The 354,814-nt window shown below is 37.1% G+C and carries 349 protein-coding genes, 12 pseudogenes, 6 riboswitches and 4 other annotated features; of the genes and pseudogenes, 165 read left to right on the plus strand and 196 right to left on the minus strand.

The features are described 5' to 3' along the window. A pseudogene (locus tag KVT27_RS27190) lies at positions 1-849 on the plus strand (collagen-like protein); the annotation flags it as partial. A gap of 20 nt (positions 850-869) precedes the next feature. On the opposite strand, the gene KVT27_RS07840 reads toward KVT27_RS27190, so the two are convergent. Next, on the minus strand, positions 870-1,571 hold the full coding sequence (locus KVT27_RS07840; protein ID WP_217581075.1) for a DUF421 domain-containing protein: 702 nt from the start codon (positions 1,569-1,571) through the stop codon (positions 870-872). A 165-nt stretch (positions 1,572-1,736) separates the two neighbouring features. Between KVT27_RS07840 and KVT27_RS07845 the strand changes: the two genes are divergently transcribed. Next, complete coding sequence (locus KVT27_RS07845) at positions 1,737-2,765, plus strand: serine hydrolase domain-containing protein (RefSeq protein WP_217581076.1); 1,029 nt, start codon at positions 1,737-1,739, stop codon at positions 2,763-2,765. Between the two features lie 32 nt (positions 2,766-2,797). On the opposite strand, the gene KVT27_RS07850 is transcribed toward KVT27_RS07845, so the two are convergent. After that, positions 2,798-3,103 (minus strand): hypothetical protein, encoded by a 306-nt coding sequence (locus KVT27_RS07850; RefSeq protein ID WP_150907561.1) that lies wholly within the window; start codon positions 3,101-3,103, stop codon positions 2,798-2,800. Positions 3,104-3,195: 92 nt separating this feature from the next. On the opposite strand from KVT27_RS07850, the gene KVT27_RS07855 reads away from it, so the two are divergent. Further along, positions 3,196-3,756, plus strand: coding sequence for an AAA family ATPase (locus tag KVT27_RS07855; protein WP_036125676.1), 561 nt, complete (start codon positions 3,196-3,198; stop codon positions 3,754-3,756). Positions 3,757-3,785: 29 nt separating this feature from the next. Here KVT27_RS07855 and KVT27_RS07860 read toward each other — a convergent pair whose 3' ends face one another. The 3 genes from KVT27_RS07860 to KVT27_RS07870 all read right to left on the minus strand — a co-directional run bounded on the left by KVT27_RS07860 (position 3,786) and on the right by KVT27_RS07870 (position 7,163). Beyond that, on the minus strand, positions 3,786-4,964 hold the full coding sequence (locus tag KVT27_RS07860; RefSeq protein WP_036125678.1) for a Ger(x)C family spore germination protein: 1,179 nt from the start codon (positions 4,962-4,964) through the stop codon (positions 3,786-3,788). 322 nt (positions 4,965-5,286) lie between these two features. After that, positions 5,287-6,663 carry an MATE family efflux transporter gene (locus KVT27_RS07865; RefSeq protein ID WP_217581077.1) on the minus strand — a complete coding sequence of 459 codons (1,377 nt, stop codon included), beginning with the start codon at positions 6,661-6,663 and terminating at the stop codon, positions 5,287-5,289. A 20-nt stretch (positions 6,664-6,683) separates the two neighbouring features. Continuing rightward, on the minus strand, positions 6,684-7,163 hold the full coding sequence (locus KVT27_RS07870; protein ID WP_036125681.1) for a DUF6530 family protein: 480 nt from the start codon (positions 7,161-7,163) through the stop codon (positions 6,684-6,686). A gap of 695 nt (positions 7,164-7,858) precedes the next feature. On the opposite strand from KVT27_RS07870, the gene KVT27_RS07875 reads away from it, so the two are divergent. Together KVT27_RS07875 and KVT27_RS07880 are read left to right on the plus strand one after the other, a co-directional pair. Then, positions 7,859-8,329 (plus strand): peptide-methionine (S)-S-oxide reductase, encoded by a 471-nt coding sequence (locus KVT27_RS07875; protein ID WP_217581078.1) that lies wholly within the window; start codon positions 7,859-7,861, stop codon positions 8,327-8,329. A 27-nt stretch (positions 8,330-8,356) separates the two neighbouring features. After that, complete coding sequence (locus tag KVT27_RS07880) at positions 8,357-8,842, plus strand: NUDIX hydrolase (RefSeq protein WP_150907550.1); 486 nt, start codon at positions 8,357-8,359, stop codon at positions 8,840-8,842. Positions 8,843-8,952: 110 nt separating this feature from the next. Here KVT27_RS07880 and KVT27_RS07885 read toward each other — a convergent pair whose 3' ends face one another. Beyond that, a complete protein-coding gene (locus KVT27_RS07885) occupies positions 8,953-9,255 on the minus strand; it encodes a hypothetical protein (protein ID WP_161785558.1) in 303 nt (100 codons plus the stop codon). 127 nt (positions 9,256-9,382) lie between these two features. On the opposite strand from KVT27_RS07885, the gene KVT27_RS07890 reads away from it, so the two are divergent. Both KVT27_RS07890 and KVT27_RS07895 read left to right on the plus strand, forming a co-directional pair. Beyond that, entirely contained in the window at positions 9,383-9,718 is a 336-nt protein-coding gene (locus KVT27_RS07890; RefSeq protein ID WP_036125687.1) for a hypothetical protein, read from the plus strand. A 147-nt stretch (positions 9,719-9,865) separates the two neighbouring features. Further along, the gene (locus tag KVT27_RS07895) at positions 9,866-12,931 is read left to right on the plus strand and encodes a hybrid sensor histidine kinase/response regulator (protein ID WP_217581079.1); all 3,066 of its coding nucleotides are present in this window, start codon (positions 9,866-9,868) and stop codon (positions 12,929-12,931) included. Positions 12,932-12,958: 27 nt separating this feature from the next. Here KVT27_RS07895 and KVT27_RS07900 read toward each other — a convergent pair whose 3' ends face one another. Next, complete coding sequence (locus KVT27_RS07900; RefSeq protein ID WP_254636123.1) at positions 12,959-13,834, minus strand: DMT family transporter; 876 nt, start codon at positions 13,832-13,834, stop codon at positions 12,959-12,961. Between the two features lie 205 nt (positions 13,835-14,039). Here KVT27_RS07900 and KVT27_RS07905 point away from each other — a divergent pair, with 205 nt between their 5' ends. From KVT27_RS07905 to KVT27_RS07915, 3 genes are all read left to right on the plus strand, one after another. Continuing rightward, positions 14,040-14,510 carry an Lrp/AsnC family transcriptional regulator gene (locus tag KVT27_RS07905; protein ID WP_217581081.1) on the plus strand — a complete coding sequence of 157 codons (471 nt, stop codon included), beginning with the start codon at positions 14,040-14,042 and terminating at the stop codon, positions 14,508-14,510. Positions 14,511-14,672: 162 nt separating this feature from the next. Further along, positions 14,673-14,951, plus strand: a complete 279-nt coding sequence (locus KVT27_RS07910; RefSeq protein ID WP_008174769.1) for an ArsR/SmtB family transcription factor — start codon at positions 14,673-14,675, stop codon at positions 14,949-14,951. Positions 14,952-15,016: 65 nt separating this feature from the next. Continuing rightward, positions 15,017-15,400, plus strand: coding sequence for a VOC family protein (locus tag KVT27_RS07915; RefSeq protein WP_217581082.1), 384 nt, complete (start codon positions 15,017-15,019; stop codon positions 15,398-15,400). Positions 15,401-15,448: 48 nt separating this feature from the next. On the opposite strand, the gene KVT27_RS07920 is transcribed toward KVT27_RS07915, so the two are convergent. Both KVT27_RS07920 and KVT27_RS07925 read right to left on the minus strand, forming a co-directional pair. Beyond that, entirely contained in the window at positions 15,449-15,628 is a 180-nt protein-coding gene (locus tag KVT27_RS07920; RefSeq protein ID WP_036125698.1) for a hypothetical protein, read from the minus strand. A gap of 82 nt (positions 15,629-15,710) precedes the next feature. Beyond that, the gene (locus tag KVT27_RS07925; protein ID WP_217581083.1) at positions 15,711-16,553 is read right to left on the minus strand and encodes a copper amine oxidase N-terminal domain-containing protein; all 843 of its coding nucleotides are present in this window, start codon (positions 16,551-16,553) and stop codon (positions 15,711-15,713) included. Between the two features lie 141 nt (positions 16,554-16,694). Here KVT27_RS07925 and KVT27_RS07930 point away from each other — a divergent pair, with 141 nt between their 5' ends. After that, complete coding sequence (locus tag KVT27_RS07930; RefSeq protein WP_261613459.1) at positions 16,695-16,859, plus strand: hypothetical protein; 165 nt, start codon at positions 16,695-16,697, stop codon at positions 16,857-16,859. Between the two features lie 113 nt (positions 16,860-16,972). Here the strand turns inward: KVT27_RS07930 and KVT27_RS07935 are convergent, their stop codons facing one another. Next, complete coding sequence (locus tag KVT27_RS07935) at positions 16,973-17,440, minus strand: DinB family protein (protein ID WP_036125701.1); 468 nt, start codon at positions 17,438-17,440, stop codon at positions 16,973-16,975. A gap of 89 nt (positions 17,441-17,529) precedes the next feature. Further along, the gene (locus KVT27_RS07940) at positions 17,530-18,147 is read right to left on the minus strand and encodes a LysE family translocator (RefSeq protein WP_025115411.1); all 618 of its coding nucleotides are present in this window, start codon (positions 18,145-18,147) and stop codon (positions 17,530-17,532) included. Between the two features lie 246 nt (positions 18,148-18,393). Here KVT27_RS07940 and fabZ point away from each other — a divergent pair, with 246 nt between their 5' ends. From fabZ to KVT27_RS07960, 4 genes are all read left to right on the plus strand, one after another. Continuing rightward, positions 18,394-18,819 carry a 3-hydroxyacyl-ACP dehydratase FabZ gene (gene fabZ / locus KVT27_RS07945; RefSeq protein ID WP_217581085.1) on the plus strand — a complete coding sequence of 142 codons (426 nt, stop codon included), beginning with the start codon at positions 18,394-18,396 and terminating at the stop codon, positions 18,817-18,819. A gap of 127 nt (positions 18,820-18,946) precedes the next feature. Further along, positions 18,947-19,441, plus strand: coding sequence for a hydroxymyristoyl-ACP dehydratase (locus tag KVT27_RS07950; RefSeq protein ID WP_217581086.1), 495 nt, complete (start codon positions 18,947-18,949; stop codon positions 19,439-19,441). After that, positions 19,425-19,865: a DinB family protein gene (locus tag KVT27_RS07955; protein ID WP_254636068.1), complete on the plus strand. Its 441-nt coding sequence runs from the start codon at positions 19,425-19,427 to the stop codon at positions 19,863-19,865. The genes KVT27_RS07950 and KVT27_RS07955 overlap by 17 nt, the downstream gene beginning before the upstream one ends. 78 nt (positions 19,866-19,943) lie before the next feature. Then, the gene (locus tag KVT27_RS07960) at positions 19,944-20,690 is read left to right on the plus strand and encodes a polysaccharide deacetylase family protein (RefSeq protein ID WP_217581088.1); all 747 of its coding nucleotides are present in this window, start codon (positions 19,944-19,946) and stop codon (positions 20,688-20,690) included. 56 nt (positions 20,691-20,746) lie between these two features. On the opposite strand, the gene KVT27_RS07965 is transcribed toward KVT27_RS07960, so the two are convergent. Further along, positions 20,747-21,019, minus strand: a complete 273-nt coding sequence (locus tag KVT27_RS07965; RefSeq protein WP_036125710.1) for a hypothetical protein — start codon at positions 21,017-21,019, stop codon at positions 20,747-20,749. 127 nt (positions 21,020-21,146) lie between these two features. Between KVT27_RS07965 and KVT27_RS07970 the strand changes: the two genes are divergently transcribed. The 7 genes from KVT27_RS07970 to KVT27_RS08000 all read left to right on the plus strand — a co-directional run bounded on the left by KVT27_RS07970 (position 21,147) and on the right by KVT27_RS08000 (position 29,599). Beyond that, positions 21,147-21,920, plus strand: a complete 774-nt coding sequence (locus KVT27_RS07970) for a GNAT family N-acetyltransferase (RefSeq protein ID WP_254636069.1) — start codon at positions 21,147-21,149, stop codon at positions 21,918-21,920. Between the two features lie 316 nt (positions 21,921-22,236). Then, entirely contained in the window at positions 22,237-23,751 is a 1,515-nt protein-coding gene (locus tag KVT27_RS07975; protein ID WP_217581089.1) for a lmo1851 family serine protease, read from the plus strand. Between the two features lie 69 nt (positions 23,752-23,820). Next, the gene (locus KVT27_RS07980) at positions 23,821-24,723 is read left to right on the plus strand and encodes a CobW family GTP-binding protein (protein WP_217581090.1); all 903 of its coding nucleotides are present in this window, start codon (positions 23,821-23,823) and stop codon (positions 24,721-24,723) included. Positions 24,724-25,167: 444 nt separating this feature from the next. After that, positions 25,168-25,854 (plus strand): CAP domain-containing protein, encoded by a 687-nt coding sequence (locus tag KVT27_RS07985; protein ID WP_008181638.1) that lies wholly within the window; start codon positions 25,168-25,170, stop codon positions 25,852-25,854. 220 nt (positions 25,855-26,074) lie between these two features. Further along, entirely contained in the window at positions 26,075-27,508 is a 1,434-nt protein-coding gene (locus KVT27_RS07990) for a spore germination protein (protein ID WP_217581091.1), read from the plus strand. Beyond that, positions 27,505-28,533, plus strand: a complete 1,029-nt coding sequence (locus KVT27_RS07995) for a GerAB/ArcD/ProY family transporter (protein WP_217581092.1) — start codon at positions 27,505-27,507, stop codon at positions 28,531-28,533. The genes KVT27_RS07990 and KVT27_RS07995 overlap by 4 nt, the downstream gene beginning before the upstream one ends. Then, positions 28,523-29,599, plus strand: a complete 1,077-nt coding sequence (locus KVT27_RS08000) for a Ger(x)C family spore germination protein (RefSeq protein ID WP_217581093.1) — start codon at positions 28,523-28,525, stop codon at positions 29,597-29,599. The genes KVT27_RS07995 and KVT27_RS08000 overlap by 11 nt, the downstream gene beginning before the upstream one ends. A 40-nt stretch (positions 29,600-29,639) precedes the next feature. On the opposite strand, the gene KVT27_RS08005 is transcribed toward KVT27_RS08000, so the two are convergent. Further along, positions 29,640-30,989, minus strand: a complete 1,350-nt coding sequence (locus tag KVT27_RS08005) for an MATE family efflux transporter (RefSeq protein WP_036125728.1) — start codon at positions 30,987-30,989, stop codon at positions 29,640-29,642. 170 nt (positions 30,990-31,159) lie between these two features. Here KVT27_RS08005 and KVT27_RS08010 point away from each other — a divergent pair, with 170 nt between their 5' ends. After that, positions 31,160-32,236 carry an undecaprenyldiphospho-muramoylpentapeptide beta-N-acetylglucosaminyltransferase gene (locus tag KVT27_RS08010; protein ID WP_036125730.1) on the plus strand — a complete coding sequence of 359 codons (1,077 nt, stop codon included), beginning with the start codon at positions 31,160-31,162 and terminating at the stop codon, positions 32,234-32,236. Positions 32,237-32,307: 71 nt separating this feature from the next. On the opposite strand, the gene KVT27_RS08015 is transcribed toward KVT27_RS08010, so the two are convergent. Then, positions 32,308-32,856, minus strand: a complete 549-nt coding sequence (locus KVT27_RS08015) for a GNAT family N-acetyltransferase (protein ID WP_036125733.1) — start codon at positions 32,854-32,856, stop codon at positions 32,308-32,310. Between the two features lie 540 nt (positions 32,857-33,396). Between KVT27_RS08015 and KVT27_RS08020 the strand changes: the two genes are divergently transcribed. The 9 genes from KVT27_RS08020 to KVT27_RS08060 all read left to right on the plus strand — a co-directional run bounded on the left by KVT27_RS08020 (position 33,397) and on the right by KVT27_RS08060 (position 45,579). Continuing rightward, positions 33,397-35,424, plus strand: a complete 2,028-nt coding sequence (locus tag KVT27_RS08020; RefSeq protein WP_217581094.1) for a diguanylate cyclase domain-containing protein — start codon at positions 33,397-33,399, stop codon at positions 35,422-35,424. 113 nt (positions 35,425-35,537) lie between these two features. After that, a complete protein-coding gene (locus KVT27_RS08025; protein ID WP_036125737.1) occupies positions 35,538-36,215 on the plus strand; it encodes a response regulator transcription factor in 678 nt (225 codons plus the stop codon). Next, the gene (locus KVT27_RS08030; RefSeq protein ID WP_217581095.1) at positions 36,212-37,597 is read left to right on the plus strand and encodes a HAMP domain-containing sensor histidine kinase; all 1,386 of its coding nucleotides are present in this window, start codon (positions 36,212-36,214) and stop codon (positions 37,595-37,597) included. The genes KVT27_RS08025 and KVT27_RS08030 overlap by 4 nt, the downstream gene beginning before the upstream one ends. Positions 37,598-37,829: 232 nt before the next feature. Then, entirely contained in the window at positions 37,830-40,655 is a 2,826-nt protein-coding gene (locus KVT27_RS08035) for a 2-oxoglutarate dehydrogenase E1 component (protein ID WP_036148259.1), read from the plus strand. A 91-nt stretch (positions 40,656-40,746) separates the two neighbouring features. Then, entirely contained in the window at positions 40,747-42,003 is a 1,257-nt protein-coding gene (gene odhB, locus KVT27_RS08040) for a 2-oxoglutarate dehydrogenase complex dihydrolipoyllysine-residue succinyltransferase (RefSeq protein WP_036125744.1), read from the plus strand. 304 nt (positions 42,004-42,307) lie between these two features. Then, positions 42,308-42,494: riboswitch (Lysine riboswitch) on the plus strand. A gap of 118 nt (positions 42,495-42,612) precedes the next feature. Then, positions 42,613-43,470: a transporter substrate-binding domain-containing protein gene (locus KVT27_RS08045; RefSeq protein ID WP_008181228.1), complete on the plus strand. Its 858-nt coding sequence runs from the start codon at positions 42,613-42,615 to the stop codon at positions 43,468-43,470. Positions 43,471-43,639: 169 nt separating this feature from the next. Next, complete coding sequence (locus KVT27_RS08050) at positions 43,640-44,365, plus strand: amino acid ABC transporter permease (RefSeq protein WP_008181226.1); 726 nt, start codon at positions 43,640-43,642, stop codon at positions 44,363-44,365. 12 nt (positions 44,366-44,377) lie between these two features. Further along, on the plus strand, positions 44,378-45,109 hold the full coding sequence (locus KVT27_RS08055) for an amino acid ABC transporter ATP-binding protein (RefSeq protein ID WP_008181223.1): 732 nt from the start codon (positions 44,378-44,380) through the stop codon (positions 45,107-45,109). Positions 45,110-45,381: 272 nt separating this feature from the next. After that, on the plus strand, positions 45,382-45,579 hold the full coding sequence (locus tag KVT27_RS08060) for a DUF6501 family protein (RefSeq protein ID WP_012294410.1): 198 nt from the start codon (positions 45,382-45,384) through the stop codon (positions 45,577-45,579). A gap of 49 nt (positions 45,580-45,628) precedes the next feature. Here the strand turns inward: KVT27_RS08060 and KVT27_RS08065 are convergent, their stop codons facing one another. From KVT27_RS08065 to KVT27_RS08080, 4 genes are all read right to left on the minus strand, one after another. Continuing rightward, on the minus strand, positions 45,629-46,699 hold the full coding sequence (locus KVT27_RS08065) for a toxic anion resistance protein (RefSeq protein ID WP_036148263.1): 1,071 nt from the start codon (positions 46,697-46,699) through the stop codon (positions 45,629-45,631). Then, positions 46,696-47,346, minus strand: coding sequence for a 5-bromo-4-chloroindolyl phosphate hydrolysis family protein (locus tag KVT27_RS08070; RefSeq protein ID WP_025115387.1), 651 nt, complete (start codon positions 47,344-47,346; stop codon positions 46,696-46,698). Before KVT27_RS08070 ends, KVT27_RS08065 begins: the two co-directional genes overlap by 4 nt. A 662-nt stretch (positions 47,347-48,008) precedes the next feature. Then, positions 48,009-48,290 carry an acylphosphatase gene (locus tag KVT27_RS08075; RefSeq protein ID WP_025115385.1) on the minus strand — a complete coding sequence of 94 codons (282 nt, stop codon included), beginning with the start codon at positions 48,288-48,290 and terminating at the stop codon, positions 48,009-48,011. Positions 48,291-48,334: 44 nt separating this feature from the next. Then, positions 48,335-50,062, minus strand: coding sequence for a methyl-accepting chemotaxis protein (locus KVT27_RS08080; protein WP_208704262.1), 1,728 nt, complete (start codon positions 50,060-50,062; stop codon positions 48,335-48,337). Positions 50,063-50,149: 87 nt separating this feature from the next. Between KVT27_RS08080 and KVT27_RS08085 the strand changes: the two genes are divergently transcribed. The 3 genes from KVT27_RS08085 (at position 50,150) to KVT27_RS08095 (ending at position 51,705) form a co-directional block, all read left to right on the plus strand. After that, complete coding sequence (locus KVT27_RS08085; RefSeq protein ID WP_225316193.1) at positions 50,150-50,470, plus strand: DUF1033 family protein; 321 nt, start codon at positions 50,150-50,152, stop codon at positions 50,468-50,470. Positions 50,471-50,692: 222 nt separating this feature from the next. Beyond that, positions 50,693-50,893 (plus strand): cold-shock protein, encoded by a 201-nt coding sequence (locus tag KVT27_RS08090; protein WP_004230088.1) that lies wholly within the window; start codon positions 50,693-50,695, stop codon positions 50,891-50,893. Positions 50,894-51,219: 326 nt separating this feature from the next. Beyond that, entirely contained in the window at positions 51,220-51,705 is a 486-nt protein-coding gene (locus KVT27_RS08095; protein WP_036125754.1) for a YkvA family protein, read from the plus strand. A gap of 54 nt (positions 51,706-51,759) precedes the next feature. On the opposite strand, the gene KVT27_RS08100 is transcribed toward KVT27_RS08095, so the two are convergent. Both KVT27_RS08100 and KVT27_RS08105 read right to left on the minus strand, forming a co-directional pair. Beyond that, positions 51,760-52,593, minus strand: a complete 834-nt coding sequence (locus tag KVT27_RS08100) for a S1C family serine protease (RefSeq protein WP_217581096.1) — start codon at positions 52,591-52,593, stop codon at positions 51,760-51,762. Between the two features lie 58 nt (positions 52,594-52,651). Beyond that, the gene (locus KVT27_RS08105) at positions 52,652-53,260 is read right to left on the minus strand and encodes a hypothetical protein (RefSeq protein WP_217581097.1); all 609 of its coding nucleotides are present in this window, start codon (positions 53,258-53,260) and stop codon (positions 52,652-52,654) included. Between the two features lie 169 nt (positions 53,261-53,429). Between KVT27_RS08105 and KVT27_RS08110 the strand changes: the two genes are divergently transcribed. The 4 genes from KVT27_RS08110 (at position 53,430) to KVT27_RS08125 (ending at position 56,699) form a co-directional block, all read left to right on the plus strand. Then, the gene (locus KVT27_RS08110) at positions 53,430-53,900 is read left to right on the plus strand and encodes a DinB family protein (RefSeq protein WP_036125758.1); all 471 of its coding nucleotides are present in this window, start codon (positions 53,430-53,432) and stop codon (positions 53,898-53,900) included. A 79-nt stretch (positions 53,901-53,979) separates the two neighbouring features. After that, positions 53,980-54,537: a TetR/AcrR family transcriptional regulator gene (locus KVT27_RS08115; protein ID WP_217581098.1), complete on the plus strand. Its 558-nt coding sequence runs from the start codon at positions 53,980-53,982 to the stop codon at positions 54,535-54,537. 20 nt (positions 54,538-54,557) lie between these two features. Continuing rightward, the gene (gene fabF / locus KVT27_RS08120; protein ID WP_036125762.1) at positions 54,558-55,793 is read left to right on the plus strand and encodes a beta-ketoacyl-ACP synthase II; all 1,236 of its coding nucleotides are present in this window, start codon (positions 54,558-54,560) and stop codon (positions 55,791-55,793) included. Between the two features lie 162 nt (positions 55,794-55,955). After that, on the plus strand, positions 55,956-56,699 hold the full coding sequence (locus tag KVT27_RS08125; RefSeq protein ID WP_036125765.1) for an amidohydrolase family protein: 744 nt from the start codon (positions 55,956-55,958) through the stop codon (positions 56,697-56,699). A 49-nt stretch (positions 56,700-56,748) separates the two neighbouring features. Here the strand turns inward: KVT27_RS08125 and KVT27_RS08130 are convergent, their stop codons facing one another. Together KVT27_RS08130 and KVT27_RS08135 are read right to left on the minus strand one after the other, a co-directional pair. Next, positions 56,749-58,353, minus strand: coding sequence for an ABC-F family ATP-binding cassette domain-containing protein (locus tag KVT27_RS08130; protein ID WP_036125767.1), 1,605 nt, complete (start codon positions 58,351-58,353; stop codon positions 56,749-56,751). A gap of 81 nt (positions 58,354-58,434) precedes the next feature. Next, positions 58,435-58,698 carry a tyrosine-type recombinase/integrase gene (locus KVT27_RS08135; protein ID WP_217581099.1) on the minus strand — a complete coding sequence of 88 codons (264 nt, stop codon included), beginning with the start codon at positions 58,696-58,698 and terminating at the stop codon, positions 58,435-58,437. 186 nt (positions 58,699-58,884) lie between these two features. Here KVT27_RS08135 and KVT27_RS08140 point away from each other — a divergent pair, with 186 nt between their 5' ends. The 8 genes and pseudogenes from KVT27_RS08140 to KVT27_RS08170 all read left to right on the plus strand — a co-directional run bounded on the left by KVT27_RS08140 (position 58,885) and on the right by KVT27_RS08170 (position 64,182). Beyond that, entirely contained in the window at positions 58,885-60,213 is a 1,329-nt protein-coding gene (locus tag KVT27_RS08140) for an RHS repeat domain-containing protein (protein ID WP_478337382.1), read from the plus strand. Positions 60,214-60,305: 92 nt separating this feature from the next. Next, positions 60,306-60,635, plus strand: a complete 330-nt coding sequence (locus KVT27_RS08145; RefSeq protein WP_217581101.1) for a hypothetical protein — start codon at positions 60,306-60,308, stop codon at positions 60,633-60,635. A gap of 326 nt (positions 60,636-60,961) precedes the next feature. Continuing rightward, positions 60,962-61,702 carry an RHS repeat domain-containing protein gene (locus KVT27_RS27235; protein WP_217581102.1) on the plus strand — a complete coding sequence of 247 codons (741 nt, stop codon included), beginning with the start codon at positions 60,962-60,964 and terminating at the stop codon, positions 61,700-61,702. A gap of 30 nt (positions 61,703-61,732) precedes the next feature. After that, a complete protein-coding gene (locus KVT27_RS08155) occupies positions 61,733-62,155 on the plus strand; it encodes an RHS repeat-associated core domain-containing protein (protein ID WP_052323549.1) in 423 nt (140 codons plus the stop codon). 148 nt (positions 62,156-62,303) lie between these two features. Next, positions 62,304-62,975, plus strand: a complete 672-nt coding sequence (locus tag KVT27_RS08160) for a hypothetical protein (protein ID WP_217581103.1) — start codon at positions 62,304-62,306, stop codon at positions 62,973-62,975. A 77-nt stretch (positions 62,976-63,052) separates the two neighbouring features. After that, a complete protein-coding gene (locus KVT27_RS27500; protein ID WP_411814906.1) occupies positions 63,053-63,421 on the plus strand; it encodes a helix-turn-helix domain-containing protein in 369 nt (122 codons plus the stop codon). Between the two features lie 133 nt (positions 63,422-63,554). After that, a pseudogene (locus tag KVT27_RS27505) lies at positions 63,555-63,902 on the plus strand (DDE-type integrase/transposase/recombinase); the annotation flags it as partial. A gap of 136 nt (positions 63,903-64,038) precedes the next feature. Next, a complete protein-coding gene (locus KVT27_RS08170) occupies positions 64,039-64,182 on the plus strand; it encodes a hypothetical protein (protein WP_217581104.1) in 144 nt (47 codons plus the stop codon). 164 nt (positions 64,183-64,346) lie between these two features. On the opposite strand, the gene KVT27_RS08175 is transcribed toward KVT27_RS08170, so the two are convergent. Beyond that, positions 64,347-64,673, minus strand: a complete 327-nt coding sequence (locus tag KVT27_RS08175) for a hypothetical protein (RefSeq protein ID WP_036125778.1) — start codon at positions 64,671-64,673, stop codon at positions 64,347-64,349. 102 nt (positions 64,674-64,775) lie between these two features. Here KVT27_RS08175 and KVT27_RS08180 point away from each other — a divergent pair, with 102 nt between their 5' ends. The 3 genes and pseudogenes from KVT27_RS08180 to KVT27_RS08190 all read left to right on the plus strand — a co-directional run bounded on the left by KVT27_RS08180 (position 64,776) and on the right by KVT27_RS08190 (position 66,305). Further along, positions 64,776-65,777: a DUF6973 domain-containing protein gene (locus KVT27_RS08180; RefSeq protein WP_036125782.1), complete on the plus strand. Its 1,002-nt coding sequence runs from the start codon at positions 64,776-64,778 to the stop codon at positions 65,775-65,777. Between the two features lie 52 nt (positions 65,778-65,829). Continuing rightward, positions 65,830-66,087, plus strand: a pseudogene (locus tag KVT27_RS08185) (NAD/NADP octopine/nopaline dehydrogenase family protein); the annotation flags it as partial. Between the two features lie 44 nt (positions 66,088-66,131). Continuing rightward, complete coding sequence (locus KVT27_RS08190; RefSeq protein ID WP_217581106.1) at positions 66,132-66,305, plus strand: hypothetical protein; 174 nt, start codon at positions 66,132-66,134, stop codon at positions 66,303-66,305. A 611-nt stretch (positions 66,306-66,916) separates the two neighbouring features. On the opposite strand, the pseudogene KVT27_RS08195 reads toward KVT27_RS08190, so the two are convergent. Next, positions 66,917-67,381, minus strand: a pseudogene (locus KVT27_RS08195) (DUF2691 family protein). A gap of 174 nt (positions 67,382-67,555) precedes the next feature. On the opposite strand from KVT27_RS08195, the gene KVT27_RS08200 reads away from it, so the two are divergent. After that, positions 67,556-68,704 carry a copper amine oxidase N-terminal domain-containing protein gene (locus tag KVT27_RS08200; RefSeq protein ID WP_254636071.1) on the plus strand — a complete coding sequence of 383 codons (1,149 nt, stop codon included), beginning with the start codon at positions 67,556-67,558 and terminating at the stop codon, positions 68,702-68,704. Between the two features lie 146 nt (positions 68,705-68,850). Here KVT27_RS08200 and KVT27_RS08205 read toward each other — a convergent pair whose 3' ends face one another. Further along, complete coding sequence (locus KVT27_RS08205; RefSeq protein ID WP_036125787.1) at positions 68,851-69,051, minus strand: hypothetical protein; 201 nt, start codon at positions 69,049-69,051, stop codon at positions 68,851-68,853. A gap of 596 nt (positions 69,052-69,647) precedes the next feature. Between KVT27_RS08205 and KVT27_RS08210 the strand changes: the two genes are divergently transcribed. The 5 genes from KVT27_RS08210 (at position 69,648) to recQ (ending at position 78,088) form a co-directional block, all read left to right on the plus strand. Continuing rightward, a complete protein-coding gene (locus KVT27_RS08210) occupies positions 69,648-71,534 on the plus strand; it encodes an FAD-dependent oxidoreductase (protein ID WP_208704257.1) in 1,887 nt (628 codons plus the stop codon). Positions 71,535-71,728: 194 nt separating this feature from the next. Continuing rightward, positions 71,729-71,948, plus strand: a binding site (T-box leader). Positions 71,949-71,993: 45 nt separating this feature from the next. Beyond that, the gene (argS, locus tag KVT27_RS08215; RefSeq protein WP_217581107.1) at positions 71,994-73,667 is read left to right on the plus strand and encodes an arginine--tRNA ligase; all 1,674 of its coding nucleotides are present in this window, start codon (positions 71,994-71,996) and stop codon (positions 73,665-73,667) included. A gap of 109 nt (positions 73,668-73,776) precedes the next feature. Continuing rightward, on the plus strand, positions 73,777-74,952 hold the full coding sequence (locus KVT27_RS08220) for an MFS transporter (RefSeq protein WP_036125795.1): 1,176 nt from the start codon (positions 73,777-73,779) through the stop codon (positions 74,950-74,952). A gap of 255 nt (positions 74,953-75,207) precedes the next feature. Next, complete coding sequence (locus KVT27_RS08225; RefSeq protein ID WP_217581108.1) at positions 75,208-76,308, plus strand: hypothetical protein; 1,101 nt, start codon at positions 75,208-75,210, stop codon at positions 76,306-76,308. Positions 76,309-76,315: 7 nt separating this feature from the next. Further along, entirely contained in the window at positions 76,316-78,088 is a 1,773-nt protein-coding gene (gene recQ / locus KVT27_RS08230; RefSeq protein ID WP_217581109.1) for a DNA helicase RecQ, read from the plus strand. Between the two features lie 67 nt (positions 78,089-78,155). On the opposite strand, the gene msrA is transcribed toward recQ, so the two are convergent. Next, positions 78,156-78,677 carry a peptide-methionine (S)-S-oxide reductase MsrA gene (msrA, locus tag KVT27_RS08235; RefSeq protein ID WP_081937095.1) on the minus strand — a complete coding sequence of 174 codons (522 nt, stop codon included), beginning with the start codon at positions 78,675-78,677 and terminating at the stop codon, positions 78,156-78,158. 177 nt (positions 78,678-78,854) lie between these two features. Between msrA and KVT27_RS08240 the strand changes: the two genes are divergently transcribed. The 3 genes from KVT27_RS08240 (at position 78,855) to KVT27_RS08250 (ending at position 81,503) form a co-directional block, all read left to right on the plus strand. Next, positions 78,855-79,805: an LCP family protein gene (locus KVT27_RS08240; protein WP_036125800.1), complete on the plus strand. Its 951-nt coding sequence runs from the start codon at positions 78,855-78,857 to the stop codon at positions 79,803-79,805. A 64-nt stretch (positions 79,806-79,869) separates the two neighbouring features. Next, on the plus strand, positions 79,870-81,069 hold the full coding sequence (locus KVT27_RS08245) for an AI-2E family transporter (protein WP_008177648.1): 1,200 nt from the start codon (positions 79,870-79,872) through the stop codon (positions 81,067-81,069). A gap of 68 nt (positions 81,070-81,137) precedes the next feature. Then, positions 81,138-81,503 carry a cupin domain-containing protein gene (locus KVT27_RS08250; RefSeq protein WP_217581110.1) on the plus strand — a complete coding sequence of 122 codons (366 nt, stop codon included), beginning with the start codon at positions 81,138-81,140 and terminating at the stop codon, positions 81,501-81,503. Between the two features lie 43 nt (positions 81,504-81,546). Here KVT27_RS08250 and KVT27_RS08255 read toward each other — a convergent pair whose 3' ends face one another. Then, positions 81,547-82,722: an aminotransferase class I/II-fold pyridoxal phosphate-dependent enzyme gene (locus KVT27_RS08255; protein WP_217581111.1), complete on the minus strand. Its 1,176-nt coding sequence runs from the start codon at positions 82,720-82,722 to the stop codon at positions 81,547-81,549. Between the two features lie 287 nt (positions 82,723-83,009). Between KVT27_RS08255 and KVT27_RS08260 the strand changes: the two genes are divergently transcribed. Then, the gene (locus tag KVT27_RS08260) at positions 83,010-83,825 is read left to right on the plus strand and encodes an ATP-binding protein (protein ID WP_036125807.1); all 816 of its coding nucleotides are present in this window, start codon (positions 83,010-83,012) and stop codon (positions 83,823-83,825) included. Positions 83,826-83,871: 46 nt separating this feature from the next. Here the strand turns inward: KVT27_RS08260 and KVT27_RS08265 are convergent, their stop codons facing one another. Further along, entirely contained in the window at positions 83,872-84,666 is a 795-nt protein-coding gene (locus KVT27_RS08265; protein ID WP_036148306.1) for an enoyl-CoA hydratase/isomerase family protein, read from the minus strand. Positions 84,667-85,022: 356 nt separating this feature from the next. On the opposite strand from KVT27_RS08265, the gene KVT27_RS08270 reads away from it, so the two are divergent. Then, positions 85,023-85,898, plus strand: coding sequence for a tyrosine-type recombinase/integrase (locus KVT27_RS08270; protein ID WP_217581112.1), 876 nt, complete (start codon positions 85,023-85,025; stop codon positions 85,896-85,898). Positions 85,899-85,949: 51 nt separating this feature from the next. On the opposite strand, the gene KVT27_RS08275 is transcribed toward KVT27_RS08270, so the two are convergent. From KVT27_RS08275 to KVT27_RS08285, 3 genes are all read right to left on the minus strand, one after another. Further along, complete coding sequence (locus KVT27_RS08275; protein WP_008177642.1) at positions 85,950-86,804, minus strand: transglutaminase family protein; 855 nt, start codon at positions 86,802-86,804, stop codon at positions 85,950-85,952. Between the two features lie 61 nt (positions 86,805-86,865). Next, positions 86,866-87,831, minus strand: coding sequence for an alpha-E domain-containing protein (locus tag KVT27_RS08280; protein ID WP_217581113.1), 966 nt, complete (start codon positions 87,829-87,831; stop codon positions 86,866-86,868). Continuing rightward, a complete protein-coding gene (locus tag KVT27_RS08285; protein WP_217581114.1) occupies positions 87,785-89,275 on the minus strand; it encodes a circularly permuted type 2 ATP-grasp protein in 1,491 nt (496 codons plus the stop codon). The genes KVT27_RS08280 and KVT27_RS08285 overlap by 47 nt, the downstream gene beginning before the upstream one ends. Positions 89,276-89,350: 75 nt before the next feature. Here KVT27_RS08285 and KVT27_RS08290 point away from each other — a divergent pair, with 75 nt between their 5' ends. From KVT27_RS08290 to KVT27_RS08300, 3 genes are all read left to right on the plus strand, one after another. Next, a complete protein-coding gene (locus tag KVT27_RS08290) occupies positions 89,351-89,764 on the plus strand; it encodes a hypothetical protein (RefSeq protein WP_036125818.1) in 414 nt (137 codons plus the stop codon). A gap of 339 nt (positions 89,765-90,103) precedes the next feature. Then, on the plus strand, positions 90,104-91,066 hold the full coding sequence (locus tag KVT27_RS08295; RefSeq protein ID WP_217581115.1) for a tyrosine recombinase XerC: 963 nt from the start codon (positions 90,104-90,106) through the stop codon (positions 91,064-91,066). A 53-nt stretch (positions 91,067-91,119) separates the two neighbouring features. Continuing rightward, positions 91,120-91,635, plus strand: a complete 516-nt coding sequence (locus tag KVT27_RS08300) for a DinB family protein (RefSeq protein ID WP_217581116.1) — start codon at positions 91,120-91,122, stop codon at positions 91,633-91,635. A gap of 59 nt (positions 91,636-91,694) precedes the next feature. On the opposite strand, the gene KVT27_RS08305 is transcribed toward KVT27_RS08300, so the two are convergent. Further along, the gene (locus KVT27_RS08305; protein WP_254636072.1) at positions 91,695-92,357 is read right to left on the minus strand and encodes a copper amine oxidase N-terminal domain-containing protein; all 663 of its coding nucleotides are present in this window, start codon (positions 92,355-92,357) and stop codon (positions 91,695-91,697) included. Positions 92,358-92,805: 448 nt separating this feature from the next. Here KVT27_RS08305 and KVT27_RS08310 point away from each other — a divergent pair, with 448 nt between their 5' ends. From KVT27_RS08310 to proS, 4 genes are all read left to right on the plus strand, one after another. Further along, complete coding sequence (locus KVT27_RS08310; RefSeq protein ID WP_008177633.1) at positions 92,806-92,955, plus strand: hypothetical protein; 150 nt, start codon at positions 92,806-92,808, stop codon at positions 92,953-92,955. A gap of 186 nt (positions 92,956-93,141) precedes the next feature. Next, entirely contained in the window at positions 93,142-93,312 is a 171-nt protein-coding gene (locus KVT27_RS08315) for a hypothetical protein (protein ID WP_036125825.1), read from the plus strand. Positions 93,313-93,693: 381 nt separating this feature from the next. Beyond that, positions 93,694-95,409, plus strand: coding sequence for a putative bifunctional diguanylate cyclase/phosphodiesterase (locus KVT27_RS08320; protein ID WP_230584701.1), 1,716 nt, complete (start codon positions 93,694-93,696; stop codon positions 95,407-95,409). 336 nt (positions 95,410-95,745) lie between these two features. Next, positions 95,746-97,182, plus strand: coding sequence for a proline--tRNA ligase (gene proS / locus KVT27_RS08325; protein WP_217581117.1), 1,437 nt, complete (start codon positions 95,746-95,748; stop codon positions 97,180-97,182). Between the two features lie 47 nt (positions 97,183-97,229). On the opposite strand, the gene KVT27_RS08330 is transcribed toward proS, so the two are convergent. After that, complete coding sequence (locus KVT27_RS08330) at positions 97,230-97,886, minus strand: HAD family hydrolase (RefSeq protein WP_217581376.1); 657 nt, start codon at positions 97,884-97,886, stop codon at positions 97,230-97,232. Positions 97,887-97,890: 4 nt separating this feature from the next. Then, positions 97,891-98,388: an NUDIX hydrolase gene (locus tag KVT27_RS08335; RefSeq protein ID WP_217581118.1), complete on the minus strand. Its 498-nt coding sequence runs from the start codon at positions 98,386-98,388 to the stop codon at positions 97,891-97,893. Between the two features lie 223 nt (positions 98,389-98,611). On the opposite strand from KVT27_RS08335, the gene KVT27_RS08340 reads away from it, so the two are divergent. The 5 genes from KVT27_RS08340 to KVT27_RS08360 all read left to right on the plus strand — a co-directional run bounded on the left by KVT27_RS08340 (position 98,612) and on the right by KVT27_RS08360 (position 104,656). Beyond that, on the plus strand, positions 98,612-99,298 hold the full coding sequence (locus KVT27_RS08340; protein ID WP_217581119.1) for a Dph6-related ATP pyrophosphatase: 687 nt from the start codon (positions 98,612-98,614) through the stop codon (positions 99,296-99,298). Positions 99,299-99,522: 224 nt separating this feature from the next. Further along, positions 99,523-99,849: an ArsR/SmtB family transcription factor gene (locus KVT27_RS08345; RefSeq protein ID WP_036125832.1), complete on the plus strand. Its 327-nt coding sequence runs from the start codon at positions 99,523-99,525 to the stop codon at positions 99,847-99,849. Further along, positions 99,846-100,256 (plus strand): SRPBCC family protein, encoded by a 411-nt coding sequence (locus KVT27_RS08350; RefSeq protein WP_036125833.1) that lies wholly within the window; start codon positions 99,846-99,848, stop codon positions 100,254-100,256. The genes KVT27_RS08345 and KVT27_RS08350 overlap by 4 nt, the downstream gene beginning before the upstream one ends. 130 nt (positions 100,257-100,386) lie before the next feature. Further along, on the plus strand, positions 100,387-103,557 hold the full coding sequence (locus tag KVT27_RS08355) for an ATP-binding cassette domain-containing protein (protein ID WP_217581120.1): 3,171 nt from the start codon (positions 100,387-100,389) through the stop codon (positions 103,555-103,557). A gap of 145 nt (positions 103,558-103,702) precedes the next feature. After that, positions 103,703-104,656, plus strand: a complete 954-nt coding sequence (locus KVT27_RS08360; protein WP_217581121.1) for a nucleoside hydrolase — start codon at positions 103,703-103,705, stop codon at positions 104,654-104,656. Between the two features lies 1 nt (position 104,657). Here the strand turns inward: KVT27_RS08360 and KVT27_RS08365 are convergent, their stop codons facing one another. The 3 genes from KVT27_RS08365 to KVT27_RS08375 are packed head-to-tail and all read right to left on the minus strand — an operon-like array spanning position 104,658 to position 108,433. After that, positions 104,658-105,782 (minus strand): Ger(x)C family spore germination protein, encoded by a 1,125-nt coding sequence (locus KVT27_RS08365; protein WP_217581122.1) that lies wholly within the window; start codon positions 105,780-105,782, stop codon positions 104,658-104,660. Beyond that, the gene (locus KVT27_RS08370) at positions 105,769-106,890 is read right to left on the minus strand and encodes a GerAB/ArcD/ProY family transporter (protein ID WP_036125840.1); all 1,122 of its coding nucleotides are present in this window, start codon (positions 106,888-106,890) and stop codon (positions 105,769-105,771) included. The genes KVT27_RS08365 and KVT27_RS08370 overlap by 14 nt, the downstream gene beginning before the upstream one ends. 16 nt (positions 106,891-106,906) lie before the next feature. Continuing rightward, the gene (locus tag KVT27_RS08375) at positions 106,907-108,433 is read right to left on the minus strand and encodes a spore germination protein (RefSeq protein WP_036125842.1); all 1,527 of its coding nucleotides are present in this window, start codon (positions 108,431-108,433) and stop codon (positions 106,907-106,909) included. A gap of 473 nt (positions 108,434-108,906) precedes the next feature. Here KVT27_RS08375 and KVT27_RS08380 point away from each other — a divergent pair, with 473 nt between their 5' ends. The 7 genes from KVT27_RS08380 (at position 108,907) to argH (ending at position 117,126) form a co-directional block, all read left to right on the plus strand. Next, positions 108,907-109,788 (plus strand): GNAT family N-acetyltransferase, encoded by an 882-nt coding sequence (locus KVT27_RS08380; protein ID WP_217581123.1) that lies wholly within the window; start codon positions 108,907-108,909, stop codon positions 109,786-109,788. 146 nt (positions 109,789-109,934) lie between these two features. Then, a complete protein-coding gene (locus KVT27_RS08385; protein ID WP_036125845.1) occupies positions 109,935-110,477 on the plus strand; it encodes a glycoside hydrolase family 73 protein in 543 nt (180 codons plus the stop codon). 11 nt (positions 110,478-110,488) lie between these two features. Next, positions 110,489-111,127: a response regulator transcription factor gene (locus tag KVT27_RS08390; RefSeq protein ID WP_036125847.1), complete on the plus strand. Its 639-nt coding sequence runs from the start codon at positions 110,489-110,491 to the stop codon at positions 111,125-111,127. Further along, positions 111,124-112,458: a sensor histidine kinase gene (locus KVT27_RS08395; RefSeq protein WP_217581124.1), complete on the plus strand. Its 1,335-nt coding sequence runs from the start codon at positions 111,124-111,126 to the stop codon at positions 112,456-112,458. Before KVT27_RS08390 ends, KVT27_RS08395 begins: the two co-directional genes overlap by 4 nt. A 158-nt stretch (positions 112,459-112,616) precedes the next feature. Next, complete coding sequence (locus tag KVT27_RS08400; protein ID WP_217581125.1) at positions 112,617-113,912, plus strand: helix-turn-helix domain-containing protein; 1,296 nt, start codon at positions 112,617-112,619, stop codon at positions 113,910-113,912. A gap of 291 nt (positions 113,913-114,203) precedes the next feature. Continuing rightward, positions 114,204-115,775 (plus strand): APC family permease, encoded by a 1,572-nt coding sequence (locus KVT27_RS08405; protein WP_217581126.1) that lies wholly within the window; start codon positions 114,204-114,206, stop codon positions 115,773-115,775. A 28-nt stretch (positions 115,776-115,803) separates the two neighbouring features. Next, positions 115,804-117,126 carry an argininosuccinate lyase gene (gene argH / locus KVT27_RS08410; protein WP_217581127.1) on the plus strand — a complete coding sequence of 441 codons (1,323 nt, stop codon included), beginning with the start codon at positions 115,804-115,806 and terminating at the stop codon, positions 117,124-117,126. A 114-nt stretch (positions 117,127-117,240) separates the two neighbouring features. On the opposite strand, the gene KVT27_RS08415 is transcribed toward argH, so the two are convergent. Beyond that, positions 117,241-118,098: a PhzF family phenazine biosynthesis protein gene (locus tag KVT27_RS08415; RefSeq protein WP_217581128.1), complete on the minus strand. Its 858-nt coding sequence runs from the start codon at positions 118,096-118,098 to the stop codon at positions 117,241-117,243. A gap of 144 nt (positions 118,099-118,242) precedes the next feature. Then, a complete protein-coding gene (locus KVT27_RS08420; RefSeq protein ID WP_036125859.1) occupies positions 118,243-119,451 on the minus strand; it encodes an MFS transporter in 1,209 nt (402 codons plus the stop codon). Between the two features lie 150 nt (positions 119,452-119,601). Here KVT27_RS08420 and KVT27_RS08425 point away from each other — a divergent pair, with 150 nt between their 5' ends. After that, a complete protein-coding gene (locus tag KVT27_RS08425; RefSeq protein WP_225316188.1) occupies positions 119,602-120,141 on the plus strand; it encodes a helix-turn-helix domain-containing protein in 540 nt (179 codons plus the stop codon). Positions 120,142-120,220: 79 nt separating this feature from the next. Here KVT27_RS08425 and qoxD read toward each other — a convergent pair whose 3' ends face one another. The 4 genes from qoxD to qoxA form a co-directional block, all read right to left on the minus strand. Beyond that, positions 120,221-120,505, minus strand: coding sequence for a cytochrome aa3 quinol oxidase subunit IV (gene qoxD / locus KVT27_RS08430; RefSeq protein ID WP_036125864.1), 285 nt, complete (start codon positions 120,503-120,505; stop codon positions 120,221-120,223). A gap of 1 nt (position 120,506) precedes the next feature. Next, positions 120,507-121,103, minus strand: coding sequence for a cytochrome aa3 quinol oxidase subunit III (gene qoxC / locus KVT27_RS08435; RefSeq protein ID WP_008177591.1), 597 nt, complete (start codon positions 121,101-121,103; stop codon positions 120,507-120,509). After that, entirely contained in the window at positions 121,100-123,049 is a 1,950-nt protein-coding gene (gene qoxB, locus KVT27_RS08440) for a cytochrome aa3 quinol oxidase subunit I (protein WP_217581129.1), read from the minus strand. Before qoxB ends, qoxC begins: the two co-directional genes overlap by 4 nt. Before the next feature lie 68 nt (positions 123,050-123,117). Beyond that, a complete protein-coding gene (gene qoxA, locus KVT27_RS08445; RefSeq protein ID WP_036148339.1) occupies positions 123,118-123,996 on the minus strand; it encodes a cytochrome aa3 quinol oxidase subunit II in 879 nt (292 codons plus the stop codon). Positions 123,997-124,346: 350 nt separating this feature from the next. Here qoxA and pdxR point away from each other — a divergent pair, with 350 nt between their 5' ends. The 8 genes from pdxR (at position 124,347) to KVT27_RS08485 (ending at position 133,852) form a co-directional block, all read left to right on the plus strand. After that, positions 124,347-125,792 (plus strand): MocR-like pyridoxine biosynthesis transcription factor PdxR, encoded by a 1,446-nt coding sequence (gene pdxR / locus KVT27_RS08450; protein ID WP_217581130.1) that lies wholly within the window; start codon positions 124,347-124,349, stop codon positions 125,790-125,792. Between the two features lie 649 nt (positions 125,793-126,441). After that, entirely contained in the window at positions 126,442-126,840 is a 399-nt protein-coding gene (locus tag KVT27_RS08455) for a hotdog family protein (protein ID WP_217581131.1), read from the plus strand. Beyond that, the gene (locus tag KVT27_RS08460) at positions 126,837-127,805 is read left to right on the plus strand and encodes an MBL fold metallo-hydrolase (protein ID WP_217581132.1); all 969 of its coding nucleotides are present in this window, start codon (positions 126,837-126,839) and stop codon (positions 127,803-127,805) included. The genes KVT27_RS08455 and KVT27_RS08460 overlap by 4 nt, the downstream gene beginning before the upstream one ends. Positions 127,806-127,884: 79 nt before the next feature. Continuing rightward, positions 127,885-128,463 (plus strand): LysE family translocator, encoded by a 579-nt coding sequence (locus tag KVT27_RS08465; RefSeq protein WP_150907481.1) that lies wholly within the window; start codon positions 127,885-127,887, stop codon positions 128,461-128,463. An 11-nt stretch (positions 128,464-128,474) separates the two neighbouring features. Next, the gene (locus KVT27_RS08470) at positions 128,475-129,254 is read left to right on the plus strand and encodes an AraC family transcriptional regulator (RefSeq protein WP_217581133.1); all 780 of its coding nucleotides are present in this window, start codon (positions 128,475-128,477) and stop codon (positions 129,252-129,254) included. 435 nt (positions 129,255-129,689) lie between these two features. Continuing rightward, positions 129,690-131,186, plus strand: a complete 1,497-nt coding sequence (locus KVT27_RS08475) for an ATP-binding cassette domain-containing protein (RefSeq protein WP_217581134.1) — start codon at positions 129,690-129,692, stop codon at positions 131,184-131,186. A 360-nt stretch (positions 131,187-131,546) separates the two neighbouring features. After that, entirely contained in the window at positions 131,547-133,076 is a 1,530-nt protein-coding gene (locus KVT27_RS08480) for a DHA2 family efflux MFS transporter permease subunit (protein ID WP_217581135.1), read from the plus strand. Positions 133,077-133,312: 236 nt separating this feature from the next. Continuing rightward, positions 133,313-133,852: a GNAT family N-acetyltransferase gene (locus KVT27_RS08485; RefSeq protein WP_036148353.1), complete on the plus strand. Its 540-nt coding sequence runs from the start codon at positions 133,313-133,315 to the stop codon at positions 133,850-133,852. A 202-nt stretch (positions 133,853-134,054) separates the two neighbouring features. On the opposite strand, the gene KVT27_RS08490 is transcribed toward KVT27_RS08485, so the two are convergent. Next, a complete protein-coding gene (locus KVT27_RS08490) occupies positions 134,055-134,963 on the minus strand; it encodes a C40 family peptidase (protein ID WP_036125883.1) in 909 nt (302 codons plus the stop codon). A 981-nt stretch (positions 134,964-135,944) separates the two neighbouring features. Here KVT27_RS08490 and KVT27_RS08495 point away from each other — a divergent pair. The 3 genes from KVT27_RS08495 to KVT27_RS08505 all read left to right on the plus strand — a co-directional run bounded on the left by KVT27_RS08495 (position 135,945) and on the right by KVT27_RS08505 (position 139,065). Continuing rightward, a complete protein-coding gene (locus KVT27_RS08495; protein WP_217581136.1) occupies positions 135,945-136,904 on the plus strand; it encodes a 2-hydroxyacid dehydrogenase in 960 nt (319 codons plus the stop codon). Between the two features lie 65 nt (positions 136,905-136,969). Further along, complete coding sequence (locus KVT27_RS08500) at positions 136,970-137,353, plus strand: cupin domain-containing protein (protein ID WP_150907479.1); 384 nt, start codon at positions 136,970-136,972, stop codon at positions 137,351-137,353. Between the two features lie 458 nt (positions 137,354-137,811). After that, positions 137,812-139,065 carry an MFS transporter gene (locus KVT27_RS08505; protein ID WP_217581137.1) on the plus strand — a complete coding sequence of 418 codons (1,254 nt, stop codon included), beginning with the start codon at positions 137,812-137,814 and terminating at the stop codon, positions 139,063-139,065. 204 nt (positions 139,066-139,269) lie between these two features. Here KVT27_RS08505 and KVT27_RS08510 read toward each other — a convergent pair whose 3' ends face one another. Further along, the gene (locus KVT27_RS08510; protein WP_217581138.1) at positions 139,270-139,461 is read right to left on the minus strand and encodes a hypothetical protein; all 192 of its coding nucleotides are present in this window, start codon (positions 139,459-139,461) and stop codon (positions 139,270-139,272) included. A 146-nt stretch (positions 139,462-139,607) separates the two neighbouring features. Beyond that, on the minus strand, positions 139,608-141,221 hold the full coding sequence (locus KVT27_RS08515; protein ID WP_217581139.1) for a PucR family transcriptional regulator: 1,614 nt from the start codon (positions 141,219-141,221) through the stop codon (positions 139,608-139,610). A 792-nt stretch (positions 141,222-142,013) separates the two neighbouring features. Between KVT27_RS08515 and allC the strand changes: the two genes are divergently transcribed. From allC to arcC, 7 genes are all read left to right on the plus strand, one after another. After that, positions 142,014-143,243 carry an allantoate deiminase gene (gene allC, locus KVT27_RS08520; RefSeq protein ID WP_217581140.1) on the plus strand — a complete coding sequence of 410 codons (1,230 nt, stop codon included), beginning with the start codon at positions 142,014-142,016 and terminating at the stop codon, positions 143,241-143,243. Between the two features lie 28 nt (positions 143,244-143,271). Further along, the gene (gene allE, locus KVT27_RS08525; RefSeq protein WP_036125894.1) at positions 143,272-144,060 is read left to right on the plus strand and encodes a (S)-ureidoglycine aminohydrolase; all 789 of its coding nucleotides are present in this window, start codon (positions 143,272-143,274) and stop codon (positions 144,058-144,060) included. A gap of 132 nt (positions 144,061-144,192) precedes the next feature. Continuing rightward, positions 144,193-145,242, plus strand: coding sequence for an ureidoglycolate dehydrogenase (gene allD / locus KVT27_RS08530; protein ID WP_036148365.1), 1,050 nt, complete (start codon positions 144,193-144,195; stop codon positions 145,240-145,242). 17 nt (positions 145,243-145,259) lie between these two features. Continuing rightward, positions 145,260-147,014, plus strand: a complete 1,755-nt coding sequence (locus tag KVT27_RS08535) for an acyl-CoA synthetase FdrA (RefSeq protein ID WP_217581141.1) — start codon at positions 145,260-145,262, stop codon at positions 147,012-147,014. Further along, positions 147,014-148,279, plus strand: coding sequence for a YlbE family protein (locus KVT27_RS08540; RefSeq protein WP_217581142.1), 1,266 nt, complete (start codon positions 147,014-147,016; stop codon positions 148,277-148,279). Before KVT27_RS08535 ends, KVT27_RS08540 begins: the two co-directional genes overlap by 1 nt. Then, on the plus strand, positions 148,276-149,046 hold the full coding sequence (locus KVT27_RS08545; protein ID WP_150907477.1) for an oxamate carbamoyltransferase subunit AllH family protein: 771 nt from the start codon (positions 148,276-148,278) through the stop codon (positions 149,044-149,046). The genes KVT27_RS08540 and KVT27_RS08545 overlap by 4 nt, the downstream gene beginning before the upstream one ends. A 5-nt stretch (positions 149,047-149,051) precedes the next feature. Further along, positions 149,052-149,984: a carbamate kinase gene (gene arcC / locus KVT27_RS08550; RefSeq protein WP_036125903.1), complete on the plus strand. Its 933-nt coding sequence runs from the start codon at positions 149,052-149,054 to the stop codon at positions 149,982-149,984. A 14-nt stretch (positions 149,985-149,998) separates the two neighbouring features. Here arcC and KVT27_RS08555 read toward each other — a convergent pair whose 3' ends face one another. Together KVT27_RS08555 and KVT27_RS08560 are read right to left on the minus strand one after the other, a co-directional pair. Beyond that, complete coding sequence (locus tag KVT27_RS08555; protein WP_036125905.1) at positions 149,999-150,265, minus strand: hypothetical protein; 267 nt, start codon at positions 150,263-150,265, stop codon at positions 149,999-150,001. Positions 150,266-150,596: 331 nt separating this feature from the next. Further along, the gene (locus KVT27_RS08560) at positions 150,597-150,743 is read right to left on the minus strand and encodes a YrzI family small protein (RefSeq protein ID WP_080709106.1); all 147 of its coding nucleotides are present in this window, start codon (positions 150,741-150,743) and stop codon (positions 150,597-150,599) included. A gap of 489 nt (positions 150,744-151,232) precedes the next feature. Between KVT27_RS08560 and KVT27_RS27510 the strand changes: the two are divergent. From KVT27_RS27510 to KVT27_RS08570, 3 genes and pseudogenes are all read left to right on the plus strand, one after another. Then, positions 151,233-151,447 (plus strand): annotated as a pseudogene (locus KVT27_RS27510) (hypothetical protein); the annotation flags it as partial. 279 nt (positions 151,448-151,726) lie between these two features. Beyond that, the gene (locus KVT27_RS08565) at positions 151,727-151,957 is read left to right on the plus strand and encodes a hypothetical protein (protein WP_217581143.1); all 231 of its coding nucleotides are present in this window, start codon (positions 151,727-151,729) and stop codon (positions 151,955-151,957) included. Positions 151,958-152,054: 97 nt separating this feature from the next. Continuing rightward, entirely contained in the window at positions 152,055-152,339 is a 285-nt protein-coding gene (locus KVT27_RS08570) for a hypothetical protein (RefSeq protein ID WP_217581144.1), read from the plus strand. 199 nt (positions 152,340-152,538) lie between these two features. Here the strand turns inward: KVT27_RS08570 and KVT27_RS08575 are convergent, their stop codons facing one another. Continuing rightward, positions 152,539-153,561, minus strand: a complete 1,023-nt coding sequence (locus KVT27_RS08575) for an MBL fold metallo-hydrolase (RefSeq protein ID WP_036148376.1) — start codon at positions 153,559-153,561, stop codon at positions 152,539-152,541. Between the two features lie 166 nt (positions 153,562-153,727). On the opposite strand from KVT27_RS08575, the gene KVT27_RS08580 reads away from it, so the two are divergent. Together KVT27_RS08580 and KVT27_RS08585 are read left to right on the plus strand one after the other, a co-directional pair. Then, positions 153,728-154,738 (plus strand): fumarylacetoacetate hydrolase family protein, encoded by a 1,011-nt coding sequence (locus tag KVT27_RS08580; RefSeq protein WP_217581145.1) that lies wholly within the window; start codon positions 153,728-153,730, stop codon positions 154,736-154,738. 94 nt (positions 154,739-154,832) lie between these two features. Then, on the plus strand, positions 154,833-155,408 hold the full coding sequence (locus tag KVT27_RS08585) for a TetR/AcrR family transcriptional regulator (protein ID WP_036148379.1): 576 nt from the start codon (positions 154,833-154,835) through the stop codon (positions 155,406-155,408). A gap of 245 nt (positions 155,409-155,653) precedes the next feature. Here KVT27_RS08585 and KVT27_RS27320 read toward each other — a convergent pair whose 3' ends face one another. Both KVT27_RS27320 and KVT27_RS08595 read right to left on the minus strand, forming a co-directional pair. After that, positions 155,654-155,746: a DUF2196 domain-containing protein gene (locus tag KVT27_RS27320; RefSeq protein ID WP_225316197.1), complete on the minus strand. Its 93-nt coding sequence runs from the start codon at positions 155,744-155,746 to the stop codon at positions 155,654-155,656. Positions 155,747-155,846: 100 nt separating this feature from the next. Then, positions 155,847-156,041, minus strand: coding sequence for a hypothetical protein (locus KVT27_RS08595; protein ID WP_036125918.1), 195 nt, complete (start codon positions 156,039-156,041; stop codon positions 155,847-155,849). 344 nt (positions 156,042-156,385) lie between these two features. Here KVT27_RS08595 and KVT27_RS08600 point away from each other — a divergent pair, with 344 nt between their 5' ends. From KVT27_RS08600 to KVT27_RS08620, 5 genes are all read left to right on the plus strand, one after another. Further along, the gene (locus KVT27_RS08600) at positions 156,386-156,712 is read left to right on the plus strand and encodes an ArsR/SmtB family transcription factor (protein WP_036148382.1); all 327 of its coding nucleotides are present in this window, start codon (positions 156,386-156,388) and stop codon (positions 156,710-156,712) included. Further along, a complete protein-coding gene (gene arsB, locus KVT27_RS08605) occupies positions 156,705-157,763 on the plus strand; it encodes an ACR3 family arsenite efflux transporter (protein ID WP_217581146.1) in 1,059 nt (352 codons plus the stop codon). Before KVT27_RS08600 ends, arsB begins: the two co-directional genes overlap by 8 nt. A gap of 345 nt (positions 157,764-158,108) precedes the next feature. Next, positions 158,109-159,452: an NAD(P)-binding domain-containing protein gene (locus KVT27_RS08610; RefSeq protein ID WP_217581147.1), complete on the plus strand. Its 1,344-nt coding sequence runs from the start codon at positions 158,109-158,111 to the stop codon at positions 159,450-159,452. A 697-nt stretch (positions 159,453-160,149) separates the two neighbouring features. Further along, a complete protein-coding gene (locus KVT27_RS08615) occupies positions 160,150-160,716 on the plus strand; it encodes a TetR/AcrR family transcriptional regulator (RefSeq protein ID WP_036125925.1) in 567 nt (188 codons plus the stop codon). A gap of 58 nt (positions 160,717-160,774) precedes the next feature. Next, on the plus strand, positions 160,775-162,616 hold the full coding sequence (locus KVT27_RS08620) for an alpha/beta fold hydrolase (RefSeq protein WP_208704232.1): 1,842 nt from the start codon (positions 160,775-160,777) through the stop codon (positions 162,614-162,616). 436 nt (positions 162,617-163,052) lie between these two features. Here KVT27_RS08620 and KVT27_RS08625 read toward each other — a convergent pair whose 3' ends face one another. Next, positions 163,053-163,373 carry a YflT domain-containing protein gene (locus KVT27_RS08625; RefSeq protein ID WP_036125300.1) on the minus strand — a complete coding sequence of 107 codons (321 nt, stop codon included), beginning with the start codon at positions 163,371-163,373 and terminating at the stop codon, positions 163,053-163,055. A gap of 847 nt (positions 163,374-164,220) precedes the next feature. Between KVT27_RS08625 and KVT27_RS08630 the strand changes: the two genes are divergently transcribed. After that, positions 164,221-164,805 carry a hypothetical protein gene (locus KVT27_RS08630; protein ID WP_036125929.1) on the plus strand — a complete coding sequence of 195 codons (585 nt, stop codon included), beginning with the start codon at positions 164,221-164,223 and terminating at the stop codon, positions 164,803-164,805. Between the two features lie 117 nt (positions 164,806-164,922). Here the strand turns inward: KVT27_RS08630 and KVT27_RS08635 are convergent, their stop codons facing one another. Then, positions 164,923-165,066 (minus strand): hypothetical protein, encoded by a 144-nt coding sequence (locus tag KVT27_RS08635; RefSeq protein ID WP_162531422.1) that lies wholly within the window; start codon positions 165,064-165,066, stop codon positions 164,923-164,925. Positions 165,067-165,331: 265 nt separating this feature from the next. Here KVT27_RS08635 and KVT27_RS08640 point away from each other — a divergent pair, with 265 nt between their 5' ends. From KVT27_RS08640 to KVT27_RS08665, 6 genes are all read left to right on the plus strand, one after another. Next, a complete protein-coding gene (locus KVT27_RS08640; RefSeq protein ID WP_208996546.1) occupies positions 165,332-165,646 on the plus strand; it encodes a hypothetical protein in 315 nt (104 codons plus the stop codon). 117 nt (positions 165,647-165,763) lie between these two features. Further along, positions 165,764-166,486: a hypothetical protein gene (locus KVT27_RS08645; protein ID WP_208704230.1), complete on the plus strand. Its 723-nt coding sequence runs from the start codon at positions 165,764-165,766 to the stop codon at positions 166,484-166,486. 376 nt (positions 166,487-166,862) lie between these two features. Further along, positions 166,863-167,078: a binding site (T-box leader), on the plus strand. 128 nt (positions 167,079-167,206) lie between these two features. Next, positions 167,207-168,487, plus strand: coding sequence for a serine--tRNA ligase (gene serS, locus KVT27_RS08650; RefSeq protein ID WP_036125936.1), 1,281 nt, complete (start codon positions 167,207-167,209; stop codon positions 168,485-168,487). Between the two features lie 303 nt (positions 168,488-168,790). Continuing rightward, positions 168,791-169,678, plus strand: coding sequence for a hypothetical protein (locus tag KVT27_RS08655; RefSeq protein WP_036216126.1), 888 nt, complete (start codon positions 168,791-168,793; stop codon positions 169,676-169,678). A gap of 553 nt (positions 169,679-170,231) precedes the next feature. Next, the gene (locus KVT27_RS08660) at positions 170,232-170,483 is read left to right on the plus strand and encodes a DUF7660 family protein (RefSeq protein WP_036125939.1); all 252 of its coding nucleotides are present in this window, start codon (positions 170,232-170,234) and stop codon (positions 170,481-170,483) included. A 340-nt stretch (positions 170,484-170,823) separates the two neighbouring features. Beyond that, positions 170,824-171,228, plus strand: coding sequence for a hypothetical protein (locus KVT27_RS08665; protein ID WP_036125940.1), 405 nt, complete (start codon positions 170,824-170,826; stop codon positions 171,226-171,228). Positions 171,229-171,477: 249 nt separating this feature from the next. Here KVT27_RS08665 and KVT27_RS08670 read toward each other — a convergent pair whose 3' ends face one another. Together KVT27_RS08670 and KVT27_RS08675 are read right to left on the minus strand one after the other, a co-directional pair. After that, positions 171,478-172,671, minus strand: coding sequence for a winged helix-turn-helix domain-containing protein (locus tag KVT27_RS08670; RefSeq protein WP_217581148.1), 1,194 nt, complete (start codon positions 172,669-172,671; stop codon positions 171,478-171,480). 229 nt (positions 172,672-172,900) lie between these two features. Beyond that, on the minus strand, positions 172,901-173,368 hold the full coding sequence (locus tag KVT27_RS08675; protein ID WP_036148398.1) for a DinB family protein: 468 nt from the start codon (positions 173,366-173,368) through the stop codon (positions 172,901-172,903). 142 nt (positions 173,369-173,510) lie between these two features. Here KVT27_RS08675 and KVT27_RS08680 point away from each other — a divergent pair. From KVT27_RS08680 to KVT27_RS08705, 7 genes and pseudogenes are all read left to right on the plus strand, one after another. After that, positions 173,511-174,292 (plus strand): annotated as a pseudogene (locus KVT27_RS08680) (aminoglycoside adenylyltransferase family protein). A gap of 340 nt (positions 174,293-174,632) precedes the next feature. Then, entirely contained in the window at positions 174,633-175,400 is a 768-nt protein-coding gene (locus KVT27_RS08685; RefSeq protein ID WP_217581149.1) for a GNAT family N-acetyltransferase, read from the plus strand. A gap of 217 nt (positions 175,401-175,617) precedes the next feature. After that, on the plus strand, positions 175,618-175,791 hold the full coding sequence (locus tag KVT27_RS08690; protein WP_191967699.1) for a hypothetical protein: 174 nt from the start codon (positions 175,618-175,620) through the stop codon (positions 175,789-175,791). 366 nt (positions 175,792-176,157) lie between these two features. Continuing rightward, a pseudogene (locus tag KVT27_RS27515) lies at positions 176,158-176,235 on the plus strand (GntR family transcriptional regulator); the annotation flags it as partial. 163 nt (positions 176,236-176,398) lie between these two features. Next, positions 176,399-176,641: a hypothetical protein gene (locus KVT27_RS27520; RefSeq protein WP_483307967.1), complete on the plus strand. Its 243-nt coding sequence runs from the start codon at positions 176,399-176,401 to the stop codon at positions 176,639-176,641. A 48-nt stretch (positions 176,642-176,689) separates the two neighbouring features. Then, entirely contained in the window at positions 176,690-177,538 is an 849-nt protein-coding gene (gene accD / locus KVT27_RS08700; protein ID WP_217581150.1) for an acetyl-CoA carboxylase, carboxyltransferase subunit beta, read from the plus strand. Next, complete coding sequence (locus tag KVT27_RS08705; protein WP_217581151.1) at positions 177,531-178,487, plus strand: acetyl-CoA carboxylase carboxyltransferase subunit alpha; 957 nt, start codon at positions 177,531-177,533, stop codon at positions 178,485-178,487. Before accD ends, KVT27_RS08705 begins: the two co-directional genes overlap by 8 nt. A gap of 882 nt (positions 178,488-179,369) precedes the next feature. Here the strand turns inward: KVT27_RS08705 and KVT27_RS08710 are convergent. From KVT27_RS08710 to KVT27_RS08725, 4 genes are all read right to left on the minus strand, one after another. Beyond that, positions 179,370-180,188: an SPL family radical SAM protein gene (locus tag KVT27_RS08710; RefSeq protein WP_217581152.1), complete on the minus strand. Its 819-nt coding sequence runs from the start codon at positions 180,186-180,188 to the stop codon at positions 179,370-179,372. 36 nt (positions 180,189-180,224) lie between these two features. Further along, entirely contained in the window at positions 180,225-180,758 is a 534-nt protein-coding gene (gene adaB / locus KVT27_RS08715) for a methylated-DNA--[protein]-cysteine S-methyltransferase (RefSeq protein ID WP_217581153.1), read from the minus strand. Then, on the minus strand, positions 180,742-181,380 hold the full coding sequence (locus KVT27_RS08720) for a bifunctional transcriptional activator/DNA repair enzyme AdaA (RefSeq protein WP_036125959.1): 639 nt from the start codon (positions 181,378-181,380) through the stop codon (positions 180,742-180,744). The genes adaB and KVT27_RS08720 overlap by 17 nt, the downstream gene beginning before the upstream one ends. An 87-nt stretch (positions 181,381-181,467) precedes the next feature. Continuing rightward, the gene (locus KVT27_RS08725) at positions 181,468-182,181 is read right to left on the minus strand and encodes a 2OG-Fe(II) oxygenase (RefSeq protein WP_036125961.1); all 714 of its coding nucleotides are present in this window, start codon (positions 182,179-182,181) and stop codon (positions 181,468-181,470) included. 163 nt (positions 182,182-182,344) lie between these two features. Here KVT27_RS08725 and KVT27_RS08730 point away from each other — a divergent pair, with 163 nt between their 5' ends. Continuing rightward, complete coding sequence (locus KVT27_RS08730; RefSeq protein WP_036125964.1) at positions 182,345-183,256, plus strand: DNA glycosylase; 912 nt, start codon at positions 182,345-182,347, stop codon at positions 183,254-183,256. A 90-nt stretch (positions 183,257-183,346) separates the two neighbouring features. Here the strand turns inward: KVT27_RS08730 and KVT27_RS08735 are convergent, their stop codons facing one another. Next, a complete protein-coding gene (locus tag KVT27_RS08735; RefSeq protein WP_036148408.1) occupies positions 183,347-184,228 on the minus strand; it encodes a LysR family transcriptional regulator in 882 nt (293 codons plus the stop codon). 123 nt (positions 184,229-184,351) lie between these two features. Here KVT27_RS08735 and KVT27_RS08740 point away from each other — a divergent pair, with 123 nt between their 5' ends. After that, positions 184,352-185,251 (plus strand): PhzF family phenazine biosynthesis protein, encoded by a 900-nt coding sequence (locus KVT27_RS08740; RefSeq protein ID WP_036148411.1) that lies wholly within the window; start codon positions 184,352-184,354, stop codon positions 185,249-185,251. A 353-nt stretch (positions 185,252-185,604) separates the two neighbouring features. On the opposite strand, the gene KVT27_RS08745 is transcribed toward KVT27_RS08740, so the two are convergent. From KVT27_RS08745 to KVT27_RS08775, 7 genes are all read right to left on the minus strand, one after another. Further along, a complete protein-coding gene (locus KVT27_RS08745) occupies positions 185,605-186,261 on the minus strand; it encodes a Type 1 glutamine amidotransferase-like domain-containing protein (protein ID WP_217581154.1) in 657 nt (218 codons plus the stop codon). 78 nt (positions 186,262-186,339) lie between these two features. After that, positions 186,340-186,753 carry a DUF4279 domain-containing protein gene (locus tag KVT27_RS08750; RefSeq protein WP_036148416.1) on the minus strand — a complete coding sequence of 138 codons (414 nt, stop codon included), beginning with the start codon at positions 186,751-186,753 and terminating at the stop codon, positions 186,340-186,342. Between the two features lie 255 nt (positions 186,754-187,008). Then, positions 187,009-188,295: an ATP-binding protein gene (locus KVT27_RS08755; RefSeq protein ID WP_217581155.1), complete on the minus strand. Its 1,287-nt coding sequence runs from the start codon at positions 188,293-188,295 to the stop codon at positions 187,009-187,011. Continuing rightward, positions 188,288-189,208 (minus strand): tetratricopeptide repeat protein, encoded by a 921-nt coding sequence (locus KVT27_RS08760; RefSeq protein WP_217581156.1) that lies wholly within the window; start codon positions 189,206-189,208, stop codon positions 188,288-188,290. Before KVT27_RS08760 ends, KVT27_RS08755 begins: the two co-directional genes overlap by 8 nt. Before the next feature lie 19 nt (positions 189,209-189,227). Beyond that, a complete protein-coding gene (locus tag KVT27_RS08765; RefSeq protein ID WP_217581157.1) occupies positions 189,228-189,677 on the minus strand; it encodes a hypothetical protein in 450 nt (149 codons plus the stop codon). A gap of 37 nt (positions 189,678-189,714) precedes the next feature. Continuing rightward, on the minus strand, positions 189,715-190,596 hold the full coding sequence (locus KVT27_RS08770; protein ID WP_208706061.1) for a tetratricopeptide repeat protein: 882 nt from the start codon (positions 190,594-190,596) through the stop codon (positions 189,715-189,717). Positions 190,597-190,613: 17 nt separating this feature from the next. Further along, on the minus strand, positions 190,614-191,048 hold the full coding sequence (locus tag KVT27_RS08775; RefSeq protein WP_217581158.1) for a hypothetical protein: 435 nt from the start codon (positions 191,046-191,048) through the stop codon (positions 190,614-190,616). Between the two features lie 548 nt (positions 191,049-191,596). On the opposite strand from KVT27_RS08775, the gene KVT27_RS08780 reads away from it, so the two are divergent. Further along, on the plus strand, positions 191,597-191,857 hold the full coding sequence (locus tag KVT27_RS08780; RefSeq protein WP_369009661.1) for a TSUP family transporter: 261 nt from the start codon (positions 191,597-191,599) through the stop codon (positions 191,855-191,857). A 72-nt stretch (positions 191,858-191,929) separates the two neighbouring features. On the opposite strand, the gene KVT27_RS08785 is transcribed toward KVT27_RS08780, so the two are convergent. After that, positions 191,930-193,651, minus strand: a complete 1,722-nt coding sequence (locus KVT27_RS08785; protein ID WP_217581160.1) for a sensor histidine kinase — start codon at positions 193,649-193,651, stop codon at positions 191,930-191,932. Further along, positions 193,648-194,379 (minus strand): response regulator transcription factor, encoded by a 732-nt coding sequence (locus tag KVT27_RS08790; protein ID WP_036149513.1) that lies wholly within the window; start codon positions 194,377-194,379, stop codon positions 193,648-193,650. The genes KVT27_RS08785 and KVT27_RS08790 overlap by 4 nt, the downstream gene beginning before the upstream one ends. 226 nt (positions 194,380-194,605) lie before the next feature. Between KVT27_RS08790 and KVT27_RS08795 the strand changes: the two genes are divergently transcribed. Together KVT27_RS08795 and KVT27_RS08800 are read left to right on the plus strand one after the other, a co-directional pair. Then, positions 194,606-195,292: an ABC transporter permease gene (locus tag KVT27_RS08795; protein ID WP_036125970.1), complete on the plus strand. Its 687-nt coding sequence runs from the start codon at positions 194,606-194,608 to the stop codon at positions 195,290-195,292. Further along, on the plus strand, positions 195,292-196,200 hold the full coding sequence (locus KVT27_RS08800) for an ABC transporter ATP-binding protein (RefSeq protein ID WP_217581161.1): 909 nt from the start codon (positions 195,292-195,294) through the stop codon (positions 196,198-196,200). Before KVT27_RS08795 ends, KVT27_RS08800 begins: the two co-directional genes overlap by 1 nt. A gap of 71 nt (positions 196,201-196,271) precedes the next feature. Here the strand turns inward: KVT27_RS08800 and KVT27_RS08805 are convergent, their stop codons facing one another. The 18 genes from KVT27_RS08805 to KVT27_RS08890 all read right to left on the minus strand — a co-directional run bounded on the left by KVT27_RS08805 (position 196,272) and on the right by KVT27_RS08890 (position 211,395). Continuing rightward, a complete protein-coding gene (locus tag KVT27_RS08805) occupies positions 196,272-196,451 on the minus strand; it encodes a hypothetical protein (protein ID WP_036125974.1) in 180 nt (59 codons plus the stop codon). Positions 196,452-196,527: 76 nt separating this feature from the next. Next, positions 196,528-196,686, minus strand: coding sequence for a hypothetical protein (locus tag KVT27_RS26645; protein ID WP_225316171.1), 159 nt, complete (start codon positions 196,684-196,686; stop codon positions 196,528-196,530). A 315-nt stretch (positions 196,687-197,001) separates the two neighbouring features. Further along, a complete protein-coding gene (locus KVT27_RS08815; protein ID WP_254636073.1) occupies positions 197,002-197,625 on the minus strand; it encodes a DUF3885 domain-containing protein in 624 nt (207 codons plus the stop codon). Between the two features lie 72 nt (positions 197,626-197,697). Beyond that, positions 197,698-198,618, minus strand: a complete 921-nt coding sequence (locus tag KVT27_RS08820) for an ABC transporter ATP-binding protein (RefSeq protein ID WP_150907415.1) — start codon at positions 198,616-198,618, stop codon at positions 197,698-197,700. A gap of 11 nt (positions 198,619-198,629) precedes the next feature. Continuing rightward, on the minus strand, positions 198,630-199,841 hold the full coding sequence (locus tag KVT27_RS08825; RefSeq protein WP_036125979.1) for an ABC transporter: 1,212 nt from the start codon (positions 199,839-199,841) through the stop codon (positions 198,630-198,632). A gap of 17 nt (positions 199,842-199,858) precedes the next feature. Beyond that, entirely contained in the window at positions 199,859-200,983 is a 1,125-nt protein-coding gene (locus KVT27_RS08830) for an ABC transporter (protein ID WP_191967697.1), read from the minus strand. Positions 200,984-201,316: 333 nt separating this feature from the next. Next, positions 201,317-201,946, minus strand: coding sequence for a GNAT family N-acetyltransferase (locus tag KVT27_RS08835; protein WP_052059853.1), 630 nt, complete (start codon positions 201,944-201,946; stop codon positions 201,317-201,319). 18 nt (positions 201,947-201,964) lie between these two features. Further along, positions 201,965-202,717, minus strand: coding sequence for an SDR family NAD(P)-dependent oxidoreductase (locus KVT27_RS08840; protein ID WP_036148441.1), 753 nt, complete (start codon positions 202,715-202,717; stop codon positions 201,965-201,967). Between the two features lie 83 nt (positions 202,718-202,800). After that, positions 202,801-204,111: an opine metallophore biosynthesis dehydrogenase gene (locus KVT27_RS08845; RefSeq protein WP_036148442.1), complete on the minus strand. Its 1,311-nt coding sequence runs from the start codon at positions 204,109-204,111 to the stop codon at positions 202,801-202,803. Between the two features lie 517 nt (positions 204,112-204,628). Continuing rightward, the gene (locus KVT27_RS08850; protein ID WP_036148444.1) at positions 204,629-205,720 is read right to left on the minus strand and encodes a low temperature requirement protein A; all 1,092 of its coding nucleotides are present in this window, start codon (positions 205,718-205,720) and stop codon (positions 204,629-204,631) included. Between the two features lie 341 nt (positions 205,721-206,061). Continuing rightward, positions 206,062-206,940, minus strand: a complete 879-nt coding sequence (gene hslO, locus KVT27_RS08855) for an Hsp33 family molecular chaperone HslO (RefSeq protein ID WP_036125993.1) — start codon at positions 206,938-206,940, stop codon at positions 206,062-206,064. A 325-nt stretch (positions 206,941-207,265) separates the two neighbouring features. Continuing rightward, entirely contained in the window at positions 207,266-207,703 is a 438-nt protein-coding gene (locus KVT27_RS08860) for a MarR family winged helix-turn-helix transcriptional regulator (RefSeq protein WP_036148446.1), read from the minus strand. A 582-nt stretch (positions 207,704-208,285) separates the two neighbouring features. Continuing rightward, positions 208,286-209,143 (minus strand): CPBP family intramembrane glutamic endopeptidase, encoded by an 858-nt coding sequence (locus KVT27_RS08865; protein WP_036148448.1) that lies wholly within the window; start codon positions 209,141-209,143, stop codon positions 208,286-208,288. Positions 209,144-209,145: 2 nt separating this feature from the next. Beyond that, positions 209,146-209,508: a hypothetical protein gene (locus tag KVT27_RS08870; RefSeq protein ID WP_052059854.1), complete on the minus strand. Its 363-nt coding sequence runs from the start codon at positions 209,506-209,508 to the stop codon at positions 209,146-209,148. Then, on the minus strand, positions 209,505-209,798 hold the full coding sequence (locus KVT27_RS08875) for a gluzincin family metallopeptidase (RefSeq protein ID WP_144422585.1): 294 nt from the start codon (positions 209,796-209,798) through the stop codon (positions 209,505-209,507). Before KVT27_RS08875 ends, KVT27_RS08870 begins: the two co-directional genes overlap by 4 nt. Positions 209,799-210,332: 534 nt before the next feature. Beyond that, on the minus strand, positions 210,333-210,614 hold the full coding sequence (locus KVT27_RS08880) for a hypothetical protein (RefSeq protein ID WP_025115219.1): 282 nt from the start codon (positions 210,612-210,614) through the stop codon (positions 210,333-210,335). Positions 210,615-210,624: 10 nt separating this feature from the next. Continuing rightward, the gene (locus KVT27_RS08885) at positions 210,625-211,014 is read right to left on the minus strand and encodes an SHOCT-like domain-containing protein (protein WP_036148449.1); all 390 of its coding nucleotides are present in this window, start codon (positions 211,012-211,014) and stop codon (positions 210,625-210,627) included. Positions 211,015-211,026: 12 nt separating this feature from the next. Then, on the minus strand, positions 211,027-211,395 hold the full coding sequence (locus KVT27_RS08890) for a DUF2089 domain-containing protein (RefSeq protein ID WP_036126004.1): 369 nt from the start codon (positions 211,393-211,395) through the stop codon (positions 211,027-211,029). 282 nt (positions 211,396-211,677) lie between these two features. On the opposite strand from KVT27_RS08890, the gene KVT27_RS08895 reads away from it, so the two are divergent. The 3 genes from KVT27_RS08895 to KVT27_RS08905 all read left to right on the plus strand — a co-directional run bounded on the left by KVT27_RS08895 (position 211,678) and on the right by KVT27_RS08905 (position 214,823). Beyond that, positions 211,678-211,842, plus strand: coding sequence for a hypothetical protein (locus KVT27_RS08895; protein ID WP_158499492.1), 165 nt, complete (start codon positions 211,678-211,680; stop codon positions 211,840-211,842). Between the two features lie 85 nt (positions 211,843-211,927). Beyond that, positions 211,928-212,893, plus strand: coding sequence for an arsenic resistance protein (locus KVT27_RS08900; protein WP_036126006.1), 966 nt, complete (start codon positions 211,928-211,930; stop codon positions 212,891-212,893). 451 nt (positions 212,894-213,344) lie between these two features. Continuing rightward, positions 213,345-214,823, plus strand: a complete 1,479-nt coding sequence (locus KVT27_RS08905) for an Lsa family ABC-F type ribosomal protection protein (RefSeq protein ID WP_217581162.1) — start codon at positions 213,345-213,347, stop codon at positions 214,821-214,823. 137 nt (positions 214,824-214,960) lie between these two features. On the opposite strand, the gene KVT27_RS08910 is transcribed toward KVT27_RS08905, so the two are convergent. The 7 genes from KVT27_RS08910 to paiA all read right to left on the minus strand — a co-directional run bounded on the left by KVT27_RS08910 (position 214,961) and on the right by paiA (position 222,796). Continuing rightward, complete coding sequence (locus tag KVT27_RS08910; protein ID WP_036148450.1) at positions 214,961-215,785, minus strand: sugar phosphate isomerase/epimerase family protein; 825 nt, start codon at positions 215,783-215,785, stop codon at positions 214,961-214,963. Then, positions 215,782-216,756 (minus strand): DUF6005 family protein, encoded by a 975-nt coding sequence (locus tag KVT27_RS08915; protein WP_036148451.1) that lies wholly within the window; start codon positions 216,754-216,756, stop codon positions 215,782-215,784. The genes KVT27_RS08910 and KVT27_RS08915 overlap by 4 nt, the downstream gene beginning before the upstream one ends. A 13-nt stretch (positions 216,757-216,769) precedes the next feature. Continuing rightward, the gene (gene asbD, locus KVT27_RS08920; RefSeq protein WP_036126013.1) at positions 216,770-217,027 is read right to left on the minus strand and encodes a petrobactin biosynthesis protein AsbD; all 258 of its coding nucleotides are present in this window, start codon (positions 217,025-217,027) and stop codon (positions 216,770-216,772) included. After that, the gene (locus tag KVT27_RS08925; protein ID WP_036148452.1) at positions 217,024-218,256 is read right to left on the minus strand and encodes an AMP-binding protein; all 1,233 of its coding nucleotides are present in this window, start codon (positions 218,254-218,256) and stop codon (positions 217,024-217,026) included. The genes asbD and KVT27_RS08925 overlap by 4 nt, the downstream gene beginning before the upstream one ends. Continuing rightward, on the minus strand, positions 218,256-220,007 hold the full coding sequence (locus KVT27_RS08930) for an IucA/IucC family protein (RefSeq protein WP_036148453.1): 1,752 nt from the start codon (positions 220,005-220,007) through the stop codon (positions 218,256-218,258). Before KVT27_RS08930 ends, KVT27_RS08925 begins: the two co-directional genes overlap by 1 nt. Further along, positions 219,979-221,802: an IucA/IucC family protein gene (locus KVT27_RS08935; protein ID WP_036148454.1), complete on the minus strand. Its 1,824-nt coding sequence runs from the start codon at positions 221,800-221,802 to the stop codon at positions 219,979-219,981. Before KVT27_RS08935 ends, KVT27_RS08930 begins: the two co-directional genes overlap by 29 nt. A gap of 475 nt (positions 221,803-222,277) precedes the next feature. After that, a complete protein-coding gene (gene paiA, locus KVT27_RS08940) occupies positions 222,278-222,796 on the minus strand; it encodes a spermidine/spermine N(1)-acetyltransferase (RefSeq protein WP_036148456.1) in 519 nt (172 codons plus the stop codon). A gap of 121 nt (positions 222,797-222,917) precedes the next feature. Here paiA and KVT27_RS08945 point away from each other — a divergent pair, with 121 nt between their 5' ends. Beyond that, a complete protein-coding gene (locus KVT27_RS08945) occupies positions 222,918-223,550 on the plus strand; it encodes a YczE/YyaS/YitT family protein (RefSeq protein WP_036148457.1) in 633 nt (210 codons plus the stop codon). A gap of 115 nt (positions 223,551-223,665) precedes the next feature. Here KVT27_RS08945 and KVT27_RS08950 read toward each other — a convergent pair whose 3' ends face one another. From KVT27_RS08950 to mmgD, 6 genes are all read right to left on the minus strand, one after another. Further along, complete coding sequence (locus KVT27_RS08950) at positions 223,666-224,724, minus strand: enoyl-CoA hydratase/isomerase family protein (RefSeq protein ID WP_036126022.1); 1,059 nt, start codon at positions 224,722-224,724, stop codon at positions 223,666-223,668. A 14-nt stretch (positions 224,725-224,738) separates the two neighbouring features. Next, the gene (locus KVT27_RS08955) at positions 224,739-225,524 is read right to left on the minus strand and encodes an enoyl-CoA hydratase-related protein (RefSeq protein ID WP_217581163.1); all 786 of its coding nucleotides are present in this window, start codon (positions 225,522-225,524) and stop codon (positions 224,739-224,741) included. Positions 225,525-225,534: 10 nt separating this feature from the next. Further along, the gene (locus KVT27_RS08960) at positions 225,535-227,193 is read right to left on the minus strand and encodes an acyl-CoA dehydrogenase family protein (RefSeq protein ID WP_036126025.1); all 1,659 of its coding nucleotides are present in this window, start codon (positions 227,191-227,193) and stop codon (positions 225,535-225,537) included. Positions 227,194-227,238: 45 nt separating this feature from the next. Then, positions 227,239-228,153: a methylisocitrate lyase gene (prpB, locus tag KVT27_RS08965; protein ID WP_036126027.1), complete on the minus strand. Its 915-nt coding sequence runs from the start codon at positions 228,151-228,153 to the stop codon at positions 227,239-227,241. Between the two features lie 42 nt (positions 228,154-228,195). After that, on the minus strand, positions 228,196-229,629 hold the full coding sequence (locus KVT27_RS08970) for a bifunctional 2-methylcitrate dehydratase/aconitate hydratase (protein WP_036126029.1): 1,434 nt from the start codon (positions 229,627-229,629) through the stop codon (positions 228,196-228,198). Between the two features lie 98 nt (positions 229,630-229,727). Next, the gene (mmgD, locus tag KVT27_RS08975; protein WP_036148463.1) at positions 229,728-230,849 is read right to left on the minus strand and encodes a citrate synthase; all 1,122 of its coding nucleotides are present in this window, start codon (positions 230,847-230,849) and stop codon (positions 229,728-229,730) included. 190 nt (positions 230,850-231,039) lie between these two features. After that, a riboswitch (cobalamin riboswitch) is annotated at positions 231,040-231,234 on the minus strand. A gap of 232 nt (positions 231,235-231,466) precedes the next feature. On the opposite strand from mmgD, the gene KVT27_RS08980 reads away from it, so the two are divergent. Further along, positions 231,467-231,952, plus strand: a complete 486-nt coding sequence (locus tag KVT27_RS08980; protein WP_208706121.1) for an NUDIX hydrolase — start codon at positions 231,467-231,469, stop codon at positions 231,950-231,952. Positions 231,953-231,994: 42 nt separating this feature from the next. On the opposite strand, the gene KVT27_RS08985 is transcribed toward KVT27_RS08980, so the two are convergent. The 8 genes from KVT27_RS08985 to KVT27_RS09020 all read right to left on the minus strand — a co-directional run bounded on the left by KVT27_RS08985 (position 231,995) and on the right by KVT27_RS09020 (position 241,876). Further along, positions 231,995-232,810: an ABC transporter ATP-binding protein gene (locus KVT27_RS08985; RefSeq protein WP_208706037.1), complete on the minus strand. Its 816-nt coding sequence runs from the start codon at positions 232,808-232,810 to the stop codon at positions 231,995-231,997. Between the two features lie 2 nt (positions 232,811-232,812). Next, a complete protein-coding gene (locus KVT27_RS08990; RefSeq protein WP_208706036.1) occupies positions 232,813-233,586 on the minus strand; it encodes an ABC transporter ATP-binding protein in 774 nt (257 codons plus the stop codon). A 10-nt stretch (positions 233,587-233,596) separates the two neighbouring features. Further along, positions 233,597-234,400, minus strand: a complete 804-nt coding sequence (locus tag KVT27_RS08995; protein WP_309140225.1) for an ABC transporter permease subunit — start codon at positions 234,398-234,400, stop codon at positions 233,597-233,599. A 1-nt stretch (position 234,401) separates the two neighbouring features. Then, positions 234,402-235,355, minus strand: a complete 954-nt coding sequence (gene nikB / locus KVT27_RS09000; protein ID WP_225316168.1) for a nickel ABC transporter permease — start codon at positions 235,353-235,355, stop codon at positions 234,402-234,404. Between the two features lie 71 nt (positions 235,356-235,426). Further along, positions 235,427-237,046, minus strand: a complete 1,620-nt coding sequence (gene nikA / locus KVT27_RS09005) for a nickel ABC transporter substrate-binding protein (RefSeq protein ID WP_241605327.1) — start codon at positions 237,044-237,046, stop codon at positions 235,427-235,429. 144 nt (positions 237,047-237,190) lie between these two features. Continuing rightward, a riboswitch (cobalamin riboswitch) is annotated at positions 237,191-237,383 on the minus strand. Positions 237,384-237,505: 122 nt separating this feature from the next. Beyond that, a complete protein-coding gene (gene metE / locus KVT27_RS09010; RefSeq protein ID WP_217581164.1) occupies positions 237,506-239,803 on the minus strand; it encodes a 5-methyltetrahydropteroyltriglutamate--homocysteine S-methyltransferase in 2,298 nt (765 codons plus the stop codon). 280 nt (positions 239,804-240,083) lie between these two features. Next, positions 240,084-240,262, minus strand: a riboswitch (cobalamin riboswitch). 222 nt (positions 240,263-240,484) lie between these two features. Further along, positions 240,485-241,012 carry a GrpB family protein gene (locus KVT27_RS09015; protein WP_217581165.1) on the minus strand — a complete coding sequence of 176 codons (528 nt, stop codon included), beginning with the start codon at positions 241,010-241,012 and terminating at the stop codon, positions 240,485-240,487. 246 nt (positions 241,013-241,258) lie between these two features. Next, the gene (locus KVT27_RS09020; RefSeq protein ID WP_036148468.1) at positions 241,259-241,876 is read right to left on the minus strand and encodes a DUF7010 family protein; all 618 of its coding nucleotides are present in this window, start codon (positions 241,874-241,876) and stop codon (positions 241,259-241,261) included. Between the two features lie 268 nt (positions 241,877-242,144). Between KVT27_RS09020 and KVT27_RS27325 the strand changes: the two are divergent. Then, positions 242,145-242,232: pseudogene (locus KVT27_RS27325) on the plus strand (IS3 family transposase); the annotation flags it as partial. Between the two features lie 17 nt (positions 242,233-242,249). On the opposite strand, the gene KVT27_RS09025 reads toward KVT27_RS27325, so the two are convergent. Beyond that, entirely contained in the window at positions 242,250-243,014 is a 765-nt protein-coding gene (locus tag KVT27_RS09025) for an SDR family NAD(P)-dependent oxidoreductase (RefSeq protein WP_217581166.1), read from the minus strand. Between the two features lie 313 nt (positions 243,015-243,327). Here KVT27_RS09025 and KVT27_RS09030 point away from each other — a divergent pair, with 313 nt between their 5' ends. Beyond that, positions 243,328-244,755, plus strand: a complete 1,428-nt coding sequence (locus KVT27_RS09030) for a serine hydrolase domain-containing protein (protein ID WP_036148473.1) — start codon at positions 243,328-243,330, stop codon at positions 244,753-244,755. A gap of 483 nt (positions 244,756-245,238) precedes the next feature. Here the strand turns inward: KVT27_RS09030 and KVT27_RS09035 are convergent, their stop codons facing one another. Together KVT27_RS09035 and KVT27_RS09040 are read right to left on the minus strand one after the other, a co-directional pair. Continuing rightward, a complete protein-coding gene (locus KVT27_RS09035) occupies positions 245,239-245,874 on the minus strand; it encodes a cysteine peptidase family C39 domain-containing protein (RefSeq protein WP_233301710.1) in 636 nt (211 codons plus the stop codon). 293 nt (positions 245,875-246,167) lie between these two features. Beyond that, on the minus strand, positions 246,168-246,686 hold the full coding sequence (locus tag KVT27_RS09040; RefSeq protein WP_208706118.1) for an NUDIX hydrolase: 519 nt from the start codon (positions 246,684-246,686) through the stop codon (positions 246,168-246,170). Between the two features lie 538 nt (positions 246,687-247,224). Here KVT27_RS09040 and KVT27_RS09045 point away from each other — a divergent pair. Beyond that, positions 247,225-248,031 (plus strand): class I SAM-dependent methyltransferase, encoded by an 807-nt coding sequence (locus tag KVT27_RS09045; protein WP_217581167.1) that lies wholly within the window; start codon positions 247,225-247,227, stop codon positions 248,029-248,031. A 211-nt stretch (positions 248,032-248,242) separates the two neighbouring features. On the opposite strand, the gene KVT27_RS09050 is transcribed toward KVT27_RS09045, so the two are convergent. The 6 genes from KVT27_RS09050 to KVT27_RS09075 form a co-directional block, all read right to left on the minus strand. Beyond that, on the minus strand, positions 248,243-248,992 hold the full coding sequence (locus KVT27_RS09050; protein WP_150907389.1) for an ABC transporter permease: 750 nt from the start codon (positions 248,990-248,992) through the stop codon (positions 248,243-248,245). Continuing rightward, complete coding sequence (locus tag KVT27_RS09055) at positions 248,993-249,754, minus strand: ABC transporter ATP-binding protein (RefSeq protein WP_036126052.1); 762 nt, start codon at positions 249,752-249,754, stop codon at positions 248,993-248,995. 153 nt (positions 249,755-249,907) lie between these two features. After that, the gene (locus tag KVT27_RS09060) at positions 249,908-250,249 is read right to left on the minus strand and encodes a DUF1048 domain-containing protein (RefSeq protein WP_025116274.1); all 342 of its coding nucleotides are present in this window, start codon (positions 250,247-250,249) and stop codon (positions 249,908-249,910) included. A 70-nt stretch (positions 250,250-250,319) separates the two neighbouring features. Then, on the minus strand, positions 250,320-250,640 hold the full coding sequence (locus KVT27_RS09065; protein WP_036126055.1) for a PadR family transcriptional regulator: 321 nt from the start codon (positions 250,638-250,640) through the stop codon (positions 250,320-250,322). A 618-nt stretch (positions 250,641-251,258) separates the two neighbouring features. Next, complete coding sequence (locus KVT27_RS09070) at positions 251,259-253,376, minus strand: peptidase G2 autoproteolytic cleavage domain-containing protein (protein ID WP_254636076.1); 2,118 nt, start codon at positions 253,374-253,376, stop codon at positions 251,259-251,261. An 850-nt stretch (positions 253,377-254,226) separates the two neighbouring features. Beyond that, positions 254,227-254,667, minus strand: a complete 441-nt coding sequence (locus tag KVT27_RS09075) for an S-layer homology domain-containing protein (protein WP_217581380.1) — start codon at positions 254,665-254,667, stop codon at positions 254,227-254,229. Positions 254,668-254,863: 196 nt separating this feature from the next. On the opposite strand from KVT27_RS09075, the gene KVT27_RS09080 reads away from it, so the two are divergent. Next, on the plus strand, positions 254,864-255,334 hold the full coding sequence (locus KVT27_RS09080; RefSeq protein WP_217581169.1) for a DUF2975 domain-containing protein: 471 nt from the start codon (positions 254,864-254,866) through the stop codon (positions 255,332-255,334). 598 nt (positions 255,335-255,932) lie between these two features. On the opposite strand, the gene KVT27_RS09085 is transcribed toward KVT27_RS09080, so the two are convergent. Beyond that, positions 255,933-256,838 carry an NAD(P)/FAD-dependent oxidoreductase gene (locus KVT27_RS09085; protein ID WP_217581170.1) on the minus strand — a complete coding sequence of 302 codons (906 nt, stop codon included), beginning with the start codon at positions 256,836-256,838 and terminating at the stop codon, positions 255,933-255,935. A 253-nt stretch (positions 256,839-257,091) separates the two neighbouring features. On the opposite strand from KVT27_RS09085, the gene KVT27_RS09090 reads away from it, so the two are divergent. Further along, positions 257,092-257,346: a GlsB/YeaQ/YmgE family stress response membrane protein gene (locus KVT27_RS09090; RefSeq protein WP_008177675.1), complete on the plus strand. Its 255-nt coding sequence runs from the start codon at positions 257,092-257,094 to the stop codon at positions 257,344-257,346. Positions 257,347-258,190: 844 nt separating this feature from the next. Continuing rightward, positions 258,191-258,466 carry a YqhV family protein gene (locus tag KVT27_RS09095; RefSeq protein WP_008177674.1) on the plus strand — a complete coding sequence of 92 codons (276 nt, stop codon included), beginning with the start codon at positions 258,191-258,193 and terminating at the stop codon, positions 258,464-258,466. Between the two features lie 271 nt (positions 258,467-258,737). Here the strand turns inward: KVT27_RS09095 and KVT27_RS09100 are convergent, their stop codons facing one another. The 6 genes from KVT27_RS09100 to KVT27_RS09125 all read right to left on the minus strand — a co-directional run bounded on the left by KVT27_RS09100 (position 258,738) and on the right by KVT27_RS09125 (position 266,890). After that, the gene (locus KVT27_RS09100; RefSeq protein WP_217581171.1) at positions 258,738-260,894 is read right to left on the minus strand and encodes an ATP-dependent helicase; all 2,157 of its coding nucleotides are present in this window, start codon (positions 260,892-260,894) and stop codon (positions 258,738-258,740) included. A gap of 269 nt (positions 260,895-261,163) precedes the next feature. Next, positions 261,164-262,288, minus strand: coding sequence for an S-layer homology domain-containing protein (locus KVT27_RS09105; protein WP_036148491.1), 1,125 nt, complete (start codon positions 262,286-262,288; stop codon positions 261,164-261,166). 344 nt (positions 262,289-262,632) lie between these two features. Beyond that, on the minus strand, positions 262,633-263,301 hold the full coding sequence (locus tag KVT27_RS09110; RefSeq protein WP_036126065.1) for a DNA alkylation repair protein: 669 nt from the start codon (positions 263,299-263,301) through the stop codon (positions 262,633-262,635). A 274-nt stretch (positions 263,302-263,575) separates the two neighbouring features. Beyond that, positions 263,576-264,937, minus strand: coding sequence for an amino acid permease (locus KVT27_RS09115; protein ID WP_036126068.1), 1,362 nt, complete (start codon positions 264,935-264,937; stop codon positions 263,576-263,578). An 81-nt stretch (positions 264,938-265,018) separates the two neighbouring features. Next, positions 265,019-265,270: a binding site (T-box leader), on the minus strand. Positions 265,271-265,375: 105 nt separating this feature from the next. Then, a complete protein-coding gene (locus tag KVT27_RS09120; RefSeq protein WP_036148495.1) occupies positions 265,376-265,942 on the minus strand; it encodes a GNAT family N-acetyltransferase in 567 nt (188 codons plus the stop codon). 462 nt (positions 265,943-266,404) lie between these two features. Further along, positions 266,405-266,890, minus strand: a complete 486-nt coding sequence (locus KVT27_RS09125; RefSeq protein ID WP_217581172.1) for a DUF2975 domain-containing protein — start codon at positions 266,888-266,890, stop codon at positions 266,405-266,407. A 286-nt stretch (positions 266,891-267,176) separates the two neighbouring features. Here KVT27_RS09125 and KVT27_RS09130 point away from each other — a divergent pair, with 286 nt between their 5' ends. After that, positions 267,177-267,797, plus strand: coding sequence for a class I SAM-dependent methyltransferase (locus tag KVT27_RS09130; protein WP_036148498.1), 621 nt, complete (start codon positions 267,177-267,179; stop codon positions 267,795-267,797). A 159-nt stretch (positions 267,798-267,956) separates the two neighbouring features. Here KVT27_RS09130 and KVT27_RS09135 read toward each other — a convergent pair whose 3' ends face one another. From KVT27_RS09135 to KVT27_RS09165, 7 genes are all read right to left on the minus strand, one after another. Continuing rightward, positions 267,957-268,256 carry a hypothetical protein gene (locus KVT27_RS09135; RefSeq protein ID WP_036148501.1) on the minus strand — a complete coding sequence of 100 codons (300 nt, stop codon included), beginning with the start codon at positions 268,254-268,256 and terminating at the stop codon, positions 267,957-267,959. A gap of 159 nt (positions 268,257-268,415) precedes the next feature. Beyond that, positions 268,416-268,841, minus strand: coding sequence for a YfmQ family protein (locus tag KVT27_RS09140; protein ID WP_036148503.1), 426 nt, complete (start codon positions 268,839-268,841; stop codon positions 268,416-268,418). 351 nt (positions 268,842-269,192) lie between these two features. Continuing rightward, positions 269,193-269,690, minus strand: a complete 498-nt coding sequence (locus KVT27_RS09145) for a DinB family protein (protein ID WP_217581173.1) — start codon at positions 269,688-269,690, stop codon at positions 269,193-269,195. A gap of 210 nt (positions 269,691-269,900) precedes the next feature. Further along, on the minus strand, positions 269,901-270,548 hold the full coding sequence (gene catA / locus KVT27_RS09150) for a type A chloramphenicol O-acetyltransferase (protein WP_036126087.1): 648 nt from the start codon (positions 270,546-270,548) through the stop codon (positions 269,901-269,903). A 210-nt stretch (positions 270,549-270,758) separates the two neighbouring features. After that, complete coding sequence (locus tag KVT27_RS09155) at positions 270,759-271,757, minus strand: NADP-dependent oxidoreductase (RefSeq protein ID WP_208706022.1); 999 nt, start codon at positions 271,755-271,757, stop codon at positions 270,759-270,761. 36 nt (positions 271,758-271,793) lie between these two features. Then, entirely contained in the window at positions 271,794-272,129 is a 336-nt protein-coding gene (locus KVT27_RS09160; RefSeq protein ID WP_036126089.1) for an ArsR/SmtB family transcription factor, read from the minus strand. Positions 272,130-272,313: 184 nt separating this feature from the next. Then, positions 272,314-272,910 (minus strand): SCO family protein, encoded by a 597-nt coding sequence (locus KVT27_RS09165; protein WP_008181322.1) that lies wholly within the window; start codon positions 272,908-272,910, stop codon positions 272,314-272,316. A 583-nt stretch (positions 272,911-273,493) separates the two neighbouring features. Here KVT27_RS09165 and KVT27_RS09170 point away from each other — a divergent pair. The 5 genes from KVT27_RS09170 (at position 273,494) to KVT27_RS09190 (ending at position 278,025) form a co-directional block, all read left to right on the plus strand. After that, complete coding sequence (locus KVT27_RS09170) at positions 273,494-273,829, plus strand: DUF485 domain-containing protein (protein ID WP_036126092.1); 336 nt, start codon at positions 273,494-273,496, stop codon at positions 273,827-273,829. Next, the gene (locus KVT27_RS09175; RefSeq protein ID WP_036148516.1) at positions 273,830-275,383 is read left to right on the plus strand and encodes a solute symporter family protein; all 1,554 of its coding nucleotides are present in this window, start codon (positions 273,830-273,832) and stop codon (positions 275,381-275,383) included. A 481-nt stretch (positions 275,384-275,864) separates the two neighbouring features. Beyond that, on the plus strand, positions 275,865-276,203 hold the full coding sequence (locus tag KVT27_RS09180) for a DUF485 domain-containing protein (protein WP_025116302.1): 339 nt from the start codon (positions 275,865-275,867) through the stop codon (positions 276,201-276,203). Positions 276,204-276,211: 8 nt separating this feature from the next. Beyond that, positions 276,212-277,756 (plus strand): solute symporter family protein, encoded by a 1,545-nt coding sequence (locus KVT27_RS09185; RefSeq protein WP_025116303.1) that lies wholly within the window; start codon positions 276,212-276,214, stop codon positions 277,754-277,756. 92 nt (positions 277,757-277,848) lie between these two features. Beyond that, on the plus strand, positions 277,849-278,025 hold the full coding sequence (locus KVT27_RS09190; RefSeq protein WP_233301728.1) for a hypothetical protein: 177 nt from the start codon (positions 277,849-277,851) through the stop codon (positions 278,023-278,025). 60 nt (positions 278,026-278,085) lie between these two features. Here the strand turns inward: KVT27_RS09190 and KVT27_RS09195 are convergent, their stop codons facing one another. The 7 genes from KVT27_RS09195 to parE all read right to left on the minus strand — a co-directional run bounded on the left by KVT27_RS09195 (position 278,086) and on the right by parE (position 286,410). Then, complete coding sequence (locus KVT27_RS09195; RefSeq protein ID WP_217581174.1) at positions 278,086-278,835, minus strand: TatD family hydrolase; 750 nt, start codon at positions 278,833-278,835, stop codon at positions 278,086-278,088. Next, positions 278,825-279,574 carry an ABC transporter ATP-binding protein gene (locus tag KVT27_RS09200; protein ID WP_036148522.1) on the minus strand — a complete coding sequence of 250 codons (750 nt, stop codon included), beginning with the start codon at positions 279,572-279,574 and terminating at the stop codon, positions 278,825-278,827. The genes KVT27_RS09195 and KVT27_RS09200 overlap by 11 nt, the downstream gene beginning before the upstream one ends. After that, positions 279,549-280,322, minus strand: a complete 774-nt coding sequence (locus KVT27_RS09205; RefSeq protein WP_036148524.1) for an ABC transporter permease — start codon at positions 280,320-280,322, stop codon at positions 279,549-279,551. The genes KVT27_RS09200 and KVT27_RS09205 overlap by 26 nt, the downstream gene beginning before the upstream one ends. Continuing rightward, entirely contained in the window at positions 280,319-280,612 is a 294-nt protein-coding gene (locus KVT27_RS09210; RefSeq protein ID WP_036126102.1) for a thiamine-binding protein, read from the minus strand. Before KVT27_RS09210 ends, KVT27_RS09205 begins: the two co-directional genes overlap by 4 nt. Before the next feature lies 1 nt (position 280,613). Beyond that, positions 280,614-281,609: an ABC transporter substrate-binding protein gene (locus KVT27_RS09215; protein ID WP_217581175.1), complete on the minus strand. Its 996-nt coding sequence runs from the start codon at positions 281,607-281,609 to the stop codon at positions 280,614-280,616. Between the two features lie 155 nt (positions 281,610-281,764). After that, a riboswitch (TPP riboswitch) is annotated at positions 281,765-281,875 on the minus strand. A 123-nt stretch (positions 281,876-281,998) separates the two neighbouring features. Next, on the minus strand, positions 281,999-284,437 hold the full coding sequence (gene parC / locus KVT27_RS09220) for a DNA topoisomerase IV subunit A (protein WP_036126105.1): 2,439 nt from the start codon (positions 284,435-284,437) through the stop codon (positions 281,999-282,001). Continuing rightward, positions 284,434-286,410: a DNA topoisomerase IV subunit B gene (gene parE, locus KVT27_RS09225; protein WP_025116310.1), complete on the minus strand. Its 1,977-nt coding sequence runs from the start codon at positions 286,408-286,410 to the stop codon at positions 284,434-284,436. Before parE ends, parC begins: the two co-directional genes overlap by 4 nt. Positions 286,411-286,953: 543 nt before the next feature. Here parE and plsY point away from each other — a divergent pair. From plsY to KVT27_RS09255, 6 genes are all read left to right on the plus strand, one after another. After that, a complete protein-coding gene (gene plsY, locus KVT27_RS09230; protein ID WP_025116311.1) occupies positions 286,954-287,556 on the plus strand; it encodes a glycerol-3-phosphate 1-O-acyltransferase PlsY in 603 nt (200 codons plus the stop codon). Between the two features lie 19 nt (positions 287,557-287,575). Next, positions 287,576-287,866, plus strand: coding sequence for a HesB/YadR/YfhF family protein (locus KVT27_RS09235; RefSeq protein WP_036126109.1), 291 nt, complete (start codon positions 287,576-287,578; stop codon positions 287,864-287,866). 147 nt (positions 287,867-288,013) lie between these two features. Next, positions 288,014-289,558 (plus strand): spore germination protein, encoded by a 1,545-nt coding sequence (locus tag KVT27_RS09240; RefSeq protein WP_036148532.1) that lies wholly within the window; start codon positions 288,014-288,016, stop codon positions 289,556-289,558. Between the two features lie 27 nt (positions 289,559-289,585). Continuing rightward, positions 289,586-290,785: a Ger(x)C family spore germination protein gene (locus KVT27_RS09245; RefSeq protein WP_036148533.1), complete on the plus strand. Its 1,200-nt coding sequence runs from the start codon at positions 289,586-289,588 to the stop codon at positions 290,783-290,785. Between the two features lie 4 nt (positions 290,786-290,789). Continuing rightward, on the plus strand, positions 290,790-291,023 hold the full coding sequence (locus tag KVT27_RS09250) for a hypothetical protein (RefSeq protein ID WP_036126116.1): 234 nt from the start codon (positions 290,790-290,792) through the stop codon (positions 291,021-291,023). A gap of 33 nt (positions 291,024-291,056) precedes the next feature. Continuing rightward, entirely contained in the window at positions 291,057-292,484 is a 1,428-nt protein-coding gene (locus KVT27_RS09255; RefSeq protein ID WP_217581176.1) for a GerAB/ArcD/ProY family transporter, read from the plus strand. Positions 292,485-292,540: 56 nt separating this feature from the next. Here the strand turns inward: KVT27_RS09255 and metA are convergent, their stop codons facing one another. Further along, positions 292,541-293,476, minus strand: a complete 936-nt coding sequence (gene metA / locus KVT27_RS09260; protein WP_036148537.1) for a homoserine O-acetyltransferase MetA — start codon at positions 293,474-293,476, stop codon at positions 292,541-292,543. A gap of 98 nt (positions 293,477-293,574) precedes the next feature. Then, a riboswitch (SAM riboswitch) is annotated at positions 293,575-293,684 on the minus strand. A 202-nt stretch (positions 293,685-293,886) separates the two neighbouring features. Here metA and KVT27_RS09265 point away from each other — a divergent pair. Further along, entirely contained in the window at positions 293,887-294,258 is a 372-nt protein-coding gene (locus tag KVT27_RS09265) for a nucleotide excision repair endonuclease (protein ID WP_025116318.1), read from the plus strand. 47 nt (positions 294,259-294,305) lie between these two features. On the opposite strand, the gene KVT27_RS09270 is transcribed toward KVT27_RS09265, so the two are convergent. After that, complete coding sequence (locus tag KVT27_RS09270; RefSeq protein WP_254636077.1) at positions 294,306-294,689, minus strand: hypothetical protein; 384 nt, start codon at positions 294,687-294,689, stop codon at positions 294,306-294,308. Positions 294,690-294,710: 21 nt separating this feature from the next. Then, positions 294,711-295,493, minus strand: coding sequence for a TrmB family transcriptional regulator (locus KVT27_RS09275; RefSeq protein ID WP_036126120.1), 783 nt, complete (start codon positions 295,491-295,493; stop codon positions 294,711-294,713). Positions 295,494-295,619: 126 nt separating this feature from the next. Here KVT27_RS09275 and KVT27_RS09280 point away from each other — a divergent pair, with 126 nt between their 5' ends. Then, on the plus strand, positions 295,620-296,390 hold the full coding sequence (locus tag KVT27_RS09280) for a TSUP family transporter (protein ID WP_036126123.1): 771 nt from the start codon (positions 295,620-295,622) through the stop codon (positions 296,388-296,390). Between the two features lie 45 nt (positions 296,391-296,435). Here the strand turns inward: KVT27_RS09280 and panF are convergent, their stop codons facing one another. Continuing rightward, entirely contained in the window at positions 296,436-297,881 is a 1,446-nt protein-coding gene (panF, locus tag KVT27_RS09285; RefSeq protein WP_036126126.1) for a sodium/pantothenate symporter, read from the minus strand. Next, complete coding sequence (locus tag KVT27_RS09290; protein WP_036126127.1) at positions 297,881-298,144, minus strand: YhdT family protein; 264 nt, start codon at positions 298,142-298,144, stop codon at positions 297,881-297,883. Before KVT27_RS09290 ends, panF begins: the two co-directional genes overlap by 1 nt. 166 nt (positions 298,145-298,310) lie before the next feature. Between KVT27_RS09290 and KVT27_RS09295 the strand changes: the two genes are divergently transcribed. Continuing rightward, on the plus strand, positions 298,311-298,919 hold the full coding sequence (locus KVT27_RS09295; RefSeq protein WP_208706015.1) for a DUF6241 domain-containing protein: 609 nt from the start codon (positions 298,311-298,313) through the stop codon (positions 298,917-298,919). A gap of 101 nt (positions 298,920-299,020) precedes the next feature. Here the strand turns inward: KVT27_RS09295 and KVT27_RS09300 are convergent, their stop codons facing one another. The 15 genes from KVT27_RS09300 to KVT27_RS09370 all read right to left on the minus strand — a co-directional run bounded on the left by KVT27_RS09300 (position 299,021) and on the right by KVT27_RS09370 (position 315,074). Further along, the gene (locus tag KVT27_RS09300) at positions 299,021-299,581 is read right to left on the minus strand and encodes a short-chain dehydrogenase (protein WP_217581177.1); all 561 of its coding nucleotides are present in this window, start codon (positions 299,579-299,581) and stop codon (positions 299,021-299,023) included. Between the two features lie 17 nt (positions 299,582-299,598). Beyond that, positions 299,599-301,077, minus strand: coding sequence for a class I adenylate-forming enzyme family protein (locus tag KVT27_RS09305; protein WP_217581178.1), 1,479 nt, complete (start codon positions 301,075-301,077; stop codon positions 299,599-299,601). Positions 301,078-301,092: 15 nt separating this feature from the next. After that, positions 301,093-301,824: a 3-oxoacyl-ACP reductase FabG gene (gene fabG / locus KVT27_RS09310; protein ID WP_036148545.1), complete on the minus strand. Its 732-nt coding sequence runs from the start codon at positions 301,822-301,824 to the stop codon at positions 301,093-301,095. Then, positions 301,808-302,719 (minus strand): intracellular short-chain-length polyhydroxyalkanoate depolymerase, encoded by a 912-nt coding sequence (gene phaZ / locus KVT27_RS09315; RefSeq protein WP_217581179.1) that lies wholly within the window; start codon positions 302,717-302,719, stop codon positions 301,808-301,810. The genes fabG and phaZ overlap by 17 nt, the downstream gene beginning before the upstream one ends. Before the next feature lie 12 nt (positions 302,720-302,731). Next, on the minus strand, positions 302,732-303,736 hold the full coding sequence (locus KVT27_RS09320; RefSeq protein WP_036148549.1) for a 3-oxoacyl-ACP synthase: 1,005 nt from the start codon (positions 303,734-303,736) through the stop codon (positions 302,732-302,734). Further along, on the minus strand, positions 303,733-304,749 hold the full coding sequence (locus KVT27_RS09325; RefSeq protein ID WP_150907372.1) for a branched-chain amino acid ABC transporter permease: 1,017 nt from the start codon (positions 304,747-304,749) through the stop codon (positions 303,733-303,735). The genes KVT27_RS09320 and KVT27_RS09325 overlap by 4 nt, the downstream gene beginning before the upstream one ends. Continuing rightward, entirely contained in the window at positions 304,746-305,618 is an 873-nt protein-coding gene (locus tag KVT27_RS09330) for a branched-chain amino acid ABC transporter permease (protein ID WP_217581180.1), read from the minus strand. The genes KVT27_RS09325 and KVT27_RS09330 overlap by 4 nt, the downstream gene beginning before the upstream one ends. Before the next feature lie 15 nt (positions 305,619-305,633). Beyond that, on the minus strand, positions 305,634-306,341 hold the full coding sequence (locus KVT27_RS09335; RefSeq protein WP_036227320.1) for an ABC transporter ATP-binding protein: 708 nt from the start codon (positions 306,339-306,341) through the stop codon (positions 305,634-305,636). Next, a complete protein-coding gene (locus KVT27_RS09340; RefSeq protein WP_217581181.1) occupies positions 306,316-307,092 on the minus strand; it encodes an ABC transporter ATP-binding protein in 777 nt (258 codons plus the stop codon). Before KVT27_RS09340 ends, KVT27_RS09335 begins: the two co-directional genes overlap by 26 nt. Before the next feature lie 59 nt (positions 307,093-307,151). Beyond that, entirely contained in the window at positions 307,152-308,390 is a 1,239-nt protein-coding gene (locus tag KVT27_RS09345; RefSeq protein ID WP_217581182.1) for a substrate-binding domain-containing protein, read from the minus strand. A 653-nt stretch (positions 308,391-309,043) separates the two neighbouring features. Further along, positions 309,044-309,310, minus strand: a complete 267-nt coding sequence (locus KVT27_RS09350) for a hypothetical protein (RefSeq protein ID WP_483307968.1) — start codon at positions 309,308-309,310, stop codon at positions 309,044-309,046. Beyond that, on the minus strand, positions 309,292-309,849 hold the full coding sequence (locus tag KVT27_RS09355) for a GNAT family N-acetyltransferase (protein WP_036126151.1): 558 nt from the start codon (positions 309,847-309,849) through the stop codon (positions 309,292-309,294). The genes KVT27_RS09350 and KVT27_RS09355 overlap by 19 nt, the downstream gene beginning before the upstream one ends. Next, complete coding sequence (locus KVT27_RS09360; RefSeq protein ID WP_036126153.1) at positions 309,842-310,678, minus strand: alpha/beta fold hydrolase; 837 nt, start codon at positions 310,676-310,678, stop codon at positions 309,842-309,844. The genes KVT27_RS09355 and KVT27_RS09360 overlap by 8 nt, the downstream gene beginning before the upstream one ends. An 83-nt stretch (positions 310,679-310,761) precedes the next feature. Further along, positions 310,762-313,950 (minus strand): AfsR/SARP family transcriptional regulator, encoded by a 3,189-nt coding sequence (locus KVT27_RS09365; RefSeq protein WP_217581183.1) that lies wholly within the window; start codon positions 313,948-313,950, stop codon positions 310,762-310,764. 143 nt (positions 313,951-314,093) lie between these two features. Beyond that, positions 314,094-315,074 carry a diaminopimelate dehydrogenase gene (locus KVT27_RS09370; protein ID WP_036148564.1) on the minus strand — a complete coding sequence of 327 codons (981 nt, stop codon included), beginning with the start codon at positions 315,072-315,074 and terminating at the stop codon, positions 314,094-314,096. 283 nt (positions 315,075-315,357) lie between these two features. Here KVT27_RS09370 and KVT27_RS09375 point away from each other — a divergent pair, with 283 nt between their 5' ends. Then, positions 315,358-315,672 (plus strand): hypothetical protein, encoded by a 315-nt coding sequence (locus tag KVT27_RS09375; RefSeq protein WP_217581184.1) that lies wholly within the window; start codon positions 315,358-315,360, stop codon positions 315,670-315,672. A gap of 58 nt (positions 315,673-315,730) precedes the next feature. On the opposite strand, the gene yeiL is transcribed toward KVT27_RS09375, so the two are convergent. After that, positions 315,731-316,393, minus strand: a complete 663-nt coding sequence (yeiL, locus tag KVT27_RS09380) for a transcriptional regulator YeiL (protein ID WP_008178698.1) — start codon at positions 316,391-316,393, stop codon at positions 315,731-315,733. Positions 316,394-316,491: 98 nt separating this feature from the next. Here yeiL and KVT27_RS09385 point away from each other — a divergent pair, with 98 nt between their 5' ends. Next, positions 316,492-317,643, plus strand: a complete 1,152-nt coding sequence (locus KVT27_RS09385; protein WP_217581185.1) for an MFS transporter — start codon at positions 316,492-316,494, stop codon at positions 317,641-317,643. Positions 317,644-317,680: 37 nt separating this feature from the next. Here KVT27_RS09385 and KVT27_RS09390 read toward each other — a convergent pair whose 3' ends face one another. Together KVT27_RS09390 and KVT27_RS09395 are read right to left on the minus strand one after the other, a co-directional pair. Then, positions 317,681-318,856 (minus strand): oxalate decarboxylase family bicupin, encoded by a 1,176-nt coding sequence (locus KVT27_RS09390; RefSeq protein WP_150907462.1) that lies wholly within the window; start codon positions 318,854-318,856, stop codon positions 317,681-317,683. Between the two features lie 188 nt (positions 318,857-319,044). After that, positions 319,045-320,481, minus strand: a complete 1,437-nt coding sequence (locus tag KVT27_RS09395) for an aminotransferase-like domain-containing protein (RefSeq protein WP_217581186.1) — start codon at positions 320,479-320,481, stop codon at positions 319,045-319,047. A 107-nt stretch (positions 320,482-320,588) separates the two neighbouring features. On the opposite strand from KVT27_RS09395, the gene KVT27_RS09400 reads away from it, so the two are divergent. Next, the gene (locus KVT27_RS09400; RefSeq protein ID WP_036126165.1) at positions 320,589-321,191 is read left to right on the plus strand and encodes a LysE/ArgO family amino acid transporter; all 603 of its coding nucleotides are present in this window, start codon (positions 320,589-320,591) and stop codon (positions 321,189-321,191) included. A 41-nt stretch (positions 321,192-321,232) separates the two neighbouring features. Here the strand turns inward: KVT27_RS09400 and ileS are convergent, their stop codons facing one another. The 4 genes from ileS to KVT27_RS09420 form a co-directional block, all read right to left on the minus strand. Then, positions 321,233-324,325, minus strand: coding sequence for an isoleucine--tRNA ligase (gene ileS / locus KVT27_RS09405; RefSeq protein WP_217581187.1), 3,093 nt, complete (start codon positions 324,323-324,325; stop codon positions 321,233-321,235). 61 nt (positions 324,326-324,386) lie between these two features. After that, positions 324,387-324,625, minus strand: a binding site (T-box leader). Between the two features lie 59 nt (positions 324,626-324,684). Then, positions 324,685-325,527: a DUF2785 domain-containing protein gene (locus tag KVT27_RS09410; protein WP_254636078.1), complete on the minus strand. Its 843-nt coding sequence runs from the start codon at positions 325,525-325,527 to the stop codon at positions 324,685-324,687. Continuing rightward, positions 325,524-326,075, minus strand: a complete 552-nt coding sequence (locus KVT27_RS09415; RefSeq protein ID WP_225316160.1) for a hypothetical protein — start codon at positions 326,073-326,075, stop codon at positions 325,524-325,526. The genes KVT27_RS09410 and KVT27_RS09415 overlap by 4 nt, the downstream gene beginning before the upstream one ends. A gap of 317 nt (positions 326,076-326,392) precedes the next feature. Next, positions 326,393-326,839 carry an Lrp/AsnC family transcriptional regulator gene (locus KVT27_RS09420; RefSeq protein WP_036148580.1) on the minus strand — a complete coding sequence of 149 codons (447 nt, stop codon included), beginning with the start codon at positions 326,837-326,839 and terminating at the stop codon, positions 326,393-326,395. Between the two features lie 138 nt (positions 326,840-326,977). On the opposite strand from KVT27_RS09420, the gene KVT27_RS09425 reads away from it, so the two are divergent. Further along, complete coding sequence (locus KVT27_RS09425; protein WP_208705999.1) at positions 326,978-327,562, plus strand: DJ-1/PfpI family protein; 585 nt, start codon at positions 326,978-326,980, stop codon at positions 327,560-327,562. 57 nt (positions 327,563-327,619) lie between these two features. On the opposite strand, the gene KVT27_RS09430 is transcribed toward KVT27_RS09425, so the two are convergent. The 3 genes from KVT27_RS09430 to KVT27_RS09440 form a co-directional block, all read right to left on the minus strand. After that, positions 327,620-329,080, minus strand: coding sequence for an S-layer homology domain-containing protein (locus KVT27_RS09430; RefSeq protein WP_217581188.1), 1,461 nt, complete (start codon positions 329,078-329,080; stop codon positions 327,620-327,622). A gap of 329 nt (positions 329,081-329,409) precedes the next feature. Then, complete coding sequence (gene acnA, locus KVT27_RS09435) at positions 329,410-332,115, minus strand: aconitate hydratase AcnA (RefSeq protein ID WP_217581189.1); 2,706 nt, start codon at positions 332,113-332,115, stop codon at positions 329,410-329,412. A gap of 557 nt (positions 332,116-332,672) precedes the next feature. Then, a complete protein-coding gene (locus tag KVT27_RS09440; RefSeq protein WP_217581397.1) occupies positions 332,673-332,939 on the minus strand; it encodes a hypothetical protein in 267 nt (88 codons plus the stop codon). A gap of 52 nt (positions 332,940-332,991) precedes the next feature. Here KVT27_RS09440 and KVT27_RS09445 point away from each other — a divergent pair. Beyond that, positions 332,992-333,697, plus strand: a pseudogene (locus KVT27_RS09445) (YetF domain-containing protein). Between the two features lie 97 nt (positions 333,698-333,794). Here KVT27_RS09445 and KVT27_RS09450 read toward each other — a convergent pair. The 17 genes and pseudogenes from KVT27_RS09450 to KVT27_RS27050 form a co-directional block, all read right to left on the minus strand. Beyond that, on the minus strand, positions 333,795-334,019 hold the full coding sequence (locus KVT27_RS09450; RefSeq protein WP_249659740.1) for a PepSY domain-containing protein: 225 nt from the start codon (positions 334,017-334,019) through the stop codon (positions 333,795-333,797). A gap of 67 nt (positions 334,020-334,086) precedes the next feature. Further along, a pseudogene (locus KVT27_RS09460) lies at positions 334,087-334,758 on the minus strand (M15 family metallopeptidase). Next, entirely contained in the window at positions 334,755-335,015 is a 261-nt protein-coding gene (locus KVT27_RS09465; protein ID WP_217581190.1) for a phage holin, read from the minus strand. The pseudogene KVT27_RS09460 and the gene KVT27_RS09465 overlap by 4 nt, the downstream one beginning before the upstream one ends. Further along, complete coding sequence (locus KVT27_RS09470) at positions 335,005-335,283, minus strand: hypothetical protein (protein WP_217581191.1); 279 nt, start codon at positions 335,281-335,283, stop codon at positions 335,005-335,007. Before KVT27_RS09470 ends, KVT27_RS09465 begins: the two co-directional genes overlap by 11 nt. Positions 335,284-335,494: 211 nt before the next feature. After that, on the minus strand, positions 335,495-335,959 hold the full coding sequence (locus KVT27_RS09475; RefSeq protein ID WP_217581192.1) for a hypothetical protein: 465 nt from the start codon (positions 335,957-335,959) through the stop codon (positions 335,495-335,497). Between the two features lie 96 nt (positions 335,960-336,055). Beyond that, positions 336,056-336,166, minus strand: a complete 111-nt coding sequence (locus tag KVT27_RS26655) for a CD1375 family protein (RefSeq protein WP_254636080.1) — start codon at positions 336,164-336,166, stop codon at positions 336,056-336,058. After that, positions 336,166-336,417 carry a hypothetical protein gene (locus tag KVT27_RS09480; RefSeq protein WP_217581193.1) on the minus strand — a complete coding sequence of 84 codons (252 nt, stop codon included), beginning with the start codon at positions 336,415-336,417 and terminating at the stop codon, positions 336,166-336,168. Before KVT27_RS09480 ends, KVT27_RS26655 begins: the two co-directional genes overlap by 1 nt. A gap of 105 nt (positions 336,418-336,522) precedes the next feature. Further along, positions 336,523-336,840, minus strand: a complete 318-nt coding sequence (locus KVT27_RS09485; protein ID WP_217581194.1) for a hypothetical protein — start codon at positions 336,838-336,840, stop codon at positions 336,523-336,525. Then, positions 336,837-337,070 (minus strand): minor capsid protein, encoded by a 234-nt coding sequence (locus KVT27_RS27330; RefSeq protein WP_217581195.1) that lies wholly within the window; start codon positions 337,068-337,070, stop codon positions 336,837-336,839. The genes KVT27_RS09485 and KVT27_RS27330 overlap by 4 nt, the downstream gene beginning before the upstream one ends. 5 nt (positions 337,071-337,075) lie before the next feature. Then, a complete protein-coding gene (locus KVT27_RS09495; protein ID WP_217581196.1) occupies positions 337,076-337,450 on the minus strand; it encodes a hypothetical protein in 375 nt (124 codons plus the stop codon). Positions 337,451-337,464: 14 nt separating this feature from the next. After that, positions 337,465-337,641 carry a hypothetical protein gene (locus KVT27_RS09500; RefSeq protein ID WP_217581197.1) on the minus strand — a complete coding sequence of 59 codons (177 nt, stop codon included), beginning with the start codon at positions 337,639-337,641 and terminating at the stop codon, positions 337,465-337,467. After that, a pseudogene (locus KVT27_RS09505) lies at positions 337,634-338,924 on the minus strand (anti-CBASS protein Acb1 family protein). The gene KVT27_RS09500 and the pseudogene KVT27_RS09505 overlap by 8 nt, the downstream one beginning before the upstream one ends. 50 nt (positions 338,925-338,974) lie before the next feature. Beyond that, positions 338,975-340,438, minus strand: a complete 1,464-nt coding sequence (gene terL, locus KVT27_RS09510; protein ID WP_254636083.1) for a phage terminase large subunit — start codon at positions 340,436-340,438, stop codon at positions 338,975-338,977. After that, positions 340,416-341,333: a terminase small subunit gene (locus KVT27_RS09515; protein ID WP_217581198.1), complete on the minus strand. Its 918-nt coding sequence runs from the start codon at positions 341,331-341,333 to the stop codon at positions 340,416-340,418. The genes terL and KVT27_RS09515 overlap by 23 nt, the downstream gene beginning before the upstream one ends. A gap of 97 nt (positions 341,334-341,430) precedes the next feature. Next, the gene (locus tag KVT27_RS09520; RefSeq protein WP_008178656.1) at positions 341,431-342,291 is read right to left on the minus strand and encodes a DUF456 domain-containing protein; all 861 of its coding nucleotides are present in this window, start codon (positions 342,289-342,291) and stop codon (positions 341,431-341,433) included. Positions 342,292-342,535: 244 nt separating this feature from the next. Continuing rightward, positions 342,536-342,976 (minus strand): hypothetical protein, encoded by a 441-nt coding sequence (locus KVT27_RS09525; protein WP_217581199.1) that lies wholly within the window; start codon positions 342,974-342,976, stop codon positions 342,536-342,538. Between the two features lie 281 nt (positions 342,977-343,257). Continuing rightward, a complete protein-coding gene (locus KVT27_RS27050) occupies positions 343,258-343,497 on the minus strand; it encodes a DUF3953 domain-containing protein (RefSeq protein ID WP_217581200.1) in 240 nt (79 codons plus the stop codon). Between the two features lie 351 nt (positions 343,498-343,848). Between KVT27_RS27050 and KVT27_RS09535 the strand changes: the two genes are divergently transcribed. Then, positions 343,849-344,715: a hypothetical protein gene (locus tag KVT27_RS09535; RefSeq protein ID WP_217581201.1), complete on the plus strand. Its 867-nt coding sequence runs from the start codon at positions 343,849-343,851 to the stop codon at positions 344,713-344,715. Positions 344,716-344,723: 8 nt separating this feature from the next. Here KVT27_RS09535 and KVT27_RS09540 read toward each other — a convergent pair whose 3' ends face one another. Continuing rightward, positions 344,724-345,161, minus strand: a complete 438-nt coding sequence (locus KVT27_RS09540) for a helix-turn-helix domain-containing protein (RefSeq protein ID WP_217581202.1) — start codon at positions 345,159-345,161, stop codon at positions 344,724-344,726. 195 nt (positions 345,162-345,356) lie between these two features. On the opposite strand from KVT27_RS09540, the gene KVT27_RS27055 reads away from it, so the two are divergent. Both KVT27_RS27055 and KVT27_RS09545 read left to right on the plus strand, forming a co-directional pair. Continuing rightward, on the plus strand, positions 345,357-345,479 hold the full coding sequence (locus tag KVT27_RS27055; protein ID WP_256448888.1) for a hypothetical protein: 123 nt from the start codon (positions 345,357-345,359) through the stop codon (positions 345,477-345,479). Positions 345,480-345,781: 302 nt separating this feature from the next. After that, positions 345,782-346,129, plus strand: coding sequence for a hypothetical protein (locus KVT27_RS09545; protein WP_217581203.1), 348 nt, complete (start codon positions 345,782-345,784; stop codon positions 346,127-346,129). A gap of 301 nt (positions 346,130-346,430) precedes the next feature. Here KVT27_RS09545 and KVT27_RS09550 read toward each other — a convergent pair whose 3' ends face one another. The 9 genes from KVT27_RS09550 to KVT27_RS09590 all read right to left on the minus strand — a co-directional run bounded on the left by KVT27_RS09550 (position 346,431) and on the right by KVT27_RS09590 (position 351,251). After that, complete coding sequence (locus tag KVT27_RS09550; RefSeq protein WP_217581204.1) at positions 346,431-347,345, minus strand: hypothetical protein; 915 nt, start codon at positions 347,343-347,345, stop codon at positions 346,431-346,433. 230 nt (positions 347,346-347,575) lie between these two features. Beyond that, a complete protein-coding gene (gene ssb / locus KVT27_RS09555; RefSeq protein WP_217581205.1) occupies positions 347,576-348,091 on the minus strand; it encodes a single-stranded DNA-binding protein in 516 nt (171 codons plus the stop codon). Continuing rightward, positions 348,088-348,249 carry a hypothetical protein gene (locus KVT27_RS09560; RefSeq protein ID WP_217581206.1) on the minus strand — a complete coding sequence of 54 codons (162 nt, stop codon included), beginning with the start codon at positions 348,247-348,249 and terminating at the stop codon, positions 348,088-348,090. Before KVT27_RS09560 ends, ssb begins: the two co-directional genes overlap by 4 nt. 216 nt (positions 348,250-348,465) lie before the next feature. Continuing rightward, positions 348,466-348,645, minus strand: coding sequence for a hypothetical protein (locus KVT27_RS09565; RefSeq protein WP_217581207.1), 180 nt, complete (start codon positions 348,643-348,645; stop codon positions 348,466-348,468). Further along, the gene (locus KVT27_RS09570; RefSeq protein ID WP_254636084.1) at positions 348,638-349,264 is read right to left on the minus strand and encodes a PD-(D/E)XK nuclease-like domain-containing protein; all 627 of its coding nucleotides are present in this window, start codon (positions 349,262-349,264) and stop codon (positions 348,638-348,640) included. Before KVT27_RS09570 ends, KVT27_RS09565 begins: the two co-directional genes overlap by 8 nt. Continuing rightward, entirely contained in the window at positions 349,215-349,994 is a 780-nt protein-coding gene (locus tag KVT27_RS09575; RefSeq protein WP_217581208.1) for a hypothetical protein, read from the minus strand. Before KVT27_RS09575 ends, KVT27_RS09570 begins: the two co-directional genes overlap by 50 nt. A gap of 181 nt (positions 349,995-350,175) precedes the next feature. Beyond that, positions 350,176-350,406 carry a YqaI family protein gene (locus tag KVT27_RS09580; RefSeq protein ID WP_217581209.1) on the minus strand — a complete coding sequence of 77 codons (231 nt, stop codon included), beginning with the start codon at positions 350,404-350,406 and terminating at the stop codon, positions 350,176-350,178. Then, entirely contained in the window at positions 350,403-350,612 is a 210-nt protein-coding gene (locus KVT27_RS09585; protein ID WP_217581210.1) for a hypothetical protein, read from the minus strand. Before KVT27_RS09585 ends, KVT27_RS09580 begins: the two co-directional genes overlap by 4 nt. A gap of 402 nt (positions 350,613-351,014) precedes the next feature. Continuing rightward, the gene (locus KVT27_RS09590; protein WP_254636085.1) at positions 351,015-351,251 is read right to left on the minus strand and encodes a helix-turn-helix domain-containing protein; all 237 of its coding nucleotides are present in this window, start codon (positions 351,249-351,251) and stop codon (positions 351,015-351,017) included. Between the two features lie 227 nt (positions 351,252-351,478). Here KVT27_RS09590 and KVT27_RS09595 point away from each other — a divergent pair, with 227 nt between their 5' ends. After that, positions 351,479-351,841, plus strand: coding sequence for a helix-turn-helix domain-containing protein (locus KVT27_RS09595; RefSeq protein WP_217581211.1), 363 nt, complete (start codon positions 351,479-351,481; stop codon positions 351,839-351,841). A 187-nt stretch (positions 351,842-352,028) separates the two neighbouring features. Further along, positions 352,029-352,673 carry an SHOCT domain-containing protein gene (locus KVT27_RS09600; RefSeq protein WP_208996568.1) on the plus strand — a complete coding sequence of 215 codons (645 nt, stop codon included), beginning with the start codon at positions 352,029-352,031 and terminating at the stop codon, positions 352,671-352,673. Positions 352,674-353,235: 562 nt separating this feature from the next. On the opposite strand, the gene KVT27_RS09605 is transcribed toward KVT27_RS09600, so the two are convergent. Then, positions 353,236-353,784 (minus strand): hypothetical protein, encoded by a 549-nt coding sequence (locus KVT27_RS09605; RefSeq protein WP_036126284.1) that lies wholly within the window; start codon positions 353,782-353,784, stop codon positions 353,236-353,238. Between the two features lie 328 nt (positions 353,785-354,112). Here KVT27_RS09605 and KVT27_RS09610 point away from each other — a divergent pair. After that, positions 354,113-354,506, plus strand: a pseudogene (locus KVT27_RS09610) (spore coat protein). Positions 354,507-354,814 lie beyond the last annotated feature (308 nt).

Here is a 354,814-nt window from a genome sequence, read left to right on the forward strand (position 1 = left end):
TCAAGAGGTGCGACAGGACCCCAAGGAGAAATAGGACTAACCGGAGCAATGGGACCACAAGGGATAACAGGGTCAACAGGAGCGACAGGATTACAAGGAATTACTGGCCAAACAGGAGCCATAGGCATTCAGGGAGTGACAGGACCTCAAGGGGCAGTAGGGAATACAGGGGCGACAGGCCTCCAAGGACTAGTAGGAAATACCGGAGCAACTGGGCAACAAGGTACAACCGGTGTCACAGGAGTGACAGGGAATACTGGGGTAACTGGGATTACAGGAGCAACGGGTCTCCAAGGACTAGTAGGAAATACCGGAGCGACAGGCCTGCAAGGAGCCACAGGTATTACTGGAATCACAGGGGTTACGGGGGCAACTGGAGCAAGGGGGACTACGGGTGTTACTGGTATAACAGGCACGACTGGCTCTACGGGTCCGAGTGGTTCTGGACTCATGGAAGTATACTTATCTACAGATCAATCAGTTGGTAATAATGATTTTCTAGGAACAGGCAATTCATCAGCTTCTTTTGTGAGGAGTTCAATCGTTATTCCGGAAAATGCTATTATTCGAAGTTTAACGTTGAATATACGAGATCATTCACTTAGCGCAGGACAAATCGCTTCGGCACAAGTATTTATAAGCACGAATGGTGGTTTCACTTCCCCAACTGCAACAGGGATTATTGCGACAGTGACAGGACCAAGTTCAATAACTACTCCAAATAGTTGTGCGAAGGCAAATGCGAACTATTCAATTAATAGTTGTACACTTCTTTCTGTGCAAGTGACTACAACTGGTGGAGCTTTTTCAAATGGCGTTTCTGCAACTATCATTTTGACCACTATTTAGGGTCATTCAATGAGACTCATTTAATATAGGAAAATCTGCAAATTGTCATGTTGATCGATGGTTGCTAAGAGTATATTTTTTATATTTACTTTATGAGTTGTCGTTAGTTGTTCATGTAACCAGTCTTCCGTATGTTTAGTTTTTTGTAGCTCATGATAATCAATTTTTCCTTCTTTAATAAGAATAATTGGTAGAAAAAAGGGCTGAGGTTTTAGGTTCAAATCTGTACGTGTAGTTGATTGGAGTTGTGTGTGCAAAAAACTAGAGATTGATCCGTCTGGTTCCCATAAAGCAAGCGCAACATTTTGAACCTCTTCTATTTTTTCCTTTCTTAGTTCAGTCAATAAAAAATCTACCGATATTCGAGCTCTACGTAAGTTTTTGGATATGATTTTCCCATTTTTAATAAGGGGGATTGGGGGAGCGTCGATAAAATGTCGAAATGTTATCCATTTCAGACTCAAAAAAACACCAATCAGATATAAAAAAACTAAAACCGTTATGGTAATCATGGAACCCTTCATTCCTAAACCTTCATCAGATAAGGGATGAGCGATAATATTACCAAGAGTAATGGCCATAGCAAAGTCCAATAATCTTAGTTGTGAAATAGAACGCTGCCCCATTATTTTTGTTGCAAAGAGTAAGAAGAAAAAGGCTACAATTGCTCTAAGTACCCATTGAATGGCAGTAAGTGATTCTTGACTTTGAAAGAAATCCACAATGACACGTCCTCTTTTTTCTTATTTTCTCCGTACCTCATTTGAATATTCATGAAAAATTGCAAGGCTAGGGACTAAAAAAACTTGTGAAAATACTGGCTAATCTATATTGTTAAATAGAGAGAGTCATTATTTAGAAAATTTTATAAAATTAGGGGAGTCTGTATGAATACAAAATTACATACAATCATAATGGATATTCAACAGAAGGTTGATTTTTCAGGGACAGTGCTTGTGGAGAATCGAGAGAAGGGTGTCTTAGTCAATCAAAGCTTTGGGTGTGCTAATCGTTCTGAGCAAATCAAAAACCATGCAAAAACTCGATTTGGAATTGCTTCTGGTTGTAAGATTTTTACGGCAATAGCTATTGGTCAGCTAATAGAACAAGCGAAACTTTCGTTTGACACGAAATTATATGAATGTCTTAACCATCATTTTGACCATTTGGATCGGGATATAACGATTCATCATTTACTGACGCATACTTCTGGCATACCAGATTATTTTGATGAGGAAGAAATGGAAGATTTTGAAGAGTTATGGGTCGAAAATCCAATGTATCATCTGCGAACATTGAGTGATTTTTTACCGTTATTTCAAAATCGCTCTATTAAATATAAAGTAGGCGATAGATTTCATTACAACAATGCCGGCTATATTTTATTAGGATTAATTGTAGAACAAACATCGGGATTGGTTTTTTCAGATTACATTCAACAAAATATTTTTGATCGAGTGAAAATGACGGAATCAGGCTATTTCTCGTTGGATGCTCTGCCGTCAAACACGGCCTTAGGTTACATCGACAATCCAGATGGTACATGGAAAACAAATATTTACTCATTACCCGTAAAAGGTGGTTCTGATGGGGGAGCATTTGTCACAGTAGGTGATATGGCGAAGTTATGGCAAGCCCTGATGAATTTTGAACTTTTAAATGAAGATTTAACACAGCAGCTTCTAACAGTACATGTAGAAACGAGTGGAAATAATGGCTATGGACATGGTGTATGGATTAAAAAAAATAGCAAATCATCTATTCTGAAATACCATGTTATGGGGTACGATCCTGGGGTTTGCTTCCACTCAGCATATTATCCAGAGTCCTCTTTCAAGGTTGTGATCTGTTCCAATAAATCAAGTGGAGCCATTGATATTATGAAAGGAATAGAAGAGGCGTTAATTTCAATTTAAGAGACTTGAACTGTGCGTATTTTATACAAAAATTAAGTGGAAAAACGATTTTGTCTTTTTAATTTCTTTTGCTTATAAGTACTATAAGAGGTTTTCAACGAAGCATAACTACCAATGGCCGCATAGCCATAAAACCAGACCATAAATAGGCCCGCTAACAAATTGTGGCGATGGCTGATGAAGACGGAAATGAGTAAGCCGATAACTAAAGCGATGGAGGGTACCCAAAAAGATTTAATATGGCATAGCCTCTTCATCAATTGTGTTAGAATCATCACCAATGGGACGGCAATGATGGCATCCCAAAAATTCGTATGTATGAGTGGGAAATGTTCCATACTTTTCACCTCGATTAGAATGATTTACAACTATTGGTTAGCCGTAAACATAATTTTATACTTAAAATGACAGAGAGCCTAGGAGGTAACGAATGAAATTTGTTCTTATATTTGGTCCTCAAGCTGTTGGAAAAATGACAGTCGGGCAGGAATTAGCTAAAATAACAGGCTTAAAGCTATTTCATAATCATATGACGATTGATTTGGTTAGTCATTTTTTTGACTATGGTACGAAAGAGGGGAAAAGGCTAGTCAATTTGTTTCGACAGGAGATATTCGAAGAAGTTTCAGCTAGTCATTTAGATGGATTGATTTTTACATATGTTTGGGCGTTTGATTGTCAAGAGGATTGGGACTATGTGAAGCAAGTTGCTGAGCTTTTCGAATCCAAAGGTGGCATGGTGTACTATGTAGAACTTGAGGCTGCTCTAAAGGAGAGACTTCAGCGCAATAAAGGATCTAATAGACTTGAGCATAAACCTTCAAAAAGGGATCTTGCTTGGTCTGAACAGGACTTGTTAACCTCTATAGAAGAATACAGATTAAATTCAGTCGATGGCGAAATCCAATTTCCCAATTATATAAAGATAGAGAGCACAAATTTAAGTGCGGAAGATGTTGCAAAAATGGTCCAAGACAAATTCCGTTTATAAGAAAAAACGCTTGGCTCCCAAGCGTTTTTTTATTCAGAGGGATCTGGTCTTTTAATTTTGATGATTTCAGAAAACGTTTTGCGCCCTGGGTTTATTTGCGAAACGTCAATGGAAATTTTACGAATAGAATTCTCTTGTAAAGGGATTTTTCCATCTGTCTCTAACCTTTTCCATGCTTTGACGTTGTCTCGATAAAGTACCTCTGATAATCGGAAAATATCTACATCTAATTTTAATCCCTCATTATAGGTTTGGCGGATTTCCTTTTTCACTTCCTTGATAATTTGCTTCTTCAGTTCTTTTTCGCTAACTTTTCCTTTAAAGCCATTAACGGTTGCACGAAGTTGTAATTCGACATCAAAATAAACTTCCTCTTTGTTCACTACAGGTATTTTTTTGACTTGTAATTTATCAATACTGACGGTTAACTCTTCTTTACCATCTGTTCTTAATTTAAAGGTGATTTCTCCTCGGTTTGTGTAATTATGCATCCATTGATTACCGCGGGCAGCCTCATCTTTCACAAACCCTTTAAAGCCGTCTTTCGATAAAATGCCGACACCTGAAAAATAGGTTTCCTCTACATTTTCCTCGTCTGTTTGCCAATCTTTCCTAATGGATACATAAGGTACTGTCACTTCGTGGTTAGGCTCATTTAATCCAATAACGATTTCTCGTAAATTTTTTGGTTCAACAAATGTTTCCTGTTCTGTTGGGTTAATCGGATTACTTAGCTTTGAGGAAGACAGTGAATTTTTTAATATTGGTGAGACAAGGAGGACATCGTGCACTGGATCCTTTGTACAATACATCCAAATGTGATACCTTGTATCTCGAAAACGAATAAACGTATCAATAACGGGGATAAATCGCTCATTTTCCAAGGCGCTCTCCGAGAAAATGATATATCTCATATGCCCCCAAAAAATTTGTTGGTCAGATGATCGATACAATTTATAGATAGCCTCTTCTACGGTTCTCCCTTTTGCACGGCCAATTTCAGCAGGTTCAGCATTTGAACTAGGCTGAACCGATTTTGCGACATCAGCAAAATTGATAATTTGTAAATAGACCTCATATTCATCATCAACGTAATCAACACCGACTGCATTGATATAGTACATTCTTTGTGGCTCTGTAATATCCCAGCAACCTGCGAGCAGGGTTGTTAGAAAAATCATCACTATAAATTTGAAGGTTGTTTTCATCGTTTCTCCACTCTCAAGTAGCTATTTTATAATAGTAGCTTGGACAAAAGCTGGTGTTTTTATAAAAAAATGTAGGGTATTTTAATACGTTTTGATTGTTTATACACCTAGGGGAAAATGAATTGAAGAAAATGAAAAAATTTATTATTTTACGTGTAACTTTTTTGAGCGGAATACGACTAATCCATTAGTAGAATACAAAAAACTGAAGCAAAGTAGTAAAATTCACTTTTCACAAAATGACCAGGGCTCACTGTCGAGTACCTGGTCATTTTGTATTTATTGAAAAAAGGACATGCGTTATTTGCATGTCCTCAGTACATTAATCGTTAAGCATAGCTTTTAATGTTCGTTTTTGCCAGCCTAGCTTGAAGTAGGCATATTGCATAATGAAATGCACACAGAAGGTAATTGGGTAGGCTAACCATACACCATTTAAGTCTAGTGAAGTGTGGTGAGATAGTAGGAACGCTAATGGTACCTCAACTACCCAAATCGTAATGACTAAGAAAATTGTCGGCCATAAAACGACACCTGTTGCACGCATCGTAGCTGAAACCGTTTGTGTATGACCGAAAATTAAATAACTCCAAAAGGCGATATATAAATAATTTTTGGCAATGAGCACAGTATCATGTGAATCAATAAAGAAGGCCAAAATTGGCTCGGCAAATAGATACATGATCAGTATAATGGCGCCTCCTAAAAGATAATTGATACGGACACCCATTTGGCGAATTTTTTTAATCATCTCTGTAGAATTTGCGCCTAATGCCTGTGCGACAAATACAGATGTAGCAATGGCAATACTCATCGCAGGTACCTGTGCATAGCTAGCGACCTGATTAACAACGCCGTAAGCTGCTGTTGCATTGGAGCCATAGACGTTGACAAAGCCAATGACTGCAATTTCTGCGACAGAGATAGCGACCATACTAATACTAGATGGAATCGCTAGCTTTAACAAAGAAGCTAAAATATCTTTCTTCAATTTAAAATGCTGTAAAATAGATTTGTCTAAACGCAGTAAATGCTTTGTTTTATGCAAATATGCCAATAACAAGATCATTGTGACTAGGTTTGATAAAACGGATGCATAAGCGGCACCATTTAAGCCAAATGCCGGCAGGCCAAACCAACCGAACAGTAATGGGGGAAGGAAGGCGATATTTAACACAACACTAATAACTAAAAATAGAAATGGTGTTTTTGAATCGCCAACTCCACGCATAAAGGTAGTATATACCATATACCAGAACATAATTGGTAGTGTGAAGAATAAAATTTGGGCATAGCTAATACTCATGTCTAATATATTTGCTGGTGTTTGCATAAAACGTAAAATCCACTCAATAAAAAAGCCGCCAAAGATCGCCACAACAATGGATAAAATCGTTGTGAAGGCGAGCGTTACTCCAACAACTTCCTTCATTTTAGCATGATTACCAGCCCCGAATGTTTGCCCGACTAAAATGGAGCTACCTGATCCAATGCCAATGGCAAATGCCATTAAAAAGAAGAAAAATGGGAAAAAGGCTGAAATCGCTGCTAATGCTTCGACACCTAAATTACGCCCCACTAAAAACATGGCAAAAACCTGGCCAACGGATTGCAGGACATTTGCCAACATAACAGGAATTAAAAAATTAAAAAAGGCTTTCTTAAGTTGTTGATCATCTTGTAACATTTGTGCATTCATCAATAGGTTCCTCTTGAGTTTTAATAACCCATTTCTTTTAAGATTCGTGACAATGTGCGCAGTCGTTCACCGATTAGCTCACCATCATTATTTAACGCTTGCTGAAAAAGTTGAATATCTTCATGGATTTGTTCATTTTCTGTGCAAACTTCCACAGTCATGGCATCTCCCTGTAAGCCTACACGCTTAATCACAGGGTTTTCTTCATCATATAAATGCTCGAAGCGATAGGCCTCTTTAAAATGAAGTTGCGCCTCACATACTAAAATAGCAAGGTCGAGCACACGATGTAGGGGAAGTTCTTCTGATTGACGAGACCATTTGCCACCCGTATGGCGCCAAACTTTCGCAGAAATATCCACCTTTCCTCTGTCATTCCACTGTGCTAAACCAAGAGAAAGACCTTGAGCATCAGTTTGATATGCTGTACGCCCATCAATATTGGCATAGTTTTCGGCAACAATTACAGGTTTATGTTTTAAATGTGTTGGGATGTTCATGTTAAAAAACTCCTTATCATTTGGATTTAGTAATTTACTAAATTACTGCTTTAGTAAATTTAGCATTAGCGACTTCATAAGTCAATCCAAAAATTAGTGGAGTTTACCTGTATGACATTGGCAAGCAATATTACGCAAGACAAATGGAAGGTTTTAGTGCATGTTTTTGTGAGCCTAGGTTTACCCTGCTTTTCTGGATGAATCGTATCGTTGTATGGAGCCGCATTATGCATATTGAATATGCAAATGAAGGATCATGAAATATGCATGTACGGGGGAGGAGTATGTACAAGCAGCATGTAGGAATCTACATATTCTAAAAGTATGCTGGATGCTCTGGACTATGTCTTGTGATTTATTCTTATCGCTTGCCTTGGAGGAATCATTTGAGTGGTTATCCAAAAGATTTAAAAAATTTTATAAATAAGCTGTAACTTTTTCATCGTGAACACGACTACTGTACTAGTAGGATACAAAAACTAAAGCAAACTAGTAAGTTTCACTTTTCACAAAAAGACCAGGGCTCCCAGTAAGGTGAGCACCCTGGTCTTTTTGTGTTTAGAGAAGAGATAGCCTGTAATTTGATCGATTTTCATGATAGTATGGAATAAGCATTTAGAAATTTCTTACAATAATATCCGGAGGAATTAGATAGTCCGTATGATTTGTGTCATTAAACAAAGAGGTGAATAGGGATGGAAGTAGTATATTTTGCAGGTGGTTGTTTATGGGGAGTACAAGCTTTTATAAAAACCTTACCAGGCATTGAGTTTACAGAGGCAGGAAGGGCCAATGGAACAAGTCAAACACTTGAGGGGGATTACGATGGGTATGCTGAATGTGTCAAAACAGGATTTAATCCGTCCGTTGTAACCATCCAGGAATTAATGGGGTATTTTTTTGAAATTATTGATCCTTACAGTTTGAATAAACAAGGACAGGATGTTGGCGAGAAATACAGAACAGGCGTTTATAGTGAAAATCCGGAACACTTACTAGAGGCGAAGACGTTTCTTGGAGAGAGAAATGATTACGATTTGATCGTTGTTGAAGTATTACCTCTTACAAATTATGTGAGAAGTGCAGAAGAGCATCAAGACAGGCTAGCAAAATGTCCAAATGATTATTGTCATATTCCAGAAGAACTATTAAATAAATATAAGTAAGAGAGATGATTATTTTCGGAGGAAAAAATGACTACTACTTATGTAAATTGGGGACAATCAAAAGTTAAATTAACTTGGGAAAAAAATAACTTACTGCCCCCCTATCATTTAATAACAAGTGTACATGGCTTTTGTTTTCACGGGGATCAATTATTATTGGTAGATGTCAATCATAGAGGATGGGATTTTCCAGGAGGACATATTGAATCTGGTGAAAGACCAGAAGATTGCTTTAAAAGGGAAGCGCTGGAAGAGGGTTATGTGGAAGGAGAATGTGAGTTGTTAGGACACATCATCGTTGACCATCATGAAAATCCATTATGGACAGAAAGCAGTCCCTATCCTAAAATTGGTTATCAACTATTCTACAAAATGTCTATAACAAATTTGCTCCCTTTTGAAGGCAAATTTGAATCTGCTCAACGGATGTTTGTCAATCCGAATGATATAGCCTCTTATTATCACAAATGGAACATTCTTTATAAGGAAATAGTAGACTGTGCAATACAATAACAGCCTCGAATATATACATTGGCCCTATAAGCGCTCAAACATAAATGTATATATCTTTTATTCCTTAGTCTTTTAATGTATATACTCTTTTTATTATTTTTTTCTGTCTTTCACATCCGAACAAGTCGATAAACGAAGAAAGAACAATTCAGGTTTGAGTTAATCTCGCCAAACGATAGTAATATCATTATATTGGATAAGCAAAGCGGGGAGTATTGCCGGAAGTATATAGAACCTAATGAGGGACCAACTGATTGGGAAAAGCAAAGTTCGCCAATTACTAATAATGTAATTTCAAATGCAGGTACATAAAAATCAACCACTTGCTGATGTAACGCATCTTTAGGCATGTCCTCTTCATGCACGTTTGGCAAGCCACTTAAATGAGGAAGGCATTGTATATGGATGCTCATAACACTCATCGCCCTAATCTTGCTTATCATCTGCGAATGTAAATGGAGATGTAAATATACAGTATTTTTAGAAAAATGAAACTTTTACCAAATGGATGCGTACATAAAGAAAGAAGGGGGTTTTAAAATGAACCGAAAACATTATATGATGATGGTTATTGCATTTATTGTAGAATTTGCCCTAACTTATTGGATTGCCTCCGTATTTTCTGTCAGGTTTATAGAAGTCATGTTTTTCACAGGGGCTGCCTTTACATTAGGAACGCTCTACTTTACAAGTAGTGGTGGAGCTATGTCAAGATTCTTTGCAGCTCAATCTGGAGCCGTAACAGGCATTATCCAGGAACGAGACCGATTTCAGTTTAAAGCGGGTCCTGTGTTTATAGCATCACTTATATTCGTACTAATAGGTTTGGTATTCTTTATCTTACTTGTTACAGGCATCATTCCACCGCAGAAATGATAATAGGTAAGGGAAATCAAGATAGTCACTAGACTGTCTTGTTTTTTTGGGGGAAACTAGATTGTTCAGATTCTGTTTAAGTAGACTTGGTAGAATAGGAGGTTATGGGATTACTTTTAGAAGGAGGAGGTGTTATGATCATTCACTATGAAACATAGAAAAATCGCTATCATCATTATATTGTTTATAGTCTGTTTAACAGGTACTCGTATTTTATGGCTTCAATCATTTACGCAGCCCGATCAACCATATGCAATGAAAGGGCAGATGGATGTCCGGAATTTTGATTTTCAACAAAGTGCAATAACTCTTGATGGCGAATGGTCCTTCTATCCATCGCAATGGTTGATGGATAGTCATTCTTCCAACCAGACCTACATACAAGTCCCGGATGGGTGGGACAAAGTTTTTCAGGAAGGGGAGCAAAGCCCATTTGGATATGGCTCTTATCGACTAAAAATTCTGGTTCATCCAGATGAGACAAAAACCTTTAGTATAAGGGTGCCAAGTATTCGCAGTGCCGCAGAAATATATGTGAACGATCGCTTAATTGCGAAATCAGGTGAGCTAGGTGAAAATCGAGCACAAACGGTGGCTAAAAATGTACCGTTTACAGCCTCATTCGAGACAAATGGTGAAAGTGAAATCGAACTGATTATTCAAGTAGCCAACTTTCAGGATCCTCGTAATGGGGGAATTGTCCGTTCTATTAAATTTGGACAAGAAGATGTGATCAATCGGGAGACACTATTGTCCGTCACAATGCAACTATTAGTGGCAGTTGTTTTAGTCTTGCATGCCATCTACTCTGTTATTCTCTATTTAGTTGGAAATAAAGATAAACGCTTACTATTCTTTTCGATCTTAACCGTAAGTATTATGTTTTATTATTTATTAGGAAGTGATGATAAACTTCTTTCATTTTGGTTTCCCATAAATTATGATTGGGGTTTTATATTAGTCCATCTTTCTATGGTGGGCATTGGCTATTCATTACTGCAATGTATAGAACACTGGCTACCGCCAAATTTACAGCTCTATAGACGTATGTACACTTTTTTCAGCATGGTAGCGATCCTATTAGCCTTTACGTTACCTATACGTTATCTTGTTTCCATGCAAGCTTTTTATATTGTTATTCTAGGAGCTCCAATCGTTATTACTTTAATCTTAATGATTGGAAAATCCATAAAGGATATTCGCAGAAATGTTTTTATTTTATTAGGATTAGTGGCCTTTGTGAATAGTATCATTTGGGATGTTATGCTGCTGATTACAGGAATAAAAATCATTTCTTATCCTTTTGATTTGATTGTGACAATTGCCTGTTTAGCCACATTGTGGTTTAAAGATTATGCAAAGGTACATACCGATACGAAGGAGCTTGCTCATAAACTGCAAGAGACTGATAAAATCAAGGATGAATTTTTGGCAAGTACCTCTCATGAATTACGTAATCCACTTCATAGCATTATCAATATGTCTAAAGCAGTACTTGATCGTGAAGCCAAGACGTTAACTACAAAAAGTGTGAATGATTTAGAAACTGTCCTGTCCGTTGGGAATCGAATGTCTTTGTTGTTAAATGATTTGCTGGATGTCATGCGCTTGAAAGACAATACACAAAAATTACAATTAAGTATGGTTTCCGTCCATTCTATTGTAGTAGGTGTATTTGATATGCTGCGCTTTATGATTGAAGGGAAGCCTGTTCAGTTCGTCCTGAAAATACCAGAGGATTTTCAAAGAGTACTAGCTGATGAAAATCGTGTGATCCAAATAGTCTTTAATTTAGTGCATAATGCTGTGAAATTTACGAATGAAGGGTCGATTACGATTTCGAGTTTTACGCGCAATGGGATGGCAAATATCGTCATTACAGATACAGGTATCGGGGTGGACGATGAAACCATGCGTCGAATATTTGAACCATATGAGCAAGGTACGATCAGTAAAACGATGGTAGAAGGAGGGTTTGGGTTAGGGCTTAACATCTGTAAGCGGCTCATTGAATTGCATGGTGGGACATTGGAAGTGAAATCCGTTGTAGGACAAGGCTCTACCTTTAGCTTTACATTGCCCTTAGCGGATGAATCAAACGTCCAAGTACCACTTGAAATGGTACGACAGGACGTTAGCAGTAGTTCAGAGCGCACAACAAGTTTACAAGCAGAATTGGAGGACAATCGAAGTGCGGAGTGGAATCATCCGCGTATTTTAGTAGTAGATGATGAGCCTATTAATTTGCGAGTAGTGGAGACAATTTTAGCAAATGAACAATATGACATTGTTACGGTGACAAGTGGTATAGAAGCGCTAGAATGTATTCAGTCACACGACTGGGATTTAGTTATTTCAGATGTGATGATGCCCAAAATGTCAGGGTATGAATTAGTGCGTCTCATTCGGAAGCAATTCGCCATCACCGATTTACCTGTATTATTGCTGACAGCGCGTAGTCAACCCCAGGATCTTGAAAAAGGTTTTTTAGCAGGTGCGAATGATTATGTGACTAAGCCTGTCGATGCACTAGAGCTACGATCACGAGTAGCGGCATTAATAAAGGTGAAGCGATCCATTCAAGAGCGTCATCGTATGGAGGCTGCCTGGCTGCAGGCACAAATTGAGCCTCATTTTCTTTTTAACACGTTAAATGCCATTTTAACATTGAGTGAAATGGATAGTGAACGAACAAGTAGATTAGTAGAGGCACTCAGTGATTTTTTAAGAGAATCCTATAATTTTCAAAATGTTGAAGCACTTGTGCCATTAGAAAATGAACTTACGTTAATTCAAGCTTATCTCTATATTCAGCAGGAGCGCTTCGGCGATCGTATTCACGTTAAATGGGATTTAGAGGCATCTACCGATGTGCTCATCCCTTCATTAACTATTCAGCCCTTAGTTGAAAATGCCCTACAGCATGGTATTTTAAAACGGACAGAAGGGGGAACGATCCATATTCGGATTTTTGAAAGTGAATCACAACTTGAAATTACAGTTTCGGACAATGGTGTTGGCATGGATGAACTACGTTTGTCCCAGTTACTTCAAATAAACCAACAGCCGCACAAAAGCATTGGTTTAATGAATACCCATCTTCGCCTTCAACAGCATTATGGGCAAGGATTGACTATTACGAGTAAGCTACATGAAGGAACATCTGTTTCTTTTGTAGTTCTTGTGAAGAAGCCCGTAAAACAAGAAGCATGACACGTCTGTGTGCCATGCTTCTTTTCTTTATAGTATAGCCTGCGGAGCTTTTGTTTTAAAATGGGTGAATAGATAGCAACCCATAATGACGATAAGTCCACCAATTCCCTGGAGCCAAGACATATTTTCCCCAATAAATAAATAGGCGAGAAGGGCAGTGAAAATGGGATTGAAGTTTAAAAAAATTCCCGATGTTGTCGCCCCTAACTTCTGTACACCTATATTCCAAAATACCATGCAAACAACCGTGGAAATAATACCAGTATATAGCATGGAAAGAATGAAAGATGTATTGACATTCGTGAAGGTAAAGTCTGTACTCGTGAATGGTAGGAGTAGGAGCACACCAAATATCCCGGCATACAAAGTAGCCATTAATGGGGAGGCTGTTTGCATAGCCCATTTACTACATACGGAATACAGACCCCAAACGCACACAGCTGCCAGCATCCATAAATCGCCTGTATTCAATTGAAAATCCAGCAACAGCTGCCAATTTCCTTTTGAAAGAACGAGAACTACCCCGAACAATGATAAAACCATTGCCGATAACTGCCATTTCGTTATTTTTTCCTTCAGCAAGACAAACGAAAAAAGGGCAATGGATATTGTATTCATCGTAGAAATAAGCCCAGCATTAGTAGAGGTCGTACGCTCTAATGCTAGAAACTGAAAAATATTAAAGAGAGCAACCCCTGTAACACCCATTAAAAGTAACGGGACAATCGCTTGTTTAGGGGGAACTAATTTTTTTTCTTTCCACCAAACCAAAGGGACAAGGACAATGATGGCAATGAACCATCTGACTGTAGTCAATGTCATAGGAGAAGCATGGGCAACAAGCGTCTTGGCTACAACAAAATTACCTCCCCACAGTAAACTTGTGACAAGCATTAGACCCATATACAATTTAACCAAAGCTCGTAACACCCCTCTTAACTTTATGTATATTAAGAATCATAGCATTAACAGTGATTTGGCTGTATAATATTTTGTGAAATTGATTAAATTTGAAATAAAATAAAGTATATAGGATTTTTTTAGAATAATCTTCGTAATATAGACTCTGTAGATACGTCATAAAAAATAATCAAAAGGGGAGAAATCAATGGAGGATAGCAAAAATAAAGAACTAGACAGGACGGATCTTCAAATTTTAGATATTTTGCAGCGAGAGGTTCATATTAGTAATGCTGAATTGGCGAGACGTGTCAGCTTATCGCCACCAGCGACTCATACAAGAGTTAAACGAATGGAAAGCGAAGGCTATATCGATCAGCAAGTCGCTATTTTAAATCAGGAAAAACTAGGATTTGATTTACTGTGCTATGTTTTTATGAGTACGGATATCCATCAAGCTAAGGAAATAGAGGAATTGGAAACAAGCCTACAAACGATGACAGAAATATTGGAATGTCATTGTTTAACAGGTGCCTATGATTATTTATTAAAAATCGTTATCCGAGATCGCCAAGAATTAAATCAATTTATTCGGAAATTAAATAAGTTAGGCATCTCTAGAATTCAAACAAATTTATCCTTACGAGAAATCAAATATTCCACGGTGTTACCCTTATAAAAAACACAGCAAGTGTGAGTGTCCTACTCAAGCTTGCTGTGTTTTTTATTATTATATATTTACAGAAATATATTTATTTAAAACTGCTTTGTTTTTACTTATAGGCAACTAATAGGTTGCTTATACTTGACACGCAACCGAAAAGTTGCCTATAATCGGTTTATGAAATGGGACAAAGACGCTATATTTAAAGCACTTGCAGACTCGACTCGGAGACTTATAATAGACGAGCTATGTGAACAAAATGAGATGACTTTATATGAGTTAACCGTTCGTCTACTGATGAAGTACGAGCTTTCCATAACGAGACAAGCAATTGCTAAACATCTTGCTGTTTTGGAGGGGGCAGGGCTTGTCACATCCAAGCGGAAAGGGAAATATCGAGTTGTTATGTTTAACAATGAACCACTTAAAGATTTATTGAAGGGGTGGGTAGAGTAGTTTTTTGAACATCATACAGTAGGGCGTGCAAGCATTTTGTGCAACTAACAGAGGAGGCTATTCAAATGAACATTATCGTGAACAGTATATTTGTAACAGACCAAGCAAAGGCATTGTCATTTTATACAGAAAAGCTTGGATTTGTTAAAAAGGAAGATGTACCATTAGGAAAGCATAGATGGCTGACGCTTGTATCGCCAGATGAGCAAGGTGGAACTGAGCTTTTACTAGAGCCGGATGAGCACCCTGCCGCAAAGGATTATCAAAAGAGAATATTCGCTGAAGGTATTCCTGCAACAATGTTTGGTGTTGCAAATATTCATGAGGAGTACAAGCAATTATTAGAAAAAGGCATAGAATTTACGATGACGCCAACAAAAATGGGGGCCGTCACAATAGCTGTCTTGGATGATACTTGTGGCAACCTTATTCAGATTATCCAAAAATAATTCATGATGAAAGCGTGTTTTGAGTCTATTCAAAACACGCTTTTCTATTTATTCATGTATGGCTAAACCTCGGTCATTCTCTAATAAATCAAGGGTTTCTTTTGGTTGTGCATTTACGGTTTGTTCTTTAGCTTCAGCTTCTTCGCTTGGCGGCGCTTCTTCCGATGAACAGGCTGCTAAAACAAATAGTAATATTAATACCAAACTAAATGACAGTAACTTCTGCATGAGGCAAACCTCCATCCATAAAACGTTGATATGAATATTTTGCACATTTTCATACAGAATATGTTTAGTTTACTGTTATTTTTTAAAGAACGGTATTGCTAATAATTTTGTTAAAACCGTTGTTAGTTGCGGCATTCATAAGCTGTTGAATAGACTGCATTTTATTATCTGAGAATATATACCAACTATCATGATAAACATCATGGAGAAGAAGCGTAGGATAACCTTTTAATAGTTCATCAGGGAATGCTTGGTTTAATGAATACGTATCGAACTGCTGAACACTTTTATTGTCAGCGTTTAAGAAATCATATTGTCCAAGCTTATAATAGGAACCAGGTATGTCCAGATTTAATTGCCAAGAATAGTCTTTAGGCGCTTCTACTTTATCTCCTTTTTGCAGAAAAATTTTGTACATAGCGTGGTGATAGCTATGTCCCTTAACTTCTTGAATAACTCCACCCATCGTCATGTGATATTCGTAGTGAAGAGCCTTAATTTTTTGATTGTTAATGAATAGGGGCTTTGTCGCAATATTAACCGTACTTTGTTTGTAATCGACTTGACTGCCGAAAGTTTCAGCAATAAAACGGATTGGAACGTAGGTACGATTATTTTTAAGATATGGTGTTGTATCCAATTGTTCAGCTTGGCCGTTTTGAATAACAGACTGACTGTTTAAAGTTAAAATAACGGTTGATTGGTTCGTTGAAAGGGTAATTTGTGAACCCTTCCATTGTACTTGCGCACCTAAATTTTCACTAATTACACGCAAAGGTACCATTGTTCGATTGTTTTTGACCTCAGGCGCTGCATCGGTTTTCACGACAACCTCGTCAATCTTCAGTTGAGGTGTTGCTGCGTCAGCGGGGGAAGCTGTCCATAATACAGATGTTAATAATAAGCCTGCGAAGATTTTTTTCATGGTTGTTACCCTCCTTTATTTTTACGACCTTATTTTACCATAAAATTCTAATAGGATTATAATAGATTACTATTTATTATTTTTTTACAGTGTATAAACCGGTTTTGAAATCGAATACTAACCATGAAAGGAGGTTTTTTTGTGAGATATTTAACATGGGGCATAGTTGGTGCAGCATTGTTTGCTGCGATGAAAGGCTACGGGAAATCCAATCAAGGACAGAAGGATAGCTACCAACAAACGACAACACCTGTTCAATTAGTAGCTAATGCAAATCCTTTAACAGCGAATACACCGAAACAGTAAAAGGCGTCACAGCTTATAGATTACTTTGATCTATAAGCTTGTTATATTTTACATAAAAATCCCCTGGTTTTTAGCTGAAAGGTGGATAGAATATCAATTTAAAAAGCTATTGACTAAGACTCGTTAAGTATCCGATGAATCGTTAAGATTGCCTGCACATGCATGCCCTCATGGAAAATAGTTCGCAGTAGTACTTGTTCTATAGTTTGCATGCCCATCTCAATGGGAGGGAATTCTTCCATTAAACGATGACCATATTGTTCCTTTAGCTGCTCAGGCTGCTGGGCCAATAATATTTTTAATGCGTCAAAAGATGGGGTTTTTTCATCAAAATGATCAGGTGAGGTACCGAATCCAAACCAGTTGGTGAAATGGTCTAGTTCTTTATGTTTGTCTTTTGTTAGAGCCTCTATCCATAAATATTGATCGAGATATAAATGGCCCATATTCCAGCGGATATTATTATGGAAGCCAGTCGGAATGATATTGGCCTTTTCCTCTGTTAGTTGATCTAGTATTTGTAGTAACTCGCTTCGATAATGCTGTAGTTGTTGAAATAAATTTTCTTGACGATGATTCATTGTAAAACCTCCTTTTAGTATGTATTAGCTATTGCCACCAATTTTCCTCCAAAAAAAAGAAGAACTCCAATTTGGGTTCTTCTCGTCATTTATTTGCTTTGTGTTTGTAGGGCTAATCTGACACCTAGACCGATATAGACAAAGCCAACCGTTTTCTCAAGCCAACGGGAGCTTCCACTTGTTTTCGTAAACATTTTTTCTCCGATAAAGCTTGTTACAACAGCTAGTAAAATAGTATACAACGCACTCATGACAACAAATGTAATGCCAAGTGTCAGCAGTTGAACTGTCACAGATGTCTCATTATGCTGGATAAATTGAGGTAAAAAGGCAAGGAAAAATAATGCCGTCTTCGGATTTAATATTTCGGCTAAAAAGCCTTGGCGGAATGAAGTACTCGCTGGGCTTTGTTCCACAGTAGGCTGTTCAATTTTCTTCGGCTTTGTTACGAGCATTTGTATTCCTAAATATACAAGATAAGCTACACCTATATATTTCACTACTTCAAAGGCTGTGGCAGATTTCATTAAAATAGCGGATAGCCCTAAAACAGCTGCCAGAGTATGGACTAAGTCGCCTAGACCGATACCTAATGCTGTATAAATGCCATTCTTTTTACCACTTTTTAACGTTTGTGTAATGGTGATAATGACTGCAGGTCCTGGAATTAAAAATAATAAAAGAACTATTGCGATAAAAGATAACATGCTTACCATCCTATTCTAATAAACTAATCATTCTAGGGTGAATGCATGACATATTATATTCTAGCTACTATAGAGCTGTCGATAAAGAAATATTGAAAAAAGAATGAAAAAATATTCAGAAAATAATAAACGGATAATATAGACGATTTGAATGGATGATTCGCTGTATAGTTTAGGGTATTTTTTAGTACCAACTAATAGTATTTAATGATAGAATGAGATCATTAAAAATTTGGAGGTATCCGCATGTTAACTAGTCAACAAATACAAGAAATTTTACCACATCGTTATCCATTCCTTTTGGTGGATCGGATTGAAGAATTGGAGGAAGGAAAACGTGCAGTAGGTCTTAAAAATGTGACGATCAATGAGGAGTTTTTTAACGGTCATTTTCCCCAATATCCTGTGATGCCAGGTGTGCTGATAGTGGAAGCATTAGCACAAGTTAGCGCGGTCATCATGCTAACGAAGGAAGGCAATGAGGGAAGACTGGGATTGCTAGCAGGCATAGATCAATGTCGTTTTAAAAAACAAGTGAAGCCTGGAGATCAATTACGTCTTGAAGTAGAAATTACACGTGTAAAAGGCTCAATCGGTAAAGGGAAGGGAATCGCGATGGTTGATGGAGAAATGGTGTGTGAAATGGAGCTTGTGTTCGCGTTTGGCAATTAAGAAATTTGCTCAATAGACGGTGTTAACGCCTTTTTAGCGTAAAAATAGATAAAGACTTGCTTTAAGGCGTACTACACCCCTAATTTTCTTTCATATAATAGTAATCATTATGACCAAATGAGGGGGATTGAGGGTCGCTATAGTAGAATGTAATGAAAAGCGGTTACGGCCGGAGGAAGCATTAGATAATGATTTTTGTGATCGATTTGTACAAAAAATGCATAAACAAATTCTCCATAAGAAGCTTCACCAAGATATTTATCAGTCCTATTTTGTTATTTTTCAGCAACAATATACAACACAGGAGCTACGCTTTATCATCCATATGTTAAGGTGGCAGGCGGAGGAAATTATGCGTTTAAAGCCTATTTTCATCACTTTAAGTGGGGTCATTTTGTCCGTGTTTACGTTGATTGCTGCCGCCGTGAATAGCCAATTGATGATGGGACATTCGCTTGTCCAAATTGTTGCATTGGTGATATTGAGTTTGAATGTCACGATTCTCTTTATTTCCTATAAAATTGAAAAAGAACATAAACGAGTGCAGGCTGTGATAGCGTTAGTAGATTATTACGTGACCATTTATCAAACAGGAGATGATCATTATGCAGAACATCATTGAATCATTACGTTATTGGTTGCTGAAAATCCCCGAAATGTTTCACATTATGACTGAAACAGAAATGACAGAACGCACTGCTCAAAATAAATGGTCTAAAAAAGAATGCTTAGGTCATTTATGCGATTCGGCCCTCATCAACCTTGAACGATTTATAAAGATTCAATACGACGTTTCACCATATGTAGTGTCTACATACGACCAAGTTCAATGGGTCGAGCTACAGGGTTATCAAAAAATGCCTATAGAAGAAATCTTATTATTATGGACGAGCTTAAACAAAAAAATAGTGGTGGTATTGGAAAATCTCTCAGAACAGGCATTATCACGTCCATGTGAAATGGGTCAACAGCAAGAGGTGACACTCAAATGGCTCGTTCAGGATTATCTCGATCACCTAGAGTATCATGTGAAAAAGCACTTATAATATTTATCGAAACATAAGCATTTTTTTGCGAAATCCTCAAATAATAAAGTACGAAAAAATATTTGGGGACGTGAAGATTTGAAAAAATTATTACTGTTTCTACTGCCTCTTTGTTTGATCACAGTGTCATTTTTCTATGTCAAGGCGAGCTCTTATGACAATAAAGGCAGAAAGTATTATGAAGAGGCTGGACAAATACTTTGGGAAATCAAAACGGAGGAGAAAATCATCGCACTCACCTTTGATGATGGCCCACATCGCACGTACACAGCGGATGTTCTCGATGTTTTGGATAAATATCAAGCAAAAGCCACATTCTTCATTGTTGGACAAAATGCAGAAAAAAATCCTGAGCTTATTTCGAGAATGTACGATGAAGGGCATGAATTGGCCAACCATACGTATACCCATCCTTTAAAAACAAATGTAACGAATTTGATGAAGGAAATTGATCAAACGAATGAGACCCTTTATAGTATTACCGGCTTTAAACCGACTTTATTCCGTCCGGTAGAAGGGCAGTTCTCAGATGCGATGATCGATGCGATCGCGAAAGAGGGCTATAAAGTGGTGATGTGGTCATGGCATTTGGATACGCTTGACTGGAAGAGCCCAGGCGTTCATCGAATTGTGAATACTGTCTTAAAAGGTGTAAAGGCAGGTAATATTGTGTTATTTCATGATGGTGGAGGGAACCGAGCACAAACTGTAAAGGCGCTAGAGCAAATTTTACCGGAGCTTGAAAAACAGGGCTATCGCTTTGTGACCGTTTCAGAATTGCTTGAAGTACAGATGGCCCACAAAAAAATGGAAAAAAAACAGTAGTGTTGAGAGCCTTCTTTCAACACGACTGTTTATTACGCTTTCTCTTTATGTAAAGGTTATTTCAGCATTTTTTTGATGTGCTTCAGCTCACCAATTAAATAATCAATTTGCTTCTGCATAGTATCAATTTGCACGTTTGATTGGCTGTCACCATTATTATTTTGAGAAGAATCCTTATTCGCGTTAACGAGTGCCTCTAGGGCAAGACCTGCTGCAATGGTTTGCAGGCCATCTCCAAGTGTTGAGATAGCTGTGCCGATATAAGATAACTTAGCTGCATAAATTTCCAAGGAATCATTGTTTTGATCGGGCTTATTATTTCTCCCCATTATCCTTCCTCCTTATGTTTGTCATTACTTGCATCATATGCGTGAGGAAGAGAAAAGGAGAACGATTTAAATGATTCATAAGAAATGATAAAATTAGCAGAACAACTAAATATTGGAGGGTCGGCCATTGACACATATAGAGATTGTTGAAATGGATGGACAATTGTTGGAGGGGATAGGCAGTTTTTGTTTAAGGAGCAAGAAAAAAAGTGAAGGCTATAAAGGTAAAAATAAATGGCTACATCAACAATTTGAAAAGGGCTTACGTTATGTGCAGTTAGTAGAAGATCATCAACAAGTGGGCTTTATAGAGTATACTGACGCAGAATATTCCTCTAGGGTTGTACATGCAGAAGGCTATATAATGATTCATTGTTTATGGGTTAGCGCTGTTGGAAAGGGATACGGTACACAATTATTGCAAAAGTGCATAGATGATGCAAAACAACGGGGTAAAAAAGGAGTCGCGGTGCTAACTAATGACCAGACATCGTGGACCCCAAGCAAGGCTTTATTTTTACAGCACCAATTCCAACTAGTCGCCACTGCACCTTTTGATTTTGAATTATTGGTTTACCCATTTAGTGAAGTTGTAGAGTTACCGTATTTTCCTGAAAATTGGCATGAACGTTTAACAGGCTATCACAACTTGACGATTCTTCGATCTTTTCAATGTCCATATGTAGAAGTCGCAACGGAGAACATTTTAGCCGCTGCCAGCAAGCTAGATATTTCAGTAGATTTAGTCGAAATCCAAAGCCGTGACGAGTTAATGGAGAAATCACCGACACCGTATGGTATCTTCTCTGTCATCTATAAAGGACAACTTATTTCCTTTCACCGATTAACGGTTCATTCTGTTTATAAAAAGCTTCAAACCCTATTAGAAGAACCTGTGTAAAAAAATTACCATGATTTGAAACTTTTTCAGTCACTGGCACGTTATATTTTTATAGTATTTCTATGATTCAATTGAATTTTTAGTTGACTGCTACTAGGAAATGAGTAAAATTAGAAGGCAGTACCATTATATACCTTAAGCTTCTATAGGGAATGATGGGTCCATAAGCATTTGGATGCGAGATGCTTGGAAGCAGGATCAGACAAGGTCTGTCATAAAATTTCGACAGTCTTTTTCTTTTCGTCTTCTGTATAACCTGTTAAGATGGTAATAGTGTGACAACAAGTTAGTGTATATGAGAGTGGTGACAATCAAGATGGATGAACAGAAAAATGAAAGTACGGAACAGCAGCAAGAGCCAACACCTGCTGAAATTAAGCCAGCAGGACAATTTATACAATTAAAACCGTTTAAATTCATCATGCTAATGTTCTTTACAATTCTTATTACTGCTGGTTTAACGATTTTCGCGTTAACATTTGGTGATAAGAAAGTAGTAGAAGTGAAAGTTCCTGTAGAACGTGAGGAATTTACGAAATTATATGAAGCATTTGATTTACTGAAAAATAACTATTACAAAGATATTGAAGATGAAAAGGTTGTCGATGGTGCTATTAATGGCATGTTCGACGCTTTAGGAGACCCGTACTCTGATTTTATGGTGAAGGAAGAAGCAGACCAATTTAACTCTGGTTTATCTTCAAGCTTCCAAGGAATTGGTGCAGAAATTCAAGAACGTAATGGTTATATTACAGTTGTGTCACCGATTAAAAATTCCCCTGCTGAGAAGGCAGGCTTATTACCAAAAGATATCATCTTAACAGTTGATGGGAAAAGCATTCAAGGTTTCAGTGCTACAGAAGCAGTAGCGTTAATTCGCGGCGAAAAGGGAACGCCTGTGAAATTATCAGTGAAACGTGGCGACAATACGGAGCCTATTCAAATGACAATTGTTCGTGATGAAATTCCAGTAGAAACTGTTTATGGTGAAATGCTTGATGGCAATATTGCCCATATTCAAATTACATCGTTTAGTGAACAAACTGCCCAAGAGCTTGAAAAAATCCTCGTGGAGTACGAAGGCAAAGGCATGAAGGGGATTGTTTTAGATTTACGTCAAAATCCAGGTGGCTACTTAAAGGCTGCAGTGGATATTTCTAATCTATTCGTTCCAGAAGGCAAGGCCATTGTACAGGTACAAGAAAAGGATGCAGAACCAGAAGTCACAAATGCGATTGCTGGTAAAAAATATAACCTACCAATTACAGTTCTAGTTGATGGTGGTAGTGCTTCTGCCTCCGAAATTTTAGCTGGTGCTTTAAAAGAATCTGTTGGTGCAAAGGTTGTTGGTGAAACATCCTTCGGTAAAGGCACAGTCCAAAATGTGACTCCGTTAAAAGACGGCTCTAATCTGAAGTTTACTACTGGTAAATGGTTAACGCCGAAAGGTAACTGGATTAATGAAAAAGGGATTACTCCTGATGTCAAGGTCGCTTACCCAACATATGCGTCATTACCATACTTGAATGCTTCTATAGAAATGAAGGCAGGTATGCAATCAGACTCTGTGAAGGCTGCAGAAGAAATGCTCCAAGTATTAGGGTACGAGCCTGGTGAAATAGATGGTCTTTTCGATGACAATACAGCGTATGCAGTAGAACAATTACAGGCTGCGAATAATCTTGAAGAGACAGGTGTTTTAACAGGAAACACAACGTATGCATTAATGGATGCTTTACGTGCAAAAATGAAAGCTGATGATCCTCAGTTGTTAAAAGCGAAAGAGCTTCTTTTAGGTACAGCTGATAAGACTGAGGAAACTACAAACTAACATTACAGCTGTCGCAACAGTCGTTTTCACGGCATCTGCGACAGCTTTTTTTATAGGAGGAAGAAAAGAATGAAGGATGTATACCTATTTAGTGGCTTTTTAGGAAGTGGTAAAACATCGATGCTGACAGATGTGATTCGCCAACTAAAGGAGAAAAATTTAAAGCCCGCTGTTATTATGAATGAACTGGGGAAGCTACCATTTGACTCACAGGCCGTGGAAAAGGATATTCCGCTCAAAGAGATGCTAGAAGGCTGTATTTGCTGTTCAGGTGCTGAAAAAACAGAGGCACAAATTCAATCTCTTCTATTAGATAGTGATTTTGATGTATTAATTATTGAAACAACGGGTGCTGCCCATCCGGTCGAGGCTTTAGATGCGGTATATTCACCATTGTTTGCTGATAAGCTAAATGTCAAAGGCATTGTAACAGTGGCTGATTCAAAGCTATGGCTTCACCGTGATACGCTGACACCACAAGTACGCTCTCTATTTATGGAACAAATTCGCCATGCTCACTTATTATTAGCAAATAAAACGGATCTTTTAACAGAGGCAGAGCAAGCACAAGTAGTCTATGAGCTACAAGGCTTAAATCCTCATGCCTTTATTTTGCAAACGACGAATGGGCGAGTACCACTATCATTATTAGAGAATTTAAAGGCAACGGCACAAATGGACAAAGCAGATATTGTGAAAGCACCGATAGCCTCTATGCAACTTGGCTCACGTTTAGTGGAGTTTACGGATATGGAGTTTACACAGGAACAGTTTGAAGATTGGGTACGTGCATTACCAGAAACAATTTATCGAATGAAAGGGTATGTGCCGGTAGACGGCATTAAAAATCCAATGCTGTTCCAATATGCATATGGCATGGTTCAATGGCTACCGGAATATATAAAAATGCCAGCGAAACTTGTTATTATCGGTGAAAACGTTGGGTCTCTTCCTGTCATTGGCATTCAATAAAGAAAATGTAAACCTGTGGATTATTGCACAATTTAGACAATGTGTAGATTACACAGGTTTTTTTATTTTTATGTAAAGAGAATGTAACGTATTTGTAATATGTTTGTAATATAAATAGTGAGAAGAGCCACTAGAACTAGTGATATCACAATTCTGGCGGCTTTCAATAAGGATCTTTAGACTAACTGAATCATTGAATAGCGCATACATTTTGGATTCACTTTTATGGTGAATTTACGATAATATTTGCTAGATTTATAGGGGTGTCAACCCACTTTCAAACGTAAGTATTTCATAGATTGGTTAATCCTACTAAGAAATATAGCAAAAAAACCCCGATTTTTCGCGTATTTATTTCCGTGTTGGCGTAGTTAGCAGATGCTGGTAAGAATTTAACGAAAATTATCCTTTACGATTAATGGCATAGAAGGAGGAATTGCAAACATGAAAAAAACACTAACTGCAATTTGTGCAACATTTCTTTTAGCAGCTCCAATTCAAATAGCTTCTGCTGCTACAAATACAACAGAGGGGAATTCAGTAAAGCAAACAACAAACTGTAAAGTTTATTATAAATGGTCTAACAATCATAAATGGAATATTCAATTCCCGCAGGCATCTACACCATCTAAAGAGACGCCTACAACAAATAATAATAATACGGCAACTACGCCAAACAATAATCAATCATCACAAAACGAAAAGCCAGCAACACCACCAACTAGCTCTACACCTTCAACAACAACTTCAGATGTGAACGCATTTGAACAAGAGGTAGTAAAATTAACGAACGCTGAACGTACAAAAGCTGGTTTATCTCCATTACAAACAGATGATAAATTAATGGCGGCAGCTCGTGAAAAATCACAAGATATGCAAAGTAATAACTATTTCTCACATACAAGTCCAACATTCGGTTCACCATTTGATCGTATGAAAGCTTTAGGAATCGCCTATAAAAGTGCAGGAGAAAACATTGCACAAGGTCAACGTTCACCACAAGAAGTAGTACAAGCGTGGATGGACTCACCGGGTCACCGTGCTAACATTTTAAATGGTAAATTTACGCATATTGGTGTAGGTTACGTGAAATCAGGTAATTACTGGACACAACAATTTATTACAAAATAAGATATGTGTTAACGAAAATGTCTTATAAGTCTACTAGGCTTATAGGGCATTTTTTTATTGTATAAATGTCAAAGAGGGATGACAGGTAAAGCTAAAATAATTATTTGTAAAATGCCTAGGTAAAATCGTCGGGGCATCTTTTTTATGCCGGTGAATCCTGTTATCAACTTGTTTGAAATAAGAGAAAAATGCTTATACTCTCCAGTAGAGGAGGCGTTTTATGGATAGAGTGGAATATATGATGAAAAGCCTGCAAAAAGCATTCTACCATTCCTCTGATTTGACAGTCAGACAGGTAGATTGGCATGAAGGCAATACAGCTATTTTATGCTTTTACGCTTCTCTTGTAGATGCTAAGGAAGTTCAAAAAGTTTTAGATACAATTTATGCACGTTTAGATACAGCAAAGCCTTTTTGGAGTGAAACATTAATTACGACATTAGAAAATTTTTCATTACCCCTTGCGATTGAGCGAGTTTGTCAGGGAGAAACCATCGTTATCTTGCCTGATACAGGAAAAATGCTGGCGCTTACTATAGTGAATGAAGTTCGACGTAACCTCGAAGAACCGAGTAGCGAAAGTATTTTACGCGGTTCACATGAAGGTCTAATTGAGCGTGTGGATACCAATTTAGCGTTAATACGTAGACGTGTCAATAATCCTGCATTGGTCGTGAAATCATTTTCGATTGGCCAACAAACGAAATCAAAGGCGTATTATCTTTATATGGATGGGGTTATAAAGCCAGAGACATTACAAGAGATAGAGAAGCGGATTGCTGCTCTGAAAATTGATTATTTTTATAGCTCTGGTCAATTAAGTGATGCGCTGGAGGATTCTGTGTTATCTCCTTTTCCGCAATTGTTAAATACGGAGCATCCAGATCGGGTAGTAGCCAATTTAGTGGAGGGTAAGGTTGTGGTCATGACGGATATTTCACCGACCGCATTTATTGCTCCCGTCACTTTTTTTTCATTCTATCAGACGCCAGATGATTATAATGGTCGAGTTGTTGTCGGTTCTTTTTATAAAATTGTTCGACTTCTGTCGTTTTTAACCGCCGTTTTTTTACCAGCCTTTTATATTGCCATTATAAGCTTTCATTTTGAAGTGCTACCATTAGAATTAAGTAATCAAGTGAAAAATGACGTGAATGACATTCCTTATCGACCGCTAATTGAAGCATTGATTCTAGAGATTATTATGGAATTGATTCGAGAGTCCAGCATTCGATTACCACAATCGGTAGGGCAAACAATTGGAATCGTAGGGGGATTAGTCATAGGGGATGCTATCGTCAGTGCAGGATTAGTTTCTAATTTAATGGTCATTGTTGTGGCATTAACCGCTATTTCTAGTTATGTTGTCCCATCAGTCGAGTTAAATAGTACTATTCGCATGATCCGTTTTCCATTTATGGTACTCGCCTCTTTGTTTGGTTTTTTAGGGATTGTCGTAGGAGTTGTCATTTTACTTATTCATTTAATTAATTTAACGTCTTTAAAACAGCCTTATTTTTCGCCTATCATTCCTTTTCAACCGAAGGCAGTGCTTAAAATTTTTCTACGCTGGCCGTTTATTAAACCGACCGTGCAAGTGACATCGTTTCAACCACCAAAAGATGAGCAAACGAAAAACGAGGATACACCATGAATGTTTCCCTGACTAAGGCTCAGTTCTTTTTACTATTATTTATTTTTCAAACAGGAGTTGTCTACATCGCCTTTCAAACTCCGTTAATGATTTCCAGTAGAAATAGCTCATGGTTCATTTTTATTATAGCGAGTGCCATACATTATGGCCTACTCCTATTTTTTGAACGGTATTACTCGTATTTCTATTTAAATGCTTTCTTTCGTTGGGTATATCAAATCTATTGGCTACTAGTGACCGTTGTCTTTATTGCCTATATGAGCTTTGTTTTGGCATCGTGGGTGCTACCACAAACGCCCGAGTGGATTGTTGTTGTCATTATAGTAGCGCTTTCGTTATATGCCAACTTAAGTAGACCAGAAACGGTTATCAATATTGGTGTATTACTCATTCCTCTTATTTTTCTATTTGTGATTTTTCTCATGCTAGCCATACCAGATTTAACGTGGAGTAATCTTTTTCCGATTGAATGGAATCATACAAAACAAATAGTAGCTGGCCTGATTCATAGTATCTATGCCTATTTTGGCATTGAAATGTACCTTATTTATCGCCCATTTTTACAAAAAGAGTTACAAGTAAAGGGAAGACCCTTATTGACCTATCAGCTAGTCATATTCGTCTTTTACTTTATTTCGGTACTTTTTACGCAAATGTTTTTCTCTTTGGATGAAATTAATCTCATACCAGAACCCATTATGTATATTTTAAAATCACAGGAAGTCACATTTGTGAAACGACTTGATATTTTTTTCGTTTATATTTGGCTTTCCTGGTCGATAGTTACTATTATGATTTATGGGCTATCCTTCCGAGTGCTTCATTTTATAAAACAAAAGAAACATCCGAAAAGAAGTATTATTGTGTATCATCTTTTCCTAGCCATTCTACCGCTTTTTGTCCTGCATTTTCGAAGCATTGAGTTTATCAAAAATTCTTTACACTACGTAATCATCTTCTTTACTATTTTATTGCCTATCGTCATAATTGGTTGGAATAAATGGAGGGGAAAAAGTGTTTCGTAAAGGAATCATAATGGTCCTGTCGATGTTATTGCTAGCTGGCTGCTGGGATGAAAGACTATATAAAAATTCTTCCGTTGTAACGCTTGTTGGGATAGAAGGTTATGTTGGAGCGTATAAAGGATATTATGCCTACCCAACTTCAATGACTCAAGAAACGGAAATTATCGAGGCTGAAGGATTATCACCTCGTGAAGTGCGGACAAATGCTAATTTAAAAGTGGAGCAAACACTTGATTTATCGGAGCTATCAACAATTCTGATTTCTGATCGTACGGCGAGGGAGTCCATCTATGAACTGTTGGATATATATTTTCGGGACCCTCAAAATCCTATATCAATCAAAATCGCGCTTACTGAAGGTGATGTTAAACCGTTTATAGATTTGACAAAAGATCTTGCTGGTAGCGCGGGGAGCTATTATCAGCGATTTATCGAAAGTTCAGAGGATAATACCTATTTTCCAAAGATCGATTTGCAAGTAGTGGGTTCTATGCTTTTGGATCAGACCATTGATATTGCTCTGCCTTATTTTCAACTTAGTGAAGATAAAAAGCATGCGGTGGCAGGGGGCTTAGCTATATTTTCTGGACGAAGCTTTACCGTCACTGTCTTAACACCATCCCAATCCTTAACGATGCTGCTATTAATGAATCAAAAAAGTAAAGCAGCACGAATGAGCTATCTGTGGCAAAATGATGGGAAGGTCAATCCAATTACAGTTGATGTGTTAAAGGTGAAGCGTAAATGGACTGTTAATGAGGAATTACGAACAATAGATATGAGTTATACCATTGATGTGGAGGTTGAAGAATTTCCGCACGATCATTTATATAAGGATGAAATCTTTCAGGACGTACAACAAATGATAGAGGAAAAAATGCAAGCTGAGTTTGAGGAAGTGTTGCGGATTCTTCAAAATCAAAAGTCTGATACATTAGGGGTTGGTCGTCATATTCGGGCGTATCATCCAAACATGTTTAAAGAAGATTGGCATACCGAATTCTCCTCTTTATTACTGAAACCGAAAGTGGAGGTAAAAATCATTCGAACAGGAGTTTTACGTTAAAAAAATCGCCTTTCCTAGAACAAAGGAAAGGCGATTTTTATTAGGCAACAGTCACTCTTTTTTGAACAAGTAGCAAGCGAATCAATAGTGTAGCAGCGCCAGTAGTCAATCCTGCAACCAGTCCAATCCAATAGCCAAATGGCCCTAAATCTGTGTGGGTCGCAAGCAAATAACCAACTGGTAAACCAATTACCCAGTAAGAAATAATGGCCATAATAAATGTTATCATCACATCTTTATAGCCTCTTAAAGCTCCTTGCACAGGGGCTTGGATAGAATCAGATAGCTGAAAAATAGCGGCAAATACTAAAAATTGCACAGCATATTCAATTACGTTGCTATCTGTCGTATACATATGCGCAACAGGTTCACGCAAAATAAAGAGTATACAAGCAGAAATAAAGCTAAAGACGATGGCAGTACCAACACAAAGATAACTATACGTACGTGCATCCCGCATGCGACCGGCACCAATCTCAAAGCCTACTAATATCGTGACACCCATTGAAATGCTTAGGGGGACCATATATAGGAGGGAGGTGAAATTTATCGCAATCTGATGGGCTGCGATGATGGTTGTGCTAAAATTACTCATCATCATTGTGACGGCCGAAAAGATACTTGTTTCTGCGAAGAGTGAAATGCCAATCGGTACACCAATTAGCAAAATTTCCTTCCATTGCAGCCATGAAGGCTTGCGCCAATTGTGAAACATCCGGAAGCGTTCGAAAGGCACTCGTTTTGCGATAATCCAAGCAGTAATTAAGAAAATCAGCCAATAAGTAATGGCTGTGGCTACACCTGCTCCAATCCCACCAAGCTCGGGTGATCCGAATTTTCCGAAAATAAAGATGTAATTTAATACGATATTTATCGGTGTTGTCATTAAGGTAATGATCATCGTGACACGTGTTTGTCCGAGTGCATCAATGAAGCAACGCATAACAAAAAATAAAAATAGTGGTAAAAGGCCCGCGCACATCGCATAGATGTAGCCCTTTGCTATAGTATGTACAGATGTTTCTAAGCTCATCTTGCTAAGTATCCAATCGATGCCAAAGAAAAGTCCAATGAAAATAATGATGGACAGTGTAATGGCTACATAAATGCCTTGCTGAACAGCCTTTTTAGCATCCATTTCCTTTTTTGCCCCTACAAGCTGGGAGACAATCGGTGTAATGGCTAGGAGAATGCCAGATAGTCCAGTATAAATCGGCATCCAGATGGAGGAACCAATCGATACACCAGCTAAATCCGCCGTCCCATAGCGACTTGACATTAACACATCAAAAAAAGAAACGAGGTAGATAGCTACTTGGGTTACTAAAATAGGGATGATCATTTTTAAAAGTAGTGCGTATTTTTCTTTCAAAGTGGATGTTTGATACATGTATGATACTTCCTTCATTAACATAATGAACAAGTATAGCATATGTAAAGAGAGAAAAGCTGAAAATTTATTGCTTCATCTATATCTTTTCGTCGGCATATAGTAAAATAGAACACTGTACACAAAAAGTAGTCTACCTACAATGTTTTTTAAGGAATAGGAGAATTCATGTGAAACAACAAACAATCATTTTAACCGGTGGTGGGACAGCTGGCCATGTATCGTTAAACCAAGCGATACTCCCGTCTTTACTTGAACTAGGTTATGATGTCCACTATATTGGCTCAGAACAAGGTATTGAAAAAGAATTAATTGGCGAGGCGTTCCCTAACGTGCCGTTTTATGGCATTGCAAGTGGTAAGTTGCGTCGTTACTTTTCGATGAAAAATTTTACAGATCCATTTAAGGTGCTTGCTGGAATGATGCAGGCTTTTCGTATTATCAAAAAAGTAAAGCCGCAAGTTGTATTTTCAAAAGGGGGCTTTGTGTCTGTCCCTGTTGTCATGGCAGCCAAGCTGGCGGGTGTTCCAGTCGTAATCCATGAATCAGATGTGACACCTGGGCTTGCCAATAAAATAGCTTTACCTTTTGCTTCTCATGTGTTTACCATTTTTGAAGAAACACTGAAGCATTTACCAAGTGACAAAGCAACTTGTACAGGTTCCATCATTCGCCCTGAGTTGTTGAGAGGGGAAAGAGCAAAAGGATTAGCATACTGTGGCTTTACAACATTAAAGCCTGTTTTACTTGTCATGGGTGGTAGCTTAGGCTCAGTTGTTCTGAATGATGCCCTTCGAAAAAATTTACCAGAGCTGTTAAAACAGTTTTACGTGATTCATTTATGTGGAAAAGGAAACTATGATGAGTCGTTAGAATCATTGTCCGGCTACAAACAATTTGAATATGTGACGACGGAGCTGCCTGATTTAATGCATGCAGCAGACTTTATTGTGTCTCGAGCGGGATCAAACTCTATTTTTGAGTTTTTAGCACTTCATAAACCAATGCTTTTGGTGCCTTTATCTGCCCAAAAAAGTAGAGGGGATCAAATATTAAATGCCAATTTATTTAAAAAGCAGGGCTATGCAGAAGTGTTACAGGAAGAAGCTTTAACAAAGGAATCCTTTATGAAGTCTGTTTATACACTAACAGGGCGTAAAGAGGAAATGGTTGAAACGATGTCCAAAACTCAAAAACCAAAAACGCCTGACGAGATGGCGTCATTAATTTTGAACTATCAAAAATAAAAGTCATTAAAAAAGCTATGAGGGATGTCGATGATGACAACACCTCATAGCTTCTTCTTATATTAATAGGCTTACATTGCTTGCTCTTCGCCTTCTTGCATTTGATAAGCAGTTGTTAAGTAGAATAAATCCTTTGGAATTTTAAATAAATCAAATTGTGCCATACCACTATTTACTTGAGCTAACAAAGTTGGATGACTTTCATTAGCGCTCACAACATAGGGTAATTTTAACGCAGCACGCTGTGATTTTATATTTTCAACACGAATACGGAGGAATACCGTATGGAAATTATAATCAAAAAATAACTCATTCAAAAAAAGCATTTTTGCCTTTTGATTGTAACCTTTTCCTTGGTAAGGGAGTCCAATCCACGTTCCTAAAAAACCTGCACCGTCCTCAACATCGTGTATACTAATGGTGCCGATTGGTTGACCCCAGTCATCAGTGATGGTCCTCGAGATAGCGAGTCCTCTCGCTTCCTCTTCGATCAGTTGCTTTGTCATAAACCAGTATTCATCAGCGGATGTGGCTTTCTGACGGACAAAAGGGAATACAGAAGGGTGTGATAATAGTTCATAAAGCTCTGTACATTCATGCAGGTCTCGATGTTTAAGCATACGAAACGCCTCCTTTACTAGGGTAGTTAAAACAATTCCGTTGAAGCATAAAGAAGAAAACTAAAATTCGTACTGGAATTAAAACCCAAAGAACTAGACGTTATAACTATGATATTCCATAATCTCCCGCTGTCTTACTGATTTCGACCATACCGAAAAAAGACTAGTTTTTTAAATATAATATAACATGCTAGCTGTTTCATGCAATCATTTTGCACATAAAAAACAAAATTTTAAGTTTAATAGTCAGTAAATTCTGATAAATGAATGGAAATATTCAATTTATTTTCCATATTTAAAATTAAGTAAATTCTATCACTTTTATCTATAATTAATCAATTGTGTGAATCTTTAGTAGTATATTTTTATGTTTAAATAGCTAAATTATCAAAAATATCCTTAAAAGGATATAATTTATCTAATTCTAGAAAGGTAATTTTTTATTTTTATGTTATAATAGTAGAATTAGTTTTTGCGTATAATTAAGCATATACATAGTTTTTTATTATGATGGCAATGGCCTTTTCTGGAGGTGACAGTATGGAGTATCTTTTAAGCGAAGATTTTTTTAATGAATTATTTATTGGTAATGATTTTGTTTTTCTTATGAAAAAAGTAGAGGAAGATTTTCAATATATTCGCTTAAACAATGCAGCTCGAGAACTGTTATCGATCGATGTAATTGGAAAAATGCTTTCCTCCGTTACCTCGAATCGAAATTTTTCGATCATTCAGAAAAACTATCATCATGCAATTGCAGAACATATACAGGTTGACTATGTAGATTATGCGTATGTGCAGTCGGAGGTTCGTAAATATGAAACAACTGTACGCCCATTGCACTATAACCAGGAAGACTATGTTTTAGCAATTACCAAGGAAATTCACTATGATCGTAGTATTGAAGATAAATTTTTGTTTATGCGGTCCATGTTCGACCATGCCTTTTTTTCGACCGTTGTGCTATCAGCTGAAGGTATAATTTATGAAGTGAATTCAAGCTTTATGGAAGATTTTCAATTAGATAATGAAGCCGTCAAACAAAAAATGTTTAGTGATTTACCGATTGTTCCACAAGAAGAAGTGCAGCAAATTAAATTGTATTTACAACAAGCGGCTAGAGGAGAAAACGTTGATGGAAAGTTTGTAAAATTGCTGACGTTGGACCAGCAAGAACGCATGTATTTACTGTCACTATCACCTGTCATGCAAGAGGATAATTCCTTTGCAATCTTTCTTATTATGCAGGATTTCACACAGTTCACCTTGCAAAAGGCAGAACTACGGTCGAAATCTCATGGCTTTGAAGTGTTTAAGTCGGCATTAAATTCAGCTACGGCCATCGCTATTTTAGATAGTGCGGGCCATATTTCAGAAGTGAGCGAGATGTTTTTACAAGCTTCAGGTTACACGGAAGAGGAATTAGTTGGGCAGTCTTATGCGTTACTTAAGCCTCGGTACCAAACACAAAATTTTTTACAATTACTCAATGACAAACTTGCTAGTGGAGAGATATGGCGGGGAGAGCTGTGCTATCGCACAAAATACCATGCTGATTATTGGGTGGAGGCAACCATTGTTCCATTAAAAAATGAATTTGGTCAGATTGAACAAATTTTAACCATTAACTATGATATTACAGACAAGAAAAGAATGTTCACAGAATTAAAAAATATTGAACGTACCTTCCGTCTCATTACGGAAAATACGAATGATTTAATTGTTATTACAAATGAGGATGGAATCATTATTTATACGTCACCATCCTATGAAATATATTTAGGCTATGAAAATGCGGAGCTACAAGGTCAGTTTTACAGTGCCATTATTGATACAGAAAGCCAGCATGAATGGCAAACATTTTTAAATAACTTTACTGGTCAAACAGATACCCAGTTCGAACTTTTACTGAAGGCAAAGAACGGCACACCTATTTGGACAGAAGGGAATGTCACGGTGGTCCATGATCCTGATCGAGAAAAAGTTTCTCAAATTATGATGGTGTCCCGTGAAATTACCCATCGTAAAGAGAGGGAAAATGATTTGCTTTATCTGGCCTATCATGATTCTTTAACACAGCTCCCTAATCGCCGTTATTTACAAAATGAGTTTCCTACAATATTGGCTGAGGCCGACGAAAACAATGCAAGTGTAGCGATGCTTTATTTGGATGGGGATGATTTTAAAGCTGTCAATGATCGCTTTGGCCATGATACAGGGGATGCGTTTATTCAGAGCTTTGGTCACGCTTTAAGCAAAACCGTTCGAAGTCATGATATCGTTATCCGCATAGGAGGCGACGAATTTCTTGTCATCCTAACAGGTTTAACGAGAGAAATTGATAAAAGGCATAGTCAAATTATGCATATTATTCGTCGCATTCGTGATGAATTAGCAGCGGGCTGGATGATTGAGGATCATCAGTTCACACCAACAGCTTCAATAGGAATTTCTTACTATCCAGATCATGCCCAAACGTTGGATGAATTAATGGATTTGGCTGATCAAGCTTTATATAAATCAAAAGAAGCTGGGAAAAATAATCTCTTTATTTCGGAAGCTCATTAAAAAAGTCTGTCCACAAGTTAATCCTTGTGAGACAGACTTTTTATTTGATGTTATGCTATAACAGTATAGGGATAAAAATCCTGCATCGTTATTTCGGAATAGAAGGTGATTATGTGCCTAAGAAAATATTAGTAGTGGAAGATGAAAAGCATATTGCACGTTTTGTCGAGCTAGAGCTACAGCATGAAGGCTATGACGTGACAGTTGCCTTTGAAGGGCGTGAGGGGCTATCTTTGGCAACAACAGAGGCATTTGATGTGCTATTGCTTGACGTGATGCTACCGGGCATCAATGGTATTGAAATTTGTCGGCGGGTTAGGACACAATCTCAGGTGCCTATTATTTTAATAACGGCAAGAGACGCTGTTATGGATCGTGTAGCTGGCCTAGATGCTGGAGCAGATGACTACATCGTCAAGCCATTTGCGATCGAAGAACTATTAGCAAGAATTCGAACGATTTTACGTCGTGCAACAACGCAAGAGCCAGCAAATAGTGAATTTTTAAGTTTACGTGATATTGAGATAGATATCGCAGCCTACGAAGTTTTCGTGCAAGGGAATAAACTTGACCTCACAAAGACAGAATATGATTTACTGAAACTATTAATCGAACACAAAAATAGAGTTTGTACACGCGAGCATATACTAACATCTGTATGGGGCTACGATACAGATATAGAGACCAATGTGGTAGATGTGTATATACGTCATTTACGGACGAAGCTCCCAGGTGATACGAATGCCTATATTGAAACGGTTCGAGGGGTTGGGTATGTGATGCGGGAATGAACAAGTTACTGATGTATCTCCGTCGTCAATCTCTGCAGAAAAAATGGATGCTCACATCGAGTAGTGTAATTTTTATAAGCTATACGATTATTTGCGTGGTTGTTTATATTTCTCTCCATACATGGCTTTTAAATGATGAGGAAAGCAAGGTTGAACGGACTAGTAGGGATATTATTTCATTTTTACAATCACAGGGACCGGATATTACGATTCAACAAATCCAACAAAATACTGGTTTGCTCAAATCGATTGTCGATCGAGATGAAACTGTTAGAATGTTTAATGCGGACGGTGTGGATATTTTGCGTATCAATAATACTTCAGATGCTGCACCTCTTAGCTCCATGCAGGAGATTTTTGAGACGACCATTAATAAGCAGGACGTACTGGTCATGAATGAACCAATACGACTAGGTTTTTTTCATGGGTATGTTCAAGTTGTCCATCCGCTCAACGGTTTTCAATCGCTCATGCATTATTTATTAACAGCTATGCTCATCGCTGGTCTTGGGGCATTGGTGTTATCAGGCACTATTGGGTATTATCTAGCCAATTATTTAATGAAGCCATTGCGTGAATTACGTGCTTCCATGAAAATGGTGATGGATCAAGGCTTTAATGAGCCTATACAGCTAACCTACACATCACACGATGAGATTGGTGATTTGTTGAAAATGTACAATGCCATGATGAATGAACTGCAAATTTCATTTACTCAGCAGCAACAATTTGTCGCAGATGCTTCTCATGAGCTTCGTACGCCAATCCAAGCTATCGAAGGCCATCTTTCTCTGCTAAAAAGATGGGGCAAAAATGATCCAGCTATTTTAGAGGAGTCGATCGATACTTCCTTAACAGAAATTGCTCGCATGCGTAAAATGATTGAGGAGTTATTAGAGCTTGCAAGACGTGAGGAAAAAGATGAGATGAGTGAGGCAAATGCACTATCGGTGATTGAGGCTGTTATCGATGAAATGAGGCTTGTACACCCAAAAGCGCGAATTTTGCTGTCGAAAAATGATGAAATGGGTCCTTTATTTATAACTGAAAATGCACTAAGTCAAATCATTCGTAATATAATAGAAAATGCAATTCGTTATTGTGAAAAAATTCCTGAGATACAAATTTCTATTTCAGTTGCTGGAAATTATGCATGTTTAGAAATTGCTGATAATGGTATAGGAATAGCAAAAGACAATATTCCTTTTATCTTTGATCGTTTTTATCGAGTGGATGAGGCAAGAAACCGTCAAATTGGTGGAACTGGCTTAGGATTAAGTATTTCGAAGATGTTGCTTGAAAAATATAATGCGACGGTAGAAGTCAAGAGTGAGGTTAATATTGGAACCGTTTTCTCATTAAAGATCCCGCTAAAATATTAAGAAAAATGCACGCTTTATTTCATTATTCTATCCTTTGCGAAAAAAATTGCTTAATTTGCTAAAAAGAGTTGTATTTTTTGTGAAGAGTAGTAAGATTGAGATGGAAAAAACGTTCTTTAAAATATGGAAAAGTAGTGTAAAACATTCTTTTAAAGAACGGCTAAATATTATATAATTAATTGCAATTTAATTAATGGAACTGCCGAAAGGCAAAATTTGGAGGTCATTTTTCATGTCGAACAACGTTACAACTGTAAGTTCTCCATGGTCAGCTTTCTCTGGTCCTAACCTAGGATATGTGATGGAGCAATACGACTTATTCTTACAGTCTCCTGAAGAAGTAGAACCGGAGTTAGTTTCTTTATTCCAACAATTTGGTGCACCAGTAGTAGTAGAAGGTGAAGTAGCTGTAGCTAGTCATACAGCAGCGGCTCCTGCTGGCGATTACAAAAAAGTGTTAGCCGCTGTGAAATTAGCCGATGCAATCCGTTCACGCGGTCATTTAGCAGCAGATATTTATCCTCTGAAAAACCGTGAACTACAAACAGCTCAAATTGAAGAAAGCGCGTTCAACTTAAGCGCTGCAGATTTAGCTGAAATTCCTGCAGCAATCTTCTTCAAAGATGTGCCAGCAAACGTGAAAAATGGTAAGGATGCAATTGACTATTTAAAAGCTATTTATACAAATAAAGTAGCGTTTGAATATGAACATGTAGTAGCTACAGAAGAACGTAATTGGATTCAAGCACAAATTGAATCTGGCTCTTTCCAACAAGCACTTTCTTCTGATGAAAAGAAAGCCTTATTAGATCGTTTAACGCGTGTTGAAAATTTCGAGAAATTTATCCATAAAACATTTGTAGGACAAAAGCGTTTCTCTGGTGAGGGCTTAGATACGCAAATTGTACTATTTGATGAAATCATTAAAACTGCAGAAGCGCTAAGTGTTGAAAAAGTACGTATTGGTATGGCACACCGTGGTCGCTTAAATGTTTTAACACATATTTTAAATAAACCTTATGACATGATGTTCTCTGACTTTGCACATGTATCAAATGATTTATTTATGCCAGAAAATGGTCGCCTTGAAATTACAAAAGGGTGGACAGGTGATGTGAAATACCATATGGGTGCTTCTTATAACCGTGATTCAGGTATGAATGTAAAGCTTGCATACAACCCATCACACTTAGAAGTAGGCAATCCAGTAGTTCTAGGTGCTACACGTGCAACACAAGATGACACTTCAAAACCAGGTCAAGCGATTCATGATCGCACAAAAGGCTTAGGAATTCTTGTGCATGGTGATGCAGCATTCCCAGGTCAAGGTATCGTAACTGAAGTATTAAACTTCGCTAAAACTGAAGGATTTACAACAGGTGGTACTATTCACATTATCGCGAACAATATGATCGGCTTCACGACTGAACAATATGATTCTCGTTCTTCTGTTTACTCTTCTGACCCAGCAAAAGGGTATGAAGTACCAGTAGTACATGTGAATGCAGATAGCCCTGAAGCAGTGGCACAAGTTGGTCGTTTTGCAGCTAATTACCGCCAAAAATTCGGTAAAGATATTGTCGTTGATTTAGTTGGTTACCGTCGTCATGGTCATAACGAAACGGATGATCCAACGGTTACAAACCCAGAAACTTATAAATTAGTATCTAAACACGAAACTGTACGTTCATTATATGGTGCTGCACTTGTTACTGAAGGTCTTGTATCAACTGAAGATGTAGCTGCATTAGATACAGCTATTTATGCAGAAATGCAGGCGGCTTATGATCATGTAAAAGAAATGGCTTCAAAAGATGAGCATCATCAATTAGAAATGCCAGAAGAGTTAAAAATTGAATTCCCACAAATTGATACAGCAGTTGGAGCAGAACGTTTAGGTAAAATTAACGAAGAGCTTCTAGTGTTTGAAGAAAACTTCGAGCCACAGAAAAAGCTTGGCAAAATTTTAGAAAAACGTCGTGACGCATTTGCATCTGCGAAAATCGACTGGGGTCATGCGGAAACTTTAGCTTATGCAACAATTATCCAAGATGGCACACCAGTACGTTTCACAGGTCAAGATGCACAACGTGGTACTTTCTCACAACGTCACTTAGTGCTTCACGATAAAAACAATGGTAATGTCTTTACACCACTTCATCATATTTCTGGTGCAAGTGCATCCTTTTCAGTGCACAACTCACCACTGACTGAAGCAGGGGTAGTTGGCTTTGAATATGGTTACAACCTAGAAAACGGCCATGTATTAACAGTTTGGGAAGCACAATTTGGTGACTTCGCGAATATGGCACAGGTAATGTTTGATAACTTCATTTCAGGGGCACGCTCTAAATGGGGTCAAAAATCTGGCATGGTGATTCTATTACCACATGGTTATGAAGGCCAAGGTCCAGAGCACTCTTCAAGCCGTATGGAACGTTATTTACAAATGTCAGCAGAAAATAACTGGTTTGTAGCAAACTGTTCAAATGCAGGTAACTACTACCACTTATTACGCCGTCAAGCAGCGTTATTAGGCACTGAAGGTGTACGTCCACTTGTGGTTGTATCACCAAAATCATTATTGCGTCACCCATTAGCAGCAGCTAATGCTGAGCAATTAGCAGATGGTTCATTCCAAGAAGTGATTGAACAACCTGGCTTAGGTACAAAAACAGAAGCTGTAGAGCGTATTGTATTAGGTACTGGTAAAGTGATGATCGATTTAGCAGATCGCGTGAAAGATGGAGAAGGTTTCGATCACGTACACATTGTTCGTGTAGAACAACTTTACCCATTCCCAAAAGAGCAAGTTGCTGGTATTATTGCTAAGTATCCTAATGCAAAAGAAATCGTATGGGTACAAGAAGAACCTAAAAACCAAGGCTCATGGAATTATGCACTAGAAACATTATATGAACTTGCAGAAGGTAAAAAGCTTCGCTATGTAGGTCGTCCTGCAATGAGCTCAACTTCTGAAGGGGATGCAGATTCTCATAAAGCAGCTCAATCATCACTTATTGAAGAAGCAGTTGCTGAGCCAGTAAAGGTTAAATAATAACATATAAATATTGATAGCTGGGCTACTTGCCCATAAGCAGTAGCCCTTTTATGTGCGTCATGCACGTTAATCAAAGGAGGAAATGAAAGTGGCTGAAATTAAAGTCCCTGAATTAGCAGAATCGATTACAGAAGGTAGTATCGCACAGTGGGTTAAAAAAGTGGGCGATCGCGTTGAAAAAGGTGAATTCATCGTTGAACTTGAAACAGATAAAGTAAACGCTGAAATCATTTCTGAAGAAGCAGGTGTATTAACACAAATTTTAGCTGAAGAAGGCGATACTGTACTAGTTGGTCAAGTTATTGCTATCGTAGAAGCAGGCGAAGGCGCAGCTGCTGCACCAGCAGCGGCGGCACCAGCTGAAGCAGCTCCAGCTCCAGCAGCGCCACAAGCGGCTCCTACAGCACCAGTTGCAGCAGCTCCTGTAGTAGAAGAAACTTCTGGTGAGCGTGTGATCGCATCTCCAGCGGCACGTCGACTTGCACGTGAAAAAGGCATCGATCTTGCAGCGGTATCTCCAGTAGATCCACAAGGCCGTGTTCGTGTACAAGATGTATCAGCACATGGTACAGCACCAGCAGTAGCAGCACCTACACCAGTAGCAACTACAGGTGGCCCAGTTGTATTCACACCAGCAGCTAATTCTGACCGTGTAACAATTGAAAAAATGAGCCGTCGTCGTCAAACAATTGCCAAACGTTTATTAGAAGTTAAACAATCAACAGCAATGTTAACAACATTCAACGAAATTGACATGACAAATATCATGGCACTTCGTAAACGTAAACAAGAAGAGTTTGTTAAAGCAAACGACATCAAACTTGGTTTCATGTCATTCTTCACAAAAGCTGTTGTTGCAGCACTGAAAAAATACCCATATGTAAACGCTCAAATCGTTGGCGATGAATTACATTTAAATAACTTCTTTGATATCGGTATTGCAGTATCAACTGAAGAAGGTTTAGTAGTACCAGTTGTACGCGATGCAAACAGCAAAAACTTCGCAGAAATCGAAAAAGATATCGCTAGCTTAGCGACTAAAGCTCGTGAGAAAAAACTAGGATTAAATGACATGGCTGGTGGATCATTCACAATCACAAACGGTGGTGTATTCGGTTCATTAATGTCAACACCAATTATGAACGGTACTCAAGCTGGTATTTTAGGTATGCACTCAATTGTTAACCGCCCAGTTGCGGTAAATGGTGAAGTTCAAATCCGTCCAATGATGTATGTAGCACTTTCTTACGATCACCGTATCATCGATGGAAAAGATTCTGTAGGATTCTTAAAAACAGTTAAAGAATTAATCGAAAACCCTGAAGATTTATTATTAAATTCATAATTCCTTTAAACCCTGTAAACTTTGTTTTACAGGGTTTTTTTCTTGGTTTTCTGTATCACTAAAGTCTTTAGTGATTTTGAAAATACGAAACTATTTACTTAGAATAAAAACCATTGATCGTAAAAATTTGTGGTTTTCCGGCGGATATATTGACAAAAATACATAGATTAACAATGGATAGGCCAAGCATAATACCCTAATATTGGCATTAGTCAGAAAAATGATAAAACTCTCTTGACGTACATACTAGTTTTATAGTAGTATCTAAATATCAATTAAATAAACAAACCTCACTAACATATAACAGTGAGGTAGAGGCGCGGTATTTATTAGTTCATTGTTGAGTACAAGCAAACAAAGACGCAATGAAGAAGGAAATATCGCCGAAGTATAAAAGGAGCTCGTACTTTTATGCTGGGTCTGCAGTGAATAAGTGCAGGACTGTCCTAGTAAATTCAATTCCAAGTTTACTAGGTTGTGCTATCTCGGAAACATGGAATACTAGTGAGGATTTGGGCAACTGTCATAAAAGGTAAGACCTAAGTTCACAAAACTTAGGTCTTTTTTCGTACAGTTGTCTTATTTTTTTACAGAAAAGGGGAGTTTTACATGAAAAGAAAATGGCTGTTAGTAATGATCTCTATCATGACGGCAATTGTGCTAGCTGCATGTGGCACTAGCGACAAAAAAGAAGGCAGTTCAGGAGAAGCTGGCGCAGATAAGGAAGAAGGCGGCGGTGAATTCCGAATTGGAATGGAGGCTGGCTACCCACCATTCAACTGGACACAGCAAAATGATGCAAATGGCGCGGTGAAAATTGCAGATAATGCAGAGTATGCAGGCGGTTATGATGTACAAATGGCGAAAAAAATTGCTGAAGGCTTAGGCAAAGAATTAGTGATCGTTAAAATGGAATGGGACGGCTTAGTACCAGCGCTACAATCAAATAAAATTGATGCAATTATCGCGGGCATGTCGCCAACAGAAGAACGTAAGAAAACAATTGATTTTACTGAAAACTACTATACTTCTGATTTTGTCATGGTTATTAAAAAGGGCAGCAAATACGAAGGGGTCAAATCGATTCAAGATTTTTCTGGCGCAAAAATTACATCACAACTTAATACATCCAATTACAATGTGATTGATCAAATCAAAGATGTTAATAAACAAACGGCAATGGAAAGCTTCCCAGCTATGCGTGTAGCTTTAGAGGCAGGCAAAATTGACGGCTATGTTGCAGAACGTCCAGAAGGTATTTCCGCAGCTGCTGCCAACGATAAATTCACATACGTAGCATTTGAAGAGGGCTTCGATACGGATCTTTCAAATACGTCAATTGCTGTAGGCTTACGTAAAGAAGATGCGAATCTTGATAAAATCAATGAAATTCTAAAAGGAATTTCTGAAGATGATCGTCAAGCGATTATGGAAGAAGCTATTTCTCAGCAACCAGCAGCACAATAAAAAAATGGCACGGACTAGTGGCTAGTCCGTGCACTATCATTTCATCATTATTAAAATGAGAACCTCTCTACATAATGATAATGTCCTAGCGAAATAAAACATAGACTAGTAGAAAGAGCTAGGGCAGGAAAAAGATAGCAAGCAACATGACATTGTTAGGAGGAACATCATGAGTCTTGAATGGATACTTTCAATTATTGAAAACAACTGGCAAATGTTTTTACGAGGTGCGTATTATACGTTACTAATTTCGACTATCAGTACAATTATTGGTGCATTTATCGGATTTTTCATCGGAATTATGCATACGATCCCAGTTCGTAAAAAAGGTGTGAAATTTTATGGCTTAAAGCTTATTAATTTTATACTCACATGCTATGTTGAATTTTTCCGTGGTACACCAATGATTGTACAGGCTATGGTTGTCTACTATGGATTAGATATTGCATTTGGCATAGACATGCACTTTATTACAGCGGGGATATTAGTCGTTTCGCTTAATACAGGTGCCTATATGGCAGAAATTGTTCGCGGTGGTATTGTATCAATTGATAATGGTCAATATGAGGCAGCATCAGCTATCGGTATGAATCACTTCCAGATCATGCTTCACGTAGTTTTACCACAAGTAGCGCGTAACGTACTACCTGCGACAGGCAACCAATTAATTATGAATATTAAAGATACAGCCGTATTAAACGTTATCGGAGTAACAGAATTATTCTTCCAAACAAAATCAATCTCCGGTAACAACTTCCGTTATTTTGAATCATTCTTTGTAGCTTGTATTCTTTACTTCATCATGACATTTACGGCATCACGTATTCTGCTATATGTTGAAAAACGATTAGATGGACCAGATGCTTATCAAAAAGAACAAAAAGAAGCAATTTAGGGGGACGCACAAATGGCAGTCATTAAAATCGAGCATTTAAGTAAATCATTTGGACGTAACCAAGTGTTAAAGGATGTTAATTTTCAAGTGGAAAAAGGGGAAGTCGTTTGTTTAATTGGTTCCTCTGGTTCTGGTAAATCCACTTTACTTCGTTGTATTAATTTATTAGAAACACCAAGTGGTGGGCAAATTATTTATCAAGGGGAGGACATCCTAGACGAAAAACACAATATTCAAGAATATCGAACACATCTAGGAATGGTATTCCAGCAATTCAATTTATTTAACAACCACAATGTTTTAAATAATTGTACAGTGGGGCAAATAAAAGTTTTAAAACGTTCCAAAAAGGAAGCAGAGGAAACGGCGCTTAAATATTTAAAAATCGTCGGGATGGATCAATATGTAAACGCAAAGCCTCGACAGCTTTCAGGGGGGCAAAAACAACGCGTAGCCATTGCCCGAGCATTATCCATGAATCCAGAAGTGATGCTTTTTGATGAACCTACATCAGCACTAGACCCTGAGATGGTAGGGGAGGTACTCAAAGTCATGCGACAATTGGCCGATGCAGGCAATACGATGCTAATTGTGACGCATGAGATGGAATTTGCAAAAGAGGTAGCAGATCGAGTAGTCTTTATGGATAAAGGTGTAATTGTCGAAGAGGGCCCACCATCACAAGTATTAATAAACCCGCAACATGATCGAACGAAAGAGTTTTTAAAACGAACATTAAAGTAGAAGCAACAAATGAAAAAGTGAGTCCTAATAGAGGGACTCACTTACTTTCTAGAATTCCACTCTGCATAAAGGACAAAGCAGATTACAAATGCTATTGCAATAATAAAAAACCATTGCGGTACACCGCCAAAGCTCATCATAACACCTCAAATGTAAAATTATTTTTGGATAGATTAGGTATTGTATTTCTTTTTTCTCCACAAAAGCCTAAAAATATTATAAAATAAGCATTAGACATTAGCTTTATGCTAGTAAAGAGAGGTAGAGAGAATATGTTACATTTAAAATGGAAAGATGCGCCAACATTAAGAACAGTGACTTGCAAACATACCAATGCATCAAAATACTTAGTATCAAACGTATTAACAGTTGGAAAAGAATATGAAGTGAAAAATGAAACAGAAGAGTTCATTTTTATCATCGATAACACTGGCAATGTCGGTGGCTACTATAAAGATTATTTTGCATAAAAAGAAGACAGGGTGGTTCAGATCATTTACTGAGCCACCCTTTTTTTCATTAGTCTCTCTGATAGCCTCTTATATCCGTCGCATCTTGCAACTGTTGTTTTTCCTGTTCAGTCGCCGTATGTAGGGCGAAGACATCTTTTATAGCTGTTTGTAGCTCATGCTGTGTTTCCTTGAATTTCGATACTTGCTGCTCAAATGAAGGCCTTGCAAAACGATCCTGTGTCTGTGATAATCGTTCCTCAAGCTGTGCATAGTGATGATCCATATGCATGGAAAGCATCATCGCCAATTGATTTTTCCATAAAGGAATTAGTGTGACAATGGAAAATTCAATTTTTTCAGCTAATGTTTGATTCGCTTGCTGTATCATACGAATTTGTGGTGCTGTTTGAAGGGCTACTTGTTGAGATACCTGTAAATCATAAATACGTTGATCCAGCCTCTCAATTTGCGCAGCGAAATCATTTAGCTGTTGTATGGCAAGTGGCTGTTTATTTGCTTGGACACTTGTTATTTTTGTAGGAAGCTCCACTTCAATGGCTTGCTGTTTTTTCATTTGACCAGCTGCAATGGCAGTAGCTAGTTCCTCGAAAAATCCTCGATTATGTGTATAAAGCGCTTCTAAATTTTCTACATCTCGAATGAGTTGGAGCTGAGCACGTTCCAATTGCACCCCAATACGTTCCACCTGAATACTAATGCGTTCAAATTCTGTTAGCGTTTGTTTCACAGTAGGCTCTGTTTTACTACCAAATATCTTATTGAAAAAGGTTTGCTTTTTCGGCTCTAAAGCTGTCGGGTCTACACGATCTAAAGTATGCATTAAGGAATCGAGCATTTGGCCGATTTTGGTCACGTCTTTTTGCTTCACCTGCGCTAACATCCGATCTGCAAACTGGGATAGGGAACGCTGTGAATCTTGCCCTAAGGATAGCAAAGATTCAAAATCAGTTAAATCAATTTGGCTAGCATATAGTAAAGCTCGACTTTGCGCAAGAGGCGATAGCGTTTCGTACGTCGCCATCGCCTCAGCTTGTGGAGTTGTGTCTAAATAAGATTGTACTAATGGAGAAAGACCAGGAATGGTATTTAATTGAAAAGCATGTTCATTTGCTGTCATTTATCATCGCCTCGCCAGTCCAATTGTTCTCTACGTCTAAGATTAGAACGATTTGCGAATTCAATCTCCATTTGCAGGTGGTCAATATCATTAGCTAGCGCATCCTTTAAATCAATTTGAATCGTATCATTTAAATCCGTAAGTGTTTCACGCGTTTTGGATAACGTCAATTGAATTTCTTTATCCTTCACCGGCTGCCTAGAAAGCATTGTATACTTATCCGTTAATTCCACTGCTGAAGGTAAATGCGCATAGAAAAAGGGTTCAACATTATAAAACTTACGTGGATCTGTCTTTACAATTTTGACGATATTTTTTGAAATGCGTGTCATCTCAAGTAGTTGTTTAAAAGCCGATACAGAACGTACACGTAAATAGTTTTGACTTAATGTTTGAATTTGCTTATTAGCGGTTGATAATTGTGTTTCAATGTGTTTGAATTCTTCTTTTGTGATACCTGCTATTTGCATGACTTTCTTTTTTTGTCTATGTTTCAGCAACGCTGTACTCGTCGCATATGAACCAGCAAACAGTAAACCACCAAGGAAGAATCCAGGATTTGCTGCAATTGCTGCGATAGAAACAGTTGTTAGCGAAATAACGAAGCTAGCAGTATGTCTAGAAAAAAACTGTCCAACACTAAGCATTGTTTCTTCCTCCTTGCATTTCAATATGTCTATCTTCTTATACGAAATAATCGACATAAAGTTTCAATGTAAAATGAAACCTTACATAAATTTTACTGCGAATCGCAAATTTTCTCAATGATATTACCTAGAATACCTAGGAATAAGTCGTTCATTATTTATGTCCATTTATTTTTAAGAAATTTGTGAACATTATAGCGTATAGATTTGAATTTCTCATGATTAGGTTGATGTGCTGTTTGATTTGAAAATAAACGTAGGAGGCTTGTTTTTTGAAAAACCTATATACGGATATTTTTTATTTCCTGTGCTGATTGCAAATAAATGTTTAATTATGCAAAATAAGAAAAATAAAGTATAATACAGCTTGTTTGAAATTAGTATCTTGTCAAAAAAGAAAGTGATGGAATGATGAAGAATAAAAAAGGAATAATTATTGCTAGCATCATACTTTTATACTGTGTGATTGACGTTATCTATACATGTGTATTATATAGAAAAATCAATTGGTCTATATTATTTTTAGCCACATGTATGATTGGTTTAATAGAAGTCGCAATAGCCAATAATAAATTACTTAAACAAAACATAAATCATTAACTAGTAAGGCATGTTGTAATGTCCTACGATGGCCTGACTACTTTGTAAAAAGAAGAGCCAGACTAAACAATGTCTGACTCCATTCGTACATATCCTTTTAAATCATCATACAGCTCTAAAGAAAATGAGTTGGAATCGGCTTGGGGACTAACACCTTTTTGGACGAAAAGAAGGAATTCATTCAGCGCTTTTTCAGCTCCTTCTACTTCAACCTCAATTTGCTCAGCAGCATTCAATCTGCAATACCCTTTTAGCCCTAATTCAATGGCCTTTTGTTTAATAAAGAATCGGTAGCCTGTCCCGTAGACGTCACCAAAAAATTTAATACTTGCTCGTTTATTCAAGGAAATACCTCCTACCAGTAGAGAGAGGGGACGAGCCACTCTCTTTATTGCAGTACTCTTTCTTTTTCTAAATAGGCGATTAGGTTATTAATATAATATAGAACTTGAGTAGACGCTTCATCCACTTCTTTTAGATGGCTATCTGCTTGTGCGATATTGCCAGCTTTAAAGGCTGTCGCCGCGCGCTTCGCGGATTCGTGGACAAGTAAATGATAATTGTCTAAATCATGATAATCCTGTAAATGGTCGAAGCGTTCCACCGTGCGAGAAGCTGTGTACCATTTGCCAAGTCGACATTCTCTATGTGAAGAGACATCGTTTGGCTCAACATGTTCTAGGCCAAGGAACATATTATAAATGCGCCACTTCCATAAAATATGATCAGCTTTAGATAGCTGTAAAAGGGCAATGGATGAAAGCTGGACATTATTATTGGCAATAATATCATTACGGAAACGATTGATTTCTTTCCCTAAAAGGTGAATATCACTTGATGTATTATGACTATAGTCTCGAATATCTTCTTGCAAGCTAGAAATTTCAATCATTCTAGAGGAGACTTCATCAATCGCCGCTGCCTGTTGCTGGGAAATCGCTGCCGTATTGGTCACATCCAAGTTAATACCTTCAATCGCATGGACAATAGCATTCAATAATGGTAACGATTCTTTCGCCTCAACGGTTGCTTCTTTAATGATGGCTGTTGTTTCTGTTATCGAGTCGGAAACGTCATTGGAATAGCTCTTTAAATGGTGAACATTTGTAGAGACCTCGCTTAAAGCCGAGACCGTGCTTTCCGCAAGCTTTCGTACTTCCTGTGCTACGACCGCAAAGCCTTTACCATGTTCACCCGCGCGTGCGGCTTCAATGGAGGCATTTAGTGCTAGTAAATTAGTTTGGTCCGCAATTTGGTTAATCAATGTCACAACTTGTTCAATATCATTTACCCGTTTTTGCAGTTCTGTAAAAGATTCTACAATCGAAGTAAACGTTTCTTCCGTTTTGAAAATTTCTGTTAATGCATGCTCAATTGCATTTTTACCCTGTGTCGCATGGTCAACAGATTCAGTTGTTTTTTCTGATATATGAGAGGACATACGGGCTACTTCATTTATAGAAGCGGCAATTTCTTCAGTCGCAGCTGTAGAGGACTGGATTTCCTCATTTTGCTTATCTAAACTAAATACTAAATCTTTCATATACATGATTTTGGCATTGACATCCATCAAGGATGATACTTCACCTACAACATTCTCAATGATGCGCTCCGTCAAAACTTCCACCAATAGCTCCTGATCGACATTGACAGCAGACTGGAATGATTTCATAAATTGGAAGGCTTTATTGGGCTTCATCCCAAAGTTATGTAAAATATAAGTAGTAATATAGAAGGCAAATTGATTGAAAACGACAATTAATTTACCAGGCTCATATTGATGCTTGCGAAATAAATTGAAAAACTTGACGGTTTCATCCACATACTCGTCATCACGTGTTGCTAGGAAAAATTGCGTTAAATATTGATTTATATTTTCTTCACTAATGGTTAATTGAGAGGTAGGGGATATCTCACTTAAATAATGGTGAAAAATGGCATTCATAGAAGGGGTAATATCTTTAAGCTTTTCATAGAGCGTCTTTAAATGCTCTTCATCTTGCGAATTGAAATGATTAAATGCCAATGTTTGATGAAATCGGCCTGTTGCACGTAAATCAGTACCACGCTTTAGTAGTTCTTCTAGCTCAGCTTTAGGTCGAATGCTTGAAAACATATAAAAACCTCCAAAAATTATGTATAATAAGGTAATAATAGCATAATTCAGGTGGTTTTAATAGACATTTCAGGTGTGTTTGCTAAAATGAAAATATCTTATGACAGCAAGGAATGGGCAAATATGTATACAATTATTTACATGAAAGCGGACTATGAGCCTTGGTGGAAATTTGAGGGCTGGGAAGCTTTTATTCAAACACACGATACATTTGAAGCAAAGGAGCAGTTTGAGCTGGCTTTACAGCATAAACTAGCACACTTTCGCTCAACATATGATAATGAAGTAGTAAAAGAAGGGCAATATTGGGCTTTTTGGTCAGAGGATGAAAGCTTCTTCTGTGAGGCATGTGATGATGACGCACAAGTATATCATGGAATTATTGCATGTAAAATGGAAGAAAAGTAAAATAATTTTGAAATAAAGTAAAAAAACAATTTTCTTTATTTGACAAAATTATGAATGCTGGTTATACTTAGGTTAACAATTTAATTGCTTCACCGGAAACATGAATTCACATATTACAAAAAGTGATCGCGTTAGTACGGTACTCTTTGTAATATGTGAATTTTTTTCAATCGCTGAAGAAATTACATATTGTTCACTTTTATTTTTTGGAGGTTTTCTTAAATGAAACAAGGTACAGTAAAATGGTTTAACTCAGAAAAAGGTTTTGGATTCATCGAAGTTGAAGGTGAAAACGACGTATTCGTACACTTCTCAGCTATCCAAGGCGAAGGTTTCAAAACACTTGACGAAGGTCAAAAAGTGGAATTCGAAGTTGTAGATGGCAACCGCGGACCACAAGCTGCTAACGTAACTAAACTTTAATTCTCAGAAATTAAAATTACTTTCGTTAAACCCAGACATCCTATGCAAATAGGATGTCTTTTTTTATATCATCGCAATGTTCAATGATTATAAATCTTAAAATAGGATAAATATAAAGTAGTGCTGTTGGCAAAGTTAATAGCGCGGTGGAAGTGCTGTCTAGAAGCGCAAGGGTGACGAAGTGACGGATAACGCGCTAAGATTCGAATAGGATTTGAAGAGTGGCAAATAGCCCGCAAAATGTGCTAAAAAGCACCTCAAAAGGTAACTAAATAGCGCCACAAAAATAGCACACAAAGTACTTACTATTGGAGGTTGATTGATTGATGGAAGATTTAATGAAATTACCGAATGATCAGGAACAGCAGGATTTTTATCAGAAGTTACGTACAAAATTAGTTGGTTTTCTTGGGTCGAAGAAGGGCAAGAGTAGTAAATTTACACCGTATTTAATGTTTGTGCCTGATTTATTTCATTTATTAGTTAAAACGTTAACAGATGCAGGGGTGGATAAGAAAAGTCGGGCGTTGATTGGTGCGTCGATTGCGTATTTTGTGTTTCCGTTGGATTTGATGCCTGAGGGGATATTAGGGTTTGGTGGTTATTTGGATGATATCGTGTTGGCGACGTTTGTGGTGAATACGATTATTAATAAAGTAGGACCGGAAGTGGTGGAAAAGCATTGGACAGGGGATGATAATCTTTTGCATGCGCTCCAAAAGGTTGCGGAGGTTAGTGATGAGGTCGTTAGTAAAATACCTGTGAAATCGGCCATTGCTCAGTTTGTGAAACAGGAAAGTAAGGATAAATAATATTATTATGTAAACACAAAATAACTTCAACACCAATAAAAATGAACCTGCACTTTACAGGTTCATTTTTTTGTTGGATTGTTCTAAAATATGGTGTAGTTGTTGAACGGGGACAAATAGGCCAACTCGTCCTATAGGTTCATATTTCATCGTGGCAAAGATGATTCCGATGACTTCACCCTGTTGATCAATGACGGGGCTGCCACTATTGCCACGGTAAACTGGGGCTTTCAGCATCATTACAGGTACTTGCCAATCATCTAATTGAATGGATTCCAGCAAAGTTCCCTCATTAGCTATTCCAGTAAAGGTAAGGGGGTTACCAATAAAATGGATATGCTCATTCTCAGGGAAGGTTGGATCAGCTGCTAGTGGAAGATAGGGAAGCTGATCTGCTTGAACTTGCAATAAGGCTAAATCAACATTCGGATAGCTCTCAATTAATGTTGCTTCCATTACTCCCTCATCAGGAAATACAACGGATAATGTCTGTGCTTGCTCTACTACATGGGCATTGGTGACAATGAGACCGTCCGGTGAGATGGCGAAACCTGTTCCTTTACTGGAACCTGTCGAAATTTCTACGATAGCTTTTTTATAAGTTTGTATATCCTCTTGTGCTGATAGCTTAGTTGATACTTTGATAAATTCGATAGCCGGAATAGAATAAATTTGAAAAATAATCGCGAATGTATTAAAAAACAATACGAATGCCATACTCCATACAATCCAGCGTACGAATGGCTTGGGCTTTTTTGCTTTTTTGCCATAAAGACGTTCTTCTTGCTCTTGAGCTAATGCTTTTTGTTGCTCAGTTAACACCAGCTCAATAAATTCTTCTTCTGTTAATTCTTCCTGCTCATTAGCAGACTTATGTAGGTCACTCATAGGATACCTCCTTTTGCTACATAATAGGCGCCCAAGCAGGACGCCTATCATCATCATACTATTCTATTTTTTGTAAGGTGGAAGTCACGACAAATGGCTGCTCTTGATCAGACTCCATCGTATCTTCGATTTTGATGAGGCCAACCCCTTGTGCAAAATACTTGGTCGTTACGAATTGATCTTCAGTGCGTGTAAGTTGGATGGCATTCGTATAGACTTTTGTTCCTGTATCGACTTGAGCAGTTGTTGATTGAATGGTCCAGCCTTCAAAGCTTGTTCCTACTTGTATCGGTTGCTGCAGTATCGTTTCTAGCACAGGGTAGGCTGCAACCTCAGATATACTAGGCAAGCTTGGATTACTGTCAACGGGTTCACGATAGACAAGCTCAATCTTTGAATCTGTCATGCGATAAATTTTTAATAGGGTCACACCACCATTATCTTCCACTTGAGCGATATGTTGCGTATCGATATAGGTAGTTTGTAGAGTAAAGCTGGCAAATTCATTTCCCTCTCCTTGAAAATATGCGACAGAGCCATCAGGTGGGAAATAGGTGAGTAATGACACTTGATCTTGAACAGCTGGGTGCACAGGTTCTTTTTTCATTTCTTCTTGGCACCCTGCCAATAAAAATACAAGAGCAAGAACGATAATAGAATGCTTCATTGGCACACTCCCTCGCTACTTTTTATTAATTATACGTGAATGTTGGGCATTATACGAATCATAGCTATAACACCAATAATATTATTATGTAAACTAAAAGCGCATAACTTGTAACTATGAAAAAAATTAACTAAGATAGAATTGTAGTTAAAAATTGGGGGGCATGGTTATGTATAGACAAGCGGATGATTTTTTACAGGAATGGACGATGGCTGCAGAGGGAACGCTGAAAGTATTACAGGCAGTAACGGACGATAAGTTAGATCAAAGTATTGTAGAGGGACATAGTACACTTGGCTGGCTTGGTTGGCATTTAGTTGGAGCGGCTGGATATTTTAGTTATTTAGCAGGCTTAAAGGTTCCGATGATTCGTCAAGAAGACCCTGTACCAACGACAGCTATAGAAATCGTACAAGCATATGAGAAAGTTGTAAATGGTATAAAAGAGGAAGCGGCAAAGCTTTCAAATGAAGATTTACTAGAAGTTGTAAATGGCTTTACAGGGCCAATACCAAAGGGCGCTTTATTACGTGCATTAATCGATCATCAAACGCATCATCGCGGTCAAATGACAGTTCTACTTCGTCAAGCTGGTTTACCAGTACCAGGTGTTATGGGACCAACACAAGAAATGAAATAGACTTTAATTACAGCAGATAAATAACCTATCTGCTGTATTTTAATTTGACACTTACCTACTAGTAAGTTAGTATATAGCCATGACAAATAGAAAATCACAAATCATTGAATTAACATTGAAGAATATTCAAGAAAAAGGTTTCACATCATTTAGTTATGACCATTTAGCGAAAGAGCTTGGTGTAACAAAAGCGAGCATTCATTATCATTTTGAAAAGAAGGAAGACTTAGGAGTCGCTGTTTGCGAAAGAATTCAAAAAGGATTAGGGGAGGCTTATACAGTAATTAAGGAATCTACAGTAGCAGCTGAGGAAAAACCTTTCGCCTTTATTTTAAGACGGATTACATTTCTAGAACAAGATGGTGTTTGCCCGATTTCTGCATTACAGGCGGACTATCAAGAATTGTCACCTGCGATGCAAGAAAAAGTTCAACAGCTTAGCCAAATGGAAGTAGATGTTTTAGTGGATTTACTAAAAGATGCTAAGAAACATGGTTCACTTCAGTCGACAATGGATTTAGAGGCATTAGCCATCCTGCTTATTTCGAGTACGAAGGGTGCTTTGCAATACAAACGGGTTTTAGGGGAAGATTTCTTTCACAAAATGTTGGAGCAATTAAAGGAACTGTTAAAGTAAACGAAAAAGGAGAGGAATATATGGTACGTAGAGTAGTTGTCACAGGATATGGTGTTATCTCACCACTAGGTCAAACAGTATCAGCCTTGTGGGAGAACATTAAAGAAGGAAAATCAGGTATTACAAAGTTAGAAGCGGAGGAATTCGGCGGCATTCAAACACAAATTGCTGGTTCTATCACTGACTTTGATGCTACTCAATATATGGATAAAAAGGAATTAAGTAAATACGATCTTTTTATTCAATATGCACTGGCTGCATCTCAGCAGGCTTTGGAGCAAGCAAACATAAATATGGAGCAAGTTAATAAGGAACGACTAGGTGTTTATATTGGCTCAGGTATTGGGGGAATTGAGACGATTTTAGCGAATCATCAAGCCATGCTCGATAATGGACCAAGGAAGGTGTCACCGTTTATGGTGCCGATGATGATTAGCAATATGGCCGCAGGGATTATCGCGATTAAAACAGGCTTCAAAGGGCCAAGCTTCTCACCAGTTTCCGCTTGTGCAACGGGTAACCAAGCAATTGGTGAAGCGTTTTTAAACATTCGCCATGGCTATGCAGATGGAATTTTAGCTGGAGGGGCTGAGGCACCGATAAATCCGCTGAGCTTTGCTGGATTTTCCCGTATGAAGGCGATGTCTACTAGGAACGATGCGCCAGAACAAGCTAGCCGACCATTCGATAGCCATCGCGACGGCTTCGTCATGTCAGAGGGGGCAGGGGTTGTGTTCCTAGAGGAATATGAACATGCTAAGCAAAGGGGCGCTACGATTCTTGGAGAAATCGTAGGCTATGGGGTGACGACTGATGCTTTCCATATTACAGCTCCTGATTTTACTGGGGCAGCTAATGCGATGAAACTAGCCTTAAGCATGGGTGACATTGATGTGACGGCTGTCGATTATATCAATGCGCATGGTACTAGTACACCAGAGGGAGACAAGTCGGAAACAAAGGCGATTAAAAGCGTATTTGGTGAGCATGCCTATCAATTAAAAGTGAGCTCCACGAAGTCGATGACAGGCCATCTTTTTGGCGCAGCTGGCGGAATCGAGGCCATCATTACTTTAAAAAGTATTATGGAAGGTATCATTCCACCAACGATCAATTACGAAACGCCAGATCCAGAGTGTGATTTGAATTATGTTCCTAACGAGGCGCTTCATCAAACCGTCAACATTGCTTTGTCTAACGGTTTTGGCTTTGGTGGTCATAATGCTGTGTTGGCTTTTAAAAAGTTTGAGGAATAATAGTACACAATGGTATGAAATGAATGTTTCATACCATTTTTTATTGTCTTTATTAAATGACCTATACATCTATGATAAGTTCTACTTATGAGATTGCGCAGATAATCAATATTTTCGCTTATGTGCTTTCTATGATATGTTAATAAAGAAGGGGGATGGATAATGAGAATTTTTGATGCACATTTTCATATTATTGATTTTGATTTTCCGATTATAGAAAATCAAGGATACACACCACCGAGCTATATAGTAGAGGACTATCAAAAGGAAACAGCTCTTTTCAATATAGAGGGGGGCGCCATTGTTTCTGGTTCCTTTCAAGGATTTGATCAAAATTATTTACTGAAGGCTTTGAAACAACTAGGTCCCGCTTTTTGTGGGGTGACGCAATTACCGTATACAGTGACAGATGATGAAATCCTTCATTTACATAAAAATGGAGTAAGGGCATTGCGCTTCAATATTCAACGAGGCGGTTCAGAGGATTTGTCAAAACTCGATAGCTTTGCAAGAAGAGTGTATGAGTTGGCGGGGTGGCATAGTGAACTTTATATAGATGCCAAATATTTACCTGAGATTGCTTCCACAATTGAAGCATTACCAGCCATTTCAGTTGACCATCTAGGCTTATCGGAGGAAGGTTTACCACATTTGCTAAAGCTTGTAGAGAAAGGTGTACGTGTGAAAGCGACTGGTTTTGGTCGGGTAGAATTGAATGTGAAAAATGCTTTGCAAACCATCTATAGCATTCATCCAGATGCGTTAATGTTTGGGACAGATTTGCCATCGACACGAGCAAAACGACCTTTTGAATTTGAGGATGTTGAATTGATTCAAGAGCTTTTTGATGAACAGGCTGCGGATAAAATTCTCTATCAAAATGCTAGAAAATGGTATGACAAGTAAATGCAAAAAATCCTCTACCCAAACATTCGGTAGAGGATTTTTATTGGAATTAGTTTAAACCTTCGCGATCTTTCCACTCTAAGAATTCATCATATGTTAATTGCTTATCTAAAATTGAACCGTCTTCACGGATTTCAATTACACGGTTAGCAATTGTTTGAATGAACTGGTGGTCATGAGATGTGAAAATCATAGCCCCTTTGAAACGAATTAAGCCTTCGTTCAATGCTTGAATAGATTCAAGGTCAAGGTGGTTTGTTGGTTCATCTAGTAAAATCACGTTCGCTGTGGCAAGCATCATTTTTGATAACATACAACGAACTTTTTCGCCTCCTGATAGTACAGAAGGTGATTTTTTCACTTCTTCACCAGAGAACAACATGCGTCCTAGGAAACCACGTAGGAAGCTTTCTGTTTCATCATCAGGAGAATATTGGCGTAACCATTCTACTAATGACTTTTCTGTTCCTTCAAAGTACTTGTCATGATCGTTTTCGAAGTAGCTTTGTGAAGTGGTTACACCCCATTTAAATGTACCTGCATCTGCTTCTTTATCTTCCATTAAGATATCAAGAAGCGCTGTTTTAGCAAGTGGGCTACCAAGTAAAACGATTTTATCATCTTTGTTCATCGAGAAACGAATATCTTTAAACAGTGAATCGCCTTCATGAGTGGCAGTTAGACCTTCAACTGTTAATACATCATTCCCGATATCACGACCAATTTGGAAGTTGATGAAAGGATATTTACGGCTTGATGGCTTAATGTCATCTAACTCGATTTTATCCAGCATTTTTTTACGAGATGTCGCTTGCTTCGATTTAGAAGCATTCGCAGAGAATCGTGCGATAAACGCTTGTAATTCTTTAATTTTTTCTTCTTTTTTAGAATTTTGGTCTTGAGCCATTTTTTGAGCTAATTGAGAAGATTCATACCAGAAATCATAGTTACCCACATATAATTGGATTTTAGAGAAGTCCAAATCAGCAATATGTGTACATACTTTGTTTAAGAAGTGACGGTCATGGGACACAACGATGACTGTGTTTTCAAAGTTAATTAAGAACTCTTCTAACCATTGGATAGCTTTTAAGTCAAGGTGGTTGGTAGGCTCATCGAGTAACAGTACATCAGGCTGACCAAATAGGGCCTGCGAAAGTAATACTTTTACTTTATCTGAACCTTCAAGATCACCCATTAGCATGTAGTGAAGGTCATCTGAGATACCTAAACCGTTTAATAATGTCGCTGCCTCTGACTCAGCTTCCCAACCGTTTAGCTCTGCAAATTCACCTTCTAGCTCAGCGGCACGCATACCATCCTCATCTGAGAAATCTTCCTTTGCATAGATAGCATCTTTTTCTGTTTTTACGTCATAGAGGCGTTTATTCCCCATAATAACAGTGTCAAGCACTGTATAATCATCGTATTCAAAATGGTTTTGTTTGAGGACAGATAAACGTTCGTCCTTGCCCATTGATACGTTACCTTCTTGTGCTTCAATTTCACCAGAAAGAATTTTTAAGAATGTTGATTTACCAGCACCGTTTGCCCCAATTAAACCATAGCAGTTACCTGGTGTGAATTTTATATTTACGTCTTCAAATAGTTTACGATCGCCATAGCGAAGACCTACATTACTAACTTGAATCATGCAAGTTCCTCCTTTTTTCACAATGGCACTAGTATATCATGAAATATGTTCCATAGTCTATAAACATTATGACAGCAAGGTTTATTGTCGTTGGATGTATTTATTAGTCCCATTTCTTGCCCCAGCCATCGGTAAATTGTTACTGAATAAAGATATGGATTCCATTTCCATTTCTTTTAAAATATGTCCGTATACTTTATAAATCATATCAGGTGTATTTCCCAGTCTTTCAGAAATTACTTTCACATTCATTCCTTGAAGTAATAAGATGGTGCAATGTGTGTGACGTAATCCGTGCAAAGTAATTTTGGGAATAAGAGTTCTTTTTGTAATTCTATCAACCATTTTTTTGTTCGTTCAGCGGATAACGGTTCAAATAGCAAGTATTCAATACGGTACAGATACTATTGAGTATGATATAGATGAGAACGGCCAAACAACTAAACTCACACTTAATGGACAACCAGCTGCGAACTTCACATGGAATAAAAATAGTTATTAGAGAGCAAGACTTTTAAAAATGGTGCAGCTATCCTAAATACGTATAATTTTAATCAGTTACAAAAAGAAACTTTGAAAACAAATAGTGCAACCACTTGGCGTACAAATGAGTATGAATACGATAAAAATCAGCAAATAACCAAAATAAAGAATGAAGATGGTACAGTCACTTACACGTACGATGCTTTAAACCAACTAGTCAAGGAACAATACAATAATGGTTTATCCATTTCATACACATACGATTTAGTTGGAAATCGTACTTCTAAAACGACTTTACAAAACGGTATTACAACTACAACCAACTATAGTTATAATGATGCTAATCAAATGAAGTCTGCTGGTGGGAAAACTTACACTGTAAGTCCAAATGGAAATGTGACAAATGATGATGTTTTCCAATATGTTTGGAATGCATTTGATCAATTAACAGAAGTAAAGCTCCTAACACTAACAATTGCATCTTATCGTTATGATGAAAATGGACGTCGTGTATATAGTAAAGACAGTAATGGTATAACATATTATCGATATAATGGATTGTCTAACCAAGTGTTGTTTGAGGAAACTGCAAGTGGTGTCATTACAAAAGCCTACACGTATGACGATAATGGACATCCGTTAACAATGACATATCAAGATTCAACGTATTACTATTTAACGAACTATCGTGGAGACGTACTAGCCCTAACGAATTCAAATGGTGACATCGTGGCGGAATACACATACGATGCGTGGGGCAATATTATGAGTCAAAGCGGTACAATGGCAACTATCAATCCATATCGCTATGCAGGAAATCGTTACGATGAGAGTACAAAGCTTTACTATTTAATGGCACGTTATTATAATCCGGATACAGGTGTGTTCTTATCGTTAGATCCAGTACGTGGTGATACAATGAATCCTTTATCGTTGAATGGTTATAATTATGCGAATAATAATCCAGTGATGAATGTGGATCCAGATGGAACATTTTCAATTGCAAATAGTTTAAAATCATTGTTAAGATTTTTTATTAAGGCGATTTTCGCTGATTTTCGTGCTAATACATTAACCAATTTTGCGTTAATTGTAGGGGGTGGTGGTGTAGGCGCATTTGTTGCAAGAAAATTGGCATTAAAGGGGTTTACTATGTTGAATAGGGCACCTAATAAAGCAGCAATTAAAGGTTTTATCACAGGTGGATTTGGTGCATATATTTCTGGTGGATTTCTTAAAGGAGCTGCAAGTTCAGCAGCGAATTTAGGAGGTAAACTTTTTAAATATGAAGCATGGTTTGATAGAACGTGGCTTGGAAAAACTATTGATAGAGCTCTATCTAATGCAGAACGATATCTATTAAGAAAAATTAAATAGTTGGAGGTTGTTAGAATTAGTATTTCTCAAAATAAATCATCTAAATTATATAATAGTATTGTAAAAAGAGCGAACCTATTTGATATTTTTTTATGAAAAACAAAGCTATTGACACAATGATTTCTGGCTTAAAGGAACCTTTAACAGATTTAGAAAAATCAAGTGCGTTTATTTATATCGGACTATTATATGTAGATTTAAAAGAATATAATAAGGCTTCTGAGTATTTCCATAAAGGCTTGAAAATTGTGGAACATCAAGAATTTTATTTCAGCCCTAATTTTAGTAAAATTATTAAAATTTTTATAAACAACGAGGAATTGGAAAAAGCTACCTACTGGTTGGAAAACTTTAATAGTAGAATACCCTTTGATAAAAAATTTAGTAAACTGGGTAATATTAATACTTATATGGGGAAATAAAAAGAAAGTTCGAATACTATATACAATAAAACGAAAACAGCCTCCTTGAAATATATGATTTGTTTGAAAAAGGGGAAACGTTTTTACTAACCTTCTCCACTGAAAATGGAGAAAGAAAGTATAAAGCTCAATGGTGCTACACATTAAACTGCTGTTAAACAAACTTCTTTCAAATATAATGCACAAAATGCTATAGAATCAGAAACAAACTCCAAAGAAAAAGTAACAAACTATAAATATAATGCAGATGGTGAATTAAATGAGATCATAAAAGCAACCGGTGATAGAATTGAATATACAAGCTCTAATGAACTAATTCAGAATTGGTGAAAATTAATAATCTAAATCAGTATACGACACAAATTGACGGTTTAATAACGACCGTTACTAATCATACATTGAATAATCAAAAGGTTACGTACACACAAGCAGAAAATGAGCTATTACAAAGAATAGACATTAGTGCACCTGTGAATCGTGCGATTACTTACACGTATAAAAATGAGGATCAACTATCAAGTATTCAATACAGCACAAATAAAATTGGATTTACATCAGATTCGAACGGGCAGACAACAGCTCTTACTTACAACGGACAAGAGTTAGCAAACTTTGGATGGAACAAAAATGGCTTATTAGAGAATACAACTTTTGGAAATGGTGCAGCTATTCTAAATACGTACCATGCCAATCAGTTACAAAAAGAAACTTTGAAAACAAATAATGCAACAACTTGGCGTCCAAATGAATATGAGTACGATAAAAATAAGCAAATAACGAAAATAACAAATAATGCTGGTACGGTAACTTACACGTATGACGCATTAAATCAGTTAATAAAAGAACAATATAGCAATGGTTTAGCTATTTCTTACACATACGATGAAGTAGGAAATCGTACATCCAAAACAACTGTGCGGAATGGAATGCCAGTTGCAATCAACTATAAATACAATGATACGAATCAAATGACCGCTGCTGGTGAGAAAACATATATAGTGAGTGCTAACGGTACAGTAACAAATGATGGTGCTTTCCAATATGTATGGAAGCTTTTGATCAATTGACAGAAGTAAAGACTCTAACGAATATGACAGTTGCAAACATATCGTTATGACGAGAATGGTCGTCGTGTGTATAGTAAAGATAGTAATGGTGAAACGTATTATCGTTATAGTGGTATGACGAACCGAGTCCTATTTGAAGAAGATGCAAATGGAGTTATTACCAAAGCCTACACATATGACGAGAACGACCATCCATTATCAATGACATATCGAGGTTCAACGTATTACTATTTAACGAACTATCGTGGGGATGTACAAGCGTTAACCGATTCAAACGGAACTATTGTGGCGGAATACACATATGATGCATGGGGCAACATCATAAACCAAAGTGGTACAATGGCATCTATCAATCCATATCGCTATGCAGGGTATCGTTATGATGAGGATACAAAACTTTATTATTTAATGGCATGTTACTATAATTCAGATACAGGTGTTTTTTATCGTTAGATCCTGTACGTGGCGATACAATGGATCCTTTAACGCTAAATGGTTTTAGTTATGCTAATAACAATCCAATTATCTTGGCATTCATTTAGGGAATCCTAATCTTCACTATGTTTTCAGATGGAATGATCAGTATATAAAAGGATATACATTGACTGATAAAAAGAAATATATGTGGGGTATGGTAAAAGAAAATATAAAGGAGTTAATTATGGGGTTTTACTTTGAATATGTAAATATTGATTGTGAGAATGTCCAAGATTATTTAGAAAAGATGCCTTTTGCTATCAAAGAATTACCTCAATTTCTTATTGATATTTCTGGGCTTTATTTACCTGAATGTAATGAGAACTGGTTTCCTTCTTGGATAAAAAAGATAAATGGTTTTCCTCTGTACTTTTTCATTGAAGTTGAAGATTACATGAAAAAAGAATTCAATTCATTTTGTGTTCAATATGGATTTGATCCTAAAAACTATGATTTAGAAGGAAAGTATAAAATTATAGAAGTTGTAAATGAAGACAAATTGAAACAGTTGTTTTCTTTAGTCATACCAATATCATGTGCAGGGGATCTAGTATTGTGGGTCACGCAAAAAAATATATTCTTTGAGAAGAATACCTTAAATAGTAAACAAATTCGTATGCTAGATGGTCAAAATATTTTTTGCATAGGACACGATTGCGAAAATTTACTTATCTTGTCAAATGACTCTAACTTCAAAAATGCTAAAGCAATGTCCAATAATTTTCCTGGTGTTCATAATAAATATGCAGATTCCATCAAAAAAGAGTTACTTGTTGAAATGGCGAATTCAACTTAGTTTTATATAAAAACCAGGGACTACTTGAACTGCCCCGTAAAAGTTAGACATCAATCTAACTATCACGGGGGTTTTTTATGGCAAAAGTAAGTGTTGAACAACGTATTCAATCAGTTCAACGATATTTAAATGGATATGAAACCATGCTTGAAATTGCGAAAGATATCGGTGTGACAGCAGAGGTTGTCAGTGAATGGGTTCGCCGTTATCAAATAAATGGCGTAGAGACTTTCTTAAAGTCCTATACAAAATATTCAGCTGACTATAAAATGAATGTACTTAATTATATGAACGAGACAGGTACATCTTCGAGAGACACAGCTGCACTATTCAATATTTCATCTCCTGGCATGATTCGGAATTGGAAGTTGAAGTTTGAAGTTGGTGGTTATGATGCTCTTGTTTCTAAGAAAAAGGGGCATTCATCTATGAAAAAAGAGACATAACTAACAACGAAGTCAACACCAGCTGAAGGATCTGTTGAGGCGTCAGAAGCACGAATCAAACAATTAGAAATGGAGAATGCGTACTTAAAAAAGTTGAATACTTTAGTTCAAATGCAAGAAAAATTACCAATCAAATGGCGAAATCATTGCCTACACGGTAATGAAGCGTCCAGTGTATAATCTAGTCCATAATATGTTAGAACAAGCATTGGAGCGCCTCGAATCAAGTGATCAAGTTATTCTTCATTCAGATCAAGGGTGGCATTATCAAATGAAAAAGTATCAACAAACATTAAAGCAACATGGTATTACACAAAGTATGTCCCGTAAGGGTAATTGTTTGGACAACGCAGTCATCGAAAATTTCTTTGGCTTATTAAAATCTGAACTCCTGTATCTACAAGAATTTGAATCCAGGGCACATTTTGAACAGGAGCTCAACGACTATATTCACTACTACAATCACAAACGAATGAAATAAAAATTAAAAGACCTAAGCCCGGTGGAGTACCGAACTCAGGTAAATGACGTATTTACAGCAATCCACCCGATGATGAATCCTAAAAGGTATCGCTCAAATGCAAACCTGGCACAAAGTGGCGTGGTTGTTGTGCGACTTGGACAAGTCCAAGGGATACGGATTGGTTTTATCAGACTTAGATGAGAATAGAGCAAGTCATCCACGAACTTCAACAATCGGGCGCGATTATGGAGCAACACAGGTAGAAAATAATCAAGCCTTTTTATCAAACCTAATTTAAAACTGCTAAAGAAAAATCCCTTTTGATCAATCTTTTTTCAAAAGGAATTCTTCTTAATTAAACGCAAAATAAGGGTTTGAGAGGCATTTTTGCTCAAACTTTATTTCAAAGCATCATATTATTTGGCTGTTTACTGCAAACATACTTCCTTTTATACACTTTTTTTAAAAAATAAAAATGTACAATTCGATAAACAAATACACAGTACAAACTAAGGATACACTATACATAGCTACTTTCTTTCCAACTGTGAAATCTGTTTTATTCTTAAATATTAAATAAAGTAAAAATGTAAGAATTAATAAGGCTACAAATAATGATGAAGGAAAAATAATTTGGTAAATCATTTTTTGTGTAGCTGTTATATCTCCTGGAAAGTTAGAAGCTGCAGAACTCCGACTAAGGTCTATATAAACTTGACTCCCTAACATCCAAAAATAAGTAATCCCAATAGATAAAATAGTTAAAACTCCAATTAATATAAAAAACATTTACTATCTCCTTCTTTAATTTGTCTTATTATCTGAAAATTTATTCAACAATCGATCAACCATTTATATGTTATAATTTAATATAAAAGGAGGAATTTTACAATGAAAAAATATTATTTTTCTATGATTTTCACTTTGCTATTCATTTTAAGTATTAGTGAAAGTACAGTCTTTGCTTCAGATAATTCTTTATCCATTGACGAAGAATTCATAACGAAAGATCCTTTAACAGGGAAATATTCTAATGATTGGTCTCATTTAGATAATCCTGAAAACTTCCAATTACAAAAAGATGTTCAAAATTACTTTTCTTCTATCCAACCAAGTAATTTAAATCATACTACAGAAAATCAATTAAACTCTACACAAGATATAGATGTAGATGAATTAAATGAAAGAATAAATGCATTTTTGAGTCAAATAGATCCTGATTTAGATTTACATAAGTCTAATGAAGAGTCTGTAACTATCACTCCATACAGTTCATATGGATTGCCTAATATTGATTCTGTGGCATTAAAGACACTAGAAGGAAAACTTCATCTTTCTAATGGTGTATTATCACCTTCTGAGATTGCTGCAGCATTCCAAAATTCCAATGGAGCCAGAGATCACGCTATCCGTTATGCAAAGGATAAAAACTTTTACAAAGATGGAGTATTAAAGACGTGGGATAATGCATCTGACGCGTTAAGACATTTTTCATGGAATTTCATGAATAGTAATGATATAGGTGTTAATAAAGCTAGGGTTGTAGGGGATATACATGAAGTGGCTTTGATTGCATTAGATCATCTTAATAATAATACGGACAACGCTAAACTTTGTAGATTTGAAATAAATTGTATGCAATCAGCAGCTGTACGTTCTGCAAACGCTGATTGGAATTCATCGAAAAATAGTTTATCTTTCTTTAATAAGACATTTAATAACGCTAGCATTATGGATTTATTAAATAACAGCAAAGGGCGTCAAGCATATTCGCAAGGCTATAGTAATTATGCAGAGCCTTTTAACATCATGATTAATAACGGTACTTTAATTCAATTTGAAACGAATATAAATAGTAGCTTGAGAAGTACGGCTTGGCAAGGATTTAAATAATGAAATGTAAAAAACGACTGCATAAAAGTAGTCGTTTTTAAAAGCGCTAGGGGCTGAGTTGCCGTCTATTTCTGAATGGTATAATTTTAGTTATGGAGTGAATGGAGAAACACTGTACGACAGAATTCAGAATGTTACAGCTTATAAGGATATTCAGGGAGCATCTTCTTTAAATAACAGGTATCTTTTTGAGGATATTCCAACGGGTTTAGTTCCGCTTTCTGAACTTGGCAAAGTTGTTGGAGTTGAAACTCCGACAATAAATGCGATTATCGAGCTAGGTAACGCCATACTAAAAAGGAATTTCTAGGAAGAAAAACTATTGCTTCATTACACCTTCCTCGGGGATGGAACATGAGAAGATATCGTGCTTACCTAGATGTAACGGTACCTGTAGCCATTAGGGACCAAGCACAAGATATTTTAGATAGGTGCATGAAATTAGCTACAGATAGTGCAATCGCGTATACATTATTTCAAGTTTACATTATCTATTCCCATTTTTACGCTGCCAAGCAATATTTTTAGCCCCAATTCGCCCCAAAACAAAGCATTAATATGCTATATCTTGCACAGTTCAAAAATACGAAAAAACCTTTAGAAGGTTGATGTTATGGGATTTCCGTCCTAGCTGTTGTTATACTTTGCATAGTTTTCACAGTTTATCATGAAATATGTTCCATAGTCTATAAACATTACGACAGCAAGGTTTATTGTCGTTGGATGTATTTATTAGTCCCATTTCTTGCCCAGCCATCGGTAAATTGTTACTGAATAAAGATATGGATTCTATTTCCATTTCTTTCAGAACATGTCCGAATACTTTATTAATCATATCAGGCGTATAATCACTTTCCTTGATTTATTAGGATGGTACTAGGGTAAACTACGAGCCATTCAACTTGTGGTGGAAGTAGTCTCCCATTTTCTTCAACTATTTATTCGTCTATGGATTTAATCTCATGTGGTCCAATAAAACAAAGACGTTATTTTGATGAAAGTGGTAAGGATTTACATAATTCACCTGATGTTCCATAAGAGTCATCCTAATCCAAGATCAGGTGTTTACCCAGCACAATTTTAAAATAAAAAAACTATGTTGTGATTTTTGGCAACATAGTTTTTTAGTAATCAATTAGTTATCCCCATACTGTCAAACTAGTAAGCGTATCATTTTCGTTAGTGATATAGTTAATATTAGTGTAATGAAAATTTTTTGCACGTACGAAAAGTTTATGAGTAATTGACTCATCTTTTGAAAAAATGGAGACATAGCATGAATCTATAATTAAAAGTGCAAGTTCACAAGTACTCTTTAAAAAATCGTCATAACTTTTAATTTCCACTACCTCTTCCATATTATTAAAAGCCTTTAGATCCATAAATATTAAATAATATTCATTAGTTGAAATATATTCTTAGAATGATGGACCATTTAAACTAACACTGTGGGGGAATAAATCTGAACCAAGTGTTCCTTTTTCTATTTTGTAAGACTCTCCAGGACCTACTGACCAATACCAAGAAGGATCAATGATATTTGAAAAAATATCAGATAAAAACTTGCCATATTCATTATTAATCTCGAAAGAAATACCTCGCATTTTAACATCCTTTCTTCGAGCTACTAATTTTATTTTAAAACAAAATAATCTATCAATTACAAAATGTAATTTTCTGGGCAACTCTCAATAGCAAAGTGTATAATTTAGCTTATATTGGAAAATGTAGACGTCTATGCATACCTAAAATAAGCAAATCATGTAGAGGAGTATAATATGAAGATAAAAATTATTATAACAGGTGTCATTTTTTTCTGGATGTTGCCTTTTAGTCAAACTGCGCAGGCAGCAAATCTTAGTGAACATTATCATGATATAACAGAAAATGATCTTCAAAACAGTATCATTATGTCGCCTGAAAGCTCAATGGCATTTGTCAATGGTAATATGGTTTCTACGGTACAGCCAATTGTCAAAGATGGTAGAACCTTAGTGCCACTTCGCTTTATTTCTGAAGGGTTTGGCGCAAAAGTCGATTTCAATGCTAAAAATAATACTATAGCCATAAAAAATTCTGATAAAACAATAACCTTGAAAATCGGAAACAAGGCTTTTGATGTGAATGGCCAATCTATTCAAATGGACGTTGCTGCTAGCCTTCATCATAATTCTACCTATATTCCTCTAAGATATATAGGGGAGGCTTTTGATAAGAAAGTAGTCTATTTAAAAAATGAAAATGCACAACCTTATAGGTTGATTATGATTAGAGATGAAAAGGCAGCGGAGCTTGAAAATCTTAAACTTGTCCGTATTTGTGAATGGCTATTTCAGGGGAAATCAATTGTCTATAGCGATCGTTTTATGGCAGTAATCCAAGAAAAGGGTCAATTATTCTATAGCAATTATTTTTCTGATTTTGAACCATTTGTTTATAAGGAATTTGTTGAGGATAAAAATAACATTAAATTAGGGGATATTTGGATTAAAACAGATATAGGCAATTTTTATATGGACTACGCCTATAACACTACAAGAGAATTTATTTTATATTATGTGGATGGACAATCCATTTCAAGAGTAGCCGTAGAAAAAGCACCGATTAAAGCTGTAAAACCTTATGAGAATAATGTCTATTATCTAACAAGATATGAGCGTGGTATTGTAAATGCTCATGAAACGAGTAATCTTAAATCTGCCACACGAACAAATGGGCAATGGGTTACTGATTATTTAGGCAAGCCAGGGTTTTATTATGGTTTTGATACAATAGGCAATTCATATAACTGGAAAATAAATAATAACGGCATCTATATTTTTGGTTATAATAGATTTGGCCATTTAAGCTCAGATGATAGAAAAAAAACTTTTGGAAATTACCGGGTAGACGTAAAGGGGCATAATCATGAGGTATTACACCCTTAAAGTTTGCTTATTCAAGATACAGCGATTTGGCTGGTTTAGGTTCTGTAATGATCCTGAGCCAGTCAATTTTTGCTTACTCGGTTCGTTATGATTGGAATGGGGCATGGCCATTAGTTTGAGTTTACTTTCCAGCACAACATGTTCTATTATTTGCGTTGCTTTTTCGTATAAAAAATAAACCAAATATAATATACGATTACAACTAGTGACAAACCTAATGAAACATATTTATTTTGTTCATTGGGCAAAATAATAATAAAGATAATAGCTAATATAGTGGCAGGGAATACCGTGTAAAACCAGATTCGCACAGCTTTATTTTTAAAAGAAACTTCAAATCGATCCATACATACACCTCATTTATTATTTCTAAGTTTAAGTAGTTGAAAATTCTTTCTTACTAGATAACATAACAAATTTTGAGTTGGAAGTGAAATGGTAAATTGATGCTGGAGGAACGGATGAAATTAACGCATGAAAGATTAATGAAAATATCTTTTTTCCTGTAACTTTATTTGAAGATGATGCGTCTACATAGTAGTGTATTTAACTATTTTTGAAAAAGAATAGTAAATTGACATCATTTACCACGGGGGTTTTAGTTGCTTATTGCCAAAAATATAGACTAAAATGATTCTGACTGTTTTTTTATCAGGTACAATTTATCCTGATTATCTACTTGTGCCCATACGCACATCCCCGTTTTGACTGCCTAATGAAGTGACGAAACGAACCTTGTCTGCAAATCGGAAAAAATATCCCAATCCTCTATATGATGGAATACACGTATCCTTTACGCTAATTTTATAGGAAAATACTATAGTAAATGATAGGCCATACAATATTCGGCAACGGAACTAATAGGACATTCAGCTCTTTTAAGAGACGGAAATGATGATAAAATAAACATGTTATTGGAAATATTAACAATCGGAGGTATATTATGGGTAAGGGCTTATTATGGACAGCCACTTCTATCTTAGTAGTTTTACTTGGGTTTGGAAGCTACTATTTTATCAAAGAAATAACAAACTCTATGGCATACAATAAATTAGTGGATGAGTATAAAAAGCCAGTACCAATTAGCAATATAGAGTCTGAATATGATGTAATTGTCATTGGTGGTGAGCCTGAGGGTGTCGCTGCTGCGGTTGCTTCAGCACGTAATGGGGCTAAAACATTATTGGTAGAAAAACGTGAAGAGTTGGGTGGATTATTTACATATGGGATGTTGAATTTCCTAGATATTCCACGAGATGGTCATAATAATTCCATCAGTGAAGGTATTTTTAAAGAATGGCATGAGCTTGTTCGAGGTAATGATGCTTTTGGTATCGTCGGAGCTAAAGCAGCATTTAAAAAGCTGATTGATGAGGAACCAAATTTAACATTGTCGGTGCAAACGGAAGTTGTCAAAGCGAATCTTCAACAACACCAACTAACGTCTGTTGAGCTAAAAAATGAATACGGTACATATGTCGTTAAAGGAAAATCATTCATAGATGCTACACAGGATGCGGATTTTGCTACAATGTCTAAAGTTCCTTTCTTCGTTGGTGGTGAAGATATAGGGATAAAGGATAAGCGCATGGCTGTAACATTAATGCTTCATTTGAAAAATGTGGACTGGGATCAAGTAAAGAAAGCGGCGAAGTCAGATGTATTTGGCGGGGCTAACTTGAATCATACCGTTATGTGGGGCTTTACAAAGCTTCATGATGAATATACACCTTTACAAGAAGGTACAAGATTAAGAGGGTTAAATTTAGCGCGAGTGGATGATGAATATTTTATTAATGCCTTACAAATTTTCGGGATTGATGGCTTAAATGATCATTCGAAGCAGGCGGCCATTGCTGCAGGTAAAAAAGAAACATTGCATGTACTTAAATATTTACAGGAAAACTTCCCTGGATTTGAAAAAGCAGAAATCGTCAGCTTCCCAGAAGAGCTTTATGTACGAGAAACTAGACATATCTGGGCGGAATATCAATTACCAATGTCCGATATTTGGCAAAATCGCGATCATTGGGATAGCATTGGCATTGCCTCTTATCCGGTAGATGTGCAGGCTCAAACACCACATGATTATGGCTATGTCATTTCTGCACCAAAGCAATATGCGATTCCTTTCCGATCTCTAGTACCAAAGGATATTGATGGTTTACTTGTTGTAGGACGATCTGCAGGTTATTCATCTTTAGCAGCAGGAAGTGCCCGTATTGTTCCGACTGGTATGGTGACTGGGGAAGCGGCAGGGACAGCGGCAGCACTGGCTCTTCAACAAGATGTTACTTTTAGAGAAATGAGCAAGGATAAAAAATTAATTGCTACATTAAGAGAGCAATTGGATAAACAAGGTGCTTATATCGATTCATTTTCTGTGGACTATCCTTATCAAGGCGAATGGTATGATGAAGCCATTCAATCGTTAATTAACTATGGACTTGTAGTGGGTGGTTATGATAATGATTTAAAGGTCGACAGTAAAGCAACGAAAATTAAGTTTGCTAAAATGTTTAAAGAAAGTATGATTCGTGCCGGCGGAGAGAGTACAGCCGATAAGAAAGATAAGCTGGAGATTGTCATTAATAAGGTATATAGCACGGGTGATGAAGCTATTACGCGAGATGAGCTGGCGCAATATTTGTCAGATGTACTTATCGATGAATCGACTGGAACAAGCTGGGAAAGCTTAATTGAAAAAGAAATTGTTACTGAAAAAGTAGCGAAAAAAGTGAAGGACAATAAGCAACTGAAATTAAAAGAGATGTATGCCATCATGGCAGATGTCATTCATTATATAGAAAAAGAACGTTCCTCTAAATGAGGAGCGTTTTTTTAATGTGGATCTTTTGCATGCCTTCTGTAACAACATGAAGGTGAATGCGGATGCAATCAGTGCCAACGTTGCTGCTGCCCAGGCAAGATATTCTAGATTCCCTGAAGTGATGACAATGATTATTTAATACAAAAAATGTTGACGTCTAGAAAAGACTCCTGTAAAATATGTCAAAATCATAGAAAAATTCGATGATAAAGAGAGTAATTGATGGGACAACTGGAAAGCGAGTTAGGGATGGTGTGAGCCTAATACAGAAACCATGAATGAAGCGCACTTTGGAGAAGATTCTCGAACTACTAGTAGAGAATAGCGGGGCGTCACCTCGTTAACAATGGAAAGTGGTCATGATGAATGGCAACTAGAGTGGTACCACGGGATTACAATGCTCTCGTCTCTAATTATAGAGGCGGGGGCTTTTTTTATTGAAAATGGAGGAGAATATACATGAATAAACAAATTGCAAACAGTATTGCTGAAATTTTAAAGCATCAGCTAACAGCTCAAGACGTGGAACAATTGCTAGAAAAACCAAAAAGTTTAGAAGTTGGCGATGTGGCATTTCCATGCTTCACCTTGGCTAAAATATGGAAGAAGCCACCTCAACAAATTGCAGAGGAAATAGCGAACCAATTGCAAAATGAGATGATCCATCAGGTGCAATCTGTTGGTGGCTATGTCAACATCTTTTTAAATCAAGCAAAAGTAACGCAACAAGTGTTGGGCCTTATTATGCAGGAACAACAAAATTTTGGTACGAATAAAACCGAAATGGGGAGTGTCGTCCTCGACTTTTCTTCGCCCAATATTGCTAAACCGTTCTCTATGGGGCATTTACGTTCAACCGTCATTGGCAATGCCTTGGCAAATATTGCAGTGAAAAATGGTTACCAGGCTATTCGTATTAATCATTTAGGGGACTGGGGCACCCAGTTTGGCAAGCTTATCGTTGCCTATCAAAATTGGGGTGATAAGGAAGCCATTACAGCATCTCCTATTGAGGAATTATTAAAGATCTATGTTAAATTTCATACGATGGCCGAACAAGATCCTACATTAAATGAAATGGCTCGCGCCGCATTTAAAGCATTAGAGGATGGTGATTCAGAGGCGTTAGCATTGTGGCAATGGTTCCGCGATGTATCGTTAGATGAATTTCAGGCTATTTATCAGCTGCTAGGTATCGATTTTGATGAATATACAGGAGAAGCCTTTTACAATGATAAAATGACAGAGGTTGTGACAGAGCTACAAAGCAAAGGACTCCTAATGGAATCAGAGGGTGCCTTTGTAGTAGAGATGGAGGGAATGCCTCCTTGTTTAATAACAAAAACAGATGGCGCCACGCTTTATGCAACTCGTGATTTAGCGGCTGCCTTTTACCGACAACAACAGTATCAACCGAACAAAATTTTCTACGTAGTTGGCAATGAACAAACGCTCCATTTTAAACAATTATTTCAGGTGATCGAAAAAATGGGGTATAAGTGGGCAGAAGATTTGCAGCATGTACCGTTTGGGATGATGCTAAAAGATGGTAAGAAAATGTCCACACGTAAAGGTAAAGTGGTGTTATTAGCGGATGTGCTAGCCGAGGCGATTGCCACAGCTAAGCGCAATATAGAAGACAAAAACCCTCATTTACAGCAGAAAGAGCGAGTAGCGCAGCAAGTAGGAGTTGGAGCGGTTATCTTTAATGACCTAAAATATCATCGTTTAAACGATATTGAATTCTCCATCGAGCAAATGATGAATTTTGAAGGGGAAACAGGGCCTTATGTACAGTATACCTATGCTCGTATTTGCTCTATCTTGGCAAAAGGCGATGTACCCTCTCACATGAAGACATTTGCTCCATTAGGGCAGCAGGCTTGGCCAATCATTTTATTATTGGAACAATTTCCGAAGGTGGTGGACACCGCTTTTAATCAGGCAGACCCATCCATTATCGCAAAATATGCTTTACAACTAGCACGTTTATTAAATAAATATTATGCCCATCAAAAAATATTAGTTGATGATGCCCAGCAAGATTCTCGTCTAGCGCTTTGTCATTGTGTGGCGATAGTGTTAAAAGAGTCATTAGCGTTATTGGGCATTGAGTCGCCAGAAAATATGTAGTGAACGGTCGCATATTCAAAGCATTGACCATTTATAGAATACATGGTAAAAGGATAGAATAATAGAAGAAAACTCTTCCATTGACTGGCAGCAGAGAGGATTAAATCAAATGGATAAAAAACAATGGACCGTTTCACTAATTTTAGTCGTAATAAGTATATTCTTTGTAGCACTTAATATGAGACCCGCAGTAACGGGGATTGGGCCACTCTTTAATGTCCTCATGACAAACTTACAGGTTTCCAATACGAGTATGAGCTTTCTCACCTCTATCCCTGTTTTTTGCATGGGTTTATTTGCTCCGATTGCTGTACCATTTCAGCGTAAGCTTGGAACAAAATTAGCAATCGTGCTGTTAATGGTTATACTCATCTTTGCAAATGGGCTACGCTTTTTCCAAGAAAGCTATCTTTTATTAGTTGTCACTAGTTTTGCGGCAGGCTTGGCTATTGCGATGATTGGGCCTATATTAAATGCATTTATTAAGAAAAAATTCCCTCAGCGCTTTACGATTGTTATTGGTATCTATTCATTTGGCATCGGCGTTGGTGCTACTTTAAGTGCAGCATTGACAGTGAGCTTTTATCAGTATTTTGATAATCAGTGGACAGTTGCACTGGGCTTGTGGGCCTTACTGGCTATGGTCGCCCTTATTCTATGGAGCTGGGCAATCCCGAAAGAACAAGGGAGAGATGGTGAAGAATTTGCTAAAAACGAACCGGCGCGTAATCCTTGGGTAACTGGACGTGCTTGGTCAATTTTATTGTATTTTGGCTTACAAACCTCCCTGTTTTTCTCAATGATGTCGTGGCTTACACCTCTTTTACAGGACAAAGGAATGACGCTGAAGGAAGCGAGTATGATGCTGACGTTTATGTCTATTGTACAAATGATAGGGAATATTGCTGTGCCGATGCTTATGGAGAAATGGACGAATCGATTAGCATGGGTAGTGGCATTGGGCTGTTTAGGGCTGATAGGCTTTACATTATTATGGCTTTTTTCAGGTATTTATTTGTGGCTGGCCGTATGGATAATCGGCATTGTTCTAAGTGGGCTATTTCCGATCGGCCTGCTGTTACCACTTGATGAAGCTAGAAATGATCAGGAAGCTAACAGCTGGTCATCGATGGTATTTTCAGGTGGCTTTATGCTAAGTGCAATCATTCCTGTTGTGATTGGCGTTTGCTATGACATGACAGGTAACCATACATGGACGTACGTAATCTTCCTCGCATTAATGCTTGGAATAATCGCGACAACAGGGCTATTGCGAAAAAATTAATTCAAGAAGGCATGCCATTCAAAACGCATGTCTTTTTTTTGTCAAAAATATTTTGAAGGCCTAAAATCCATCCATTTTCACAGCAAATCAGAGAACCCATTAATTTTAATAGGTAGAATGAAATAGAACTAAAGCGATTGCTCTATTTTACTACTAATTAAATTCAAATAATAATATTATGTAAACTTGAAACATCCTAAGACCTTGATTATGATAGACAAGAGAGATAGTTGAAAAGAAAGTTTTGGTGAAGGTATGTATAAAAAGATGCTCGTTTTAGGAGCGGCTACAATACTAATGACTAGTTGTGACAGTCAAATAGGTGCAGGCTGGTTTCAAGCAGAAAAAGCAGAGATGCCAACAAAAACAGTGGCCAAGCAAGAAGAAAAGATAGTGCCTGAGGTCAAGGTGATAGGTGAGCATGGAATTGGTGCAGGCATTATTATTCAGCAAAAGGATGATGAGCTTTATATTTTAACTAATGGCGCGCTAGTAGCCTCAAAGCCAACTGCCCTTGTGCAAATTGGTCCGGATAAGCTAGTGGCAGCGAATGTTCATTTTATGTCAACGGCACATAATGTTGCACTTTTGCAGGTGACCTATAAAGCGAATGTAAAAGTACCTAAAATGTATGTGGGGGAGCTTGATCTGCTATCAGTTTATGTGAATGGCTTACCTTATACGATTCAAAAATACGAAGATAAAATTGCTGCTTATTATATTGATACAGAGGAAAAGCTACCTTTGGGAAGTCCTGTGATGGAGGCGGAAAACGGAGCAATTGTCGGTCTTTATTTTAACCGTCAGCAGCAAGGTGAAGCACAACCATACATATTGCCGATAAAGGAAATTCAACCATTTATGCAGAAGTGGTTAAAGGAAGGCATGAAGGCGAGTGTACGCCTATCCCAATCAAAAAATTTATATCCTTATATGGAACAGGGTGATCAAGAAGCCGTACAGCAAGCCATCGACCAATATGGTGAAAATATATTTGCGTATAATATAGATGAAATCAATCTTTTTTTAGATACATTCCATAAGCATTTAAAAGGCGCTGTCACTATTCAAGATGCAAGTGTTATGGAGCCGATTGTAGGATCAGAAGATTTGCAAGACACTTTGGCAGGTATGGTTGCCTACTATGCTTCCAAACAGGCGAAGATTCATTTCTCGAATACGGACATTCAAGATATTCGTATTATGGATCAGCATCTACAGGTACGAGCTAAAACGGAGTATGTATTGACCAATGCAGCTGGTCAGGAGGCACTTGCCCATTCCATCATGCTTTATGAAATTATGAAAAATGAACAGGGCGAGTACAAGCTACTTCGTCTTACTACTGAGGAGTGAACTTTGCATGGAGCAAGCAAGACAAATGCTACAGCATCATTTTGGCTATGAGGCCTTCCGGCAAGGACAAGCCCAAATTATTGAACAAACTTTACATGGACAATCGAGCCTTTGTGTGATGCCAACAGGTGGAGGGAAGTCTATTTGTTATCAGATTCCAGCGTTAATGCTTGAGGGGCTCACAATCGTCATATCGCCTCTTATTTCTTTAATGCAAGATCAGGTGGAAGCTTTACGAGCAGCCAATATTCCAGCTGCCTATATAAATAGTACATTAACAGCACAAGAAGTGAATGAAACGATGCAGCTAGCTAGTGCTGGTTATTTAAAACTACTGTATATCGCACCTGAAAGACTTGAAAGTGCTTCCTTCCTTCAAGCATTGTCCTATTTATCCGTGCCATTAATTGCGGTGGATGAAGCACATTGTATTTCTCAATGGGGTCATGATTTTCGACCAAGTTATCGCTCCATTCAAAAGCTTTTCACACTGTGGCAGCATAAGCCAACTGTTTTAGCGCTTACCGCGACTGCGACACCTGCTGTTTGTGAGGATATTCGGAAAATATTAACCATTGATGAAGATGCAACCGTGATGACAGGCTTTACACGTGATAATTTAGCCCTTTCGGTGTTAATTGGTGAAAATAAAGAACGTTATATTAAAAATTACTTGCAAAAAAATAAACAGGAAGTCGGTATTATTTACGCCGCTACACGAAAAGCGGTAGACGCAATTTATGACATGCTAAGTCGGTCGGGTGAAGCGGTAGCCAAATACCATGCTGGGCTTTCAGAGGATCTACGGATGGCTGAGCAGGAGCGTTTTTTAAAAGATGAGGCACGCCTTATGGTGGCTACCAATGCCTTTGGTATGGGGATCGATAAAAGTAATGTGCGCTTTGTGTTGCACTATCAAATGCCTCGCAACATGGAGAGCTATTATCAAGAAGCAGGAAGAGCTGGTCGAGATGGACTTCCAAGTGCTTGTATCCTACTGTATGCCTCCGGAGATGTTCAAACCCAACGTTTTCTCATTGACCAATCACAAGATGAAGCACGAATACCACAGGAATTAGCGAAGCTCCAAACAATGGTCGATTATTGCCATACAGAGGGCTGCCTACAAAATGCAATTTTAGCGTATTTTGGTGAAGTACAAGAGGAGCCTTGTGGTCGCTGCAATAATTGTAATGATGGCCGTACTGTGATGAATGTGACGGAGGATGCACAGAAGGTACTCGCTTGTGTTGTACGGATGGGCCAAAAATTTGGCAAGACGATGGTGGCTCAAGTACTTATCGGCTCCAAAAATCAAAAAATGAATGAATTTGGATTTGCACGTTTATCGACCTATGGCATTTTGAAAGGGCATTATTCGTCTAAAGATGTCTCAAACTTTATTGAATTTCTAATTGCAGAAGGCTTATTGGCAGTTAAGCACGGCACGTATCCGACTATTTATGTGTCAGCCGATGGCAAAGAAGTTCTACTAGGGCAACGACAGGTAATGCGGAAGGAAGCTGTAACGGTTAAAAAACTGGTTGATAATCATCCTTTATTTGAACATTTACGTGTGTTACGAAAAGAAATTGCAGATGAAGAGAAAGTTCCTCCATTTGTAGTATTCTCAGATAAAACATTACGTGATTTATGTGACAAGAAGCCCTCAGTACTGGATGATTTACGCCACATTAGCGGCATCGGTGAAGTGAAATTTGATAAATACGGCAAGCGTTTCTTTGAGGCACTACAATCATTTTTAGAAACACCCATCTAAAATGAAGTATGTGTTTTTACAAAAAAAGTGAGGTGTCTCAATGAAAAATTGAGGCACCTCCGTTTGTTTATTGATCCCAATGCTTAGTTAGAAACTCATCACGGCCCGAAACAGCTCGGTCTTGCTTATAGTGATCAGCTTCTTTTTTATAGTAATCTTGGTGATAGTCTTCCGCTGGATAGAAGCGTTCAGCATCGCGAATTTTGGTTACAATAGGTTTATCGAAGCGTCCACTAGTGGCAAGCTTTTCTTTAGATGCCTCGGCGATTTGCTTTTGTTCATCCGTGTAAGTAAAGATGGCTGTTGAATAGGACTCTCCACGGTCATGAAACTGCCCAAAAGCATCAGTGGGATCGATTTGCATCCAATAAATGTCTAGCAGTTGTTCATAGCTAAAAATGGCTGAATCGAATTCAATTTCGACGACTTCTAAATGGCCAGAAGTCCCTTTCTTAACATCCTCGTATGTTGGGTTTTCTAAATGGCCGCCCATATATCCAGATGTTACTTTATGTATACCATCCCACTCGACGAATGGCTTAACCATGCACCAAAAACAACCGCCAGCAAATGTAGCTTTTTCTATCATGTACATCATCCTTTCTTTTGTGAAAATATTATAGCATTGTTTGGCGAAAAAACTGAGCATTTGGGTGTAAAATAACAATAAGATAGATGAAGATGGGACTTCCTCTATCAGCTAAATGAAACTTTCCGGCTAATCAATCGTTACATTAACTATAAAAAAATAGAGGAGTTAGTCATTATGGAAGAGCAAGATTATACAAGACGCTCGCAACGCCCTACAAAACGAAAGCTTCGTAAAGGGAGAGCAATTTTTACATTATTAATACTCTGTGTCATGATTGTGGCAGGGTACTCTATCATGCAGTACCGAAGTGGACTAAAGCTTGCCAATCAAACACAAGTTGAGCAAGAGGATTTTTCTGGCGATACATTAAAAGGTGATATCGAAAATTACTTAATCCTCGGTGTCGATACACGTGGCGAGGAGAAATCTCGAACAGATACGATGATGGTATTATCTTGGAATAAATCAAACAATGATATTAAGCTCGTATCCTTTATGCGTGATATTTATGCGGAAATACCGGGCTATCAATCCTATAAACTTAATACAGCGTACTACTTAGATGGCGTACAGCTGCTGAAGGATACACTGACGAATATGTTCGGATTACCGATTCACCATTATGCCCTTATCGATTTTAAAAACTTTGAATCGTTGGTGGATATTTTAGCGCCTAATGGTGTTGAGATGGACGTTGAGAAGGATATGTCTGAAAATATTGGGGTAGAGTTAAAGCAAGGTGTTCATCACTTAAATGGCCAGGAGTTACTAGGCTATGCACGATTCCGTCATGATGCGGAAGGTGATTTCGGTCGTGTAGCACGTCAGCAAAAGGTTATCGAGGCTTTAAAAAATGAACTGTTAACACCTGCGAATGTATTGCATTTACCAAAATTCGTAGGGGCAGCACAAGGCTATATTACAACCGATTATTCTTCTGCTGAAGAAATGCAACAAGTGCTGAAACTGTTATCTAAGGGCAAGGTGAACATTGAAAAAGCAACGATTCCAATTGAAGGTAGCTATCAATTCCAAAACTTTAGTCATGCCGGCGATTCAATCGTGATAGATGTGGAACAAAATAAGGCCTTTTTAAGTGATTTTTTAGGCATTTCACTGGAGTGATATTTAGCAAAATCCAACATTATCCTGTAATATAAAGGTAGAGCTTTTTGATTGGGGTGGATATATGGAAAAAGAAAGACCAAAAGAACGTTCAAACCTGTTAGCAACCAAGTTTATTCGTTTCTTAGGTGGTAGAAACCTATTATTTACGCTGGTTATTTTATTATTAGTTGCATGTGTTATTTTTATGTTTAATCAAGTTTCCTTTATCTTTACCCCGCTTCAAGTATTATTTGAAGTAGTCATTTTACCAGGGGTACTAGCCGTCATTGGCTACTATTTATTACGTCCATTGTTGGCGATCTTGGTTAGATGGCGTATCCCGAGAATTTGGGGTATTTTAATACTCTACATTGCGGTCATTGGTGTCATTACACTGCTTGTTGTGTTGGTTTATCCGTTTTTACGTGACCAATTCACGAACCTTGTACAGGAATTCCCAGAGTATTTTATGAAGTTTACGGAAAAATTTGTTGCATTCTTTAATCATTCACGTTTTAACGATTATTTAGATAAAATTAATTTTGACTACAATGAAGTGGTTAAAAACTTCACTACAGATATGGTGAAAACTGTGAAGGATACAGCTGCAAATATAGCACAGGGTGTCGCATCCGGTATTACGGGCTTCCTCTCAACGTTAACAGGCATTGTTCTATCGCTTGTAACCGTACCATTCATTCTGTTTTATTTACTGAAAGAGGGCGAAAAGTTACCGAAATTTATGCTGAAAGTTTGCCCACCGCGTATGCGTAAAGAAGTGACTGAAATTTTCCATGATATGGACAAGCAAATTAGTTCTTACATACAAGGGCAAATTTTAGTATCCATGTGTATTGGTGCAATGGTAACGATTGGCTTCTTAATTATTGGAATGAAATATGCTTTATTGCTCGGCTTCCTTGCGATGATTACAAGTGTGGTGCCCTATTTAGGTCCTGTTATTGCCATCACACCAGCCGTTATTATTGCTCTTGTCACATCACCATTGATGCTGATTAAGCTAGCGATTGTATGGACAATCGTGCAGTTAATCGAGGGAAAATTCATTTCTCCACAAATTATGGGGAAATCGCTCAGTATTCACCCGATTACAATTATCTTTGTATTATTAACGGCAGGCTCGCTATTTGGTGTCCCTGGTGTCATTTTGGGCATTCCAGGATATGCCATCTTTAAAGTGCTTGTGACTCATTTATTCAAGCTATTTAAACAGCGCTATAACCGTTACGAGGACGACGTTCACCAAAAATATGATGTATAAGAAAATACAGCTACTGCCGCTTGACAGTAGCTGTATTTTTAATAGGAGATGAAGGAAGGGGAAAGGGAATGACATACATACCGATTAATTTTCAAGAAAAATTAGCGAAATTCCAAGAACACTGGTCACCAAAGGTAATTGCTGAAATGAATGACTATCAATTCAAGCTTGTTAAAGTAAGGGGAGATTTTGTTTGGCATAAACATGATGATACAGATGAAGTGTTTATTGTTATTGAAGGGGAGCTTGTCATCGAATTCCGTGATGGAGAAGTGAGATTAAAGGAGGGGGAAATGTTTGTCGTACCACGCCAAGTTGAACACAAGCCTTACGCTGCTGCCGAGTGTAAAATTTTGCTTGTAGAGCCTGCTGGGGTAGTGAATACGGGGGAGGAAAAATCAGCGCTTACTGCTAAAAATGATGTTTGGATTTAATTAAGAAAACCCTTCTAGCATGTTGTTAGAAGGGTTTTCTATGTTAGTTTTCTTGTAGTACTTGTACTTGCGCTAAACGATCAACAGCTTCCTGAAGGATTTCCGCTGGCTGTACGAGTGCTAAGCGCAAATAGCCTTGACCTGCCGTACCAAATACAGTACCTGGAACCGTCACAATGCCAACCTGCTCGATCAATTTAAAGGCAAGTTCTGTGCAGTCCATATCATATGGGTATTTAGCCCAAACAAACATACCGCCGTTGGAAGGTGCTGCGTCCCAACCTAGTGCCTGTAAGCCATTCATCAGTGTTTGATGACGCTTAGAGAAGGTTGCACGTAAGTTTGCCGTAATTTCTTCAGCATGATCGAGGGCAACGACAGCTGCATCCTGAATAGGCTCAAAAATACCGAAATCTAAATTCGATTTTAATTGCTTTATAATCGAGATCATTTCAGCATTTCCTGCGATATAGGCAATACGTGTTCCTGCTAAACTAAAGCTTTTGGAAAGGGAGTTAATTTCCATCCCTACTTCCTTCGCACCTGGGGTAGCAAGGAAGCTAATCGGTCCATCCCCCGTAAAATAAAACTCAGAATAGGCTGCATCATGCAGAACGATGATGTTATATTTTTTAGCAAAGGCAATCACTTTTTCAAAATATGCTAAGGATGGCATGGCAGGTACTGGGTTTCCTGGTAAGTTTAAAATTAATAGCTTTGCTTTTTGGGCAATATCTTCTGGTACAGCATCTAAGTCTGGAAGATAGTTGTTGTCAGCTGTTTGAGGCATGTAATAGGGTGTTGCACCAGCTAAGTGAATACCTGCGTCATACGCAACGTAAGCTGGGTTTGTCGATAGCACGATGTCTCCTGGATCACAAAAGGCCATTGGAAGATGCACTAAGCCTTCTTGAGAGCCAATCGTTTGAATGATTTCAGTAGTGGGATCTAAATCAACATGGCTACGACGCTTATAGTAGCGACTAACTGCCTCATAAAAACGCTGTGTGCCTGTAAGTGTATAGCCATACGATTCAGCTAAACCTGCTCGATAAGATAGATGTTCACGAATTTTGGCGTGTGGGGGAAGGTCCGGGCTTCCTAAGCTTAAGTCAATCAGGGTCATGCCCTTTGCTTGCTGCTCTCTCGCAAAATTTTTCAAATCTCCGAAAATTGCTGGTGTAAATAATGACATTTTTTTAGATGGTACGATTTTCAAGACTAGTACACTCCTTGTAGTTGTATAACAGAATAGTAGTTCACATTTTATCATACTAAAGCACAGAAAGGGGCAGATATTCTGAAAAAAGAAAATATTTATATAATGTAGAGGATGTGTGCATAGGCTAGCGAAAATGGATTGCCTAATGTTGGGGAAACCAAACCTACTGTAAATTCCGTAAATCTAGAAGTTGTATTATACTTACTATATAGCTTTTCAATGAGAATCAAGGTACGAATCAATGGGTCTACCTACTATCATTAGCATAAGAGGGGGTGAGGGCTTTGAAGGTATATTCGTTAAGTGGACCAAGTGGCACAGGAAAAAGCACTAGTGCTCTATCATTTGCCCATAAAATTGGCGTTCAGGCGATTATCGATGATGGATTACTCATTGTCAATGGCGTGAGGGTCGCAGGAGTTTCTGCCAAATTTGAAAAAAATACAATTACCGCTGTCAGGCGTGCCATTTTTACGGATCAAGAGCATCGTGAGGCCGTCAAGAAAGCGCTAGCGACCCACCGAGTGGAATCTATTTTACTTATTGGGACGTCAACGAAAATGACAAACAGTATTGCAAAGCAGCTGGAGCTAGGGGCTATCGAGCATTATTATGATGTGGAAGATGTTCGTTCCTTTAAGGACATTCAAAAAGCTCGTTTTATTCGTCAAACGCAAGGGAAGCATGTTATGCCGATCCCTTATCGACAAGTTGAGCAAAACTTCTTTAAGCGACTGGTGCTAAAGGGAATGGAGATTTTTTCAACAAAACGTGAAAAGATAGGGGAAACAACCATTGTTCGTCCTGATTTTCAACGGGAGTATATTGAGATTAGTCATCATGTTTATGTCCAGCTACTTACGTATTGCTGTCAACAACAAGATTTTGTGCAAAAGGTGGAGCAAGTCCAATTTGTGCTAGGTGAACAAGTCCAAGCTATATTGACCCTACAGGTAAGGCTACCGATCGATTATCCCTTGGCAGAACGTTTATATAACTTACAACAAGCAGTTCAGACAGAGTTTTATGCGCATTTTGGCTATGAATTGGATGCTATCCATGTTCATGCAAAATCCGGAATACAGAAGAAAAAGTCATAAAAAACAGGTACTCCCGTCGCTATAGGGCGAGAAGAGTACCTGTTTTTTATTTAGGTTGACGCGTAAACAGTGGCTGGCGCTTTTCAACAAATGCTCGGCAACCCTCTGCAAAATCATTGCCGACAAATGGCGTGGAGCCATGCCATAAGGCTGGAACACTATCCAGGCATTCTTGGACAGATTGCTTGACTGCCAATAAGGATTCAGGAGACATCCCCGCCACAAGCTTACCCATGCGGATCATGTATTTATTTAAATCCTTCTCTGCTACAAGATAATTGAGCATCCCAAGCTTGTAAGCTTCCTCTGCTTTAAACATTCTTCCTGTAAATACTAAATCCTTGGTTGTAGCAGGGCCGACAAGCTGTACTAAGCGCTGTGCAAATTTATTATTTAAAGTGATCCCCAATTTACCAACAGGAATGCCGAGTTTGGCTTTATCGGAGCCAATCCGGATGTCGCAGGCTAGCGCTAATTCCAACCCAGCCCCCATGGCAGGCCCATTAATCACACCAATCGTAGGAATCGGCAAGCGCTCAATAGTGGAAATGGTCTTTTCCATATGTATAAACGCCTCCTCAGCCTTGTCGAGAGAGATGGCATTAAATTCTTTAATGTCAGAGCCAGCAGTGAAATTTTGTCCTGAGCCTCGTAAAATAAGGACTTTATTTTTAGGATTATCTAATACTTGTAGGGCAATTTTTGCTAATTGATCCCACATATTTGCGGTTAATGCATTTTTCGCCTGTGGTCGATGGATCGTAATAATTGCTAGCCCAGCAGTTTCTTGATAAATAATTTTTGCATCTTCTGCTTCCAGTCGAGTCGTCTTTACTTGCATGTTAAGAGCCCCCTAATTTGTTTATACCTTTATTATATAGCACAAGGAACGATAAACACGAAATTATACGAATTTTCATATAAAATTGCGTTGTTATACAAAATAGGTGGAATAAATAGCAATTGTTCTACAACAAGGAACGGAATTTACTATTGTAAGAAAGCAAAAGGTATGAGAAACTAAAAGACGAACATTTGTTTCTTAATTATGTAAGAAGCATTTGAAGGATGGGAGCGGGTATGAGCCTTGATTACAGATTATCCGACACTATAATCTTATATCAAAAATAAGAACATACGCACCCAATATATAGTAAAATGAAAATAACTACCGCTCAGTCAACAAGGAGGGAATGAATGATCACACTAAAGGACGCGTGGAACAGATATATGTTGCTGTTGCAGTCATTAAAGAAAAGTGCAGCAACGATGAAGCAGTACAATATGGATGGGCAGCATTTTTTATCCTTCGCCCATGAAAAAAATTACTTGTATGTAGATCACCAATTTCAAGAGTTATTACAAATTTATTGTCACGATATAAAGGAGACCTATAGCAATATCAATACATTTAATCATAAAATAGCAACAATGCGTGGCTTTGTAGACTTTATTTTCTTACGAGAATGGATGGAGCCCTTTGATTATCAACATATTTTACAGCCGAGAAAAAGGCGAAAAGAGGCGTTACAAGTACTCACAAATAAGCAAATCGGGCAAATGGCTAATGTTTGGCCGACTTATTTTCAATATGCAAAAACAGCAGAGCATGCATGGCTGGCGAGACGGAATGGTTGTATTGTTCAAGTTTTGATGGAAACAGGTTGTAAGCCAGCAGAGCTTGTACGGATGAAGTGGTCGCATTTCCAAAGGGAAAAATCAACTCTTTTTATTGCCAATCGGAACGGACGCCGTGAGGTAAAGTGTTCACCCTTACTTATGGACATGCTAGAACATTATAAGGAAGAAACAGAATCCATGCATGACAAAAAGGTAGAGGAATGGGTGTGGGTGAGTGAGGCAAGCATGACAAAGCCGATTACGACGAAGACAGTGGAACGTATTTTTCAAACGATGTCTAAAGATATTGGAAAAAACGTCAGAGCTACCGATTTGCGTTATACCGTTATGCAAAGGGCGTTTCAGGAAGAGAAAACACTGGAACATATTCAGCAAGAAATGGGCTATGTTCGCAAATGGGTACTAACAGAAAGACAACAGCGCTTTGAATAAAAAATGTGCAGCAATCGCGTATGTCGCCATTCCTGCACAGGTCATTATTTCTTATAAGTGATTCAATGCTTTTACACTTACTTTTACGGTTAAATCATGCTTGCCTCCTGAATAAACCCCTTCAACAGGGCTTATATCACTATAATCTCGACCAATACACAAAATAATATGGTTTTCTAATACTTCCACATTATTTGTTGGATCAAGACCAATCCAGCCAATACCAGGTATCATAACTTCTACCCAAGCATGTGTTGCAATATCGCCGACGAGAGCTGAATTTTCATCGACATATAAATAACCACTAACATAACGTGCTGGAATTCCTTTAGAACGCAATACACCTAGCATAACATGAGTGAAATCCTGGCATACGCCACGTTTTAGGGCAAACGCCTCACTGGCTGTTGTACCCACATCTGTTGCTGAAGGATCATATTCAAAGCTAGAGTATAAGTATTGCATTAAATTAAGCGAAAAGAGCACAGGATTTTCAGCATGGCCAATTGCATGAAAAACTTCCTCCAGCTGTTGTTCTGTCATATACGTAAAATGAGTTGTTTTTAAATAGGGAAGATAATGTTCATAAAATAGTTGTGAGTGAAAAATAGTCTGCATTTCGGGCGAATATTGAATGCGGTGAATAAATGGCGCACGCTGGATACTGACAATCGACGATGTATGAATTTCTAGTACTTGATGCTGCTCAGGAATATAAAATGAACCTACTGTATTTCCCCAAATATCCGTATGCTCACGGGTAAGAGAGGATGGAGTAATTGCAATTCGATAGGATAACAAGCGTTGACGCTCATCACTCCGTGGCTTTAAACGAATCGTATTTAAGCTTTGATCGACTTCAGACTCATACTGAAAAATATTTGTATGTTGAATTTCAAATTTCATCGTGTCCGCTTCCTTCTGCTTACTGACTTGCCTGTTGAAAGGGAGCTGTGATGGATTCCTTTCAAGGTTGTATGCTGGGTTCATATAAATGATAGATTGTCGAGAATGTTTCGCTAAAGGCAATCCATTGACTCAATCTTTCCTCCATTATAGTGATGGCTTGCTCAACGCTCATTGACCAAAAATCAAGATGATCAATTGCTAGGACGAAGCTTTTGATGGTCGAATGAAGCGTTAAACATTTTGACGACAAAGGATCATGCTCGATGGACTTGAGAGCTTCTTCTAATTTTTTCAGACAAAACATGATCGAGCAAGGAAAATGTTCATCCTGCAATAAATATCGAATGACCGATAAGAGATTGGTTTGGCGGTGCTTCTGCAAAAATGATTCTTTTGCGGCAGCAAGCTCTAATAGAAATGTACCATCCATTTCATGAAGGGATGGGCCAGTTATTTTCTGTTGTTCGAGAATAATTAACGTCATCCGCATTGTTTTTTCTGCTCTCTCCAGCCATTTCCCAATCTGCATGAAATAAAAGGGGAGATCCCGAACCATCGTGTCCTCAATTAATCCAGTCACCATCCACAACGTCTTCCGAACTTCCTGTAAAAAAGCTTGAAGATCAATTAATGGGATAGGCCGATCCATTGTTAGTATGTCCTGTTGCTTAGTTAAATAAAAGGCATTTTGTATTTCCCATAGCTCCGCAGGTATACGATCTCTCGTAACTCGGGCATTTTCTCGAATGGCGCGTAATGTAGCATGGAGAGAGTTTCCGTTTTTATCAGAAAACAGAAGATAATCAATTAATGGGTTCACACGTATAGCTGTATAATTGGCTAAATACTCCTCCTTTGAGGCACAAATATTTAATACAGCCTCCCAATGATCAATATAATCATGTTCTTGCCCAGATTGCTCCAACATATTCAACAGCTGTACCTGTAATATATGTGTATTGGTTTGTGTACGTTCACTATACCGTGCCATCCAATATAACGCGTCGGCTACTCGACTCAGCATGCTGCAACTCCTCCTTTAAAATCCATGTATCCTTAGCACCACCGCCCTGCGATGAATTGACCACAAGTGAACCTTCTTGTAAGGCCACTCGTGATAATCCGCCTGGCAATACATAACAATCCTCACCCTTCATGGCATACACACGTAAATCCACATGGCAAGGATAGAATCGTCCATTTTGAAAGGATGGTGCTCTAGACAATTTGATAGTTGGCTGGGCAATATATTGGCATGGATGCACCATAATTTTATCCTTAAACAAAGCGATTTCTTCCTCACTTGCATGAGGACCAATCAGCATATCATAGCCCCCGGATGCACTCACATTTTTAATGACTAGCTCCTGAATATGCTTCAGTACCCACGCTCGCTGTTGCTCATCTTCTAAATGATAGGTTTTCACATTCGGTAATATTGGCTCTTCCTGTAGGTAATAGCGAATCATTTCAGGGACATAGGCATACATCGCTTTATCATCTGCCACGCCATTGCCAACAGCATTTAAAATGGCCACATTGCCTGCTTGGTAAACTGCCATTAAATGAGGGACACCCAATAAAGAGTCCTCACGGAATGCAACCGGATCTAAAAAATCATCATCGATACGGCGATAGATAATATCGATTTGCTGTAAACCATAGATGGTTTTCATATAAACCTTTAAATCCTGTACGACTAAATCGCGGCCTTCCACCAGTTGAATACTTAAATGCTGAGCTAAAAATACGTGATCATAATAGGCCGAGTTGTACATTCCTGCTGTTAGTAGCACAGCTTTTGGTTCTCGCCCTTCATCCATAGTAGGTGGGCGGTGGGCAAGCAGTGCTTTTTTCATGTTAGCCATTTGCTTATCAAGAGATAAGATCGTATGCTTTGAAAAAAATTCTGGATACACTTCCTTCATGACGTCACGGTTTTCAAACACATAAGAAATGCCTGAAGGATTCCGTAAATTGTCTTCCAGCACGAAATAATCACCGTTTTCATCCCGTATTAAATCAATACCTGCTAAAAATATATGATTAGCAATTGGCACCTTAAGTCCCTGCATGATTGGCGAGAAATATGGATTCTTTTCTACCAGCTGTCTAGGGATATAGCCATCACGGATGATTTTTTGTTCAGCATACACATCCTGTAAAAATAAATTCAGTGCTTCCACACGTTGTTTGACGCCTGCCTCAATACTTGCCCACTGAGTTTGAGGAATAATGATAGGGACGCAATCAAAGGGCATGGTCCTTTCGGTTCCATCTTGTGCACCATAGACCGTAAAAGTAATGCCTTGTCTGAGAAAGCTTGATTGGGCTTGACGATATTTCTCCTCGAGTTGCTCCTGCGAAAAAATGGATAGCTTATGATGAAAAGATCGATAATGGGGCTTCGGTTGATTGCCATCAAACATTTCATCGAAAAACAGACTAGAATCATATAAATTCATCATATGGATCCCTCCGAATTTGAGTAGTAATAAAAACATGGTACACTGTGAGTAAATACATAAAAGGAGCTAACATTCATGACAATCATTAATCTAATGCAAGCTTATGAACTTGATAAACTTTCTAAATTAAACTTTTCTGACGAGGAAATCTTACGTGCTTTACGGGCGGGGGATGTATCAGCCTGGCAGGAACAAGTACCAAACTATGATTTTAGTGAAACAATGGCACTTTTTCAGGGTGGCGAACAAGAGTTCTTAGATGCGTTACATGGCCATTATCGAATCAAGTATGTAACATTACCTGGCATCCAACGTTTATTGCACCTGCGCTTTAACCTTGAAGAAGGGATAGATTACCAACTTTTAGAAACTGGTATCCAGCATTTGATGTGTGATGAGGAAACGGTCACAAAACTACAGCAAATGTTATCGACGAACTGGTCTCTTACAAAACAAGCTGATCAGAAATACTCAGTTTTTGTAAAATAGTCATTTTATCCAAATAATACCATGCGTGTTGTGAGACGAATCGACATGGGCAGTTACCCACCTTTCTATTTTTCGAGTCGCCTCACAAAGCAATAGAAGTATACTAGATTTTAATATTCATAGAACATCAACTTTATACCTAAAAACCAAAAACTGTCACAATTCTTTTCTTATTTAGTCAGAAGGTCCTCTATATAAAAGGGGATCTTTTTTATTCACTTATATAGAACGTACGTTTCTTTAGTGTAGAAAAGTAGCTTGTTTTTTCAATAAAGTTCCCAAATTTATATTTGGGAACGTTTTTTTTATGGTAAAATAGAGCAAATAGAGGTGATTGAGATGCAAAAAACAAAACAACCAAAAATCATGAAGGACTTTCTTGTTTATTTAACTACCATCAAAGGAAAGTCCCAGCGCACAAGAAAAGAATACGAATATGATTTGACTTTATTTTTCCGTTTCCATACAGCTGTCCAGGAGGATCTTGATATAGAAAATTTAGCTGTCATTGATATTGCCACCATTACAATAGAAGAAATTCGAGATATTACATTGGAGGACCTTTATTACTTTATGGAGTATTGTGAGGTACAGCGTGGAAATTCTGCAGCTTCAAGGGCGCGGAAGGTTGCGACATTAAAATCCTTTTTCAAATACTTAAAAGGGAAACGGCGACTAATTGAGGAAAACCCAGCAGAGGAATTAGAAACACCGAAAATTGGTCGAAAAAGACCCATCTATATGAATTTTCAAGAGGCTACACAATTTATAGATGGCATACCTGCTAATCAGGCATCACCAAGAAATTACTGTATGATGATGTTTTTCTTAAACTTAGGAATTCGTGTGACAGAGCTATGCCAGCTTAATATTACATCTATACAAGGACGTCATTTAACCGTTGTCGGGAAGGGCAATAAGGAGCGTACTGTTTACTTGAATGATAGCTGCATGCAGGCACTAGCAGACTATGAGAATAATGGGAAAACACCATATAAGGGAAACGGAGATGAGCCCCTTTTTGTCTCCCAAAAGGGAACACGTTTTACACGGCAAACTGTAGCTAAAATCGTGAAGCGAATTAATCAGCAATCAGGTCTTCAAAAGGAGCGACTTACACCACATAAGCTGCGCCATACTTCGGCAACTTTGATGTATAAGGCTGGTGCTGATATTAGGAGCTTACAGCACATCTTAGGGCATTCAAGTGTAGCAACCACTCAAATTTATACACATATTGAGGATGAACAGCTACAGCAGGTTTTAGAAAACAATCCTTTTAATATGGTGCATGAAAGATGATTTTCACCCACCTCTGTCGAATATAAAGGTATAACGAATGAAGGGGGTAGCGTATGATTATATTTGGAAAGGATCAATTTGATGCCACAAGAGAGCAATTACTTCTGGAAATTAATCATTTAAGTGATACCGAATTTAATGACAAGCCAGATGCACAAAATTGGAGTATAGCACAAATTTGTCATCACCTGATTTTAGTAGAGGAAGCTACAAAGAAGGCTGTTACATGGGGCTTAAAATCACAGGAACAATCGTCTCCTGACCGAAAGGATATGCAGCTGCTGTTAGACCGTACACGAAAATTTCAAGCGCCAAGCATAGTGGAGCCATCGGAAAATCCTTTCCATGTTCAAAAGATGGTGGAATTGCTAGCAACAACAAGAGCAGAATTTCTCGGGTTTTTAGAAACGATTGAGGACGCTGATGCTTTAGCAAAGCACACTATGAAGCATCCAGCTCTTGGTGAATGTCCACTCGATCAATGGATTGAGCAAATTTATCTCCATGAACAACGTCATATCCAGCAAATTCAGGAAATAAAAAATAGCTGGCAACAGGCATCAAATTAATTTGAAAACCCATCTATCCATTAACCAGATAGATGGTTTTTTTTGCGATTGATCATTGATTAGGAAGCTTTTGTATGAGGTCTGAATAAATGTCCATCTTCATTTTCTTTTCTATAAAATATCCAGTCTTGTTCAGTGTAACTAGCTTTAGCTGTATTGTCCTCATACTCAGTAAAAAGCACATTTCCATGGTTATAGAGTTCCATGATGGGGTCAGTATCTAAACTCATATTGGATGAAATATTCCCTACGGCTATAGATGGCACTCTTCGCTCACGGAAAAGCTGTCCAATGGCAAGGGCCTGACCCTTTTTAATTTCCACAAATGTAAACATACCATCGAGTAAATAATATACATCTGCTCGACCGATAGGGAAGGTATAACTGTGTAAGCGATGTCCATCAGATGTGCCTAGTGTTTTAAAATCGGCCTTTATAGGTAGAGCAATAGCAGCTTTGCGCGCTGCTTGAAGATCCTCCTGCTCCAATATAGACGAATCAAAAGAATAGTCTTTGGCATGAATGAAAACGAATTGACGAATGGGTTCAAAATATATGTCGTAACCCAATGATTCAGAAACAAATCTGAGAGGAACAAGGATACGACCTTCGCGGTTTTGCGCAGGCACCTCCATTTGTACATCTTGTCCATTGTTAGAGGCAAAATGGCTATTGGCAGTGATTTTTAAGTAATCACCATTTTTATTTTGCACGGTTGTCATTTTAGTCTTAGCATTAACTATAGGAAAGTCCAAGTGATGCAAGGGCACGGATAGGAAGGAAAAGATGATGTCGGTCCATGAGTGGATGTATATCCAGTTTGATAAATTCACCATTGACAACCACTTCGATTGGCCTATTCTCTACTTCTTGTTTGCTAGAGGCCCTGCCAATACAGGTGTATTAGCTATCATTCCTAAACCTACTATTAACATAATTCCTGCTATGATGTTCTTCATATTGTGCATTTCCCTCCGTTCTAAAGTTTATTTTACCATTGAATGCCAAAAACACTCCATATTTTAGGTGTTCATAAGCGCTTGTAAAGCGATGCAAGCGTTTATGATTTTTTTCTGTCATAAGCACTTGACGTCCATCATAATCTGTTATATATTAAATAAAAATAAAAACAACTGTTATAAAACAGATTCAACTAAGGAGGAATTTTTAATGTCAAAGTATCGAGATGGATATGAATTTTATTGTGAAATGTGTGAGCGTTATGGATTAGAGCCAATTTCTTTCCGCTATTATGTATTACAGTTATCGCAGAAGCAACTTTCCGCTTATAATATGCAAGCAAAACAATTAGGGATTTAAAAGAATATGGTGATGACGGAAGCCGACGCGAATATTTTATGAAAAGCCCAGCCATACTAAGTAACATGGACTGGGCTTTCATCATTTCAAAAAAAGATTTTGGAAAATTCGTTGATTTCTAAAGTAGAAATGTCACGATATTATACGTACAAGGAAAAGTAGTTCAAGTGAAAGGGAGAAATAAAGATGACTGATTATCGAGAAGGCTATGAATATTATCGACATATATGTGAGGAGCATGGATTAGAGCCCATCAATTTTCATTATTATATGTTAAATTTATCTCAAGAGCAGTTACATGCTTATAATGAGCATGCTAAAACATCTGGAGGATCAATAGAATATGAGGTCTCCTAGCTATTAAAATGCCTTACTGCTTATGAGTAACAGTAAGGCATTTTGTTTGTTCATTTTTACAATCTGATAAATTTATAAGTTATTAGTATTTTGTATTTAATGGAGAAATAGCCTAAGGAAAATACTATCAATAGTACAAAAGTATTCAAAAACTTTAAAATTAGACAATTTAGAGTGTTAATAATAACTAATATTTGTATTTTATATCAAAAACTATCCCAACCTTGACTCGAATGATTTCATATTTGGGTTGAATTAACTGCTTTTCTAAGACTATAATATAATTACAGAAAAAAGGGCGATATACCACAACTTTATACCTCGCTGTAAAATAAAGCAAAAGTACCAAACCCTTCATATTTTAATGAATGGAGAATGAAAATGATGAATATCACGCCGAGTAGTAATCAAATGAACTACAGTCTTAAAGAATTGCAAGATATTTTTTCCGCTATGAATAGTTCCATTATTGTGGCAATTACAGATCGTACCGGAAAAATTACTTTTGTTAATGATCATTTTTGTAAAATTTCGAAGTATACGCGTGAAGAATTAGTAGGCCAAGATCACCGTTTACTGAACTCAGGCTATCATCCTAAATCTTTCTTTAGAGAGATGTGGAGAACAATCGGTAATGGTGAGATGTGGAATGGCGAGGTTTGCAATCGAGCGAAAGATGGCAGTTTATATTGGGTGAAGACAACTATTTTCCCATTCCTTGATGAGCGGGGAAAGCCTTATCAGTATATCGCAATACGCGTCGATATTACAGCGCAAAAGGATATTAAAAAAATTACCCACATAGCCTATCACGATGAATTAACAGGGCTACCAAATCGTCGTAAATTAGAACAGCGTTTAGAAAATGAATTCCATCAATCTCGACGTACAGGAGAAAAGTTTGCGTTATTTTTCATTGATGTGAATCGTTTTAAACACATTAACGATGGGCTTGGTCATATTATCGGTGATATGTTTTTAGTGGAAATGTCGAATCGTTTACGGAATATTGATTATACCTCTAATTCTTTCTATCGTCACAATAGCGATGAATTTGTCATGATTTTAAATGATGTAAATCGTATAGAGGAAATGGCCAAGGAAATTATTAGTGTCTTTAATGAAAGCTTTGTAGTAGATAACTATGAATTTTATGCAAGTATTAGTATAGGTATTAGTATTTTCCCAGATCACGCAAACACTGTAGAAGAATTACTGAAAAATGCTGATATTGCGATGTATGCTGCTAAATCTACGCGAGGAAATCAATATCGTCTCTACCGTGCAAATATGGATGAAGCGAATGATAAATGGCTTTTACTAGAAACAAAATTACATCAAGCTTTAAAAAAGGATTTATTAGAATTACATTACCAGCCAAAAATTGATTTAAAAACAGACACAATTATTGGTATGGAGGCATTATTACGCTGGTATGATCCCGAATTGGGACATATCCCGCCAGATCGGTTTATTCCATTTGCTGAAGAATGTGGACTAATTAATGATATTGGTGTATGGGTGCTAGGTAAGGCCTGTGCACAGGCTAAACTTTGGAATAAATCACATAATCTCAGATTACGAGTAGCTGTTAATATTTCACCCATTCATATAAGTACTTCAGGCTTTGTAGATATGGTGAAGGGAGTCATTGCGGAAACAGGCATTGACCCACATTTATTAGAAATTGAAATTACAGAAATGAGCATGCTTGATTATACAGAAGATTTAATTAATACGATTAATCAATTGCGTGCGCTTGGAATTACGATTTCATTAGATGATTTCGGGACAGGCTATTCATCTTTAAATTACTTAAAAAAATTCCCTGTGGATGTACTTAAAATTGATCGTGCTTTCGTTCGTGATATCGTTCCTGAAAAATCAGGTATTGCAATGATTTCCGCCATGATTTCTTTAGCTCATGCGCTCAACCTACAAGTAGTTGCTGAAGGTGTCGAGGAAGAAGCTGAATTAAACGTACTTCGTGAGCATGGCTGTGAGTATGTTCAAGGCTATTATTTTAGTAAGCCTCTTTCTGTAGAGGATTTTACAAATTTAATTGTACAGTCGTTCACCAATAGTTCCAGTTATTAATTGCTATTTATGAATGATTTTGCTAAAGTGAGAGATAATATAAATTACAATTTGATGATGTGGCCAAGTAAGTAAGAATAGTGAAACAGAAAATATAGCATTTGCTGAGAGCTATATCACCGCTTCTTTACTGAACACCTACCACGGAGAAGTTATGAAAAACATAACCGAGTCGTTTTCGTTACTAAACGCTAGAGGGTTTTAAGCATAGCTTAAAGCTAAATTCAAGGTGGTACCACGTCGGGTCCAGCACAAAGACGTCCTTTATACAAGGATAGCTTTGTGCTTTTTTTATTCATCAAATAGAATACTTACAAAAAAATGGAGGTAAGCACAATGTCAAAACAACTAGAGGATTTTTCAAAATGGTATATCGAAACCATTCAAAAAGCAGATTTAATGGATTACACGCCAGTTCGTGGCTGTATCGCCTTTAAACCAGATGGCTATGAAATTTGGGAGCATATACAGGAGGCAATGGACCGTCGTTTTAAAGACACAGGCCATCGAAATGCCTATTTTCCAATGCTAATTCCTGAATCCTTCTTCCAAAAGGAAAAGGATCATATTGAAGGGTTCTCACCTGAGCTTCCTTGGGTGACAGAAGCAGCAGGTGAAAAATTAGAAGAACGCTTAGCACTTCGTCCCACATCTGAAACGATGATTGGCCATCTTTATTCAAATTGGATTAAAAGCTACCGTGACCTACCTGTGCTCATTAATCAATGGGCAAATGTCTTCCGATGGGAAAAGAAAACATTGCCTTTCATTCGTACCTCAGAATTCCTTTGGCAGGAAGGGCATACGGCTCATGTGGATGAGGAAGATGCACGTAAAGAAACGATGCAAATGCTAGACATTTATAAAGAAGTGGTGGAGCAAGTTCTAGCAATTCCAGTTTATGATGGACAGAAAACGCCATCAGAACGTTTTGCAGGAGCTGTCGATACGTATTCGATTGAGGCAATGATGAAAAATGGGAAGGCTGTGCAAGCAGGTACGTCTCATTATTTAGGGACAAAATTTGCAGAAGCCTTTAACATAAAATATTTAAATAAAGCGAACCAGCACGAATATGTGCACACAACATCTTGGGGGACATCTACTCGTTTAATTGGTTCTGTCATTATGGTGCACGGGGATGAGCAAGGATTAGTGTTACCTCCACGAATTGCTCCAACCCAAGTGGTCTTAATTCCAGTAGGACCTTGGAAAAAGAATCCTCAAATTATGGAGCAGCTGGATGCAATTTTTGTGGCATTAAAAGCGAAGGGGATTCGTGTACGACTTGATGATTCAGACCAATCGCCAGGCTTTAAGTTTAATGAATGGGAGCTAAAAGGAGTGCCTGTTCGTATCGAATTAGGCCCACGTGATCTTGAAAACAATCAAGCTTTACTGAAAGCACGTGATGAGGATGACAAACAGACGATTGAATTATCAACTATTGTGGCAGCCATTGAGGAAGAATTAACGACGATGCAAACACGCTTACTAGAAAAGGCTCGTCGATTCAGAGAGGCACATGCTCATTCAACGATTGATACACTGCCACAATTACAGCAGCACATTGAAACAGCTAAGGAAAACGGCACTATTCCAGGCTGGATACTTGCTGGGTGGTGTGGGGAAGATGGGTGTGAGGAAAAAGTGAAGGAAGAAACGAAATACACGACTCGCAATATTCCATTCAATCCACCAATAACAAAAACGACGTGTATTTGCTGTGGAAATGAAGCAAAACATACTGTTTGGTTTGCCCAAGCATATTAATAGTACGTACACGAACCCCTGGGAGAAAACTCAGGGGTTTTGTTCTTTTATTTGAAGTAGCTTCCTAAATGCTCCAACGTATGAATCTCGGCATATGGCTGAATAGTAGTGTCATTTTTGCGCATGTCTGGATTAAACCAGATGCCCTTAATATGGGCCTGTTGACACCCATCAATATCCTTTTCTAAGTCATCCCCAACAAAAAGAGTTTCCTCTGGATTGACATCCAGTCTTTTTAAGGCCATTTCAAAGATACGCTTATCTGGTTTACTAAATCCCACTTCCTCAGAAATAATGACCGTATCAAAACAGCGATCTAAATTTGTATAGGCTATTTTAGCTTTCTGCCTTTCTACAGAGCCATTTGTGATTATGCCCACTTTCACTTGCTGCTTTATACGATGAATGAACGTTATCGTATCCTGATGAACAGCAAAACATTGAGGGAAGTGAAGATTCCAAAAGTTTTGAATAGCATGGTTTGGCATGCCATTTTGCGGAGGAAATTCATCAAAAAATGATGCGATAACATCGGTTTTATCACGCTGACCAAAGTATTTTCCATCATAAACTTTAAATTGTTGTCGCATTTCATTTTCTAACGTATGATCGACATCCCTGTAACACATTTTTACTAGCTTGAAAAATAATCTATCTACTGCCTCATCTCTATTAAGTAAGGTGTTATCTAAATCAAATAACATTGCTTTAAAAACGTTCAACGTAGTCACGACCTTTCATCTTGTTAGTGAAGTTTTGCTTTAATAAATAGGTATCGATAATAACTTTTGCTTTCTTGACGATATTAGATGGCAATGCATCTAAAGAAAAATAGGCTAGCTGTAAACTCTCGCCATCAACCGTTGCAAGCTGTCCATCTATTTGATCTGTCATAAAGACGGCAGTTACCCCATATACTTCATCCCCATTTGGATAGTGAAAATAATCCTGCTGACCAGATAGCATCGTTATAAAACGAAGTTGGGAGGTTTGTAGGCCAGTTTCCTCAAACAGTTCACGTCTAGCAGTATCCTCTAAACTTTCACCAGGCTCCATCGCTCCTCCAGGTAAACCCCACATTTTTATATCAGAGCGCAGCTGGAGAAGAATTTGTTTCTCGTCATTCAAGACAATGACCGTTGAACCTACCAAAATAAGAGGCATTGTCCCAACCTGTTGTCTTAGTGCTTTTACATAATCACTCATAACATTCCTCCTTTTTCCATCAACCGTTATCTATACCTTAACATAAATATCCAGATTCTCAGCATGCTTGTGATAAAATAAAGGGGTGATATCCTTCATCTTTATCATGTAAGATAAATCAATAACCTAGGTGAGCAAAATTGAAGAAGCTAACTTATTAACGACTACCTAATAACAGTGCAAGAAGGATTGATCTTCATGGACAGTAAAAGGAGAAATACAAATGACAGAAACAACTGGCTGGAAAAATAATGCGCAAAATCATCCATTCATCGCTTCATTCAGTGGGGGAAAGGATAGTGTTTTAGCTTTATATAAAGCATCACAGGTGGGACGAGCGATTGGTCTGATTGTCATGCTGGAGGAGGAAGGGAAACGTTCTCGATCACATGGTATGCCACCAGAGCTTATACAGGCTCAAGCCGATTCTATCGGATTGCCAGTCTATACGGCTGCGGCAGGTTGGACGCATTATGAACGTGTATTTATTGAACTTTTAAACAATGCGAAAAAACAAGGGGCAGAGGTGTTAGTTACGGGCGATTTAGATATGCCCGCACACGGCTGCTGGCATGATGAGGTGACGAAAAAAGTTGGATTAAAGCTTGGTATGCCGTTATGGGAGATGAATCATCGGGAAGCTGTTGATGAATTTATTCACTTAGGGTTTGTCACGATGGTAGTGACCGTTAATCTGTCATTAGGCATGACAGAAGAGGATTTAGGACGAGTACTTACCCCTGATTATATAAAAGAGCTGGAAGAGCGTAATATCGACCCTTGTGGAGAAGGGGGAGAATTCCATACTACCGTTTTGGATGGACCCCTTTTCCAATTTCCGATCAAAGTTCGTAAATGTCCAATTATTCGAGATGGTGAATATGCATTTTTACCATTAGAGCTTGCTTAAAAATAACCAAAAAACAGATGGATGCCTGTTTTATGGCATGTCCAAAGCAAAATATCCATAGACAATCATCATCAATACAAGCACAAAGGAGCTCACCTTTGTGTTTTTTGTATTGATAAGTATAAAATCCATAGCAAAATGTCCAAAATAATAATTGACTAGACACTAAACGGTGTCATATAATTAGGACACCATTTAGTGTCCTAATAGAAAGGGTGGTGGTTTTGAATAACAATCATCAAGAGCGTGACGTGTATGTAGCCATTGCTGACCCTACAAGACGCCAATTGATTAATTTATTAGCTAAGGCAGATGAGTTACCGCTTCACGAATTAACGGCTCACTTTGATATGGGACGTACTGCCGTGTCAAAACATTTAACAATCCTGAAAGACGCAGGTCTTGTGATCGCTCGAAAAGAAGGTAGGGAAACAAGATATAGGCTAAATGCGGCTCCATTGAAAGAAATACAAGATTGGATATCGATTTACGAAGATTTTTGGAAAGCAAGAATTTCAAAATTACATTTATTATTGGGGGAAGACAAATGAAACCAGATGTAGCATTAGATTTTACATTTACAAGTTCCATCGAGCAAGTATGGCATGCCTTAACTGATTCGGACACACTTGCAAAATGGATTTGGAGCAATGATTTTCAGCCGATTGTTGGCCATAAATTCCAGTTCCGAGCTGAGCCAAACGAATGGTGGGATGGTATTGTCGATTGTGAGGTACTTGAGATTGAAGAGCCACATAAACTATCTTATACATGGACAAGTGCGGGTGAAACAACAACCGTAACATGGACATTAACGCAAGCATCTGATGGGACAACTCAGTTACATCTCGATCAAGGTGGATTTAGTGAAGAAACAAAAGCTCGTCAAGGAGCAATTGAAGGAGCTAAATACGCTTGGACTAACATGGCTAGCCAGCTTGAAAAAGTATTAGCCTAGTAATCAAATCAACCTTTATGAAAAAGAGCGCAATTCCTTCAAATGAATTGTGTTCTTTCATTTTCTGAAGGTCGCTGTTCCTAGATAAATAAAGTCCTTGTGAAAATAGTAAACACGGAAGGAAAACAGAATGAAGATTAATCAACTTATTGCCAACAATATAAACCGTTTAGATGTCGACTTACCTGAAGATCTATCCCTTGGCATTGCAGGGTTGTCTGGGTCAGGGAAAACCACTTTTTGTCAAACGATAGGGGAAGAATCCAAAAAACGTCTTGTTTCTTTATTACCTAAGGCTGAATATCAATATTTGTTTCCAGCAATTATGGAAACGAATTTTAGTGCCATAAAAATGGAGAATATGCCATTAGTTCTTTTTCTAGGAAAATCATCCATATCTACAAATCCACGCTCAACTATCGGTACGCATACAGGTGTATTTAAGGAAATACGTGATCGATTAGCGGAGGAGTTTCATTTATCTCCAGAAGTTTTTTCCTTTAATAATGCACTAGGCTGGTGTCCGGCGTGTAAAGGACGAGGGACGACGAAAAATGTTGAATGTAAAAAATGTCTGGGAAAGCGCTATAGCGAGGAAGTAGAGCAGCATCAGCTAACAATAAGAGATGGACAATATAGTATTTCGGATATCCATCAATTAAGTGTTGAAACAATCTATTCATTATCAGCGGAATTAAAGATTAGTGAAGAGAAACAACATATTCTTCAAAATATTATCCAAATGAATATTGGCTATTTAACATTAAATCGCATTATGGGTACTTTATCAGGAGGAGAATTAACAAGACTCTATTTAGCTGAGTTTATGGCAACGAGCGAAAATACGGTAATTATTGTTGATGAAATCTCGGTAGGTCTTGACCATGACACACTCTTGAAAATTTTAGAGCAGATTCAACGACTTGGCTCTAAAAATCAAATTTGGCTAATTGATCATTCGGATACGGTTTTAGATACTGCAGATAAGCATCTATTCTTTGGACCAGGGAGTGGAAAATACGGAGGAAGAATTGTGGAAGAATCTCCTCGACCACAGCCTATCTATTGGGAACGTAGTCAGCTAAAACCAAAGACCTTCTATCAATTCCGCGACCTACATTGCCGCAATATCCAAATTGCCGAGATAGAAATTCCCCAAAATCAACTGGTCACCTTCACAGGAGAGTCTGGCTGTGGGAAATCAACTCTAGTAAATGAGTGTATCGCAAAGGATTTTCTTAAGCGCTATCCAAAAGATAAATTAGTGATGGTTGGACAAGATCGAAATCAATCAATTACAAGCCGATCTACTGTTGCGACATTTCTTGATATAAAAAAGAAATTGACCAAATATAGTGACGAAATCGATGATATTTTTCAACGCTCGATTGAAGACATTATCGAGGAGCTCCCAACGGAAGATATTGCGCATAAACGTTTAAGCTTGCTCATCAAACTTGGGCTAGGCTATTTAACGCTGGAAAGAAAAACACAAACTCTTTCCACGGGTGAATTCCAATGTGTTCATTTAGTATCAGAGCTGTTCGCCAATACGCGAAATCCTCACACACTGTTTATTTTTGATGAGCCTTCCAAAGGATTATCGCAAAATATTTTAAACCAATTTATTGATAGTATTAGGGATATTCTGAAAGATGATTCGATCTCCATTGTCATGATTGAGCATAATGCCTATATGCTTGAAAGCTCTGATTATATTGTGGACTTTGGTAAAAGACAGCAGGGGCCAGTGACACATCTTGATGTAGTGGATCATCAAGCATATTTTAAACAATCGCACCTTACGAAAAGCAAAGCTGATTTACCAATCACATCTACCTTAGCATCGAAAAAGGGTATTCATTACTTACAAGACAATCCTATTCGCTATTTTAAAAATGCCGAAAATATATACAAAGGTGGCATCTTAAAAAGTCTTTCATCAATGGCGCGTCTAATTTACGGTGAATATGAATCCAATAAAATTGCACCTGTTATTGCGATTGACCTTGAAAGACATTTATACAGCCAATATAGTTTTCTATATGAAATAGGTGGTCTTATCAATCATATTGTGGCTGCCCATCCGACGAATAAGGATACGAGAAGCTTTGATTTCTTTAGCCAAGAAAATCATTGTCCTAGCTGTTCGGGTCGATTACAGATTGAAGAATTCGATTTTGATTTAGTCATTCAACATAAAAATGTGCCATTCTGGGACGGCTTATTGTATCCAGAGGTGATGGATGTTCTAAAATACTACCAGCATTCAAAATTAGCATTCCTTTTTGAAGAGATCAAAAATGAACTGGGTCAAGACATCAGTAAGAGCTATAATGAAATGACGGAAGAAGAAAAGCATACATTCTTATATGGATATTGGGACAAATCATTTTATGATAAAGCAACAAAATCCTCAAAAAAATGGGAAGGCTTTAATCTTATTATTGGCCGTTATATGGTTATCTCTAAATCCATCATTAAAGAGCAAATGAAGGAAACAAGAGAGATGGTCCCTTGCCCAATTTGTCATGGCTCTGTCCTTAATCATCAAAAGAAATTACGCTTTGGTGACACGGATATTCGAGAAATAATTCATCAACCGATTGATGAGGTCATCAAACTAGTAGGCCATTTACCACAGCTTGAAAAAATCAAATCCATTGTAGGCAGTGATATGTCACTCATACAGGATGTTTCATTACTGCCAAGAGAAACGCAAGTATCGCTGAAAATGCTGGAATTAGAGCTTGCAAGCTTTGTTGGCTACGAGATTGTTCTGCAAAACACATTACCATTCTGGGATAAAATCAAAGATAATATTGCTGCCATCAGCCGTGAAAATCAAGTAACGATTTGTGATTTCCCGAATATTTATGAAACGAGAGACACCATCATTGATCAATATTTTACGAATGGTAAATATAAAAAACTGACGTATGTTTATGAAGCTTTCGGCTATAAAAAAATAGTGACGCAAATCAATAAAGTGAAAGGGAGTCATGCATGTCCATTCTGTAAGGGGAAAAAGGTTCTGACAGAAGATGGACTACATGACGGTGTCTATAAATTAACGGTTCCATGCGTCAGCTGTGGTGCAACTGGTATTAATGATGAGGGCCAAAAGGTAAACATCGAAGACATTGACGTGCATACATGGCTAACGGGTATCGTCAGTGATGTGGTAATGGAAGGAAATCAGTTGGAAGCAGTGGGGCAAATTCCTATTTTCAATCGTATTAGAGAGTTAAATAAACAAGAAATGATGGCGGTTTATCAGTTCCTTGAACAGAATCGTTAATATATCCGTTTCGAAGCCCATCTGCCAATGACAGATGGGTTTTTATGTACTAATTTTTCCAGAAAAGTAAACAATCAGTGTCGTCTTGGTCATAGGAACCGTACTATAAGGGTAGGTGAATTGGCAGTAAAAGGGAGGTTTATGTTTGAAGAAAAAGGTCTTATTATTCGGAGACATTGGCATCGACGATACGATAGCATTGATTTATGCAAGATTACACAAAGAAATCGAAATCGTTGGGTTAATTGCTGATTATGGGAATGTCTCAAGAAAAGATGCTGTATCTAATATTTATTATGTCATGAAATTATTTGATTTTCCCGAGGGAATTCCCGTTATTTTAGGAGCAGAGATCCCTCTAACTGGTGAACAGCCAACATATTATCCAGAAATACATGGAGAGCATGGGCTTGGTCCCATTATTCCAAACGAAGATCATGAAATAAAAATTGAAAACTTTTTAGAAATCGTTCAAATCATCGAGAAATATAAGGATGATGAGCTAATCATTGTTAATATTGGGCGTCTTACATCACTAGCGACGATGTTTATTCTTTATAATCAGCTCATGCAACATGTGAAGGAATTTTATATTATGGGTGGAGCATTTTGGGTGCCAGGTAATGTTACGACCGTAGCAGAAGCAAACTTTCATGGGGACCCATTTGCGGTAAATATTGTGCTCAACTATGCGAAAAATGTCACAATTATTCCATTGAATGCTACACAGAAGGCGATTGTTACACCTGGGATGGTTGATTATATAGACTCATTTGGCAAGACAAAAATCCTCAAACCTCTCATGGAATATTATACAAAATTTTATCAGAAACGGGACCCGTCACTACTAGGTAGCCCAGTCCATGATGCGTTAACACTAATGGCAACGATTTATCCTGAGATGTTCATTTATGAGTCTTACTCTGTAACTGTCGTCGATAAATTAGATGGACCTGCTAGAGGGCAGAGCATTGCCGAAACACGACCATTTGAAAATGTTAATAGTGATGAAAAAAGACATCGTATTGCATTCGATATCCACTATGACATGTTCTTCCATCATTTTATATCCATTATGACAGGCCATGATGGGCAATAGCTTATTCAAAAACACCGTCTCTTAAGACCACAAAATCAACTTTCACATTTACTTTCATATCTTTATACATTTCATGCCATTTGTCTTTTGTTAAATTAGAATGTCTCACAACGCTTCTATATTTTTCACCAAAGCCAAAAATATCGGATTCTACTTCCTGACTATGGGCAATGACTCTTGCTATTTCCTTCGTCAATTTTTTTTCGATGGCTTTTTCAAGGGCTGCCACGCTTTCTCGGTTACCTTGATTAATATCTGGAAATACTTCTAATACCCTTGACTTAATTTTAATATTTAAATCAAACTCAGGATTTTTTGCATCAATTAATTTCATCTCTCTATTCGAGTGAATGGCATCAAAGGCTACTGTTATTTTATTTGCAGGCTTATGCAGTAATTTAGGTGGAATATCTTCTTTCTCCAAAATGGTTTCATATAAACCTACTTTAAACGTATCTCTGACAATTTTTACATAAAAGCTATCTTTTGCTGGAAGCGTACTAACCATTTTGCCACCTTTAAAGAGAGCCACGCCACTTAGCTCCACAAACTCACCATCTCTTTTGATGGTAGGCATAGCTAAATCTCGTCCAATGGAATAATAATCATGAGCAATCTGATGAAGAGTCGCCGAAATCATATATTCCTGTTTCACATTTTGCTCGATTAATCTTAATACATGCTGACCAATATCCTCAATATTTTTGTATTCGTAATTCAGAAATGGTGCTGCTTTACCTTCCACTACGGCCATATAAATACCGTTGCTGACGCTTGCGTTTTCTAGACTAGTATCAATATAATAACGTAAATCTTCTTTTGCTAATTCTTCACCAAACAAAATAACCCTCATTTGACCGACCATTATTTTTTTAGAAAGCTTCCTGTTCGCTTCCATACGATTTCCTTTACTCGTTTCATTTTCTGTCGTCAAAACTTCCACTTTGCTTTGGAACTCTGGATTGACTTCACGAATAACGGCTGTCGCAGCTATTTTGCTTTCTGCTCCTACATCGTAGCCCACTAGTGTGGTTAACCCTACTTTATCCAATACATTCGTTTGAGCACACCCATATAAAAATATCAATGACAGAAAAACAATAAAAGAGCATCTAAGCTTGTTCATTTTTGGGCACCTTCTTTGATGAAAACTTCTTTTTTAATATAGCCAAGATCCATAACAAAATAGGGTAAATAAAAATAACGTAAAATGCTATATTGCCAAATACGGTGTTAATCGTATCAATTTCTGTACGTGTTTGAATGATCATTGTGAAAATGAAAACGATGAAGGAAAATACCCAAACAAATGTCGTGGCGCGTATTTTAACTAATCGAATTACCCCTCGATAAGCAGCCCATAAATACAGACATAGATTCGGTATAATAATGAGCATCCAAAAACAAACGGCTATAAATTCAAAGCGTTCTATAAAAGGGAAGCTAATAAAACTAAACAATGTTAATGTTGCCCAAATTGTTTTTAGTAATTTTCCCTCACTGTAATAAGCAATGGACACTATCATGACTACAACATAAATCAATGTTGTAAACAACAACCCTAAATGAACAGGTTTGCGGATATTTTTTTTGTCCTTTACAAAGGGATAAATAACATTTAAGATTTCGAAGCCGATAATGGTAAAGGTCATGGAATGGGCACCCTTTAAAATGGAACGAATATCGTTTTCAAAAATCGGAAATAAACTTTCCGCAGAGGCAAACTTCATTGGAAAGGCTAGCATTGGTAATATCCATAGGGAGAGAATAATACTGAAAAAGGACACACCCACTATAACTCTAAGTCCACCTGTAAAAGCATAAATAATAATGATTAATAAAGTAGCTGACAGAAACCATGTCCCAATACTAGGGAAAATCCATGCGTGGATCACTTCAATGTAATTACGCAGAACAGAAAAAAAGGCGACGGTGCAATAAGTGACATACAAAGCATTTAAAAAATTGCCAATCCATTTTCCGAAAATATCTTGTTGGATACCATATAAATCATTGGAGCCGTATATTTCCAATGTTTTAATCATACAAAATGTGACAATATGTGTAGCAATACCTGCTAAAAGAACTGAAATCCATGCATCCTGCCTTGCATCTTGATAGATAATACGTTGAAATCCCTGTATGCCGACCCCAATTTGAGCGCCGTGCACGACAAAAAAGAGTAAATAAGCGTTAATCATCTCTTTCGGGTTAAGTTGTTTAGGATTATTCATTTCTTTCACCTTCAGTTCAACTTTTTTCCGGTTTTATTGGCTCAGGCTCGAATTTATATTTATCCTTTGGTCTCGTTAACGCAGGTCTTTTCGCTGTTAAGGGAATAGGCAATCTGATAATACTATCCCGCATTTCTTTCAACCTTGGTGGATAGAAAGGAGACATATACGGAGCACCCAGGCTTGTTTGACGTAAAAGATGAATAAGAATAAAACAAAAAGCTAGCATGATGCCATAAAAACCCCAAAAGCCTGCAAGGATAATGATCGGGAAACGAATCAAACGAATGACATTGCCCATCATATAACTCGGTGAAGTGAAGGATGCGAGTGCACTTAAAGCAATGATAATTAATAAAATATTACTTGTAATACCTGCTTGTACAGCGGCAGTCCCTATTACGATACCGCCTACGATACCAATAGTTTGTCCAATTTTAGTTGGTAGCCTTGCCCCAGCTTCTCGCAGTAGTTCAATAATAAATTCCAATAATAATGCCTCGAATATAGGTGGGAAAGGAACTAAGGCTCTGGATTCACTTAATGGCACTAAAAAGGCTTGCGGAATGACCTCATAATGAAAAGTTAAAGCCGCTACGTAAAAGGGTGTTAAATAGACGGATAAAATGAAGGCAGAAAGTCGTAATAAACGAAGAAAGGTAGCAATTTGCCAGCGTAAGTTTTGATCTTCCTGGCTTTGAAAAAACTCAGTAAATGTTTGCGGGCAAATGATGGCCATTGAGCTACCATCCACTAAAACGCCCATTTTGCCATCTAGTATCGCATCACAAAATCGGTCAGGCCTTTCCGTCAGTAACATCTGAGGGAATACTGACAATGAATTATCATCAATCATCTCTGCCAAAACGGCACTATCAAGTAGTTCATCGACATAAAGATCCGTAATTCGTTGGCGCATTGTATTGACCATTTGCTCATTAGCAATGCCATTCATATATAGCAATGAGACCGAGGTATTTGTACGCGTGCCGATTTTTAGTTTTTCATGACAAAGATTAGGACTTACTATGTAGCGACGGATTAAAGAAATATTTGTAGTTAGACTTTCATTAAACCCAACCTGAGTCCCAATTACTTGTGACTCATTTTCTGGCGCCGATAATGATCGGGATTCTCGAGTAGCGATATTGCCAATAAGAACTTCAGAGTAGCCGTCTAGATGAATAACGACAGACCCATTGACCATCGATTCTACTGTTTCCTGTAGTAGATTGGATTTGACAACTTCAGGAATAGAAAGAGTCATCTCAATGCCTTCTAGTGTTTCCTGAGGGTTATTTAGCAAATTAGCAAGAATGTCATTGTTCAATGTCTGATCATCGACTAAATTATCTATATAAATAAGCGTAACATTCGGTGGGATAGCCTTCATGATTAAATCAGCTGGGTTATTCGTCGCATTTTGAATCGACTGAATAAAATGATCAGTTGTCGGGGCGACCCTTACAAGATTTTCTTTTACTTTTGGTGTCTCTTCGACGGATGGTGGTTGTTGTTTATTGAAAGGTAGTTTAAATTTCATGCTGAATTATAGGCTCCCTTCATGATTAACTTTCGTTTATAGATTTAACATTTGAAGGATTTTCTATACTTATTTCATGCTTTTTCAATCTAAACATTGTCAATATATCTCTAGACAACATTTAACAAAAAGTGGTAAGCTTACAGTAATCTTAAAAACAGAAGGGAGATTAGACATTTATGCTAAAACTTATTATCGCAAATTAAATTCCCCTGAATTTAATAGAAGGGCCATTCTATCATACTTGAAACATGATAGGTCTATTTAGTATTGCCCTTTTGCGATAACGTAGAGAAGCATAAATTTGTCTGATCCATATAAACAGATACTATCGTAGCCACTGCAGTGGTTAACGTTGTTTTCTGTATATAAGCAAAGACTTTATGAGGTTTTCTCATAGAGTCTTTTTCTGTTTTTAGGAGGTGATGATTCCAATAATAATGTATAAATAGATAAAATCGGAGGGAATAAACATGGAAAAGTACGAATTAGTGAGCGATTATCGTCATGATGATCGATTAAAGGAAAGCTTTAATGATTTAGCAATAAAAACGTTTGGGTTGGATTTTCGAGATTGGTATAGCAAAGGGTATTGGAACGACCAATATATTCCTTATTCATTTGTTCAAGACGGAAAAGTGATTGCGAATGCTTCGGTTTATAAAATGTCGATTCGCATAAACGGCGAGCAATTAAAGGGGATTCAGATTGGTACGGTCATGACCGATGAACATTATCGTCATCAAGGCTTGGCAAAGCAGCTGATGCTGCATATCATGAAAGAGTATGAGGGGACCTGTGAGTTCATGTATCTCTTTGCCAATGAAACAGTATTAGATTTTTATCCGAAGTTTGGCTTTACTCGTATACATGAAAGTGAATTCAGCTTAGACCTTACAGCAAGTCCTATTCAACGAAAGCAGACTAGCGTCCAACAGCTGACAGTTGAGCAAGATCTAGCACTCCTTGAGGATTATGCAAAAAATCGATATATCCATTCAAGTATAATCGCTGTTGAGCAAAATGAAAGTTTATTAATGTTTTATTTTACGTTAGTTTTCCCTCATGCCATTTACTATCTAGAAGAATTAGAAACAATAGTATTCATGGAGGAAGAGGAGGGGGTATTAAATATTTTTGATATCATCTCCTTACAGCCCATTCATATACAGGAGTTGTTAGCCATTATTGTGAAAGATTCTACCCAAAAAGTGGTGTTTTATTTCACGCCGGAGTTTACCTTGAATGGCATGACCGCGACCATCCAACCTAATGATGACGACGCTTTATTTGTTCTTTCAAAAAAGGCGATTCTGCCAGGGAATTTCATGTTCCCTTTAACTTCGCATTGTTAATCGGAAGAGGTTGAAACAAACAATGCGCAAGCCTGTACCTTAAAAAGGACGGGCTGTTTTTACAACTTTTAATGTTTTGTCAAATAACTGTAACATTGCTGTTTTACGATACAACCATCAGTTAAATGGAAATGAGGTAAAACACAATGAAAAAAATCAGTATTCTATTACTTATCGTTATTTTAGCCCTTTATATGGTCAAGCTATTTGGACATGGTCATCAAGACGAAGTTGAATTTATTGATGAAATAGCATCAATAGCCGTTGCATTAAATAAGCAAAATCAAGAGATATTGCCTAGTGTAATTATTGCACAGGCTATATTGGAGTCGAATTACGGTAAAAGTGAATTAGCGGTTAATGCAAATAACCTGTTTGGGATAAAAGGCAGATATCATGGAAAGTCTATTAAAATGCCGACAGTTGAATATGAACAAAATAAAAGCTTTACAACTGAAGCAGAATTTAGGGCTTACCCTGATTGGAAAAGTGCATTAAAGGACCATCGTCAGCTATTATTAGAGGGTACCAGTTGGAATGAACAACAATACGAAGAGGTTCTGGCGGCTTCAACCTATCAAGAAGCCGCCTATGCCTTGAAAAAAAGCAATTACTCGACAGATCCTTTATATCCCGAAAAATTAATTGCTATAATCGAACAATATAATCTGGAAAAATATGATAATTAGGAGCTTCATACATGAATATTCTCATTGCAGATGATGAATTAGATATGTTAAAGATTTTACAAAACTATTTTCAAAGAGAGGGGTTCACGGTTTTTACCGCAACAAATGGAGAGGAGGCACTTACCGTTTTTTATCAAGAAAAAATTGATTTGGCCATTTTAGATTGGATGATGCCTAAAATAGATGGGATGATGGTTTGTCGTGAAATGAAAAAAACACAAAAGATTAAGGTCTTAATGCTTACAGCAAGGGACACTGGTGAAGATGAATTTCAGGCGTTAGCAGAGGGGGCTGACGATTATGTCAATAAACCCTTTTATCCTAAGGTACTGATAATGAGGGCAAAAAAATTACTGCAAATTGAAGCTATTCAACAATTGCATGATGTGTCCTTCGATGTTACAAGTAAACGTGTTTGGCGAGCAGGGACAGAAATAGAGTTAACGAAAACGGAATTCGATTTGTTACGAATTTTTAGTCAAAATCGGAGACAAATTTTGACGAGAGATCAATTACTAGATTTAGTGTGGGGATTGGACTATATGGGAGATCCACGAACAGTGGACACACATATTCGACGATTGCGAGAAAAAATAGGAGAGAACATTATCCAAACTCATAGAGGAATTGGATATAGTACAAGCGAATGAAACAAAAAATCGGCACAAAACTAACCATTTATATTACTTTAGTAGTTATTCTTACATTTTCGATATCCCTTGTTGTAAGTCAGTTTTTCCTTCCTAAATATTATTTATATCAGCTGAATAAAAAAGTATCAGAAGCCTTTGATTCTTATCAAGTATTAGAGGATGCAGAATTGGTGGAGCGACAATTTGATGTCACAATTGTAACAGTCCCATTACAGGACTCCATCAATGACCTGAATGAAAATTTAAGACTTCAGCTGGCGAAAGAGCATATTGCCCTAAATAAATTTTGGGTTTCCGAGGAAGTACTACAAACTATCTCGGAGGATAAAATTGTAGGAAAGCTCTATGATCAAGGGAAACAAAAGTCTAGCTTTATTGTACATTATGCGAAAGAAGGGGATCAGCTTGTCATGATTGGAGCCTCTATGGCCCATTTTACAGATATAGCCTATTTTATAAATCGTTTTAATTTAGCCTTTCTGATAGTGAGTATTTTAATCATTATTATGGTCACAGCGCTACTATCTCGGAAGATAACCAATCCATTACATGAATTGCAGCAAGTTGCAAAGGAGATTGGGGAACTGAATTTTCAACAAGCTACCATTCAAACAGGTGATGAAATCGAAGAGTTAGCAAAGAGCATTAATAAAATGAGTACAACGCTTGAATCAGCGCAGCAATTATTAACACAACGGAATCTAGATTTAAAACAATTTATGATCGGCTTAACACATGAGTTGAAAACGCCTCTCGCCCTCATCAATGTATACTCAAGTGGGATCGAAGATGGGTTGGATGATGGCACCTATTTAACAGTTATACATCAGCAAGTGGATCGTATGGAGAAAATCATTACAGATATGCTTTATTATGCCCGAACAGAAGAAAATGCTTTGAACCTATCACGTTTTGATTTTTACCAGCTACTACAAGAAATCATACAAAGCTATCAGCCCTTACAGGGGGAAAAACAGATTTTTCTTCAATCGGACGTAACTGAATTTATGCTGAATAGTGAGCAGGAAAAAGTCTATTATATTATAGAAAACTTGATCAGCAATGCACTAAAATATACATCAGACGATGAAATACAGATTTCCTTTACTTCGGGTATATTGGAAATAAGTAATCATACAACACTACCAGATATTTCTAAAATATGGCAACCGTTTTATGTAGGCGAAAGCTCTCGAAATAAGCATTTCTCTGGAACAGGGCTTGGTCTCGCGACAGTGAAAAGTATTACCGAACAATTAGGCTTTGGAACGAATTCCACACTAACAAATGGAAAAATATCGTTTACGATAGATTTTTCAAGCAAGTAATTGTATTCTGTACAGATCTCTTCTTATGTTCCCATCCGGCAAGTGACCATTATTGCCGTCAAATACCTTATTTCTGGATAGTTTTTAAATGACACTATAAAAATTGGGCATTTCTCTATAGAATGGTATATATCAAGTAATTTTACTAGGAGGAAATAATGTATACAGTTGGAGTCATTGGCCCTAATTCATCTGTAGAGCGCATCATTAAATTAGGCAAAGAATACGAAATGACTATGAATTTTATAGCATTTCCATATCATGATTTTCATGAAACCGTCCATATCGTAAAGGAAAATCATCACGCTGTGGATGCCTGGTTTTTTTCTGGTCAAATTTCGTATATGGTTGCGAAAAATACGTTACATTCAGGTGAAAACTTAGTTTATATTCAACATACTGAATCTGGCATTTATAAATGCCTGTTGCATATGGGCTTTTATCAGGGAGAATTTTTAAACAAGGTAAGTATTGATGAAATCACGACCTCTCATTTGGAGCAAGCCGTAAAACAGCTAAATTTTGCGCCTAAAGAAATCTATGTCAAAACCTTTGACGTAAACACCAGCACAAAGGAGTTAGTGGATTTTCATATTGATTTATGGCATCGTGAAAAGACGGCAGGTGCTTTAACTTGCTTTGAAGCTGTCTATTTAGAACTGAAGGAGGCTGGTGTTCCAGCTTATCATATTTCGACTACAGATATGGAGATTCTTCAAGCATTACGAATACTAGAAGAAAAACGTAGAACTTTTTATTTTAAAGATACTCAAATTGGTGTTCAAATTATCGAAATTGAGCAATTTGACAAGATTTCTGAAAAGGCGAAAAGCACTTATCATCTTCAGTATTTAGAATTAAAATTAAAAGAAACCTTACTGCGATTTTGTGAGCAACTAGATGGTTCTCTGTTAGAGAAGGGGAATGGCCGCTATATTATTTTTAGCTCTCGTGGGGCGATTGAACGGAAAATTAAGGACTTGCAGGAGACAATCTTTCAGCTTTCACATGAATCCAATACGACCGTCACGGTTGGGATTGGCTATGGGGTAACTGTTCATTCGGCAGAAATTAATGCGCAGCTCGCTATTCAGCTATCAAAAGAAAAGTCTGAGCTGCCCATTGTCATCGTGCAGGAAAATGGAACGATCATCGAATCCGTAGGGGAAGAAGATGAAGTCAGTTTTTCATACCATAGTAATGATGACATTTTATTAGAAAAATTGAAAAAAGCAAAAATTAGCTTAAAAAATTATAATAAATTATGTGCAATCGTCAAAAAAATGAGCTGGCAAGAATTTACCATTAAAGATTTAGCTGCACATCTTTATTGGGATGAAAGCAATGCTAGACGGATTTTAACAAGTCTTAGTGACGTAGATCTAGTAGAGTATACAGGCAAAGACGCTCAGATTAGCAGAGGAAGACCAAGTAAAATTTATCGTTTGAAATGACCATCTTCATGGATGGTTATTTTTTTTTGAAAAAAATATGTTGAAAAATTCAAACGATTAAAATAAAATCATTTTAAGGTAAACACCTTTTAATTACCTTTAATTAATGGTTACTAAAAAATGTGTGCAATGTTTCATCATCTAGAAAGGAGCACAATCTATAACAATTACCTACATTACATTGCGCTGCAGAGTAAAATATCTAATTTTTTCTGCCAAGACGTCATTTTATTGAAGCGTCAAAATTAAAAGGGTCATACCAATATTCTCTTTTCAGAGAGGGGAACATTCATGAGTCAAGAACAATATTTGAAAAAGAAAATGGGGTTTTGGTCACTTACAACATTATCTCTAGGGGGAATAATCGGATCTAGTTGGCTCTTTGGACCATGGGTAGCTGCAAAATTGGCAGGCCCGGCAGCTATTCTGTCCTGGATCATTGGTGCGTTTGTTATCACACTTATAGCGCTTGTTTATGCTGAGTTAGGAAGAGTAAAACCTGAGACAGGAGGCTTAGCCAGATATCCGCTTTATTCACATGGAAAAATGCTTGCTACCGTTACTAGTTATTCCATCTGGTTTGGCTATTGTGCTACTGCACCCGTAGAATCATCAGGTGTTATCCAATATGCCAATCAATTTTGGCCAGGATTATATGATGTTACGAAGGAGCAACTGACAACATCAGGTATTATAGCAGCGATGGTGTTAATGGTATTTTTTGTTGTTTTTAATTATTTCGGGGTGAAACTATTTGCAGTCACAAACAATATTATTACAACCGTAAAGTTTGTTGTTCCTGTTCTAACGATTATTGCCTTTTTTATGACAGGCTTTCATCCAGAGAATTTTTCAAGCCAAGGATTTGCTCCAAATGGCTATAGTGCAGGATTAAGTGCCATTTTAACAACCGGAATATTTTTTGCTTATACAGGGTTTGGCAATGTCATTATGATGAGTGGGGAAGTCGTCAACCCTAGAAGAAATATTCCACTCGCTCTCATTACGTCTTTAGGTGTTGCGGCAGTATTATATGTGTTACTTCAAATTACGTTTATCGGCGCAGTTCCAACAGAAATGTTAGCGAATGGGTGGAGTGGCATTAAATTTGATTCACCATTTGCTAATTTAGCCATGATGGCTAATATGGTTTGGCTATCATGGATTATTACAGCTGATGCGATGGTTTCGCCAACAGGTTCAGCTCTTACTTATACAGCTGGTACGTCAAGACATGTATTTGGTATGGCGAAAAGTGGTTTCCTCCCATCTTATTTTGGAACAATTAATAAAAAATTCGGTGTTCCAACACGTGCACTTGCACTTAATTTCCTAGTAGGTTTATTATTTTTATTCCCACTTAAAAGCTGGACAACTATCGTTGCGATTGTAGGAGCTATCGGTATTTTTAAATATGCATCAGCATGTGTAACGGTTATGGTTTTCCGTAGGGTAGGTCTGACAAAAAATAATGGGCTACCAGGTATGCAAGTCATAGCGCCAATGGCATTCGTTTTTGCCACACTGCTTATTTATTGGACAAATTGGAGTAAGGTACAACTAGCTATTACAGGACTTGTGATCGGTATTGCCTGTTATTTAGTGATTTACTTTATTCAAAAACATCAATCAGTGGAGTTCCTTGGTGGTATATACATTATCTTTTATATTTTAATGCTTGTATTCATGTCCTTCCTAGGGAATTTTGGTGGTAAAGGCATAATCCCGGATCCTTATATGTCCGTAATTGTCGCTATATTTGGCTTAGCCTTTTATTATTTTGCTGTTTACAATGGTGTCTGGTATATGCGTAAAAGAGGAAATATTGAGGAATTACAGAAAAGCATTTCTGAAATATCATAACGTTAATAGATTGGTTGAAGGAGAATGAATGATGAAGCTTTGGGGCGGTCGTTTTAGAAAAGAAGAAAACAAATTAATGGAAGATTTCAATAGTTCATTAAAGGTGGATCAAAGACTTTACACGGAAGATATAAAAGGCAGTATTGCCCATGTCCATATGTTAGTACAATGCGATTTATTGACGGAGAAGGAAGGACAAGATATTGTTAATGCACTTCTTTCCATTTTAGAGGATATTGATAATGGCACATTACGGATTGAAGGAAATTATGAAGATATTCATAGTTTCGTGGAGTCGAATTTGACACAACGAATCGGTGAAACAGGGAAAAAGCTTCACACAGCAAGAAGTCGTAATGACCAAGTAGCAACAGATATTAGACTATATGCAAAAAACAAGGCGTTTGAGGTGATTGCCTCTATTGAAGAGTTACAACATAGCCTAGAACAAAAAGCTAAAGACAATAACGTTATAATGCCAGGGTATACGCATCTTCAACGTGCGCAGGTTGTAACGTTTCAGCATCATTTGATGGCTTATTTTAATATGTTAAACCGTGATAAAAAAAGAATTGTGAAAGCGATCGAAATAATGAATGAGAGTCCGCTTGGATGTGGCGCATTAGCAGGAACTACTCATGCGATTAATCGAGAATTAACAGCCAACGAGCTAGGTTTCTCTAAGCCGGTGGATAATTTCTTAGATGGGGTAAGTGATCGCGACTATTTATTAGAGCTAATGTCAGATTTCTCCATAATTATGATGCATTTAAGTAGATTAAGTGAAGAGCTCATTTTGTGGAGTAGCCAGGAGTTTAAATTTATTACGATTGATGATGCCTATTCTACTGGCAGCAGTATTATGCCGCAGAAGAAAAACCCTGATGCAGCAGAGCTTATACGAGGCAAAACAGGACGAGTATATGGCTCGCTAACGTCTCTATTAACAACAATGAAGGGCTTACCACTTGCTTACAATAAAGATATGCAGGAAGATAAGGAGCCATTTTTCGATGCATTGGATACGGTTTTATCTTGTCTACAAATCATGTCAAAAATGATTGCTACGATGAGGGTGAACAGTGAAAACATGAAAAAAGCTGTCAAAGGAGGGTTTCTAAATGCAACAGAGGTCGCTGATTATTTAGTGAGCAAGGGGGTTGCCTTTAGAGATGCTCATAGTATTGTCGGAGCCATCGTTATTTACTGTGAAGATCATGACAAAGCGATTGAGGAATTAACAATAGATCAATTGAAAGAATTAAGTTCATTTATTGATGAGGATATCTATGACTATATCGATTATCATAATATCTTAAACAAAGGAATTAAAGTAAGTTTACTATCATAAAAACAAACCGTTATTTTGACATTAAATGGTCAACATAACGGTTTGTTTATTTCAAAGATGAATTAGATTTCTCCGTAAGCCAAATAAGGGAAGAAGCATTCGTTTTTTTTACGTTCACTCCATATTTTCTACAGTTAAACATTTAGTTTCACAATAATAGCCTTTGCCGCCAACAAAAACTTTTTCTATTTCATTCATGCTATTGGTTGCTAATTTCACTAATATTTCGGAAGGCGAATGTAAAGAATAACCTTGTTCAAATACATAGATTTCTTTTTGCAATTGATGCTGTTCGTAAAGGTAGCAAGCTAATGCACCGTTTGAAGTTCCAGTCGCTGCTTCTTCATTGATGTCGTATAGTGGAGCAAAATTTCTGCATATGATTCGATCGTCATTAAACGTATATACATGCATCCCCACAACATCATAATACTCGCTGATTTCTTTAATCTTGTCAAAATTAGGTTGCAGTGCATGTAATTGTGTTTCACTTGTTATAGGAATTAAAATATCTTTTAAGCCTGTGGAGACAATTTGAATCGGGTAGTTATTGTCTATAGCTTTACTATCAATACAGTCGATGAACTCGTTTGGAGAAATAACATCATAGAATGTCGGTTTGTTTTGTTCCATGAATATGCTGTCATCTTTTATCGTAATAGTAAGAACACCGCTGTTTGTTTCAATCGTATAGCGATCCTTGAAAAGTTTATTTAAATGCATCAGTATCGTGAAAGAGCCTATTGTGGCATGACCACATAAATCAACCTCTTCTTTTGGTGTAAAATACTCAAATTTATAATCTGCCACTTCAGATGCTGATATAAATGCGGTTTCCGCATAGCCTAGTTGTTTGGCTATGGCCATTTTTTGAGTAGTGGTCAATGTATTTTCATTCAATACCACTCCTGCTTTATTTCCCCCTTGATGATCCTTGCTAAATGCACTTGCAACGTAAACAGATATTTTCATAAGACTCTTCCTTCCTCACTTATAATGAATAGTAGCATAGAAATTACGATTTAAAAGTATTTTTAGCAGGAGACAAACTATTTTAGCATCTGAAATCTCTAAATATAGTTTGTCTACAATCTAAAACACGGTTGAAACACTCCGTCATCTACTAGGTAGAACGCGAATAGTAGCTGATTCCGTCTTTGTTTTAACCTTTAACGTCAGCCCCATAATAACGATGATTATAAATAATAAGGTGAAAAGGGCAACGTCAAATGTATTCGTCATATCCTTGATGACACCAACAAGCATTGGAATGATGCCGCTAATGATATAGCCACCAAATTGAATCATCGCTGTCCATTCACTTGCCTCTTTTGGTGTAGTCGTTGCATCTAAAGGTAAAATCATTGCTAATGGGAATAAACCACCAGCACCGATGCCCGTTAATGTCGCACAGAAAATAGGTGAGATTCCGCCCATGATTAACATCATAATACCAATAAAGGAGCTTGAAGCACAAAGTAGCATCCAAGGTTTTCTCTTTAAACTATTATTTATTAAGATGGGAATGATAAAGCTACAAATCATTTGCATGACTGAAAAAATAGTGACCGTTGTTGCGGCGTAGGCGTCACTATATCCCATATCCTGTACTTTAGGAGCGAGCCATGTCGCGAGGGAGTAATAAACGCCAGATTGTAAACCAAACATGACCATAAGAAGCCAAACATATCGGTTTCCCCAAGGTAGTCGACTTTTTTGACTTGCAGATTTCTCTATGGATTCTTGAGATTTCTTAGATTTTTTAATAATAGGAATCCAAACAATGATCCCCATAAGAGCAAATACCGACCATATCGCTAAAGCTGCATTCCAGGATTGATGAAAAGCATGCATAGCAGGTACAACTAAACCAGCACTTAAAGACGCTCCAATTCCCATACCCGCAGAATATACACCGATCATCGTAGAAGAATATTTAGGAAATTCCTTTTTGATATAGCCTGAAATCAGTGGACCTGTTATGGCAATACCTATCCCACTAAGTATAGCGGTTGCTAATAAAAATAAAGGAAAAGTTGCCACTAACCGTAAAGCTGTTGATACACCAATTAATAAAACGGATAGCCCAATCGTCCATTCGATACCCCATTTTTCACTTAGCTTGCCAGCCAATGGTGCAAAAATACCCATACAAAATACAGGAAGTGCCGTTAATAAACTGACAACAACACTCGTCATCTGCAAATCCATTTGTATATTTTTCAATACTGGCGAGATAGACGTTATTGAAGCTCGTAGATTCATAGACAGTATAAACAAAGAAAAAACGCTCCAAATAATCGGGAAGTTTTTTGATTTCGCCATCACTGAAAACACCTCTTTTAGTTATTATTTGATATACTATAGTTAACTTTTAATTTTTAAAAATAAACTATAATTAATCGACTTGTATACTATAATATACTAATTATGCAAAGTCAATAAAAGGGGTGCAAACTATTGCTGGAGGAGAATATGGATTTATCAAGTCAGGTAGGTATGAACTTAAGAGAGATTCGAAAAAACAAAAGGATGAGTCTCGAGGAGCTTGCGAGTATTAGTAATGTCAGTAAGCTAACATTAGGCAAAATTGAACGTGGAGAAACCAATCCAACTGTTAATATCCTTTGGAAAATATGTAGAGGGCTTCATATTCCATTAGTTTCTTTATTATCCTTTGAAGAAAATGTAGAGGTCCATCGTTTTGGGTCGGAATACCAATTTGCAGGTCATAATAACAACTGGTTTGTCGAACCTTTATTTAAAACTAATGGAACTGAGTGGTATAGAGGTCGACTTGAACCTAATAGTGAATACAGCGAGTGTCACTTAGCAGGCTCCGAGGAAATTGTGCTTGTATTAAATGGGCAACTGGAGCTAAAGGTAGGAGAGAAAACCCATCAGTTAAACCAATGGGATGTCATTAAATTCAAAGGTGAAGAACTTCACACGTATATCAACCACTCAGATGAAAAAGTACATTTAATGCTGTCATTAACGTATACAACCCCATAAGTATGGATAAAGAAAGTCATATTACTGCCACAAAAAAATCGTCCTTACTTTATACAAGTAAAGGACGATTTTTCTCTATTTAGATATAACCCCAAATCATACATAATAATGTTCCGAAAATGGTAACGAGCGCAATGACTAGCCCATAATAAATATTCGTATAGATGGCTGGTTTATCATTGGTTTCACCAGCGTGCATAAAGACAACTAATTGCAAGCCTGCCTGAATAAATGCTGTGACTAAAAGTATCGTCATCGTAATGGGCATTGATATTTGAAAAAAGTAGACACATGCTGCAATGATGGTAAGGATGATCGACATGGCAAATCCCATCACCTGTTTTAGTGGGAATAAATTACTCATTTCACACCATTCCTTTCAAGTAAATGAAACTGAAGATAAAAATCCAAACCACATCTAAAAAGTGCCAGTATAAGGAGAAGATGAAAGATTTATTGGCTGTTTCAGGCGTTAATCCACGCGTTATTAGTTGGTAGACAATAAATATGCCCCAGAACACACCAAATGTGACATGGGCACCATGCGTTCCTAATGTTGTCAATAGGGTAGCTGTAAAGGCGCTCGTTTGTAAGCCTGCACCAACATGCACATAATGAATAAACTCATAAACTTCAAACCCAATAAATGCTACACCTAGCAAAAGCGTCAAAATATAGAATGTAATCATCGCTTTCATATAGCCTTTGCGCATAGCGTGTATGCCCAGACCAATGGTAAAGCTACTTGTTAGAAGAATAAATGTTTCAAATAAAACAGGTGTTATTTCAAAAATGTCCGCTCCAGTTGGACCTGTTCCCGTGCGATCCACTAGCACAAAATAAGCTGCGAACAGCGTTCCGAAAAGCATGATTTCAGCGCCGATAAATACCCAAAAGCCTAGTATATTCAATTGATTTTGCTGTGTACTATATTCTAAAGGGAGTGATTGATCGATTTTCATGATTGACTACCTCGCAATTTTGATTCCGTTTCTTTCACTTTTTCGACAGGTACATAATGTCCAGGGTCTTTTTCCAATGAACGGTGAGCCATACAAATAAAAATGCCGATAGTTGTAACGATCGTTGGAATCCACATACCAAATACAAATGAGAAGCCCCAAGCAAAGAATATACAGCCTAAAATAAATGGTATACCGCTGTTATTTGGCATATGAATGTTTTCGTATTTTTCTGGGAACAAATCATGCTGACGATATTTTGCATCCCATAAAGCTTCAGTTGAAATGACATGTGGTACTTTTGCAAAATTATAGTACGGCACAGGACTTGGTGTAGCCCATTCTAGTGTACGTGCGTCCCATGGATCTGAGCCAATGTTTCTTGGTGCATAACGAATGCTGTAATAAACGTTGTAGACAATTAACATAAAGCCAATTGTAAGACCAATAGCGCCGACAAAGGAAACCATATTCCACATACCAAAACCTGTGGATGCTGAGTAAGTATACATACGGCGTGCTTGTCCATCTAAGCCAGAGAAGAACATCGGCATAAAGGCAAGTAGGGTGCTAATCGCAATAATCCAAGCCGTCACTTTGCCGATTTTTTCATTTAACATAAAGCCAAACATTTTTGGCCAATAGTAATGTAATCCTGCTAGCATGGCAAATACAACACCAGGAATAATGACCATATGGAAGTGAGCTACTAAAAACATTGTATTATGGTATTGGTAGTCAGCTGCTGACATACCTAGCATTACCCCTGTTACGCCACCTATTGTAAAAGTAGGGATAAACAACATGGAATAAAGCATTGGTGTTGTAAAGACAATTTTTCCTTTCCACAAGGTGAATAACCAGTTAAATATCTTCACCCCAGTCGGCACAGCAATAGCCATCGTTGTTATTGAAAAAATACTATTTGTTAAAGCGCCTTGCCCCATTGTAAAGAAATGATGGGTCCATACTAAAAACGAGAGGAAGGAGATAATCACCATGGAGCCGACCATCGATTTATAGCCGTAGAGATTGCGTCCAGAGAAGGTCGAAATAATCTCACTGTACAGCCCAAAGGCAGGTAAAATGAGGATATAAACCTCAGGATGTCCCCAAACCCAGAAGAAATTGGCCCATAGCATATCCATACCACCATTAGATGTTGTGAAGAAGTTCGTAGCAAATAGGCGGTCGAATGTTCCCATGACAAGGGCAACCGTTAATACTGGAAAGGCAAAAACGATAATTACGTTTGCGACTAATGAAGACCACGTAAACATAGGCATTTTCATTAATGTCATTCCTGGAGCTCGCATTTTGAGAATGGTAACAATCATATTAATACCAGTAATTAATGTACCTAACCCTGAAATTTGTAGAGCAAACAAGTAATAGTTGACCCCTACAGATTGACTAAATTCATTACTAGCAAGAGGGAAATAATTCGTCCAGCCAGCATCAGGTGAACCGCCAATAACAAAGGAAATATTTAAGAGCATTGCTCCCATGAAAAATAGCCAAAAGCTTAATGCATTCAAACGTGGGAAGGCCACGTCTCTTGCGCCGATTTGAAGCGGCACGATGTAATTCATAAAGGCCATAATAAACGGCATCGCCATAAAGATAATCATGACTGTTCCATGTGTCGTAAATATTTCATTATAATGCTGGGCATCCAGTAATTTATTATCTGGTATTGCCATTTGCGCTCGCATCATAATAGCATCCGCACCACCACGGAATAGCATGAGAATGGCTGAAATTAAATACATAATACCAATGCGTTTATGATCCACTGTTGTTAACCATTCCCGCCAAAGATAACTCCACTTTTTAAAATAAGTTAATCCTACAATAATCGCTATAACCGTTAGACCAATAGCGACCATAGATGCATAAATAGCTGGGCTTGGATGGGGTATAGCAAAACGTTCAAAGTAATCCATCTGACTATGTCTCCTTTCGACATAAACCTTATCGTAAACTAGTTTCGTTTGAGAAATTCAAGATTGATTTATTGAGAGGCATGATCTTTTACGTGTGAAGAGCCATGCTGATGTCCGCCATGTTCACCCTCAGGTGCCGGTAGAAACGTTAAATGCGTTCCATTGAATGTGGACTGTCCCACATGACCTGGTTCTAATAACGTATTAAATTTTTCCTCTGTTAATAAATCTGCTGTTTCCTTTACTTCCTTCACCCATGCATCAAATTCATCATGAGTCACCGCTGTAACGTTAAACGTATTTTCCGCAAATCCTTTACCATTAAAGTTTGCATTTCTTCCCATAAACTCTCCAGGCATATCCGCAGCCAAATGCAAGGTATTCACCATATCGGCCATCGCATATTTTTGACCCCCAAGCTGTGGAATCCAGAAGCTAGTAATCGGTCCATACGAATAAAGCTTGAATTCAATTGGACGCTCTGCAGGAATATACAAATAATTTACGGTTTCAATATCTTCTTCTGGATAACTAAAATGCCATTTCCAGTTAGATGTTGAAGCATAAATGACCAATGGCTTTTCATCTTTGTATTTTTCCGGTGTCGATTCCACCTTGTAATTACTTTGAACTGAAATAATAGACATGTACGCAACAATTAACACAGGTATACCTACACAAATTACTTCAACCATTGTGCTCCCTTTAATATGGGGAGGCTTATAGTCAGGACTTTGCTTGGAAGCACGAAATTTCATTAACATATAAGCTAAAATCACAAAAACGACTAGTACGATAAAGGACATAATCCCTATCGATAGCATAATATCTTTGGCTTGTACTTGAGCTTGAGGACCTTTTGGATCTAATACTAAAAGCGGGTCACAACCGGTTAACATAGTGACAATAGTGAAAAGACCAATTAATCTGAGCCAACTTTTTTTCATAAACAAACCCCTTTAACTGATTCTTTGAGTGGCTATCGTTTACTATAGGTTTGTATGGATTTTGATTCACAATTGATTTTTATCATAGTGGTACATCCATTGAAAGACAAGGCGTTTTGCAAGATAACACAGAACGTTCTAAAACTAAGAAAGTAATTTTAGTATAATAATATCGAGAGGGATAAGCGTCAAGTAAGGGTTTTCATAGATTTCTATGGACTAAAATTAAAAGTGGATGGCGAAAGTAATAAGAAAGTGGATGGTTATTTATCGTTAACATTATATTACGATTGACTTTTTAGCTTTTCAGATAAAGCTAGAAAAAAGAGGCCATATAGAGGTGAGATTAGATGAATTGGAAACCAGATCGACATGCAAAAAAAGCTATCTATAAACAGCTCGCAGAATATATTGAAAAGGGGATTGCAGACGGAACATTTCCGCCCGATAAACCATTACCATCAGAGCGATATTTAGCGAATACTTTACAGGTCAATAGAAGTACAGTTGTTAGTGCCTATGATGAATTAGAAGCAATGGGACTCATTGAACGCAATAGAGGAAGCGGTACAACCATTAGCAAAGATATTTGGGGAATCACAAGAAAGAGAATTCCAAGCTGGAATCGATATATTGAGGCAGGCTCCTTTTTACCGAATCTACCGGTTACGCAAAAAATAAGAAAAGAGGCAGTGGAACACAAACTCATCAATTTAGCGACCGGAGAGTTATCGGAGGATCTTTTTCCTAAAAGCGCATTAAGAGAGATTACAGCAACACGTTCTTTCATTGGTAGTCTTGGATATGATCACCCACAAGGAAGTGAGATTCTACGAACGACCCTAACAAATCATATTAAAACTAGCAGAGGAATTGATACAAAGCCATCTTCCATACTCATTACTTCTGGAGCTCAACAGGCGCTACATTTGATTGTCCAATGTCTGTTAAAGCCTGGAGATGCTGTCGCAATTGAAGATCCTTCGTATAACTTCAATTTACCTATTTTTAAATCAGCTGGTTTAAAAATCCATTATATTCCTGTTCATAAGGATGGCATTAATCCAGATGATTTGCAAGCACTATATAAAAAGCATCGAATTAAAATGATATTTTTAAACCCAGATTTTCATAACCCAACAGGCTCTTCATTAGCTATAAAGAAAAGAGAGGCTATTCTAGAAATATCGTCCAAGCTAGGCATTCCAGTAGTAGAGGATGACCCCTATAGCTTAACAGCCTTTTCAGGTGAGAAAAGACCAACATTAAAATCATTAGATAAAAACGGAAATGTATTATACATTAGCTCCTTGTCTAAAATTGTAGCTTCGGGTTTACGAATTGGCTGGATTATTGGTCCTACATCGGTTATTGAAAGACTATCCGACGCCAAGCAACAAATTGACTTTGGCCACTCCAGCTTCACGCAATGGATAGCGAATGATTTTTTAGAGTCAGCCAATTTTAACATGCATATGAAACATTTAGTAAAAGAATTGGAAAGACGTCGAGATACAATTGTCCAAAGTCTCCAAACGTATTTAAAGGGTCAGGTGACATTTTTCGCGCCACAGGGTGGGATTCATATTTGGTGCCAAGTACAGATGGAGGATTATAATGAAACCCAATTACTAGAAGAATCTATTAAACGTGGAGTCATCTATGTGCCTGGCTCGACTATGGGTTCACAAAAGGGATTTGTCCGTTTTACGTACGGCAGAGAAGATACTCGGTCGATCGATGAAGGAATCAAAAGGTTTGCACAAGCACTGCATTGCCTAAATGGAAAAAGATGAGTTTTTGTCAATAATAGACAAGTGGATGGTTAAATTAACACCAATGTGGATGGTTAAAAAAGTAGGGAAAGTATTTATGATAGAAACATGGATAACCAACATCCATCAAAGCTATCGACAATCATAGACGTGTGGATCGATTCACAATTATTCGCACAAGTAATGAAATCTGTAAATAGGGAAGGTGATAGGGAAACCTTGACAGCAATGCCGAGGGTATTAGGGACGAGGTAGGTCACTAATGTTAGTAGGTCCATGCGCCACAGAGGTTTTTACGAAAAAATGCTAGAAGCCCACTTTTAATAAAAAGGTTATAACATTCACAACACCTATCGTTAATGTTGTTTTAAAGCTTTACCTGTTCGAACAGTCTCATTTTAGCTTTAGCTGCCGATGAAAAAAATCAAGGCAGTCACTACTTATTATATTTTATTGCCCACGAGAATATATAAGGAATATAGGCACTCCTTATATACTCCAATCAAATCTAGTTAAAAACATGAAGTAGCCACCTAGCTCCGCACTACCATCAGCGCGCTAGGTGGCTACTTTTATAGAAAAGCTAGGGAAAATAGTTGAGTAATCTATTAATAAGTTTTAATATTCAGATTATAATAGTTTTTTCATTACTTAGCTAAGGGGGATGATGATGGTATTACAAATAGGGGAAAAAATAACATTTGAACGTACATTTACAAAGGAAGATGTAGAATTATTTACGAAGGTTTCTAAAGATGAAGGGGTTCATCATATAACGCCTGACGAACAAGGGCGGTTTGTTGTGCAAGGGCTTCTAACAGCCACACTTCCTACAAAAGTAGGGGGAGACTATAATGTGCTAGCTCGTAACATGAATTTCGAATTTTTACGTCCAGTTTTTAGCGAGGATACGATTCGTTGTGACGTCATCATCGAGCAATTTGAACAAGATGAAAAAAATCGAACAGCCATTACAGCAATATTTACATGCATCAATCAATTGGACAAAGAGGTATTAAAGGGCAGTTTTTCAGGTATTATTTTATATCAAAGTAGGGGATATATATGAAAAGTACTGAGATTCTTTTTTTCGAACGTCCATTTCCAAGTGCGAATAGTATGATTATTCGTGATGATCAATCATTTTTAGTAGATACTGGATTTGGCAGCGATATTGTGCGAACTGAGCAGCTTTTAACATCTGCAGGGATTTTACCAGCACAATTAAACGGCATTATTAATACCCATTATCATAGCGATCATGTTGGAGGAAATCATTATTTTCAACAGCGGTATGAAATACCCGTTGCTGCACATCTTTGGGAAGGTGAAATGGTGAATCAATGCGATATAGAGTCCTGTGGTGCACATTTTTTAGATCAACCCGTGGAACAATACACTGTTCAGCAATTACTAGTAGATGAACAGCAAATAATGACGGGGCAAAGTGCTTTCCAAGTTTTACATACACCAGGACATACATTGGGTCATATTGCTTTATACGAGCCAAAACAAGAAATTTTAATTTGTGGAGATTTATTTCATTATAATGATGTGGGATGGCTGAATATATTTAGAGAAGGGACAAACAGTATACGACGTTCCATTGAAAGTTTAGATCGACTCGCTACCCTTTCTATCAAAAAAGCATATCCTGGTCACGGCCCGGCTATCGATGAGCCATCCATAATGATAGACAAAGCAAGAGAAAGACTTGAAAAATGGATAGAGTCTCCTGAAAAAATGGCTTGGCATGCATGTAAGCGAATTTTTTCATTTACGCTGATGATAAAAAATGGATTAAAGAGTAGAGAAATCACGCCTTATCTACTAAGCTGCAGTTGGTTTTACGATTTCGCTGTCCACTTTTTCCGTTTAAAACCTGAGGAATTTGTACAACCATTGTTAGATGAAATGATTCGATCAAAAGCCGCAGCATGGCATCAAGACAAATTAATCGCCACAGCACCATATGAGGCACCAAATCCAAAATGGATAGAAGAGGATTGGAAACCAAGTAATTGGACTAAGTAAATGTGCAATTTTGTACTATAATGATTTTAATAATAGATGTAATAATTCAAAGAGATAAACTTGAAAGGAAGTTTGCTTCATGGATATTACATCTTTTTTATTGTACTGTTTTATTATTACGGCTACGCCAGGGCCAACAAATGTGGTTATTTTATCAACGACACAAAATTACGGTATTAAAAAGGGCTTACATTTTTCTTATGGTTCTACAATTGCGTTTTTTATTTTATTAGCATTATCAGCTTTTCTAAATTCATTGTTTTCAACTTTGGTCCCAAAAGTCTTGCTAATGATGCAAATACTAGGAACAGCTTACATGCTTTATCTAGCTTATCAAATAGTTAAAATGGATATTTCGAGTGATGCTACTAATAAAGTAGGAAACTTCAAATCAGGGTTTTTCATGCAATTTTTAAACCCTAAAGTCGTATTATTTACAATGACAGTGATTCCAAGCTTTGTGCTACCATACTATGAATCGTTTTTCGCGATATTCGTAAGTGTATTCGCCATTACCCTCATCGGATTAATAGCTTTCTTATTATGGGTAATGTTTGGAGCTATCTTTAAACAATTTTTACAACAACATAAAAAAGTCGTCAATGCTTTCATGGCATGTTGTTTAATATACGCAGCCATCATGATTTGGATTGAATAGAGGCGAAAAAAATGCAGCAATTTACTTATAAAAAAATGGATGGAATTACAGCATTGAAGGCAAGTTTTACTGATTTTAAGTATAAAAAGCATGCTCATCAGGAATATGCATTCGGGGTAACGTTAAAAGGTATCCAACATTATCATCTAGATGGAAGTTTACAGCTTTCACATCAAAATGGCGTTATGCTTTTTAATCCTGAACAAGTACATGACGGAATGGCTTATAATCGTGAAGGACTCGAATATGTAATGCTTTACGTAGAGCCATCTTTATTTTTAGAGGCTATTCAAAAAAGAGAAATCATTAGTTTTGACAAGCCCATTATCTATAACAATAGTGTAAAGAACCATATACTAAATCTATCACATGCAATTTTAACAGAAGAAAATTCAGCATTATGTCATGAGTTATTTTTACATTTATCTGATTGCTTAGTGGAGCAAGATTTTAGTCCATCCATGAAAATGGATAGTATGATGATTAAAAAAGCCAAAGAGATCATCCATTCACATGTTGAAAATATACTCAAAATTGAAGATATTTGTCAGGAGCTACAATTGACAACATTCCAATTCATTCGTCTTTTTAAAAAGTACACTGGGATTACGCCTTATCAATATTTCTTAAACTGTAAAGTCGAACGAGCTAAATCCATTATTGAACAAACAGGTGATATTTATGCGGGAGTTGCACAATGTGGATTTGTTGATTTACCCCATTTGAATAAACATTTTAAAAGTATTTTTGGTATCACAGCATTTGAATATTTATCCATTGTTAAAAACTGAGAGTAAAATGAATGGAATTGACAATAAATAGAATTTTATGTTAAAATATTGTTACTTAAATTGATCGGAGGGTGAAAAGATGAGCCATTGTTTATTTATTAGAAAACATTATTTCAATATAAATAAACAAGAAGCTATTCTTCACCTATTGTATTTAGAAATCACTCTATGACTGTTTATGCTCATTCAAAATATGTCTTGTACGGAGACGAGTTTTGAACATTTGTTGAATCAACATAAACGATCAAACGGTTGTCACAGACAAAAAGACTGGACACGCATATACGTTGTTACATAGGGAAACTATTTTCATTGAGCAAGATGCTTCTGTTTATAAACAGAGGCATCTTTTTTGTTTTTATCAATTTGTCGGGGTGATGCATATGAACAACTAAATGGAATGATTACGGAAGAATTAATGAAGGGAGCATTCACATGATTGAAATTCAACATCTAACCATCAGAACAATTACAGACAATCGGACGTTGATCGATCAATTCCAGCTAAGTATTCAAAAAGGCGACAAAATTGTCATTATAGGTGAGGAGGGGAATGGCAAAAGTACATTATTAAAATGTATTTATAACGAAAAATTAATGACTGATTATTGTACGTTTGAAGGAAAAATTCATAAGGACGGGTACTTATTAGGTTATCTTTCACAGGAGCTATCGGCACAGGAAGAAATGTTAACGATCACTGAATTATTTTTAGATAATAGTTGGAATAAGGATTTGTTAATGGCCATGGATGATTTTAATATCCAATCCTTAGTTTCAGATCAATCGATTAGTGATTTCTCAGGAGGGGAACGATTTAAATATCGTTTTTTAAAATTACTCGCCATGAATCCTGATGTTCTGTTACTGGATGAACCGACAAACGATTTAGATATAGGCACAATAGATTGGCTAGAAGTCTTTATGCAGCAAACTACGATTCCTATCATATTTGTATCGCATGATGAAACATTTATTAAAAATACGGCGAATGGTATTATTCATATGGAGCTTACCAATCGCAAGAAAATACCCAAATATACATTTTCAAGAGAGCCCTATGAAACATACCTAGCACATCGGGAAAACGATTTACGCAAACAAGAGCAGGTAGCGAGGAAGCAAGCAGCCGATTATAAAAAACAGATGGAAAAGTGGCATGATGTTTGGAATAAGGCAGAGCATCAGCATCAAAATGTAGCTCGCTCGGACCCGAGATTACAGAAGAAAGTAAAATCATTAAAACATCAAAAGCAGAGAATGGACAGAGCTACAGAGAATTTTTTCGAGATTCCAACTGTAGAGGAGGCAAGCGAATTCCGATTCGATTCCTCCATTCATATACATCGCCATAAAAAAATTCTAGAGCTATCATTGGAAACGCTTGAAATAGCAAACAAACAGCTTTCCCAAAATATAAACTTATCGATCATTGGACCAGAAAAGGTTGCGATTATTGGGGAAAATGGGGTAGGGAAATCAACCTTGCTAAAAAGGATATTGGACACGTTGAAGGACCGTTCTTCATTAAAAATAGGATATATGCCGCAAAATTACGAGGATTTATTGGACCCAAATCAAACTCCTATTCGTTTTTTAGAAAGAACAGGTGATAAGGAAGCAATGACGAAAGCTTTTACTCATTTGGGGAGCATGAAATTTACGAGCGATGAAATGCAGCAAAAGATTGGCCGGTTAAGCGGTGGTCAGAAGGCTAAGCTGCTTTTGTTAAAGATGATTATGGACGGTTGTGAACTATTAATATTGGATGAACCAACGAGAAACTTTAGTCCTTTGACAACGCCAGTACTGTGTCATGCATTAGCCCAATATGGTGGCGCCATTATTAGTGTTTCGCATGACCGCCGATACTTAAAGGAAGTTGTATCAACCATTTACGAATTAACGAATGATGGCTTAATTAAGAAATAATCAAGAAATAAACAATAAAAAAGTCGATTCTCTGTAAGAAAAGAATCGACTTTTTTCAAAAAATATATGTAGAACACATTGAAATCAACAATGGCTTATGGTAAATTTATAGAGATAGACGTTGTATAATTATCTTACCACGTACTTTCCCTATTTTAATTATACAATATACTCTATTCTTTCGTCAACAGTTTTATTACTTAGTTTTTAAAGGGGTGGTTGCTATGAAATCAGCAAAGGCACTACAACAGATGGGAGGAAAAAACTACTCAGCTCATTGACGAAGAAGTCCAGACCTAAAAAGACAATCGAAATTCTCAAGAAAATGAAAAAGTTAAAAGAAAGTAGGATTGATACTACATGTCGGAGAATACCATTTCTGTCGAGACAAAAGCGCCATACGGCATGATTGCCATTTTATTTATTGGGGCATTTGTCGCAATTTTGAATGAAACATTATTAAACATTGCTCTCCCAGCCATTATGACGGAATTTGACGTAAATGCTACTGCCGTACAATGGCTTTCCACAGGCTATATGTTGATTAACGGTATTTTAATACCGGCAAGTGCATTCTTTATTCAACGTTTTACAGATAAAAAGCTATTTATTACCGCAATGGCCTTATTTACACTAGGTACATTCCTAGCAAGTATTGCACCAGCATTTGGTGTATTATTAGCGGCACGTATGATTCAAGCTGCCGGCTCAGCCATAATGATGCCTTTACTAATGAATGTTATGCTTACGGCATTCCCAGTTGAAAAACGAGGTGCAGCGATGGGGATGTTCGGTCTCGTGATGATTACTGCTCCTGCAATTGGACCTACACTGTCCGGCTGGATCATTGAGCATTATAGCTGGAGAATGTTATTTGATATTGTTCTACCAATTGCTATTTTGACATTAATCTTTGCAGCCTTTAAATTGAAGGATGTGACACCACAACGTGCCATTAAGCTTGATGTGCTATCACTCATTCTATCGAGTATCGGATTCGGCGGACTGCTTTACGGCTTTAGTTCGGCAGGGGAAAAGGGTTGGGACAATATACTTGTCTACGGAACAATCATTATTGGGACGATTGCTTTAATTACCTTTGTCCTTCGTCAATTTCGTATGGATGAACCAATGCTTGAGTTTCGTATTTTCAAATATCCTATGTTTGCCTTATCATCGGCCATTTCCATCGTCATTGCGGTGGCTATGTTCTCCGCAATGATATTAATGCCTATATATGTACAAACGATTCGTGGTATTTCACCAATGGATTCAGGTTTATTAATGCTACCAGGTGCGATTGTGATGGGGATCATGTCGCCAATTACCGGGAAGCTCTTTGATAAATATGGCGCAAGAAGCTTAGCCGTATTTGGATTAATCATCACGATTGTCACTTCTTATTACTTTAGTAAAATAAGTATAGATACGGCTTATTCGACACTTGTTCTGCTATATACATTACGTATGTTTGGAATGTCGATGGTTATGATGCCCGTTATGACAAATGGTCTGAATCAGCTACCAGCACATAATAATCCACACGGAACAGCAATGAATAATACGCTTCAGCAAGTATCCGGTGCGATTGGATCAGCTGTATTGATTACAGTTATGAACAATAAAACAACTGCTAAAGCTGAAGAAATAGCTGCTAGTGCCATGAATAATATGAGTGCCAATGCACAGACATCTACACAGGGTGCCGCTGAACTAAAACAACAAATCATGAATGAAGCCATGCTCCATGGTATCAATTACACCTTCTTTATTTCAACTTTGATTGCGGTGATCGCACTCATTCTTGCATTCTTTATTAAAAGAGTTAAACCAAATCAAGAAAATATGATGCCTAATGAGGATGTTGAAAAACAAGTAGAAGTGAAATAGGTAGGGAAACGGGTGTTGCTTATAGTAGCAACACCTGTTTTTTAGTTTTAAGACGATCAAAAATCTAATTGATTGAACTGATGGGATATAATGATAATTTTTAAAACTAAATTGACATTGGAAATCAATCACCATACAATTTGATTGATTCGTCACTCATTTTTTTGACAGTTGCTTCTAAGTTTACGATAGATGAAAAAGAATTCTAAGCTCAATTAAACTAAGGAGAAATTAATTTGAAAATTGAAACAATATATGACTACGAAATAAATGATTCATTAAGAGCCAAATTACAATATTTATTAACAGAATGCTTTACTGAAGATTATCCAAAAGAAAGGATTTACTTTAAGCAATTACCTCATTTTAGATTCATAGCAACGGATGACAAAAATGAACTTGTTGGTCAGGTTGGCTTGGATTATAGAATAATGAATTTAAATGGGAAACCTATTAGAGTTCTTGGCATTATCGACTTATGTGTATCAAAAAATCAGCGTTCGCAGGGAATAGGTTCATTGCTACTCTCGAAGATAGATGAATTTTGTAAAGGAAAGTCAGTTGATTTTTTACTCTTGTTTGCAGATAATAAGAAATTATACGTAAATGCTGGCTTCAAGTCTGTCCATAATGAGTGTACATGGTTAAAAATAGACAATAAAAATCAAACAACAAATGGGATAGGGTATGAAAAAATTAATGAGCTTATGATTAAAGAAATAGGTAATATCAAATGGGAAGATGGCAAAATAGACTTATTAGGCTATCTTTATTAAGCTCAGTCCCTTTCTAGAATAAAACAACTTTAAAAGTCTTGTTACTGAAGCAGATGTAACAAGACTTTTTTTGTAATCTCTGACGTTCAATAAAAATGATGCAACAAAACAGTTAGAAAGGCTTTGTGATGCGGTCAAGCGGGGGAAGGGGAGCTTGAAATTAAAAAAATGGCGTTTCATCCATGTGAAACGCCACTTCATATTATTGAGTTAATCGTTGGATAAAAGCATCTAAATGTTCGATTGTCACGTTATCGTTCACACCGAATAAATTGTCACCTTTGCCTACCGTAATTTTATTGGAGGCAAGGATAGATACATAGCTGTTAGCCCAATGTGATCCTGGAACATCTACAAAATTTTCTGTTGCTCCTTGTTGTTTTAAGTGGAATGCTTCCACTAAAACTTTTGATAATTGACCGCGTGTAATTGGTGAACCTGGATTAAATTTCCCGTTTTCATCACCAGTAAATACTCCGATTTTTTTGAGGGCTTCAGCAGCACCAGCATATTTAGATCCTGGCTTTACATCAGGAAAACTTGAATTTGTTTGACTAGTATCTAATTGTAGCTTCTTAGCTAATTTAAGAGCGAGTTCTCCACGTGATGAATAAATAGTAAAGTCTATTTCAGCATCTTTTACCTCTCCATAATCAGAGAAGCTTGCAACACGTTTTGCACCCACGTAACGAGATCCCCAATAGTATGGGTCATTGATTTTATCAATTTTAACCCCTGAACTTGTAGTAGCCGAAATAAAATTGCTGTCACCTATGTAAATGCCAACATGTGAAACACCGCTTCCCGAAGTATTAAAAAATACGAGATCGCCAGTCTTTAAATTGTCTTTAGCTATAGAAGTACCTTGTTGATATTGAGCAGTGGATGTACGTTCTAATGAAATACCTAACTTAGAAAATACTAATTGTGTATAGGCAGAACAATCAACACCTGTTCTAATATCTGTACCTCCATATTTATAAGGAGCACCAATATATGCCTTTGCTGTATTTGTTATATCTGTATATGTAGCTGCTTGCGCATCGTGAATACCTATTCCTGTAAAGAACATAAAAGATGCAAAAATCGGTAGTAATATTCTTTTCTTCAATTAATCCTTACCCCTTTCAAAAAGCAATCGCTTTTGAACTAAAGTAAGAATATCATGAAACAGTTAGGAGTTATTTTTCAATAATATTACTGATTAACACTTTCCTATGATTCTGACATGTTATTTTTAATTGTGTAATGTATCTGCAATAATTATGGTCAATTTTACTAAATATATATGAATTAATTGGATATTTAGGGATATAAGAGCTATTAATTATAATTATGCTAAATGTAGATGCATTTGATAATTAATAGCTCTTGCTAGAAAAATATAAAAAGTTGAGATGTAATCATGAATCATCGTTATTAAAATAGGTAGGCAGGGAATTATGGTCAATAATTCTTACATCATGAGAAATTACATTCCAAACAAATCTATTGATTATAACGACATCAGAATCAGTAAGATTATTGCCCAGCGGCAAATGTGCCATCTTAGGAGAAGAATTTGCAATAGATGATAACTATTCAAACTTAAAAGGTTTGATCAAGGCTAATATAAACTTATACATTTGAAAGGCAAAGTTAAAGAGAGTTATATTGTTTTTATCGAAACTTTAGCATCCATATATAGATCGAATTAGTCCGATAATCTTAGGATTACCAGGGCTGTTTTTTTTGTGCAGAGAGTAGAAAGGGGTAGTAATTCTAATTTGGATAAAGCGTATTCCTAGTTATTTTAAATAGTAGCTTTAGTCAAAAACATGTAATGTCGTTTCACTTTTTGTTTAAAGTGAACAATGTTATTTAAAGGCTCCTATCCTACAATTAAATTAAGCAATTAACATAATAAAAAATAAAAAAGGAAGTGACTGAAAACGAAAATACCTACTTTTTTTGTGCAATATGTGCAAAAAAAATCATCCACCTCTTACTGTGAAATAACAGTTTGAAGAAATGTGTATCTCTCTTTTATAAACCTATGGAAACTAGTTAATCAACAGACGTATTCAAAAACAATAGGAAGGAATTGATTGAAATGTTAGTCAAATTATTAGAACCATTAAATGTTTCAGATTCGATTATTGAAAAATTAGCGGAGCCAATCAAACAGGCCGGTCATGAATTTGTTTATTATAACGAGAAAACAACAGATAGTGCAGAATTAGCAAGACGTAGTGAAGGTGCAGATGTAATTATGATTGCTAATAATCCTTATCCTAAAGAAGTGATTGATCAAAATGCCAATTTAAAATTAATAAATGTAGCCTTTACAGGTGTAGATCATGTAGGTATCGGACAAGCGAGAAACCAAGATGTTATGATATGTAATGCTGCTGGATATGCGAATCAAGCAGTTGCTGAATTAACAATTGGTTTAGTGTTAGATGTGTATCGTCATATCACTCAGGGTGATAAAGAAATCCATGCCGATAATTTCCCAGGAGCATTCCAAGGTAGTGAAATTAAAGGGAAAACAGTTGGTTTGATTGGTACAGGTAAGATTGGTATGATGACTGCTCGTTTGTTTAAAGCATTTGGCGCAAAAATAGTAGCTTCTGACCAATCTAGAAGAAACCCGGAAGCAGAAGTTTTGGGTATCGAATACATGGAATTAGATGAGTTATTAGTACAATCTGATATTGTGTCATTACATATACCATTACTTTCGAGCACAAAAGGATTAATTTCTAAAGAAAAATTAGAATTAATGAAGGAATCAGCAATTTTAATCAACTGTGCACGAGGCCCAATTGTTGATAATGATGCATTAGCAGATGCATTAAATGAAGGGCGAATTGCAGGAGCGGGTATTGACGTATTTGATATGGAACCGCCTATTCCTGGAGACTATAAACTATTACAAGCCAAAAATGCGATTTTAACACCTCATGTAGGCTTCCTAACGAATGAGGCAATGGAATTACGGGCTAAAATTGCATTTGATAACACAATGGCATTCTTAGAAGGAAAACCTCAAAATATTATTCGCAGATAATCATTTTCTGTTAAACGCTAAATAACGTGGGTATAGTTTTAAATTCGAAACAAGGAGAAAATACAATGACATTAAAACAATTAGCAAGAGAAGATTTAAAAAATCGTATTTTCCATTGGCCTGATATTCAAGAGTTTAGAGAAGAAGAAGCGACAAAACATATTTTTTATGAAACACCTAATACTGTTGGAGCTATATGGTGTATGCGACCAGGACAAACTTTGCCACTTCACTCACACGAGAAAGCTGATGATATTTGGGTTGTTATTGAAGGGACGGCAGATTATTATCCAGAATGTGGTAAAATGGTTCAAATTAAAGCTGGGGATGTTGTAGTTTCACGTGCGGGTGAAAAGCACGGAATGACTAATAATTCTAGTAGAGATTTCGTCATGTTAGGGATTGCAGGTCCGACACCAATCGGCTTTATTGCGCATAAACATCATTAAGTTAACGATCACGTCTGTTGATTAACTAATTTTCAAAGTAAAAAAAGATTCCTCCTTGTAGATCCATTATCTACTACGGAGGAATCTTTCGTGCGATCACAAAGAATTGTCACACCTGAGTAAAATTTTATTTTACAAAATTGGATTTGAGCAAAGGTGTTTCCACGTAGATTGCGATCAGTCCGATTACCTATAGGGTAGTCGGGCTTTTTTTGTTTATTCGAGCCTTCCTTATTATGAGGAGAGTTTGCAAAGGTACAAAAGCACTGAGAATGGATCGAGAAATGAGAATGTCTTAAGTCATACTTTTATAAACAATTCAAACATAGGCTTTTGTCTAAAATGTGCAATGCTAGTTCTGTTTTTGTCGAAAGTGAACAATGTTATTTACGAACTCATCACCTAAAATTAAATTAAGCACTACATAAGTAAAAAAAGAAAAATGGGAGTGTCATATTATGGGACAAACAGTTAAGAATGACCCGAATTATTACAAAAAAATCATTTTTGCACTGTGTTTAGGTTGGGTAGCTATTTGGATTTATCGTACAATACTTACACCAATATATCCACAAATTCAAGAATCGCTTGGTAATATTAGCGATACTCAAGTAGGACTTATTGCTTCTATTTATTTCTTTGCCTATACGGGTATGCAAATTCCATCAGGAATACTCGTTGATAAATTTGGACAAAAACGAGTATTAATCCCTGCGTTTATCATTTTTGCATTAGCAGCATTCGTCATTGGATCAAGCACGACAATCACTCAAGTTTATGTAGGTGCCTTAATGGCAGGTCTTTCGACTGGTTCATACTATGGTGCGGCTTTCTCTTTATCCGCTAAATATATGCCAAAAGATAAGAAAAGCTTTTCTAATGCGATCATCAACAGTGGTTCGGCATTAGGGATGGTTATTGGTCTAGTAGGCTCATCTGTATTAGTAGCTGGCCTTGAAATCCAATGGAATTACATGCTTTATATGATAGCATTCTTCATAGTAGCTGTAATATTTGTATTTACGCTATTTGTTAAACAAGACAAAAAAACAGCTACAAATGAAACATCTGAAAATAAGCAAACAACACAAGCCACAGTATCTCAAGGCGTAGAATTATTCTCGCTAAAAAAAGTAGTTATTTATTTCGTCTATTTTGCAACATGTTATGGTTATTACATGATTGTGACATGGTTACCATCATTCCTAGTCGCAGAAAAAGGATTTGAACAAGGTTCAGTAGGATATGTAGCTGCTTTAGTTGCAGTCACAGCAGTACCTGGTGCATTGATATTTTCTAAGTATATTGACAAAAATGCACATATGCGTCAGAAATTAATTATCTTCTTGTTAATTGGTGCAGCCGTAACAATTAGTTTAACTGTATTTGCACCTAACCCTTCTGTCCTATATGCAGCATTAGTTTTATACGGTTTATTAGGTAAACTTGCCATTGATCCAGTTTTAATCACATATGTAACGGATTCAGTACCTTCCAACAGCATGGCCAAGGCACTAGGTATTTTTAACTTCTTTGGAATGACATCATCAGTTATTGCGCCAACTCTTACAGGTTATATTGGTGATCTAACTGGTTCGAAAGTATTGGCATTCTATATTGCAGCAATACTTCTTGCAGCAGCAGCCATTTTATTCTTCCTTGTCGTGATGGTGAAAGAGAAGAAAGCAATCAATTCCCTAACTAATGAATAAAGTAAAGCTACCTATCGATGGAGGTTTAGTACATCTTCCGCTGATAGGTAGTTTTGTTATTACTGACCAAAGGCAGAGAGGTCTTCCCATGAAGAAGCTAATTCTCTAGATGAATTATACAACTCCATGCAATCCTAGTTCGATATAGTTTGACAATGTTTTTCGCTTAGATCATCAGCCAGGCAGTGTCGGAACAAATTGTTGCTATGGCTGTCTTGGGTGACCGTCGTCCGCGGTTGGTAAACATAAAAACGCCAGAATTTGTCTGGAGGATACTCTGTTCGTCCGGGCATGTGGCGAGGACACAACTTCTGCCATCCCGGCAGGAAGCGGCGATGCTCTTGGAACGGTTGTTAATGCAGCTCCATTTAAAGGTGGATTCAATCGAATAAGCACCAGTTTCATGATAATATCGTGAGTAGGAGATACTACATTTGCGTACTCATAATTGAGGTGGGGAAGCAAGTGTTCCAGTAAAAAAGGCAAAAAGAATCCCGCCAAAAAAGCATTCATAAACAGCTTTTTAGCGGGATTTTTAAAGTTTAAAAATTTACTTTCTCTGACGCAAATAATGCTAATCGTAGATCTAATGAAATATCAGGTGATTCGATAGACTGACCTAAAATCTCTTCACATTTTTTAATACGATATTTTACCGTATTCCGATGAATAAATATATCTTCAGAAGTCTTTGTCAGATCACAATGATTTGCCAAATAGATTTTCAATGTATATTTTAGTTCTTTTTCTTTCGTCGTTTTTGGATAGGCTAATGAACCTAGTGTATACGTGATAAACGGTTTTAATTTATTTGCTGGAATGAGTTGTAACAATTCTTCTACACTTTTAGATTTATAGAGTTCTATAAATTCAACTTTACTACTTTCAGACTTATGATCAAAAGCTTCATTCGCTTCAAAATAAGAGAGTGGTAGCTGTGAGAATTCAGTAACTTCATTACCAATACCGAATGACATTGTGCTATTAAAAAGTTTTTGATACTCTTTTTGGATATATTTGCAGTAATCTAAATAATATTGATGTTTAGTTTGTAATAGAATCGTAAATCGATGATTACCTGGAGACCTATACACACTGATACAAGGATCTATGTCTGTAAATTTATGTGTTAGCCATTCAAAAGTCATTTGATAGCGCTCATTCAAATAGATATTATTTTCCACATCCCTTTCTTGATCAATCGCACAAACGATTACTTGATAGAAATTGGATGGTTGAATAAGGTGCTTTTTTAAAAACTCAGGGTGCTGTTTGACTGAAATAAGATTATCAGGATGTTCAGACATCAATGTTTCGAAAAATCGGTTTACATCTTGTTGTTCCGCTTCTTTAATTTTACTATTTTTATAAATGGCAAGACTAAGTGTATTCACGGCTTGTTCTATGGCAAGCAAACTAAATGGATAAGTGAGCGTATTAACATTTGAAACCATCAAATAATACGGAAAATATTTAAATGCTGGAACTTCAAATATAATATGTTCTTCTTGGAAAGATGCTTTATTATTAGGTGAGATTTGCTTGGAATTCACACATCTTTTGAAGTAACTAAGATTTTTCTGAATTTGCTCTGCGTGTTCTTGGAAGTGATGGCTCATCGATTTAATTTGATGAAAAGGATTTAAGAGCATCACAGGGACTCTAAGGAGTCTGCTCATTCGTTCAATCATCATATCCAAGCTCAAACCTCTCATAAGCATTGTATTTAATTCTTGTTGGATATCTAATGCAAAATATAATTTTTCAGTTTCTTCATCCAAGATATAGGATGATATATGGTGCGTAATGGATCCGAGATTCCAACTATCAGGGATTCTAACAATGGGGAATTTTAGCTTGTTGGCATACTCTATTACTTCATCATCAATTTTTTCTAAAAAGCGTGATAATTTAACGCCTATGCCAGCAACTTGTATATCATTTAATTCTCGAATGAGATCCTTTAATCCGGATTGGTCGTGTTGATAACACATACCCGTAGTAACGATAAATGAATGAGGAGCTGTGAAATTTTTAATATCAGGCGTTTCTGTAATATCGACCATTTCTACTTCTCTTTCTAAATCTCCCTCATCATTTAATAATGTTAAATCAGAAAATTGTTGGACAGACATGATTTCTTTTAATGTTGTCATAAGAGTCATCCCCTTTATATTTGTTAAATAAATCCAAAATAAGTATGTAAAACGCTACAAGGATAACCTATCACTCTGATTGTATACTATTTTTGAAGGTTATTATATAAAATTCTTTATTTTGAAATAGTAAAGAAGAATCATATGCTTGACCTAGGTCAAATATTCTACGTGATGCTTTGTTTATAAAATATGGTTACAACAAGGATAGCATGGCTAAAGTAGCTTGAACAAAGAAGTTCACCTTTGCACAACTAAACTCTGTTAAGAATAGCTATGTTAGAAAGAAGTGACAACAATGTGAGATCAACAATACAATCCACTTGGAACCGAAATAGTGAGTGGCATAGCCTTTCTTCCTGTACTCCTATTTCTACTTTCTACTTAGTATTAAAAGGGATTGATGCAGCAGCAGGTAATCAAATCGAGAATGAGTCAAATATCTTTCAATACAATACAATATAGCTTAGGTTTGCTCCTACTTGTATGTGTCATGACACTCGGGCTATTGTTTATCTTTTAATCATTTTAATAAGGACTATACCACATGGGAAATCTAAGTTTTTACATAGATTTACTATGTGGTTTTTGTATTTACTTTACTCACACGCCCTCTTAAACCTCTTCCATAATCGATAGCTACGTTCTTTTTTACTCCATGCTAGCTGCTCTTCATCAAAATTTATTTGTCTAAAGTGCATAAAAAGACCATCCATTATTGTTTATTGTGTCAATGAATGGTTGTGAGGTAGGACCTATAATAAATGTGAAGAAGGAAGGAGTGAAAGAGGTATGGATATTCAATCAACTTTTGAATGGTTAGATAAGAAATTCACAGGTTTTGGTGGCTTAGAACAAGGTGGAATTACACGACTTTTATATTCTCAAGAATGGAATGATGCAGTTCGAGAACTGGAAAAAACATTCAAAGAAGAAGGGTTAGAAGCAAGCTTTGACGACATCGGGAACTTAACTGGGCGTCTTGTTGGCAGTAAATATCCGAAAGAAACCATTTTAACAGGATCACATATCGACACAGTAGTGGAGGGTGGTCATCTAGATGGCCAATTCGGTATCTTAGCTGCACTAGTGGCTGTGAAATATTTAAAAGCTAAACATGGCCAACCACTACGCTCATTAGAAGTATTATCCCTTGCAGAAGAAGAAGGTAGTCGATTCCCTTACACATTCTGGGGTAGCAAAAACTTCTTTAACTTAGCTAAAAAATCGGATGTTGACACAATTGCAGATGCTGATGGCATTAAGTTCGAAGACGCGATGCGTAAATCAGGCTTCGATTATCGTAAAACTACTGACGTTCGTAAGGACATCAAAGCATTTGTAGAAATTCATATTGAACAAGGTAAAGTGTTAGAGACAGAAAACAAAACAATCGGTGTTGTTAATGGCATCGTTGGTCAAAAACGCTTCACGATCAACTTAAAAGGGGAAGCAAACCACGCTGGTACTACGCCAATGTCATTACGTCGCGATACAGTTGTTGCCTATAGTGAAATTGTCTCGGATTTAACAAAACGTGCTAGAGAAATTGGGGAACCACTTGTATTAACGTTCGGTCATATCACACTTGTACCAAACACAGTAAATGTAGTTCCTGGTGAAATTACATTCTCAGTAGACTGTCGTCATATTGATCAGCAAATATTAAATGATTTTGCAGCAGAAATCGAAGACAAAATTAGATTAGTTGCTGAAGCAAATAGCATGACTTACGACATTCATTTATGGATGGATGAGGCACCAACATTGATGGACAAAAAAATCGTTCAAATCATAGAACAAGCAGCAAAGAACAATGTAGGGAATCAATATAAAGTGATGCCATCTGGTGCAGGACATGACTCACAAATCTTTGCTCAATATGTACCAACGGCGATGTTGTTTGTACCTTCTATTGGTGGAATTAGTCACAACATTAGTGAAGAGACGAAGATAGAAGACCTTGTTAAAGGTATTGAAGTATTAAGTAATGTACTTTATGAACTAGCATATAAAGAATAAAAATAAAGAAAAAAGGAGCCAGATACTTATGGGTTACATAAATCAAGTTCAAGGATACAGAGAAGGTTTATTAGAAACACGTTCAGTCATAAAAAAAGACAATTATGCGGTAATTACACCGGATGGTCTAGTTAATAATGTTGTACCTGGTTTCAAAGATTGTGACGTAACAATCTTAGGATCCCCGCGTTTAGGTGCAAGATTTGTAGATTACTTAGTAACTGTAAAAAACCAAGGTGGAAACAAAACTGGTTTCGCTGGTGATGGTATTCAATCTTTTGTATACGTCGTTTATGGCAAAATCAATGCGTTTGCAGATGGTAAGCGATACGAATTAACAGAAGGTGGGTATTTATATGTGCCCCCACACTTACAGTTAACTTTTGAAAATAATAATAACGGTGAGGATAGCCGATTATTCTTATACAAAAAACGTTATCAACCTCTTAAAGGATATACACCAGAAGTCGTTACAGGTAATGTGAACGACATCGAACAAGAGGCATATGAAGGTATGAAAGAAGTATTAATTCAAGACTTATTACCAAAAGAAATTGGATATGACATGAACATTCATATTCTTTCATTCAAACCAGGTGCTTCACATGGTTACATTGAAACACACGTTCAAGAACACGGCGCTTATGTTTTAAGTGGGCGAGGCATGTACAACTTAGATAACGAATGGATGCCGGTTGATAAAGGTGATTATATCTTTATGGGCGCTTATGTACCGCAAGCAACCTATGCAATTGGTTTAGATGAACCATTCTCATACATTTATTCTAAAGATGCAAACAGAGATATTGATTTATAAAAAGTGAGTATATGATCTCCAATAGCTATCCAAAGATAGATTAGGCATCTTAGTTACAAAAGAATTTCTTAAAAAAATTCTAGATTATTTAGAATCTGAAACAAAATATTAATTAAATGAGGAGTAATCAAGATGCGTGTATCTAAAGAAGAACTTTTTAATCTAATGAAACAAAAGTTTATGAAAGCGGGATTAAATGAAGGAGCGGCACATGATGTTGCAGACGTATTAACATACGCTGATTATAGAGGTATTCACTCACATGGGGCTGTACGTGTTGAATACTATTCTGAACGGATTGCAAAAGGCGGTATTACAACCAATCCAAACTATACATTTGAACAAACAGGACCAGCATCTGCGGTCTTTCATGGGGATAATGGTCCAGGTCACCAAATAGCAAAGCAAGCGATGGAAAAAGCGATTGAAATGGCTAAAAAATCAGGTGTTGCCGTTGTTGGTATGAAAAACATCTCACATAGTGGTGCTTTAGGTTACTTTGTTGAAATGGCGGCAGAACAAGATATGGTTGCTCTAAGTATGTGTCAATCAGATCCAATGGTCGTACCGTTTGGCGGAACTGAGCCTTATTTTGGGACAAACCCAATTGCTTATAGTGCACCGTCTGCTGATGACCGCATCATTACATTTGATATGGCGACTACTGTCCAAGCATGGGGCAAAATCTTAGATGCAAGAAGTAAAAATGCATCGATTCCAGATACATGGGCTGTTGATGCTACTGGTGCACCTACGACGAATGCAAGAGATGTTCATGCACTTCTACCAATTGCAGGTCCAAAAGGATACGGCTTGATGATGATGGTAGATATTTTATCAGGTAGTCTTCTAGGAGTCCCACATGGTATACATGTGTCTTCTATGTATCAAGACTTAACTAAAGGACGCGATTTAGGTCAAATTCATATCGTCATTAACCCTGCCTATTTCACAGATTTGAATGCTTTCAAGCTACAAATTACAACAATGCTCAATGAATTAAAAACACAGCCAGCGGCAGAGGGCTATGGAGAAATTTATTATCCAGGTGAACGCGGTATATTAAGAAGTAAAGAATATGATAAGGAAGGTATTGAAATCGTAGACGACATTTACAACTATCTTGTGTCAGACGACGTTCATTACGATCGTTATCATGGAAAAAATAGATTTGCAGAATAATAAATTGGAGGATCATCATGTTATACACAATTATAAAAGAAAACACTTATAAAGACTCCATCGTGTTAATGCTTTTATCCAACAAGTTGTCTGCAATTGATGGTGTAAACAAAGTATCGATCATGATGGGAACACCAGCGAACAAGGACATTTTTAAATCTTCTGGCTTAGGCACGGATGAATTAGAAAAAGCGAAGCCAAATGATATCGTCATCGTTGTAGATACAGATCAAGAAGAAAAAGTAGACGAAGTGAAAGAAGAAGTTGAGATCGCTTTAAAAGGTGATTCAGATTCACAAAATACGTCTAAAGGTCAAGAAGCTCATAACTGGAAACGTGCATTGGAGCTTGCGAACAATCCTAATTTAGCGTTAATTTCAATTCCTGGTCAATATGCTGCAATGGAAGCAGAAAACGCATTGAACGAAGGTTTACATGTGTTCATGTTTAGTGACAATGTTTCGAAAGAAGACGAAGTAAAACTGAAACAAAAAGCGCATGAAAAAGGTTTATTGGTGATGGGCCCAGACTGTGGTACGGCACTTATTCACGGCGTCCCTCTTGCTTTTACCAATAACGTAAACGAAGGTGATATCGGTATTGTTGGGGCATCAGGTACAGGGATCCAAGAAGTCACAACAATTATTGACCGTTATGGTAAAGGTGTGACAAACGCGCTTGGTACAGGTGGACGTGATTTATCGACGGAAGTTGGTGCGATTACGATGTTAGATAGCATCAAAGCATTAAACCAAGATCCGAAAGTAAAAGTCATTACAGTGATCTCTAAACCACCTGCAGAGGAAGTACAGCGCAAAGTATTAAATTTATTAAGAAATATTGATAAGCCCGTTGTTACGCTATTTTTAGGTGACAAACCTTCCTACCAAGAAGAGAATATCTATCATGCTTATACACTTGAAGAAGCAGCAGTTGTAGCTGTCCAATTATCAAATGGGGACAAACCGAATTTTGAACCGACAACAGCTGTTGTAAATGTTGTATTAAATGAATCACAAGTTGGTATTAAAGGATATTATTCGGGCGGTACTTTGGCATCTGAGGCGGCTATGCTAGTGAGAGATGCTTTTAAAGATACAATGACTGAAGAGAAAAGTGAAAGCTATGTTTTAAAAACAAACACTCATGAAATCATTGATTTAGGTGATGATGTTTATACAAAAGGTAAACCACACCCGATGATTGATCCTGAAAAACGTATCGAAATGCTTGAAAAATCTATGAACGACCCTGAAACCGCAGTCATTATGATTGATAACGTGATCGGTAACGGTGGTCATGAAGATATGGCTAGTGAACTAGCACCGACAATCAAACGTATTTTGGATAGTGCACGTCAAGAAGGTCGTCAACTTGCAGTGCTTGCAACGGTTGTAGGTACAGCACAAGACATTCAAGGGTACGATAAACAAATTGCCATTTTAAAAGAGAGTGGTGCAATTATTTGTAAGACAAACGACCAAATGGTGCGCACAGCTATCCAACTTGTAGGCGGTAAAGTGGAACAACCAATTACTCATGTACAAAAATTCGACTACACAGAAGAAAGCTTAGTAGTGGATGAGAAAATTATGTCCTTCATCAATATGAAACCAAGCGTTATCAATATTGGGCTAAAAAGCTTTACGGAAGCTGTTCAAAACAGTGGCTCAGAGTGTGTTCAATTTAACTGGCGGCCAATTGCTGGTGGCGATGAGAAGTTAATGAAAGTACTTCAATTCTTAAACTATTATGAAGGAGGTACAATCTAATGGGATACAAAACAATAAATGAAGCGAACGAAGCCGTTATCCAGAAGATCATAGCAGCGGCACCGTTTTTAACGGATGTTGTACCTGCTAAATCTGTGATTCCTGAATTAGAAGAGTACGTGTTATTACATGCTGGACCTCCAATTAAATATGAAAACATGACAGATCCTATGCAAGGCTCTTGTGTTGGCGCAATCCTTTTTGAAGGATGGGCAGAAAATGAAAAGAATGCACGAGAATTACTTGAAAACAATCAGATCAAATTCATTCCATGTCACCATGTAAATGCAGTTGGACCAATGGGTGGTATTACTTCACCTAACATGCCAGTCCTTGTTGTTATTAACAAGGAGAGTGGTAACGAAGCGTATTGTCAAATGAACGAAGGGATTGGTGCAGTATTACGCTTTGGCGCTTATAATGAGCAAGTCATCAATCGTTTACACTGGATGAAAGATGTATTAGGTCCAGTATTAAGTAAAGCCCTAAAAACACTTGATGGAGGCTTGAACGTCAACGTCTTAATTGCTAAAGCTATTGCAATGGGTGATGAGTTCCACCAGCGTAATATTGCAGCTTCACTTGCATTTTTAAAAGAACTATCTCCAATCATTGCTTCATTAGATGACGTTGAAAAAGTTCAACGTACTGAAGTAATCCAATTCTTAGCTGACACAGACCAATTTTTCTTAAATATTGCTATGGCAACTGGCAAAGCGATGATGGATGCTGCACGTACAATCGAACACGGTACAGTTGTTACCGCAATGTGCCGAAACGGTGAAAACTTTGGTATCCGTATTGCCGGTATGGGAGACGAATGGTTTACTGGTCCTGTGAATACCCCGCAAGGATTATATTTCACTGGTTACTCAGCAGAAGATGCTAACACAGATATCGGTGATTCAGCGATTACAGAAACAATCGGTGTTGGAGGTATGGCGATGATTGCAGCACCTGCAGTAACACGCTTTGTTGGTTCGGGTGGATTTAATGATGCACTTGAAACAAGTAATCAAATGACAGAAATCTGTATTAGCGAAAACCCGAACTTTGTCATCCCTACTTGGGATTTCAAAGGAGCATGTTTAGGTATCGATGCACGGAAAGTTGTTGAAACAGGGATCACACCAGTTATCAACACTGGTATTGCCCATAAAATTGCGGGGTACGGACAAATTGGTGCCGGTACAGTACATCCGCCAATCGAATGTTTTGAGAAAGCTATCACAGCATATGCTGAAAAGCTAGGATTTAAAGGATGATTTTACAAGCAAGTGCGGTTGGTTCAATCGCACTTCAATTATTGAATGATGAAAAAACCTTTACCGTGCACAGTATGTTTGAAAAAGGTTTAAATATGGTTGATCAAGATGGCGAATTGATATTTGTTGGTACAGATGAAAATGGGACATTTCCGTTCGGGATCTTACTTGATCCTCAAACGCGACAAACTGTAAAGACCAATATTAAGGTAGGCGATACATTAATGTTTCGCAATAATCGTCTTTTTCATAATCGCTTCCAAATGGTGTTTAATGTAAAAATAATACCGTTAGATATGGATTTTGAACATGCAAATATAAATAAATTGAAAGAAAATTTTCAATACATTTCCTTTACATCATATGAATCATCAGATTTTGAACGAGCACGTGTATTATCCCTGATTAATCGATTACAAGATCCAACTAAAAATCTTGACGAGACATTCCGTTATTTTATTGGGCGTGGACATGGTTTAACACCAACAGGTGATGATATCCTAGTCGGCATATTGTACGGTCATTTTATTAAAAATTTTATCGAACAAAAGCATCTAGAAACACTAAAAGCACTTATCAAGGAACCTTTAACAACCATTGTCAGTAAGCGTTTCTTAACCTGTGCTATAGAAGGTGTATTTAGTTCGAAGATTACAGCATTGCAACATGATCCATCTTTAGAAAGCATGAACAGGCTTATAGAAGTAGGATCATCTTCTGGGATGGATACGTTATATGGCATTTACTTGTCATTAACTAAGGAGTGAAAGAAATGGGGAAAAGTGTAGTTATTGCTTTAGGTGGTAATGCCATTTTACAGCCGAAACAAGAAGCAACATATGATAATCAATTCAAAAATGTAGTGTCGGCAACAGGCCATATGGTAGAAATTCGAGAAGCAGGTCATAATATCGTCATTACACATGGTAATGGTCCGCAAGTAGGGAATATCATTGCCCAAAATGAAGCTGCAAAAAATGTAGTCGAACCACTACCAATTTATGTTTGTAACGCAGAATCACAAGGTTTCATAGGTTATATGATGGAAACAGCTTTAAAAAACCATATGAAAGAACGTGGCATTGCTACAAATGTGGTTACATTGCTAACGATGGTTGAAGTGGACAGGGATGATCAAGCTTTTAAAAATCCGACTAAACCAATCGGTGTATTTTTCTCGGAAGAAGAAGCACATCGTTTAGAAGAACAAGGCTTTGTGATGGCAGAAGATGCAGGGCGGGGATATAGACGCGTTGTCCCTTCACCAGAACCAAAAGTGATTCACGGAATAGATGAAATTAAACGTTTAATTGATGAAACGATTGTTATTTCTTCTGGTGGTGGTGGTATACCTGTATATCGTGAAGACAGTGGTCAATTACATGGTATTGAAGCAGTCATTGACAAAGATCGGTCAGGATTAAAGCTAGCACAACAAGTGAATGCTGAAGTTTTCATGATGCTAACAGATGTACCAAATGTCTATATTAATTTCGGTAAAGATAATGAGCAAAAGCTAAGCCACATTACCGTAGCTGAAGCTGAACAGTATGTTGCAGAAGGACAATTTCCGGCAGGTAGTATGTTACCAAAAATGCAAGCAGCTATAGAATTTGCAAAATTAGGGAAAGAGTCAATCATTTGTTCAATCGATCAAGCAGTAGCTGCATTAGATGGAAAAGCAGGTACACGAATAACAAAATAAGTTTAAAGTATGGTTCACGGACCATCATCCATTAAGTTTGCAAAGTCATGACGCGAGTAATCACGGACTATAGGCGTTGCAAGCTTTTTGACTTCCTTACTATTTTTTACAAAATTTTCATTAAGCAAACGGGCATCACTGAACACTCTTATCCAAAGTGTTAGCAACAAACCTATTGAAGGAAGTTTAACAATTAATCCAATAAAACCATAGCAGAATTCAGGTCGATCCATTTGACGACGGTAGCAGCAGCGACTTTCGGATAAATCTTTTAATAGCATAGCAATTACTATGTGGAAAATTTGTTTATTACAAATGAAATAGTAATAAACAACATGGAGCCAATAGGGCAGAATAATGGAATTAAGTTAAAACTACAACAAGTTCTATTTGTAACATATCGCTTAAAAAGTGCAAATTACCTCATGAAGCAACCCGTCCTAGATTAGAACGGGTTAGTTTCACGGAAATTATAAAATTAAATAGCTATATTGTCTCTTTATATTACTTCATCTGGTGGTTGTGTCTTTCTCCAGCCATAAAACTGCATGACGTCTTTTAATCATATAAATCATTTCAAATCCCACCTTTCATGTTTTTTAATGAAGAAAATTAATATTGACGAATACGAATATAATTTTCTACTTTTCTTCGGTTCTCTTCAAAGATTTTTTTCGCATTTTCATTATGATTTGCTTTCTCAAGAGAGTTCTCGCGTTTTGTAATAGTTATCGTGAGAGCAAAAAAGTTTAATATCATTTATGATCACCTCCTTAAATTACCATGAAAAATAAAAAAACCGTAGAGAGACTCCCCCTACGGTGAAAAAAGGCACAAAAATACCGCAGGGGCACACTTCTCCCTGCGGTATGGGTATGCTAAATTACAAAAAACTTAAGCGATCCATTCCGAACTGGTCGAATGTGTGATTTTCATTTTTACTTTAGTTGTGGCTAATAATGACATCAATTTAACGATACGGATCATTTCATTCGACCTCCTTAAGAATTTTATGTTTACTTTGTAAGTATAGCTACATTTAGGTTGTTTGTAAACATCTTTTACTAAGATTCCCTGATTATTGAAGCGAGAGCCGTTTTTGATGTGACGGGTATAAGGGGAAATCCAAACCAAGCAAATTCTACTGGAGATTACTCCAAATTGAAAAAGCATTAGCAATTCACATTGAATAGGGTATCCCATACATTAATAAGAAGGCTAAGTGATATGTATAGTCGGAGCTATAAGTATGGGCGCGCACCAACATTTTTAATGGCAACGGGCTACGAACTAGTTCATTTAATAACCGCTTATTGATCAGATGATGAAGAAGCGGCAAAACTTGTGGAATTGGAGTTACCCTGAACAGTATATGCAGTATAAATTTTGCCAATCAAACAAATTCACTACATAATCGAATGATTCCTATAATTTATCGTAAAAATAAAGCTCATTATCGTTAATGTAGATCTGTCCAATATTTATTAAATTTATTCATAAAGTGGGAACAACTCAAATGGTTGTGACTATATCTTGACAAAGGTTAAAAAATTGCTGAGGAGTATTTTTCCTTAAGATCCATTTTGATATGCAGGAACAAAACGGGCCAGATTGCAGTAGAAGTATCTACAATAAATTATAATATATTGTAAATTTTAAATATTTTGTAATAATTGAAGGAATCGAACCAATTATAAAAATTTGGTTTTTTTAAAGCTTAAAGGGATAAGGAGGATGTTTGTTTGAGCAAAAAAAGTTATTTATTTCATTTGATTTTAGGCTTGATTACTGGATTTTTTTTCTTACCGACATTGTTAGAATGGGGAGGGATTCCTTTCACGCTTGCAGATGTAATAGAGCTTATATTTGGTGAACCTAACCAAACAAGTCGTACAGTAGTCCTTATTATTTTGGTGATACTTTTGTTCTTTATAATACGAAGCTTTTATAAACAATATAAAAAATTAATGTAAATATTTTAGCAAATACAATAAAAACGGAATACTAGGTAAGTGTCTTTATTAGTGTTATTGAACGCTACATTCACTAGGAGGGGGAGGAGATATTATTATGGAAGTATACTGGGTTAACGGACAATATCAAGAAGATGAACGGATTTTTGACTCTCAGTTTGAAGTTTATGAATGGACAGATTCATTATATCAAGATTTCTCCAACGGCTTTTTGAGAAAAGAAAATATCGGTTATGCAACTCCTGATGTAAAGGTAATTGATTGTTTAACGGAACTATTACCACAATGGGCAGGATACACAAATGTAAATGTTACAATGCATCGAGATAAGATTCAGGTAGACGGTAAAGATATGTATAGAATTTGGACATCTAGTAGATAAAGTTATTCAACAATCGGGCGCAATTGTTGAATAACTTAGATATTGCTTAATAAGACTCTCTTTTGTTGAACTTATTTTCAGAAGTGAGTCTTTTAATTTATCATGGAATATGGATTTTTGAGATTTTGTAATCAAACTTTCTACTAATGCCACAAATTATTCTGATGGATATTCATGCGTCTTTAGGAGGATGCATACGCTATACTTGCCACACGCTCATAGGGTCCCATGGCTTGATTTGATCGCCATATTTCTCGGATAAAAAAGCTTTCATGTCTTCCAGTTTTGTAGGAACCTCATTCCAATTTGGAAGAGATGGCAAGCCACGTTTACTTTTTAAGAGAATATCCACCGTAACATACAAACGTTCTGGCTGAATCCAATGAAGGAAGCGAGAAATATCGATTTCCTTAGTCAGGGACAGGGAATCAATCTCGTCATTGTAATGTTTGTTGAACTCGCTTATCAAGTTCAAGAGGTAGTCTCTCTGTTCCTTCACGAAGTCTAGGCCGCATATGGCACCATGTCCTGGAACAACGATTTCAGGTTTAATGTCATCAATAATGCGATCAAGTACTTTTATCCAGTTGAGAGTTCCTTCTTCACTGTATGCCGTACAACCGTTAAACACGACATCGCCAGCGAACAGTACCTTTTCTTTAGGCATCCACAACAGCAAGTCACTGTCAGAGTGGGCCGGAGCTACATTGTAAATCATAACCTCCGTATCGCCAAGCCGTATGTTGATATCGTCCTTTATCTCAATATTCGGGTGCACCCATTCTACGCCCTCCAGGTCAAATCCTTCAAATTCCGCTGCAAAAAACTGCTCTCCCTGAGTCGATTCCGGAGAATTCTTCCCTCTTTTGATGACGCTATCCATCCACGCGATATTCTCAGTAAGACGCTCCCTAGCCGCTTCCTTGTGCATAATAATGCAGGCTTCTTCAAACACTTTGTTCCCCCAGGTATGGTCGCTGTTATAGTGCGAGTTCACTACATAGGCGGGAGAGCCGCCATTGCTTACTTCCTTAAAAGCATCTCGCATTTCTTGCGCATGGAACAGATCAAAGAACGTGTCATACACCAAGCCTTCACCTTTGTTGATAAACCCAGCATTGGCCCAACTAATGCCACGATACGGCGAAATACCAGCAAAGACGCCATCTGCGACTTCAAAAAATTTAACCCGGGGTTTTTGGATAATACTTCTATACTGCATAACAATTCTCCTTTGCATATATGTTTTTTTGAGTTAGTCACACTGACTACATCTTTATTATAGAGAATAGAAAATAAAAAGCAAGCGAGCACTTGCGTGCATTTACTCAATGTAATATGCTAATAACTGAACAACATCACACTACATGGATGGAGGCGCTACAAACATGAAACTGGTAACCTATCACACTGAAACTTCGAAGGAATATTTTTTGGGGCTTGTCATTAACGAGGAATTTGTCGTGTCTTTTGCCGCAATCATGAAAAAGCAGGGGACATTCGTTGACAGTCTACAAAGTATGGACAGCTATCTACAACATTTGCCGGCAAGCCATACTGCCGCTAAGAAGCTGATGCAATATGCTGTTAGACAGCTGCATCAATTCAATGAAAATGAAATCTGTCCAATTACAGCAGTAAAATTGCTGCCACCTATTTTGAAACCGGCTGCACTTATTGATTTCGGGCTGACGCCAAGACATCTGAAAAATGCTGGCGTAAATCTGCTGCAAAGAGAATACACAGGAGCGGAAAGAGAAGAGTTTATACAAAAAATTGCGGAAAAATTCCAGCAAGAACCGAATAAAGTAACCTTCAGTTATTACAAATGTAACCATAATGCATTGATTGGCGATGGGGCTACAATTCATTGGCCTTCGTATTCTTCTTATCTGGATATCGAACCGGAGCTGGCCTTTGTTACAGGGAAGGGGAACTGTATTGCTGGTTATGTAATTTTTAACGACAGTACTGCTCGCGATGTGCAGTGGCCAGATTTTCAGGCGTTGACCGGACCAACGCGGTGCAAAGATTTTGATAACAGCAAAGGAATAGGACCATTTCTGGTTACACCGGATGAAATCGATAACCCGCTGGCACTGGATGTGGATGTACGAATCGGAGAGAGACTGCACTGGAAGGGAAGCACATCCGAGTATTCCGCGCACCCTGCGAAGGTGATGGAGGAGGTTCTCAAAGTTTTCACGCCGCTCCCGGGCACGATTATAGGAATGGGGACGATACCGGATTGCTGCGCAATCGAGACCGAGCAATGGCTGTTGCCCTCTGACCGAATCCGGATTACGTTCGATAATTTAGGAACGCTCACGCAATTGGTGCCTGATAATGTCAAGATTACGGAAGCTAGTCGCTGGGAAAGAAGAAGTGATTTACCTTAAATAAACGTTTAGGAAGATGATGAACCCCCGAACCTATTGTGTATGAATAACTTGTTGTATAATAAGGTTTAACATATGCAAAAGGAGTAATACAATGCATACTTCAGACAGAATTATCGAAGCCGCGACACGGCTCATAAAAAAGAATGGCTATCGGGGAGTAAGCACTAAAGCCATTGCAGCGGAAGCTACAGTCAATGAATCTACAATTTTCCGTCATTTTGGAAGCAAGCAAGGCATACTAGAAGCAATCATTGAAAGGCATTCGGATATCCCGCAATTTGAGAAACTGCTAATGGAGGAAGCAACCGATAATCCGGAAGTTGATCTGCTGAATGTAAGCCAGCAGTACCGCTTGTTTTTCCATAAAAATACGGATATTATTTTGATTGGCATCCGCGAAAAAGGAATATTTCCTGAATTAGACAGAGTGCTGGCCGAGCCGCCGGTGAAGCTGCACTCTTTGCTGGTTGAATATTTTGAACGACTGCAGAAGAAAAAAATCATACCGAATCAGGATTCGCGTCTTGCCGCCATGTCTTTTCTCTCGACGTGCTACGGCTTTCAGATGAGCGAGCTGATTCACCAGCAGTATCAGTCTCAATTCGTCACCGAGGAAGAATTCTACAAGTACATTGTCTCATCGTTCGTTAAAGCAATGTTGACTTAGTCATAAAAGCCTGTAGCAGTTTATACGAATCTCTTATGGATAGGCTTCAATTAATGAAATAAAAGAAGGTATATTTCAATTAAGGGAGTAACCTATTTTACGAAAATGGTTATGAGTGAAGGGTTTATGAGGTGTTCACTTAAACTACCGTGGCATATAGCTACATCAGCTATAAAATGAAAAGAATAAAAGAAGTGAAAAAGCATACAGGGAATAGTTTACCCTTGAATGCTTTTTCACTTCTTTTATTTAGAGTGGATTTCCTGTATGCGTCCAACCTGTCCATCTGTTAGCCTAACTTTAATACCGTGGGGAAGGTTGCCTGATTTGTTAAAAATATCTTAAATGATATCTCTGGTAATTTTCCCTTTTTCCAACCTTTTTTTAACAATATTAATAGCTTTTCCTGTTATATGTCTTTCCGATATTGTCCGTATATTAGACACCCATTTTTCTACGGGTATTGCTTGTTTTTTTAGTTTGCTGGCTTTTCATTTTTTTTGTTGAAAGGTCGTGATTCATTTTTCCTTGATTAACAGAGGAACGGTTCTTTTTGTTTTCAAGCTGCTGTTTCACTGCCTCTTGCAGGCTGATTTTTTTTGGGGGTACCTCAGATTGATTATTCTCGGTCATAGAAATGCTCCTTTTTGAGTATGTTATTTAGTCCAGTATAATCTATTTTTTATTATTTGTGAAACTTTCCCCTTTAACTTACAACAAGTGAAGACGCTTTTTTACTAACAGTGCAGTTTAATGGAATAATTCACATGGGATATTGTGGTAATGTAAGGTTGTATAGGGGAAATTTAAATGGTTGAAAAAGAAATTTTCAAATGGGGTAAATATCTGTTGCAATTCAAAACATTAAATCATAATATAAGAATATAGTTATATATGGATTAATTCACCTTTCTTTAACGAGGTGATTTTATTTAAAATAATATATAAGCAAATAGTTATATAAGGAGAGCAGATAAATGGAAAACACACTAATTGAAAAACAACTAAAAGCAGCAGCTGATTTAAATCGTATTAAATTACTTGCATGCATGAAAAATGGGGAGGTATGTGTATGTGATTTTGTGGATGTGCTAGGAATATCACAACCAGCAGTTAGTCAACATCTACGAAAATTGAAGGAGGCAGGCATTATTACGGAACGAAAAGTAGGGACTTGGAAACATTACCGTTTAGTAGAGGATCAAACACCACTGATGAAGGGTGTTTTAGAACAAATTCAACCTTTAAACGGGTGCAACTGTGGCACAGATTGTTGCCATGTAGGGGGAACTGATAATGAGTAATGAATCTTTAACAAAACAGCTTTCCTTTTTAGATCGTTACCTTACCCTTTGGATATTCGTTGCGATGGGGATAGGTGTTGTATTAAGTATCACCTTGCCTAATGTTGGGGAAGCGTTAGAGTCCATGTCTATTGGCACAACGTCCATACCGATTGCTATAGGGTTAATTGTCATGATGTATCCACCATTAGCGAAAGTAAAGTATGAAGAAATGTGGCGAGTGTTTAAGGATTGGAAAGTGCTATTACTATCACTTTTACAAAATTGGTTACTAGGCCCGTTCCTCATGTTCTTTTTAGCGATTATCTTCTTACATGATTACCCAGAATATATGGCTGGACTCATTATGATTGGCTTAGCTCGATGTATTGCCATGGTGATTGTGTGGAATGATTTAGCGCGTGGAGATCGCGAATATGTAGCTGGTTTAGTTGCATTTAACTCAATTTTCCAAATTCTAACATACTCTATCTTTGCTTACTTTTTCTTAAATGTATTGCCTGGTTGGTTTGGTTTAGAGAATTTCAATGTATCCATTTCTATGTGGGAGATTACAAAGAGCGTTCTAATTTACCTAGGGATACCATTTGCTGCAGGGTTCCTCACACGATGGATTGGGATTAAAGCAAAAGGAAAACAGTGGTATGAAGAAAAGTTCTTACCGAAAATTTCACCACTTACTTTAATTGCACTGCTGTTCACGATTGTGATGATGTTTGCATTAAAGGGTGAGCAATTAGTAGAACTGCCACTTGATGTTGTGCGAATTGCTATTCCATTATTTATTTACTTTGTGATCATGTTTGCTGTGTCGTTCTTCTCTTCCCGTAAAGTTGGGGCATCTTATCCTGTCACAGCAGCTCTTTCTTTTACAGCTGCAAGCAACAACTTCGAGTTAGCCATTGCTGTTGCAGTGGGTGTGTTTGGCCTGCATAGTGGCGTGGCATTTGCCGCTGTTATTGGGCCACTAGTGGAAGTGCCAGTCCTCATTGGACTTGTATGGGTTGCCTTACGCTGGCAGAAAAAATACTTTAAAACTATTAAATATTGAACTATATTATGACACAAAACCGATTAATAAAACGGAATTGCTTACTTCTTGTGTACTGGAACTCATGCAGTAGTCCGGTGGCTAAAGGATGGGCAAATAAATTAATATCTATACTCATTGCATCTCGCTAAAGATTTCGCTATTGATTTCTGAGATATGGATTGTTACGGCATTAGGTCATGATGGCAATTTGAAAATGCTAGTAAAAAATGAGCAAATGATATGTGAAATTGAAATGTGTTAATTACATGCAAAGCTTAAACGTCTAGCTACGTGGCTAGACGTAAAAAAGTATTTTTTATATAAGAAAATGCTTATATAAAGAAAAAAGTGGAGAAGTGAATGATGAAAACACTAAAAATAATCAACCAAAATGGATCTTGTTGTACTACTACTAAGGAAATTAAAGTACAGAAGAATATAAAAAATTTACCGATTGCCATAATTGGTGCAGGCCCCATTGGATTAGCTGCAGCTGCTCATTTAGTGGAACACAAGCAAGCCTTTATTTTATTAGAAGCTGGGCATGAAGTAGCGCACAATATTCGGACTTGGGGGCATGTTACTTTATTTTCACCATGGCGATATAACATCAATAAAGCTGCTAAGGCTATATTAGATGCCTCCGATTGGGAAGAACCTAATTTAGATACGTTACCGACAGGACATGAATTAATTGATCTATATTTAAAACCATTGTCTAATCTAATGCAAATAAAGCCTCACATTCAGTTGAACTCAAAAGTGGTAGGAATTTCACGACAATTTAATGATAAGATGAAGACAAAAAATCGTGTAGAACAGTCCTTTATTATTTATATTGAACAAGAGAATGACATCCGTGTGATTGAAGCAAGAGCTGTTATTGATGTGACGGGTACATGGGGAAATCCCAACCCAGCAAATTCTACAGGTATATGGCTCCAAAATGAAAAAGCTTTAGCAGATCACATTGAATATGGTATCCCAGACATAAATATGAATACTAAGCGTTATGCCAATAAGAAGATTGCAGTTATTGGTGGTGGCCATTCAGCTATCAATACATTATTGACACTTGCGGAATTACAAGACGAGAACCCATCAACAAAGCTAGTGTGGATTATGCGTAAAAAATCTGTTGAAGAAGCCTATGGTGGCGAAGAAAAAGATGCATTAGCAGCACGTGGCGCACTCGGTGTTCGCATTCACGAATTAGTGGATACTGGTAAGGTTGAAGTAATAACACCTTTCTATATCTCACAGGTGAAGAAAGAAGAGAACATCCATATTTTTGGTACTATAAACGGAGAACAAAAAGTATTAACAGGATTTGAAGAGCTTATTGTCAATGCGGGAAATAGACCAGACCTATCAATTAACAGTGAATTACGCCTTTCGATTGATTCAGCAACAGAAAGTGTGCAAGCATTAGCGCCACTAATTGACCCTAATGAGCATAGTTGCGGAACAGTAAGAGCGCATGGAGAAGAAATACTAAGACAACCAGAAAAGAACTTCTACATTGTCGGTGCAAAAAGTTATGGTCGCGCACCTACATTCTTAATGGCCACAGGTTATGAACAAGTTCGTTCAATAACAGCCTATTTATCAGGAGATGAAGAAGCGTCGAAACGTGTGGAATTGGAATTACCAGAAACAGGGGTATGTAGTATTAATCTTGTTAATCAATCAAATACATGTTGTTAAAAATTCGACTGTTAGCGAAAGCTAGCAGTCCTTTTAAAAACTAAGAAGAGAAATGGGATGGACGCAAAGTTCTTGTCCATATAGAACAACAACAACAACTCATGGGTAGTTTACAAAGGATAAAAAATTGATATGGTGTGTTTCACCTTATCAACTTTTTATTATCATGAATTGATTTTGTAGATGGTTTAGTCAAATACGGATAGTATTATGAGTTATTTAATACATACAAATATTGTAGGAATAAGTAAAAGCTGAAGTCTATAGTTGTAGAAAATCAATGAGGTATTCATTCTGTATTATGTAAAATATTTTGCGCTGTGAGAGCGATCGAGACGGGTAAAGGTACGTGTTACTGAATCTCGATACGTTTCATAACGTCAAGAGCAATATCTCTTCGGAACTTAACATTTTTTCTCATTATTTCGTTATGCTGAAAATAAAGACTACTAGAGAATAATGCTGTAGTTAGATTTCAAAAATATATGAACCTAGCGTTATAACACAAGTGAAGAATTGCAAGCCATCCCAAACAGTTTTGTGGTTCAGTTCAACTTTGTTCAAAATCAGATTAATTTTTAGCAGTAAAGTCCATTAAAGTTTAGCTTTTTTGATCAATTTTTTATTAAACTAACAAAAATACTTGCAATACCTATTATAGTACTGTACAGTACTAATTATGACAAAGGTAAAATTAATGAATCAAAAACGTGTGATTGAAGTAGCTGCAACATTATTTTTAGAAAAAGGATTTGCTTATACAAGCATGGATGAATTAGTTCGTGTAAGCAAAGTATCAAAGTCTAATGTGTATTATCACTTCTCTAATAAGGAAGAATTGTTGGAAGGGGTCGTTGATTATTGGATTGAAATGTATCAATCTGCAATTGATGGCTTACTATCTCAAAACCAATTATTAGTTGAAGATCGTATCCAATTGTTTTTAAAGCAATTATCACAAGGAGTTCAGACGAGAGAATATAAGGGGAGCTGTCCATTTATTACGCTTTATATTCAAAGCCCAACAAATGCCACAAAAGTAAAAGAAAAAATAGGTCTTTTCTTTATAGGATTACAAACAAAAGTTTCTCTATTACTTAAACAAGGAGTAGAGAATGGTGAATTTAGAAAGACAATTAATATTGACGAGGTTGCACCTCTTTTTATTACAAATCTTGAAGGAGCGCTATTTATTTCAGAAACACTGCAGGATGCAACTGTCATCATGAAAACAGCAGATCATTTTTTTAACTTGCTTCGATAAAAGAAGCATTTTTTTTCACAATAAATTAGTACTGAATAGTACTAAAAGGAGGATTTATATGAAAACAGTATTTTTAACAGGTGGAACAGGTTTTATTGGAAAGCAATTAGTGAAAGAATTAGCCAAAGATGAGCACGTTACAATTCTTCTATTAGTGAGATCGAAAAGTAAAGCAACACGCATTTTTCAAGAAAGAGGCATCTTAAAAGAGGCAGTGATGCACTTTATTGAAGGTGATTTGACGAAATTAGACTTAGGTCTAAGTGCTGAAGATAAGGAGTTGGTATTGAAAACGGATGTGATTATTCACGCAGGTGGTCCCATGGATATTCAAGCGACAAGTAAAGATGCAGCTTCCGTATTTTTGAATGGTGCCCAACATATTAGTGAATTCGCTAAAAATATTCATCGATTGAAGGGATTGCAACAATTTATTCATGTAGTAGGCTATATGAGTCCCTTTGATGATAAAAATAGCAAGATTGCGATAGATGTGTTTAAAGAAGGAAACAATTTTTTGAAAATAAAAAACCCATATGAGAGAACAAAGTTTTTAGCAGATCTTTATATCCGTCAGCAGGCATCAACAGTAGGTTATCCGCTTTCAGTAATTAATCCACCAACCGTAGTTGGTAGTAGTAAAACAGGGAGTACAGAGCAGATAGCAGGATTAGGTTTGCTTGTGACAAGTATGCGAAGAGGGCTCATGCCAGTGATTCCTGGAGGTAAGGGATATAGGTTGCCATTGATTTCAAACGATGAGTTTGCGAAGTTTATTGTGCAGGTTTTCAAATTGGAGCAGCCGGCTATTCAAACATATACACTTGTTGATGACAAAGAGAACGATCCGAACATTGCTGAATTATTAAGTGTTATGTCGGAAAGTATGAATATGAGGGCACCAAAAATCTCTGTTCCAATGCCGCTTATGAAAACAATAATGAAAAGTGGAGTAAGTAAAATAACAAACATTCCTTCTGATGGACTGAATTTTATAACAAAACGAACATTTTCAAATGTTTCGGTGAAAAACATGAGGGGGGGAGATTGGTTTAATAAGATGAGTGTCATGAACTTTTTCCCTGCCGTAGTAGCTGATCTGGATTATCGATTGATGTATCAAAATGGTGAGCATCATCATTTATTTGAGCGAACATTATGCGATAACAATACCCTTTACCAATTACAAGGAGAGGGGAAACCGTTTATTTTATTACATGGTTTATTAAGTGATGGAGAGGATTTATTTCCATTAGGGAAAGAGCTTCATGAAAAAACGGGTCGACCTGTATGGATCTTGGACCTTCCAGGTTTGGGACGTTCTCCTTTTAAACGAGAGAAAAATCTTATAAATATCTATTTGAATGTAGTGAAAAAGTTATTGGAGAAAGCTTCTAACGGTGCCCATCTAATTGGCCATTCATTTGGTGCGTATATTCTTTTGGAAGCATTAGTACAAAAGTACATAGATAAGAAGTATACAATTACTTTACTTCAGCCACCTGTTGCTAAAAAGAATACTAAATCGATACATGTTCCTCAATTTATGAACAAATGGACATTGAAAATGGCAACTACTAATTTGATAGAGCGTTATTTATTAAGTAATGGTTTATTTGAAAGTACGGAGAGTATCCCTCAACAGTATATTGAAAAAATAAGTAAAAGTTTTACTTCTCCTAGAATTTTAAATACTACGGTTCAGCTTAACCGTTTACTTTTGAAAACCGGTCAAGGTGATTTCAATGAAGTAACAAAGTATAATCTTCGCATTATTTGGGGGGATTATGATAGAGGCTATTCTGCTCCTTCGCACCTGGGTAAGGTTGATTTTGTTCCATATGGTCATCATTTTCCTCTTAACCATCCGAGTGAAACGGCTAATTTGGTAATAAAATAGTAGTACTAGCAGATGAGAGTGTGGAATATTTCATCATATTTACTTATATCGAGAAAAGCTCTAGACAGGAACAGCGCATGATATTGAATATTACAAAGTCCAATCATACATTTAATTATATGGATTAAATAATTATTTTCCCCGAAAAACTATTGGGTTTTAGGAGATAGAATCTTCTACTAATGATAAGTTAGTTAAAGAAGAGATGTGCTTATTATCTTCCACAATAGGGCGCGTTTATTTAGGAAGCGTTTTTTCCTTTTAAAGGGCCTTATTGTTAAGACTCTAAATTTCCTCGAGCAGATCATTGACAATAGAGAAGGATGGTTTTTTACTGACTTGGTTGAAAGGCTATCTGGAATACAGAGTTCACGGAATACCGAGGAGGACTTGTAAAATGAAAAACAAACCCGGGATGAGATTCCCGGGTTTGCTTTTACTTATTGGCAACTATGACCAATTTGCCTGTATCCAGTTCCTTTTCGAATTGAGCAGCTTCCGATTCACTTAATCCGACAGAAGCTAATTTATTGCGAAGTTCATCTCCACGGGAATTCACCAGGTTCTTCATAGAAGTCAGGAACCCTTGCTCGCTAATACCAGCTTCTTCTGTCCCGAGTGCTTCGTTAATATCCTCTTCACGTTCTTCATAGTGCGCAAAGATGTAAATGTTATCTCGAAGATATCCTTGCGCTTCTAATTTCTCCACTTCTTGTTTCGCCTGTACTACGTTTTCTACTGTCAATTTGACTGTCATTATTTATCCCTCCTATATATATTCACATTCAATCTATTCCACTAAATTGAATGAACAAAACATTTTTTAGTTTTTAATTATGTTAGAGTGGCATTAATAACTAATAGAATACTAATGAACAACTCGAAAATATTGTAAGTTGTTATTCTATAATTGGGCGCTTTTCTGAATAAGGAAAGCGTCTTTCTCCATGGAAAGGGCCACTTAATTGAATAACGCTTCTAAATTAAAATCATTCTAAAAGTTGGCCTTATTTGTAGAACCGATCAAATGCTGGTTTTTGTATTTTTATAAAAAAATTTGATTGTTTATAACTAAGATTAATCATTTATAATAAAGTTTGATTAAACATCCTGTGTTGATATGCAGGATGTTTTATTCAACAAACGGGCCAGATTGTTGAATAACATTCTTTAACAAAAAAGGTTCCAAACGACGCTTTGGGGGTTATACTTCAACTAACGCAGCAGTTTAGTTGAATAAGGAATCATAGTTTTTGGTAAAATAATGGTATTATATTTAAGTATAGTGGGATGGCTAAAGTGCATTAATAGAACTGTACGGATACAAGGTATATTGTGGAGGGGAAAAATGAAATTCTTTAGAAAAATGTCTAAACTTGAGAAAAGTAATTGGAATAAAGGAGCCCCCTTGGTCTGCAGGAGAATTTTCGGGGAAGAAAATTCAGCAGACAATCCTGCAAGGCTAAGTAGCGAAGCCACCCAGTCGCTACGCTCCTTTAAGCCTTTCGGGTTCGTAGATACACTAACGTTAGGCGAAACTCTCGAAGGACATTATAAAAAATGAAGTGAAGTTCTAAGACCTTAAATATTATGGAGGGACAGAAATGAATAATTTAGAACAAATAATTTATGACAAAGTTAAGAAACGGATTGATGGTTGGTGTGATGATATTATCAAAGATATTTATGTATTGTCGTTTTATATTGATTGTGAATTAGACGATATGAGAAAGCCTAGGCTTACTTTGGGGTACAATACAAACTCTAATTTGACGTTTAATATTTCACAAGCCACTGATGAATGTGAAGCGAAGTGGAATTATGCTTTTTGGCTACAGAACGAAGAAATCGTGATTGGAGAGAACAACGAAGGTACTAACAAAGAAGAACTACAATTAAGGGATCAATGGGTCGGAGAATCACAATGGTTTTATACGGATACAGATGAGGAAGAGGATTTTGATCGAACTTTAGAATTAGGAGAAAGAATAGTAGAAGATTTCTATGAAATAATTAAAAATGTTGTTAAACGATTACACAATGAAGGTGTGATTATTGGAAAATTCAATAAAGCCTTACCATTAATTATTCATGAACTAGAGTATTATGAAAGATTTATAGAAATTAACCAGGATATCAATCCAGAAGACTGTATAAGGGAATTTGTAATGTGGATAGATTCAATGTAGGAGTAATTGAAACGGACGAGAGCATCGCCTAACATCATATCTACACCGCGTCGCTACGCTCCTTGGTCTGCCCAAAGCATTTCGAAGAAGTGGAATCAGGCAGACAACCCTGCAAGGCTAAGTGGCGAAGCCACCCAGTCGTGGGTGATAGAGATCCCCACCTGTTACCTTAAAACTTTTACGATACGGTTTGCCTTTATCTAAGAATGCCTGAACCTGACTTTCTCCTTTTGAAATATACAGACCAACGACTGGATTCATTCTTAATCTCCTCCTAGAATCATATTTGCCAGTTACCCCTAATCCTCCATGCAGTGTCTTAGCTTCGCTTGTTATACGAGATCTAAGTCCCAACCAGCCTCAATCATGTTTCTGCAAGTAGGGGGCGAACGGTTTAGTTGACGGGATCATGCCCCGCGAGCAGATACGTTCTACCCTGGCTACTGCTATAATAAAACTATATAAAAAATGGTCAACCAGAAATATCTGGCTGACCTTATAATACGAACGAGGCAGGATAGTTGAAGTGGGGTGTATGATGAGATCGCATGATGAGTCAACTTACAACGATGAGTTCAAGGAAAATGCCTTAGAAATCATTTTTCTTTTTGAAGTAGGTATTGAGTTCATTGGTTTCCCTCAGTCAGAGCTGCAACGATTAAATGATTTTTATGAGATAAAATGCACTCAAAAGGAAGAAGAAGTAAAAAAGCGGATTATGAATATTCACTATGATTTTTTTGGAGGTGCTAATTTCAAGGATAGAGACGATCCCCAAAATAAACAATTATCCAACTATCTGTTAAAGGAACTTAGTGAGATAAAAAACACGTTACGCTAACGGAGAACGATAGCTCGATACTGCTCCAATATAGGGATCGGTGCCTCGTTGAACTAACTGGCAGAATAGTTGAAACGGAAGCATTGAAGCAGGGCAAAAATTTTATTAGGAGTTCTTATGAAAAACAAAACAATAATTGATATAAGGTATTATGGAGTAGAAGATTATCACTTTGATATTCCTTACATTGGAGACAGATATGCAAGAAAACTGCGTGAATTCGATTTTAAAACAGGAGATTATGACCATATTTACATCAATTTTGTTGATTCATTACAAGAAGGTCATGTAGAGATTACACCAAATCTCAATGAAGATTGGTTTATTTACGTTAACATCGGTGTTTCCGTTAATAAATTCAATAGGTTTAACCCAGATGAAAAATTCATTTTTAAAATTGAATTGACTACGGAAGTCCTACGTGCCCTTTGTGAAAGAGACGGACTTGACTTTGAAATAGTAAAAAAGGTCAAGAAAATGATGCTAAAATATAAAACCGAATTGGAAATTGTTCATAAGGAAAAGGAAACGGCAAAATATAAAGTCGTTATTAGCTATCAGATAAGACCATTGAACAAGGCTTCTATTTCAATTGTTGAATATACTGATAAAATTACAGGTGTTAGTATGAAGAAAGTACTTACTAAACTTAAAAAGTATAGAGATATTTACTTTTTGGTTTCATCAATAAGTGTTACAAAGGACGTTGTAACATTAAAACCAAGAATATCATCAACAGCAGAAGTGCATTTGCGTTCATATAGAACACCTATCCAAATCCCTATTGTGGATTTCTTTACCAACGATGAAAAGATTTCTTCAGAGGTAATGTTCCGCTAACGGGCACTTTAGTGCAACAAGAACTTATAAAGCATACATGACTATATTAAATAACGTTCCCAAATGAAAGTTTGGAAAGAGACCGAAATCCAAGAAATGCTGTTAAATCAACATTTCTTGGATTTTCCTTTAAACAAGGCTCCTATAGTACTTTTCAAGATTATGTATTGTTCCTATACTTAATTATAGGGCCTTTAATTGAAAAACGATATTCAACAATCAGGCGCGTTTATTTAGGAACGCGTCTTTTTCATTTAACGGGCCATATTGTGGAGTATCTTGTTAAGGTAATAAAAGTTCTAGAATAATTTGTATCCTATGGTATGACTTGAAAAATTTGTTTTCATATAGTACAGTATGGTTAAAATTTAAATAACTGAACACGATGATGGGAAGTAGTAACAAGCACGTTTTTTTTAGAGAGTCAGCGGTTGGTGGAAGCTGATAGAAGCACTTGTGAATCCGTCCTGGAGTTGCACAGTCGAAGTAATGTAAGTAGGCTGTTGCCGGCTGAAATGCCGTTATGAAATAAGCGGATTAGGCATATGCCTAATCAATTAGGGTGGCAACGCGGGTAGCTCTCGTCCCTTTTTAGGGATGGGGGCTTTTTTGTGTTTATTTTTATTTAAAATGGAACTTTTGAATAAACCGCTGGACGAAATTACATCAAGACTTAAAGGATGCAACAATTCCCATCATTAAACTACTGGAGGTATGACTATGTTAGATATTAAACGCGTACGCGATAATTTCGCGGAAATTAAAGAAATGCTATTAACACGTAATGAAGATTTAGGAAACTTAGATGATTTTGAGGATTTAGATGCAAAGCGTCGTGAGTTAATTGCTAAAACAGAAGAATTAAAAGCAGAACGAAATAAAGTATCTGAACAAATTTCAATTATGAAACGCAACAAAGAAAATGCAGATGAAGTTATTGCTCGTATGCGTCAAGTTGGCGATGAAATTAAAGAGCTAGATGTTCAACTAAATGAAGTAGAAGAGCGATTTAAAGATATGATGATGCGCTTGCCAAACATTCCACATGAATCTGTACCAGTAGGCACAACAGAGGATGACAATGTAGAAGAATATACTTGGGGCGAAATTCCAACATTTGATTTTGACATTAAGGCACACTGGGATCTTGCTACAGATTTGAAGATTGTTGACTTTGAACGAGGCGCAAAAGTAACAGGTAGCCGTTTCTTATTTTACCGCGGTCTTGGAGCTCGCTTAGAACGAGCACTGATGACATTTATGATGGATTTACATGCAGAAGAGCATGGCTATGAGGAAATGCTGCCACCTGTCATTGTTAATCGTGATAGCTTAACGGGTACTGGAAATCTCCCTAAATTTGAGGAAGATTTATTTAAATTAGAGGAAACAGATTATTTCATGATTCCAACGGCAGAGGTATCTGTAACAAACTTCTATCGTGATGAAATTTTACTGGCTGATGCTTTACCACAAGGCTTTGCTTCTTATAGTCCGTGCTTCCGTTCAGAGGCAGGCTCTGCGGGTCGTGATACACGTGGTTTAATCCGTCAGCACCAATTCAACAAAGTAGAATTAGTACGCTTTGTAAAACCAGAGGAGTCATATGAGCAATTAGAGTTGTTAACAGGTCATGCTGAAAAAGTACTGCAATTACTAGGCTTACCGTATCGTAAACTAAAAATGTGTACTGCTGATTTAGGATTTACTGCAGCGAAGAAATATGATTTGGAAGTTTGGATCCCAGCACAAAACATGTACCGTGAAATTTCTTCTTGCTCTAACTTTGAAGATTTCCAAGCACGACGAGCAAATATCCGCTTCCGTCGTGAGCCAAATGCAAAACCAGAATATGTTCACACATTAAACGGTTCAGGTCTTGCGATTGGACGTACAGTTGCAGCTATTTTAGAAAACTACCAACAAGCAGATGGAAGCGTAGTAATTCCTGAAGTTTTAAGACCATATATGGGTGGTAAAGAAGTAATTGTCCCAAAATAAATAACGGGTAAAAGCGATTTTAGGTATCCTTTAATGTATTGCCTTTTTAAAAAATAAAAAGCTGCAGCGTAATTATCGCTACAACAAACTAATGAACATTATGAAGACATCATCAATAGCTTATTCAATAATAGGGCGCGTTTATTTAGGAACGCGTCTTTTTCATTTAAAGGGCCAGATTATGTAGTGACTTTATTAATTGTTTCGTTAAGATTGTGAAGAAATGTACTTATGCCAATGTGGCAGCTTATTTAACGGAAAATGTTATAATATTATCAAAATTTAGGGAATGGAGTTTAGGAAATGAAGAGTATTAAAAGATTGATTCAAGTTATCTTAGCAAGTACATCAATCCTAATTCTTAGTGGATGTTTCTCTAAAGATGATCTGAATCAACCAATACAAGAATATTTAGAAACAAACTATGGAATACAAGGTGAGTTTTCTGTTATTCAGGCAAGTAATAACTGGTTTGCAAGTATTGACCATCAAACATATATAGAAATGAAAGAGCCATATCGTGCTTATCCGTACCTAATGATTGATAGGGATACATTGAAGGTTATAGGAAAGGGCAGTCATGACGATATTTACCTTTCACAATTCAAGGGTGCATATATTGAGCAACATCCAAAGGTAGTTCAAGTAGTTGAACAGCTAATAACAAAATATGGTTTAGTGAAATACCCTAATGAATATGAACCAGTAAGAAATGGACCTGTTTCAATATTTCCCTACGACAATATTGAGATAGGTGTAGGTAATTATCAAGAGCTACTTGACGATTTTAAAATGACACAAAAGATAGATACTATTAAACTTTTACCTACATTGGTACCAAGCGACCCAAGAAATAATATTGGTGATGACAGGTATGGAAGGTATGCATCGAAAATAGGTGTGGTAAATTTCCAATTTGAGTTTGACATAAATGAAAATAAACACAATATTCCAAACGCCAAAGAATTAATTGATGACTTCAAAAAAAGTGAAGTATTAGAAAAGGGAATATACAGCATCTATATGCTCGTAGATGACTCAAAACATTTTGTGGGATGGGAACATAATAGTGTAGTTTTGTTTGAAGTTGAGGAAAATGGGGAATATACAATAATTGCCACTCCTAAATATGGTGATTTTTGGGACACTTACTTTTATGGTGATTACGCAGCTAAAAAAAATATAGAATAGAATTTTAGGTTGAATTACTTAATTGGAATTGACTAAAATTACACATGGTGCTACCCCTATTAGTAATATTTTGTAATTAGGATTAGCGCTTGTTTTCATAAAGGGGAAGATTAATTTAATATAAAACTGAGTATGAAAACTGCGCTTATATTCGTTATGGATAACTGTATGTAATTAAATGTCGAGTCTATATCATACCAAGATTTAATATTCGTTATTTAACAATCGGGCGCGTTTATTTAGGAACGCGTCTTTTTCATTTAAAGGGCCATATAATTGAACACCACTTTTAAAAGATCTGGATATTTATGTTAACATATAGGTGAGATTGTGAAGAATTACACTTTAACTAACGGAGCAGGTTAGTACAAAAAGGATTTCTTCTAATTTTTGAAGAATCTTTGATTTATCGTACGAATTAAGGGGGAGCAATGGCTTCACCTTTTATTTATTTTTGAATTGTAATTCAAAACGGTAGTTATTTGTAGCTTGTTTTTACCAATATTTATGATATGATATGTTACAAAATAACGTTCCAAAAGGTGGTTTAAGGATGGAAATTTATGGTGCAGCAGAAAGTGTAAAGAGTCGAGAAGATTTAATTGAATTCATAAATCAATTGAGAATGGATTTAAAAAATAATAAGAATGAGTGGAATAATATAACACTTGAAGATTACTTAAATGCAATGGAATCTTTTGTTAATGATATGGATGAACATTATTTAGAGACTAATCAAATACTACCTAAGCAACCATCTTGGGAGAATATAGCTCTAACTCTACTTGCTTCAAGTATGTATTAATGATGTCTTACAGAAATAGAAAGAATCGTTGGCTATGGGGTACCGGAATTTAGCATACAGACATCCCCAGTTATCCTATAAAAAACTTTTCAATCTTTATACTCCATCTTGATCTTGTTCTCTGTTTTTATCCTTGATTATATTCTTTGTTTCATCATTTTTAACTTGCTTGTTCAGCAAACTGGGGCATTAATCCAAGAAGGATTAATGCCCTTTTCTGTTGAACTGCTTATTGTAGAAACGGAGCAGGTTAGTGGAAGAAGGATTTTTAAGTACCCTTGAAGAACTTAGTATAATTGACGCTAGTTTCAGGGTAAAACAGTAGTAGAGGATGTTATATATGAATTTAAAATTAATAGAAAATGGTACAAATCCCAAGATAGCTTTTTATGATGGTATTTGCTTAGATCAATATCAACACTTAGCTAAAAGATGGACTGAAATGTTGTCAATTGTTCATAAAGAAGTACTTGCTTATATCAATGATGATAGTTTGTGTTTTGATGACGGTGAAGATTTAAATTCATTTCCTGTACGGAGTAAATTAACAGGTAATTATTATATTGAATCTGTTTCGTTTATTAAACACGTAAATCCAATGGGATTCCAGATTATGATTAAGACTAGACTTACAGAACATTTGCCATCGGGTGAGGATGATTATTTGGGGTTAGAAGTGACTTTGTTTACTACATCTATAAATGAAACTTTTAAAGTTTGGGGTATAGATAGCTCTTCAATTTAGTATTTCTTCTTAAGCTAACAGTGTATTGAAAACAATATGTTTTTAATGTAAGCGATGATACCTTTTCCATGCTTCGGATAATAACATATGTCTTTCACTCTCCCACCTATAAATCTATTAATTCTAATTGTATCTAATAATTTTTTAACAACTTGAAAGAGCCTTACTACACACGAACTGTAGTAAGGCTCTTATTATTTTACTTCAAAAGTAAACAACTTTATTATCTCTAAACAAATACAGGAAATATCAGTTCATAGACTCTGCCGAAATTGTCTCACACTCGTTGAATATCGCAAACTTTTGGAAACAACTGTTCAAAGCTGTTCGTAATTGTGTTGTTTGCTTCACACCGTTCTCGTACCAGATATTTTTAACAACGAGTGTTCCAGTTTTTCTCTCCGCGATAATCTCGGCTCGTCCAATGAAGCTCTCTCCATATAATAGAGGCAGCACATAATAGCCAAATTTTCGTTTGATTGCAGGCGTGTAAATCTCCCAGGTGTAATCAAAGTCAAACAATTCGTTAATAAGTTTTCTGTCCCATATGAAATTATCTAGCGGGGCAATAAGCTCGCAACGCAATTTCGGCTTCTGATTTTGCAGAACGGCTTCAATAAGCGGTAAATCCTCCACGAGGCAGTACAGCATATCCTTCAATTGCTCCACGGCAACAGCAACAATGCGAGCTTCTTGTAATAGCTGGCGGAAAACCTCTTTGCGCTGCGCTGCTTTCAGCCCCCATATATTCAACCATGCATCTGACGCACGATTCCATAAGAGACCAACCGAGCCGATTCGACGTAGTACCCGCCACTTATGATGCTCAAGCTCATCTTCCAGCGGCTCTGATGCACTCAGCAGATTTGGTTGTATGTACATCTTGGCTATATCGTAATATTTACGCGTTCCTTTTTTATGATGGATAATCAACTCACCCGTCGAATACATCTGTTCCAGCACTGATCGAGATGAATTGTTTCCACTGCTCCAGTGGATGGCCGATTGCCAAGAGAAATCTCCATCCAACTTTAAATCATCCGAACTTAGTGCACCGTGATTTTGGATATGAGCCCGTACTTGCGCTGTCAACTCTTCCATTTCGGGATAGCGTTCGGCATGTTGGCGGGCGGCCTGCCTGTATCGCTCAAAATACGGCCAGTCCTCGACAGGGACAATGGCCAGGTTCTTGTCGGGATAATCGATAAGGCTTCTATCCTCATACAGCAAATCGGCGAGCATTCCCTTAGTAAATCCTTTGATTCGCGACTGTAACACCAATTCGGCGTTTTTTCCGCAAACATCGATGGGGTCGTATTGAATACAGCCAACCTGCCGAGCAAAGTCCAATACGCCCTGCTTCCCGCTAAATTTATATTCGTCCAAAAGTCCGTGTTTCAACAACAGAAATTGCCGTACCTGGCGGTTTGTTAATTGGATCATGTGCGCACCTACCTCTAGTTTAGTTTTCTTATTATATTACAGTGGGGAATGGAGGGGAAAAGAAAAGCGAAGGCGTGAAGGGAAATTTGTTCACGTCCTCGCTGGGATGTTTTTTGGACTTTTTATTGGCTGGCTCGAGTCCAGTGCAATACCGAACTCAAACCAAAAAATCAGCCGCATAATAAAAACTCTAACTTTAAGTAATACTACCCAGGAGGGCATCTTGTCGTTATTGCATTTCTTTTGTTGGGCCCATCACAGGTGGTACTGGTAAGCCTGCTTGACGTAATAGCACCATCATTTGGCCGCGGTGATGTGTTTGGTGGTCAATTAAGAAACGTAATAATGCACCTTTTGTTGCAACACTCGCAATGCCTGTTTCTGTTAGCAAGTCCACATCTGATAGCTTAGCTACCTCTTCCTTGACCGCCTCTGCTGCTTTTTCGTAAGCTGCTATAATTTCTCTTGCTGTCGCTGGAACTGGTTCATCTTGACCAATCATTGGTACAGTTAAACCTGCTAAATGACTAAAATAACCTGTTGTTTCTACTAAATGCCAGCCTAACCAACCAAGTGTACTATGCCCTTCCGAAATACTTTGTCCTAATTTGTCATCTGTTACGGCTTGTAATACTTGCAATGTCCCTTCCACAGCCACTGCCCATTCCTTTAAAAAATCATCCACTTGTCGATACATCCAAACTCCTCCTCTATCATTCACTTCTATTTTATTATACAAAATATAAAGGAAAAATACAAACGTATGTTCTCGTTAGGGGTGTGTACAAAAAACATCTGTATCCGCTAAACTTGAGAATACCATCAAAGAGGTTAGTGAGATGAGCGATTTGTGTAACGAAAAAATACCAAAAAACAAGCGATGTAAGCATTAAAAATCGTAGAGAAGTTGCTTGGAAGTTCGATAGTCGGGGTATATCTATTTGGTTCTGCAGTAGATGGTGGCTTACGCATTAATAGTGATGTAGATGTCCTAGTGGTCCTGAATTATAGTTTACCTGAAGTAACTCGAAAAAAACTAACAGATAGACTAATGCTTATATCTGGAAAGATAGGAAATGCAGATTCTGTGAGACCACTTGAAGTTACGATTATAAACCATAGCGATGTTGTAACTTGGCGATATCTACCAAGAAATAAATTTACCTATGGTGAGTGGCTCAGGAGTGATTTTGAGAAAGGACAAATCTAGGAACAAACCTATGACCCTGATTTAGCTATTGTTTTAGCACAAGCGAGAAAGAATAGCATTTCTCTATTTGGTCCTGATGCTTCAGATATACTTGACCCCAGAGTGATTAAGGAGTCTTTACCTGGGTTGATTGAGGGTATCAAAGGTGATGGTCGTAATGTAATTTTAAGCCTGGCTCGAATGTGGCAGACAGTGTCTATCGATGAAATTTCTCTAATAGATGTGGCTGCAGAATGGGCTTTACCTCGGCTGCCCAAAGAATATTCGACATTACTCAACTTAGCCAGAAAAGCATATCGAGGAGAGTATGTTGATAGGTGGGAAGGACTGGACTTCATTGAACTTGCAGGTGAACTAATTTATATTCGATTAGTACCTAATCTAATTTACCGTAAAGAAACAAATAATTGAGTTATTCCATTAAAGGGCGCGATTCTGTAATAAGAATTTGCGCTCGGTTTCATTAAAGGACCATATTGTTGAATATCCGATAGACTGTATATTAAAGATAATTTGAACAAATGTACTTAAACTAATGGGTTTTAGTGGAATAAGAAGAATTAAAATAATTCTCAATGTGAGTTGTTTTTTAACAATTAGCAAGATTATGGAGTACATAAACAAGTGTGCTTTAAGTTTTCTGAAAATTATGGGAGGATATAAAAATTGTGAACAATGTATTATTATTATTATTAAATTGCCCCTATAATAAAAAAAGCGCGCGCTGTATGTAATTGGAAGGAGCAAAGAAATGATTGCAAATCAACAATTAGTTATAAACAATCTGGAAGAAAAATTAAGAATATTTACTCATGCAGTGAATGGAAAACTTATCAAAGAAGAAGATTTCGTTTTGGCGAATACAGAAATACCAACGGATACATTCAATATACTTTTGCCGAAAGCGTCACATATAAAAAATGCATTTAATATTAGAAGTAGCATAGAAAATATGTCTCTAAAAAAATATCCTTTTAGTACGTGGATTGACTCTCGGTATTTGAACGCCGGTTGGCAAGACCTGATGCAAGAATACAATCTAAAAGAAGCAGAACGTAATGTAATGATGAAACTTGAAAATACTCTTAATGCCGGTCAAAGAAATTCCCATCAGCTTATGATTACTCGTGTGGGGAATTTTGAAGAACTTAAGGAATATAAAGAGGTCTTTATAAGCCTATTTGAAGGTACACCAGAAAAAGATGCGCTAGAAAATTATTTTCATAAGTTTTCTGAAGTAAATTTAGGTTCAGAAATTCAAATGTTTATTGGACGCGTCGGTGAAATAACTGTATCTACTGGTTTACTAATAGATAGCAAAGAAAGTTATGGTATTTATGATGTAATGACAAAAGAAACATTTAGAGGTAAAGGATATGGCAGTGAAATGTTCCAATACCTTCTTACTCAAACAAAAGATAAACAAAAACCCGTTGTCTTACAAGCATCAGATGATGGAAAAAATATCTATAAGCGCTTTGGGTTTATAGATGTCGGAGAAATGGTTGTATTTGAATAAGGCGATTTCTTATTAAGCTAAAGAGTCCTTCGGTTTAAGAAAGAGGGTTACTATCGTAACACTCTTTCTTCTTTTTTAACCTCGTCCTAATTTTAGAAGCATCGTGTAGAGATAATAGTTAAACAAGGATTTATAACGTATACATAAATAAACCTGATAACGTTACCAAATGGAAATTTGAGCCAGGTACGTGCTTTCCTTGTAGGTCGCCGTTTACATGCTTCAGGATGAGTTTGGAACGGTTTCTGTAACCTTATTCCCGCAAGTTTTTCCTCTTGTTCAAGAGCTTTTACTAGAAGATGAATTGCTTTACATTGAGAGAACGCTTGAACAGCGCTTTGGTAGACACCAAGTGAAGGTAAAACATACACAAACGACGAAAAGAATATGAAATTGAAGGGAATTTTAGAAACTGCATAAATTTTTATGCAGTTTTTTCTTTACTTTCAAATAATTATTTTGTAAGATAAAGCCAACTTCAAAAGTGGCCAGACCACTTTTGGATTCATTCAGTAAGAGACGCCATCATCTGAAGGTGCTGGATTTAGTTTCTTTATAGTAGGTATCCAAACACCTACTGAATGAAGATAAAGCCTTTGGATGCATTGTTTATCTGCGCGAAAGGAAAGCGACAGCAAAAATTATTTCAAGGCGAATAGATTGACCGAGAAGTTGATCGTATGGATAAAAAATCCGAACAAAAGAATGTGTTTTTAGATATCGCCAACAATTACGCCAACTTATTAAAATAGAAAAAATACAGGCTGGTGAAAAGTTACCTTCCGAAAGAGTCCTTTCAGAACGTCTAGGTGTCGGGCGATCCTCTGTGAGAGAGGCATTGCGAAGTTTAGAGTTATTAGGTCTTATTGAAACGAGACATGGGGAAGGTACGTTTCTAGCTTCTACAAAAGCATTAGCTCGTAGAAATATTGTCGATGTTTATAATTAGAAGCCATTCGCGTTATAAGTTGTACAGAGACTCTGTAAACACTACTAGTGTGGGGCAGTTTTTTGTAAAGCTAGAGATAGAAAGTACGATTAATTGTCAGGATGTTTTACGAGAAATAATCATCACGTCAGGAAATCGTCTTTCACTAAAAGTCTGGTTTCAGTTAGTAGTTTATGCCGGTGACCGTTTAAATCGAAACTCAACAGAAGAAGCAAAATTAATTATTCAAACTATGTTGACATCGATGCAGCAGCTTGGCTATGAAAAAGAAGCATTAAAAGCTTACGAATAGTGGATGAATGCTGAACAATTCATTTAGACAACAAAGGGGGAGTCAAACATGGCAATACGTAGCTTATTTAGTAAAAAGAAAGAGGACGGACAGGAAAAGGGATTTCCAGAAGGATTTATGACAAAATGTCCAGAATGCCGTCACATTCAGTTAACAAAGGAATTAGAAAAAAATCATAAAGTGTGTACAAAATGCGACCATCATTTCAAAATGACTGCACAGGAGCGCGTAGCATATTTCTTAGATGAAGGTTCATTTGTTTCAATGGATGATCATTTACAAACAAGTAATCCACTTAATTTCCCTGATTATGTAGAAAAAATTTCAGTGGCTAAACAACAAACGAGATTAAGCGAAGCTGTACTGACTGGGTTAGGAACTCTTGATGGAGAAGAAATTGTTGTAGCCATTATGGATTCTCATTTCCGTATGGGCTCAATGGGCTCCGTTGTAGGAGAAAAAATCACACGTGCCGTTGAAAAAGCTATTGAATTACGTGTACCGGTTATTATTTTTACTGCTAGCGGTGGAGCACGCATGCAAGAAGGTATTCTATCATTAATGCAAATGGTAAAAACGAGTGTGGCATTAAAACGTCATAGTGAAGAAGGACTATTATTTATTTCGATCATGACGCATCCTACATACGGTGGCGTTTCAGCAAGCTTTGCCTCTGTTGGAGATATTAATATTGCGGAACCACAAGCATTGATTGGCTTTGCTGGTCGCCGTGTCATTGAAGAAACATTAAGAGAAAAATTACCAAGTGATTTCCAAAAATCAGAGTTTTTACTAGAGCATGGTCAGCTTGATGCAGTTTTCCATAGGAAGGATTTACGAAACCAAGTAGCAATACTTGTAAAAATGCATACAAAAGGCGGTGTGCAACATGTCTAAAAATTTAGCTTTTGAAGAACCAGTAATACAATTACGAGAAAAAATTGATGAATTAAAAACGATTGCTACAAAGGCAGATGTAGACATGACAGGCGAAATCGAAAAGCTTGAAACACGTCTAACACAGCTAGAACAATCTATTTATGCCAATATGAAGCCATGGGATCGTGTACAGGTTGCTAGACATCCAGAAAGACCAACAACTTCACAATATATAGAAGCTATGTGTGAAAACTTTATTGAGTTACATGGAGATCGCACATTTGGTGATGATGCAGCTATTCTTGGAGGAATTGCTCTCTTTGAAGGACTGCCTGTAACAATTGTTGGACACCAGCGCGGAAATTCAACTAAAGAAAATATTCGGCGGAATTTTGGTATGCCCCACCCTGAAGGATATCGTAAAGCATTACGTTTAATGAAGCAGGCTGAGAAATTTAAGCGCCCAATTATTTGTTTTATTGATACGAAAGGTGCCTATCCAGGAAAGGCAGCCGAGGAACGCGGCCCAAGTGAAGCCATTGCCAGAACTCTTGCTGAAATGGCGATTCTAACAGTACCAGTTATTAGTATTGTTATTGGGGAAGGCGGAAGTGGTGGTGCAATTGCATTAGGCGTAGCTAATCGAGTCTTTATGTTAGAAAACTCAACGTATTCGGTTATCTCGCCTGAAGGGGCTGCATCGATTTTATGGCGAGATGGTAGCCTAGGGAAGCAAGCAGCAGAAGCAATGCGTATAACAGCACCTGACTTAAAAGAGCTTGACGTTATTGATGGAATAATCCCTGAAATAACTGGTGGAGCACACCGCAATGTTGCGAAGCAAGCGTTTTATATAAAAGAATGTATAAAGATCACACTAAAAGCATTGAATTCCCTAAATGGCGAACAATTAATTGAAGATCGCTATGAGAAATTCAGAAAGATTGGACAATATACAGAAGCTTAAATTCATTTTTAGGTTTTTGGGCACATGTGAATTTGTTCGTAAAGAGAGAAAAATTGTTTCTTAAATAAAATAATATCCCAATGATGGAAGAAAAAAGAGTTGTAGTTTGTAAAAAAGATTGATCATTTATAATAAAGTTCGATTATTTGTAATATAGTTTGATAAAAATAACTTCGCATTTAAATAAAACCCACGCATTTTGATCAAACTTTTTTCAAAATGCGTGGGTTTCTTCTATTATAAAATCAACGATTGCAACAAACTTTTAATCAAACTTTATTCCAAACCAACACTTTTGTGTCTTATTAATTTGCTTTAAGTGACCATTTACACAGAGTAATTTAAACTTTATGAGTTTTCATCTGTCCATAATAAAATGTCTAAAAGTTCTTGTCCATATACAAGTACAGATATTATGGGTAGTTGATGAATCAAAGCCTCCTCCACGCCAAATAATTTTAGTTTACATAATATAAATTATAGGAAGTTGTGTTTCATTGAAAAGTATACTAATAATAATGAGACGAAATTGAAAAAATTAGCGTATTAAAGGCTTATAAACAAAATTTTATATGTATAACCAATGACCCCACACGTTTATAAAATTTTATCTGTTAAAATAAATTTCATAAAAAGACAACAAGCAAGTTATTTATACCTGCTTGTTGTTACCCAACGTTTTTTATTTACAGATGTACATCTTTACTTTACATACTTATTAATTATTTAATTAATAGTACCCATAGTTTCAATTCATCATTCCATTAAATAATTCGCTCTTACAGTTGAAACTCTAATAAAATAATGCACCCTTGATAAAACCTTCAATGGCATGATTATTTGGTTCTCAAATCTCTTTGCATCGCTCCAAATACTGCCTTTTTAAGGCTCAAACCCAGCTTGGCTTACATACACTTGATTTTCAGGAAATACTTCAATAAATCGGCTATATACATTTTTAAGAACATGTGGTCCGTACCATTCCTCTAAACCAAGTTGAGCATATTTCTTTTCAATACCAAGTTTTCGTGTGCGTTTACCACCACTGCCATCGCCCATGAAATAGTCATCGATACAGATCCGATCGACATATGGCTTTAGTTTCAACGGAAAATGGTCCCCACTTGGTAATATGGGAGCTATAGCAACTTGGGTTGGTATGCCTGCAGCTGCTAATTTTTCCAATGTTATAAAACGCGCCTGGATTGGAGGTGCCTTTGGAGTGAAATGTTTTCGTATCGTTTCGGAATCGGTTTCAATCGTCATACTTACTCGAACTTTGTCCTTCAATTGTTGCAGCAAATCGATATCTCGACTTACCAGTGGGCTTCTAGTCTGTATTAATAAGAAGTCAGGTGGATCTTCTACCATAACTTCTAGTAGAGATCGTGTCACCTTTTCCTTTTGCTCTATTGGTTGATATGGATCTGTACTTGATGACATAAAAATGGTTACATTTCCTTTAGCTTTGGCGCGATGAAGTTCTTTTTTTAGTAAATGTGCAGCTCCATTTTTTACATCTACCCAATTTCCCCATTCTCCTTCCCGAAATAGAGATACTGGCATTTCACGTACATAGCAATAGGAACACCCAAATGAACAGCCTGTATAAGGATTAAGTGAATGCGTATATCCGGATAGGAAGCCAGTCCCTTTATTCAGAATGGTTTTTGGATTTTTATAGAATAATTCACTACTCATGAAGGCATCTCCAATCGTTGTACAGCAATAATTAGATTACTCAATGTTTAATGAAGCTCGCTTTTCCAGATTAAGTAGCCATGTTTTCATTTCTAACCCGCCTCGATAGCCAGTTAATGAGCCATTTTTTCCTATTACGCGATGGCATGGCACCGTAATTAATACTGGATTAGCCCCGATAGCCGCTCCAACTGCCCGAACAGCTGCTGGTTTATTAATATCATGTGCAATATCGGAATAAGATTTCGTCTGTCCATAAGGAATATCACAAAGTGCCTGCCAGACTGCTTGCTGGAATGGTGTACCTACGTACTCAAATGGAATCGTAAAGGATTTCCGTCTTCCGTCTAGATACTGTGTGATTTCAACGACAAAGGGCTCAAGTTTTTCAGTATTTTCAACAAGTGGACTTCCTGGAAAGTGTTTCGTCGCCCATTCGACTAATTCATCGAATGGCTTGTTCTGTGAACCTATAAACACAAGACCTTTTGACGTTGACGCTATATAGAAGCTCCAATCTTTAAACTTTAGTAAAGACCAGTAAAGGGTTGGCTTATTCAATTTTTCCATTGTCCTGTTCCTCCATCTTCCTCATTTGACGAAATTGCGCTGGGGTCTGCCCCGTTTTCTTTTTAAATAATGTAATAAAATAAGGCGTATTAGCCACCCCCACACAAATAGCGATATCTCCAATCGCTTTATTTGTCTGAATCAAATACTTTTTAGCTGCGTGCACTCTTACTTGCTGTATATACTCAACTGGCGTAATACCCTTAATTTTTTTAAATGTTCGCTGCATATGATACGGACTTCCATGACAAATGCTTGCTAACGATTCTAGCGTTAGTTTCTCTGTGAAATTTTTATCAATATACTCTGTAATTAAATTAACCCACTCGCTATCAGGCAGATTTTCATTAGTAGGCTTGCACCGTTTACAAGGGCGAAAATTTGCACGGAGAGCTTGTTCTGCGTTTTGAAATATGCATACATTTTCTTTTTTCGGAACGCGTGATTTACAAGAAGGCTTACAAAATATCCCTGTTGACTTCACAGCGTAAAAAAATTGATTATTGTACGCTATATCATTATTTATAATGGCTTGCCATTTCTCTTCTGTTATCAGTTCTACATCATTCGAATGTCTTTGAGTATAGCTCTCTTTGTGGCCGTGATCCATTCTATTTGGCATTTTCTCACCTCAACTTATAATATACTCCCTATCCATTCAAAATGGACATTTCAAAGAATGGAATAGCAAAATATTGAAATTTAATGTTTATTTAGAATCGTGAAAAATGATTCCAAGACCATATCGTTCTCCCGAAATAACCGTGCTTACACCGTGCCGTACTGTATTTTTATAATAGCCCTTTTTACCGAGAACAGGTCTGTGGTTAGTTGGAAAAATAAGTGCACTGCCTTGCTCTAACGTAATGACATGTCCCCTGCTTTGAGCACGTGGGATTTGTTCTACTAATAAAGATTCTCCACCGGAAAAGTCTTTCTCACGTTGATTTAATACAAACACTACTTGAAACGGAAAAAATAGATCGCCATATAAATCTTGATGCAAACAATTAAATCCGCCTGTTTGATACTTTAATAGTAAAGGTGTCGGTCTCGTTTGATTAAACTCCTCACAGGTGTTCAAAAAATCTTGAAGCTGTTCTGGATACTGCTCTGTTTTCTTTAAATAGCTCAGCCAGCGATTAGCTGTTTTCGCTAATTCTAAATAAAAAGACTCTCTTAAATGTTGGAGGATGTCGGGTAATGGATACGAAAAATATTTGTATTCCCCATTTCCAAAGCGATATCTCGTCATATTGATGGTCGTTCTGTAGGACTCTTCCTTCCCATACATTTCCATGAAAAATTCACATTCTTCTTTTGTTAAAATTGCTGGAAGCTTTGCAAAACCTTGCTCATCTAATTCATTTTGAATGGACTCCCAATCTAGACTTTCGACACGTGTCTTTATGTCCTGTATCATATTATCCCTCCTATTTAGCATTCTTGATAATTTACACTATAACCTCATCAATCGAAAAAAATAAGGTGTTTAGAATGTAATAGCAAGATAACAAAATTACTAAAGATGATGATGTGATAAAGTAAAAATGACATCAATGTATTTTGTAAAGGAGAATGAAAAAATGATATGGCATGAAGTCAAGAATAGTATTGTCATTACCCTACCTGAACAGTTCAACATGAATGCCAATCTAGGCTATCTATCAAGAGAACAGAATGAATGCATGTATGAAATAGAGAGCGATAGCATTACAAAAGTGATAACTATCGGTGAAATTCGGTCCTTAGTACAGATAAACGTCATTAATAATAAACAAATGATTGTTCAATTCTTAAATGAATCTAGCCCTATTGAAAGGCGGAAATGCGAAGAAATTGTCAAATTTATTGATGAGTGGTTTGATCTTAATAATGATTTAACACCCTTTTATGAAATGGCAAAAGCAGATCCTTTACTTAAAGTACCTGCCCGAAACTTCTATGGATTACGAGTAATTGGCATTCCTGATTTATTTGAAGCTTTATGCTGGGGAGTATTAGGCCAACAGATTAACTTAGCCTTCGCGTACACCTTAAAGAGGCAATTTGTTGAAAAATTTGGCGATTTCATCGAATGGAATGGTAAAAAATATTGGGTGTTCCCATCGTACGAAAGAATTGCACAGTTAACACCCTCAGACCTGGCAGATATTAAAATGACGGTGAAAAAAAGTGAATATATCATTGGCATTGCGAAATTAATGGCAAGTGGAGAATTGTCGAGGGAAAAATTAATGAAAATGGATTTTAAAGATGCTGAAAAAAGCTTAATTAAAATACGAGGAATAGGCCCTTGGACAGCCAATTATGTTTTAATGCGCTGCCTTAGGTTCCAGACAGCCTTTCCAATCGATGATGTGGGTCTTATTAATTCGATAAAACTATTACAAAATATGAATCGAAAGCCGACGAAAGATGAGATCTTGGAATTATCGATACCATGGAAAAACTGGGAATCCTACGCCACCTTTTATTTATGGCGTGTCCTTTACTAAATAAGTTTAGGATGAGAACAATTATAAAGAGCATGCTTTGAAACAAATGAATCAAAACATGCTCTCTGCCTCTTCGCTTCAAAATTCATTTTAAAGCTGTAAATCCTTCATACAATCAATTGTTGTTTTTATAAACGCTTTGACAGCGGGAAGAGATTGTTTCTTTGATCGAGTAATAATGCTTATTTCACGGGAAGGTTCGGGAAAGATAGGTTTTACAAGGGTACCTTGTAAATTATAGGGTAAAGCTAGCTCTGGCATGATGGTAATGCCTAATCCTTCCCGTACCATAGCAATAATAGTTTGATTATCTTCCACATTAAACTGGATGTTTGGGGAAACTTCTTGTTCCTTTAAAAATTTCATAACACCTACCTCACATCCTAGCTTGGGCATAATAAAAGCCTCGCCTTGAAGATCCTCCACTTTTACTTGTCCATTTATTGCAAGATGATGATGAATTGGTAATGTGAGGACTAATCTATCGCTTAATATAGGAATTGTCTCCAAATGATCCAAGGGGTTACTTAAGGACGTGAAACCTATATCCACTTTCCCCTCTTCTACCCAACGCGTTATTTGATCATAGCTACCCTCATAAAAGTTTATTTCAATTCCCTTAAATTCTCCTCTAAACCTTGATATGATAGTAGGCAACACTTTTGATGAGAAACTTGAAAAGCTACCAATGTTTATTTTTCCATTTTGGATACCTAAAATTGAAGCGGTTTCTTGTTTAATGCTTTCGGCTTCGGTTAGGATATTTCTCATATGTTTTATAATACGTTCTCCACTATCTGTTAATGAGATTCCATTTCTTCCTCTATTCAAAAGTGTAATACCTAGTTCTGACTCTAAAGAAGCGATATTATGACTGATTCCAGACTGTGTCATCGCCAATACTTCACCTGCTCTTGTGAAGTTTCCCATATCGACTACTTTGACGAATATTTCTATTTGCAACAGGTTCACAATATACCCCCATATACGATTAATCTTTCCATTCGACTTCCTCATGTTGATGATCAAAAACATGAATTTTACTTATTAATTCTATCATAATACAATAATCTTAGAATAAAGGAGGAGATCGCCATGACTAAAAAGATAGAGTTCTTTTATGTAGATGCTTTCACAACAGAAACTTTTGGAGGGAATCCGGCAGGCGTTATACCGAATGCTGAAAACTTAACAGACGAGGACATGCAAAAAATAGCGAATGAATTAAACCTTTCGGAGACGGCCTTTCTTTTACCGACATCGAATGCTGATGCCAATTATAAAATAAGGTATTTTACACCAACCAAAGAGGTTGATTTTTGCGGTCATGCCACATTAGGTACAGCATGGTTAATGGCTACTAAGTACAATTGGATTGATAAGGACGATAAAATAGTCTTTGAATCCAATATTGGCCTAATTCCCGTAAAATGGCTGATGGAAAATAATCAATTAACGCGAGTATCTATGACTCAAGTACGTCCCCATGTAAAAAGTATCGACATTAGCCCAGCAGTCGTTGCGAATCTTGTAGGTATACATGAAACAGAAATTGATGATAGATATCCAATAAAAATAGCGAATACAGGTGTCCCACATCTGATGGTTCCAGTGAAGACCCGTCAAGCAATTGACCAAGCAGAGCCTAACTTAAACGAGCTTAAAAAGATGAACAATGATTTTAACATTTCAACCACTCACCTCTTTACCTTTGACACAAATGGGCAATTTGATATTTACACAAGAGATTTTTGCCCCAATATAGGAATTGATGAAGATCCAGTTACAGGTGCGGCAAACGGTGCATTAGGCGGTTATTTATATCTTGAGAATATACTAGCTCAACAAGAAAGACATCAATTAATGATTGGTCAAGGACATACGATCAATAGACCAGGGATTCTTTATGTAACGATTACACCTGATGCCGAGACCGCTGTTATTGAAGTAGCAGGAGCAGCAGTTGTTTCCATTGAGGGGATAATATTTGTATAAAGAGCACTATATAATTAAATTACTGAATTTTTAGTATTTAATTTTTAAAGAGAATAAGCTTCTCTAAATGCTTCGCTTTTTGCGCATTTAGAGAAGTTTTATTTTTGGTGGAAACAGCCATTTTAAAGTCAAAGCAGGTACCTCAAACCATTACCAATCATATCAATGTGGTACTACTATAACTCTCCACAATTTATTTCTAGACCCATCTCGAACAAAAAGTACACTTCATGATAAAGCTTAAACTTTTTGTTGCTAAGGTTTGATCAAATTGATATATATAAAAGAAAAGAGCGTGTTTTGGAAATAAGTTTGATCCAAACACGCTTTAACTTTGCATAATTTCACCACAGCTAGAGCGTCTCATCCAATTTCTGAATTTTGGAGTGGGACATTAAATAGACATTACCTAAAATGTCGATGTTACCTCCCTTTACACGTACAGCGCAATCCTTGTTCGACGCATAAATATTTATTTCTTCCGATAAAGCAGACAGCTCGTCTTGCACCAACTCCATGTTATTTTCAAGATCAAAATGTGACAGGATGGAAAAATTGTCAAGACCGATTCCATCGTATAAAGTGCTTTTTTCAACTGGATAGCCAAAGTTTTTTGAGCATAGCCACTTAGTGGACATATTGATGGCTCCAGCACTTGCCCCCATTACAACAGCCCTGCTTTTTTTAATCAAATCTGACAATTCATAGTCTATCAAAAATCGATTCTGTTTAAGAGTATCTCCACCTAACAAGAAAATAGCTGACGCATTTTGAATTATGGTTTGGGCATCTTCCTTCTGTACGTAATCATTAATTAAATGATAGTCTTCAAATATAATACCGGCCTGGTCAAGCCACGAACGTTCAGTGGTACCATTATCTTCATATAAAAGTGGATTCGAGCTAATCATAGCAAGCGATTTTCTATCAGTTATATCCTCCTGTAACACCCTGACTAGATTCTCTGGAAAAAAATCATTAAACCAACCTAAATAATAGTGTGTTTTCATATTTACCTCCGTCATTAATACCTGCTTTTATAAGTTCTGTTTGTAGTACGAAATAAAAGGCTTTTTACTTTTTGCAATTTATATTTCATCACGATAAATATCAATATCGTATTCTGAGTTGGTGTCATAAGCAAATTTAATAAGTTTTTGATTTATGAAAAGACCGGAAGTTTCAGGAAAGACAAGGATAACCGCTATTTTACATTTTAAATTATATTTCTTTTTAAAATGATTGATAATGTTTACCTTATTCGTGAAAATATCTATTAGTTCATAAATTTGTAATGTAGGATCGCTTGTTAGTTGATCATCTAATTCGTAAGTCCACGATGTAGTATAACTTTCGTGTTGTGTTTTTCCAATTGTATAGAGTTCACCTTTTGTACGTGTTTCTGTTGGTGTAATTCCTATTTTTTGTGTGAATTCCTCTAGTGGAAAATCATCTCCAAATACACAGAAATAAGACCTTATATTAGTTGTTGGCTTTTGCATTCTTTCTCCTTTCTTGAGGAATTAATTAAACGCCATCAAGAATAAAATTTAAAAATACAATTACAGTACCCTCTCCGGGAGTACTATCCACCATGGGCTACTGTTTGTTGTTTATCAATGCTCATGCCCAAAGATATGCGATTAAAGTAACTACCTATTTATATAAAGTACCATGTAAAAAAGTAAACCTTCTAAACTTTGAATGTTTAAAAGGTTTTCTTCATGTTTTGCTATCGATATTTGGAGATAGCCATTTTATATATTTCGTGCATGTGCTCGAAGATATTTTTCTACGTCATTATACAACCCTGATTGATTTGCGTATTTAACATAATTTTTTGCTGTACGAAGCCAATCTAATGTAGAAGGCTGAAGTTCATGTAGTGCCCTTACTAAGTCGTCGGTAGTAATGGGTCTTTCATTACCTGAAAGTAATATTTCTTCTAGCACATATTCAGTAGCTAATTCCACTACATTAGCTATATCAGCACCTGAGAAAAATGGCGTTTTGGCTGCTAATACGGCTGTATCAACATTTTCAACAAATCTTCCCTTTAATTTCAAATTAAAAATTTGCTCTCTTGCTTTTTCATCTGGTGGCGCTACAAAGATGAGCCGATCAAATCTACCAGGTCTTTTTAGAGCGCTATCAACATCCCATGGTGTATTGGTAGCAGCCATCACCAGAACCTCATCATTGTTTGTATCCACACCTTCCATCTCGGTTAGAAACGTATCGATTATGCCACGAACATGGGAGGACGTTTGTGAACGACTCATGCCAATAGTATCTACTTCATCAAAAAACATAATGCTAGGCTTTTGGAAGCGAGCCTTATCGAATATAGCTTTTAAATTCTGTTCACTTACTCCTATATAAGGGTCTAAGATATCTGTAATATGAACGGGATAAAAATTAGCCTTACATTCTCCCGCTGTCGCTTTAGCGATATAGGTTTTCCCACAGCCAGGTGGTCCATAAAGAAGAACGCCACCCCCAACTTTTTTACGGAACTTTGCAAACAATCCCTTGTTATAAAATGGACTAATAATGCGTAAGTTAATCGTTTTCTTTAAATCCTCAAGACCAGCAACATCCGCAAAAGTGACTATTTCATCGATTTTTTTTATAGCCTTTTTAGGTGCATCTCCATCAATCACCCTAAACTTCGGTTCAAGGTTTTTTACTTTTCTATCTTCTAACTGTATGTCAGGAATGTTATCTTGATTATCCAGTTCCACCTCTGTTACTGTGTCTAGACACTTATCTACGATAGCTAATTCAGTCTTGTCTTCATCTTCAATTCCAACTGGGCTAGCATCCTTCGGAGAGTGTTGAATTTGTAAACTAGCCTTTGTTAATTCCTGAATGATGTCATTTCGTAGCTCATCGTCTGAGCAAAAAGAAAGACCCAATGAATAAGTTTGAACCGCTTCAAGCCAACGATGCTGATCAGCTAGTTCTTTGCCAAGCCATAAATACCCTTGTGGATCATTAGCATTTTGATCTACCATTTGTTGTAACCATTTTATTTTATCCATTTTTGTTTCTCCATATTTTTATTAATTTTACAAGAGGAAGTGAAATCCATGTATATAGTAGGAATACAAAGAAGCTTTGTATAAATAGAATTGCTGCGCTATTAAATTCTAGAACTATTAATGAAAAGTAAATGACAATTCCAATCAACCAGGCAACAGCAGGGCCGCCCACACGTTCAATGAGGCGATTAGGTGCTAAGAGTGGGTGTCCCAATTCAAAACCCCCTAATTCAAAAAACTCTAAAAAAGATAATATACTTTTATTCTCAGGATTAAGCAAAAAGGCCTGTCTAAAGTATTCTTGTGCTTCCTTTTCTTTTTTATGATCTAATGCGTAATAACCTAAATTTACCAGTTTGTGTAATTCACTATCATTTGAGTTCATATATTGTTCCAATGCGAGTACTCGCTGTTTTTTAGGACTACTTATCCCCTCTAAAATAAAATGTATCTTTATTACATAACCATTTTCAGGAGCCAGTTCTCGCGCTTTATTGATTAATTGTCTTGCTTTTTTTCTATGACCCATTATTTTCATCAGAAAGGCATAGTCAGCTAGGACCCCTTCATTGTTTGGATTAAATCGTAATGATTCGAGATAAGCTTCCTCAGCCTTTTTCCAACGCTCTGTTTTCAAATAAACATGTCCAAGAGTAGAGTAAACAAATTCTTCACTATACCCTAAACGCAGGGCTTCCTTCAATTGCTCTTCAGATTGATCATATTCTTCCATAGCCAAATGACTAGAACCCAATATAAACCATAATCGACCGTTTTCAATATGTTCATCCAACTTCTCTTGGACAAGTTCAATGGTTCGTGCATACTTCTCTATTTTATAATAATATTCTATTACTTCAAATGATGACTCTTCATAATTTTCATTTACTTCAGTATCTTCATAGTTAACCATTCTGTAATAAAGCTCCTTTTTAAAGTGCTAATAAGAATGCCATAGCGAGATATTCTATAAACCCAGCAATTATACAAGCTAGAAACCCTCGCTTCCATAAGGACTCATTTCGTCCACGCACAAATCGATGTTCTTTATAGGGCCTATTTAAAAAGGCGAAAAAAATAAAATATCCCGCCACTGCAATAATTCGTCCAAAAATCTTAATGTGGTTTTCATCAATCGCTAAGATTCCTTGTCCAATGGCATAAACCATGATTAGTTTTCCTATAATTAGTAAACCACTAAGAATCGTTAGTATTCGGATATATTTTTTTTCAAGCTTTAACCACATAGCATTTTGCATACCTAATGCTACAATGGCAATAATTCCACCAAAAAAAGCGACGAAAAATAAATTGTTTACAACATAACTTCGTGTTCGATCCTCATTTTCGTTTAGTATACTAGGTTGATAAATATGTTCCATTATTCCTTAGTTGTCTCCTTTTTAATTTTTTCCTTCCTTATTTAGGGCTCTTCCATTTTCTTAAGCCTTTTACAATGGGAATAGATATAAAATAGTAAAGTGTGAAAAAAATAGAAAAGCGAAGAAGGTGATTGACAAAGTTATCATTGGAAATAAGCTTGTCAAGAAGAAGACAAAGTATAAGCCACGTCATGAATACAAACCCAATGCCACCTATTCGCTCTACTATACGATAAGGAAGCAAAAGCGGGTGAGTTTTAATTTCCAATTCCTCTAAGTTCGATAAAATTCTTTTATCCTCAGGCTTTATAAGAAAAGCTTGTCGATAATATTCTTTAGCTTCCTTAAATCGATTATTAAAGGCAGCACTCCAGCCAAGATGAATTAACTTTGCAAACTCACTATCCGTTGAATTCATATAAAGAGCTAGTGCAGTATTGTGCTTTTCCCTTTTTGCAGCCATTTCAGTAAGTGAATAGTGGTATAAAACGGCTGTGCTGTTAGGATCCAATACTAGAGCTTTTTCTACTAATAAACTGCCTTTTTTTCTATGACCTGTCATTTTCATCAAAATAGCATACGCTGAATAAACAAACGCATCATTTGGATTATTATGTAATGCTTCCAAAAAAGATTCTTCTGCTTTTTGCCACTGTTCCGTTGCCATATAGATGCTACCTAAAAAATAGTAAATGACGCCCTTATCATATCCTAACTGAAATGCTTTAAGAAATGGCTCAAATGCTTCTTCATATTGACCTATGGAATAATGACTGACAGCTAACATATACCATAATTCCTTATTTTCCATATCTTCAGCCATCCGTTGTTTCACTAAGGAAATAACATTTGTGTATCTTCCAATCGCAAAATAGTGTTCAATAAGAGCCATAGGTGTATTTTCTTTTTCACTGTTCATGCACATAAATTCCTTCCCTAATTAGCTAGGACACTATTTCTAAGAAAACCATCTATAATGATGGAAATTAAACAATAGATAATCCCTATCCAGTACAGGGATTGTGTTTCCCCCACAAATACTAAATGTTCTTTATAAGGGCTTTTCAAAATCACCCAAAAGATAAAATAACTTACTCCAGCCAGCAACCGATTGATTAGCAAATCCATTTCTGCGGATAAAGGAAGGAAAACATAAAAGATTATAGTAGCCGTATGGAGAATTACACTGCTTACTATTAGTAGTCTGATGTAATGCTTCTCTAGTTTAAGTGCGTTGGCATTTATAAACCCAACGATCGTAATGGCAAGTAGACCTCCAATAAAGGCAACGATGACTAAATTATGTATGCTAAAGCTTTTTGTCCTTCTTACTTTCTTACCAGTTAAGCTTGGTGTATAAAGTGAATGCAACTATACCTAAGCCTCCTTCTATTTAGTACCTATCCCATTGACATTTTGTATTATACATTTATTTATCAATAATGGAAACTATTTCTTTAAATGTATAAGCAGTTCATTTATTGAAATACTTTCTGTTAAAATTACTGTTTTCATCGCTGAATGTTAGAAACATCTTCATAATCATTAAATATTCGTGTTTAATTCAAAATGGACGGTCTCCAGTCGGTGGAGAAAGCGCATTTTGAAGGATAAAATACGAACGTTTTTATTTTTTATTTGATTAATAGTTCGTTTTTAAACTTTTTTTGCTTTTGATTCAATGTATTCACGTATTTTCTTTCCAACCCCTGTATCCAAAGTTTACTTACTTTTTCTACTGGACTTCCCTCCCTAAATAAATACTCAAAATTAGTTATTAGATCAAAATTTCTCATTTTTTATTCATTACTACCTCATAGATTTATTTTCAGCATACAAAAGGGGAACATCCAAATTTAATGTTCCCCTTTTGTATCTATTACAATTTACACTTTGCCCTATATAAATCAGCATGCTTAATGCTTGTTCTCCATTATTTAAAAGCAGTGGAATTAACAAGAATGATTTCGTTATCAAGCTGTACAGGCGCTTTCCTCTTTTTTTACTTTACTGGCATTGTCAACTGGGGTATTGCTATTCCTGTTTCGCTTGGCTCAATTGCTGGCTCTTTCTTAGGCTTAAAGATTATTCCCCACATCCAAACAAAATGGATTCAAATTATATTACCCATCATTTTTTTATTCTTAATTGTTCAAGTTGTGACGGATTTAATAAAATAAATTTACATCCAAGCAGAAAACAAGTCCTACCCTTTATATCCAAATTTAAGGACATAAAAGGCAGGACTGCCATCATGAATAAAATTTTAATACAATCACAGTACCTTCTTCAGGAATACTAGAAGCAGCTATTTCCCCTCCATGGGCTACTGTTAGTTGTTTAGCGATGCTCATGCCCAACCCCGAACCACTTGTATTTTCCTCTGAATTCGTACCACGATAGTAGCGTTCAAATAGTTGATCTAACGTGGAGGAATCCATTCCAATACCATTATCCTGAATACGAACAGTGAAGTAATGATCGCTTTCCTTCTGCACAATAATAGCAATTTTCGTATTTGTCGGATTATGCTTAATAGCATTAGAAATCATATTATCAATAATACGCGTAAACCATTTCATATCAAGAGGGTATGATATCGGCTCTTCAGAAGCATGAAATGAAATATCATAAGAAGTAAATTGCGGATCATTTATAAAATGAATAACGGCTCTTCGAATGACTTCGTTTACTTCTTGCGTTTGACGAACCATGGGCAATGCATTGTTTTTTAGGCGATACGTTAAGCTTAAATCATCGATTAATTCAGACATAAAGGTTGATTTTTCACGTAATGTTTTCCCAATCTGCTGAAACTCTTCTTGTGACCAATTGTAGGGGGCTGATTCAAGGACATGCGCATAACCATTTATAGAAGATAAAGGTGTTTTCAAATCATGAGAGACACCAACAATCCACTCTTCGCGAGTTTGTTCAATTTGGTTGCGAAGCTTTTCGTTCTGCTTGAGCTGCTGGTTCAAATCATTCAAGGAATCATTAATTTCTCGAAATAAACGGAAGGACCGCTTCTTCTTGCCACGACGATTTAGTGACCTATCTTTTTTCTTAGCCTCTTGCTCATGATAATTACCATCCGCCAAACGTTGAATAAAGTTAACAATATAGAGAACGGGTTGCCCAAATCGTTTACCGTACCAAAACGCTGTGGCGATGATGAATAGAATAAGGGCTACTCCATATAGAAGAAATGCTTTTCCTAAATAGGTATTCTGCTTACCTTCCTCCACCTTTACTGCAGCGGATGGTACTTCAATGACCCATGTTTGCTGTTTATCTGCATCAAAATATATATATTGGCTGCCATTATTTCTGAGTTTATCAGCCTCATCCCCAAGTAAATGATCGAGTGAAAGTTTTGCTTCAGGATTTTTCACATGCCCGTATTGTTGGCTGATCTCCCCATTCGCTGAATAAATAGCTAGCGTACCATGCGCTTCTTCCAATAGCCGCTCCCCTTGCTGAGAAAGGCGATTTCCATCCCATTCAAATGGAAGTTTTTCTGCTAGCTGTCGTGCAGGGCGTTTTTGACCAACTACAACAAAATAGGTTTGTCCACCTTTCTCCTCCTGGCTAATAATGAGCTCGTATGGGAACGCGATGCTTCTTTGCCAAAAGGCTATTAATTGACCAGGTTCGTAGTGCGTTGGAACATCAGATGGTAGTTTGGAAGAGGCCAACATATTTCCGTGAGCATCGATTATTTGTAGCCATTCCTCACGCTTTTCTATTTCAGCAATTTTGTTAGCATCTAACGACACATGGTCATTTTCAATTGAAAATATTTGCCTTAATGTACTATTGCTACTACTTGATATATGCTGTGTTTCAGGTGTATTTTCTAACTGTAATCCAACATACACTAAAAAAATGATGGTACCTATTGCTAAAGCCACTAATACAAAAACAATTTGTGAAATAAAGGTAAAGGCAAGTCGACGACTAATTCGATTCATACCAATCCCTCTTTTTGAATTAATTTATAGCCTAGCCCTCTAATGGTTAATAACAATTCAGGTTCCTTCGGGTCCTTTTCTATCCTCTCACGTATACGGCCAATATGTACGGTAACCGTATTATCATCCCCAAAGCTATGATCACCCCAGACAGCTTCATATAACTGACTTTTCGTGAAAATCTGATTGGGATGCTTACAAAAAAAGAGTAGTAATTGATAGACCTGAGCGGGACAAGAAATGACTTGTCCATCCACCATTAATTCCCCTGCACGCTCATTCACCTGGAATCGGCCAAAATCGTAAATGAACGTATTTGAAGATATGTGCTGTGGCCTTTCCTCCTCATAAAATTTAACGCGACGTAGTTGTGCTTTCATTCGAGCGACTATTTCTAATGGGTTAAATGGTTTTGTAATATAATCATCCCCGCCCATCGCAAAGCCTGTTAATTTTTCTAAGTCTGAGTTTTTTGCTGTAATAAATAAAATCGGGGCATCTGTTGTCTCCCTAATAAATGGACAAATATCAAAGCCACTCCTATCTGGCAGCATGACATCCAATAAAATCATGTCGTATGGCTTTTTATTACATGCATTTAACGCTTCTTGAGCAGTACTTGCACGATCAATTTGTCGAAAGCCCTCTTTCGTTAAAACCATTTGTAGCATATCTAAAATAGCTGATTCATCATCAACAAGTAAAATGGCCACATCTTGTAAATTCATATTTAAATTCTGTCCTTTCCCGTCTAACATGGAATTCATTTTAACATGTTTTTTCCAATGAAATAATACTGCTAGTTTGTCTCCACTACAAAGCCAATATAAACAGAACATAAACAGCGCTCATAAAAGTTTATTAACATGTCATCTACCGTTTTGGCTTACGTAAAAATCAGCCTTTATACTCTAGAGAGTGTTAAAAATATATTTCTATTATGGAGGAACCACTATGATTGCTATTTGGAAAAAGGAGTTTATTCAATCATTTCGCAGTATCTTTTCACTTATAACGATTGGCATTTTTATTGCCGTCTCCTATTATTTATCTGATTTTGTCACAAATAGCAGTCTCCTTACTGGCATTAAATTTGCTGAGGCTGGCTATGTAAGTGGACTGGTATTTCTAATTTATATAATGGGCTTTTTATTTATCTTTTCGTTATTTCACGACACCATTAATAGAGAAACAGAAAGTAGGACAATTCGGTTCCTAGTAACCAAAACATCCCGATCTTCTATTATTGTAGGCAAATTATTAGGAATTTTTTCATACTGGTTTATTTGCTTATTAGCGTCATTCAGTATAATCGCATTCTTTTCTCATGAATTTTATATTAAAACATTCGGTAGCTTATTTGTGATGCTAGCGTACATCGTATCATTATGTGTGCTACTATCCTGTCTCATTCCTAAGCGATCGATGTCCATGTTTATTGGATTACTAATTAGTATGGCTATTCCTACATTCGGTTTATGGAGCCTTTTTTCAGAAAAACTGTGGTTAAAAATCATTAAATATATGACTCCGTATCATTATATGCTTGAGGGCGGAACATGGGGATGGCTCGTTGTTCTGTTATTTGCAGCTATTATGGTAGGAGTCTCGATACTTAGTCTTCATAGGAGGGATTTGTAATGACCGTAATTGAAACAATGGATTTAAAAAAATCCTATCACAAGCATTTAGTTGTACGAGGCATCGATTTACAAGTACAGGAGGGAGAAATCTTTGGCTTTTTAGGAAGAAACGGTGCAGGGAAAACAACTTTCATTAATATGCTTACAGGGATTGTTCTTCCAACAAGTGGGCAATTTCGAATTTTAGGAGTACCTAACAATCAGCTTGATCGTGTGAAACACAAAGTGGGTGTTCTACCAGACTATACTGAGTTTTATGGCAATGATACTGCTCTGGAACATCTTCAATTTTTTGCAAAATTACAAAAGTACAAGGTAACTAAACAACAATGTGTAGATTTATTAGAGCAGGTAGGCTTAAAGAATGCGGTACATGTTAAAACAAAAAAATTCTCGTTCGGGATGAAAAAGAAGCTAGGCGTAGCACAGGCTGTCGTCGGAAATCCAGATTTAATTTTCCTAGATGAGCCTACTTCGGGGATGGACCCGGAATCTGCGTTAGAGATGCAAAAATTCATACGAACATTAGCCAGTCAAAACAAAACTATTTTTATGACATCTCATAATTTAAATGAAGTGGAAAAGCTATGCAGCCGGATTGCTATTATGAAAAACGGCATTATTTCAGGTCTAGGAACCATCGATCAATTACAAAAGCAATTTCAGACAACGATTGAAACAACTATTAAGCTCTTACCTAAAAATGACACGTTGTACCGTCATGCTCGCGAAGAAATCGAAGCTTGGACGACGATTAACTATTCGGATAATCAACACATTACTGTGGCAATACGCGATGAATCCGATATTGCTAGCATTGTGCATTCCTTATGTAAATTTGATACAGACATTTTTGATATTCAAACAAATCGACCTTCATTAGAAGAGATATTTATGAATGACTAACAATACGTAAGCAACTACTTTTAAAGGAGTTGCTTACGTATTCGTTCTTTCGGTATTTTCTCGTTAAACCATTAATGGAGTCCAGCAAAGCAGTACATGATTGTAAAGATCAGCATAAAGGTTAAAACTGCTCCTAGTACATTTTGATTATACGTATTTTTTCCATTTATTAGTTTCTTCAAAAAAGTAGTGAAATTTAAAAAATATAAAACTCCTAATACTGGTATGACAAACAACAGTATAAATAACATAACGTACTCCCCCTTATTTTTCATTATATTAAGTAACAAGAATTGCTTACACAAAATAATTAAATAAGCGATATCTTTAGCTTAATAAAAAACGGTCCCATACCTTTTCATCCACCCAGAAGAAACCCTCGTGCGAGCAAGCTGCTAATAAACATTGTTCATCTTCATAAAACATTAAATCCTCTGGTAATTCTGGCGTAATCCAACCAAAAAGTGAGTCGCTACGCTCCTTCAAAAATTGAGCAGTTGTATCGTTTAATAGAAAATAATAAACAAATGCCGTATTTTCGCCAAGTGTTGTCGTCTCCCATTCATTTTGAACCTTTCTTTCGATAAGCTGACTTTTAATAGGAATGCCCTATAAAAAAAGAGCTGCAGGTAGCAACTCCATGATTTTGAATGAAAACCAGCGTAGAAAGCACTAAGTGATTATTTCCTACCCTCTGCTTGTCATATCAAATGGATGCAAAATCATAAAAGCTAATGTTGATTAATTCCTGCATCCATTTGTTCTATTAAGAATGTGTAACGATCCTCTCATTTGCGAATATCAATTATCTATCCAGTTCCTAAATTTTAGACCTAAAGGTTTTATCGTTTCTTTATTTGTCGCGATGACCTCACAACCTCTATCATCATAAATAAACAAGATAACATTTTTCGTCAAATTAATAAAAAATACATCTGGATAGCTATAGCCTGTACCAAATTTAGGCTTTAAGTGGAAATCTTCATTACAAGTTGCTTGGATAAGTAATACATAGTGAATATCTTGTTTGCGGCACTTTAAGGAAAATTGTGAAATATAAACATCCTCATCATCCAATACATACGGCAAGGTTTGTTGTTTTAAATGGTATTTTAACTCTTTATTTTTTATATAACGATTATAAACCTTTATGCGCTTTTTCTTACTTTCAGCAGGCTTATACTGATAAACATTTGTCACAAGTAAAATCTCATCTGAATACGAAAAAATTTCGTTGAAAACGGCCAAAGCTTGATGGTATACATAATGAAACCTTGCTAGATTTAGACGGCCATTATCTTTCCATTGATAAAATCCAGCCCCGAACTCAATGTGAATACCAATATCCCATTGCTGATAAAGACTAGGAGTTAGTGTGAGTCCAGGAAAAGTCTTATTTAAATACTGTTCTACATCTATCGTCATTCACTCAAATCTTCCTTTAGTTTTCATTCAATATTACACCTTCCCACATCATCTAGCATAAAATTCAAATAACTAGGTCACATTTTTATACTCATGATAATACATAGAATACAAATCATTTAGTGTCACTTTTCCGAATGCAAAATCCACTACATTTCTCTCTACTAAAAAAGATGTAAGTGAACCTAATAAAGCGGCTTCAGAGCTTGGTAAATGAATTAATGTTATACCATTTGTAAGTGTTTGCAGCTTTATGTTTGGAAACAGCTCGGACAGTTGTTTTTCAGTTGCACTCTCCATATTGTTCACGCGAATCGTTTTAATATGCGCTTGACTGAAGCCTTCTATTATTTGATTCGTATCCACTAGTTTTCCTTCGTTGAACAAGAAAATTCGATCTGCATATTTCTCTAAATTATCGAGTAAATGTGAGGCAATGATAATAACCTTTCCCTCCGCCTTTTTCTCTACTAATATCTTCGAAATAATTTCCACATTATTTGGATCAAGTCCGTTCATCACCTCGTCCATCATCATAATGTCCGTATCCGTAACTATTTGCATAGCAAAGCATAGTCGCTGACGCATACCGAGGGAATACGTGCCTGTTTTTTTATTTACATAATGCCCCATATTCAATATTTCAATGGTTTCATCTATAAGTTTTAAATCGGATTGCCACATTGTTGCAAACATTTTTAAATGTTCGCGCCCGCTTAAGTGATTATACAAGTCACTTTGGTCTGGCATCATCGACACAAAACTATGAATTTTTACTTCATTTGATTTATTCGAATAGCATAGTCCATCTTTAAATACTACTTTCCCTTTCATAGGCTTTACATAATTCATCAACACATTCATAAATGTGGATTTTCCTGTTCCATTTGGTGCAACAAGTCCAATCATTTCTCCTTGCTCAAATGTCATTGAAATATCATGTAACACTGTTTTTTTCGCAAATTGCACAGTAATATTTTGAATATCAATCATCTGTGTCCCCCCTATTTAATTAGCTTATAACGTCTATTCATAACAGTAAGCAGCATGAATAACATGACGACTACAGCTAAGACAAGTAACAACTGTACGCCTAAATTGAAATCTAAAAAATCATTCATATAATAAAAATTTCGTTGTTTTGAAACAATTTGTCCGACTTGAATGTAAGAAGTTGGGTAGATTTGAATATCCCAAAAGTAACCAACATATCGGCTGAAATAAAACTTCTCCCCAAAAATAAGGAGTAAGCCGATGGCGAAATTCATCATCTCGTTACGGAATAGGATACTGCACAATAGCACTACGTTGATGATGACCATAAACCAAGTTAAAAGCAGAATGAGGGTTTGTCCTAAAAACATCCCTAAAGTCATCGGTTCAAATTTACCTTCCTGACGCCAATCGAGATGAGGAGCATACATTGGTGATGGTAAATTGAAATTTCCAAAGCCGGATTGTAAGCCTATAATAATGAGCCCAGCTATAAGAGGTACAAATAATACTAAACTCCCTAGTAGGACAACAACCATTTTCACTAATAGCTTTTTCCAATCGCTAATTGGAAATCCTTTGATAATGGATGGATGACGGCGATCCTTTGTGACGATATCAATGGCTAAAAGTAGTACACACACAATTAAAATAACAGGTAGTAATCCCTTTAATAAACGCTCGAACGTTTGAAGCGCTGTCCGCTGTTCGAAAATTTCCGTTGATAATTCATACTTTGCGTTCGCATACGTATCATAACGAGCTGCCTGCTCTAAATAAGCATAAAAGGCATCATCTTCTGCATAATCATTTTTTTTTATAAAATACTTTGAGTTATAGGAGAATGAATCACTTTTGTATGTAATGGCATTCGTAAAGTAGTACCAATCACGCGTTACCTCTGCATATTTTTTTAGATCCCCCTCATCTAATGCTTCTAATCTCGCTTTATCTATTGGATTAATTTGCTTAAATATATCAATTGCAAAGATGATGGACGGATGTAGTCTATATATATTTTGACCTTCCATCGAATCTAAAAATTCCTGCCGTGTTAAATAGCGAGCCTCAATTTCTTCATATTCAACTTGTTCAATCGGATTATATGCGGGTGCTATTTTAAACACATAAAAGAAGGTTGCAAAAGCAAGCAAAAAATAGATGGCTACGTTTTTCTTATTCGTAAAAAATTGTTTGAATTCAAATTTGAAATAACTCCACATGCTAATGAGTACCTCCCCTATGCCCGTTTGATTTTGCCTGTTGAGAAAAACGTTTTAATAGCGAATAACATTAAAATAATACAAATAAACAATATAAATAATCCTAGATTCATCGTAATATCAACAGGCTGTGCTAAATCTACTGGTACGCCTCGTAAAATATCATTGAAGTTCATGAAATTGAAAGGATTATAAGGAAATACACTAATTAAAGATGGGAAAATCATCGGTAAAAAGAACAAGATAAAGTGTACGAATAATGTTAAATACATATTTTTCAGTAATACATTTAATATAATCGACAGCAGCATGACGAAAATGGAGATGACGAACATATAGCCAAGGCTCATCGCGATATATTGGACAGAAGAGATTAATACAGCATCTCCTACGTAAATTCCTACAGGATCTAGTGGGTTACCAAGTCCATGTACGATCCACAAAGGACTAGCGCAAATAAAAATGAGTAAAAAGCTTGTTAGGATGGTTAACAAAGAAATCATACATTTAGATAAAATATAGGAATCAAAACGAACAGGGAAGCCTTGAATTAAACTAGAATGCTCAAAATCATCTAGCAAAATAGAACTTGTTTGGAAGCTAATAAATATGTACCAGCCCGCACCTACGTAACTAAAGAAAAATAATAAGAAAGGTATGTATTGAAATAAGTCGGTTATTGTATCCCTTCCCGCATCATTCATCCATTTGAAATAAAGATAGTCCATCGAATTTTGTAATTTAGAGGGTAATAATTCTGCGATATCTTGGTATCCTTCTAATTGGAATGCCTCTTGTCGTAATTCAGCAAGCTGAAGTGAAGCCTCATAATACATGGATTGTCTGTCCATCGTTAATGTGGCTATTTGCAATGCAATCTTACTTTTTTGCTTCGTTAAATTTTTAAATATGTCGCTACCATCACCTGTTTCTGAAGCATCCTTCACTTGAAACTTTGATAGTATAGCCTGTGTTGAATAATAATCACCCTTTTTCTCAATAAGCTGATTACCAACGGCTTGCGCCTTTATATAAAACATAAAGCCAAAAACGATCATTACAACAGCAATTAGTGCAACTAAATTTCTTCGATTCGCTCGCTCAATCACTAGACCTACTTTTAACGCTTTTAACACTGGCATCCTCCTCGCCTTTAATTGTGAAAGTCTTTAGAATACTATGATAATGCTTCGTGGATATTTTTTCAATTTTTTGTATTTTAAAGGTTGTGAATATTACGAATAAAAAGACGGCTATTTATTGGATGGATAGCAAATGAAACTATAAAATTTAGTTACTTTATAATAGCTGAACTCTTTAACCATTCTAAGTATTTTTCTTGTTGAGTTTTTTTAGATTGTCATTTTAGTAGTAATGATCTAGTGTACTGCTTATAATTAAAAACGACAAAATAAAAGGACTGCTGTTGACAGTCCTCAAATTTAAAATGGCTAGTTTGCATTGTTCCACATTAGTTAAAAAGAAAATTCATAGCCAGTAAAATGAAACATATTTCGGAACCCTATTTTTTCAGCAATTGCAATAGAAGGCTTGTTCATATCCATACAATCCCAATAGGCAATCCAATTATTCTTTAAACATTCTTGAACATAGTGGTGTGCGAGTGTTTGGGCTAAGTTTTTTCCTTGCTGAGCCTCTATCGTTTCGATATCTATGCCATGTACATTTGCAGCAACAAAGCCTGAAATACATGTACTCACAATCTCTTGCAAAAAAACGATGTTATGGATTGAGTGATCCTTATTGTCAAGAAGTGAAGCAGAGATTTTACATAGCTCATATTCATGATTCATTATTGGTACAGTGTCCCCTTTATAATCACCCTGCTGTAAAGTGTAAACTCTTTGAAGCCAGCTCCCTAAATGGCGATGTTCAAAAACGCTTGCAATAATAGAATTCCGTTTTTCATGATTGCCAACGCCTTCAAACCATTTTAGTTGCACTTTTTTTGCTGCTGGAATAATTATATTGTCAATGAAATCGTTTAATTCATTGTTAAATTCCTCATTTTGCTCACTTCCAAAAAATACAAATCCATCATTATTACCTAACCAAATTAGTCCAGATGGATGATGGATTATCACGGTTATCTACTCTATTATTTATCTTCCACCACTAACATTTATAATCTCACCTAGAATATAGTTGGCGGCATCCGAAGAAAGGAAGGCAATAACTTCTGCTACTTCTCTAGCTGTTGCAGCCCGTTTAATAGGAACAGTAGAAGACAGCCGCTCAAGACGATGAACGCCAGGAGCGAATTTATCGTGAAAAGGTGTCTCTACTATTCCAGGCGCTACCCCGTTCACAATAATTCCATAGTCAATTAGCTCTCTGGACATGCCAATGGTCATTGTATTTATGGCCCCTTTTGCAGATGCGTAATGGATACTTTCCCCTGCCCCTCCAATTCGTGCAGCCGCTGAGGAGACATTGATGATTTTTCCGGATTTTACGGGAATCATATATGTTAATACAGCTTGGGAGCATAGGAGAACACTAGTGACATTTAATTGAAACGTTTCCTCCCAAAGCTCCTCACTCATATCCATAAATGTACTTTGGCGGATGCCACCACCTGCGTTATTCACTAACACATCAATTGTGCCAAAGGAGGAAATAGCTTGTTCAACCATTGTATTTACTTCTTCTCTATTCTTAACATTAGCTTGAATGGCAATCGCCTCTCCAGCCTTTTCATGAATACGTTGGACAGCCTCCACGGCCCCCTTCATATTTGTATGATAATGAATAATTACTTTAGCGCCCTGAGCCGCCAATAACTCGGCGGTAGCAAGCCCAATACCTGAGCTAGCGCCTGTGATGAGAATAACCTTGCCAGATAAATTATGCATAGCCTCTCTCCTAATAAAAACATTTTTACATAATTATACATCTTTTAAAGAAGGTGTCTCTATATAATTTGCCAAAATAATTATCACTCTTTTGTATTTGGATTTGACATTAATTCCTTGCTTATCATTTTGATGTCTTGTGAAAAAGATTTTACTTGAAAGGCATCTGAATAAGTTTTAAGGTCTGAGGATGCAACTACTTGTCGCAGTTTTTCTTCATAGGTTTGTACAAGATCATCAAACGTTGGACTTTTCAATTTCAACGCTTTGGCAATTCCTTGTATGATTTTCACTCGATAATAATCCTCTTTTGGCATTCGGGGAACATCCCATTCGCCATTTTGATTAATAAAAATCCTCCTAAGAGGCACTGTTGAGAAATCAAAGTATTTTCCATCTTGATCTGGTTTAGAGAATGGATCAATTAACAAAGAGGCATAACGAATATAGAGCAAATATTCTTGATGGATGGGCTCCAGCTGATTAAAATTCTCTATTTCCTGTCTATCAATACTTTCCGGATGCACAGGATAATTATCATCCACCATAAACTTTAATAGATTGAGAGGTTGAATATGAAAATAATTCACAACTGCCATCATTTCTTTCCAATAATTTAGCATAAGACGGATTGTTGTATACGTGATAGGACCCTCAGGATAAAGTTTATACACATATTTTGGCGTGTTTAGTTCATCAAATATAGCTTGTAATGAAAAATGATTCATTAATAAAGGAGGATGTACATATAAAGAGATATTTCTTGTTTCTGCTTCGAGCGGAGATGGTACTTTTTTTAATTGAATTCCCAAACGATTAAATAATGTACAAAGTTCATCTATTATTTCTGATGTTGCTTGAGTGGATCCGATGTAGACCGTTTTCTTTACCCCTGTTGTCACAACTTTATTGGAAGGAATGTCATCCAACCATCTAGTATCTCCATAATAAGTTGAAAAACTAATGACCTCAGCATGTGGAGATACATTCTTTAAGAAATTGGTAATTAAATGACTAGAGCCGAACGTTGGTGAAATTAATATAAAGCAATTAACTTCTCTCAAGACTTTGATATCTATTCGTTCTAATACAGTAATATAGGAATCTGAAGTAACGCTTAGTACAACTGTATCCCAATTACCGTATATTGTATGGTACCCTTTAAATAATCCATCAATTGTACATTCTCCTGCAACAGATTGATGTTGTGTATTTTGAATAGAAACCTGAAGTGCAAGCTGATGTTGAACGATAGTTTCAAAGAAAATTTTAGAACGTATAGATTCACGACCTGCAATGGCTACTTTACTATTAAGATGACTTTTAAAATTTACAGCTAATTGAATGGCTGTTGGTCCTGTTCCTAATATCAACACACTATTAAAATATGTCATACCTTTCTCCTCATCTATAAAAAGTCATTGTTCTTTTTGATCCTCATTATTCATTTTGTCTGGTCTACTTCTTACATTGAATCATTAAAAAAAGATGGTAGCTCATCTCCATTAAAATTCAATATATGCCGTATCCTTTATGACTATTTCGATGTATCTTTTACTTTAATGTCACAGTATAAATTGTATTTTTATGTCATCTTTGATTTAGCTTTCATTTTGGTCGTGGTTAGAAGATTCTAGAATGGTTTCGCTACTGGACGTCAGAAGCCCTCTCGATAAATTAGATGCCATAAATGATGTTAGAAAATTGTATAGGCTTACATTATCGATAAAATTAAAAAGGCTATGAATGATCATCATTCATAGCCTTATGCTTATTGAATTAATTGGCTATAGCCAGCAGAGGTCAAAAACGAAATGAATTATTTTTAAAAATTTTTAGAACAAAGATATTCCTAGACATCTTTCGTTTAGTACTTAAATAAGCATATCTTTTAGATCTATAGCATTTTATTCATGCCGTTGTTAATTTAGCGTATATGATAAAAAACAACGTCAACTCTCCCATGATGACAACGTTTGGGACTTCTACTATCAAATTAATGATAAAGAAAGTGGCTAAGATCCCAATAAATAATGTTAAATGATAAAGCGTTAAACGATCTTGTTTAAACCTATACTGATGAAAAACTATAGTAGTTGTCATGAAATATAGGCATACAGAGCCGAATATAAAATATAAATCAAATGAATAACGAACCTCATTTAAAAACAGAAGCTTGATGGAAGCGGCAATCATGCTCAAAGACATTAATACAAAAAGATGGCCATAAATAATGGTCTGACCAGATGTTTCGATTGATTTGTCCACTTTCTTTTCTACATTTTCGAAATATTGCCACCACATCGAAACAATTAAAATAAACGAGATGATTGAAAATAAAATAGAATCCCAATCCCCTTTTTGTGGCTGTAGCACATACAAGGTGCTAACAACTGATTCTCCGAAAAGGATTAATGTCAATGAAGCAAAACGTTCTAATAAATGAGATGTATTAGTCGGAGCCTTCACCAAATATTTACGTCCCCAAAAAGGTACAAGGATATCAATCAGAATGCCTATATACAATATGCTATAGCGAATCCATGAATCAAATAAGATAGAAAAACAGGAGATGATTATGCCAATCCAAAAACGTGTGCCTAAATAGTGAGCAACGTCCTTTCTATTGCCTTCTTCAAAACGTTGAACAACTAGATATTGGACCGCTGTAAGGGCTCTTAATCCAATATAGCCAATTAGAAATGGCAAATAGTATTGATCAAAGTTAACCGATAAGCTAGATGTCATAATCAGGACAAATAGCATCTGGAATATTGTAAAAATCCTTTGGTGTAAAAAATCCTGTCCAAAACGATTAATCAACAATGTTTGTCCTACCCAAGACCACCAGATAGGGATAAATATTAAAACAAACTTCAAAAAATACTCTGGGCGAATTTCACCTTTTTCAACATGTAGTAATACATTAGTGGCAGTTGAAACAGCTGCCACAAAAATCAAATCATAAAAAAGTTCTAACCATGTTATTTTCTTTTCTTCCATCTCATCATACTCCTTCAAATCCTATTAGCTAATCATATAATAAAATGTTTTTCTTAATAAAGAACCTGTTTAAGCTTAAATCAAAAAATTTTAGGCAAACAAAAAGGAACTGGAGTCAGTTCCTTTTTTGTTTACCTTGCGAATACGGTCCAACCCACTTAACAATGCTATTATGAAAATGGATAACAGAGCAAAGCTGATTAAAAATAGACCTATATTTACAGAAATAGGGGGATGAAAAATCTAAAATGCTTGTACATATGCCAAAACTTTAGCTATTGTAGAAAAAACACCTCCTTTGGATATCACATTCAAAGGAGGTGTTTTTATAAATTTAAAGATTAAACGGCTTGTTCTAACATTGCTTCTAATTCATTTTTGTCAAATAGATACGTTTCATTACAGAAATGACATTGTGTTTCTACTTGCCCATCTGTATCGATCATATCTTGGAGTTCTTCGCTTCCTAAGCTCACTAGCACATTCGTTGAGCGATCTTTTGAGCAAGTGCATTGGAATAGGACTTCTTGTGTTTCGAGAATTTTTACATTCCCCTCTCCTACAACCATTGTTAGGATTTCTTCTGGTGTTAGTCCATCACGTACCATTGCTGAAATCGTTGGAATATTTTCTAAACGTTTTTCAATTTCTTCAATAATTTCTGCCTCCGTGCCAGGTAATGCTTGAATAATAAAGCCCCCTGCTGCTTGGATTGTATTATCAGGGTTAACGATAACTCCTACCCCAACGGAAGAAGGAATTTGCTCAGACTGTGCTAAATAGTATGTGAAATCTTCTCCTAATTCCCCTGAAATAATAGGTACCTGTCCTACAAAGGGGTGTTGTAGACCGATATCTTTTGAAATGGTTACCATACCATCTATTCCTACGGCTCTTCTAACATCTAATTTCCCAATACTGTTTAGGGGAAAATGTGTTTGCGGGTTTGTTACATAGCCTCGTACTTTACCATTTGCGTTAGCGTCAACAAGGATTGTACCTAAATCACCCCCACCATTTATACGAATGGTTAATTTGTCTTCATTTTTTAACATAGAACCAAGCATCACGCCGAAAGTCATTGAACGTCCTAACGCTGCTGATGCGGTCGGCCATGTATAGTGTCGATGTTGAGCTTCCCCTACTGTATCGACTGTTCTTGCTGCTATAACCCGAACTTGTCCGTTATATGCTAAACCTTTCACTAAATAATCCTTCATTATTATCTCTCATTTCTTCAATTTTTTAATAGATGAATCGGTGTTCCCCTTAATAAATCAGCATCTTCTGACGTCCCTAGCCCAACAATTTTCCCATCGACGATTCAATGATCCGATTATCGTGCTATTGATTTACCTAAGCCTTCAGTTGCATATCTATAATTTAAGGGCATTTGATCTCTTTCACATGTCCATGATAACGATAGTTCACTTATTCCTACCAAAGAACATAAATCATCGTTTTGATGGGGCAAAAACCGCTGATAGAAAACAAATAGTTCAATTATGAACTATAAGGGGGAATAAAAGTTAGAACATATCTGCTCTAACTTAAGTTACCTAACATTTTTTGGAGTAAAGTAAAAGAGGTAGCTTTTTCCTCTTCACTGAATCCATGAAACATTTTCTTTGTAAGATGATCAAAAATTTCTTCAAAATATTTCTGGACATCCAGTGCTTTTTTAGTTGCAACGACATACATTACTCGTTTGTCCTCGCTATTTCCCTCTTTTACAAGATAACCAGTCTTGACTAAACGGATAATCATTTCAGTAATGGTTGATTTTTGTTTGAGCATTGTATCACAAATACATTTAATTTGTATGCGTCCGCCATTTTTGTACACAATGTATAACAGCATAAAATGGCTTGGGGCTAAGTCATTATAGCCTAATCGTTTTAACTCATGCTTTAGTTCATCTTGTACAGCGGTAGAAATTATGGTATTAAATAAAATTGCTTCATGTGATTGTGTATTTGCCATTCGTATCACCGCCTTTAGAATAGTTCAATTTTGAAGTTATTTCAACTAATAGACTCATTTTAATGTTCTTCACTTTCTTTCTCAATGATTTTTTTGTTCGCAATTCATGAGCGGATACGAATGTTGAGAAACTATTTGCCTAAGCCCTTTATCGGATTTCACAAGGCAACTACCACACGAGCTGTTCAGTCCTATACGACGGGATATAAAATTACAATTAAATAAAATAGTGCATCTGCTTTTATTGTAAAAGATCTGCAGCATAACAATAGAAGATGATTATTTCAATAAATAACCATCTTCTATATGGAGTTGTATAGGGTGATGGTTAAAAACATGATTTACAAGCCAGCCATTGGCGAAAGAAATAAGAAGGCAAAGTGATTGTGAATGGTGAACAATATACAATGATTCTATGTGATTATGAGCAGAAAGAAGAAAAAGTTGAATTTAGTAGCAAACATTCTTCCGATATAAAAGAACTGTCGTAAGTAAGGAGACCTTCCCCACCCAAGAATTCTTTAAATCCTAGAAACCTTGTTAGATTAACGGCTTCTAGAACTTTTTTCATCGCTAAAATTTTTAAACGATGGCTGTTGTAGTCGATTTTGAAACAAGTTCTCTCTCCAGCTTTTTTCGCTTAGTTCGTAATAAAAGCCCTACCATTAGGTAAAGCATTGTAGTAATAATGCCTGCCGTTGGAGAAACAAGAAATTCTTTTCCCTGAGTAATTTTGATATATCCTTCAAGAATAAGTGGATTCACAAGCGCATCTTCTGTCATATGCATAAGGACAAGTGGCCAAATACTTTTCGTCATTAAATAAATTTCTGTATACATGACTGTCCAACAAATCATCGTCACAATACCTATCAACGCAAATAGCCACCTATTTACAGGAATTACACTGAAGATATCACTTTCTGATAAGAACACTAAAAAATACGGAATATGCCACGCTCCCCAAACAACACCAACAATAAAATACAACCAAAAATCATTTACCTTTAACGTTAAAAGTTTACTTGTCAAATAACCTCTCCAAACGGATTCCTCAAAAAAGTTTTTAACAAATTGGAGCAGTAAACCACCAACAAAAACTGAAATTAATACATCTAAATTAAAATCCGAAAAATCCATCCAGCCAAATATATAGCTTACTAATAAAACTACAGAAGTTATTACAGGATAAATCAGGAACGAGACAATATACCATTTTATGTTACCTTTCAAATTAGGTAATAAGCCTATATCTCGACACCCATCTCCTGCAAAGACACGTAACAGTATAGTTGTCAGCAACGGAAATACTAGCCAAATGCCCATCCCAAGCGTGTCACCTTTAGGCTGTTCAGAGATGAAATGATCTACAAAAACACCAAGCCAGCCACATAGCAAGACAACAACTATAAAGATTATTAAGTTCCGTTTAGTTTTCATTATCAATCCGCCTCCCTGATTTCAAGAATTGAAATAACCCACCTTGAATTGGGACAAAGAGTTTCAGGATGCAGCGCAATGTATTGGGTGATTCCTTGTATAGAACACCAAAATGCTACCGCAAGCGCTTCAGCATTTCCCTGTTTAATTTCACCTAGCAATTGCCCCTTTTCTATTAACAGAATACTCTTTTTTATTAATTTATCTGCTTCCGTAAGAATTTCTTTTAAATCTTCCGATAAGGAATCAAGATGTTGTGCATTTTCCATTAGCACAAACATTTTTGCAGCAGACGGGTGTGTACGGATCATGTCAAACAAATCCTCAGCAGCCGCTGTAAATATTGCCAATGGCGATTCATTCATAAAATATAATTATTATTACTCTTCGTAAATCTAAAGCATTCATCAGGCAAAGTGAATTCATAGGAAAAATGAACTTTCATTTCTTGTTTAAGTGTCAACTTTTCATGAATTTGAATATTTAATGTATCTTTTTCAAGTGTGTAAGTTGCCGTTTTTCCATCAATTGTAATGTTATGAAACGCAACGGTCGATGGCTGTTCTAGCTCGGGTGAGACAGCTTTTGTAAACATATTGGGTATAAAATAAAAAACTAATTGTTCCCAATCATCAGTGGAGAGATTTTTAACCAAGATGGTCGATTCTAGGTGGAATTTCCCGTCATTATCCATCTAAAGTACTATATAATATTCACCGAAATTACCAGGATTTATCTCCTGCAGCATGAATTCTTTACCATTAACCTTCGTAATAACCGTCGACTTTTCATTATCATCTTGTTTATTTAAATTGCAAGCAACAAGGAAAAAACAAAATAAAGCCAAACAAATAAATAAAGATTCTTCTTAATTTTTTCGGCCTCCAATCAATATGATAGTTCTGAAAATTATCAATATACAAAAAAATATACCAACTAATTCCAAGTGTTTTCAATAACGTTTCTTTATATTAGGTATAAATGTTATATTTTAGAAACATAAACCTTCTATCAATAGGTGTCTTCTTTAACTTCTGGCTTTTCGGATAAATTTTTTCAAACTAAATGGTGTATAAATTACCTTCCCTATATCGACATGTATTACAATTAGCATTATGACTTGATTGACGGTTGCAAATGCAAAAAAACCACCTACTATTTCACTTGTAAGTGGTTGTATTTCAATAAATTATAGTTTAACTTTTACCACTGTACCGTCCTGTGCTTTGACATCAACTAGTACGATCCCTTTATAATTCTTCAGCTCCTGGACAATGGGCTTGAGTGTTTTTTTGTCTATTGGCGGCAAGGTAAAGTCCAGTTTTTTTCTTTCAAAGTATTCTTTTGTCCATTTGTTTATATTACGCTGAAATAATGTTGAAGACAAAATGGAAATAACAATGTTTAACATCGCATATGGGATTGGGATGGTAAGTCGAACATCCTTTGTTTTCACTTTGACATGTATCATCAGTCGGTCACTAGTCAATGAACACAGAAACGGAATCCCCGTTTGCCGATTTAATATCAACGATTTGCCCATCTAATTCATTTTCGATGGCTTCCATTATAAGGCTGATATCTAGATCCTTCACATATTTTTCAGATTGTGGAATACTAGCTGCGATACTGTGTCCAGCCATTAATACTACCTTGACCAACTTGATAGGTAAATTGACAGTGACGTTATCATTTTCGGTTGATACAATACGAACTTTTAATGTTTTATCTAAATATTTAGTTGGTTTTTCTAAAAGCTTATTCCCTGCTTCATCTTTCTCTTGCAATACTTGGATAAGTTCGGAACCTTTTTCTGCATCAATTTTCCCTTCCTGAACCATCGTTAACACTCGTGCAATTTCCTCTTTCATGATTTATTCCTCCTATTCTTCTTTTAAAAGCTTAATGGCTTCTTCTGCTGTGATTTCGCCATTTTCTAGCAGAGTAACAACATTCTTTTGATCTACTTCATTTTTCTTCTTCTTCTGCTCATATCCGAGGGATGAAATAATATCTGTTAGCTTTCCTCTAACCGTTGGGTAGGAAATTCCAAGTTCTTTTTCAACATCTTTTATATTCCCTCTACACGCTAAAAATACTTCCACAAAATGAAGCTGATCCTTTGATAAGGATGCCAGTTTCGATAATTCAAATTCATTTTCAATCGTAGTGTGGCAGTGAGAGCACTGCAACTTTGTAATTTTTAAAGTTTTACTGCAAACAGGACAATTTGTGATTACTTGATAGGCCATAATGAAATTCCTTTCTTTAGGTTGATTTGATTATACACCAAATAATTTAAAAAATAAATTACACAAATTAATTTTTTTATATATAAAAATTAAAAATGTTAATTCGTATTTAAAAATAATTAAGTTTTAGATATATGTCGTTTTTTAAGATAACCAACTTGAAGTATGTAAGACAATAAGGGGAAACTAATCCCCCCTGCCGATGATTTTAATTTTAGATACTGAAACAACTTCACCTCCTAAACATAACTCATTAATTATCCACTAGTAGTAGGTGGTTTTATGGAGCCTTATAAATTTTTCAATATGCGAAAGGATGGTGCACCCAAAGGAACACAATTTGGGGATTTTGCACCTAATTTTATAGGAACAATATTTTTCTCTCAGTATGGTTTGGAGTGTATCAACCTTTTGGCTACCCGTCTTATAGCAATTTTCACTAAGTAAAATAACAAGAACTATAGTTCCAATCTCATATTGTATGGTACCCTAAGTTTGTCAGCTAGGTTTAATAAATAGGAGTAAAATTACAATGATTTCAAAAGAAGCATTAGAAAAAAATCAGATTTCCCTGTATGTATTCGTTTTATTACTGGCAGGAGCTATAGGGTTATTTGCCCCTAATATAGGCACGCGCTTGGACATTACCCTTTCTTTTGTTATTGCGCTATTAATGTACAGCATGTTTTCACAAATTCCTTTCAGCTCTTTAAATGAAGCTTTTGCTAATCGTCGTTTTTTGGGGGCATTGCTAACGGTCAACTATATAGCGGTACCAATTGTTGTATGGCTATTAACTTTATTTTTACCAAACCACCCACCCTTATTACTTGGTGTCTATTTGGTATTACTGACACCTTGTATTGACTATGTCATTGTTTTTACAGCTCTCGGTGGTGGAAATGAAAAAGCCATGCTGATTTCGACACCTATTCTTTTCATGACCCAAATGCTATTACTACCTTTCTATTTGTGGATATTTATTGGGCATGAAGCAGCGGAAATAGTTGAAGCGGGCCCTTTTCTAGAGGCATTTTTGGAGCTCATCGTCATCCCATTAGTCATTGCAATTATTGCTCAGCTATTTGCTAAAAAATCTGTAGTTGGTCATACAATCATTCAATTTTCTGCATGGCTACCAGTTCCCTTTATGGCATTGACGCTGTTTGTTGTTGTCGCTTCACAAATCGGGAAATTATCGACATCCATTGATTTGATTGTTAAGGTCATTCCCGTTTACATGGCATTTATGCTTATCATGCCAGTTATTTCAAAATTTATTGGCAAACGATTCAAACTTGATCTTGCATCTGGTCGAGCTTTAATTTTTAGTGGTTCAACACGTAATTCGCTTGTCGTTCTACCCTTGGCCCTATCTTTACCAGATCCAATACATACAGTAGTGGCTGCTATTATCGTTACACAAACGATTGTCGAAATTATAGGAGAAATCATTTATATTCGGGTTGTTCCGCATCTATTGTTACGCGAACAATAGGCTGATTTGTAATTCAAGAAAAAATTTGGTACGATGAATATACAATTATGAGAGGACTGATGGATGAACAATGATGAACTAAACTATATTTTAAGTTGAAATCAATCACTTCAAACTACAAAATATAGGATTAGTCTGTCCATTTTTATCAATCAGTTTATACTTTTTTCGTCATTTTCCTATGGCAAAAAAGTCCTTTATCAATACCTGTAACCGACTAATCCTTCCAATGACAATTGGGGGGATTTTTTTATTCTCTCATAGTTTACATCAAAATCCTAAAAAAGGAGTGTGGAAAATGAGCGATTTAGACACAATTGTTACACATGTAAATCTCCGTATAAGTCGTTAATATCCATCCTACTTATGCGGAGACATGGATTCCAGATGGATATGCCGACTTTGTATAAAAGAAAGAAAAAAAGTATTGCTATACAAAGGAGGAGTTATCATGTCAATGATACAAGTTCAAAATTTAACATTTTCCTATCCAGGTAGCTTTGATCCTATTTTTGAAGGTGTTAACTTTCAATTAGATACGGATTGGAAACTAGGATTTATCGGTAGAAATGGTCGAGGGAAGTCAACATTCTTTCAGTTATTATTAGGGAAATATGAGTATAGTGGAAAAATTAATGCTTCAGTAGATTTTACTTATTTCCCCTACCCTGTTGCAGATCGGAACAAATATACGTATGAAATTTTTGAGGAGATTTGCCCGCAGGCAGAGGATTGGGAGTATCTTCGTGAAATATCATATCTACATGTAGATGCTGAGGTTATGTATCGCCCCTTTTATACATTATCGAACGGAGAACAAACGAAGGTTTTGCTTGCTGCCCTTTTCTTGACGGAGGGTCAATTTCTATTAATTGATGAGCCGACTAACCATCTAGATACAGATGCACGAAAAATTGTCGCTAATTATTTAAAGAAGAAAAAAGGATTTATTTTAATTTCGCATGATAGAACGTTTTTAGATGGCTGTGTGGACCATATCCTTTCCATCAATCGAGCCAATATTGACGTTCAAAGTGGTAACTATTCTTCATGGAAGTTAAATTTTGATAGACAGCAGGAACATGAGGAAGCAACAAACCATCGTCTACAAAAGGACATTGAAAGATTAAAACATTCCTCGAAGCGTTCGGCAGGCTGGTCCAATCAAGTCGAGGCTTCTAAAAATGGGACGACGAATTCAGGTTCTAAGCTAGATAAAGGGTTTGTTGGACATAAGGCAGCTAAGATGATGAAGAGATCGAAGCACATTGAATCAAGACAGCAAAAAGCAATCGATGAAAAATCAAAATTACTAAAAAATGTAGAAAAAACGGAGTCATTAAAACTAGAGCCATTGGCGTTTCAGTCAAAGGAACTTATTACTTTGACTGATGTATCTGTTCGATATGATGACAACATGATTAATCAACCATTAAGCTTTAAAGTTGAACAGGGTGATCGTATTGTTCTTGATGGAAAAAATGGAAGCGGTAAAAGTAGTATTTTAAAACTCATTCATGGAAACGACATACAGCATACGGGTACCATCCATGTAGGCTCAGGTCTTATTATATCTTATGTTCAGCAGGATACTTCCCATTTAAAGGGACCATTATCGGATTTTATTGAAGAGCATGGCATTGATGAAACATTATTTAAATCCATCCTTCGTAAAATGGATTTTGATCGAATTCAATTTGAGAAGGATATTGCTCATTATTCAGGTGGGCAAAAGAAAAAACTACTTATTGCCAAAAGTTTATGTGAGAAGGCTCATTTATATATTTGGGATGAACCATTAAACTTTATAGATATCTATTCCCGTCTACAAATTGAGGAGCTCATCCAGAGCTTTAATCCTACAATGGTGTTTGTAGAGCATGACCAAGTATTTCAGCAAACGGTAGCAACCAAAATTATTTCTATGTAGCTAAGTATGGAAGCTCTGAAAACTGATCGTTTGTAATCAGTAGCTCTCCAGACGTATCGCTTAATAACGCCAATATAAAGAAGAAATCCCAAGGAAAGACGACAAATGTTTTCCTTGGGATTTTCTATAGCCTTATACTAAATTTGCACTAGCTGTAAAGCCTTTTTTATATCCTGTATATCCTTTGTTAAAACACTCTTTACATTTGATCCAAACCATTCTAGTGAGGCATCTATCTCCCTATTTGAATCTATTTCTGCTAGGAATTCACCGTAATCAATGGCCCCTTCAAATAATGGAACCATCCCTTCTCGAGTCCCTGATGCAGCATAGACATTGTGTGGAGCAAAAACATCCAGTTGTGTGCGAGAGGCAATATTTTTTAAGTGAAAATGTGAAATATAAGGTCGAAGTTGCTTCATGGCGACAATTGGGTCCATCCCTGATTCCCATACGTGTAAAACGTCAAAGTTAACTCGTAAGCTTGAGTGGTTCGTTTCTTCGAGTAACTGTATGGTTGAGGGTAGATTATCTGTCAACGTATTCGGATGAGTTTCAACAAGCAAGTATTGTCCTTTTGACTCGAGATAATCACAGATCAATTCAAGTCTGAAAGTGAGTTCTTCTCTTTCCTTCTTACTCGTTTCTAAGCTGCCCTGCTTGCCGACAAAAGTACGAATCTTATTTGTTCCCCAGTGCTCTGCAAGTGCAGATAACCTCTCTGTTTCAGCCATCATTTCAGCAACCGGTGCCTCTAATGGTAAATAATCACTAAGCATACTCGTTTCCAAACCGAAGGATCTTAGCCAATCTGCTCCATAATGAAGATCATCTGCTAAGTTCTTTGCATGAACACCCCAAAGCTCAATACCATGAAAGCCTTGTGCTTTGGCAAAGTGAGCTAATTGATCTATTGAATAAAGATGATGTCGAAACGAGATTGTACAAATAGATAGTTTCATAACGTGACCTCTTTCTTGTGCTGTAGTGTTAACCATGCTTGGAAGCATTCTTGTAATCCTTGCTTGATCTTGAACTCAAGTAGATTTTGTTCTTCTAGCTTCACATAAATATCTTCTATTAATAATGGATCATGCGTCATCGCAAGTTTCATCACTCGATATTGAACTGTTGTATAGCCCTTCACTAAATGCTCAATTTCATCACACCATGTGTCAAAGCCTTCCTCAGCACGGCCAAGTGCTTCCCAAAAATATGCAAATGCATGCTCATATGCATATTTTCTTATCGCTATAACTGGCAATTGTTTTATGGCAGCCGGAAGTTTTGAGATACTTTCTTTGTTATTTTCTGCAGTATGCTCATTAATAATTTCAGCAATGGCATCTGTCAATGGATTACGCTGAAGCTTGATACATGTATTAAAATAGGCTTCAACTGTCTCTGTAGTTGGAGCAATGATCGTCTCGGAATCAAAATAATAACCTCCTCCGACAGTTGGCTCTTGGATGGCAGCTATAATTCTTTCCTTTGGTAATAACCCCTCCCAGCGAAAATCAGGGTCATACATAAACCACTCTTCTTCATTTTCTGTCGATTCTAGCATCACATAATGAGGGAATGGACTTTGATGAAATTTATTCTCTCGCTCTGGAAGCTTTGATAAATCTAACATCACCATTACATGTTGCTGGGGAGATTTATGCTCTACTAACGCTAGTAGCTTATTTATATTTTCGTGTTTTGTTTGATTTTCGTCATACCATTTATGAAGCTTGATTCCATAAAGCATTTCATACCACGTTTGAAAGAAATCATGATCAATTTCATCAGAGTGGTATGTAAGCACACCATTATCAAGCACATCGAAATCCGCATCCCATACTCCAAAATAATATGGCCTATGATCGACGCCTTTGGTCTTCTTAATAACCTCACAAACACAGCTTACAAAACAATGAACTTTTATCATTTTTAGCCTCCGATTATTCTACCTTTTGCTGTTTTTCTAAGAAGTTTACTAGTGTCCCTACTGTTTTGAAATCTTTAGGAACAAGCACCTCATCGGGAATAGCAATGCCAAGGTCCATCTCTATATGAAGAATAAGTTGAAGGACCATAATGGAATCCATATACAAATCCTCATTTAATCGGGCATCTTCATTAAAAGAAGACAATGTCTGCAACTCTAATGAATTTTCCATAATATCATAGATGCTTTTGATCAGTTGTTGCCTTGTCATACGGGAATGCCTCCAAGTTTTTTTCTACTTATTTTTCCATTAGGAAGCTTTTGTATTTCATGAGCAAACACGAACTCCACTGGAATTTGATGTGGAGCAAGAAATTTCCGACACCACTCTCTAAGTTCTATATGATCGATCGGTACATCAGACACATAGAGTGCGCAAACTCGCTCTCCTGATAAATGGTCTTGTTTCTTATATACGACTGCTTCGACTATTCTTGGCTCATCCATTAACACGTTTTCCACTTCTTGCGGATACACATTCAAGCCTGCTACATTAATTGTGTCATCGATTCTTGCAAGAAAAGAAAGAATATTATTTTCTAGATAGCCAAGATCTTTCGTATAAATCGTTTGTGTAGATGTTTCAATGATAATCTCGCTTGGTGTTTGTTTGTCACCAGCTGTCACCTTCACATGAGGAAGAGGATAGCCCATTTCTTTCGTATCTTCCACATTAGGGTGAATCGCAACACAGCCGGATTCGGAGCATCCATACTGCTGAAGGACTTGGTTAGATTTCTCTCTTAATGATGTTAACCAGCTATGTGGCATCACAGTCCCTGACGTCATCACACGATCAAATTGTTGATCACTCGGTAATAATCGACTTAATGTATAAAGTAATGCTGGGGCTCCATAGAGTATGTGCTGAGGATATTCTTTTAGCTTTTTCAACATATATTTAGGATTATTATTCGTAATAATAACCGGCTTTGCTCCTCTTCTTATACAAGCAAGGACACCACAAATAAAACCATAAGAGTGAGTAACTGGGCAAGCAACAATAGAATTTGTCAAGGAATCAACAGGTAATGTCTGAACATAGCTTTCAACCTCCTCGTCCACTGAGCTCCACGTTCGTTCAATGCATTTTGGAGCTCCTGTTGTACCAGAGCTCATTTGAACTAATACCCCTTCTTGGTTATTGGAAAGATTGGATAATTCGATAAAATCATCAATAGATTGGAACAATAACAGATGACTACCCGCTGTCGAAGCGATTCTTATGGCCCCCTCTTTGGGCGTCGCTGGATGGATTGGGACAACTGACCCTCCTTTTTCACGAATATATAAACAAAGAGCTATATATTGGAAAATATCATCCGTACAAATTGCTAATCTCCTATTGTTACATTCCTTTAGATGAGGTAAGCGTTCATATATATCAAACTGTTTTTCAATATCTTCTACTGTATAAAATTGATCATTGACATAAAACATCATGATTTCCCCTTTTCATTCGCTTGTGCCAACGCATTGTTGACGATATGGCGAAAATTACCTTCTTCTTGATTTTGCACTTTCTTTTTTAGTAAGGATTCAACATAAATAGGTGTACTAGTATGCTGAAGCTGTTCATTTCTTGCCTGGAAAGATGGAAAGCGTTCAAAGTGCTTCTCTATGCCGTTCTTAATTTGATTCCAAAAGCGTATTTCTTCATATCCATATTGCTCTTCTAGCAAATTAGATAGCTCACTTAAATGAAACACGAATAGTGTATCCATCGCTAACTCACGTAAAGCCTCTACAGATGACATCCAATAATAATGATCGGCAGGTGCATCTTTAAATCGGTCATGTATCGTTCCAAAATCGGGGATGAGGTTTCGATCTGCTATGAATTCTTCCGTATATTCGATACTGTCATGGAAATCTCTCAGTACAACCCGAGTCGGCCACCCATTTTCATGCAATAAAATCATATTTTGCGCATGGGCCTCTACTGCAATTCCGTGAGCAACAAGTAGGTGCCAAACTGGAATAACACTCACTTCAATCAAGCGTTTTATCCACGCCTCCGTACCATATCGGCATAGCCAATCAGCAATAAACGGACGACCATCTAACTCCATCATCATGAGTACCGTAAAGGGTACTGCTTCCTCCTCCTCCTTCATATACAGGCGCACACTTTCTCGCCAGATGGTGCCAAGCTGACCTTCTAATTTACTACTATGCTTTGAGGCATGCGGTTCAAAAATAATGCCTGCATATTCTTCCAGTACAATAACAGTCTTTTGTAAATAGGCATCTGATTGAAGTACCTGTTTAAGCCATGCAGAAATATGAGGAGCAGCACAAACAGCATGAGCATGTAACTTTCGTAATGAAGAGGTATTCACCATATTCATTGAGCATTTTAATTGCGCCTTTTGGGGATGTGAGGAATTCCATAATGTTCGGACTGATTGGGTTGCCCTATAGTAATCTCCATTCACATCTAAAGCTATGAAATCTCTTTGTTCCATTAATTCAGCTAGCTCCTGTTTCATGGTACGCCATTGCCAAGGGTGAACAGGTAAGAACGTATAGTCTTCGAATGTGCCATTGAATCTCGCAAGCTCGGTAAGAAGGTCGTCCCACAGTAAATGCCCTAGCTCTCTTTTCCAGAAATCTTCTTCTTTCTCAAGAACAGCGATTCGTACATAGCTTCTTCTCACTGCCACCCATTGAAGGGTGAATGATTGCTTTCCTTCAGGGCCATAGTTTATATGGTCGTCAATCGTAAAACCGGTTCTAGATTTAAAACAAGGATGATACGGATGTCCTTCCATAATTTCCGATTCTAATTCCTCATAGCTCGAATGTCTTCTCGATATCGGCATTTGGAGATGTCTATCATTCCAATCGCAAAGATTACTCGTTAAATGAAGTTCTATCAGTAACCGAACTTTATCTTGATGACTCGTCAGTAATTCATCGACTAGTTCCTCAAATGTTGCTTCCTGTAACGTCTCATCCTTGCTTACTAGAAAAATATGATCTCCCTTTATTCGGATGCGATCAAATGCCATTCTTCTTCCTTCACAGCGAAAGGTGTATGTCTGTCCAATAAGAGTAAAAATTGAAGTCCATTGATCCAGACGTGTTTCTTCATAGTTGATTAGTCCCTCAAAGATCATCGCTTCAACAAGCTGCCGTCTTACACGTAGCTCTCCTCTTTTAGAGGCTAAAGGCTGTAGCTGCTGCATATTCTGCCTCCTCATACTGACGAACAAAGGGGTTTGGAATTTTCGTATATACGGCTTGCTCAAGTTCGGCTTCAAGTTCATCTACATCATGAAACCTTGTTAAAAGGTTTGCTTTGAAGGCAAGCTCTTCTTGATTTAGAATGTTCCGAACAAATGCCTTCCCGAAACCTGCCAATTCTTTTTCTAATAAGTGCAGTTGTTCGATAGACCACTTCAAAAGAACATTTTCATTAATAAGCTGATCCGCTCCAAATCGAGAAATAACAGGAAACAGTTGATTCATAAATAAATAATACGTAAATCTATCTTGAATAAGAGCATCTTCGTAAAACAGCTCTTCTGTTTCATGTAAAGATGGCTCTCTTGCAAGAAGTACATCTTTATAGGCTTTTGATAAGTAATACCCTTGGTTATCGCGATAATAGTATGTGGTTGGATAACCGGAAGAGATGTTTAATAGACTGTTTTGCTGATGGGCTTCCAGAGCGATCCCATGCTCATCGTATAATCTTAATAATGGTTCTATCGCACATGTCCAATAATCTTTAAACCAATCTAAGCTGACACTCTCTAATGACCGGAGTTCGGATTGAGCGATTTTCATGATGAGCTGACATAGCTTTGATTTTTCTTCTAGCAGGGGCTCTTGCACAAGCGTAGCGATCATGCAGATTCCTTCATCTTGGCCTGTAGGAAATACGTTTGAGCGAAAAATAACCTCAAACCCTGATTCCGTCTGGTGTGGAAACTCTACAGTCATATAAGCAGGGTCATGAATCATCTGAAAGGATGGATGATTTTCTAAAAAATCTATTTTATTCATTAATCGAGCCATAGCAATCCCAGCTTTAAGTTCATGAGTTCTATTGACCCTCAATGAATTTGTTATTTTGACAGGAATTGAAAACTTATACATCATTTCTTCCTGTGAGTTGTAAACCGTTCTGATGGAAGAGGTTGCTGTATAAAAAGCGCCTAGCGCACCCTCGTATTGTATGAATCCTTCAGTAATCGCCTTTTTTACATATTGTTGCTGTAGAAGCCATTGTGCTTGTAGTGGGTGGACAGGAATGAAACAATCCTTCACTGACGCAACAAAATTAGGCTGTGATGTTTTTAACGATTGAACAATGTGATCACTCGCACTTTTTTCTAATACGGAGGCCTCCTTCACCATTTTACGGTCAACACGAAAATAGTGAAGTTGGAAAGAACCTTGTAACTCTGGAGCAAAACTGGTTTGTTGCCAATCTGCCATCCCTTGTCTACTTTTGGGTGTTGGATGAAGCCAATGACCCAGTAAGAGAGACTGCTCCGCTTCAATAAACGTACCGCTAGCTCCAGGTTGCTTATCACCTTCCAAACTCTTTTCAATATAATGGGCCATCGTTTGATAGCTCTCAATTATGCGAAGAATGAGTTCGTCAAAATGGGAAGAAAGATTAAGATTGCTATCCCTCTTAGCCATCCAATGTAGTTCCTGAATGAGCGTAATAAGTATCGATAATTTATCCTCGACAAGCCATTGTTTTTGTTTTGTACAATACTTCAACGGCGTACCAATTACCTGTCTTCCGACAAGAGATTTATATTCCACACCAAAGGCAAAACGTATGTTTTGTCTTGGTAACTCAAGCTCAAATATATGTGCCTCTGTAATCAGTGCTGATAGTCGTTGTTCTTTAATCCACTCCTCCTTTTTGACCCAATGCCCGCTTCTCACCTCTCGTATATAACAATTTATAAACGCCTGAAACGTTGCATTTTCTGCAATCTGTTTAGCAATCTGTTGCATGAAATAAACCAATCCTTTCACAGAGCCTTTTTACTATTAATTGATAATCATTATCACTCATTGTTAAAAAAAGGAGTCTCCCTTATTAGAAAGACTGAGAAGTAAAAGAAACAATATCGTTTATAATTGATAATGATTATCGTTTTCAATAATAATTACATTTTATAGGTAATTTGGAAATGACTCAACTGTCTAAAGACCTATATGGCAATATAAACCATCGAAATAGGTAAAAGTATAGAAAAATACGTCGTTTTTTGTATCAGTTATGAAAGATTATTAATATTTAAAGGGTTATAAAGATGAAATATTACAAATAAACAGAAAGAAGAGCTTCATTTCGGAATGGTTCTTATGGCTTGAATGTTTTTATTTTTTCTAGCTATGGCATCTAGATGTTCATGCAGAAAAATATTAAGTATGTATAGAAAAATGGCAGAAATGTTGCGATATCAACGTTTCTGCCATTTAAAATTTAAATGAGTGTTTTTGTCATAATTAAATCTAATTGTTCTTCCTTACCCATGTAAAAGCTGTGCGCCCCAGTTTGAACAAAGCCTATTTTTTTATAAAAACCTATGGCGTTGTCATTTTTATCCCAGACCCCTAACCAGATGCTACTTTTGTTTTGGACTTCAGCTAATTCGATCGCCTTGTTCATAAGATATTTGCCAAGACCTCTTCCTTGAAATGACTGTCGAATATAAATACGTTCAATTTCAAGGGACTCATTCCCCATTTGTTCAGATTGGGCATCATTGACATTCACCTTTAAGTAACCCGCAATGACATCATTGTCATAAATAAAATAGAATTCTGAAGCTTCATTACATAATTCCTTTTCCAGCCGATCCTCTGTAAATGCTTTTTCCAAGTAAGCAGTCATATTTTCAGGTGAATTCTGATCTTTAAAGGTATCATTAAATGTTTCAATACTCACCTCTTGGAGTTTTTTTAAATCACCTACGCTACATTTTGCAAATTTGATTGACATTGATTACACTCCTTTAAAACTCTTTATAGATTTTATGTTGCAAATGCAACAAAAAGAGTATATATTGAATGTAACTTAATTTTGTTGTATATGCAATATAAATTGTAGGGAGGTTGTAAAAGTGAAATATGTTTTTTATGTCATAGGCATTTTTATCTTAACGCTAGGCATTTCTTTAACTATTCAATCCAATCTAGGTACTTCCCCCTTCGATGCTCTTTTAGTAGGACTATCTAAAAATATAGGGCTGACAATTGGTAGCTGGGAAATTATATTGGCCATTATTTTAATAGGCTGTAATGCTATACTAACTAAACAAAGGCCCGAATTTTTGGGCTTTATTACAGCTTTTATTACGGGAATTGGGATTGATATGTGGTTATTTTTGTTACACAATGAGTTAACACCTGTAGCTTGGTATAGTCAAGTTGTTTGTTTTGGTGTTGGTTTAGTTGTGATTGGGTTAGGGACTGCCACCTATTTACATACGAATTTTGCACCGATTCCTGTTGACCGATTAACCTTACTAATTAAAGAGCTAACGAAAAGGAGCATCTTTTTTGCAAGAACGACTATTTATATCTTGTTTTTAGTGCTGGCGTTAATAGTGAAAGGCCCAATTGGCTTTGGCACAATCATAACGGTTTGTTTGGGTGGGTTCATCCTCCACTTCTTTATGCCGATTACTGGTAGCATACTAGATAACATCCTACACCGCTCTACTCCATCTGAAAATGAAGAGCTCAAAAGCTAGTATTCATGTTTGAATGGGGGATGTCATTTGATAAAGTTTTTTTGCCTAGTAGCTGGCAGTTCCCCCATTTCTTCCATAAAAAAATCCTGCTACTAACAGGATTTTTAAACGAAATCTATAATGTTACACTGTTTTCTTGAAAAAACCTTTTCTTATCCTCTTCTGTGAATTCTTCTAATGATTGATAGGTATAATGAGGATTTCGATCCTTATCAATGACAACGGAGCGCACACCTTCATAGAAATCCCTATGTCTTAAAAAGTTTCTTGCCAAAATGAAATCGGTCTTAAAGCATTCTTCTACTTTTTTTTCACGAGCGTCCATAAGCTGCTGTAACGTAATTTTTAAAGAGGAGGGTGATTTCGACAGAAGCAAGTGCTTCGTGTCACGGGCAAATTCGCTTTGGTCTTGGTCTAAGGATTGTATGATTTCCTCTACAGTATGTTTTGAAAAATGGTGGTTTATTACTGTTTGAAGCTTCTCAAGTTCACTGTTCGCGGATGGCTTACTAGAATATTTCTTTATTAGTTGGGTTATGATTGCGTTTATATTGTTAGAATGCCAGTCCGTCTGTTTTACACTTTGAAGGAAATCAGATAGCTTTTCACTCGTCATATAATGATCTGCCCCATTAGCAAAAAGGACGTCTGCTGCTTTAATAGTGGACGCAGTTAATGCTAGGTAGTAACCAATAGAACCTGGCGCTTTGTTTAAGAAATAGCCCGCTCCAACGTCTGGAAAAAAGCCAATATTCATTTCTGGCATCGCCCATTTAGTCCGCTCTGTAACAATTCGGTGGCTTGCACCATAGGTTAAACCGACCCCACCTCCCATAACAATGCCATCAAGACAAGCAATAATGGGTTTAGGATAATGATAGATCGCCAAATCAACTTCATATTCTACTTCGAAAAAGTTTTCAGCCCCTTGTAATGCATCTTGACTGGATTGTGCTTGATAAAGTGTTTTAATGTCACCACCAGCGCAAAATCCCTTCTCCCCAGCCCCTTGTAGTACAATAAGACGGATTTCATCATTCGCTTCCCATTCTTTTAATTTTTCTCTAATAGGGTTAAGCATGTCAGTGGAAAGAGAATTTAAAGCTTTAGGGCGATTCAATGTAATGGTTGCCGCTCCTCCATCTTCGACCGAAAATAGTACTTCGTTTGCCATGTTGGACCCCTCCTTTAACAATGTTTAAAGTGTGGCTGTCTTTTTTCAATAAATGCCTGCACACCCTCTTTAGCATCATTTGTTAACAATAGCTCAGCAAAACTCGTTCGTTCAAGCTCTAGTCCTTGTTGAAAATTAGCCTTCGTGCTTTGAATTACACATTCAATTGTACGAGAGACACTTGTCATACTTTTACCCTCAACAAAGGAATTCGCAACAGTCTTAGCCGTCATCAAAAGTTCCTCAGGTTCTGTTACTAGTTGGACAATACCGAGCTGTAATGCCTCGTCAGCACTCAATTGTTTACTTGTTAAAATTAATTGGAGCGCCGTTGCTTGATTTGTTATTCTGCTAAGTCGTTGAGTCCCCCCGAATGTAGGAAGTAGTCCAAGCTTTAATTCGGGTAAGACGAGAATGGCTTGTTTAGAAGCAATTCGGAAATGACATGCTAACGCTAGTTCGAGTCCACCCCCAAGGGCGGGTCCATTAATGGCCGCAATAACTGGTTTCTTCATGGCTTCTACTTCATCGCATAGCGCTTGCCCTGCTTGAGCCATTTGCAATGCTTTTTCCTGTTGGCCAAAGGCTGAAACAAACTCCTTTATATCAGCCCCAGCGACAAAAAATCGACCAGTGCCAGTCATAATAATGGCACTTGTTTCTTCATCCTCCGCTAGCTCTTGGAAAATACGACGCAGGTTTTCAATAGAGGCTGATGACAAAGTGTTTGCAGGTGGATGATCTAAATGAATAATAGCAATAGACCCCTCTTTCGTAACGTTTGCCAATGTATCAATCATGTTGCTCCTCCTAACTAATCATTTTTGGGTTGTCAATGAATGTTCTCGCAAGTATCCTTTTTTTCATAAATAGATTTTGCCGTAGTGGAATATTTAACTGTCGAATACTATTTAGCAAGCTTACTCGTTTTTGCTCATTGCTTTCAGCGGCCGTAATAATAGTAATTGCACTTTCTTCTATTTTGCGGTAACCCTCCTGGCATAATATGTCTGTCATCAATTGTTTTGTTTGCTCATGTACAGCTTTTTTCGACCTCAGCCAGGCTGATTCCATGACATAGCTTTCCATGGCTATATCCGCCAACAAACGCATAAATTCTTGCTCCTGCTCGAGTTGAATCTGTGCATTCGTAATGACTGTAATTGCTAGTTGCATCAAATGCTTGGAGAGAAGGATATAATGGTGATTATTTTCGAATGGCTGACAGTGCATAAAATCATCTGCTATTGCAGTTGTTTGTATATTTTTTTTCCACAGCATTTTTGCCAATGTGAGGCGATTGATTTCATTTGTACCTTCGAAAATACGGCTAATTCTTGCGTCCCGATACAAACGTTCCACATCATAATCTTGCATATAACCATATCCACCATGTATTTGGACAGCTTCATCAGCAATTTTTCCAAGTGCTTCGGAACAATGTACTTTATGGAGTGCGCATTCGAGTGCAAATCCGGATATTTTCTGAACCACCGTTTCCTTACTTCCTGATGCAATAGCCTCATCCATTTTTCCAGCCGTTCGGTATGCAGCACTTTCTGCTCCATAAATCAAAACGGCCATGTCAGCAAGTTTTTCCTGTATCATTGTAAAATCAACGATAGATCGTTCAAATTGTCTCCGTCCCTTCCCGTAATTCACTGCTAATTGAAATGCCTGTTTGGCCGTTCCTATATTGGAAAAGGCAAGCTTTAGACGAGCCATATTCAAGATGTTCATAGCGACGATATGCCCTTTGCCAACCTCTCCAAGAACATGATCAATTGGTACCATCACGTCTTCTAAAATGAGCGTTGCCGTTGAAGAGCCTTTAATGCCCATTTTCTCCTCTTCCTGACCTACAGATACCCCTTTAAAGGAACGTTCGACAATCAACGCAGTCATTCCATTATGCGTCTGGGCAAAAACAACGAAGACGTCTGCTAGCTGAGCATTCGTAATCCATTGCTTTTCTCCGTTTATTATCCATGCTGTACCATCTTCTGTTAATCTAGCATTCGTTTTGGGGCGCAGTGCATCAGAGCCTGCATCGGACTCTGTAAGTGCATAGGCACCAATCCATTCTCCAGATGCAAGCTTTGGTAAGTACCTCAGCTTTTGCTCCTCATCGCCAAAATAGACATAGGGTAATGTGCCCACCCCAGCATGGATATTGTAGGAAACGCTGAAAGAGCCCCCAAAACCCATTTTCTCTGCTACAAGACCGGAAATTGTTTTATTGAGCTCGAGTCCTCCATAGGCCTCGGGAATTTCAATAGCCAGTAAACCAAGATCACCTGCTTTTTGAAATAGTTGACGAGTGATCGCATATTGCTGCAGTTCAATAGATGACATATTCGGTGAGACATCCTGTTTAATGAAGAGCTCAGCAGTTTTTGCAATGAGCTCTTCTTCATCATGAAAATCCTCTGGTGTAAAGATTGTCATTTTGTCTTCTAGTCGATCCATATGAGTCCTCCTTGAAAGAAAGTGGAGAAAAGCCATTCAGCTCTCCTACTTTATTTCCTCCTTAGGTAAGATGGTTTTTGCTAATTCACGATCTAAATCCTCGAATTGATAGTAGGAAATCGTTTCATATAATTCGCTTCTTGTTTGCATATCCTCAACTGCTTCTTGTTGTGTTCCAGTATTTTTTATTAATTCAAATACACGCTCGTATGCTTTCGCTGCAACTCTCATAGACGTAACAGGATAAATGACCATCGAGTAGCCCATTTTTTCAAATTCCTTAGCGGTATAATAAGGAGTTTGACCGAATTCAGTCATATTGGCTAATAAGGGTGCATCTAACTCATTGGCAAATTGTTTAAACTCCTTGTCAGTTTGTAATGCCTCTGGAAAAATAGCATCTGCCCCAGCAGCAACATATGCTTTGGCTCTTAGAATAGCCTGCTCTAAGCCTTCAACAGACCTTGCATCCGTGCGAGCAATAATTACTAATGTAGGGGCTATTTGTTTAATCGTTTTTATTTTTTGTATCATTTCCTCTATTGAAATAAGAGTTTTGCCATTTAAATGTCCACATTTTTTAGGAAGATTTTGGTCCTCTAGCTGTGCGGCAGCAACCCCTGCCTCTACCATTTCACAAGCAGTACGGGCAACATTTAATACACCACCAAAGCCCGTATCAATATCCACTAGCATAGGTAAATTAGTAGCCCGAATAATATCACTAGCACGCTGAGCGATTTCATTTGAATAAATCATTCCTAAGTCTGGTAGGCCTCTACTCGCTGTATAAGCGGCACCCGAAAGATACAATGCCTCAAAGCCAACTTTTTTAGCCATTAAACCAGCCATTGCATCATGTGCTCCTGGTATTTGCAAAATAGATGAACGAGCAATAAGAGCTTTAAATTGTTCAGCTAATTGTTTTTGTGTCTTCGCTTCTTGGACAATCCACGCCATTGTTAAAAACCTCCTTTTTGTTGCGTTCGGAATCCTTCTAAATTAAATAAATAAATTAATAAATTCATGGACAGCAATTTGTTCAAGCAGCTCTTTATTTGCACAAACCTCATTTATTGTATGGAGTTGTTTTTGAGAATAATGCGTACGAATGTTTTGCTGGAATTTATTAATGATCTGTGGAAATGCTTCCTCACGACGGAAACGATGTCCTAAAGGATATTCACACTCAATTAGCTCGGATGATGTACCATCTTTGTAATAAACTTGAACAGCATTCGCAATGGATCGTTTATCAGGGTCTAAATAATCGATTGTATATTGTCTTTTTTCCACGACAACCATTTTATGTCGCAAGTCATCAATGCGTGGGTCTACAGCCACCTCATCTTCGTAGTGATCTGCTGTAATGTCACCATAAATAAGACCAATAGCTGTAATGTATTGAAGGCAGTGATCACGATCAGCAGGATTGTGAAGTGGCCCTTCTTTATCGATAATTCGTATGGCTGATTCATGCGTCGTAATGTCAATGCGGTCAATTTCAGCTAGGCGATTCTTTACTTCAGGATGTAAATGAACAGCACATTCTGCAGCCGTTTGAGCATGAAATTCTGCAGGGTAAGACACTTTAAAGAGGACATTTTCCATAACATAAGATGCAAGTGGTCTCGCAAGCTTTAATTCTTCCTTATTAAAGAGCACATCTTGGAATCCCCAGCCTGGTGCAGACAATGCAGTTGCATAGCCCATTTCCCCCTTCACAGCCATCATTGCTAGTTGTACGGCCCTGCTTGTAGCATCGCCAGCAGCCCATGATTTTCTAGAGCCTGTATTAGGAGCATGTCGATAGGTTCTTAAACTTGAATTATCAATCCAAGCATTTGATAAGGCATTGACAATTTCTTGATGAGTGCCACCTAAAGCCTTTGTTACTACAGCTGTTGTCGCTATTTTGACAAATAAGACGTGATCTAAGCCAACACGATTTAAGCTATTTTCGAGTGCAAGTATTCCTTGTATTTCATGAGCTTGAATCATCATTTCTAAAACGTCTTTTATTTGGAGAGGCTCTTGCCCTTCTGCAACACGTACACGACTCAAATAATCGGCTACAGCTAAAATGCCACCTAGATTATCAGAAGGATGCCCCCATTCTGCCGCCAACCATGTATCGTTATAATCCAGCCAACGGATCATACAACCGATATTAAAGGCACCTTTTACTGGATCAAGGACATAGGATGTTCCTGGAATACGAGTACCATTTGGAACGACTGTACCTGGTACTACAGGACCTAGAAGTTTTGTACATTCAGGATATTGTAAAGCTAAAATGCCACAACCTAACGTATCCAATAAAACATATCGAGCCGTTTCGTAAGCTTCTTCGCTCGTAATCTTTGTGTTTAATACATAATCCGCAATATCAATAAGAAGCTGGTCTGTCATCGTTTTTTCATTCGTTTTAATCATCTATATCTTCCTTTCAAGGTATGCATTTGATATACTAGTATGCTGATGGGCATTGGTCAGAATGTCCATCAGCTCTGTGGCGAGTTGTTAAAACTTGATTATACCGACAATTCTTCAAGGTTATGACGCTCGCCTATATAATGAACACGAGGTCTAAATAATCGATTATTGTCATGTTGTTCGATCACATGTGCACATAAACCGATCGTTCGAGAGCCAAAGAAAATAGGCGTATATAATTCAATTGGTAGACCCAGCATGTAATACACTGGCGCAGCGTAATAATCTAAATTTGGATACAAGCCTTTTTCCTCCACCATCACTTTTTCACCAGCTTCACACATGTGATATAAGCGGTCATCACCTTGCTCCAAGCATAATTTATACAAAGCTTCTTTCATGATCTGCGCTCTTGGGTCCATTTTTTTCATATAGACCCGATGGCCAAAGCCCATTATTTTATCTTTATTTTTGAGCTTGTTTTTCAGCATCGCTTCAAAGCCTTCTACAGTCTTAGCTTCAAGCAGCATATACATGACTGCCTCGTTCGCCCCACCATGCAAATTTCCTTTCAATGATGCGACAGCACCAGTTAGAGCACCATACAGATCGGATTGTGTGGAGGCAATAACACGAGCAGCAAAAGTCGAATTCGGCATTTCATGTTCACTATATAAAACAAGTGATTGGTCAAAAATTTCTTCTTCTAATGGTGTTGGTTTTCTTCCAGTAATCATGTAATAAAAATTAGCACTATAAGAAAGCTGACTATCCGGTTTGACAACATCTTGACCATTTAATACACGGTAGCTATTCGCAACGATGTTGGGCATGCCACCTAAAAGTCGATATGCTCGTGTTACATTCCTTTCAGTCGATCGATCATTGATGTGCTGATCATACCCTGCTAACGCTGAAATTCCAGTTCTAAGGCCGTCCATAGCATGTGTCCCATTTGGTAATAAGTTAAAAATTTGAACAAGCTCTTGTGGAACGTGATAGTTTTCTTTCAATTTATCCTGTAATTCAGCTTGTTGCTCAGTAGTTGGTAGGTTTCCGTGCAATAATAAATGGACAATATCTAAATAGGAATATCGCTGAGATAGTTCAATCAAATCGTAGCCCCGTATAACAATTTGGCTTTCTACTACGTCTAAGAAAGACAGTTTTGTTTCCGCAGCAATAACTCCATCAAGACCTGGTGAATACGTTAACTCCATGGATTACAACCCCTTTGTTTAATCATTCTTGTAAGCGTTACCATTCAAACTCGAAAGAACAACAAAAAAACAACTTCTACCCCTTTAGAAGTTGTTAATCTACAAAAGTATGACAGAACAAAAAACAGTGAACTTACATCCATTCACACTCATCATACAGTAGCTAACACCTCCCTATCCTCGTAGGTCAATTGATGCTTATTTAGCGGCAGGTCTCCTGACTTATCATCAACATTCCTATAACACCTTCCCGTTTTGAAGAACAAAACAGTGGTCTCGTTATGGAACTCCTACATACAGTTGCGGGACAGTGTTGGACTCACACCAACTTCCCTTTTAATCAAATGGAATCAAACCCATTTGAACCACCAAAATTTAGCATATTCAATTTGTCTTTTTACCTTAACATAGAGGTTTCCAAACAATCAACATAGGTAAAATTCAGAAAAGACTGATTATAAAAAGCTATTTTTCATTTTTGACGAACTATTCTGCATATTTAAGCATTATTTCGCTCAAAAAAAAGATTGTTAATCAATCCCAATGGAGCTATATTTATGAAGTCTGCTTTAAAAAAGCGATTTGTTTTGCATTACGATGAAACGAGGAGTGACGGGATGGGCTATATAACAGAATTAAGAAAGCTTATCGGTAATAGACCGATTATAAACGTTGGTTCGACAGTTCTTGTTGTTAATGATGATAAGAAAATACTCTTTCAACATCGTTCAGATACATTGGATTGGGGATTACCTGGCGGCTCAATGGAAATAAACGAAACATTAGAGCAGGTTGCTGCGCGTGAACTTTATGAGGAAACTGGACTCGTGGCTAAAGAGTTTGAGTTTATCGGTGTTTTTACAGGACCTGATTATTACTACTGTTATCCGAATGGCGATGAAATCTATACAGTCATTCACCTTTATAGAGCTAAACATGTAAGGGGTGTATTGGAAATGAAAGATGGTGAGAGCTTAAGCCTCACCTATTTCAGTAAGGAAGAACTTCCGAATAATATGGAACAGAGGACGGTCGCTCTCTTAAACAACCTAGAGGGCAAAATATGGGAGTTCGAAAGCTCCTTTACGAAGCTTTCCAAATAACAATGTAAGAATTTTAATAAGGATTTTATTCGCAAAGGTATTTCAGATACTAGTATTCTTGTGAATTCTTTCGCGAGGGTGAGTGGGTAAAATCGCGTTGCATAGCTCAAGTGATGCGGAATGCTTAAATGGTTCACCTTTCATACTTTCCTCTACTAGCTGACCATTTTGCATGACAAGGATGCGATCTGAAATAAAGCGTGTAGCCTGTAGGTCATGAGAGATGAAAATGTAGGCAAGTTGCAAATCCTTTTGTAGTGTCTGTAGTAATTGAATGATATGTTTTTGCAAAATCATATCTAAACTACTAATGGCTTCATCTAAAACAATTAATTTTGGATGTAAGGCAAGCGCTCTTGCAATGTTCACACGCTGTTGTTGTCCCCCACTTAGCTGGGAAGGATACTTTTCGGCAATAGATTTTTCTAACTCTACATGATCAAGTAATTCCTTTACCTTATAATGTCTCTCAGCTGAGCTATAATGCTCGAAATTTAGGTATGGTTCCTCTAAAATTTGAAAAATGGTGTGCTTTGGATTTAATGAATGATAACTATTTTGAAAGACTGCTTGTAAATCTCTCCGTATCATTTTTTTCTGTTGGCTAGTGGCATCATAAAGATTAACCCCTTGAAATAGAATCTCACCGGCTGTTGGCCTTTCCATCCCTAATATAATTCGGCCCAATGTGCTTTTTCCTGAGCCACTTTGTCCAACAATTCCTAAGCATTCCCCCTCCTGAAGTGAAAATGATACTTTCTGTAATACAGGAGCATCCTGTCTTCGCTTGAATATGAACGGTCTATGTGCATAGTTCTTCTCAATATTTCTCACTTCTAGTAGCTTCAATCTTTTCACCTCTAAAACATAATTCGGGATTGTAATAGTTTCTTTGTATAAGGATGCTGAGGTGCATCAAAAAAATCATAGACATTCGCTTGTTCAATTATTTTCCCCTTATACATCACGGCTACATCATCAGCAAGTTCAGCGATAACGCCTAAATCATGTGTCACAAGAAGGATGGCTGCCTGTGTTTCCAGGCGAATACGATCAAATAATGTCAAAACCTGCTTTTGATTGACTGTATCAAGAGCTGTCGTTGGCTCATCAGCTATGTATACCGAGGCTTGAATTGCCAGTGACAAAGCAATCATCACACGCTGTAGCATTCCCCCACTTAATTGGAATGGATAATAGTATAAAAGGCGCTCAGGATTAGGTAAATTAACTTTTGACATGCTTTCAATAGCAATTTGTCTTATTTCATTTTTAGTTATAGCAAAATGAGCTTTTAATGATTCACGAAAATGACTTTCAATGGTTTGAACACGGTCAAAGGCAGTCGAAGGATTTTGCATAATAATAGAAAGATGTCTACCACGATAAGCTCTCATTTGAGCAGCAGTTACCTTCAATAAATCTTGTTGATGGTAGAAAATTTGCCCTTTGGTGATCTGCGCTCTAGTCGGCAAGGCTTGCATAATAGCTTGGCAAAGCATCGTTTTCCCACTACCGCTTTCCCCAATAATTCCTAATACTCGGCCTTGATAGGCTGTTAAATGAATGGAGGATAAAATATTCTGTTCTCCAATTTTGACCGATAAGTCTTTCACTTCTAAAACTTTCTTCATAACTACCCCTTTACTGATCAGGCTTCTTCAAACTACTTGCTAAAACATTACATACTAGGACAACAAAGACGATAGCAAGCCCAGGATATAGCATTAATTCAGGATGTTGGCGGATATATTGCTTCCCTTCATTTACCATCATTCCCCATTCAGGAGTGGGAGCTTGCACACCAAGCCCAATAAAGGAAAAGCCCGCAATCTCTAAAATGACCTTCCCCATATCTAATGCCACAATCGTTACAATCGGTGGCCAAACATGAGGGAGATAGTGTCGAATAATTAATTTTGCACCTGTAGTACCACTGATTCTTGCCGCTAGAATAAAGTCTTTTTCATTCATGCCAATAAATAAACCTCGGATGAGCCTCGAATAATAAATAAGCTGTGTCAAACTAAGTGCAATTAACACATTTTTCAAGCTAGGACCTAGTACACCTAAAAGCCCAAATGCTAGTACAAGTGTTGGAAAAGCTAATAAAATATCGCATATCCGAATAAATAGCGCATCTATTATACCTCTTTTTAAGGAGACTAATGCGCCTAATAGTATCGCTACTAGAATAGCAACTATTTGTATGACGAGCGCCGCACCTAAAGAATACCGAATCCCTAAAAGCAATCGTGAGCAGACACATCTTCCTAAATGGTCTGTTCCTAATGGATAGTCCCATGAGGGTGCTAAAAATTTCTTAGAAATATCGACTGCTAAAGGGTCATGAGGCATAATGAGTGGGGCTAACAGTCCTAGTAAACCAATGATCATTAGTAAGGTGAGACTAATATATCTTCTCATATGTATACGTCCTAAGTTCACTTTACTCTCTCCTATCCTTCATCATCAGATGAGGATCCAATAAACGATGCAATACATCTGTGCCTAAATTGGCGAGCACATAGATGACAGCAATCACCAACACATAGCATTGTACAACGGGGTAATCACGATTCGTTATGGATTCTATTAAATATCGACCAAGCCCCGGCCAACTAAATACTTGCTCGACTATGACAGCACCACCTAGCAAATTTCCGAGTGTCATCCCAAACAAAGTTGATATTGGTATGGCAGCATTCCTCCCCACGTGTCGAATGAGTATGACCGATTTTTTCAAACCTCTAAGCTGTGCATATTTTACATATGGCTGCTCGTATTCTTCGATTATGGCAGAGCGGATAAACTGTGAGAACAATCCGATTGTAGGTAAAGCTAAGGTGAAGGCTGGTAAAACAATATGTGCTACCGAACCTTTTCCATTCGTCGGAAAAATGCCAAGTTTTAAGCTAAAAAGATAGAGTAGGATAAACCCTAACCAAAATGTTGGGATGGATACACTTAGTACTGTAAATAATCGAATGATTTTATCGATAAAGGAATGCTTATATAATGCGCTCACAACCCCTAATGGAATACTAAAAGTTAAAATTAGGATAAATGCTACTATAGCTAATTCAATGGTAGCGGGTAGCTTAGCAAATAGCTCATGAGCCACGGGTAATTTACTAACAAAAGATGTCCCAAAGTCTAGCTGTAAAACGCCTTTTACCCATAGCAGATACTGCATGATAAAAGGCTTGTCTGTCCCTAATTCTTCTCGTAAAGCTTGTATAGCCTCTGGTGTTGGGGCAATTCTTGAGAGTCGAAGGATGACCTCTGCCGGTTCTACTGGTACGAAACGAATAAACACAAAGGTCAGAATAGATACGCCTACTAATACAAATGGAAGTGTGAGAATTCTTTTTACACAAAACATCCAAGTCGATTCGTACATGTCGTCACTTCCTATTTCATCCGATGATAAAAAGAGAGTTGTCCTGGTTCGACACACTCTCTCTTTCATACTTAGTTTTCTTTATCCATTTGTGCATATGGAATGTCATATTCAGAAGCACGTGGTGCAAAATCCTTCATATATGGTTGATAAATAACATTATTCGTTTCATACGATATTGGATAGAATAATGCTTGATCGTGGAACATTGTTAAAATATCCGTATATAGCTGCACACGTTCCTCTTCATCGGTACCAACTAATAGTTGATGTATGTTTGTATCAATCTCTTGAGCATTTGGTAAGCCTAATTTTGCTTCATATACACCACTAGCATTTGGTGTAGCTGATTCATTTGCAAAGCTATGTGGATCAGTCGGCGGTCCATTTGTACGCCAGAAGTTAATATCAACCTGATCATCCATTAATTTTTGCAGACCGACCATAACATCTGCGCCTTCAATATTTAACTGTACCCCTATTTTTGCTAGCTCGCCTTGCATTAACTCCGCCATAGGTTTTTGAATGGCATCAGTAGCAATATAGATTAAATCTAATGTAAGGGGTTGGCCATTTTTCGAACGAATTTTTTCACCCTTCTGTAGCGTCCAGCCCGCTTCATCTAGCAATCTCTGCGCTTTTTCAGGATTATATATAATGGGCGCCAAATCAATATTGGCATAAGGAATTGCATCCCAGAATAGCGTGTTTGCCACTTTTTCTGTACCATGTGTAATACTGTCTATCATTTGTTCTTTATTGATAGCATATTGAATAGCTTGTCGAACCTTTAGCTCAGCTAACGGCCCAGACTGTGTATTGAACAGTAATGCTTTCGTAGACAACGGCTCAGATGTAGCGGTTTTATATTTGCCACTATCTCTTAAATACGTATAGTTATCTAAGCTAATAATCCCTCGACCATAAATGACATCTAATTCTTCATTTTCAAAGGCTAACGAAAGAGATTCCGAATCTGGAATGATCTTAACCTTTATCTTATCTACGAGTGGTTTTTCACCCCAATACTGTTCGTTACGGCTAAATACTGCATATTCATCTTTTTTATAGTCGGTTAATACCCATGGACCTGTGCCAATAGCTGATTGGATGGAATCATTTGTTGCATCGCCGTCTGGGAAGCCATTATCCCCTAAAAAACGGAATGGTCTAACAAAGGCTAATTCGTTTAACACAGGGTAATACGGTTCATCTAATTGCAAACGTATTGTTGAATCATCTACTTTGACGACCTCTTTAATATGATTGACCATACCCATCCAAGAATGCATGTCACGATTCGCTAATACTGCATCAAAATTGCGAATCACATTATCAGCATTAAAGGCAGTCCCATCCGAGTAGGTAACATCCTTGCGTAAATGGAACGTATAGGCAGTTTTATCCTCTGAGATGTCCCAACTTTCTGCTAGCTTTGGCGTAATTGTGCCATCATCGTTATACGCCACTAAAGATTCATAAACCATGGCTTGAGCAGTCATCTGATTTGGTAAATATGTATGTGGATTTAATGGCCCTACATCTAATGGCCATCCAATCGTAATCATTTTTTCATCTGTTTGTTCTGTTGATGCTGAATTTCCTTTGTCCTTTTCTGAGCTTGTACAACCTGCAAGAAAGCTCAAGGTCAAAACAAGCAGGAAAGGCAGTAAATACTTTGTCCATCTCATTTTTTGTCTCCTATCTCTATTCCCTGTTCATATCTACAAATTGAATAGAAAAAGGCATAAAAAAACCTTATTCCACAAGAATAAGGACAGACAAACCTACAAATACGTAAGCTTCCATCCATCTCCCTATCTTTCGTAGATCATCAATGAATCTTCTTACAAGCAGGCATTCTGGCTTATGAATCATCATTTTGCTTCACCTTCCCAAGATAGAACTTAGTGGTAATCGAAACAAAACTCCTCATTTACAGCTGCGGGACAGCATGGGATTTACACCCATTTTCCTTTTAATTGAATGAAAAATACGTTCATTCAAACTTGTAATGCAATATTTGAAATTAGTAATAAACATAACATGCTGAAATGTTCACGTCAATTTTATTTTCTGAATATAATAAAACCTCCATACAAAAAGACCAGGTAGATACCCTGATCTTTGCTTTTATTACATCGTTTTCGTTATCTTGATATAGATTCCTTCACTTCCTGACGTAATATTTTAGTAGCGCCTACCATATTAGCTAAAGCCGCGATTGTTTCTGGCTCTTTCCTTGTTTTTAAGCCACAGTCAGGATTAACCCAAAATTGATGTTTGTCTAGAACTTGTAAACTATCTCTCATAATGGCTAACATTTCGCCTTCACTCGGCACACGTGGGCTATGAATATCGTAAACACCTAATCCGATTCCTTTTGTATAAGGATTTACTTGGAGGGAAGAAATTAGCTCCCCATGGCTACGTGATGTTTCAATGGAAATCACATCTGCATCTAGCGCGCTAATGGGTTCTATGAAATCGTTAAATTCGCAGTAACACATATGTGTATGAATTTGTGTTTCATCCTCAACACTCGATGTAGCAAGCTTGAAGGCATTGACCGCCCAGTCTAAGTAAGTCCCCCATTCTTCTTTACGAAGAGGTAACCCTTCTCGAAGTGCTGGTTCATCCACTTGAATAATGGAGATGCCTGCCGTTTCAAGTGCTTCCACTTCCTTGCGAAGTGCTAATGCAATTTGATAAGCGACATCTTTTCGAGAAATATCATCGCGTACAAAGGACCAATTTAAAATGGTCACTGGTCCCGTCAGCATCCCTTTTACAAAGCGCTTCGTTAAGCTTTGGGCATACGCAGACTCTTTCACGGTAATGGCTGAAGACCATGCAACATCTCCATAAATAATCGGAGGCTTCACACAGCGAGAGCCATACGAAACAACCCATGCTTTTTCAGTAAAGGCAAAGCCCGTCAATTTCTCACCGAAATATTCGACCATGTCTGTCCGTTCAAATTCTCCATGAACTAGTACATCCATATCAAGATCCTCCTGCAAGTGAATCCAGCGCTTTGTTTCCAGTTCAATAAATGCTTCATAGTCTTCATTCGACAATTGCTTCTTTCGCCAAGCATTACGATTTCTTTTCACCTCATCAGATTGAGGAAAGCTGCCGATTGTCGTTGTTGGGAATAGTGGCAGTCCTAACGCCTGCTGCTGTATTTTTTGACGTTGATTAAAATCACTATGTCGCTCAAAATCCTTCGTTGATACGGATTGAGCGGCTTGCTGGATCATTTTATTTTGACGAATCGAATGATTTTTTAGGGCTTCAATGGCCTTCATACTTGCTGAAAAATTATGACGTAGCGTTCCGTCTTGATTTTTTCTATATTTAGTGAGCTCAATAATTTCTTCGATTTTTTCATCAGCAAACGCCAGTGCTTGTTTGAGAACAGGGTCCAGCTTCTTTTCAAGTGAAGTTGATATTGGTATATGCTGAAGGCTACTTGAGGGTTGAATCCACAATTCCTTCGCATCGCTAAGCTTTTCAATAGCTTGAATCGTGGCGTTAGCCTCCGCTAGGTTCGAACGCCATATATCACGACCATTAACAATACCTATAGCTAAAACTTTATCCTGAGGGAAACCAAATTGTCGAAGTGACTCCATATTCCCTTTATAGCCATGTACGAAATCTAAACCAAACCCTTGGACAGGCAATGTAATCAATGTTTCATAGGAACATAATGCTTCAAAATATGTTTGTAGCATGAGTTTTGCTGCTGGAACGGTTGTCGCTAACTGAGTATAGATTTCCTGTACTAGCTTCCGTTCTGCTGAGTCAAGTGTCGTCACTAATGAAGGCTCTTCTAATTGAATCCACTGCGCACCTGCATCTACTAATTCTTGAATAATCTGAGCATAGAGAGGTAATAGGGCTACTAAATATTCAACCTGTGTTAATTTATTGTAGCCCTTAGTTAGCTTATAAAATGTATAGGGGCCAATAAGTGTTGGCTTCGCAATAATACCGAACGCTTCTTTTGCCTCTAAAAAGTCGGCCAATACCTTATTTTCTGTTAGTTGCAACGGTTGCCCTTCATATTCAGGAACAATGTAGTGATAGTTGGTATTAAACCATTTGGTCATTTCACTAGCTACTGCTGAAGGATTTCCTCTCGCTACACTGTAGTAGGTATGTAAATCTACCCTTCCACCTTGCCAGTTAAAGCGCTTGGGTACTAAGCCAAACATTAAGGCTGTATCCAACATTCTATCGTACAAAGTGAAATCTCCCACAGTCACCATATCGATGCCAGATTGTAGCTGCTTTTCAATCCGCGATAACCGAATACTTTTTAGGGTTGCCTGAAAATCCTCTTCCGTTCGCTCTTGACGCCAAAATGCTTCTAACGCCTTCTTCCATTCGCGGTCATCTCCGATATATGGATAGCCAATGAGTGTACTAGTATAAGTCATATTTAATCTCCCTTTCATCAATAAGTTTATGGTTACTTGCTCTTACAAATTTGTGTCATCCCATGCTAGATTCAGTGGCTCTATACGAAAACCAGTAGATTTTGCTCTGGAATACAGAATAGTAGCATGAAAAAAAGCCATTCCCCTTCTCGGAAAATGGCTGCATGGTAAAATTATTTAGACAAAAACAATACGAAAAAGTAGAATTTCCGTAAAATCTTTTATTATCGCACAGTGCCTTTTTGGTCACTATTCACCACCTATTTCCACGTAGGTATTTGGTGTGTACTAGAAATTGGCAGGTCTCCTGGCTTCTCATCAACACGCCTCACAGCCTTCCCGGTTTCCCAGTGGCATTTGTGTTTTGCTCCGAATTACAGTTGCGGGACAGCGTCGGATTTGCACCGACTTCCCTTTTAAGCCAGACTTTCATCTGGCACCATTTCTTACACTCTATTCAGTTATGCCCCTACTATACCATATATTTCAGAATAGTAGAAATTGTTTTTGCATAAAAACTTATATATTTACTCTGTTTTTAATTGTCAACAATTTGGATCTTAGTGATAATGCCTTATAGCACTTTACAAGCTGCACCACAATCTGGCCAATGCCATGAATAAAGACGGTAATTTGACTTTTGATTGTTAAAGTAATACATACCGCTAGTTTAACTGGACATTATTTCCTTTTCTCGTAGATTTCTTTTACGAATCGTTCCTTATAACTAGTGTATTCATTGATCCCACCATTTTTCTCTCCAACAAATTTCATTTTCAGTTCACTGTATTCTTCCCTTGCTGTTTCGTTTGAATTTAAGTAGTTCCTAAAAAAGATTAAATTTTTCCAGAGTTCTTTATTGTATTCTACTAAGTGAATAAAGTGTGTCTTTTCCTCGTAAGTATCATCATTAAACTTCGCAAGCACAATTTCATTAGGACGTTCCACTTTGAGTTTTAAAAAACCAGCTTCCTTTAGCCCTTGAAATATCAATTTGTCAACATTTTCAATATCATCAACACCAACAACTAAATCCAATATTGGTTTGGCAACGATATTCTTTATAGCCGTGCTGCCAATGTGTTCAATTCTATTCTCTTGAATTGAAGTTGTATTAAGAATATCCTGTTTCACCCTATGAAACTCTTTTTTCCACTCATCACAATGTGCTTCTAACCTTACCTCATCTCGTTTTAATCCTAATCTCATTTAGTCACCTCATTTTCAATCTAGTTAACTAATTCGTTCAATTATTTCCTTATCCTGCTTAAACTAAACTACAGTGTTAGTTTAAATACATTACTTACACGATATACTGAATTCTAATACAAGGTTACCAAATTTCGTTAAGATATAAATCACCCAATAGACGGCGAATGACGCAATTCTTTCAAAAGAAATGCACCCATTAGCTGAATACATATTTTACTTTTTCGGTGTAAAGTTCCTTCTCACTTATTTCGGGACGATACCTAGCAATCTTCTGCCCATTAGCCATATTGCAAGACCAGTTCCCCACAAGATCAGGGCAGAGCCAAAGCCCACTACAGACATAAATGTATTGATTTGATGTTCCCCCAGTGTGACTTTTGTAGGTACACAAAGCCATGTCATAATAGCAAGTAAACAAAGGAGTGTGCCTGTAAAATAGTAGAGTCTAACTTGAAACAGAGGTGCCAATGGGAAAAAATGAACACCGACAATAAGAGCTATTACGACAGGTATAAGTTCAGGGTGACGAGTTGCGTTACAAACAGCAATTGTGATGGCTATAGCCAAACCCTCCGCAGCAAAAATGATGTTAAACCAAAACGATGTACGCTTTCCCTGCCTTAAGTCTGTTTTTGAAACCTGATTCGTCAATTCTCTCGATGCGCGTATTAATGAAAAACCGCCGATGAACAGAGCTATACCTATGGCAACAGCAGTAACTAATAATAATGGAACTCCCCAGCCGTGCAATCCCATAATTCCTGTGTACGCCCACAGAGTACCAAAAAACGCCATAAAAAATACACCAGATGCCGTTCCGCGGACTGCGGCACCAGGAATCGCTCTAGATGTTTGTGTCATAAATAAATACCTCCTTTCAACCTAATTATATGTTCATAACACCCACGTAACAGCCTACATCAGTATTAGATTTAGTTCATTCAAGAAAAAATCACCTATACTTTTTTATCATTATATTCAGGCAGGCAATGAATGAACTTCTCTGCCCGGTAATCTCAATACATCTCATTCTACTCATGGCTCTTTTCATGAAGAAAGACGCTTTCCTTATTTCAGAAAAGCACGAGTATTAAGCTCTGAAAGTATGGAACATTTCACTTCAGATTTGGAGAATTACATTTACTATTTACACGAACAAACGGTTGAAAGAAAAATTAAAAGGAATGAGCCCTGCCCAATACAGAGTCCATTCCTAGTAACTACTTAAACTATTCTATAGATGAGATCCTCCACTTGCATCGAGCAATTGACCAGTTACCCAACGGCTGTCTGAGGAAGCAAGAAAGGCGGCGATATCTGCCACATCCTCTGGTTCTCCCCATCTGTTGAAAATTGAAAGACCAGCCGCATATTTTTGTCCTTCCAGGTTTTCCAAAGTATCAGCATTCATTTCTGTATTAATAATTCCAGGCTGGATGGCGTTTACCGTAATATTACGGCTCCCCAATTCCTTGGCTAGAAGACGCGTAAATGTGTCGATAGCACCTTTGGACATACTGTACGTGAAGACACTTGGTGAAGCTGCACGTGTCACAAAGGATGAAATATTAATAATACGCCCTCCATCTTTTAAACGTGGCAAAGCTTGCTGAGTAACAAAAAGTGGTGCTTTTACATTAATGTTCATTACCTCGTCAAATGATTCTTCCGTCGTCTCTTCTAAACTGATAATTTGACCAATTCCAGCATTGTTGACAAGAATATCGAATCCACTACCACCCATATACTCCCAGATTGTATCATCCAAAGAAGTAAATAAATTTTGAATACCATCTAGAGTACTAAGGTCAGCGCCAATCGCGCAAGCATTCCCTCCGCTTTGTTTGATCTTGTCAACAACTGCCTCTGCCTCATTACTTCTTTTCCCGTAATGAACGACGACAAAGGCCCCCTCTTGTGCCAGACGCAATGCAATACTGCGGCCAATTCCTCGACTTGATCCTGTAACTAAAGCGATTTTGCCTGTTAACTTACTCATGCTTCCATCTCCTTGTTCAAACATAGTTATAGTACATAGAGAATTATATCAAGGAACATTATTTGAAATGTTGCTCTCCTATTCGATTTCAAAGAGGTGTTTCCTCGCAACTTTAATTCAATTCTACAGAAATAGCGCCCAATTGTTGAAGATCGTTTCTTATTGAAGTAATGCATCTGTTCGTGGAGTGTAACTTTTGACAATTACTTGATATTATATAGGTGAATAGAAAGGTAAATTAAAACTTAGTTTAGTAGTTGTACTAATTGCTTATTGGTTTTATTCCCTTATAACTTTTCAAAAAGGAGGGTTTATGAAGAAGATTATTGTTTTTGTATTTACGTTATTTATATTACTCTCAGGATTCCCAACACCAAGTTATGCGTTGTCAGATTCGAAATCTGCGGCAATCCAAGCGTTGCTAGATGATGCCCGTCATATATCAGGTGTGCCAGGCATGTCAATCTCAATCCTTGCTGATGATGAAGTGCACTACTTTTCTTCAGGGCTTGCAGACCGTGAAAACGGGTTGCCTGCAAGTGAAAATACACTCTATGAGTTAGCCTCGGTCAGTAAAGCTTTTACCGGTGTTGGTATTTTGCTGTTGGAAGAGCAAGGGCTTCTCTCAATGACTGACCCTGTCCAAAAATATTTACCTTGGTTTACGGTAAAGTATCAAGGGAAACTGGTTGATACACAAAGTCTTACTCTAAATAACTTTCTTCACCATACCAGTGGTCTAACAAATATTAGACATACTCAAAATATTCCACAAGGCAATACACCGGATATGTTGCAAAAAACTGTAGAAATGCTCGTAGATGCTGAATTGGAGTTCCCTCCGGGCGAACAGTATAACTATGGAACCGTTAATTATGACGTATTGGGTTTGGTTATTGAGATTGTGTCGCGACAAAGCTATGAAGACTTTATGATGGAACAGGTATTTCAGCCGTTAGGTCTTCATCAGACGTATGTGTATAAAGAAGATGCTCAAGCCACTGGACAATTGGCACAGGGCTACCGTTCTTCCTTTTTTATGACAACTCCATTTAAGGCACCAGATTATGCTGGGAATAAACCCGCAGGCTACATCATTTCTAATACACAAGATATGGCGCGTTGGATGGGCATACAGATCGGTGTCGTGCAGAACATACCTGAAATATTTCACAGGGTAATTGAAAAATCACATAAGGGTGATACGTCTGTTTCGTCTGTCAACGATATGTATTATGCGGCAGGCTGGTCGGTCAACGCCGACAAAACGATTATAGAACACACTGGGGGCAACCCAAATTTCAGAACCCACGTAGTCATACAGCTAAATGAACGAAGAGCCATCTGCTTGCTGAGTAACGGCGCAAATACCAATATAAACCTGGTGCTAAAAGTTAAAGATATATTAGATGGCAATCTAACTCAGTCCTATGAAATAAGTGGCACACAGCTTTTCGATATTCTTTTGTCGTCTATCACAATTATTCTTTGCCTATTGGCCGTTTTGCTATTTCTTTTAGGATTACGCAGAAGGAAAACAAGTGAGCGACATCCCATAACAAAAAAGAGAACAATCGTAACGGTTATTTTACTGATCGCTACGATTGCCCTGGGTATACTGTGCTTGGCTTTCGATTGGTCAACGATACTTATTTGGCAAACATATAGCGTTCTTACAGCTTTGATATCGTTAGTATTATTAACAGCAAGCATTACATGGTTTGTATACACTCACCGATAAAATACCTCGCTCCCATTAATTCAATTTATCGGTATCTTTATTTGAAAAATTAAGACACTTCGGTGTCTTTTTTATATCATCGTATTTCCCCAGTCAAACCTAATTACTATTGCTTCCACTTATCTGCTCCGTTCGTGGAATAAGGATTTTAATCAACTATATTGCGCCGTTAAGAAACATATTTTAAGGATTGTTATTCCACAATCTTGCCCTTTCCATGAAGAAAGACGCTTGCCTAATTTCAGAAAGCGCCTGATCGTAAAAGATTATTTTTCAGACCCTCAAACTTTCATTTGGGAACATATTTTTGTTTAGATTTGTAAAAAGTTATGTCATTTGACTGTATCGTATAGATTGTTGCTCCAGATTTTGACTATCTTCTTTAATTAAAGCCCCTGTTAGTTGAACAAAAATGCACCCCAAGAGCCGTTTTAACGTTGCAAATCCGCATTTTTCTGACTGGACCCTCTTTTAATGATAGCTTTATTTGGCGTCCACGGTTATGTAAGTATTGCTATATAGAGGCATATAAATTCTCTTTATATTCCAAAGTTTCTTAAATTCATTAATTGGAACTTTTCGATTATAGCACTTGTTATCATCGTCACAATTCACTAGATGCTTTAATGATTCTGAAAGGTAAATATATTCCTTGTCATAGCCTACAACAGAGACAAAATGCAAATTATTACGATTCTTCTGTACTTTTATAAAAACAATTACGGGAGTACCTTTACTAACTTCATACTTTAATGTATTTATATTTCCTTTATAATAGTTTGTTTGAAAGCCCTTTCTTCTTAATACTTCACGAATTCCCTTTGGATATACAGTGCCTGCCCTCGTTTTACTAGGAAAATCCGTATATAACGCTTCACCCTCGGCCTCCATACCAAAATGGCGAAGTAGATACGATGTTGAAAATGCTGCACATTCCGTATTGATTTGAAAATCTATTCGGTTGTTTTGTAGAATAAGGTAGTTAGCAGGATAATTTCTTTTTCGTAAAACAGGTATGGGTAATGTCATTAAATAGGCATTAATGATAGTGGATATAATCATCCATAAAATAACTGTTCTAACTATAAATATATTAATTCCCCCATTTTTTGCGTCCATATCGAAACAATATTCTAAATCCTTCTTGCATTTACCTGCATCCTAGTTAGCTAACAACAATCTTTATGAAAACAGTCTTTCTTTAAAGTATTATGTTTACTTCTAAGTCCAGTATTTTGCGGCTCAATTCAAATGCAATATTATTAACGTGTAAATGGCTTTGACAACCTTTCAATTGCTTCCTCTATAATTTCAAAAAAGATATCTAGTTCATCTAAATCCTGTGTTAAAGTTTCTTCAATGTTTTAAAAAAACTACTTGTAAATTACCTTTTGGTGATTGCTGGAGATTAACTACAATTGAATAGAGCCTCGTTGCTTTCGGCTATCAAATAGTAATTGAATAAGGCTTTCATAATAAGGAATAAACTCTCCGTTTTTGATCATAGTCAAAATTTCTTGCTTGCTTGCCCATTTCACATTTTGTACTTCCTCATACTGTAAAGTGAGCTTATGTAGCTGCACATTTTCTTCGATTAGATATATATCGTCAAAACCATTCTCAAAGTTAATGGTTAAATGAGGACGTATTTGCTGAAAATCTAATTGTAAACCTATTTCTTCATACAATTCTCTCTGTGCTGCAATTTGACTTGTATCCCCAGCTATCGCGCTCCCTCCCACAGTAAGGTCCCACATATTTGGCCATCCTTCTTTGAACGGCTGCCTTTGTTGAATGAGCATTTCTCCACTTGAATTAAAAATACATACATGAATAACTAAATGCCAATCATCAGGTCGAGGTTGTTCTCCACGAACCCAAATACGTTTTGTTTTAATACGATTTATATCATACACATCCCATAATTCCACAAAATCATCCATTTTCTAATTCCCCTCTCTTTTGCGCAATTTTAAAAATTAAGAAAAAAATGCAATTTCCATATATTTTAACATAAATAACCTACATAATTTAAAAATGACTCCACAACACAATCTGACCCTCTAATGCAAATGGTGGTTTAACAACATTTCTTTGTTTTCAGTCTCTTTCCAAACTTTCATTTAGGTACCTTATTTTGAATGATTATGTATAGGTTAAAAACCTTTAATGAACTAATGTATTTTGAAATTAAATGTGCTACCTCAACATTTGCGCCCTTTTCCGTAATGACGACTGACAATTGTAGACAAAATGGGAAAGTAGGAATTGGAATTTTTTCTTCTAACTGACAAATTCATAGTTTTAACTTATAATATCTGGAATGATAATCGAGAGGGGAAATGAATTGATGCTGACATTAGGAGAATACATCATTAATCAGTTAAAACCATGTGAGGGTAAATGTAGCTAAGCCTCAATCCTTTACATAGCGTTCGGCAACGTTACTCTACCCAAGGAGGAGTCTACATGCAAGACCAAGTAAAATCATTTTGTCAAAAATATAATTTATATAAAGAAAATGAAATTCAACAGATACAATTACGTCATCGTTTCGAGTTAGTCAAGGCGTTTGGTATTCAAGAAGGCATGCGTGTTCTTGAAATTGGCTGTGGTCAAGGGGATACAACGGTAGTGTTGGCAGACATTGTTGGTGACACTGGGCATGTACTTGCGCTTGATATTGCAGCAAGTGATTACGGTGCACCGTTAACGCTTGCACAAGCCCTTGCACAAATTCAGTCATCGCCATTAGGGAAGCGAATCTCGTTTCATTTAGAGACAGATTTTTTAACGTTTCATCTTTTAGAGGACATTGATGTGGTCGTGTTGTCCCATAGTTCTTGGTATTTCAAATCAATGGAACAGCTACTTCAATATTTTCAACGAGCGAAGCAACTAGGTGTGAAGCTATGTTTTGCAGAATGGGATATGGCGTATACGAGCTTACAGCAGCGTAGTCATTTTTGTGCTGTTTCCATTTTGGCGCTTTATTCAGCCTTTATTGAAAACGAAGGTAACATTCAGAATGTGTGGAGTAAAAGTCAAAGTTTAGCTATTGCAGAAACAGCGAATTTTCAATTAAAAAAGTCTGTTATCGTTGAAGCGGACTATTTGCAAGATGGTGGATGGGAGCGTGATTATGCGAATGCCATCGCTGATGAATTTGAGAAAGCACCACTTTCCATTCAAGCTTTAATAAAGTCCTATATAGAAGTGATGAATGAGACACAAGAGGTCGCTTCTCTTAATAGTTTTGTTCAAGTATTTGAATAGTCGAACGTAACACAATCAACAAAGGGGTATGTTTGCGTAAACATACCCCTTTGTTGTATTTATTTGTGATATATTCAATCCTACAAACTCCATAACATTTAAAATAAGAGGTGTCAGATGTCTCTACTGTGTATCCGGTATCCGTAAACCAGTAACCAATTCTTAAGCAGTGATATGAATGACGCTACTGCTTTATTCTTTTATTATCTCCCTAACTTAACTGGCGCTTAAATTGTTTAATGGCGAAAAAGTAAGCGATAACCATGATACCGACGCACCAGGAAAGAGCAAGCCAGATATCGTTGCCAACAGACCCTTCATATAAGAGGGCACGAATCGCATTTACGATGGAGGTAACGGGCTGGTTTTCAGCAAACGCACGGACAATTTTTGGCATTGTTTCGGTGGGAACAAAGGCTGAACTGATAAACGGTAAGAAAACTAGAGGGTATGAGTAAGCCGTTGCCCCCTCCATAGTCTGTGCTGCCAAACCAGGAATAATGGCCAACCATGACAGTGCTAGTGTAAACAGCCCCAGTATCCCAGCTACCGCAAGCCAATCCAGAATTTCTGCGCTGGAACGGAAGCCCATCAAGAGCGCGATGAGGAAAACCACCACAATCGTAATGGCATTAGAAACTAGCGAGGTCAACACGTGAGCCCACAATACAGACGAGCGCTTGATAGGCATGGTCATAAAACGCGCCATCAGCCCGTTCTTTATATCCGTAAACATCCGTGCGGAGGTGTAAGCGCCTCCGGATGCGATAGCCATCAGCAAGATTCCTGGCAATAAATAATTGACATAGTTATCCGTACCTGTCTCGATGGCGCCGCCAAAGACGTAGACAAACAGAAGCATCATCATAATCGGCGTAATAGCCACTGTAATTATAGTATCCGGGCTGCGCATGATGTTACGCATTAAACGTCCTAATAATACCCATGTTTTGCTTGTCATTTATATTCCCTCCTTTTTGCCAATGATTCCGAGGAAGATTTCCTCCAGTGTCGGCTGCTTCTCAATGTACTCTACTTTCGCTGGCGGGAACATCTCTTTGAGTTCGCTTAGGGTACCGGTAGTAATGATTTTTCCATCATGTAGGATGGCAATACGATCGGCCATTTGTTCGGCTTCCTCCAGGTACTGTGTTGTTAAGAAAATGGTCGTGCCACCACCAGCAAGCTCCTTGACAGTTTCCCAGACTTCTATCCGCGCTTCGGGGTCAAGCCCTGTTGTTGGTTCGTCTAGAAAAATGACTTCTGGCCTCCCAATTATGCTCATGGCTATGTCTAGCCTGCGCTTCATCCCACCAGAGTATTTGTCTGCCCGACGATTGGCCGCATCAGTCAGGCTGAATTTTGCTATCAGATTGTCTGCAATTTGTGAGGGATTGGGAACGCCTCGCAACTTGGCAACCATCATCAGGTTTTCTCGCCCAGTGAGCATGCCGTCTAAAGCTGCGAACTGCCCTGTCAGGCTGATGCTCTGACGGACATAATCCGGTTGACGCTGGACATCATGACCGCAAATACCTACTTTGCCACCATCAGGCTTCATAAGCGTTGAGAGGATGTTGACGATCGTCGTCTTGCCTGCTCCATTTGAGCCTAGAAGTGCGAAAATTTCGCCACGATGCACCTCAAAATCCACCCCCTTTAAGACTTCCTTTTCTTGAAAAGATTTTTTTAACCCTTTTACAGAAATCGTTTCATTAGTCATACTTTTTTCCTCCCTTATAAAAATCTCCTTACAGTTTGTATTCACTCAACTACTCTGTCTAACCGATAATCTGTATAACTTAGTACTAGGTTAAAAGTAAAACTGAATAGCGAAGGCGGTAATTAGCTATTCAGTCTGAATTATCGGTTTGATTTATTTTTTTCCTAATCGATTCAAAATGCTCTGATTCAAATCTTCACGATACTTGGCGATATAGGTTTTAGCGTTTGCTACTAGTTCATCAGCAAAGGACGCCACGTCTTCACCTGTGATTTCCAGCACTTGTCTGCCTTCCGCTGCACCAGCTTCAAACAAATCGATCAATTCATACTGCATGTGCAGCATATCCATCCCATTGCCTGATGTGAAATTCCACATGTAGTTTTGAATTTTTTTAAATACAAACTGGTAGTCATCTGGAAGTTCCTCAACCCGTGCCATCATCATCTTGTACTCTTTTTTATCGCCAATCAATTTTTTGAACATTTCTATCATGTTATTTTCCTCCTTTTTTATTAAGCATAAAAAGATACTTCAAAATTATTGGACGGAATATCATATGAAACTAGATTGACTTCAGGACATTGATTTTCGAAGATATAAAATCCCATTTTTCCCAAAACAGCTTAAGTTCTTCACGTCCAGCCTCATTAAGTGAGTAAAACTTGCGGGGCGGTCCCATATCTGACGGCTTCTTTTCAATACTTACCAGATGTTTCTTTTCTAAACGCACAAGGATGGTGTATACCGTCCCTTCTACAACTTCGGTAAAACCTAACTCATTCAAGCGTCGAGTAATTTCGTATCCGTAGGTTTCATGGCGGCTAATGATTTCCAGTACGCAACCTTCCAGCGAACCCTTCAGCATTTCTGTTAAATTTTCCATATTTAGAACCTCCTCTACTATGTCTGACTTATATTCAGTATAACTTAGTACTTAGGTAATTTTTTTTCAAAACAGCTTTTGAGTAATCAAGCTATTAAGTATTACTTATTACAACTACATAGTACCAACTAGTAGCGTCAGTGTCAACCATTTTTCTTAACTATTTTTAGAATGTATTACCGTAGCTATCGACACCATTTTTCTTGAAGCCCTTTATTTTCTTCCGACCACTACCTTTTACAGTGGGCATTCATCGGAGGAATTTTTTATCTTTCGAGATTAGCGCTACCGTTCAAAAATATAGCCAAGTACATTAAAACTTATTATCAATAATAAGCTTATTTCAATAGACATTAATCATGCAAATTTAAAAAATGAATTTTATTGAAACAAACAATTTGGGATTGATAAAACAAGAGCCTATATTCAAATTAATAGGATGCTCATATTCCTGATTTCATTTATGCCATAAAAAAACACCCCTAAAGTTAGATTTGCGACTCAAACTTTAAAGGTGTAGGACCATTCAAAAAAATGTTTAATTATAGACCTCGGCGTAGATAAAATAATAATTCAATATAAAAATTTAACAAAAACTTATAATAGCCTTATAAGTTGCTATTTAAACATAACCAAAATCTGATTAGGTCCAGTACGTTTCATCACTCGATAACCTTCGTTGGAAGCTGTAGCAATCCCTTCATGATTCGGCATGCAATATTTTCCTGGTTTACATGTTCCGTCATCACGGACTAATAGTTGCCCTAATAAACCCACAGCCGCCCATTCTGGTCTAATGAGCCTTGGAATGTATTCTTTTGTAGAATCCCATTCAGGGTTTACTAAAGGATGTGATGTGGTATGTTCGGGAGTGAGAATATTTCCTTTTTCATCTTTTTTTGCTGGAACAATAACATCCTTGTATTTTACTCTTCCCCATTCATCCAAGGCATATTTATTTTTCCACCTTAATTCTCCACTGTTACCTAATATAGCAGGAGTAGAGCTTGTAATTCCTAATATATAATCATCTTTATTATGCGCTTTTCTAATTTTATCACTTTCTTCATCAAAGGTAACAAAATACCCAACATCAATTGCATTTGAATCAACTGTTTCAAACAATTCAGCATAATCTGAAGCAGGCATACTCACCGTACCATCAATTTTTACATTTCCATTACTTAAGATTTTAGCTGCAAGTCCTTTGTTTGTTAAACTCGTTCCGTTTGCTAAATACCAAGAGTACGCAAGTTCATTGGCATCTCCAAAACGCCCCATGATATGTGCACCCATAAGCCCATTTGTACTTGTATTATTTCCCTCTGCATGGGAAAAGGATCCGTCTGCGATTGTTTGGACTCCTTCGGCATGGGAAGCTCTTCCACTTGCTCTTGTTCGGTCTCCTTCTGCGTGGGAAATCAATCCACTTGCAATTGTAGCTGACCCTTCTGCGTGGGAAATGACTCCACTTGCCACTGTTGCTGACCCTTCCGCATGAGAATTAGAACCACTTGCCACTGTTGCCGCCCCTTCCGCATGAGAATTCAATCCTCTAGCGATGGTATCAGAGCCTTCGGCATGAGCATTGGAAGCACTCGCCAATGTTGCTGACCCTTCCGCATGAGAATTCAATCCCCTAGCGATGGTATCAGAGCCTTCGGCATGGGCAGCCCGTCCACTTGCAGTCGTCCCTTGCCCTTCTGCGTGGGAAAAATCATTAGAAGCCGTAGTACGCCTAACAATCTCTCCTGCAGTATTCCTTGTTGGGCCACCCTCAGAATGAGAAGCTCTTCCTTCAGCTCTTGTTTCTTCTCCTTCCGCATGGGCAGCAAATCCTTTCGTAAGATCCCCAACTACACCTGCAATAGATCGAGCTCCTTCGGCATGAGAAGCATCGCCACTTGCAGTAGTAACACTTCCTTCCGCATGGGAGGCTCTTCCTGCAGCCCTAGTCAGTTCTCCTTCCGCATGAGAAGCTCTTCTTTCTGACCGTGTAGAATCTCCTTCGGCATGGGCAGCGATGGAACTAGCTATGGTACCGGCCCCTTCTGCGTGGGATGAATCTCCACTTGCTGTAGATAGGCTCCCTTCCGCATGGGATGCAACACCACTGCTTACAGCGTCTTGCCCTTCTGCATGTGAAAAGTCTGCACTAGCTGTTGTTCTAAATCCTTCGGTATGAGAAGCTCTTCCTTCGGATTTTGTTAACTCTCCTTCCGCATGAGAAATGAATCCGCTAGCTTCACTTTCAGACCCTTCTGCGTGGGAGATATCTCCACTAGCAATAGACAAAAGACCTTCAGCATGAGATTGACTTCCTTGGGCTTTGGTCTGATCTCCTTCTGCGTGGGATATTCCACCAGATGCTACTGTTAGAGAGCCTTCGGCATGGGAAGCTTCTCCACTGGCGAATGTACCTGAACCTTCTGCGTGGGAAGCAAATCCAAATCCAACCGTATTATTTCCTTCAGCATGAGAAGAACCACCTTGAGCAACAGTTTCTTGACCTTCAGCATGAGAAAAACCACCACTAGCAGTGGTATTTGAGCCTTCCGCATGGGAAGCAAAGCCAACAGCAGCGTTAGCAGTACCTTCCACTACGGAACATCCATTTGCAGGATCAACAACAATACAATTACTACAACAAGGTGTAGGTGCCATAACCTCTACTTCCTCCGCTTGCTTCTCTATCTTTTGCTTTTCATTGACCTTTTTCTTGTTTGAGTTCGTCATAAATTCTCCTTTCATTAATATCAACTTATTAAAGTATTTCCTTTATCAAAGATGCTACGTAGGCCTTGTAATGCGAAAACTTTAGATGAAGTATATAAAATGCCATTTCTTAGAATGACATTATGAAAACGGTCTTAAATTTTGAGTTTAAATGCGTATCCCCCTTGAAACCCCCACCTCTTTGGCAGGCGCATTTTTTGTTAGTCAGCGTTTGACCTTCGCTGCTTTTGCATATGATAGATCAGAAATCCATTAGGTGCTATATATCATTCCAACAACTGATAGATACAATTAGGGCGTAGGTTGGAAAGATAAGATTTATACACGTTGAAACAGACTGTTGTTTACAGAAAAAACTATTACATAAACTTTTGTTATCATTCTATTACAAGGCAGACATCATTTGTTTCGACGATAGGCAATCTATTAAGCTCCCTTGTTCCTAAATCTGATCTATCTATAAATATGCATTCTCAAATCTATTTGACTAGGATTAAATCTTATTTTTTATTAAGATAAAATTATCGATTATATTTGTTCTCATTTGGTCAGCTTAGACTCTCCTCAATTATAGATGCACCTCAGACATTTAACTCTAAACTATTAGCTATTCACACCATTATTTACATTTACTTACAAAAACATCCTATGGAAGCAGACTAGTACCATTTTGACATGGATGGTTTGATCATTTACATAGAGTGTTTTATTCGAAATAAGTTGATTTCATTTTTTCGAATAGAATATTTATAAAAAAGATTGATTAAAACTATTCGTTTTTATAATACAAATTTTTCTCCAGTTAGAAATTTTCTCAATAAAAAACTACACATGTAACGGCGGCATCTACCTAACCGAACTTGTGTAGTTTCTTTTCAATGTTTGACCATTTTTCTGTTGCAGCTGCCTCAATTTCTCCAATCGCCCAATGTGGATTAGGAACATCTTTAAATGTAGACGTTGTAATGTCTGCTAAAGCGGGACGCTCGAATAATTGGTTGAGTACTTTCACTGCCTGTGCGCGTGTAATCGTGCCATTTGGATTGAATGTCTTTTCCGTTGTACCATTAAACAAACCAACTTGCTGTACAACTTCAATCGCATCTTTTGAAAGATGAATTATTGTTTCCTCAAAAGAACTATTATTTATTGTTGGGATGTCTCCATTTGTTAAAAACCGAGCTAACATCGTAGCCAATTGGGCACGCGTTACCGAAGCATTTGGTTTGAATGAACCATCTGGGTAGACAAGGTAAATTGTTCGTGACTCTTGTGATATAACAATTAACATTCCAAATGAGGTTTCAATATGGAGTAAAACGGTATAATTTTATTTCAAATCAACCTCAAAGTACAGCACACCGTTAACTCAATAAAAAAATAATTTGAATAACAACAACAATATAATGAAAAACAAAATAAATATATTGATAAACGATAATAAATAAGCTAATATCATATTATCATTAATCAGTGAGGTGCTTCAAATGAATGTTAAACTAAGTTCAACTTTTTTCTTAAAAATCGTTGCTTTTCTTATTGGAATTGCGGTACTTGCTGTGTGTGTATATTGGTTACCTCAAACAGCTATACGAGATGCGAAAGTGCGTCCAGGAGATTACTCGATATATCCATTATTACTATGTGCCTACGGAGTATGCATTACGTTTTCTATTGCGTTGTTTCAAGCATACAAACTATTAAGTTATATCCATCTAAACAATGCCTTTTCTGACCTATCTCTTAAATCCTTGAAGGTTATAAAAAAATGTGCTTTCACAGTTATTTTCTTCATTTTGATTCTACTAATTTACTTAAGGTTTTTTGCAATGTTCACGGGTGAAGACGCAGCAGGTCCGATAGCACTTGGTCTAATAGGGATTTTAATAACAGCTATCATCGCAGCCATTATAGACGTACTTCAAAAGCCCATAAAAAATGCTCTAGAAAAAATGTAGATTTTGACTACTTTCCCTACTGAACCTTAAATGAAAAATGGGTGCCTTTTCTTTTTGAAAAGACACCACCAATTTAGACATTCCATTAAGTTAAACAGCTATGAGAGATTGAATTCGGTATTGTACCGTGTTTAATCCTTTTAATTTCTCTGCACTAAAGTTTTTCTATTTAAAATAGCCATAAATGCTACATTAGTTTATTGTTGATGAGCCAAGGATGGAAAATGAAGATATAGATTTGCGTCTAGTTGGTCCATTAGGTTGTGTTTTTTTAACAGGTAGTGTAATAGTAACTGTTTTTTTAGTTTAATGATTCAGTTCAAGTATTCAATATCTAAATCGGGGCTTTTAGTATTAAATTCTATTCTTTTTGTTTTCGAAAAGCTGTGCCATAGTTCGAAAAATTCAACAAAAAAACTTCAAACCTTCAAGCTTTTTAAACAACACGAAAAACGAATTCTAAAATCAAAATTCGTCCTTCGTAATTTTTTATACTACTAACTCTATCTAACACAATGTTTAAAGTAAATGTGAGAATACATTTCCCTGATTGAATATTAGCTAAGTTTTAGTTGAAGCGGCAGGTATTATGACGTAATCAAAAGCGGTCCATCGTTATATCAGTATTTACTGAAACCGCAGCTTTATTACCTTTTGCAGCTGAAATTATTAAAGAGGATGGTTTAGATCTTTCGGTTTCACCTGCAATATATACATTTTTTTGGGTTGTTCTACCAACACCGTCTGTAATAACTTTCCCATTCTCATGAATTTCACAGCCAAGCTTCTCAGCAAATTGATTGGGGCGATAATAAGATGGGGCAACAAATCCACCAGATCTTATAATTGTTTCCCCTGTTTCTAATTCAATTTTTTGTAAATAACCATCATTACCTATTAAGCCTTTGATCTTTTCCGATATGATTTTGATATTGTGTTTTTGTAACTCCATTTTACCTTCTTTAGATAGTTGGGCCCCATTTGTTAAGACAACCAAATCCTTCGACCAAGTATAAACTAACTTAGTCAAATGTAGTACATGCTCTTCTTTTTCTGCAATAACCACTAATGGCTTATCTCTTTGCTCCCAGCCATCACAATACGGACAACTAAATAGGCTTTTCCCATAAAACTTTCTTATACTTGGTATAGTAAATATTTCTTGAATACCTGTGGCGAGTATTATTTTTTCTGTAACAAATTCCTCATTAGTAGATGTTTTGACAGTAAATCGCTCATTTCCTATATCCTTAATAATTTCAGTTACTGTGGAAGTAAAATAGAATACGGACGGGTAATTTTCCAGCTCTTTTAACGCTATTTCTTTAAACGCTTGTGGTTTTATTCCATCTCGAGTAATAAATCCATGTGATGCTTGTGTCACTCTATTCCTATTGGTTCTATCGTCAAATAATGCAATGTTTCTTCTAGCCCTTCCTAAAGTTAAACTAGCACTTAAACCTGAAGGACCTCCACCTATAATGATACAATCAAGAACATTCATTATTTACCTCCATACTGATTTGGATTTGTTTTGAATTGTTATTTGCATAAGAAAACTCATTATTTCCCACATCATGGATTTCCATTCTTTACACTATATTCGTTTTCTTGTTTTTTAACTAAGAATTTTTGTTTTTCCACTATCACTCCCCGTTCGTTTAAATATTTTTTCTCTATATAGTTTGAAGAGGCTTAATAAAGGTTATATAACACTATAGCGAAATATTTATAATACAAGATAGGAGATGTACAGTATGAGTTTCATTTGGTTTTTAATAATTGGCGGGCTTATCGGTTGGCTTGCAGGAATAATTTTGGGAAAAGATATCCCAGGTGGCATTATTGGTAATATTATTGCAGGTATTATTGGTGCATGGATTGGTGGTACGCTTCTAGGTAGTTGGGGTCCTAAAATTTCTGATTTCTATGTCTTCCCTGCTCTCATTGGTGCAATTTTATTAGTTTTCATTGTAAGCTTAATTATGAAATCATTGCGTCAAGCTGCATAAGCTAAATAGATTTATGAGTTAAACGAATCAGACGTAATCAACAATAAATGGTGTAAAAAAGCGGCCTTCCACAATCTATTCTGTGGAGGACCGCTTTTACTTTGTTCTTCTTTACTTAACCATCCACTGCTCCGTAAATTCAAGAAACAGAACGGCTTATTATTCGCTAAAAAAATATGAAAATAATGCAGGCTATTAACGAAAAAATCCCAGTCCCTAAAGCAATCGTTCCGTTAGCAATGTTATATTTACTTTTCTTTTTCAGCTTAAATATGAAAAGTAGTCCCGTGGCTGTTGTAATTAGGAAAATTAAAAAAAAACCAATAGGCACAATATACATTTAATGAATTCCTCCATTGCTAGGCTTAGTTTAATATCCATTTGTATCTAGCAAAAATTGATCTTTTTCAATTCTCATTCTAACATGATTCATTATTCTTATCAGTTTCCTGAATATATACCACTTCAAGCGTTGCTCAAATACTAAACATTTCTTAACGAGAACTAATAGTAGAATTAGATTCTAGTAAATGGACTCCCCTCACTTAAAATGAAGAATTAACAAAGAATGGTAGTGGGATAATTATGTGTGTCTATGACTTACTTAACCATTTTCTAATGCAATAATAAAATCTATTTAACCAGAAAATAGATATATCAAACTGATTCGATTTCCTAGAAAATCGCTGATTAACTCAATACTATAAAGCATTATATATCAAGAATATTTGATATGAGCCCTACATATATTGATGTTAATCTTTCTATAAAACAGAAGTCTATGTTGATTCTATCCGAATGATGGAATGTTCTCGTATAAACGAAAATTATTGATAAAGATAGGATGATGACAATTATTGATAAATCTCTTCTTGCTATGGTTATTTTACGGGTTTTGTCTGGAAGTATTGAAGTAAGTGCTGGGTTGTTAATGCTAAAGTTGAATAGTTTAGAAAAAGCATTCTATATTAATACATTGCTTGCTTTGGTTGGTCCAACAGTTTTAATCGTAACGACTGCCATTGCCTTATTTGGACTCGCTGATAAAATTCCTGTCATGAGAATCATTTGCCTATTCACAGGAATTACACTTATTCTAATTAGCTCTCATATAAAGTAAGGAAAAATATCCCACAAAAAGGATGTTATATAAATTTTAAAACATGACATTTACTTTCTATACTAAACAAAGAACCATTCATTTCTTCACAGCAACTAGATATTCTATCCATCGATTACAAGCCCCACATAAATCTACTCTATCGCAGACAGATAATATGATCATCTTTTAACGGTATAATCATCAACAGTCTTTTTTCGCTTTATATTTTACCAAATTCAATGACCAAGCGGACCCTTGTACATTTAAAAAACTCCAGAATACGCTACATTTACTCTTCTATCATTTCTAGATAGCCTTGCTGTAAACATGTATCCGTCACAAACTTCTTATTTCCTGTTGTAAATGACAATTCAATCGTGCTACTTGTAACAGCTACTATTTCCGCTTCTCCAAAAATCACATGCATTACTTTCGAACCAACGATTAACGCTGACTCGGTTGTAATTGTCCGCTCATTATGAAATTGCTTCAGTGCTTTCCTCGGGCTTTTCTGCGCTTTCTTTGGTACTTCCTGCGGTGAAATGATTTGTTTTAACTCCTTCATGAAAATCGATGGCTCCACACTTGTTTTAAAGCGCTTGCTATACGAAATTAATTCCAAATGGCGAATCGCTCGCGTGATCCCTACATAAAAGAGCCGCGTTTCTTCTTCAATTTCTTCTTCCTGCTCACTAGGTAAAATCCCTTCAATTAAGTCAATCAAATACACACAGTCAAATTCTAAGCCTTTTGAGCTGTGCAATGTTGTCAGTGTAATGGCATTCAAATCATTTTCTATGTGAGACGAGCGGGCTAAATGTTCAAGCTGCTTTAAACGACCTGCAAATTCAGTCATCGTCTGCGTATGACGCGCAATTAAACCAAGTACATCTACAATATCTAGTAAATTTTCATAATTAAAGCCGAGAGTCTCACTCATTTTCTTTAAAGTACGCTCATACCCAAAGTCATAACGGATATGCTCGAGCATGGCGGTTGGCGTTGTTTTATCAAATTGGATGCTATCATACGTTTTGCGAATTCGCTTAATATATTCAGGCTGATAATCCTTTAACTCAACATGCTCTAACAACTGAGTGAATACACAGCCTTCCTCCGGCACCCTTTGTAGTGCCTTCAATTGCGCTGGTATAATATAAGCATTCATTTTTCTATAAATTTTTTCAAAGACAGTGATGTTTTTTGTGTTGTACGCTAGACGCATGAAGTTCATAATATCCTCCACGACCCAATGCGTAAAAAAGCGCATGGTAGAATCTTTCATATAGAAAGGCAAACCTGCTCTGTCAATCGCGTCCATAAGTGGAATGGCTGACGTATTATTTCGATATAAAATAGCCGTTGAGCCACGCTTAGACAGTTTTTTCAACTGATCCACTAAATATTTGGCCTGTAAATGGTAATTCTCTAGAATTTTAAATGAGATTGGCTCTGCTGCAGGGTTTTCCGTAAACATTTGTTTGTTATAACGTTTTTTATTACGCTGAATGAATGTATTGGCTGGCTCTACAATCGTTGCAGAAGAGCGATAGTTTTGTGTCATCAGTAAAACTTGCGCCTCCGGAAATACCTTTTGGAAATTTAACAAATAGTCTGGGTCTGCACCTCGCCAGCTATAAATGGCCTGATCCTCATCCGCGACGACGCATAAATTTTGATGCACCGCGACAAGCTTCGCAATAATCTCATGCTGGACGGGTGACGTATCCTGACTCTCATCCGTTAAATAATAATCATAGCGGCGTTGGTATTGTGCCAGCACATCTCGGTTTTTCGTGAAAATTTCATTTGCCATTAATAGCATATCATCAAAATCAATTAACAAACGGTCACTACCTGTGCGCTTATATTCCTCATAACGTTGTAAAATCTGTACTTTTCTTGGCACCTTTACGTTTGCAATATCCCATTCCTGTTCTGGCAGCATTTTATTTTTGATAAACGTTATGTACGTCAGTAGCTCGTCTAGCTGATCTTCCGTAATTTTTGTGTCATTTAATTGTTCAAAAATCTCGCGAAGCACTCTTTTTTTAGAAACGACACCCGGCTTGTCCGATTCTTCAATAATGCCGTACGAAATGCCCTGACGTTCAAGTGTCTGCCGCACCACTTGAAAAGCTAAACTATGAATCGTCGAGAAATCAACCGGTGGCAAATGCGGGAAAAACTTTGCAAAACGTGCCTTCATATCACCTGCCGATGCCTTGCTAAACGTAACGGCCTTTATGCGAGAAGGCTTCACACCAAGCTCCTCAATCATATATCCAATACGCATAATAATCGTCGTCGTTTTTCCTGAACCAGGCGATGCCAATAGTAGCAACGGACCATTCGTTTGCAGCACTGCCTGCGTTTGCACATCATTTAGACGAACGCCAAGTGAACGTTCCTTTTCCTCAAAAAACGCTTTTTGCGCTCCATTCATATCCATCGCTCCATTCAAAAATCTATACTATATTATAACCTAATGAATTCAATGATGAGGATTCTACAGAGGAATGCCCTACAATTAGCGCCAAAATCGGATCTTAATCCACAATAAAAACCGAAATCAGAAATTCCGGTTCGTCTTTTTTATATGTAAATTGACATTATTTCTACCCCATAATTTTGAAGTAAACTTTTAAAGATAAACTTATTTACTTTAAGAAAAAAAGCGGATTTGAGATAATAAATCCCTTCCGCTTTTTGTTCTTAGTTGATCTCAGTTTCTAATGCTTCTTTCCAATCTTGGTCAGAGTCATCTTCATCAAGAACAACGTTATAAATTTTCCATTTACCATCATCATTTTTCTTAAGATAAGCAGTACCTGATAAGTCAATGTTCATGTTAAAAGACATATCTGGAGCTGTCATAGATACTTTATATACTAGGTTATCAATGCGAACTTCAGCAAAATGATTCGTTACAGAAACTGCATTGATCACATGTTCACCTATCTGTTCCATTGTGAATTTAGTATCTGGATCTTCTTCAATCATACCTGCCATATCCATACTATCAAGTGAATAAGCCAGTTGGTAACCCATTGTCGTTTCACGATAAAGGGCTTTTAATGCTTCTACGTCTTGTTGTTCAGTAAACTTCATCTCATCTTTAATGTAACGATCCACTGTTTGAATGCTTGCAGCTGGATCTTCATCTGTTCCTGGCACTAAATGTAAGGCACGGTCAATCATCACGATAGCTTCAGCTCGAGTTGCATCATTGTAAGGTTTAAAGACATTTCCATATCCTTTGATAATTCCTAAAGCTGCCGTTTTCATAACCGCTTCATAGGCAAAATTACCCTTTGGTACATCTGGGAATACTTTTCCTGTTGCTGAAAAATCAAGCGTTGACTCAAATGCACGGTAAATCATGACTGCCATTTCGTTACGTGTAATCTTATCATTCGGTCGGAAAGTGCCGTCAGGTTTACCATTGATTATGCCTTGGCTGCTAGCAACCTTCACATACTCGTAATACCATTTCGCTGGTTTTACATCAGGGAACGATTTAACTGTTTCACCTGCATGTAAATTCATTGAATTCACTAAAATTTTCGTGAATTCAGCACGAGTAATCGAATTTTTTGGTTTTATAGAGACGTATGTATAATCATATTTCTCCCCATCTTCCTCAAACGATTCTGTTTCCACATATCCGTCTATAATATCTGCATATAGGAAACGTTCCAATTCTTCGTATGCCCAATGATCGTAATCAACATCATCCAAAAAATATAAATCGATGGGTTTTTCTGCTGCTGCTGCTGGTGAAACACAAATAAATCCAATAAATACAAGGGAAGATAAAAAAACATAAAGTGCTTTCATTGGTGGTTCCTCTACTTTCTTCTATTAAATTTTTACCAATAGACGTAGTTTACATGACTGTTACAAATATTAATAGAGTGCAAAATATGGAAATGAATAATATTTTTTAGAAAAATACTTCATATAAGATTAGTCGCAGTGCATATAAAAGTCTGGCAGAGGTTTAATTAGCTACTGTTTTGATTATAGGCTAGGAGCATTCTGAATCGAAAAAGAAATTATTTTAGGAAAGCTTTTCCAGAGGAGAAGTTGATTGAATATAAGGTGGAGGAATCATTAATATCATAAAGACGCTTTCCTTATTTCTGAAAAGCGCCTCATTGTTTTGCATGAAATAGCGGTAACTAATTATTTTGTCGTTTGTTCACTTCAATTGTAATGAACTCTGGTAAATAGCTGGGCGTACATCCTTTTGCCACTTTTTCATCTTTGTAAAGACCCGTTTTCTCACCAAGTTTAATACAACGTGCTCGATTCTTTTCATCATAAACACCAATCCATCCTGCTGTGAAGTTCATAGCCCACTGTACTTCCGGTTCTTCCTGCATAATAGTAGCTTCTAATGCAGATAGCAGGTGTACAGTGTTATCAGGAGGTATTTGCCCAGTCCATCTCAATCGCCCTTGATAATACCAGAAAGCTCGCCTTTGAAGAGGTGAAGGGCTATTTTCCCATGACTCCATTAACTCAATTTTCTTTTTGTCTTTTGTGAGCTGATTCGCCATTAACCAATCCATTAAGTTATTTCGCTCATCAAAAGTGTGAGTCTGCATATCCTCATCAAGCTTATTTAGCACATCCTGTGAAAGACATTTTTTGTCCATAATTAAAATCGCTAATAGTCTAGGCAAAAACTCTTCGGTTGACCAAAGTTCCATAGCTAGTTCATGGTCTTTTTTTATGTCCTTCGCGATTTTTCGTAGGTCGCCTAGCTTCGTTTTACGATTGATCTGAGATAGAATGTTTTCTGCTTTTGAAGGGCATGTTATTTCTGTATCTTTTTGTTCATCCATTTTATACAGCTCCTTTATTAAAGCATTATTTCATAATCGATATATCCAAAACTTAATGTCGTTATACGTATTATGCCCGTGCTGTTCCTCCAAAGTTTATCTTTTTTCATAGAAAAAGTCCAAGAAATGTTGGTTTAACAGCATTTCTTGGACTTTGATTTCTTTTTGGGACATTCACGTTTTCTAGAGCATACACATGATTAATCTTAAGATAGCTGTATCCAATCGATTTACGTCCCATTGAAGGAAATATCGGTTAAATAAAATGATTTAACTATTTTTTCACATGTATGCCTTTGTATCCAATAAATAAGATTAAAAACCAAACTGGTGCGACATATAGCGCAATACGCATGTCTGGAATAAACGCCATTAACACAATCACCATTAATAAGAATGCAATGGCAATATACGTAGAAAGTGGATAAAGCGGAATTTTGAATTTCAGCTTGGCTACTTCCTCTTTCGTTTTTGACTTTCTAAATTTCAATTGTGCTAATAATATAATCATCCAGCTTGTTATGACTGCCACAGTTGCAACAGCAGAAATATAGATGAACACTTTTTCAGGTACTATATAGTTTAAGACAACCGCCATTAATAACACCGCTGAAGAAAATAAAATCCCTCTACGTGGACTACCGTTTTTGCTTACTGTTTTGAAATAGGCTGGACCATTCTTCTGTACCGATAAGTTATGTAGCATACGTCCTGAACCGTATAGACCACTATTAAATGCAGACATCGCTGCTGTAATGACAACAAAGTTAATAATGTGAGCTGCAGCAGGAATGCCGACATAATCAAAAATTTGAACAAACGGGCTACCCTCTGAACCAACTTCGTTCCATGGATAAATAATCATCATAACGCCTAATGCACCAATATAGAAAATTAATATACGCCAAACGATGTTGTTAATAGCTGAAGGAATTGACTTGCTAGGATTTTTTGCTTCTCCTGCAGAAATACCAACTAATTCAACCCCACCGAATGAGAACATAACTAATACGAGTGACATTAAAATACCATGGAAACCATTAGGCATGAAGCCACCGTGTGCCCATAAATTATCGAAGCCAATTGCTTCACCTTGGTTGCCAACACCGAAGAAAATAATGGCTAACCCTAGAACGATCATACCGATAATCGCAACAACTTTAATCATCGCAAACCAGAATTCAAATTCTCCGTAGGCTTTTACATTTGCTAAGTTTACAAGCGTCATTATAACGAGTACTGCAAGGGCAGTTACCCATTGTGGAATATCTGGGAACCAGTAGTTAATGTATACACCGACTACTGTTAATTCTGCCATACCAACGACAATCCACATGAACCAATACGTCCAACCCGATAAGAATCCAGCAAAGCGCCCTAAATATTTATTCGCGTACGTACTGAACGAGCCTGAAACAGGTTCCTCTACTGCCATTTCGCCTAATGCACGCATAATTGTGAAAATAACTAATCCGCCAATTAAATAAGCTAGTAAAATAGATGGCCCAGCCATTTGGATGGTTGAACTAGAGCCATAAAATAAACCGACTCCAATGGATCCGCCAAGTGCAATTAATTGCATATGACGTGTACTTAATCCGCGCTTTAGCTGTGAATCTTGATGATTGTCTTTCATAATGTCTAACTCCTATTACGTTTAGATTTTCAAATACTTTGCTCAAAAAAGGAATAAAAAAAAACGCCCTTTTGGATTAACCAAAAGGACGATTCAACTCGTGTTACCACCTTTAATTTATAAGCAATTCACATTACTTACCTTAAGAAGTACGGTCATTTGACGATACTCTCGCACATGATTACGGGTGCTTACCGGTGTAGCCTACTTAGAATAATCTTTTCGGTACACAGCTCCAAGATGAATTCTCAATCGTTTTACATGCACCTCTCATCAACCGGTAACTTTCTGTTCGTAAAAATAATTGATACTATTTCTTTTCATAGCCTTTGTTCTATACAAATATTTTTGAATTATTTTTCATTTTACAGCAAAAAAATATTTTGTCAATATAAAGTTTTTTATTGCAAATGATATTTTTCAATACAAGTCACCAATTTAATTTATTTTGGAATAAATACAAGTGTCAGTCAGCTTGCTGCCATCTGCGGATAAATCCTCATTCCTTAATATACCTTCTAACATAAAACCAAGCTTTTCCGGAATAAAACGACTTTTAAAGTTAGTTGAATCACATCTTATTTCAATTCTCTTACATTCGAGATGATTTAATCCGAGGTTCACTAACTCCTTTACCGCCTCCGTCATATAGCCATTACCGCTATATTTGGTATTAATCCAGTATCCTATTTCACATTTAGGAATGCTCCAGTCAATCCCATGAAGGCTCGCGGTTCCAATAAGGTCCTTGCCGCCGCTTTTATCAAAAATAAGAAAACGAAAGCTTTCTCTTTTTAAAAAATTTATATGAGCATCCCTTAACAAGATTTCTGTTTCTTCAACGGTAGGAAGTTGTTGGAAAAGTGACAACCACTCTTTCAATTCGGTAAAGGAATCTTGAATGGCTTGGTTCACCACTTCTCCGTCTCCAGTTAGAAGCGGTGCACGAAGAATTAACCTTTCTGTTTCTAATTCTAAAGGAATACCTAATAACAAAGGGTTCATTTGATTTGCCCCAATCCTTGATTATTTTAGTATAATAAGCATACCTGTTCTCATGAATAGGAGATCCCTCCCCACCTACCGAAGTTCTCTTCTCATCACAGCCATATGTACATTTCGTAGTATTTTATCCAAAGGAATAGGTTTAGTCAACGACTATTGTTCGACAATATTTCGCTCTTTAGATGATGAAAGAAAGACGCTTTCCTAACTATAGAAATGCGTCCGATTTGAAAAATGACTGTTCCAAAACCTATTCTCATTATTAATTGTCTTCGTCACCTTTGTACGCCAAAATATCAAGTGGCTGGCAATCCAAAGTCTTGCTTCTAATGCGAAACGCTTTTGCTTCCCCATTTTTTATACTAGAAGGATTTTAATAATCTTTTTTGGAAAGCTCCGTTAAGTTCATTTTTCATTTTGCCACATCACATCAATACTCATAATAATTGCTATATATCCACCTCAAACGGTCCAATCATTTTCTGATTTTATATGAATCGCTTCTTGTAGAAGTCGTTGGAGGATTGAAGCAAAAACAGCAATCATCAACGAAGCGAAAATAATGATGAGCACCACTATACCAATAGGAGGGTCAACTTTTCTTGCTATAAAATGAAAGATTGGCATACCTAAAGCATACAGCCCGCTGATTAAAATCGCGCAACACTTGATGTTCTTTAATGACTTTACAGATAACTCAGAGAACGTAGTGTCCTCATCAATATATTTTAAAAGCTTAATAGCCTGATAGAGAGCAAAGAAAAAAGCCATGGCCGCTCCATACATTACAATGAAAATAAGAGATGTCATTGGAGAAAAATTTGGATACAAACTTGATGCGAAATTAGCTATATGGGGCACTAAAAATATACATAAAGCAAGAATTGCAATTCCAGCCAGAAAAATAATTACCTTTAAGAAAATGGTTGAACCTCGTTTAACATTCATTTGAAGCACCTCACTTATTTAATAACATTATAAATTTACCACAAATTTTATTGTTTAGCGATAAAATTACATTGTTTTAAATTATATTATTATTGTTTTTCATATAAAATACCTAAAATTTATACTTTACTATAATAACCCCTTTTCTAAGATCTTCAAATACGCTCTTTTTTAATGGGAATTTTTTTATATTTTGGTATGATGACAGTAAAGTACTGCCATCGGAGGGTTCACAATTATAAAAGGCTAAATACTTAAATATTCCGTTGAAAGGTTGGACGATACATTGAATAATACTTGGAACAAGATAATTTACAAACTGGGCTCTTCCTTCTACGATAAATTTTTTAACACAGGTATTTTTTTAAAAGCTAGAAGGAGGATCTTTCAAGAAGTACCTTTTAAAAGCAAACAAAAAATATTGTATGTAGGTATTGGTACTGGAGCGGATTTAGAATTAATTGATTACGCTAAATATGATATTACAGCCATTGATTATTCTCCTGACATGTTAAATAAAGCTAAAAATAAATTCAAGAACACTACTATTCAATTTTTAGAAATGGATGCTCAAAAAATGTCGTTTGAGGATGAATCCTTTGACTATATTGTAGCGAGCTTAATTCTTTCGGTTGTTCCTGATGGTAGTAAATGTTTTGGAGAGATGATCAGAGTTTTAAAAAAGGATGGAAGAATGCTGATTTTTGATAAATTTGCTCCTAAAAATCAAAAAATCACCTTTCCAAAAAAGCTGTTACGTCCATTTATCAGTTTGTTAGGAACCGATATTGGTAGAAATTTCGAAGAGCTCATTAATCAAAACAAACATCGAATAAAAATAGAAAAAGATCATCCTGTCATGTTAAACGGCATGTATCGATATATTGAAGTAAGTAGAGTATCTTAGCTACTACTACCTAGAGGCATAATTGCCCTGGCATTATGTCTATAATTAGTTAACCTTAAATATATTATGTATACTTAATTTATATATGGATATATAAAAAAACAACAAGCATGGTTTCTTAACCATGCTTGTTAGAAAATTAAGCGGCAAATCTCTTTTTTAAAATACCCCTATTAATTCAAAAAATAATATGCCCAAAAACATACCTAATATAAAGAGAACTAAGTATAAAAATTTAACTGTAAAAGGTTGATTATTAAACACCATTCCAGAGTAACGATAAATCCAGTATATAATTGGAAGCAAAATAAAAGCACACAAAATGGATTCTATTGAAAATTTAATTTGAAAATGACTGTTTCTTAGGGAAATAAAAAAGGTAAATCCCCCTACTACAAATCCAATTGTATAGCTACCCAAAAATAGATGTGTTAAAGTTTTATGTCTTTTTAATTCCACTCTCTAGTCCACCCTAGTCTGTTATTAAATCCTCTCCAGTATAATATCTACTAGAATCTATATCAATAAAATTGAAATTTAATCAGAATTTGCTGCACTTCAGTTTTTGTCCCTGCCATTATACATAAATCTATTCGTTCAAACCAGTGATAAACTTAGTTATATAGAGAACTTTTGCAGATTTTCTGAACTAAGACTATATGAAATCACTTTTTCTTTACGCTTCTTGACTACATCCACATGATCATCGTAGGGAAAAATTAAGAAATCCACCTCTTTTTTGCCACTTTTTAAGTTGATGACAAATGGAGTAACATTCGTCTCAGGTCGTAAAAATAATTTTTCATTGCCCGGAAATATATAATATTTTTTCAAAAAGATAGCTTTATTAAATACATCTATAAATCTTATTTTTTCTCCCTCTTCTAAATTATTTCCATTAAACGTGACCGTAACTTCCTTTGAGTCTAGTTCTTTGTGAAGTTCAAATTTATTTACTATCCATGCCACAGCTATACTTGGTGGGCTCATTAACAATTTAATAATAGATCCAATCACTATCGTAATGATCAATCCTGCTGTCATCTTTTATCAACTCTTTCAGCCATTTTTTCTTCATAGCTATTACTTTATTAATTATTTGATTTCTCACTAATATGTAATGTGGCTATATGGATGTTTGATCATCCGCCTTTCAATAATAAAGGATTTATATTTTTTATCACCATCCAATTTTAAATTTTTTTGACCATCCACTTAGGATTAATACAATTTCATCAAAATAAAAGGAGCGTTCAAAACGCTTTGTCTTTTATAAGACAATTAGTTTTGGACGCTCTTTTTATACTAAGCATTTTGATGTAAGGTGGCTAGACATTTGCTAAAATATGAGCCTTCAAGCTATGTTTCTACCCTTTTCGAATGAAGAACCTTCGCTCATGATGTTTGTTCGTCAGCCGAGGGACCGTACATGCCAGGGACGGGAATATCGAGAAGGCGCAAGTAAACTCCGAGTTGCGCTCGGTGGTGGACCATATGGCTTAATCCGAAGGTACGGAATGCGAGTGCACGTGGCTCACGGCGAATGATATGGTCACCTTGACGCAAGGTCCATTCTTGACCCAGCATAATCTCGTCACATTCGGCAAGCATTTGTTCCAGCATGTCAACGTTTCCGTCAAACTCATTTAGAATATCCGATTGTTTTTCTAAAGGTTCTCTTCTTAGCGGTACGGTTAAAAGATCAAACTCTGAGTATTGAAGTATAGCAATTTGCCAGTTCAGTATGTTAATCAAATGTGTGGCTAGCCCACCGAGCGTCATCGACTTCTCGTGAGGTTTCCATGACAGATGCTCCTCAGGCAAACATTCCAAAATGCGACGTGAAGCGGCCAATTCATGCGATGTGTCACCGACGATCAGTTGTTTAATCATAATTTCTCTCCTCCCTTTTGGTTAGTTTACTATAAATTGCATTTAAATAGAAAGTCTCTCTAGTTACTAGACTGTTATACATAAAACGGTGGTTTCAAAAACATAACATTGGTGTCTTGAGCTATGACGGACGCTTCCACCTTCTCTTTACAAATAGTCTGCTAAGTCCAAGAAAAAAAGAAGCTGCAATCACAGCTCCTTTTATAAAAACTATAGCCACTCTGCACTATTATCAGCAAGTTTTTGCAGCTCATTCATAAAAATTCCTGCATGATAACCATCACAAACAGCATGATGAAACTGTAGTGAAATTGGTAAGCGGTACTCCCCATTTATAGAAGCATATTGAGCACCCGTTATTATCGGTAATAGATAATCTCCACCATTATGAATGTTCAAATTAAATCCGGTGAAAGAACACCATGGTATCATGGAGATAGGGATATTATTTTCAGGTATAGGCATTTTGGGAAACATTCGATCTGTACCATTATAAGTTTCTATATCTTGCTCATATTGCGTGTAGAATTCAGTAAATGTAGTGTAATTGGATGTCCAAACGCAAGAAAATGTGCATGACTGTTTATCAAAAATTGTGTATGAAGGCAACATTTCCTCCCAATACCCTAGCTGCCCTTCTGCGTTAAAGTTAGTTCTGAATTCTTGATGTGCATTGACAACTTTAGTTATCATAAATATAAACGCGGGATATAGTTTCAAATTCTTTTTCTTTAAATTCTCCATCAAAACAGTAATATTAATATCATTCGTTATACTGAATGATGTTTGTTGTTGCAAATAGTGTTCAAAATACTCTTTTCGTTGCCAATTCTCGCGGTCTATCAAATAAAATTTCATATTTTCATGCCTCCTAAAATTTTGGTTGGTTTTAGGAGGCTATTTTCACTGTTTTCTTCATTTAAATCATCCTTTTTTTTCTAAATCAACCTTAATTATCTTCATAATTCTATAGCTTATTTTACAGCAAAATTTGCTGCAATAAAACGAAATTTATAAGTGAGCATTTTCTTTGCCAACATAGGATAACAACCTGATACTCTTAGACCATTACTTGATTTTGACAATAATCTTCCCTTTAGCCCTTCCAGACTCGGCATATTCCATCGCTTGTTGAGCTTCTTCAAATGAAAAAATTCTATCTATGACAGGTTTGATTTTACCTGATTCAATAAAGTCCGCAATTATACGTAATTGCTCACCACTTGGCTTCATAAATAAAAATGAATAGTGAGCATCATGCTTCTTTTCAAGTGCCGTCAGTTTATAACTTGCTGCTGAAAACAATAATCTTTTAAAAAACCCTGAGCCATGCTCTTTTGCAAAGCGGGCATTCGGTAAGCCTGAAACTGAAACGATTTTTCCTCCACGTTTAATTATCTCAAAGGATTTTTCGAGTGACGTCCCTCCGAGTGTGTCGAAAACTGCATCGTAATTTTCTAATAGCTCCTCAAACTTTTCTGTCTTATAGTTGATTACTTCATCAGCACCGAGAGTTGTTACTAGATTTGCCCCAGCTTCACTAGCAGTCGTTGCCACAGTTGCCCCCATTAATTTAGCTAATTGAATAGCAAAAGTACCGACACCACCAGACCCTGCATGAATCAACACTTTTTGTCCTGTTTGTAATTGCATGATGTCATGCAATGCTTGATATGAAGTTAAGCCAACGAGTGGGATGGACGCAGCTTCCTCAAAACTTAAATTTTTAGGCTTTAACGCTATGTCATCCTCATGAATTGCGATAAATTCGGCAAAGGTACCAATTTTGCTTTTACGTGGCCGTGCATAAATTTCATCTCCTACTTTAAATCGATTTACCTTTGTACCAACCCTTACCACAACTCCTGAAAAATCATTTCCGAGGATTAGAGGCATTTCATACTTAATTAATAGTTTTACTTTCCCATCCCGTATTTTAAAATCGATCGGATTAATACTGGCCGCACGAATTTCAGCTAGAATTTCATATTCACCAATATTAGGTGTAGGCACTTCTGCAAAACGCATGGGAGCATTGCCATATTTATCAATTACCATTGCTTTCATGTTGATTCCTCCAATTCATGTCCGATACCAGTCGTTTCAATAATATTCCTTTAACAACGATTCAATATCTATAACAAGTGTTTTTAATAAACCTAATTTCGTACGAATATCGATATAGTAAAAATTTTTTGTCCCTTCTTTACGCATTAAAATAACGCCAGCATCTCGTAAAATTTTAAGATGGTGTGACACAGCAGGTCTAGAGAGATGTGTTTGCTCTGTGATTTCGCCAACACGCAAGCCTGTTTGACAATCTGTTGCCATTAGAACAAGTAAAATAGATTGACGTGTTTCATCACCAATTGCCAATAATACCTTTTGACAGTTCATAAAATTTTCTTTAATGGTGTGCAGTTGTTCCTCTTTAGTCATTGAGTGAATACCTCCTGTAATTAGTTGAATAGTTTAAGTTATTGAACCGTTGTGCATACAACAATATAATACAGGGCTGCTCCGTGCAATATTGAGAAAGTAAATCGAGACGAATCAATTTCCGAAGCTCGTCTCTAAACAACAAAAAAACACAGAAGTCACATGGACCTCTGTGTTACTTGAGTTACTTGCTTTCTTTGATAAGAGCCTTCATATCTCCAACGATTGTTTCAACTGGTACGTTTGTCGCGCCATCGTAGTCTTTTACAACTGTGCCGTCTGCATTCACTAAATAATAGCTCGACATATGTATGACTTGGTCTGAGTTAGGATCATTCTTAACTAATGAATTGAATGATTTACGTGCAAATTGCTCGATAAATTTCTGCTGATAGCCAGTTAATAGCTGCCATTTACTTTCATCTACAACGTTATACGTTTTTAAGTAGTTTGTTAATACGTCTGGTTTATCCACTTCCGGATCTACACTAAATGCAACAATTTGATAATCCTCAAGACCTTCATCCTGTAGGGCCTGCTGTACTTCTGTCATATTAAATGTCATAGGCGGACAGATTGTCGTACAGTTTGTAAAAATAAACATGGCCAACCAAGGCTTGCCCTTTAAATTATCAAGGCTCACTTGTTCATTTTTTTGATTCGTTACATTAAAATCTTGAACCTCAATATTTAGAGATGGCTCAAACTTGTAACTTCCGCAAGCAGCTAAAATGCTACTGAATGCTAGTACTAAAACTAGCAGCATGCTTTTCTTTTTCATTATTTTGCACACTTCCCTTCATTTCTTCACCTTATTTTATGCATTCTAGATGTCAAATACAAGATAATGAACTTATCCAAGCGGTGCATTTTGTGTAAGTTGTGAACATTAACTATTTTTGGCATTACATCACTCTACTTCTCCCAAATGGCTCTCCTTTTTTAAAAAATTTTCAAAGCTTTTTTTTATTATTTTCGTTATTTCCCAAAGAAAAAACTCTTTGTTATATAACAAACGATTCCACGCTATCAATCAACACTGGATATTACTAGTAGAATAATAAAATACAGAAAATTCTCTTTTAGGTGATTATTTTCTCCCATAGTCATTTTTATTAGCAGTAATCTATTTTAAGAATATTATATCAATAGAAATAAATGCTCTCTTTCATACAATAATTTTCTAGTAAAACCTTAATATTTCTATGTTATTCCCACAAAAATGAAATGACTAAAAATTATAAAAACTCAAAAATTAGTATTGCATTATAAGAATATCCCCCATAAAATAAGTGAATATAACGGCGAACGAAAAAGAAATATGTCGTTTAAAACAGAAATATAAAACTTTAGGGGGAATAATAATGGCGAATGTTTCTAGTGAAAAACAAGCACAACCCGTTGATTATCATGCAATTGAGGCAATGGAATCATTCAATAGCTTTGTGAAAAAGAAAAACACCTTTCTTTTCTCGATTACCGCAGTGTTTCTTATTCTTTATATTTTGCTTCCGATTCTTGCATTTCAGCCTGTACTACAACAAAAAATCTTCGGAAATATTACTGGGGTGTGGGTTTACTCAGCTGGATTATTTATCATGACCATTGTGCTCTGTACAGTATATGTAAAAAAAGCTGCTTCATTCGATAAAGCTGCAGCTGCTGTGCTAGCCGAGTATCATGCGAAAGGTGGTAACTAAATGAATATTGTATCCGTAGGTTTCTTTTTAGCTATTGTTGGTTTAACACTTGTTGTTACCTATATTGCAGCAAAGCGGACTTCCTCAGCAGCTGATTTTTATACAGCTGGGGGCGGGTTAAAGGGGTGGCAAAATGGCTTTGCGATTGCTGGTGATTATTTATCAGCTGCAGCCTTTCTTGGGGTGTCTGGTGCGATTGCTTTAACTGGCTTTGATGGTTTCTTTTTTTCTGTGGGCTATGTAGTAGCCAACTTAGTTCTTCTATATGTCATTGCTGAGCCTATGCGTAATTTAGGCCGCTATACACTAGCTGACATGTTAACGGCTCGTTTTAATGAAAAGCGAATTCGCGGCGTTGCGGCATCAGGTACGATTATTATTGTCATTCTTTATATGATTGCTCAGCTAGTAGGTGCTGGTGCATTAATTAAACTACTGTTCGGTATTGAATATTGGATTGCCGTGTTAATTGTCGGTGTGATGATGACTACCTATGTATTATTCGGTGGCATGACAGCAACTTCGTGGGTACAAATTATAAAAGCTAGTTTACTATTATTCGGGACAGGCTTATTAGCTACATTAGTATTAGTAAAATTTGATTTCTCACTCATGAAAATGTTTGACACCATTGCTGTCGATCATGGCGAGGAATTCCTTATACCAGGAATTAAATACACAAGCACGATTGATTCCGTATCGATGATGATGGCCTTAGTTTTAGGAACATCTGGTTTGCCACATATTTTAATGCGCTTCTTTACTGTAAAAGATGCCAAAACGGCACGCTCGTCTATATCATGGACAACTTGGATTACGGCTATCTTTTTCTCATTAACAATATTTTTAGGCTTCGGTGCGTTAAACTTTGTAGGTTTAGATCAAATTTTAGCTGAAAGTAAGGCTGGTAACACAGCTGCCCCACTACTGGCACATTATTTAGGTGGAGATGTGTTAATGGCATTTATCGGTGCTGTAGCCTTTGCGACAATTTTAGCGGTTGTTTCTGGCTTAGTTTTAACAGGTGCCTCAGCGATTTCACACGATATATATGGAGAAATTATTAAAGGTGGAAAATTAACAGAAAAGCAACAGGTAGTAGCAGCACGGACAGGCTCTATCTCAATTGCAATTGTCTCCATTGTATTAGCGCTGTTTGCACAAAGCTTAAACGTTTCGTTCCTAGTGTCATTTGCGTTTTGTATTGGTGCATCCGCGAATTTACCTGTCATTCTTTATACGATCTATTGGAAGAAGTTCAATTCTACTGGTGCTGTAGCAGCGATGCTAACAGGGTTAATTTCTTGTTTAATCTTAGGAGCGATGGGACCAAATGTATGGAGTCCTGTTGAAGGTGCAGCTATTTTTGTTGGTAAACCACTTGTACCACTAGCTGTTCCAGCCATTATTACCATTCCATTAGGCTTTATTGCAGGCTATTTGGGCTCAGTCCTTTCATCTAGTAAAGTACCGACTGAAGAGGCTGAACGTATTTATAAAGAAATTCGTGTAAAAGCGAATACTGGTGTTTCTGTATCTGATATTTCTCATTAATTTTTATACACCATATGCATAATGAATCAAAATTCAAAATATACAAAAAAATAGGCAAAAAATTCGATTTTTGGTCGATTTTTTCGCCTTTTTTGTTATTCTCCAACTAGCAAATTACTTATCGAACAATATTATTTGACTTCCAAAATACAGAAAAAAACCAATTTTCACTAAGGCAATAGTGTTTAAATATGGATAAAAAACCAAGGCATTTTTGTAGATTTATCGTTCTTTTTTTGTCAAGAATCCAGATTTCTCTTTGCTTCATTTATTTATCTGAATATTCTAAAACACTTGATGTTCTTGGTTTCGGAGGTTTTTTTCTCTTTCAGGACTATTTTCAGAAAAATTTTTTTTACATAATTTTTCTGAAATGTATTGCAATTTTGTGAACTCTTTCATAAAATGAGAATGTGAATTCACTAAACTAGCAAAATCAAGTCTTAAGGCAGAAAAAATATACACAAAATGGGGAATGTTAATGGCGAACAATCAAGCAAAAAAAGGTGTCGTGATTGACTATGATGCAATTGCAAACCAAGAATCGTTTAAGTCTCTTGTACGCAGAAAGAACTCTTTTCTTTGGTCTATGACTGCCATATTTTTATTGGCCTACATGTTGTTACCAATTCTGACATCGTACACAACAATTCTACACCAAAAGGCATTTGGGGAAATTACTTGGGTGTGGATTTATTCAGCAGGGCTATTCATCATGACATGGGGGTTATGTCATTTATATGTAGCTAAAGCAAACAACTTCGACAGAGAAGCAAAAGCGATTATCGCAGAATACGAGAACGGAGGTGGCCGCCGATGAATAACGGAATGAGTTTTACAGCCATATTCTTCTTCGTAGCCATTGTTGGTTTAACATTAGTTATCACATGGTGGGCATCTAAACGTACATCTTCTGCAAGCGACTTCTATACAGCTGGCGGGGGCTTAACAGGCTGGCAAAATGGACTAGCTATCGCAGGTGACTATTTATCAGCAGCCTCTTTCTTAGGGATTGCAGGAGCAGTAGCATTATTTGGATTTGATGGGTTCTTCTTCTCTATTGGTTATTTAGTAGCTTACTTAGTGGTATTATACATCGTTGCTGAGCCATTACGTAACCTTGGAAAATTCACTTTAGCTGACATGATTACAGCTCGTTTCAATAACTCAAAAGTACGTGGAACAGCTGCTTTAAGCACTATTACAATTGTTTTATTCTACATGATTGCACAACTAGTTGGTGCAGGAGCACTTATTCAATTACTTTTAGGGATCGACTACTGGGTAGCTGTATTGATCGTAGGTTTCATGATGACAACTTACGTATTATTCGGTGGTATGACAGCAACTTCATGGGTTCAAATTATTAAAGCTTGTCTTTTAATGCTAGGTACAGTTATTATCTCATTCTTAGTATTAAAAGAATTTGGCTTCAGTATTGCAACAATGTTTAAAGAAATGACTACAGCAACTGACAGTGGTGCTGCTTATTTAAACCCAGGTCTAAAATATACAAATGGACTTGACACAATTTCTATGTTAATTGCATTAGTATTAGGTACTGCGGGTCTTCCACATATCTTAATGCGTTTCTTCACAGTAAAAGATGCAAAAACGGCTCGTTCATCTGTTATTTGGGCTACTTGGATTGTAGGTATTTTCTACGTTTTAACAATTTTCTTAGGTTTCGGTGCAGCAGCATTCGTTGGAAAAGAAGATATTATCGCGGCAAACGCTGCTGGTAATATGGCTGCCCCACTTCTTGCAGAAGCACTAGGTGGCGACATTCTATTCTCATTCGTATGTGCGGTAGCATTCGCAACAATTTTAGCGGTAGTAGCAGGTCTTGTACTTTCAGGTGCCTCTGCCCTATCACATGATATTTATGGGCAAATCATTAAAAAGGGTAAAATTACTGAAAAAGAGCAAGTTCTTGCAGCTCGTATCGGTTCAATTACGATCGCTATAATTTCCATTTTATTAGCACTTGGTGCACAAACATTAAACGTTGCGTTCTTAGTATCTTTAGCATTCTGTATTGCAGGTTCTGCTAACCTTCCAGTTATTATTTATACAATCTATTGGAAACGCTTTAATACAGCTGGTGCTGTTACAGCGATGTTAACAGGTTTAATCTCTGCATTAGTATTAGTAGCTATGTCACCAAACGTATGGAATCCAGTTGAAGGCAAAGCGATTTTTGTGGGTGATCCGTTAATTATGTTAACGAACCCTGCCCTAATCTCTGTACCGCTTGGTTTCCTTGGTGGTTTCATCGGCACATTACTTTCTAAAGAAACTGATGATGCAAAATATCGTGAAGTTGACGTTAAAGCAAACACAGGTATTTCTGTACAGGACGTATCTCACTAAATCTATGTCATAAACCTCGTAAGTTCTTGCTTACGAGGTTTTACTTTTTCTTTCATTTTCGTTACTATAATTGTTAAAAGGAGGGAATGAAAATGGCTCAATCTGGGGCGAAAAAGAAGCGGATGCATATAAAAAGAACTGTTGGCAAGGATGTAGAGAAAAATCGCCAAACCAATTCCTTCAGTACACATGAACGCACCACCAAAACAAAGACAGAGAAATTGAAGCATGATTTTACTAAACATAAAAAGCAGTATACGGATCATTAGTTTGTATCCTATACTGCTTTTATTATTGTAGAAAACACAAGTATCACTTACAAAATTAGTTTAAAGTCGATAAAAGTTTGTCGTATTTTGAGTGATAATTTGAGCCGCTTCTTGTATAGACAATCCCTTAATGGCTGCAATTACCTCAATCGTCGAATGCATCATCCACGGAGACGTGGGTTTATTTGTAAATGGACCTTCAAACGGCCATGGACCATCTGTTTCAACCATCATCAATTCAATCGGGTAGATTTGAATTAACTGTTGAATTTCCTCTTCATACAATGCATCAGGCGTAATGGAGATAAAATAACCTTGCTGAATCATGCGTTTCACAACTGCTTCGTCCCCTTTAAACCAATGGAAATGTGCCTGACGAAGCTGATGCTTTTCTAGTAAATCGCACACCACGATAGCATCCTCATACACAGCATGCAATACAATCGGTTTGCCCAACTCTTTCGCCAATACGATAAATCGTTCCAATAAAGCCTCATACGGACGAACATCCAAAACTTGTTCTTGCCTTAAATAATAAGGTAAACCGACCTCACCGACTGCTATCATCTCATCACTATGGGCGCGAATCCATTTAAATAAAGCTTTCTCTTCTATTTCACTCGGTAAAGGCTGTTCGGGATGGAAACCAAAAGCTGCCTTCACTTTGGGATAGACCTTCGCTAAATTCAACGTCTTTTGACAGGAGGACAGCTGCATACTCACCGCAATTAGTGCCTCTACTTCTTCCAATAAAGAAGGTATTTCCACGTCCTTATACTGATCTAAATGAATATGGGCATCAATCAACATGCAAATCCCCCTTTTCTTCCTGTAAATACTTGAATAACTGTTGCTTCAAGGCTGTGAATGTGGCCGAATGACGAATTTCTTCTTTGCGAGGACGCTCAAATGGCACAATGATTTCTTTTTTCACCGTTGCTGGCCGTTTCGATAAAACAAGTATACGATCTGCTAAAAAGAGTGCCTCCTCAATACTATGTGTGACAAATAAGATGGATTTCCGATGTTCTTCCCAAATGGACAGTAGCCATGCCTGCATTTCCAATCTTGTAAATTCATCGAGCGCAGAAAATGGTTCATCTAGACATAAAATAGGTTTATCACTGACAATGGCACGGATGAAGGATACACGTTGTTGCATCCCTCCAGATAGCTCGTTTGGATAAGCATGGCTAAAGGAAGCAAGTCCTACCTTTTCTAGCCACCCCTTTGCACGTTCAACATTAGGCTTTTGCTGCAATTCCTCAACAATTGTTACATTCTCTAAAATAGTACGCCAAGGCAGTAGACAGGGCTGCTGTGGCATATAGCCAATTGTTCCTCTTTTTCGTTGGATTTCCTCTCCATTTAATAAAATCGCCCCTTGATCAACCGAAGAGACCCCACCAATTAATTGAAAAAGGGTACTTTTACCACTGCCGGATGGACCTACAATGGCCACAAACTCACCATCCTTGACATCAAAGGAAATATCATCAAGAACATGTAGACTGTTAAAGGACTTAGCGATGTTTTGAATGCTGAGCATGATAACCTCTCCCCTTTACCATTAATTTTTCAAGCAAACGAATACTACTAAATAACAATAAGCTTAACAAGACAATCGCAAAAATTGCGACAAACACTCGATCTGTACGGAAGGAGGATTGTGCTAAGGTCATGTATACACCAATTCCCTTTTTCGCACCAAGCCACTCCGCAATGACTGCCCCCATTACGCTATACGTTGCAGCAATTTTCACACCCGAAAAAATTGCTGGGTAGGCATGTGGCCATTCTAGTTTCCAAAACGTTTGAGCCTTCGTTGCACCAATCATTTCAAAATAATGCTTTAACTCGGGTGCTGTTTGGCGAAAACCGTCCATTGCCGCAATGACAATAGGGAAAAAGCAAACAAGACAAATAATGATAAGCTTTGGTAATAAGCCAAAGCCAAACCAAATAATAAGGAGGGGTGCTAACACAAGAATCGGTATGTTTTGCGACATAATGAGAATCGGATAAAATAATGACCGAATAAAAGTAAAACGATGCAAAACAATTGCCACTGTTAGACCACAGCCAACCCCAATAGCAAGTCCTAGTAAAGCTAATTGCACGGTAGCCAGAGCATGTGGCAGGAACGTCTGATACGATTGAAAGCCTTCTACTACAATTATGCTTGGTGCTGGAAGGAGCCAAGGAGGAACATCAGCTATATGCACAACAAGCTCCCATATGAATAAGAGGAAGGCGATAAAAATTATCGTCCTTCCTTTTTGTAATGCCCGTTTCATGATTGATATTTCTCCGTTAATGTAGCCATTGTAATCCCGTTTGGTTGATATAAAATTTTTACTTGTGTAATGACATTAATGGCTCCTAGCTCGACCATCTTAACATTCATTTTCTCAATGATTTGAAGAAGCACTGGAAGCTCACCCTCCATCGTTGTTTCAAGTGGATGAACCTCATACTTCACACCAGATGCATCAATAACTGCAATGGCCGCATCTACATAAGGGATGACATCCTCATACTTTTCTGTCTTTGGAATGATTTGGACACTGATCAATGAATTTGCCATGTTAATTGGCCTCCTTTTTTGGTAAAAACTCATTCGTAAACGCTTGTTTAGCATCAAATTCGCCTTCTAATACTTTGTTGCTCGACATCCATTTAGCATAGTTTTCCCACACTGAAAACTTTTGCTCTCCCCATTGTTTAGCATCGTCCTGATATTTATCAGCCAACCACTCTTGGCTTTTATGCACTAACTCCTTATCTAAGTCAGGTGCCGCTTCTAGTAAAATATCAGCCGCTTCATTTGGATGCTCGATCGCATATTCATAGCCCTTCGATGCAGCTGCAACAAAAGCTTTGACGATGTCTGGATTGTTTTGAATCATTTTTTCATTAGTTGCTAAAACAGGTGTATAGTAATCTAACTGATTACTGTAGTCTGTTAAATACAGCATATTAATCTTTTCCCCACGAAGCTCTGCCTCAATCCCTGTCCAAGCATAATAAATCCAAGCAAAGTCGATGTCTTTTTTCATCATCGTGAAGAAATCTAAATCTCCCGCATTGACAATATCTAATTTATTTATATCAGCGTTTTCTTTTTGCATTAATGATTGTAATACGGCTTGTTCGAGTGGCGCTCCCCAACCACCATATGTTTTTCCTTCAAAGTCCTTTGGAGATGTAATACCCTTTGATGCTACAGAAGCAAATCCAGATGTATTATGCTGGATGATGGCCGCTATTGAGACAAGTGGCACAGCCTGAACACGAGCCTGTGTAATGCCCTCCTGATAGCTCACGCCAAATTCTGCCTTACCAGAAGCTACGAGCTGATCGGCTCCTGCCTCTCCTGGCATAATAATCTCAACATCTAAGCCCTGATCTTCAAAATAACCGAGCTTTTTCGCAACATACAATCCTGTATGATTCGTATTTGGTGTCCAATCGAGAACCACTGACACCTTTTTCTTTGTATCAGCAGCTTGCTTGTCCTCCTTGTCGCTACAGCCCACTAACATCAATAGTGCCGCTAATAGAATAAATAACCATTTTTTCATGCTAAGTCCTCCCAGTTTGTAATATGAAAGTGTTCATGAATGAATGTTGTCACCAGAAGAAAGCGTAATATACGGTTGGTAAGATATTGCTTGGAAAACAAAAAAACGCCTAGGATTCCTCCCAGACGTATTGCAATCAATCTCCAAAACTTTTGCTTTTTTGAATAGATGTTCCCTACGCTGGTACGAGCCAAATCAGGTTCAAAGGGTCAGTGTCTATCGGACACAATCTCAGCTAGCCATAACTAGCCCCCCTACATTCTTTCGCTATGAACTTTTCGATGATTATTATACCCATAGTTGATCTAAAATGACAAGATGCTATTTTTAGATAGTTGTTCCACTCCAACAAATAGCCCAGCTCTACTAGATAGAAACTGGGCATAGTTTTAGCTTGGTTTTTGTTCTTTTTTGGCCGTTAAGACATGGGAAATGGCTCCATCTGTTGCAATATCCACTTTAAATGAACCATTAGAATGGCGATCAGCACGCGTCAATGCATGAACATCAATAAATTCTTGGACGCCTTTTTCAGTTTCAATCACAACCTGTTCATCGTCTGTCGCTTGAATAACAGCGACAATTCGGTGAGGATTTGCTTTTAATTCTGTTAGGACTTTAAGGCCGCGTTTGGCACGACCCGCTACTTCTACCTCTGCGACATTCATTTTCTTGACAGCCCCTCGTTGTGTCACAATAACGACATATTGTGTTTCATCTGGCTGTAGAACATTGACCCCAACTAAAGCTTCTCCATCTTTTAACGTAATCCCTTTAACGCCACCTGTTTTCACACCAGTAACCGGTAATTCCTCGATAGGGAATCGAATAGCATACGCCGTATCAGTTGTTAAGAGCAATTCCACATCATCCGTCATAAATGATGCATAAATCATTGCATCGCCCGCTTTAACATTCATTGTTTTAATCGGCTTCGAGTAACGCGTCACTGCATAATCTGCGAGCGGTGAACGTTTAATTTGTCCATCTTTCGTAGCAGTTAAAATATACGTATTTGGTTGTTCAAATGTTTCAAAGCCATAGACGGCAATAATTGATTCATCTTCACTTGTTGGCACAATACTAGAAATATGCTGACCAAGGTCCTTCCAACGAATATCAGGCAATTCGTGAACTGGCTGATAAATATAATTCCCTCTATTTGTAAATAACAATAGATGATGCTGCGTATTTAAGTTTGCTTCATACAATAAATAATCGGAATCCTTCATCGCAAAATCTTGACCATTGGAAGCGGCATGGGATCGTGTAGAAGTACGTTTAATATAGCCATCTTTCGTGACAGTCACCACAACCTCTTCACTTGGAACAAGGACATCTAATGTAATTTTAATTTCTTCTATTTCTTGTTCAATTCTCGAGCGACGCGGCTCTGTGAAGCGTTTTTTAATATCTAGTAATTCTTGTTTAATGACACGTACAAGCTTGGCCTCGCTTTGTAAAATTCCTTCTAGCTTGGCAATCAATTTATTTAAATCATCCTGTTCTTGGCGGAGCTCTGTAATATCGGTATTCGTTAAACGATATAATTGCAGGCTCACAATCGCCTCTGCTTGTACCTCGGTAAAATCGAACTTTGCCTGTAAATTAAGCTTGGCATCCTTCTTATCATTAGAAGAACGAATTGTCGCAATGACTTCATCTAAAATAGACAATGCTTTAATTAATCCATCTACAATATGGGAACGATCCTTAGCCTTTTGTAAATCATATATAGAACGATTTGTGACCACTTCTTTTTGGTGAGTAATATAGGCATCCAATAATAATGGCAATGTCATCATCGTTGGGCGACGATTATGAATCGCAATCATATTAAAATTGTAAGCTACTTGTAAATCTGTTGTTTTAAATAAGTACTGTAAAATCCCTTGTCCAGGAACATCCTTTTTCAGCTCGATTACGACACGTAACCCTGTACGGTCAGATTCATCACGAATTTCAGCAATCCCTTCAAGGCGTTTATCTACACGCTGCTCATCAATTTTTTTTACAAGATTCGCTTTATTCACATCGTATGGTAATTCGGTAACAACGATTTGCTCTTTGCCACCCTTAATAGGTTCCACCACAGCCTGCGCACGAACTATAATTTTACCGCGCCCTGTTTCATATGCCTTTTTAATGCCGTCCACACCTTGAATAATACCGCCTGTTGGGAAATCTGGACCTTTGAGTACTGTCATTAATTCATCCACTGTTGCAGTAGGCTTGTCTAAGCGCATCAATACAGCATCCAGCACTTCATCTAGTGCATGAGGTGGAATATCTGTTGCATAACCCGCAGATATCCCTGTAGAGCCGTTGACTAGTAAATTAGGGAAACGTGCTGGTAAAACAGTTGGCTCCATATCCTGATCATCGAAGTTTGGTACGAATTCAACCGTTTTCTTCCCGATATCTCGTAACATTTCACCCGCAATCGCAGATAATCTTGCCTCAGTATAACGCATGGCAGCTGGCGGATCTCCATCAACTGAACCATTATTCCCATGCATTTCAATGAGCATATGACGAGCTTTCCAATCCTGACTCATACGTACCATCGCCTCATAGACAGAGCTATCTCCGTGTGGATGGTAATTACCGATTACATTACCGACTGTTTTAGCTGATTTACGGAAAGGTTTTTCGTGTGTATTGCCTTCTGTAAACATCGCATATAAAATACGACGCTGTACAGGTTTAAGACCGTCACGTGCATCTGGCAACGCGCGGTCTTGAATAATATATTTACTATAGCGACCAAAACGGTCACCCATTACTTCTTCTAAAGGTAAATCTTGAAACTTTTCTGTGCTACTCATGCTTGGCCCTCCTCTTGTTGGATGAATTCATTTTCTAAAATGTTAGCATCATCCTCCATACCGAAGTCTACATTGGCTTCGATCCATTTACGACGCGGCTCTACCTTATCGCCCATTAATGTCGTGACACGTCTCTCTGCACGTGCACCATCCTCGATTGTGACACGAATTAATGTACGTGTGTCAGGGTTCATTGTTGTATCCCATAGCTGGTCTGCATTCATCTCACCAAGACCTTTATAGCGCTGTAATATGTAACCCTTTCCAACTTGTTTGATGGCCTTTTGTAAATCGTTTTCTGTCCAAGCATATTCAATTACTTCTTTTTTGCCAGTCCCTTTAGAAACTTTATATAGTGGCGGTAATGCAATAAAGACTTTACCAGCCTCTATGAGCGGACGCATATAACGGTAGAAGAACGTTAATAGCAATACTTGAATATGAGCGCCATCCGTATCAGCATCAGTCATTATGACTACTTTATTGTAGGCTGAATCCTCTACTGCAAAATCTGTTCCAACACCTGCACCAATCGCATGAATAATCGTTGAAATCTCTTCGTTTTTCATAATATCCTGGAGTTTTGCTTTTTCCGTGTTAATCACTTTCCCGCGCAGTGGTAATATCGCCTGGAATGTACGATCGCGACCTTGTTTTGCAGAACCACCCGCTGAATCACCTTCGACTAAATATAATTCATTTTTCGCCGCATTACGTGACTGTGCAGGTGTTAATTTACCTGACAGAATCGTACTACCCTTTTTGTTTTTCTTACCATTTCGCGCATCCTCACGAGCTTTACGAGCCGCTTCACGTACTTGCTGCGCACGAATTGCTTTACGCACAAGAGAAGCAGACAATTCAGCATTTTCCTCTAGCACATATAAAATTTGCTCAGACACCACACTATCTACTGCTGAACGAGCCTCACTTGTACCAAGCTTGCCCTTTGTTTGTCCTTCAAATTGTAATAAGTGTTCTGGAATACGGACAGATACGATAGCAGCTAAGCCCTCTCGAATATCCGTTCCTTCTAAGTTTTTATCCTTATCCTTTAATAAGCCAATTTTTCTTGCGTATTCATTAAAGACACGCGTCAGAGCTGCTTTTGCACCTGTTTCATGGGTACCGCCATCTCGTGTTCGTACATTATTAACAAACGACAAAATCGTTTCAGAATAACCGTCGTTATATTGGAAAGCAAACTCTACTTCAATATCATCTTGAATACCTTCCACATACTTCACAGGATGAAGAACATCTTTCTCTTCATTCAAATACGCAACGAAAGCTTCAATGCCGTTCTCATAAAAGAACACATCATTTTTGCCTTCCTCGCGCTCATCAATTAATTCAATTTTTAAGCCCTTTAATAAAAAAGCTGACTCCCTTAAACGTTCTGCTAACGTATCATAATTATATTTTGTAACAGAGAAAATCGTTTCATCAGGTAGGAAATGAACAAGCGTACCTGTCTGCTTCGTTTGACCAATTTCTTCAAGTGTTGTCACTGGATGTCCACCATGCTCGAAGCGCTGGCGATATTTTTTGCCATCACGATGGATGGTTACTTCTAAAAATGTTGATAGCGCATTCACGACAGAAGAACCTACACCGTGCAAGCCGCCACTCGTTTTATATCCGCCTTGTCCAAACTTACCACCTGCATGAAGGACGGTAAAAATAATTTCAGGAGTAGGTTTACCCATCTTATGCATACCAGTTGGCATTCCACGGCCAAAGTCGCGTACGCTAATACTCTGGTCTTTGTGAATCTTGACAATAATATGAGATCCAAAGCCAGCCAATGCTTCATCCACCGCATTATCAACGATTTCATACACAAGGTGATGAAGTCCACGGCCATCTGTGGAACCGATATACATGCCTGGTCGTTTGCGCACCGCTTCTAATCCTTCTAATACTTGTATAGCGTCATCATTATAGACGCTAGGTGACTGTTTATTCGTCAAAAAAATTCCCCTCCAAAAAACAAACACTTGTTCTATTTATGTTCTCATCCTAATAATAATAGCATTTCCTGTCAATAGTTAGCGACAGGTCCAATTAAATTTTTAAAAATTGCTCACAGTTTTAATATACATTTTAATAGTAAACATCTTCAACAGTTGCTTAAAATTGGAATTTAAGCAAGACAGACTACCACTAGTATCCGTAAACACCTGACGCATCGTAGCTTATTTAGTTGCAATATAATTGATGTTCTAATACGTCATTGTCATGTAAATGAATAAAGTTAGACTTCTATTCTACCAAAGGAATGAACGAATGACAAAATTGCCATTTTGCCTATATTTTAATAAAGAATTTTTTCGTTCCTTCATCAATCATGTCTAAAAGCCTATCTCCAGCTTACTTTAGTTTCTTTTGTATTGAATTCAAGACTCCTTACGAAATCTCCTTCATAACATTGTAGATTAGCAAGAAAAAGTGTAAAATACTTGTTACAAACTATTAGTACCAAGTGATGGACTATGAATGAAAGGAGTCCAACTATGATCAATGGACTTATTATTTTATGTGCTTATCTAATCGGCTCTATACCTTCAGGGCTATGGATAGGTAAAATTTTTTATAATACCGATATACGAGAACATGGAAGCGGTAATCTAGGAGCAACTAATACGTTCCGAACGTTAGGAAAAAAAGCTGGTATTGTTGTGACTGTGATGGATGTTCTAAAAGGGACTGCCGCTGTCTTACTAGCTGCACTTCCAATATTCTCAGACAGCTCTATCCATTCCTTAATCCTAGGTCTTGTTGCCGTGATTGGTCATATGTTTCCGATCTTCGCCAATTTCCGTGGTGGAAAAGCAGTTGCCACATCAGCAGGTGTTTTATTAGGCTATTCATGGCCTTTGTTTGTCTTGCTTCTAATTGCCTTTCTTGTGACATTGAAAATCACAAAAATCGTCAGCTTAACATCTATGATAGCCGCTTTAGTAGCACTTATCTATTCAATCGTTTATTATTTTGTTACAGGTGACTTTGCATTAAGCATCTTGGTAGCCTTTTTATTTACCTTTATTATTTATCGTCATCGTGCCAATATTGCACGTATTAAAAATGGCACCGAGCCAAAGGTAAAGTGGCTGTAAGAAGAGAGGAGCATTCGCTATGAAAATTGCACTGACAGATGAAGCCCTAAAATGGTTCAAACATGAGATGGAAGTAGAACCAGGCGATACGATTCGCTTTTACGCACGCTATGGTGGTTCAAGTCCTTTTCACGAAGGCTTTTCACTAGGCATGACGCGAGAAGAACCCATTGCCATTGGAGCAGAAGCAGTCATTGATGGCGTAACCTATTACATCGATGAAAAAGATTTATGGTTCTTTAACGATCACAATCTACATGTAGACGTGGATGCTAGTTTAGATGAATTACAATACGAGTATCGTACATAAAGCAGTATTTTCCTTTCAGTATCTGAAAGGAAATACTGTTTTTTTATTTGAAAAATAGTAGCTAGAATTTCATTCCTTTTTTCGTTTATCTCCGCACAAAGTTGTCCATTCTATAAATAATGAACATCCATTTGAGGAGGAAAACGCATGTCCATATCAAACAAGATCAATCCCTCCCCATCCCTTACAACGGACGATTTACTAAATACTTCCCTTGCCAAAAATATAAAGGTCATTCAAAACACTCTCGGTCATAGCAATGACATTATTATTCGAGAAATAACGATTGGTGAAGATGAACTCCATCGGCTCGCCATTATTTCGATTGACGGCTTATCTGATAAAACGATGATTTCGGATTCTGTCATTGATAAATTAATGGCGAATATTGAGGAAGAACAAGAAATTGAAATTACAACTATCAATCAATATGTGCGAAGTTCTTATTTAACTGTCGGTGATGTGATGAATATCGAGCATTTTACCCCTCTTTATCATGCCATATTGAATGGTGAAACCGTCATTTTATTAGATGGCTTTGCGGAAGGCATCGTAACAAGCACGAAAAGCGCAAAAGATAGAGCTGTTACAGAGCCTTCAACGGAATCCGTCATTAGGGGGCCTCGAGAGTCCTTTACTGAAACATTGCGAACGAATACCGCGCTCATTCGGCGCAAAATAAAAAGTCCAAATCTTTGGATAAAGTCCCGTGTCATAGGTGAAGTGACACAAACAGATGTTGCCGTAATGTATATACATGGTATCGCCAGTGACAAAATTGTTGCGGAGGTGTTAGCGCGGTTAGATCGCATTAATATCGATGGCATTTTAGAAAGTGGATATATTGAGGATTTTATTCAAGATTCTAAAAATACCATGTTTCCAACCATTTACAACTCAGAACGGCCAGATGTTATTGCTGGTGAATTATTAGATGGTAAAGTGGCGATTCTAGTAGATGGTACCCCCTTTGTATTAGTGGTGCCTGCATTATTTACTTCTTTTTTGCAATCTGCTGAAGACTACTATCAACATTGGATGATTAGTTCCCTCATTCGTATTTTACGTTTCTTTGGTATTAGTTTGGCATTGGTAGCACCATCCCTCTATGTTGCGATTACGACTTTTCATCAAGAAATGCTACCGACGGCCATGCTAATTAGTATCGCCTCACAACGAGAAGGTGTACCCTTCCCTGCTGTAGTGGAAGCACTTATTATGGAGCTTGCCTTTGAGATACTTCGAGAGGCAGGGCTTCGAATGCCGCGGACAATCGGTCCAGCAGTGTCCATCGTAGGTACGCTGGTAATTGGCCAGGCAGCGGTAGATGCCGGTGTTGTCTCGGCTGTTATGGTTATTATAGTGGCATTAACGGCCATTTGTAGTTTTTTATTCCCTGCTTATGGTTTGTCCAATACGATTCGTGTACTGCGCTTTCCATTAATGATTTTAGCAGCTATGTTTGGTCTTTTTGGAGTTATGTTTGGCATTATTATCATTATTCTTCATTTATGCAGCATTCGTTCATTTGGTGTACCGTATTTAAGCCCGTTTGCTCCTTTAATTTTACAGGATCAAAAAGATGCATTTTTATTGCTCCCTCGTAGACGTTTATTAACACGTCCACGTTTAGTGAATCAGAAAAATATTGTTAGAGGGCATAAATATGTCCCTAGAACAGGTCGGAAATAAAACTACTGAACAAATGAGGAATGAAATATGGCAAAAGTAAAAGCAATTTGCTTACTATGCATCCTCACTTTACTGTTAAGTGGTTGCTGGAGTAAGCGTGAATTAAATGAATTAGCCATTGTTGTAGCGCTTGGTATAGACAAAGTAGATGATGAGTATGAGATTACCGTTCAAATAGTTGATCCTAGTGAGGTTTCCATGCGACAAGCTTCCACTCAGCGCTCCCCTGTTATTAGCTACCATTCTAGAGGGGAAACAATTTTTGAGGCCATCCGCAAAATGGCGACCATTGCTGCACGGAAGCCATATTTTGCCCATCTACAGATAGTCGTTTTAGGTGAAGACCTCGCTAAAGAGGGAATCAGTGACTCATTAGATTTAATTTCACGAGACCATGAGTTTAGAAAGGATTTCGATATCATTATGTCTTATGAAGCTACAGCTAAAGAAGTGTTAAATGTGCTTACACCTATCGAAAAAGTGCCTGCTAATAAAATTTTAAACTCTCTCAAAGTTTCTGAAAAAGTTTGGGGCTCTACGATTGCTATTAATATAGATGAATTGGTCACAAGGCTCAGTGAAAAGGATAATGGGGCTTTGATTTCTGCGATTGAAGTTCATGGGGATAAACGGTTAGGGGCCGATCAAACAAACGTCCAACGTGTTAAAACACCTGTATTTTTAAAATATGCAGGATTGGCCGTCTTTAAAGGTGATCGATACATTGGTTTACTTTCAGAGGGTGAAAGTAAAAGCATTAGTTTCCTTAGTGACAAAATACAAAGTACGATCGAAATCGTCACCTGTCCAAAGCAAGGTACACTCTCGACTGAGATTACGAACTCCTCCACAAAAGTAAAGGGGTCATTTAAAAATGGGAAACCGCAAATTGATGTCCAAATAAATGTGGAACAAAATGTAGGAGAGGTCGAATGTGATATCAATCTAACGAAAAATAAAATGGTGGATTATATCAATAAAAAAACAGCGCAGGGCATCGATGAACGTATTGAAAAAACATTAGAGAAAATACAGCAACAATACCAAGTGGATGTCTTAGGCTATGGTGAAGCCCTCCATCGTGCAGATGCAAAACAATGGAAAAAAATCAAAAAGGATTGGTCAACCATCTATCCTGATCTACCAATCCATGTACATGTAAAAGTGACAACACAAGGTTTAGGAACAATGCAAAACTCATTATTAAAAAAGCCAAAGGAGGGATAGTGGTTTGGTACTAGCAATAGCCATCTTAATCATTTCAATCATTATTGCGTTACTATATATCCCGAAACTCAAAAAACAACAAGAGACCAAAACCATTCTTGTTTTTTCAATCCTATTACTAATTGGAACAGCGCTTAATATGGGCATTGCTCTCAAAATAAATATCCCGAGTCCTCTAGATTTTATAACCTTTATTTTTACACCAATTAAAGATTTTATCGTTTCACTCACAAAATAGTAGACACATCGACATGAAATGGAGGACAATTATATGGAAAAAGAAGTAATTAGTTCAAGACAATTTACAATTATCACATTCCTCCTTTCTATCGGTACTGCCATCTTAATCATCCCTTCAAGTATTGCAAGCTCTAGTAAGCAAGATGCGTGGATTGCTGCAAGTATTGGTGTTGTCCTTAGTTTGCTTGTTGTGAAATTATTTGTGACGTTAGGCGACCAAACACCGACACTGAATTTTATTGAAGCAAATGAAAAGCTTCTCGGGCGCTTTTTTGGAAAAATCACAGTGGTGTGCTTCCTTTCTCTTACCCTATTTGCGGGAGGAGAATTACTGTATTTTATTGGTGCTTTTATGAAAACAGAGGTAATGCCGGAGACGCCTACTATGGCATTTGCCTTGTTGTTTATTATTATAATTATGTATGCTACCTATTTAGGGATAGAAAACTTTGCTCGTTCAGCAGAAATACTTTTCCCTATGTTTGTCTTAATTTTTATTTTCTTTGTTGTCAGTATCACCCCACAAATTAAATTTGAAAATATACAACCAATTATGGAAGCATCCAAAACATCCATCTTATATAGTATCATCCGCTTTATAAGTGTCTTTTCTTTTTCGTTAGTTATGTTATTAATGATTTACCCTGCGAGTGTCAATGTCCAGCAATCCTCAAAAAAAGGATTTTTCATAGGCATGCTTCTCGGTGGATTTGTACTAGTAACATTAATTATTCTATCCATTTTAGTATTAGGGCCAGCCAACACGGCTTCGCGAACTTTCCCTAGCTATGCCCTAGCACAAAGAATCTCTATCGGAAATTTTTTACAGCGTATTGAAATAATCATGGCTTTTATGTGGATTGTATCCATTTTTATTCGAACGTTTATGTACTTCTATACAACTGTTGTTGGAATTGCACAAATTATGAAATTGAAGGATCACCGCCCACTAATCCTACCAATGGGTATTATTATGGTCGGACTTTCGCAAATTGTTCACCCAGACATCGTCCATTCCAACATTTATAATGATGAGATTTGGCCAATTTATGCATTTGTTTGCACCATATTATTACCCATACTTCTCCTCATTGTAGCTGTTATTCGTAACCGAAAATCACTAGGTAATTCAACTGAAATGGGTCATGCGGATTCTAATGAGGGGCTAATGACTGATGCGAGTAATGCGGTTTCTAATCAAGTGAATCAGACGAAACCTGCTACTATGAATTCCAATCAGGAGAATCAGACTAACGATGCTAATACAGATAGCACTCAAGACAATCAGGATAATCAAGAAAAAATAGATAATCCAGTTTCTACTCAAGACAATCAAGATAAATCTGCTACGTCGAATTCCAGCCAAGTGATTCAGTCTGAAGCTGGCAACGCTACATCCAAACAGGATGATCAGGCGACACCGGATAAAACGAGTTCTGACAAGAAAAATCTAGAATAACAAAGTCTAATTCCTTCAAGCTGCTTAGCGAAGAAATTAGACTTTTTCAGTGTTATTTAAATATGATATTCAATTTCGTCCACAAAATCCCATTCATATGGTGTCTCTTGGTATACGTAGTAGTTCAACCAGTTGGAGAACAATAAATGCGTATGGGCACGCCATGTATTCATCGGTGCCTTTGCTGGATCATCATTTGGGAAGTAGTTTACTGGAACGTCTATATTGATACCCTTGGCAACATCGCGACTGTATTCATCGGCTAATGTTGTCGCATCATATTCTAAATGTCCAGTAATCATAATGTTTTTATTATCTTTAGATTGCACGATAAACACACCCGCATCCTCTGAATAGGATAATAATCGTAACTCTTGATGATTGCGAACCTCGTCAATCGAGACAGATGTATAGCGAGAATGAGGGGCAGTAAATAAATCACTAAAGCCTCGTACTAAATCTACTGTTAAATCAGTAATCACATGAGAATAAACCCCGGAGCATTTAGCAGAAAGCTCGACCTTTCCAATCCCATAATGATGATATAGCGCAGCCTGTGCCCCCCAACATATATGTAGCACGGATGTCACATTCTTTTTAGACCAATCCATAATTTCAGCAATTTCCTGCCAATAGTTAACCTCTTCAAACGGCATTTTTTCTACAGGCGCACCCGTAATAATCATACCATCATAGCGTCGATGACGAATTTGGTTAAACGTTGTGTAGAATAATTGCAAATGAGATTTACTGACATTTTTAGATTCATGAGTAGCCGTGTTTAAAAAAGTAATATTCACTTGTAATGGCGTATTTCCTAGTAATCGTAGTAATTGTAGCTCCGTTTTTTCTTTTTCGGGCATCAAATTTAAGATTAATATATTTAATGGACGTATTTGCTGTGTTCTCGCACGGTCCTCTTCCATCACGAAGATTTTTTCCTCACGTAAATGTTCTCCAGCAGGTAAATTTTTCGGAATATTAATTGGCATCTTACGTTCCCCTCTCTTTTTTGCTCCTTTTTCGAAAAAATTAAAAAATCCTCCACATTCCATATGAGATAGAATGAGAAGGATTTTTTTCACGTTCACTCTTATCTCTCAAAGGAAAAACCTTTGCTGGAATTAGCACCTTTCTAACATTTGTTAGAGGTTGCTGAAGCGTCATCGGGCCAAATCCCTCTGCTTCTCTTGATAAGATTATTTAATTATCTTGAATTGTAACATGGACTAGTTAGAATATCAATAATTCATAGAATATTTTGTTATTCCTATGCATGTTCTCCCATCATTTGATAAACACTAAGCTTGCTGTATATGGTTATTCTACATGAAATTTTATGGTAAACATGCCGCTATTATGTTACCATATATCTTTAGTAATAGAGAGGAACGTGAATACTTTGATTAATATTGAATTTCCAAAACCAGATGTAGTCATTCGCCAACGCGAACAAGATGTAAAACCAGGTGATGTCCCAATTACACCATACTTTGGTTTCATCGACTTCCACAAAATCACTCGTGATAAAGGCGGCATTTTCTTATTTTATAATGAAAAGAATGAGCTATTATTTGTCGGTAAAGCACGTAAAATTCGCCAACGCATTAAAAAACATTTTGAAGACAATGTATCTCCGATGAAAAACTATCGTGACGAGGTCTTCAAAATTGAAGTCTATGAAGTAGAAGATCCTATGGAACGTGAAATTTATGAAACGTATGCGATTAATACGTTCCGCTCCAAATACAATGTAGATAAAGTATTTTATTAATATCAACAAAAACCGAAATCTCTTTTTTTAGGGATTTCGGTTTTTTATTACATCCTAGTCATGCGATCTATCGGCATGCTTTTTCCGTTAATATATAGTTCAATAATTGTCAGCTCTGGGCTTTTGTTGATAGCATAGACATACGGTTGAGCTTCTTTCTTTTGCTCGCTTCCTTCCTTGAAATGAATGACTAACCGATCTTCATTTGCTGCCACACTTGCTAGCACATTTCCTTTCGAAAACATGACAAGATAGTACGTCACGTCATCTTCATACAATAATTGAATTCTGTCTTTAGCTATAATATGCTGTTGGATATGGTCAGGAACGATGGTTAGCTCCTGAATCTTAGGTGGAACTGGCAGCGGTGCAGAATCACATCCACCAATCCATAAGACATAAAACAATACTGGCAACATCCATTTTTCCAAGATGCTCCCCTTCCCTTATAGCTACTCTAAAAAAAATGCTTTACGCTCTTTAGCAATCCAGTCCTCAAGCTCTTTATCATCACGCTTCACTAGTCGATTGATAAGAACATCATGCCAAACATAATCCTCTAATAAATATATATGCACAGGATCATTCGTTATAAAAGCGGTTTCTTGATTCGACGGCGAGTGACCATAAATCATTTCTTGTCCATCAACCGATAAAATAAACCAGTGGGGTGTAGAAGTCTTTCTCGTATAGTGTGTGGCTCTGTGCTGATCGATAGATGCCAGATGTTCCCCGACATATAAGGTAATGCCATGCACCTTCACATGCTGTGATACCCCTTCGATATCCTCGCGTAAGGCATCGTACATATCTTCCCACATCGATAGGATAATTTTTGTCTCTGCTTTTTTTAATAAGTTTTGACAATAATTGATGATTGTCTGCTTCCCTTTTAGCATTAACACTTTAGGTTCCGCTTCCTGTTCTTTCGTTTCTAATTTTTCTAATTGATCACTAATCGACGTAAAATTTGATTGCCAGCGCTGTTGAATTTGCTGCAAAAACATTTCGACAGGAATAGAAGAATACGTCGTTTGATCCGCCGTTTCCTCTTTCAGTACGAATCCCTTTTCAACAAGACCATTTAATATGTCATAGATTCTAGCTCTTGGTATTCCAGAGTTTTTGCTAACTTGGTAGGCACTGACATGACTATTTTGTACGAGTGCTGTATAGGCCTTTGCCTCATATTCTGTCAATCCCAGTTCTTTTAATTGGGCGATTAATTCATTCATATCATCCCTCCATATTTTTATTATAGGCTACTGTTGTGAACATTTGCCAATGAAAAAATTAGGCTTTACAGCACCGAATAAATTAGTTACTATTTCAGTAGTAACTAATTAAGAAGAGGTGTAAGCATGGTCTTTGATGTGGATGTACATATTTTAATACTATTAATTTCCTTTGGATTTTTAGCAGCTTTTATCGATTCTGTCGTTGGAGGTGGTGGTTTAATTTCCTTACCAGCCTTATTGTTTGTTGGCTTAAATCCCGCTGCTGCAGTAGCAACCAATAAATTAGCTGGCGCGATGGGCTCACTCACATCGACCATTTCCTTTTACCGTTCTGGTCAGCTTGAAATTCGATCTGTCCTGAAATATTTCCCTCTCGCCTTCATTGGATCATTATGTGGTGCATGGACTGTTCATTTAATTAACCCAGCCCTATTAAAACCATTAATGCTTTTCATGCTGGCGGCTGTTGGGGTATATACGATCTTTAAAAAGAATTGGGGCGCTGTCTCAACCGTTAAAAATCTATCTAAAACGCACTTATTTTTATTTATGATACTTTTATTTGCGATTGGGTTTTATGACGGGTTTCTTGGTCCTGGAACGGGCTCTTTTTTAATCTTTAGCTTCTTGCTTGTTGGCTTTGATTTTTTAAAGGCTGCAGGAAATGCGAAATTTTTAAATTTGGCGAGTAATGTGGCAGGTGTTTGTATGTTTGCTTACTTAGGTCAAATCCATTATGTATATGGTTTAGTCATGGGGGTTGCTCAAATTGGTGGGGCTATGCTTGGCTCTCGCATGGCCATTCAAAAAGGAAGTGGCTTTGTCCGTACGCTTTTTATCATTGTGACGATGACGCTCCTTGCAAAAAATGCCTACGATTATATGATTCATTAAAATAAAAACAACGCCACAGTCAAAAATCTGCGGCGTTGTTTTACATTATATGAGGAAATGCTCGTCCTTAAATTTATGACTAGTAGCAAGACTGACGATTACAAAAATAATGAAGGAAGCTACAATAGGAATCGTCACGGTATGCATACCAAAAGCGGTCGGATAGAACCGATCGATGAAAATATACAAAGCCATACCTGAAATCATTGACGAAATAGCGCCATATTTGTTTGCTTTCCTCCAGTATAACCCGAGAACTACCGTCCAAATAAAGACTGCCTCAAGTCCACCAAATGCAAATAAATTTAACCACACTAATAAATCAGGTGGATGGAGTGCAAAGAGGACAACCGCTAAGCCAATTACCGCTGTCACTATAAAACTGGCACGCTTAATCTCTGCATCACTTGCCTGTGGCTTCATGTAATTTAAATAGATGTCTTTGACAACCGTAGAGCTTACTAGCATGAGCAGTGCATTGACAGTAGACATGGTTGCGGCCATTGGTGCTGCTAAAACAATCCCCGCTAAAAATGGTGGCAGTACCTTTAATGTTAAGAGTGGCATAACTTTATCACCAATATCGATGCCCGGTAGGACAGGTCGTGCTAACACACCAATTAGATGCATCCCAAACATGATCGTCCCGATGGCAATCGTGCCTATAATAATCGCTAAGTGCATACTTTTAGAATCCTTATAGCTCATTGCACGTACGGCGATTTGCGGAAGTCCGACCACACCTACACCAATTAATATCCAAAACGTTGAAACATACAGAGGTGTTAAATCCCCTTCTGCTCCAAATGGAGATACGAAATTGGGATTTTCTGCAACCAGCGAGGTCATAATTTTATCGATGCCTCCACCCGCAATAATAGTACCGATTAATAAAATGACAGTCCCGATAACCATGATCGAGCCCTGTACAGTATCCGTTAAAGCAACTGCACGGAATCCACCAATAATCACATACACTAACACTGAAATCGCAAATATAAACAATGCTGCTGTGTAGCTTAAGCCAGTTAAAGACTCAATTAAACGGGCTCCTCCTACCCACTGTGCCATCATCGCTGAAAATAAAAAGACAATAATACTAATAGCAGACAGAATGACAATGACATGGCTTTTATAGCGTTCTCGTAAAAAGTCGATAAGCGTAATAGCTTGGTAACGACGAGCAATAATTGCAAATTTTTTCCCTAAAATCATCAGGACAAAATACCCCGCAGGTAGCTGTGCCATGGCGAGCAGCACCCAGCCGAGCCCCTTAGTATAAGCTACTCCTGGCCCTCCGATAAAGCTACTCGCACTACCATATGTAGCTATCATTGTCATCGCTAGGATAAATCCACCCATTTCTCGACCACCAAGGAAATACTCCTGTAGAAACGAGTTAGAAGAGCGGACATGTTTATTGGCCCATAAACCAATTCCAAAAATAATAATTAAAAATAATAGCAAAGGAAATACAACTTGCCAATGCATTAGCGCTCCTCCTCCTCATCTTCAAATGGAACCTCTTTAAAGAAGAGCTTCATAACAATCCAGATGAGCAGGATCATAAAGCCTGTCCCTGCGATACAGCTATAGAAAAACCAAGCAGGAAAGCCCAAAACATACGAATAATTTGCAGGATCCCCTGAACCTAGTCCATAAGCAAAGCCAAACCAAATCGCAAAATTGACAAGGACTAGTCCAATTCCAATAAGCGCCTCCCGATGCGCAATTTTAAAGCGTTGATCTTTCACAAGACAATCCCCCTAACCTACTCTATTTTACTGATATGTTGGTCTGATGGGAAGAGATGTGAAAAAATAAGCGTTTTTGACTTCACGACACTTTAATCATCAATATATTTACACATTTCATTACACATGCCATGTTGGTAGTAATTGTAAAAAGAGGGGATAATAAATGAGATGGATACATGTTGTAGGAATTGTGGTTTTAACTGCGCTGTTAAGTATAAGCGGAACATATTTTGTCTTGGACAAGAATTATAAACAAGAAGCCTCTAATAAAGATACTGACAGTGAATTAGAAAACAGTCCAAAAATGGAGGCCAAGGAAGAATTTGTATCGACAGTAGATACTCAATTTGGTTGGGAAAATCCCGTATTCTCTATGAGGATTGATGAATGGAAAAGTGGAGATGAACCATTTGTTGACAATTTAGTAGAAGAAGTACTTCAACAAATGTCGCACCAAAAAATAATTGCTGATGAAAAAGAATCCTCCATCATGATTACACCTGAAAGAATTGACACATTGCTGCAAATGGTAGAGGAAAATAAAGATGTTTATGAACACCGTGAACAATATTTGGATGTATTAAATCGTTGGAAATTAGGTGATTTTTCATCTGTAGACCAAGATCATAATGATCTATGGTTTCTTCAAGGATCAAAGCAAGATGGGATAGCTTATGGGATTGCAACAAAAGAACAAGAAATCGGTTATATTTTTCGAGTCTTCGCTAAAGAGGTAGTAGAAGTGTTTGGGAGTTCCATTCATACGAACTAAGCAACTAGCTTCTGTATTGTAAATTCTACTAATGGTGAAGGTTTAGCCTATAAAATACAGTAACCCCCGTCTACAAATAGTTAGACGAAGGTTAATTGCCTCTATGATGATGACGGCCGCTTTTCCCAAGGCTGTAATGTGCCCACAATAGTGATAAGACGATTTTGTCGAATTGAATCAATAACACCCTGGGAGATTTCCTCATTGGTAAGCCACCTAGAATGACCATTCTCAATGGTAAAACCTAGCTGTATTTGGTAGTATAGAGCCGAATTAGGCAAATTTAAATTTTCTTGGATTCCACTTAGATTCGCACTACTACCTAAGATATGAAATAATTTCCATGGTCGATTCCTGCAAGATGAAACTTCACTAACTATACTCTCTAAAGTCCTTCCAGCATATGAATGAATCCACGCAATGACTAAATCAATGGGTCCATTTTGTTCGATTGTTGCCCTTAGTTTCGTCTGTAATAAGGGAATATTACAATAATCAACTATGATTGGCGTTATCTGTGATGAATCTGATGATTGATGAATGACACTTTCCATCCGAAATTCGTTCCGTCCAATCACAGAAACATGAAAACCTTGACCAACTAACCAAAGAGATGTGTTTGCTAACATCCCTGTCCCACCAATTACTAATGCGTGTACCATTCATATAACCCTCACTTTTATTCACATGGCGTAGCATCTACAAGCATATGCAAAGCCTTTTTATCAATTTTACCGACGCTTGTCTTCGGTAACTCCTCTAAGAAAAGGATTTGTTTAGGGATTTTAAACCGACCTAGCTGTTGATGACACAGGTCGTGGAGTTCATCTAAAATGGTCGCTACTTGATTGTGACAGACAATGAAAGCTGTCACGACCTCTCCCCAATAGTCGTCAGCTACGCCAATTACGGCAACCTCTTGTACATCAGGATGCTGTGACATACACTGTTCGACTTCCTGAGGATACACATTTTCACCACCGGAGATGATCATTTCTTTTCTACGTCCAACAATAAAGAAATCGCCATCCTCATCTATCATAGCTAAATCGCCCGTTTTTAACCAACCATCTTGCATAATATTGGCTGTTTCCTGCTTGTTATTCCAATAGAAACGAAATATATGCTTGCCTCTTACTAATAGCTCCCCCACTTCACGAGGTCCACAATTATGTCCAGTCGGTTTGATGATTTTAGCTTCAATGAACTGCATGCTTTTTCCAACAGCTCCTTTTTTGGCATAGGCATCCTCGCGAGCAATGAAAAAGTTATTAGGTCCTGCCTCCGTCAAGCCGTAGCCTTCTTTAAAAAATAACCCCTTCCTATAAAATGCATCGTAAATTGGATGAGGACATGGGGCACCACCTGATAAAAATACTTTCATCGAAGGAAATTGATTTTCCTGAAAATATTTCGTGGCAATCATTGCTTGATACATCGTTGGGACAAAAAGTGAGATTGTTGTTTCATATTGGTTGGTAGCTCGCAGTGCTGCCTCCGCTTCGAATTTATCCCCAATAATAACTGTCCCACCAGCCATCAGTAAGGGGATACAAAGCGCATTTAAGCCACCTGTATGAAACATGGGCATATAATTTAAAGTACGATCTTTGTCATGCAAACCCCAGCTAATAATTGTATTCACGGCATTCCAATTGACTGACTCAAAGGATAACACGACCCCCTTTGGTCGACCTGTTGTCCCCCCTGTATAAATCATGAGCCAGGGATCATCTACTTCCATAGGTTGCTTATTAACGCTCCCTTTCTTCTCTTGCTGGATACTATGAAGCGAAAACATTTTGTCTAACACGACTGGACAAGTTTCCTCCTCTTCATACAATAGGATTGAAGGGGTAGCATCTTCCAAAATTTGGGTTATTTCCTCTTTACTCAAACGCCAATTTAACGGCACATAAATAAGCCCACGCAGCCCACAGGCAAAGAGAACAGCAAAAAGTTGGATATGATTTTTGGCAAAAACTGCGACTCTACTTCCCTTCAATAGCTGCTGACGCTCGAAAAATTGACACCATTTGCTGATTTCCTCACTTAATTGCTGATACGTCCATTGCTCTGCTGTAGCAAGATTAATCAATGCGATGTGGTGAGGTGTTAATGCAGCTCGTTTTAAAATCCATCCTTGCTCAACAAACATGTAGAAAACCTCCCGTCACATCATAATGGCGCCATCCACATGAAGCGTATGACCATGGACGTAGGAGGCTTCATCAGATGCTAAAAACAAGTAAGCATTAGCAATATCGCGAGGTGTGCCCAAACGCTGCAATGGGACGATCGATCGCATTTGAGTAAGGATATTTTCAGGCATTTTCTTTACCATATCGGTTTCTGTAAAGCCAGGAGCAACCGCATTGACATTGATCCCTTTCCGCCCTAATTCCTTTGCCCATGTTTTAGTCATTCCTACAATCGCAGCTTTTGTGGCTGCATAATTCGTTTGACCAATATTGCCATAAACACCACTTACAGAGGATGTATTAATAATTTTGCCACTCCCAGCCGCAACCATATGAGGAATCACTTCCTGTGTACAGTGAAAAACACCTGTCAAGTTGACATCTAACACTTGTTGAAATTGATCCTCCGTCATCTTAGTTAGCATAGCGTCTCTTGTAATCCCTGCATTATTCACTAGAATATCGATACATCCTACCTGTTCAATGACGGTTGCCACTAATTGTTTTACGCTCTCCCGATTCGCTACATCCACTTGTATAAATGTCGCCTTTTCACCTAAATGTTGTGCTGCAGCATTCCCCGCATCGTTATCATAGTCAGCAATAAAAACAACTGCCCCTTCTTCGATAAAACGCTCAGCCGCCGCATAACCAATACCATTGGCGGCACCTGTAATAATGGCGACTTTATTGTTTAAGCGCATAATTTCTCCCTCCAATTTCTAAAAAGGTTTCAATTTCAGCTGTCAGCTGTGCGACATCATCCACTAATGGCGAGTGCCCACAATCTTTTAAGCTCACAAATTGAGCCTGCTTGCCCAAATCCTGAAGTAATTCTGCATTCATTTCTTCCGTAATGACTAAATCACGATCTCCTCTTAATACTAAAATGGGCATATTAAGAAGGAGGGCTTCGTGCGACCCTTTAGCCACCTCATGATCCACTACACTTATATTAAAAGTATTCAGTGCATGATAAACTTCCGCTAAATTTCGCTGTGTCAGCATATCCTCAACATATTCTTCATACTTTTCCTTGCTCGGCTGGTGATGGGTATAAATTAAAGAATTCCACAGAGACTGTAAGCCTTCTCTATTTTTCGTATGATAGAAGCCCTGTACAAGCTTCGTTTTCGATGTATCCACAAGTACCTCCTCATAGCTATACGCTCTCTTAAATGAGGCAGGATTGCCCGTTCCTAAATCCGTGTAAAATGGATAGCCCCGTGTGGAAGCAGATGCTAGTAAAATCAGTCGCTGACAATAGCCTGGATAATTGGCGGCAAACTGTAGACAGATTGCTCCACCTGTTGACCAACCAATCATATCAAAGGTTTGTAATTGCAAAGCATCCACAAATAACTTGACATCCTCACTAAAATCTCTGATAGACGATATAGGCTGATGGTAAGAAGAACCACCAAAACCACGTAAATCAATGGCATAAATCGTAAATTTGTCATCTAAGGCATCTATTAGTAAGTCCCAATGCTTAGAGGAGGTCATATTCCCATGAACCAACACTAAAGGATGCCCTCCACCCGAACGTTTTAGATAGGCCATCGTTTCCCCATTTGCTAACTGAACCGTTTTTAACATTCTATTTCCCCCTTATCCCCAGCGTATTGTAATAGCCCCCCAAACATAGCCAATGCCTGCACTAACCAATGTAACAATATCGCCAGCTTGTATTCGATTTTGTTCTAAGGCAAGCTGTAAGGACAATATTTGATCAATCTGACCAATATGCCCATAGTCTTGTAAATAAATAGATTGCTCGGGCTGTAGACCAAGCTCCGTTAAAATATAATCATGCGCGGACCTTTTCATATGCAGCATCGCTAAATAATTTAATTGCTCTTCACTATATCCACTTTTCGATAAAGAGCTACGAATGACCTTCAAAAAGTTACTTAAAGATTTCTGTTCTAACCGTTCTTTCATGCCAATCGGATCTAGAACATCCAACTGATATAAATGTTCTGTTAAATGAAAGGGTGTTAATGGGGTTTTGGTGCCACCAACAGGAACGACAACATCCTCAGAAAAGGTGCCATCTGTCATGATATCTGCCTCTAAAAGCTGATTTTTTGGATAGTTTTTTTGTAACAGCATAGCGCCTCCACCAGCAGCCAAATTGTACATAAAGCGTGTTCGTGGATTACTATAATTGATAAAATCAACATTGCGATAACCACCGGCGATGAGAATTGTGTTGATCGTGTCGTCGGAGGCCATTAAGCTTTTGGCGACCTTCAGCGCCATAATCGTCGTGCCACAACGTAATTGCACATCAAATGCCCATGCATTGACTGCACCAATCTCTTCCTGCATTTTGATGGAGGCTGTCCATAGAGGATATTCCTTATGCTCCTCTCCCATATAAATAACAACATCAATATCTTTCGGCTCTATATGTGCTTTTTTAAGGGCATCCTGTGCTGCCCATATCCCCATTTGCACAGTATGATCATGCTCTCCAGGAATCGGTTTTTCATGAATGCCCATTTTTTGACGGATAATATCCTCTGGAATATTGGAAAGATCCGCAATTTCACTCGATGACATTCTGTTATGTGGAAGATAAATACCTGTACTGACAATCCCTATTGTCATTCAAATCGCTCCTTTTCCTGCGGTAGGGCAACCTGTGTTTTTCGGTTCTTTACTTTTCCTCGCCATTTCCATATGAGCAAGCGAAGTGTACCAATAATGCCCTTCGGGAAAAAGATCACCGCTAAAATATAAAGAATGCCAAAGAAAATAATCCAACGTTCAAAAATAGGATAATCCCGTCCCAATCCAGATAATGTGTGCTGAGCATATTCAATGACTGCTGCGCCTAATAATGGTCCCACTAAAGTGCCGACTCCTCCTATAATCGTCATTAATAAAGCATCGAGTGTAATATCCATTGTCATTACACTTGTATTAACGAAGCGTAAGGATACGGCATATAAAGAACCTGCGAAGCTCGCAACAATGCCTGCCACAACTGAAGCAATGACTTTGTAATGCAAGGTGTTAAAGCCTAATGATTTCGTCCGTTGTTCATTTTCACGAACAGCAATTAAAATTCGCCCTGTCGGAGAATTAACGAAGCGATAAAGGGCTAAAAAGATTAAAACTAGGCTCCCGAGTACAAAAAAATAGAACGTCATACGATCTCTAAACATATCTGGTGCCCGAAATGTAAAGCCATCATTGCCAAAAGTAATCGTGCGCCATTTTTCAGCTAGTACTAGAAATAATCCTGAAAAGGCTAATGTCAGCATAGCAAAGAAATGACTTTTCAAACGAAGTGTCAGTAGTCCTACTAAGAAGCTAACGAGTCCTGCTAACAGCATGCCAATCACGATGGACAGGACAAAAATAACCATAGTATTTTCCATCTGCTTGAGCATAACCGCTGTTGTATAGGCACCAATACCAAAAAACATGGCATGCCCAAACGACACGATTCCTGTATAGCCTAGTAAAATATCATAGCTCATTGCTAGTATTCCAAAAATGAAAATTTGCGTTAATAAAATAAGTAATGTCCTTGAATCATTGACGAAAGGAAGAATGAGAAATATCGCGAATAAGAGGCAAAATGCGATATGGCGTAAGGCAATTTTTGGCTTCATGATGTTCGCTCCTTTCGCAACGCAAACAGTCCTTGAGGGCGGAAGATTAATACAATCGCCATTAATATCATATTGACTGCTAGTGATAGCACAGGCACATAATAAGCCATAAAGCTACCTGCAAGTCCTACTAAAATAGCCGCCAGCAACGAGCCGGAAAAACTGCCCATTCCACCAATGACTACCACAATAAAGCCTAAAATAGCGTATTCCATACCCATTTCTGCATAGATTACGCCTGAATAGGGAGCCATCAACATGCCACTTAGTGCTGCAAGTGCCGCACCAATCATGAATACATATAAAAACACGCGTTTAATATGAATACCAAGAGCCTGAGCCATTTCCTTGTCTTGAACGCCTGCCCGAACAATTAAACCAATCTTCGTGCGCTTCAGCATATATTGGAAAATCCCAAAAATAACAAATCCAATAACAATAATAAATAAACGATATTTGATGATAATAACGTCTTCAATTTCCCAGCTACCAGCTAAGTAACTTGGTGTTTTCACGGCAACACCATTCGGGCCAAAGACTACTTTAATTAGCTCCTGCAAAACAAGCATCAATCCTAACGTTATTAAGATTTGCTGAATATGATTGCCGTAAACAGGTGTGATAATTAATTTCTCTGTGATAAATCCTAGTAATGCCCCCGTTAAAATGGCACCAATAATCCCTATAATGAAACTTTCCGTATACATATAGGTGAAGATTCCGGCATAAGCCCCCCAAACGAATAACCCACCATGCGCGAAATTTAACACATCCATTAAGCCGAAAATTAATGTCAAGCCTGCCGCTAGTAAAAATATCAGCATGCCTGTTGCCAATCCATTAATAATTAAATTGACGAACAGCTCCAATGATGGTCACCCCCTTTATCCAATTCCTAAATACTTGCGTTTTAGTTCTTCATTATCAATAAGTTCCTGCATATTGCCTGAATGTACAGTTCTGCCATCATCAATTAATGTATAAGTATCACCGATTCGGCTAGCCATCATAAAGTTTTGTTCCACAAGCACAATGGACGTTTTCTTTTTCATTTCCACAATGGCTTCCATCACCTTTTCAACGACTATTGGAGCTAGCCCTTTCGATGGTTCATCAATCAAAATTAACGGGCTATCATTGATAAAAGCTCTTGCCATTGACAGCATTTGCTTTTGGCCCCCCGATAAATGGCCGCCAGCCTTCTTCCAAAACTTCTTTAGGTCGGGAAAAAGCTCAAGCACATATCGCTGTCGCTCTAACGAAGCTGTATCCTCCTTTCGCATTGCTACCTTCATATTCTCCTCTACCGATAAATCAGCAAAAATCCCTTGATTTTCTGGAACATAGCCTATCCCTAATTTGGCCACCTTGTAAGTAGGGCTTTTTTTAATAGAGTGGGAGCGAAAGGCGATTTCTCCCTTTGTGGCAGGTGTTAAGCCCATAATCGTTTTCAGCGTAGTCGTTTTACCTGCACCATTCCGACCTAGCAATACTGTCACCTGCCCCTCCTTCGCTTCAAAATTTACGCCCTGTAAGATGTGATATTGGCCGATATGCGTATGAACCTCATTTAGTGTCAGTAAGGTGTTCATCGTACATTCCCCCCAAATATGCATGTTGTACGGTGTCATTATTCATGATTTCCTCAGGTGTTCCGTCTGCTAATAATTGACCATTAAACAACACCATTATCGAATCCGATAAATCTAAAATCATATCCATTTTGTGTTCAATAAGCAAAATGGTTTTATTTCCTTGCTGTTTTATTGTGCGAATCACTTCTAAAATGGTTGGTACTTCCTCTAAAGACATGCCAGCAGTTGGTTCATCCAGTAACAGAATTTCCGTATCTAACGCGAGTAGCATCGCAATCTCAAGCTTCCTTTTCTCCCCATGTGAGAGCATCGTTGTAAGGGCATCGCGTTTATTATCTAGTAACACAAGTGCTAATAGCTCTTCCGCTTTTTCAGTGATCGCCTTATAGCTTTTATAGTGTCGAAATAGCTGATAACGGATTTTCTCCTTAGACTGCACAGCTAAACGAACATTTTCTAAAACCGTTAAGTTTGGAAAAACATTCGTAATTTGAAAGGATCGACCTAAACCCATACGTGTTCTTTCTATGGCCGACTTTTGTGCCAATGATTGCCCCTTAAAATAAACATCACCCGCAGTTGGCTTTAATTCACCACTAATTAAATTAAAGAACGTTGTTTTACCTGCACCATTCGGTCCAATAATGGACTTCAGATGCATTTCAGGCATTTGAAAATTGACACCATCCACCGCTGTATGCCCTCCAAAACGGATTGTTAAATTATCAGTGTGTAATATAGGCTCCATCTCTACTCCCTTCCCTTCTACTAGTTATGTAGAGAGACAGAATTTCTGCCTCCCATATGCTAATTCATAACAGGTGGAGCTGTTTCCTCAGGACTCAGCTCACGAATAAGGACTGGTACTGGGTAATCCACACCTTCTTGTTTTTCTAATCGAATGGAATACATAGATTGAAGGGCTTGGTGATCCTCTTCACGGAAGGTCATCGTACCTTTTGGTGTCTCAAATGACATGCCTTCCATCACATCAATTAGCTTATTGGCATCGGCATCCCCATCCGATTTCTTTAATGCCTCTACAATCGAAATGGCTGCGGACATACCTCCAGGTGTAAATAAATCCGGTACCTCATTAAAACGTTTTTGATGCTCCTCCACTAACCATTTATTCACATCATTTTGAGGTAACGTATGATAATACACGGAGAAGCCTTCCATACCAACTAATGGATTCATAAATTGAAGCGCAATAATATCAGGCGCACCCGTAGAAATTTTAATGCCTTTTTCTTGAATTTTAAGATCAGCAATTTGATTCCAAGGAGAATTTGCCCCTGCCCATACGACAAATAAATAATCCGGCTTGGCATCCATCACCTTTTGCAGATTCGACGTAAAGTCTGTTGCGGCTGGATCTGCATACTCCTCTAGCACAATCTCTGCTCCCAACTTCTCTGCAGCTGTCTTAAATGCATTCACACCGTCCCAGCCAAATGAATAATCTGGCGCAAACGTTGCAATCTTCACACCTTCTCCCGCAATAGCTGCCGCCGCAGCATACGCATCCTGTGATGAATTACGTCCTGTACGGAAAATATATTCATTAAATTCTGATCCTGTAATACTATCTGCTACCGCAGGCTCCACGACCATAATTTTTTCATATTCCTCTGCTAGTGGAAGGACAGCCAGCGTATCACCAGAGCTTGACGAACCTACTAGAAAATCAACCTGATCATCCTCTAATAACTTTGTGGCCTTTTGTACAGCCACCTCAGGCTTCGTCTCTGTATCCTCATAAATAATCTCAATTTTTTTTCCATTGACCTCCATCGTACCGCCAGTGGCATACTCTATCCCTAAATCAAATCCACGCTGCGTTTGTTTCCCATAAGACTCAAGTGCCCCTGTTAACGAAGCAAGCACCCCAATCCTAATTGTTCCCCCCTCGGCCGTAACAGCCTTCGTCTCACCATCAGAAGTCTCTGCATCTGCAGCCTCTTCCTTCGTATCTTTTTCGCTACAAGCCACTAACAGCACAGCTACCATCACTAAAAGAAACCAATACCAATGCTTCCTCATCCCATATCCCCCTTCAAAATTCTCTCCCAAGAAAGCGCTTTCGTTGCTATGACCTCACTATATAAAAGACCAGTTACAAATTAGTTACAAAAAATGATCCGGCAAGAGGGCCGGATCATTTTTCTGTCCCGAAAGTGAAGTGAAACGCAACGGCAGGGACAAAACAGGTTTATCTGCACGAAAAGTGCAGAGTATTTTTCTGTCCCGATTGTGAAGTGAAACGTAACGGCAGGGACAAACCGGGTTTTATCTGCACGAAAAGTGAAGAGCCTTTTTCTGTCCCAAAAGTGAAGCATAGCGTAAAGGCAGGTCAAAACTCACCTCTAAATTAAAAAGCGTGTGAAATTTTACGATTAGTAAAATTTCACACGCTTTGCCGTTCAATTACAAGCAAATGATATATCACTTTTGCCACCCATCATTTAATCGAAAGTATTCCAGAGAGAGCCTTCCAAAGATTACTTTTTATAATGACTACTTTATTCATGCAAAAGACCTTTCAAAAGTAGAAACAGTCTTATATAGAAAAATGTTGAAATTAATGTTTTGAGAACTGAGGTGCACGAACGAGCGCCACGTTCTAAATTCAATCAGATAAAAAAAGACGACAAAAACATTGAAAGTACAACATTTTTGTCTTTTATATTTAGGAGCTATTCATTCGATACTCCCGACAGCATACCGTCATTTCTAATGAGCATACCATTGTTTAATTCCTTGCTATTACCTTTACTTTTATAGGCAGGAAACACTTCAAGAAATGGTATATAGGCAGATAGAACTCCATCACTAATGGCTGTTATAAATCCAACTATTTGATTGAATTGTTCATCAAGCCACAACAACTTCGCTACTATTTTCCAAAAACTTGAGGTGCGTTGGTGGGCCGATCGATAGTTTACTAGCCATTTGTTGACCATTCCTGTTTTAATAAACTATACAATAATGAATCTCGCCAAACACCATCCTTCATTAACAAATTTTCGCGCAGTATCCCTTCTTTTGTCATTCCTATTTTTTCTAACACTTTGGATGATCCAATATTTCTTGGGTCGCATGTTGCATAGATGCGGTGGAGGTTTAATGTTTCAAAACCGAAAGTTATGACTAACTTAGCACTTTCCGTAGCTATACCTTTCCCCCAGTAATCGGGGTTTACGATATACCCAATTTCTCCGACCTTGTTTGTAAAATCCCTCATCATAATCTCTACCGCACCTATTAGCTTTCCTTGAAAAATAATGGCAAACACAAATCTTTCTCTTGGCGTCAGCTTTGCTTCTTCCAGTACTTCATGAATAAACTCTTTAGAATCCTCATCTGTATTCGGCCCCCATATTTGATATTGACAGACAATTTCTTGTGAGGCATATTGATGAACATCTGCCCAGTCATGTTCCATGAATTCTCGTAAAATGACCCTGTCACTTGCTAGTATTAAGTCATTATTTTTAATCATTTTGATTATCCTCCCCTTGTTCCGCCTCTACTCGATTCAACCATTCACTCATTAAATTAGTAAACAATTCAGGTTGTTCAATTTGCAAATTATGACCAGCACTATCTACTATTGCGAAGGTTGCTCTAGGGAATTTTTTTAAAATCGTAAAGGCATCCTCATAGCCAACAACGGAATCTTGTTTGCCTAATAGGAAAAGGGATGGTTTAGCAAAGGACTGTTCATCCACAGCAAAAGAGAAGCCGTAACTTTGCTGAATTTTTTCTAAAAATGCATGATCTGCTATACTACATCCTACTAGAACCTCTGCTGTATATCGCTTCCAATTATAAGCATCCAGAACAACTTGATTCGACTTGAAATCTTCTAGCTCCTGCTGGCTTAATGTTGCTAAAAAGGCATGATCTGATGTCACAATACAATGTTCTGGCACTGTACGTTGCTCCTTTTCTGGAATAATAAGAGGACAAATAAAGGCAGCCCCTAAAAGCCGCTCCGCTGACTTTCGCATAATACCACGCGCTAAATAGCCTCCATAAGATTCACCCACCAGCAAATAGGATTCATCGGGAATCAGCGCTTGAATAAATTCATTGACCACTTCTAACATTTCATCTGAGTTCTGTATCGATGAATAGTTCGTAGTCTTTCCCATCCCAGGAAGGTCAAAATAGATACGTTTCCATCCCTCTTGCTCTAAAAAAATCGGCTCCATACAGCCCTTCATTAACCGATGATCAGGCGTAAAACCGTGTAGCATAATAATAGGTATTCCTGTTCCGATTATTTCAAAGTAAATATTTGCTTTACTAGTCTGACAAAATGGCATTGTTGTACCTCCGAATATATGGTCTAAAATAAAGTTCTCTTTCTCGTTTGAATCATTAGTCCCCAACAATGAATAAACATTCTCTACCCCATAATCAAATCATAAACAGCCATTGTTGATTCCATTGGGGGAGTGTTCAATTCCTGCTGTAATTGTTGGACGCATTTTTCATACCATTTCAAGGCTAGTGAACGGTTTTGAAGTTGGTAATGACTATACATAAGCAGACGATACCCTTCCTCCCATAACGGGTCCTCTCGAAGCATCCTCTCTGCGTAGCTAATAGTCTTTTTATACTGTTGCTGTCTTGTAGCATTTTGGGCGAGGCGTTCAAGTACCTCAATATATAAATACTGTAGTTTTTCGCGATCCTGTGTCAGCCAGTCTAGTTGTTTTTTTTCTGCGTATAATACGTCCGTATAACTCGCGAGAGCTATTTGTAGCCATTCATTGGATAGCTCTGGATCAAATTCCTCCATGCCTAAATGGAAGTAATAATGAAAGCGTTCTACGTCAATTTGAAGAAAAGAGATATGCTGTAACTGATACATATTATTTTTTCGCTGAATAAAAAGGCTATCCTGTCTGGCATGTCTTTGTGGTTCCAGTACTTTTAGTAAGGTATTCAAAACCACTTTAAAATCTCGATCCAAGGACTCAACGCTCCGTTCAGGCCATAATGCTTGAGCAATTTCTTCCTTCGGTGTAAAGCGATGCCGATGACAATACAAATACACGAATAACTCCTTTGCCTTATCACGCTGCCACTCTTTATCTTCAAGCTTTCGTTGTCCCCTTATTAGGCTTACACTCCCAAAAAGATGGAGCTGAATTTCGTCATGCGAGTAGCTCATACTATCTTCCGCCTGTAAAAATTGTCGCAACCCAACGATGGCTGCATGCTCTTCACTACCGCATTGTTGACTGTATTGCAATAGCTCATAAAAAATCATTTGATTGCTTGGACCAAGTATCATTTTCTTTTGTAGAAAATAATAATAGCCATTTGTCATGCACAATTGGGCGAACTGTTGAAATGAAGATTGAAATTGTTCGATTGACTTCTCTTGAAAGGCAATCACGGATTGATAAAATAAAACATGCATCAGCCCATTATGATCACCACATTCTTGGAACAGTTGCTGGGCTTTTATTAACAACTCCTTCGCCTGTGCCGTTTCATGCTGGGAAATAATGATTTTCACCTCTGCTATGAGAATTAGCGCCGTCATCCAAGCATCCTGGACCTGTTCCGTTTCCTGTAAGCCAAGCGCTAAATATTTCTTAGCAGCTTCCATATCCCCTAGCATATGTTTGACGATGGCCAGTCCCATATATGGTTCTGCCTTAACCCGTGAGATGTTGATCGTATTCATTAATGTCAATGCTTTTTCATAGGCGTGACAGGCCCCTTGATAATCGGGGTACTCCATTAATAACAATGCATGAGCTTTTCGAATATAGCCAACGGCCTCAATGAAGACAGACTTTTCACGTAAACCTCTTTGAATACCATGCTGGGCCGCATACCAAGCATCCTTTCCTTCCCCTAACAATGTATAGACAAAAGCTGCTAACAGTTCACTTTCACGATGAGTTGCGACGAGCTGAGGTGGTAATTCAAGCCGTTTTCCTAATAATTCTTTTGCCTCTTGCAACTGCCCTGTGCGCAGTAAGACACGTACATCGACATTGGCTCGTTGTACAACATCCTCTGGTAAAGCCACATCTTCGATAAATAATTGTGCCCCCTTTGCCTTTCCTAAATTCACTAAATTTTCAGCGTATTGACGCTGGAGCTCTACTAATTCCGTCTTCGGTAAGGGGGTATATTTGGCGAGCTCTAAAGCTTTTTCTAAATGAGGTTCTGCCAATGCTGGTTGAATCGTGTCTAAATAGATATGGGCTAATCCTGCTTGTGCTTTTGTCACATAAACATCATCCAGCTGCCGCTGTGCAATGGTTGCACATTTCTCATAGGATTGCTTAGCTTTTTCATAAAAAGCACGGTAGCGATGGCATTCTCCCTCAAAATAATATAATTTATAAAACTTTGTTTTTTCTTGTACGGTAAAGCGATTGATTTTTTCTAATAACCATTCAAATTGACCAGCTCGAATTAATGACTCTGCATGGAGCTGTAAGAGCTCTCCGCAAAAATTGGGATCATTCGTTTTAAAGGCATGATAAAGGGCAGCTTGAACATTATGTTGATTCGCATAAAACAACGCTGCTTGTTGATGAAGGTCATTATATTGCTGCGGATACTGTTGCCATTTTATTTCTAAAAAACGACTAAACAACGCATGGAATCGATATATGCCATCTGTTGTGGCGGGCTGAATAAAAACATGGCGTTGCGTGAATGGATTCAACATTTGTGCAAGTTCAGAGCCATAAAAATCCTCTAATAATTTTGCTGAAAAGTTTGGAAAAATCGCCAATTTTAAGATAATTTCTTGCTCAGTGGATGTCATCGTACTATAAACTTCTTCCGACAAATAGCGGAAGAGATCATTTGTCGGGATGGTTAGCCAATGATCTAAAGGAGCATGATGCCATTGCTCTGCTAGTAAAGATATGCTAATAGCCCAACCTTCTGTTATTTCCAAAATTTTTGCGACTTCAGAGCTTGATAAATGCACATCGACATAATCTTCAAAAAATACAGCAATCTCCTCGTTTGAAAATGCTAGCTCCTTCTCTGTAATAACTAGTAATCTTTTTTGTAGCTTTAATTTCCTCGTGATATCCCAATTAGGTAATGTTCTAGAGGCGATAATGAAATGAACAGTTGGCGGCGCAAACTCAATGATTTTCTCCATTAAATAATTTATGTGAAATACATGATCGACGAGATGATAGTCATCTATAACAATTAGGAGCGTCTCATCGATGTTACATAAGCAATTGACAAACAGCTTATACCAGCGATTGAGCTCCTCCATTTTCGGAAAGCGAGATAATTGGTCCCATGTATCAAATGTCTGACCAAAATTAGGCACAATTCGTTGTACACTGAAAAAAAGGTGCGTTAAAAAGGGTAAAATCGTATCATCTTCATCAGAAACACTGTACCAGGAAAAACGTCGAGATTCGTGGTAAAGAAATTGAGTGAGGGTGGTCGTCTTGCCATACCCTGCCCCACTATGAATAAGTGTGCATGTATGCTGATGACTTTTTTTTAATGTTCTCATTAGTGACGCTCGATTAATACAATGATTGGATGGATTTGGTGCTATACATTTGGATTGTATGATAATATCTGTCATGGAAACGATAACCTCCATTTGTGTAAGGTTACAAAAATTCGGATTATTAAATTATTGACAGTTTACCATATTTTAATAGCTTTGATGGAAATAAATAAAAAACCCGACTATCAAATAATGATAATCGGGCTTTTGTTCTATGATTATAGTAATTCTTTACGTAATTCAGCAGCTGATTTTGGTGAAAGCAGGCTGAATGGGATATCAAATACTGTTTTCGCCCCTTTATCACCAGCTTGGCTTAGACGGTGTGCTGCACGCGCATAAGCGACTAAAACACTAGACGTGAAGTTTGGATTACTTTCTAATTTTAATGAGAATTCAAGAATTTGTTTATCGTTTGCACCACTATCACCACTGCGGATCACAAAACCACCATGTGGCATACCTGTGTGGTTTGCTGTAAATTCATCTTCAGAAATGAAGTTTACAGTTGTGTTATATTCATCGAAGTAGTTAGGCATTGTCACAATTTCTTGTTCAACTTTTGCCGCATCAGCGCCGTCTTCTAGTACAACCCAGCATTCACGAGCATGTTTCTCACGTGTTGTTAGCTCTGGATTTTCACCATTACGTACACGATCTACTGCTTCTTTAATAGGTAAAGTGTATTGTACAGCATTTTTAACGCCTTCGATACGACGAACCGCATCTGAGTGACCTTGACTTAGACCATCTCCCCAGAAAGTATACGTTGTACCAACTGGTAATACAGATTCACCTAATAGACGATTTAATGAGAATAAACCTGGATCCCAACCAACTGAGATGACAGATACTTTGCCAGACTTTTGAGCTGCTGCATCAACCGCATCGAAAAATTCAGGAATTTTCGCATGTGTATCGAAGCTATCAATTGTATTAAACCATTGAGCAAAATGTGGACCTTGCTCTGGTAAATCTGTTGCCGAGCCCCCACATAAAATCATAACATCAATGTCATTTTGGAATTTTTCAGCGTCCTCTACTAAATATACGCTCGCATTGCTAGCTACGTTTACTGTTGAAGGGTCTCGACGTGTGAACACCGCTACTACTTCCATATCTGGATTTTGTGATATAGCATACTCCACACCACGACCTAAATTTCCATAACCTACAATACCTACTCGAATTGCACTCATTAAAATTCCTCCTCACGATTACGCGACTTTGTGAAAACCTTCACGTTAAATCTAACTACAATAATACTTCGTGTTAGAAAAATTCACAATAGTTTGAGTATGAGTTTTTTTGAAAGAATATATATCAGTTTTCTATGATTTTTATCCAATGATGGTATGAATACGGTTACAAATTACTAAATATTCCATGAACCTTTAAGTTTTCGTTAAAGCCTTGTAAATGACGGCTATTTTTCAAACCAGTCTTGTACAATAAATGTAACGACAAAAGGGGGCATGTTGAATGAAAAGTACTGGTTACTCATCAAGCACAACAACGGCACAAGGAGAACTACTTGCATTCCATATGACACAAAATTCTGTGGATCACAACAGTGAAGCGATAAAAACTGTAAGGAAGCCACTTGAAAGTTTTTCACCAAACAAACATTTATGTATCGGTGTTCTACCTTTTGACGTTATGGAAGGCACCTTAGACAAATCCATCCAAAAGAACAGGGTTAATGAAGTCGACTTTTATAATAGCGGTAAGGAAATTGCTCGCTGGCTCATAAAAAAAAGTGAATACAACAAATCTGGCCATGACTTCTTAACTTGAAGTCTGAAGAACAGTATTATCGAGCCTAGATCAACTCCTCCTATTTTTAATTCCCCAACTACTGAATCTCCTGAGCCAATTGTGCAAGGCGCTTTTCATCAATAATATGGTAGCCCGTCTTACGTTTCTCTAAAATCTTCTCCTCACAAAACTGAGCCAATACATATAATAAATGGCGATAGGAAACCCCTAAATACTCACAGATTTCTGTATGTTTTTCCTTATAGACACCCTGATCAGCCGATAATTGGATAAATGCGGCTAAACGACTTTCAAAAGGATATGCCTGATTTTGTGTATATTTAGAGGTCATTTTTGTTGCCTTCTCCCCTAAAAATACGCAAAGTCGGCGTAAAAATAATACATCAGCAAGTAACTTTTCCTTACATGACTGAGTAATGGAGTAACAAATTGTCTTCGTTACTGTTTGAATTCCCTTCGTATATCTTGCCTCATTTAGTAATTCTATTTCTCCCATAAATAAAGGTCCCTCTAAATATTCGATCAGCGATACCTTGCCATTCTTATGTGTCATATAAAGCTTCGCCTTGCCCTCAATCATGTAATACAATGTTTCTGGAAAGGAGCCTTCCTGGAAAATCCATTCTCCTTTATCGAATTCACAAACTTCTAAATAGGGATCAATATCGAATGAGAAAAAATCATGGATCGGATATTTTTCGAGATAATGGGTGCGATTTTCTGCTGTTAGAATATGCATTTTTTACTCTCTCCTCTGAAAAATATGAGATATCTCACATTATTGTAACGATGAACGTGCTATTATTCAACATAGTTAAATGGAGGTACGGTAAATTTATGAATAATCAACGATGGCTATCTCAAAATTTCTTTACATTTTTTATTACTTGGGGCATATTCTTACCCTACTGGACAGGGTGGCTTGTGGATGCTAAACATCTGACTGTGTCGCAGGCAAGCGTTGTAATGGGCTGTGGGTTACTCGCCCGTGCCACGTCTAATCTTTTCTTCTTCCCTACGCTTGCTAAATATGTAAACAATAAACGACTCATTACCATTTTAGCAGTCGGTGCTCTTCTGACAGCACTGCTGTACATACCTAGTTCGGGCTTTAGCGCATTATTAGTTGTAACTATTTTATTTAGTATTTTTTACCCAGCACTGTTACCAGCTGTAGAAAGTAGTGCCGCAACGCTTGTCCAATACGGCAACATTCATTATGGTAAAAGCCGCTCCTATGGTTCCTTTGGCTTTGTTATTGCCGTATTAATTATTAGTATGCTAACAGGAGTATTCGGTAAAAATATTATCTTTTGGAGCATGATCATTGGTTTAATTGGCATGCTGCTGATGCAGCAATTCGCTACACCAAAGGAATTGCTTATTGTACCGACAAAAGAGCAACGTGCAAAATCATTGTCCATGAAAACACTATGGAATATTAAAGGCTTCCCAATTGTGTTATTCATTGTTATTTTATTGCAAGGGGCACATGCTTCCTATTATAGCTACGGTTATATATACTTGGAAGACTTACATGTAGATCCATTTTATATGGGCATGATTATTAACATCGCAGTTATTTGTGAAATTTTATACTTTATGAAGGCCGATACATTATTTACGAAATGGCGTTCTTCTTCTTTATTACTGTTAGCAGCTAGCGGGTCTTCTTTACGTTGGTTACTAATATTTATGTTCCCAAATGTTTGGGTATTTATTGCCTCTCAAACTTTGCATGCGTTATCCTTTGCCCTGGCACATTTTGCTTTTATTCGTTATCTAACGCAAACTCTACCAAAGGAGCAAATTCCAAACGCACAGGGTATATATTCTGCATTAGCGATGGGGTTAAGTACGGCCATCCTGACATTTTTGGGAGGCTATTTATACGAAATATCGCCTGGTTTGTCCTTTGCAGCTATGTTAATTTGTACTGTTCCAGCCATCGCTATAGTGCTCATGACACGACGCAAATATCAATATTAATATGAAACGCAGGTGAGAATGACTTCACCTGCGTTTTTCATTTCGGATAATAGGAAAATCCAGGATATTTCACCACAGGCCACTTTTCTTTTCTTAGCGCTTGTATTAGCTCCGGGCCAACATGTAGATTGCTTTGTACTAGTTCGGTTGGTGTTAGCGCCATCCATTGATTTAAAGAGACGTCCTGGAAACGGTCACTTTTAAACATTTCTAAAAACCATAATGGCTCCGTACCCGTATTTTCAATGTAGTGACCGGTCGCAAACGGCACATAGCCGACATCTCCTGCACGATAATCGAATGTTCGTGCAGTTCCATCCCCAGTGAAAACCGTCATACGCCCTTTTCCTTGTAGATAATATTGCCATTCATCATTATTCGGATGCCAATGCAGCTCCCGCATTGCCCCAGGCTCAATTTCCACTAATGCTGCCGCAATATTTTTAGAGATTGGGAAATTGGTCGAATCAACAATACGCACACTTCCACCTGGTGTTTTCAAGGGTGGCTGAGCTAGCAAACGGTGCTTAAAGGTTTGTGGCACCTTACCATAGGGAGATTGAATTTTTTGCGAGTCAATAGATCCAGGAACAGTGTCTTGATAAATATAAACCTGTTCACTCGGAATATCGTCAAAGGCACTAATCGGTACACCAAAGTTAGCTGACAGCACTTCCTTTGGCGTATGAGCAAACCAATCTGAAATTGAGAGTGTATTCAGATCAGAAAAATTCCCATCATCAAAGACTAATAAAAATTCACAGCCACCCGCTAATCCTTGTATGGAATGAGGAATTCCTGGTGGGAAATACCACAAATCCCCTGGACCTACATCCGCAATAAAGTTACAGCCATTTTGATCGACTGCCGTAATACGTGCATGCCCCAATAGCATATAAGACCACTCTGCCTGCTGATGCCAGTGTAGCTCACGTACGCCCCCCGGTGTCAAACTCATATTAACACCTGCCATTGTTGTCGCAATTGGTAATTCACGGACCGTAATTTCGCGCGACCAGCCCCCTTGATTCAAGGTCATATGCGTGTCTGAAAATGAAAATCGTAGGTTTGGAATCAAACCTGCATCTGTTGTCGGCGGCACGAGCATATCTGGATTTTCTAAATCTCGCATAATATCGCGTGGCCCTTTATCTATGCCTCCTGCCCCATCACTACGCATAGGCTGAGGCACCTGAAAATAACCTGACGACATATTTTCCAATTATTCACCTCTTTATGTTAGAAATCGAACTAAAATGCTATGATTCTCTAAAATGTATGGGTATACAGCTTGGATTATGCACTTTACTTTCAGCGACGGTTTTCACCTATCGTTTCGTTTCCCCTATTTTGAATGCTCCTTTTACTTCTTGCAAACTGTACAGCCATCATGTACGGGCGTTAAAAAATATCCGTAGCCTCCATCACACATTCATGCAAAATGTCTAATCCTTCCTCCAATTCCTCGTAGGTTGCGTAGGCATAGGATAATCGAACATGATGCTGATCCTGAAGATCGTAAATATAGCCTGGATTAATTAAAACACGACGCTGTAATAGCTTGAGAAAGAAATCCTTATCCACAACAGGCTTGTGGAACTTAAGCCAAATGTAAAAGCCCCCCTTTGGCTTATGCCAGTCAGCCACCCCTCTAAATTTCTCTTGTAAAATTCGTTCCGTAAAATCAGCACGATTCTGTAATTGTTGACGTAAACGTATTAAATGTTTTTGATATTTTCCTGACCGCAGCCAGTGCAGCACAATTTCTTGTGAAATAGCACTGGAGCCATAGTCTGTTTGCATTTTTATATCCGCCAATCGTTCAATAACTGTCGTTGGTCCAATTAGCCACCCAATGCGTAATCCAGGGCTTAAGGTTTTCGAGACACTACCAATATAAAGAACCTGTCCACTACTATCCATTGCCTTTATCGGTGGTAATGGGTCCTCAAAAAGCAATTCATGATAAACATCATCCTCAATTATAGGAATGCGTTCTGCTTGGCAAACCTCATAGAGCTGCTTTTTTTCCAAAGAAGTCCATACATGGTTGGTTGGATTATGCAAGGTAGGAATGGCATAAAACACGGCTTGTTTTTTTCGCTTCCTTTGAGACAGCGTCTGAGCAAGCTGTTCATCACGTTGTATCCCAATCATTTGCATCCCAACCGATTGAAATGGATGAACAGAATTCAAATAGGAGGTTGGTTCCTGAAAAACGATGGACCCTTGCTCTAATAAACCAACGGCAATTAACTGTAAAGCTTGTAGTGCGCCAGAGACAATACAAACGTTCTGAGGCTCCGCTTCGATGCCTCGTTTTTGTACATAATCACAAATAGCTGCCCGGAGTTCTTCATTACCCTGTGGGGATGAGTAGCCTAATGTTTTGGGCTGCAATGAAAGCTCCCTTAGTGAAGCTTCAATTTCCTCTGTTGGTAACAGACTAGGTGCTAGTTCTCCTGTTCCTAATCGAATCACATCATCTCTCTGCTCATATTCGTTAATTAATTGGATCGTATGATAATTTGGCTTATGCAGGCTCGTTTCAATATAGTTTTGCCAATTTGGCTGTGTTTGTTGAAGGAGAGCATGCCAGGAATTGCGAGTGACATAAACTCCTGAGCCTACCGTTGCTTCAAGGATGCCCATCGCCTTTAATTCCTCTAAAGCCTGTTGAACTGTACTGCGATTCACGCCAAATTGCATGGCCAACTGTCTTTGAGTAGGTAGTTTGGTCCCTGCTGCCCAATCACCTCTTTCGACTTGTGCAGTTACCCATTGAACAATTTGTTGTTGTAATGTGCTGTCACTTTGTCTATTTGGCTGCCAGCTCATGATCATCACCTTCCATATAAAATTGGGTGGATAAAAAACCATCCAATTGGTCGTTTTCTTTTAGTTATACCATAGCTAAAATGAATAAGGAAAGGAGGGATTGATCGTTGGAAGCATTTTTTCATGGCATCATTTTAGCATTCGGTCTCATTTTGCCACTAGGCGTACAAAATGTTTTTGTTTTTTCACAAGGTGCTACACAGCCAACTATATGGCGCGCTCTGCCAGCAAGTGTGACAGCTGCTATTTGCGACACAATGCTAATTTTACTGGCAGTTTTTGGTCTATCATTAATCGTCCTACAATTTGAATGGTTACGTATTACCTTGATGTCGGTTGGTATATTGTTCTTACTTTATATGGGCTATACGATTTGGCGCTCTAGTCCAGCAACTGCCGATCAGAGTGAAGCACTTCCCGTAAAAAAACAAATTCTTTTTGCACTTTCTGTGTCACTTCTGAATCCACATGCCATATTAGATACGATTGGGGTTATTGGCACAAGTGCCTTAAAATATAGTGGTACAGAGCAAATTATTTTCACTACAGCGTGTGTCCTCATTTCATGGCTATGGTTTTTCGGCCTTACTTTGACCGGAGCCTCTTTCCAAAAGATAGATAGCTCTGGTAATCTGATGAGAATTTTTAATAAATGCTCAGCCATTTTTATTTGGGCAACAGCTTGTTATCTCGCTTTTGGCTTACTGTAACCTACATAGAAAATGCTCAGGATTTCTCCTGAGCATTTCTTTTATAAGGAGACAAAAACCATGAGCTTTTCATCAAACAGCTCTGTTTCTGCTGATCTCCCCTCTGTCCGTTCTTCGCCATAATGTATGGATTTGACTAATACATTGGCTTTTAATAGCGCTTCATGCTGCTGAATGATGGAAAGTACCTCTTCACTACCGCAAAAGGCAATTGATATATATTGTTCAACAGGCAGCTGCCACTTTTTACGAGAATCTTGGATGAACCGAATTAATTCTCGCATTTGCCCCTCTTGTAGCAAACTCTCGGTTAGTTGAACATTCATCAATACACGGCAAGTGTTATCTTCAGCTAAAATATAGTGGTCTTTGACAATTGCTTCAGCTATGACATGGCTTGATAACAAATTTAGCTGCTGCCCTTCTAACATGATTGGTAATTCCGCATTTCGCTGTAGCTGTTCTTTCTCTTGATCCGTTAACGTCATCATATACGACTTTACTTGATTGACCTTTGAGCCAAATGCGGCACCAGCTGTTTTAAAATTAAGCTTATATTGGATGCTTTCATATGCAGAGAAATCATGTGTCCATTTGCAAGCTTTCATGTTTAATTCTTCTTGAATTAGCTCGCTATAGGCTTGATAATCAGTCAGCTCTCCAGAAACAGCCACAATAAGCTCACTTAAGGGCTGTTTAACCTTCATCCCCTGACTATTACGAATACTCCTGCCAAGCTCTACAACTGTTAAAACCGTAGCCATTTCTTGTTCAAGCTGGAGATTCACTAGTTTTTCGTCGTAGAGTGGATAGTCTTCAATATGCACACTCTTGCCTGTTAATTGTCGGTAAATATCCTCTGTGATAAAGGGTGTAAATGGTGCAAGTAATCGGCAAATGTTCGTTAAAACCTCATAAAGGGTACTAAATGCGCCCCGTTTATCCGCTGTCAGCCCATGTGCCCAAAATCTGGCACGTGATCGACGAATGTACCAATTACTTAGCTCCTCCATTAATTGTGCTATTTCCCTTGTTGCATGTGTAAATTGATATTCATCCATAGCAGTTGTCACAAGCTGGATTGTATGATGCAATCGGGACAATATCCACTGATCTAAAGGTGTTCGTGTACCAGTATTTATAGCATCATACTTAAATTCATCAATGTTGGCATAGAGCTGATAAAATTTAAAGGTATTATCCAATGTATCTACTAGCTTTGATTTAGCATCCACCACAATCTTTTTGGAAAAACGCTTTGGATTCCATGGGGAGCTATCAACTAAAAACGCCCAACGTAATGCATCCGCTCCATATTGCTCTATTAACTCCACAGGCTCTAAAGCATTGCCTTTACTTTTTGACATCTTTTGTCCATGTTCATCTAACACATGCCCTAACGATAACACCTGTTTATAAGCTGGCTTTCCTGTAAATAACGTCGATACCGCTAATAAGCTATAGAAAAAACCTCGAGTTTGGTCGATCCCCTCAATTACAACATCTGCCGGAAACTGATTGTGAAAAGTTTTAACATCTTCGAAAGGATAATGTTGCTGGGCAAAAGGCATTGAGCCGCTGTCAAACCATACATCAATTACCTCTGGTGTACGCGTCATATCCCCTTGACAAGTAGGACAAGTACAAACAAATTCATCAATAAATGGTTTATGAAGCTCGATTTGTTGATCGACATCTCCCTTGGCTAATTTTCTTAACGCCTCGATACTGTTTGGAGCCTCCTCATGCCCGCAATCCTGACAAATCCAGACATTCAACGGTGTGCCCCAATAGCGGTTACGGCTTATATTCCAATCCACTATTTGTTCGAGAAAATGGCCAAATCGACCGTCCTTAATATGATTAGGATACCAAGTCACTTGCTGATTGTTTTGTAATAATTGCTCTTTTAAAGCGGTCATTTTGATAAACCAGCTATCCGTTGCATAGTACAATAATGGAGAATCACAGCGCCAGCAATGCGGGTAGCTATGCTCATATTTTTCTTTACGAAATAAGAGCTCCTTTTTCGCAAGCATTTTTATAATGTCCACATCACAATCTTTTACAAATCGTCCGACAAGCTCTGGCACCTCTTCTGTGTAACAGCCTTTCAGATCCACTACATTGACAAAGGACAAGCCATGCTGTTGAACCGTTTTATAATCGTCCTCCCCATATGCTGGAGCAATATGCACAATCCCTGTACCGCTATTCTCCGTGACATAATCAGCCATCACGACAACATGACCTTGATGAACCGTTACAAATGAAAATGGTGGCTGATAAGACACACCAGCAAATTCCTGCCCAGTATGCTCACTTAAAATTTCCACAGCTTCAGTGAAAACCTTAGAAACCAATGATTTAGCTAGAATAAATACTTGATCCCCTTGCTTTACCCGTACATATTGTAGAGATGGATTCATCGCTAATGCCACATTGGCAGGTAATGTCCATGGTGTTGTTGTCCAGCCTAAGAAGTATTCATCACGATCAGCAAGCTTAAACATGGCTGTGGCAGATAAATCTTTCACATCCTTATAGCCCTGTGCTACCTCATGTGAGCTTAAGGATGTTTGACAACTGGGGCAATATGGTGAAACTCGATGCCCTTTATATAAAAGTTGTTCCTTATGAACATGGCTTAAAATATGCCACACTGATTCTATATAGTCATTACTTAATGTAAGATATGGATCATCCATATCCAGCCAATAACCAAGCTGCTCTGTAAAGGAACGCCATTTTTGTTCGTAGGTAAAAACACTATTTTTACATGCTTGAATAAAACGCTCCACTCCATAATTTTCAATCTCCTGCTTCCCAGATATACCTAATGCCTTTTCTACTCCTAGTTCTACAGGTAAACCATGTGTATCCCAGCCTGCTTTTCGCTCAACTAAATAGCCTTGCATAGTTTTATAGCGGGCCACTACATCTTTTATTGTTCTTCCAAAGGCATGCCCGACATGGGGTAAACCATTTGCTGTGGGTGGTCCCTCATAAAATACAAAGGGTTGCTGTCCAGCTCTATTTGTAACGGAAGCTAAAAACGTTCCCTCTTGCTCCCATAATGCCCGTATCCGATTTTCTCGTTCAAGCGTCGTTTCCTTCTTTTGTTCTGCTTTCATTTTATTTCCTCCTATACAATATTATTTTGTATAAAAGGCATACAAAAAACCCCGTCCCAAGGTAAGGGACGGGGTTAACCGCGAATACCACCCTAATTCTATTGACACCTTAGTCAATAGCACTCAGCAACGTACTATCATACGTGTTCTTTTTAACGGTAGACACCCGGGTTAGCTTACTATTTTCAGCTAACCTTCTCAGAGAGGATTTTCATGTAACACCTGCACACCGACTTCCACCAAATGTCGGCTCTCTGTAGAACAAAATGAAACATTACTTTTTCTCATCAACGAAGTTGTATGCTTTTATTGTCACTCATCTTATCAAATTACCAATTGTCTGTCAACGATGGACAACCTCAATTTATTTCGTTTAGACAAGTGACAATACTTTGATGCAAAGATGCATATTGAGCTTGGTGATTCGTTTGAATAAAAAAGCTCTTTAGCAATGTTTTACTATTAAACCTTACAATATAAAAATTCGCTTCATCCAATTGGTCTTTTAATGTCGATAAGGTTGCTGGCATTTGCTGTATTAATTGAACGACTTCATTTTGTGCTAATCCTCGCTCCAACATCGCAAAAATGGGCACTAACAGCCTTTCATCCTCATCATGAATAAAGATATAATGAGGCTGTAAATACATGGACCATAAGGCATGTAACAAATCATCATAGGCAGTTTTCTTTATTTTAGGATTTTTCACAAGTTCATCTAGCGCATCCGATACATGTGCCACACTATGCGCCCATCTCTTACCAGGTACAAAGCCCCTTACATCCATTTCAGCTTTTACATAGGCCAGTAACTTTGTTTGACCTTCCTCTATGCTGTCCTGCGATAAAAAATTATCCTTTAAATCCCTTGCTAAAATAAGTGCTACTAATAAAGTCGTAAAGGAACGAGTAAAAACCCCATCTGATTCCACTTCCTCAATACCGTTCAGTAATAAATGATTCAGGCAGTAATGCCATAGCTTAGTCAAGCAACGATGATCCAGCAGATTTTTTTCTAGTATCCATTCATAGAAGCTACTATAAATATAAGTATCTCTTAGTTCACTATCGGTAGAGCCGATATGGGCTAGCATGGACTGTAAAAGCTGTTCTTGATTCAGTTGTTCCCATGCTGTTTGACCTTGTTTTATTGCGCTTATCGTATCCTTTAAATCACCAGCCATCAATATATTCTGTATCAATTGTCAACCTCCCCTTTGTTCATTATTGTTATGCTCTCACTGTATAGCCCCTCTAACTTCCAACCATCGTAAAAACGGACATATGTAAATTCCTTTTGCCAATTGTCCATGTGCACTATTACCTTGCTACGCCAAGGTAATGTGGAAGCAACTATTTTCCCCTTGCGAACCTCAGCTATATCATCCGCTACACCCAGAAGTGTGGAAGGTGCAATTGTGTGATGCATCAAATAATCCTGACGATCTGGATTTGACTCAATCTCCGCCATTACCTGCCGGTGAAAAGCAATTACCTGGTGATTTGCCTGAAATAGCGAATAGACTAGAGTACCACCAAATAGAACCATGAATGACCCTACAATAAGTACATATTTCTTCTTCAAACCTATGTAAAAAGCCCAATTCTTTTCTTTATTAAATAAATGAATATACACTGCTATACTTAAGGGCCACAAAAATAGTAACTGCCAACATAGGACTACCCAAAACAATTCTCCAAACGAAACAAAATATCGAATGCCTAAGTAATTGAAAATCCATAATGGCATCGACCAACGCCAAGTGGATTCTCCCCGTGGCTTACTTTTCAAATAAATGAGTAGGAGTGGCAGGCTTATGAAAAAAGCAGTCGCATTATCCAATAGAGCAAATATCAACTCATCAAACCTTTCGCTAGAAAATTATTACAACTATTGTAACTGAATCCAACTACAAAGAAAAGCTTGGATACAAACAAAAAAGAGGCTGCTATTTACAACAGACTCCCTTATTGAAAATTGTTAGTCGATACTGCTTTGCCAATCATATCGCTATAGGGCACCTTCACTCGATCACCCTTCTCAAAACAGCCGATGTCTCATGAAACTTACATATTATCGTTTAGACCCGTAAATGGTGTGATCACCTTTTTTTCATTTGAAGATAATACGATATTCGTAGAGGGGGTACCATAGGGCATGGTCGCATCAATAAATTGCTCTAATGTTTCCACTGAATAGGTTGCTAGTTTAACAATATAGCTGATCTCCCCTGCTACACGATAGCATTCAAGAACATCTGGGTGGCTATTACAAAAAGCAGATAGACTTTTACAATCGATGGATTTAAATAAAATAATCGCCTGAATGGTACGTTCCATTTTTTTGATGTTCACTTTAGCGTGATATCCTTCAATTACACCTTGTTCCTCGAGTTTTTTGACGCGTTCGATTACCGCAGGAGAAGATAAATGAACGATAGCGGCTAATTCCTTCATCGAGATTTTGGCATTCTGCTGTAACTGCTGTAAAATTTGAGTATCAATTTGATCCACCATTAATCACCTTTCTTAATCAACTTTTTTCATATAATTCCTGTTTTAATAAGGAGATTTATCTAAAAAACATTATACAGCTTCTGTTTTCAGTTGGCTTCTTTGATTACAATAAAAGCATAAAGGAGGCAGAAACAAATGAAAAAAATAATGTTACTTTTAGCAAATGGCTTTGAGGCTGTGGAAGCAAGTGTTTTTACAGATGTACTTGGTTGGAATAAATGGGAGGGTGATGGATCAACAGAGGTTGTCACTGTAGGATTACATACACAGCTTCAATGCACATGGAATTTTAAGGTCGCTCCTGAAAAATTACTCCATGACATTGATTTAGCAGAATTTGATGCTTTGGCTATTCCAGGTGGCTTTGAGGAAGCGGGCTTTTATGAGGATGCCTTTAGCGAGGAATTTCAAACGGTTGTCCGGCATTTTCATGAACAGCAAAAGCCAATTGCAACGATCTGTGTAGCTTCCTTAATATTGGGACATAGCGGTATACTCCACAATCGTAAGGCGACAACCTATAACCATCCAACTAGTAAACGATTAGCACAGTTAGAAAGCTACGGTGCGACTATTGTCAATGAGCGAATTGTGCAAACAGATCATATTATTACTTCCTCCAATCCAGGAACTGCCTTTGATGTAGCCTTTCGCTTACTAGAAACACTGACATCTACCACAAATACAGCAAGAGTAAAAGACTTAATGGGTTTTCATTAATTGATAAAAAAGTAGGCTACACCATGTATTTGGCGTAACCTACTTTTAACTTCACTCTTATTTGCTTACTGGTGGCACTGTTTCAGTTGTGCTTAAATCTATTTCCTTCGCATTGTCTAGTACATCTTTTGGAATTGTAATTGTCGTCACAGCATTGAATTCATGATATTTGATATTCATTTGCTGTTTTGTTTTGATCGTATTGCCTTCTACTTTCATGCTTAATGACATATCCATAGCAATTTCTTCAACATCAAATGTCTTTTTATTAATCACTAATTTGTAAGTAAGGCTATCAAAAGACATATTGCCTAATTGTCCATCCAAATCAGCATCCATTCCTAAATCCATGGCACCAATCTGTTGCTTCACCAACTCTGTGAATTTATCACCAGCACCTTTCAAGGTTAATTCATAACGGTCTGCTGTTTCCTTTAAAGTGAAATCCTCAGCAAATGATTGAAGCATCTCTAATTGCTCCGCTGCATCTGGCTGCATGCCTGTTTGGCTGAGAACATCTTCAAATAATTGTTTCGGGAATTTTACCCAAGCCTTCTGGTCTGCCTCATACATATACATACCATCTTTAGCCGTCATATACATTTTAATTGGCAAATTAATCGCTTCACCACTTGTTGGCTCTGTTAATGACATCGTACCATCTGCAAAGAATTGCATCGGTTCTGTAACAATCTCCATCTTCATATTGCCTTTAGAATCCATTTTCATGGTTTCCTGACCATCTTTTGCTTCTACTGATTGAGATATTGTCATTGTAGCTTTCATGCTTTTTAATTCTTTTTGCTTAGCTAATGCTTTCGTGAACACTTCTTCTAGCAAAGCATGATCGTTTGCTTCAGGTTTTTCTTCTGTTACCGGCTCCTCATCTTCCCCAGTTGAAGGCTGATCTAAGCCTAAGGCGTTAACAATAAATGTCGCTAACTGACCACGTGTTACATTTTTATCCACCCCGAATTCTGTTGCCGTCACGCCCTTCGCAATTCCTGCTTCATACAATGCCGTTACAGCATCTGCAAACGGACTAGTTTGAGGTACATCCGTAAATGGACTTTTTCCTTCTGCTGTTAAGCCTGTTGCCTGTGCCACCATAACTGCCATCTGACCACGCGTAATCGTCTCATCAGGGCGGAAAGTATCATCCTCATAGCCATTTACAGCACCTAAATTAACCAATGTAACAATCGCCTTATAGTATGGACTAGTTGAATCGACATCCTTGAAACTCGGATTTTCATCATCTGTTGTTGTAAGGTCGAAAGCCCCCGCAATCATCTTCACTGCTTGTCCGCGTGTTACATCCTGTGTTGGTTTAAATGTTCCATCAGGAAAACCATTAATTATATCAGCTGCATGTAATGTTGAAATACTTTTATAATGTGCATAATCTTCACTTACATCTTTAAATGGACTAGCTGCCGATGCAGGTACAACAGCTACAGCCGTAATGGCTACCGCCGAAGTTGCCGCCATAAAAAACTTACTTTTTTTCTTTGTCATGATCATTCTTCCCCCATTTATGTAAAAATTTAAAGGCTTACCCTTTAATTTTATATAAACATTTGGGAAAATGCTATGTATTTGGAAATTTTCAAGCTTCTTGGTTTTTTCGCTCTGTCACATTTAGCGTTTTATCAGTCACTTTCTGTGTTTTATCCGTCACTTTGGCTATTCTCTCGTTTTCACTCCATTACTTTATGAGGAGTTTGATACACGCTTCGTTTGCCTCTCTAACCATCAAATTCCTTTTATCTTCATCACTTTATAAGGATTTCAAGACCAAACAAAAAAAGCCGACCTCCTAAGAGATCGGCTTGTGAATGTTATGATTACTCAGCAGCTTTTGCGCGTAGAACCATTTGTAGGATACCACCATGACGGTAGTAGTCTACTTCTACTTCTGAGTCGAAACGAGCTAAAGCTTGGAAAGTTTTAACTGTGCCGTCTTCAGATTTAGCAGTTACTGTTAAGATTTCACGTGGTTTCACGTTATCAGTAATGTTTACAGAGATTTCTTCTTTACCAGTTAAGCCTAAAGTTTCAGCAGATTCACCTGGCATGAATTGAAGTGGAAGAACACCCATCATTACTAAGTTAGAACGGTGGATACGCTCGTAAGATTGTGCGATAACAGTTTTCACGCCAAGTAGGAATGTACCTTTCGCAGCCCAGTCACGAGAAGAACCCATACCGTAGTCGTTACCAGCAAGTACGACTAAGCCAGTACCTTGCTCTTGGTATTTCATACATGCGTCATAGATGTACTCTACGTCGCCTGTTGGCCAGTAAGTAGTGAATCCACCTTCTGTACCTGGAGCAACTTGGTTACGGATACGGATGTTTGCAAATGTACCACGCATCATTACTTCGTGGTTACCACGACGAGAACCATAAGAGTTGAAGTCACGGATTGCAACACCGTTTTCAATTAAATATTTACCTGCAGGTGTATCTTTACCGATCGCACCAGCTGGAGAAATATGGTCAGTTGTGATTGAGTCACCGAACTTCGCCATAATGCGTAAGCCATCTAAGCCTTTAATAGCTTCTGGCTCTTTTGCAAGACCTTGGAAGAATGGTGGGTTTTGGATGTAAGTTGATTTGTCATCAAATGTGTATAGAGATTCAGTTGATGTTTCAATTGCATTCCATTTTTCGTTCGCTGTGAATACAGTTTCGTATTCTTTTTGGAATAATTCACGGTTAACTACAGTACCTAATACTGCGTTAACTTCTTCAGTTGAAGGCCAGATATCAGCGAAGAATACTTCGTTGCCATCTTTGTCTTTACCGAATGAATCTTTTTGTAGGTCAACATCCACTGTACCTGCAAGTGCATAAGCAACAACAAGTGGTGGAGAAGCTAAGTAGTTAGCTTTTACAAGTGGGTGTACACGACCTTCGAAGTTACGGTTACCAGAAAGAACTGATGTTACGAATAAGTCATTTTCTTTAATTGCATCTTCGATTTCAGGTAATAATGGACCTGAGTTACCGATACATGTTGTACAACCGTAACCTACAGTGTTGAAACCGATTTGGTCAAGGTAAGTTTGTAAACCTGAATCTTCAAGGTAACCAGTTACAACTTTAGAACCTGGTGCTAAAGAAGTTTTAACCCATTTAGGTACTGTTAGACCTTTTTCTACAGCTTTTTTCGCTACTAAGCCCGCAGCAATTAATACGTATGGGTTAGATGTATTTGTACAAGAAGTGATCGCAGCGATTGCAACAGCACCTGTTGGAATTTCTACATCGCCTTCAGCGAATTTTGCTACAGATGTTTTTGCAAATTCATCTTCTGTTAAACCGAAACCTTGTGTACCTTGAGGTGCCACTACTGCTTCTTTGTAACGAGAACGCATTTGAGATAGTGGAATTAAGTCTTGTGGACGTTTTGGACCAGAAAGGTTTGGTTCGATTTCAGCTAAGTTTACTTCTAATACGTCAGTGTAAACTGGCTCTAAAGTTGGATCGAAGAACATGTGGTTAGACTTTAAGTAAGATTCTACAACCGCGATGTGCTCTTCGTCACGACCAGTTAAACGCATGTAGTTTAATGATTCTTCGTCAATTGCGAAGTAACCACATGTAGCACCATATTCAGGAGCCATGTTAGAGATTGTCGCACGGTCAGCTAGTGGTAATTTAGATACGCCAGGTCCGAAGAACTCAACGAATTTACCAACTACGCCACGTTGACGTAATACTTGTGTTACTTTTAATGCTAAGTCAGTAGCAGTAGTTCCGTTTGGAAGGTCGCCCACTAATTTAACACCGATAACTTCTGGAATTGGGAAGTATGAAGGTTGACCAAGCATACCTGCTTCAGCTTCGATACCACCTACGCCCCATCCAAGAACGCCAATACCGTTGATCATTGTTGTATGAGAGTCAGTACCTACTACTGAATCTGGGAATGTTTCGAATGTGCCGTCAGCATTTTCGTTTACGTGTACAACTGGAGCTAAGTACTCTAAGTTTACTTGGTGGACGATACCTGTTGCTGGTGGTACAGCACGGAAGTTATTGTAAGCAGTTTGAGCCCATTTTAAGAAGTTATAACGCTCAGCGTTACGTTCAAATTCTAGGTCCATGTTTGCTTGTAATGCAGATGCATTACCGTATTTGTCAACTTGTACTGAGTGGTCAATTACAAGGTCAACTGGAATAGCAGGGTTGATTTTGCTTGGGTCGCCGCCCATTTCCTTCATTGCTGAACGAAGAGATGCAAGGTCAACAACTACTGGTACACCAGTAAAGTCTTGTAATACAACGCGAGAAGGCTTGAATGGTACTTCTGCTTCTGGATCAGCACCATTGCCCCATTTTGCTAATTCGTTTACGTGCTCTTCTTTAATTACATATGCATCATATTGACGTAAAACAGATTCTAATAAAACTTTAATTGAGTAAGGAAGGTTTGAAACTTTTGCAACGCCAGCTTTTTCAATCGCAGCTAAGTCATAGTAATTGTAAGTTTTACCATTTACTTCGAATGATGCGCGGCTGTTGTGTAAATTACTTTGTGCCATTTGCGGATCCCCCTAAATATATCTTTTTGAAAAGGCTTTATAAAAGTGTAGCATCTTTTCTCCAATACCCATGATAACGTATTTATATTCATAAGTAAATTACATTAATATTATCTTTTTTGATAAGCATAACTTATGACCTTGGTTGCTATCCTGATGTTTTTAATTTTTTGATGTGCATAATAAAAAGGGTTTGTTTTTATAAGGGTTTCTATACCTATCTAACTAAGTGTATTTAAATGTATTTAACTGGGCACTTTTTGGGGCACTTGCTGGGGTACTCGTAGGTTTTTTAAAAAAAGGTACCCCAGTTAGTAAAACTGAAAATGTAAAAAGTTTGGACAGGTACTAAATTATAATAGAAGAAAAATTTTAAAAGGTAGTATTATTTCTTTTTTCTATGTACTAACTACATTTGTACTTACCGTTACTTAATTGTGTACCCTCCAACACTTAACAGTATCACCTCTATTTTAACAAAAGATCAAGATAGCAATGTATCTTGATCTATAAGATTTCAATTACTGAAAATCCTTACTTTAGTATATTAAATATAATTAGTGGTTATCTTCTTGATGATCATTATTGCTATCATTTTGGTTTTGATCACTTTGTTGTTCAGATGGTTCTTCACTTGGATCTGGCTCTTGATCATCATTTGCATTTCCACATCCAAATAATAAGCTTGTTGAAAGTATTGGTGTAAAAGTTAAGTGGCTTTTTTTGCGTGAAAATGTTTTAAAATTTTCTACGAATTGTAATTCCCTTTTGTTGTTAAATATTTGGCCTACACTTAAGAGTAGTTGATGTTGTCGTATACCCATGAAATTTTCTGCGCATGCTATTTTTTGACACTATTTTAATGGAGGATTTATAATGGGAGATTTTATCCACACGCAGTTTTGGGAAATGATACTGAGAGTTTTAATTTCTTTTTTTGTGCTACTTATTTTGACTCGAATCCTCGGAAAAAAACAACTTAGCCAACACACCTTTTTTCACTATACAACAGGTATTACACTTGGTTCTATCGCTGCTCAAATTGCATCTCAAGCCCAAACACATTTTCTAGATGCGCTCATTGCCCTTATTTGGTGGGCGGTTTTAACATATATAATGACAATTATTACTATTAAATCTAAGAAAGCTCGTGCCCTCATAGATGATAAGCCTACTATTGTTGTACAGAATGGCCTTATTTTAGAATCTGCTTTAAAGAAAAATCGTCTCCATATGGATGAATTTACAATGATGTTACGCGAACAAGCTATCTTCTCTGTACAGGATGTACAATATGCAATACTTGAAACTGATGGGAAACTCAGTGTTATGCAAAAGACTTCTGAACAAGTTGCTACGAAACAGGATGTTAAAGCGGATTTATCACCTCCCACTTACCTACCTACAGTTAGTAATTTCAGATGGTCAACTAATATATGAAAACCTGGTAGAGCTTGAATTAACAGAAGAATGGCTAATGAAAAAGTTAAAAAAGCAAAATATACAATCTGTTGAAGATGTCTATTTTGCTCAAGTTCAAACAAATGGATCCTTATATATCAGCTTGAAAGATAAATTTTGACAATCAAACCCTTAACACTAACGAATCCTTCCCTCAATAACTTGTATGTAATTACAAAAACCCAGATACTCATTTGAGTTCCTGGGCTCGTTTTAAATTAATCATAATCATTTTCTTCTTCAATTTTACGTATTACACCTGTCTTTGCATTTACTTCTACTTCATAAATTTTATTGTAAGCAGTTAAAATGTAAATTTCATATACTAAAGTGCCATTTTCCATATCCATACCGTAGTGTATGATTTGACCAGGTACTCTTTGTACAGCTATCTGCATTGCTTGTTGTGGAGAAATCCTCTGATTTGGTGAGGGCATTACCATAGACATACCTCCCTCTCTAATAAACATGCTCTTATAATATGCAAATACCACTACAAGGGTTCTTTTCTTACTTATCACTACGTTGATTGATAATAATCTTCAATCCTTCAAAATCGCCACTTGTCATAGTTCCATTATCGAATTTTTAAAGCCATGACTTATCAATTTTTTTTTTATCCACAGATTGTTTAATGTAGTTACGGACTGCAGCTTTAGTTGTGTCATTAGTGAATAACATTTTATCATCATCCTTTGCAATTGGTTTAGTTGTATTGCCTTCCACAGTTAATAGCACTTGATATTTGCTATTAGTTGGAATAATCACTTGTCCTTCAATTTTGTACCCCTTTGGCATAATCCATTTTGGCTTGACCTCGAAATGAGGACGATCAATATTCCCTGTCCAATCTCCTCCCCATGTAATACCTAGCTTACGTGCAATAGCACCTACTCGACTTAGGGTTGCTACATCATATAAATCCTGTGGAGGACCAACAGCAATATCCCATGCTAATCGTGACTTATGGTTACTGTCTAGTGTCCAAGTAACAATCTTCCCTGGTCGAGTTTTTCCTTGTGCATAAAGGTACTTCTGTCGTTCTTGTGAGCGATATGTTTCAGTAATAAAGACGTTCTTAATACCTGCTTTATAGCACTCTTGGAACAACAATCGACAGGCTGTTTGTGCAGCTGGTAATAGTTCAGAAATATCTCGGCAAGTTGTTGTAATGCTTGTCATTTCACATCAACCTTTGGTTTGTCATAATTCATTGCTTGTTCGCTGTCTGAGGTACCTTTTGTAGTCGGGTCGATAATAATACCAAGCAAACCTAAAATGCTTAATACAGTCTCTGAAATGGCTGTGATTTGTGCATTGTAAATTGTAATATCGACATTAAAAATGCCCGCTGTTTGATTAGCGAGCACTAGTAATAATGAGATTAATGACACCCAAAATTGTTTATGTTGTAAACGTACTTCCCAGTTAATTTTCATGTGCAATTCCCTCCATTTTATCTAAATGTTTATGTGCTTTTTTACTTGATTCCTCTACACGAATCACACGCATTTCTTGTGCTTTAATATCAATCCTAATCGATTCTACCCCAGCGTTAATATTTTCTAATTTCGTGCGTATTACGGCTGAATCAGATGCATCGTTCTTAACATCCTTGTCTCTATTACGATTGTAAGTGAGCACCCCAATAAAAGCTCCTAATACCGTACATAAAATTCCGATTAAAGCTACTGTTTGACTGTCCATGTCAACACCTCACAAATAAAAATAGCACTGCTCGGCACAGTGCATTGCGTAGGTCTTGTTGTATAAAAATAGCCCTCCACAAATTATTGTGGAAGGCAAATAATAACTATCCTTAAATATAAGTACTGAACAACATGAAACGAATAAATATAATTTTCTGGTACCATGCATTTTTAGTAAAGTAAAAAGGACAAATGAATGTGTAGCATTACTAAAGGTGAACGCCTTTGAATGTATATCTCCTATAATATTGAATTTTACTATCGATACTCTCAAGTAATCCTGCATAATGCTTCATTAAATCTTCATGAGATGATTGTTCAATCCCTACATACCCTTCTTCCTTTTCTATTATGCTGTCAATTATTCTAACCCTTCCTGCAATCTCCACGTGTAACAAATGAAATTTCGAATATAATATTGGACGCATTTTTTGAGTGTATACATCTATGGTAAATTCACCACTATCTATCATTTGGTTTTCGCCATCTGTTTTTAATACCTTATTATAAACATCTAATAATTCAATTTTCATTTGATGAATTTCTTTTTCACGTTCTCTATTTAATTGGCGTTTAATTGTAGCATTTTGTGTGAAGTACGTTGCAAATCCACCTACAACTACACCTAATAGTGGTAAAATTCCAGTGAAAATTTGAGACCAATTTATATCCACAGTATCCCTTCTTTCTATATAGCATATTATTCCATATAGAAATACTTTTTATCAACAACTTTTAGACAATAAAAATAACGCTAGCTTATGCTGCGTTTACTTGTTTTCGTTATCGAGTAATGCTTGTACAGCTTCTCGCCACAACAATGGCACCTGATTGACAGTTCGCAAATTCATTTTAATTAAATCCCAATATAATTTAGCCATTATAAAACCTCCTTAGGTGCTATTAATTCCGCCACTTCCGCAATAGCTAATTGATTTTCAATTTTGTCTTGTTGTTGTGCCTCTACTGATTCAGCTATCGCTAATTTCAGTTGCTGTGTTTCTTCTTGTAATTGCTCTAATGCTGTTTTAGGAATATCCGTATACTCATAATATAACGACTTTGTTTCTTTGTCGTAAAACAATTCGTGCGTTTTGCCTGGTATATTTTCAGGTTGTGGAAAATTACTCATGTCATACTCTACCGCGATTTCTCCGAACGAAAACACGCTTAATACTTTGACTTTTGTTTCCTCTGTATTTTCAATGATAATTATGTGTGTCCCTCCTTTTTATAGTTACCAAACGATTTCTACGAAACCATGTCCGCCTCGCGAGCCGAAAAGTGATGTAGAACCATTATAAGAACCGGCACCACCGCCGCCACTACCGCGAGTTCCAATCTCTCCACTTTGACCCATTGGTCCACCGACGCCGCCTTTGGCGCCTTCTGTGAATATCTTTACCTTTATAGTCAGAAATTCTTCATCACTACTCCCAATCAACAATCCAAATAATTCCATAATATTTTCAGGTTCTTTAATAAGACCGTATACACCACTTTTATACTCTTTAATAGTTAAATTCCCCCATTTATTATAAGCAAATATAATCATAAGTTATTTATGGGTAAATTTCTTCTAAAAGTTTTCAAACACAGGAATGCCACACATCTACAGCGATAATCCTCACCAGGCAAAACAACACGCCCGTTTACAGTAGGTGGGTCATCATATGAAAACACCTTTCCACTAAGCTCCTTATGCGATTTCCTCACAAGTTCATCAGCCGAATCGTACCATGTAAATTTTTCAATTCCGATATTCTGGTGTCTTTCGGCAGTCATCTGACCTAGTATTGATCTGCTTGGTCAACAGCTATAAACTGTGCCTGATTTCTTGAAATATCAACTTCAGCCATCAACTGCTCACGCATTTGTTTAATGGATGCACCACTTTTCACACCGTCATTAACAACGTTCTCAATGCGCTCTAAATAGTCCTGATGGATTGTTTGGATATATCCTACATTGTCCCGTATTCTTGCAGTTATGAAATCCTTTAACCATGGTTCTGTAGCTACTAGATTAATACCCTTCACCTTCATTTGCTGTTCAAGGTTATGGCGGTTGAAACGATTGATGTTCATAACGAAAGACCATGCCGCACGTTCACTTTGAGTAGTCGTAAAAAACTTATTCACCTTATCTTTTAAGGAATCAAACATTTTCTTGAAGCCATTTAGTAGGCAATCTTCAACGAAAGAGGCATCTTGTCTTGTTGTAGTTGTGGCACAATGTGCTTTTCGAAAAGCTTTAATGTTTCTACACCAATTGTTGTAATCATCTTTTCTATTGCTCGACTATAACTAACAGTTGCAGCATCAGGAAAACGAGTCATTGGTACTTTTTTAACCATTCGTACCACTCCAAGCTTTATATACATTGTTCGCTAACTGTCTTAGGTCTGCTTCATCTCCACTAAATTTAAGCGTATCCGACAAACCAAACTGACCAAAACGTGCCTCGCGGATTTCATCAGCCGTTATGATGTTATTGAGTAAGTAAATTTGGTCTGTTTCAGCAACCAACTTACGAATTTCAGCATCAGTTTTAGCATCCACATTCCATAACGGATTAAATTGTATCTCCCACTCTAGTGTTTCAGGGTCAATACGTCCCCCAAGCTCTTTCTCTGACATCAGTAGCATACGAATGAGCTTTTCTAAATGGGGCTTCATTTCATTTTCTTGGTCTGCAACGATGCGAGAATAGTAGTTCATTACATCATATTGCGCTCCTGTAATAGTGCCGGATTCTTGCCCTTTAATGACTGTTTTTGGCATTCGAGCAGCACCCGATAACAAATCCCAAACGAAATCTAGTAAATCCTTTATGCCAGATACTGATGTACCTTGTTTTGTAAGTTCTTCACCATCCGCAATCATTGCTAACTCTTCTGTTCTAAACATGAAATCCATAATCATGGATAGCTGTTGCTTATCTTGCGTTGATAAGTTATCGATATCTTTTGATTTATACACCTTAAAAGTGAAATCATGAAGGATTTGACCAACTGACCAAACAGACGTATCAAAAACCGTCAGAATGTCATATAAAGGCTCCAAAAGAGAACGCCCTTGTGCTTCCCCTTCGAATCGCCTTGTCTGGCTATGGAGCAATCTAGAAACGTGTACAGATGATTCTGTTGTTTGTGTTTGCACCCCGTGGCTAGATGCTCGATTAATGCGTAATTGTTCTAATTGGCCGTATTTAATATCAAATACATCTTTGTTTATCAGGAATTCATTTATCTTTAAAGAGCTGAAAGCGTGCAAATAATCCACTGAATATAATTTATCCATTTTCAAATCTTCTCTTAATTCGAATTTGGAGGCTTGTGTTACCCCTAAACTAATAAAACCATCCACGGAGACGGTCATAAGTGAACATTTCTTTAAATGCTTTCTTAGCTTTTAAGTCAGCAAGCTTACTCATTATGTTACAAGCTAATTGATCATCTTTCATCTTCAAAGTGAACCAATTACGTGTCATATCCTCGGCTGGAATATCGATGATATTTTGTACGATTCGACTATCACCGTATAAGTTTGTGATTTCATCATGAGATAATTTACGGCCTACACCAGCAATCTGTCTGGTCAACTTATCCTTTTGGTTTGCCTTTCCATTACCCTGCATGAAATCCTCTTTGTATTGCTTTGCTTGGTCAATTGTTTTCAACGTTTCACCTACTTTCCTAATAAGTTTTTATAGCGTTCAATTGGATTAGAATTGTTTGTATACAACTGATTTAGCGCTTGTGTTGTCATATCCACTAAATCGTCATGGGCTGCGTTAGGGAAGGATACAAGTTCTTCAACAAGGTCCTCAACCCAAGGACACATATTTGGATGAGGTAGATATACATTTCCAGCCTCAAACAAAGGAGACACCGCATTTGCACGTGCCTCCTTACCACCGTCAGGATCAACCGGAACAATACCACTAATCTCATCTTTTAACATCTCGATGATAGCTGATCCGTTGGCTTTATCCTCAATATATTTACTTCGTGCATTGGGCCATTTATCGGACATAGCACGTATGGCTTTCATTGTATCCACGAAGCCCATTCGCCTTTGGTCAATATCAAACAAGAAATATTGTGCTTTTTTACGTCCCCACACTCCACCGGCTACATAGTCGCTGGTATCAGTACCTTTAAAAGTACAATCCCACGATTGGGCCATCTTATCGAAATGTGTAGGTAATATAGCCACATCATTTGATAAAGCCCATTCTCTATGTTGCTCTTGAGTACGCACATAATAACGAATCCATTCACGTTTAAAGATAGAACCGCCTGCTGGTGAAGGTCTTTGTTGATAAAGAGCGTTCCATGTACGACTACCAACCTCTGCCTTTTTATCAGCCGCCCATTGCTCATTAAACCCTAGCTCTCGACATAGTGGTTCTCCAGACGCACGTCCTAGCAAATCATCTTCATCCTCTGCAATAGCTGGTAAACGTAAACGAATCCATTTTCGAGGGCTTCGCGCTAGTAAACGACCAATTAAATCATCTTCATGCCAACGTGTCATTATGACAATAACTGATGCTCCATCATGCAAACGAGTGGATAGTGTTGCTTCCCATTCATCCCATATGTTGTTTCGGATAGTTTGAGAGCTTGCTTCCTTCATATTTTTGATAGGGTCATCAATAATTATTAAATCGGCACCTTGACCAGTAATGGAACCGCCAATACCTGTGGCAATCATACCACCCTGCCTACCTTCAACATCCCAATCTTTTACAGCAGCGTTAGCTTCAGATAATTGAATGCTAAATAGTTCGTTAGCGTACTCATTAAATTTATTACGATTTAACCTACCAAACTTTTTAGCCAGCCCATCAGAATATGCAGCCGCAATAACTCTCTTATCTGGATTTTTCATTAAGTAGTAGCTAGGGAATGATTCTGTCACAGTCATTGACTTCCCATGTCGAGGTGGCATTTCAATTAACATTGATAGTTGCTCACCATTTGCAATGCGCTGCAATACTTCACAAATTAATTCTGTATGCCTGTAGTGCTCGTAATGACCGTTATGAACAAACTCTACATAATCACGGTAAAACTGGCGTGAGAGTTCTTTACTTGCTTCATAGGCTAGCACATCTAATTGCTCATCGCTTATTTCTTGTAGCAAGTTCTCTCAACTCCTCTGTCGTTAATTTACTAAGATCCACTACATTAGTTGTTGTAATGCCATTACCCTTTGTTTCTGAACGAGTCTTTGCAATATCAGCTTTAACTTTCTCTTCACGCAATTGTTTCAACTCGTTTTCATTAAGTATATCCGTATACTTCGCAAGGAACACAAGTGCTGCCATCTTATCAGCCAGTTTAACCTTGAACATGCCGTCTTTACCTTTTGATAGTTCGGTAATGAGTGTTCCATCGATTTCTTCCGAATGATGCATTGAAAACTTTGTGTAAGTGTATGGTACAACTTCTGTTTTTTCGGACTTCTTTGAATCGTCTGGATTATATTCAACGGATGTTTCCGTCGCTTCCGACTCCACTTGAGTAAAGTCTATGAAGTCCGTTATGTCAGCAAAAGCAATAGCTTTGTACTTCTCTAGCACATCGAATTTATCTAAGTCTAAACTTTCAAGCCTTTGCCTTTTCAATTCAGCAACTGTTTCTTTCACCTTAGCTTTACTTAGCAACCTACTACCATTTGCCATTGCTGTTTGATAGCTGCATTCATACACCTTTTTATATGCGCTAGTAGCATTTAGTGAACGGACGTAATACATACAAAAAAGCCGTTGTTTATCAGTTAATCCATCATCACCTTCTAATTCAAAAGTGGTAACTTCTTCTGATTCAACGACTTCTTTTTCTTTGGATGCATCCTCTTTTATGGTTGCAACCTTCTTAGTTTTGTTTGCATCCTTTTCAGTTGCATCCCTAGACCATTTCTCGCGGCTCTTTCGGCTCTTCAACGTACCAAGCTTTATACTATGTTTTTCAGCAAGATCAGCAAGCGTAATCATTGTGGTTTCCCACTCGTGTTTTATTTCATCCCAATTAGCCATATCTCATAAACACCACCTCCATCTTCATTTGTTTGTTTTGTAATCACCTCATTATGCTAGTAACTAAATAAAGTAAAAATAGTGCCCTAAAAGGACACTATTTTTTATAATTTTCGAATAATAATTTATTATTTTCAACGTGTTTTTTTGTAATTTCATTTAATAATTTTGTTAAATCTCGGTTAAATTCAACCATTTTCTGTTGATAACTCTCACCAAATTCTTTTTTATTTATTAATTCAATCATATTGTAGCTACTTTTATTTAATAAATCGTTAATTATTTCTACTTCATCACTTTCATAGTCCAAATAAGAATATAATATTCTAACTTTACTAATTTCAATTTCAATTTCCGCAAATAATTCACTTTCTCGAAATTGACTCGACTTTATTTCCATCATTAAACTTAAAATAACTTCGTGTACCGATTCTTCTTTGCTATGAACTAAATGAATATCTCTTAAAAACTCTTGTTGATTAGTTAGATTTGAAATTTCTTGCCCAATATTATCAATTTTACGAAAGATTTCATTTCTTAACTTAATCAATTTCGTCATATTGGTTATTGATTCAACCAATTCTTCACTTTTATTTAATAGAAATAATTTATGCTCTCTTTCTCTTGTTTTTTTGTCATTTAATTCTGCAGCCTCATCAATACTATTTTTTTGTTCAAAGAGTAACTCGAGATGTTGATTGTTTTGATTTCGAATTAAAGCATATGTAGTTAATACTACTGCTACCATACCAACTATTCCACCTAAAAAGCTCCCCCAAAAACTAATCCAACTACCAGCTAAACTACTATCATTATTCCCTAGGCTGTCTATGACCCAATTATTCACTGAATATGGAATGACAAATGAAATAACCAAAAGAACTCCTAATGATACAATTGCTGAAATTAAAAAAACTTTAAAATAGAGTATTTTTTTCTTATCTAGTTTAGATTCCAATTTGTAATCTCTCCTTTCAATTCATAATAGAGTAAAAGGTATGTGCAAAACCTTAATAACTTTTTGCTCTCAAAACCACACCAAACTCCCCCTGCTAATAGCTAATCCCTGTAAGTTCAAGTATCACACTCTTCCTAACGATACACCATAGCCCCTTGAACTAGATTCCAATTGTTTTATGGCTGTTAGATGCAGTTTTCAAAGCAAAAGAAAAAGCCACTGATTTATAATCAGTAGCATATTACTATGTATTTTTTTCATTTTCTTTTAAATATATCAATATACGAATTAAGTCGTGTAATTTATTTACTCTTTTCCCAAACAATATTTCATGGTTAAATGCAAATGCAATTATACCAAGTAATGCAATGAGAATAAACAAAATCATTATCATCCCAACACCTAAATCTGCTTTAAACTCTGAAGACAATGATATTATGATTGCGTAAATTCCAATAAAGACAGCCATTACAACACTTAATCCAGCCCAAAAAGCAGAATTAATTCTGCTAGTCTTATTAATATCCAATATCACCGTTTTTTCCATTTCTTCCAACTCTTCTTTTGTAATCTTTTTTAAGATTTTTCGTGAAAACCATTCTATAGTACACTTATCGTAGAAATCTATTTTCATCAAATCCCTTAAGTATGTATGTATTTCATTAATTTTAAATATACATTTCATGTAATACCCTCCCACTCAATCATAAGCTGAAGGTAAAAAAAATGGTACAATTTTCTACAAAAGAAAAAGCCTCCATCCGAAGATGAAAGCTTAAATATTGTGGTAATCCTAATGTCGAGTGCTCACTTTTGACATCGTGGCAGAGCGTACCACGTTATTTCGTAATTGTGTTTTAGATTTATAGTGTATTTCCGTGCACTTTGAAGCTATAGTAAGTTTGTTTTAGTTAGTTTGACTGAATTCTATGGAAAGTGGACGAAGTTCACATATAAACCACTCCTTTATTTAAAGAAGATTTGGATTGAAACAAATATTGAAAATAAAAATACCCCAATATGGAGCCAACCAGAAACTTTTCTCTCTCTTTGAAATTCTTTTATTCCAATAATTAACATCAATAATCCTAAGAAGAATAACACTAGGAAATTCAACTGGTAATCACTTGTGATAATAGAGTAAGTTGAGAGTGATACTACTATGATTGAAAAAACAAATTGTAAAATTTTCAACAAAACTACCATCACCTCTTAAATATTGTACTTTTATTATACAATACAACAGAGTATGTGGATATAAATTCCAATATTTATCCTTTTATATTAATTAAGATACCTTTTCTCTTAAAAAACATAGGCCAGCCGTGTATGTCATGCTCCGAACAAGTTTGTTCAGCTCAGGTCGGTCGTCGGTCTGTCTTTCCCTAATAATTAGTAATTTGTAAATACCAAAGGAGGAAAATATTACCGCACCGACCTGCCTCCGAGTTTACATCATATTTTTCCTTTCGCAAAACATGCTACATGTTTTACATTTGTTCCTTCTGTTACATCTGTTTCTTTTTTACATTATACGTTAAAATAAACATTGAAAAAGTGTCTTACTCAGAGGTGAATATACTGAAAAATAAAATATTTTCTATTTTTTTATTGTTATTTATTATCATTTCTTCTTTGCTGTTATTTGTTTATGTTATATGGTTTACAGATACATTCACAAAAATAATTTACTGTACTATCTTAGTTACTACATATGTTTCGCTAGGCATTTTTGTTGGAATAGGTATTGTAACTTCACCACAGTTTTGGTTACTATGTTACCAATTATTATTTACTACATCTGTTGTACCATTTGTAATGGTATTAGTTACGCAATTATTTATTTATATGAAATGGGAAAGTTTTAATAGTTTAATTATAGCAATGTCGATATCTTTCATTGGTTCCTTGATTTTGGTCTTTTTGATTTTTAAAAAGATGAATGAATCATTTATTGGTGGAGAACTTGATGAAAGTTCGATATCTAACCTTAGTAGTCTGACTAATTTTTTGACTTTTATTATAACTATGATATTACTTTTCTATTCAACATTTAGTTCTGATAAAAATGACATAGAAATAAATAATTTGAAATATAGATTAGATACTATTGAGTATCATTTATCAAGTTCAAATAAAGCTTCTACTATAAATTTTGATTCTAATGCTATTCCTGAATCACAAAAGGAAAACGTAAATTATTCAAATTATTATTATATGTTTTTCGCCATGATTATTTATGTTCTAGCAAGTTATTACACATTACTTCCTATAATCAGTCGTAGAAAAGGAATGAAAATAGATTCAGAAAATGAAATCAATATTCCTATAAGGATTACTGAAAAAGCAGAAATTGAATTACTTTTAAAAATGAAAGATAAACATTTACAATTATATGATAAAAATAACCAAAAATTAAAGTAGCCGAAAGGCTACTTTATCATTTGTTCTATGATATTATTTCTGACCCTAAATATTGTCGTGCTGGATAGTTTCATGTGCTTGCCAATAATCCTCATACTATCCCCATCAAGCAGTCTATGAAGGACTTCCACCTCTCTGTCTCCTCGCACTAACGAAATACGATTTTGTACCTCTGCTATCTTTTGTTCATATTCCTTAATTCGATAATTCAGCGAATATACACGACGTTGTACCTCTGTGTATACTGGATCACTTGTACCTCCACTAGCCTTTGGCAATGTTGCCTCGATGCCGTACATAGCCGTTTTAGCCCCAATGTAACTGTTGTTATCCATCTTCGCTACCGGCTGCCTTGCCTCTTCAATCGTTTCAACCATCCAACGATAATTCTCAATCCACTGAAGTAAATTTTCTTTAGTTACTTTCATTTGCCCTTGTTTAGCCATTAGGTTTGCCCTCCTAAGTTGTGTTATAATGACTTATCTGACTAAGCAATCAAAAGGCATAAACCAATTCGAGCTGTAGCGTCTGCAAACGCTGCGGCTTTTTCTTTTTCAATCGTTATGAACTATTTGAAACCTTTTCCATTTGCATCCGTAAATAAATTACAACACTTTTGCTTTATTATTGGAGGTATTTAAATGGACTCTTTTGCACTTATGGCTTTTTCTTTTGCTTGTTTGTCTTTTGTCTTTGCTATCTCAGCTGATTCTAAAATCAAAAAGTTAGAAAAACGTATCGAAGAACTCGAAAATAACAAGTAATTTCTTTAATACATAATGGTTTATAGAGCGATGTTTTAGTCTCTCTTTTTCTATTCCAAAGGCAATAAACTATAGTACCTAAGTTAACTAAGCATATAAATAGTAATGTTAAGCTAAACTAGTTTAACAAAACCTCTCTTTATTGTTAGGGTCAATACGATCCCATGTGACCCTTCTCATATTGTTTACTTAAGAAAGCTGTAGCGTGTACAAACGCTGCTGCTTTTTTATATTTTAAAATTTTTTGAAACTTTCATTCTCTATTTTTCGTATAAAAAGGAAAAACAAGGAGGATGATATTCGTGAAAGGATTACTGTATATTGTTTTAGCACTTTTAGTATTCTTGGTAGGATTTAATTTGATAAAAGATAATGCTCTTTCAAGAGTAACTCCTAGTAAAATTGAAGCTGCTATTTCTGAAGCTACACCACAAATGATTAATGTTATTGAAAACCATAATAGTTCAGAATCTTATGGAAAAGAACTTATGATTGCTGGTAAACCGGTATATAACCTTACTGTAGATACTACATCTTATATAATCAATTCTGTTTTATTTTTACTATCAATTGTTTCATTCATTATTTATAGAAATAGAGAAACCCTTGAAGATTGTATTTTTGAATTTTTTAATAATATTTTCTCCTAATAGCAGGAAAACTAATTATTAAGAATTTCAATTCTACTAATATGCTATAATTTGGTTAAAAAGGAAGTAGGTAAATTATGTTCGATTTATCCTTTATGTTAGAAAGTATTGCTAATTTCATTTCTAATACTCGGAATGCACTGGTTTTACCATATAAGTCAATTTGGATAGTTTTAGTTGTAGCAATTCTGGCGAAGTTTTATTTTAGAAAGTCTCAATCTAATTAATCCTTAAAGTTTGGTAGTATTCCACCAAACTTTAAGGGTTAGTTCTTATATTATTCAGTTAATAATTTACAGTTTTAACCGTTTTCTTTAGGGATTCTCGGGAAGAAAGTACGTGGATTTTTCTCATTATCCTGTGTTCTCCAAACTGTTAGTACATAATTTTCTTCGTTTATTACTATTGGTATATTTTCCTCCCCTGATTCATGAAGAAATCCTACAGTACCCATAGCCAACAGTCCTTCTGGACTAAGTCCAACAAAAAAACCACCCGTTTCTTTTAGTAGTGTTTTGGAACCTTCATTATCTTTTGCCGTATACTCATATCTAATAGTAATTACTTCAGCTTTATTACTTTTTTCAGCACGACTATTTACTTGAACAGCCTTCAAAAATAGAATCACATCATCTTGATGCGTTTTTTCATAAGGTCCATCGTTTATATAATAGTGATACCATGAATGGTGACCACCTAAATCCGATTTACCTCTACGTTTCTTTCCACCCTCTTCACCAATAAATACATGTTCAAATGCAGAAGTACTATTGTTATCAAATTGCTTAAACCATATAGTTTTTAATAAATCTTTCCATTCTTCATCTGAAGCGCCCGACTCAATTTTTCCATTTTCACTTACATAATCCCGTGCTAATTTCATTGGTTGTGTTTCGATAACAAAATTTAAAAATTCATCTACTTCCTTTATTTCTTCCTGAGGAGTAGGATCATTTTTTTTGCGTCGCCAATCATAATTGTCGTGAAGTTTTTTAAATAATTCATACGTTGTTAATTTACTTTCCGGAATAACTACAGTTTCTAAAACATTGACTTGACCATCGGAACTATTTGAACTTCTTCCTTCTGGAAACGGGTTAGTATTAACAATTACATATCCCGTTTCTTCATTTTTTTCATTGTCACTTAATCCTTTAATTAAAGGTATTAATCCATTACCCTTCATGTCTGCCTGCCAAATATCATTAAAAATCATCTTTAAACCTCCTTGTAATAATTAATACAGGATTATAATGTGTTTACCTCTACTTTTAATTCTAAGTATTTAATGGAATTACTTTGCATTTTTTTCATAAAGGATTTTTAGAAATACATTGAATCAACCATTGTGGTTATGGTCATACCATAAATTATAATTTAGATATGAGTTGTTACTCTGAGTAAACTATCCGAACCAAGAGTTTGTTGTATTGTAATTATGAGTAATCACCCCTTACATCTGAATGGCAAATCATCCTCACTTACCTCAATCGGTCCCTTACTATTAACAAACGGATCTTCATCTGCTCTTTTATAATTTGACTGATTGCTATTACCGCCATATTGCCCCTGTGAACTGCCTTGATACTGTCCACCTGTATTTGTACTAGATTCGTGGTTTGATTCGCCTTGTGAGCCTCCTGTGCTGTTTCTTGGCTCTAAGAATTGGATACTGTCGGCTACAACGTCAGTCGTGTACACACGCTTGCCATCTTGCCCCTCATAGCTACCTGTTTGGATTCGCCCTTCCAAACCTATTAAGCTCCTTTCTTCATGAAGTTTGCTAGGTTCATGTTTACGCCATGCTTGGCAATTTATGAAGTCTGCCTCTTGTTCACCGTTCTGCACTTTGAATGTCCTGTTTACTGCCACTTGAAAGCGACATGACGCAATTCCATTTGGTGTGTAGTGCAATTCAGGATCTTTAGTAAGTCGGCCAACTAATACGACTCGGTTAATCATTGCTTACTCTCCCATCGATCAATAACTTTTCCTAAACTTTTATGTGCATTGCTGTAAGATTCATCGTTTAATTCTTCAATTTTGACTCCAACACTAGAGGCAAGTCGTTCAATTACCTTTTGAGCTTCTTTTAGCGTTATTAAATCCTCAAATGTCATGCCGATTCCTCCTCGTATTCACCTTCATCTATAATGTCATAAGCGCTACTTCCATCATCATTTTCCGTTTCTCCTAAAGGTTCATCATCTAACATTGCGTAATATCCTATTGGGTAAAGTTGTACGCAATCTTTGTAGTAAACTTCTTTATTTACAAGAATTACGTCCTCATTCTATACAAATGTTTCTTCACATGCTTTACACCGTTTTAGTTTTTCACTCATTTGTATTCACTCCATCGACTTTGATATTAAGAGTATTTAACGTGAATATAATGCCATCCATAACACCTAACGAACGGTGCTGCTCAATAACTTTTGGTGTTGTGCAAGCTGTTTCGTAATTATCACGATATTGTTTAATTGATTCATGACTAACATTCACTTTTTCAGCCATTGCTCACACTCTCCTTCTTACCTAACATTTCTAAAACCTTTTGCCTCTCAGCCTCGAAATCTATCGTGTTGCTAGTAGTATCAGTAGATGACTTTGGTTCTTCACTATCATTTCGATTAGCAAACCACTCAGGTACTACCTCTGTTCTACCTTTTGATTTTTGATAAGAGGATTGACTGGATTGCTGTCGCTTGTTTTTCTCTCTTTCTTCCTTGGCCTTTAGTTGCTCAACATTTGTTATAAAATCCGTTCTCCAGTTTGCTAAAATCCGTCCCGTATACTGCATTGGTTTGTTTGGTTGTTGAAGTGCAGTAATTTTCATGGCTTCATAAACAAGAGCTTCGTAGTCCTTATACTTCTTACCACGATTGTTAAGAATGCTGTTGTGGTTCAGTTCTATAAAATCAGAAAATCTCGTATCACTTTCAAAGGCAGCATGTAAATATGAACCTACTAATAATGCTGTAGAAGGAGGACGAGAAAACTCGCCCCTTACCTCTGCAAATGTTCTAGCTTCACATTCCATAGCGCTCTTAAACTGTGACACAGACATGTACTGTTGATTTGCTTCATTCGAGTGGTAATTCTGGCTGCTCAATTGAAATGTCGTTTGGTGCATCTGATTTCACCTCTTTTTTTGAATCTGATTGCGCTTGGAAATCAGCCCCTAAACCACTTGTTTGGTTTTTAGCAATCTCCTTATTAAGCCAATCCTCTACCTTACTTACTCCATCTCTTAAACTGTTAAAAATATTGATTAACTCTACATAGTCGTATTCAGTGAACGAGTCAGCATTGTAACCAAACTTTGCTTCTATCATTTCTTGTGTTACGCGATGTTGTTCTTTAAAACTACGTAATGCATTTGCAATACGATCTTTTAATGGACCCTGACTATTTCCTGCTAGTGTTTCGTGACATTGGACAATCGCTTTATCAATTATGTCACCTGGTATTACACCTAAAATGCATGAACGTAAACGGCGAGCACCATCATTTGTTACTTTTTCATAAATATCACGTGGATCATCTAATTTTTTGATAGCCCCTTTAGCTTTCATAGAGTCCTTGACGGTAAATACCTTTTCTTGACGGACATTTGTTTCAAGGTCCCAGCAAAACGCTTTTGCGACCGATTCACCTTCACGTTGCTCTAGTTCTTGAATGCCGTAGGATAAGTTGCCCCAGTTTTGTGCAATTGCTTCAGCTAATCGAATAGACGGACCTGTTACACGTTGTCCACCACGAGGATATTGATACTTTGCAACCTGCGCTAGTGCCGGACGTTTACAAGTGTCTAATACACATTGCTCACCCTGGAATACGTTTTCAGGAAACTGTTTCGCCATAAAGATTTGTCCTTTGACTTCTTCATCTCACGGGAGGTACTAGCCTGTGCTAGTACCCCTTGTGATTGTTGGAAAGGAGTCAGATTATTAAATTGTTCTGCTAAGTTACTCATTGAATTTCCTCCTACAGTCCGCTATAATTACTCTAATCTTTGATTTGTAAGCCACTCTGCCAAGTGGTTTATTTTTTTGTGCAAAATCTGGCATTATAGTGATCCTCTAAATACGTATGGATGTTATCTAGATGAACAATATCCCCATTTGTAAACTCCATATAATCATCATTGAAAACTATTAAACTACCATAGATATCGCGGAAATCTGTCTCTATATATTTAAATGTAAGTACATTATTTACAGCTTCAATTGTTCCTAACACCATCGGATTCTCGACTTCAATAAGTTGTCTCACGTTATCACCTCCTTTTGTTTTTGTAAAACATCCGCATATGATTTTGTGACAAAGCTTGTGTAGCGTACATTTTCCTCAATTGCTACTAGTGTAAGTATGATCCCGGTAAACTCACTGATAATGTCATACTCAGCAAATCGTTCCTCAAATACTTCTGTGTCTAATCGCACCTCTCTCATTTTTGGATTGAATTGATTAATACTCATGATTCCCACCTTCTTTCTGATGGCGTCCCATCAAGCAACTCACAGTGGCAAAGCTTTACGGTAGGGAGACGGTACTGCAAGCTGCTTGACGAGAGCGAGATAACACTCGCAAACGTTCAATTTTCATGCTAGAATGTTTCTATATTCCATAGTTTATTGGCTGTTTAATCCCGCAATGATTAAACAGTCTTTTTATTGCCAATTAATTTCTTGAACAACTTTTTATCGCAAAAGAAATGTCCATAAATTAACCTCTGTTTTAATGTCATGTGTCGCCACGCTCTAGGCTTGATACGCATACATTTTAATCAACTCACTAAGTAGTCCTCTTTCTTGTAAATCTTTAATCACCCAAAGGAAATTTTGTTGATCAAGTAACTGGGCTTTTAATCTCTCAATATCTTATGTTGCTTTCTTAATTTTTCTCATGAATTCTGCTGAAAGATGATACTTCCCTCTCTCGTTATGAACCCCAATAGCCAAATAGGTTATTTTTTGTACAAGATTCTTGTATATATAACCAAATAAAAAAGCCACATCTTCGTCTAAAATTTCAGAAACAGTTATTGCCATTTCTAATCTTGGTTTTGAATAGCCTGTCTCCCTATTAGATATTGTTGCTTTACTAACAAATTTCAATAATTTCGCTAGTTCAGCTTGAGTAAGTTACTTCTTTTTTGAGCATTTATAAAATTCAAGTTCTTCATTACAACTCACCTCCTTTTTGTATGGATAACTTGTACTTATATAGCAACATCAAGATTTTCATACGTCAATATAAATGTATGAATTTCTCATACTTTCAACTTTCTTTATGTATTTTGTTAAAGAAAATAGTACAATTTACTTGTACAGGGAGTGATATCATGTTGAGCCATCGTTTGAAGGTAGCAAGAAAGTCTAAAAAACTTACACAGGAACAATTAGCAATAAAAGTTCAAACTACTAAAGGTACAATCAGCAACTACGAAAATGGACATAGCACTCCTTCCAATGAAATGCTTGTACTTTTAGCCAAAACCTTAAATGTTACAACAGATTATTTACTTGATAATACAGATGAAACTATACAACTTTCACAACAAGAAAAAGAGGAAGCTGAGTTCCAAGCTTTTGCTAACAATCCATCCCTTGAAAAATGGTACAAAGAGTTACCTAAATCTAAGGAAGAGGACTTAGAAAAGCTACGTAAGATGTGGGAGATTTTGAAGGATAAAGGGGGATTGTAATCGTTATTTGGAGAAAACCTAATAAACGATTTTTAATTAAGACTAAAAGTAACATAATGATATCTATGAAAAGGACATGTTATAAACATGTCCTTTAATAGCACCATTATTGGGAAATTTACTTATTTATGTTTATATACTATTCTTTTACCTAATCATTTCAGGAAAATAAATACGAGGTGACAAAATGAGCTTTTTCAAAAAAATAATGGGGACATTTGAAAATACTCCAGAAAGACAAGCTGTTTTAGATGCAAAAGAACGTACAAAACAAGAGGATATCCAACAGCGAGAGAAATATGTGGGGACTAGTTTATATAGAGGGATGAAGTACACCTTTTATAAGCCAGCAATCGATTATTTCGAAAACACTGTGCAATTGGCCAATGAAATTGTACTCTCCTCTTTACCAGCTGAATACGATTGTGGAAATTTAGAAAAAAAAGGTCTTTTGATAGCAACAAATATGCGAGTGGTTTTTGTTACAAAAATTGGTAATCTTCAATTATATACACCATTTAACTATAAATATATGGAAGGAGTTTTACTTGCCTCTGATGGTATTGCTCAAAAAGAATTGACAATCCTCACTCCTGCTTTACGTGCAACATTTGATGATATTTTAAATGATGATCGTTTAAACAAGTTTATAGATGTTGTGCAAAAACAAATGCAAGATAGCAAAGATAACCATCGATTGCCTAATGATAAAAAGAAATTATCAACCTCAGCAGATCCATATAGTGACTTAGAAAAAATTGCGAATTTACGAGATAAAGGAATTTTAACTGAAGAAGAATTTTTAGAAGAAAAGAAAAAAATTTTAGGCTAATTCATTATTGCATATGGAAGATAATAATCACTACTAGATTTCACTTGCAAATATTTGGTAAAATTATCGAAAATATTTGAGAGACTGGATAAGATGTGAGAGATATTGAAAGAAGAAGGTGAGCTTTAAAAATCGGATTGAACATTCATGCTTATGGAAACATCAATCCTGGATCTGCTATGACTGTCCTGCTCAAAAAAGGAGATTCTGATAAGATCGATGTAGCTAATTTTAAAGCGTCTGACTTAAAAGAGATAGCTACCTATTATCATGCTACATAATGATTTGAAGTAAAATATAAATAACACGAATAGTCACTCACGTTTAAGTTTGAGTGACCTTTTCGTATATAAGCCATAAAATTCTGCCCATAATCTAGAGCCGCCCTCTTCCCCTACTAGCGGACGGGGCGACTTTTTTTGATGGCAAAGCATTCAAACAAAATAAGGGAACGATTGAGCGTATTGTAGTAATTAAAAAAATGACAAAAGCCATCGAGTATGAAATTCTCGACAACTTTTGTCAATAGGCTGAACTAACACTTATGTAAATATTATTTACATTATTTCTTCTTATTCACATCATCCGGATAAACAATCGTATTAAATACTTCTCCACTTGATGCATCTTTATAAATTACTGTGACTTTATAATTATCAACGTCTGCCCCATTAAATAATTGATAGTACATACCCGTTAAAGCAAGCCCGACTGCCGCCATTGTATCAAGACTACTTTCAAACTCTTCTTTGTTTACAGATAGAGTGAATTCTGAAAAGGATTTGTTATATGTAATATCTTTGACAGATTTGAAATCATCACTAGCTTTAATTTCATCTACATTTGCTAAAATACCTTCTTTTAAACCTTTCATCATTTCTTCGTGCTCTGGTTTAGCCATTTTATAAGTTAAAGAACCATCATCATTCTTAATGACTTCTTTAATTCCACTATTTTTCGCCTTAGAAATAACAGAATCGATGTCCTGTCCTTCGAAAAATAAAGCAGGAATGGTTACTTCCACGTCCCCATCTTTTTTTTGATCCTCACTACATGCAGCCATTAAAGCACCTAGTAATAAAAGTAATGGTAACATCCATTTTCTAGTCATTAAATCTCCTCCTCATACACAAATATACAGAAAATGAAGGGATTTCACTATAACTAATACAAAAAACATTTATTAATATAGAAAACTCTTTTCATCGATCGCTATTATCTGTGTACAAATCAGTTAAATTCCTTCGACTTTTCATTCAAGATGACCATTCGTTAATAAATAGTAAAATCATATATTCAACGTATCTTTCTTTAGTAGTCTACTGAAACCGACTCATAAGAATATTTCTATTAATTATTTTTTACTCTTCCTTCCTTATAGTCTAGCGAATCATATTCCATATGAATACCTTATTTATAGGAATGGAGGTGAAAATAAAATGGCATCATTTGAAATTGGAGCAAGAGGTCTTTTCAATTTTCGAAACGAGCGCTTTTTCCTATTAGTTGAAGATGAAATTACAGTTCCAGATAAAGGTGTGGAGATTGATCCAGTTAATATATATGAGATTGACCAACAAACTTTCAATTTTATTAGAGAAGAAGGAGATACACCTGTCGTTGTACCAGTTTTTAAACTTCCACCTGTACCACCAGGATTTGAATTAGAACGAAAATGTATTTTTACAGTCGATAATTCATACTTTGTCTGTCATCTATGAATTAGAAAATGGTACTGACAACTTTGTTATTTTAAGAATCAGTGCAGCTTTATTTAACTCATTGAGAAATTCTGGTGTTCGTGAATGTATTCCTCAGAATTTCATTAATTAAGAATGCTATAAAAACAAGTAATCAATTATTGATTAAAGATCCTGTGTTAATCGGCAGGATCTTTTCTTATTCCACAATCGAGCCATATAAATGAACACCACTTTTAAAAGATCTGGATATTTATGTTAACATATAGGTGAGATTGTGAAGAATTACACTTTAACTAACGGCGCAGTTTAGTTGAACAACCATATGGGTTTTTATGGTGAAACAGTAGACGGTAGGTGCATATTCATCTTTACAGGAAAGTGGGATGGGCTATCGTTTAGTTAGGAGGTAGTGATTTTGGGTTATTTGATTGGTTGGGG

It is taken from the genome of Lysinibacillus sp. GbtcB16, assembly GCF_019091145.1.
GTDB classification, from domain to species: domain Bacteria; phylum Bacillota; class Bacilli; order Bacillales_A; family Planococcaceae; genus Lysinibacillus; species Lysinibacillus fusiformis.

Coding starts and splice junctions, on each gene's coding strand:
- KVT27_RS08290 (WP_036125818.1), top strand. CDS start 89,351: ATGACAATCATTAATCTAATGCAAGCTTATGAACTTGATAAACTTTCT.
- KVT27_RS08555 (WP_036125905.1), bottom strand. CDS start 150,265: ATGCTATTAAAAGATTTATCCGAAAGTCGCTGCTGCTACCGTCGTCAA.
- argH (WP_217581127.1), top strand. CDS start 115,804: ATGATGAAGCTTTGGGGCGGTCGTTTTAGAAAAGAAGAAAACAAATTA.
- KVT27_RS09480 (WP_217581193.1), bottom strand. CDS start 336,417: ATGAGTAATTTTCCACAACCTGAAAATATACCAGGCAAAACGCACGAA.
- KVT27_RS07895 (WP_217581079.1), top strand. CDS start 9,866: ATGAAACATAGAAAAATCGCTATCATCATTATATTGTTTATAGTCTGT.
- KVT27_RS08710 (WP_217581152.1), bottom strand. CDS start 180,188: ATGAGTAGTGAATTATTCTATAAAAATCCAAAAACCATTCTGAATAAA.
- KVT27_RS07850 (WP_150907561.1), bottom strand. CDS start 3,103: ATGGAACATTTCCCACTCATACATACGAATTTTTGGGATGCCATCATT.
- KVT27_RS08900 (WP_036126006.1), top strand. CDS start 211,928: ATGATTTCAAAAGAAGCATTAGAAAAAAATCAGATTTCCCTGTATGTA.
- argS (WP_217581107.1), top strand. CDS start 71,994: ATGAATAAACAAATTGCAAACAGTATTGCTGAAATTTTAAAGCATCAG.
- pdxR (WP_217581130.1), top strand. CDS start 124,347: ATGAATTGGAAACCAGATCGACATGCAAAAAAAGCTATCTATAAACAG.
- KVT27_RS08960 (WP_036126025.1), bottom strand. CDS start 227,193: ATGGATCGACTAGAAGACAAAATGACAATCTTTACACCAGAGGATTTT.
- KVT27_RS08860 (WP_036148446.1), bottom strand. CDS start 207,703: ATGGCAAATACACAATCACATGAAGCAATTTTATTTAATACCATAATT.
- KVT27_RS08725 (WP_036125961.1), bottom strand. CDS start 182,181: ATGATACAGGACATAAAGACACGTGTCGAAAGTCTAGATTGGGAGTCC.
- acnA (WP_217581189.1), bottom strand. CDS start 332,115: ATGGCACAAAGTAATTTACACAACAGCCGCGCATCATTCGAAGTAAAT.
- KVT27_RS08610 (WP_217581147.1), top strand. CDS start 158,109: ATGAAAACACTAAAAATAATCAACCAAAATGGATCTTGTTGTACTACT.
- paiA (WP_036148456.1), bottom strand. CDS start 222,796: ATGTCAATCAAATTTGCAAAATGTAGCGTAGGTGATTTAAAAAAACTC.
- KVT27_RS08580 (WP_217581145.1), top strand. CDS start 153,728: ATGAAACTGGTAACCTATCACACTGAAACTTCGAAGGAATATTTTTTG.
- KVT27_RS08090 (WP_004230088.1), top strand. CDS start 50,693: ATGAAACAAGGTACAGTAAAATGGTTTAACTCAGAAAAAGGTTTTGGA.
- KVT27_RS08630 (WP_036125929.1), top strand. CDS start 164,221: ATGAATAATTTAGAACAAATAATTTATGACAAAGTTAAGAAACGGATT.
- KVT27_RS08795 (WP_036125970.1), top strand. CDS start 194,606: ATGATTGCTATTTGGAAAAAGGAGTTTATTCAATCATTTCGCAGTATC.
- KVT27_RS08740 (WP_036148411.1), top strand. CDS start 184,352: ATGACTAAAAAGATAGAGTTCTTTTATGTAGATGCTTTCACAACAGAA.
- KVT27_RS08705 (WP_217581151.1), top strand. CDS start 177,531: ATGTCTAAAAATTTAGCTTTTGAAGAACCAGTAATACAATTACGAGAA.
- KVT27_RS09175 (WP_036148516.1), top strand. CDS start 273,830: ATGAATATTGTATCCGTAGGTTTCTTTTTAGCTATTGTTGGTTTAACA.
- KVT27_RS09095 (WP_008177674.1), top strand. CDS start 258,191: ATGATGACAATTATTGATAAATCTCTTCTTGCTATGGTTATTTTACGG.
- KVT27_RS08690 (WP_191967699.1), top strand. CDS start 175,618: ATGCTTCAGGATGAGTTTGGAACGGTTTCTGTAACCTTATTCCCGCAA.
- panF (WP_036126126.1), bottom strand. CDS start 297,881: ATGCATTGGCAAGTTGTATTTCCTTTGCTATTATTTTTAATTATTATT.
- KVT27_RS08020 (WP_217581094.1), top strand. CDS start 33,397: ATGGAGTATCTTTTAAGCGAAGATTTTTTTAATGAATTATTTATTGGT.
- KVT27_RS08515 (WP_217581139.1), bottom strand. CDS start 141,221: ATGACAACATTAAAAGAAATCATGTCTGTCCAACAATTTTCTGATTTA.
- KVT27_RS08660 (WP_036125939.1), top strand. CDS start 170,232: ATGGAAATTTATGGTGCAGCAGAAAGTGTAAAGAGTCGAGAAGATTTA.
- KVT27_RS08895 (WP_158499492.1), top strand. CDS start 211,678: ATGGAGCCTTATAAATTTTTCAATATGCGAAAGGATGGTGCACCCAAA.
- KVT27_RS07905 (WP_217581081.1), top strand. CDS start 14,040: ATGGAGGATAGCAAAAATAAAGAACTAGACAGGACGGATCTTCAAATT.
- KVT27_RS08790 (WP_036149513.1), bottom strand. CDS start 194,379: ATGAATTTACAAGATGTGGCCATTTTACTTGTTGATGATGAATCAGCT.
- KVT27_RS08080 (WP_208704262.1), bottom strand. CDS start 50,062: ATGTTTTCAAGCATTCGACCTAAAGCTGAGCTAGAAGAACTACTAAAG.
- metE (WP_217581164.1), bottom strand. CDS start 239,803: ATGACTTATACTAGTACACTCATTGGCTATCCATATATCGGAGATGAC.
- KVT27_RS09585 (WP_217581210.1), bottom strand. CDS start 350,612: ATGAGTATTAATCAATTCAATCCAAAAATGAGAGAGGTGCGATTAGAC.
- KVT27_RS07925 (WP_217581083.1), bottom strand. CDS start 16,553: ATGAAAAAAATCTTCGCAGGCTTATTATTAACATCTGTATTATGGACA.
- KVT27_RS07875 (WP_217581078.1), top strand. CDS start 7,859: ATGGAAGTAGTATATTTTGCAGGTGGTTGTTTATGGGGAGTACAAGCT.
- nikB (WP_225316168.1), bottom strand. CDS start 235,355: ATGTACGAATCGACTTGGATGTTTTGTGTAAAAAGAATTCTCACACTT.
- KVT27_RS07865 (WP_217581077.1), bottom strand. CDS start 6,663: ATGAATGCACAAATGTTACAAGATGATCAACAACTTAAGAAAGCCTTT.
- KVT27_RS09345 (WP_217581182.1), bottom strand. CDS start 308,390: ATGAGGAAGCATTGGTATTGGTTTCTTTTAGTGATGGTAGCTGTGCTG.
- KVT27_RS08850 (WP_036148444.1), bottom strand. CDS start 205,720: ATGGAAGAAAAGAAAATAACATGGTTAGAACTTTTTTATGATTTGATT.
- KVT27_RS09300 (WP_217581177.1), bottom strand. CDS start 299,581: ATGGTACACGCATTAGTAATTGGTGGGACAGGGATGTTAGCAAACACA.
- KVT27_RS08065 (WP_036148263.1), bottom strand. CDS start 46,699: ATGACAGCAAATGAACATGCTTTTCAATTAAATACCATTCCTGGTCTT.
- msrA (WP_081937095.1), bottom strand. CDS start 78,677: ATGATAGAAAAAGCTACATTTGCTGGCGGTTGTTTTTGGTGCATGGTT.
- KVT27_RS09385 (WP_217581185.1), top strand. CDS start 316,492: ATGAATAATCAACGATGGCTATCTCAAAATTTCTTTACATTTTTTATT.
- KVT27_RS09050 (WP_150907389.1), bottom strand. CDS start 248,992: ATGACAAGCAAAACATGGGTATTATTAGGACGTTTAATGCGTAACATC.
- KVT27_RS08685 (WP_217581149.1), top strand. CDS start 174,633: ATGATTGCAAATCAACAATTAGTTATAAACAATCTGGAAGAAAAATTA.
- KVT27_RS08280 (WP_217581113.1), bottom strand. CDS start 87,831: ATGCTGAGTCGAGTAGCCGACGCGTTATATTGGATGGCACGGTATAGT.
- KVT27_RS09295 (WP_208706015.1), top strand. CDS start 298,311: ATGAGATGGATACATGTTGTAGGAATTGTGGTTTTAACTGCGCTGTTA.
- KVT27_RS08100 (WP_217581096.1), bottom strand. CDS start 52,593: ATGAGTGACCTACATAAGTCTGCTAATGAGCAGGAAGAATTAACAGAA.
- KVT27_RS09015 (WP_217581165.1), bottom strand. CDS start 241,012: ATGAGATTAGGATTAAAACGAGATGAGGTAAGGTTAGAAGCACATTGT.
- KVT27_RS08050 (WP_008181226.1), top strand. CDS start 43,640: ATGAGTCTTGAATGGATACTTTCAATTATTGAAAACAACTGGCAAATG.
- KVT27_RS07980 (WP_217581090.1), top strand. CDS start 23,821: ATGAAGGATGTATACCTATTTAGTGGCTTTTTAGGAAGTGGTAAAACA.
- KVT27_RS08720 (WP_036125959.1), bottom strand. CDS start 181,380: ATGCCAAATAGAATGGATCACGGCCACAAAGAGAGCTATACTCAAAGA.
- KVT27_RS08500 (WP_150907479.1), top strand. CDS start 136,970: ATGACATTAAAACAATTAGCAAGAGAAGATTTAAAAAATCGTATTTTC.
- KVT27_RS27050 (WP_217581200.1), bottom strand. CDS start 343,497: ATGGTAGTTTTGTTGAAAATTTTACAATTTGTTTTTTCAATCATAGTA.
- KVT27_RS08175 (WP_036125778.1), bottom strand. CDS start 64,673: ATGTTTTTTATATTAATTGGAGTTTTAACTATTTTATCTATTGGGATT.
- KVT27_RS09045 (WP_217581167.1), top strand. CDS start 247,225: ATGCAAGACCAAGTAAAATCATTTTGTCAAAAATATAATTTATATAAA.
- KVT27_RS08380 (WP_217581123.1), top strand. CDS start 108,907: ATGGAAAAGTACGAATTAGTGAGCGATTATCGTCATGATGATCGATTA.
- KVT27_RS08600 (WP_036148382.1), top strand. CDS start 156,386: ATGGAAAACACACTAATTGAAAAACAACTAAAAGCAGCAGCTGATTTA.
- KVT27_RS08240 (WP_036125800.1), top strand. CDS start 78,855: ATGGAAGAGCAAGATTATACAAGACGCTCGCAACGCCCTACAAAACGA.
- KVT27_RS08595 (WP_036125918.1), bottom strand. CDS start 156,041: ATGACCGAGAATAATCAATCTGAGGTACCCCCAAAAAAAATCAGCCTG.
- KVT27_RS07995 (WP_217581092.1), top strand. CDS start 27,505: ATGAATGTTTCCCTGACTAAGGCTCAGTTCTTTTTACTATTATTTATT.
- prpB (WP_036126027.1), bottom strand. CDS start 228,153: ATGGCGTGGATTGTCCAAGAAGCGAAGACACAAAAACAATTAGCTGAA.
- arcC (WP_036125903.1), top strand. CDS start 149,052: ATGGGGAAAAGTGTAGTTATTGCTTTAGGTGGTAATGCCATTTTACAG.
- KVT27_RS27500 (WP_411814906.1), top strand. CDS start 63,053: ATGGCAAAAGTAAGTGTTGAACAACGTATTCAATCAGTTCAACGATAT.
- KVT27_RS07910 (WP_008174769.1), top strand. CDS start 14,673: ATGAAATGGGACAAAGACGCTATATTTAAAGCACTTGCAGACTCGACT.
- KVT27_RS08135 (WP_217581099.1), bottom strand. CDS start 58,698: ATGGTTGATAGAATTACAAAAAGAACTCTTATTCCCAAAATTACTTTG.
- KVT27_RS09190 (WP_233301728.1), top strand. CDS start 277,849: ATGGCTCAATCTGGGGCGAAAAAGAAGCGGATGCATATAAAAAGAACT.
- KVT27_RS09060 (WP_025116274.1), bottom strand. CDS start 250,249: ATGATAGAAATGTTCAAAAAATTGATTGGCGATAAAAAAGAGTACAAG.
- proS (WP_217581117.1), top strand. CDS start 95,746: ATGTCAAAACAACTAGAGGATTTTTCAAAATGGTATATCGAAACCATT.
- KVT27_RS08205 (WP_036125787.1), bottom strand. CDS start 69,051: ATGGATCGATTTGAAGTTTCTTTTAAAAATAAAGCTGTGCGAATCTGG.
- KVT27_RS08085 (WP_225316193.1), top strand. CDS start 50,150: ATGAAAATATCTTATGACAGCAAGGAATGGGCAAATATGTATACAATT.
- KVT27_RS08865 (WP_036148448.1), bottom strand. CDS start 209,143: ATGAAAACTAAACGGAACTTAATAATCTTTATAGTTGTTGTCTTGCTA.
- KVT27_RS09085 (WP_217581170.1), bottom strand. CDS start 256,838: ATGAATGTTCTTGATTGTATCATTATAGGTGGAGGTCCTTCAGGTTTA.
- KVT27_RS09515 (WP_217581198.1), bottom strand. CDS start 341,333: ATGGCTAATTGGGATGAAATAAAACACGAGTGGGAAACCACAATGATT.
- KVT27_RS08615 (WP_036125925.1), top strand. CDS start 160,150: ATGAATCAAAAACGTGTGATTGAAGTAGCTGCAACATTATTTTTAGAA.
- KVT27_RS09245 (WP_036148533.1), top strand. CDS start 289,586: ATGGCAAAAGTAAAAGCAATTTGCTTACTATGCATCCTCACTTTACTG.
- KVT27_RS09125 (WP_217581172.1), bottom strand. CDS start 266,890: ATGAATGTTAAACGAGGTTCAACCATTTTCTTAAAGGTAATTATTTTT.
- KVT27_RS08300 (WP_217581116.1), top strand. CDS start 91,120: ATGATTATATTTGGAAAGGATCAATTTGATGCCACAAGAGAGCAATTA.
- accD (WP_217581150.1), top strand. CDS start 176,690: ATGGCAATACGTAGCTTATTTAGTAAAAAGAAAGAGGACGGACAGGAA.
- KVT27_RS08560 (WP_080709106.1), bottom strand. CDS start 150,743: ATGATATTAAACTTTTTTGCTCTCACGATAACTATTACAAAACGCGAG.
- KVT27_RS09025 (WP_217581166.1), bottom strand. CDS start 243,014: ATGAGTAAGTTAACAGGCAAAATCGCTTTAGTTACAGGATCAAGTCGA.
- KVT27_RS09570 (WP_254636084.1), bottom strand. CDS start 349,264: ATGCACCAAACGACATTTCAATTGAGCAGCCAGAATTACCACTCGAAT.
- KVT27_RS08915 (WP_036148451.1), bottom strand. CDS start 216,756: ATGATAAAAGTTCATTGTTTTGTAAGCTGTGTTTGTGAGGTTATTAAG.
- KVT27_RS08250 (WP_217581110.1), top strand. CDS start 81,138: ATGACATACATACCGATTAATTTTCAAGAAAAATTAGCGAAATTCCAA.
- KVT27_RS08730 (WP_036125964.1), top strand. CDS start 182,345: ATGATATGGCATGAAGTCAAGAATAGTATTGTCATTACCCTACCTGAA.
- KVT27_RS07900 (WP_254636123.1), bottom strand. CDS start 13,834: ATGGGTCTAATGCTTGTCACAAGTTTACTGTGGGGAGGTAATTTTGTT.
- asbD (WP_036126013.1), bottom strand. CDS start 217,027: ATGACAAGGCAACAACTGATCAAAAGCATCTATGATATTATGGAAAAT.
- KVT27_RS08455 (WP_217581131.1), top strand. CDS start 126,442: ATGGTATTACAAATAGGGGAAAAAATAACATTTGAACGTACATTTACA.
- KVT27_RS09170 (WP_036126092.1), top strand. CDS start 273,494: ATGGCGAATGTTTCTAGTGAAAAACAAGCACAACCCGTTGATTATCAT.
- allD (WP_036148365.1), top strand. CDS start 144,193: ATGCGTGTATCTAAAGAAGAACTTTTTAATCTAATGAAACAAAAGTTT.
- qoxA (WP_036148339.1), bottom strand. CDS start 123,996: ATGAAAAAAAGTTGGCTCAGATTAATTGGTCTTTTCACTATTGTCACT.
- KVT27_RS08890 (WP_036126004.1), bottom strand. CDS start 211,395: ATGGCCTATCAAGTAATCACAAATTGTCCTGTTTGCAGTAAAACTTTA.
- KVT27_RS09485 (WP_217581194.1), bottom strand. CDS start 336,840: ATGATTATATTTGCTTATAATAAATGGGGGAATTTAACTATTAAAGAG.
- KVT27_RS08110 (WP_036125758.1), top strand. CDS start 53,430: ATGTATAGACAAGCGGATGATTTTTTACAGGAATGGACGATGGCTGCA.
- KVT27_RS08480 (WP_217581135.1), top strand. CDS start 131,547: ATGTCGGAGAATACCATTTCTGTCGAGACAAAAGCGCCATACGGCATG.
- KVT27_RS08275 (WP_008177642.1), bottom strand. CDS start 86,804: ATGAAATTTGAAATTCAACATACAAATATTTTTCAGTATGAGTCTGAA.
- KVT27_RS09320 (WP_036148549.1), bottom strand. CDS start 303,736: ATGACAATAGGGATTGTCAGTACAGGTATTTATCTTCCACATAACAGA.
- KVT27_RS08620 (WP_208704232.1), top strand. CDS start 160,775: ATGAAAACAGTATTTTTAACAGGTGGAACAGGTTTTATTGGAAAGCAA.
- KVT27_RS08475 (WP_217581134.1), top strand. CDS start 129,690: ATGATTGAAATTCAACATCTAACCATCAGAACAATTACAGACAATCGG.
- KVT27_RS09235 (WP_036126109.1), top strand. CDS start 287,576: ATGAAAATTGCACTGACAGATGAAGCCCTAAAATGGTTCAAACATGAG.
- qoxD (WP_036125864.1), bottom strand. CDS start 120,505: ATGAGTAATTTATTCCCACTAAAACAGGTGATGGGATTTGCCATGTCG.
- KVT27_RS09360 (WP_036126153.1), bottom strand. CDS start 310,678: ATGCCATTTTGTCAGACTAGTAAAGCAAATATTTACTTTGAAATAATC.
- KVT27_RS08950 (WP_036126022.1), bottom strand. CDS start 224,724: ATGGCAAACGAAGTACTATTTTCGGTCGAAGATGGAGGAGCGGCAACC.
- KVT27_RS08130 (WP_036125767.1), bottom strand. CDS start 58,353: ATGATTCAAGTTAGTAATGTAGGTCTTCGCTATGGCGATCGTAAACTA.
- KVT27_RS08540 (WP_217581142.1), top strand. CDS start 147,014: ATGGGATACAAAACAATAAATGAAGCGAACGAAGCCGTTATCCAGAAG.
- KVT27_RS08315 (WP_036125825.1), top strand. CDS start 93,142: ATGACTGATTATCGAGAAGGCTATGAATATTATCGACATATATGTGAG.
- KVT27_RS08845 (WP_036148442.1), bottom strand. CDS start 204,111: ATGACATATTTTAATAGTGTGTTGATATTAGGAACAGGACCAACAGCC.
- KVT27_RS09340 (WP_217581181.1), bottom strand. CDS start 307,092: ATGGAGCCTATATTACACACTGATAATTTAACAATCCGTTTTGGAGGG.
- serS (WP_036125936.1), top strand. CDS start 167,207: ATGTTAGATATTAAACGCGTACGCGATAATTTCGCGGAAATTAAAGAA.
- KVT27_RS08655 (WP_036216126.1), top strand. CDS start 168,791: ATGAAGAGTATTAAAAGATTGATTCAAGTTATCTTAGCAAGTACATCA.
- KVT27_RS09540 (WP_217581202.1), bottom strand. CDS start 345,161: ATGGCTAAACAAGGGCAAATGAAAGTAACTAAAGAAAATTTACTTCAG.
- KVT27_RS09205 (WP_036148524.1), bottom strand. CDS start 280,322: ATGAAACGGGCATTACAAAAAGGAAGGACGATAATTTTTATCGCCTTC.
- KVT27_RS08145 (WP_217581101.1), top strand. CDS start 60,306: ATGAAAAACAAAGCTATTGACACAATGATTTCTGGCTTAAAGGAACCT.
- KVT27_RS08180 (WP_036125782.1), top strand. CDS start 64,776: ATGAAAAAATATTATTTTTCTATGATTTTCACTTTGCTATTCATTTTA.
- KVT27_RS08465 (WP_150907481.1), top strand. CDS start 127,885: ATGGATATTACATCTTTTTTATTGTACTGTTTTATTATTACGGCTACG.
- KVT27_RS08980 (WP_208706121.1), top strand. CDS start 231,467: ATGGGCTATATAACAGAATTAAGAAAGCTTATCGGTAATAGACCGATT.
- KVT27_RS09075 (WP_217581380.1), bottom strand. CDS start 254,667: ATGTTAATTGTTATATCACAAGAGTCACGAACAATTTACCTTGTCTAC.
- KVT27_RS09355 (WP_036126151.1), bottom strand. CDS start 309,849: ATGATTAAAAATAATGACTTAATACTAGCAAGTGACAGGGTCATTTTA.
- KVT27_RS09365 (WP_217581183.1), bottom strand. CDS start 313,950: ATGACAGATATTATCATACAATCCAAATGTATAGCACCAAATCCATCC.
- KVT27_RS09375 (WP_217581184.1), top strand. CDS start 315,358: ATGAAAAGTACTGGTTACTCATCAAGCACAACAACGGCACAAGGAGAA.
- KVT27_RS08670 (WP_217581148.1), bottom strand. CDS start 172,671: ATGATCCAATTAACAAACCGCCAGGTACGGCAATTTCTGTTGTTGAAA.
- KVT27_RS09560 (WP_217581206.1), bottom strand. CDS start 348,249: ATGACATTTGAGGATTTAATAACGCTAAAAGAAGCTCAAAAGGTAATT.
- KVT27_RS08460 (WP_217581132.1), top strand. CDS start 126,837: ATGAAAAGTACTGAGATTCTTTTTTTCGAACGTCCATTTCCAAGTGCG.
- KVT27_RS08405 (WP_217581126.1), top strand. CDS start 114,204: ATGAGTCAAGAACAATATTTGAAAAAGAAAATGGGGTTTTGGTCACTT.
- KVT27_RS09110 (WP_036126065.1), bottom strand. CDS start 263,301: ATGGATGAACAAAAAGATACAGAAATAACATGCCCTTCAAAAGCAGAA.
- mmgD (WP_036148463.1), bottom strand. CDS start 230,849: ATGGAGTTAACGTATTCACCAGGTCTTGATGGAGTTATTGCTGCGGAA.
- KVT27_RS08350 (WP_036125833.1), top strand. CDS start 99,846: ATGAAACCAGATGTAGCATTAGATTTTACATTTACAAGTTCCATCGAG.
- KVT27_RS07890 (WP_036125687.1), top strand. CDS start 9,383: ATGAACCGAAAACATTATATGATGATGGTTATTGCATTTATTGTAGAA.
- fabZ (WP_217581085.1), top strand. CDS start 18,394: ATGTTAACTAGTCAACAAATACAAGAAATTTTACCACATCGTTATCCA.
- KVT27_RS08770 (WP_208706061.1), bottom strand. CDS start 190,596: ATGAACAGTGAAAAAGAAAATACACCTATGGCTCTTATTGAACACTAT.
- qoxC (WP_008177591.1), bottom strand. CDS start 121,103: ATGAAAATCGATCAATCACTCCCTTTAGAATATAGTACACAGCAAAAT.
- KVT27_RS08400 (WP_217581125.1), top strand. CDS start 112,617: ATGTATACAGTTGGAGTCATTGGCCCTAATTCATCTGTAGAGCGCATC.
- KVT27_RS09165 (WP_008181322.1), bottom strand. CDS start 272,910: ATGAAAAAGAAAAGCATGCTGCTAGTTTTAGTACTAGCATTCAGTAGC.
- KVT27_RS09200 (WP_036148522.1), bottom strand. CDS start 279,574: ATGCTCAGCATTCAAAACATCGCTAAGTCCTTTAACAGTCTACATGTT.
- KVT27_RS09350 (WP_483307968.1), bottom strand. CDS start 309,310: ATGGTCAACAAATGGCTAGTAAACTATCGATCGGCCCACCAACGCACC.
- KVT27_RS08375 (WP_036125842.1), bottom strand. CDS start 108,433: ATGAAATTTAAACTACCTTTCAATAAACAACAACCACCATCCGTCGAA.
- KVT27_RS08805 (WP_036125974.1), bottom strand. CDS start 196,451: ATGTTATTTATACTGTTGTTTGTCATACCAGTATTAGGAGTTTTATAT.
- KVT27_RS09105 (WP_036148491.1), bottom strand. CDS start 262,288: ATGAAAGCACTTTATGTTTTTTTATCTTCCCTTGTATTTATTGGATTT.
- KVT27_RS08505 (WP_217581137.1), top strand. CDS start 137,812: ATGGGACAAACAGTTAAGAATGACCCGAATTATTACAAAAAAATCATT.
- KVT27_RS09210 (WP_036126102.1), bottom strand. CDS start 280,612: ATGGCAAATTCATTGATCAGTGTCCAAATCATTCCAAAGACAGAAAAG.
- KVT27_RS09070 (WP_254636076.1), bottom strand. CDS start 253,376: ATGACGAACTCAAACAAGAAAAAGGTCAATGAAAAGCAAAAGATAGAG.
- KVT27_RS09195 (WP_217581174.1), bottom strand. CDS start 278,835: ATGTTGATTGATGCCCATATTCATTTAGATCAGTATAAGGACGTGGAA.
- KVT27_RS09600 (WP_208996568.1), top strand. CDS start 352,029: ATGAGCTTTTTCAAAAAAATAATGGGGACATTTGAAAATACTCCAGAA.
- KVT27_RS09495 (WP_217581196.1), bottom strand. CDS start 337,450: ATGTTTGATTCCTTAAAAGATAAGGTGAATAAGTTTTTTACGACTACT.
- KVT27_RS08755 (WP_217581155.1), bottom strand. CDS start 188,295: ATGGATAAAATAAAATGGTTACAACAAATGGTAGATCAAAATGCTAAT.
- KVT27_RS09430 (WP_217581188.1), bottom strand. CDS start 329,080: ATGACAAAGAAAAAAAGTAAGTTTTTTATGGCGGCAACTTCGGCGGTA.
- KVT27_RS09115 (WP_036126068.1), bottom strand. CDS start 264,937: ATGAAAGACAATCATCAAGATTCACAGCTAAAGCGCGGATTAAGTACA.
- KVT27_RS08745 (WP_217581154.1), bottom strand. CDS start 186,261: ATGAAAACACACTATTATTTAGGTTGGTTTAATGATTTTTTTCCAGAG.
- KVT27_RS09575 (WP_217581208.1), bottom strand. CDS start 349,994: ATGGCGAAACAGTTTCCTGAAAACGTATTCCAGGGTGAGCAATGTGTA.
- KVT27_RS08330 (WP_217581376.1), bottom strand. CDS start 97,886: ATGTTATTTGATTTAGATAACACCTTACTTAATAGAGATGAGGCAGTA.
- KVT27_RS08305 (WP_254636072.1), bottom strand. CDS start 92,357: ATGACAACCGTGCAAAATAAAAATGGTGATTACTTAAAAATCACTGCC.
- KVT27_RS08415 (WP_217581128.1), bottom strand. CDS start 118,098: ATGAAAATATCTGTTTACGTTGCAAGTGCATTTAGCAAGGATCATCAA.
- KVT27_RS09055 (WP_036126052.1), bottom strand. CDS start 249,754: ATGACTAATGAAACGATTTCTGTAAAAGGGTTAAAAAAATCTTTTCAA.
- KVT27_RS07955 (WP_254636068.1), top strand. CDS start 19,425: ATGCAGAACATCATTGAATCATTACGTTATTGGTTGCTGAAAATCCCC.
- yeiL (WP_008178698.1), bottom strand. CDS start 316,393: ATGCATATTCTAACAGCAGAAAATCGCACCCATTATCTCGAAAAATAT.
- KVT27_RS09100 (WP_217581171.1), bottom strand. CDS start 260,894: ATGAATGGAGCGCAAAAAGCGTTTTTTGAGGAAAAGGAACGTTCACTT.
- KVT27_RS09415 (WP_225316160.1), bottom strand. CDS start 326,075: ATGCCATTATGGATTTTCAATTACTTAGGCATTCGATATTTTGTTTCG.
- KVT27_RS09035 (WP_233301710.1), bottom strand. CDS start 245,874: ATGGACGCAAAAAATGGGGGAATTAATATATTTATAGTTAGAACAGTT.
- KVT27_RS08420 (WP_036125859.1), bottom strand. CDS start 119,451: ATGGCGAAATCAAAAAACTTCCCGATTATTTGGAGCGTTTTTTCTTTG.
- KVT27_RS09395 (WP_217581186.1), bottom strand. CDS start 320,481: ATGAGCTGGCAGCCAAATAGACAAAGTGACAGCACATTACAACAACAA.
- KVT27_RS08340 (WP_217581119.1), top strand. CDS start 98,612: ATGACAGAAACAACTGGCTGGAAAAATAATGCGCAAAATCATCCATTC.
- KVT27_RS08495 (WP_217581136.1), top strand. CDS start 135,945: ATGTTAGTCAAATTATTAGAACCATTAAATGTTTCAGATTCGATTATT.
- KVT27_RS08905 (WP_217581162.1), top strand. CDS start 213,345: ATGTCAATGATACAAGTTCAAAATTTAACATTTTCCTATCCAGGTAGC.
- KVT27_RS08820 (WP_150907415.1), bottom strand. CDS start 198,618: ATGATTGATATTCAAAATATTACTGTGCAATTTGCGAAAAAAACAGTG.
- KVT27_RS07940 (WP_025115411.1), bottom strand. CDS start 18,147: ATGTTATCTTTTATCGCAATAGTTCTTTTATTATTTTTAATTCCAGGA.
- recQ (WP_217581109.1), top strand. CDS start 76,316: ATGGAGCAAGCAAGACAAATGCTACAGCATCATTTTGGCTATGAGGCC.
- KVT27_RS07920 (WP_036125698.1), bottom strand. CDS start 15,628: ATGCAGAAGTTACTGTCATTTAGTTTGGTATTAATATTACTATTTGTT.
- KVT27_RS09500 (WP_217581197.1), bottom strand. CDS start 337,641: ATGGTTAAAAAAGTACCAATGACTCGTTTTCCTGATGCTGCAACTGTT.
- KVT27_RS26655 (WP_254636080.1), bottom strand. CDS start 336,166: ATGGCTAAATTATATTGGGATTTAATTAAAATGAATTTGCGAACTGTC.
- KVT27_RS08335 (WP_217581118.1), bottom strand. CDS start 98,388: ATGAGTGATTATGTAAAAGCACTAAGACAACAGGTTGGGACAATGCCT.
- KVT27_RS08625 (WP_036125300.1), bottom strand. CDS start 163,373: ATGACAGTCAAATTGACAGTAGAAAACGTAGTACAGGCGAAACAAGAA.
- KVT27_RS07935 (WP_036125701.1), bottom strand. CDS start 17,440: ATGAATCATCGTCAAGAAAATTTATTTCAACAACTACAGCATTATCGA.
- KVT27_RS08870 (WP_052059854.1), bottom strand. CDS start 209,508: ATGAATGAATCGCCATTGGCAATATTTACAGCGGCTGCTGAGGATTTG.
- KVT27_RS08760 (WP_217581156.1), bottom strand. CDS start 189,208: ATGGTTAACTATGAAGATACTGAAGTAAATGAAAATTATGAAGAGTCA.
- ssb (WP_217581205.1), bottom strand. CDS start 348,091: ATGATTAACCGAGTCGTATTAGTTGGCCGACTTACTAAAGATCCTGAA.
- KVT27_RS08210 (WP_208704257.1), top strand. CDS start 69,648: ATGGGTAAGGGCTTATTATGGACAGCCACTTCTATCTTAGTAGTTTTA.
- fabG (WP_036148545.1), bottom strand. CDS start 301,824: ATGCGCTTAAACAATAAAGTCGCCATTATTACAGGTGCCGCCAATGGT.
- KVT27_RS08425 (WP_225316188.1), top strand. CDS start 119,602: ATGGATTTATCAAGTCAGGTAGGTATGAACTTAAGAGAGATTCGAAAA.
- KVT27_RS09550 (WP_217581204.1), bottom strand. CDS start 347,345: ATGATTTTTAATGATATTTGGCAGGCAGACATGAAGGGTAATGGATTA.
- KVT27_RS09120 (WP_036148495.1), bottom strand. CDS start 265,942: ATGAACCCTTTGTTATTAGGTATTCCTTTAGAATTAGAAACAGAAAGG.
- KVT27_RS07990 (WP_217581091.1), top strand. CDS start 26,075: ATGGATAGAGTGGAATATATGATGAAAAGCCTGCAAAAAGCATTCTAC.
- KVT27_RS09565 (WP_217581207.1), bottom strand. CDS start 348,645: ATGGCTGAAAAAGTGAATGTTAGTCATGAATCAATTAAACAATATCGT.
- arsB (WP_217581146.1), top strand. CDS start 156,705: ATGAGTAATGAATCTTTAACAAAACAGCTTTCCTTTTTAGATCGTTAC.
- KVT27_RS09065 (WP_036126055.1), bottom strand. CDS start 250,640: ATGGAAAATTTAACAGAAATGCTGAAGGGTTCGCTGGAAGGTTGCGTA.
- KVT27_RS08385 (WP_036125845.1), top strand. CDS start 109,935: ATGAAAAAAATCAGTATTCTATTACTTATCGTTATTTTAGCCCTTTAT.
- KVT27_RS07915 (WP_217581082.1), top strand. CDS start 15,017: ATGAACATTATCGTGAACAGTATATTTGTAACAGACCAAGCAAAGGCA.
- KVT27_RS07870 (WP_036125681.1), bottom strand. CDS start 7,163: ATGAACATCCCAACACATTTAAAACATAAACCTGTAATTGTTGCCGAA.
- KVT27_RS09215 (WP_217581175.1), bottom strand. CDS start 281,609: ATGAAAAAATGGTTATTTATTCTATTAGCGGCACTATTGATGTTAGTG.
- KVT27_RS09440 (WP_217581397.1), bottom strand. CDS start 332,939: ATGGGTATACGACAACATCAACTACTCTTAAGTGTAGGCCAAATATTT.
- KVT27_RS08970 (WP_036126029.1), bottom strand. CDS start 229,629: ATGATTAAAACGAATGAAAAAACGATGACAGACCAGCTTCTTATTGAT.
- KVT27_RS09255 (WP_217581176.1), top strand. CDS start 291,057: ATGGAAAAAGAAGTAATTAGTTCAAGACAATTTACAATTATCACATTC.
- KVT27_RS09390 (WP_150907462.1), bottom strand. CDS start 318,856: ATGTCGTCAGGTTATTTTCAGGTGCCTCAGCCTATGCGTAGTGATGGG.
- KVT27_RS08470 (WP_217581133.1), top strand. CDS start 128,475: ATGCAGCAATTTACTTATAAAAAAATGGATGGAATTACAGCATTGAAG.
- catA (WP_036126087.1), bottom strand. CDS start 270,548: ATGAAATTTTATTTGATAGACCGCGAGAATTGGCAACGAAAAGAGTAT.
- KVT27_RS09180 (WP_025116302.1), top strand. CDS start 275,865: ATGGCGAACAATCAAGCAAAAAAAGGTGTCGTGATTGACTATGATGCA.
- KVT27_RS08095 (WP_036125754.1), top strand. CDS start 51,220: ATGGAAGATTTAATGAAATTACCGAATGATCAGGAACAGCAGGATTTT.
- KVT27_RS09335 (WP_036227320.1), bottom strand. CDS start 306,341: ATGAACACCTTACTGACACTAAATGAGGTTCATACGCATATCGGCCAA.
- KVT27_RS09525 (WP_217581199.1), bottom strand. CDS start 342,976: ATGAAATGTATATTTAAAATTAATGAAATACATACATACTTAAGGGAT.
- KVT27_RS08750 (WP_036148416.1), bottom strand. CDS start 186,753: ATGCAAAAGCCAACAACTAATATAAGGTCTTATTTCTGTGTATTTGGA.
- KVT27_RS08395 (WP_217581124.1), top strand. CDS start 111,124: ATGAAACAAAAAATCGGCACAAAACTAACCATTTATATTACTTTAGTA.
- KVT27_RS09370 (WP_036148564.1), bottom strand. CDS start 315,074: ATGAGTGCAATTCGAGTAGGTATTGTAGGTTATGGAAATTTAGGTCGT.
- KVT27_RS08245 (WP_008177648.1), top strand. CDS start 79,870: ATGGAAAAAGAAAGACCAAAAGAACGTTCAAACCTGTTAGCAACCAAG.
- KVT27_RS08840 (WP_036148441.1), bottom strand. CDS start 202,717: ATGCATAATTTATCTGGCAAGGTTATTCTCATCACAGGCGCTAGCTCA.
- KVT27_RS08575 (WP_036148376.1), bottom strand. CDS start 153,561: ATGCAGTATAGAAGTATTATCCAAAAACCCCGGGTTAAATTTTTTGAA.
- KVT27_RS09145 (WP_217581173.1), bottom strand. CDS start 269,690: ATGATTAAACAACTGATCGTCGGTGACACATCGCATGAATTGGCCGCT.
- KVT27_RS08265 (WP_036148306.1), bottom strand. CDS start 84,666: ATGCAAGTAAAGACGACTCGACTGGAAGCAGAAGATGCAAAAATTATT.
- KVT27_RS08310 (WP_008177633.1), top strand. CDS start 92,806: ATGTCAAAGTATCGAGATGGATATGAATTTTATTGTGAAATGTGTGAG.
- KVT27_RS07845 (WP_217581076.1), top strand. CDS start 1,737: ATGAATACAAAATTACATACAATCATAATGGATATTCAACAGAAGGTT.
- KVT27_RS08015 (WP_036125733.1), bottom strand. CDS start 32,856: ATGCTTAAACATCGAGACCTGCATGAATGTACAGAGCTTTATGAACTA.
- KVT27_RS08765 (WP_217581157.1), bottom strand. CDS start 189,677: ATGGAACATATTTATCAACCTAGTATACTAAACGAAAATGAGGATCGA.
- KVT27_RS08285 (WP_217581114.1), bottom strand. CDS start 89,275: ATGATGAATTTATATGATTCTAGTCTGTTTTTCGATGAAATGTTTGAT.
- KVT27_RS09325 (WP_150907372.1), bottom strand. CDS start 304,749: ATGAAGCCAAAAATTGCCTTACGCCATATCGCATTTTGCCTCTTATTC.
- KVT27_RS08320 (WP_230584701.1), top strand. CDS start 93,694: ATGATGAATATCACGCCGAGTAGTAATCAAATGAACTACAGTCTTAAA.
- KVT27_RS08045 (WP_008181228.1), top strand. CDS start 42,613: ATGAAAAGAAAATGGCTGTTAGTAATGATCTCTATCATGACGGCAATT.
- KVT27_RS08005 (WP_036125728.1), bottom strand. CDS start 30,989: ATGTATCAAACATCCACTTTGAAAGAAAAATACGCACTACTTTTAAAA.
- KVT27_RS08800 (WP_217581161.1), top strand. CDS start 195,292: ATGACCGTAATTGAAACAATGGATTTAAAAAAATCCTATCACAAGCAT.
- KVT27_RS08390 (WP_036125847.1), top strand. CDS start 110,489: ATGAATATTCTCATTGCAGATGATGAATTAGATATGTTAAAGATTTTA.
- allC (WP_217581140.1), top strand. CDS start 142,014: ATGGATATTCAATCAACTTTTGAATGGTTAGATAAGAAATTCACAGGT.
- adaB (WP_217581153.1), bottom strand. CDS start 180,758: ATGGAAAAATTGAATAAGCCAACCCTTTACTGGTCTTTACTAAAGTTT.
- KVT27_RS08190 (WP_217581106.1), top strand. CDS start 66,132: ATGAGAAGATATCGTGCTTACCTAGATGTAACGGTACCTGTAGCCATT.
- KVT27_RS09155 (WP_208706022.1), bottom strand. CDS start 271,757: ATGAAAGCAATGGTAATTGATAAATATGGCAATGCTCCCATGCGTTTT.
- KVT27_RS09465 (WP_217581190.1), bottom strand. CDS start 335,015: ATGAAAATTAACTGGGAAGTACGTTTACAACATAAACAATTTTGGGTG.
- KVT27_RS09470 (WP_217581191.1), bottom strand. CDS start 335,283: ATGGACAGTCAAACAGTAGCTTTAATCGGAATTTTATGTACGGTATTA.
- KVT27_RS27330 (WP_217581195.1), bottom strand. CDS start 337,070: ATGACTGCCGAAAGACACCAGAATATCGGAATTGAAAAATTTACATGG.
- KVT27_RS08115 (WP_217581098.1), top strand. CDS start 53,980: ATGACAAATAGAAAATCACAAATCATTGAATTAACATTGAAGAATATT.
- KVT27_RS08930 (WP_036148453.1), bottom strand. CDS start 220,007: ATGCAGCAGCTACAGCCTTTAGCCTCTAAAAGAGGAGAGCTACGTGTA.
- KVT27_RS07855 (WP_036125676.1), top strand. CDS start 3,196: ATGAAATTTGTTCTTATATTTGGTCCTCAAGCTGTTGGAAAAATGACA.
- KVT27_RS09275 (WP_036126120.1), bottom strand. CDS start 295,493: ATGAATGAATTAATCGCCCAATTAAAAGAACTGGGATTGACAGAATAT.
- KVT27_RS09140 (WP_036148503.1), bottom strand. CDS start 268,841: ATGACAGCAGGATTGATCATTACGATAGTGATTGGATCTATTATTAAA.
- KVT27_RS08635 (WP_162531422.1), bottom strand. CDS start 165,066: ATGAATCCAGTCGTTGGTCTGTATATTTCAAAAGGAGAAAGTCAGGTT.
- parC (WP_036126105.1), bottom strand. CDS start 284,437: ATGAGTAGCACAGAAAAGTTTCAAGATTTACCTTTAGAAGAAGTAATG.
- KVT27_RS08585 (WP_036148379.1), top strand. CDS start 154,833: ATGCATACTTCAGACAGAATTATCGAAGCCGCGACACGGCTCATAAAA.
- KVT27_RS09595 (WP_217581211.1), top strand. CDS start 351,479: ATGTTGAGCCATCGTTTGAAGGTAGCAAGAAAGTCTAAAAAACTTACA.
- KVT27_RS08270 (WP_217581112.1), top strand. CDS start 85,023: ATGATCACACTAAAGGACGCGTGGAACAGATATATGTTGCTGTTGCAG.
- KVT27_RS08220 (WP_036125795.1), top strand. CDS start 73,777: ATGGATAAAAAACAATGGACCGTTTCACTAATTTTAGTCGTAATAAGT.
- phaZ (WP_217581179.1), bottom strand. CDS start 302,719: ATGTTAAAAACGGTTCAGTTAGCAAATGGGGAAACGATGGCCTATCTA.
- metA (WP_036148537.1), bottom strand. CDS start 293,476: ATGCCAATTAATATTCCGAAAAATTTACCTGCTGGAGAACATTTACGT.
- KVT27_RS08645 (WP_208704230.1), top strand. CDS start 165,764: ATGAAAAACAAAACAATAATTGATATAAGGTATTATGGAGTAGAAGAT.
- KVT27_RS09080 (WP_217581169.1), top strand. CDS start 254,864: ATGAATGTTAAACTAAGTTCAACTTTTTTCTTAAAAATCGTTGCTTTT.
- KVT27_RS08780 (WP_369009661.1), top strand. CDS start 191,597: ATGCTTGTTCTCCATTATTTAAAAGCAGTGGAATTAACAAGAATGATT.
- KVT27_RS09020 (WP_036148468.1), bottom strand. CDS start 241,876: ATGACACAAACATCTAGAGCGATTCCTGGTGCCGCAGTCCGCGGAACG.
- KVT27_RS08935 (WP_036148454.1), bottom strand. CDS start 221,802: ATGCAACAGATTGCTAAACAGATTGCAGAAAATGCAACGTTTCAGGCG.
- KVT27_RS07880 (WP_150907550.1), top strand. CDS start 8,357: ATGACTACTACTTATGTAAATTGGGGACAATCAAAAGTTAAATTAACT.
- KVT27_RS08815 (WP_254636073.1), bottom strand. CDS start 197,625: ATGACGATAGATGTAGAACAGTATTTAAATAAGACTTTTCCTGGACTC.
- KVT27_RS08910 (WP_036148450.1), bottom strand. CDS start 215,785: ATGAAACTATCTATTTGTACAATCTCGTTTCGACATCATCTTTATTCA.
- KVT27_RS08535 (WP_217581141.1), top strand. CDS start 145,260: ATGTTATACACAATTATAAAAGAAAACACTTATAAAGACTCCATCGTG.
- fabF (WP_036125762.1), top strand. CDS start 54,558: ATGGTACGTAGAGTAGTTGTCACAGGATATGGTGTTATCTCACCACTA.
- KVT27_RS08955 (WP_217581163.1), bottom strand. CDS start 225,524: ATGATTGATACATTGGCAAACGTTACGAAAGAGGGGTCTATTGCTATT.
- KVT27_RS09240 (WP_036148532.1), top strand. CDS start 288,014: ATGTCCATATCAAACAAGATCAATCCCTCCCCATCCCTTACAACGGAC.
- KVT27_RS08990 (WP_208706036.1), bottom strand. CDS start 233,586: ATGAAGAAAGTTTTAGAAGTGAAAGACTTATCGGTCAAAATTGGAGAA.
- KVT27_RS09185 (WP_025116303.1), top strand. CDS start 276,212: ATGAGTTTTACAGCCATATTCTTCTTCGTAGCCATTGTTGGTTTAACA.
- plsY (WP_025116311.1), top strand. CDS start 286,954: ATGATCAATGGACTTATTATTTTATGTGCTTATCTAATCGGCTCTATA.
- KVT27_RS27055 (WP_256448888.1), top strand. CDS start 345,357: ATGGACTCTTTTGCACTTATGGCTTTTTCTTTTGCTTGTTTGTCTTTT.
- qoxB (WP_217581129.1), bottom strand. CDS start 123,049: ATGGATTACTTTGAACGTTTTGCTATACCCCATCCAAGCCCAGCTATT.
- KVT27_RS07885 (WP_161785558.1), bottom strand. CDS start 9,255: ATGAGCATCCATATACAATGCCTTCCTCATTTAAGTGGCTTGCCAAAC.
- KVT27_RS08545 (WP_150907477.1), top strand. CDS start 148,276: ATGATTTTACAAGCAAGTGCGGTTGGTTCAATCGCACTTCAATTATTG.
- KVT27_RS08665 (WP_036125940.1), top strand. CDS start 170,824: ATGAATTTAAAATTAATAGAAAATGGTACAAATCCCAAGATAGCTTTT.
- KVT27_RS07985 (WP_008181638.1), top strand. CDS start 25,168: ATGAAAAAAACACTAACTGCAATTTGTGCAACATTTCTTTTAGCAGCT.
- KVT27_RS08125 (WP_036125765.1), top strand. CDS start 55,956: ATGAGAATTTTTGATGCACATTTTCATATTATTGATTTTGATTTTCCG.
- KVT27_RS08830 (WP_191967697.1), bottom strand. CDS start 200,983: ATGCCAGTGTTAAAAGCGTTAAAAGTAGGTCTAGTGATTGAGCGAGCG.
- KVT27_RS09030 (WP_036148473.1), top strand. CDS start 243,328: ATGAAGAAGATTATTGTTTTTGTATTTACGTTATTTATATTACTCTCA.
- KVT27_RS09605 (WP_036126284.1), bottom strand. CDS start 353,784: ATGACTAGAAAATGGATGTTACCATTACTTTTATTACTAGGTGCTTTA.
- KVT27_RS08885 (WP_036148449.1), bottom strand. CDS start 211,014: ATGAAAGAGGAAATTGCACGAGTGTTAACGATGGTTCAGGAAGGGAAA.
- KVT27_RS08785 (WP_217581160.1), bottom strand. CDS start 193,651: ATGAATCGAATTAGTCGTCGACTTGCCTTTACCTTTATTTCACAAATT.
- KVT27_RS08055 (WP_008181223.1), top strand. CDS start 44,378: ATGGCAGTCATTAAAATCGAGCATTTAAGTAAATCATTTGGACGTAAC.
- KVT27_RS07860 (WP_036125678.1), bottom strand. CDS start 4,964: ATGAAAACAACCTTCAAATTTATAGTGATGATTTTTCTAACAACCCTG.
- KVT27_RS08370 (WP_036125840.1), bottom strand. CDS start 106,890: ATGAATAATCCTAAACAACTTAACCCGAAAGAGATGATTAACGCTTAT.
- KVT27_RS08925 (WP_036148452.1), bottom strand. CDS start 218,256: ATGTTTTATGTCAATGATCAATTTTATACAGTAGAAGATATTGAAAAA.
- KVT27_RS08200 (WP_254636071.1), top strand. CDS start 67,556: ATGAAGATAAAAATTATTATAACAGGTGTCATTTTTTTCTGGATGTTG.
- ileS (WP_217581187.1), bottom strand. CDS start 324,325: ATGAAAGCAGAACAAAAGAAGGAAACGACGCTTGAACGAGAAAATCGG.
- KVT27_RS08675 (WP_036148398.1), bottom strand. CDS start 173,368: ATGTATCGACAAGTGGATGATTTTTTAAAGGAATGGGCAGTGGCTGTG.
- KVT27_RS07975 (WP_217581089.1), top strand. CDS start 22,237: ATGGATGAACAGAAAAATGAAAGTACGGAACAGCAGCAAGAGCCAACA.
- KVT27_RS08355 (WP_217581120.1), top strand. CDS start 100,387: ATGAAGATTAATCAACTTATTGCCAACAATATAAACCGTTTAGATGTC.
- KVT27_RS08570 (WP_217581144.1), top strand. CDS start 152,055: ATGGAAGTATACTGGGTTAACGGACAATATCAAGAAGATGAACGGATT.
- KVT27_RS08365 (WP_217581122.1), bottom strand. CDS start 105,782: ATGAACAAGCTTAGATGCTCTTTTATTGTTTTTCTGTCATTGATATTT.
- KVT27_RS08225 (WP_217581108.1), top strand. CDS start 75,208: ATGTATAAAAAGATGCTCGTTTTAGGAGCGGCTACAATACTAATGACT.
- allE (WP_036125894.1), top strand. CDS start 143,272: ATGGGTTACATAAATCAAGTTCAAGGATACAGAGAAGGTTTATTAGAA.
- KVT27_RS08035 (WP_036148259.1), top strand. CDS start 37,830: ATGTCGAACAACGTTACAACTGTAAGTTCTCCATGGTCAGCTTTCTCT.
- nikA (WP_241605327.1), bottom strand. CDS start 237,046: ATGAGATGGACAAAGTATTTACTGCCTTTCCTGCTTGTTTTGACCTTG.
- KVT27_RS08295 (WP_217581115.1), top strand. CDS start 90,104: ATGCAAAAAACAAAACAACCAAAAATCATGAAGGACTTTCTTGTTTAT.
- KVT27_RS08060 (WP_012294410.1), top strand. CDS start 45,382: ATGTTACATTTAAAATGGAAAGATGCGCCAACATTAAGAACAGTGACT.
- KVT27_RS08105 (WP_217581097.1), bottom strand. CDS start 53,260: ATGAAGCATTCTATTATCGTTCTTGCTCTTGTATTTTTATTGGCAGGG.
- KVT27_RS09450 (WP_249659740.1), bottom strand. CDS start 334,019: ATGGTAATGCCCTCACCAAATCAGAGGATTTCTCCACAACAAGCAATG.
- KVT27_RS08030 (WP_217581095.1), top strand. CDS start 36,212: ATGAACAAGTTACTGATGTATCTCCGTCGTCAATCTCTGCAGAAAAAA.
- KVT27_RS08880 (WP_025115219.1), bottom strand. CDS start 210,614: ATGATACATGTCAAAGTGAAAACAAAGGATGTTCGACTTACCATCCCA.
- KVT27_RS09280 (WP_036126123.1), top strand. CDS start 295,620: ATGGTCTTTGATGTGGATGTACATATTTTAATACTATTAATTTCCTTT.
- hslO (WP_036125993.1), bottom strand. CDS start 206,940: ATGAAGGATTATTTAGTGAAAGGTTTAGCATATAACGGACAAGTTCGG.
- KVT27_RS08070 (WP_025115387.1), bottom strand. CDS start 47,346: ATGCTTAGTGTTGGACAGTTTTTTTCTAGACATACTGCTAGCTTCGTT.
- KVT27_RS08825 (WP_036125979.1), bottom strand. CDS start 199,841: ATGTGGAGTTATTTCAAATTTGAATTCAAACAATTTTTTACGAATAAG.
- KVT27_RS09160 (WP_036126089.1), bottom strand. CDS start 272,129: ATGACTAAAGAGGAACAACTGCACACCATTAAAGAAAATTTTATGAAC.
- KVT27_RS09425 (WP_208705999.1), top strand. CDS start 326,978: ATGAAAAAAATAATGTTACTTTTAGCAAATGGCTTTGAGGCTGTGGAA.
- KVT27_RS09090 (WP_008177675.1), top strand. CDS start 257,092: ATGAGTTTCATTTGGTTTTTAATAATTGGCGGGCTTATCGGTTGGCTT.
- KVT27_RS07965 (WP_036125710.1), bottom strand. CDS start 21,019: ATGGGGAGAAATAATAAGCCCGATCAAAACAATGATTCCTTGGAAATT.
- KVT27_RS09305 (WP_217581178.1), bottom strand. CDS start 301,077: ATGTTTGTTGAGCAAGGATGGATTTTAAAACGAGCTGCATTAACACCT.